We start from the raw sequence: 461,373 nt of genomic DNA on the forward strand, positions 1-461,373 counted from the left end.
GAACTGGCGACGCACCTTCGCGAGATCGGCGTCGAGGAACTCCGGGATGCTGACTTTGAGTACGAGGGCCTGTTCTACGAGCGGTGGAAAGCGGAGCTGTTCGCGGGCCTCGGTGACGATGAGAGCGCCCCGTACGAGGCCGGGAGCAAACCCCACGACGCATCGGAACAGGGATTGTTCGCTACCTTCCTCGACAACGAACTCTCCCGGGACGGCGCCGCCCGCCCACACCTATTCGAGGCCCCATTCGGCGAGGGGCTTCCCGACTCGGATGCTGGTCCGTTCACGGTTGAGCGACCGGACGGTTCGACAGTCTCGATTCGCGGATACATCGACCGGGTTGACGTGAGCCGGGATGGCGAACAACCGTCTCTCACGCTGTACGACTACAAGACTGGTCGAGCACCGTATATGACGAAGACGACCGGCGGCACGAAGTTCCAGCTCCCCATCTATCTGCTTGCTGCGGCCAACGTCGTTGACGGTGATCCGTTCGATCAGGGATCGCTTTCAGCGACGTACTATCAGGTACGACCGCCAAACGACCTCAAGGTTCCACGCGGCGTCGAGTCGAAGTTCGATTCACAGACTGAGCTCCGCCGTTTCCTGAACGACGTCGTTCCGGAGTGGCTAGGCCAAATCGACGAGGCTATCGCCAACGGACGGTTCCACACGACGCTCCTGTCCGCTCGGGGTGCGAGCTGCCGATACTGTGACTACCGGCGGGCGTGCGATGTCCGCCATCACCGCAAGCGGGAGTTCGTCGACGAGGTTCACGAGGACGACGCCGCGTACGTTCCGCTCCGTGTTCGCGACGACGAGGACATCGAGGCGGTGATGAGCGATGACTGAGGAACCCGAGGAGATTCAGCTCACAGAGGAACAGGAGGACGCGCTCGTCCAGGGCCGGAACGTCGCGATCACTGCCGGCGCTGGGACGGGGAAGACGACAACGCTCACCGAGCGGTACGTGACGATACTGGCCGAGAACCCGTCGCTCACGCCGGAGAACATCGTCACGATTACCTTCACGCGAAAGGCTGCTGCCGAACTGACCGAGCGCGTCCGGGAAGAAGTGTACGACCGTCTCGAAGCCGTCGACTCACCGGATGCCTACCACCGCTGGCGGGATGTCCTTGACGAGTTGGAGGACGGCTACGTTCACACTATTCACGCGTTCTGTACCCGGCTCTTGCGAGAACGGGCCGTCGAGGCCCCGGTCCCGCTCGGCTTCGACGTACTCGACGAAGACGGCGCCGCGACACTCCAACGCGAGGTCGTGACGGAGTTCCTCGAACGCAACCAGGACGATGACGATGTCGCGCTCCTCGCTCAGCTCTGGGGTCGCGACCAGTTGGTAGACGTGCTCGCAGGGCTGCTCGATGAACGCCCACAGATCGAGGCCGTCCTCGGGGAGTGGCGTGACGCGGAGATCGACGAGTACATCGATGTCTGCTGGGAGGTCGTCTGTGATCTCGACGCTGCCGACGCCCGCCAGACGCTGTATGCGGACGGACTTCTCGAGCAGCTACGCCCGGTCGCAGGCCGTGTCGACCGCGAAGCCGTGATCTCCGACGAGGACGGCCTTCGGTCCTACCGGACCTTCACCGGGGTCGCGACCACACTTCCTGACGAGCCTGCAGAGAGCGATCCCCGCGACTGTCAGCGGGCAATTCTCGAGCTTTACGAGGTCTGTGAGAAGAAGAACGGCGGCCTGTACAGCAGTTCCGGGTACGTTGTCGGTGACCGGGAGAACTGGGGTGAGTACGGTGACGTCTACGACGACCTGAAGGACGTCATCGACGCGGTCATCGCTGCCGTCGAGCCGCACGCGGATGCGGTCGAAACGACGCCCGGTGACTTGGAAGCGAATAGCGCTCACTACGCGCTCGCCCTGACGCGGGTCTTCGACGACGTACTCGCAACCTACACTGCCGAGAAGAATCGGCGCGACACGCTCGACTTTCCTGACGTGATCGAGACGACGCTCGAGTTCTTGCGAGCTAACGATGCCGTCACGGAGCGGCTTCGAGAGCAGTTTGCGGCTGTGATGGTCGATGAATTCCAGGACACGGACCCGCGCCAGTGGGAGTTGGTCAAGCTCCTCACGGGCGTCGACGAGCAGACGGCGTCGAACGTCTTCTTGGTCGGCGACGAGAAACAGAGCATCTACGGATTCCGTGGCGCCGACGTGACGACGTTCGGGGAGGCGAGAGCGGAACTCCAGACCGTCAACGAAGTCCGTGAGGTCGACGACGTCCCCGACGGCGACGCCGAGAGTCCGACGGCGCTCGAACTCTCCGGGAACTTCCGGACGCTGGACGAGCCGCTGTCGTTCCTGAACGAGCTCTTCGAGTACCTGTTCCAACCGGAAGGTGAGACCCACGAACCTTACGAAGCGCCACCTCAGGGACTGACTACGCAGCGCGACCGTGTCGAAGACATCGAGGGACTGACTGGCAGCGTCGAGTATCTCGCTGTGCCCGACGACGCCGACACGGCAGCGGAACTCTTCGGCGACGACCATCCGGTCGCCGAAGGTGCGCTCGACCACACCATCGAGGCCGAGGCGAGAGCGCTCGCTGCTCGACTGACCCACCTGTTCGACGATCCGCCGCAAGTCCAAGACCCGGACACGGGTGCTCATCGCTACGCCACACCCGACGATACGGCGATCCTCCTTCGCCGGCGTACGCATCTGGATCGGTATCAGCGAGCCCTCGAGGAGTACGGTATTCCCTACACTGTCGTCGGTGGCGTCGGGTTCTACGATACGCCCGAAGTCCAGGCGCTCACGAACCTACTTCGGGTACTCGGTGATCCACAGGACGACGTCTCCCTCTATGGGGTGCTTCGGTCACCGCTGTTCGGGTTTACCGATGACCGCCTCGCACCGTCGGTCGCGGATGCCGAGTCAGTGTGGGACGCGCTCGCCGAGACGGACGATCCACAGCTCGCGGACGCTTTCGACCTCCTCACGACGTGGCGGACCCTCAGCGGCTGTGCGACGCCGTCCGAGGATGGCGTCCTCCCGTGGAACCGCCTGCTGTCCCGGGTGATCGACGACACCGGGTATCTGGCGAGTGTGAGTGCCGACGAACGCGGTCGACAGGCCGTCGCGAATGTGGAGAAGTTCCGCGATCAGGTCCGCACCTGGAGCGAGAACGGTGTTCACACCGTTGCCGGGTTGCTCCACCGGATCGACCGCCAGGCCGAAATCGACCCTCGTGAGGGGGAGGCAGATATTCCGGGTGACGCCGAGGGCGTCCGGATTATGACGATTCATTCCGCGAAGGGACTCGAATTCCCGATCGTCACCGTCCCCGATCTCGGGAGTGACCTCAACTTCGGTCGCTCCGTCGACGACCATGGGTACGTTCGACTCGTGGACGGAACTGGTGAGGCGCCGCCGGTGCCGGCAGTCGGTGGGCCGAATCCGAGCGATGCGTTCTCGATCGAGAAGACGGCCGTCAACGAGTACGCCGACCGACGGTCGCGTCCTCAGGATCGGGCGGAGTCGAAACGGCTCCTCTACGTTGCGTGTACACGAACGCGGGATCACCTCCTTCTCTGCGGCACGCACGACATCGACGTCGACGAGTCCGGTACAATCGAACTCGGCGAGCCTGCAGCCTTCGACGACGCAGACCGGTGGCGCGACTGGTTACAGCCAGCCCTCCTCGACGGAGCTCTCGTCGACGAGGCGGTTCGGGACGGACAGGCCCGTGGCGAGATGGATGGGGCCAGCTATACTGTTCGCAAGCCGCCGCGCCCAGTAGACTGGCACACCGACGACGACGCTGTTGATTCAGCGCCGGAGATATCGATTCCTTCACCGCTGTCGCGAGCGCCGGCGAAACGGATCGCGGCCACGACGCTCGTGAATGCGGTGGCGGATGTGACTGGGGACGGTCACAGTTACTCTCAACGGGAGGAGTCGGCGGGCCTGAGCCCAACGACGTTTGGGACGGTAGTCCACCGGATCAATGAACTTCGCCCACCGAGAGACGAGTGGCCTACCCTGATCCGCCGTTTGAGTCGGATGTCCGGTGAGGAGCCGACAGAAACTGACCTCCGCGATGCTGTCGATCACGCCGCTGATGCGGTCGAATTTGTAGACCAGGTTGAGGCCGATGCCCAGCTCCAAGCGGTCTACGACGAGTATTCTGTTGTCGCTCGAATTGATGAGTCGCGAATTGTCGGTGATATCGACCGGCTGCTCGTCACGCCGGATGCCTTCCACATTATCGACTACAAGACCAACGACCTCTCAGGTACGACGTTGGATGACCTCGCAGAACATTATCGACCGCAGATGCTCGCGTACGCTCTCGCACTTCTCCAACACGACCGGACCCGTGACATACGAGCTTCACTCCGGTTTACTGACGCGGGGGTAGAGGAACGGTTCAATTGGGAGTCGGATCAGATGGCGGAAATTGAATCTGAACTACGGTCGATGGTGGACTTGGTCAAGTAGTCATACGCGATTCGACAAACAGCTGTCCGCGATGGTTAGTAGCCACGACAGATTCTCAATCCAACCTATTCACCTGTTCTGTCAGATACTCTTGAAGGGCAGTGACTGTTTCTTCTGAGACAGCTGAGGCTCCGAAGCCACTCCGATAGCCGTGCTTGAGTTCGTCGCTCTCTAAGATCTCCAAGCCACGCTCAAGTTGCTCCCGTAGGGCATTGTCGTCCCCTCGTCGCAGGTGGGGCGTGACAGCGTCGAGATCGATTTCTTCTGCGACTGCCAGGACATCTCGAAGGTCTGTTTCGCGGCCGCTGTGGAGCTTTGCCGCCACGAGGACGGCCCCATCGATCACTCTGGCCGTCGTCGTCACTGTACCCCCGCTCACCTCCTGTTGGTGGCTGTGGTCGTACAGGTAGTCGAACGACCACTGTGCCTCCGTCTGGCGACACCCGAGGCCGTTTACCAAGAGATCGAAGCCGATCGACTGCTGCGGCGTGAGCCGCTTCTCGTACTCGATTACTTCGGTGTCGTAGAACCATTTCTTGGCGTGGCTGTCCGTTTCCTCGAATCCCTGCTGTTCGAGGAATTCGCTGAACTCGGCCTTGGAGTCCGGCGCGACGACGATATTGAGGTCGTGGAGAAGCGAGCATTGAACGCTGAGACAGCGTAGCCGCCTACAAGGACGTACTTGTGCCCGTCTGGGGTGAGCTCCTCGAGCAGTTCGATGAGCGCGTCACTTCGGTTGTTGAAGCTTATAGCTGTGCCCTTCGGTCTCTCGATACGTGACGCCGAGGTCGAGGTCCTCGTACATCCGGTCGAGCATTGCCAACGCCGACTGGAACTGAGCGTAGTTCTCGCGCATATACTCGATCGTCTCTGCTCTCGGGATCACCGGGTACCCTTCGACGTGCTCGATGTCGAGTGACGGGCGTGGCTCGAGGACTATCTGCAGCGGTCCCTCCAGCTCGTCTCGGGGCTGTCGCTCGAATGCGGTGGGAAGGTCGAAGGACTCGAAAAAAGCCCCCCAGGCGTCGACGTCCCGCTCACGGACGGCTAGGAACAACGGATAGTCGTCGGGCTCGCGACCGACCTGGTAGCCGCCCTGAGTCCACACGTAGACGGCGTCGATCCGCGTGAACGCGAACGGCCAGTCACCGAACTGTGGGATGACGTAGGCTTCCTCGATGGAGGGTGGACTGACGCCGGCGCTGGCAGCGACGAGCTCTCGTGCTGCGTCTCTCACGCGGTCATCGACGACTGAGAGGCCGTCATCATAGCGGACGTAGCCTGCGTCTTCGAGACGGTTGACGGCCTGTCTCACCGTCTCGTACGGCGTGTGGAGGTGTTGGGCGACACGACGGATGGAGTCACCACTCTCGATAGCGAGGATGATCTGCGCCGCCGTGTCGTCGAGCACTTCGTACATTTGATGGTTACCAATAATTCGGTAACAATTAAAAGCCTTACTCGAAAGGCCGTAAAGCACGATCTCCCTACTTGTCTCGAAGGTAGTCCAGATCCCCGCTGAAAACACGCGGAACGACTATAACGAATTCAACGAGCAAAACGAACAGAACGAGAAAAATGAATGGATTGAACGCATTCTGAGGAACGAACTGGTTGAGGATGGGCTGGCCGGCTTGTACTCGATGAACAGAACGAGTGAAACGAACGTAACGAATAGAACGAATGTATTGATGGAAACGAGTGGGTTTGCCTCAACGAGCGAAACGAACAATTGGTTTTAACATCGTAGTATTCCTCTCACCGAGTGAAACACCCTCACCGAACCAAACGAACAGAACAAGCAAAACGAACGAAATGAACATAACGAGAGACACGAAGAAAATGACCGACAATACCGCACGAGTTACGGTGGCGAATCAAAAAGGCGGCGCGGGGAAGACAACCGACGTTATTCACACAGGCGGCGCACTCTCCGCCCGAGGCCACAACGTCCTCCTCGTCGATATCGACTACCACGGAGGGCTCACCTGCTCGCTTGGCTACAACGATCTGTACTACGATACCGACCGCACAACGCTGTTCGACGTCCTCGACTTCGATCAGATGGGGTCAGTGAACGACATCATCGTCGAGCACGAGGAATTCGACATCCTCCCCGCGAGCGAGAAGCTCGCGAACAACAAGAACATCCAGACGCTGCTTGAGGCGCCGAAGAGCCGAGAACGGTTGGGGATGACACTCGATGAACTCGATACAAATTACGACTACATCATCGTTGACACGCCGCCATCTCTGAACGTCCTCACCGATAATGCCCTCGTCGCGACTGGCAACGTCGTCATCCCCGTCATTCCCGAGAAACTCAACGCCAACAGCCTCCAAATTTTCGCGAAGCAGTTGGGCTCTCTTGAACCGGCATACGGGGACATTAACCGGCTTGCGATTGTCTGCAACCGTGTCGAGCAGAACAGTGAGCACCGCGACACCATCGAGGAGATCAAATCGGCGTACTCGCTTCCAGTCTTTGAGATCTCGAAGCGGACCGATCTTTCCCAGTCGATCGGCGAAGGTGTGTCTGTTTTCGGCTTCGCCAAGGAGAACAAGCGCGTTGAGGATGCACGCGATCTGTTCAACGATATCGCCGACCTGTTCGATGAAACGTTTGAGAAGACAGCTCCTGAGGGGGTGACAGTATGACCGACGGCTGGGGCGACGCGTCCGGCATCGAAGGGAACTACGAAGACGAGGCCGATGAAGCCGATTCCAGCGAAACGAGTGAGTTGAGTGAAACGGTGGAAACCAGTTCATCGACAGAAACGACCGAATCGAATTCAACGAGTGGAACGAACGAAACGAGCAAAACGAAGACAAACATCAAGGACGAGTGGAATGGACGGACGATCTACATTCCCGACGATGTACTCGACCAGATGGAAGATACCTATCTTGAGTCCCAACTAAAGCTCCGAAAGGCGGGTCAGGACGAGTTTAAGAAGAATCGCCACTTCTACCCGCTACTGGTGCAGTTTGGCGTTGAGGCGCTCTCTGATGCGGGTGCTGAGGAAATTCAGGCTCGACTATCTGAACTTGGTGACGAATGACCCCGCCCCGCCGGAGAACTCTAGGACCCGTTCCAAAGCCTCGGAGGATAGCATTGATGCGTGATTTCTGTTCAATTCATCTCTCCTGAATCTCAATCGAGGTGGATCTCTCCTGTCGGCTTTGAGCTGGGTACCCTTCCGCAATTTTCCGGATGTCGTTCTCTCCGTCTAGAAAAAGTACGCCCCTTGAGGTGAGTTTCAGATCCGTCCGTTCGGCCGCTCGACACCTTCGGCGGCCTTGATTCCGTCTGTTTTCTCGACTTCGGCGAATAGCTCTCGGTACGCATCGGGCTCGAAGAGATTGTTCCGGTCGAACAGCTCGCGGGCGGCGTCGGTGAGCTGAAAGAATCGGTATGGTTGGCCTCGTTCGAGCCCTTCACGATCTCGTTCGATGGCCTCGATTAGTCCCACCTCCTCCAGCCGGATGAGGTGGTCGGTGAGCGTCGACGCGGCGACGCTCGGGTTGTAGTATTCGAGTTCCTTCTTCGAGGGCGCGCCTTTCGGATGACCGACGATCGTCCCGATGATATTCGCGCGGGTCGTGTCGTCGAGGACACTCAACGCTGTGATCGGATCGAGGCCGGCCGTGTTCTCGGCTGGCGTGAGCGGGGTGGCGTCAGGCCGGGACATTGTGTATCAGTGTTTGTTCCTCGGTCGGATAACCATTTCGGTGAAATCCGAAGTGGTAGACAGAGTGCTTGGGTATTCCACTTCCGGTCGTATTTCCGTACCGTTAGGTGGCGGTAGTGAATCCTGCCCAGTATGAACAACGACGACGCTACTCGTACCGTCATCGACAAATTGGGTGACCAGCCGGGCGAGACGCTCACACCAGAACGGGTCGAGGCGATCCAGACCGCGATGCACGAGGACCTCGGACGATTCATCAACAACACGTCCTACTTTGTTCTCGGTTCCTACGGTGAGGAGGAGCGGCCACGATTGGAGGCTGTTCGCGACCAACTCGCGAGCGATGCCGCAGCCTCGAACTCCGATGACGGGGTCGACGCGTTCCTGATGGATGATATTCTGGATGTCTCGGAGTTCTTCACGTCGAAATTCAAGCTGCTGGTCAGCTACGCGGATCATATCGTGGGGGTGTGCGAACACTCCCAAGGCGGGCACGCGTGGGAAGCGGGCTACATCGATCAGCCGACCTATCGGGATCGGACGCGAGCCTTCTATCGAACTTACGAGACTGAGGAGGACCAGTACGCGGCCTACGACGGGATGTTCGCACACTATCTCCTCTCGATGGAGCGAGTGGGCCGTGCGTACACGTGGACGACGCCCGAGGAACTTCGTGACTATGTTGAGGATGCCTACGCGCCCGACTGATTTGGGCTTCTCAAGTCAAATCTATGCTGACTCCGCTGCTCAGGAGTGGTAACACTATTCAGCATCGCCAGACTCCATTCCATATCTTACATTCGGCTGATAGACACGACTCAGAGTGCTCAAAGGATGCTTCTTTCGTGAAACTCACCACGAATCGGGGACAGTAGTTGAGGCTGGCGTTCTCAATGCATATGGTAGTCTGGCGTAGTTCATAAATAGTATGAAGCCGTAATCTTGGATAGAACGATGGCACGAATCACCGGCTCCTATCCAGACGATCTTGACCTCCTCATCGAAGGTGCTGTCGAGGCTGGGGTGTTTGGGGGCAAAAGCGATGCATTACGCGAGTTCGTCCGTGAGTACTTCGAGGACCACGAAAACGAGCGCATTGCAGCTGCAGTTGCTCTCTACGAACGCGAGCGAATCACGCTCGGCGAGGCAGCGAGACTCGCTGCTGTCGACCGATGGACGATGCGTGACATCCTCCGTGAACACGGGGTCGAACTTCGTCTCGGTCTCGATGACGAGGACGACGCAGCCTACGAGGTAGAGGCAGCGAAAGAACTCGAATTCGATGATGAAGACTCGGACGACGAGGAGTCACGTGCGAAATGACAGGCGACGGTGTTCCAGCAACCCCGAGCGTCCTGAACACGACTGTCCTCTCGAATTTTGCCTACATCGACCAGCTGTGGGTGGTTGCAGGGCTCTCTGGAATCTGTGCGGCTCCAGTCGTTCGCGAGGAACTCGAACGCGGCGTCGATAACCATCCGTATCTCCAGTCCGCTCTTGACTTCTTGGACGACGAAATTCCGGTCACGACGATTTCGGACACCGTCGCAAACAGAGAGGCAGTTGTCAGTAGCCATCTTGATCCCGGCGAGGCACAGGCGTTCGCCGTGGCAGACGCACGCGACGGTCGCTTGCTAACTGACGACGGGGATGCTCGCTCGTTTGCGAAAGACTAGGGTGTGACCGTTGTTGGGTCGGTCGGCGTCCTGTTGGCTGCTATTGATTCTGGAAAAATCGATGAAGCAACTGCTGACAAATGGCTGTCGACGTGGATCGATGAGATCGGTTGCTATGTCCCGTACCGAACGATTTCAGAGTATCGCTGACAACGCTGACTGTAGCCTCAACTTTCTCAGGTCCGAGAGTAGTTGAGATTGGTCGTCTCAATCCATACGGTTCTCGAACTGGGTTGTAGCTATGGACGAGGTACTCCTTCGACGTTTTCGTCGCTTTCACCCCTGACAACAGACGAGACAGGAGGGCTGTCCGTTCGATGGAGATCAGTCTATTGAGTTGATGTCAAAGTCGTGAATGGACGTGCTGATACTGGTCAAACCGTCAAAATGTGCTCTACTCATTCCACGTGAGTTGGCCGACGGTTGGAAACTCAACCTTCGCTGTTTGGGGTGGGTTGTAGTATCGAGACTTGATCTCATAGTACCCGAATTCGGGCATTCGAATCGAACAATCGAACTGCCAATGCGACCAACGCAGCATCCAGCCAGTTGTTCGTCTCTGGATACTTGCTCTGTTGGTTGAGAAACTCATCTGCCACGAATCGTGCTTTCTCAACTGGTCCAGCGCTACTATCAAACCCTTTTGTCCGATCACTTGGCAGCGGTGGGGCTACCCGAAGCCATCCCTCTTCGATAGCCGTATCGAGGTACGGATTTGTCGGTGAGTCGGCACTCCCCGTATCAGCTAGCTCGTGGTAGACTGCTGCTGGTACCCAAATTTCTGTACCGGCATCTTCTACGGCGGCCTTGAGATTCTGTAACCACGGACTGGGATGCTTCCCTAAATTCCGAAACATCACCGTGTCCGCAATGTTCGCAGTGTACATCCTCGACGTTCGGTCTACTTGTCGACGAATTCCTCGAGGAGGTCGCCGTCGTCCGCATCGAACTCATCCGGTGTGTAAGTCGTCGGGGACGATTCGTCGGCCCCGAGCTCGAGAATCGAATAGAGCGCTTCGATGAGATCATACACAGTTCCAGAAGAAAGGTCAGTGAGGCTTACGATCTGCCGGATTGTAACGTCGCCCTCACTGTGTGCTTTCACGAGATCGTATGCGAGTGCGAACGTGACGATCCCATGGTCTTCGAGGACCCGTTCGATAGCTGGGTACTCGTTCTTCTGGGCGATCACCTCGATAATCCCGGGAGTGATCGAGACTTCCGTCTCGCGGATCGTCAACGTTAGTTCGAACTCCTCAGCGGTGTATACGGTAGTCCCCGCTTCGTTACCGACCTTGCTGATTAGGCCCGCTTGCTCCAGCTTGTGCAGGTAGTCGTATACCGTCTTTTTGGAGACGGTCGTTGTTTCGACGAGTTCGGGGCCTGTTGTAGTCTCTGATTATAATCGATTGGGGTGAGCGGCTCCACGTGAACTGCTCCGAGGAGGCTCAAACGAGGAGGCAACGGTGGAACGACGAATTAGGTCTCGACTCGGAATCGAATCTCGATCTCGTCTGCATCCCTGACTACGATACCCTCATCCGTTTCGGTCACGGTAGATTGGCTCCCAACGAGTCGGTCTCGAAGCGCGTCGAGTGCCTGTGTCCCCGGGAGGACTACCTCGAACCAGGCTAATCCTCGGCCATTGCTTGGACCTGTCCGATGGTGCCACGTGTTCGCCCCGATGTGATGGTGGTACCCTCCGGCAGACACGAAGTGTGCGTTTGGCCAGGTTGCTTGCACCTCGAACCCGAGAGTGTCTACGTAGAAGTCCCTGAATGCGTCGAGCGAGGAGACTTCGAGATGGATATGGCCGACGTCTGTTCCCGGCGGTGCCCGAGCTCCACCACTACCAGCGGCTTCGATTCTATCGAGATCGAGTCGGTCGGAGCCGATTCTGATCCTCCCATTGTCGTCGATGGACCACTCGTCGCGGGGGAAGTCCCGGTAGATCTCAACGCCGTTCCCCTCGGGGTCTGTGAGATACAGCGCCTCGCTGACGAGATGGTCAGACGAACCACCGAGCTGCCAGTGCTCTCGTATCCGACCGAGCGCGTCACCGAGCGCCTCGCGTGAGGGCACTCTGAATGCATTGTGGTAGAGCCCGGTGCCCGATCGGTGACGCTTCAGAGCATCTTCCGCTCCCTCCAGGACGAGCAGTGACGTGTCGTCCACGCCGAGAATGGCGGTCGTGTCGCTTGTGTGGAGCACACTGAGACCGACGACATCCCGGTAGAACCCGGTCATCTCAGCGAGCTCCGCGACGCGAAGCGCAGTCCGGCCGATACGGGTTCCTTGCGGGAGTGCGTCTGCATTTTCTTGATTCGCTTGGGTGAACATCCGTTCCTCTTTAGAGTCCGATGTTGAGTGCGTAGGGCCAGTCGGTTCCACTCAGCGCACCGAATACGAGCGCGGCTCCGAAGAGCGCAGCGTTCTTCAGGAAGTTCGTCATCTCGGACTGGCGCTGTTCGGGATCCTCGACCGTCCAGAAGTCGTGCATGACCGGCGTTACGCCCAGGAAGAACAGGGCGATGACCGCCGCACCGATGAATGGGTATACCCCGAGGATGATGGCGAGTCCGCCCACGATGAGCATGAGGCCGGACCCCGCAACGGATAGCCGGGGGGCGGGGATGCCCTTTGAGGCAGCGTAGCCACTCATTCCCTCCAGCCCGATGAAGTGGTTCAGTCCCATAAACCCGAGCACTGCGCCGAAGATGAGGCGGCCAATCAAGAAGGCAAGCCCACCACCGGCAGTTTCCAGAGCCATTATGCCTCCAGCTCCGGCTGACCGCCAGTCATCTGGACGATCTGGCCCGTAACACCCTCATTCGAGAGCAGGTGGGTGACTTCATCGACGATTGCCGCGGGGGCCGTCCACTCGGAGAAGTCGGCGTCCGGCATCGCTTCGCGGTTCCCCGGCACGTCGATGAGGAACGGGGCGATCGCATTGACGCGAGCATCGAGTTCGACGTCGAGCGACTCGGTCAACGTTCGGACTGCACCCTTGCCAACGTTGTAGGCCAGTGTGCCCGGGACCGGATCGATTGCTCGGTCGGAGCTGAACAGCACGATACCGCTGTGTTCACTGAGCTGGTCGGCGAACGCCTTGACCGTCAGGAACGCCGTCGTTGCGTGGAGGCTGAGGGCAGATTCGAATGCGTCTCCATCGGTTTCGTTGATCCCGCCCATCGAGAACCCACCAGCGAGGCCGACGATGTGATCGACCGAGCCGTGTTCTTCGGTGACGGTCTCAGCGAACGCTTCGACCGCAGCTTGGTTGGTGAGGTCGACTTGGTGGTATGACACCGCGTCGGCGTGCTCAGCGCTGGTTTCGACATCATCCCTTGCGGTTTCGGTAACGTAGGTGCCGATCACATCAGCGCCTTGGTCAACGAGCTGGTCCGTCACGTACGGGCCGATATTGCCGGTGGCACCGGTCACAAGCACCGTCGAGTTTTGTAGTTCCATTACATTACCTAGTTGGCTGCCAAACCTTATATAGCTCAGGCAACAAGAGTATGACCAAGTAATGGTAACCCAACCACCGACGTCTGAATCCGAGACAGAATCGAACATCGAGCAACGGAATGCAGATGTTTGTAATGTAGTGGGGTCGATTGAGGAGATCGGTTCGAAGTGGAAGCTCATCGTCCTCAACGACCTGCGAGACGGCGAAAAGCGGTTCAACGAGCTCAAGCGATCGACGGGGGCGAGTTCGTACACGCTCTCGCGCGTGCTTGACGACTTGAAGGACGAAGAGCTCATTGAGAACCGAAAGGAGTTCGAATCGCCGGTCGCAAGCTATTACAAGATGACTGAGAAAAGCAGTGCGCTCTGTCCCGTCTTCGACGTGTTAGACGAGTGGGGCGAGGACTGGCTCTAAATTTGGTGGCTAATACATGACAGACGACACGCCATTCGATGATCTCGATGTCCCTGAGGACCCACTCGAAGATCTGGACCGTGCGACCCAACAGTTGACTGCCCGGACCGAAGAGCGTCGCTATGGCAAGAAAATGGTCATTATCGAGGGATTCGAAGGCGACACCGACCTCGATTCACTCGCGTCGGAGCTGAAATCCGCACTCGGAACTGGTGGTACGGTCAAAGAAGACACCATCGAACTGCAGGGCGATCACGAGAAGCGTGTCCGCGAACTGCTCAAAGAACACGGATACGCTGTCAAAGGATAATTCGTGTGTTGAACACGAGTGCGGCTAACCGACATTCGATTGCAGTATCGCGATTACCTAGGACGGCTATCGCTATTAGTAGAGTACTTCCAAACTACCAAGTCTCCGAGCACCTTGGATGAGATTATGTATCGCGATATATGATATATAACTGTGGTCCCTGTCGGAAATCAGCCGTATGGGGTCCTATCCCCCTGGAATTTATCGATAATCCTAATTTTACTAGTGGTTATGATTATGCCAATAATCACGACCACTTTGAAGTACCTCGACGCCGTCAGTGAAGCACGAATGCTGCAATCGGCTCAGAAAGACGCTTTCCCGTGGTAAAGCAGTCGAGACTACGGTCCGAGTTTGCTCCTGCACTCCACAGCTGAGGTTGGAGCGATGGCGAACGATGAGATTCGATATAGAACTAATGACCTCAACCTATATTAAGACAAAGCCCGAACGGTGTTGTATGACCGAAGATGAATCGAACTCCGAGGGCCTGATGGAACGCCAGACCACGGGTGAAGACCGAGTTCGGATGACCGCCCGGCAGCTGTCGGAGCCGCGGACGGCCAACTGGATTGCCTCCGAAGCGGGCTGGTCACACGAACCAACCAAGCGTGTCCTCGAACGGCTCGTCGACGATGGTATTCTCCATCGTGACGAGAGCGGCACCCACACGACGTACTACCCTGATTATCGCCGCCAAGCGATGCAGGAGGCGATGCGGCTTCGAGACAGCGGACACACTGTCGAGAAGCTCACGGACCGTCTCGCCGATATGAAGACGCAGATCCGCGACTGGGAGGCCGAATTCGGCGTCGAGTCACCGAACCAACTTCGCGGGACGCTCGCTGACGAGTCCCTTGATGCTGAGGAGGAAGACCGTCGCCGTGAGATCGCCCACGAGTGGGAGCACCTTCAACGGCGTATCCAGATCGTCGGCTTCGCCATCCGCGAATGGGACTTTCTCGCGCCGACGACAGAACCTGCCGAGGCCAGTAGCTAACGGATGTCGGTTCCGCATCTAGGTGGTGATCCGAATGCGAACCTCTACGCCCAGCTGAAGCGAGACGTCCTTGACCGTGTGCCACAGATCAGGGCCGTTGAGTACGTTCCGGACGATATCGAGACCAAGCAGCTGCGGGCGATTTTCGATCCAACTCGTCTTGATCCTCCGACAGGCCCCGATTCGCCCGAACTGACTGTCAAGTGGTATCGACAGGATCCACACGATTGGTTCCGCATCAACTACACCGACCCGAACACGGGCTTTCACGCTGGCTGGCATCAGGACGAAGACCATCCCGATCTGGGACGGACGCATTTCCAGTACTCAGTCGCCGATACGGAGGATCGCTGGGGGATCACGTTCGAGCACGAGACCCCTTCCCTGATCCTTTGGGAAATCATCGAAGAGCTTCTCGAGGATGTCCGTCCGACCTACCAGTACGCGAACGAAGAATTATGACTCCCGGTACACCTCGAAACCGTTCCGATCAGTCACTCGCGAGTTCCTTCGAGCGCTACCTCCAGGACAAGGGGAAAGGCCGCGGTGGCGGCGGCGGGAACTATCGACGCAACGCTTCGCGCGAGCTCGAGCGGTTCGCCGAGTGGGTTGCCGGCGACCGCGGCGGCGACGACTGGACCGGGATCGTCCCCGACGACGTCGACCGCGACCCCACCTTTGAGGACCTCGACGAGCGAGTGTTCCGGGAGTATGCCCGGCATCTCGGTGGAGATCGAGGTCTCAAACAGAATACGGTACAAACCTATTACCGCTATATCTCTGCGTGGTGTGGCTGGTGTGTCAACGAGGGGTATCTCGAAGCGCACTACGCACAACGGGCGAGCGCGATGGCGCCGCTGCCGGAGGACGACGGCCGCAAGCCCGGCGACCAGCAGGCTTGGACGTCCGAACAGCGCCACGCGCTCACCCGCCACGTCGACGAACGGGCCCGCGACGCCATCGAGACGTTAACCACACTCCCGGAGGATACTGACCCTCTTGACAGACAGCGAGCGCACTACGCGGCGCTGAAGGCAACCCGCGACCGTGCTCTCGTGTTTGTCCTCGCGTACACGGCCGTCCGCGTCGGGGAACTACTCCGGGACCCGAACGACCCACGCCGGCGCGGCGTCCGCTGGGAGGACCTGTCGTTCGAGGACGGGAGTATGGACGTCTACCGGAAGAAACAGCAGTGGGACGCTGCCAGTCTTCCCGACCCGGTGATCTCGCCGCTCCGGAGCTACCGCCAGCTGATGGACCCGCCGACGGAGCGCTGGCCGGTGTTTCCGACGTTCGACCAACGAACGCTTTCGGGGCTCGTCCAGGATGAGCTAGCCGACCGAGGGGAACGCCCAGAAGCAATTACTGAACGCCGTGAAAATTACGCTCGCGACCTCCTGCTGGCGTTCGATGAGGACATTCGGCCGCCGTCGATCACGACGGACGGCGCACGAACGATTCTCCAGCGCCTTTCGGAGGCCGCAGAGATCGACATCGACCATCCGAAACACGACTATCTCGCCCCCCACGGTGGGCGACGTGGGATGGGTGAGGTCCTCGTCCGGGCCTTCGGGTACACGGTCGCAGCCCGCTATCTCGATAACTCGGAGGAGATGGTTCGGGAACGGTATTCACATATTGAGGCCGGCGAATTGGGTGATGTCGCTACAGAAGCTCTCGAAGAGATCGACGAATAATGAACTGACGTGCGACTACGTCGGAGAGGCTCTCACGTGAACCGGACGCCGACGTCGTGCATATCGTCGTTGTTCAGCGCGAGATTGATCAGAAGCGGCGTGATCGACTCGACTTCGACGGCGTTCGAAATCGGCCCCGCGAAGACCGCTCGCAGTCCCTCGATACTCGCTACCACCGCTGCGACGGTTTCGGCTGCCGCCTCGTCGTCGGCAACGATGGCGGTGTCGATACCTAACTCCGTGTCGAGTGCTGCGAGCCGCTTTGCGGGCAGATTGTGGAAGGAACCCACCACCGAGACGTTCGCGGGGACGGCCTCCGCGACATCCGCCGTTATGCTGTTTCCCACATCCGTTCTCTCGAAGTGAAACCCGTCGCCGTCCCGGTGCATCTTCACGGCCGGACTGACCACTATCGTCTCCTCGTCTAATGCCTCTCTCACCGTGTCGATCGTATCGACGACGTATTCCGGTGGCACCGCGAGCACGACCAGATCGGCGTCTTCGGTCGCCACTGGGTTAGAACCGCCCTCGATCGTCGCGCGCTCTCCGGATTCGTCAAGTCGTTCGAGGTAGTCTTCGGCGCATCGACGTGCCTTTTCCGGATCCCGTGACCCGATGACGAGTTCGTGACCCGTGTCTCGACCCAAGCGCAAGGCGAGCCCTTCACCGACAGCTCCAGTACCGCCTAAGAGTGCAATTCGCATATCCGTACCTTCCTATTACCCATATTAAACGTTGCGGATTTAATGATTCTTTATTGTCATAAAACCGCGACGAACCGCACCATGTCACCACAACATTCAAACCCCTCCACGAAGTCATTCCGATTAGAGCATAATCGAATCGAATATAATGAGTATAAATAATAAAACCTCGTTTGAGTGGGGAATCGAACTTACGCCCGACGTACCGCCGAGTGATGTCGCCCAGTTGGGGAAGACCGTCGAATCATCCGGGTTCGATGTCGTATTCGGCTCGTGTCACTACAACAACCGCGATCCCTTCATCGCGCTCGATCGCCTCGCCGACGCGACCGACGAGATACGACTCGGGCCGGGGGTAGTGAACCCTTACGACGTCCACCCGGTACGATTGGCGTCGCTGGTGGCAACGCTCTCGGAGGCCAGCGACGGGCGCACGGTGTTGGGACTGGGAGCGGGCGACCCCTCCACCTTGCGGAATCTCGGCCTTGAATGGGACCGGCCGCTCACCCGGGTTCACGAAACGATGCGCGTTCACCGACAGCTCTGGGCGGGTGAGCGTGTCGACCACGACGGAACCTTTCAGGTCAACGATGCGGGCTTGAACTACGAGGCGGACCAAGTCCCCGTGTTTGTCGGCGCGCAGGGACCGCGGATGATCCAGATGGCGGCGAAGAACGCCGATGGCGTGCTGGTGAACGCCTCGCATCCCGACGACTACGCTTGGGCGGCAAAGCAGGTGAGTTCCGGTCTCGGTTCCCGGGCGGACTCCCGCGAGGCGTTCACGTTCGCCGCCTTCGCGAGTGTCAGCGTCGACACGGACGCGTCCGCGGCAAGGAACGCCGCACGCCCGCCGGTCGCGTTCATCGCCGCCGGTGCCCCCGAGGAGGTCGTAGAGCGTCACGGACTCGACGCCGATCGCACCGAGGAGATCGGTGCGGCCATCTCTGCGGGGGAGTTCGATCTGGCCTACGAACTGGTGACGGCGAATATGCTCGATGCCTTCTGTATCGCCGGCACGCCGTCATCGGTGGCGGATCGGATCGCGTCCATTCGCGAGTACACCGACGCCTTCGTCGCGGCGTCGCCGCTGGGACCGGACAGGCACGCGGCCGTTGAGCTCCTTGGGGAGGTTCGCGAACGGCTGTCGACACGGGGTTCGACGGATGACTGACGGTCAGTGGCCGGTGGACCTCGTCGGCGTCGTCGAGAGCGTGGCCTCGACACGCGATCCGAACGGTAACTGGAGCGTCGCCGCGCTCGGCTTACACGCAGGCGACGACCACGATCTGACCGATCCGGTTCGTGTGCGGACGTGGGGACGGACTAGGACGCGCGAAAACTTCGAACGCCGGGGGAGTGGCTACGTCCAGTTCGTTCGTGACCCGGTCGTCTTCGTTGAGGCGGCCCTCGACGCGGTCGAGACCGCCGACCCGGTTCTGGAAGCTGCAACGGCGTGGGCCGAAGTCGACGCGACGCGTATTGAAACGGGCGAATCCGGTGGCACGCAGTGGGTGGATTGGCGACTCCGTCCGAAACGAGCCGCCGTCATTCAGCGTCGCGTGCCGACGACGACGCGCTCGCTCGGTGCGGTCGTGGAACTGGCCGTCGCGGGGTCGCGCTTGGGCGTTGCCGAGTACGACGACGGTCGGCTTCGCGACAGGATGGCGTTTTTCGCCGATGTCGCCGACAAGTGTGGCGGTCCGAGACATCGGGAGGCCGTCGCACTCGTCGCGTCACTCACCGACTGGAGCCCCCCGCAGCGTCCGGACGTGGACCGCGAGGCGGAGACCGAGTCCGAAACGGCGCGCGTCGACAGATAGCGAGGAACGGACAAATGGCTGCTCGGATTACCGGCTGTGCTCGACTCCACTTCGGGTTCCGGAACCTCTCTCCGAAGCGCGACCGGCTCTTCGGCGGACTCGGTGTTACGCTGGAACGCCCGCGAGTCGTCGTCGAAGCCGACCCCGCGGCTGGAGTGCTGTGCACCGGGGCGGCGTCAGTCGACGACGAGACCGTCGCGGCCGCGACGAGATACGCTAGGCGGGCCGTTTCGCTCCTCGACGTCGACGGGGCGCGGGTGACCGTCGAGCGGTCCCTGCCGAGACACGTCGGCCTGGGATCGGGGACCCAACTGGCGCTCAGCACGCTCACGGCGATCGCGCGTGCCCACGGTCGAGACCCGGCGATCCGGGAGAACGCGGGCCGGTTGGGGCGCGGGAGACGGAGCGGCGTCGGCATCGCCGCGTTCGAGGCCGGCGGCTTTGTCCTTGATCGCGGGATCCCCACCGAGGCCTACCCCGTAGATAGCGCGGCCGGGGACGACCCCACCGCCCCTCCACTCGCTACTCGAAAAGCGATTCCCGAGGAGTGGCGGTTTCTGCTCGTCCTGCCGGACGTTTCGCCCGGAAAGAGCGGTGACGGCGAAGACACGTGTATGCGCACGGTCGTTCGCCGGGCGAATCCCTCGATAGCCGATCGTATCGACGCCACGGTTACGCAGCGAGTGTTGCCCGCGCTGGTGGACGAAGACGTCGCGAACTTCGGCAGGGCCGTGACGACTGTCGATCGCCTCAACGGCCTGTGGTACGCCGACGAACAGGGGGACACCTACCGTCCCCCAGTCGGCAGTATCGTCGATGAAGTGACCGACTCTCCGGCGGTGTTCGGAGCCGGTCAGTCCTCGTGGGGGCCGGCGGTGTACGGGGTCACAACCGCCGGGCGCGCCGCTGCCGCGCGCGAGGCCGGCGTCCGTGCGCTCTCGCGGGCTGGGATCTCCGGGACGGTGACGATCGTCGCTGGCCGGAATCGCGGCTCAATTACTAGCAAGAATAAAATAAACAGAAAGAATTAAAATAATGCATACTGACGTCAAAATATGTCGCACTTAGCCGCGACGGTAGGACTGTATCCGCTTCCCGACTGGGCGAAAGACGACCTCTCGGAACTGAAGGGACACCAGAAAGAGGACCTCCTCAGCGGTACCGAGGGGGCGGCAGTGGCCAAGACGTACGACCGGGCGCGAGCGGAGGTGATCGAGAGGCAGGTGGACGCTGGTCTCGATCGGATCGTCGAGGGCCAACTCCGCTGGGACGACATGCTGGGTCATCCGTTCGCCGTTCACGACGCGGTAGAGACCGGCGGCATCGTCCGGTACTACGACAACAACAACTTCCATCGCGAGTTGGCCGTGACCGGTGAACTGACCTTCGACGGTACGCTCGCGGAGGAACTCGACGCAGTGACGTCACGCGCGGACGGAACACCGATTCAGGCGGTCTTACCGGGACCGTACTCCCTGATCGACCTCGCCGTCGACGAGTACTACGGCGACGACCGGGAGTTCCTCGCGGGGACAGCCGAGTTCCTCGCTGCGGAGGGCGGAGCGTTTCCCGAGGTCGAGACGGTGTTCGTCCTAGAGCCGTCGCTGGCGGTGAATCCACCCACGGGCGAGGAATCGACCGTCGACGTCGACGACGTGATCGACGCCCTCTCGAAGGTCGCCGAGGCGTTTGAGGCGGAGGTCGTCGTCCACACCTACTGGGACGCGCTGTCGGAAGACGTTTACACGGCGGCGCTGGACGCCGCCGTCGATGGGCTCGGCTTTGACCTCGTCAACGCCGAACCGGAGGTCCAGTCGATCATTTCGGAACACGGAACGCCCGATACGGTCGCACTGGGCGTCGCCGATGGACAGAACACCCGGGTTGAATCGCTGCGAGAGATCGATGACCGCGTCTCGCGGTTCGAGGAGGTCGCGAGCCCCGAGACGATCTACCTCACGCCGAACACGGAACTGTTCTATCTCCCGGTCACGAGTGCCGAGGCGAAACTCGACGTGCTCGGTCGAGCGGCGAGCGTGTCGGAGGTGACGGTATGAGCGACCGCGATCGGTTCCGACCCGCCGAGCATCCGAACGACCACTTCCTGTTGACGACCGTCGTCGGCAGCTATCCGAAGCCGGCGTGGCTCGAAAACGAGTACGACCGGGTTGTGGACGCCGACGAGGACGTCGAGCGGCCGGCGGAAGCGACTGACGACGCGAGCGACGGCTTCACGGAGGCGCTGGACGACGCCGCCCGCCTCATCACTCGGGAACACGAGCGTGCGGGCTTGGATGTCGTCGTCGACGGGGAGGTACGCCGTACCGAGATGGTCGAGTACTTTGCGGACAGGATCGACGGGTACGAATTCAACGGGCCGGTGAAGGTGTGGGGACACAACTACTTCCACAAGCCCAGCGTGACCGACCGCGTTTCGTACGATGACTCGTGGTTGCGCGAGGAGTTCGAGTTCACCAGTTTCGTCGCGAGCGGTGCAGTGAAAGTCCCGATCACCGGCCCGTACACGCTCGCGAACTGGGCCTTCGACGAGCACTACGGGGACAGCGAAGAACTCGCGTACGACCTCGCAGACCTCGTGAACGAGGAGATACACGCGCTCGTCGAGGCGGGCGCGCGCTACGTACAGATCGACGAACCGGCGCTGGCGACGACGCCTGATGACCACGCCATCGTGGGCGCGTGTCTCGACCGGATCGCTGCGGACATCCCTGACGACGTCAGACTCGGCATCCACGTCTGCTACGGTGACTACTCGCGCATCTACCCCGAAATCCTCGAGTACCCCGTGGACGAAGTTGACGTGGAACTGGCCAATACGGACTACAACCAACTCGACGTGTTCACCGAACCGGAGTTCACCAAGGACTTCGCACTCGGCGTGGTCGACGCCCACGACACCACCGTCGAATCCGTCGAAGAGATCAAGCGCAACATCGAGCGTGGATTGGAGGTCGTGCCACCGGAGCGGCTCACGGTCAGTCCCGATTGCGGATTGAAACTACTACCGCGTGAGGTCGCCTACCGGAAGATGGAGAACCTCGTGCAGGCGGCACGGGAGGTCGAGGCTGAACTCGACGCCGGCGAAGTCAGGGCGACCAAGATCGCAACGGCGAGGAGTGACTGACCCCCATCGGCACCAGTTCGAACCGGTTCCGGTACCAGTTACGAGGACCCGTACCCATCGGTGCCGACTGTCCCACCGGTCTCGCTCGGACACACTCCGAACCGGCGTGACTGTCTCCCCGCGACGGCCGTTCCGTAGTCGTCCGTGTGCGGCCACATAGTAACGAACGTACTTTTGTTATTCCCGGAGATGCCGGGCCGGACAGAACTGGCGTGATGAATAGGTTCAGCACGGGAACTCGACTGCTTCACCGTCCTGTCGAACGAGGAGGAGAGATTGCACACGCGATAGGATTTCCCCCGACTACTATCGATATTCATCGTATTTTATATTATCGCCGACTAGATCACCGATCGACATACTGACTGAATTCTCGACAGAGGGAATAAAGCAATTAATCGCGCTTTCCGTGATGAATACGTCAATCAATACGGTGAAACTATCTCGAAAAATAAATATAATATATACTTTACTAACTTGAAAATATCAGTAAAACAGGTGTAAAGACTCGGCCCAAATTGATTCTTGGGGTAAGCACCGGGACCTCCATCGCCGAATCACGACGGAGTACGGTATCTGTATGATTAAGTCGCTGCGACGGTCACACACCCATATCGACGTCTTCAGCACGGAGACACCGATTCTTGGGATGATTCACTTGCCGCCGCTCCCGGGTTCACCGGGTTTCGGAGGGGACCGAACCGAACTCCGCGAGTGATTACTCCGGATGCAGAAGCGCTCGAATCCGGAGTGCCGATGGGATTCTGCTCGAAAGTTTCGGTGACGCGCCCTTCTGTCCGGACCGAGTCCCGCGTCAGTCGTTGCCGATGTCGCGGCACTTGCGGCCACGCTCTGTGATGCGGCCTCGATCCCGTTCGGCGCTCACCTCCTCAGGAATGACGTCCAGAGTGCACTGGGAATCGCCGCCGCAACGGGTGGCGAATTCGTCCGCGTGAACGTCCACACCGGGGCTCGCCTCACGATTAGGGCCTCATCGAAGGACGGCGCACGAGACGGTACGCCTCCGTGAGAAACTCGATGCCAACGTGGTTATTCTTGCGGACATCGACGTGAAACAATCCGCGCCGCTTACCGAACGGTCCCACGCGGAAGTGGTGAGCGAACTCGTCGAACGAGGCAGGGCCGACGCAGTCGTCGTAAGCGGGGCCGGCACGGGCGAGGCCGTCGATACCACCGTCCTTGAGCGAGTGGGAGACACCCACGCGCGCCGACAGCAGTACAGTTGACCGCGGCCGTTGCAGCGGCAAAGATACCCGCTTCACGCGCCGAATAGTCATCGAGTAGCCACGTCCGGATGAGGCCCGCTGTGAAGGTGTCACCGGCTCCGGTTGTGATTAAATTGGGGTGATGCGAGTGAAGCCGTCGTCGAGTGCTTGGGCGTCCTCGGACAGCAGTGTCACGACGAGGTAGTCCGCATAATCTGCGAAGTACTCCACCAACGCAGCGGTTCTGTCGGGGTCGATGGCTTCCAGCGAGTCCAACAGTATGAACGGCACCGTCTCGTACGGTGTGGAGGCGGTGGGCGACACGACGGATGGAGTCGCCGCTCTTGATGGCTTCAGTGGTCCTAAGATCAACCGAGGCAAGACACAATCATCAGTTACCAAGCCTCTACGACGTTATAATCAGTATTTCGTTGTATGGATTCCACACTCGGAGGTTCATTCTGAAATCGAAAATCGATATCAACTCCCTCTCACCCGAGCGTACCGAACCCCTCGTCCCGCATCAAGTCAGCAACCTGTTTGGGATTGTGAAATGCTGCGAGCAGGGCGAACTCTCGGGCATCTGTTTTTGAGATTTCGTTCGTTCCGAGGTGCTCGGCCAGTTCACTCCTGAATTTGCCTTCCTGCTCGGCCACCTTGTCGCGAACGTGGATTTCAAGACGTGTGTCGCGTTCGTCGCCAACATTATTCCGCCGGACGAAGTACGGGTATTTCTCCGCTTCGGAGGTGGGGGCTGTTGTCGCTGTTTGTGTCTGTCCCCCCGGTTTGGATTCCTTCGAGCTACTAGTCGTTTCTGTAGGCTGGTTTTCTGCGGAGGCTGCTCGGGCCGTTCCTGATTCTGTCGACTTTGCAGTGTTCCTCTCGTCTTGAGTCTTTGTGGATTCAGTGGCCGATTTGCTTTTCTCGTCCTTCTCATCATCTCCACCGAAATTGAGATTTCCGGAGCCGGATTTGAAGTTGCTCATATGGTTGTCGCCTCCGTTGTCTCGTCACTTCGAAGATTGATTGTCTTCGTCTCGTGGTCCTGAATATCGAGTTCCAGCACTGGATCGACATTCGCATCGAACGTATCGGTGGCAATGAACCACGCGAGTTCGTACAACTTCTGCAGCGTCTCGATTTCTCGGTTTCGTATCCGTCGCTGACCGGGTTCGCTCACCATCGTACCGTCCTTCTCGAAGGTTTTCCACCGTTCTTCGACGACCTTGAACGCGGACCCTCTGGCTTCCCACATTGCGTCCATTAGGCTTTCCCGGTTTCCAATAGTGACAGGCGTGGCGAATGCGTCCGTGTTCTCAAACTGTTGCTGATACTGCTGGTGAGCATTCGTTTGGCCAACTCCTGATGGAACGACGCAGGACAGGCCGATTTCGATATCTAATTGGTTTTCCATATTCCCGACAAGTTCTTCGAGCCCCTCCAAGCTCAGATTTCCTTTCCCAGCCGGTTTGACAGGCGCGACAAGCGTTCGGAGGGCGAAAATCGCATTATACAGCAAGTCCTCCGCCCGGGCGTTTGGATCGATGAGGACGGCATCGTATTTATCCTGCAGTTTCTGCTTATTCCAGAGGAGTTCGTACAGAAGTTCGAACCGAGGATACTCTTCGCGGCTTATATTTTGCATCCCCGTCTCATAGGCGATCTTCTGCTCGAGGTTCGACGTAAAGTCACCGAGCATATCGTGACTTGGAGTAATGTCGACGCCTTCTGCTGTTGTCTCAATCAACTCGTGAAAGTCTCCATCAGGCATATCGAGAATGTGTTTGACTAGATTGTCGGCGTCTGGATCGCTACGGTGTTCACCGACGTCAAAGAGGCTCGTTAGATTCCCCTCCTGTGGATCAAGATCCAGTACGAGTGTATTGAGTCCCATCCGCTCAAGCGCAACTGCGAGGTTGGCCGTCATCGTCGTCTTGTACGTTCCCCCTGATTCCGAGTAGACTACGGCCGTGATCATACGCTCGGTGTTTCTATCTCCTATCGCATAAATCTGTGCCAGACGTTAGTTCAGAATATCTGTACTAAATGTCTGTAACGTCTATCTGTATTTTATTTCTGTAATATCTGTAGTGCTGTGATTTTGTGGAAAGATACTGTTTGCCACAGATCTTTATCATCTATATCTGTAACACGTATCTGTAATAGCTTTCTGGGGGGGTAGCTACACCAGCCTCCCCATCGACAGCTATTACCGAAGCTTTTTACAGACTATCGGAACAGGTATCTGTAGCAGTTTTACGGCATAGGAAGCTGGTACAGACCGTTGGGAAAAACTGAAGCCCCGTATAGACGCACCCTTATGATCCATATCGATCGCGATTGATTCAACTTGGCAATTGAATCAATGAATATTGTTACCCTACGCCTCGATGTCATCGGACCACGGTCTGCCACACCGATCTCGAGAACAATTGCATTACAATATGACCGCGGGGTTTGTACCTATGTGGAGTCCATCCGAGAGTTCGGATACGTTGCCGCGGCCCGATATCTAGATAACTCGAAGAGCAAATCCGGCAAGCATACCAGCACATCGAGGCCGCTGAGCGGGCCGATATGGCGACTGAAGCACTCTCAAAAACAGACCAACGGGTGAAAACGATTCACCCTAATGAGACAACGTCTGAGTAATTACAGTTGTCACTTTCGAATATTATACCATACGACCGCCGTACTTCTGGCCGATGGCGCTCAACACCTCCAAACCGCGCTAGCCGGATCTGGGCTCCGATTTCAAATTGAACAAAATGGAAATAGGCATACCACCGGACAAATTTTTTAAGAATTAAAACGCCGAAGCACTCGTTCTCAAATTTTTTCAGCCACATTGAGATCAAGCGGATGAAAGTTGATTCAAGAATTTACTGTCTGGCTCAATGCTCCTAACTAAACACTACCGTCGTCGGGACTCAGCAGTGGATCCTGTTTCGGAACGCCTCGGGAGCCTCCCCCGCATCTAGGTGGCGGATGTTTTCAGCGACGATTTCAGCGAGTCGGATCCACAGCTTCGGGCTGTATCCGGAGGTGTGGGGGGTAATCGTCACGTTATCGAACCGCCAGAGGGGGTGTTTCTGCGGGAGTGGCTCGGGATCTGTCACGTCGAGCGCCGCGCCATTGACCCAGTTTTTCCGTACTGCCTCGACCAGTGCTTTGGTATCCACTATCGGTCCCCGGCCGACGTTCACGAGGTACGCGTGGTTCGGGAGCGACTTGAACGCCTGCCGGTCGACGAGTCCACGGGTCGTCTCCGTAAGCGGCGAGGCGATTACGAGGTGGTCGGTCTCGACGAGTGCCTGATGGAACGCTCGATCGTTGAACCCAATCACTTCATCGGTCGGACCTCCTTTTTTCGGAGTGTATCTGACGCCGATCGTCTCCACCCCGAAGGCTGACACGCGCTGCGTGATTGCCCTTCCGATCGACCCGAGGCCGACGATGGTGACGGTACTCCCGTAGAGCTCATTCGACTGATAGTGTTGCCAGACCCGACGTTTCTGCTGGTCTCGAGCGACCTCCAAACTGCGGACGAATCCAAGGATGTACGCCAGAACTTGTTCGGCGATGTTTGGGGCGTGAACCCCGGATCCGGTCGTGACCGTGACCCCTGCATCGGATAACGCCTCTAGGGGCAGATGGTCGTATCCTGACGCTAGGCCGGCGAACAACTCCAGTTCACCTGCACGTCGCAGGAGTTCTCGATCGATGGATACCCCCGAAATGGCGCGTGCCTGTGGTGCAAGCTCTTGTCTATCCTCCGGCGTTTGTGCTATCCTGATCTCGTGGTTCGGTAATCGCTCCCGAAGGGATTCCGCATAAGGACCCACCGAGAGTCCGTGAATCCCGTCCCGGAGAATAAGAACGTCGATTTTAGGCATTTCTGTGTTAGCCTCATCTTATATTTCCGATAAAGGATCATAGTGTTTTCTTTGAGTAATCTATGGCTTGGAACCATATCATTGCCGTATTCTTCCGTTGGCGGTGACTTGGTAGCTGCGTATGGCCTCACCGGAACGGGCGATAATATATAATAAAATAGTTACTGATCAACTACTGAACCATCCTCGTGAAGCCGTGTCGGCTTCTGCCGATCCGACCTTGTTCGGCTTTCGACCGCCGAACCATTCAGCTCAACGCCGATTCCGGGACGATCGGGAATGATGAGGAAACCATCTTCGCAGGTGATTGGGTCCTTAATGAGACGCTCATTTTCGTCGCCCTCTTCTCCGGTGTACATATACTCTTGTATGGCAAAATTCGGGATCACCGCGGCCAGTTGCAGACTCGCAGCGAGGCCGATTGGGCTCAGCGGGGTGTGCGGAACGACGTCGACGTACCGGGCTTCCGCAAGCGCAGCGACCTTCACTGCCTGTGTTATTCCGCCGACCAGACAGACGTCTGGACGAATGTAGTCGACAGCGTCACGGGACAGCAGCATCTCGAATTCGTGTATCGTCTGCAGTCGCTCCCCGGTTGCAATTGGAAGGTTGATTTTCCGCGCGATACGCGCCATCGCGTCGAAGTTATCCGGGCGAGTGGGATCCTCATAGAACATCGGCGTGAATTCCTCGAGTTTCCTGCCAAGAACGATCGCTTCGGCGGGATCGAGCCGCCGGTGGATCTCGAGGCAGAGGTCGACTGTGGGTCCCACGACTTCCCGAAGCATCCCAACGCGCTCGACGGCGGCAGTGATACGCTGGGAATGCGTCTCAAAGTACGGTTCACTCCGATCGTGGTCAGTGAGCGGATTCAGATGGCCGATCGCAGTGAACCCTTCGTCGACCATCCGCTCTGCGCCCGCCACGAGTTCTTCAGTCGTCTCGCCGAGCACCCAAGGGTACGCTCGCGCCTTCGTCCGCGTCGGTCCCCCTAGGAGTTCGTACACGGGGACATTGTTGTACTTCCCCGCGATATCCCACAGGGCGATATCTATCGCACTAAGCGCCGCAGTGACGACCGCTCCGCGGAAATGCGCGTTTCGGTACAGTGCTTGGAAGTGGTGCCGGATCCTCAGAGGATCTGTCCCGAGGAGCTGTCGCTCGAACCCGGCGATGGCCCTCGTTGTCGCCTCGGGGTGTGCCCACGCACCTGCCTCGCCGAGGCCCGTGGTACCTGCATCCGTGTGTATTCGAACGAAAAGGTACGGACCCACCCGTATCGGCTCGACCTCAGTGATCTTCATCGTGTCTGATACTCCTCTACCAGAAAAAAATGTACCGTCGAAGATCGGACATCCGCTCCGTTCCTTGGCATATTTTCGCATCTCTATCGGTTCCAAGTTGGCTTCTGTGATCTATGACCACCGAAGGGGCTCCCCCATATTGATCCAGCCCGACGATCTGCCCACTGGAATCAGTCCGCTTCGACGTCCGAGGCCGGCAGTAGCATCGTAGTCACCAATACACACAGGACAATTCCCACCATCCCCGCACAGAGGAGGTACTCCATAGCGTAGCCGACCCGTTCGGCTACCGGGAGCGCCACCAGCGGACCGAGCGTCATCCCGAGATCACCGAACATATTGTACACTCCGCCCAGTTTTCCCGTGTCGCCCGCCGGGCTGAGGTCACCCAGTAAGGCCAACAGCGGTGGACTGGTACCGCCAATACCGATGCCGATCACGGCCAAGCCCGTGAGGGTCCCTTCCAGAGTTGGTATAGCACTCAATATGACGAAACCTGCCGTGATCGCGGCCAACGACGGGACCGTGATGTACAGTCGATTCCGTACCCGGTCCGAGAGGCTGCCGGTCACGGCGGTCGTGGTACTGGAAAAGATGACGCTGAACCCCATAATGACTCCGCTGACACCGATAGCAGAAAACTCTCCGATCGTGATCTCGTTGACCGTCGCGAAAACAACGATCGTCGACAGCAGCACGCCGTGAAACAGGAATCGAACGGTGAAGTTTATTGATCCAATCATAAAGATCCGCGAATCCGATAGGACAATCCCCGGAACGTCCCGGAATCGCGTGGGTTGGGTAAACGACGGGGATACGTCCGGGAGCACGACGGCGCTCACGCCCGCCGCCAACAATCCCAGCGTGCCGGCGATGCCGAAGGCCACCTCGTACCCGTACAGATCGGTGAGGATCCCCCCAGCGATAAGTCCGCTTGGAAACCCCAAGCTCTGTCCACCGCGGAAGTATCCGATCCATTTCCCGCGGTTGTTATCGGAGGTGACGTGGACGACTGTGCTAAATGCGCCGACAAAGACGAACGCCGAACCCAGTCCCCAGACGATTCTTGCAGCGATGAAGATTGATGCTGGTCCGAACAGAGGTATCATATCTGCGTGCAAGCCGACGATGTACCCGAACGGCGGAACCCCTTGGAAGATGAACCCGACAATCATCGGCTTGCGAGTTCCCACCTTGTCGATGTAGCCTCCGGCGGGCGTGTTCATCAGTAGGCGCGTAAACCGATTTATCGATAGGATGACTCCGACCAATAGCGGTGACAGGCCGAGTACCGTCCCCAGCGTCGGGAGAGTCGGGAACGCCACGCCGCCACCGACACCACCGAAGAAGACGCCGGCAACCAGACTTCCGACCACGGTCGGCATATGGAACTCCGACTCAGACCCATCGGAATCTCGCGAGCTCATCGTTCCTTCTGACGGTTTTTCGTCAGTTTGCATATCTCTGATATGAGGCTGGAATCTCCGATTTCACTCTTGCCGAAGCCGATTTCCTATTAGACGGCACGCCTTGGAACGGTAATCTTTGGACAGAACGAGTCGCGTGGAGCGTGCTGGCATCACCGATAGTCGAACCCGCAATATTCGTGGTTTAGACTTGGAGCCGATATCGTGGGAGAGGTATGTCGATGCAGGGTACCGAATGGTGTCGCTCGTGGGGGCGGTCCTCCGTTCTCGATCACCCATCCTACGGTACGGGAATGAGGAGGTGCCGCCCGTAGACATCCCCACCCGCTGGTGTCTCCGATCGCACACAACACACGTTGTATCGCTCAACTGAATGTCGAGAAGCACTATAGAACGTCTCGGTCCCAAATAATAAAATACGATCGATGTATCTACCGTCCTGTGCAAATTACCGATGTCAGCGTCCGCCCCGTCGTCGCGGAGACCGACAGGGTCGTGAGCGGGAGCAACTACACGAAAACACAGCGTGCAACGATCGTCGTCGAGGTGCACACCGGGACGGACGTGACTGGACGGATCTACTCCGGTGTCCTGTTGGATGTCAACCCCGAACTCGGACGCCGGTTCGTCGAGATCATCGACACGGTAATCGCGCCAGTCGTGATCGGAGAGGATCTCCATTCGGTCGATCGTCACTGGAAGCGGATGTTCCAGACGACAACCACGTGTTCGCTGTACGAGGGCACCGACCGGTACGTCTTTTTGGCTGCCATCGGTGCTGTCGACGTCGCGGTGTGGGATGCGATCGGGACGGCGGCCGGTGAACCCCTCTCCCGACTTTGGGGTGGCGCGCGGGACACCGTTCCAGTTTTGGCCATAGGTGGCTACTACGAGGACGGGAAGGGTACCGAAGAGATCAGAGCAGAGATTGAGGCCTACGAGAAACTGGGCGTGGCGGGCGTGAAATTCAAGATCGGGGACCGGTCTCCCGAGGAAGACCTCGCGCGAGTGGAAGCCGCGCACGAGGTGGCCTCCGACGGATTCGAGATCGCTGTCGACGCAAACCAGGGATACACGATCGACGAGGCGGTAGCGTTCGGGCGGATGGCCGATCACTTGGACCTCCTGTGGTTCGAAGAGCCGGTTGTCTGGTACAACCAGTACGACGGAATGCGTACGGTCCGAGAACGGACCGATCTCTGGGTAGTAGCCGGACAGAGCGAGCACATTCCTCGAGGCTGTCGCCGTCTCGTCGAGGACGGGTCGGTGGACATACTTAATTACGACGCGACGATAGGTGGGGGCGCGACTGCGTGGCGACGGGTCGCCGGGTTCGCGGAAATCCACGGCGTGTCGATGGGGCACCACCACAGTACGCAGGTCGGACTGCAACTCTTGGCCTCGACAGCGAGCGAATCCTTCGCTGAAATATTTGCCCCAGGGCTGGATCCACTCTGGTACGAGATGGTGGAGAATACGCCCGATATCGAGGACGGCGAAATCCGCGTCCCGAAAGATCCCGGGTTCGGTCTGACGTTGGATGAATCCTTCATCGACGAACACGAGGTGAAGTTTTCGTAACGGCGATCGCACCGCTGACATCCGGATTCTCGTGATCGTGCTGTGAATACCTCTCCGACGAGCGACTCTACTGGCTCAGTTCCTCAACGCAAGGGAATCGGTCGGGATAGTCCATTGGAGTCTCGCCCTCGGGCCAAAGGGGTTCGAGATCTGCATCCGGCGGGTAGTGGAGCCGACCGTTGTCGTCCCATCCCCACCCGGCGTCGCTGAGTATCTGCCTCGCCCGCTCCTCGGAGCCCTCGAGCGAATCGGCGATCTTCGTCAGCACCTCGTCCTCATTCTCCGGGTAGAAGGGATGCGTCGGCGAGAATCCACAGGAGTACTCCATCGAGATGGCGTTTCCGTAGTTCGCCACTTGGTTCATTTGCTGTCGGTTGAGACACTGTGAAACCGCCATCCGGAACTCGCGGAACTTCGTGGGGCCGTAGTTCGTCTGCGGGTTCATCGACCACGAGGTGAACCCTTGGACGGTCGAGACTTCCGCGACGTCACTCATCTGATTCGAGATCTGGTCCGCGATCCCTGGGCTGATTCCAACAAAGATGTTTAGCGTCCCGTCTTGGAAGGCACGGTACGCGCTCTGTTGATCTTGGAATACCTGCATACTCATCGATCCATCTGGAGTATTCCAGTGGTCCTCGTGCGGTTCAACCTGCAGCAACTGCTGTTGCTGGAAGTTGGTGACCTGATACGGGCCGGACCCCACGACTGTGTCGATGTCGACATCCTCTGGGTTCTCTTCGGCTCCGCCCTCGATCCACGTGTCACTGTGCAGAATTCCCCACACGGCTAAGTGCTGCCGGAGGAACGCTGGCGAGGTTTCGCTGAGATTGAATCTGACTGTGTAGTCGTCCACGGCCTCGATTGACTCCACCGGCCACTGGCTGACGCCGTCGTAGCTCTGGTAGTTATCCAGAAGGAACTCGTGAGTCCACTTCACGTCCTCGGCGGTGATTTCGTCGCCGTTGTGGAAGGTCGCACCCTCGCGGAGTGTGAATTCGAACGTCTGGAACTCGTCGGAGACGTCCCAGTCGGTGGCGAACGTCGACGTAAGCTCCCAGTTCCGGTCGTGCCGGATGAGCGGAGAGTGAATCAGGTTGTTCCACAGCGACACCGACGTCGCGTCCGTGCTCGTCATATACGTCTTCGTCCGCACCGCTGACGTGGCGATGTTCAGCACCTTCTCGTTGTCTCCCTTCACGCCGGAGTTGATAAGGACATCTGAGTTCGTGTCCATCATTCCGGCGTTGCCGGTGTCGCCCACCTCCAGTTGATCCGTCCGGTACGCACCGTACACGGCCCGGTTGAACATACTCAGTTCAGCGACTTCGTCCGAAAGCACCGATAGCGCCTCGTTGACAATCTCTCGGCGCTCCTCCTCGGACGCCGCATTCGACTGTTCACGGACGAGCGTCGAGTACTCGCAGTTCGCGAGCTGAGTGTGACTGACCTGCCCGTTGGCGCCCGCTCGCCAGATCGTGTTCAGGTTGAGTATTTCGGTCGGATCTAGGCGGCGTGCGTTCAGCGTGAGCGTATTTGGCTGGAACGCGGTGTTCCGTGAATCGTTGTAGACCTCGTTGAGGACAGTCGAGAACTCCTTCGGGACGGGCTCAGCGGGGACGCCGATCCGCTCGGAGATGTTATCTGCGGCGATCGCGAGCGAATCCTCCATCACCTTGGTTGAGTCCCCGAGACCTGCCATATAGGTCATCTGTACCGCAGGGACGCGTTCTCCTAGGTCGCCCGAGGAGCCTCCGTCGCCGGAACCGCCGTCGTCGGAACCTCCGCCACCGGAGCCGTCCCCACCGCTGGAGCCGCCGCACCCCGCTATGGCACCGCTGCCCGCGACGGCGAGTGCCGAGATGAAAGCCCGTCTCCCTGTCGTCCGATCTGTCGTGTCCGTCCCGTTGGTATTGCTAGTCATTGTATAGCGTTCGCTTGATTTTCCGCGTGTCTTATTCAGTCTCGTCCCGGTACGCTTGGAAACCGTTACCGTGGGTGACGCCTGCGGATTTCTAGTATATCATTATAAATGTATCGGAGAGCGACACAAGGAAGCAGCTGTTTGAGCCTATTCTGCCTCGTTATCCCCCTCGATGGTGATTCGCGGATCGATCACGCTGTAGAGGATGTCAACGATGAAATTCCCGAGGATCACCCACACCGCTACGAGTAGGAAGACGAACTGGAGCACGGGCGTATCGCGGGCGAAGACGGAGTCGACCAGAAGTTTCCCGATGCCGGGCCAGTTGAAGACGACTTCGATTAGTACTAGTCCGCTAATCGCCCTCGCCATAGTCGTTGGCAGCAGGGTGATGACGGGGAGAGACGCGTGTCGCATCAGGTGACGAAGCTGGGTGCTCTGTGAGAGTCCCTTGATCCGGTGGTAGTACGCGAAGTCCTGCCCCTTCACCTCTACGATACTTCCTCGCATCACGAGTGTCGGGTAGTAGAGGTACTTGAGAACGATCGCCAAGAACGGGAGCGTGTAGTGCCACCAGAAGTCGAGGGTAGTGAATATGTCGAGGTTCGTGGCATCCTGACCCAGCGCGTTGTACGTATCCAAGGACAGCATCCCCGAAGTCGGGAAGAGGCCGAGGTACCCGGCGAACACGAAGATGAGCAAGATTCCAATAAAGAAGTCCGGTGTCGTTCCGATCATCGTCGGCGGGATGATCCCGTACTTGTCGAGGAGCGAGTCCTGCCGGCTTCCCATCAGCGTTCCGTAAAGCGACCCTAAGAGGTACGCCGTGATGACGGCGGGGGCAACGAGGATGAACGAATTCAGCAGGGCTGGTCGGACGTACTCCCAGACAGGAAGCCCCGACACCCGGGATGTGCCCAAGTTACCGGTGAAGAGGTTCGTCACAAACCGGAGGTACTGTTGCCACAGCGGATCGTTTAGTCCCCATTGTTCCCGCAGTGCTTCCACCTGCTCCGCCGACGCTCCAGACTGTGCAAGTAACGTAGCGTAGTCGCCGGGCAACGCCCGGAAAAAAAAGAATAGGGCCGTCGCAGTCCCAAGAATCAATAGGAGCGAGACGATCGACCGCTTGACGTAGTATGCCGCTTTACCCATCGAACATCACCTCCGGTTCCGTTGTCACCGCGGCAGGAGCCCCTTGTTCGTGATTGTAATAGAGATGACACGCCACTTGATGTGCGTCGTCATCGTAACTGGCGAACACGGGGTCTTGATCGCAGATGTCCATCCGTTCGGGACATCGATCTTTGAACCGACACCCCTCCGGCAGGTCGCTGGGGTCCCCCGGCGTCCCCTTGAGGTCCGTCGGTTCCCGGTTGTGGCTGGGGTCGGGAATCGGGATTGCGTTGATGAGTGCTTGCGTGTACGGGTGCTTCGGCTCATCTAGGAGCTTCCTCGTTGGTGCGCTCTCGACAACTCTGCCGAGATACATCACATTCACGCGGTCACAGATGTACGAGACTGTCGAGAGGTCGTGTGAGACGTAGAACATCGACACGCCGTACTCGTCGACCAGATCGCCGAGCAACCGGAGGATCGCCGCCTGCGTCGATACGTCGAGCATCGATACGGGCTCGTCAGCCAAGATTACGTCCGGCTCAAGCACCAGCGCCTTCGCGATCGACACGCGCTGTTTCTCGCCGCCGGACAGCTGGGACTCACGTCGGTCGAGGTAGTTCTCGGGCGGGTTCAGTTGCACCTGTTCGAGCACGTCGAGAAGAGTCTCCTCGGTGTACTCCACGTCGTGAATTTCGAGTGGTTCCCGGAGAACCTCCCGGACTGAGAACTTCGGGTTCATCGCGTTGAACGGATCTTGGAAGATCATCTGTACCCGGCGTCTGTATTCCTTCCAATCGGCCTTGTCGAACCTCGAGACGGGCCTACCGTCCAAACGGAGTTCACCGCTCGTTGGCGTGTACAATCCCATCAGCGTAGACAGGAGCGTCGACTTCCCACACCCGCTCTCTCCGATGATCCCTTGAACCTGATCTGATTCCAGCGTGAGGTCGACCCCATCCACGGCACGAACCTTTGATTGCTCCTTCCCAAACAGCTTCCCGCGGATCGTTTCGGTGATGTTCGCGTTTGGATCGAAGTGCTTGTTCAACCCGCGAAGCTCCATCACTGGACCGGTGTTTTGCTGTGTACCGTTGTTTCCTTGGGACATCAGTTTCCTCCCCCTTGTTCAATCTGGACTCTATCGTCTTTTGTGAAGTATTCCTCGGCAAGATCGACAAGTTCGTCGCTCCGGAAACAAGACGTCTTGTGGTCGGGATCGTCTGACAGGCCTTCGAGCGGCGGTGCCGACTGGTGACACTCGGGTTCTGCCCACGGACACCGGTCGGCGAACGTGCAGTAGTTCACCTCTTCGCGCAGCGCTGGCGGGTTCCCCTTGATTACCTCCAACTCCCGATCCGGATAGCGGACATCCGGGAACGCCTGCTGGAGCAGGAGTGCGTATGGGTGTCGTGGTGAGTTGAACACATCCATCACGTCGCCCACCTCGGCCAACTGTCCGGCGTGTAGAACACCCATCGCGTCACACTGCTCGAAGATTACGGAGATGTCGTGTGTTATCATCAACATCCCTAGATCGCCCTCGCCTTTGATCTCTTGAATGTACTTCAGGATCTGATCTTGCATAATCACGTCTAGAGCCGTCGTGGGTTCGTCCGCGATAATCAGATCTGGGTCGAGGAGGAGGGCAAGCGCGATGATCGCCCGCTGTTTCATCCCACCTGAAAACTGGTGTGGGTAATCGTCGATACGTGATGTTGGGAGTCCGACCACCTCGAACAGCTCGTAGAGGCGTTCCACTGCGCGGTGCTCGGTCCAGTCCGTGTGACGTTGAGCGAGTTCTACTGCCTGATCTTGAACCTTCATCAGAGGATCAAGACTGTTCATCGCGGCCTGAGGAATCACTGCGATCTCTTTCCACCGGATTTCGTCGCTGTACTGGTCCTCGGAGAAGTCTTGGATCTCCCGGCCCTTGTACTTGACCGTGCCGGAGACTACCTCTCCGTTCGAGTCTAGGCCGCCGATGACCGACTTAGCAATGGTGCTCTTTCCGCTTCCGCTCTCGCCGACCAACCCGAAGTATTCGTTTTGATCGATGGTGAATGACACATCTGACACTGCCCGGAGGTCGTCGTTGCGCGCTTCGTAATTGATGCGGAGGTTCTCGATTTCGAGTAAAGGTTCGGTCATCAGACCTGAACCCCCTCTGACTTGGCTTTCTGTACGCGTTCGTACCCACGTCCGAGCATAAAGGTCGTGAGCACCGTGATTGAGATCATAAATCCTGGCGGGAGCGCCCACCACCACGCGCTCGTCATCAGACCGGACCCGTACGCGTTCCGGAGCATAACTCCCCAGGATGGGATGAACGGACTTGTGACGCCAAGGAAAGAGAGGGAAGCGCTGATGAGGATCGACACGCCAATGCCGAGAGCGAAAAAGAGGACCATCATCCCACCTAGGTTCGGCAGGATGTGTTTGAAGATCACATACCGGCTGCTTCCGCCTAGGGCCTCGGCAGACCTCACGTAGGGGCGTTCCTTTATTTGCAATACCTGTGATCGGAACACCCTAGCGTTTCCTCGCCACAGCAACCCGCCGATTATGAGAATGGATTTCCAGAACCCGATTCCAAAGAAGGCGACGATCACGATCGCGGTGGGTATCAGTGGGATTCCGTAGACGAAGTCGGTAAAGCGCATCAGTGCGCTTTCGATCAGTCCACCGAAGTAGCCCGCCGTCACGCCGATCGTCAATCCCGTGACGAGGATGATCGTCCCGCCGAGGAAGCCCGTAATGAGTGTCGGCCGCGCGCCGTATATCAGACGGGATAGGACGTCCTGTCCCTGCTGATTTGTCCCCAACAGGTGATCGGCCGACGGAGCCTCAGCTCTGAGTAACTCCCCGTCTTCGTCCGTGTGTGACGTTTGGTAATCGTACGGCGTCAGCATCGGGCCGAAAACCCCCACAAAGATGACACCCAAGAGGATGGCGAGGCTCACAACAGTCACTCGCTCCGACAGAAAGACACGTAGCCCCCCTTTGATACTGATGATCACATAGTGGTTTTCCAGTCGATCTCGCCCCTCCTGGAGTCCCGCTACGAACTTTTGATCCAAATCATCGATGATCATTGACTTCGGAAAAAGAAACCAATCTATTCTATTTAAACTTTGGGTAGCGGCCCAGAAGGTATCAGAGTCGGTGGTGGGCATATCACGAATGCGAGATCTACAGAAGTGCAAGAAGAATTCCCCAAGGCTTGACCTCGGAGTTGAATCCGACAACTCGTGAAACAACCATTGAGTCAATATACTTCTGACCAAGAAACCAAGATAGAATACGGTCACAGCTATCACGCCTACTCGACACAAGAGGTAGCAGAGCGACTGGAATGCCATCTCGACATTCATCGACAACTCTACAACTACGTCCGCTGGGACTACGAGAACAGCCCTGAGGACGACAAGTCGGTGCGGTGCAGTAGCGCCGCCACGGCGTAGCGTACCCGTGCGTCCCCTCGCTTGAGCCGCTGTTCACCCACTTGTTCACCACGTCCCCAAACCGTTAGAGACGTCCAGAATGTCGCCTGTTTGGGTGGTTCCTTCACGCTGTGTGTGACGAACAGAATTAAATAAGTCCTCGCGGTGTTGTTTGTATACTTCGTATGTTACACTCTAAAGGCCCGCTCCTGACGATCGATGTCGGTTCGGAGGAAACAGCGGAAACACGGATCGACGACACCGCACAGACGTACATCGGTGGCAGGGGAATCGCCACCAAACTCGCTCACGACAGGGTGCCGTTCGACGCCGCCCCGTTGGGTCCGGAGAATCGGTTGATCTTCACCACCGGGCCGATGCAGACGTCGAATATGAGTTTCACTGGCCGGATGAACTGCACGGGTCTCTCTCCCCTGACTAACGGTCTCCTCTCGTCGAACGCGGGCGGGTTCCTGTCGCGGCACTTCGCCGCTACCGGATACAGCGCAGTCGAATTTACCGGCGTGAGCGACGAACTCGTGGCCGTTCACGTCTCCGACGACGGCGTCGAGTTCGAGGCGGTTCCTCACCTCGAAGATACTACGATACCCGAGACAGTGGCACATCTGATGTCAGAACGGGATGTGGACACGGAGCAGACGGCAGTCATCGGTCCGGCCGGGGAGCAACAGGTCCGGTTCGCGTCGATTATGACGACGGAAGAGCGTGCGTTCGGCCGCGGTGGTCTAGGTGCCGTCCTCGGCTCGAAGAGGGTGAAGGCGATCACGTTCGGTGGTGATTCTCGACCCGATATTAATTTCCCCGCAGAGCAGATGAAGATCCACCGCGAGGCGGCGACCGACGACCACATTATGAAACAGCAGGGGACAGTTGCGGTGATGGATCTCGCCAACGAGATGAACGGCCTCCCGTCGTACTACTTTTCTCAACAGACGTTTGAGGGCGTAGAGGGAATCAACGGCGACGCCGTCGCCGAGAAAAAATACAAGAAGGGAACCTGCTCGGCGTGTGCGTTTGCGTGCAAGCTCCCGACGAGGGACGAGGGACGCGGCGTCGAAACCGAGGGCCCGGAGTTCGAGGTAGCAATGGCGTTCGGATCGAATGCTGGCGTCGACGATATCGTAGACGTGATGAAATCAAATCAACTGTGTGACGAGTTCGGCCTTGATGCGATCTCCACTGGCAACGTCATTGCGGCTTACCTCGCCGCCAACGATGAGTTCGGAAACCGGGAACTGATCTGGTCTCTCGTCGAGAAGATAGCCCGGCGTGAGGGCATCGGAGACACGCTCGCCGAGGGAATCGACCGAATTTACGACGACCTCGGCGTCGAGAATTGGTCGGTAAAGGGGATGGATTTTGCCGCCCACGAGGGGCGAATACTGCACGGACAGGGCCTCTCGTACGCGGTCGCGAATCGGGGGGCAGATCATATGTACGCGACTTTTTACTCGATCGAGTACCCACTTGTTCCGCAGGAAGAGGCGGTCGCCCCCGAGGGAACGGTCGGGAAGACGGATCGGCTCATCGAGCGCGAGAACTTGATGGCGTTGAACGACAGCGGCATCGTCTGCAAATTCTCCCGGGACTTTATGACGACCGACCGGTACGAGATACTCTTCGATGCGGACTTCGCGCGACTGCTGGATGTCGGAGCACGAATCGTCACGCTGGAGCGACATTTCAACAACCAGCGTGGTTTCGACAGGGAAAACGACAGACTGCCGTACGAAATCCCCGATTTTGAGGCGGCATTGGACGAATACTACGGGGCTCGGGGATGGCGTTCGGACGGCACCGTTCCGCAGCGTCGGGTCCCGCAATAATAGGGGCAGAATTTCACAGTACTCTTCTAGAGATCACGTTGAAGCGACAGACTGCGACGGGTCCGAAGTACCGGCTCGGGGCGGCTCAGCGGTGGTGATCAGCCGAATACCCCGGCGGCCTCCAGTTCGTTGATCTCCGCCTCCGAGTAGCCGAGCTCCCGGAACGTCTCCCGGTTGTGTTCCCCCAGTACCGGCGGCGGGACTCGAAAGCCGTTGTCGGCGTTCGCGAACTTCAGGGGATGTTCGATCACGGGAAGGGTACCGAGTTCCGGATGCTCGATTTCATCGAGCGTGCCTCGGGCATCGATCTGGGGGTTGTGCAGTGCCTCCTCGACCTCGAACACTGGCCCTGCGGGCACGCCGCCCTCTTCCGCGATAATCTCGATCCAGTCCTCCGTCGGTCGGTCCTGCAGCGTGCGTTCGATTTCCGATTCCAATTCGTCGATGTGGGCGACGCGATCCGCGTTGGTCTCGAAGCGGTCGTCGTCACGGAGCTCTTGTCGGTCGATAGCGTCGCAGAGTTCCCCCCAAAGTTTCTCGTTGAGGATGCAGATGTTGATGTAGCCGTCCTCTGTCTCGAACGTCTGGTACGGCGCGAGGACGGGATCCTTCGTTCCCATCCGCTCGGGCGTCTCGCCAGCAAACACCTGTCCGGCTTGCTTGGTCAGCCACGGCAGCACGGATTCGAGCATTCCGATGTCGATGTACTCGCCCGTACCGGTGGATTGCCGTCGGTACAAGGCCAACGTCACGCCGAAGGCGGCCCACATCGCAGTGATGAGATCTGTGATCGGGAGCCCGACCTTTACCGGCTGCCCGTCCTCCTCTCCAGTGACGCTCATAATCCCGCTGAGCCCTTGGATGAGCAGGTCGTATCCGGTTCGCTCGCGCCACGGCCCGGTCTGACCGAACGCCGAGACCGCGAGATAGATGATCCCGTCGTTATGCTCCGCTATCGACTCGTAATCGACACCCAAGCGCTCTGCCACGCCCGGTCGGAAGTTCTGAATGAAGACATCCGCCTCGGCGATCAGCTCGTACAGCGCCTCCTTTCCACGCTGGTTTTTTAAATTGAGTTCGATGCTCCGTTTTCCGTAATTGACCGTCCAGTAGTATGGTGACTCCCCGTTGATGAAGGGCGGTCCCGAGTGTCGGATCGCATCTCCGTATCCCGGTTGTTCGACTTTGAGCACTTCGGCACCTTGGTTTGCGAGCATTGACGAGCAGAACCCGCCCGTCACGAACGTCGAGAGATCGACAACGGTCACACCGTCCAATATCGGGTCGTTTTCGAGCATATGTTGGTTATGTGCGTCGCCCGGAAGTCCCACGTCGGGGAGTGTCGGAAGGCCCCACGATGTCGATACGGGGCCTGCTTCGGTGACCGGCTCCCCGTACTTCGGCGACGTCCCAACCCAAGGTTGGGAATATCTTTCAATAAAACTACCGACGAGGCCACCCACTGAAGTTGCCGAAGCCACCGTGTCGAGCGGTAAGTTCGGGGCGTGGGAACCATTGACGAAGGTTTATGGCCCCATCTTCCGTCAGTCGGATCTATGCGGATTACAGAAGTCGAAGTAGACGAGTTTACGTACCTGCTCAACGATGTCGGGAACGTAGACGGCCACATCACGTACGATCCCGGGAGCGTCACGGAACCACGTGGCTTCGTGCTTACGATCCGAACGGCGGACGGCACTGAAGGGCACTATCGCGGGTTTATGATGGTTCCACCGATGGTGACGCAGATCGAGATGAGCGCTGGACAACTCATCGGACGAAGCCCCCTCGAACGAGAAGCGATCTGGCAGGACCTCTGGCAATCGCTTCGTCACACCGACCACTTTGGGGTCGGACCGATCGATATTGCACTGTGGGACCTCGCCGGAAAACACTACGGAGAGAGCGTTTCTGCTCTTCTCGGGGGGTTCCGAGACTCGGTCCCAGCGTACGCGTCGACGAATATGGGTGACGAGAGCGAAGATGGCCTCAACAGTCCCGAGGGGTATGCGAATTTCGCCGAGGAATGTCGTGACAAAGGCTATCCTAGCTTCAAAATCCATCCGTTCGGCGATCCCGACCGTGACGTCGACGTGATCAGAGCCGTCGCTGAGGCCGTCGGTGATGAGATGGACCTGATGCTGGACCCGGCAGATGGGTATGAGACGTACGCCGACGCACTCAAAGTCGGACGCGTGTTGGACGAGTGCGAGTACTTCTGGTACGAGGACCCGACGCCGGCCTCCGGCCACAGTACCCACCTCTCAGCACGGTTGTCCGATCAACTGCAGACGCCGCTCGTTGGCGGCGAACACGTGCGGACTGGACCGACGGGAACTGCCGACCTCCTCGCGGAAAACACGTTCGAGTTCATCCGGGCCGACGGGCACTTGGACGGTGGCATTACTGGCGTGATGAAACTCGCCCACGTCGCAGAATCGTTCGGGGCTGATGTCGAACTACACGCAGGCGGCCCTGCGCACCTACATTGCATTAGCGCCATCCGGAATACGAACTACTTCGAGCACGCCCTCCTCCATCCGAAGGTCACTTGGAAAAACAACCAAGCGCTCGTTCAGGACGTCGAGATTCCGGACAGCAACGGGCGAGTGGCAGTCCCCGACGGAGACGGACTTGGAGTCGACATCGACTGGGACTTCGTCGGATCTCGACGAACGGGGCAGACACGCTTCGATTCGAACGGGATGGTGAAAGACTGAGACTGGCGGTTCGAACGTATTGCGACGAGGGTGACACCGATCAACCACGTTTTCGGGAAGCCGACTGCACGTCCACGAACCCGTTTCCGAAACCTCCGCCAAGAGGAAGCTATTTCTGGGGATACACAGATTACTCAGTCGGCGTAGACTACTATGTTCGACCAAGAGACAGTCTGGGAATTCAATATGACGGACCGTGTGAAGTTCGGTAGTGGAGCCAGCCGCGAGCTCAGTGCCGAGGCAAAGCAGATCGGCGCTGAAACGGTGCTGTTCGTCACCGACGAAGGTGTCGTAGGAGCCGGTATCGTCGACTATCTGGCCGACCGATTCGGATCCAAACAGGTGATCGTGTACGACGACGTCGAGCCGGATCCCAATATCGGGCTCTTCGAGGATGCACTCGAGTTCGCTGCACAGGTCGATCCTGACCTTATCATCGGTGTCGGGGGCGGAAGCTGCATCGATGTCGCAAAGACGACAAGCGTTGTCATAGAGCACGAGGGAGAACTCATCGATTACGTCGCGCCACCGACAGGCGGCGGAGAGCCGATTCGTCGCTCCGGCGTTCCGATGGTCGCCATCCCAACGACCGCAGGCACCGGGTCAGAGACATCCCCCGTGTCCGTGATTTCACTCCCGTCGAAGAACCTGAAGGTCGGCATCTCCTCGCAGTTTCAGTACCCCGATCTGGCTGTCATCGATCCTGAACTCACCGTAACGCTTCCATCGGGACCGACCGCGGCTTCCGGAATGGACGCGCTCTGTCACGCCATCGAGGCGTACACGACGCGCGGCTTCGGTTCGAAGGCGCGACCCGAAGATCCCGCGATGCGACCTGATTACGGCGGCCGAACGACAGTGACGGACGCGTTCGCCCTGAAGGCGATCGAACTTGTGTCGGGGAACCTCCGCCAAGCGGTCAACGTCGGCGAAGACCTCGACGCACGTCGGAATATGTCGCTCGCAAGCTTCCTCGCGGGCGTCGCATTCACCAACGCCGGACTCGGCGCGACCCACGCGCTCGCCCTTTCAGCCGCCGGCGAGTACGGCACCGGTCACGGGGTCACAATCGCGACGCTTCTCCCCGAAGTGATGCGGTTTAACGCCGGAGCAGCGGCCGATCGATACGCCGACGTGTACGAGCGGCTCGCGTCTACGGAGGAGTCTCTACCGGCAGACCCGGCCGAAGGGGCGATCCGCGAAGTCACGGCGCTTGCCGACGACATTGGGATTCCCGAGGGACTCTCCGATCTCGGCGTCGAGTCCGAGTACCTCACGTCGTTGGCGGAGGGGACGATGCAGCTCGAACGATTGTTAGTCGGTAATCCGAGACGGCTTAGCGTCGAAGATGCGAAAGCAATACTCACGGACGCCTACTGACCTCCGCAAACTGATTCACCGAATCTCCTCTTCCCACCCGCCCTCAAAGTGGTGAATCGTTCGAATTGAATCGCCGTCGTCGAGTTCGTGTTCCGCGACGACGTCGGGATTCAGATCAACGCCGATGCCGGGACCGTTAGGAATCTGAAGGAACCCGTCCTCGATTACGACGGGCGTGTCGAAAAGGTCGTGCCGCCAGTCGACGCTGTAGTCCTCGAACACCTCCTGAATCATAAAGTTCGGCAGGGTCGAGTCGATATGCGCGTACACCGCTGTCATAAGCGGACTCTGGGGGTTGTGCGGAGCGATGCTGACGTGTTCGGCCTCTGCGAGCGCGGCGATTTTCTTGCCCTCCGTGATGCCCCCTGCATTCGCGAGATCCGGCTGGATCACGTCGACATCCGTCTGTGAGAGGATATCACGAAAGCCGAACTTCGCCATCGCCCGTTCACCGGTGGCGATGGGGACCGTAGACGTAGCTGCGACCTGACGAAGGGTGTCGAGATTATCCGGGGGCGTCGGCTCCTCAAACCACGACAGGTCGAAATCCTCGGTCTTATCCGCGATTTCGACAGCCGTTCCAGGGGTAAACCGACCGTGACCCTCCAGAAATAGATCGATGGAGGGTCCGACCGCCTCGCGCACTGCCCGGATGATTTCGATCGCGTGATTCATTTGCGCTCGAGTCATCCGTTGCCAAGAAGTCCCAAAGGGATCGAACTTCAGTGCGTCGTAGCCGTCGGCAATGACGTCTGCCGCGCCAGCTGCGAACTCCTCGGGACTGCAACGGTGCATATCGCACCACCCGTTCGCGTACGTCCGGAGCTCCTCGTGTACCTTCCCACCGAGGAGCTCATAGAGGGGCACGTCGAGGATTTTCCCCTTGATGTCCCAACAGGCGATATCCACCGCGCTAATCACGGAAGTGTTGATCAGGTTCTGTGCGAACCACTCGTCGCGATACATCGTCTGCCACAGTCGCTCCGTGTCGAACGGAGCGGCCCCGATGAAGTGATCCCGCATATTCTCTACGGCTGTCGCTACCGAGCGAGCTTTGCCGTGGACGGTTCCCTCGCCGATACCGTGGACGCCGGCGTCCGTCTCGACACGCAGTAACACCCACGGTGTACTGGGCGATTCGATGATATACGTCTCAATGTCGGTTATCTGTACGTCCATATCGCTACGTCTCTGGAGTGATCTCTTAATCGTTCCGGCGATAACCCGACGCGGATGCGATACGGCGACTGAGGAGATATGACGACGGGAGAAACGGCCTCGACGGTCGTCTACTTGTTCGGTGGGTACTCCTCGGCGAGTGATTCGTCGAGTTCGACTCCGAGCCCCGGACCAGACGGCGGATCGAACGTTCCGTCCTCGAACGTCGGCGCCCCCTCAACCAGTTCGCGATGGAACCCATTCCACTCCTCGATCCCCTCCTGAACGAGGAAGTTCGGCGTTGCGACGTCTAAGTGAAGCGCGGCCGCCCATTGGATCGGCCCGCAGTAAATCCACGGAGCGACCTGCGCGTAGTGTGTCTCGGCCATCCCGGCAACTTTCTTCGCACCGAGGAGCCCGAGGAATCCGATATTCGGCTGCACGACGTCGACGGCGTCCCGTTCAAGCAGTTCCGAAAACAGGTGGATCGACGTGATCCGTTCGCCCGTTGCGATGGGAATATCGGTCGCAGCACCGACCGCCGCCATTTCGTCGATTCGTTCCGGCGGGACGGGCTCTTCCAACCACATCGGGTCGTATTGTTCGAGGCGGTGAGCGAATCGGATCACACCGTCCGTAGTCAGTTGTCCATGCGTGCCGAGGATGATTTCACACTCGTTGCCGACGCGCGAACGGATCGACGCCACGACGTCCTCGGCGTAGTCCAGTTCCGTCGTCGAAACGGCGCGGTTCCCGGTAAACGGAGGTATCGGATCGAGCTTGACGGCAGTGAATCCCCGGTCGGCGTAGGATTCGACGGTGTCGGCCGCTTTGCTCGGTGACTCCGAGGGCTCCCACTCGTAATGGATATACGTATACGCGCGGAGGGATTCGTTGACGCACCCGCCGAGGAGGTTGTAGACCGGTTCACCGGCGGACTTCCCGAGGAGGTCCCAGCAAGCCATCTCGATGGCAGCGTACACCTGTGACTGCAACGGACCCGGAATGTTGAACCAATGGCTGTCTTGGTCTAACTCCTGTCTCAGTTGCTCGATATCGTGCGGATCTGTTCCACGGACGAACGGCGCCATATCCTCGACGAGTTGTTCGAGCGTTCTGAGCCGGTGTTCGGCCCACGGACACTCGCCGTAGCCGACTCGCCCGTCGCCGGTAGTGAGTTTCACGAACAGGAAGTTGTCGCCGCCACGGTGCGGCTCCGGTGTCCCGACTGCGATGGTCTCGATATCGCGAATCTTCATATCCGATCTATTCAATGATTGGTACTTATCGTTATGGGTGTATCGCCGATCCGTCCCCCGTAATTTATAAGAGTGGTATGAGAACCCGAATTACGATGCCGAAGAATGAGGCTGTAGTGTATATTACACGAAAGATTCCAGATCCTGGAATTGAGATATTGGAGTCGGTTGCCGATGTCTATGTGAACGACTGCGGCCCGCAGAATCCCCCGTCGAAAACTGAGATCATCGAGGACGTCACTGAACTCGAGGCGGATGGGCTGTTGTGTATGCTTCCAGACGAAATCGATCGCGACGTACTCACGGCATCTCCAGACCTCGAAGTGGTGAGTACCCTCTCGGTCGGCTTCGACCACATCGACCTCGAGGCGGCGAATGACTACGGAATCGCGGTCGGTCACACTCCCGGCGTCCTCTCGGAGACGTGTGCGGACCTTGTCTGGGCCTTGGTGCTAGCGACCGCTCGCCGGATCGTAGAAGGCTATCGGTTCGTCACGGACGGTGAGTGGAAAACTTGGGCACCGGAAGCGATCGTCGGACAGGATGTCTATGGGTCGACGCTTGGAATCATCGGGCTGGGAAAGATCGGGACAGCGGTCGCAAAGCGTGGTGCAGGTTTCGATATCGACGTGTGCTATACCGCGCGGTCGAGAAAACCCGAGCGCGAAGCTGAACTGGAGGAACTCGGCGTCGAGGTTACGCACGTGTCTCTGGATGAACTGCTTCGACGGAGCGATCTCGTCTCGGTGAACGTGCCGCTAACGGACGAAACCGAGGGTCTGCTCGGTCGGCGTGAGTTCCAACAGATGGACGATGACGCCCTCCTCGTCAACACGTCTCGCGGAGAGGTCATCCAGACAGACGCGTTGTATGAGGCCCTTGCCGCAGATGAGATCAGTCGCGTCTGTCTCGACGTCACTGACCCGGAACCGCTTCCACCGACGCACCGATTACTGGAGTTCGCACCGGATCGCCTCATCGTCACCCCCCACATTGGGAGTTCAAGCGTCCCGACGCGGAATAAAATGGCCGAGATGGCGGCTGAGAACATTGTCGCAAGATTCCGTGATGAGCAGCTCCCAAACGCGGTGGTGAGTCCGCCCAACCCCGGGGTATAGACCTCGAGTCATCGTTTCGGCGGATAATGGCCGATCGCGATTTCTGACGGTGCCCCTCCCGATCGTATTTCCCCTAGTGAAATAATTTTTTATAATGCAATACCATATCTGTAGCTATGAGCGGGAAAACGATCAAATCGAGCGTGACCACGATGCGGGTAATCAACGGTCTGAAAGAACTCGGAGGGGCCAAAGTGACGCAGTTAGCCGATTATCTCGATCTCACGAAGCCCACCGTACACCACCATCTGAGTACGCTCGTTCAGGAGGAGTACGTCGTGAAGGAAGCGGACACATATTACATTGGGCTGCGGTTCCTCGAGTTGGGAGAGCTCGCCCGTGACCGTTTTAAAATACACAAAGTCGCGAAGCCGGAAGTCGAGAAACTGGCCGAACAGACCGGCGAACTCGCGAACGTGGCCGTACTCGAATACGGCCGAGTGGTGTATCTCTACCGAGCACGGGGGAGTGAAGCTGTGAATTTGGATACGTATTCGGGAAAGCGTGTGCAGATACACTGTACGGCACTCGGCAAAGCAATGCTTGCGAACCTTCCACAGGAACAGGTCGATGAGATCCTTGCAGAAAATGAATTCCAAGCCGAAACAGACGCGACAATAACCAAGCGGGACGAGTTCTTGGCAGAACTGGAAGAAGTCCGTCAGCAGGGGGTCGCCTTCGACAGAGAGGAGGCTTTCTCGGGTCTCCACTGCGTGGCCGCGCCGATCCTTGACGCCGACGGAAGAGCGATGGGGGCGATCAGTGTTTCGGGGCCGACGAGTCGCCTTCGCGGTAACCAGTTCTCCGAGGACTTGCCCGATATGGTGACCCGTGCTGGGAACGTCATCGAATTGAATATTACGTACTCGTAATCCGCCGACGGACCCTCCGCCGTCGCCGCCCGCAGTTTTGCTGGGAAGTCACCGACAATATATCTACTCCGCGCCCACGACCTTCGAGCAGGGCTTCAAAGTGCGCCTGTATTTCCCCGCTGTTCCGACAGCGTGGCGTTCGCGCGTCGCAGCGACGTCACAGACCGTGTTTCTGGTTATTATCCCGCTCCATCCGATTTCGTATGAAGGAGAGTGAGGTGTACCGGATCATACAGCGATGAATCGATAGTGCTCAAGCATTTTACAATAGGAAATATTTATTGTATTAATTTCCCTATGGGAAACAATATCGTATCAGTCAATAGCAAGAGATTCCTTCTCAGGAGCACTAAAATAACACGTGTACGTGTGTGATGAAAATTCAATCCCCAATCTTTCAGGTCAACTCGCGACGGCGCAGATCTGACGCTTCTCTTGACATATTCGATCGAGAATTAACCTAGTCCTCGATTGAGATAATCCTACCGCCGACGTTGGCTGTGCCGAACTGACGAGAGCATCATATCCTAACGAATTATCATCCGTTTCCTCAGAGGAAACGTTGAATACATACTAATTATTGTATTATTATATTTCGTCGATATCCCTCACCGATCGGATCACCGACGACACTGGTCGAGAATGTATCCCAATCGGACGCTTTCAGTGCACAGTATCGGACCGTAGAAGGAAGAGGGGAGGGCCTGTCCGATTACTTGAGTTTACGGACCACTACTCGGAGTGTCCATCTCGACGGTCGATTTTGCGGTTCCCGTATTCGATCAGTCCCCCCGCATCGATGATCTCTTCGAGAAACGCCGGATGGGATGGGGCAGAGTAGCTTATTCCACTCGATTCGTTCGAGATCACCCCGTTCGATCGGTCCACAACTACGTCGTCGCCCTGAGAAAATTTTGCTGTCGCGTCCGCAATCTCGAATACGGGCAGCCCGATGTTAATCGCGTTTCGATAAAAAATCCGTGCGAAGGACGACGCGATTATCGCGTCGGCTCCGAGTCGGCGTAGCGAGAGCGGGGCCGTCTCGCGGGATGAACCACAGCCGAAGTTCTCTCCGGCGACGACGACATCGCCCTCGCCGAACTTCTCGTGAAAAGAGGGATCGACGCCGCTCATACACAACTCGACCAGCGTCTTGTCCTCGTCCGCCGTCGTCGGTGCGATCAGATCCGTGTCGATGTTGTCGCCGAAGAGAAACGCCGTGCTCATTTATGCCACCTCCGACGGATGGGTTAGCCGCCCCGTGACCGCGCTCGCGGCTGCGACCGCTGGACTGGCGAGGTATACCTCGCTCGACCGATGGCCCATCCGCCCGCGGACGTTCCGGTTCGTCGTTGATACGGCTACCTCACCCGGACCGAGGGCCCCCGTCCGCATACCGAAACACGCTCCGCATCCGGGATTCTCCATCGTCGCACCGGCTTCTAGGAACGTCTCCGTGAGCCCCTCTTCGATGCACAGCCGTTCGAGTCGCTGTGATCCGGGGGTGATGATCAGACGCACGTCCGCATCGACCGTATTCCCCGAGAGGACCTTCGCCGCGGTGCGGAGGTCCGCCTCGCGACCGTTCGTGCACGATCCGATCACCGCTTGGTCGACTTGGACCTCGGGATCTTGAAGCTCCGAGAGTGACGCGACGTTCGATACTTGGTGGGGTTTCGCCACCTGCGGTTCTAGGTCGTCGCAATCGATCGTGTACGTTAACGCGTAGTCGGCATCTGGATCCGGACTGTGGAGCTGATACTCCGCGTCGGTCCTGCGGTCGACGTACTTTCTCGTCCGCCGGTCAGGATCGACGAATCCCGTGACGCCCCCCATCTCGATCGTCATATTTGCCATCGTAAACCGCTCATCCATCGGCAGATCACCGACGACAGGGCCGCCGTATTCTACGGCTTTGTTGAGTGCCCCGCTGATCCCGACCCTCCCGATCGCGGCCAAAATAAGGTCCTTGCCACTTACCCACGTTTCGGGGTCACCGACGAACTCGAACCTGACAGTGTCCGGGACTTGGAGCCACAGTTCGCCAAACGCCATCGCATACGCCATATCGGTACTTCCGACTCCGGACCCGAACACGCCGATCGCCCCATGGGTACACGAGTGGCTGTCCGCGGCGAGCATCACGTCGCCGGGGGTGATCAGGCCCTCCTCGGGGATGTGGACGTGCTCTTGACTCTGGGTGCCTTGGGGGTAAAACAGCGTATTATGTTTCATTGCGAACTCCTTACATCGGTTGTACAACGTTATCGCCCGTTGGTTCGGCGACGGGGTGAGATGATCGGGAATAACCGCGACGCTGTCGGGGTCGAATACGGTATCGACGTTTATCCGCTCGAATTCATCGATTGCGGGCGGCAACGAGAACTCGTGGCCGGACGTAAAATCGATCGGCACCTCGACGATATCACCCGGCGTGACGGTGCCCTTGATCTTCTGTGAGAGAGTCTTTTCGGCAACAGTTGACATACAGAGAGTGCTGCAGCGTCCACCCAATTATATGTTTCTCCGAGTGCACCCCGAGCGATGGGTCTCCGGTCGCGGTATCCGAAGTGGTGTGACGATATCGGAACGGAAACAGCGCCCACAGAAATTCTCCGCGTACGATCCGGCCACAGTTTCGGTTAGATCGGTCAGCAGTTCTGATCCCCCAAACCCGTCAGTCGTACACGTCGGACCCCTTGCCCCACTCTCGCTCGATGGCGTATTCTTCGACGAGTTCGTCGTAGTTCTCGGGGTACTCGATTTTTTTTGTCACTGGTCCACCGAGGGTTTTTCCGATGGTCACGTTGAATCTCCCGCCCACCCCACCGATGGTGAGCACCTTCACGTTCTCCGGATCGGCTATTTGCGGCAACTGCAGGCTGGGTACTTTGCCATCATCAACCTGTTCGATCTGATTGTCGCCCCACTTTCCCCTGGCGTACTTATTCCGTGGAAGGTACGAGTTCTCACAGAGGTACTCTTTGACCTCCTGTTTCGAGAGGCCCGCATCGCTCAGTTCTTCGGCGTTGTAGGGCGCAAGGGCGTGCACAACCGTCTGATTCCGGTCGGCGATTTCCGCCCCCGTCATCCCGGGCTCCATATGATAGACCATCCCTTCAAGGACGTGCTGTGCATCGTTCCGGTGTGGAGTCCAGCCGATGAAACTATTCGGGCCCGCGAGCGTAATCGTGTCGTCAGTTTCATCGAACCCTTGAGAGATATGGAATGGCTCCCAAGGGCTTTCTTCCTCGTTTTCACCGGCGACGAGACTATATTTGAACGGGTTGCCCGTCGTTGCCATATCCTTCTCGCCGGGATGAATCCCGGTCGTATTCTTGTAGGTGAGTCCGAGTGCACGGCCGAGCACTCGGTTCGTACGGAAGCCCGGACCGAACGCTCCCACACCGCATTGAACGTCGAGCTTCGATCGAATCGGTCCGTTGATCACCCACAGATAAGCCCAGGAGCCGGTACTCACCGAAAACTGAATGCTATTTGATTCGGGGTCTGCGAGCGCCTTCGCGCCGGCAATCAAGACCGGTAAATGAGGTGCGTAGCACCCAGCCATCACGGCATTCGTCGCGAGCCGTTCGACCGTGAGTGGAGTATCGCCGTTTCCGAGGTGCCCGATGACGTGGTCGCTAGGGAGGTCCGTGCCACGAAGCATTTCGTCGACGCGGTCGTCCGTCGGTGGGACCACTGGCAGTCCATCGGTTGCCCCCTGCTTGTACAGCATATCGTTTACCTGCTCGAGCGACTGTTCAGAATCGTTGTTTTGTGACATATATGGTGGTTTGAGCGTTACTCAGGCGACACGCCTTGTTCCTTCTCTGAGAGCGGACGAGTCAGTTCCGCTTCGATCGATTCGAGCACCTCGGGTGTCAGCCGTTCGGCGATGCGATCCTTATCACGGACTTCCGAACGAACTGCCTTCGTGTTGTATCGGAGCGGCCACTGGCGTTCGACGGCGTTGGACTGATAGTCAAGCTCGAATCCGGGGTCGACGAGGCCGACTGTCGGAACGCCGGCGTCTTCGATGGCCGCGACGCCCCAAACGAGGAATTTCGTACAGGAGCCGCAATCGCCGATCGCGGCGATGCACGCGTCGAGATCTTCTGTACGCGCCCATTCGCGGACTTCGTCGAGCTTTTCGGGATCTTTCGCATAATTGAGGTGCTCCATCGAGTAGTAACTGAACGTTATGTCGTCGTACAGCTCGTCGATTCGTTCCCGTAGCACCTCAAGAACGGGTTCAGCCGCTAATTTCGCGTTGTCGTACAGACCGACGTGTTTTCCGTGTAGCTCATCGATACGCGGCGACAACGCGTGGAGTTCCGAAGGATCACCTGACGCAGTCGCGCCCAGTGGATTCTTGATGTCCATACAGTTGGGTGAACAACGAAATATATAAAATATGGTGGTGAAAGCAAGAATGATGAAAGTTCACAGGCCGAATAAAGGGGTGTTCCACTCAGTCGGACTGTTCGGCCACGATTCCGATTTCCGCCCGAAGTGCTTCTGGGTTGGCCGACCCGACGATTCGTGATTCGACGCTGCCGTTGGAGCAGAACAACGTCGTCGGGGCGACTGAAACATCGTACTGCTCGGAGAGCAAGTCAGTTGCTTCGGGCCCATAGATGGCTCCAAGTGGCACGTCGACCGGAATAGCGTCTTGACTGACAAGTTTTTCGAACTGTTCTCGCATCACATCGCAGGGGGAACAGTCTTGTCTCCAACAGTAGATTATGGCGACGTCGTTTTCCTCGATCACCGACATAATCTCGTCTGGCGAGAGGGCGATGAAACCCTCCGGAACGCCGTTGTCGATTTCGGTCTCGACCTGTTTGTCCGAAAGCCACGACCCGGATTCGGTGCTTGGCTGAAGAATCTTGCCCAGCGCTCTCGCGGCGAGAAAGTAGTCGCTCGGCCGCTCCAGCGAGCACTGCTCTTCGAGCGCCATCCCGTTGGCCAGAACTTGGGTGTCTATCGACTCCAGTGCACACGCGGCCCCGTCGACATTCCACTCCTCCAACTTGGTGCGGCGTTCTGAACGAGTCAACGTATCGGCTACGTCGGCATATTGCGTCCTCAGTTCGGCGAATTCCGCTGTCAGGCTCAGCTGGGATTCGGCATCGGACACGAACACGTTCGCTTCGGCGAGTCGACCGACGAACGATGCATAAGTGCTGTTCTCCGCCATAGCTAAGCGATAGTGTGTTTCCTGTATATATATTCATATGGCACAACGGATTTTTATCGTCTCCCTTGGACAATAATCGCCAGTGAAAACAATTTTATTATTACATTTATCGACCTTTCAATTATGGGATAGCTCGGCTTCTAACGGCCAAAATTTAGCCTTCTATGTTCATTATTGTTGATAAGTGTATTTATATAGTGAACAAAGGTGATACTGACGCGAGTGCGATGAATAGCGATAATGAGAACGTGCTGTGAAACAGAGTAAGAATGTATGCACAGTACCGATCGAGAAAGGAAGAGGTCTTTTTTCGGGCGACTTGCCCATCCAGAACAGTGCGTTTTCCGAAGTGAAACGCCCGTACCACGGTATTTCGATAGAGACGTTCTTTGTCTGGAGGTGTGACTCGAACGACGTCATCTTCATCTCGCCGCCGATTCCAATCTTCTTGTAGCTGCCGGAAGCCGTGTTAACCACGCCGGCGAACCACTGATTCACTTAGGTAGATCAGCTTTGATGTCGCGAGAGACATTGTTGGATGGCTGGTAGAAATTATCTGACTGGTTGGTCAGTCCGTTACGAACTTCGCTAGGGAAGTGTCATAAATAGGCCTATTCGCAACAAAGATGATAGTCTGTCGTCCCCAACACCCGGCGCTCTTGGCGCTACCGGGGGTCGGCTGATTCGACGATGTATTCCTTAGCCGCGGACAGCGCCGTGACACCGTCACCGGTCGCGGCAGCGATCTCCGTCGGACTTCCCGAGCGGATATCTCCTGCGGAGAAGATTCCAGATACCGAGGTTTCCAGCCGATCGTCGACGACGACCTGTCCGTCCTCGTTGCGTTCGACGGTTTCGGCGACGAACTCAGTGTTCGGAACGATGCCAACATTCACGTTCACGCCACTGAGTTCGATCGCTTCCGTGTCTCCATCATTGTCGACGACTTCGACGCCGTCGACGAGGCCGTCGCTCCCGAGGATTTCGGTGACTGTCGTACCCGTTCGGAGCTCGATATCGGGATGTGAACTCACCTCCTCAACGATTGTGCCGTCGGCGGGAAGTTCGGGATTTGAGTCGATCATTACCACTTCGCTCGCGTGCTTGGTCAGGAACACCGCGTCGATGAGCGCGTGGTTCCGCCCCCCTACGACGGCGATCCGCTCGTCGCGGTACAGCGGTCCATCGCACGCCGCACAGTGAAATATTCCACGACCCTCGTACTCCTCTTCGCCAGGCACGCCGAGGGACGCTTCCCTTCCACCAGTCGCCAGAATCACAGCCGATGCCTCGTATGTCCCGCTGGCAGCCTGCACCTCGTGTGGGGATCCCGGTTCGATCGACTCGACAGCCTCGAGGTTTACTTCTGATTCGTACTGCTCGGCGGCCGCGACCAACTTCGACCGCAGTTCTGTGCCAGAGATACCATCGGGGAATCCAGGGTATGAGCGGATCTTGTGCCGGTTCACTAGGTCGCCGCCGATCGATTCCCTCTCGAAGAACAGGACATCGAGACCGCTACGGCCCGCGTACATTCCAGCAGTGAGCCCCGCCGGACCAGTTCCGATGATGATTAGATCATATGTCACGGTCAGTATCTGAAATACCGGAAGTGAAGTAAAAAAGATTTCTCCCGTGCGGTGATCACGCAAGGAAGCGACACGTAGTGGCTTGTCGGTATCATTCCTTAGTGTGAAACTGCTCGCGTAAACGCTGCGGGTAATACGGTGAAGCGGATATTCGGACGATCGCTGAGCTTGCCCCAGAGACGGCGGACAGTCGGGATGGACTTTAGACACCGGTTGCGTTATCGATCTTGCAATCCTTACTGGGATGCAGGGACGGAATGTGTCTCTCGATTTCGCTAGAACTGTTCCATCTGAGTAACCACTGGACAGTCGACGTTGAGCAGGATCTGCTGGGTGGTATTTCCAAATAGTGCCTTCCCAGTCGGTGACCGACGGCGTCCACTGATTACGAGGAACCTTGGATCCTCTTGTCCCGCTTCAGCGACTATCTCGTCGGCGATTTCACCAACCCGGCCGCGTGGATCAAGCATCGACGTGTCGAGGTCCGGGATAGTTTCAAGAGCGAACTTCCGAGCGAATCGTTCAGCACCTTCTACTTCGTCGCTCATCGAAAAGTCTTGGAATTCAGGAATCTCACGGATTGCCTTCGTATGGTCGTTGAATTCGTCAGTGGGGATTACGTGCAACACAGCGAGCGTGTCGTCGTACCTCGTTGCAAGATCGTGTGCAACTTCGATCACTTTTTTCGATCGCTCATTTTCGTCAACAGCGGCGAGTATCGTCATTTCATATCTTACCTCACCGGGAGTATTGTAAACTGTTGCGGCTCTTGGCAAGGGCACTGTTCAGATAAGATGGAAAAATGAGGCGGTCGTAGTTGCTTGGTGCCTATGGAAGAAACCAACCGCCTCACCGAGTGTAGTGACTTCCCGGAGTTAGTATTCGTGGAGCGAGCGGCGACACCTGAGTCGGCGTTGAAGCTCGGTATCCAACTGCATTTAGCGGGTCTCTCGCTGTCGGATACCGCCTTTGTCCTCTGGGTTGGGTGTCGGACACTGTCGCCCCACTGTTCACAACTGAGTTCGGAAGGAAAATCTACAGCCTGCAAAGGGTCATAACCCGGATTACGTCACGGTCGAACGAGACCGTAATCCGAGTCAATGACCAGCACTACTGGCTGTTTGCTGGGGTTGACCCCAACTCGAATCGCCTGCTGCAGGTGCGACTGTTCCCGACCAAGACTTCCGCGCTGACGGAGATGTTCCTCGCGGAACTACGAGAGAAACATCTTATCAACGACGCAATCTTCTTAGACGATGGTGCACCCTAGCTGCAGGCGGCCTGCTACCGCTACTCGCTCCGATTCCAACACGTCACCCACGGGAATTGGACGCCGTCGAACGTGTGTTTAATGAGCTGAAGCGCCGAAGTGAAGCGTTTGCTAACCATTTTAGACACGCTGATCTGAACACAGCAGAAACCTAGCTGCAAGCGTTCGCCGTCTACTTCAATCAGCTAATCTGAACAATTCCTTCGACGTTCACTCTCTGTCATATTGTAACCCAGAAGTGATTCCGTCTACCCATACTAACAGGTCTTCATCGGCACCGTATCGCGTTGCACACTGTATTCCAAGCGGAAGTCCACTCTCAGTCTTCCCAGCAGGGAGTCCCACGGTCGGAAGGCCCGCATACGTCCAGGGTAGGTTCATCACGGGATCACCAGTGTCCTCAAGGCCTGAAGGCGCAGGCCCTAGAGCTGCCGGCGCAATCCATACATCGATGTTGGCTTCATCCATCCGAGTTTCGAGCTTCGAGCGGAGTTGTTTTCGTCCGTGTCGGCCGCGAGCGAGTTCCGCCGTCGTCAGATTTCGTCCACGCTCGATGAGATCGTGAGTCGAATCCGCGTACTGATCGCTATATTCTTGATAAAACCCCTCGTGAGCGACTGCCATTTCGGCAGCCACAAGTTGTTTGTGCCGTTTGTTGACCGCCGAGATGTCCTTCAAGACAGTGACCCGCTCGATATCGTACCCTGCTGCCGCCAGTCTGTCAACGTGGCCTTCAAATGCCGCGTGGCCACTCTCGGTCGCCTGATCGAGATAAGGTCCGTCAGGGATACCGAGAGTCGGTTCGTCTTGAGGTGCGAGTGATCGCCAGTCCTCACAGAGAAGCGCCGCTGTGAGCTGTGCACCTTCCACGTCCTGTGTGAAGTATCCGACAGTATCGACTGACGGAGAAGATGGAATCAACCCGTCGGTCGGAATACGGTTATAACTCGGTTTGACGCCGACGATTCCACAGAAGGCGGCTGGACGACCGATCGATCCGATCGTCTGCGTACCGAGTGCGAGTGGGCAGAGTCCGCTGGCGACTGCGGCTGCAGATCCGCTACTTGATCCGCCAGGGGTATGGTTCGTATTGTGGGGGTTGCGTGTCGGTCCAGGCTCAGAAGATGCGAACTCGGTGGTCTCGGTCTTCCCGAGGATGATTGCCCCAGCGTCTCTCAGTCGAGCCACGGCTGCCCCCTCCGAACCTGTTAGAACCTCTGGAGGGAGGTCGGATCCGGCCCGCGTCTCGAAGGCATTAACGTGAAAGATATCCTTCACTCCGACCGGGACACCATATAACGGTGGCCGTGCCCCTGCTGAGGGGTATTGATCGTCCAGTTCGGATGCACGCTCACGAACACGTTCCCACTGGTTTACGTCTGAGACAAAGGCTTGGACCTCTGGGTCGATCACCGCAGCTCTGGAATCCAATTTCTCAACGTAAGCATCCAACTCGGTACGGCCGCGTCGTAGGTTGTCAGTAACTTCCGCCAGTGGTTCATCGTGCAGCACGACTGAACTAATCCTCTCCACTGATTTGGCTGTTTTGTTCGCATAAAGGGAAGAGCACTTTCGTCATAAACTCTCCTTCTGGCTGTGAGAAATGTCGAAATTGCTTCCTAACGACGATCAGACGGAGAGATCAGAAGAGATATGCAGTTCTTCGGTTTGCCACCTCACGTACGCCTACGCGAAGAGCTCTTGTTTATAGTTGGAGGAAAGCTAGTCAGTGGTGACGACGGATATACAGGACTGTCCGTGCTTTCGACTGGGTATGCCTTGATTGAGTGAGCAAATGAGCGAGACGAAGGATATGGGTGAAGAGACCGGTTATTTTACTGATGGCTTCTTCTGCCGAAGTTGCATACGAAAGTCAGTAGCGATTTTCCCGACACAACATTTCCGCAGTTATGATACGAATGTTGTTGAAACGGAGACCTACGAAGTTGAAGTGGTGATTGAATCTAAAGATAGGTCACAGAGTGCCTGTCGTCTTCGGGCAGCAGCGCGACGACGAGAGCGCTCGGCTCGATATCCAGTGGAGCGAACTGGGGATGTATTCGTTTCACTACGTCGATAGCGACGACGTCAGTTGGCGCTTCGATCGCCACCCGAACACCCACTCACCGAGGTTCATTTCTATCCCTCGCCTGAGGCCGCCACGACGGCAGCCGAACCGCCCTGTATCGACGTGATCGAAGTGTCACTCGTGACTCGTGCAATCCATACGATGTGGCGAGCAGCGTACGAGGATGATGAACTGGATCGGCTGAATAGTGCATCAAACCCACTGTAAGGATGGATCCCGCGAGAGTCTGGAAGGGAAATCCACTTTGCGACACGTCAATATTCCGGTGTTCCCGTAGTGTTGTTGGTACGGTACTGCAACAGTATTGTGCTTCTCGCAGAGCGAGACCGTTCCAGTCCGGAGCGAAAGCGAGAGCGACGTATCGGTTTTCCCGTTCGCGCTGGAAGACTATCCAAGCATATGGACATAACCGAGGACGCGGTTCGGGACATCTGCACGGATGCAGTCTTCGAACGCGGCGAACGATACCGTGCTGAGGGCCGTATCCGCGAGATTCACCGCGTCGACAGCACCGTCACCGCCGTCGTGAGCGGCAGCCGTCAGTACGATGTCCGTGTTGACCTCGCCACTGACGGGTTTGCCCCGTGGTGCGACTGTCCGTACGACGGACCGGGTACGTGCAAGCACGTCGTCGCCCTATTGCTTCGGTGTGTTGACGACCCACCTCCAGACGAAAGTAACGACTCGACGCTGCACTCGATGGCGCCGACGCCGACGAACTCCGCGTGTTCCTGCGTGAAGAACTCGCGACCGATGCGATCTCCGCGATCGGTTTCTCGCCCGAGTCGGCGAGCCGACGAGACAGTCGACCGACGAGCTTCGCACCTCAATCGACCGGCGGTTCAAAGAGACGAACCCCGAGTACCACGTCGTCTTCGAGCCGATCGACTTCACGCAGTGGTTCGATCTCGCGAACGAGTACCGCGAGCGTGGGCGGTACGCGTCAGCGGCGACTGTCTACCGGGCACTCATCGAGTCGCTCGACGACAACATAGAGCGCGTTGACGGCGCGTACGACCACTTCTCGAGTGCGTTCAGTCGGGCACTCGATGGGTACGTCAGCTATGTCGCGGCCGCAGATCGCGACGCTGATGCCGTCACTGACGCCGTCGCATTCCTCAACGAGCGGGCGATGTCGGGAACGCCGTTCCTCGCGGAACACTTCGAGAAGGCCGCGGTCGAACTCCGGGAAAAGGCGGACGAGCAGTCTTGCGAGTAGCTGTGTTGACCTCGATGACGCCCGCAAGTTCGAAGATCACGAGAATTAGTTTCTCACACGGTCAGCCACGTTGATCCACTGTTCGCGAGCGGCTTCGACATCCGAGTAGAGCGCCAACGCGTGCTTGATGAGCCGGCGGTCTTCCAGATTCTCCTCCCAGCGCGTAATCACGTCGCGGCGGTCGCGGAGCTCCGCACTTGCGAGGTCGCCGTCGACGAGCGACTGTTCGAGTTCCTCCCACGTCTCGACGTCGTAGGCCGCCTGCCACTCCTTGATCTCCTCGGTGATCGCGGCCAATTCGTTCCGCAGCTCCTCGCGCGTGTTCTCCTCGTTGAGCGTCCGGATCTCCACGAAGAGCAGTCGCGTGTAGTCCGGCTGGTAGCGCGTCGTCTCGCCAGCCTCGACGTGGCGCAGCTTGCCTTGGTCAACAAGAGCCTGAAGTTCCTCGTTGGTTGTACTCTAGGCGGCGTCGGCCTGTTCGCTGATCCAGTTGACCGACCGAGGTTCGTGAAGCATCTCGGCGACCGCCCGAATACGGTCGCGGGCGCTCATCGACTCGGTCCACGATTGGACGCCATCTCGCGAGGATTCGGACATACGTGGCACCTCTTCCAACAGTGTTGGCGTCCTACTCCCACATATGTTTGTACTCTCTTGTATAATCAAGAGTGCGTTGCGAGCATAAGCGTCCGGACGTTGAAATGCGAAACCGACAGAAGCTATGAGCCAACCGATGCACAACCGGTATTCTGACTTCGAAGAGCTGCAGCCGACCGGCGAGGCATCCCACATTCCGGACACGAGGCTGGACGACGGGTGTGAGGGTGACCCCCGGCGGCAATGCGTCGCGACGAGCACTGGTGGCTACCCCGATGCGCCGACGACCACCGACGGCGAGTGCCGATCCGGTGGGAAGTCAGTCCCAGTCGGGCAGACGAAATGTCGGTTCTGTCTCACCAACCATCTCGGGAGTGACGCCACTAGCACGGACGAGTCAGCGTCGACGACGTTCCTTGGCATCGTCCACCTGGTCGTCGAGTCGACCACGTTCTACGGCGCCGTGGCGAAGGGCGGCGCCGCGGCGAACCTCCTCTCTGCCAACGAGGCGGAGCCGGCCGTCGACGACTACACGCTCATCTACGACCTCGACGAGGCGCCGGCACGCCAGCTGGCCGATCGCTGGCCCTCACTCCCTACCGCTGTACAGGTGCGTCAGAGGAGAGTGAGCGGCTTCTCAGTGCCGCCCGTGACTGGACTGGCCGGAAGGGGCAGGGAGCGTCGGAGCGTCAGGAGCAGGCCCCAACGCGGCTCTACGACCAGCGGGGGAACGGCATCCGCGGCGCATCACGGCTCACTGGGGTCCTCGAGGACGCCGACGATGCCGTGTGGCTGGTTCCAGCGATGGTGCTGAGCGAATCCGCTGTCGAGGCCGAGGCTAATCGCTAGGTGTCGTCGGTACCGACGACTCAGGAACTCGACTGTCAGAGCTGTGGACGGGTGACCGACCATCGGTTCAAGACTCACGAGTCGGTCCCGGATGAGGCGTGGACGGGACAACCAATTTGGGAGTGCCAAGTGTGTGTGGGACAGTTCGCTACGGGCACGCTCTCGAATAGTGGAGGGACAAGTTCGCTGATTAACCAACACAGACGAATGAGGTCGATTTACGTTGGTTAATAAGGTGATCACCCTCGAGTTCAGCGATAATCACGGTGTAGAGTCTATCCGCGCCCGCGCTCCGCGCCGTTCCGACTCCGATCGGTTCAGCGTCTTCGGTCGCGGCACTCGTCCGCTCGCCGGCAGCCTCTCACCGGCCACAGGGCCGGCCATCGACACCACGAGGACGAGTGCTGCGACCGTGCTCAGGGTTCGGACCATAGATGGGCACCGGGGATCAGCGTCGCCAACCACCCCGGCGACCCGATCCCTGCCGGGATATCTCGGGGGAGGTGTAAATGATACTACTAGGTATTTTCGAGATACTTCTAGATTGTTAAACCGAGAAAACCATCCCGTCTTCACCAATGATGATATTTCCATCATAAGCCGTCTGTATAATTTCCTTGGTCGAATTTTTATCTCGGTAAGGTAATAAGTGGGTTAATACTAGAGTATCCACGTCAGATTGTGTAGCAATCTCGCCACATTGCTCTGCAGTGCAATGAACTTCTGCAATTCTATCTTTTTTGTTTGTTGAAATTCCAGTAATATAGTTATCCCAAACAAATTCATCCTCCGGACGCTGGGGATCGCCACTGGGCGGAGCAATACTGCAGTCCTGAATCAATAGATCGGCATTATTTGCAGCCTGTATGACACTATCTGTTTTCTTTGTATCCCCAGAAATTACTGTCGTAGACCCTGTGGATTCCTCTGTAATCATAAATCCGTATGTCTCAATTGAATGTTCAACTGCAAAGGCCTCAACAGTCCACTCTGTTGCAGAAAAGGTAGCTTCATCTTTGACTTCGTGTGTCGGAATATTCTCAATCATCTCTGGATCTGACCGTGCCGAAGTTCGGTACTCAATGTCCTCTTCATAAATCTCATACATACTCGATAAAAGGGTGTCCGTGGTAGGTTGCGGACCAAATATACTGAGTTCGTCCTCCCCACGTGTCCAGTTTGTGATCACAAAATAGTAGAAGTCTGCATTGTGGTCGATATGATGGTGAGTAAAGAACAATGCATCAATTGAACCCGGTGTAATCCCGTTCTCCACCATCCGGTGCATTGACCCAGGGCCACAATCAAATAACAGTCTATTTCCCCCAATTTCAATGAGGACACTAGATCCTGCTCGATTAGGTAGTGGGACGGGCGAGCCTGTGCCAAGTAGAGTAACTTCCATATTCCCACATTATACTAACTATCTATATATTTAACGATATATGAAAAAATAAAATATTTATTACAAATAGATCTTTGCGATGTATTAAAACGGTCTAATTCACCAGATTCTCAAATATCTATTTTTATAATATTACATACTGTAGCTAATTACTATCAGTTTAATTATATCCTTGGTCACTAAGATCTGAGGGGAGTTAATCCAGTGAGTTCTTGACCCCAGCTCTATCAAGCTTGTTAGTGGCGGTACGCGGAAGCGATTTGTCTACAAAGTTGTACTCCCGTGGGCGCTCGAAACGGGCCAGATTGTCACTCTTTAGACACCAATCGTCCAGCTCGCCAGCTGTGAGGTTAGCATCAGCACGATGAACTACGGCGGTCACTTTTTCCCCATATTCGTCGTCTTCTACACCGACGACTGCAGATTGAGCCACCTTTGGATGAGAATTAAGCACCTCCTCGATGGGGGCTGGATAGACCTTGATACCCTTCGAGAGAATCATAAAGTCTGAACGACCCTCTAAGTAGATGTAACCATCCTCATCTTGATACCCGAGATCCCCTGAGTACCACCAGCCGTCTACGAATGCTTCTTGGGTCTTTTCGGTATCTCCCCAAGCCCACGCGACGCTATCCGGAGCTTTGACGATGATTTCTCCTGTCTCATTTGGTGGCATTATATCAGTAGGGTTGCCGTCTTGCTCGATGATACGAACTTCTGTTGAGATTGCCGGTTTTCCCACACTCTCAACTCGTTCATCATCCATCTCTTTGTTTGAGAGTGATGTTGCCATCACCTCAGTCGCAGCGAACGCATTATACACGAGACCACATACTTCAGATTCGAGGCGTTCAAGCGTTGTTGCGTCTAAGCGTTCACCAGCCGCTGTAATTCGTTCAAGTGATCCTAAGTCATACTCGTCAAACGATGCGATGTTTAGAACTTCTCGCCACATTGAGGGTACTAACGTTGCCATTGTTTGTTCTTTTTCCTCAATGAGATTGAGATACTTCTTTGGATCCCAATCCTGCAGAAAACAGGTTGCTGATCCTGTTAACATAGCGGGCATCGTCCCTGTAAACCACGCAGCAAATGATGGTGACAGTGTTTGTATGCGTCGCGTTGTTCGACTGATATTGAGTGCGCTCACCAATTTCATCCCACGCATCACGGCGCTCCGATGTGTGAGACACCACCCCTTTGGCTTTCCAGTTGTCCCTGAGGTCCATAACACACTTGAGATCTCATCTTCCCCAATCTGGACATCGGGTGGCTGGTCAGACCGCTGTCGAAGAAATGGGGACATTTCGATCTCATACGAGGTTTGAGGCTCACCCGTCGTTATGACTGCATCCACACCTGTCGTGATATCATCGTAGATTTCCTCTTTAAAAAATTCTGAGTATTGCTCATCTAGGACGATTACGCTCGGATGGAGACGATCAATACAGTTCCGCATCGTCTTCGGTGAAGACTTCACGTGAAGATTTGAGACGACACAGCCGGCTTTGATTCCACCATTCCAGAGTGTGACGTGGTTCACTGATGCGTCACAAATGAATGCGATTCGGTCGCCTTGCCCCACATAGTTGCTAAATGCGTTCGCTGCTTGGTTACTTTCAGTATCGAACTCACTCCACGTTACACAACGGCCATCTTTACCATCAGCAAACGCTTCGCGATTCGGATCACTCGCCGCTGCTATTCTTGACAGCTCGGTAAGTGGCACTGTATCGGCTGACATCGAGTTAATCATATGATGCGATCCTATCTCCACAGCTTAAACATCGACGTACTGTCGGAACATTCGATCATCTTCAACTTCGATGTCGAAGAGACGAACGGCATTCCCACCCAGAATGAGATTGAGTTCCTCTTGAGGCAAGTCCTCCTGTATCGCGAACTTTTGGAGCTGTCTTAGACTCGGTCCCCAATAATCCGATTGGTGAGCAGGAAGGCCGCGGTCGTTGATTTGCTCCCAGTAGTACGGTGGATCTTCGTTTGGCTGGCTGTGTTCGACCATCGACGCTCCCCAGTCAGTACCCCACAAGATTTGCTCGATGCTGATATTCGGGTCGTTCAGCGGTTTTTTCATTAGTTCAGGCCAGTAGAGCCCAATTTCAAGATAGACATCATCGAACGAAGCAGCGACCTGACAGCACTTTTCGACGTGTTGCTCCTGCCACCCAGCCTGCATCCCTCCGTGGTCAAAAATGATCGGCACCTCGGGATATTCCGCTTTCATCTGACTAGCAAGCGTTGGATCGCTCCAGTCTGGGAAGAGATTGAACAACCCGTGAGCACCGCCGTAGCCGGAGACATATCCAGTATGCCATCGAACCGGTACCTCGTGCTTCGCAGCTACATCAAAGACGTGACGCATATCCTTCTTCCGTTGCGACCACTCAACTGGTTCATCTCGCGTTGGATCACCACGAATACCCTCGCCGGACATACGAAAACCATCCTTTGAGAGCCACTCATCGAGTTCTGCTGCAGCAGCCTCCCAAGACCACTCCTCTTCACCGCGCAACGCTTTCTTTTTTGTTTGTACGGGGGCAGCTGCTGCAATGAATTTCCCGGGGTTCTCCTCCATAATTTGTTGATTAATTTCGTTCGTCATTCCGAAACTGGGAAGAAGAACACACATATCCACACCATAGGTCTCCATATCGCGTAAGACGCGATCAGAATTGTCGTAGACAATGACATCCTCATCACCATCAGCGTCATCAGCCGGTACAGCCATTTTCATTTTGTCTGGCAGCGTCCCATATGAGGAGTCATCCCCATCATTCTGAATTCGGGCGGCGTGTCGCTGGCCGTGACAATGCGTCTCAATGATGAATCGTCCAAGCTTCATCTCATAATTCTGGATCCGTCACTACTATAAATATTTGGTGTACAACCGACGAATTTCCACTTTACGGCAGGGGAATGAACCAGCAAATGACCGTTGCTACAGTAGTATCTCCTGTTTGCGAGCTACCCAGCGAGACAGAACAAAGATCAAAATCCGTGTGAACTATTTACACACATTGTTTAGACAATATCGAAAGAGATAGTGAATACATTTCGCCTGCGCTACTATGTGAGTCTAAGTCTTGATTGGGAATCCTGCCCGCCAAACTCCACGATCTATCATCATATATCTGTTATGCAAAAAATTATAACCTAATGTAACCAAGTTGTCCGTATATGAAAAACAACCCACAATCGCGGTCAATCAAGTCCGCCGAAAGAACTTTCGATATTCTCGAAATCGTTCATCAGCACGATGGGGCCACATTAACAGAAATCTCTCAAGAGATAGATCTTGCACGAAGTACCCTTCACGATTACCTCAAAACCCACGTGAACGCAGGGTACCTAGTAAAGGAGGGAAAACAGTACTACGTTTCGCTGCGGCTATTAGAATTGGGCCAGCAGGCGAAAATCACCCGGACAGCGTGGGAACAAGTCAAACCAGTGCTCCGAGAGATCGGAAATGAAACGGGGGAACACGTTTGGTTTGTGGTTGAAGAGCACGGAAAGGGCGTCTATGTCGACAATTATGCCGGAGAGCACGTTATTTCACTGTTCAACACGCCCGGGGTTCGTCATCACCTCCACTGTACCGCTGCCGGGAAATCGATTCTCGCGCATCTTCCTGAACAACGAGTGGCAGATATCCTCGAAAGCTATGGTCTCCCGGAATTCACCGATCAAACGATCACCAATGAATCAGCCCTGCGTGACCAACTTGCAGAGATTCGCGAGACCGGTGTGGCCTTTGCAGACGGCGAATGGAATGAAGGACTGAGAGCTGTTGCGTGCCCTGTTATCCGTGATGATGAGCTTATCGGAGCCATCACACTCGGTGCCCCCTCAAAACGTCTAAGCGGCAGTTACTACCGAGACGAGATCCCCAGCATCGTTTCTGGGGCAGTAAATCGCCTTGAGCTCTCATTTACCAAGAGGTAGTAAAATAACAAGTGTACGTGTGTCATTTTATACGTGTGGATTGTTGTCGTGGGGGCGAGTCTACCTTTCGATAGTATCGAAATATACTCAGGCGTCATTCCTCATAAGCTCTCGATGATCCCCTGTATTGAGATGCACTCCAAAGCCTACCTCACGCTATCCGTGATGATCAGAGTGAACGCAAAATCCACGGACTAGTCGCACAACTCAAGCCTTATCCAATTCTCTCGCCGTGGCTTCGACTCCGACCTAATAGCTGTTGAGCGCTGAGCTGTAGACAGTTATTGCATTGCTTATGGTGAATAACCGGGGAGAGGCCCTGTGAGACCTGTGAAGTTATTCAGGTGGTTTTAGAGATATTCTGGGAACAATCGAGTTTCGGGCGGTTCGATATCGAGTAATCGACACGCATTGCCGCCAAGAATGAGATTGAATTCATCTTGGGGGAGCTCTTCATCCCAGACGAATTTTTTGAGTTGCCGGATTGATGTTCCCCAGTAGTCAGGCTGATGCGCAGGGAGCCCCCGACTCTGGATCTGATCCCAGTACATTGGCGGGTCCTTTGTTGGTTGGGAGTGCGCCACCATTGACGCACCCCAGTCGGTCCCCCATAGGAGTTGACTGATATCGATGCTCGGATCATTGAACGGTTTCTGGATGAGATCTGCCCAGTACAGACCAATCTCGAGATAGACGTTGTCGTGGCGGGCTGCGACCTTGCACGCAGCGTCAACGGTGTCTTCGTGCCAAGTTCCTTGCATTCCCCCGTGATTCACGATGATATCCACGTCATCATACTCTGCTGCAAGCTCTGAGACGAGCGAAGGATCCTCCCAATCAGGATAGACGTCCAGGGAGGACTTCCCATCTGAATACCCGGATACAGTGCCCGAATGCCAACTGATCGGCACATCGTGGGCATCAGCGACCTCGAAGGCCTGTCTGAGTTCGTCGCGTCGTTCGCTCCACTCTATCCGCTCGTTTCGAGTCGGATCAGTTGGGGCAGATTCTCCAATTCCGATAAATTCCTCTTCCTGAAGTACCTCGTCGAGTTCCTCGCAAGCCCGTTCGATTGTCCATTCTTCTTCACCACGGGCGGCGGCCTTGTCTGTCTGCACAGGCGAGGCCATAGCACTGAACCGCTCTGGGTATTCTTGGACCATTTGTTGGTGGATTTCGTTGGTCATACCAAACCCAGGGAGAAGCACACACCGGTCCACTCCATAAGAGTCCATATCATGGATGATGCGATTGGTGTTTGGATACACGATCACATCATCGTCCTCGGTGGCCTCGTCGGCGGGGGTCGCAGTCCGCATTACGTGAGAAATACTTTCGTAGCCGGCGTCGGTCGCCGATTGCTCGAGCCGAACAGCGTGTCGCTGTCCGTGTACGTGGGTGTCGACGACGAATCGGCCGGGTTTCATACAATCATCACCTCTGAATCAGTAGGCGAGTTGCACTGGTGTTTCTGTTCGTGATGTTGGTGGTCGTTGTGTACGTGCATTGGCGGTGTGTGTTTGTTGTTGGTGGGCTGTGCCGCGGTGGGTTCTGTCCCAGAAGGTGTGCGCCCACGCGGTCGACGGCTAGTTTGGGTGCGATTGCCAGAGTGCATCGATAGATTGCGTTGGGTGCTTGATGACTCGATGACGTTAGAGGTATTCCGGGAACATACGGGATTCTGGCGGCTCGAATCCGAAGAGATCACACGCATTCCCACCGAGAATCTGATTGAGTTCGTCCTGTGGCAATTCTTCATCCCAAGTGTACTTCTCGATCTGTCTGAGCGAGGTACCCCAATAATCTGGTTGATGCGCTGGAAGCCCACGTTCGCTGATTTGATCCCAGTATATTGGGGGATCTTTTGTTGGCTGTGAGTGCGCGACGATCGATGCTCCCCAGTCGGTTCCCCACAGTAGTTGGCTGAGATCGATGCTGGGATCATCCATCGGCTTCTTGAGGAGATCAGCCCAGTACAGACCGATCTCGAAGTGTACATTGTCGTGGCGGGCCGCAACTTTGCAGACGGTATCGACTGTATCTTCCCGCCACCCTCCCTGCATTCCGCCGTGGTTGAGCATAATGGAAACATCGGGGTACTCGGCAGCGAGTTCTGAGACCAATGAGAGGTCCTTCCAATCTGGGTAGTACTGAGGGAAGCTCCCACCTTCTGTTGAACCACTCCCTGAGTAGCCCGTTGCCCGCCCAGCGTGCCAACTCACCGGGACGTCGTGCTTTGCTGCGACGTCGAACACTTTCCTGATCTGATCTCGCCGTCGGTCCCACGGGACGTGTTCAGTGACCGTTGGGTCACACGGCAGCCCTTCACCGATTCCGACGAAGGCGTCCTGTGAAAGGAGTTCATCGAGTTCCTCACATGCAGCGTCATAGGAGTATTCTTCTTCACCCCGAATGGCGTTTTTCATCGTCTTGACAGGTGCTGCCATCGCCTTGAAGCGATCTGGGTGATCTTCGACCATCTCTCGGTTCAGTCTGTTCGACATCCCAAATCCAGGAAGTAACAGACATCGATCTACCCCGTACGCATCCATATCATACGTGAGACGGTCCGTGTTTTTGTATACAATCGCTTCATCCGTTTCATCGGCCTCGTCAGCGGGGACAGCTGTTCGCATCTCACCAGCGAGGGATCCGTAATTTGCCTCCCCAGTATTTGCCTCGAAGTTTACCGCGTGTCGTTGACCGTGCACGTGTGTATCGATAACAAACCGCCCTGGTTTACCACGCATAGCATCGTATTCAAAAACCTTCTATATAATACTTATTCATTTACATACAAATGAATGTCACGTCCTCAATTACACTGTCGAGAGATATGGAAGAGAGGATCTTGGAGTGTGCTTCTCTACAAATAGCGAGAATGTTTTCTGATTAATTCTTCAGTGAGGGCCTCGCCCTTTACCGTAGTTGCCGAACCTGACTGACACTCTTTACGCTGGACTCCGTTGGTCAACAGGTGGTCCAGACAGCTGAAGCGAAACAGGTCTGTCGTGCTGTATTATCGGTGCTGTTTCTGGAACTCGAATTCGGTATCAAATGTGGGTTCTACCAAGTCCACGTCGTTGCGGAGTTAGAACAGCAGAATGTTGTATTACATTGAGCGTGCGTGCCCGAGTAGCGGAATGGAAGGCCATCTCAGCGCTGGCGCTGGGACGGTCGCCCACGAGTACACGATGCAACGAAAGCGCAAACCAACCGCGTCAGTAGATGACACGGTATTTACGGTTCCGCACCGCAGAACCGAAGACGAACACGTGTGGTTCGTAACAAGCTTGCACGTAGATCCGTCGACAGCGAAATCGTAGGCGGCGGCGCTCCGCTGCCGCTGGGGATCGAAATATCATATCGACAGATCGGAGATCTCCTCCCGAGAACGTCGTCGCCGATGTTCTCGGTGTGGCTGATCTACTTTCTGTTCGCGGTTTCGCTGTACAAACTCTGGGGATTGGCTAACGTCCTAGCCCCAACCGAAACAGTTCCAGAGACACCGCTGATCTCGACACGGATCTTCCGCAGGTTCGTTCTCTCAACAGACTACGGTTGAATGCGTTCTCGGAGTCGGCAGGGATGACCGGTTAGTACGCACTTTGCGGAGAGGCATCGCTCTGGAACCCGTCCCAGCGGCGTTCCCTCGCTCTCTCAGAGAGTTCGGTCCAGCGTAATCCGCAACGATTTCAAGATTTGTGAGCTCAACAATTTAGTTAGCGCAGAGCAGAATTTGATTCGACAACTACTGTTTAGCGCGAGGGTGACATCACGCGTCTTGACGGTCTGCGACATTTATTCTCTGTTGGTCCTCGAATATCCGAACGTGTTCCTGCGGGACTCGTATTTGAATTGGATCCCCGACGTCGTGGTCCAATGGTTCGAGGCTACGGAAAGTAATCTGTTCGTCGTCGATTGCGATGTGATACTCTGTAAAATCACGCGTTGCTGCCTTCTGCTCAAGAATCCCATCAAGAGAAGCAGCGTACTCTCGATCGGCCGTCCTGCCGGTCGCTTTTGGATAGTCGCAGAATTTCGGGCGGAAAGAGATGATAATCTCAGTTCCAACGGTCGCCGCTGGTTGGATACGAGACCTCTTGACGGTGAATTCACCGATTGGCGTCTTAACGATTGAGTTGCTCTCGCCGACTTTTGTGACGCTTCCCCCGAAGGTGTTAGTGTGGCCCATAAAGTCCATAGCGAACAGACTATCCGGATCAGTGTGGAGCGATTCAGGACTATCCTCTTCGACTATTGCGCCTTCATTCATTAACGCAATCGTATCGGAAAGGAACATCGCTTCGTCTTGGGAGTGCGTAACGTATAGAGTCGTAATATCGAGTTCATCGCTGAGTCGCTTGATCTCTTCGCGCATTTCCCGTCGGAGCTTTGCATCGAGGTTCGAGAGTGGCTCATCGAATAATAGGATTTCTGGCTCGATCACAAGCGCACGTGAAATTGCGACCCGCTGTTGTTGGCCGCCACTCAATTCAGTCGCCATTGCATTTTGGTAGCGTTCGAGGCCAACCATCTTCAACATCTCAAGGACGCGCTCTTCACGCTCTTGTTTTGTTCCGATACCGCGGACCTTCAACGGGAATCTGACGTTCTCTTTGACCGTCATATGCGGCCAGATCGCATAAGACTGGAATACCATCCCAATATCCCGGTTTTCTGGTTTCATGTGCACTCCCTCATCGGGGGCCGACACGAGCTCGTCATTAATGTACATTCGACCTCCGTCTGCCTTTTCGATTCCAGCAATACAACGGAGAGTTGTTGTCTTCCCACAACCGGAAGGACCGAGGAGTGATTTGAACTCGCCTTCTTCGATAGTTACCGAGAGTCCATCGACAGCAACTGTCTCCCGATAATTCTTGGTGAGTCCCTCTACACGTAATGTGCGTGATGACATACCTCACTCCAAAGCTGGAGGTCATTATAAATTTTTGTGTTGTGGATCACGGCACTGTTCAGATAAGATCGAAAAGTGAGGCGGACGTAGTTTCTTGGTGCCTATGCCAGAAACAAGCCGCCTCACAGAATGGAGCGACTTCCCGGAGTTAGAGTTTGTGGAGCGAGAGGCGACACCCGAGTCGGCGATGAAGCTCGGTATCCCACTGCATTTGGCGGGTCTCTCGCTGGCTGATACCGTCTCTGTCCTCCGTGGCTTGGGTGTCGGACACTGTCGCCCCACTGTTCACAACTGGATTCAAAAGGCTAGCCTACAGCCTGCAGAGGGCCACAACCCGGATTACGTCGCGGTAGATGAGACCGTAATCCGAGTCAATGACCAGAACTACTGGCTGTTTGCGACGGTTGACCCCGACTCGAATCGCCTACTGCACGTGCGACTGTTCCCGACCAAGACTTCCGCGCTGACGGAGATGTTCCTCTCGGAACTCCGCGAGAAACATCTTGTTGACGACGCTATCTTCCTAGTCGATGGTGCACCCTAGCTGCAGGCAGCCTGCCATCGCCACTCGCTCCGATTCCAACACGTCACCCACGGGAATCGGAATGCCGTCGAACGCGTCTTCAAAGAACTGAAACGCCGAATTGAAGCCTTCGAAAACCACTTCAGACACGCTCAGCCCGAGACAGCAGAAACGTGGCTCCAAGCGTTCGCCGTCTGCTTCAATCAGCTAACCTGAACAATGCCGTGGATCACATATATGTGGGTTCGATATTCTTAATGATCGAATGGGAAAACAATTATATGAAAGTATCTCACATAGTGGGTCGTAATGTCGCAGCGAGAGCACTACAGCCGGAGATCGTATCTCAAAGGAGCAACTGTCGCGAGCATAGCAGCCCTTGCAGGCTGCTCGGGGGGTGGTGGCGGAAATGAAGGTGATGGGGCAGAAACCAGTGGCGGTGAAGAAACGAGTGGCGGAGACGGAACAGTCACTGGCGGGACGACAAGTTCGAACTCAATGGCGGATACCGTCGTTTACTATGGTTCTGCTTCCAGACCTGGGTTTTTTGAGGCATTCGAGGAAGAAACTGGAATCACAGTCAACGCTGTCACTGCGCCCGGATATCAGTCAGTTTCTCGATTCCAAACAGAGGAGTCAAATGGAAACCACAGTGCAGACGTCCTGAACTCGGTCTCCCAGGTCTTCTTGCGTGATGACTTGGTCCCATACTTCGCCGAGATAGATATGTGGGAGGAATACAAGGACGTGTATTCCCAAAACCTCGTTGATAAAGTGGAAAGCACTGCCAATGAGAACGAACGGAGCAAGATGCTGCCAGTCACGACGAACAACTATATGGCAGCGTATTCGACATCTCGGACAGACAGTCCCCTCGAATCGTGGGAAGGAATCCTACAATCCCAGTTCGAGGATAATGTTGGAGCGCCCACATTCACGATGTCGTCGATGTACTGGATTATGCGGCGAGAGATGAGTGAAGAGGAAGCGGACCAGTACTTTACCGATCTTGCGGACCTCGGCACCCAATTTGCTGGACAATCAACGAGTGCATTTACAGAATCTGTCGTCGCTGGGCAATCGGATGTCGCATTCGGTGTCGCAGCCAGTACGGCGATTGCTCCATTCCTTGCAGACGGTGCTCCGATTGCACCCGTTACCCCGAGTTGGACTGGATCTACGGTTTCACCCATTGCCATCTCGAAGAACGCCCCGCACCCAAAAGCTGCTCGACGGCTTGTCGAGTTTATGATCTCGAAACAGGGTCAGGAAGCAAACGCCAATTATGATGCCGGGCGTGCCGCGATCCGATCCGACGTACCTCACGGAAACGAACAGATCAGAGAGGCTGTCTCAGATATGGACGTCTATCCGATGTTTGTTACACCTGAAACGAAGAACCGAGTCATTGAGAAAGCAAATTCCCTCCTGCCTCTCTCATAGATACTATTTGACGAGCTTCGCAATATCTTCCCCCTACGAACTAAGATCCAACAATGAGTGATAGTAAGACAGCAAATCCCATCTCTCGAACTTGGCAGCGAATACAACACCGATACAGTGCAAACCGTAATTATTGGATTGGCGTTGGGATCGTCGTCGGATTAGTCCTCCTGAATGTGGTCCCCTTCGTAATCGTCGTCCTTTCCAGTTTCCGGGCCTCTGCAACAAACCTTTGGGCAGATTTCACCTTACAGAACTGGGTGCTGTTCGTCGAGAACAGCGGCCCGGTCATCGTGAATACATTCGTCTTTGCAGGCGGATCAGCAGTTCTGACAACATTATTTGCAGGCGGGATCGCGTGGGTAATTGCCCGTACTGACGCCCCATTCCGCCGACTCTACTACTTTACACTCTTCTTGGTGTTCTTCTATCCTCCAGTCGTTATCGAAACCGTGTGGATCCGCCTCCTAGGCGAAAATGGGCTCTACCCAGCATTGGTAGGAATCGATTCCTTCAATATCTATTCGATGGCTGGTATGGTCATCGTGCAGTCGATCCGAATGTTGCCAATCGGGATGATTCTCCTTATTCCACTCTTCAAGAGTATCGATAAGACCCTTGAAGATGCTGCTCGAACGTCTGGCGCTGGATTATTCCAGACGGTTCGGTACGTTACGGGGCCGCTTCTTGTCCCAGGAATGGCAGTCGTATTCGTGTTTTCGTTTCTCATCTCGCTTGAATCGTTCCGCGTACCGCTCATTATTGGACTTCCTGCCGAGATTCCTGTGCTGGCCATTGAAGTCTACCAGAGTACAAATACGCCTCCTGTCGAGTACGGCTTTGCGATGGCACAAGCTGTCTTCCTCGTTGGTGTGTCACTCCCATTGTTGTACCTCTACAAACGATTGCTAGGTCGCACAAATCAGTACGTTACCGTCTCCGGTGAGGGATTTGTCGCCGATAATGTTGAAACCGGCCGCTGGAAATATGTCTATTCTACGCTGGCAGGCATCTTCATTTTCTTCACTGTCATCGTTCCGGGACTGTTTATGGTGTATAATTCTCTGCTCCCGTACTATATGCCACCGCATATTATGCCACTCGAGCAGATCGTATCATCATTCAGTCTTGAGGGATACAGAGCACTCTTCGAGAACTCCGAGTTGCTCGCCGCAGCGAAGAACAGCTTCCTTGTTGCGTTCATTTCTGCGTTCCTGCTCACTGGCACTGGGATTGTGATCGCGTGGGTCGTCAACAAGTCTGATATCAGATTCAAAAAGCTCATCGACTATTTAGCGTTCTTCCCGATCGGAATTCCAGCCGTCTCGCTTGCACTCGCTATGATGGTCCTCTACCTACGGTTCCTTGACTTCATCCCAATCTACGGAACTCTTGGTATCTTCCTTGTCGCATTCTACATCAAGTACATCCCTTCGAATGTCCGAACTATGGAAACAGCTGTGTTACAGGTAGATAAGTCACTTATTGAGGCCGGCTCAGTAGCCGGCGCGAGCGTCAGCCGATCAATCTACAGTCTGCTGGTGCCTGTGATCTTCAATCTCACGCGCATCTCTTGGATTCTCTCGTTTAGCTTCATCGCAATGGAAATGCCGATTGTGATGATGCTACGGAGTCCTGAAACGCCGATGGTGTCATCAATCCTGTATCGAATTTCAAACCAAGCCTCATCGGGAGCTGAGACGTACGCCTTCGGGGTTTGTATTACGGTCTTGTTTGTAGCCGTCGTCTTGCTCCTTCATACGACAAAATACAAACGCTTCAACCTCTTCCGGTGGTAAGCTGTTAGCTGAGAGTAGGCGCTGTTTCCACCTCTCTGCTCGCTCCCTGAGGAAAGAGACTTGGCCTACTTTCAGCTAAAACTCCGTCCCCAGCGCGGGGAGGATGTCATCAGATTGCCGAACTGTCCAAAAGTTTATTATCAATACTAAGTAAGCTGAGGTAGATGTTCGCTCAACTGAATCATCAGTGTAGAGACTACAATTCAACTGCAGACGGTCATATGAAGGCGTAACAATGTCTTCACTTGATACACAGCCGACGCCGCTTAGCGAGCTCTCGACAGTGAATGCCGAGAACCATCCCAATGGTCTCGCATTCGCAGACGACACAGGCACAGAGCTCACCTGGCGTGAGTTTGAGGATCGAAGTACTGCTGTCGCCGAATCGTTTGCTAGCAACCTACGCCACCGCGACCGTGTCGCATTCCTCTGTGAGACTGGGGTTGAGACGGTGGTCGCTTGGAATGGCGCCATCAAAGCGGGTGCAATCACGTCATTCGCGCATACTCAATCATCTCCGGAAACAATACGCTACACCATTGATCACTTCGATCCGTCTCTCCTCGTGATCAGTGAGAGCCATTCCGATTTCATCCACGATCGTATTGTGGACGATCTCGAATCCAATCCAAATGTTATCGTCTTGGGCTCGGCGACTTATTCCAATGAACAGTCCCTCTCAGAGTTTATTGAAACGACCGATTCGGTCAGCCCTGATACCCATATAGATGAATCGGATATTGGAGCGGTGATCTGGACATCAGGCACAACCGGTCGACCAAAAGGTTGGTGCCACACTTACAGCAATCTTCGGACGAAATCCGGTGATCTGGGCGTCATCATCCAGCGCTCAGATACGCGAATGAGTCAAACAATGCCGTCGCTTGGCGGGTGGTACAAGACCGTCATTGCGACACTTCTCGCAGGCAGCTCACTCGTCTTGCTCAAAGAGTGGGAAGCAACTCGATGGCTCTCGTTCGTTGAGGAATATGAAGTCACACACGGATCGATGGTCCCAACGATGTGGCGAGAAGTATTGCAACTCGACACTGATACATACGACTTGAGTTCACTCAAAGGCGTCCTTTGTCTAGGGGAGAAAGTCGAACCACAAACCCTCAGGCGGATCCGCTCGCAAGTCTGTGAGAACGTAATGAACGCCTACGCCTCGACTGAAGTCGATGTCTCCATCTTGGAAAACAAGGAGTTCACTGAGGACCGTCTCGGAAGTGTTGGAAAGCCCTCGGGTGGAACGCGAGTTCGGATTATTGAAGAGAACCAAGAGCCGGACGCGACGGTGCCAACTGGCGAGATAGGCGAGGTCATCGTGAAGGCCGCCGATCGCCCGGTTTGGGCGTGGCACCGGAGCGAGGTCGTTGAAGAAGAATTCACTGATGGATGGTGGTACTCAGGCGATCTTGGATACAAAGACGAAGAAGGTTACCTATACCTCGAAGGTCGCAAGGACTTTATGATCAAATCGAAGGGCGTTAAGGTGTTCCCAAGTCCGATTGAAGGTGTCCTCAACGATTATCCTGGCGTCGAAGAGGCGGTTGTCGTTGGGGTTGATGATGAAGAATATGGTGAAAAAGTAACGGCACTTGTCCGTCGGAGTGACTCAACAGTCACCTCCGAGGAGCTTGACGAAGCTTGTCTTGAAAGCGATGCTATTGCTCGCTTCGAACGCCCGCGTGAGTATCGCTTCATTGACTTCGAGATACCGCGTACACCGAGCCAAAAAATTGATCGACAAAGTGCTGCAGAAAAGCTTGATTCGTTCAAGTAGCTCCGCCAAAATTTCTAAAATTTAATAGGATAATAATGTCTAATTGAATTTGTTTTACATCTTCCTCGACTCTAATTCTCTGCTTTTGGTCCGACGTGGATGTCAATTAGACCGCCGAAATATCCAAAATTGTACTATTCGTATTAATCGATATTTTTAGAAGGCTATGAATACGCTCATAGCTATAGACGAAACCGGGCAGAAGCCTGTCCAAAGATAGCAAGCACAATTCGAAAGCCAACGAGAAGCGAATGTAATTGCCCGTGACCTCGGAGACAGAGAGTTCGAGGTGACCGCCTATCGGACGCTGTGGTTCGGGCTCAGTACGACTCGGTGACAGTCGAACACGGAGGAGCGGGCGTGACGGTTAGAGTCGGTGATCTGGCCGACGGATTCTTCATTGAGGATGACGGACCCGGGATCCCCGAGGAATCACGCGCTCGAGTACTCGAAGCCGGCTACACCACTACCGACGAGGGGACAGGGTACGGGCTCCAAATTGTCAACGAAATCGCCGTCGCCCACGGGTGGAAGGTCACCGTAACTGAATCCGAGGATGGGGGTGCCCGGTTTGACATCACTGGCGTCACCCTGAATGAGTGAGGTGTGTAGATGAGGTATTCAACGAACCGCTGACCACGCAAACCACTACTTGGAGGAACATCCTTGGGTACCGAACCCAGAACAGGTTCGTCGTACATAGAAAGTCTGAGAATCAATTGACGATAACTCATACAGGATTGCAATTTCTTTGCCCTACACCGATGGTGAAAGAGACACGATAGGATGATATGGCGACAAGGATGGCCACCCGGCTCGAGGACTTCTTCGAGCAACGAACGGTGGTAAGCTCCGTAGTATCGTGAAATACGAGCAGGACACGTACGAGATCGTCCATCTCAGGGATGATGTCGCTGAGCAATATACGACAGACGAACTCGAATCTGCAATCGATGGTTCCCGAATGGAATCGTTAACGGCGCCAATCTACGAGAACACCTTCTCGGAAGACCACGGGCAGCTCACGTGCCTTGTTCAATGCTTCGAGAGCGTGATCGAGATGAATTTCGTTCTCGAAGATGGGGTTGGAGCCGCAGTCGCTCTTGATGCAGAAGCGATGGTCGATGCCCACGGACTTGTAGCTGAAGCAAGGCAGATCGTCCTCGAAGAACGGCAATAGCAGCTTCAGTAGGGCCATCCCAATCCCGTCTCTGACTCTCCGGTCACCGTTCCCACTCTCTATCTGAGATGATGACACGACAGCAGAAATTTCGTATGATATTGTAGCCATCGAAGAGGCAATTGATAGGGAATACCATTAAGTCGAACCTTTGAATATATCCATCAATGACCGAAGGTGCACTTATCGATTACCTCGAAAGGAAGGCTGGTGAGTACCATCGGGGGACAGTTCGATACGACGGTAATGACACCGATGTACTGCACCTTCGGGACGACGTGAAAGAAACGCGTCTGACGAGCCAAATAGACAGAATGTTGAAACGAATCCGGCCGGAATCCTCGCCTCAAGAGGAACGCTCCTTCCCGTTTGGTGAACTCAACGCCACAGTTCGGCTTTTTCAAGAAGCGATCATTATCCACTTTCCTCGAGGAAATGACCGTGGGATCCTCGTCTCCCTCGAGCCGGAGACGGCGCGTGATCTCAGCACATTCATCGGCGAATGTGAAAAGTTGATCAACAACTAAGCCGCAGAATCGGAGCTCTATGCTTTTCAGCTAGGCAGAACTAATCGCTGGTGCTCATTCAAGTCACGACTCAGCTTCGGACGTTGGCTTGCGTACAAGCCGTTGTTATACTGTCTCGACACTAGGTGTCTCAACCGCAGTGTTAACTTCCAAGACTTCAGTGCCGGCAGTCGTATTTTCACGAAGGAATGTGCCGACAGCAGGACCGTTTTGGAGTAATCTGCTCAGGAGTTTCTGCCAAGTGGCTTGCTGATTCGCCCCAACCACGATGATGTCTGTGTCGATCTGCGTGGCCTCCTCGAGAATTACCTCTTCAACGAGAAAGCCCTGACGTGTAGTTACAGATGCCTCGACGCCATCGAGTGTCGACGAGATTGCTTGAGTCAGTTCTCTTGTTTGTGTATTGTCCCCCGTCTGGTACAAATTGACGTGAAGCACCCTGAGATCCGCTGGTTTGTGATTATGTGCGAGACGGCCAGCAGCTGCAAGAGTCTGGGCACTCTGGTCGGTGAGTGGATATCGGATAGGCACGAGAATTGTGGTTAGATCTGCCATATGACGATTCTATCTCACATATCAGACGTAATCGTGATTATTCTAACGGAGAGGTTATCAAAATATATAACGGCAGCGAATACAGGAGTGGTGATATCAACTGTTGCTATCTGTGTACTGGGATTGCGATTGAACTGTAAATCTTGGTAACTTGATAAACGAGCTTCCATTCTCACAGTAACCAACAGAGGACCGTTCAGATCAGGTGTTGGTTAACGTGGTGTTGTTTTTACGCCCGGGAGAGGGGCGCAGGGCGCGAGACAATGCGGACGCTGTCTTGTAGGAGTTCACAGGTTCGAGTCCTGCCCCACGCACTCAGATTCTCTCGTCGCCTCGTGGTTTTGCTTGCCGCCAGCAACCATAACCGCGAAAAAGTCAGAACGCTGTACCATTCAAATCGAACCCGCGCGCAGCATCAAAACCGCGCCCGAACAAGAAACGCCCCAACGAACAGCAACACGCAGACTACGCAGACCACCGCCACCGTTTCATCCAGTGGCTGCGTGAAGTCGGGAAAAACCGAGAAGAGAGAAGAGTATTCGGATTACACCACGTACGAAACCTCGTACCGCACCGGGCGATTCGACTGATGAGTATGGGCAAAAGGGAGGATACTCTTTCCCACCGTTCCCCGAACACGCCGACGAGTACATCAAAGAAGACGTCATTTACCGGGGCTGAGTAAGCTGAGGAAGCGTTCATCCAGTACTACCGGTATCAGCTCCAATCACTCTGGGTGCGCGTGGGACCACGACCAATGGCTTTCGTCGAGTGACGACGACTCTCCGAGAAACTACCTTACTCGGCGCGAACGGCGCCGCGTGTGCGAAGTTGCACTCGCAAGTGGAGGCTCAGTCGAGAAGCTCCAGCGCCATCTCGTTTAACTCGCTGATCTTCTCTCGTGCTGCTTCCGGTAATTCTTCTTGTGGCTCAGCTAGCCCCGGCTCACCGTCAGTATCAGGATTTCCGACGACGACGGCACCGAGCATCCCCATCGACTCGTGGGGGCTGCAATAGTAGTCGTAGACGCCTTCTACTTCGAACGTCTGTTCGAACGTGTTACCGCCCTCACTGAGCGTACCACTATCCCACGATTTCACGCCATTCGGGATCCGTTCCGGCGTGTCATTGTCAGCGTGATACGCAGTCGTCGTGTGAGTTCCGCTTTCGAGCCGCCACGTAACGGTTCCACCGGTATTGACCCACACTAGGTGGGGATTGAAGTGGTGTTCGGAACCATCGGAATACATCTCCACGGTAACGCTGTCGGACGGTTCTTCGGGAAGTTCATTATGGCTATGGGATTCGTCGTGTTCGTCGTCTTCATCGTGTTCTTCTCCATCACCGTGAGTGTGGGACTCGTCGTTGGATCCATCAGTCTCGTCGGGTGAGTCTTCCTGTGCGTCTGAGTTGCCTATGCATCCTGCGGTAGCGACAGCTGCTGTCGCCACCACGGTCGTCTTCAGGAACCGTCGTCGTTGTATACATCGAGTATTGTGTTTCATTGCGTTCGAATCACGTGCTTTCCGTCGTTTGGGATCTCCAAGCGTATCGTGCTGGTGTCGTGTCCATCGTTTGCATTTGGGAGGCCATCTGTTTCGCCTCGAACTCGGCGTCTGCACTAGAGCGCGACGAACAGGTCGGTGATGTACATCACACCGAGGCCGACGAGGAACGCCAGCAAGTTCGTTGCACTCCCAACGCGTCCACCTTGCGTGCGGATCATTCCTGCAATCTCCCAGTTGACCTGGAGGATTGCGCCGACGCCGATGGCGAGGAAGAACGCCCCGAGCGTGGGCGAGTAGGCGAGCCCGCCGATCCAGCCGCCGAGGATGACCGGCGCACCCGCAATCAGTCCGAGAGCGACGAAGTGGTACCAGCTTGGACGCTCGTCACGAGCAACGGGTGCGACGACCGCTGGCCCCTCGGTCACGTTGTGCAACATAAAGCCGATCACGAGGAACGCACCGAGCGAGACGCGACCGAGCGCGAACGAACTCCCGATAGCTAGCCCTTCAGCCAAGTTGTGCAGCCCGATGCCAAGTGCGACGAGGTAGGCGACCCACAACCCGCTGCTCGCGCGTGTGTCGCCTGCGGCTGCCCGCCCTTCGCGCCAGGCACTGACCGACTGGACGAGCAAGAGCGCCCCGAGGATGCCGAGGACCACGAGGGCAGTTCCCTCGTACGCCCCGGGGATTTCCTCGGCGAGTTCGAATGCCTCGAAGCCCGCATCGACCGCGAGGAACGCGAGTACCCCCGCGGCGAACGTGAGCACGGCGTGTAGCCAGCGATTGCTCATAGCCCGAATGAACGGGAACCATAGCATTCCGAGCGCAACCGGGATGACGCCGACGAACACCCCAATGAGCGCGAGCGACCAGAGGACATCGGTGGTGAGCCCCGGCGTTTCACTCGGTGCGACGATCGTGTGGCCGAACGTCGTCCCGTCAGAGACGACGAGCGCAGTGTGAATGTCCCAGCCGGGCTGCCAGTGATACGGTACGACGACCTGAGCGCTCTCCATCGGAGCGAGCGTCTGATCTCCACTAGCGCCCTCAACCTCGAAGTTCCAGTACGCGTCGTTGATGAGAACCTGTGAGATCGTCACCGCGTCGGGTCCGTTGTTGGTCACGTGTAGAACGATGGTGTCCTCGCTCGGCAGCGTCGTGTGCGAAATCGTCAGATCCGGAAGTGGCTCACCGCTCTGAACACCTGCAAGGGGGGAGGTGAGTACGAACGCGCCGATAACGAGGGCCAGCAAAACGAGCGGCAACACGGCGACGACCCAGGACGGAAGTCCGAAGGGTTGTCTCGGTTGTTCATCAGCGGCGATCCCACCCTCGGTCGATTTGGTCGGATTTTGGTCGGTCATCTACACCACCTCGAAGAAGCTCATCCAGCCAAGTTCGGCGAACTCGGACTGGTGGGCGTGGAACATATATAGCCCCGGCTCGTGTTCGGAGTAGTCGATTTCGAGGATTCCACGCTGGGCCTGACACTGCATGATCGTATCCACGTTCTTGAGCGTTGGTTGGAGTGTCGTGCCGTGATCGTAGTAGTCGAAGAACTGCGAATGCGTGTGAAACGAGTTGATGGGATCGAACTCGATGACGTTCGAGAGATACACTCGCTGGAGTTGGTTTCGGTCGATCTGAATCGGGCGCTTGGTTTCGCCAGCCTCCCAGTTCCCCTTCCCGTCAGTACTTCCAACACCGTAGGCGAACGCCTGCGTGTTGGCGGCGTAGACCTCGTTGTCGCCGTCGAAGTTGGTGTCGAACCCGTTCATCATCATCACCATCTCGTTGACGTCGTCGTTCTCAGCGTACTCGTGATTGCGAGAACGTGCGATTTCGACGAGTTCGTCTCGGTACTCGTCGGTGATCGGCCCATGGTAGTTCACGTAATCGCGTGGATTCTCACGGACCCGGTCCGGCTCCGGATCGACGATAATCGTCCCGTAGAGGCCGCGGTGGATGTGTTCCTTGAGCGGCATCGAGTGGCAGTGGTAGAAATGCATCCCCGTTGGCTGGGCGATCCATTCGTAGGTGAACGATTCACCCGGTGCGATTGCACCAGGGCCGTTCTGGGGCACACCGTCCATCGTCGGATCGAGATTTCGAAGGTGCGGGTGAATCGTATGGGCGTGGCGACTTCCATTGGAGAACTTCACCCGGATGAGATCGCCTTCAACGACTCGGAGCGTCGGCCCGGGAACCTGGCCGTTGAACGCCCACGCATCAAACTCGATCCCGGGAGCAATGGTAATCGGGACGTCGACAGCCGTGAGTTCGAACTCCCGGACGGTTCGTCCGTCCTCCTCGTAGACGTCTTGTCGAACATTCTCTTGGCCATCTCGCCCGGTGTTGAACGCCGTGAGATACTCGTGCGGGTCGAAGTCAGCGTCCTCGAATTCGCCGACGACTCCGTGTCCTCCGTGTCCATCGTGATCGTCGTGCCCGCCGCTGCTCGCTTCGCTTCGACCGACGCCAAGCGCAGCACTGCCAGCGACCCCAATACCCCCGAGTACGGAACGTCGCGTGGCGGTTACATCGGACTGAAGTCGCTCAACCAACCGTTTTTCTAGCGTTCGCGTTACCTCCTCTGCTGTGCCGTAGTCTACAGAGGGCATTCGCCCCTCCGCATAACCAATCGTAATTCGGTCATCGCCAAATTCTTGCACCCACTCACTCTTAAATTTGACTGATCTAAATTTAGTCTTCGCCTAATCTAATCACGGGTAGAGCGCATCACACAGTTTCTTCCCTCACAGGACGGACACGAATTGAACGGGCTACCTCTTTCGGGAACGAAACGAACTCTGTGTGATCATTCAGTTGGAGCGTAATCATACCGAACGGAGCGATCTCGATGATTGTGGCCTGGGTTCCGGGGTTGATCCCTGTTTTAGACAGATACGAAAGCGTCTCTTTGTCTTGATCGCTCACCCGTGTAACCAGTACTCGATCACCTACTGCATATTCTACGAGTCTGCGTGACTGATCCATATCCGGGACCGTAAGCTCCGGGCCAGGTATCGGATCGCCGTGTGGGTCCGTCGTCGGTTCGTCGAGAATCTCGGTGAGTCGCTCGGCAAACTGATCGCTGATGTGGTGTTCGAGTCGATCTGCTTCCTCGTGAACCTCGCTCCAATCGTATTCGAGATGCTCAGCTAGATACCGTTCCAAAAGCCGATGATGACGGATGACTTCGAGTGCGATTGGTTCACCGGTTTTCGTCAGTTGTACGCCGTGGTACGGTTCGTGTTCGACGAGACTATGATCAGCTAATTTCTTGATCATACTCGTCGCAGTTGGCGGTTGTACACCGATGTATGCCGCTAAATCGGAGGTAGAGACCGTTCTATCCGTTTCCGTCTGAAGAATATAGATTGCCTTGAGATAGTCCTCCATACTGTCGCTCAAGATCATCGTCAACTATTAGAGGCGGCTAAAGCATAAATTGCACTCATCAAAATACACTATTCAGGGTTGCTTCTTCAGCGGTCCCATCCGGTCGATGATGAACTGAAAACCCAACCAAGAAGGCTGATACGGATAGCGGTCATCCGTTTCGGCAATGCGTGAGTTCGTCTTCGCTCTCGAATTTGAACCTGAAGCTAATCCTCTTGCCGATATCCTAGCGGAGTGTCTAGAGACTCGCCTCCGTTCGTTATCCTGCCACGTCACCGCAGATACCCTCTAGCGTGTGGATCGCGTTACTGGCCCTGAAGACGCCCTTGACGCCGTTACTACGGCTGATTATTACGCCGACTGTCTCGTACGACGGGACTGCGGAGGCGAATGGGAACGCGAACACTCGACCGCTTCCCTGAGACGCTCATCCTCTACTCCTACTGGAACCGAACCCAGTCCTGTACGCCGATCCCCCATCTCGCGCTCGAACACTTCGGCGACGGGCTCATCTTTGAGACGACGTGGCACGACCGCCGGTATCAATGGCGGTTCGTCCTTTCGGGCGACGTCCAGAACTTCCGGACCTGGTGGGAGGAGATCCTCGCGCAGGTCGAACTCGTCGCCGACGATCTCTTCGAGTTTATCCGCGACGCGCAGGACATCGAGTTCGATTTCTCGGAGCTTCCGTTCACTGTCACGGAGTTCTACAGTCTGCTCGGCTTCCCGGACTACCTAGCCGAGCGCGTCGAACGAGCCTACGAAGAGCAGTTGGAAGCGGACGGTGACGACGGAGCGCAGGCGTCACTCGCCTGCGTGACTTCGCGTCCTGTTTTTCGTGCCCCCCGGAGAGAGCGAAGGCCCCTTCGAAGGCCCTCAGAGGTGACTTTCAGTGAGTCAACAACAGAGTCCCGACAACGTCTCGATCGACGACATTCCGGTCGATATCGACAACACGCAATCAGCGGAAATCGACCCCACCGACGTCCCCGACAAAATCGAGTCCATCACCCGTGGGCTCGCTGGTGAACAGCCGCCGACGGATCCCATAGTGTTTCTCAAAGCGGCTCGCTGGTGGTATCTACACGGCAAGGGCGGCACGGATCTCGCCTTCCAATGGGCCATCGAGTGGGCACGTCACCTTGCGACCGACACGCCCAGCGATGTCGAACGGTTCGACGAGTTCCTCGAGTACCTCGTCACGGTCGGCTTCGCTGAGGAGCGATCAACGCTTCGCTAATCAGATCTCGTAGCACGCAACATCTTCAGCACCGCAAGTTGGACACTCATCAGCATTCTCTGAGAGTGTCTCCCCACAGTTTCGGCACTCCCACAGGGTCGATGACTCTCCTTCAACGGCCCTGCGGAGTGTACTCAAAATTCCCATCCGAGCGAGATGAGGTTCCCTCGGTTGTTAACACTATCCTCTAATTGCCACCCCTACTTAAACAGCATTCGCGGAGAGCTGTTTCTGCTGCGCCTCTGAGGGGTGCAGCGCTGTCTGAACTGATGCAGTCGCCGTGACCTCGATTCGGTGAACACAATGGCTACGACCAGTGACTCGTCGGTCTCCTTCGAGCAGACCGACACACGATCCGACGAGATGAACAGCACCACCGAACAGTGGATCGACGACCTCATCGCCGGCGTCGACGACGCGCAGGCCAGCGAAGAGTTCCAGGAGTGGCTTGACGTCCAGAGTCGGTTCCACGACTACTCCTACCGGAACACGCTCCTTATCAAGCGCCAGTGTCCCGAGGCGACCCGGGTGGCGGGCTATCGGACGTGGCAGGAGGAGTTCGACCGTCACGTCCAAGAAGGTGAATCAGCTATCTGGATCTGGGCGCCAATCATCACGAAGCAGTGCTCTGAATGCGAGAACTCGCCGAGCTACCACGAGGACAATGGCTGTGAGTACGACGAGACGCCGCCCGAGGAGTGGTCCGAGGGCCTCGTCGGGTTCAAGCCCGCGCCGGTGTTCGACATCTCCCAGACCGAGGGAGAGCCGCTTCCCGACCTCGACACGGAAGCGACCGGGGACGCCGGCGACCTAGTTTCCCAGTTGACTGCCGCTGCTGATGAGCTCGGCGTGACGGTCCGGATCGTTCCCGACGAAGACTGGACCCACGGGGAGGCGAAGGGCATCTGTGAGCAGCTGAGTCTCGTCGATATGCAACCGCGGGTCGAGGTGCGTGATCGGGAGAATGATGCCGATCTTGCGCGGACGTTGATCCACGAGTACCCCCACGCCCTGCTTCACTTCGACGTCGACGACGACACCGTGCGGTCGAAACGCGTAGTCGAGGCCGAGGCGGTCGCCTACGCCGTCGGGCGCTACTGCGGGCTGGATACCAGTGGGTCGGTGTTCTACTTGGCCGCGTGGGAGGCGGATGATCCGGAGGTCATTCGCGACCGTTTCGGGCGGATCAGTCGGACAGTAGAAGATCTCATTTACGTGCTCGAAGACGACACCTAAATCGTTAACCAACATCCTGTTCTAAGTCTCAATTTCGTTGGTTAAGCCTGTTTGTCTCCGTTATCCGTGGCAGTCGCAAGCTAAAGCAGGCCCGAGTTCAGATTCCATAGAAGTAAACTCCCCCATCCTACTCGCTCGCTTCGCTCACTCAGTGAGGAAGAGGCCTTAGCGCTCCCAATTGGGTAAAACAGGTCCGTATCGGGACCTCCGATACCGAGCTGTCGGTTCTGGGTAGAGGGAATTCAGTCGATACACCCTCTGTCATAGTAGGTCTCCGCTTGTGAATATCAGTATATCTATTTTTATTTAAATACATCATAATGAATGGAGGACAGAACGGAACCTCCACACCGCCGTCAGAGTGAAAGGCATCGCAAATATCTCGAGGGAATTGAGAAAACCACTGGACAAGTCGGGGATACAACGTGGAAATCACGAGAGGGAAGTTGAATGATTCCGCAAATCTATACTCACAGGGTAGATAACTCACTATACATACCAATTTAGAAATTATTATTATTCCCTGATAAAAGTCCCATAGCGGGACGGTTCAGCGGTTGAGCGTGTGGATCGCCAGATCCAGTTCGTTGGCTGCGGCTTCTCGGATCGCTTCCGAGAGCGTCGGGTGTGGGTGGATCACTTCGGAGAGTTCGGCAGTCGTCAGTCCCTCCTCGACAGCGAGCGTGATTTCTGAGATCAGCTCCGATGCCTCCGGGCCGACGATTTGCCCGCCGAGCACAACGCCGTCGTCGCCGCTTACGAGACGGACGAATCCATCGGTGTGACCCGTCGTGAGCGCACGTCCGCTGGCGCGCATCGGGAACTCTCCGACTGAGACGCTGTGGTCGGTTTCTTCAGCCACCGCTTCGGTCAGCCCAACCGTCGCGATCTCCGGGGAAGTAAATACGACGGAGGGGATCGCACGGTCTCCAGCGGAAGAGTCCTGACCGGCAATCTCTGCGGCGGCGATCTCACCCTCCATAGACCCGACGTGCGCGAGCATCGGTTCGCCCGCCAAGTCACCGACTGCGAACACGTGATCAACATCCGTGCGCCCGTACTCGTCCGTTGGAACGAACCCGTCCTCGTCCTGTTCGAGACCGATCCGGTCTAGATCCATCGTATCGGTCACAGGATTCCGACCCACTGCGACGAGTACCGCGTCCGCAACGTACTCTCGACGGTCGCCGCTGTCGACGTCTTCCGTAGCGACCGAGACACCCTCCCCAGTCGGGCGACACGCCGAGGCGAGTTCGCCATAGTTCACCTCGATTCCGAGATCGGACGCTGCCGACGCGACCGGCGCGACCACATCCGAGGAGAACACGGGCATCATCGAATCGAGCGCCTCCACGACGGTAATGTCGACGCCCAGTTTCGCGAACAGCATCGCGAGCTCCATCCCGATGTAGCCTGCGCCGACGACCACCAAACTGTCCGGCAGTTCGTCGAGCGCCAGCGCATCTTTGGCATCGAGCACCCCGGGCCGATCGAACTCGAACCCCGGGAGTTCGATCGGACAGCTGCCCGTCGCCAACACGGCGTGCTCGAAGGTGAGTTGCTTCGGCTCGCCGTCCAGTCTCTCGATCCGGACCGAATGCTCGTCCTCGAAGGCTGCGCGCCCTTCGATGATCGAGACGCCGTTGGCCCTGCAGAGCTTCCCGACGTTCCAGTTCATATTTCGGACGACGTCGTCTTTCCATTCGACCATCCGCCCGAACTCGACGTCTATCTCGGCCGTGATCCCCATCTGCGATCCGGTTCGCGCCTCGTGGACGACGTCAGCTGCCGATATCAACGCCTTCGAGGGGATACAGCCGCGGTTGAGACAGGTCCCTCCCAAAGTATTCATCTCGACGAGCGTCACGTCAAGGTCGTATTGTGCCGCTCGGATCGCGGCAACGTACCCCGCCGGACCGCCGCCCACGACGAGGACACCCGTGTCGAATTCCTCACTCATCGTGGCCCTCCACGTCCCGCCACGAGAGTCGCGGGTTCCGTGCGGCACTCAGTTGGTCGATGCGCGCTGCGGCGGTCGTCGTGGGTGTCTCAGAGAGTTCCTCTGTGGTCTTCCGATCCGTCGCGGCGAACGCCGCTGCCAACACATCGAGTTGGTCCTTGCTCAGCGCCTCCGTGGGCTCGGTCATCAGCGCCTCGTCTACGATCTCGGGCCACTTCGTCGTCGGGGGATGGACCCCCTCGTCGAGCATTCCCTTCGCGAACTCCGCGGCGTCGACGTCTCCGGCGCTGGCGACGAACTCGTGGTGGAACGGCCCGTACGGGATGTCAAGATCGATCTGGGAGGCGAGGTAGTTCGCGTTCAGAACGGCCATCGCCGATGTATCTTTAAGTCCGCCATCACCGAGTCTGGAGATGTACGCGTAGGTCTTAAGCAACACCAGCCAGTTGCCGTGGAACCCGTGAACCTTTCCGATGCTCTCGGCGGGCTCGTAGAACTCGAAGGATCCGTCTTCGGTCTCGCGGACGTGTGGATCGGGGAGGAACTCGGTAAGCTCTTCGACGACGCCAATCGGTCCGGCCCCCGGGCCGCCGCCGCCGTGCGGCGACGCGAACGTCTTGTGCACGTTGTAGTGCATAATATCGAAGCCCATATCACCGGGACGGGCCCGCCCGAGCAGCGCGTTGAGATTCGCACCGTCGTAATAGAGCAAACCGCCGGCGTCGTGGACGATCTCCGCAATCTCCTCGATGTCCCGCTCGAACACGCCGACAGTGTTGGGATTCGTCAGCATCAGCGCTGCCGTCGAATCGTACACGGCCTCTTCGAGCGCATCGACTGGGACGCGTCCGTCCTCGTCGCTCGGAAGTTCGACGACGTCATAGCCGGCCATCGCCGCGCTTGCGAAGTTCGTTCCGTGCGCAGACGAGGGCACGATCACCTCGCGACGCTCACCGTCCTCGCCATTCGATCGGTGATAGGCGCGCGCCACGAGCAGCCCGGTGAACTCCCCCGCCGCCCCGGCGGGCGGTTGCAGGGTGGCGGTCTCCATCCCGCCGATCTCCGCCAGATAGTTCTGTAGTCCATAGAGGACCGCGAGGGTCCCCTGGGCGTATTCGTCGGGACGGTCGGGATGGATCGCCCCGTTTTCCAACGCGGCGACGTCCTCGATGAACTTCGGGTTGTACTTCATCGTGCAGCTCCCCAGGGGGTAGGGCCCGTGTTCGACCGAGTAGGTCATCTGCGAGAGCCGCGTGTAGTGGCTCGCGACTTCGGGTTCGGCCGGTTCGGGAAGCGTCAGCTCGTCGCGAACCAGTTCGTCGGGGAGGTCGACGTCGTAGGTGACTGTCTGGGTCCGCTTTTCGGACAGGAGCGGTTCGTTGACCTCCTCGCTGTTGTCGGTCTTACGGTCCCAGGACGCCTGTCGATAGTTCATACGAGCACCTCCCTGACGGCCGCGACCAGGTCGTCCACTGCGTCGCTGTTGGTCTCCGTGACGCACACTTGGATCTCGAACTCCCCGAGCTCGTGGACGAGGAAGCCCCGGTCCGCCAGTTCGTCGACCACTTCAGTGGCGGGGCGCTCCGTGCGCGCGACGAACTCGCGGAAGTGGTGGCGATCGTCGACCGGGGCCGAAGCGCCGTCGACGTCGTCGAGTCGAGCCGCGGCCTCGGCGGCCTGCGTCAGGGACTCCTCAGCGAGAGCCGCCAACCCCGTCGCACCCAACGAGGCGATGTGGATCGCCGTTCGGAGCGCGACCCACGCCTGGTTCGTACAGATGTTCGACGTGGCCCGTTCCTTCCGGATGTGCTGTTCTCTGGTCTGGAGGGTCAGCGTGTACGCACGCCGTCCATCAGCCGTCTCGCTCGTTCCCACGAGCCGTCCGGGAACCTGTCGCAGATACGCCTCTTTGACGGCGAACAGGCCGAGTCCCATTCCGTAGCTGGCTGAGAGGCCGAGGACGCTCGCATCGCCGATGACGATGTCCGCGCCCACCGCAGCCGGCTCCTTCAGCACCGCCAGTGCGACGGGATCCGATCCGAGACAGAACGCCGCCTCGTGGTCGTCCGAGAGAGTCGCGATCGCCGACAGTTTCTCCTCGATAGCACCCCGGGCAGTCGGTGATTCAGCGTACACCATCACGACGTCCTCGTCGATCAGGCCCGAGAGCGCTTCGAGGTCGGTGTTCCCTGCGTCCAGCGGATAGGTCTCGACCGTCAGTTCCGCGCCGTCGGCGTGATTTTCCAACACGCTGCGGCGCTCCGAGCGGATGGTCTCGGGGACGAGTACCCGCGACCCGCTGGTCTCCCGAACGCGCGCGGCGAGTGTGGCCGCCTCGCCGAGCGCGGTCGCGGCGTCGTACATCGAGCAGTTGGCGACGTCCAGTCCGGTCAGTTCGACGATCATCGACTGGAACTCGAAGAGCGCCTGGAGGAATCCCTGCGACGTCTCCGGCTGGTACTGCGTGTAGGAGGTCAGAAACTCCGAACGCAGAGAGAGGTAGTCGACGACCGACGGCACGTAATGATCGTAGTGGCCGCGCCCGAGGAATTCGGTCCGGTCCGCGTTCCGTCCGAGCAGGCCCTCGATCTCGCTTCTGACCTCGTACTCCGATTTCGCCTCGATATCAAAGTCACCCCGGAACGTGACCGCCTCCGGGACGTCGAACAGTTCTTCTACGCTGTCGGCACCGGTCGCCGAGAGCATCGCCTCTACGTCCTCCGGCGTCTGTGGAGCGAAGGGGCTCGGTTCGTCCGGGTCGTGCGACAGGTCCGTTTCGTCGTGCTGTATTCGTTGCATTGTCGTTATTCGATCTGCTCGCGGTATTCGTCGACGTCGAGCGCGTCGTCGGGTACTTCTCCATCGATTTCGAAGAGCCAGCCCTCACCGTACGGATCGGTGTTGAGCAGTTCCGGTTGATCGAGAACGTTGTCGTTGGCCGCGGTCACGGCCCCGGAAATCGGCGTGTAGATGTCCGAGACCGCTTTGATGCTCTCGACGACGGCGCAGGCCGTCCCACTTTCGAGAGATTCGCCCTCCTCCGGGAGTTCGACGAACACGACGTCGCCGAGTTCGTCCTGCGCGAAGTCGGTGATCCCGATCCGCCGGACGTCTCCGTGGTCGTCGATCCATTCGTGTGAGTCGGTGTACTGTAAGTCGTCGGGCGTCTCGTTCGTCATTGTTTCTGATATTCGCTGAGTGCGTTGTTCGTCATCGTTTCTGTCGATGTTGAGGGAAGTCGGTGTGCGTTACTCGCCACACGATTCGAGGAACGGCGTGTCGACAACGGTCGCATCGACGGACCGATCGCGGATCGAGATCGAGAGATCCGTGCCGGAAGATGCGAATTCGGCGTCGACGTATCCAAGTGCGATCGGGACTCCGAGCGTGGGACTCATCGTCCCGCTCGTCACCTGACCCGCGGGGGCGCCGCCTGAGCTTATTTGGTGTTCGTGACGAGCGATCGCTCGCTCCTCGAGGCGGAGTCCGACAATCCGCTCGTCGATTCCTTCTTTTTGGGTCTGTTCCAAGGCCGAACGACCGACAAAATCCCCGCTATCGAGGTCGACAGCGAATCCGATATCGGCCTCGAAGGGATCGTGAGGTTCGTCCTCGGGATCGAAGTCCTGCCCGGAGAGTAGCAGTCCCGCCTCGAGCCGGAGGGTGTCTCTGGCCCCGAGCCCACAGCGCTGCACGTCGTCGAACAGGCGGTCGATCGCTGTCGCATCTTCACCCGGAAACAGGATCTCGACGCCGCCTTCACCGGTGTATCCCGTACGAGCGACGAGACACTCGACCTCGCCGACCGATGTTTCCTCCAAGGCAAACGGTTCCAGTTTATCGATTTGTTCGTCCGCCTCATCGTCGACCCGCTCTACTGCATCGGGCCCCTGGACCGCGATCATTCCGGTCTCCGTAGTTCGGTTCTCGAGGGAGACATCGAGACTCCAACGGACGGCGTATTCGCGCAGTCGACCGTACAGTTCCTCGTCGTGGCCGGCGTTCGGAACGACGACGTACTCGCTCTCGTTCGGGTGATCGTACACGACGATGTCGTCGAGCATCACGCCGTCAGACCGGAGAAAGCACGAGTACTGTGCCTCGCCGGGTTCGAGTCCTCGAACGTCGCTCGGAATGAGTCGATGCAACAACGTCTCCGCATCGGGTCCGTCGACAGCCAGCTGCCCCATATGGCTCACGTCGAACAATCCGACACCCTCCCGGACGGCTCGATGCTCCTCCCGGATCGAGTCGAACGAGACCGGCATCTCCCACCCGCCGAAGTCGGTGAAGTCCGCACCCGCTCGACGGTGAGATTCATACAGCGATGTTCGCTTGGATATCACAACCCACAGAATACAACTGCAAGTATTTATTCGTTTTTAACCTAAATGATCGCCCATTCATTGTATTAGATCCCGATATATTTCGTTATATGTGAATAGAAGTGGCCAGTCGTCGACACACTCCGACCCCGATCACGGTCCATTCGAATAGATGCCGGGATCAGACTCGACAGTCCGTAAGAGGCGTATATCCAGCGAGAACGCGCGTCCGACCGATCAGGTTCGCCGATCGTCGTCTCGTCGAGGCCGAGACGGAGTTCGCTCCTGCGGAATCGAGAAAGTACACATCTTGGTTCGATAGTGCCCGGAGAGGACCCAATTACAAATTTATCGACCGATTGGTGACCAACGCGTGATTATTCCAGTCGTGAGCACTTTCAATCCCCCGGGCCCGCACTTCGAGACGACATATTAATTCGCCCCTCGTGAATATTTATATAGATCACTCACGAACGATGAATCTGTGCCAGAACACGGACGCGAACTGACGACGACCGCCACCTCGCTCCGGGTCATCGACGCGATCGACCAACAGGAGGGAGCCCGAATGAGCGAGATCGCCACGGAGCTGGAGCTGGCCAACAGTACCGTCCACGCGCACCTGACGACGCTACGTAACCACGAACTCGTCGTGAAGGAGGGCAACGAGTTCCACCTCGGCATCAAGCTCTTTCACCTCGGCGAACAGGCGCGACACCGGAAGCCCGAGTACGAGATAGTGCGGCGGCACGCTCACGAACTGAGCAACCGCCTCAACGAGGAGGTAGCGTTCGCCATCACCGAGCACGGCCGGTCGGTCATCATCTTCGACGAGAACAACGACCCCGCGAAGGAGGGGTTCCAAGTGGGACGGTACTTCCATATGCACAACTCCGCGAGTGGAAAGGCGATGCTCGCAGAGTGGTCTCGCGAGCGCGTCGACGAGGTGCTCGATCGGTGGGGGCTCCCCAAGGAAACGGAGAACACTATCCAGAACGCAGTGGAACTCTACGAAGAACTGGAGCGGACCCGCGAACGCGGCTACGCGCTCAACCGACAGGAGGCGCTCGAGGGGTTGATGGCCGTCGGGATGGCCATAACGAGCCCAGACGGGAGCGTACTGGGTTCTCTGGACGTGTCGGGACCGCCGTACCGCCTCTCCGAAGAACAGATCGTCCCGGAGTTACGTGAGGCCGTAACTCAAATTGAACGGGAGATCGCATCCCGGTATGGACCGGATGATCGCGATCAGTAGTCGTGGATCGGGTCGTCGTCGTCGGTGACCGCTTTGATGTAGCCGATTTTGTCGTAAGCGATCCATTCCTCGACGTATTTCCACTCGCCGTTGACCTTCTGAATGAGGCAGTTCGCGATGCCGAGGTTCTCTTCCATCGTCTTCCCTGTCGGCGGTCCGTATTCTGTCGGTCCAGTGTTCTCTGCGGTGATGGTTCGCACCATCGAGGTGTAGTACCCGTCTTCGGGATTGCCCTCCCAGATGATCTTCTCGATTTTCATCTCGGTCTCGGGGAAGGCGTTCAACCGTGCCAAGGTGTCTTCGACGAGCGCTTCGGAGCCGACAATATCTCCCTCGCCGCCGTGGACAACCACGTCATCGTCGTAGTACTCGTAGATCTTACCGACCAGCTTTTCATCCCATATTTCCCGGGTGCTCTGTCGAATCATTCGCTCGACGTCGAGCTCGTCGGCAGTGCGCCAGTCCTCGGTCATCGCCGCACTCCTACAACAGACGGTGTCCGATTTTCGATACCTGCATCGATGTACGTCGCAGCGTGGTAACTTGGTTGTATCACTGCTAAACCCATCAGGAGATCTCTATCATAGGATTTAAAGATTTCGTAAATTATGTTACTCGGTATCAGTATCTCTAAAAGCGCCCACTCGGTGGTTTCCTGGAGTACCGACGTTCAGAAGTACTGCTGATCGTTACGGAGACGCTCGAAGACGTCAACCCCCATCTGCTGGAGTAAGTCGATCTTGTCGATCAGTACCCAGTTTTCAGCGAGCCGGTCGCCTTCCCGCCGCCAGAAGTCCATTACGCGCATCCCGACCGGATCGTCCGTCGCCGGGAGTCCCATCCAACCGTCTCCCAAATGTGTCGCCCTGACGGACGGCCACCCCGTCGAAGCGCAGTAGTTGCCCTCGGCAAACCGAGCGACGTGGTCTCCGCCTTCACGGTCGGGGAATGCTTCCAAGAAGGGTGCTTGGTGGTACTCCTGGAATCCGTCGATACCGCGGGTCGTTCCGGTTCCCGCCGGCCCGTACCACATAAAGTCCTCGTGCCAGAACTTCTCGAGGCCCATTCCGTCTAACCCCTCCTCCTCGTAATCGTGGAGGCCGTCGATCATTCCCTCGACCACCTCGAGGGTCTTTTCTGACTCCTCGTCGTCCTGTTCACCGAGCAGAACGCCGTCCTGCGTCATCGGCCCCGGGATCACGACCTCGGGTGCGAGCGCCGGGACAAATTGATAGCCGGCCTGCCGCATCACGTCGAGAACGTCGACGAGTAAGCGGGTCTCAGCGATCTTTCCATCGGCCACACGGTGGAACTCGCCATACCGAAGCCACGTCGCGTGTCCGGTCGCGGGAATGTCGAGCCAGTCGTCCTCGAACGTCCCGACCAAGTTACCGGCCGCACAGACCCACTCGCTCCCCTCGAATTCCCCGCCGAAGAGGATGTAATCGTTCTTTTCGAGGTCGGGAAACGCCTCGAGGAGCGGCACCCAATACGCGTCGTTTATTGAGTCGATCCCTTCTACCGCGTTGATCGGCTCGGGGCCATGCCACTCCGCGTCGGCGTGGTAGTAGTTGGGGAGAACGTCTCCGATGGTCGCTGCTGTCGCGTCGTGGATCGCCTGAGAAAACTCGTGGGCTAACTGCTTACGCTCGGACGTCATATGGCATACTCACACGAAAGGTGGGGAGTAACACAATAAAATAAGTACCGGTCCTTACCTAAAAGTAGGCGCTAAATCCCCTCATCAACGAACGAGCGAAGCGAGTTGGTAGGGTGGGGTAATTCACTGTCTGTCGAGGTCCGCCGGGTCCGATGGGGTGGAGAACATTGCGGACCACAACGTAAGCATCACACCTCCTGAGAGGGATACGCCAGACCGGTTTTATCCAAAAGCGATTTCGGGCTAGGCCCTCATTTCAGAACCACAACAAGATGACCTCGTTCGGATCTATCAGGGCTTCCCCGACCACTGAACTGATGCAGGATTGTTCCGAAGCCGCTCGAAGACATCGACGCCGAGCTGGTCGAGGAGGTCGATCATATCGATGAACACCCAGTTCTCCGCGAGGAGGTCGTCTTCGCGACGCCAGACGTCGATGACTCGCATATCGGCGGAATTCCCCGTTGCAGGGAGACCCAGCCACCCATCGCCCAAGTGGGTCCCGACGACGGCGGGCCACCCTGTCGAAGCACAGTAGTCGCCCTCGGCGATTCGTGAGTCGTGATGCCCGACCTCCCGGTCGGGAAACGCCTCCAGAAACGGGTTCTGATGGAAGTCTTGGAAGCCGTCGATTCCCCGAGTGCTTCCGATGCCGGCAGGACCGTACCACATAAAGTCCTCGTGCCAGTACTGTTCCATCCCCATATTCTCGAGGCCCCGCTCTTCGTAGGAGTTCAGTCCGTCGAAGAGCATCCCTTCGACCAGTTCCATCGTCTGTCGTGACTCTTCCTCGTTCTGTTCGTCGAGGAGAACGCCGTCTTGGGTAGTCGGACCGGGTATGACCACTTCCGGTGCGAGAGACGGAGCGAACCGATATCCTGCCTGCTGCAACACGTCTAAGATATCGACGATTGTTCTGGTCTCGGCGATCTTCCCATCCTCGAACCGATGGAACTCGCCATACCGAATCCACGTGGCGTGGCCCGTCGCGGGGATGTCGAGCCAGTCGTTCTCGAACGTACCAACGAGATTTCCGGTGGCACAGACCCATTCATCGCCCTCGAACTCACCGGCGAACAGCACGTAATTGTTCTTTTCGAGATCCGGGAACGCCCGCAGCAACGGCCGCCAGAACTCCTCAACCAGTTCAGTCCTGCCCGCGAGTCCGTCGATCGGTGCTGGCCCGTGCCACTCAACGTCCTCGTGAACATACTCGGCCAGCAGACTGTCAACGTTGTCTGCAGTTATCTCGTGAATACGACTCGAGAGTTCGTGTACTGACTGTTTATTGTCCAATCTCATAGTTGTCATAGCTTTCACCGACTGGGTTGTTCTCGTCGCGAACAGAATAAAATACTATCGAAGGTATAAACAGGGCAGACGCTTTCGAGTGCTGCGCCAGATTTCGTCTCAACAATCGATTGCGTTCGATGACCCGGTTGCGTAATCGAAGTCTCTCAACACCGGCGAGCTGACGTCGGTTAGAAGTGCTGCTGACCGTTCCGCACTCGCTCGAAGACGTCGACACCGAGCTGGTCGAGGAGGTCGATCATATCAATTAAAACCCAGTTTTCCGCCAGGAGATCGCCCTCGCGGCGCCAGAAGTCCATAAGCCGCATCTCGACTGACTTCCCTGTTGCAGGGAGCCCCATCCATCCGTCGCCGAGGTGAGTCGCATCCAGACTCGGCCATCCGGTCCACGCACAGTACGTTCCTTCGGCCAGACGGATATCGTCGCTGTCAGCCTTCCGGTCGGGGAACGCCTCCAGAAACGGCTGTTGGTGATACGCCTGGAACCCGTCGATCCCCCGAGTGCTGCCGATGCCGGCAGGACCGTACCACATAAAGTCCTCGTGCCAGTACTGCTCCATTCCCATTCCGTCGAGTCCTTCGTCTTCGAATGATTCCAACCCCTCAAAAATCATTCTCTCAACCAGTTCTAGCGTCTGTGCGGTATCAGTGGCGTCCGCTCCATTGAGGAGGATACCGTCGGTCGTCGCCGGTGCTGGCGCGACAATTTCGGGGGCGAGCGCGGGTACGAACCGATAGCCAGCCTGCCGCAATACGTCGAGGATATCGACGAAGAGTCGGGTCTCAGAGATCTTCCCGTCTTCGAACCGATGGAATGTCCCGTGTCTGATCCAAGTTGCGTGCCCTGTCGCGGGAATATCGAGCCAATCGTTTGCGAATGTGCCGACGAAATTTCCCGCAGTACACACCCAGTTGCTGTCCCGGAACTCTCCACCGAAGAGGATGTAATCGTTCTGCTCGAGGTCAGGGAACGCTTCGAGAAGCGGCTCCCAGTAGTCTCGGCGGATTTCCTCGCGACCAGCCAACTCATCTAACGGGGCTGGACCTTGCCACTGTGCGTCTGCGTGATAGTATTCCTCCAGTACCGTTGCGATACCGTCGGCCTCCGTGTCTTGAACCTCTCGGGCGAAATCGTATACTCGGCGCTTGCACTGTCCGCTTTCGTCGCTCATTGTTAACTCCATAACTCGATGCGTTCCACCGGGATAAAAAACCATTGGGGGGGTGCTCTCTCGACAACTGACGAAGCAACGGTGATTCGACGGCAACTCGGTCCATCGACATTGGCGGAAACAAGTGACGATAACTATTTGTATCTCGATAGAATCTCTCATCGTATGTCGGAGACTGCTCCAATCGTTAGAACGCTCGATATCGCCGATACCGTGTACGACATCACTTGGCAAGCTGCGGATGAAGGCCCCGAGATAACCCAAGGCGAACGCCACCGCACGTATTTCTTCGACCTGCCGGGCGACGTCCCGACCCTCGTAGACACCTGCTTCCAGAACCGTGCTGAGTACCTCTTTGAGGGGATTGGCCAGATCGGAGTCGAACCCGAGCGTCTCATCATCACTCATCGACACCTAGACCACGTCGGTGCCTTTGATGAAACCGTCGAGCGGTACGACCTAGAAACTTGGGTGCCGGAAAAAGACAACGTGGTCGAGATCGATGACTATGGGATCGATATTCAGACCGAACCGGACCACCTCTTCGGTGACAAAGAACAGATCGGTCGGTTCGAGACCGTACACGTGCCCGGACACTCACCCGGGAACTCTGTGCTCGTCGACGAAGAGGCGGGGATCGCTCACTGCGCCGATGCGGTCTCCGGCTCAGATCGTCGTGGTCTCCCACCAGGTTATCTGCTCCACCCGCCGCAGGCGACGCATACAAACCAACCAGCCGAAGCGGCTGTCGAAGCCGAAAAGAATCTCGAAAAACTGCTCGACTACGAGTTCGATGTCGCCCTTCTTAATCACGGGACGCCGGTGTTCAAAGATGCCTCGAAGAAACTCGAACGGTACGTGAACTTCGAGTCGAACTTTAGCGGAGAGGGCCGATCGATCCACGCTAACGATCGGAAAACGATCAATGCAGACGAACTGTACAGCCGCCTTGACGAGTAACGTTATTCCGCGCTGACTCGATCTTCCAGTTCCCGTTCGAACATCTTCACCACGGCGCCGACGTCTTCCTCACCGAACCCCTCGTCACTAGCCTGTGTGTACAGCTGGTGGACCATGCTCCCCATCATCATAGGAAAGTCCTCTGAATCGGCCATATCGACGGCGAGGCCGACGTCCTTACGTGCGAAGTCTACGCTGAATCCCGCCTCGAAATCTCGTTCAAGCACCCGAGGCATTCGGCTCTCGAACGCCACCGAAGTGGCGCTGGCGTTCCCGAGTATCTCCCAGAGGCGTTCGCTGTCGATTCCGTATCGAGCGCCGAGTGCGACAGTCTCCATCGCCAGCAGAAGGTTCCCCATCGACATAGTGTTGTTCAGCAGTTTCATTGCGTGTCCCGCTCCGGATGATCCCGCATAGTGGAGCTCCGCACAGAGTGCCTGCAACACATTCTGAGCGTGCTCGGATTCGAAGACCGTCTCATTCCCGCCGACGAGCCCGGTGAGCGTTCCCTCACGGGAGTTCTCCGGTCCACCCGTAATCGGCGCGTCCAGAATCTCGGCGGGCGTCTTTTCGACGGCAGCTGCCACGACTTCGGTCGTCGGCGGCGCGATTGTACTCATCTCCAGAAACGTGGTCTCGATGGATTCGTGAGCTAGTCCACCCTCGCCGGTGTAGACGCCCTTCACGATCTCGGAGTTTGGAAGGCTCGTGATAGTGACGTCACTCTGTCGAGCAACATCCCGAGTGTCGTCAGCGACGATTCCACCGTAGTCAGCGAACGCTTCGCGAGCCTTCGGCTGAAGATCGTATCCGTACACCTCGAAGCCTTCGTCTAAGAGATGCTTCGCCATATTGCCACCCATCTTGCCGAGTCCGACGACTCCAGCAGTGGTCTCAACCATAGAAAAAAATCAGACTGCCCAGTATTATATCTACCGACTGGTGAGGGATCTAGAGAGTCGACAGAATCAGGAATTTCCCTCCCGAATCAACCGGAGTCTCTCACTGGAAGTTGTGATAGACTGATTTGATCTGCGTGTACTTCAGCGCGCCGTGTTTACCGTCTTCACCACCCAGACCGGACTCGTTCCAGCCGATGTGGTGGCCCTGTTGAGCGCCACCGCTTCCGTTGATGAACGTCTCACCGAAATCGAGATCCTCCGTGATCTGCATCGCGTTTCGGTAGCTCTCAGTAAACACGTACGAAGAGAGCCCGTACCGCGAGTCGTTGGCATATTCGATGGCCTGGTCCAAAGAATCTACCTCGATGAGGGGCGCCACCGGCCCGAAGACTTCCTCCTTGACAACGTCCATCTCTTGGTCGACGTTGGCGAGCACAGTCGGCAGTACCCAGTGGCCCTCGTCCGTCGGCGGATCACTCACCTCAATTCCGCCGGTAAGGACCGTCGCCCCCTGTTCGATTGCTTGCTTGATCGCCCGCTGGGTCTTGTCCTGTTCGGCCGCGCTTACCTGTGGGCCCATATCAGGATCGTCTCTCGGGTCGCCTATCTCCAGTGACTCCATCGCGTCGACGAAGAGCGGCTGGAACTCCTCGTGCACGTCCTCGTGGACGTAGACGCGTTCGACGCACGTACACGCTTGCCCGGCATTGACCGTCCGCGAGGAGACAATATGACTCACAGCGCTTTCGATATCGGCGTCAGAACAGACAATCGCGGGAGCTTTCCCCCCGAGTTCGAGCGAGACACGAGTCAGGTCGTCGGCGGCGTTCCGCATTATCGCTTTCCCCGTCTCGACGTTCCCGGTCATTGTGACATAATCCACCTCGTCGTCGCTGACGAGTTTGGCACCGACGTTTCCGCCACCGGCCACGACGTTCAAGACGCCCGGTGGAAGGTCGATTTCTTGGTGTATGAGATCCGTCAATTCGAGAGTCGTCAACGGCGTCAGCTCGCTCGGCTTGAGGACCGTGGTGTTACCCGTGACAAGCGCTGGGGAAAATTTTCTGACAAACACCGAGATGGGAAAGTTCCAGGGAATAATCCCTGAAACGACGCCGTACGGCCTGCGGAGAAGCGAGATCGACTGCCGTGGAGCGCTCCCCGGAACGACGTCGCCCTCGATACGACGGTCCCACTCCGCCATATACCGCGCGATGTCCGCCGATGCGCGAATCTCGTACGCAGCCACAGAGCGGGTCTTCCCCTGCTCTTCAACGAGCGTCTCCGCCAGGGAATCCACGTTCTCTTCGATGAGGTCGGCAATTTCCCGGATCAGATCGCCGCGCTCTTTCGCCGGTCGACGCTGCCAGTCGTTCTGGGCTCTCCGGGCGGCTCTCGTCGCTCGCTCGACGTCTCTCTCGGTCGCCGAGGGTATCGATCGGATCTCTTTCCCGGTCGTCGGGTCGTGGACCGCAATCTTCTCGCCACCGCTTGATTCTGCCCACTCGCCGTGGATATAGAGGGGACTCATATCTACAGCCATTCGGTTGGAGATTAGAGTGGGGGAATAAATAATTAGCTACTGGCGAACACTGACCCTTCGACAATCGGCCCAGTTCGGCTTGTGAGACACGAAGGTAACACACTCAACGATCGCGACGTCAGGAGTCCAGGGAGTTGAAAACAGCGGACGAGATAACAAGAACTTACGCTAGGTGCTAACGGTGACCGCTTTGAACCCGACGAGGCGGGCGATCAGCACCACCAGTACTAATACGAGAAGGATCTGCACGGTGGCGACCGCGGCGATCAGCGGGGAGGAGTCGAACTGAAGGAAGAGGAAAATCTCCACCGGGAGCGTCGTCGTGTTCTTTCCGGACAGGAACAGCGCGACGATGGCATCGGTAAAGGAGAGGATAAACGCCAGCAGGAACCCTGAGACGACGCCGCTCTTCATCAGCGGGAGCGTCACTTTCCGGAACGTCTGGAACTGCGTTGCACCAAGATTTCTAGCCGCCTGTTCGAGTTCCAGATCGATCGACTGAAGCGCCGTCATCGCGGTGAGGAAGGTGTATGGCAGCGTGATTATGATGTGGCCGGCGACGATCTTCAAGAACTGCGGGATAAAGTTCAGGAAATTGAAATTCATTGTGATCATCAGCGCCAGCGCGATGATCGCCGGCGGGATGATCAACGGCGAGATGAAGTACATCACGATCTCGTTCTCGAAGGGGAGTTCGCGCCTCGTGACGACGTAAGCAGCCATAATTCCGAATATGGACGCCACGAACGCAGTCGCTAGCGCGATCGGGACGCTCACCAAGAAGAACGCGTCGAAGAACGAACTCGAGAAGAACTCCGAGTACCACTGCAGGGAGAACCCCGCGGGCGGGAACGCCTGCGATTCTGTTGGGCTGAGCGAGATGCCGACAACGATTACGATGGGAAGGATCAGAATCGCGAACGAGAGCGCGAGCGCACCGTAGTAGAGCCCTTTGCCGGCGACGAGGGCCGGTGCTGAAAGTGACCGCGAGCCGCGGCCGGTGAGGACGCCCGAGACGACGCTCATCAGTCCCATGCTGCCACCCCGAGCCGGTTGCGAACGAACTTGAAGTATCCGTACACAAGAGCAGTGGTCGTGAGCGTCAGGACGGTTCCGATCGCGCTAGCGAACGGCCAGTTCAGACCGCCCACCGCCTGATCGTAGATCAGCAGCCCCATCGTAAGGTCAGAACGGCCGCCCAGCAAGTCTGGCGTGACGACGGCGTTCATCGTGAGGACGAAGACGAAGATCGTCCCGGTGACGAGGCCTGGAAGACTGAGTCTGAAGGTGATCTTCCAGAAGGCCTGGAGCTGGTTGGCCCCAAGGTTCCTAGCCGCCGGCACTAGCGAATCCGGAATGTCCTCAATGGAGGAGTAGACCGGTAAAACGATCAGCGGTAAGTAGACGCCAATCAGCCCGATCGTCACCGAGAGGGTATTGCCGAGCAGATCGATGTTCAAGCCGATGACGCCGAGCACGTCGTTGACGATACCGTTCGTCGCAAACAGAACGATCCATCCGTACACCCGGATAACGGTTCCGACCATCAGCGGAAGGAAGACCGAAAACAGCGCTAGCTGCCGTTTCAACGGCGTCGTAGTCGCGATGAAGTACCCGAGCGGATAGCCTAACAGCACGCAGCACACCGAGACGATCACGGACAGTTTGACGGTGTACCAGAGCAGCCCCCTGTAGAACGAATCGAACAGGAGTTTCTCGTAGTGCTCGGTTGTGAAGTTCCACGATATGATCGTGGTGGCGCTGTACTCGAAGAAACTGATGTAGACCGTGTACAAGATTGGGAGTATGAGGAATGCAGCGAGATACACCGCCGGCGGAAATGCCGGCAGCAGTTTGTCCAACCGTTCTGACCGCTCCTCGCCGAGAATACGGGTGAACGCGGAGTCCGTCGCTTCCGAAAGTGACCCCGACATCTCACACCTCCAGTAGCCCGTAATCGTTGAAGTAGAGGCTCACGTCGTCGCCCTTTTCATATTTCGGTGCACCCAAGTTAGTGACGAGGAACTCGTCGTCGCCAACTTGCACCTTGTACTCCGTCACGGAACCGAGGTGAACCGTACTTACGATCGTGCCGGCGTACGTCCGTTCCGGTTCCCCCTTTGCGTCGATTTCTATGTCTTCCGGCCGGACGTAAAGTACGGCATCGGAGACATCGTCGTCCGCCTCTTGTAGAGGAAGCGAGAAGATACCTTTCTCGAACGTAATTTCGTCACCTGTCGTCTCGATACTGCCGGAGATGAAGTTCGAGTCACCGACGAAGTTCGCGCAGAACTCCGACTGTGGGTCCTGGTAGATCTCCGAGGGTGGCGCGTACCTGTCGGTCTGGCCCTCGCGAAGCACGAGGACTCGATCCGATAGTGTTAGGGCTTCACGCTGGTTGTGTGTGACGTAAATCGAGGTGATCTCCAAGCGTTCGTGGAGATCCTTAATCTCCCGACGCATCTGTTCTCGGAGTTGTCTGTCGAGATCGGAGAGCGGTTCGTCATAGAGGAGGAGGTCGGGTTCCAAGACGAGGACGCGTGCGAGGGCGACGCGCTGTTGTTCACCACCGGAGAGGTTCTGGATGCTCCGTTCCTCATAGCCCGGAAGCGAGACGATCTCTAGGATGTCTGCGATGCGGTCTTCGAGTTCCTCCTGAGATAGGTTTTCCCGGTGTCGAAGGCCGAAGGCGATATTGTCGAACACCGACATATGGGGAAACAACGCGAGGCGCTGGAAGACTAGGCCCATATTCCGGTCCTCCGGCGGGAGTCCGATCATCTCGTTCCCGGCGACAACGATGTTCCCTCCATCTGGGTCGACGAAGCCAGCGATTGACTTCAACATCGTCGTCTTCCCCGACCCCGACGGACCGAGTATCGAGACGAACTCGCCCTCCTCGATGTCCAGAGAGATGTCGTCAACGGCGACGACATCGTCGTACGTTTTTCTCAAATTCTGTATATCTACGAACGCCATCTTGTGAGTCTACTCGTATATCGAAATCCCCGTATTTATCCTTTGTGGGAGACGCTCATAGGCAAACTGTTAGCACACCCAACAGAAGAGCGGAGAAACGGCTATCGATTACACACAGCGTGTACCTCAGTGATTCCCATACCGAAAGGGTGCCACGACCGATTCGCCCCGCAGAGACTACCTGGCGGTATTAGCCGGCTATGATCTTGCGGAACTTTTCTCCGTCCTCGTTGGACTGTTTGGCCGCTTGGACCCAGTCTACGTCCACGTTGTAGCGTTCCATCTGCTCCTCGGACGGCTGGATCATCGGGTGGTTTTCGAGGGCCTCATCCGAGATGTGCTCGACAGCGTCAGGGTTGGCCGGGGGATAGCCCATTACTTCTGCGAACATCGCCTGTGGCTGTGGTTCGAGGCATCCATCAGCGAAGATTCGGGCCTGTTCGTGTCTGTCCTCGCCATTGTGCTTCGTAAGGGGATAGCCCCAGAAGTCCTGCGGCGCTCCGCCCTCGGGTACGGAGAATCCAATCTCGAGTCCTTCGTCGATTTCGAGGTTCTCCGCGCGGGCAGAGAGGAACGGCGCAACGTCCATCTCGTCGTTCGTCCAGAGCTGGAGAGCCTGGTCGATGGAGTCGAAGATGATGGGATCGGTGGTCTCGACGAACTCACGAAGCCACTCCAGTCCGGGTTCGAGGTTGTCGAGGTCGCCGCCCTTTGCGGCGTTGATCACGTAGAAGTACTTCGAGCCCGCGTTGTTCCACGGCTCGAACCCGACGCGGCCCTCGAGTTCCGGATCGATGAGGTCGTCCCAAGTGTTGAACTCCTTGTCCGTCTTATCCTCCCGGTAGGCGATTCCGCGAGGAAAGTACACGGTCCCGCACATATACTCGTTTCTGAAGGCCTCCGGAATGTTGTCGAAGTTGTCCAGCTCCTCCGCTTGGCTCGATACGGCATCGTTCTCGCCCAAGAGCGCCGCGCGCTGTCCGTCCAATTCGATAGCGTCGTACGCCGGATTCTCCGGATCCCGCTGGAGCTCCGAGACGTACTGCTCGGCGGCGATGCCTGAAAACTCGAGGTTGTGTTTGTCGTCCCAGGCAAGTTCTCCGTTGCGGAAGGGGTCATAGAACCCCTCGGCTCTCGACTCCCCCCAGCTTCCACCAGTGCCCGCGACACGCACGGTCGCCTTCTCACCGCCGCCGGAATCGCTACCAGAACTGTCGCTGCTTCCGTCGCTGGAACCGCTGTCACCGCTGCCGCCACTGTCGCCACCGCTTCCGCCAGAACAACCGGCGAGACCGGCGATCCCGGCACCGGCGCCGAGCGATTTTATCACTGTCCTCCGAGTCAGGGGGCTGTCATTGACACCCATAGGCATCCATTTTGATAAGAACATATAAATCTTTTTGATAAGGCTTGATATGTACTCTTTGTACTCTCGGCCATTGAGGGCACCCTGAATTGTTCAATATCTTTGAACCAACTCGTACTGATGGCCTGAAAGAAAAGATTGTTACGAGTAGGTAGCATACGCCGTGCTATGAATAAACAAGGCAATGTGCTCAAGTCGGTTGGGAAAGTGTTCAAGATGCTCAAACACTTGAAAGAGGGAGGAGGAAAAACCGTGACAGAACTTTCAAAGGAGCTAGATATGCCCAAGAGCACCGTACAGGTGTACCTCAATACTCTCTATGCTCACAAATTTGTCGTGAAGAACGACGGCAAGTACGAGATCGGACTGCAGTTTCTGGAGTATGGGATGTACGCGCTCTGGAACGAACCTGCCTTTCCGAGCATCAAGTCTAAAGTGGAAGAACTGGCGGATACCTCCGGCGAACTGGCAGCCTGTTTCGTCGAGGAACTGGGGGAAGCGGTGTACGTCTACGGGACCGAGGGTGAAAGGGCCATACGGACGGACCTCACGATGGGCGATCGGTCGGGGCTGCACTGCACCGCCAGCGGGAAGGCGATATTCGCTCACCTACCACCGAATCGAATTGACCAAATCATCGAGACGCACGGGCTCGAAGCGAAAACTGAGCACACGATCACTGATCCCGACCAATTGAAAGAGGAACTGGCCTCGATCAGAGAGCGCGGGTACTCATACTCCAGAGAAGAGTCCATCGAAGGAATGCGGTCCGTCGCAGCTCCGATCTTGATAGACGGCGTGGTCGTCTGCTCGATCAGCCTAGCGGGCCCCGCGAATCGCTTTGTCGGTGAGCGATTCCAAGAGGAGATTCCGAACATCGTCAGAGGTGCAGCGAACGAAATTGAACTGAAGCTGACCTACTCGGAGAGCGGTCTCTAATATACAATTGAAATAACAAGTGTACGCACGTTATAATTTAGTTTGCAGGATATGTTCTCTAATTAATTTCACTATCAAGTGTACACACGTTACTATCTGTGTGGATGAGTCCGTTCAGAGAGAAGACATCGTTTAACGATTTTGAATAGCCAATTGACTGTTGAGTAGATAGTGCATCAATGATGAATCGGAGCCAATTCAATAGTGCTACAACTGATCGAAGGATAGCGTGTGTTCGACCTCGGGTCAAAATACGACTATCCAAAAATTTATATATAGAGACGGTAATCGGACTACTATGGCTAACCAGAGTCTACAGTCAGCCTTAGATGCAGCTGAAAGCCCGGTTGATATGCTAAAGGACGCGGGGGGACGTTGGACTTGGCCGCGAGAAGTCGCCCGCGAGTACACAAACTGGATGGACGAATTGCGTGCCGTCCGGGAAACGTGCGTGCTCGCGGATCTCTCACACCACCAGATGGACCAGATCATCGAGGGTCCAGACGCCTTCGAACTTCTGAAGCGACTCTCCACCAACAGCTTCGATGGGTTCGATGTAGGGAAGGCCAAGCAGGCGATTATGAGCAATCCCGACGGAAAGTTCATCGGAGATGGCGTCCTCCAGCGCATCGGAGACGAAGAGTTCGTGATGAGCGGAAAGGTCCCGGCCGCTCACTGGGTCGCATACAACTTGGAGGCTGGGGGGTACGATGCGGAACAGACTATCTATCCGAAGTCCTCGAAATCCGAGAACGGCCCGCACTTCTTCACCTACCAGGTACAGGGACCGAACGCCCTCGACGTGATGCGGGAGGTCACCGATGATACGCTCACCGACATCCCCTTCTTCAATTTCAAAACCATCAACATCGCGGGCGAGGAGATCCGAGCGTTGCGCCACGGAATGGCCGGCGAGATCGGCTTCGAGCTGCAGGGCCCTTACGAGATTGGCGACCTGATCAAGGACGTGCTCCTCGAGGCCGGTCAGGAATACGGAATCAAACGCCTAGGCACGCGCGCGTACGAACCACTTAGCGTGAAGCTGGGCTGGGTAACCACGCACGTACCCGCAATCTACACAGGAGAGGAGATGCGCGAGTACCGCGAGTGGCTCGACGCCGACACGTACGAGGGAACGTACTCCATCGCGGGGAGCTATCTCTCCGACGACATCACCGATTACTACCTGAGCCCGATCGACCTCGGCTACGACCATATGATCAACTTCGATCACGACTTCGTCGGCCGGGAGGCACTCGAGGCCGAGGCCGAAGACCCCGACCGCACCCGCGTTACGCTCGTCTGGGACGACGAGGATGCCGCGGGGATATTCGCCTCCCTCTTTCAGGACGAGGAGCTCCCTCACAAGCTCTTTGACCTGCCGCGGGATCGCTGGGGCGGCCACCACGACAAGGTGCTCGACGGCGAGGATGTCATCGGGTTCTCGAAGAGTTTTGCTTACTCCTACAGCAACCGCGAGATGATCTCCATCTGCTCGATCGACAAAGAATACAGCGATCCCGGAACGGAAGTTTCCTTCATCTGGGGAGAAAAAGACGGTCAATCGCCAAATCCGACGGTAGAAGCACACTCGCAAACAGAGATATCTGCGACAGTCGCACCGAGTCCGTACCTCAACGATTCGCGATAGATCGGGTATCGCTTAAAGCGGTCACGTGAGTCGTAATTTCCGCGTGAGCGTCTTTCTAACCCGTTCCTTCATTATCGTCGTCAACCTGCAGCCGAGGCGCCTACTAGTCAGTAGTAGACCCGTTCGATGGAATCGATACCACCGATCTACTGGTGGACTTCGCCGTTGCTGATGTCGACTGCCTCCCACGCGACTGCTCCCAGTGGAGATCGAGCGTCAAATAACTCCCCCGTATTGATCTCGGCTCGGCGGAGGACCGACGGAGTTGTTTTTTTTTTTTGACGGCTCATATATGCAATTCTTGAGGTTCGATCGCTGCTCCGCTGCGGGTTTCGGCTTTTCTATCGTTCGATAAAGTTCGAACCAATGGCCGCTCGGTATCTCGAACTGGACCGCCTCTCCTTGTCGGGGCTTTGTGCCATCCTCAATCAAGGTGAGGTCGAACCCCTACTGTTCGAACTTCTCCGCAAATCTGGTCACGTCCTCGGGTTCTGCTGTTTGTCATCCAATGTGGTCGACGCCCTCCACGGTTTCAATCCCGACGGCGTCGTGAAAGAACGGCAGTGATTCTTTGAGATTCGGTGTCTCGAGCGAGACGTAGTCTAGCCGTGCGACTTCGGGCACCATAGATCGAGGATTTGAGGGCGCTTCAGTGAACTACCCCACCCTACCACTCGCCTGACGGCTCGCGCTTGAGGGTGGGGTTTCCTGTTTCCACGACGCGCTTTGCATCCACAACTGAGGACGCAGGGAGCGCAGTCTCCACAGGCGTTGATTCGGAGCGTCCCGCTCCTAACCGCTTCTTGATTCCGCGAGAAAGAATGTTCCACGCCGCGTTCGCATCTCTATCTGCCTCGAAACCGCAGGCAGGACAGGAATGTTCGCGCACCCACAGCGGCTTGTCTGTCGAGACGCCGCAGGACGCACACTCTTTTGTCGTCCCTCTCGGATTCACGGCGACGAAGTGCGTTCCCTCGCGTTCGCACTTGTATTCGAGCATCCGAAGGAACGCCCCCCACGCCGCACCTGCCCGGTTCCGAGAGTTGCCCGGCAGTTCGACCAAGCCCTTCGCGTCCAAGTCCTCGACGGCCACGAGGTCGTACTCCCGAGCGTAGTAGGCCGAGAGTTTGTGGAGGAAGTCGTGGCGCTTGTTCTTCAGGTCGGCGTGGCGTTCGGCCACAACGCGGCGCTGTTCCTCCCAATTCGCAGACCTGCGTTCCTTCCGCGAGAGGTTACGCTGTGCGCGTTCTAACCGCTCGCGCTCGTCGGACAGGTCGAGCGACTCGACGGCGGTGCCGTCGGTGTCGTGGGCATACTTGAGAATGCCAACGTCGATACCGACGCATTTCTCGGGATTCTCGGGTTTCTCCGGCGGGTTGTCGGGAGTTTCGACGCCGAGGATAGCGTACCACTTGCCGGTGGGTTCCTGCTTGACCGTGACGGTCTTAATGTCGGCTTCGTCGGGGAGGTCGCGGTGGAAGGTGAGTGGGACTTCTCCGAGTTTCGAGAGCCACAGTCGCGTCCGACCGCTCGTGTTCTTGAGCTTGAAGCCGGATTGACTGTAGGTGAAACTACGGTACTCGCCCGGCGCTTTCCACTTGAGCGTCCCGACGCGGTAGCCGTTCTCTTTGCGACCGCGAAGCGTCGTGAGATTGTCGTACAGCCGTTGAACGACCTTCTGTAGCACTTTTGAGTGAACGCTCGTGAGGTCGTTCCACCACTTCTTGAGGCTCGGCAAGAGTTTCTGTTCGCTGTATGCCGAGGTGTCGTCGGTTCGGTTGAGTCGGTGGAGGAAGTGGTTGTAGACCTGTCTACAGGTATCGGCAGTCCACGCTAACTGCTGTTCGAGAGCGTCGGGCGGTCGAAGTCGATACCTGTAGTTGTAGTTCATCTACGAGCGTTCTTCGATTAGTTCGTCAAGTTTCTCTTGGACGAACGACGAGAGGTTGAGGTGGTTCTCCTCAACCCACTCGGCTTGGTCGTCGCGGATGGAGATGTTCTTGCGCGTTGCCACACCACATAATACACAAACTACACAACTAAGAGTTGCGATTGCGTGGGCCTGTGGGCCGAGCGACGAACGTGTTTGCTACTCGTGCAGCGCTGTACCCTTCCTACTCGCTCCCTCCGGTCGCTCGTTGAGGAAGGGGCCTTAGCGCCTCAATTTAGGTAAATCACTGCCACCCGTTCACTGAAAGGAAATTACAACAGAGTGTTTCAGTTACCGTTGTGGATCGTCCTGAGTCGCTCTCCGATTGTTGCGTCGATGGAGTTGAGGTCACCACCAACACGGAGGATCTGATATCCTCTCCGTTCTGCCTCCGCTATCGATTTTGTGTCGTTCCTGATTCCACCCAACGGGACATCGGCAGCAATACACGCGTCTTCAATGGCCTTAATCTGGTTGTTTACTTCGGGATGGTCCTTCTCTGACGGATGGTTCATTTGCACCGAAAGGTCCGACGGGCCAATGAAGACGAATCCCAGCTTGGGGACGTCAAGGATTGCTTCGAGATCGTCGATAGCGGTCGTCTTCTCGATCATCACACCGAGACAGACTTCCTGGTCCTCGGTTTGGATGTAGTTTTCAGCTGTCCCCCAACTACTGGACCGACCGCTTGCTTTCCCACGTTCTCCAGGTTGACTGCCGTAGATAAATCGCGTTGCTTCGACTGCTTCGCGGACTTCGTCTGCAGAATCCACACGTGGGATGAGCAGATTCCGCACGCCCGCATCCAAGACCTTCCTGATAAGCGATGGATCCCCGTTCGGGATCCGAACGAACAGTTCCGTTCCCCCGACTTCAGCGGCGCGGGTGAGGTCTTCGAACACCCGACTGTCCCACGGACTGGGTCCCATATGTTCGAAGTCAAGCCAGACGAAATCGACACCCAACTCACCGAAGACCTCGATGACAGTCGGTGAGAACGTCGACGCGCGTGCTCCATAAACGGTACCACCGTCTTCGATCTTTCGACGAAGGCTGTTGCTCTGATCCATTCGCAGGTCGACGTCGTTACGCGTTTGTAGTAACTATTTCGGAAGGTCAGCAAAAACGGAGGTATGGCGTGATACCAGCTATGCAGATTAGTCGTCGTCCGAAACGACTTGGAACCGATTCCCGTCTGGGTCTCTGAAGTTCGTGATCGTACGACCTGTCTTGTCGACGTCGTACGGCCCCACGATCGAGTCGATATCCGCTTCTTCTAACTGCTCAGAGACCTGTTCGATGTCATCGACTGCGAAGGCGATGTGATTGATTCCCGGTGTTTCTTCGCCGGAGACCGTATGGATCTCGAAGAGTGGGCCGTCTCCATTAGCAGGGACGTATTCGTAGGATTCTCCGTGGTGTTCGGTTTGCCGATGCTGCTCGTATCCGAGTTTTTCAAAGAATTCCGCCATCTCTGAAGCATCGCTTACTTCTATCTCAATGTGGTCGATTTCACTAATCACAGTGTTGTGTGCTGGGTACAGATATTTAAATATTTTTATTAAGTGGTCGGGTGATGTCCAGATTTTGTCAGCGATCTATGCTGGGGCAGTAAGACTTCGGTCGACATTTTCCCGAAAGTTGGTCGGGGCGTATTAGATCATCAAATAAACGTCGGACTCACTGAAGCAGACCTGAATGGAGCTTTACGAATTTACGATGAAGATGGTCGAGAGTTCGATATCATCTGACCGGGTGACGAGGAACTAGTCAGTCACTGCTATCAAATACGTAGCGATCGGACGAGGGATCAGATCGAGGTAACGCGTGCGAAGTTGTCGTCGAGTGCCTGCGCGTCTTCGGGCAGCAGTGCCACGACGAGGAAATCCGCGTAATCGGCGAAGTACTCGACGAGTCTGGCGATCCGGTCGGAGTCGATCGCTTCCAGCGAGTCCAACAACATAAACGGTACCGTCTCGTGGAGATCGTGGACGAGATAGCCCGCTAGCGCGAAAATCAGTCCCGTGACCTCGCGTTCGCTTTCCGAAAGGTGGTCGATCGTGTCCTCGTAGGCCGCCCCGTTTTCCGTCGTCCGCACGATGTGCAACTCGAAACGCGTCTGTCCCCCGCTCGTTCCCTCGATCCGCTCGATCCAGATCCGCTCGATGTTCTCATAGCCCAGCAGCTCCAGAATCGACTCCATGTGCTCGTTGAACGAGTCGACGGCTTCCGCCTCGATCTGGTCGATCTTCGTCCGCTGGTCGGTGAGTTCCTCAACCAGTTCCGCGCGCTTCTCGCGGAGGTCTTCGGCGCGTTCGACGTCGTCTTCGATCTCCTCGATCTCCTCGGTGACCTCGTCGAGGTCCGACTCGAGGCTGTCGATCTCGAACTCCAGTTGGTTCGCCTCCTTGTGCAGCGAGAGGATCTCGTCGAAGTCCGCCGATTCGAGGTTTTCGACCTCTGATTCGAGCGATTCGACGTCTTCGGTCAGTGACTCGCGATTCGCTTTCAGCGCGTCGATCTGCTCGTCGCGTCGGTCGAGTTCCGCGTCGATGTCGTCGAGTTTCTCCTCGATGTTGCTGCGCTGGCGCTGTTTCTTTGTCGCCTCCTGTTGTTCCTGTTTCTTCTCCTCGAGCGTGCTCTTGACCTCGTTGAGCTCCTCGACTTTCTCCGTGCGGATCGATTTCAACCGCTCGATGGTGGATTCGATCTGCTCGCGCTCGACTGAGGAGCCGCAGGTCCAACAGACCACGGTCTCGTCGTCCGAGTCGACGAGTTGATCGGTGACAGAGCCACCACCGCTTTCGGCGGCCGCGCCGCCGTCTTCGAGGAGCTCGTAGTCCTCGGCTTCGAGGCGCTCTTCGTTGTACTGGATGAGGCTCCGGAGCTCGTTGATCTCGGTGTTCAGGTCCTGTCGCTCGCCGCGGAGACGCTCAATTTCGGAATCGAGATCGCGATGATCGCCCATCGGCGTCTCGGGCAGCTCGTCGAGGTCGGCTTCGAGTTCGTTCTGCTCGCGCTTGAGCGAGGAGATGCTCTCCTCTTGGCGCTCGATCTTTCGGCGGATGGATTCGAGCTCCGAACGGGTCTCGCGCAGCTCTTGGAGCTTGTCTTCGAGTTCCGCCTGCTCTTGACGGCCCTCCTCGACGTCGCGGCTGCTGTCGTCGATATCTTCTTCGAGCTCGGCGAGTTCCTCGCGCTTGTCTTCGATCTTCTCGCGGAGTTGCGTCCGGCGCTGTTCGAGCTCGGGAAGCTCTCGCTTCTTCGATTCGATGCGCGCGAGGGTGTCGTTGATGTCGCCTTTTTCCTCTTCGAGGCGGCTGATCTCCGAGCGGATGGCGTCGACGTCGACGGGGCGCATAATGACGTCGCGGAGCTGTTCGCCGCGGGCGGCGGCCTGTCTGGCGTCGTTAGTCTCTAAGAGGAACGCGAACAGATCCGCGACCTCGGGGTCGTCGAGGTAGGCGTCGCCCTCGAAGCTGACGCCGTCGCCCGCGCGGGTGAGCGTTCGCTCGTAGGTCGTGCCGTCGAGCGTGAGTTCGACTCGACCCTCGTCGGCGTCGCCTTTCAGCGAGACGCGCTGGCTGCCCATCGCGCCCATAATCGAGCGAAGGAACGAGGTACGATTGGTCGCGTTCTTGCCCGTGAGGACGGTTACGCCGGGCGGAATGTCTACCTCGGTGCTATCGATACCGCCGATGTTCTCGACAGAGAAATGAGCGGAGTCAGTCAGTTGTTCGGAAGTCGCCATACTTCGTTGTATCCGTGCTTGCGTATATATGCTTTGTGTACCCTACTCGGTTTCGAGTTAACACGCGTCGACAGATCGATCCGTCCGAAATCGCCGTACGGTCCATTGACGCTGAGTTCGTCCGTCGCGTCAAATCGGTTTTTCGTACGACAACTCGACACAGTGACAACTCACGCGGGGGCTCTTACTCTACTCCTTCCGCTGTGAACCCTCGATTATCACGTGGTTCCCTCCAAATTCGGCCACATATATATACGTATACTTACTATTCGTGTACTGGTGGTCTCGCTCGTATCACGGCGCGATCGCTACCGGCCAGCGACCGAAGTGTGACAGCGTCCGCAACTGATCGATCTCCCGAATATACGACCGCGTGCGGTCGAGTGAGTGAGAGGGATTCTCGTACCGGTCTATCGGTTCTCGCCGTACCGTCCGGCGAGAATTCGGTGCGGACGACGATAGCCCCGCTGAAGACGTGCAAACGCTACTCTCTCGTCGCCATTGAATCAACGACGCGGATCGAGAGCATCGTCTGCCGCCGTATCTGACGTGTCATAACAGTCGTACCTTCGTTACGCGGCAGTGAACCGGGTAGTTCGAACGATCGAAACCAGCGAGCGATACGGCGCGCACACTGCGAGGAATTGTCCGCTATTCTGAGACTGCGGTTGGTGGTCGAGTTTCGGAGATACTGAAACGATCTCGAACGACTCTTCGAGTTATCCGGATACATTTGGTTCGGTAGCGACTCCCAGTCGGACGCATTCGGTGTATAACCGATCTATTCTTGACGATTGGTCTCGAGGACTGCTCTCGTGTTACCGGTCTCGTTCCGGCGTTTCGAGCGCACCACCTCTGTTATCCACTCAGACTCCTGCGGTGGTGAACGATTGATGACCCGACGGTCGGACGGTTCTCGACGCTGTTCTCGACCGTGGTACGTAGTCCGGAGATGCGCTCGCTCTCGCCTCTCGCTCGTGGTACTTGCTCCTCAATCCATCCCCTCAGAATGCAACCGTATCCGTTCGAAATAACCGCAGTATTTACGTTGGTTCGATTACACCCTCTACGTAGCTATGACCGAAACCACGCCGCCGCTGAAAACGATACAGCGGGCGTTCGAGATAATGGACGTGCTCAAAGAGCAGAAGGAAGTGGGCGTTGCAGACCTCGCTCGACAGCTCGACGTACCGAAGAGTACGGTACACGATTACCTCCGGACGCTGCGGACGATGGGCTACGTGATCAACGAGGACGGGACCTACCGACTGGGGTTTCAGCTGTTAGAGCTCGGTGGACAGGTCAAATACCGAAATCGGCTGTTCCACGTCGCGAAACCCGAGCTCGAACGGTTGGTGGAGAACACCGGTGAACTCGTCAGCGTCAACGTCGAAGAACGGGGCCAATTCGTCATCCTGCACACGGAGTTCGGATCCGACTCGCTCCGGCTGGGGATCTACCCGGGGCTCAAGACGCCGATCCACACGCACGCCGGCGGGAAGGTGATACTCGCGTTCCTCGACGAGGAGCGTATCGAGTCGATCATCGACCAGCACGGCCTCACCGCCCGAACGGAACAGACGATCACCGACCGCGAGGCGCTCGACGCCGAGCTCGCAGCGATCCGAGAGGAGGGGTACGGAATCGACCGCAACGAGCAGGTCGTCGGGATGGGTACCGTCGCCGCGCCGGTTCGAATCGGTGAGGAGGTGCTCGGTTCGATCGGCGTCGTCTGTCCGTCCGATCGACTGCGCGATGAGGGGTACAGACAGGAACTCGCCGACGAGGTTCAGAAGTCGGCGAACATCATCTCGGTCAACTACCAGTACGCGCCGTAGCGGGACCGTAGGGATCTGCGCCCTCATCGGCCGTCGACGACGCCGTCATCGAGGCTGTATTTTTAATATCGATCGTTATGAACGGACTGACGATGAATCCACCCGCAGAATTGGAGAAATACTATTTCCACCAGCAGGGGTTCGAGACGCTCGAAGAGATCAACGAGTGGTTCTCTTGGGAGGTACCGGAACGCTTCAACATCGCCGAATACACGTGCGAACGCTGGGCCGAGGAGGATCCCGACCGGATCGCACTGTCGCTCGATCGACTCGACGGCGAGCGCTCGGAGTACACCTACGGGGAACTGGACCGGATGGCAAACCGGTTCGCGGCGTACCTCTCCGACACGGGAGTCGACGCGGGCGACCACGTCGCGATCAACGGGACGCAGTGCGTCGAGTCGCTCGTCGGACACCTCGCCGCGTTCAAGATCGGTGCGATTTCGGTCCCGCTCACGGTCCTTCTGGGTTCGGACGGGCTCAGGTATCGGCTCCGCGACTGCGGCGCGTCCGTATTTCTCGCAGACGAGGCCGCCATCGACGCGCTCCGATCGGTCCGCGACGACGTCGAGTCGCTGGAGCTGATCGTCACCTACGACGACTTCGATGAGGGAGACGAGATCAACTTCCACGATGCGATCGAGGGAACCTCCGCGTCCTTCGAGCCGCATCCCACGGCCGCCGACGACGAGGCGTTCATCATCTACACGAGCGGGACGACAGGGAAGCCCAAAGGCGTCGTCCACGCGCACCAGCATCTCCTCGGGGAGTTGCCTCAGTTTCTCAGCCTCCAGTGTCACCGGACCGACGAGGACCAAGTGGTCCGGACGGTCGCGGAGTGGTCGTGGATTATGTCGCTGCCGGGGATGGTCCTCCCGGCGATGTTCTACGGGATTCCCGTGGTCGGCTACGCCGGACGGGAGTTCGACCCCGAGCGCGAGTTCGAGTTGATCGATCACTACGGGGTGACGCAGCTGAATCTCCCGCCGACGGCCGTCCGGATGATGATGCAGATCGACGAGCCCGCAGAGAAGTACGATCTCACCAGCCTCCAGTCGCTGACGACCGGCGGAGAGGCGGCCGACGAGAGCATCATCGAGTGGGTGACAGACACGTTCGAGAACGCCGCGTTCTTGGAGGGCTACGGGACCTCGGAGGTCGGCGGCCTCATCTGCGACGACCCGGCCGTCGGATTGGAGCACCGACTCGGGTACTTCGGCGTCCCCTCGGCGGGCCACGAGGTCGCGATTTTCGATCCCGACACGGGCGAACGAATCGAAGAGCCGCACGAGGTCGGCGAACTCGCCGTCCGCTACGGCGACGACCCGGTGCTCTTTCTGCGCTATCACGAACTGCCGGAGAAGACCGCAGCCACGATCGAAGACGGCTGGCTCCTGTCGGACGACCTCGTTTCGATGAACGAGGAGGGGTACATCCGGTTTCACTCCCGCTCGGACGACATCATCATCAGTTCGGGGTACCGGATCGCGCCGAGGGAGATCGAGGAGGCGCTGCTGACGCACCCGGCGGTCCAACACGTGGGCGTCATCGGCGTGCCGCACGAGACTAGAGGCGAGATTCCGAAGGCGTTCGTCGTTCTCGCCGCCGGTCACGATGCCGACGAGCGGCTGAAAGAGGACCTCCAATCGCACGTCAAAGAGCGGCTCGCGAAGTACGAGTACCCCCGCGAGGTCGAGTTCACCGACGAGATCCCGACGACGACGACGGGGAAAGTGCGTCGACAGTCGCTCCGCTCCCGCGAGGGTCTCGACGACGCCCAGCTCGGCTAAGGTACCCTCGAACGGTCCGATACGGCGTCGACCCGCTTTCGAACGCTCCGTGCTGTTCGAGTATCGACGAGCGTCTCCGGTTGTTCGAACCCACCAGTCAGCTCATTTAGTAGAAAGCTATTTATGCTGACGATTATTTCTGCAGAGTATGCCATCTGGTAACACCAGTGAGCGGAGTGTGACCGACAGGCGGAATTTCATCAAACTGACGGGAGCGACGGTCGTTGCCGGGTCGGTCGCCGGGTGTATGAACGGCGGGAACGGCGGCGACGGCGGCGGCGACAACGGTGGGGACGGCAGCGGTGACGGCGGTGGAGACAGCGGCGGTGCAACCGCCGGAGACAGTGGTGGCGACGAAGACATCGTCATCGGCGGGTTGCAGCCCTACACGGGCCCGTACGCGCAAACGACCCAGCAGTTCGTCGACGGGCTCAACTTCCGGCTCGACGAGATCAACGCCAACGGCGGCGTGCTCGACCGACAGCTCTCGTTCGTCGATCGCGACACCCAACTCGATCCCGCGGAGGCGACGAGCATCGCGACCGAACTCATCGAAGCGGAGAACGCGGCCGTGCTGACCGGCGCGATTTCGAGCGACATCGGGCTCACCGTCGCGCCGATCGCCGAGGATAATCAGGTTCCGCACATCCCGCAGTTCGTCGGGAGCTCCGAGTTCCTGTCCCGAGACTCGCGCTACAACTTCCGGATGGGGCTCGCCCCGGCCCCGACGAACGCCCGTGCAGTGAGCCAGTTCATCGAGAGCGAGGGGCTCCAGAACGTCGGTGCCATCATCGCCGACTACTCGTACGGTCGGGCGTGGGAGCAGAGCATCGAGGCGATCTTCCCCGACGACATCAACGTCCACATGGAGGTCGCCCCGTTCGGCGAAGACTCCTTCACGACGTATCTCCGGGCGATGCCCGAGGACCTCGATCTGCTCATCACCGCCAGCCACCCGCCGGGCGTGTTCACGATCTACAACCAACTCCAAGGGCTCGACGGCGTCGACCCCGATTACGTCATCGGGCGCAGCGACGCGAAGCTGTCGGCGAACGCGCTCGGTGACTCCGTCACGCAGGGCTTCGTCGCGCAGACCCAGCCCGATCCGTTCTCCGACCAGTACGCCGAGATCGGACAGCGGTTCTACGACGAGACCGGCGAGTGGTTCGGCGTGCTGAACGCCGTCGGGTACGTCGTCGGCGACCTCATCAGCGCGGCGATCGAGGACGCCGGCGAAGCGAACCCGGTCGCCATCGCCGACTCGATCCGGAACATCGAACTCGACACGCTGTTCGCCTCGCCGATACAGTACACCGAGTGGGGCGAATTGGAGAACCTCGTCCAACTTATGGTCGGCTTCGAGTCGGGGACGCCGGAGTACTACCCCGACGGCAGCGTCAATCTGACCGAGGAGTTCCGCTCGGAGCCGCTCCCGGCGTACGATCCGTCGAGCGACCTGCTCTCGTAAGGGACGCTTCGTACGGAATCGTTCCTCGGACGAAATCAACTGCCGCCTCGTACTGAACTCCCGCCTCGTCCAGAATCGAACCCGGTTCGTACGGGATCACCGCCCGCCCGGCATCGAAGATCGTTCTGTTCAGAATCGAAAAAACGAATCGCGACTACCCGCGTAGGTACCCTTCCGTGATCGCGTCGCTTTCGAGCAACTCCTCGCCGGTACCTTCCATCTCGATGCGGCCGTTCTCCAACAGGTAGCCGCGATCGGCGAGCGTGAGCGCCTTGTCGACGTGCTGTTCGACCAGCACGACCGTCACGTCGTCGGAGATCTCCTCGATGGTTCGAAACACCTGTGCCGCCAGTTGCGGCGCGAGCGCGTTCGAGGGCTCATCGAGTGCTAAGACCTCCGGCTCGGCCATCAGCCCGCGACCGATCGCGAGCATCTGCTGCTCGCCGCCACTGAGCGTCGATGCCTTCTTGTCGCGTCGGTCTTCGAGCACGGGAAACATCTCGAACACGTCGTCGCGATTGCGCTCGAAGGTGTCGCGCTTCGTGTACGATCCCATCCGGAGATTCGCTTCGACGGTGAGATCGCCGAAGAGGTTGCGTTCCTCGGAGACGTGGACGAATCCGCGCTCGACGATGTCGCTCGCGGGGACTTTCGTGACGTCCGCGCCGAGAACTTCGACGCGGCCCTCCGTCGGCGTGAGGATGCCCGAGAGCGTCTTCAGAAGCGTCGTCTTGCCGGCACCGTTCGGGCCGACGATGGTGACGACCGAGTCGTCTGCTCGAACCTCCAGGGAGACGTCCCACAGCACCTGCAAGTCGCCGTAGTGCACGTCCAGCCCGTCGACGTCGATCAGGGTCACGATTCGACCTCCCCGAGGTACGCCTGCATAACCTGTTCGTCGGATTTGATCTCCTCGGGCGTTCCGTCCGCGATCTTCTCGCCTTGGTTGAGGACAATGATTCGGTCGGTGACGCTCATAATCGCCTCCATGATGTGTTCGATCCAGAACACCGACACGCCGCGCTCGTCGCGTGCGCGTTCGAGTGTACCCGTGATTCCGTCGATCTCGGCGGGAGTCAGCCCCGCGCCGATCTCGTCGACGAGGATGAGCTCGGGATCGGCCGCGAGCGCCTTCGCGAGCTCGAGCTGTTTTCGATCGGCGATCGTCAGCCCGCCGGCCTCCTCGTTTCGTCTGTCGTCGAGACCGACGAACGCGAGCGCCTCTCGGGCTCGGTCGGCCGCTCGATCCTTCGATACCGATTCGTCGTTGCCGAAGATTGCACCGATCATCGCGTTGTCGAGGACGGTCGACTCGTTGAACGTCCGAACTGCCTGAAACGTTCGCGCAATGCCGAGTTGGGCGACCTCGTTGGGCGTCTTGCCGACCAACTCGGTTCCGTCGAACGTGATCGAACCGGTGTTCGGCGGGTGAACCCCGGTGATCGTGTTGAACAGGGTCGTCTTGCCGGCCCCGTTCGGTCCGATCAGTCCCACGATCTCCTCGTCGTCGATAGCGAAGTCGACGTCGTCGACAGCGACCAGACCGCCGAACTTCTTCGTGACGTTGGTGGCGGTTAACACGATCCGAGGTTGTTGACGATTCTACATAAACAATTCGGTGCCGAGAGACGAACTATCCACAATATTTATGAATACCCTCAAACGATGCAGGAGTATGTTAGCACAGGGGTTAGAACTGCTTATCGATGGCCTCGCGAGGGGCGTGATTCTCTCCCTGTTCGGGCTCGGAATCACGCTGGTTTTCGGGTTGGGTGAAATTCTCAACCTGCTTCTCGGGGTCTTCGCTGTTATCTCCGTAATCGCGTGTTCGATGCTACTGGGGACGCTTCCCGGACTGGCGCTCGCCGGGTTGGTCGCCGTGGCGTTGGTCGCCGTGGCGTTGGTCGCGCTCCTCGCGTTGGTGTTAGACCGAACCGTCATTTCGCTGGTGTACAGAGAGGAGGGAGAAGACCGAATCCTCCTCGGGATCTTCGTCACGCTCGGACTGTCGCTGCTCTTCGAGGGACTGCTCTTCATCTACTACCCGGGGAGCGTCTTCCTCGATGTCGGCGTCCCGTCGATCACCGTCGCTGGCGCGAGCCTCACCGGATCCTCGATCGCGGTGATCGCGGCCGCGGCGGTGCTGTTCGGGCTCATTTATTACTTCTTCAACCACACGTATCTCGGGATCGGAACGCGGACCGTGATCCAAGACGAGACCGGCGCGATGCTTTGTGGGATTCCCCCTCGCCGGGTACAGGCGATCGTGTTCGTACTGAGTGCCGCTATCGCGGGCGTCGCCGGCGTGTTCTACGCGCTCGAAGCGGAGGTCACCCCGGCGAGCTCGTTCTCGCTGACGTCGTTCGCGATTATGGTGTCGATCGTCGGCGGCGTCGATAGCATCTCGGGGACTGTGGCGGCCGGAATCGTCCTCGGCATCATCATGACCGTCGCCGGGGCGCTGTTCGGATCGTACCTGTCCACCGTCACGCTGTTCGCCGCGGCGATCGCCGTGCTGGTTTACAAACCGGAGCAGATATCATGAACGCCAACAACACCCTCTCGTCGATTCGCGGACAACTCCCGATCATCGCGGTGTTCGCCGCGCTGGTACTGGTACCGCCGCTGTTCTTCGATCCCTCAACCACGTACCTCTCGCGGCGGTTCATCACCGTGATGATCTTCGCCATCTTCGCGATGGCGCTCAACATCATCTTCGGCGAGACCGACCAGCTGATCCTCTTTATGGGCGGTATCGCCGCGGTCGGGACGTACACGACCGTCCTGACGGCGGAGTACTTCGCCGTGTCGCCGTGGCTCACGCTCTTCGTGGGGGCGTTCGTCGCCGGCGTCTTCGGTGGTCTCGTCTGTTATGTGGCCGCCCGCCGGCAGTTCACCGTCATCGTCCTCGCGATCGTGACGTTCGCGTTCCAGATGATCATTATGGAGGTGATCGTCGGCCTCCGGGACATCACCGGCGGCACCACGGGGATTCCGTTCCGCGACCTCGAACTCCCCGCCGTCGAGAGTCTGACCGGCTTGGGGCCGTTCGCGGTCCAGTTTTACGTCCTCGTCGGCGTCTTCGCCGTCGTGTTCGCCCTTTACACGTGGCTGACCAACTCGAAGTACGGACTGGCGTTCGCCGCGATCAGACAGGACGAGTTCGCCGCTCGCGCGACGGGAATCGACGTCATCAGGCTGAAGGTGTTCGCGGGGTTCATCAGCACGTTCATCATCGGCTTCGTCGGTCCTTTCTACGCGCAGACGACGGGAATCGTGATTCCCGGGCTGTTCAGCTTCAACGGAGTCGACGTCCTCGTGTTGATCATCCTCGTCCTCGGCGGCCTCCGCTCGCGGTTGGGGCCGCTCGTCGGCGCGGCGATCGTCATCTACCTCGACAACCTGCTCTCGCAGTTCGGTCAGTGGCGGACGGTCGCGTTCGGCCTGCTGCTCACGGTGCTTTTCATCTACTTCCAAGACGGGATTTTACCGATGGCGAAGTCGCTGTACGAGGAACGAGGCCTCCGCGATCGACTCACCGGGCTCCGAAGCGGCGAGTGACGCGGCGGCCGTTTCGGACTGTCGATCCGTTCGTGATCCGGTGGCTGACCCATTCGCGGTCAATCGGCCGACTCGCTCGCAGTCCGTCGGTCAATCCGCTCGGAATCCGGCGGTTGATCCATTCGCAGTCCGTCGATCGAACGCCTATCCGACGAAGCGTTACGAACGCGTGGGTGTTGATATCACACCGGTACTTTCAATAGCCGCGATTCGAACCTTTATACGATGACTGCTGATATCGATAGCGTCGCGGTTCTCGGAGCCGGCAGTATGGGCCACGGCATCGCGGAAGTGGCCGCTATCGCCGGCTACGACGTCGTGATGCGAGACATCGAGGAAGACCTCGTCGAGAACGGGTACGACCAGATCGAGTGGAGTCTCGGAAAGCTCGCCGAGAAAGGACAAATCGACGAGAACCCCGACGACGTCTTGGCCCGAGTCTCGACGACAGTCGACCTCGCAGAGGCCGTTTCGGACGTCGATATCGTGATCGAGGCCGCCCCCGAGAATCTCGATCTGAAGCGCGACATCTTCGCCGAGGTCGACGCGGCGTCGGGAGACGAGACGATTATGGCGACGAACACCTCGAGTCTCCGCGTGGGCGACATCGCCGAGGCGACCGACCAACCCGAGTACGTCTGTGGAATGCACTTTTTCAATCCGCCGGTCAAGATGGACCTCGTCGAGGTTGCCTCCGGCGAGCGGACCAGAGACGACGTCGTCGACGCCGCCGTCGAGTTCGTCGAATCGATGGACAAGACGCCGATCCGCGTGCGAAAGGATGTCCCGCAGTTCGTCGTCAACAACGTCCTGACGCCGCTGATGGGCGAGGCGGGCTTCATGCTCGACGAGGGCGACGTCACGATTCAGGACGTCGACGCCGCGATGGTGTTCCAGCGCGGCTACCCGATGGGACCGTTCGAGCTCAACGACTTCGGCGGGCTCGACATCTTCACTCACTCCCGAGATCAGTGGGACCTGCCCGTTCCCGAGTCGATCCGCTCGCGGGTCGAAGCGGAGCACCTCGGTCGCAAGACTGGAACGGGCTTTTACGACTACGAGGACGGCGAGGGCGTCGACTACGAGCCGACTGACGGCGAGGGAATCGACACGCTGCGCATCGAGGCGCGGATGATCAACGAGGCCGCGAAACTGATCGGCGGCGACATGGCCGATCCCGAGGACATCGACATCGGAATGCGACTCGGCGGCGGCCTTCCCGAGGGAACGTGCCGGACCGGGGACAAACTCGGCCTCGACAACGTCCTCGAAAAGCTGCGTGACCTCCACGAGCGAACGGGCGCGGAGCGTTACGAACCCGCCGAGTACCTCGTCGAACTGGTCGAAGCGGGCCACACCGGCGAGAAGGCTGGCCGCGGATTCTACGACTACACCGACGGCGGCCCGTACCACTACATCAGCCACGACCTGAGCGACGACGGCGTCCTCACCGTTCTCTTCGACCGCGAGGAGCGGCTCAACGCCTTCTCGACGGATATGTTCAACGAGGTCAAGCGCGTGCTCGACACCGTCGACAACGAGGAGGTCGCCTGCGTCGTCTTCGAGGGTGCGGGCGACCGCGCCTTCTCGGCCGGCGCGGACATCACCGGCTTCACCACCGCGGAAGCGACCGACCTCGCGAAGGTCGACGAGACCGTCCAGACGATCTACGAGTACCCGAGACCGACCATCGCCAAGATCGACGGTTTCTGTCTGGGCGCGGGACTCGAAATTACCCTCGCCTGTGACCTCCGCTACGCAACCGAGGGCTCGAGGCTCGGCAGCCCCGAGATCGACCTCGGGCTGATCCCCGGCGGCGGCGGCACCCAGCGGCTCGTCCGTCTCGTCGGCGAGCCGCGGACCAAGGAGATGGTCTACCGCGGAATGCAGCTCTCCGCAGAACAGGCCGAAGACTGGGGCATCCTCAATCGCGCGGTCGACGACGACGAGTTCGAAGACCTGATCGACGACGTGACGAGCGACCTCGCGAACGGGCCGCAGACGGCACTCGAAGTCGCGAAGCAGGTCATCCAGCAGGGGCAGAACGCCAGCCTCGATACCGGGCTGACCCTGGAGAGTCAGGGCTTCGGACTGCTCGCGACGACCGACGATATGCTCGAAGGCGTCGCGGCGTTCAACCAGGATCGAGAAGCCGACTTCGGAGGCGAGTGAGATGACGCGGAACGTCGGCATCGTCGGCGGCGGCCACACCAAGTGGGGCGTCCGCGAGGCCAGCTACAAGGACCTGATCCAAGAGGCCGGAAAGGCGACGTTCGAGGACGTCTCGGACGTGACTCCCGACGACATCGAGGGCCTGTTCGTGGGTTCGGTCCAGCCGGAGCGCTTCGCCTTCCAGACCCACGTCGCGCCGATGGTCGCGGAGCTGCTCGGCATCGACGTCGACAGTATGATCGCGCGAACCGAACTCGCCTGCGCGAGCGGCCAAGCGGCGCTGCGGTACGCGTGGCTCGCGATCGCCGCGGGGCAGATCGACACCGCGTTGGTGCTCGGCGTCGAGAAGATGAACCTCCCGCGGGAGTACGCACCCGAGGCGCAGACCAGTATGGCCAACGTGATGGACCGGGAGTTCGACGGCGTCAACGGCTTCAACGCGCCCCCGTACTTCGCGATGATCGCACAGCGGCATATGCACGAGTACGACACCACTCGCGAGCAGCTCGCGCTCGTGGCCGCGAAGAACAAGACCCACGCCGCGAACAACGCGTACGCCCAGTTCCAAAAGGAGGTGTCAGTCGACGACGTCTACGACTCGTTCCCGCTGTCGCCGCCGCTGTGTCTGTACGACTGCAGCGGCGTCACCGACGGCGCGGCCGGACTAATCTTGATGAGCGAGGAGAAAGCCAGAGAAATGACCGACGAGGCGGCGTGGATCACCGGCAGCGGCCAGACCTGCCTCGCAAGCAACTCCATCAACAACCTCCCGTCGATGTCGGCGTGGCCGCAGGCGACGCAGGCGGCCGAGCAGGCCTACGAGCAGGCTGGAATCGACGATCCCCTCGAAGAGCTCGACGTCGCGGAGGTCCACGACTGCTTCTCGATCAGCGAGATCGTCGAGTACGAGGACCTCGGCTGGGTGGAGAAAGGGGAAGGCGGAAAGTTCGTCGAGGACGGCCGCAGCGAACTCGACGGCGACATCGCCGTGAACCCCCGCGGCGGGCTGCTCGGCTGCGGGCACCCGCTGGGAGCGACCGGCGTCTCTCAAGCGCTGGAGGTGTTCAACCAGTTCCGCGGAACGGTCGAACCCGAGCGGCAGGTGCCGGACCCCGAGACGGGACTAATCCACAACCTCAGCGGCAGCGCCTCGGTGCACAGCGTGATGACCCTCGCGCGAGGACGACCATGAACGGGAACAACGACGAGACACACGAGACAAGCGGAGCAGCCAGCGAGAGGGCCGCCGGCGTCGACGGCGACGCGAACGACAGCGTCGGCGACGTCGCGACCGACGGCGGGAGCGACAGAGACGTCGTCGAACTGCCCGACCAGGTCGAACTCCCCCGACTGCTGGACTTCTACGAGCTCCAGACCGAGGAGACAACCCAGATCAGCGAGTTCTACGACAACCTCGCTGACGGGCAGTTGACGACGACCCAGTGCACCGAGTGCGACGAACTGCACTTCCCGCCGCGGATCGTCTGTCCGGAGTGCCACAGCGAGGAGCTGGAGTACGTCGACCTGCCGCACGAGGGCGAGCTGTTCGCCTTTTCGACGGTGCGGGCGGGCGCGCCGATGGGGATGGAAGCGGAGGTACCGTTCGTCCTCGGCATCGTCGACCTCGGCCCCGTCAAGCTCTCGGCACGCATCGATGACGCGGAGTACGACGACCTCACGATCGGCGATCGCGTCGCGATGAAGGTCGTCGAGATCGACGGGCCGGTGGACCACGAGCGGGTTTTTTACCGGTTCGAGCCGCAGGCGTAGACAACACAACGAGATATGAAAAACTACGAACTCACGATCACGAAGTTCCTGCAACGGGCAGTGGATCTCTTCGATCACAAGGAGATCGTCTCGAAACTGGCAGACGGATCGGTTCACCGCTACACGTACGCCGACGCCTACGCGCGGATCTGCCAGCTCGCACACGCGCTCGACGACTACGGGCTCGATCAGGGCGATCGCGTGTCGGTGATGGCGGTCAACCACTACCGCCATTACGAACTGTACTTCGGACCCTCCTGCAGCGGCCGCAGCATTCACACGACGAACCACCGGCTGCCCGAACACCACCTCACGGAGATCATCAACGAGGCCGAGGACAGGCTGCTCTTCGTCGATCCCGCGTTCGTCGAGACGGTCGAAGCCGTCGCGGACGACCTCAAAACTGTCGAGCAGTACGTCGTCCTCGACGACGAGGTGCCGGAGACGAGCCTCGACGCGGTCGTCGATTACGAGTCGTTCATCTCGGGGTACGACACCGAGTACGACTGGCCGGAACTCGACGAGGAGCGCGAGTTCGCGCTGTGTTACACCTCGGGAACGACGGGCCTGCCGAAGGGCGTGCAGTACCGCCACCGGCGGATGTTCTTACACACGCTCGTTCACGGCCACGCCGACGTGTTCGGCGTCAGCGAGAACGACACCGTGATGCCGGTGGTGCCGATGTTCCACGTCAACGGGTGGGGATTCCCCTACTCGGGGACGTTCTACGGCTCGAAGCTCGTCTTACCGGGGCAACACACCTCGCCGCAGGAGGTCGCCGACCTCATCGACGCCGAGGACGTCACCGTCGCCGCGGCGGTCCCGACCGTCTGGATCGATATGGACGGCTACCTCGAATCCGTCGAGGGCGAGCCGCTCGAAAGTCTCGACCGGGTGCTCACCGGCGGCAGCGCGCCGCCGGCCTCGCTGATGCAGAAGTTCGAGGAGGTGTACGAGGCACCGATCTACCAAGGGTACGGGATGACCGAGGCCTCTCCGCATCTGGCGAACACCTTCGAGACGACGGAGATGCGGGGGCTCGACGAGGAGAAGCGCTACGAACTGAAGCGGAAGGCAGGGATTCCGGCACCCGGCGCGCGGATCCGCCTTCGCGACACCGACGGCGAGGCGGTCCCGCACGACGGCGAGACGCCCGGCGAGATCCACGCGCGCTCGCCGTGGCTCACCGACGGATACTTCAAGCGTCCCGAGGCCAACGCCGAGTCGTTCACCGACGACGGCTGGTTCAAGACCGGCGACGTCGCGACCATCGACGAGTTCGGCTACCTCGACATCGTCGACCGCATCGACGACGCGATCAAGAGCGGCGGCGAGTGGATCTCATCGGTCGAACTGGAGAACTCGATCATCGACGCCGACGGCGTCGTCGAAGCGGCGGTCGTCAGCGTCCCCCACGAGAAGTGGCAGGAGCGTCCCGTCGCGTTCGTTGTTGTCGACGATCCGAGCGTCGACGAGGACGCACTCCGTGAACACCTCTTGGAGAGGTTCCCGAAATGGTGGCTTCCGGATGTATTCAAATTCGTCGATGAGATTCCGAAGACGACGACTCACAAGTTCAACAAGAAGGACCTGAGAGAGCAGTTCATCGACGAATACGGCGAACTTCCGATCGATCAGTAAGGCCGTCTCCGACTGTCAAACGTCTCTGAAATCGAAATAGATCGAATACACCTATGGAATCAGATATACTCACACCGACTGTCGTCCCCGAGGAGGCGCACGAACTGAAAGACCGCGCTCGGTCGTTCGCGAACGAACGGATGGCCCCGGTCGCGGGCGAGTACTTCGCGTCAGGCGAGTACCCTGTCGACGTCGTCGAGGCCGCCCACGACGCGGGGCTGGTGGCTCAGGAGATCGACGCCGAGTACGGCGGTCCGGGTCGTTCGCTCGACGAGATCGTCGCGACGGTTGAGGAGTTCTTCCGCGCGGACGCCGGCCTCGGTCTCGGAATCGTCAGCCAGAGCTTCGGCACCGAGATCCTCCAAGAGTTCGGCACCGAAACGCAGAAGGAGACGTACCTCTCGGCCGTCGCGAACGGAGAAAAGCGGACCGGGATGGCCATCTCCGAACCCGACACCGGCAGCGATTTGGCGGGGATGGAGACGGAAGCGCGGCTCGAAGACGGCGAGTGGGTACTCAACGGCGAGAAATACTGGATCGGCAACGGCGTCTCGGGGGATTACATCACCGTCTACGCCCGCACCGAGGACACCGACGACCGTCACAGCAACCACTCGCTGATTCTCGTGCCGACTGACGCCCCGGGCTACGAGGCCGAGCCGGTCCCCGAGAAGATGGCCTATCGGGCCTCCGAGCAGGCGCACATCGTCTTCGACGACTGCCGAGTGCCGGCGGAGAACCTCGTGGGCGAGCGCGGGAACGGATTCAAGATGGTCGCGGAGTTCTTCAATACCGGTCGGGTCCGGGTCGCGGCTCACGGGATCGGCCTCGCCGCCGCCGCCATCGAGGAGGCGTGGGAGTTCGTCCACGGGCGCGAGGAGTTCGGCCGGTCGATCGGGGACTTCCAATCCGTCCAACACGACCTCGCGGAGATGCGGATGGAGTTCGAGAGCGCTCGCGCGCTGCTGTGGCAGGCGGTCGATCACGTGATGGCGGGTGAGGACGCCGAGCGCTGGGCCGCGATGGCGAAGGCCAAGGCGACCGAGGTGGCCGCCGAGTGCGCCGAGACGTCGATGAAACTCCACGGGGGACGAGCGCTACTGGACGGCGAGCGGATCACGCGCGTCTACCGCGACGTCCGGATGCCGATGACCTACGAGGGCGTCGGTGCGATCCAGCGCGACCTGATCTACCGGAACTTCTGAGCGGCTGGAGCGGGTCGTTGCCGTCCTCTGTTGTTCGATCAGTTGTGATCTGAGAGCGTGAATTGGCGAAGTCCGCACGTGTATCGGCGACGATAGCACGTGTCGGCGAAGACGATGAGAGAAGAACGGCGTCGTCGCGAGGGCGGGTTCAGTAGTTGCCCGTCGACGCGATCGGGGGGGACTCGTGCGGTCCGTACGGCGCGTCGTCGAGGTATTCGCCGGCGGGTTCGAAGTAATCGGCGAGCGAGGCGGCGACCTCCTTGCGGAGGACGGTGACCGGGGTGTCGCCCTGGAGGTAATCGAGCGCCTGTCCGGCGGCGGAGATGTTGTACTCGGCGGCGCGCTCGCGACGTGCCGCGTACAGTTCAACCTCGTTGCGAGCGACAGCGGGCTGTTCTGCCCGCGCGGCGACCGCGATCGCGGAGGCCGCCTCGTCGGCGTCGGCGACGCAGGAGTTCATCCCGCGCGCGCCGAAGGGAGCCAGCAGGTGTGCGGCCTCACCGGCCAAGAGCACGCGGCGGTGCTCGTCGACGAACGAGTCGGCGATCACCTGCAGGAACTTGTACGTCGAGGTCCACTGGATGTTGTCGACGTACTCCTCGCCCATAATCTCGCGGACGAGCTTTCGCATCTCCTCGTCGCTGGAAATCTCTTCGGGGTCGTCGTCACCGAGACATTGGATGTCGAGCCGCCAGCCGCCCGCGAACGGAACGAGCATCACGTTGCGGCCGCCCGCGGCGGGGTCGTCGTAGTGGAAGAGGCGCTCGAAGGGGATCGGTTCCTCCTCGATCGTGTTGCCGTCGAGCGTCTCGACGTCGACGATGATAAAGGAGTTCTCCGATTGGTCGCCCTCGAACTCCGATCCGATCTCCTTGCGCACCTGCGAGCCGCCGCCGTCCGCACCGATGAGGTACGGCGTCTCCCACTCCCGTCCGTCGGTCGTCTCGACGTGGACGCCGTCGGGCGTGGACTCGACGGATTCGACGCCCGCGTCCCAGTGGATCTCGACGCCGAGGTCCTCGAGCGCCTCGTGCATGTACTTCTCGGTGGTGACCTGCGGGAGACTCGAGAAGTGCGGGAACTCGCCGGTCCCGCCGGGGTTGTCGTAGGTGCGCCGGAACACCGTCTTGCCGCGCCACATCGTGTGGCGGGTCGGCCAGACGAGGCCCTCCTCGATGAGATCCTTGCCGAGTCCGGGGTAGTTTCGTTCGAGCGTCTTCAGCGTCGAACCGTGGACGTAGATCGCGCGGCTCCCCGCACGGTCGCGGTCCTCGGAGTCGGCTTCGAGGATCGCCGCGGGGATACCGCGTGCGCGGAGCGCGAGCGCGGCGGTCATCCCGGTCGGTCCGGCACCGGCGATCAGCACGGGTTGATCGATATCAGTCGAACTCATCGTATCTACCTAGTGGTTACCACACGTTCCTGATAATCGTTGTGATTGCACCGACGCGAGAGCCCCACACTCGTCCGTTTACATCGGATACAGCGGAGGCTACACCGTCCCGAAATGCGATCTGCGTGGCCGCTCGGTCCGACTCCCCGGCGTCAGTTCAGTCCGAGTTTTTTACCGACCCAGTGGTCGCGCCCGGCGAAGACGAACTCCTCTTCGTCCCCGAAGACGGTGGTTTCTGCGACGAAATCGTCCCACGCGCCACGCGGGATCTTCTCTAGATCGTCCGCAGAGGTCGCCTCGGACGGACTCGCGGCGACCATCTCGTCGAAGGTGTCGAAGTCAGTGTTCTCCCGCATAAACGTCTCGTCGAAGACTTCCCGGAGCGGGATCTCCTCGTCCTCGCCGACGACGTCTCGTGGGTCCGGCAGGTCCGCCGCCGCTTCGGCAGCCTCTTCTAGATCTGACTCTTGGGCCATATTCCCGGATTCGAATTGCTGTACATAAACCCTTGCGGTACGCGTGTCGGCGTCATCCACAGCTGAGTTGCGTCTCAGTGGAACATCGTCACTGTCCATCGAGAGACCGTCAACGAACGAAGGGTTTTCTACGGGCCCTCACGTGGCAGGCGTATGCGATATTTCGAGGACGTCGAGGTCGGATCGACCGCGACGTTCGGCGCGTACGAGGTCACGGCCGAGGAGATCAAGTCGTTCGCCGAACAGTACGACCCGCAACCGTTCCACACGGACGAGGACGCCGCGGCCGACTCGATGTTCGGCGGACTGGTCGCCTCGGGGTGGCATACGATGGCGATCTGTATGCGGCTGACCACCGAACAGCCGGACCCGCTGGCGGCGCTCGCGGGTATCGGTGCCGACAATCTGCGGTGGGTCAAGCCCGTTAGGCCGGGCGATCGGCTGTCGCTCCGGACGGAGGTGATCGACAAGCGGCCGTCGTCCGGACACGACGACCGCGGATACGTCACCACCCACGTCGAGGCGGTGAATCAGGGCGGCGAGACGGTCGTGCGCTTCGACGTAATCGCGCTCGTGAAGCGGCGGGCGTTCGATGAGGAGTGAGAACAGGGGCGGACTCGGGGATCTTCTGTCTCAATATCACACGTGAAAATGGCGGCGGACCAATTATATACCGACACGGTCACACCCGCACAATGGCACAACACCTGTCCGCCCCCGAATCGGCCTCACTCGCCCCGGACCTCCCAGAGGAGTTGAGCGACACCGAACGGATCCGAGCAGAGCGGGATCACTGGCGACACATGTTCGATCAGCTCGCCGCGGAGTTCCCCGAGCCGGTGATCGTCGTCGACGACGACGGCCGCCTGACGCACTGGAACGAGGAACAGGCGTCCTTCGTCGGCCTCGACGCCGAGGAGGCGCTCGATCGACCCGCACACGAGGTCATCGGGACCGAGGCCGTGACCGAGACCCTCGCGGAGAAAGTCGCACGAACCGGCGAAACGATCCGCGAATCCGACGTCCGAACCATCACCAACACCGACGGGGAAAAGGGACACGGCAGGGCGATGGGCGTGCCACTCACCGCTCCCGACGGCACGGTCGTCGGCTCTTTCGAGGTGCTGTATCAGGTGACCGATCTCGTCGAGCAACGTCAGTCGATGGAACACGTCCAGACGCAGGTCCGCGAGGAACTCGAACAAACGGTCGGCGGGCTGGAGCAGGCGTCCTCGCAGGTGACCGAAAACGTCGACGTGATCGCCGAGGTCGCCGAACAGGAGGCCGCTCACGTCCGCGAGGTCGACGACGAGATCCAGACGTTCAGCGCGACGACCGAGGAGGTCGCCGCGAGCGTCGAGACGATCAGCACGCAGAGCTCCGAGACCGCGGAGCTGGCGACCGACTCCGAGGAGTCGACGACGGAGTTGCTAGAGACCGTCGAGGACGTCTCGCGGGCCAGCGAGCGGATGGCCGCGGACGCGGAGAACCTCGCGGAACGCGTCGAAGAGATCGACGACGTCGTGGCCGTGATCGACGATATCGCTGATCAGATCAACATCCTCGCGCTGAACGCGTCGATCGAGGCCGCGAGAGCGGGCGAGGCCGGAGAGGGATTCGCGGTCGTCGCGGACGAAGTCAAGTCGCTCGCCGCCGAGTCGAAGACTGAGGCCGACCGAATCGAGGGGTTGGTCGAATCGATCGCGACGATCGCGACCGACACCGTCGACGGCGTCGAGCGGACCACAGATCGAGTCGAGGAGATCGAAGCGCAGATGGAGACGGTCAACGAGAACCAGCGCGAGATCCAAGCGTCGATCGCCGACGTCTCCGAACAGCTCGAACAGATCGCGACCGCGACCGACGAGCAGGCCACGAGCGCCGAGGACATTTCGGCGATGCTCGGCACGACCGTCGAGGGCGTCGAGCAGATCGCGACCGAGGTCGCCGAACTCGCGGCGGCGAACCAACAGCAGACCGAACAGGTCGCCGAGATCCGCCGGAGCGTCGAGGCGCTCGAACGCAACCTCTCGACGGCGATTCAGACCGAATAGCGTCGGATCGTCGACTTCAGCGCCTTATTCGTCGCTACTACCGCAGACGAGCACCGGACGGTGCGTCCCGAGGATCACGTCTTGGGTCACGCTGCCGAACAGCGCCTTTCCGGCCGGTGAGCGCTTGCGGCCGCCGACACAGATCTGATCAACGTCCAGTTCGTCGGCGTGCTGCAGGATCTCGTCCGACGGTGATCCGCTCGCCTCCAAGAGTTCGACCCCGACCCCGGCCGATTCCAGTCGGTCCGAGGCCTCACGAACCGCTTCGACCTGTTGAACCGACGCCCCCTCGGGGTTATCGACGAACACGTGGAGGATGTACACCTCCGCGTCGCTTGCGCCTTCGACCATCGCTTCGATCGCATTTGTCTGTGCGTGTGACTGCGGAACGTCGTCGTCCAGTGCGAGCAGTACTCGGACCATACTGGGCCGTCGGGCGGCCATCTACTTATAATTCCGCGCTGATTTCCGCATCAGTACCGTGGTTCCTGTGGGCCGCCGCAGTAGATGTCTCGTGGAGACAATATTGTTCGATATCGTCGAATATCTGTGCTCGAAGACGGTCGGTCGCATTGTGAGTTGACGCGGGAGTTCTCTTCGGACAATGTAACCGTTGCCCGGGGGTAACACGACCGCTTCCCCGAGGTAACGCGACCGTCGCCGCGGTTTCGACCATCACCGGATTTATACCTTCAGGCGCTCCTCTCGGAGTGTATGTTACGCGCGTTCGAGGATGCGGAACCGACGGTCGACGACGACGCGTTCGTCTCGGAGATGGCGTACCTCGTCGGCGACGTCGACGTCGACGCCCGAGCGAGCATCTGGCCGTTCACCTGCCTCCGAGGCCACGGAACGGCGGTCGAAGTCGGTCCGGAGACGAACGTCCAAGAGTTCTCGATGCTGCACGGCGCGAAACTCGGCGAGGCCGTCACCGTCGGGCACGGTGCGGTCGTCGATTACGCCGAAGTCGGTAACCGTTGCCTCGTCGGGATGCAGAGCGCCGTCCTCAAGGGAGCGACCGTCGAGGACAACTGCATCGTCGCGGCCAACGCGGTCGTTCCGCACGACCAGACGGTTCCCACGGGTCACCTCGCGTACGGAACGCCCGCCGAGACGCGGCCACTCACCGAATCCCAACTGGATCAGATCGACCGGATCCACGAGACGTACGTCGAACTGGCCGCTCGGTTCCGCGATGACGGATTGGATGTTCGGTCTCGCGACTGAGTGTGGACTGTGTGTTCGATAATGACGAACGGATAGGAACCGGCGTTCAGCCTGATAGTACCTCTGTGTACACGACGAACGTGGAAGTCTCCCGTGAGAAGCGGCGGCAAGGAATCCACCGTACGCGAAAATCGGACCGTCTTGGTAACATCCGTACGGTTGTTATGCATACCGCGATAATCCCGGTTATTCGATCCTGTCGAACGAATTTTCACCAGTGACGATCGGTGATTCGGGCGTCGCTGTCGACCGCGCACACACGATACTTACTTATCCGTCGTCGGACGAGTGCGTGTATGGACGGAGGATCGCACGAGAGTCGAGGGATCAAGTCCGATGAGACGTTATTCGACATCATCGAACACCTTCGACGCCTCGATGGTGCGGGCGTCACCGAACTCGCCGAGCGACTCGATATCGCCAAGAGCACGGTTCACGGACACCTGACGACCCTCGTCGGTCGCGGGTTCGTCGTCAAGCGCGGGCGCGAGTACCACTTGGGACTCCGGTTCTTCGAGTACGGCCAGTACGTCCGCGGCCAACTCGACATCTTTCAATCCGGCCTCGCGGCGGTCGACAGACTCGAACGCGAAACCGGTGAAATGTCGTGGCTCATTACCCATCAGAACGGGAAGGCGATCTACGTGTACGGCCGCGGCGGAAACAACGACATCAACGTCAACACGATCCTCGGAACCCGGGATCACATGCACTACAACTCCGGCGGAAAGGCGATTCTCGCACACCTCCCCGATGACGAGGTCGACCGGATCGTCGATCAGCACGGCCTCCCCTCGCGCACCGAGAACACGATCACCGACCGAAAACGGCTGGACGAGGAACTCAGACAGATCCGCCAGCAGGGCTACGCCCTCAATCTCAGCGAGGACTTGGAGGGAATCCAAGCGATCGGCGTTCCGCTCACCGTCGCCGGCGAGATCCAAGGCGCGCTGAGCGTCGCGGGCCCCGCCCACCGGATGTCCAAAGAGCGCTGCGAGGGAGAGATCCTCGACCACCTGCGGGCGGCGACAGACGAGATCGACCTCACGATCGCGTACCGGTAGCAGCGGCGAAGTTCGGCGAAGTCCGGCGAGGTCCGGCGAATCCGTTCTCTCGAAGCTCCAGCGTTCCAGTTCCGTAGAGAGCGAACCGGCGAACCCCTCACCCGAGAGCGACTGCGAACGCTCGTTCGAGAATCGCCCCGCCGGCACAGCCGTCGGTACAGACCGAGACGAAGAGCCCGACGGCGAAGACGTACGTCGACGCCATCTGGACCCGTACGGCCCGCTCGCCTTCGAGCCACAGGGTCGCGAACAGGCACGCGAGCGGTGTGGACGCGGCGAGAAACGCGAACGGCCCTCGGACGGGGAGCGACCCGGAACTCCCGGCGAGGCCGACCGCGGCAGTCGCGAGCGCGGTGAGCAGAAAGACACCGACGGCGGTCAGGTCGGCTCCGCGCGAGCCGAGGACGATGGGGACCGTTCGCTTTCCGATCGACGCGTCGAAGGATCGATCGAGACGGTCGATGCCGACTTTGATTCCCGAGAGGAGACAGACGAACAGCGCGGCGGTGACGGCGACTCCGACGGCGATGCCTCCGGACTGTGCCGCGTAGCCGCCGACGACTGCCGTTCCGATTCCGAGCGGGTAATCCGTCGTTACCGTCACAGGATGTCGATCGAGATAAGGCGCGTGCAACAGCGCGAGCGCGAGGAGGAATCCCGTCGAGAGCGCGGCGAGTGCGCCAGCCACCGCCGCGAGAACCCCTGAGAGAAGCAGCACTGACACCGTCCCGACGCCGATTCCCAACTTCAACGCGCCGACGCCGAGGCGCGGGACTTCCTCGCCGCGAAGGTGGCCGTCGACGTAGCCGTCGCGAAGGTGCGCAACGAGGAGCGCGAGACCGACGGTCCCGGCGTGGAGAACGGCTATGGACCACTCGAACGCCGTCGGTGAGGCGAGGGCGGACCCGTAGGCGGACATCCCGACCGCCGGGAACATAAACGTCGGCCGGACGTACGCGAGCAGGCCCCTGAGACCGCGGCGCACCCGTGTCATAGACCACGGTTCCGTCCCGTCGGTGATAAAGCCGCCGCGTCGGCTTCAGACGCGGTACAGCGGCCGTCACCGATCAAAACAATTAATGCGACAGTTGGCTTGGTGACGCGTAACACGAGACTATGAAACTTGGTGACGCCCTCGCTCGCACGGTCCGCTGTTATCCCGACAAACTCGCGCTCGTAACCGACGACGGCCGTTCGTTCACGTACGACGAACTGGACGAGCGGAGCACCCGCTTGGCGAACGCGCTCACCGATCGGATCGGCTCCGGCCGGTGTGCCGTTCTCACGGTCAACCACGTCTCGGCGATCGAGTCGATGTGGGCGGGGAACAAGCGCGGACTCGCGACGGTGCAGCTCTCGTATCGGGCTACCGTCGGCGAACTGAAGGAGATGGCCGAGACCGCCGAGGCCGAGGCGCTCCTCTTCGACGACCACAACGCCGACGACGCGCTCGAACTCCTCGATCGCGGGGCGTTCGACGTCGCGATCCACGCCGGCGACCGCGACATCGACCACGACAGCGTCGAGTCCTACGAGGCCGTCCTCGACGCCTCCGAGCCCACCCCCGACGACGCGCATCCGATCGACGACGAGTGTGCGGTCTTACACACCAGCGGAACGACGAGCGTTCCCAAGACGGTCAAATTCGATCAGGAACAGCTCTGGTACGGCGCGATCCAGGGAATTATGGAGCACGGTATCGACGAGACCGACACCGCGCTGTGCACGTCGCCGTGGTACCATATGGTCACGACCGACGCGTGGCTCTATCCGCACTTCGTCGCGGGCGCGACGGTGGTGTTGCACTCGACGTTCGACCCCGAGGAGGCGCTCGAACTCATCGAGGCACACGAGGTGACCGGGCTGCTCGGCGTGCCGACCCAATTGAAGGCGCTCAACGACGTCCAGCGAGCGAAGGAGACGCCGTACGACACCGAGTCGCTGTCGTACATCCGCACCGGCGGAGCCATCGTCACTGAGAACCTCATCGAGGCGACCCACGAGTACCTGAGCGAGCACGTCTACAACACCTACGGGATGACCGAGGCGGGCCCCGACCTCACGTTCGCCCACCCGGAGGTCCAAGCGGACCACCCCGGAACGATCGGCAAGGAGGCGTTCTCGTGGGAGATCCGCGTCGTCGAGTCGGTTCCCGTCAGCGAACACCCGGATCCGGAAGCGACGGTCGATCCCGGCGAACGCGGCGAGATCATCGCCCGCGGTCCGGGAATGTCGAACGAGTATATCGACAACGACGAGGCCACCGAGAAGTCCTACTTCGACGGCTGGCTCCGAACCCGCGACGTCGCCCGCGTCGACGAGGACGGCTACCTCTACATCGTCGACCGCGTCGACAACATGATCAACAGCGGGGGCGAGAACGTCTATCCGGCCGAGGTCGAGCGGGTTCTCGGAAACCATCCCGAGGTGGAGGAGGCGTGCGTCTTCGGCCTCGACGACGAGGACTGGGGACAGATCGTCACCGCCGTCGTCGTGACTGAGAGCGACCTCACGGGGGAGGACCTCGACGAGTACTGCCTCCAACACGACGGCCTCGCGGACTTCAAGCGCCCGCGGAAGTACGCGCTCACTGCCGAAACCCTCCCGCGCACCGACACCGGAACGATCATCCGCAACGACTTGATCGAGAAGCACTTCTCCTAGGGTCGCCCGCGTCGGAACGGGATTCTTTGACCGCAGAGGCCCGTCGCCGGATCGGAAGTGCTCGCTGGATCCGAAGCGCTCGTCAGATCAAGGGAAGCGCGCTCTCTCTGGATCAGAAGAACAGCACGAACAGGCCGATCTGGATCGGGAGCAAGAACACCAACGTCGCGATCGTACAGATCGCGGCCATCCGGCTCAACTCCATCGTGTCGACGACGCCGAGACCGAGCATCGCGACCAACACGGCCGATTGGTAGGGGAAGAAGTACGCGTTCAGCGCCACGCTCTCGATCATCGCGACGGGGACCAGCGGGATCCCGGCGCTGTTCGCGAAGGAGACGAAGACCGGTGTGATCACGCTCGCAACGGCCATCCCCTCCATCACGAACGCCAAGAGCATCGAGACGACGACGACGAAGAGCAGGACCAAGGGGAGCGACGGGTCGCTCGGCAGGTACGAGAGCATCGTCTCGGCGGCGAGATCGGTGAACTCCGTCCGTTGCAGTCCCTCGGCGATGGCGAAGATCGCCCCGAGGAAAAAGATGATCGAGAAGTCGGTCTCGCCGATGGCGTCGTGATCGATGACGCCGATGCCCGGCGAGAACGACAGTAAGGCGACGACGACCGCACCGAACATCGGGTGCAGGCCGTGGACGAAGTCGGTCGCCCAGATGGCGACGCCGACGAGCAGAAACAGCAGCATCCGCCGTTCGGTCGGCGACGGCGCGACGGTGGCGACCCGCTCGGGGGAGTCGATCGCGTCCCGATCACGGGGGCGGTACAGGAGGTACGTGACGGCGACGACGACGGCAACGCGGCCGATCCCCATCACCGGTGCCATCCAGACCGTCCACTCCGTCCACGTGATCGCGGGGCCGCCGCTGGACTCGACGAGTCCGGTGACGATGATGTTCGCGAGCGACCCAGTCAGGATGCCCGACGCGCCGTAGTAGGTGGCGAAGAGCGGTCCCAGAAAGATCCCGATCTTCGCGCTCCGCTCGGTGAACAGGTCGCCGAGGGACTTGAGAATCGGCGCGAGAATGAGCACGCGGACGAGCGAGGAGGGGACCAACACCGCGAGCGCGAAGCTCCCGATCGAGAGGACGACGAGCAGGTAGCGGTAGACGGCGACTGCGTCGGTGGTGATCCGCTCGGGCATCCGCGAGAGGGCGATCCGCTCGACGAGTTCGGCGAGACCGCTCGCCGTCGCGGCTTCCCCGATCAGGAGGCCGACCACGACGAGCCACGTCGCGGGCGATTGAAACCCGGTCAACGCGAGTTCGGTGGAGAAGCCGACACCCATCAGGGCGATCCCGATCAGTGCCGTGAACCACGGCTGTACCGGCGAGCCGATCCACATCGCGACGCAGAACAGCGTGATCGCGAGCATCCGGGCGGCGTCCGGATTCAGCGGCGAGAACCGGAGGACAGCGCCCGCAACGAGCGCGCCCGCGGGGAGGGCGAGCCAAGACGGGTCCATCGGGAGAACCTCGTTCGCCCGCGTCGGGAATCCATCTGACATCGTTCGTGTCGCACGTGTCACCGTGAACCACAATAGGGGTGTCGATGCACCCGCCGTCTTCGGATCGCGAAACTTGAACCCAGTCGAAATCGACGGCAAACGCCGCGGCAGCGACGGGACAGTTTAACATCCACGAGGGCGTACGGGAGTCCGATGCCAGACACAGATTTCGCTCTCACCGAGATCGCACCGGACGTCTACGACATCACCGTGAAGACCGCGCCAGACGCCCGTTGGCGGGTGTTCTGTTTCGACGGCGAGACGCCGACGCTCGTCGACGCCGGTTTCGAGGACACCGTCGACGTCGTCGCCGACGCGCTCGCGGAGCTGGAGATCACGCCCGAACGGATCGTCGTCACCCACGGCGACCCCGACCACGTCGCCGGACTCGCCGGGCTCGTCGAGCGGTTCGATCTCGAAACGTGGGTCCCCGAGGGGGTCGCGGTCGATGTCGACGTGGATCACCGGTTCGGCGACGGCGACCGCGTGGGGCAGTTCACGGCCGTTCACGTTCCCGGCCACACCGAAGCGCACCACGCGCTCGTCGACGAGTCGGCCGGCATCGCCGTCATCGGCGACGCGCTGTTCGGCTCGGACGCCCGGGGGCTGCCAGCGGGCTGTTTCGTCCTCCCGACGGCGCACTACTCGGCTGATCTCGACGCGGCCGACAACTCCTTACAGCGGCTCCTCGACTACGAGTTCGAGATCGGCCTCGTCTACCACGGGTCCAGCGTGACCGAGGGCGCGAGCGAAAAGATCGCGGCGTTCGTCGACTTCAACGGAAAGCGCTGAGAGGAAATCCGCACCGAATCGAACGGCTATACTGCCGGACGTACGTCCGACACTATCAGTTCTCGGCGATCGCGTCCGAGAGGTCCTTGCCCGCGTGTTCACCGAGATACGCCTCGATGACCGTGTCGTCGTTTTGGATCTCCTCGGGCGTCCCCTCGGCGATTAGCTTCCCGTTGTCGAGCACCATCACGCGCTCTGAGACGCTCATCAGCGCGCGCATCACGTGGTCGATGAGGAACACCGTCTTGCCCTCGTCGATGATGTCGCCGACGAGGTTGATGATACCCTCCGTCTCCTCGGGGTCGAGGCCGCCGGCGACCTCGTCGAACAGCACCATCTCGGGATCTGTCGCGAGCACGCGCGCGATCTCGAGGCGTTTGAGCTGTCCGACGCTGAGTTCGCCGGGGTCGGCGTGCATCTGTTCTTCGAGGCCGACGAACTCGATCATCTCCGCGGCGCGCTCGCGCGGGTCGTCGAACTTGCGGCCGCCGAACGACGCGCCGACGGTCACGTTTTCGAGCAGCGAGAGGCTGCCGAACGGGCGGACGATCTGGTGGGTCTTCGCCATCCCGCGGTGACAGATCTCGTGTTGGGACTGTCCGGTGATCTCCTCGCCGTCGAAGAACACCTCGCCCTCCGTCGGGGGATGGACGCCGGTGATCGTGCGGAACAGCGTGCTCTTCCCGGCCCCGTTCGGTCCGATGAGTCCGACGGCCTCGCCGCGTTCGACGGTGAAGGAGACGTCCTCGATGGCGACGACCCCACCGAACTTCTTCGTCAGCCCTCGACCTTCCAGTAACGTCATTATCGTTCGATATCCAAGCAACGATGATAAACTTACGGAATACGCCGACGCGTGGCATTCGAGGCGGCGACGCGTCTCGGCGGTCAGGCCGTGCGACGACGGTGACGCCGCGCTGGATCGTCGGTCGAGTTGGATCGCTCGTACAGCCAGCCTCGCACGCAGGGGGAAAACGCTTTGAGGACGTTCGGTAAATGTGCGCGTGTGACTCTCAGACAGCTATTCGACCCCTCGGCGATCGCCGTCATCGGCGCGTCGGCGACCGAGGGAAAGATCGGATACGAAGCGATGGCGAACGCCGCGATCTTCGACGGGCCAGTGTACCCGGTGAACCCGTCGACGGAGGGCGAACTGTTCGGCGCGGATTTCGTCGCCTCGGTGACCGAGATCGATGACGACGTCGACCTCGCGCTCTGCTGTGTGCCGGGTCCGGCGATGCCGGATGTCCTCGAAGAGTGCGGCGAGGCGGGGATCGGCGCGGCCGTCATCTACGCCAGCGGATTCGCCGAAGCGGGCGGAAAGGGCGAAGAGCTTCAGGAGGCGATCGTCGAGATCGCCGAGGAACACGACATCTCGCTGCTCGGCCCGAACACCAGCGGGTTCATGGTTCCCGAGATAAACCTCCGCTGCTCGTTCGCCAGCGGGGTCGAAGAGGTGCCGGAGGGCAACGTCGCGGTCGTCGCACAGAGCGGCGGCGTCGGACTGGTCTTGGCGTTCCAGTCCCGACGGCAGGGCCGCGGCGTCTCCGCGCAGGTCGGCTTGGGCAACCGCGCGAACGTCGGGTTCGCCGAGGCGATCGAGTACTTCGACGGCGACGAGCGGACGGACGCGATCGTCCTCCACGTCGAGGGGACCGACGACGGGCGACGGATGCTGGAAGCCTGCCGCGAGAGTGACACGCCGGTCGTCGCCTACAAGGTCGGACAGTCGGACGTCGGCGACTTCGCGGAGTCGCACACGGGCGCGCTCACGGGCGATCACGAGCTATACACCGCCGGGTTCGCCCAGTACGGCGTTCCCACGGTCGACGCGACCGACGACCTCCTCGACGCCGCGGCGGCGCTCGGGAACTCCCCGACTCCCGATGGCCCGAACGTCGGCGTCGTCACCGCGCAGGCGGGCCCCGGCATCATCATCACCGACCGGATCCAGCGTGCGGGGGGTCGACTGCCGGAACTCACCGAGAACACCCAAGAGCGCGTCGACGAGATCCTCCCCGGGATCACCTACGCCGACAACCCCGTCGACACCGGCCGACCGATGCCGGAGTTCGGCGAGATCGTCACGGCGGTCGCCGAGGACGAACGCGTCGACATCGTGCTCGTCTACGAGCTGTTCGAGGCCGCGTTGGGCTTTCCGGTCGACGAACTGGACGGCCTCGCCGAGCGGGTGGACAAGCCGGTCCTGTTCGCGACCGAGGGGATCGAGGAGGACCTCGCCGGCCAGCGCGACGCGCTCACGGACGTCGGCGTCCCGGTCTTCGAGACCCCCGAGCGCGCCGCCGACGCCGCGGGGGCGCTCGCCCGCTACGCGCTTCTCAACGGCGACGAGGCGCTCGCGGACGGCGGTGCGCGCACCGACAGCGGCGCGGCACCACATCGAACGGTCATCGACGAGGAGGTGACCGCCGATGAGTGACGCCGTTCCGGAGCCGATCCAGTCCGCGCGCGCGGACGGCCGAGAGACGCTGACGGAGGCCGAGGGGAAAGCGCTCCTCGCGTCGGTCGGCATCGACACGCCCTCGTTCGAGGTGTGCGGAGACGTCGACGACGCCGTCGAGGCGGCCGAGCGAATCGGTTACCCCGTCGTCGCGAAGGTGTCGTCGCCGTCGGTGACGCACAAGAGCGACTGGGCGGGCGGCGTCGGCGTCGCGGTCGGACTCGACTCGGAGGCGGCGGTCCGCGACGCCGCCGCGGCGATCTTCGAGGCGGCGGGGGAGGAGAACGTCGCGGCCGACGTCCTCGTCGAGGAGGCAATGGACCTCGATCGCGGTACTGAGGTGATCGTCGGCGGGCTCCGCGACCCGTCGTTCGGTCCCGTCGTCCTCACCGGTCTCGGGGGCGTCTTCACCGAGATTTTCGAGGACACCAGTCATCGGATCGCCCCGGTCGACCGGGCGGAAGCCCGCGCTGCGATCGAGGGGCTGCAGTCTGTCCCGCTCCTGCAGGGGTATCGCGGCAGCGAGCCGGCTGACGTCGACGCGCTCGCCGACGCCATCGCGGCGGTCGGTGACCTCGTCGTCGACCACCCGATCGCGGAACTCGACGTCAATCCAGTTCTTGCGACATCCGATGGAGTGATGGCACTCGACGCACTCGTCGTACTGGAGGACCGATAATGTTCGAACGCATCTGGACTGTCCGCTTCTCGGACACCGACCCGCACGGCATCGCTCACTACCCGCGTATCGTCGACGCGCTCCACGAGACCTCGGATATGTTTATGCAGGAGATCGGCTTCCCGTTCTGGGAGCTCACAAGCGACTACGACTTCGGCTTCCCGCTGGTGGATATGCAGTTCGAGTTCAAGGCACCGGTGAAAGCCGGCGACGACATTCGAGTCACGCTGACACCCGACCCGAGCACCCGCGCCGTCCGGTTCGAGTACGAGGCGTACAAGGGCGACACCCTCGCGTTCTCGGGGTACGAACAGCGCGTCTGTGCGGAGACCGGCGGCGGCGGCGCGGTCGAGATCCCCGACGAGATCCGCGAGAAATTCGTCGAATACGCCGAAGAGTAGCTGAGACGGCAGCGTCCTCGTTGTGAGGGGGCGATACGCTTTTAGGAAGTACGCGAGTATTCCGAAATATGGCGGAGTTCGAGAACCCATACGCGACGGAGGATCCGTTCGTCGAGGCGCACTTCGAATGTCTGAATTGCGGCGGAAAGCTCTGGGAGTACGGGATTCAGCGACGGATGGTGTGCGAGGACTGCCGGTCGCTGTTCAAAACCGAGGAAATCTTCGAGGCGCAGGCCTCCGCGTAACGGCTTTCGAGAATCGACTGCGAAGAAATCAGCGTCGGCCGAGAAGCTGATCTGGTATCGAGTCGCCCGGACGGCTGTGAACCGACACACGATCGCCACACGAAACTTGCGACGTCGCAGGAGGAAACCCAAGAGATGGCGTCTGAGCGGCGCGTGTACCCGATAGCGGAGTGCGCACGTCCAACACACTTATTATCGAGTTTCACAAACTATCGTGTATGGCACAGCAAGAGCCGGAGGAACTCCTAGAGATGAGTTCCGAGACTCGAAGTATCTTGGAGGAGCACAGCCTCCAGCCGCTCTGGGAAGTCGAAGACGACATGGGCCACGCCCTCGACGACCCAGAGGCGGACATCTGGAAGTGGGAAGACGTCAAGGAGGCGATCGACGCGATCGAGCGCGACGTCCCGATCGCCGACCTCCCGCCGGGATTCCAGCGCCGGGTCGCCGTGCCGATCAACGCCGCGCACGCGATCTCGAACACGATCTACGTCGGGATCCAGACGGTCTCGCCGGGAGAGACAGCGCCGTCGCACCGCCACGGGGCGAACGCGCTGCGCTTTACGATCGACGGCCACGAGGATATGAAGACGGTCGTCGCCGGCGAGGAGTTCCCGATGAAGGACAACGACCTAGTCACCACCCCGCAGTGGGAGTGGCACGACCACGTCAACGAGAGCGACGAGACCGCCGCGTGGCTCGACGTGCTCGATCTGCCGCTCGTCCTCGACTCGCTGAACGCGAAGAACACGTTCGAGTACCACGAACTCGAACGCCAGCCGGTGACGAAGAGCCAAGGCTACTGGGCCTCGCAGTACGGTCGCGGCCGACCGCAGGAAGAGGTGAAGCAGGACGGCATTCCCGGGCCGTTCGAGGGCATCCGCGACGCGACGCCGCCGTACCGGTTCCAGTGGGAGGAGATGGTCGAGTCGCTCCGCCAGCGCGCCGACAACGACGATCCCGATCCGAACGACGGTTACAGCCTCTCGTACGTCAACCCCGCCACGGGCAAGCCGCCGCTGTTCCCGACGATGTCGTTCCGCGCGCAGTTGCTGTTAGAAGAGACCGATCCGCACTTCCACAACGCGACCGAGGTGTACTTCGTCATCGACGGCGAGGGCGCGACGCACGTCGGCGACGAGGCGCTCGAATGGAGCCAGTGGGACATCTTCGTCGTCCCACCGGACGAGATCCACCACCACGAACCCGACGGCGAGGCGAAGCTCCTCGGGATGACCGACCGCCCGGTGTTCGAGGCGTTCAACCTCTACGCCGAGGCCGAACCCTCCTCGTAAGAATCTCTGGAGGGCCTCGGTTCGACGTTCCGGATGGGGTCACCCACTCGTTCTCGATCCGCTTGGGAGACCGGTGGCGGACGGACCCTCACAGGCCGTTATACGACCCTCGTGACCGGCTGAATCTGTCGTCTGCGACGAGGGTAGAACGTATCGTAAACGCCGATAGACTCTGCGTGGAACCGTATACTTTTTTATTGTATTATCATTATTGTGCCACACGGTATGGCTCGTGATGACACATCGATTCGACGACGAAGGTATCTAAAGGGTGCCGGAGCGACCGGAACTCTCGCAATCACCGGACTCGCCGGTTGTACGCTCGGCGGGGGCGGCGACGACGGTGGCGACAGTGGGGGCGACAGTGGGGGCGACAGCGGCGGCGACTCCGACAGCAGCGGGGACAGCGGCGGCGACAGCGGTGGAGACGCGACGCCGCTGACGATCGCCGGCACAGTCCCGGATTCGGGATCGTTCTCCTCGCTCGGTGAGGACCTCCGCCGCGGCTACGAACTCGGCGTCGCGAGGATGAACGAGGAACTCGACCGCGAGGTTGAGCTCATCCTCCGCGACGACGAGAGCGACGCGCAGACGCTCCGCGAGCAGCTTCAGGCGATCGTGAGCAACAACGACGTCAATATGATCTGGGGGAGCTTCTCCAGCCTGCTCGTCACCGCCGGGAGCGCCTTCGCGGAGAATCAAGGACTGCCGTTCCTCGGGATCGCCTTCGCGTACGAGGAGCCGCACCGGAACGACAACTACGAGTGGACGTTCGCGCCGTTCCCGAAATCGCGTGACGTCGCCCGCTCGACGCTCGGCACGCTCGAACTCATCCCGGAGGAAGAGCGTCCGACCAACGTCGGGATCTGGGAGCCGAACTCCGGGTGGGGCGCAGAGCAGGCCCAGTACTGGGAGGACGTCCTCGGCGAAGCGGGCTACGATGTCGTGATGCGCGAGGTCTTCGAGCTCGGCTCCTCGGACTTCTCGACGCTCATCTCGCAGGCCGAAAGCAACGAGGTCGAGGTGCTGCTTTCGAACCCGACGCCGCCGGGCGGCATCACCGCCGTCAACCAGATGCGCGACAACAACTGGGCCCCGCAGATGCTGAAGTTCGTCCGCGGTGCCGATCCGTCCGCGTGGTGGTCCGCGCTCGGCGAAGACGGAGCCTACGCGCTGATGTGTCCGGGGTGGGTCCCGGGCCTCACCGGCAACGGCAACGCGGAACTCAGAGAGGCGTTCTTCAACGAGTACGACACCGACGCCGAATTTATGCCCGCGAACGTCGGCGGCTCGTACAACCTGACGCAGGTCGCCCAGCAGGCCGTCGAGGCGGCCGGATCCGTCGACCCTACGGCCGTTCGCGACGCGCTCCGGAGCGAGGAGTTCGAGACCGTGATCGGCACGTTCAGCTTCGAGGAGAACGGGCTGCCGGCGGAGGGCGAACTGACCGCACCGACCGGCCAGTGGTGGGAGGGTGCACAGCGACTCGCGTACCCGGACACCGACTCCGAGCAGGCGATCGACTTCCAGTACCCGATCCCACCGTGGAGCGAGCGATGAGCAGCCACTCGACTGACGGCCAACACGCCTGAAAATGGTCTTCAGCGATCTCGCCACGCAAACGATCGTGAACGGGCTGTTGCTCGGGGGCATCTACGCCCTCGCAGCCTTGGGTCTCTCGCTCGTCTTCGGGATTATGGACATCGTGAACCTCGCGCACGGCCATATGCTGATGGTCGGCGCGTACATCGCGATCCTCGTCTTCGCGGCCACGGGCATCACGCCGCTCGTGGGGATGGTGCTCGCGATGGCGTTGATGTTCGGACTCGGCGTCCTGCTGCAGAAGGTGCTCCTGAAGCACGTCGTCGACGAGGGGCTCGAACAGCCGATCATCATCCTGTTCGGCCTCGCGCTGATCCTGCAGAACCTCGGTCGCGTCATCCTCGGCGGCGACGCCCGAACCGCGGACATCGGTATCCCCGGAAACGGGTTCGACATCGGCATCGCGTTTATGTCGTTCCCTCGGACGGTGACGTTTATCGTGGCGGTCCTCCTCATCGCCGCGACGTGGGCGTTCCTGCAGTACACGAAGACGGGACAGGCCATCCGCGCGACGGCACAGAACCGCACGGCTGCGAAGCATATGGGGATCAACACCGATCAGATCTACGTCATCACGCTCGGAATCGGGACGGCGCTCGCCGGCGCGGCCGGTGCGCTGCTCTCGATGCTGTTCCCCATCGACCCGTACGTCGGGTGGTCCTACCTGCTGAAGACGTTCGCCGTGGTCGTTCTCGGCGGCGTCGGCAGCGTGCTCGGGACGCTCGTCGGCGGCCTCGTGCTCGGGGTCTCCGAGAACCTCGGCGCGCTGTATCTCGGTGGCGGCTATCGCAACGTCGTGAGCCTGCTCATCTTCCTCGCCGTGCTGCTCGTCAAACCCGAGGGCCTGTTCGGCGGCTCCGGGGGTGGTGAGTAATGGCGTTCATCGAGAGGGCTCCCGGCGAGTCGGTCGCGACTGACCGTCGCGTACTCGCAGTCGCGGCGCTCGCCGTGCTGTGGCTCATCACCGTCCCGTTCACGACGACCGACTCGCTGACGGGGCTCATCCTGACTGGCCTCGTCTTCGTGATGCTCGGCGTTTCGTGGAACCTGCTCGCCGGCTACGCGGGACAGATCTCGCTGGGACACGCGGCCTTCTTCGGAATGGGCGCGTTCGTCACCGCGTGGCTGACGACCCCGACGGCCGGCGGCTTCCCGGAGTCGATCCAGTTACCCGTCATCCCCGCGATGCTGATCGGCGCGCTCGCAGCGGCGCTGATCGCGCTCGTCATCGGGCCGATCATCTTCCGACTGAGCGGACACTACTTCGCCATCGGAACGCTCGCACTCGCCGCCGTGATCGAACTGATTATGCTCGATCGCCGGGATCTGACCGGCGGAGCGACCGGCTACTACATCCAAGCGGATCTCTCACTCGGCGAGGTGGTCTCGCACGGCGACGTGATGTTCTACCTGACGCTCATCGCGACGATCGCGACCGTCGTTATCACGTATCTCATCGTCCGCGGCCCGACCGGGCTCGGGATGAAGGCAATCCACGACGACGAGGACGCCGCGAGCAGTCTCGGCGTCAACCCGCTGAAGTACAAGATGTACGCGTTCGTCGTCTCCTCGTTCTTCGCTGGGCTGGCCGGCGCGCTGTACGGCCACTACACGCTGTACATCAACCCGCAGTCGACGCTCGCGGTGACGTGGACGATCGACGCACTGGTCGTCGTCATCCTCGGCGGAATGGGGACGTTCTCCGGCCCGATCTTCGGGGCCGGACTGTTCCTGCTGTTGGACAACGGCCTCTCGGCCATCGTCAGCGGTTACTCCGAGGCGGTCGAAGGGATCCTCATCATCCTCTTCATTATCTTCCTCCCAACGGGACTCTATGGACTATTCAAAGAGTATCTCATCGAGGAAACCGACGGAAGCGACGGCGCTCACGACTGAGCGCGCCGCTTTCGAGTTCTTTACGCTACTTCTTCACGCGCCGAGATACGATTCTTCGACGCGTTTGTCCTTCGCGAGCTCTTCGGCCGTTCCGGAAAGCTCGATCTCGCCGGTTTTGATGACGTAGCCGCGGTCGGCGACACGGAGGGCGTTGTAGATGTCCTGTTCGACGAGCAGCACGGTCGTCCCCTCGTCGTTGATCCGCTGGATCGCCTCGAACACGTCGTCGACGAGAACGGGCGCGAGTCCGAGGCTCGCTTCGTCGAGAAGGAGGAGGTCCGGATCGCTCATCAGCCCGCGACCGATCGCGAGCATCTGCTGTTCGCCGCCCGAGAGCGTCCCCGCCCGCTGTTTGGATCGCTCTTCGAGCCGCGGGAAGATGTCGTAGACGCGTTGGAGGCGATCTTCCATTCCGCTCCGATCCAGATACGCGCCGAGTTCGAGGTTCTCTTTGACGGTGCTCTCGGTGAACACCTCTCTTCCCTCCGGAACGTGAGCGACGCCTTTCGCGACGACCTCTTCGTGCGGCAGGTCGCCGATCGACTCGCCCTTGTATCGGACTTCGCCGTCCATCGGGGTGAGATCCCCGCAGATCGTTTTCAGCGTCGTCGTCTTCCCCGCGCCGTTCGCGCCGAGCAACGCCACTGTCTCCCCCTCGTCGACGGAGAGGCTCACGTCCCAGAGAACCTGCACGTTGCCGTACGCGACGTCTATCCCATCTACTTCGAGCAGTGACATCGATTACCACGTGATTTATCGTGGTCTTTCTTAAGCCTACCTTTCGGCGGCCTCGAAGCGACGACGCGTGGCGCAGTCCGTCACGTAGCGGAGGCATCGACTGTCGAGAAGAATTGGCATAGAATCTCGAAGTGGCGGTCGAAACCCGTTGAAGCGCCGCTGCGACTTACTCCTGTCCGCCCTTCGTGACGTTGGCGTCGGCGTAGCTGACGTCGCGACCGGTGACGTCGACGGTCATCGAGCCGACGTCTTCGATCTCGGCGTCGATCGTGTCGCCGTCGTGGAGTTCGCTCACGCCCTCGGGCGTGCCCGTCGTGATGACGTCGCCGACCTCCAGCGTCGCGCCCAGCGACGCGTACTGGACGATGTCCGCGCAGGTGTAGACCATATCGCCGGTGTTCTCGTACTGGCGGCGCTCGCCGTTCAGCTGCAGTTCCATCTGGAGGTCCTGGGGGTCGTCGATCTCGTCGGCGGTGACGACGCACGGGCCGATGACCGTGAACGTGTCGTAGGATTTCCGGTTGGAGCGGTCTTGATCGCCGCGGAGCGAGATATCGAGCAGGATCGTGTATCCGAAGATGTGGTCCCACGCCTCCTCGGCGGAGACGTCTTTGGCCTCCTCGCCCATCACGAACGCGAGTTCGACCTCGTGGTCGGTGCGGCGGTCGGTAAAGGGGAGTTCGATCCCGCGGTCGGGGCCGACGACGCTGGAGGGGGCCTTCAGGAAGTAGCCCTTGTCCTTGATCGAGAACCACTCCTCTGTGGTGATGTCCTTGTCCGCGATGGCCTCCTCGATGTGGTTCTCGTAGTTCAGCGGCGCGGCGATGACCTTCCCGGGGCGGCCGACGGGCGAGCCGATCTCGACGTCGTCGACGTCGTAGTCCGGCTTCTCGTCCTCGTACTCGGCGGCGTCGTAATCGCCTTCGATGTACTCGACGAGCGGTTCGTCGCCCTCGAGGCCGAGTCGGTCCGAGAGGTCGATGACGCCGCTGCCGTCCTCTGTGAGCAGTCCGAGCTGGTTGTCGTCGTAGCGGACGAATCGCATACGCGGACCATCGGCGGAATCCCCCATAAAAGATGCCTTTCGGGTCGAGCGGGCGAAACGCGGCGCGCTTCCCGTGCGACCCGGTCGTCGGCCTACAGGTAACTCTCGGTCCGCGACAGGTCGACGTCGCTCGCGACGTCCTCGCGGAAGTGCTTCGAGAGCGACTCCAGCGTCCAGCCGTCGGGGTTGACGCCGACCGCGTCCATCGCCGGATCGGAGAAGACGCCGACGCGGTCGCCGCCCGCATAGAGAGTACAGCCGGTGACGTCTTCGGCCGCCTCGCTCGCGAGGTAGGCGACGAGCGGGGCGACCCTCTCGGGCGGCATCTCCGCCTCGGTGTACGGTCGATGTTCTTCGGGCACCGTCTCCGTCATCCGCGTGTAGCCGTTCGGGATCAGAGCGTTGACGCGGACGTTCGAGCGGACCAGTTCGTTCGAGACGGTCCGGACCATCCCGAGGATTCCGGCCTTCGCGGCCGCGTAGTTCGCCTGTCCGAGACTCCCGCGCGCCGCTCCGGCGCTCACCGCGAGATACGAGCGCTGGCGGTCGAAGCCGTCTTCGCCCGCGACCTCGCTGGCCTCCCGCCAGTGCTTCGCGGCCGCCCGCAGCGGCGCGAACTGCCCGGTGAGGTTCGTCTCGACGACCTCGCGCCAGTCCTCCTCGCTCAGCTTGTAGCTGATCCCGTCGCGAAGGATGCCGGCGAAGTTGCAGACGAAGTCGACGCGGCCGTACTCGTCGACGGTGTCCCCGATCAGGGACTCGGCGTACCCGAAGTCGCTGACGTCGCCGTGGTGGGCGATGGCTTCCCCGCCCGCCTCGCGAATCTCCTCGGCGACGGCTTCGGGAACGGCGGCGTCGCTACCGGTCCCGTCGACCTCGCAGCCGAGGTCGTTGACGACGACGCGCGCGCCGTTGTCGGCCAGTTCGAGGGCCGCGGCCCGGCCGAGGCCGTTACCCCCGCCCGCGACGACGCAGACTGCCTCCTCCACGGTTCAGAACGGGAACTCCCGCGGTTCGTGCTGCAGTGAGATCCACTTCTTCTCGGTGACTTCGTCGAGGAAGTCAGTGGAGTTGTAGCCGCCGAGGCCCGAGGCCTTCGTGCCGCTGAACGGAACGTGCGCCTCGTCGTTGATCCCCTGATCGTTGACGTGGATGTTTCCGGAGTCGATCCGCTTTGCGATCTGGAGTCCGGTTCCGATGTCGCCGGCGTGGACCGAGCCGGTCAGCCCGTACTCGGTGTCGTTCGCCATCTCGATCGCCTCGTCGACGTCCGAGAAGGGGATCACGGGGGCGATCGGACCGAAGTGCTCGTTGCACGCGGCGGGCATGTCGTTCGACGCGCCCGAAAGCACCGTCGGACGGACGACCAGCGAGTCCTCGACGCCGTCGAGTTCGACCGTTTCGCCGCCCGTTTCGAGCGTCGCGCCGTCCTCGATCGAGCGCTCGACGTAGTCGAGCATCTGGTCGCGCTGGGACTCGTTGATGATGGGTCCGAGGACGACCTCGTCGTGTGCGCTGCCCGCGGGGAGCCCCTCGGCGCGCTCGGTCAGCCGCTCGACGTACTCGTCGTAGACGGTGTCTTGGACGAGGTGGCGGTTGATCGAGATACAGACCTGCCCTTGGTGGATGAACGAGCCGAACACCGCGGCGTCGATCGCCTGATCGAGGTCGGCGTCCTCAGTGACGATGTGGGCGTTGTTGCCGCCGAGTTCCATCGCCGGGACCGCGAGGTTCTCCGCGGCGAGACCGGCGACGTGCTGGCCGACTTCGGTCGATCCCGTGAAGGCGACGACGTCGCTGTCGGGGTGGCCCGCGAGGTGGTCACCGATCTCCGAGCCCTTCCCGGTGACGACGTTGACGACGCCGCCGGGGATTCCGGCTTCCTCCGCGAGGCGGGCCCACGCGAGGCCGCCGATGATCGGCGCGTCAGTCGAGGGTTTGAGGACGACCGAGTTACCGGCGGCGATCGCGGGCGCGAGCGCTCGAGCGGTGAGGTTCAGCGGGAAGTTCCACGGCGAGATTACCGTGACGACGCCCTCGGGTTCGCGGTAGACGATGTTCTCCTTGCCGGGGATGTTGGAGGCGGCGGTCTCGCCTTTCATTCGCCGGGGGAGCGTCGCGGCCTCGGCGAGGTGGTCCTGCGTGATCTGAATGGAGGTCTCGCCGACGCCGTGGATGCCGCCGATCTCCGTCGTGATCAGCTCGATGATCGACTCTTGGTTCTCTTCGACGGCCTCAATGAGCCCCTGAACGGCCTGCTCGCGTCGTGCGGGGGGTGTCTCTCCCCACTCTTTTTGCGCTTCGACGGCCGCCTCGTAGGCCGCATCGACGTCGCCTTCGGTGCCGCGGGGTACCTCCGTGACGACCTCGCGAGTGGAGGGATCCTCGACCGGCGTCGACTCGCCGCTCTCGGATTCGACCCACTCGCCGCCGATATAGAGCTTGTTCCAGTCTGCGTCGATGCTGAATTTGGACTGGCCTTCGAGTGCCATACGTCATAGTTAACGTGAATCACTAATGAAAGTTTGGTCAGATCGCCAAATTTTTTGTGCGTAACCGGGTTACACCGATGATATCACCCTACAACGGGACGGTTCGATGACTGACCAAGAGAAAGCACTAAACGCCGGTGGAAACACGTTACGGGCGAACTTGCGATCGGAGACGATCCGATCGCCCCGAGCGATACCGACGAGACTCTCGCCGTGGCGGACGACCAAGCTATGACAGAATACCCTACGCTATGACGGACGACCCTTCGCTATGACAGACGACCAAGACGCCGCGCTCGACTCGCGAACCAGTTGGCTCATCTCCGTGCTCGGGTTGGTCCTGCTGACGCTCATCTGGGGGATGATCTTCACGTTCACCGTCTACTCCCAAGCCATCGAGACCGCGTTCGGGCTGTCGAGCCTCCGGGTCTCCTCGATCTTCTCGATCACCACGGCGGCGTTTATGATCGCTGGGGGGTTGATCGGCATTCTCATCGCTCGCGCGCCGCTACGTCCCGTCGTCGCTGTAAGCGGCGTCGCGTTCGCCCTCGCGGTCGGGTTGATGCAGCTTACGACCTCCTATCCGTCACTGGTGTTCGCGTTCGGCCTCTTGGGAACCGCCGGTGGAACGGTGTTCGTCATCGTCATCTCGCTGGTCCCACAGTGGTTCGACGAGTACGAGGGCCGCGCGATGGGCGTCACGTTCATCGGCAACGGACTCGGTGTGTTGGTCCTGCCGCCCGTGTGGGTCTTTCTGCTCGAACGGATGTCGATCTCGGAGGCGCTTCTCGCCGTCGGGTGGACGACCGCCGCGGTGATTCTGCTTTCGAGTACCGTCTACCGCCGCCCGCCGGGTGTCCGCGCGACGGCCGCGGCGTCTGTTGACGTCGCGTGGATCCGAGATCGGTTGACGGACCGCGCGTTCGTCGTCTCGCTCGCCGGGTTCTCGCTGCTGTGGAGTTGGTACTTCGTGCTCTCGGTGGACATCGTCGCGATTCTGACCACGGGGGGCATCGACCGTACGGTGGCGGCGACGGCGTTCGGCATCGTGGGGGGGGTCAGCGTGATCACGCGCATCGCCGGCGGCGCGGTCGCTGACCGGGTCGGCATCCGCGTGACGCTCACGAGCGGTGTCGTGCTTGCAGCGATCGGGATGGGCGGACTGCCACTCGTCTCGACGCAGCTCTCGATGTACGTCGTCCTCGTCCTCTTCGGCATCGGACTGGGGGTAGTAGCACCGCTGTTCTCCCCGATTCTCCTGAATCGCTTCGGTGCGGCGAACGCGACAGCGCTAATCGGGATTTTCAACATCAGCGAGGCGGTGACGGCGATTTCCATACCGGTCATCCTCAACGTCCTGACCGACGTCTCCGGCGGATACACGTTCCCGCTCGTGCTCGTGTTTGTCTTGACGCTCCTCGGCGGCTGGCTGTTCTACCGAGGAACCGCGCCGCAGGCCGACTGAGAAGTGGGTTGCTCAGTGTGGGGCTGACAGTCGGCACCGATCGCGCAGCCGACTGAGACGGCGAGCGCGACACGTCTTTGGAGTTCCCACGCCGATGTGCCGAACACCCGCGAAGCGACGTGGGATCGCGTTCAGATCACAGGGGCGTTGGCCGCGGCTTCATATATAAACGCTCGCGAGAGGTGGGTGAGAAAAAGCCGGTTGCGGATGTCGGTGTTACCGGTTCGCCAGTCCCGCCGCGAGCGCCTCGATCGGCGTCGGCGGGCCTTCGCGCTCTACGTCGCGCTCGGGCAACAGCGACTGATCGATCGCCGCGCCGAGGTCGTTCAGTTGCGTGCGGCAGGACGCGCCGGGGGCGACGACCGACTCCGCTTCGCTGGCGTCGACTTGCCCCTTGAGCGTGTCGCCGATGGCCTGACTCATCGCGCGGTGCTCGGCCTCGTAGCCGAAACTGCCGGCCATCCCACAGCACCCCGAGTCGAGCGGGTCGACCGCGTAGCCGGCGCGGCGGAGCACGCCGACCGCGTGGTGGTCCTTCTTCGTCGCCTTCTGGTGACAGTGGCCGTGGTACGCGAGCGATCGGTCCGGAGCGTCGAAGTCGATCGCCTCGTCGAGGCGGAACACGTCGAGATACTCGCAGACGCCGTAACTGTTCGCTTGGACGGTCTCGACATCGGGACCCGAGAGGAGGTCGCCGTAATCGGACTGCAGCATCACCGCATCAGAGGGTTCGGCGACGACGACGTCCCAACCCTGCTCGATCTGGGGTGCGAGCGCCTCGACGGTCTCCGCGGCGCTCTCGCGAGCGACGTCGAGAAAGCCCTTCGAGAACGCAGGCCGACCGCTGTCGGTCACGTCGGCGACTTCGACGTAGACCCCCGCGGCTTCGAGCACCTCCACGGCCGCCTTCCCGACGGCGGGGTGGCTGTAGTTGGTGTAGGTGTCGGGCAGCAGGACGGCTTGGCGTTCGGCGTCGGTGGGGGCGACGCGGCACCCACCGCGGGCCTCGAACCAGTCCTGCAGCGTCTCGCGCTCGAACGTCGGGAGCGTGCGGTCACTCGCGATACCGATCGTCTTTTCGAGCACTGTTCGGGCACCCGGCACCCTCGCGGCCCAGTTCGAGACGGGCGCGAACGCGCTGCCCATCTTCGCCAGTGTGTCGACGTTCGCGAACAGCTTCGATCGGAGCGAGGAGCCGTGCTCCTCGTGGTGGGCGTGGGTGACTTCGGCTTTCAGCTTCGCGAGGTCGACCTCGCTTGGACAGTCGTTTGCACAGCCCTTACAGCCGATGCAGAGGTCCATCACCTCGGTCACGAACGTCTCGTCGGTCGGATCGTCGGGGAGGTCGCCGCTCATCGCCTGCCGGAGCATATTCGCCCGGCCGCGCGTCGCGGTGATCTCCTCGTCGGCCGCCCGGAACGTCGGGCACATCACGCCGCCCTCGGTCTGTTGGGTGCGACAGCCGCCGCAGCCGTGACAGAGCTCGACCATCCCCTGCATCCCGTTCTCGTTCTCCCAGTTCAGCGCCGAGTCGAACCCGGCTTCGAACTCGTACTCGGGGTCGAACCGGAGGTTCTCGGTCAGCGCGACGTCGCCGCAGACCTGCCCCGGGTTCAGGAGCCAGTCGGGGTCGAACGCGGTCTTGAGATCTTGGAACGCGAACCAGAGGTCGTCGCCGTAGAGCTTCCGGTTCCACTGGGTTCGCGCGCGCCCGTCGCCGTGCTCGCCCGAGACGGATCCGCCGAGTTCGACGACGAGGTCAGTCACGGCGTCGCCGATGGCCTCCATCGCGTCGAGGTCCGTCTGCGATTTGGTGTTGATGAGCGGGCGGACGTGCAGGACGCCCGGCCCGGCGTGCGCGTAGAACGACGCGAAGGTGTCGTGCTCTTCGAGCACCGACTGGAACTCCGTGACGAATCTGGGCAGGTGTTCCGGCGGGACCGCACAGTCTTCGAGGAAGCTGATGTGCTTCGCGTCGCTGGTGCGACCGAGCAGGATCGGGAGCCCCGATTTCCGGAGTTTCCAGAGCTCCTTTCGGTCCGCCTTGTCGTGGGCTTCGAGCGCGTCGAACGCGTAGTGTTCGGTTTCGTCGGCCACGGCGTCCGAATCGTCGTCGGTGTCGGCCGCTAGGCCACTGTCACCATCGTCGCCGTTAGCGCGGTCACCGTCTGCGCGGCCGGGCACGCGGTCGGCGAGGAGCTCGCGGACCTTCTCGCGGCCGTCCTCGTCGCTCTCGGCGTAAAATTCGACGAGCAACGCGGCCTCGGTCCGCTCCGGAAGCTTCGCGACAACATCTGCGAACTCCGTCGTGTTGGACGCCAACTCGATCAACACGTCGTCGATGAGTTCGACCGCCGCGGGCTCGTGTTCGAGCACGTGGACGACGTCGCTGACGGTCTCGACGACGCTGTCGTACGTCAAGAGCGCGACCGACTTCGTCTCCGGGAGCGGTTCCAGCGAGACCGTCGCTTCCGTCACGACCGCCAGCGTTCCCTCGGATCCCGCGAGCAGTCGCGCGAGGTTGACGACGCCTTCTTCGCCGCGCCGGCCTTCGGCCTCTGCGACGAGGCGATCGAGGTTGTAGCCCGAGACGTTGCGCTTCATTTCCGGGAAGCGCTCGTGGATCTCCTCTGTGTGCTCGTCGAGGACGGCGACGACGCCCGCCGCGACGCGCTCCTCGGCGTCGCCGTCGGGGTTGGCGCGTTCGCGGAGTTCCTCGACCGCGACCTCGCCGAACGTCGTGACGGTGCCGTCCGCGAGGACGACCTCGGCCTCCTCGACGTAGTGGTCGGTCTTCTCGTAGACGAGCGAGTGCGCGCCGGTAGAGTTGTTCCCGATCGCTCCGCCGATGGCGCTCCGGTTTCCCGCCGCGGGATCGGGGCCGAACGTCAGCCCGTGCTCGGCCGCGCGGTCGTTGAGCGTCGCCAGTACCGTCCCGGCCTGCACGCGCGCCTCGCGGGCGTCGGGGTCGACGTCGCGGACGGCGTCCATATGGCGCGTGAAATCGAGGACGACGGCCTCGTTGACCGTCTGTCCGGCGAGGCTCGTCCCGCCGCCCCGCGGGAGCACCGGAATCTCCTCGTCGGCGCAGTAGGCGACCACGCTGGCGACATCATCCGTCGAGGTCGGGAACACCACGCCGATGGGCGTCACCTCGTAGGCGCTCGCGTCGGTGGCGTACATCTGACGCGTGTACGTATCGAATCGGACCTCTCCGTCGATCCGAGATTCGAGCGCGCGGACGAGATCCGGCCGCTCGACCGACTCGGAGACGTACTGGTAGTCGGACCGAGCGTCTCTCGCCGGTGTGGCGCGAGCCACGCCGCCGTCGGGAACGGCATCGCTGTCGCGAGTAGGCATATACGTATGACTGTGTGAAACAGGCACTTATACCCGCCGTTGTCGGCCATCGTACCGGCGTCCCGGCCGTCCTTCGAACGCTCTGACGACGATCGGACAGCCCCGAGACAGCCCGCAGATGAGGAATCGTTTTTACGCTCGCTCGGCTCAGATACGGTATCGTGACACAGACTGAGCAAACGGATACGGAGCGACTTCGGTGGCTGACAGAGCAGTTGCTCGTTCGCGACGTCGACGTCCACGCGACGGCGATCGACGCGCTGGCCGAGGAGGGCGACGAACGCGTCGTGCCGCATCTCGTCGAACTGCTGGTGATCGGCAGCATCGCGAACGACTGGGAGCGGTTCGGCTTCCCCGCGGCGCTTCGGAGCCACGATCCGCCGCGGTATCTCGAACTCCCGGAAGTCCGCTGGCCGGGCGTTCGAGACGCGCTCGCGGCCCTCGCGGAACCGGACTTCGACTCCGATCACGCGTGGGTCGAGTGGGAGTCGTGGTACTCCCAGCAGGAGATCGAACCGCTCGACGGGTTCGACGAGTGGAAGCTCCGGCTGTTCCGCTCGTATCTCCCGCCGGTCGGCGGCCTGCTCGACTGCGAGCCGCGCGAGTTCGACCTGCAGGAGATCCGCTGGGGCAACTGCGACCGCTCGTTCCTCGCGGCGCTGAACGGACCGCGGTTCGTCCCGGGCGAGGCGATCGACGCGAGCGCCGGGTCTGACCAAGCGAGCGATGAGGCGTTCGACAAGAACGACGAGACGGAACGTTCAAGCGACGAGGGCGATGCTCCCGAGCGGTACCTCGAAGACGACCACGTCGTCTTCGGATTCGAGATCGAGGGAACCGCCTACGCCGTTCCGCGCTGGGTGCTGTTCCCGCACGAACTGCTGAACGCCGAACTGCAGGGCGTCCCGGTGAGTTTGACCTACTGCACGCTCTGTAACGCGCCGATCCTCTACGACCGGCGGCTTCCGACGGTCGGAGACGAGGATGGCGACGACGCCAACGGCAGTGTGGGTGGCGTCGCCGACGGCAGCGCAGACACCGTCGCCGACGTCCGAACCTTCGGCAGCACCGGAATGCTCGCCTCGGGCAACAAGGTGATGTACGACGAGGAGACGGAGACGCTGTGGGACCAACACAGCGGCACGCCGATCGGCGGTCCCGAACTCGAATCCGATCCCGACCTGTTCCTCGATCAGTTCGCGGTCACCCAGACGGAGTGGGGAGAGTGGAAGGCCGAATACCCCGACACGCTCGCGCTGAACGTCGACACCGGCTACGGCTACGACTACTCGTACTACGACGGCAACGTCGACTTCTTCGAGCACTACTGGAACCGCGAGGAGATCGTCCAACCCGGCGTGCGACGCGCCGAGGATGGGCCGCTCCCCGAGAAGGCGTCGGTCTACGGCGTCGTCGACGACGACCCCGCCGGGGTCTGGGTCGTCTCGATCGACGACCTCCGCGAGCGCGACGTGCCGCTTCTCGAAGGCGTGGTTGCCGGCCGAAAGGTGGTCGTGACGCTCGATGCGACCGACGATGTCGCCGTCTACGAGGCCCCGTCGACGACGGTCGAACGAGTCGACGACGAGGACGGGATCGCGCTCGTCGACGCCGACGGCACGCGGTGGACGCTCACCCGGAACGAACTCCGCTCCGATGACGGCCGGATCCGTACTCGGATCCCCGGCCGACACGGTCTCTGGTTCGCGTTCCGCACCCACTACGAGACGGCATACGTCATCGAGTGACCCGAAATCAAACAGCAATATAGTTTTTGACACAGGTATATAGTTCTAGGAATTGCAACGAGGTTGCTTAAAGAATCTGTCAAACTAGATTCATATTCTCTTCTGCAATCCGTAAAGAAACTGTTTTGAAGTTGTACTGGTGGTGCAGCCACCGTGTCCTACGCCGATTCAGTCGCGGCCGGCGAGCGCAGACTCCAAGTCGTCGATGAGGCTCTCGTTCCCCACGTAGACCGGAGTTCGGGCGTGGAGATCGTCCTTCTCGACGTCGAGCAGCGACTGTTGGCCGTCCGAGGAGGCACCGCCGGCGGTCTCCAAAATGTAGCCGACCGGGTATCCCTCGAACTGGACGCGCAGTTTGCCCTCCGGTGCGTTCGTCAGCGTCGGATACCCGAAGATACCGCCGTAGGTGAGCACTTGGTTGACGTCGCCGATCATCGCGCCGCCGTAGCGCAGTTTCATCCCCGGATCGGACTCGATCTCCTCGACGTACGCTTTGAATTCGTCGACCCAGTAGGGGACGCGGCCGCCGAAGCCGTACACCGACGGGCCGTCGGGGATCGTCATCTCGCCCTGCACGATCTGGTAGTTGCCGTCGGGGTGGATGACGTACTCGGCGACGGTGTCTTTGTTCTCTAACGCCACGATCATCGTCGTTGTCGCGCCGTAGAGCACGTACGCCGCGGCGACGATATCCCGACCGGTCGCCGGGAGCGGGGCGTCGTAGATGGCGACGATCGTCCCCATCGCGGCGTTGGGTTCGAGGTTCGAGGAGCCGTCGAGCGGGTCGACGCAGACCGACAGTCCGGAGCCGACATCGACGACCGACTCGCGCTCCTCGCTGGCGTACTCGCCGACGTTCGGGATCTCGCCGATCCGCTCGCAGAGCAGCTCGTCGGCGTAGACGTCGGCCGCCTTCTGCGACTCTCCGGAGGGGTTCGTGCCTTCGATCGCAACACGCCGACCCGGAAGGCCGTTGCGGATGTCGGGCGCAGAGCGCGCCACAGTGTCGAGAACGGCGTTTACGGTCGTGTTGGTCGGTGCGGGCTCGGTCGGCGAGGAATCTTTGTTCGTGGCCATCGGATCAATCGTCCCGCTGCGGGCGGTGTAGTCGATTGAATATGCGGCGACAGGAGGCATAAAATCTTTGCTACCGCCGGCCGTCGTCGAATCGCACAAAACCCCCGAATTCGGACGCGATAAACGGTATGCGTAGATTATCTGTATTCAAGGAAATTTACTCTGGAGGTAAATAATTTATATTCGGTTCGATTCTTGCACGCCGAGTACTCACGTCTCACTGAACACTCACGTCCTCCTTCCCCGAGCGCTCACATCTCGTAGTTCCGCGCGAGTCGACGCCATTCGTCGACGCTGTCGCGGTCGACGTCGAGCGCGTCGGCGACGCTCTCTGGATCGGCCGTCGCGAGCCGCCGGACCGAGCCGATCCCCGCCCGCCGGAGCGTCCGTGCCGTCTCGGCGTCGATCCCGTCGAGCGCGGTCACGGGTGTCGGAACGCTCTGCTCGCGCCACGCGGTCTCGGCGTCCATCGACGATTCTCCGGTCGATCCCGCGTCATCGGTTCCTCGATCTCGCCACGCCGCTTCGGCCGCCGCGGCGTCCCCGGAGCCGTCGGTCTCGGTCGCGGTGTCGTCCGACCACCCCGAGGAGGCGGCGACCCACGCCCGTTCGCCGTCAGCGAGGCCGCGGACCTGCGCGGATCGGCGATCGAGGTCCGTTCCGCCGCCGTCGAACGACCACGACAGCGAGTGCTCGCGCCTGATCTTCGCCGCGACACCCGGGTTGACGCCGGCCTCTGTCAGGTCGCGGTACGCGACCCGCTTGTTCGCGAAGTCGGAGAGCGACACCGACGATTCGCGAAGCGCGGCCGCGCTCTTCGGCCCCACGAACAGGATGTCCTCGAAGGCGTCCGGAATCGGTTTCGAGCCATCCTCTCCGGTCGACCCGCCGTCCGCGTCGGCGGCGCTCGTGTCGGTCGCATCGCCACTCGCGTCGGTTGCATCGTTGTTCGCGCCACTTGTATCGCCACTCGCGTCGGTCGCATCGCCGCTCTGACCGGCGGCCTCGCTTTCGTCGTTCTCACTTTCGGGATCTGTGGACCGCTCGCTGTCGGAGACGGTGTTCCACGGGAGCGGGATGTCGAGGTCGACGTAGTCGTCGCTCGTGGCTCTCACCGGGCCGTCGATCTCGCTCGCCGTCCGGTCGCGTTCGTCGGCGTCTGACACGTTCTCGGAATCGCCGTCCTCGCTCACGCTTTCCCCCTTGGCTTGTACCTCCACGGTGACCGACTTGATACTGTCGCCTGTGTAATATCAGCTATCGAATAGCTCTCGTCGGCTATCGAACGCTACCGTATCAGATTCGATACCCGGCGGTCAGGTTTTATCCCCGGTCGATTCGTGGCGAACGACAGTAGATGATACGCGTCGAGGGACTCCGAAAGACGTACGGTGACTTCCCCGCGGTCGTCGGTAGCGACTTCGCCGTCGAGCGCGGCGAGATCTTCGGCATCGTCGGTCCGAACGGCGCGGGCAAGACGACGACGCTCAAGATGCTCGCCGGGCTCGTCGAACCGAGCGCGGGGGTCGCCGAGGTCGCGGATCGCGACGCCGGTGACCCGGCGATGCGGCGAAACCTCGGCTTCCTGCCGGAGGAGTCGCCGCTGTACGAGGACATGACGCCGCGGTCGTACTTACGGTTCTTCGCCGACCTGTACGACGTCCCGCGGGCCGACGCGACCGAACGGACGGAGCGGACGCTTGACCGACTCGAGTTAGCGCACAGGGAACGACGCCTCGGCGATATGTCGAAGGGGATGAAGCGGAAAGTCGCCATCGCTCGCTCGCTCGTCAACGACCCGGATCTGCTGATCTACGACGAGCCGGCGTCGGGACTGGATCCGCTCACGACGAACTACGTGCTGGAGTTCACCCGCGAACTGGCCGATCGAGGGAAAACCGTCATTTTCAGCGCGCACAACCTCTATCACGTCGAGAGTATCTGCGATCGAATCGTGATTATGAACCGCGGCGAGATCATCGCCCGCGGGACCGTCCCCGAGATCCGCGAGGCGCACGGCGAGACCACCTACCACGTCTTCACGGACGTCGCTGTCGACGGCGCTGAACCGGACGAGCGCGCCCACGGCATCGACGGGGCCGGGCGCGCGCCGGTGGCCGAGAGTACGTCGATGGCAGAGCGCTACCGGAGCGTCGTGCCGACGATGGACGCCGTCGACGACGTCCGGACGCGCGCTGAGGCGGCCGGCGGCGACGTCGTCGACATCCGGACGCGCGAACAGAGCCTCGAAGACATCTTCCTCGATCTCGCCCGCGAGACCCCGCCCGCGGCGGCCCGCGGCGAGGGACGGGAACCGGCGGAAGGCTCGGACACGATCGACGACGAAGCGGTCGACGACGAAGCGATCGACGACGAAGCGGTCGACGAGGAGCGGGAGACGCCCGAACCGATCGCAGACGGGAGCGACCGGCAGTGAAGCGGCCGCTCCGCGAGCACCTGTCGTCGATCCGCCGAATCGCACGCTGGGAGGTGTCGCGCTCGGCGGGCATCGTCGATAGGCGAACGGCGATCTTAGGTGTGCTCGCGCTCCTCCTCGTCGGAACGGTCATCGGCGGCGGCCTCCTCGCGGGCGGCGTCGCGCTCGACCGCGACATCTACCGCGTCGGCGTCGCGAGCGACAGTCCGTACTACGAACCGGTCGAACGGAGCGTCGCCCTCGACGCGCGGGAGCCGACGCCCGACGCCATCAGCGACGGCGACGTGGAGCTATCGATTCGCGACGGCGGCGTTCTCGTCGCGAACTCGCCGAAAGGCGAGGCGGCGCTCTCGGAGTTTCGATCCGCCGTTCGGCGCTACAACTTCGAGCGGATGCGCGCCGAAGAGAACGGTTCGGCGGCCTTCCCGGTCGTGACCGTACTGCAGTACGTTTCCCGCTCGGAATCGCTTCCGGACGGGGCCCTCGCCGAAGACGAGGGTGACCAAGACGGCTTCGGCGAGGGAGACGACGGCGACGGGACGGGCGGAGCCGACGACGGGAGTGCATCGGACGGCGACGACGGATCCGCCTCGTCGGGATCGAGCGGCGGCGCGCTCGGCGTGCCCGCGCTCTCGGGGATCAACCCGCTGAGCGGCGGGGGATCCGGATCGCCGGCGGACATCCAGCCGCCGTTCCCCTTCGGGGCGCTCATCCTCGCGTTCGCCTTCCTCGTGCCGATGAATTTCGTCGTGCAGGCGTACGGTAGCACGATGCTCAACGAGCGGATCAACCGCCGCGGCGAACTCCTGCTCGTCGCGCCCGTCTCTCCGGGCGACATCGTCGCCGGAAAGACGCTTCCGTACTTCGCGACGATGCTCGGCGTGACCGCGCTCGTCGCGCTCGGCGTCGGCGGCAGTCTCATCTCCGTCGCGGCGGTCCTCCCGATCGCGCTGCTCTTTCTCGCGGCGACGTTCGCCGGGGCGATGTTCGCGCGCTCGTTCAAGGAACTCACCTTCGTCACCGTCACGGTTTCGGTGTTTCTGACCGCCTACACGTTCGTTCCGGCGATTTTCGCGAACGTGACGCCGATCGCGCTCATCTCGCCACTGACGCTCGTCGTCCGCGACCTGCAACCGCTGGAGTCGGTCACGCCGGGCGCGTTCGTCTTCGCGACCGCGCCGTTTCTCCTGTGTTCGGGCGTGTTGTTCCTGCTCGGGGTCGGCATCTACCGCGAGGAGGATCTGTTCACCCAGCGGCCGGTCCCGCTGAAGTTCCTCGACGCGCTCGACGCCCGCGTGTCGAGACCGCGCGACGTCGCCGTCCTGTCGGGGCTGTCGATTCCGTTCGTGTTCGTCGCAGAGCTGCTCGCGATCGCCGTGCTCTTCGCGCTCCCGGTCTCACTGACGATCCCGCTCTTGCTCTTCGTCGTCGCGCTCGTCGAGGAGGTCGCGAAGAGCGTTCATATCTACGCCGCCTTCGAGAGCGGGACGTTCCCGCGGGCTCGACGCGTCGCGCTGACCCTCGGCGCATTCTCGGGGCTCGGGTTCTTCGTCGGCGAGAAGTTCACCGCCGTCGCGCAGGTCGTCGGCCTGCCCGAGTTGGCGCTGGGACAGGCCGCGCTCGCGCCTTCGGGGATCGGGATCTTCTCCGCCGCGGGTCTGCTGTTCGCGCCGCTCGCCCTCCACGTCCTCACAGCGGGGATTACCGCGCTGGGCGCGATGCGCGACCTGCGGTGGTACGGCGCGGCGTTCGTCGTGAGCGTGCTCGTTCACACGGCCTACAACCTCTCGGTGGTGACGTACCTTGGCTGAGCGCAGCGGGTCGACAGACAGTTCGGAGCCGCGTGACAAGCCGCCGCGACGACCGCCTCGAAACGGAGGCACCGACCCGCGGCTGACGATCGCGCTTCGGGAGTTCAGCAGCCTTCGAACGGAGAAGACGATCCTGCTGGCGCTCGCCCTCCAGCTATTCATCGCCGCCTTCTCGTCGTTCCTCGTCGTCGGCCTCGTCTCCCTGTACGACCCGGGACAGGTCGACGGCTACGAGGTCGACGTCGCCGTGGCGGGCGACGCCTCCGAGGAACTGATCCGCGCCTCGCGGGAGGTCCGCGGCGTCGACGCGCAGTTCTACCGCTCCGAGGAGACGGCGATGCGCGCGTTCCACGAGTACGAGGCGACCGGGATCGACGCAGTGGTGGTCGCAGAGACGCGCGACGAGCGGGTGTTCGTCCGGGCGGTCGCGCCCGACTCGAACGTCCAGACGACGATCGTCGTGGTCCAACTGCGAGACGTGGTGCGCTCTCTCGAACGGCAAGAGCGAGCCGATCGCGCCACATATCTCGACGCACAGCCGCTGGCACTGCCGCCGGAGGCCTCCTCGAGCCCGTACTTCGGATTCACGTACACGGTGTTGCTCCCGCTGCTGCTCTTCTTACCTGTCTTCATCTCGGGTTCCGTCGCGGTCGATTCGATCTCCGAGGAGATCGAGCGCGGGACGCTCGAACTGCTCCGCGTCGCGCCGCTCTCGCTGACGGACGTCGTCGACGGGAAGCTCCTGACCGCCGCGGGTCTCGCGCCGATTCAAGCGGCGCTGTGGATCGGGCTGCTCGAACTCAACGGGACGAGCGTCGCGAACGTCCCGGCGCTGCTCGCGCTGGTCGCCGCGCTCGCCCTCCTGATCTGCGGATTGGGCGCGGCGCTGGCGCTTCTCTCTCCCGAACGACGCGCGGCGCAGTTCCTCTATTCGGTCGGGGTGCTGTTGGTCTTCGGGGGGACGGCGCTGCTTCCGAACGGGCCGATCACCGCCGCCGCCCGGCTGGCGATCGACAGCGCCGGACGCGCCGACTACGCCGCCGTCGTCGCGGTCGTCGTCGGTGCCGTCGTCGTCTACGGGGTGCTTCGTCGCCTCGTCGACGGGCTCGACGCCGACGAGCTCTCCTAGCGCTCTATCCTCTTGGCGCACGGCTACGAAGACGAGGCCGATGCGGGCGAACGCCGACGCGGACGAACGCCGTCGAAGATCGAACACCGCGACGGCCAGATCCGGAACGCACACAAACCCGGGCGTCCGAACGGAAGCTATGGGACTCGGAAGCACGGCGAAAAAGCTCCAGAAAGTGACCGATATGGCCGAGGACGTGTACACGCGGCTGAACGATCTCCGCGATCAGGTCGTTCAGATGCGTGAAACGACCCAAGAGACGAGCGACCGCGTCGAGCGCCTCGAACGCGAGAGCGCCGAGATGCGGGCGGTCCTCGAAGCCCTCGCCGAGCAAGAGGACATCGACGTCGAGAGCGTCACGGCCGACGCGCACATCACCGAAGCGGAGTCGGGAGGAGACGAGCAGAACGGACAGAACGACGGGGACCGTTCCTCGGCTGGTGGAACCAGCGACGACAGCGGCGGTAGCGGGAACAGCGACGACAGCAACGGCGGCCACAACAGCAACGACGGCTCACAGTAATCCGGAACCTGTCGGACCGGGAGAAGTGACGCGAGAAACCGTCGTCGGAGACTACTCGGCCAGCCGGGCGTGTTCGACTTTCATACACTTGTCTTGGACGAAATCGAGTCCGGCTTCTGCGGCCCGCTCGCCCGCGTCGTCGTCGGTGATTCCGAGTTGGAGCCACACGGCTCGAACGTCGCCCACTGACTCGTGGCGTTCGATCGCCGCGTCGACGACTCCTCCGGCTTCCTCGCTCGGACGGAACACGTCGACTATATCGATCTCGACGTCCCCGGGAACGTCGGCCAGCGCGTCGTAGGCGGTCTCCCCGAGGATCTCGTCGGCGAAGGGGTTCACCGGGACGATTCGATAGCCGTTACGCTGAAGATACGCCGGAATGTCGTGAGCCGCCTTTCCGGGCGTCGTCGAACAGCCGACCACGGCCACCGTTTCTGCGTTCAGTACGGATCTGAGTCCGTCGTCGTCAGTGATTGGCATACGCGAAATGAGGGACGGCGGACGTAAAACGCTGCCGCGGCAGCGAGGCGGCTTACCGGGCGTTGCGACCGAGCAGAACGTACAGGAGGATTCCCAAAATCGGGGCGAAAAAGACGACGAGCGCCCAGAGGAACGCCGGATGGGAGCTGTTCGTTTTCGCATCGGAGTACGTCCACACGATCATCGCGATCCCGACGAGTAAAAAGAGGATTCCGATCAACACGCCGACCGCACCGACAGCACCTTGAAGCAGTACACTGGAGGGCATTATCGAATCGGACGAAACTACACGAAAAATAGTTTCTGGTTCTCGATGTTCGCGGGCCCGCGACGGCGTTTCCGGACTGTCAGTCGTTCGCGAGTCGAACGGTCGGCTCGCCGTCCTCGCTGGTCGTCACGATGCCGTCGAACAGCTGCTTCAGCGTGTTCATCGTCTGGTCGTCGTGCGCGCTGGCGTCGATCGCGAAGACGCCGAGGCCCTTGACGCTCTGAATCCGGCCGGTGAACACGTGGAGGAATCGGAACACTGTCTGTAGATCGGCGTACATCAGAAGCGTCGACAGCGAGTGCAACATCACGCGGTTGCGCTCGATGCCTTGGTCTTGGTAGAAGGACTGTAAGATCTCCGAGAGCTTGATCCCGATGCCCGTCATGTCGACCGGCGAGGAGGCGTACTTGATCCGCTCGTCGTCGCGGACGTCGCCGACGCCCTGCTGGCGCGTGACGCAGTCGATGACAGCCACCGGCCGGTCTTCATAAGAGATGCGCTTCCCGAAGTCGTCAAGCACGCGGTCGGCACCGTCCTTCGTGGTGACGATGATCGCGCCCTCGCCGCTCTCGGTCCCCGAGGCGAGGACGTCCAGACAGAGCGAGCGCTTTCCCGTCAGGGGCGGGCCGCTAACCAAAATGTTCGTTCCGGGAGGGACCTCTGCGTCGAGGTCCGGGCCGAGGTCATACATCCGGGTTCCTCGGCGTCGAGCCAGCTACGAGAGAGGCGGTGGTTCGATCGATCGACTCGCCGGGAGTCATTAGACGAGTGAACCATAACAGGTGCAGATAATATTCTTTTTGATTGCGACGGTGGATTTCGGCTGACGGCCGCAACGCATCTGTGGCCGCGCGGGTTTAAATCGTCTCGACCGCCCGGAAGTCGCTCCGTCCTCGTTATACGACCGCAACGACGTCGACCGCGCGGCCGATGACGAAGGCGGCGGTCGCGAGGAACATCCCTCGCTTCAGCCGCCGCTGGGCCGTCGACGGGTCCGAAAAGGACCGCCGAACCGCCGACAGCATTAACGCGTCCGCGGGGATCACGATCGCGAGATAGACCACACCGAAGACGTCCAGTAGATACGGCGCGGCGCTCGCCGCGACGGCGACGGCCATCACCGCCGCGCCGAGTCGCAGGGCGACTCCCTCGCCGGCGACGATCGGGAGCGTCCTGAGTCCCTCCTCGCGGTCGCCCGCGAGATCCTCGACGTCCTTGACGATCTCGCGTGTCAGCGTCGCCAACGCCGCGAGCGCGAAGAGCACGAGCGCCGCGGAGTCGGTGAGCTGCCCCACCGATGCGGCCCCGAAGAGGAACGTCGACCCCGTCAGGTACGCGACGACGACGTTGCCGACGCCCGGTAGTCCCTTGAACAACTCCGTGTAGGCGACCAGCGCGAGCAGGTTCACCACGGCGATCGCAATCGCGACGGGCGGCAGCGCCAGCGCGGCGACCACCGCGCTGAGGAACAGCGCGACGCTGAACGCGAGCGCGCCGCGGGCGCTGACGGCTCCGCGGGGGATCGGTCGATCCGGCCGGTTGATCCGGTCGATGTCGCGGTCGAAGTAGTCGTTGACCGCGTTGCCCGCGGCGGTCGCGAAGACCGTCGCGGCCACGCTGGCGACGACGGCGACGACGCTCGAATCGAGACCCGCGGCGACGAACGCGCCGGTGAAGGTGAGCACCCCCGCGGCGACGGCGTTGCCGAGGCGCGTGAGATCGAGGAGGCCGCGGAGCGTTTCGGGGGCCGTCGATCCGTCTGATTCCATTCGTCTACCCGTGTCAGCGGCGGCGAAATAAAGGGCGCGGAGTCGACGCGTCGCGACGCGTGTGAGAGCCTCCGCTCGCGCGATCGAACCGCCGCGTGCGACGTGAGAGAGTTCCAATCCCCCTATGCCGCAGCCTTAACCGCACTCGGCGACAACGAGATCCCAGAGATGAGCGATCCGACCACAACACAGAACGGTTCAGGCGCGACAGATCGGAGCGAGGGGGTCAACGTATCCGTCGAGCGACACGAGAACTCCCCCAGTATCGCGGTCCGCGCCGCGTACTTCCTCTTGATCGGCTGGTGGGCGAGCGGGATCTGGCTGAGCGTCGCGTGGTTCCTCGTCGTCACGATCATCGGGATGCCGATCGGGATCAAGATGATCAATCTCGTGCCGAAAATCGTCTCGCTGAAAGAGCGGCGGATCGAGACGACACTCACCGAGAGCGCGTCCGGTGACGTCACGATCACCGAATCCGGGAGCGAGCAGCACTCGCTCGTCGTCCGCGCGGTGTACTTCCTCCTCGTCGGCTGGTGGCTCAGCGGCGTCTGGATGTCGCTCGCGTGGGTCGCGAGCGTCACGATCGTCGGCCTGCCGGTCGCCGTCTGGATGTACGACCGCCTGCCGTACGTCGTCTCCCTGTACAAGTACTGACGCTCGTCTGTGGAAGCTCGGCTCTCGGGCGACCCTCACGCGCCTTGTGGTTTTTTTATCGGATGAACCGATGTACGAATTGAGGGGAACGCCTTCGACGCTGACCGTGTCGGAACAGCGGCGCTGTGTGAGAATTAGTTCTTCCCGCGTACCGGAAGCCGGTGGAGGGGATTGTGAACCTCACTCGCTCACTGCGTTCGCTCCCTGCTTCAAATCCCTCTACGGCTTCCGCTGTTCACGTTGTTCACAGCAGAAAGCCGGTGGAGGGATTTGAACCCTCGGCCTATTCCTTACGAAGGAATCGCTCTGCCAGCTGAGCTACACCGGCGCGGTCAGACGCACTCGTCCGTACTGCGATGATTAAGAAAAGACTTCCGAATCAGCGTGCGGTCAGACGGACGTCGAGACAGACGTTGTACTCGTGCGGGGCGTACGATCGCACGACGCGCTCGGTCTCGACGTCGACATCGTAGTCGTCCCCCGCGGCCGCGACGGCCTCGCGGATGGCCCGCTCACCGGGGCCGAACGGGTCGTCCTCGTGCTGGATGTCGTAGTAGTGAAGCACGCACTCCTCGCTCGCGAGTTCGACCGCCGCGTCGAGGAAGTCGCCGACGCTGTGCGGGAGGTTCATCACCAGCCGGTCCGCCCAGCCCGCGTACTCCTCCGCGAGGTCGCGGACGTCACCGTGGATCGCGGTCACTCGGTCTCCGACGCCGTTGCGACGCGCGTTCTCCCGGAGGTACTCGACGGCGACGGGGTTGAGATCGCAGCCGACGACCTCCGCACCCCGGCCGGCCATCGGGACCGCGAACGGCCCGACGCCGGCGAACATATCGATCACCCGCTCGCCGGCCTCGACCTGCGAGATCACGCGGTGGCGCTCGGTGGCGAGCCGCGGCGAGAAGTACACCGACGCGATGTCGAGCGCGAACTCGTAGCCGTATTCTCGGTGGACGGTCTCGGTCGACTCGCCGACGAGCACGTCCCACTCGCGGACCCGGAGTTCGCCCTTCACTTTCGACGCGCGGTTGACAACCGTCCGCGCGCGGAGGTCCGATTCGACGACGGCGTCGGCGATCCGACGCGCCCGTTCGGGGTCGTCCTCGTCGAGGATGACGACGTCGCCGAGGCGCTCGTAGGAGGGCTCGAAACCGAGGACTTCGGCCGGCGTCGTCTGCGTGTTCCGGGTCGGGGCGTCGCGTTCGACGACCTCGTACTCCGATTCGACGGCCGTCCGGTCGACGACCGGGATGTACAGCGCTCCGGACTCGACCGTGATCTCGTGGGTCTGATCGACGAGGTCGCGCTCGGCCAGCGCCGTGCGGGTCTCCTCCCCCTCGCTGGTCGGCACGCGGACGCAGGGAACGCGCATACTCGCCCGTCGAGAGCGACGCGAGTAAGCGTGACGTTTCGGTGTCGAGCGTGAGGTCTCGATTTCGAGCGTGAGGTTTCGGTGCGGGACGCCGACTGTCTAGACCGGACTCTCCGGGGATGCGACCGGTTCGCCGCTCACTCCGACGGCACGACGAGCACCGGCGTCTCCGAGAGGCGGACGACCTTCTCGGCGACGCTCCCGAGGACGAACCGCTCAACGCCCGTCCGACCGTGGGTCCCGAGCACGACGAGGTCGGCGTCGACCGCCTCGCAGTGATCGATGATCGCGCGGTGCGGGACGCCGTGTTCGATCGCCTCGGCGATCTCGACGCCGAACTCCGATCCCCGCGCCGCGACGCGGTCGACCGCCGATTGCGCGACCTCCTCGTAGGCGGCCCGCGTCTCGCTGGACCGGACGGGCATCTCCGGAACGACCGATAGGGCGTGGACGTCGGCCCCGAACTCCTCGGCGAGATTGATTCCCCAGCGTTCGGCGGGCACCGCGGCGTCGCTCCCGTCCGTCGGAATGACGAGGTCGCGGTAGGGCCGTTCGCCCGTCGCACCGACTCGTACGGTGAGCACGGGGATCGGCGAGAGGCGAACGACCTTCTCGGCGACGCTGCCGACGACGTACCGCTGGAGCCCGCTGCGCCCGTGCGTTCCCATCGCGATCAGGTCGACCGCGTGATCTTCGACCGCGTCGAGGATCTCCTCGTGCGGGAAGCCCGCTTCGACGGCGGTGCTCACGGCGACGCCCGCGTCCTGCACTCGCGCCGCCGCGTCGGTGACGACCCCTTCGAGTTCCGCTTCGACCTCCTTGCGCTCCGTGACGCTCGACAGTCCGTAGGGATCGACGACCGCCAAGAGCAGGATCTCGGCGTCGGTGGCCGCCGCGACGCTGATCGCGTGGTCGAGCGCGGCCGACGCGCCGTCGCTCCCGTCGATCGGAACGAGAATGCGTCGGAGTTCGTCTCCGATAGAGTGGCTCATATCACCCCCTTCGCGCGGAGATGGAAAAAATCCGCACCCGGATTCGAGCCGCCCTCGAACGTCTCACCCCGCGGCGACATCTCGGTCGATAATCGCTATTCCGATGCGTGACTCGTCTCGTCGCCGACGGATTCGAGCGCGCGGGCGACCGCCAGACACCCCCGACAGCAGTACGAGCCCTCGACGTCCGCCGCGGTGATGGGCGGCGTCGGCGTCGGCAACCCACAGTGCGTACAGTCGTTGCGTTCCGCTCGACGGGATGAATCGCGGTCGGGTCGTCCGTTGTTCTCGACGGTCATATCGGTAGTTGTTAGCTGGAGTCAGTCGGTCGATCGCTAGCCGAGCGGTTGGTAGATCGGTACGGTCGGATGGGGGAGGTGGATCCCGAGGAGCATCAGTCCGTGCGCCAGCGGTAAATATCCCAAGAGCAGGAAGGCGACACCCAAGACCCGATGGACCGTCCGTCGACGCCCTACCGACAGCGACCCGAGCGCCAACCCGTAGACGAAAAGCGTCGGAATCGTGCCCAGACCGAGAAGCGAGAGCAGCGCCGCCGCCCGGATCGGATCGGCGATCGCGAACGCGTACAGGTAGGCCGGGAAGGTGATCGGACAGGGGAGAAACGCGTGTCCGAATCCGAGTCCGACGATCCGGACGTCGCCGACGAGCGCGTCCACGCGGGCCGTGAGCGCGGTGCTTACCCTCGTGAAGACCACCGAAATTCGGCCCGGCAACCTGATTCTGCCCCCGGTGCCGCGCCACAGGTACGACGCGCCGGACGTGATGATCAGCGTGCCGATCAGGATGCCCATCGTTCCTCTGACACCGTTGCCGACGGAGATGACGGTGTCGACCGCGGCGAGCGCGAACGCCCCCACGACGGCGAGCACGGCCCCGACAATCGCGTAGCCGCCGGCCCGGCCGAGATTGAACAGCGCGTGCTGTCTGAGTTGCCGAAGCGACACCCCTCGGCCGTCCTCAGTCGCTCTGAGCCTGTCGGCGTAGACGCTCACGAGCGGACCACACATCCCGAGGCAGTGCGCGCCGCCGAGTGCCCCGATGAGGAGAAAGACGCCGATCTCGACGTTCGAGGGTCCGACTGCGTCCATCGCCGCGGACAACTCGATCGGGCCGATCCGTGATAGCAACACGGGAGTTCAGCGGACTCCGAACGGCGATCGGTCGAGCGACTGTTCTACGGCCTGCGCCGCAGCAGTCTCGGCACCTCCGAATACGGGGCAGGTCCGGTCTCCATCTCCCCCGCTGATCGCGGACTGTCGGAACCCGCCCGGACGCGACGCTGCGAACATGCTTTCGTTCCGACGGGGAGCGCAGCACGCACGATCGGGGGGATCTACAATCGCCATCGAATGGTGTTTGGTACCACGACACGCTACGTAAGACTTGCGCTGAACGTGTCAATTAGCCGGTTACCCCACCGATTTCGACCGCGCTCCCGATCCGTCTCCGGTCCGTTCTCGACCCGTCTCTGGTTCGCCCCCGACTCGTCTCCGGTTCGCTTCTAATTCATTCCCGGGTCGCTCGTGTCATCGCACCCCGCTCTCGGTCGCGCGGATTCTCGACTGATCACCCATCGTAACGAAAGTCCCGGCGAATATTGAACTTATTCCGCCCGTTTTCGCCAACTGGGAACGAGTGAGGTATCCTTATATCTGGAGGGCCAACGAAAACTGATGGCACGAATCAGTCTCACCCGTCGGACGCTCCTCGGCGGCACCGCCGCGCTCACTCTCGGTCTCGCCGGCTGCTCGGGCGGTTCCGGCGACTCCGGAGGCGACACCGACGAAACGGACGGGTCTGACGACGAGTCCGGAGACAGCAGCGATTCCGGAAACGGCAGCGGTTCCGGCGATAGCGGCTCGCCGCCCTCGTTCGACGGCTACCTCGACGGTACCTCGAACTACGACGGGGTCGTCGATCGCACCGGCGACGACGAGGTGACCGTCACGGTCGGCGCGGAGGCCAACGGCGGCAACTTCGGGTACGGCCCCGCCGCGGTCCGGGTCTCCACCGGAACGACGGTCGTCTGGGAGTGGAACGGTCGCGGCAGCGTTCACAACGTGGCCGCCGAGGACGGTTCCTTCGAGTCCGAACAGGTGCAGGAGGCCGGACACACCTTCTCGCAGACGTTCGAGGAGGTGGGAACGATCAAGTACTACTGCACGCCGCACGAGGCGGTGGGAATGAAGGGCGTCGTGGTGGTCGAGGAATAGCGGATCGTGGAGCGGTCCCCGTCAGTCAGTCGCGGATTACTCGAACGAGCGAGTCGCCGTCGTCGCATCGAGAATCGATGTACCCTAAGACCTCTTCGTACGCTTCGATTCGGCACGTCTCCTCGATGGCGGTTGCCGTTCGGTCCTCTTCTATCGCGGCGATTCTGTCGGTCTCGGCATCGCGCTTGCGCTCGTCGATGAACGCGCGGAGACGGTCGGCTCTGATCCGACTGACGTCACTATCAAGCATACGACCGCCACGGTGAGAGGACGTAAAAAGCCACGGCGACCGGCGCTCGAGAATCACGTCGGGAATCGAATCCCTCTCCGTCGGGACCGGTGCAGTCAGGCCTCGGCGGCCCGCTGTCGCCCGCCGCGCGGCGTCTCCCACGCTTCGAGCAGTTCCTGATACCGGTTGCGGATGGTGACCTCGGAGATGTCGGTCACGTCGCTGACGTCCGCCTGCGTCAGCTCGACGTTGGTCAACTGCGCCGCAGCGTACAGGGCCGCCGCCGCGAGTCCGACCGGCGACTTCCCCGAGTGGACGTTCTTCTGTTTGGCGTTTTCGAGCAGCTCTCGCGCCGTTCGCTCGGTCTCCTTGGGGATCTCCAAGTCCGACGCGAACCGCGGGACGTACTCGGTGGGGTCCGCAGGCTGAATTTCTAGGGAAAGCTCGCGGACGACGTACCGGTACGCCCGCTCGAACTCGTCTTCTTCGACGCGGGAGACGCGCGCGACCTCGTCGATGCTCCGGGGGACCTGCGCCATCCGGGCGGCCGCGTGCAGCGACGCGGTGGCGATTCCCTCGATGGAGCGGCCGGGGAGGAGGTCCTCGTCGAGTGCGCGGCGGTAGATGACTGAGGCGGTCTCGCGGACGTTGTCGGGGAGACCGAGCGCGGACGCCATCCGGTCGATCTCGCCGAGCGCCTGCTTGAGGTTGCGCTCCTTCGAGTCTCGGGTGCGGAAGCGCTCGTTCCACGTGCGCAGCCGCTGCATCTTCTGTCGCTGCGTCGACGACAGCGAGTTGCCGTAGGCGTCTTTGTTCTGCCAGCCGATGTTCGTCGACAGCCCCTTGTCGTGCATCAGGTTCGTCGTCGGCGCGCCGACGCGGGACTTCTTGTCCCGCTCGGCGCTGTCGAAGGCGCGCCACTCCGGCCCGCGGTCGATCGAATCCTCGTCGACGACGAGGCCGCAGTCGCCACAGACCGTTTCACCGCGCTCATCGTTGGTCTGTAGGTCGGTCGAACCGCACTCGGGGCACCGAAGCGTTTCGTCTTCGGCCGACTGCTCCTCGCGCTCTTCGTGCTCGTCGGCGTCGTTCGTCGTCTCGTTCTCCGCGTCGTGGTCGCGCCACGTTCGTCGTCGCTCGGTGCGCTCTCGTGTGCGAGTGTGAAGGGCGTCACTCATTTTGTGTTGCAAGAGGCCGGTGAGAACTGAACCACCGCCTCGTTCTCATCACCTCGTTTGTAGGCGCGCCTAAAAAATGTGTCGGCCGTGTGCGAACACAATACCGATCCGATACATAATTCGGATACAATTTGGAGGCGATTTCAGGCGATGATAGAGAATCGGCCGCTAATTTCGGGTTTTCACCGGGAAGGCGTTTTCATCGGAAACGGCGTCGACGACAGCACTGGGAACATCCGATGGTTCGACCACCTGCGCCCGCGCTCGGAGCGACTCGTAGACGCGCCTCGCTTCGTCTCCCACGTAGTTCCGCTCGGCGAACGGCCGCTCCTCGACGAGGACGACGCGATCGGCGCGGGTCGCCGCGCGGAGGTTCGGAAGGTTCCCCGTCCCGACCTCCACGTCGGCGACGAGGACGCAATCGGCTGCGTCGACTCGTCGCTCGACAGCCTCGCGGGTGTCGTCGTCGACGCCCGCGAACGGATCGACTGTCACGACGTCGAGCGCGAGGCTCCGGGCCGCCTCCGCGTCGGTGTCGCCCTCGTTCAGCGCCCCGGCGGACACCGCATAGCCCGCGGCGTCGAGGACGTAGAGGTATCTGGCCGCGGTCCCGCCGCCGCCGACGACGTGGACGCGCCCGGCGCGTTCTGTCTCCGCGTCACGGCGGCCTTCCGGAAGGGCGGTCACGTACACCGACCCGGTCACCGGGTGCCGGGAGACGACGGCGTTCGCGCCGAAGGCGTCACCGAGGGCGCTTTCGGTCAACACCGACTCCGGCGGGCCGAACGCGGCGACCTTGCCGTCGGCGAGTAAGAGGAGTTCATCGCAGTACTGCGCCGCGAGGTTCAGGTCGTGAATCGCCGCGACGGCCGTCTTCCCCCGCGAAACGAGCGTGCGGACCAGTTCGAGCGTTCGGACTTGGTGGTTGATGTCGAGGCTGGCGGTCGGTTCGTCGAGGAGCAGTAGCGGGCTCTCCTGTGTCAGCGCGCGCGCGAGGAGGACGCGCTGGCGTTCCCCGCCGGAGAGCGTCGACACCGTGCGCTCGGCGAACTGCTCGGTGGCGGTCCACTCGAACGCCCGTTCGACGGCCTCCGTGTCGGCCTCGCTCCACCCGCCGAAGCGCGAGCGATGCGGGTTCCGGCCCATCTCGACGACCGTCCGGACGTCGAACTCGAAGGCGATGGCGGTGTCCTGCGGGACGGTCGCGACGAGCCGACTCGCCGCTTTCGACGAGAGGTCGTGAACCCGCCGCCCCTCGACCGTGACGCCTCCCGCGTCGGGGGCGAGCGCGCCGTTGATCGTCCGGAGCAGCGTCGTCTTGCCCGCGCCGTTCGGGCCGACGAGGCCGACGAAGGTCCCCCGGTCGATCGAAGCGTCGACGCCGTCGAGGACTGTCGTCTCACCGAAGCCGACCCGGAGGTCCTCGATTTCGACGAGCGGCGCGTCAGCCCCGTCCGGTCGGCTCACAGCCCAGTCACCTCCCGCGATCGGAGGAGATACAGGAAGAAGGGCGCGCCGAGCGCCGCGGTCACGATGCCGACGGGGATCTCGGCCGCCCCCGAACGCGCCAGCGTGTCGGTCGCGACGAGAAACGATGCCCCCGCGAGCGCGCTCGTCGGCAGCAGAATGCGGTGATCCGGGCCGACGAGTAGCCGCATCCCGTGCGGGACGATCAGTCCGACGAAGCCGATCACGCCCGTCACGGCGACGGCGGCCGCGGTGACGACGCTCGACGCGGCGAGCAGCAGTCGCTTCGTCCGCTCGACCTCGATTCCGAGCGCGTGGGCGTCCTCCTCGCCGAGCAGCAGGACGTTCAGATCCCGCGCGTACGCCATTAGTAGAAGGAACAGCGGCGGGAGCACGAGCGCGATCACGCGCACCTCCGCCCACGTCGTCCCGCCGAGGTGGCCCATCAGCCAGTAGACGACGCGACGAATGCTCTGGCCGCTGTGAAGCAACAGGAGCGAGATGATCGCACCCAGAAACGTCTGGACGGCGACGCCCGCGAGAAGCAGCGTTGCGGTCGGCGTCCGGCCGTCTTCGGTCGCGATGAGATAGACCGCGAAGGCCGTGAGGACGGCGGAAACGAACGCCGCGCCCTGCAGTTCGAGGCCGAACGGGAACGCGACGGGGAGCACGATCGTCGCGACGGCCCCGACGGCCGCCCCCGAGGAGACGCCGACGATCGACGGGTCCGCCATCGGGTTGCGGAAAAAGCCCTGCATCACCGTCCCGGCGGTCGCGAGCGCGAAGCCGACGAGCGCCGCGAGCGCGATGCGCGGCAGGCGGACGTCGACGACGATGATCCGGTTCGTCCGAGCGACGTCGAAGGCGAACGGCAGCGGGTCGGCGGACAAAAGCGCCTTCGCCACCGTCACCGGGGGGATCGACACCGACCCCATCCCTGCGCTGGCGACGGTTACGGCGGCGAGCACGCCGCAGAGCGCGCTCGACCACGCGACGGTACGCGTTCGGAGGGTCACGGTGGAAAGCTCAGTTGGATTAGCCAAATACTTGTTGCATTAGCGGGCAGGAAGTCATATGCAACGCAGCGCACTCGTCTTCGTGATGCTTCTCGCCGTCGCCGCGGCCGGGCCGTTCGTCGGCGGCGTCGGGGCCGCGACGGCGGTCGATGGCTCGACAGCCGCTGAACCGATTCCGCACGATCACCACTCCCAGACGGCGACCTGCGAGTTCCCGCACGAGACGACCGACGCCACCGGCGCGGCGGTGAACCTCACGTCCGACCCCGACCGGATCGTGACGCTGAACCCGAGCGCCGCCCAGACGATGTGGGAGATCGGTGCCGAAGAGGAGGTCGTCGGCGTCTCCCAGTACGCGAGCTATCTCGACGGCGCGGACGAGAAGGCGAACGTCTCCGGCGCGAGCGGTCCGGACGTCGAGCGCGTGCTCGACGCCGAGCCTGATCTCGTTCTCGTCCCGAACAGTTCCTACGGCGCGTCCGCAGAGCGCGTCGAACAGATCCGCGCGCAGGGCGTCCCGGTCTACGTGTTCGGACAGCCGACGTCGCTGGAGTTCGTCGCCGACAAGACCGAACGGATCGGCCGCCTCACCGGGAACTGCGAGGCCGGGACAGAGCGCGCCGACCAGATCCGCCAGTCAGTGGACAATATGGAACGGGCGCTCGAAGGGACCGAGAAACCCGTCGGACTGAACGTCTTTTACGGGTACACGTCGGGGTCGAACACGTTCATCGGCGATCTGATGCGGACCGGCGGGATCGAGAACGGCGCGGCCGACGCCGGGATTTCGGGCTTCGCGATGATTAACGACGAGGACGTCGTCGAAATCCAGCCGGAGTGGATTCTCGTGCCGACCGGCAGCTCGGTCCCGGAGACCGCCGCCTACGAGAGCACGCCGGCCGTCCAAGAGGACAATATCATCCGCGTGGAGACGAACCTGCTCCAGCAACCCGCGCCGCGCTCGGTGCGGGCAGCAGAGCAGATCCTCGAACAGGTGCACCCCGACGCGTACGAGGAGTACCAATCAATGCAAGAGGCGGAGTCGTCTGCGACGGCCGACGAGTCGGCATCGACGACTGACGCGGAAGCGACATCGACGAGCGACGCGGAGTCGTCGCCGGAGGAATCGCCCGCGACGTCGACTGAGTCGCCCGGATTCGGTGCGGTGGCGACGCTCGCCGGGCTCGCGGCCGTGGCGCTTCTCGCGACGCGCCGATAGGCGACGAACGCCCACGCTCCTCTCGGGACGCGTCGAGGGGTGGCCTCGACGGCGCTCGGACAGCAAGTATCATACCGCCCCCGCGTCCTACGATACCTATGGACGTCACCATCTCGCAGTCACGCGTTGCGGGGCGCGTGCGCTCACCGCCGTCGAAGAGCTACACGCACCGCGCGATCCTCGCGGCGGGCTACGGCGAAGCGGCCGCCGTCACCGACCCGCTCGTGAGCGCCGACACGCGGGCGACGATGCGCGCGGTCGAGGCGTTCGGCGGGGCGGTCGACCGCGCTCCCGACGACTCCCGAATCGACGTGACGGGATTCGGCGGTCGCCCGGACGTTCCGGACGACGTGATCGACTGCGCGAACTCGGGGACGACGACGCGACTCGTCACCGGCTGCGGGGCGCTCGCCGACGGCCTCTGCGTCTTCACCGGCGACGACTCGCTGCGGTCGCGGCCGCAGGGGCCGCTGCTCGACGCGATCGGACAGCTCGGCGGACGGGCGGAGTCGACGCGCGGCAACGGCCAAGCCCCGCTCGTCGTCGGCGGCAACACGCCCGGCGGTAGCGTGTCGATTCCCGGCGACGTCTCCTCGCAGTACATCACGGCCCTGCTGATGGCCGGCGCGGTAACCGACGAGGGGATCGATATCGAACTCGAAACCGAACTCAAGTCCGCGCCGTACGTCGACATCACGCTGGAAGTTCTCCGGGATTTCGGCGTCGACGTCGAGCGGACCTCGGAGGGCTTTTCGGTCCCCGGCGGGCAGTCCTACGATCCCGTGGGCGGCGAGTACGCCGTCCCCGGCGACTTCTCCTCGATGTCGTATCTCCTCGCGGCGGGCGCGGTCGCCGCTGCGGACGGGGAGACCGTCGTCGTCGAGGGCGCGCGACCGAGCGCGCAGGGCGACAGCGCGATCGTCGAGATCCTCGGAGCGATGGGCGCGACGATCGACTGGGACCGCGAGGCGGGCGAGCTCACGATCACCCGCGCGTCGCTGTCGGGGACGACGGTCGACGTCGGCGACACGCCCGACTTACTGCCGACGATCGCCGCCCTCGGCGCGGTCGCCGACGGCGACACCGTCATCGAGAACTGCGAGCACGTCCGCTACAAGGAGACCGATCGCGTGAGCGCGATGGCCGAGGAGTTAGCGAAGATGGGGGCGTCGGTCACGGAGGAACGGGACCGGCTGACGGTCCACGGCGGCGAGACGGACCTCGAGGGCGCGCGCGTCGACGGTCGCGCGGACCACAGAATCGTGATGTCGCTGGCGGTCGCGGGGCTCGTCGCTGACGGCGAGACCACCATCGAAGGCGGCGAACACGTCGACGTGTCGTTCCCGGACTTCTTCGAGACGATGGCGTCGATCGGCGTCACGGTCGAGCAGACCGAGTAATTCGGGCGGCGGCGTCGACGCCGACAACTGAGCCGGACACTCGATGTCGACAACTGAGTCGGATACTCGACGCCGACGACCGGGCAGCGCGTGCCGCCTCGATGGCCGGACGCGGGTACGTTACGACGATGGTCACGACGATGCATCCGACCACAGCACGACGGGAGACCCAATACCTCACGACGATTTCGAGGTCTCTCGGCCCGCGATCGACTCGATTTCGAGTTCGAGAATACGAATGTCGATCTCGTCGATCTCCTCGCCGAAGACGCGGATTGGCGAGAACTGACTGTTGATCTCGGCGGTGTCGAACCGATCGTGTTCCGCGTTCGGTATCTCGCTGAGTGCGCCGCTGACGACGACGCTCCACGAGTCGAACTCTCGCGCGTCCTCGGTGGGTTCGGTGTCGTAGAGGACATACGTGGCGGTCTCCGTCGCGTCTAGAAACGCCTGCTTCGTGCTCCCCTCCGTCACGCCGAGTCGAAAGTAGAGCCCCTCGCCGTCGTAGTAGTGCGCCAGCGGGACGGCGTAGCTGTCGTTGTTTTTCGAGAGCGCCAACACGCCCGTCTCGGTCGTTTCGAGCCGCTCTCGAACCGCTTCGTCGTCCATACCGCACGTGTACGCGTACTCGATGTGTTCCATAATATCCCGGGACATCGACTCCGAGCGAACCGGGCGTAGAACTACGTCGCACGTGCGGATAGTCGTTCCTGCGATCGGGGAGAGCCGACTCCCCGCCGGTCGACGGCGGACCGAAATAGTCGTTCCCGCGCTGAGCCCTTCGATTGCGCGTTTCTGCAACGTATATATGCCCGGAACCACGACGGCGAGGTAATGAACGGGAACCGATTCGGTCGGCTCTTTCAGGTCACCACCTACGGCGAGAGCCACGGCGACGCGATGGGCGTGACGGTCTCGGGCTGTCCGGCCGGGCTCGAACTCGACGAGGACGACGTCCAAGCCGAGCTCGACCGACGAAAGCCGGGACAGTCGATGATCACCACCTCCAGAGGCGAACCCGACGCGGTGTCGATCAATTCGGGGGTCCAAGACGGCTACACGACGGGGACGCCGATCGGGATGGTCATCGAGAACAAGGACGCGCGCTCCGGCAAGTACGAGCCGTACGTGACGGCCCCGCGGCCGAGCCACGGCGACTTCACGTACTCGGCGAAGTTCGGGACGCGGAACTGGGGCGGCGGCGGGCGCTCCTCTGCGCGCGAGACGGTCAACTGGGTCGCGGCGGGCGCGGTCGCGAAGAAGATCCTCGAATCGCAGGACATCCGAGTAAAGGCGCACGTCAACCAGATCGGGGACATCGAGGCCCCCGAGGTCAGCTTCGAGCAGCTGCTCGAACACACAGAGGAGAATCCGGTGCGCTGTGCCGACCCTGACACGGCAGAGGAGATGCGCGAACTGATCGACGAGTACCAAGAGCAGGGCGACTCGATCGGCGGCTCCATCTATTTCGAGGCGCAGGGCGTCCCGCGGGGCCTCGGTGCGCCGCGGTTCGACGCGTTCCCCTCGCGACTCGGCCAAGCGATGATGTCGATCCCGGCGACGACGGCGTTCGAGTTCGGTCTCGGTCGGGAGGCTCGCGAGTGGACCGGCAAAGACCGAAACGAGGACTGGGAGTTCGATAGTGACGGCGACCCGGTTCCCGAGGGCAACAAACACGGCGGCCTGCAGGGCGGCATCACGACCGGCGAACCGATCTACGGCGAGATCACGTGGCACGCGCCGACGTCGATTCCGAAAAAGCAGAAGACGGTGGACTGGGAGACCGGCGAGGAGAAGGAGATCCAAGTCGTCGGCCGACACGACCCCGTGTTGCCGCCGCGTGCGGTGCCCGTCGTTGAGGCGATGTTGAACCTCACGATCCTCGACTTTATGCTCCTCGGCGGTCGGATCAACCCCGACCGACTCGACGACCGACCCGGCGAGTACGACACCGACTATCACCCGTCTAGCCCCCAGAACGAGTAGCCCCTGCGATAGAGGGATTCCGTATATTTCGGTCGAATCTGCGATTATATCGGGATTTGCGGGAAATAGACCGATATGTTCGGAAAGTGACTGCGGCTCCGACAGTGACGTTGTGACGGTCCCGTCAACTGATGCGGTAGAGTATCAAAATCTTCTAAATATATTACTATTACTTTGGTTTTAATTCAATTACACGTGGATTGGCTACTCGTTTCGGTGGCAAATCAGGAACATCATCATCTTTCCTTGGTAACTTATAGCAAAGGCTTTAATCGACTCCTTCCGAAAGTTTTCGGTAGTGGCCCACTCGGGCCGTGAGCTCAGATATGACTGACGACGAACTCATCTGGCGAATCGCGGGTGGTTCCGGAGACGGGATCGCCTCGACGAGTCAGAATTTTGCGAAGGCCCTGATGCGAGCGGGGTTACACGTATTCACCCATCGTCACTATCCGTCGCGCATCCGCGGCGGCCACACGTACACGGAGGTTCGCGTCTCGGCGGATCCGGTGCGGTCGCGTGGCGACGGGTACAACTTCCTGCTCGCTCTCGGTGACTCCTTCGCTCGAAACCCACAGGAGAACGCCTACTACGGCAACGAGGAGGTCAAACCGCTGTCGGAGAATCTGGACGAACTCGACGAGGGGGGCGTTATCGTCTACGACTCCGGCCTACTCGACACCGACGACATCCCGGACTTCGACGAACGCGTCGAGGAGAACGGCTGGCACGTCTACGACATCGACCTCCGGACCATCGCTCGCGATCACGGTCGCGAAGTGATGCGCAACACCGCCGGTGTCGCGGTCACCTGCGCCATCGCGGACATCGAGCCACAGGTCATCAAGAGCCTGATGGAGGACTCGATGCCGGAGAAAGTGTTCGAGCCGAATATGTCGGTCTTCGACGACGCCTACGACACCGTCCGCGAGGAGTTCGACGCCGACGCGCCGGACGTGTCGGTGCCGGCGGGCGAACACGACGAGGAGCAGGTCCTCATCTCGGGATCGGACGCCATCGCCTACGGCGCGCTCGACGAGGGCTGTCGCTTCATCGCCGGCTATCCGATGACGCCGTGGACCGAGGTCTTCACGATTATGTCGCAGAACCTCCCGGAGGTCGGCGGCATCTCCGAACAGGTCGAAGACGAAATCGCCGCGGCGGCGCTGGCGGTCGGCGCTTCCCACGCGGGCGTGAAGGCGATGTCCGGCTCCTCGGGCGGCGGCTTCGCGCTGATGTCGGAACCGCTCGGCCTCGCGGAGATGACCGAGACCCCGGTCGTCCTCGTCGAGGCGATGCGCGCCGGTCCCTCGACCGGAATGCCGACGAAACCCGAACAGGCCGACCTCGAACACGTCCTATACACCTCGCAGGGCGACTCCCACCGCGTCGTCTTCGCGCCCTCGAACGCCGAGGAAGCGTACAAACAGACGCGACGGGCGTTCCAGATCGCCTACGAGTACCAGATCCCGTCGATCGTCCTCTACGACCAGAAGAACGGCGGCGAACTGCAGAACGTGCCCGCGAGCGTCTTCGACGAGGAACCGAACGCCGATCTCGGCTCGATCATCACCGAGGCGGAGCTCGAAGACGCGCCGCACGACCCCTCCGGGAAGTACAACCGCTTCCAACACGAGGGCGAAAAGGGCGTGAGTCCGCGGTCGATCCCCGGCCAAGCGGGCGGTCGCTACCTCGCGACCGGCAACGAGCATATGCCCGCCGGACACATTTCGGAGGACCCCGACAACCGCGTCAATCAGGTCAACCGTCGGATGGAGAAGATGGAAGCTATCCGCGCCGACCTCGACGGAGACGAGGGAACGAACACCCACTACGGGCCCGAAGAGGCCGAATACGGCATTCTGACGTTCGGTTCCCAGCAGGGAACCGTCGAAGAGGCCATCGATCGCCTCAACGACGAGAGCCACGCGGTGAAGATGCTCGGCGTCTCCGAGATGGCACCCTTCCCAGTCGAGGAAGTGACGGCGTTCGTCGAGAGCGTCGATCAGGTGCTCGTCGTCGAGATGAACGCCTCAGCGCAGTTCCGCGGTCTGACGCAGAAGGAGCTCGGTCGCTACGGGGAGAAGCTCTCGAGCCTTCTCAAGTACAACGGTAACCCCTTCGAGCCCGCGGAGATCGTCGACGGGTTCGTCACCAGCATCGTCGAGGACGGGACTCTGCCCGGCCACGAGACCAAATTCGTCCCCGCAGCGAGTGATTAATATGAGCGCATTCAGTGCAATCGGCGAACACGCCGAACACGACCGTAACGAGTACACGCCCGGCGTCGAACCGCAGCCCACGTGGTGTCCCGGCTGCGGCGACTTCGGGGTTCTGAAGGCCCTGAAAGGAGCCGCCGCCGAGTTGGGTCTCTCCCCCGAGGAGATGCTCGTCTGCACCGGCATCGGCTGCTCGGGCAAACTGAACAGCTACTTCGACAGCTATGGGTTCCACACGATCCACGGCCGATCGCTCCCGATCGCGCGAGCGGCCAAACTGGCTAATCCCGGACTGACGGTCATCGCCGCCGGCGGCGACGGCGACGGCTACGGGATCGGCGGGAACCACTTCATACACACGGCCCGCGAGAACCACGATATGACGTACATCGTGTTCAACAACGAGATCTTCGGGCTGACGAAGGGCCAGACCTCGCCGACGTCGCCGAAAGGCCACAAGTCGAAGACCCAACCCCACGGCTCCGCGAAGGACCCGATCCGGCCGCTCTCGATGTCGCTGAACGCCGGCGCGTCCTACATCGCTCGGACCGCCGCTGTCAATCCAAACCAAGCGAAGGATATCATCGTCGAGGCCGTCGAGCACGACGGGTTCTCCCACATCGACTTCCTCACGCAGTGTCCGACGTGGAACAAGGACGCAAAGCAATACGTCCCGTACATCGACGTCAACGACTCCGAGGACTACGAGTTCGACAACACCGATCGGAACGAGGCCTCCGAGATGATGTTCGAGACGGAGAACGTCCTCAACGAGGGCACCGTCCTCACCGGCCGCTACTACGTCGACGAGGACCGACCGTCCTACCAGCAGGAGAAGCGACGAATCGGCGAAATCCCCGAGGAACCGCTCGCAGAGCGGTACTTCGACGAGGAGTACGAGTGGGAGCGGGTCTACGACACGTTCCTCGACAAGCACAAGTAGCGGCGACTGACGCCGGGTCGAGCGGTTATTTCGCCGTCCCGGTGCCGCGGTCTTCGGGTCCGACACCCGTTGTTTCGTCGTCGTGAGTTCGGTTTTTGCATTCGGAAGGTATTTTTTCTGGCACACGAAAGAGGTGGGTATGGAAGCCACCTCGACGGAGAGCCGCATTCTCGACGTCCTCGAGGAAGACGCGCAAGCGTCGTACGCCGAGATCGCAGAGCGGGCAGAGGTCTCCAAACCCACCGTCCGGAAGTACATCCGGCAGATGGAGGAGGAAGGAGTCATCATCGGCTACTCCGCCGACGTCGACCCGAAGAAGCTCTCGGAGACGTCGATCGCGCTCGTCGGTCTCGACGTCGCCTCGGAACGCTACGTCGAGGCGACGCGCGAACTGAAAGCGCTCGACGCGGTCGAGTCGCTGTACACCTCCTCGGGCGATCATATGCTGATGGCGGAGGTCCGCGCTACCGACGGCGACGCGCTCGGCGAGGTCATCGCGGAGACGTTGCTCTCGATCGACGGGATTACTGCCGCGCACCCGTCGTTCCTGCAGGAACGGCTGAAGTAGCACGGCTCAACCGATCGAACCGAATGGCGAACTCCGTCGAGGGCCGCGATCGATCGGCTATTCGCACGGTTTCGCTTGATTTCACTTCCGGTCCGGTTTGCGAACGCTATAGTGACTCCTCCGCGTAGCCTCCCGTACCGATCCCCCGTCGAGACGTATCGATGAATCCAATCTCTGCGATCGACCTCTCGAGCCTCCGACGACGATGAGCGAGGAGACTCTCCCGGGCGTCGAAGCCGAACGATCCCCGCGGATCGTCCTGCACGTCGATATGGACTGCTTTTACGCCTCGTGCGAACGGCTCCGTGAGCCGGGGCTCCGCGGCGAACCGGTCGTCGTCGGAATGGGCTATGAGTCCGGCGAGACGTTCGGTGCCGTGGCGACGGCGAGCTACGAGGCGCGCGAGTACGGTGTCGAGAGCGCGCAACCCATCTCACAGGCGCTCGAACGGCTCCCGCGCTCGGACGCCGACACCGACGGCACAACGGGAGACGAATCGACTTCCGGGGAGGTCGGTCACTACCGCTCGGTCGATCTGGAGTTTTACCGGTCGGTCGCGGCGGCGGTCAAGGAGATCCTTCACGAGTGCGCCGACGTCGTCCGCGAGGTGAGCATCGACGAGGCGTATCTCGACGTTACCGATCGCACCGGGTGGCAGCGCGCTCCCGACGACGATCGAACGCTCGCAGAGGGGTACGCCCGCCACGTCAAACAGCGGATCGCCTGCGAGGTCGGCGTCCCGGCCAGCGTGGGCGTCGCTCCGAACCTGTCCGCGGCGAAGATCGCCTCCGATCACGACAAACCCGACGGGCTGGTCGTCGTCGAACCGGGCGACGTCCGCGAGTTTCTGGACCCGCTCTCGGTCAGCTCGGTCCACGGGGTCGGCCCGGTGACGGCCGATCGGCTCTCGGAACTGGGCGTCGAGACCGCCGGTGATCTGGCCGACGCCGACCCGTCGGCACTCCGCTCGCGATTCGGTTCGCGGGGCGTCGAACTGCACGACCGCGCCCGCGGTCGCGACGACCGCGAGGTGACGCCGACCGGTCGACCGAAGAGCCTCTCGCGGGAGTCGGCGTTCTCGGAGGCGACGGCCGACCGAGAGGCCAAACGCGAGACGCTGGCCGCGCTGGCCGAAGACGTCGCAGCGCGGGCACGAAGCCGAGACGCGACCTACCGGACGATCGGAATCAAGGCCGTTCTTCCGCCCTACAACGTCAACACGCGAGAGCGGTCGCTCCCGGGGCCGGTCGACGATCCAGACCTCGTCGAGTCGGTCGCACTCGAACTCATCGAGGAGTTCGACGACAGCGCGGTTCGGAAACTCGGCGTCCGGGTCTCGAATCTCTCCTTCGCCTCGGGCGAGCAGGCCCGGCTCGACGGATGGGACAGCGCGGAAGAGGCGGCGGACGGGGGAGCCACACCGAGCAGAGACTCTCGGTCGAGAGATGACGAGGGGCGATCAGAGACGTCGCGGGGGCAGATCTCGCTGGACGACTTCGAAAGCCAGCGCTGACGGGACTGACCGATTGACGGTCCGAACAGTGAGGCAAACAGGCGGCGCATCGACAGAACCCGCGACGGCGCGCCGCACACCCGCCGTGACCGCTCGCGGTCGAGGCTTAACTCACGGCTCGACTGGCCGCGCTTTCGTATATAAATCCGTGGCAACAGCGGGGTAGCGGGCAAAAACTGATGCCGGTGACGCGATTGGTTGTCCCTATGGTCCCCCAACCAGACACCGATCGCGGATGCCCGAAGTGCGGTCACACCGAAACCGAGGTCGGAACGATCTCGACGACGGGTGGCGGTCTCTCGAAGATGTTCGACATCCAGACGAACAGCTTCAAGGTCGTCTCGTGTACGAACTGCGGGTACTCGGAGCTCTATCGCGACGCGACGTCCGGCAGCAGCGACATCGTCGACGTCTTTCTCGGCTGATGCTCGGCGGTGCGTTCGCGCTCGTCGTCCTGCTGTTCGCCGTCGCGGTTCCGCTCGTACTCTATGCGTTGGTGCGGGCCGAGCACGACCGGAGAGAGACGATGGACCGTCGCGAGGGTGAGCGGGCAGCACGGCGAGATGCCGAGCGAGCGTCCAGCGAAGAGTCCCGACGAGTCGCCCGATCGGACTCCCGTGACCGCTGACGAACTGCGGAGCGATCATAAGTGTCCTCCACGAACCGTCCCCACGGATGGACGAGCCGACGCCGACACGCAGACGACTCCTCGGTTTCGGCGGGGCGGGGATCCTCGCCGCGCTCGCGGGGTGTAGCGCGGAGGCACCGAGCGCCGAGAGACAGGCGAAGACGACATCGACATCGAGTCCCGAGCGGTCTCCAGCGCGCTCGGCGACGCCGACGAGTCCCTACAGCCGGGTCTACCGCGAAACAATCGACGCCGTCGTGCTCGTCCAAACCGATCGGGGACGGGGGACCGGATTCGTCGTCGACCCCGCTCTCGATACCGACTCCGCTGCAGTGGCCGACTCGAGGTGCGTCGTCACGAACGCCCACGTGGTCGATGACGCCGCGACGGCGGACCTCCGGTTCAGCGGGGGCCAGTGGGCTGCCGGTGACATCGTCGGCACCGACTCCCGCAGCGACTTAGCAGTGGTCGAACTGCCCGCGTCGACTCGAGACCGGGAACCGTTATCCTTCGCGGAAGGCGAGCCGACAGTCGGGCAGGAAGTCGTCGCCCTCGGCAATCCGTTCGACCTCGACGGGACGATGACGACCGGCATCGTGAGCGGCGTCGACAGGTCCGCACCGGCTCCCACGGGAGCACAGATTCCGGACGCGATACAGACCGACGCGGCGGTCAATCCGGGGAACAGCGGCGGACCGCTGCTGTCGCTCGACGGCGACGTGGTCGCCGTGATCAACTCCGAGATCGGCGAGAACGTGGGTTTCGGGATCTCGGCCGCGCTCGCCGGACGAGTCGTCCCGGGTCTCATCGCCAACGGGTCCTACGAGCACCCGTTCTTGGGCGTCACGCTCGCTGAGATGACTCCGGAATTGGCCGGTACGATGGGACTGACAGGACCGAGGGGCGTACTGGTAACGTCGGTTCTCGAAGACGGGCCGTCAGCGGGGCTTCTCAGCGGCGGTTCCGAACTCCGAACTGTTGACGGTTCGCGCGTCAGGATCGGCGGTGACGTCGTCCTCTCGATCGGGGGTGAAACGATCCTTACTACCGAAGACCTCAGCAGCCACCTCGCGTTGGAAACGAGCCCCGGCGAGGTGGTGACGCTGACCGTCCAGCGGGACGGATACGTGACGACTGTCGACGTGACCCTCGGGGCGCGTCCCGGTACGTAGCACGGGAGCCGAACGGCCTAGATACGCGCGCCGCTTCCGGTGGCCACACGCGGCGACCCTGTTTCACCGTGGCGTGTCCTTTATATCGCCCCCTCGACTACGACGGAGTATGCCCCAGTGCGAGATGTGCGGCAATGAGCGGCCGTCCCTCACGACGGTCAAGGTCGAGGGGGCCGAACTCGAACTGTGCGACGACTGCAAGGAGTTCGGCACCGAGGTCCGCACTGAGTCGAGCTCGTCTCAGTCGACGAAGTACTCGACGTCGAGCACCTCCAAATCGTCCGGGTCGAGCGGCGCTTCGAGCGCGTCCTCGTCGAGTGGCGGCGGTTCGTCGGGCGGATCGACCCGCCGACGCCGCGATATGTTCGATACGATGGACGAGGTCGCGGCCGACTACGACCAGCGCATTCGCGAGGCGCGGGAGGGACTCGGACTGAGCCAAGAGGACCTCGCGAAGTCGCTCAACGAGAAGGCGAGTCTGATCCGAAAACTCGAACGCGGTGATATCCTCCCCTCCGACGACGTGCAGAAGAAACTCGAACGGAAACTCGAAATTTCGCTCGTCGAGGGCGAGGACACCGACGACAGCGAGTGGTCGGGCGGGTCGTCGACGACGACGACGCTCGGCGACGTCGTCAAGCGAAAGGACTGATCGGAACCGAAATCGATTCGATGCGGTTCTTCGGTGGAGAGAATCAGCCTCGCGTCTCCATCCAGAGCGTCAAGAGCAACCTATTTTGTGCCGTGGTTCACACGAACGCACGTGTTCATCCTAGTTAATCTCAAGGCCTACCCGTGTGACCCGATCGAGGTCGCGACCGCCGCGCGCGACGTGGCAGACGCCGCGGACGTCCGTATCGCGGTCTCGCCGCAGGCGGCCGACGTCGCCCGCGTCGCCGACACCGGCGTCGAGACGTGGGCCCAACACGTCGACTCGAACGGCCACGGCAGCCACACCGGCAGCACGCTCGCCGAATCCGTCGCGGAGGCGGGCGCAGTCGGGACGCTCATCAACCACTCCGAGAAGCGGTTGAAGCTCGCGGACATCGACGGCGCAGTTCGCGCCGCAGAGCGCGCGGGTCTCGAAACGTGCGTCTGTGCGAACAACCCCACCCAGATCGGGGCGGCGGCGGCGCTCGGTCCCGACAGCGTCGCCGTCGAGCCGCCCGAACTCATCGGCGGCGACGTCTCGGTGGCGACTGCGGATCCGGACATCGTCGAAGACGCCGTCGCGGCCGCGGGGGCCGTCGATTCGGACGTCGACGTCTTCTGCGGCGCGGGGATCTCCTCCGGCGAGGACGTCGTCACCGCGGGCGAGTTGGGAGCGACCGGCATCCTCCTCGCGTCGGGCGTCGCGAAAGCGGACGACCCGCGCGCGGCGCTGGAAGCGCTTGTCGAACCGCTCTGAGGAACCGATCTCGATAGCGCTCGGACGACCCGCGCGCGGCGCTGGAAGCCCTCGGACGACCCGTCGGCGGTTCTTCGCGGTATCTCGGACGCTGCGAACCTCGTGTCCGAGAACGGGAAGGCTTATGCCGTCGAACACAAGTCTGTGACGGCTCTCGTCATCCCGAGACGAATCTCTCCAAACAGTTGTGTCGAAGGAGTGTCAGACGCCGGAACGGTCGCCACCGTCGCTCTCTACGCTCGCTCCGTCGACTTCGGAATCTCCGTCGTCGGCGAGGTCCCCCTGAGAGACGAGTTTCTCGGGACGGAACGCGTCTTCGACGGCCGCGACGACGTCGCGAAGTTCGTCCTCGTCGAGCCGGTCGGCGAACTCCCGACGGACGAGCGCGGGGAGGGCGTACGCGTATCGGCCGCGACCGACGTGCTCGATGAACTCCGCTCGTCGGAGCAACCCGTTCCGACTGTAGGCGAGCTGTTTGTCGCCGGCCTCACCGGCGGCGACGTGGGCGTCGATCGGATCGCAGGCGTCGACTTCGCGGTAGAACGCCAGCATCCGTTGAGAGGCGGGCGGTAGCGACGCCACGACGTCGCGCAGTCGCTCGATGACGTCTTTTCGTCCGGTCAACGTCGCCGTCTCCTCGTGCGCGCGCTCGGGTTGGACGTCCCGATCGATCTCGTCGGCGTCTCGGTCGATTAGGCCGCCGTCGAACCCCGGATAGGCCCCCGCGGCGGCGGCGGTGGCGATCTCCTCGTCGATCTCGTCGTCAGCGGCCTCCGCCGCGTGTTCGGACGATGCCCGTCCATCACCATCAGCATCGGGAGACGCCTCAGGCTCGCCGGGAGCCCCCTCGGCCTCGTAGTGGTCGAGCGCGGACTGCCGTTCTTCCGGACGGTTCAGGTTTCTCCTGTCGCCGTCGCGATACGGCGATTCGGCCTTCTGAAACATCGCCTGTGCGAACTGGTCCGCCATCTGTGAGAGGTCGCGGGCCTCTTCGAGTTCGCGTTCGAGCTGCCGGATCTTCGCCTCCTTCGCTTCGAGTTCCTGGCGGAGATCCGCGAGTTCGCTCTCGCGGCGCTCCTTCTCGTCGGAGATGCTCTGTAATTCCGAGACGAGGTCGCCGTCGACCGATTTCAAGTCCGGTCGTTGGAAGTCGTCGAGACCGGGCGTCGCTCCCGCGTCGAACGTCCGCTTCTTGTGGAATTTGACCCGTCGGAGCGAATCGGACCAGTCGGTGACCAAGAACGCCTCACCGTCGCCCATCTCCTCGATCGCGTCGGCGTACTCCGAGCCGAGAATCCGACCGACGACCTTCGTGTCGTTGTTCCACGTCAGTCGGTGCCAGACGAGCCAGTCGCACTGCGTGATGAAGTCCTTCTTGACGTCGGCGGGGCGCTGAGAGATGCCGACGATCCCGAGGCCGTGTTTTCGACCCCGCTTGCCGATCTTGATGAGCATCTTCCCCGCCTCGGTCATCCCGCCGCCCTCCGGAATGTACTCGTGGCACTCCTCGATGAGCATCAAAAACGGCTTTTTGAGCTTCTTCTCCTTCGCGAACAACCGTTTGGACACCTCGGTCAGAAGCTCTTGGGCCTCGTCGTCTTCGAGGTAGCCGGAGACGTCGAGGATGATCGGTACGTTCTGTTCGAGCGCGAGGTGTGCGAGCTTCTCGGCGTGCTCGGGGCTGACAACGATGTCGCACTCCTCGTCCGCGCCCGCGTGCAACAGCTCGAACTGCTCTTTGAGCCCGTAGTACTCCCCGTCGGTGTCGACGATGAGCACCGGGAAGTTCTTCGAGAGCAGGTTCTCGATGATCACCGACGCCGTGTTCGACTTTCCGGATCCGGATTTCCCGGTGATAAAGCCCCGGCCCGTGAGGATATCGACGACGGGCAGATCGACTGCCGTGCCCTGTGCTCGCTCGCCGTCGCCCCCCGGTCCCTCGCTGACGTTCGCGACGGTGATCGTCTCCGTGTCCTCGGTCATCTATCGGGTGCTCTCCTTCGCAGGACAATAGTTCCTTCCCCCACGTCGTCCACGACTCGTCAGGCGACGGCACCGAGGTCCATCCGGGTCTCCGGGTGCGCCAAGGGTTTATACCCGAACCCGCGGCCAAGACCGCCGTGATCTGACGAGAGCCCCACGTCGGGCCGCGGTTGCTCGGCACGTCGACGTGGGAGCGATGGCGGCGTCGAGAGAGCGCGTCGCTAGGGCGGGTGCCGACTGTTCGCCACGACTCGAATTCCTGAAACGGGCAGCCAGCTACGACTCCGCGAGGTCCGACCACGCGCCCCAGAAGCGCTGCAGCGCCGTGACGTGACCGATCACGGCGAAGAAGACCAAGAGCCAGCCGACGAGCGACAGCCCGAGCGGTCGAACGGGGCCGGATACGACGAGCGGCGCGACCGCGGCGACGAGCGCGACGACGCCGATGATCGCCAGTCGGTCCGCACGCCCGACGAGGCCGCCGTACGCGCGGCCGAGTCCGACGGCTTGGATCTGTGTGCCGAGATACGAGGTCATCAGCACGCCGGTCACCGCCGCGAGGCCGAGCGCGTAGGCGTCGATCCCGGCCGCGAGGCCGACGAGCATCGCGATATCGGCGTAGCGATCGAGGACGTGATCGAGGAGGTCGCCGCCGTCGCTCTCGACGCCCTGCGCCCGCGCGAGCGCGCCGTCGACGAGGTCGAGCCAGCCGTTGCTGAGGACGAACAGCGCACCGAGCGCGTACCACAGCGGCGTCGCGAGCGCGAACGCGCCACCGGCGGCGACGGCGAAGCCGAACGCGACGACGCTGACGCCGTCCGGACTCAGTCCCAGACGATCGGCGGCGGCGACGAACGGGCCGAGCAGTCGGTCCGCGAGGTCGCGGTACTGATCCAGTGTCATCGTTCCTCCGTCGGCGTCGGTGATCCCCGAGTCATAGGTACTCGACGAAGTCGACGACGCCGACCCGTGGCTCGGTTTCGCCCTCGATAGCGGCCGCGACGTCGCTCGCGACTTCCGCGGGCGCTCGATCCGTCGTGTCGATCTCCCAGACGGCCTCCGCGCCGTGACGCTCCACCGCCTCCGCGAGGATCACGTCGAGCGCCTCGCTCTCGGCGTTCTCGGCGATCGACGCCTCCGACTCGCCGCGCTCTCGGAGCCGCGGCTTCAGTTCGTCGGGGTGACACCGAAGCACGATCACGCGCGCGACGTCGAGGAGGTGTGAGAGGTGCGATTCGACGAGCGTGTCGCGGTCGGCGTCGTCACCGCTGTCACCCTGCACCTCGCGGTCCGCGAGCCACGCTTCGACCGCGTCGAGGTCGGCGACGAGCGAGTCGCGCTCGACGTCGCGCTCGGTGAACAGGTCGGCCTCTCGAATCGCGTCGTTCAAGTGAACGACCTCGGTTCCGATCTCTTCGGCGACGAGGTTCGAGATAGTCGTCTTCCCCGTTCCGGGCGTTCCGGTGAGCGCGATTCGACTCACGGATCTGTCGCCTCCGGCGTGACCTCGGCGACGACCTCGTTGAGCACGTCGACCGCTCTGCGCGTCTCCTCACGGGTGCCACAGGAGACGCGGACGCACTCCGAGAGGCCGAAGCTGGATGTGTCGCGGACGATGACGCCCCGGCGCTGTGCGGCGTCGGCGACGGCCGTCGCGTCGCCGACCTCACAGAGGACGAAGTTGCCGCCGGAGTCCCACGTCGGCACGTCGAACTCGTCGCGGTAGTACTCCCGCGCCCAGCGGGCGGTCTCCACGGAGCGTTCGAGGTGCTCGTCGTCGTCGATCGCGGCGAGTGCGGCGCGACAGGCGAGTTCGTTGGCCGCGAACGGGGTGTTCACCCGCGCGTACGCGTCTGCCCACTCCGAGGGGACGACCGCGTAGCCGATCCGAAGCCCCGCCAGCCCGTAGGCCTTCGAGAACGTCCGAAGCACCGCGAGGTTGTCGTACTCCTCGAGCAGATCGATGGCGGTCGGCTCTTCGGCGTACTCGGCGTACGCCTCGTCGACGACGACGAGCGTCTGCTCGTCGACGCGTTCGGCGAGTGTGCGGATGTCAGCTCGCGAAAGAACCGATCCCGTTGGGTTGTGCGGCGTCGTCGCGAAGAGGATTCGCTCGCCGTCGTAGGCCGACAGGATCGTCTCGGCGGACTGCTCGAAGTCCGTCTCCTTCGAGATCCGGTACGTCGAGGCGTCGCCGTGGTGATACCGCGCCGACATCGAGTAGTACGAAAAGCCCGGCGCGGGCACGAGGATGTCGTCGTTGGGTTCTAAAAACGCCCGCGAGAGGTAGTCGATCGACCCGTCGGCACCCGCGCTCAGCCACACCTGTTCGGCGTCGACGCCCCACTTCTCGGCGATCCGATCGGTGAGGTCCGTGTGGGAGGCCTTCGGGTAGACGTTCACGTCGGGCGCGGCCGCCTCGACCGCTTCCACGGCGGCGGGGCTCGGGCCGTGGGGGTTCTCGTTCGACGAGAGCTTCGTCAGTTCCTCGGGGTCCATTCCGAGATCGCGGGCGACCTCCTCGGCCCCGCGTCCGGGAACGTACGCCTCGTGTTCAGAGAGGTCCCTCGGTTGCATACCCGTACGCTGTCGCCGGCGGGTCTTTAAGGGTGTGTCTCGCGGTCGACGCCGACGCGTTCCCCGGTTCCAGTCTCGAATCTACAGCGAATCGGCAAGCGAGTCGGCCGCCCGGAGCGACAGCGCTGCGATGGTGAGCGTCGGGTTCATCGCGCCGCCGGTGGGGAACACCGACGAGCCGACGACCCAGAGGTTCGAGAGGTCGTGCGTCCGGCAGGTGCTGTCGACGACGCTCTCGTCGGGGTCTGTCCCCATCCGCGTCGTCCCCATCTGGTGGTAGGCGGGGCCGGTCGCGCCCGGTCCGACCGTCCACTCGATCGACGCGCCGAGTTCCTCGAGGATCGCGTGCTGGACCTCGTTGGCCCGTCGGATCGCGTCTCGCGTCCGTTCGGAGAGCGACCACTCGATGTGCGGGACGGGGTTGCCGTGATCGTCGCGGCGCTCCGGATCGAGCGTGACGCGGTTCTCCGCGTCGGGCAACTGCTCGACGAGGCCGCCCATCGCGATGTGGGTGCCGTAAGACTCTCGGAGCTGATCGAGCAGCTCGTCGCCCCACGTCTCCGCGTGCAGGGCTTCGATCACCGGCGACGGCCCGGCGTAGTTGAGGAACTCCAGTTTCACGCCCTCGATCGGCTCTTCGTCGTCGTAGAACTGGTGGCACTCGCTGGTGATGAACCCGATGTGGTTCTGCCGTGTCGGTTCGTCGAGTCGGCCGCCCGCCCCGGCGAAGAGGTGGTCCATAAAGAAGCGACCGACTGCGCCGGAGGTGTTGGCCAAGCCGTCCGGGTACCGCTCGGACTCCGACAGGAGGAGCAGGCGCGCGTTCTCGACGCCGCCGCAGGCGACGACGAACCGTCGGGCCGTCTGTCGGTGTTCGTTCCCGTCGGGGGTCGCGTACACCGCGGCCTCGACGACCTCGCCCGACTCGTCGTGTTCGAGCCGTTGCACGGGTGCGTGATCGATCACGCGCGCGCCGGCTGTTTCGGCCTTGTCGACGTGGGACTCGGCGGTGTACTTCGCCCCGGAGGGACAGACCGGTCGGCACGTCCCGTAGCCCTGACAGGCCGACCGTCCGTCGTAGGACTCGGAGTTCCGCGCGTTCGGCACCGAGTGCATATCGATCCCTAGACGCTCGCAGGCCTCCGCGAACAGCGAGTCCGAGTGGGAGGGCGGAAACGCCGAGAGCGGAAACGGCTCCTCGCGCGGCGGCGCGTAGGGGTTGTCCATCGCGCCCGCGACGCCGAGTTCGCGCTCGGCGTCGGCGTAGTGGGGTCGGAGGTCCTCGTAGTCGATCGGCCAGTCGGCCCCGAGACCGTAGCGCGTGTCCATCTCGAAGTCGCGCTCGTGGAGACGCATCACCATTCCCTGCCAGTGCAGCGTCGAGCCGCCGACGCCCTTGACGCGCGCCGCGTTCAGCGGGTAGTGCTTCCCGGCAGTCGTGTAGTCGTCGCGGGGGCCGCCCATTCCCCACAGGTCGTCCATCCCCGGTCGGATGTGTTCTTCCTGCTGCTCGCGCCGCCGGGAAAAGTCGAACCGCGGCCCGGCTTCGAGGACGACGACGTCGGCTCCAGCGTCCGCGAGCCGATGAGCGACGAGCGCGCCGGCGGGACCGGAACCGACGACGCAGACGTCCGCACGGGCCGACGGCGTGCGGTCGCGGCCGTCGCCGACGCCGCCGTCCTCAGCCATCGCGGTCGCCTCCCCACGGCTCCTCACCGCGGTCCGGCATTGAGCCGCGCTGGTAGCTCTCGATGCCGCCGGGGTAGCCGATCGGATTCTCGATGCCGACGAGGCGGCCCCCCGCCGGTGACGCGTAGAACGCGAAGAGGAGGTTATCGACGAGGTAGAACCGGATCCGGTCGGTGATCGGTCCCTCAGGATCCGGTTCAGCTGTCTCGACGCCCAGCCGACGGAGTAGTGTGTCCCGCGTCTCGGCGTCCAGATCCGCGTACGAATCGCCGTGCCAGTCGCGGGCGACCGCATCGAGCTGCGCCGCGGCCTCCCGAACGCCGTCACGATAGATCGGTCGACCCTCCGTTCGTCCCAGCGCGTACTCTTCGACGAACGCGCGACGGCCCGAAGCCTCACGGGGGTAGAGCACCTCGGCGACGGCGTCGAGGAGGTCCAGTAGGTCCGTCGACAGCGACGGGTTCGCGGACGATGCCGGTCCGGGAGCGGCGTCCGCGTCGCTGTCCGCTCGCGGCGGCTCGATACGGCCGGCGAGCGCGCCCCCGCCGACTGTCGCCCCTGCCGCCGCCACCGCGGCCAACGCGTCGCGTCGCGTCAGTTTCACGGACTCGGATTAGGTTAGCCTAAACTTATGGGTTGTCCTTCTCGCTCGTCAGTGGCTCCGAAAAGAACGGCGATGGCCGCGGATCACCGACCGAATAACCGCTCTCTCACCGACCGCGCTGTCGGGCGCTCGGTTAGCAGGACTGATGTGTCGAGATCTTCGAGGACCGACATCGACAGCGATCCGCGGACGACGCGGGAGAGCAGCCCCTCTTCGGTCGCACCGATCAGCACGAGCGTCCGGTCTGCGGCCGCCCGCTCGATCGCCGCCTCGACGTCACCGGTTTCGACGAGCAGTTCGGCGTCGGCGAGGCCGTGCTCAGCCGCCCACTCGGTAACGAACTCGCGGCCGGCTTCCCTATCGTCGTCGTCGACGACATACAACACGGAGACCGTCGAGTCGAGCCGGTCGCGAAGCGCTCGCGCGACGTCCGCAGAGAGGTCCGAGGAGTATCCGCCCGCGGTCGGGAGCAGGACCTCCGAGGGATCGAACTGTCGCTCGTTGAGCACGAGCACGTCGCACGGGGGATTGCCGGCGAGCGCGCCCTCGGCGCGTCCGCCGCCCAACCGCGCACCGCCGTATCCCATAACGACAGCGTCGACGTCGTGTTCTCGCGCCGCGTCGAACACCTCTGTCGCTCCCTGATGTGAGAGGATGGTTCGCGTCTCGACCGGGACACCGAACGATTCGGCGTGCCCGCGGGCGTCTTCGAGGAGCTGTTCGGACTCCGACGCGATCTGCTCGCGCCGTTCGGCGGCCGCCGCCAGAGAGGTCTGATCCGGGACTTGAATCACGTGCGTCGCCAGCACGCGGGAATCGTTGGTCGACGCGAGCGCGCTCGCGAGCGTCACGAGCGCCCGTTCGGTCCGCGGGTTCGAGAGCGCGACCATCACGGTCGACGTCGACTCCGACTCCCCCGAGCCGTTGGGCGCGACGGTTTCGGCTGCGTCGACGACTGGTGGTGGGAGCTCTCCGCTACGCGTTCGGATATACTTCGAGAGCAGTCCTTCACTCGTCGTGTGGTTTCGCGCGTAGGCGAAGTACCACACGATCGCCCCGACGACGAACACGGCCGACAGCGCGAGCTCGCGCGTCCCGACGAACGCCAGCAGTCCGAGAGAGAGCACCAATCCGACGATCGGCGTGATCGGATACAGCGGGACCGTGAAGTCGGGATCGTACTCGGGGTCGTCGGTCTCGCGGAAGACGATGAGCGCGGCGTTCATCAGCGCGTACACGACGAGGTGAAGCACGCTCGCGGCCTTCGAGAGGATTTCGAGGTCCTGCCCGAGTGCCACGATGAAGGCGAGAATCAGTCCACCGGTGACGAGGATCGAGCGGTACGGCGTGGCGAACTGCGGATGGATCTCGTTGAGCCAGTCGGTGACGATCTGATCGCGTCCCATCGCGAAGTTGATCCGCGCGGATGCGAGGATCGACGCGTTGGCGCTGGAGGCCGTCGCGAGCAGCGCGCCCGCGGTGACGATCGTGACCGCGATACCGGACCAGCCGCCGGGAAACGCCGCCTCCGTCGCCTGCGTGAGCGGTGCGCTCTGGCTCAAGTCGGGCCACGGGACCACGCCCAGCATAATGCTGACGAGAATCGCATAGATGACGGTCACGAGCGCGACGCTGCCGATGATTGCGATCGGGAGGTTCCTGCCCGGGTTCTTCAACTCCTCTGCGACCGTGGCGATCTTCGCGTACCCGAGGAACGAGACGAACACCAGCGCGGTGCCGGGGAGAATCGCTCCGTACCCCATCGGGGCCAGTCCGCCGTCGCCGGTCAGCGTCGCGAAGTCGAACGAGAGCCATCCACGGACCGCGAACAGCGTGAGGATTAGGAGTAACACCGAGACGATGATCGTCTGGATGCCGCCGGTTTCTTTCGCGCCGACGTAGTTCACGAGGACGAACGCCGCACCGGCGATCAACGCGCCGACCTGGATGTCGGTGAGGATGAACGCGCCAGGAACCGGGAGGAGCGTGGCGAGGTACTGACCGAACCCGATGCTGTAGAACGCGGAGGCGAAGGCCAATCCCATCCAGTCGCCGAGCCCGGCGATCGAACCGAACAGCGGACCGAGCGCCCGGTTGACGAAGTAGTAGCCGCCGCCCGCTTTCGGCATCGCCGTCCCGAGTTCCGAGATCGAGAGGGCGTTGACCATCGCGATGACGCCGCCGACGACGAACGAGACGACGACGACCGGTCCCGCCGCTCTGGCGGCGACGCCGGGGAGCACGAAGATTCCCGCCCCGATCATCGTCCCGATCCCGATCGTCATCGCCGAGACCAAGCCGAGGTCCTTCGCGAGCTCTTCGTCGCTCACAGCGCCGCCCTCCGAGTTGTGGACGTCCGTCGACGCGCGGGCGACACCATCTCAGTCGTCCCTCCGCAACGGCAGCGAAACGACCGGGACCGCCGGATTCGTCACGATGTTCGTGGCGGTGTCGCCCGCGAGCAGCCGAGCGATTCGATTCCCTCCCCGCGGCCGAAACGCGACGGCCGTGGCGTCGACCTCGGTCGCCGTGTCGAATATCGCCTCGACGACGCTGCGGCCGAACACCGTCCGCGTCTCGACGACGACCTCGTCGCCGATCCGCTCTTCGACCACCGAGAGAAACGCCGCGGCGTCCTCGCGGCGCTTTCCGATGGGTGCTTTGTCGATCGCTCCCTCGGCCTTCTCGATGACGTGGATCGCCGTGACGCGCCCCACGTTCGAGAGGTGGGGTTCGATCGCCTCGCACGTCGAGATCGCATCCTCCTCGCTCGCGATGGGGAGGAGTACGTGATCGAGTATCGTCATCGGCTCCCCTCCGACCGTGGACGGGCAGTGAATCCGATTCGGTTGGCGTCCGTGGTTGCGATGCGAGCCATACGAGAGGATCTTCAGGGAGAACACATAATATTTCCGATCAGATTGTTGAATCCGCAAATATACATCTAAATTCTACTCTATGAGTAATGAAATCGGGATTGTTATGTATTCGGGCTCAGTCGACTACAGTAAAGTGGTCGCCCCACGTTCACGTCGTATGGATTATCGGCTCGATGAAATCGACCGGCGCATCATCTACGAGCTGATGCGTGACGCGCGGAACACCTCCGCGCCGACCGTCGCCGACGCGGTGGGCGTCTCCCCCGGAACGATCCGGAACCGCATCGCACAGCTCGAAGAACACGACATCATCCGCGGCTACACCGCACAGGTCGACTTCGAGCAGGCTGAAGGGCACTTGACGAACCTCTACGTCTGCAACGCACCGGTGTCCGAACGGAAGACGCTCGCGCGGGAGGCCGGCGTGATCCCGGGCGTCATCAACGTCCGAGAGCTGATGACCGGTCGGCGAAACCTCCACATCGTCGCGGTCGGGGCCGACACCGAATCGTTGCGCCGAATCACGCGGGCCCTCTCGAAGCTCGGGATCGAAATCGAAGACGAGACGCTCGTCGAGGCGGAGGTGGGCTATCCGTACGGGCCGTTCGGCCCTGACGAGGATCGTCCGGCGAGCGAGGCGACCGATTTCATCAGCCTCGCGGGCGACGCGAACGTCGTCGACGTGACCGTCCAAGCCGACGCGCCGATCGTCGACCAGTCGCTCGAAGAGGCGGTGCAAAGCGACGTTCTCGACGAGGACTCGCTGGTGATCGCGATCGAGCGCGACGATCAGGTGCTGACGCCGCACGGGACGACCGTGATCCGCCGCGACGACATCGTCACGGTGCTCTCACGGAAGGGGAAAACGGATCGAGTGCTCGACGCCTTCGTCGCCGAGGAAACGGCCGCGAACGGCTGATTTTTCGATTGCGCCGGCGCTACGGGATTCGGACGTCGTGTTCGAGGACGCCGACGCCTTCCAACTCGACCTCGACGGTGTCGCCGTCTTCGAGCGGGCCGACGCCGGCGGGCGTACCGGTCGCGATGACGTCGCCCGCTTCGAGCGTGAGGTACGTCGTGATCTCCTCGATGAGGTCCGGCACCGAGAAGGCGAGGTGATCGCGCGAGGACGACTGCCGCGTCTCTCCGTTGACGCGCAGTTCGATGCTCGCGTCGTCCGGCACCTCGTCGGGCGTCGCCAGCACCGGCCCCGTCGGTGCTGCGTTGTCGAAGGCCTTCCCGCGAACCCAGTTCGTCTCTCGACGCTGATCGTCGCGGTTCGAGAGGTCGTTCAGGCACGTGAACCCGGCGACGTACTCCATCGCGTCGTCGGCGTCGACGTTCCGCGCGGCCTCGCTGATGACGACCGCCATCTCGGCCTCGTGATCGATCCGTTCCTTTCGGGCGGGCAGCGTCACCGTGTCGCCGTGCGCCGAGAGCGCGTTCGGCGGCTTGAGGAACAACAGCGGTCGATCCGGGATCTCGTTATCCATCTCCGCGGCGTGGTCGGCGTAGTTGCGGCCGACGCAGACGATCTTCGTCGGCTCCGACGGCGGCAGGACGTCGATGTCCGCGAGGTCGTGCGTCTCCCCGCCGAAGGAGACGCTGTCGCCGTGCCACTCGCCCGCTCGGATCGATCCCGCGGGATCTCTGAATCTGACCGTGTGCATACGCGTCGGGTCGTCCGCGCTCGGTTTCGTTCTTTCTATCTCGTCGGCTCCGATCGACGTTGCTATCCCGTCGGCTCCGATCGACGTCCGTCACCGCTCCCCACCGTTCGCCGCCGGGCAAACCCACGCACCTCGACAGTACGCTTTATTGTCGATCCGGTAGAATATCGAGGTGGACGATGACGATGGAACTCACTTGGCACGGCCACTCCACGTGGCACGTCGACGTCGACGGCACCACCTTCCTGATCGACCCGTTCTTCGACAACCCGAAGACGAGCCTCTCCGCGGACGACGTCGAGACGCCCGACTACCTGCTCCTCACCCACGGCCACGCCGACCACATCGCCGACGCCGGGGCGTTTACCGACGCGACGGTCGTCGGCGTCCCGGAGATGACCGGCTATATGGAGGCGGAAGTCGGCTTCTCCGAGAGCATCGGGATGAACATGGGCGGCACCGTCGAGTGCGGCGAGGCGTTCGTGACGATGCACCGCGCGGACCACACGAACGGGCTCAACACGGGCTACGAACACAGCCTCGGCACCCCCGTCGGCTTCCTCATCAGCGACAAGAAGCCCACCCAAGAGTCCGACGCGGACGCGACGACGTTCTATCACGCCGGCGACACCGGCCTGATGACGGAGATGCGAGAGGTGATCGGGCCGTATCTGGAGCCCGACGCCGCGGCGCTCCCGGTCGGCGATCACTTCACGATGGGTCCGGTTCAGGGGGCGATCGCGACCGACTGGCTCGACGTCGATTACGTCTTCCCGATGCATTACGACTCGTTCCCGCCGATCGAGATCGACACCGACGACTTCGTCCGCGAGGTGAAGGCCGCCGGCTCCAACGCGGAGGTCCACGCCCTCGACGGCGACGAGTCGTTCACGCTCGAATAGCGCGCGGAAGCGATCGAAGCCGACGAGCAGTCGGGGCCCCGAGCGATCCGCCCTCCGTCGCAGGTCGGGGCGAATACGACCCGGTCGGCAACCTTTAGGACGCACCCATCCGTTCTTCCGGACGGAATGAGCGACATTCAGACTTCGACAGTCAGCGAGGAAGGGTTCGCGAGTACCAGCCAAGTCGGCGACTTCGAGCTCACGATCGACGCGCTCGGCGAGTCGGGACCGGACCCGAACTCCGTGCTCGTCGCCGACTACGCGTCCTGTTTCCTGCCCGCGTTCCGCGTCGGCGGCCAACAGCGGGGTCACGATGACCTCGGGAAGGTCCAGATCGACGCGGACGCCGACCTCGACGAGGACGATGACCTCGAAGCGATCCGATTCGACATCTACGTCGAGGCCGACCTCGACGAGGAGACGCTCGCGGAGATCCTCGATCGCGCGAAGGGAATCTGTCACGTCCACTCGGCGCTCCGAGAGGGCCTGCACGCGGACGCGACGGTCCACGGCGACGCGTTCTGAACGGGCCGCTTCGAGGAGTTACGCCTCGAAGAATTCCGATTCGAGAATCAGTCCAGTACGCACTCAGCGCCGGTGATACGCGCGGAAGCTCATCGCCTGTCCGTCGGCGATGATCACGTCTCGGCCCTCCGGATCCGGAAGGGTCTGTTCTTCGACTTCGTCGTGTGAGACGTACGGTTCGGCTGGTTCCGAGATCTCCTCGGAGTAGACGTACGGACTGTTCGGCTGACTGTCCATACGAACGGGAACGCCACGATTAGATATAAATCTTTGTCAGACGGTACCACGCCTCGTGGAGGTCCGCGTGAGATGTCGACCGGCGGCAACGAGTCCCGGCGATCGAGCAGTCGAGTTCAATCGTCGGCAGCGGCGGGTTCGCCCGCTTCGATCTCCGTGCCGAGGAGGTCTAAGAACGCCGCGAGCCACTCGGGGTGGTCGGGCCACGCCTGCCCGGTGACGAGGTTGCCGTCGACGGTCACCTCGTCGACCCACGAGCAGCCCGCCGCCTCGACCTCCGCGCGGACCGCCGGATAGGCGGTCATCTCGTAGCCGTCGAGGACCCCCGCGGCGGCGAGAATCTGCGGGCCGTGACAGACCGCCGCGACGGGCTTGTCGGTCTCGAAGAAGTGCCGGACGGTATCCAACACCTCGTCGTAGGTCCGGAGATACTCCGGCGCTCGACCGCCGGGAACGACGAGTGCGTCGTAGTCTGCGGGATCGATCTCGTCCATCGTCGCGTTCACCGCGAAGTCGTGCCCGCGCGTTTCGAGATACGTCTGATCGCCTCGGAAGTCGTGAATCGCGGTTTTGACCGTGTCCCCGGCCTCCTTCTCCGGACAGACAGCGTCGACGTCGTGGCCGACCATCTCTAGGGCCTGATACGGGACCATCGTCTCGTAGTCTTCGCCGAAGTCACCGACGACCATCAGAATCTGTTTTCCCATCGTATTGCCTCGGTGAGTCTCTCGGTCTGTACGCCAGTAACCGTTGTGTCGGGTTAGTGGTGTTTCATCAAATCTCCGGATATCTCCCGATATTTACGGATTGTTTCGATATCATCCCAATTATGAGACGGTGATCTAATCTGATACGGAAAGAGGCATATACGCGAGGTCCCACGGAACGGATGTGACGAACTCCCAGCTCACTCTCGTTCAGATCGACAATTACGGGCCGTGGACGGTGACGCCGGAACCGCGCCGCGAGATGGATCTGCAGACGCTGCAGTCTCGACTCTTCGCGGACTTGGCGCAGTTCGTCGGCAGCCGCGACGGGTACGTGTTCTTCACGCGGTTCGACAATATGGTGGCGATCACGAACGGACTGGACGCGGCGGATCACGCGCTCTTACAGGAGACGATCGGGAACCGCTACCCGGTGACGATCAGCCTCAGTATCGGCATCGACGCCTCGCCCGTCGAAGCGCTCGAAACGGCGACTGCCGGACTCCAGCGCGCCGGATCAGCCCAAGACGGCGATCGCCGCGAGGTGCTCGCGGGTGAGTTCCTTTCGGAATCCGATCGGACCCAAGGGGACGTCCAGATCGCACACTTCGACGTCAACGACGCCACCGGCAAGTACACCGATCGGCTCAACGAGTTCGACTCGTTCATCCGGATCGAGCAGGGGTACGCGGCGCTGATGCGGTACCTCCGCGAGGAGTACGGCGCGCTCTCCTTCTTCGTCGGCGGCGACAACATCATCTCGATCTGTCCGGCGATGGACGCCGACGACTACCGCGAGGCGATCGACCACGTCGAGGCCGAGGCGGGGGTCGAACTCAAGGTCGGTGTCGGTGCCGCACGCACGCCGCACGAGGCCGGAATGGACGCCAAGCACGCGCTCGAACGATGCCGCCACGACGGAACGATCGTAGAACTGAGCCACCCCGTCGGTGACATCGAAATCGCGACTGACTGAGCGGGGTCGACGGGAGTCCCGGGACGCGAACGCCGCTGCGGACGAACCGCGTCGACGACGTCGACCCGCTTGCCTCGATATGAATATATTTTATTCTCGTTTGGAAAAAACATTTTTGTTCAGGTCGAAGTATTAAGTCACTGGCGAACCAACGTGAAGGCGCAATGAGCACACAGAAGACGGTCCGACAGCACGCGGGCGAAGTCGAGGGAAGCGAGGCGCTCCGGGTCGACGCGGAGAAGGCGACGCAGCTCGTCGACGCGTTGAACACGGATCTCGCGTCGACGTACGTCCTCTACCACCAATTGAAGAAGCACCACTGGAACGTCGAGGGCGCGGAGTTCCGCGACCTCCATCTGTTCCTCGGTGAGGCCGCCGCAGAGGCCGAAGAATTCGCCGACGAACTCGCCGAACGAGCGCAGGCGCTCGGCGGCGTGCCGGTCGCCGGTATGGGTGTGCTGGAGGAGCAGGCAGCGGTGACGCCCGAAGACGAGGACGTCTACGACATCCGCACGTCGCTCCGCAACGATATGGAGATGTACGGCGACATTATCGAGACGCTCCGAGACCACGTCGAACTCGCGGAGAACCTCGGTGACCCGACGACCGCGCATATGCTTCGCGAGAACCTCATCGACGTCGAGGATGCCGCACACCACATCGAGCATTACCTCGAAGACGACACGCTCGTCGTCGAATAAGTCACGCAGTCGGAGCGTCGAACCCGCAGTCGGTCGTTGTTATCGGCGAAACCGGTCGACCGTATTACCGGCGAACGCGACTCGCGAGATCCGCGTCGATCGAGATCCACCCGTCGCAGTTGCCGCTCTCCGTGAAGACGACGCGCTCGGGCGAGGACTGGTGCGCCGAAACGTTCGTCGCCACCGCCGTCGGTTCCTCAGAATCGAGTTCGTTCCCGCCGTCTCCTTCGACGGCATCCGTTCCGTTCATCACCAGAGAGTGATCGGGGGGCGAATAAAACACTTTTGGTCAGCCTAAAACAAAATGGGACGGACGCGATCGTCTGTCCACCGCGTCGTGGCGGACCGTCCGCGGACCGACCGCGGACGTCAACTGTTTACTCGCGCGAACCGATGTTCCGGCGATGACCGAGTCGCTGTTCACGCCGTTGGACCTCCGCGGGACGACGGTCCCGAACCGAGTGATGGTATCGCCGATGTGTCAGTACTCCGCCGAAGACGGGTTCGCGACCGAGTGGCACCGCGTGCACTTGGGGAGCCGCGCCGTCGGCGGGGCCGGAATCGTAATGACCGAAGCGACCGCCGTCTCGCCGGCGGGTCGCATCTCGCCGGGCGACCTCGGCATCTGGTCCGACGACCACGCCGACGCCCTGCGGGAGACGGTCGCGTTTATGCGAGAGCGCGGCACCGTCCCCGGAATACAGCTCGCGCACGCCGGGCGAAAGGGCAGCGTGACGCCGCCGTGGGACGGGGGCGACCCGATTTCGCTCGACGACGGCGGCTGGGAAGTGCTCGCGCCGAGCGCCGAGCCCTACCCGCACGCCGAGGGGGAACCGGTTCCCACGCGGGCGATGACCCGCGACGATATGGACCGCGTGAGAGGGCAGTTCCGTCTCGCCGCCGAACGCGCGCTCGACGTCGGCTTTCAGATCGCGGAGGTTCACCTCGCACACGGATACCTCCTCCACGAGTTCCTCTCACCGGTCACCAACCAGCGCGACGACGAGTACGGCGGCGATTTCGAGAACCGCGCTCGTTTCCCGCTGGAAGTGGTCGAGACGGTGCGCGAGGCGTGGCCGGACGACCGCCCCGTATTCGTGCGGATCTCCGCGACAGACTGGCTCCCGGATCGTCCCTCGTGGGACCTCGAGGACTCCGCGCGGCTCGCACCCCTGCTCGCCGAGGCCGGAGCCGATCTGATCGACGTCAGTTCGGGGGGCATCCACCCCGAGCAACGGGTCCCCGAGAGCGGTCCCGGCTATCAGGTCCCGTACGCAGAGCGCGTACGCGAGGCCACGGACGCGGCCGTCGGGGCCGTCGGCGGGATCACGACGCCCGAGCAGGCTGATCAACTGATCAGGAACGAGCGCGCTGATCTGGCGATTCTCGGCCGGGAGCACCTCCGAAACCCCTACTTCACGCTCGAAGCCGCCCACGAACTCGGCGTCGACATCGAGTGGCCGAAGCAGTACGAGCGCGGTCGATTCCGGTAGGATCGCGGTCGGTTCGACTAGGAGTCCGGTCGATTCCACTCGAAACCCGGTCGGTTCCGCTAGCACGGTTCGCTCGGCTCGTCGATCGAGTAGTCGCTTTCCGGCGCACACGTTTTTGACCGCGCGAACCCTACGCCGAGTATGGCCCCACGCGACTCCGAGGAGGACCTCCGGGCGCTCGTCGCCGAGTTGGAAGCGACGCTCTCGGCGCTTCGATCCGAACTCGATGAGACCGACGCGTCGTCGGGAACACATTCGGAGCGTGACGGACGAGCTTCCGGGGAGAATAGCACCGATGCGCCCCCAGACCGCCGATCCCGACGAACGCGACCCCGACGAACGGATTCCCCGCGTCGATCGAGTCCTCCGCGTCCGCCGTCGCTTTCGGAGCTGTTCCGGTTCACCGAACAGCACACGCTGCCGACGCTCGTCGCGACGCTCGAAGCGACGATCCAGTCGCTGGAACTCCTCCGCGGGGCGCTTCGGCTCGCCGATCCGGAACGATCTGCGTTCGACGGCTCCGACCGCGCGGATCGGTCGTCGGCAGCGCGGTTGAGCGACGGGGTCGCGGGCGTCGGCCGCGGGGCCGTCTCCGGCGTCGAACGGGCGCTCTCGGAGCTGCAGACCGCGCTGTCGGAGGCGGATCTCCCCGAAGAGGAGTCGTCCAGAACGCTCCTCGAAGACGCCCGACGGCTCTCCGATGAGGTCTCAGGTCGGCTCGCCGAGGCGTCCGGCGAGCGCGACTCATCGGTCTCGGACGCGACAACGCAGGCTAGCGGCGTCGAAATCAGCGTCCGGGACGCGCGCGAATCGGAGGGGGCTGCCGACGGACCGGATTCTGCCGACGGATCGGGTTCTGACGACGGACGGAAACCCGGTGGAACCGAGACTGGCGACGACTCGCCGGCCGTGGACGTCGAAGCCGAACTCGCATCGATCAAGGACGAGGTAGACGGGCGGTCGGGGTCGGAAGCCGATGCCGACGCATCAGATTCGTCAGAGAATGACGCGTCGAATACGCCCGAGAATGAGGAATCGGGGAGTCACGGCGACGCATCGGAGAGTCACGACGACGCATCGGAGGATCGCCCCGACGATTCAGGTGACCGCGACGAGGAGTCGAATTCGTAACGCGCTCGTCGGGGTGTTCAGGGTGAGACGAGCCGAGCGACCGATCCGGTCTCGCCGCCGCCGTCGCTCTCCTCGGTCGTGAGGACGTAGACGTCGCCACGCTGATCGCGTCCGAAGCCGAGGACGAATCGTCCGAGGTCGTCGTCCGCAACGTCGACGGGAACGATGTCCCACGGCGGGGTCGAGCCGGGGTCGACCGCGAACAACCGCCCCCGTGCAACGAAATCCGCGAAGACGTACGCGCCACGCAGCGCACCGACCGAGTCGTCGGCGGCGACGACCCCGCCGATGATCGACACGCCTGAGACGTCCTCGCCGTCGTGGGGGTACTCCGCGACGGGGTCGACGAAGGGCTCGCCGTTCGGGGTCGTGGTCGGGCACTCGTCAGTTCGAAAGCAGTGCGCACCCTCGCGGACGTTCCAGCCGTAGTTGCCGCCGCGTTCGAGCAGGTTCAGCTCCTCCCACGCGTTCTGGCCGACGTCGGCGACGTAGCAGTCCCGGCCGTGAAACGAGAGCCGCCACGGGTTCCGAAAGCCCCACGCGTACTGTTCGTCGAGTCCCTCACGACCGACGAGCGGGTTGTCCTCGGGGATCGCGTAGGGCTTCTCGTCGTCGCCCGCGGTTGCACTGCTTCCGGCGACGCCCCCGCGGCCGTCCACGTCGATCCGGAGGACGCTCCCGAGCAAGTTCTCCGTGACGTCCTGTCCGTTCCCGCCGTCGACGGCGTCGTACCAGTCGTCGACGTGACCCGTCCCGACGTCGTTACCCCCACCGCCGTCGCCGAACGCGACGTAGAGGTATCCCTCGGGGCCGAACGCGAGCGCGCCGGCGTTGTGGTTCGACTGCGGCTGCGGGACTTCGAGGACGGTCCGCTCGTCGGGGTCGTCCTCAGCCGCGCCGGCGTCGGCCACAGCCGAGTCGGCGTCGGCCACAGCCGGGTCGGGATCGACAGTCAACTCCGCGAGGACGGCCGTGTGACTGAAATTGCTCGGCGTCCCCTCGCGAGACTCGGCGCTGTAGCGGACGTAAAGCCGGCCGTTTTCGGAAAAATCCGGATGGGCGGCCGCGCCGAGAAGCCCGCGCTCGCCGCCGAGGAGGACGCGTTCTGAGAGGTCGACGAGGGGCGCATCCCGCCGACCGCCGTCGGTGAGTTCCCAGATCCGACCGTCGCGATCGACGACGAAGCGTCGGTCGGTCCCGGCGGGCGCGACGAAATCGAGCGGCGCGGCGAACCCCGTCGCGACCGGTTCGAGTGCGACCGAGGGGTCGGTGAGGTCGGGGCGCGGGCTGTCCGTCTCGGTCGGCGTCGGAATTCGAGGGGGGCGCTCGTCGCCGCTCGAATCCGATGTTTCCGATCGGGTCGCAGATTGCCCCGATCCGTCCGAGTCGTCCCCACTCTGTGGGGCTTCGACTCCTGCACATCCCGCGAGCGACGCGAGTCCCGCGGCGAAGCCGGCTCGGAGGAACTGCCGTCTGCGGCGACTGTCCATACGGGAACAACGGGACGCACACACAAGGACGGTTCGGCCGATCGATCGAGACAACGACAGTTGTCGCATAACGGAGGTTGCCGCCGGTCGGTCGGATCCGAACGGCTTACCAGCCGACGGTACCCAGTGAGTGGTATGACAGCGGCACTCGTCGCCGACGGGGTCCGGAAGTCCTACGGCGACGTGACGGCGCTCGACGGCGTCTCGATCGACGTCGGTCGGGGGGAAGTGTTCGGTCTCGTGGGCCCGAACGGCGCGGGAAAGACGACGCTGGTCCGCGCGCTCACCGGAACGACTGATATCGACGGGGCGGTGTCCGTTCTCGGACGCGACCCCGAGACCGTCGAGAAGTCGAAGATCGGACTCCTCCCGCAGTCGTTCTCGCCCGCCGCGCGACTCACGCCCCGCGAACTCCTCGCGCAGTACGGCGGGCGCTACGACGTGGCGCGCGACCCCGAGAGCGTCCTCTCGGACGTCGGCATCGATAGCGAGACCGCCGAGCAGTGGTACGAAACGCTTTCGGGCGGTCAGAAGCGTCGCGTCTGCGTCGCAATCGCGCTCGTGAACGATCCGGACGTGCTCTTTCTCGACGAGCCGACGACCGGAATCGACCCGGCGGGCCGCCGCGCGCTGTGGTCGCTGCTCGACGGCCTCGCCGCCGGCGGAACGACCGTGTTCCTGACGAGCCACTCGATGGCCGAGGTCGAACGGCTCGCCGACCGCGTCGGGTTCCTGAGCGAGGGCCGACTCGTCGCCGTCGGCCGACCGACCGACCTCATCGACGAACACGGCGGTCGCAGTCGCCTCGTCGTCGAGAGCGAGCGCGCCCGCTCGAACTTGGCCTTTGACGACGCCGGCTTCCCGTTCGAGACCTCGATGACCGACGGCGTCCTGTCCGTCGAGGGTGTGGGGCCCCGCGAGATCGACGACGTCGTGAGCGCACTCGAATCCCGCGGTATCGCGTTCGAGTCGCTGACGTGGAAACAGCCCGACCTCGAAGACGTCTACCTCGAACTCACCGGAGAGCGGTTCGCGGCGGGCGATGAGGGGTTCGTCGGCGCTGGCGACGGTGACATCTCCGGTGTTGACGACGGTGACATCGCCGATGTGGGCGACGACGCGTCCGGCTCCGCTCGGGGGAGAGAGCGATGAGCCGCCGCCGACGGATCCGCGCGGAGTTCGTCGCGTCGTGGCACGCCTTCCTGCGGCGGCGGACGGCGGTCTTCTTCACCTTCTTCTTCCCGGCGATCATCGTCGTGATCTTCGGGGCGCTGGTGCAGACGCAACCGACGGGCGGCGGCCTCTTCGCGGAGCCGAAGGGCTACTACATCGCGGGCTACCTCGCCGTCGTCGTGCTGTTCACGCCGCTGTCGCGGATCGGTAGCACGGTCGCGCGCTACCGCGAGGGGAGCCGCTTCGAGAAACTGGCGACGACGCCGCTGACGCGGGGAGAGTGGCTCTTGGCGCAGTCGCTCGTGAACGTCGCCGTGATCGGAGCCGCGGCGCTCCTCCTGCTCGCGCTCTCTGTACTCGTCACCGGCACGGCGGTCCCGACGACGCCCGCGACGCTGCTCGTCGTCCCGTTCGTCGCCCTCGGCGTCGTGCTCTTCTGCGGACTCGGCGCGATTATCGGACGCGTCGCCGACTCCCAAGACGGCGTCATCGCGGCCTCGAACGCCGTCGCGCTTCCTCTCCTGTTCCTCTCGGAGACGTTCGTCACCCCGGATCTGCTGCCCGCGTGGTTCCGCCCCGCACTCGGGCTGTCGCCGCTGACCTACGTCGCGCGGGGGATTCGCGCAGTGACGTATCCCGAGGCGACGACGGCTGCGCTTCCGAACCTCGTCGTGGTCGCAGTCCTCGCGGCGGCGTTCTTCGTCGCCGGCGCGTACGCGGTGCCGAGAACGGACTGACCCGTCCGGCCGACCGAGGAGCGAAGTTCCTTAGTCCGTCACCCGCGAACACCCTGCTATGGCCGAAGACGAGATCGACCACGTCGACAGAGCGATCCTCCACGCGCTCCAAGAGGACGCCCGAAACACGTCCTCTGGCGACATCGCCGAGCGGACCGGGACGTCGGGCAGCACCGTCCGCAAGCGGATCCAGCGGCTCGAATCTGACGGGATGATCAAGGGCTACAGCGCAGACGTGGACTATCAGGCCTCCGGCTACCCGCTCCGGATGCTGTTGTTCTGCACGGCCTCGATCCCGGAACGCGGCGACCTCATCCCGGACATCCTCGAGATTGACGGCGTCGTCTCGGTACAGGAACTCGTCACCGGCGAGCGGAACCTCCTCGTCACCGTGGTCGGGGAGACGGACGACGACATCACTCCCGTCGCCCAAGAGCTACTGGAGATGGGGCTGACAGTGGCCGACGAGGTGCTCGTCCGCAGCCACGAGACGAAACCGTTCGGCGAGTTCGATTCTTCTTAGCCGTCTCGGCATCGTCGCTGGACGGATCGACAGGTAGCTCTCGGCCGCTGTCTGAGTCGAGCGCCGCAGCAGGGCGACAGGGGCGTCGACGCCGCGGTTTGACCTCTCGCCGGGAATTGGGAACATAATGTTCTATAACTCTCTTTCTAGTGAACAATCTGTTCGGAATAGGTGGATTTAATAGTCAGTCTGTTCTCGAATCTGGCGAGAAGATCTGTCACTGCAACTGACGACCGGGGTAGGTCGTCGGGCGGACTGGCAGATCGCCCAGACACCAAAGGATGACAGGACAGAAGCAACCGACGACAATCGGAGAGTTACCGGGCGGGGAACCGCAAACGGACGCGCTAACGCCCGTCGCAGTCACGCGACTCACGTGGGCGCTGTTCGTCGCAAGCCTCGGGGGGACCGTCGGTCAGGCCCTCGGATGGTGGACGTCGCTCCCGTCTGTGGGTCCGTTCGCTATCGACGGGCTGACGCTTCTCCTGTGGGCCGTCGTGACTTTCTTCGCCGGCATCGTCAACAGCTACTCGCGCCGGTATATGGCAGGGTCCCACGGGATCGAGCGGTTCTTCGGCCGGACGTTCGGCTTCACGCTGGTCGTGATGGTGCTGGCGGCCGCGGACCACGCGCTGCTTTTCGCCGCCGCGTGGCTGGCGATGGGACTCGTGATGGCCGACCTGATCGGCCACGTTCGCGGCTGGCCGCAGGCGCAGTCGGCCGCGCGGTTCGCCCGCCGGTACTTCCTCGCGAGCAGCGCGCTTCTCGCTGTTTCCATCGCGGTCCTGTGGTGGGAGACGGGCGCGACGACCGTCGCGGGGTTCGCCGCGGCCGGCGAGTCGCTGCCCGCGACGACGGCGTTCGCCGTCTCGGGCACGCTCGTCCTCGCGGCGATGATCCAGTCGGCGCTGCTGCCGTTCCACGGCTGGCTCCTCGGCTCGATGACCGCCCCCACGCCCGCATCGGCGCTGATGCACGCGGGGTTCGTCAACGCCGGCGGGATCTTGCTCCTCCGGTTCTCGCCCGTCGTCACCGCGGAGCCGTCGGTGATGCTCGCTATCGTCCTCGTCGGCGCGGTCAGCGCGCTGGGCGGGAAGCTCCTGAAGTCGGTCCAGACCGACGTCAAACGCCGTCTCGGCTGCTCGACTGTCGGGCAGATGGGCTTCATGATTATGCAGGCCGGACTCGGCTTCTTCGGTGCCGCGATCACGCACCTGATCCTCCACGGGTTCTACAAGGCCTACAAGTTCCTCTCGGCGGGGAGCCGAGTCGAGCGGACGAGCCCGACCGCGGACTCCGACGACGGCGCTCTCGGTCCCGGCGGCGTCGCGGTGACGCTCCTCTCGGCGATCGCCGGCGGCGCGGTGTTCGCCGCGGTAACCGGCAAAGGAACCGGATTCGACAGCGGCGCGCTGCTGCTGCTGATCGTGGTCCTGACGACGCTGCACGCGGCGCGGACGTCGCTCTCGCAGACCGCACTGTCCGCGTCGGTCCGGATCGCCGCGGTCCCGCTCGTGTTCCTCCCGGCGATCGCGCTGTACGGAGCGGCCTACCGGGCCGTCGGGGCGGTCCTGCGCGACGTGCCGCTCGTCACCGCACCGGCCGAACTGACGGTCGGACACGCCGTCGTGGCCGCCGCGTTCCTCCTCGCCTACTTCGCGATCGAGACGGGCGCGTACCGGCGCAGCCGTCGGCTCTACGTGGCGCTGCTGAACGCGACCCGGCCGCCGTCTGCGACGCTTCTGACCGCCACGGAGGACTACAATGAGTACTGAAACCGCCATCCGCGACAGCATCGAACAGGCGAAACGCGCGGTCGGACGCACTTGGCCGCTCCACTCGTTCGTGACGGCCAACCCGCTCTCGGGGTTCGAGGACCGACCCTTCCACGAGGCGGTTCGGGAGGGGGAACGCCTGTACGGGGGACAGGGCTACCCGAGCGCGTCGGTCTTCCGCCGCGCTTGGGAGCAGGGTCGGATCGACCCCGACAGGCTGCGCGAGGCGCTAGCGCGGCACGGGTACGGCGATCCCGAGGCCGACGGGTTCGACCCCGAGACGCACCTCGACCGGATGGCGGCCGCGGAGACCGAGGCGGAGGACGCGACTCCAGACGTCGACGACCGGGCGACGACGCCGTCCGACCGGGTCGATGCCGTCCTGACGAAGTGGCTGTCGGCGTTCCTTGACGAGGGAGCCGCCGAGTGGCCGATGCCGGATCGGTCCCGCGGGTTCTACTGCGCGTTCCGCGCCGCCGCGCAGTACGACCGCGAGATACCCGATCGGTCGTCGATCGCGGCGCTCCCGAACGATCCGATCGACGCGCTCGCCGACCGCCTCACGGATCACCCGCGCGACCGTTGGCCGTCGGCGTTCGAGCACCACCTGAGCGCGCTCCCCGGCTGGACCGGGCTGATCAAACGCCGCGTCGAAGACGGCGACGTCTGGCAGTCGGCCTGTCCGATCACGCTGCCCGGGTACTTGGCCGTCCGGCTGACGCTCGCGGACCGGTTCGACGCGCCGATCGTCCCCGACGCGGCGACGGCCGGTTCGGGATCGACTCCCGGGAGCGCGGACGGCGCGGACGATGCCCCGCTCGCGGAGGCGTGGCTGACCGCGTGGGAGGCGACGTACCGCGAGCGCCTCGTCGACGAAGTCGCCGCGAGGAGCCCTCGCGTCGGCGAGGAGGGCGACGAACCCGGAGACGACGCACCGCACGGGGCCGACGATGGAGTGCGCCCGGACGCACAGTTGGTCTTCTGCATCGACACCCGCTCTGAGGTAATCCGCCGGCACGTCGAATCGGCCGGGAACTACGAGACGCACGGCTACGCCGGGTTCTTCGGCATCCCGATGCGCTATGAGGGATTCGACTCGGCGGTCGGCACCGACGCGTGTCCGCCGATCGTCGACGTCGCCCACCGGATCGAGGACCGGCCGTCGGGAGCCCACCAGCATAGCCACGAGCGCCACGCGCGGTGGACGAACCTGCTGGAGGCCGGCGAGTCCGTCCTCGAAGGGCTCAAGTCGAACGCCGCGACCGCGTTCAGCTTCGTCGAGACCGCCGGGAGCGGCTACGGGGCCGCGCTCGCGGCGCGGACGCTCCTGCCGGGGCGCGTCCACGACGCCCTCGACGCGATCGACGAGCGGACCCCCTGTGCACGCGAGTTCTGTCGACCGGCGCTCGATCGCGACGGCTCCGACGATGGGGAGATCCCGCGAGGGATGACGTTCGAAGAGCGCGTCGAGTACGCCGCGAACGCCTTCGAGCTGATGGGCTGGGAGGAGTTCGCACGCCTTGTCGTGTTCACGGGTCACGCCAGCGAGACGGAGAACAACCCCTTCGGGTCGAGCCTAGACTGCGGGGCCTGCGCCGGCAACCCCGGCGGTCCGAACGCCCGCGTTCTCGCGGCGATTTGCAACGAGGACAGGGTGCAGTCGGCGCTGGCCGAGCGGGGGATCGAGATTCCCGACGACACCGTCTTCGTCGCCGGCGAGCACAACACCACGACCGACGAGGTAACGCTGTTCGCCGGAGACGTCCCCGAAAGTCACGAGCGCGACGTCGAAGCGCTCCGGGTCGACCTCGCGAGCGCCACCGCGGACGCCACCGCCGAACGCGCGGCGTCGATGGGGGTCGCTCCCGACGACGCCGGGCGCGAGACGAAGCGCCGCGCTGCCGACTGGGCGGAGACACGCCCCGAGTGGGGCCTCGCCGGGAACGCGGGGTTCGTCGTCGGACGGCGTGAGCTCACGGCGGATCTGGACCTCGCCGGGCGCTCGTTCCTCCACTCGTACGACTGGCGCACCGATTCCGAGGGCGACGCCTTGGAGGCGATCCTGACGGGGCCGATGGTGGTCACCCAGTGGATCAACGCCCAGTACTACTTCGCCACCGTCGACACCGCCGCCTACGGCAGCGGATCGAAGGTGACGCAGAACCCGATCGGAAACGTCGGCGTCTACCAAGGCAACGGGGGCGACCTCTTGGCCGGACTGCCGCTGCAGTCGGTGATGCGCGCCGCCGACGAGCCCTACCACCAGCCGCTTCGCCTCTCGACGGTCGTCCACGCGCCGGTCGACCGCGTCACCGACGTCCTCTCGGGGCACGACCACCTCACCGAGCTCTTGGACAACGACTGGCTCTCGCTGACCGTCGTCGACCCCACTCGGGATCACGCGGCCTTCCAGTACGAGGAGGAGCTCGCGTGGACCGGCCTCAGCGAGGCGGCGAAGCCGACGGTCGAGGAGGCGCAGAGAGAATCGATCGAAGTGAGCGCCGCCGTCGCCGACGACTGAGGATCGGATGAGACTCGATTCCCGGTCTGGTCCCGATCCGCGGTCGCGTCCCGGTTACGTCTCTTCTCCGCGCCGTTCCCAGTCGCCCGTCGAGTCGTCGGCCTCGTCGCCATCGCTCGCTCCCGGCTCGTCCTCGGAGCCGATTCCGGCGCGACCGGCGCGGTAGGCGTCGACGGCGTCTTCGAGCCGCGTTTCGAGCCCCTCGCGCAACTCGTCGGCCCGGGCGCCCGACACGTCCACTGCGGCCGCGTCTTGCCCCCCGAGCGAGAGCGACCCCGCGGTGTCGATGGTAACGGTCGCGAGGCCCAGCCGGCGTTGGAAGACGTTGCGGGAATCGATGACCGTCTGGATCCGGTAGTAGGGGACGATCTTCGTCTCGCGTCTGAGCACGCCGTTTCGGGTGACGACGTGGTGCTCGCCCAGCCAGTGCCCGCGGTTGCGCCACGTCGCGTGCGCGAACAGTACCGCCAGCGGCGCGAGCAGCAGGGGAAGCCACGGCGGGAACGGGAGCGGAAACAGCGTCTCCGCACCGTAGGTGATCCCGGTGAGCACGCCGACCACGAGTAGATAGCGGACTAGGTACCGCCGCCGAGCCAATCGCGGGGGCCGCTCGAAATCGACCTCGCCGACCGGTTCGAGTTCCTCGACGAGTTCGAGCACGTGATCTCGCTTTGCCAGCGGGATCGCCGCCTCAGAGCCGCGGGACCCGCCCGAACTGCCGGGCGCGTAGCCCGCCGTCTCGATGTACAGCGTCGCGTAGCCGAAGTGCCGCTTCAGCGGGTTGTCCGCGATCGTCAGCGTCTGGATCTTGTCGAAGGGGATCGAGCCGTCGTAGCGCTGGAGCAGGCCGCGTTCGTACTGTAGCTCGTCGCCCGAGCGAACCAGCCGGAAGTCGTAGTACTCGATGATCGCCGCGGCGGCCCCGACGAGCCACGAGACGAGCGCGACGACGACGACGAGCACGCCCGCGGCGAGCGCGAGCGCGACGCCGGGGACCGCTTCGAGGTACGTGGAGATGACCGTAGAACCGATCGTCGAGACGAGGAGAAAGAGGATCCCCGGAACGCGCAGATCGACCGACAGCGCGCCGAGGATCGCGAGTTCGCTCCGATCGAGCGCGAACAGCTCAGTCGATTCGGGCTCTGCGGTGACCGCCCGCGTCTCCTCCTCGCCGTCGGCCGTCGCTTCCTCGGCGGCGGCTTCCCGCTTCAACCGCGCGAGTTCGCGCTGGAGCCGCTTGGCTTCCTCGAAGGTGACGAATTTGAGTTGCGCCTCGGTCTCGCCGCCGCCGGCGGTCTCGAAGGAGACGAGCGCGATACCGAGCAGGCGCTGGACGACGTTCCGAGAGATGTCGACGTTCTGGATCCGCCGGAGCGGGATCTCGCGGTTCCGACGCGAGAGCACCCCCGAATCGATGTCGAGCGTTTCCGTCGCGAGTTCGTAGCTGAACCGCCTGACGTACGCGATCTCGTAGCCGACGAGTGCCGCCACGGCGAGCAGGCCGATACCGAGGACGATCAGCGGGCCCGCGGGACCGACGCCCGGGATCGTGACGCCGCCGCTGAGCACGAACGCGAGGAAGACGGCGATGCCGCCGCCGCGCTGGAACGCGCGGTACGGAATCGACAGCGGCGAGAGGCTTCGGGGCATCTCAGACGGCGTCCTCGCCCTCCGAGCGGATTGCCAGCCGCTTCAGCCGTTCACGCAGGTCGTCGGCGTCGTCCGGCGTGAGTCCGGGAACCGATACGTCGGCACCGCGCGACCCCGCCGTGTAGACGACGGTGCTCGCGAGACCGACGAACCGCTCGGTCGGCGAGCGGGACGTGTCGACGTGTTGAATCCGGACGAACGGAACGACCGTCCGGACCCTCGTGAACACGCCGCGTTCGAGATAGAGTGAATCCTCGCGGACCTCGTAGCGCCACACGCGATAGCGGAGGACGGCGAGCGTCACGCCGAGGCCGCCGAACGCGACGAAAATGACCGCGGGAGCCCACGCGGGGAGCCACGCCGGATCGATGACGCGGCCGACGCCGAAGGCGATCCCGGCGAGCACTGCAGCCGTGATCAGAGAGCGGACGATCCACAGCAGCCGGATGCGGGGATTGAGTCGGTTCATTTCCGGTTCAGTAGAGCGTCAGTCCCGAAGCGAGCAGTCCGGCGTCGACGAGGAGGAGCACGCCGACGACGGCCGCCGCGCGGAAGACGGTCGCCGACTCCGCGACGGGCGTCCGAACGCGCTTCTCCTGTAAGCCGTCGACGAGTCGACTCCGGCCGATCTCGACGAGCGCGGTGAGCACGAGCCACAGCGCGAGCATCGCGAGGACGAGGTGGCCACGTCCGGATCCGGTGAGCGTCTCGACGGTGTAGCGCGTCCCGGCGAGGTGGCCGCCGGTGAGGAACATCACGACCGACGCGCCGCGGGAGAGGTAAACCAACCTGTCGGTGATTGTCTCCAGCGGGGCCGCATCGAGCGCGCCCTCGGCGGCGGCGGGGAGGATCGCACCGGCGACGAAGACGACGCTACCGACCCACAGCGCGCCCACGAGGACGTGCAGAGTCACCATCACAGTGTCGAGTACCATAGCCGTCGGCAGGGACCGACGGCGCTTGAAACCCGGCGGTTTCGAGCGGCCTCTCCGCTCGGTGTCGATCGAGAACCCTCACCGCCGGGTCGACCGCGACCGGGGAACCGTCATCGCCACGTCGACGTCAATCGAGAACCGTCATCGCCGCCTCGACGAGTCGGTCACACGTCTCGCGGTCCGTCGCCGCCACGTAGAGGCCGTCGATCCCCTTCGCGTCGGTATCGCTCGTGCGCTCTTCGAGGCCCGTTCCGCCCTCCTCGACGTCGAAGACTCTGTGGACGACGCCGCTCTCCTCGGCGAGCAGCGCGCCCGCGTACTGCTCGTAGACGTCGGGTCGGTAGGCGACGAGCCCCTCGATCGATCCGCGCGCGAGCAGCCCCCAGTCGACGCAGGGCGACCACGTGTTGATGACGCGCTTACAGCGATCCTCGAGAGCATCTTCTAACCCTTCGGCTTGCTCTCGATACGCCTCGTCGCGGAGCGCCGGGAGGCCGACGACGAACGAGACGGTTCCGTGCGGGAGCGATCGGCCGTTCTCGGCGACGAGCGGGTCGCCGTCGATCGTCGCTCCGCCGCCCCGCCGCGCGAGATACAGCGAGTCTGGGAGGGGTTCGTAGACCGCCGACACGAGCGGGTCGCCGTCGTCGAGGACGCACGCCGCCGCCGCGAAAAGCGGGATGTCGGCGGCGAAGTTGTTCGTCCCGTCGAGCGGGTCGACGACCCACTCGTAGCGATGTTCGCCGTCGCGACCGTATTCCTCGCTGTGAACCGCGTGCTCGGGGAAGGCCTCTCGAATTACCCCCAGCGCGCGCTCCTCGGCGGCTCGGTCCGCGGCCGTCTTCACGTCATCGATGCCGTACTCCGCCTCGACCGCGTCGCCGCGGAACGCATCCGCGAGGTAGTCGCCGCTGGCCCGGACGGCTCGGGCGGCCACAGCCTCCAAGAGCGGGCGGTCCACCGATCGATCGCTCATACCCGCGAGAGTACCCAGCGCGACAAGAGGAGTTCGGTTCCCGGGGTCGGTCCATTCGGCCGACGGCGAGAAAGGACGCCACAGACGTTTTTTCTTCGCGGGTCAGATATCGTGTATGGAGTTTACTGTCGTCCACGGAGACATCGCACGGCAGTCGGCGGACGCGCTCGTCAACGCCGCCGGGACGAGCCTCCAGATGGGCTCGGGGGTCGCGGGCGCGCTCAGACGAGCGGGCGGCGAGGCGGTGAACCGCGAGGCCGTCTCGAAGGGTCCGGTCGATCTCGGCGGCGTCGCCGTCACCGACGCCTACGACCTCGACGCCGAGTACGTGATCCACGCCGCGGCGATGCCGCATTACGGGGACGGAAAGGCGACCGTCGAGAGCGTCCGCGAGGCCACCCGAAACACGCTGCGACGCGCCGACGAACTCGGCTGTGAGTCGCTCGTAATCCCGGCGCTCGGCTGCGGTGTCGCGGGGTTCGATCTCGAAGCGGGTGCGCGAATCATTCTGCGCGAGATCGACACCTTCGACCCCGGTTCGCTCGAAGACGTCCGATTCATCGCGTACGGAGACGGCGAGTACGAAACCGTCTCGCGAGTCGCCGCCGAAATCCGCCAACGAGAGACGTGAGTTCCGTTGTCGCCCGCTATCGGCGTCTCTGAGACGAATCGAGCGGATTGACAATCGTCGTCTGACTCCCGCCGCCGAGGATGCTGCGAGAACGTCCTCGGCGGGCCCGACGACGGTTTGTATAGCGTATAGAAGTATATGGCTACTGAACTATCGTCGTGAACCGTTAGAAGAACCAAACCACCGACGGAACGCGGAGCCACTCTGCCTTTCTGCGATTGAATTCCAAAAATCAATGACTCAGTGATTCACAGATTCACTGATTGTCGTCTTGCATCGCGATTTCGCGAATTTTCGCTTTCGTTTCCTCTCGGTGCTCATCGAACGCGACCTCGAAAATCGCGCGGTAGAAGTGCTTGTTCTTCTCCAGCGTCACGTTTTCGCGCTTCAACTGCTTTTTCAGGCGCGTGAAAGCGATCTCGATGTCTTCGCTCTGTTCGGGCTCGACGTATATCGTCGCCGGATCCCAATCTTCGCGGATGTTCAGCGGTTCGTCCTCCGGCTCTCGGTCCGGATCCGACGCGTCGCCGTCGGTCGCGGGCGCGTCTTCCGGCCCATTCGATTGCGTAGACGTCTCGCCTGCGTCGGCGTTTTGCTCTTCGGACTCTCGCGCTGTCGTTCGATTCGCGGCTGATTCCGCTTCGTCGACTTCATCAGCGGGATCCTCGAACCGCTCGTCCATTCCTCGGGGCATCAGACCTTCGCCTCCGTTCTGCCGAAGGCGCGTTCCATCGTCGCGGCGATTTCGACGAAGAGGTCGCGCTCTACGTCCTGATCGTTCGCGTCTTCCCACTCGAAGATGTCGCGCCCGTTGTCCCACGCGCGCTGTATCGCGACCCGCATCGGGAGCTTGAAAATCGGTGCCATCGAGGCGAACGACTCGGTGAACACGGTCTCGAACTTCCGCGATTGGCCGTCGTCGCGGTACATATTCGCGAGCAGTCCCACGATCGCGATCTCGATTCCTTGGTTCTCCTCTATCGATTCGAGCTGATCCCACAGATCGTCTAACGCGTCTCGCGACGTCGCTTGGGTTTGTGCCGCCAAGAACGCGTTCTGCGCCGCGATGAACGCCGCGTCGGTCAGGACCGACAGATCGGGAGGGCAATCGATCAGGACGAAATCGTACTCGTAGCCGTCCTCGACCAAGTCTTCGAGCGCGGATTTCAGCGAGAGGCGAGCGTTCGCGTCGTCCATCCAGTCCCGAGCGAGACCCATATCTTTGTGGCTCGGGACCAGATCGAAGTTCAGGTGCTCGTACTCGTCGGCTTCGACGACGATCTCCGAGAGCCTCGTATCGTGCGTGCGCGGGTTGTCGACGAGCACATCGAGTAGGTTCGCCTCGTCGGTGACGAGGACGTTCGGCAGCTCGTTTTTCGGATTCGACGAATCGGTGTCGTCGCCCGGTCCCAGTCCGAGCCCCTTCGTCATATCCGCCTGCGGGTCCATATCGATCGCGAGGACGTCGTGGCCCCGGGTGGCCAAGGCCGCCGCACTGTTGATCGTCCCGGTCGTCTTCCCAGTCCCCCCCTTCTGGTTGCCGAAAGCGACAGTCGGGATTCCGGTCGACGGCGTGACGCCCCATCCGACAGGTAGTTCCGTCATCGATCGATCATTGAGTCAGTGATTCATAAATCCATAGTGAACTTTCGGTGAGAGATCCGATCACTAATTCGGTTACTCGTACGTTTTTGGCGCTGTCGGTGGTATATACCGTCAATTAGCCGTGGTAGATGTCATCGAGTTCCGTCCGATGGTCTCTTTGAATCCAAAAATCATTGAATCATTGAAATTCGTATCGGGCTTAAGCGGGCGTTTTAGACGAGTTATGACTCATTGAGTCAGTATATCAATGAGTCATAGAGGCTTTGAATCACGGACTCAGTGGATCAGTGAGTTATTGATTCTTTGAATCACTGATGAATTGATTCAAAGAATCTCTGAATACTTGAGTCCAGATCTCTCTGACTACTTGATCGTCGAGCAGTTTGCAGACGTTCACGTGTCTTCACACGGCGGCATACGATCGGGCGGGGACTCATCGGAGTTTCGTACCTATCTCTCGATTCTCGCGATACCGTCCGACGAGAGTTCGATGGAGAGCGGACGGACAGTAGTCCCTACCAGTTGCAGGCGCTGTATACGCCGATATCTCACGGAATCAATGAATCAGTGATTCAAAGAGCAGTTACTCGTGGTAGACAGGTGAAAAATCAGCTGGGGCGTCACGTCGGTTTCGGGACCGAAGTCCGTTTGAGGTCGGGTTCGCAGGTCTGTGTAGTGAAGAGAGAATATGTCGCGAGGCGACAGTCGGTCTTGTGTATGGAGCCAAAGCATCAGCTGGGGTGTCGATGCTATCGCTATCGTGATGCAGTGGTGTTTTCGTTCGATTTGTCGAAAAGCAGGAGAGATGGAGTTATGGATTTCCGTTGAAGCGTGTTCTGCCTCACCAATAAATCAAATGCCGCGATATAGATATTGTCGGTGGGAGTAGAGACTACAGGGGTACACCGCGCGGTAATACGTGGTTTCGGACGAATCCGCTCTCGGTGGGTATGACCGATAGTAGCGTGTGCAACCCATTGCTCATCCGATCGCACGCTGTCGTGCGATCGGGTGAGTGAAGACTTGCACACGCTACTGTAACGGGGTCGGTGCCCCGGCGACACGTCCGCTACCCTCGGTAATGCGATGGCAGTCTAGCCGTATACAGTGAGGGCTACTCAGGCTTCGCCTTCTCTCGGGTCGTTCTCAACTAGTAGCCCGGTAGCCATCAGCCGTCGAACAATCGCGACGAGGCCGTTGTCGAATCCTCGCCCGAACACGCCCTGTTCGTGTTCTCGCCCGTCGTAACGGCCCTCGGTGAACGAGCTCACCAGAATCGCCTCTCGGTCAGTCAGTAACAACCGGCTGATCTCGGTGTCATCTCCCGGGAGTGGCGAGCGACTCACCCAGTCCAGCTCGGATACGAACACTTCTACATCCGGAAGCGCGTCTTGAATCGCGATCCGGAGTTCCTCATCAACCGTCCCGACCACAACGTTGACGCCCCGTCCTTTAGCCGCCCGCAGCTGCTCGGCCAACTGGTCGGTGAATATACTCTCGTGCCCGATAACGAGGATCGCCTCGTCGGTCGCCCCCTCGATCAACTGCTGGGTCCGACTCGTGATACCCTGATCACCCGAAATTGCCCACACCTCGTGAGTGGCTTCGGTGACGGTTTCATCATCAGTCGGTTCGAGCCCGCTCAGTGCGTCTCGGAGTGATTCCGCGCGCTCTACATACTCGGTCTGGAGTGTGTTGACAGCCTCGTCGATGGAGACAGCACGAAACACCTGCGGGCTCGAATGCTGGGTCTCGACGAGGCCTTTCGATTCCAACACTCGAATCGCGTCATAGACGCGCGTCCGGGGCACCTCAGATGTCTCGCTGATATCTTTCGCTGTTCCACTCTGGCGGCGTGCGAGTGCCACGAACGACTTGGCCTCGTACTCTTTGAGCCCGAGTTCTTGGAGCAGTTCGATCGCTTGATCTTGATTTGAAGTATCGTCCATTGGTCCCAACCTCGGCTGCTAGAATCTCTTTGCCTCCTAGATGTTTAGTACGTCGCACCGAGATTCAACTGTGTCACTCGCACAGTTACACAATTAAGGAGGGATGAGGTTTTTTGAGCCCAGTGGGGCCGCATCACACAGGCATTCACCCACTTAATCACAATACTTCTTTGTACGGGTAGCACGGAGAGTACTGTGGCGTGTAACCACAGAACTGGTCCCAACCTCTCTGTCGCTACACGTCAGAAGCCACCACAACCGGTGGTTTTCACGAAACTGGTGCCGACATACTGTCCGGCGACTCATCGGACCAAGCACGGTCGACGGCCGTCAAGCATCCCAAAGCACTCGGGCTCAGTACCTACGCCGTACGGACGTTCGTCGCTCTCGTCAGCCTCGGGAAAAGGACTGCTCAAGACGTGGGTGAAGTTGCCGACGTGCCTCGAACACGTGTTCACCAGGATGGTCACAACAACGCTATACAGACACGGGACGAATGGCTACAGAAGGAACTCTCCGGTGGAATTCTGTTTCCCGCCGGTTCTCTATCGACGCAATCGGTGATACATAATGTGCCATAACACGAATGATGCGGGTGATTCGGACACCCCCGACCGGACCACAGACGAAGAGACGCACCCAACCACAGTTCGTCACGAGTGGATGCAGTCGGAGCACCCTAGCGCAACTCTCGTCGAAGCAGTTGCTGCCGCTACTGGTCAAGCGATGACTGACCTCCCACCACTCCACCGGAGCATCGACCCTGATGCGCTCGATGCATTGCTCACCCGGGGACAGTCGTCGTCGGTAACAGTCTCGTTCAGGTACGCCGACACCGACGTCTCGATGAACGAGAACGGCAGCATCGAAATCCAAGTCGATGGAACGTTCCGCGAGGGAGACGACGAGTAGTGTCTATGTGGCACTGAACCACACGGTACCGAATGATCGCGATCTGACTGTTTCCACACCCTCTGTGTGAAATCGATGGAGGTAGTCTGTGATTAGGAAAACGTCGTTGACGTCTCTTTTCGGTGGGCGTCAATCACTTCGAGCAGAGAGAGCACGCCTTGGAACTCTCGGCCGCGATGGACAGTGCCCTGACTGGCGTCGTAATCAACCACGTTCGCGTCCTGTAACATCGGCAGGTGAACGTGGTGAAGCTCGATACCTCGATGTTCGAAGGATCCGTTTCCGTCTGGGTGAATCGAGTTCGCCGCTCCTAGCTGTTTCACAAGCTGGTCGATAGTCGCCCCGTCGGGTGTGTCAGCTATCCGGCGAAGGATCTGCCGTCGCTGCTGATTGGTCAGCAACTCTAGTGCTGTCTCGGTCGATATCTGCTGTTGTAAGTCGCTCATAGATGGTCTCACTATGTCCAGTTGGGACATCGGCTCGCGTGAACACGGATTAAATACTTCGCAGACCTAGCCGAAAACCCGTGTCGTTAACCCGAATCCTCAAACTATGGCGGAGGATTAAAACACAGATGGTCGATTCGAGAGCCAATTAATCTCAAAAACCGTCTCATTGAGGCGGTCAGTGTCCTGTTAGCGATCTACCGAGAGAGTATCGACAGTACCCGCTACGTATGACTGCAGTTTCAGTTGGATTCATCCTGCGCGAATCCCGGGAGATTAATACGGCCCCTTATCCAGCATCCCATAATGGCGCGCGAGTCGTCCGCGAGAGAGTCAGCGGACCTGCGGACCGTCCTCGACGCACTCGACGACGCAGACGCGAGAGCCATCATCAGAGCGCTCGAAGAGCCGCAAACGGCGAGCGAACTCTCAGAGCGCACTGACATACCGCTCTCGACGACGTATCGGAAACTGGATCTCCTGACCGAGGCGGAACTCCTCGAAGAGGGAACGGAGATCAGGTCGGACGGACACCACACGACGACGTACGCCGTCGCCTTCGAGGAGGTTCGCATCGCGATCACGGAGTCTCGCGAACTCGACGTACAGATCGCCCACGTCGACAAGGGGCCCGAAGAGCGACTCGCAGACATCTGGACCGCCGTACGGGAGGAAACATAATGCCACACGATACCGCAACGACCAGCATCGCAACGGGAATCATCGTGGTGAAGACCGGGATTCTCATCCTCGGAGGGCTCATCACGTACTTCTCTTGGAAGGCCTACCGGAAGACCGGCACGGGAGCGCTCCGCGCGCTCGCACTCGGATTCGGCATCATCACGCTCGGCGCGCTTCTCGGAGGGACGCTGGATTTCATCCTCGGCGTCGACCTCGCGACCGGCATCCTCATCGACGCGATCTTGACGTTCGTCGGCTTCGCGGTCATCACGTACTCGTTGTACGCCGACTGACGTCAAGGGGACTGTATACGACATCGTCCTCGTCGACTTCTACGCGGACTGGTGCCGTCCGTGCCAGATGCTCGAACCGACCGTCGAATCGCTGGCGGAATCGACGGTCGCGGCGGTCGTGAAGGTCGACATCGACAGCAACCAACAGCTCGCCCAGCAGTACCAGGTCCGCGGCGTGCCGACCCTCCTGCTCTTCAGCGACAGTGAAGTCTCGGGAGCGTTCTTTTTACCAACGAGCCCGAAACGGACGGTATGAACCGTTCCGAGGACGACGTCGACGTGGCGGAGGCCGTCCACCGAACCGCCGAGGACATCGGATCGATGGAGATCCGAGGTGCGGCGACCATCGCCGCCGCCGCGGCGAAGGCTCTCGGCGAGCAGGCGGCCGCGAGCGAGGCGGAGTCCCCCGAAGAGTTCCGGGCCGAGCTCCGGGCGGCCGCGCGCGTGCTCTACGACACCCGGCCGACGGCGGTGAGTCTCCCGAACGCGCTCCGGTACGTCTTTCGCGACGTCGAGGGCGAAACCGTCGAACGCCTGCGCGCGAGCGTCCGCGCCAGCGTCTCGGAGTTCTGTCGACGACTCGATACCGCGCAGAAAGATCTCGGGCGAGTGGGGGCGAACAGACTCCGCGACGGCGACACGCTCTTGACGCACTGTCACTCGACGGACGTGCTCGCCTGCGTCGAGACCGCCGTCGAGCAGGGGAAGTCGCTGTCGGCGTACGTCAAGGAGACGCGGCCGCGGAATCAGGGCCACATCACTGCGGAGGCGCTGACGGAGTTGGGCGTCGACGTGACGCTCATCGTCGATTCCGCGGCGCGCCGGTACCTCAACGAGGTCGATCACGTCCTCGTCGGTGCCGACAGCATCGCCGCCGACGGATCGGTGATCAACAAGATCGGCACGAGCGGGCTCGCGGTCAACGCCCGCGATCGGGGCACGCCGATCGTCTGCGCGGCCCAGACGATCAAACTCCACCCCGACACCCTGACGGGGCAGACCGTGGACATCGAGATGCGCGACGAGCGGGAGGTCATAAGCGAGTCAGAGGAGCGCGAGATCGGCGAGATCACCGTATTGAACCCCGCCTTCGACGTGACGCCGCCGCGCTACGTCGACGCCATCGTGACCGAGCGCGGGCAGTTCCCGCCGGAGAGCATCGTCACGCTGATGCGCGAACTGTTCGGCGAGAGCACGTCGGAGCCGTGGACTGAAACCTGACAGGTAGAGGGAGCAGGGCAGATATCGTCGCCGCCGATCAGCGCCCAGCACAGAAGAGTTTTATCGACGCGGCGGGGACCCCGGACCGATGGAGTCCCTCCCGCACTTCTCCCCGAAGCTCGTCGTCGGGGCCGGTTCCCTCCTGCTCACGCTCGTCGCGACGTGGGCGACGACGCGAACGTCGGGCTATCCCGACCACCGCTCTCTCCCGTCGTGGCCGAGACACCTCGCCGTGCGGCTCCGCCGCGAACTTCCCCGCGGCGACCCCCTGACGGGCGCGTGGGCCGCGCTCGCGGCGTGGTCCCTTCTCGTGTCGGGGTTGCACTTCGGCGGCGTCCACTACAACGTCTACACCGCGCTCCCGTGGTGGGACCTGATGACGCACGCGATGGGCGGGTTCGGCGTCGCGGTGCTGTTGGCACTGACCTTCCGCGAGTCGACGCTCCGATCGCCGACGTGGCTCGTCGCGGCCGTGCTCGCGATCGGCGCGGGCTTCGAGGTCTACGAGTTCGTCTTCAAGACCTTCTGGTACCACTGGTCCTTGGAGTTCTACGTCGAGGACACGGTGATCGACTTACTCGTCAACACGACCGGCGCGGCGCTGTTCGCGGCGGCGACGCTGCTCTACCGGAGTCGCGTCGACACGCGCTCGCTCGACGGCGAGCGCGGCGACGAATCGATCGGTACCGATTCCGACTGACCGACGGATTCCCCGTCCTCCGCGCGCCTCGTCCTTCACGCGCGCAGTTCCGACGTCCCGCTCACCGCGGCCGTCTCCGTTCGACGTCGTCCTCGCCCAGCGATTCGGCGAGTCGCTGTCGAACCGCCTCGAACACGGTCACCTCCGAGTCGAGCGTCCCCGCGAGCGCGTCGCCCGCGCCGAGGAGCCACGCCGCGCGCTCGACGTGCGATTCGACGTCGCCGGGGCCGACGCGGAACCGGTCGACGAGGTCCTCGATCGTCGCGCCCTCACCCCACTCGAAGACGAGACGCGCGAGTTTGACCGCGCAGAGCCACGCCTCGAAGTCCTCCGCCGCGTCGGGCGCGGTCGTGAACTCCGCGGCGTGCCGGGAGGCGTACCGGTAGATGTCGGCGCGTTCGCGGTTGCCGAGGTACGTCCCGCGCATATCCGGCGTCGCGCAGACGACCCCGAGGGCCGTGAGCGGCGTGACGGTCTCCTCGGTCATCGTCTCGATCGTTCTGATTCCCTCGATGAGCCGCGCGCCCGTCTCGGGGCGGACGTACTGCCGGGAAACGGTCTCGCCGAGAGCCGTCGCAGCGAGTGCGGTCGAGCCGTCCCGCGACACCCCTTCCGCCTCGTCGTCGCCGACCTCCAGCAACTCCATCGCGCCCAACTCGTCGACGACGCTCCCGAGCAGCCCCGAGAGGTCGACATCGGGCGACTGGTGGGCGAAGAACGTCGCGTCCAACAGGTCGAGCACGCCCGCCGTCGAGTCGGCGAAGCCGGAGGCGACGACAGAGAGGACGTGCGTGCGGAGCGCCTCCCGCTCGGTCAGTTGCGACTCGACCGCCTCGGGGCCGGCCTCGACGTACCGCTCCCACAGGTCGTCCGCCGTACGTTCCTCGCCGATCAGGACGGCCTCGCCGTAGGGGTCGAGGTGCGGACGGCCCGCGCGCCCGCACATCTGATGAACTTCCAGCACCGGCAGCGGCGACATCTCCTCGCCAGTGTACCGTTCGAGGTCTCTGATCACGACGCGGCGCGCGGGGACGTTGACGCCTGCTGCCAGCGTCGGCGTCGCACACAGCACGCCCAGTTCGCGCTCGCGGAACCCGCGCTCGACGAGCGCGCGGTGTTCGCTCACGAGGCCGGCGTGGTGGAACGCGACGCCCGACTCGACCGCCGCCGCCAGCCGACGTCCGGTCGAGGTGCCGTCGACGTCGCGTATCCCCGTCGCGAGATCCGCCGCGGCCGACTCGTCGACGGCCAAGTCCTCCGCGGCGAGCCGCGCTGCCAACGACTCCGCCTCGCTCCGCGAGCGAACGAACGCGAGGCACTGCCCGCCCGCGGCGATCGCGTCGGCGACGAGATCTGCCGTCGCCTCGGTGTCCCGATCGCCGTTCGCTCCGCCGGCTTCTGCCCCGTCGTCGGTCGCGCCGCTATCGACGTTCACGTCGAGCGCCGACCCGTCGTCGAACTCGACGTCGTCGCCGTCGTAGACGCCCGTCCGGAGGGTGACCGGCCGCCACGTCGACTCGACGAGTCCGGCGTCCAGCCACGACGCGATGTCCTCGGGGTTGTCGACGGTCGCCGAGAGCGCGACGATCTGTACGCCGGGCGCGCGCCGCTGCAGCGTCGCGAGCGTGACTTCGAGCGTCGGGCCGCGCCGCTCCTGTCCGAGTAGGTGGACCTCGTCGACGACGACGCAGGCGAGGTCTTCGACCCACGACGCGCCGTTCCTGATCGCGGAGTCGACCTTCTCCGCCGTGGCGACGACGACGTCCTCGTCACCGAGTTCCTCGGCGGGCGAGTCGAAATCGCCCGTCGAGATGCCGACGCTGACACCGGGCAGTTCCGCGAACGACTCGTACTTCTCGCGAGCGAGCGCGCGCAGGGGAACGGCGTACAGCGCGGGTCCGTCGGCCGTCAGCATCGCCAGTTCGGCGATCAGCGTCTTGCCCGACGCCGTCGGGATCGCGGCGACGACGTTCTCGCCCTCGGCGATCCCGGCGTCGACGGCCGCGGCCTGCGGCGGGTAAAGCTCCTCGATCCCCGAATCGCGGTAGTGCTCGCGGACGGCCGCGGAGACGGGGAGGTCGCTGACGTGCACACTCCGAGTGGCGGCGTCAACGTATAAAAACTCGCGGGCGACAGACCGGCTCGACGGTGCGTTCCGCAGACCACGCCATTTTATTACCCGCGAATAAAACTGTGTGGTGAGCGATGATATACGAGACGTTTCGGGGTGCGTATCGATGAACGTCGACAGGTTCCGCGGGTACGCCGGCGAGATGGGGCCCTCGTGGGTCGCGGGTGCCATCGCGGCCGGACCGGCGACGATGGCGACGCTGATCACCGCCGGGGCGGGCTACGGGTACGACCTGCTGTGGGTCGTGCTCCTGTCGGCCGCCGCCGGCACGCTCGCGCAGTATCTGGCGATGCGTCTCGGCCTGCTCACTGAGCGGGGCATCGTCGGCGTGGTCGAAGACCACCTCGGCGAGTGGTGGGCGTGGCTGCTCGTCGTCGACGTCGTCGTCGCCGCCGGCGTCGCACAGCTCGTGATAATGAACACGCTCGCGAGCGTCTCCGCGACGATGACCGGTCTCGACCCCCGCGTCTGGGGGCTCACGTGGGCGGTCGTGCTCGCGGTCGGCCTCGCCGGACGGGGTTACGGCGTCCTCGAGACCGCGGCGAAAGTTCTCGTCGCGGGCGTCGTGGTCGCCTTCGTCGCGTCGCTGTTCGTCGTCCCCGTCGATCCGGGGGCAGCGGCCGGGGGGCTCGTTCCGACGCTTCCCGGCGGGACCGCGCTGGTCGCCGCGGGCATCCTCGGCGGGGCAGTTCACGTCACCCTCATAACGATGCACTCCTACACTATGCGCGCGCGGGGGTGGGGCGACGAGGAGTACGGGCTCGCGACGTTCGACGTCGGCGCGTCGATGCTCGTCGCCTTCGGCGTCTACAGCGTCGCCATCTTTCTCGTCGCCGCGAGCGTGCTCACCGATCCGGACCTCAGCACCGTCGCCGCCGCGGAGGCGCTCGGGCCGCTCGCAGGCGACGGCGCGAAGTGGCTCTTCCTGCTCGGACTCGGCGGCGCTTCGGTCTCGACGCTCGGCGGCAACACCATCGTCCCGCCGTTCGTCGTCGCGGACAAACTCGGCTGGGAAACGTCGGTCGAGGACGCGCGCTATCGGGCGCTGCTCGCCGCGGTCTCGCTCCTGTCCGCGTTCGGGGCCGTAATCGGCGGGGAGGTCCTCGGCCAGCTCGTGCTCGTGCTCGCGCTTGGCACGGTCGGGACGCCGTTCGCCATCGCGCTCGTCGTCTACCTCCTCAACTCCTCGGCGGTGTCGCGGCCGACCGCGACGCCCACCAACGCGGCCGGCCTCGCGCTCCTATTGGTTTCGGGAACGCTCGCGGCCAACTTCGTCAGGGAACAGCTAGCCCGCGGCGTCACTCTCCTCTCGGGTGCCGTCCTCGCGTTCGCCGTCCTCTTGGCTCTCGCCGTCGTCGGGCTGTTCGCGAAGTACGTCCGCCGTCGGGTGGTCGGTGGATCGACGGTCCCGGAGTGGGCTGATTGAGATGGAGTCGCTGCCGATTCCGCTCTCCGGCCGCACGCTCGTCACCGGGCCCTCGAACGTCGGAAAGACCCGGCTGACCGCGCGCGCGCTGGACGCGTGGGTGACCGAACGGGGCACCGACGGCAGGCTGCTAGGGGGGAGACTCACGCGGTTCGTCGACGTCCCGGACGGCGTTCGCTACGAGGCCATCGAAGCGCAAGCTCCCCGAGCAGCCGGTGAGACGGAAGCGGAGACGCTGGCGTTCGCGGCCGAGAACGCACGTCGGTCCCGACGGATCGTCGAGTCGGCTCCCGAGCGCCCGCGGGCGGTCTTCGTCAACGATGCGACCATTCCCTTCCAGGCCGGCGACGCCGTCGAATTCGACGCCTCGACGCTGTTGGACTACTGCAAGGACGCCGCGGTCGTCGTCTGCAACGCCTTCGAGAGCGACGAACTCGGCGTCGACGGCCCCGTATCGCGGAACGAGCGAGCGGCGCTCGATGACCTGCGAGTGTGGGCGGATCGGGTCGTAACCCCGTAGTTTCGAGACGGGATATTCTTTGGTTGTATACGTCAGTTATATCACGGCGGATCCGAATCTTCCAGACACAGATGGGTTTCAGCGACCACCTCGTCGACGCCGGGGAAGACCTCTGGGACGCGCAGTTGCACCACCCGTTCGTCCGCGAACTAGCTGACGGCAGCCTCGACGAGTCGGCGTTCCGAGTGTGGCTCGAACAGGACTACCGCTACCTGCTCGATTACGCGCGGACGTTCGCGACGCTCGGGACGAAGGCGGCCGACGAGCCGACGATGGCCCACTGCTTCGAGGTGGCCAACGCCATCGTCGACGAGGAGATGGATCTCCACCGGTCGTTCGCCGCGGACTACGGTCTCACCGCGGACGACTTGGCCGCCGTCGAGAAGTCGCCCACGTGTGAAGCCTATACCAACTTCCTCCTCCGAACGGCTCAACAGCGCCCGTTCCCGGTGGGAGCGGCCGCGATCTACCCCTGCGGCCAAGGATACCTCGACGTCGCCGATCACATGGCCGATCTCGCGGACGGCGAACACCGCTACACGCCGTTCATCGAGAAGTACACGAGCGACGCCTTCCGCGAATCGGTCGCGTGGATGGGCGAGTTGGTCGACCGCTCTGCCGAGGCCCACCCGTCGCTTCGCGACGATATGAAGGCGGCCTTCCGTCGGAGCGCCGAACTGGAATACGCCTTCTGGGAGATGGCCCACACCGAAGAGGAATGGCCCAGCGAGCGCGCGAGCGCGGAGGTGGTGTGAGTGACGGCTCCCCCGATCGCCCTGACGGTCGCGGGCTCCGACAGCGGCGGCGGTGCCGGCGTCCAAGCGGACCTCAAGACGATGGAGGCGCTGGGCGTCTTCGGCACCAGCGCCGTGACCAGCGTCACCGCGCAGAACACGCGAGGGGTCGACGCGATCGGCGACGTCGACGCGGACGTCGTCGAAGCCCAGATCCGAGCCGTCACAGAGGACTTCGACGTCGGTGCCGCGAAGACGGGAATGCTCAGTTCCGCTTCGATCGTCGAGACGGTGTCAGACTGCCTCGCCGAGTGCGACTTCCCGCTGGTGGTCGACCCCGTGATGGTCGCCCAGAGCGGCGACCGACTCCTCGCGGCGGAGGCAGAGGAGACGCTCCGAGATCAACTGCTCCCCCGGGCGACGCTCGTCACGCCGAACCTCCCCGAAGCGGAAGTCCTCACAGGGAGAGAAATCACGGACGAGCGCGAGATGCGGGCGGCCGCCGAGTCCATCGTCGATGCGGGGCCCGCGGCGGCCCTCGTGACCGGGGGGCACCTCGACGACGACGAACTCGTGGACGTCCTCCACACCGACGACGAGACGCGAACGTATCGGAAGCGCCCTCAGGACACCGAGAACACCCACGGCAGCGGCTGTACCCTCTCGTCGGCCGTTGCCGCCGGTCTCGCTGCCGGCGACGACCTGCCGAGGGCCGTCGACCGCGCGGAGGCGATCATCGACCGGGCGATTCGCTACGGCCTCGACGTCGGCGACGGTGCCGGCCCCGTTCATCACTCCGTGGCGATCCGCAACGACGCCGCCCGGCACGACGCGGTCGAGGGCGTTCGCGAGGTGGTCAGAGCGCTCCGGGAACACGACGCGTCCGCGCTCGTTCCCGAGGTCGGACTGAACGTCGCCGTGGCGACGCCGTACGCGACGGGAGCCGACGAGGTGGCCGCCGTGGAGGGCCGACTCCACCGGACCGCCGACGGGATGACGCCGACCGGCGACGTTCGGCTCGGGGCGTCGAGCCACGTCGCGCGGCTCCTGCTCGCGGTTCGCTCGTACGATCCGAGCGTCGCCGCGGCGGCGAACGTCCGCCTCGACGACGCCGTCGCCGCCGCCGTCGACGAGCGGTTGGACGCCGTCGAGGTGGACCGCACAGCCGAACCCGACGCCGATCCGACCGAGGGACGGGACGGCGGGACGATGGCGTGGACGGTCGAGCGCGCGATGACCGACCGCGAGGCGGTCCCCGACGGGATCTACGACCGCGGGGCCGTCGGAAAGGAGGCGATGTGCCGGCTGTTCGCCGACTCGGCGGCCGAACTGCGGAACGAACTGCTGCGAGTGAACGCCGCAGTCGTCGCGGCGGAGTAACACCTCGCCCGGAGGTCACCGCGATTCCTCGCTCGGAGATCACTCGTTCGCGGATTCTCGCTCCGAGATCATCCGCGCGGCGAGCGCCGTCCAGTCGTCCCCGAGAATCTCGCGGCCGACGATGGCGGCGCGGGCGACGTACGAGAGCACGATCCCGACGAAGACGCCGGACAGCCCGAGCCCGAGCGTGATCGCGAGCAGGTACGACGCCCCGAGGAGGAACACGTACGAGCCGACGACGCCCGCGTAGAACGGCGTTCGCGTGTCGCCAGCACCCTTCAGCGTGCCCGAGAGCGGGAAGTAGACGCCGATGAAGACCATCGAGACCGCGAACGCGCGGTTGAACTCGGTTGCGAAGCCGATCGTCGCGGCGTCGCGAGTGAAAAGCGTCGCGAGCGGTTCCGCGGCGACGAACAGCAGCGCGCCGATCGTCCCGAGCGTCGCGAGGCTGAACAGGGCGACGAGAGTCGCCGTCTCGCGCGCCTCGCCCGGCTCTCCCGCGCCGAGCGCCTGCCCGACGAGGATGCTCGAAACGGTCCGAAACGCGCGGAAGAACGGGGCCGCGAACTGCTGGTAGATGCGGTTGGCGATGTGGTAGGCGGCGTTGGCCTCGGTGCCGAAGAGCAGCACCAGAGAGTTGAACGGGAAGTTCGCGATCTCGGTGCTCAATCCGCCGAGGATGTCGGGAACGCTCACGCCGAGCAGTTGGCGGGTGAGAAGCAGTCCCCGCGGCCGCGCGATCGACACCGCCGAGCGGCCGCTGAGAAAGACGCCGACGACGAGCAACGCTTCGACCGTCCGACCGACCGCTGTCGCGATCCCGACGCCGACGATTCCCAACCGAGGCGCGCCGGCGAGACCCAACCCGAGTGTCAGGGAGAGAAGGATGTTCAGGCCGGTCGCGCCGCCGTTGATCGCCATCGGCGTGCGGGTGTCGCCGGTCCCCTGCAACGCCCGCGCGCCGACGAACCCGACGATGCGCATCGGCGCGGCGGCGAAGATGATCGTCAAGTAGCGACCGCCCTCGCGGACGACCGCGGACTCCGCTCCGAGCAGCCCGATCAGCGCCTCGCTGAACCCGAACCCGACGAGAACGAGCGGAAACCCACAGAGCAGACCGATGAGCAGCGCCTGCGTGACGGCGCGGTCGCGGGTGACGGAGTCACCGCGCCCGGTCTCCTGACTGGAGAGCGCGATCGCCCCGCTGCCGAGACCCATCCCGATGCGGAGCGGGATCCGCGAGTAGAGGTCCGCGAGCCCGATCGCCGCGACGGCGACGGGCGAGAAGAAGCCCGTGACGAGGATGTCGACCGTCCGCATCAGCGTGTTGAGCGTCTGCTGGACGGCGACGGGCCACCCGAGATCGAGCGTTCGTTCGCCGACGGAGCGGACGCGCTCACGGGGTACTGAGAGCAACGAGTGGGCCTGCGAGTGCTCGGAGCAAATAGGTTTCCGTGGGTTCGGTGCGTCGCCGTCGGCTGTCAGACCGGTAGCCGTGCGAAGCTACCCGTGCGGCCGCCTCAGAGATAGCCGTGCTCGACGAGTCGGTCGACAGCCTCGCGGAGCCGTTCCTCGCTCGCGGCGTAGGAGATCCGCGCGTAGCCGGGCGAGCCGAACGCCGAGCCCGGGACGGTCGCGACGTGGGCGTCCTCGATCGCGCCCGCACACCACTCCTGATCGTCCGCTCGCGGCCCCTCGCCGCTCGCGCTTTCCGAGGCGCTTTGCGCCTCGCCGACTGGCAACATCATATAGAACGCGCCGTCTCCGACCGGGACGTCGACGCCGTGCTCTGCGAACAGGTCGGCGAGCATATCGCGGCGCTCGCGGAAGGCGTCGCGCATCTCCGTGACGGCCTCGTCGGTGTTCTGGATCGCCTCGACCCCGGCGTGCTGGACGAAGTTCACCGCACAGGAGACCGAATGGGAGTGCAGCTTCGCGGCCTGCGAGACCAACGACTCGGGCGCGTGGAGGTAGCCGAGCCGCCAGCCGGTCATCGAGTACGCTTTCGAGAAGCCGTTGATGGTGACCGTTCGGTCCTCCATCCCCTCCAGCGAGCCGAGGCTCGTCGGCTCGACGCCGTAGGTGATCTCCTGATAGATCTCGTCGGAGATGACCGTGATGTCGTGCTCGACGGCGAGGTCGCGGACGCCCTCCAGCGCCGCGTCCGAGTAGACCGCGCCGGTCGGGTTCGACGGCGAGTTGACGACGAGCAGTTCGGTGTCGTCGGAGACCGATTCTGAAAGGTCGTCGAGGGCGGGTTCGAGCTGGAAATCGTACGGGGCGAGATCGACGCGGTTGAGCGAGCCGCCCGAGAGCTTCACCATCGCCTCGTAGGAGACCCACGCGGGGTCGAGTAAGGCGACCTCGTCTCCGTCATCGATGAGCGTTTGGATCGTCTCGAAGAGCGCCTGCTTGCCGCCGGGCGTGACGATCACCTCGTCGCTCTCGGCGTCGATGCCGTCGTCGCGGAGCTTCGCCGCGATCGCTTCTTTGAGCGCCGGGATCCCGTTCGAGGGCGTGTAGCTGGTGTGGCCGGCGTCCATCGCCGCTTTTCCGGCCTCAACGATGTTCTCCGGCGTCGGGAAGTCGGGCGCGCCGACCGAGAGGTCGACGACGTCGACGCCTTCCGCTTCCAGTTCGCTCGCCTTGTTGCTGATCGCCAGCGTCGCGCTCGGTTCGACCCGTTCGACGCGGGCTGCGAAGTCGAAACTCATGCCAACGTCTCCACCATATCGACCGCGGCGTTTACCGCTTCCGCACCTTTCTCGACTCGCTCTCTCGCCTCGGCCCCGCTCTGTCCGGGGCCGGAGACGCCGAACGTGACCGGAACGTCCCGATCGAGACTGACCTCCGTGAGCGATTGGGCCGTCGCGTCCGCGATGACGCGGTCGTGGTCGGTGTCGCCGGTGACGATCGCGCCGACGACGGCGACGGCGTCGACCTCGTCGCGTCGGGCGAGTCGGTCAGCGGCCAGCGGCGAGTCGTAGACGCCGGGTACCGAGAGCTCCGTCCCGATGTCGGCGTCACGTTCCGCGGCCGCCTCGCGTGCGGCCGCTTCCATTCGTTCGGTGACCGAGGCGTTGAATTCGGCCACCACTAATCCGAGCGTTACCATACCGAAGCGGTTCCGCGGGGACGTCAAAGAGGTGTCGGCACGGCGGCGTGCTCATAGCCCTGTCGACACGGCCGCGCACAAGTTATCGGATGTGTGATGCGTTGAGTCGCCGCTGCCCCGCGAGGAGAGTTTCCCAATCGCAAACACAAGAGTTGTAACGAACTGGCGTGCACACTTCGGCAATGAGCCCTGACGAGGGCCCCCGCGAGACGGACGAACCCTCCTCGGAAGCGACGCGACCGGCGGATTCGGTCGATATCGATGTCGATACCGACACTGAGAGCGACGTCGACACCGACATCGCGAGCGACGCTGACAACGCCGCCGGTGCCGGCGATGACGCCGACGCGATTGCCGATTCCGATACGACGCCGAACCGTCGAGACGAACGCGACGATGCGATAGAGCACGTCGACCTCGCCGACGACGCGTCACAGAGCGCGGAATCCGGATCGCCGTCTCGGCCGTCGAACGGGGACGGCGAGGACGACTCCGGATCGACCCGACGGCACGCGCTGTTCGGCGTCCTCGGGTTCACCGCAGTCGCGCTCGTGCTCCGTCTCGTCGCGCTCGGTGGTCGGATCTTCCACTGGGACGAGGGCCGCGTCGGCTACTGGATCCTCCGCTACCACGAGACGGGGGTGCACACGTATCGGCCGATCGTTCACGGGCCGTTCCTCCCGATCGTCAACGACTGGCTGTTCGTGCTCCTTCCGGTCTCGGACTTCGCGGCGCGCCTCCCGGTCGCTCTCGTCGGCGGGCTGTTCCCGCTGGCGGCGTGGCTGTTCCGCGAGCGGCTCCGGGACACCGAACTCGTCGCGCTCGCGGCGCTGCTCGCGCTGAACCCCCTCGTCGTCTATTACTCGCGGTTCATGCGCAACGACGTCCTCGTGGCCGCGTTCTCCGTCGTCGCGCTCGGCCTCGTCGTCCGCGGCTTCGACACCGGCCGACTGCGGTACGCCTTCCCCACGACCGCATTCTTCGCGCTCGCGTTCACGACGAAGGCGAACGCGCTGCTGTACGTGCTCTGCTTCCTCGGGGCGGGAGCGCTGATCGCCGACCACCGGCTGCTCGCCTCACGGGCGCGAGGCGAGTCCGCTCGCACCGTCGTCGGGCGGTGGCGCACCTCGGTTTCGCGGAGCCTGACGGCGCACGGCCCGACCGCGAAGGCCTCGCTCGCCCGCGTGCTCGCCACCGGGGGCGGCGCGCTCGTCCTGTTTCTGGCGATCACCGTGTTCTTCTACGCGCCGCGGCCGGACCTCTGGCAGGCGCTCTCGAACCCCGCACAGCTTCCGAACGTGCTCGACGCGGGGACGGTCGGCGCGGCCGAGAAACTGACCGAAACGTGGGGCGGCGGCGGCCATCAGGACCACCCGTATCTGCCGTATCTCGTCGACCTCGTCGAGTCGCTCGTCTACGGCGCGCCGGCGCTCATCGCGTTCGGCCTCTTGGGCGTCGTCGCGGACCGGTACGGGCTCTTCGGCGACGGGCCGCGCGAACTCGTCACGTTCGCGACGTACTGGGCGGTCGCGTCGCTGTTCGGCTACCCGATCGCGACCGACATCGAAGCGCCGTGGGCGGCGATCCACGTGATCGTGCCGCTGGCGATTCCGGGGGCGGTCGGCGTCGCGTTCATCGTCGACGCCGCGCGCGACGCGCTCGACTCACGAGACGCGGTGAGCGTCGGGCTCGCGGCGCTCATTCTCCTCTCCGCTATCGGGGGCGTCGCCGGCGCGAACGCCGCGTACTTCAACTCCACCGACGAGGCCGACAAACAGGTGCTTCAGTGGGCACAGCCGGAGAACTCGCTGAAGCCGACGATCGAAGTCGTCGGCGACGTCGCGGCCGAAAACGACGAGGGTGCCGACGTCCTCTTCGTCGGGACGAGTCCGCCGGGCAGCGACGAGACGCTGTTCTACGTGCGCGACGAATCGTCGCTGAATACGGCACCGCCCGGGGGGCCAGCGTGGCACGACCGGCTGCCGCTGCCGTGGTATCTCGAACGCGCCGACGCGAACGTAACGAGTTCGCCGCCCGACGCCGACCTGAGCGAGACGCTCTCGGACCCGCCGCCGGTCGTGATCGCGAAGGGCTACGACCGAAACGAAGTCTCCAGAGAGCTGTCCGGATACGCCGCCTTCGAGCACAAGTTCCGACTGTGGAGCGACAGCGTCGTCGTCTTCATCGATCGCGAGGAACTCCGGCGCGTCGCGCCGGAGTACGAGTCCGAATCGTCGGCTGCGACGTCGTAATCACGGTTCGACGACGACGGTCGAAACCGTGGTCTGTCGACGGCGCACGCTCGGGGTCGATGACGGCGGTCGCAGTCGCGGTTCACCGACGACGTACTTCCGGTTTGTGAGCATATATGTGTATAACCATCTGTGAGATTCGGCAAACTTTATTCAGTATCGTCCAGTATCCTCGCCCGTGACCGTCACCGTACCCGGACCCACGCTCGGCGTCGTCGGCGGCGGCCAACTCGGCCGGATGCTCGCCGAGGCGGCCGCCCCGCTCGGCGTCGACGTGGTCGTTCTCGATCCGACGCCGGAGTGTCCCGCCTCGCCCGTCGCCCGCGAACAGGTCGTCGGCGACTTCGACGACCCCGAGGCGTTCCGCGAACTCGCCTCGAAGGTCGACGCGCTGACCTTCGAGATCGAACTCGCAGACGCCGACCTGCTGGATGAAGTCGCCGACGAGTTCGACCTCTCGGTGAACCCCGACCCGGCGACGCTCTCGATGATCGAAGACAAGCTCGTCCAGAAGCGCGCGCTCGAAGACGCGGGCGTGCCCGTCCCGCCGTTCCGGAAGGTCGACGACGCCGACGACCTCCGAGACGCGCTCGATGAGTTCGGCTCGGTGATGCTGAAAGCCCGAACCGGCGGCTACGACGGCCGGGGGAACGTCCCGGTGACCGACCCCGCCGAGGCCGACGAGGCGATCGAGGCCGTCGGCGGTCCCGCGATGGCCGAGACGTTCGTCGACTTCGCGCGGGAGCTGTCGGTGATCGCCGTGCAGGGCGACGGCGAGGTCCGCACGTTCCCCGCCGGCGAGAACGTCCACGAGGAGGAGATCCTCAGAGAAACGATCCTCCCTGCGCGCACGAGTGATGAGATACTGGAGCGCGCCGACGAGGTCGCCCGCGACGTCCTCTCGACGCTCTCGGGCCGCGGCGTCTTCGGGATCGAGCTGTTCGAGACCCCTGATGGCGACATCTCGGTCAACGAGATCGCGCCGCGCCCGCACAACTCCGGACACTGGACGATCGAGGGCGCGCGCACCTCGCAGTTCGAACAGCACGTCCGCGCCGTCCTCGGGTGGCCGCTGGGATCGACCCGCCTGCGCTGTCCCACTGTGATGGCGAACGTCCTTGGAACCGTCGAGGAGTCCAAGCCGGCGCGACTCGGAACCGTCGAGGCTGTCCTCGAAAATCAGGACGCCTCGTTGCACTGGTACGGCAAGAGCGAGGTGCGCCCGCTGCGGAAGATGGGACACGTCACCGTGACCGGTGACGGCGACAGTGAGCGAAGCGACACCGCGTGCGCCGATACCGACGCCGGCGACGGCGACAGCGAAAGGCTCCTCGCGCACGCGAGAGAAATCAGGGACGCGCTGACGTTCGAGTGATCGAGTCGCGTCCGAACCAACCATCCCAGAGACAGCAATGACCGATTACACGCCAGCCGACGAAAGCGACGTGACCGTACAGGACCTGATCGACCGACTCCGCGCCGAAGCCGACGCCGACGTCGATCCCGAAACGACCCCCGACGTCGGGATCATCATGGGGTCGGACTCGGATCTGGAGACGATGTCGGGCGCGCACGACGCGCTCTCGGAACTCGGCTTCGCCGAGCAGACGGACTTCCGCGACGCGCCCGACTCGCGCTTTACCTACGAGACGTACGTCGTCTCCGCGCACCGGACGCCGGAGCTGATGTACGCCTACGGCGAGACTGCCGAGGCGCGCGGACTCGACGTCGTGATCGCGGGCGCGGGCGGCAAGTCCGCGGACCTGCCGAACATGACTGCCTCGATCGCGTACCCGATCCCGGTCGTCGGCGTCCCCGTCCAAGAGAAGTCCGTCGACTCCGTGATCGGGATGCCGACCGGCGCGCCCATCGTCGCCGTCGACGCGGGCAAATCGTTCAACGCCGCGCTGTCGGCCGCACAGATTCTCTCTCGCGAGCACGACGTGCTGCGAGAGCGGCTCGTCGAGTACCACGAGGGACTGGTCGGCGGCGTCGCCCGCGACTCGCGCGACCTCCACGATCTCGGCGTCGACGCGTACGTCGAGAGCCGACGCGAAGAGTAACTGACGTCTCGGCCGTCGGGGACGCCGCGGCGGTATAAATCAACGCTTATGGGGGGGCGCTTCTAACCTGCGAACGTCAGGGAGACTACGGAATGAGTGAATGGATAGCAATCGGGGCACTCGGGCTCGTCGCCGTCGGCATCCCGCTCGGGATGATGGCGGTCTCGGCGATCCTTCGCCCGTCGGTCCCCGAACAAGGCAAACGCGCCACCTACGAGAGCGGTGAGGTACCGACCGGCACGGCACGCGTCCAGTTTAACATCCAGTACTATATGGTCGCGCTGCTGTTCGTCGTGTTCGACGTCGAAACCGTTCTCATCTTCCCGTGGGCCGTCATCTACCGGCCCGCACTGGATCAGGGAGTCGCCCTCTCGACGGTACTGCTGCCGATGCTCGCATTCGTCGGCATCCTCGTCGTCGGACTGGTCTGGGCGTGGCGCAACGGCGCGGTCAAGTGGGTCAAAAGCCCGCTGGCTAACCGCCGGAAGACGGAGAGAAACGCATGAGTAGCGAACGAGACACACCATTCGTCACGGACGACACGCAGGTACAGACCGACACGCGGGACGCCCGGATGACGGGCGCTGGCGCGGACAACCGCTTCAACTCGAAGCTTCGGGAGGCGTTCGGCTCCTCGCCGTTCATCCTCACGAAGTTCGACCAGTTCATGAACTGGGTCCGCGGCTCCTCGATGTTTATGCTGCAGTTCGGAATCGCCTGCTGCAGCATCGAGATGATGCACACGTACTCGGTGAAACACGACCTCGACCGGTTCGCGGCCGGGGTGCCCCGCGCGTCGCCGCGACAGGCTGACGTCATCATCGTCCCCGGAACGATCGTCTCGAAGTTCGCCCCGCGGATGAAGCGCGTCTACGACCAGATGCCCGAGCCGAAGTTCGTCGTTGGGATGGGCTCCTGTACGATTTCGGGCGGTCCGTTCCAAGAGGGCTACAACGTCATCAAGGGCGCAGAGGAGGTCATCCCGGTCGACATCCACGTCCCCGGTTGCCCCCCGCGTCCTGAGGCGCTCATCTACGGCGTCGCGAAGCTGCAACAGCGCATCGCCGAGGGCGAGTCGAGTCCGGTGACGGTGAAGCCGTACGAGCTCGAACAGTTCAACGACCTCGAACAGGACGAAATCGTCGAGAAACTCGCCGAGCAGATCGACGAGGACGATCTGGTGATGCGCTACAACTGGGCTGATTCGCCATGAGCCTCGAAGAACCGACCCCAGAAGAGGGCGCGGTCGAGGTGCTGCCGACCGAGGGTGACGAGATCGCCGAACTGCTCGGCGACCTCGTCGTCGACCGCGAGGAGCACGTCAACGCGCCCGGGTTCGTCATCCGACCGGACAGCGTCCAAGAGACGCTCACGCTGCTCCGCGATGAGGCCGGGTTCGATCACCTCTCGTGTGTCACCGCCGAGGAGCGCGAGGACCGCTACGAGTCGATCTACCACCTCACGAGCTTCGACGACCGACAGCGCGAAGTGAGCGTCGTCGTGCCGACGACGAAGGACGATCCCGTCAGCGAGTCCGCCGAACCGGTGTTCCGGACGGCCGACTGGCACGAGCGGGAGGCCTACGACCTGATCGGCATCGACTACGACGACCACCCGGACCTGCGTCGGATCCTGCTGCCGGACACGTGGCAGGGACACCCACTCTCGCAGAACTACGATCAGGACCGGCCGCAGATCGTCACGCTCAAAGAGTGGGAGAACCCCCTCGCCGAGGATCACCGCGAGGAGGAGGGCGACACCATGTACGTCAACATCGGCCCGCACCACCCCGCGACACACGGGGTGCTGCACATCAAGACGGTCCTCGACGGCGAGCAGGTCGCAGACGTCGACCCCGACATCGGCTACCTCCACCGCTGCGAGGAGCAGATGTGCCAGACGAAGACGTATCGTCACCAGATTATGCCGTACCCGGACCGCTGGGACTACGCGTCGTCGGGGCTCCTCAACGAGTGGGCGTACGCCCGCGCGGCGGAGGACCTCAACGACATCGAGGTACCGGAGTACGCCCAGATCATCCGGACGATGGGCGCGGAGTTCTGCCGCATCGCCTCCCATATGCTCGCCGTCGGCACGTTCGCACTCGACGTCTACGGCGACTTCACCGCGATCTTTATGTACGCGATGCGGGACCGCGAGAAAGTGCAGAGCGTCCTCGAAGAGCTCACGGGCCAGCGGATGATGTTCAACTACTTCCGCTTGGGCGGCGTCGTCTGGGACCTCCCCGAGCCGCGCGATGAGTTCTTCGAGCTGATCCGCGACTTCCTCGACGATCTCCCGGAGGCCGTCGAGGAGTACCACGACCTCATCACCTCGAACGAGATCCTGCAGTCGCGGACGATCGGCACGGGCGTCCTCCCGCCGGAGGTCGCGAAGTCCTACGGCGCGACCGGCCCCGTCGCCCGCGGTTCCGGAATCGACTACGACCTCCGCCGCGACGACCCCTACGGCTACTACGACGAGTTGGAGTGGGACGTCATCACCGAGGACGGCTGCGACAACTTCAGTCGCCTGCTCGTTCGCCTCAGAGAGGTCGAAGAGTCGGCGAAGATCATCGAACAGTGTGTCGACCTGCTCGAAGACTGGCCCGAGGAGGAGCGGAACATCCAGGCCAACGTGCCCCGGACGCTCCGCCCCGACGACGACAAAGAGATCTACCGTGCCGTCGAGGCCGCGAAGGGCGAACTCGGCATCTACATCCGAGCGGACGGCACCGAGAAGCCGGGTCGCTTCAAGATCCGCAGTCCGTGCTTCTCGAATCTCCAGACGCTACCCGAGATGAGTAACGGCGAGTACATCCCGGACATGGTCGCCTCGCTCGGTAGCCTCGACATCGTCCTCGGCGAGGTGGACCGCTGATGCTCCCCCTGCAGTCTGAGGTGCTCCTCCCCGAGCGGATCGCGGGCCTCCTCGGCCTCTCCGGGACGGTCGGAGAGATCGTCGGCGGCTTACTCGGCGCGTTCCTGATCGCGAACATCCTCTTGATCCAGACGGCCATCGCCGGCCCGTGGGCCAAGCGGAAGATCACCGCCGCGTTCACGGACCGAATCGCGGTCAACCGCGTCGGCCCGTTCGGCCTCCTCGTGATCGTCGCCGACGCCGTCCGACTGCTCTCGAAGGAACTCGTGATTCCGGAGGGCGTCGATCGACCGGCGTACGACCTCGGTCCGCTTCTCGTTCCCTTCTCGGCGCTGCTCGGTTTCGCCGTCATCCCGATGGGGAACGGCATCCATCTCGCCGACCCCGAGACCGGCGCGGTGTTCGCCTTCGCGGCGTCCTCTATCGCGTCGCTCGGACTGGTGATGATGGGCTACGCGTCGAACAACAAGTACTCGCTGCTCGGCGGGCTTCGGGCGATCGCCTCCAACATCGCCTACGAGATCCCGCTTATCGTCACCGCGGCGTCGGTGATCATCTTCACCGGCACGCTGCAGATGAGCGAGATCGTCGCCCAGCAGACCGAGCCGCTCTTGACGATCGCGGGCGTGACGATCCCGCAGTGGTTCGCGTTCGTCAACCCCTTCGCGTTCGTGCTGTTCGTCGTCGCGAATCTCGCCGAAGTCGGCCGCAACCCCTTCGATGTGCCGGAAGCGCCGACCGAGATCGTCGCCGGGTACCAGACCGAGTATTCCTCTGTGTACTTTGTGCTGATCTACCTCGGCGAGTTCATCCACATCTTCCTCGGCGGCGCGCTCGCGGCGACGCTGTTCCTCGGCGGCCCGGCCGGACCGGTCCTGCCGGGATTCGTGTGGTTCCTGATCAAGATCTGGGGGTTCTACCTGTTCACCCAGTGGGCGCGTTCGGCGATTCCCCGGCTCCGCATCGATCAGTTCCTCGATGTCGGCTGGAAGGGAATGCTCGTGCTCTCGTTCGCTAACTTGGTGCTCACGGCCGTAATCGTGGGAGTGATAGCATGATCGGCGTACTCAAATCGATGGCGACGACGATGAAACACGCGCTGGACGGCGAGACGTTCACGGTCGAGTACCCGGACGTCGCGCCCGAGGTGAGCCCCCGATTCCGCGGGGTCCACAAGTTCAGCCAAGAGCGCTGTATCTGGTGTCGACAGTGCGAGAACGTCTGTCCGAACGACACGATCCAGATCGTGATGGACGAACAGCGCAACGGCGAGCAGTACAACCTCCACATCGGCCAGTGTATCTACTGCCGGCTCTGCGAGGAGGTCTGCCCCGTCGACGCCATTCTGCTGACGCAGAACTTCGAGTTCGTCGCCGACACGAAAGACGACTTCGTCTACAACAAAGAGCAGCTGAAGAACGTCCCGTGGTACAAGGACATCGACCCGCTCAACTCCCGCGAACCCGACCGCGGCGCGTGGATCGGCGAGGGAGAGGGCGAGGTGGACTACCAGTGAGGTGAGTCCGCGGCAAGCGGGACAGACCGCCGATCAAAGTCCGGTCGGCCGGGACGGGCCCGGGCGCGGACTTCTCGAAATCTTCAAAGGGATACCTCAAGGAGACACACACAATGGTTTATGAGACCATCGCGTTCGCGCTGTTCGCCCTCGTGACCGTGGGCTGCAGCCTGGGCGTCGTCCTCGTGCGGGACATCTGGCACTCCGCACTCCTGCTCGGGGGCGCGCTCTTGAGCGTCGCGGTGCACTACGTGATGTTGCAGGCGGAGTTTCTCGCCGCAATGCAGATCCTCGTCTACGTCGGCGGGGTTCTCATCCTCATCACGTTCGCCGTGATGCTGACGCGTACACAACCGGAGGTGAGTAGCACATGACCACGAAACCCGAACTGAAGCTGGGTTCGCATCTCGTTCCCGGCCTCGCCGCGGCGGCGCTGTTCGTCGTGATGGCCGCGGCGATCCTCTCGTCGTCGATGCCGGAACCGCAGGGCTTCGCCGAGGGGGCGAACATCACGGCCAGTATCGGCTATGCGATGTTCAATTTGGATCTCGGAGACGTCGCCGGCGAGAGCTTCCTCGTCGCGTTCCTCGTGATCGCGATCACGCTCGACGTCGCACTCGACGGTGCCGTGCACCTCGCTCGTCGCGAGGACGGCGGCGGTCGGGGACTCGTCACCGACGGCGGCCGAGCGCTCAAAGAACAGCTGTTCGGAGGTGAGGAGTAATGGTGCCACCGGAGTACTATCTGCTTCTCTCCGCCGCGGTCTTCTGCATCGGACTGTTCGGCATCCTGACGCGACGCAACGCGCTGTTGTTCCTGATGTCGGTCGAACTGATGCTGAACGCCGCGAACATCAATCTCGTCGCGTTCTCCCACGTCTGGGGGAACGTCACGGGGCAGACGTTCGCGCTGTTCACGATGGCGCTCGCCGCCGCCGAGGTCGCGATCGGGATCGGTATCATCCTCGTACTGTACCGCAACTTCGACGGCGTCGACGTCACCGACGCGACGACGATGAGGTGGTAAGATGGCAGGAATACTCGACTTCGCACCCGCGATCGTGTTGTTGCCGTTCGTCTCGTTCCTCGTCGCTCTCTCGGTGGGTGACCGCCTGCCGAAAGGCGGTGCCTACGCGGGCATCGCCGCGACGGCGGGATCGCTGCTCCTGTCGATCGCGACGGTGCTCACCGTGGCCGGGGGACAGACGTACGATGCGACCATTTACACGTGGGCGGAGGGCCTCGACGCGGTCGATCTGACGTTCGGCGTCCTGATCGATCCGCTGTCGGCGATGATGCTGCTCATCGTGACGCTCATCGCGTTCCTCGTCCACGTCTTCAGTCTCGGCTATATGAACGACGAGGGCGAGACCGGTCTCCCGCGGTACTACGCCGGGCTCGGTCTGTTCACGGCGTCGATGCTCGGTTTCGTCGTCGCTGACAACCTCCTGATGGCGTTCATGTTCTTCGAGCTGGTCGGGCTGTGCTCGTACCTGCTCATCGGCTTCCACTTCCGGGAGCCGGGGCCGCCGAGCGCCGCGAAGAAGGCGTTCCTCGTCACTCGCTTCGGTGACTACTTCTTCCTCGTCGGCGTCGTCGCCGTCTTCGCGACGTTCGGCACGGCGGCGTTCGCCGGCTCGGAGTCGTTCCCCGCGCTCGCGGAGGCCGCACTCAACGGTGAGGCGAGCGTGACTACGTTCGGCTTCGACCCGCAGACGTGGTTCACGATCGTCGGCCTGCTCGTGCTCGGCGGCGTGATCGGCAAGTCCGCGCAGTTCCCGCTGCACACGTGGCTGCCGGACGCGATGGAGGGCCCGACGCCGGTCTCTGCGCTCATCCACGCCGCGACGATGGTCGCCGCCGGGGTCTACCTCGTCGCGCGGATGTACGGCTTCTACGCCATCTCGCCGACCGCGCTCGCGATCATCGCGTTCATCGGCGGCTTCACTGCGCTGTTCGCCGCGACGATGGGGCTGGTCAAGCGCGAGATCAAACAGGTGCTGGCGTACTCGACGATCTCCCAGTACGGGTATATGATGCTCGCACTCGGCGGGGGCGGCTACGTCGCCGCGACCTTCCACCTGATGACGCACGCCTTCTTCAAAGCGCTGCTCTTCCTCGGGGCCGGGTCGGTCATCATCGCGATGCACCACAACGAGAACATGTGGGACATGGGCGGGCTGAAAGACAAGATGCCCGTCACCTACTACACGTTCCTCGCGGGGTCGCTCGCGCTGGCGGGCATCTTCCCGTTCGCCGGCTTCTGGTCGAAAGACGAGGTCCTGTATGAGACGCTCATCCACGGCCTTGGCGGAAATCCGCTGCTCTTGGGCGCGTACGCGATGGGGCTGCTCGCCGTCTTCTTCACCGGGTTCTACACCTTCCGGATGGTCTTCTTAACGTTCCACGGCAACCCACGGTCACAGACCGCGCGCGACCCGCACAGCGTGCGCTGGAACGTCAAGGGACCGCTCGTGGTCCTCGGGATCCTCGCCACCGTGGCCGGCGTCGTCAATATGGTGCCGATCGAGAAGCTCCTCGGAATCGCGGGGATCGACTTCCTCCACCAGTGGCTCGACGGCGGATTCGAGGGGCTAACCGCGCACCACTACGCCGACCTCATCCCGTACAGTTCGTCGTACATCGGCTCTGAGGCGACGACAGTCGCGGTCGGAGCCGCAGTTTCTCTCGGCCTCGCGCTCGCGGGCTCCGGGCTCGCGTACCTCCTGTACAACGTCCCCGAGCCGATCCGTCACACCGATCGGCTCGGTCGCATCAAGGCCCTGCTGTACAACAACTACTACCAAGACGAATACCAGGTCTGGCTGGCGAACGGCGTCACCCGACCCGTCGCCCGCGCCGCAAACAAGTTCGACGGCGGCGTCGTCGACGGCGTCGTCAACGGCGTTTCGAGCGTTAGTCTGTTCACCGGCGGTCGCGTCCGCCGGATCCAGACGGGCGTCGTCAGTAACTACGCGGCGCTGTTGACGCTCGGACTGACGGCGCTGCTCTTGGCCTTCGGGGTTCTCGGAGGGTGGTTCGTATGATTATTGAAGCGCTCATTGCGGTCACGTTCCTCGCCGCGCTGGTCGTGTTCGTCGCTCCCGACGAGTACGCCGGTCGACTCGCGGCGGCACTCAGCGCGCTCCCGATCCTCGGGAGCCTCTGGATGTGGGCACAGTACGACGCGAGCGGGAACGCCTTACTCGGCGGTTCCATCGCGTTCGAGACGGACGTCGTCTGGCTGACGCTCGGCGGCCTCGACTTACACTGGTTCGTCGGCGTCGACGGAATTAGCCTGCCGCTGGTCGTCCTCACGACGATCCTCACGACGCTTGCGATCATCAGCGCGTGGACGCCGATCGCCGAACGGCAGTCACAGTTCTACGGGCTGATGCTCTTTATGGAGGCGAACCTCCTCGGCGTGTTCACCGCCTTGGACTTCTTCGCGTGGTTCGTCTTCTGGGAGGCCGTCCTCGTCCCGATGTACTTCCTCATCGGCGTCTGGGGCGGTCCGAACCGCCGCTACGCGGCGATCAAGTTCTTCGTGTACACGAACATCGCGTCGCTCGTGATGTTCATCGGCTTTATCGCACTCGTGTTCGGCCTCGGCGACTCGGTGTCGTCGATGCGCCTGCCCGAGATCGCCCAAGCGTTACGGGCGGGCGAACTCGGCGGCTTCGCCGGACTCGACACCGCGACACTGAAGACCGTCGCCTTCGTGGCGACGTTCCTCGGCTTCGCGGTGAAGGTGCCCGTCGCGCCGCTGCACACGTGGCTGCCCGACGCTCACGTCGAAGCGCCGACGCCGGTGTCGGTGATGCTGGCGGGCGTTCTCCTGAAGATGGGTACGTACGCGCTGCTGCGGTTCAACTTCACGATGATGCCCGACGTCGCCACCGCGCTGGTCGTCCCGATTGCGGGTATCGCCGTCATCAGCGTCATCTACGGCGCGATGTTGGCGCTCGCACAGGAGGACCTCAAGCGCATCGTCGCGTACTCCTCCGTCTCGTCGATGGGCTACGTCATCCTCGGCCTCGTCGCGTACACGACCTACGGGGTCGGCGGCGCGACGTTCCAGATGATCGCCCACGGCCTCATCTCGGGGCTGATGTTCATGGCGGTCGGCGTCATCTACAACACGACGCACACGCGGATGGTCGGCGATATGTCCGGCATCGCAGACCGGATGCCCGTCACCGCGGGCATCTTCGTCGCCGGCGCGTTCGGCTATATGGGACTGCCCCTGATGGCCGGCTTCGCGGGCGAGTTCTTCATCTTCAAGGGCTCCTTCGAGTCGACCGTCCACGCCGGAATGCCGCTGTTCACGGCGGCGGCGATGTTCGGAATCGTCATCGTCGCGGGCTATCTGCTCTTCGCGATGCAGCGGACGCTGTTCGGGCCGTTCAGTTTCGACGGCGAGTACGAGATTACGAACGCGCCGTTCCACGACGTCGCGCCGCTGGCGGTGCTGCTGCTCTTGACGATCGTGCTCGGCGTCGCGCCCGACCTGTTCTTCGGGATGATCCAAGACGCCGTTAATCCGATCCTCAACGGGGGTGGGCTGTGATGTTCGACGTTGCACTCCAGTCTGAACCGGTCGCCGCGTGGACCGCGATGCTGCCGGCAATCTTGCTCGGGCTGACCGGTCTCGTCCTGCTCGGGATCGACACGCTGTATCCCGAGGAAACGTCCAATACACTGTTGGCCGCCGTCTCCGCGGCCGGGTCGCTGCTGGCCTTCGCCGTCGCGGCGTGGTTCCTCGTCGCGGGCACCGGACAGGAACACACCGGCGGTGCGATATCGCTGTTCGGCGACACGATGGTCGTCGACGGGATGAGCCTCTTTTTCACGCTCATCTTCACCGTCGTCACCGCGATGGTCGCCGTCGCGGCCTACGACTACCTCGCGGATCACGCCCATCGCGCGGAGTTCTACTCGCTTGTGCTCTTCGCGGCGACCGGGATGACGCTGATGTCGATGGCGAACTCGCTGGCGACGATCTTCATCAGCCTCGAACTCGCCTCGCTGCCCTCGTACGCGCTCGTCGCGTTCCTCAAGAAGAACCGCGGCAGCGTCGAGTCGGGGCTGAAGTACTTCCTCATCGGCTCGGTCTCATCGGGCGTGATGCTCTTCGGCATCAGCCTCGTGTACGCCACCACGGGATCGCTCATCCTCGGTGACGTCGCCAGCGCGCTCGGCGAGGGAACCGAGATGGTCGGCGTTCTCGGCGTCGGCGTGCTGATGATCGCCGGCGGCGTCGCCTACAAGACCGCCTCCGTGCCGTTCCACTTCTGGGCACCGGAGGCCTACGAGGGCGCGCCCGCCCCGATCTCGGCGTTCCTCTCGTCGGCCTCGAAGGCCGCCGGCTTCGCGGTCGGGTTCCGCATCTTCGTCGAGGCCTTCCCGCTCGGAGCGATTCCGGCGGGCGTCGACTGGGTGCTCGCCTTCCAAGTGCTTGCCGTCGTCACGATGACGCTCGGCAACTTCGCCGCGGCGACCCAAGAGAACGTCAAGCGGATGCTCGCGTACTCCTCGATCGGGCACGCGGGCTACGCCCTGATCGGTCTCGCGGCGCTGACTGCCGGTGGACCGAACGGGGACGTCCTCGGGGCGTCGATGGCGCACCTGCTCGTCTACGGCTTTATGAACACCGGCGCGTTCCTGTTCATCGCGATGGTCGAACACTGGGGCGTCGGCCGGACGTTCGAGGACTACAACGGCCTCGCGTCCGTCGCGCCCATCGCCGCCGTCGCGATGACGGTGTTTATGTTCAGCCTCGCGGGTCTGCCGCCATTCGGGGGCTTCCTCTCGAAGTACGCCCTCTTCTTCTCGGCCATCGAGGCCGGGTTCTGGTGGCTCGCCGCAGTCGGCGCGATCAACAGCGCGCTGTCGCTGTTCTACTACAGCCGCGTCGTCAAGGCGATGTGGATCGAATCGCCCGCGAAGGACCTCGAGATCGAGAGCCGACCCGTCGGCCTCTACGCCGCGGTCCTGTTCGCGGGGCTCGGCACGCTGCTGCTGCTCCCCGGCTTCGGCCCGGTCATCGAGACCGCCCAGTCGGTCGCCGCGGCGCTGTTCTAAACCCACCTTTTTCCACGGAGGGGTCCTACGGACCCCTCCGCGCAAAAACCTGGTGGGAAAAAACCGCCGAGCTCGCGGCCTGCGGCTACGGGTCAGGCGGTGAAGTGCTCGCTTCGTCGCCGGCGGTAGTCGACGATACCGTCTACGTCGGGAGCAGGGACGGCTACGTCTACGCGCTGGCCGCCAGCGATGGCACCGAACGGTGGCGCTACCGGACAGACGGATCCGTGTCGTCGTCGTCGATGGCGGTAGTGGACGGCACCGTCTACGTCGGGAGTAGCGAACACGTCTACGCGCTTTCCGAGGAGTGACCGTCAAAGCATCTATTTCTACAGGCCGAGTAGTCCGGAACGAAATGAGTCGGACGCTCGACGTCTCGGGCGACTCGCTCGGTCGGCTTCTCTCGGTACTCCAACTGGCCGCGCTGCTTGCGGCCCTGTTTTTCGTCGCGCTGCCGCTCGATAGCCCCGCCAGCGTCCTGTTGGCGGTCGCGTTCGGGTCGTTGGCGATCGCAACGGTGGTCGGGCTGTGGCGCGGAGAGCGCGACGCCGACGGCGGATCGCACCTCGACACCGCCGAGGACATCACGTACGATCCGTTCGCGGACCCCGGGCAGGCGGCCAAGGACACGTGGAAGAAAGCGGTTCGCCGCCTTCCGCGTAGGCACGACGAGCGGTGAGAGCCCGCGTGACCCGACGAAGTGAAATGGTGGGGACCCGGATAACAGACTATGCAACGGCGGCTGGTTCTCGGCTGCGGGTCGCCCGTCCGCGGAACCATCAAGCGACTCGCCGAGTGGCCGGGTGAGCTGACGGTCGTCGGCGAGTGCGACCGAGACGCGCTTGGGACCGGTATCGGCGGTGTCAACCTCACGCAAGCCGCCCCCGACGACGCGGACGCATACCCGTCACGGGCGGATCTGGTATTCGTCGGGAGCGACGACGACGAGATGAACGCGGCCGCCGCGACGGCCGCCAGATCGAGGTATCCGAACGCGGAACTGATCGCGTACGTCGGTCTCGACGCCGACGAGGCGGTGCGAGACCGGATCGGCTCAGTCACAGATCGGATCGTCGACGCCGAGCGAGCGCTCCACGATCGGTTTCGAGATCTGACGATCGGGCTCGGTGCGAGCCGCCTGCAGCGGCTGTTCGCGGCGCTGCGACAGATCGACGGCCGGTTGGCCGTCGTGATGCACGACAACCCCGACCCAGACGCCATCGCGAGCGCGCTCGCGCTGTCCCGCGTCGCCGCGGCCGTCGGCGTCGACGCAGACCCCTGCTACTTCGGTGAGATCTCCCACCAAGAGAACCGCGCGCTGGTCAACCTCTTGGGACTCGATCTGGTCGAACTCGACGAGGCGGAGGACATCTCGACGTACGGCGGTGTCGCGCTCGTCGATCACTCTCGCCCCGGCGTCAATGACGGACTCCCCGAGGAGACGGACGTCGACATCGTCATCGATCATCACCCGCCGCGTGCACCCGTGTCGGCGCACTTCGTCGATCTGCGACGCGACGTCGGCTCGACGAGCACGCTCCTCGCCGAATACCTTCGACGGGCGGGAATCGACCCCGACGAATCGCTCGCGACGGCGCTGCTTTTCGGCATCCGGATCGACACGAACGATTTCTCGCGGGAGGTCTCGGCGGTCGATTTCGAGGCCGCCGCGTGGCTGCTCGAACACGCCGATCTCTCGCTGCTCGACCGAGTGGAATCGCCCAGTATGACCTCCGCGGTGGTCGAGACGCTGGCTCGGGCGATCCGAAACCGCGACGTCCGCGGCGACGCGCTGGCGTCGAACGTCGGCGCGATCACCGACCGCGACGCCCTCGCACAGGCGGCCGACCGCCTCCTGAATATGGAGGGCGTCCGCATCGCCGTCGTCTACGGGTTCAAAGACGGAACCGTCTACGTCTCTGGCCGGGCTCGGGGGACCGACGTCGACCTCGGCGAGACGCTCAGGGACGCGCTCGACGCGATCGGCAGCGCCGGCGGCCACGCGGATATGGCCGGGGCACAGATTCCGCTCGGGATCCTCGCGGAGGCGGACGAGGACTCCGACGCGGAGCTGGCAACGATCGTCACAGACGTCATCGCCGGACGGTTCTTCGAAACGCTCGACGACGCGACGACGCTTCTAGACGTCGGTGACGAAGGGACGGAGTGGACGTACGAATCGCCGTTCGAGTCGCTCGAAAAGTGAGTCGATGCCGGTCTGGCGGCGGTCACCGACGGAGTGGACCGCCGAGTGATGCCGCACGTTTTTGCGCTCTCGCCCCGTAGTGGCGACGATGAGTGGGCGACCGAAAGTCAAGGAGTATATGACGCGCGAGGTCCAGACGGTCGCGCCGACTGATACCGTCGCAGACGTCGCGCGCCGGATCAAAGAGAGCGAGGGTCACAACGGGTTTCCGGTCGCTGAGAGTCGGAAAGTCGAGGGGTTCGTCACCGCCAGCGACCTGTTGTTAGTCGACGACGACGCCCCGATATTCACCGTGATGACCGAAGACATCATCGTCGCCCATCCGGAGATGGACGTGATCGACGCCGCGAGAGTGATCTTACGCTCGGGGATTCAGAAGCTCCCGGTCGTCGACGACGCGGATAACCTCGTCGGCATCATCTCGAACACGGACGTCGTCCGCTCGCAGATCGAGCGTGCGACGCCCGAGAAGGTCGGGAAGTTGATGCGAACGCTCGAACAGATCCACGAGGTGCAACTGCACCAAGAACCTCGCCTCATCGAACTCGCCGACCTCACGCCGACGCAGGGGCGCGTCTACGCCGACGAACTCGAAGGGCGCAAGTACGAACTCGAACGGGGGCTCGCGGAGCCGCTGGTCGTCATCGACAACGGGGGAAAACTGCTCCTCGCGGACGGTCACCACCGCGTGATGGCCGCCCACCAGCTCGGCATCGAGGAGATGGACGCCTCAGTGATCGTCTTATCGGAGCCGGTCGAGTTGGGAATGCAACGCACCGCCGACAACGAGGGGCTCCGAACGATCGGAGACATCGAGGTCGAAGACTACGGCCGACATCCGCTGATCGAGACGACGCATCGACTCCAAGAGTAGCGAGTCCGTCGCGGTCTGCCCACTCGCGCCGTCAGTCGCAATCGGGAGTTCCCCCCGCGGCGTCACTCCATCGGATCCGAGGCTTGCCACGCTTCGACCAGTTCGGTGGCCGCGTCGAGGTCGTCGACGCGTTCGCGGTGGTAGCCACTCCCCTCAGACGCCTGATAGAGCCGATCGTAGTGGACGATCCACCCGCCGTCGGCGTGTCGTCGACGACGGATCGTCGCGTGGCCGTCCTCGCGCGTCCACTCGGCGAACTCCTCGCGCTCTTGACTCCGTGACCACTCCATACAGACGGCTCTCCGTTCGGCTGCCTGTATCTTCCGACTTCGCGGTCGAGTCGAAGAGCGCGGTCAGTCCGCGATTTCGGGTTTGGGGGTCTCGACGGCTTCGAGGGTCGCGAGCGGCCCAGTCCGCGCCGCACACTCCGGGCACTCGGGATACCCCAAATCGTCGTAGCCGACCGCGTCCGCGGGAAACTCCGCGCCGCACGCGGCGCACTCGAAGTACGTCGGCCAGTCGAAATCCATACGCGTACCTCCGAGCGTATGATAATAGTTAATGACAGGTTACTCGTCCGAGAAGTCCCGCTGCCGACGAACCTGACGGAATCAGAACGACGGAATTCAGCCGCGTCGTTGCGGCCGCAGCGTGCGATTAGGTTCTGGACGCTGGCAGCTTCCGTTCGTTGTACATCGATCACGGCATCCTAGGCGTCGCGTCCGTCGTCGCTCTGACCGCCATCCCCCCGATCGCGGCCATTCTCCTCGCGCGCTGTTCCGTCGTCGTCATCGACGCCTGCGGATCCGAGAATCGCATCGATGTCGGCGTGATCGTGCAGGAGACGTCGCATTCGCGAGATCGTCTCCTCGTCTCGCGCGCGGCCCGTATTGACGACCGCTTCCGCGCGATCAACGACAGAGAGCGTATCGCCAGTCGCGAGGAGGATCGGAACACCCCGCTTCTCCGCTTCGCCGAGGATCGCCCCGGTCGGTCGGTGTCCGCCGGTGAGAATGATCGCGTTGACGCCCGGCGCTTCCAGTGCCGCCGTGATGATCTCCGAGCGGTCGCCGCCGGTGATGACCGCCGCGTTCTTGGTCCGGCGGAAGTACCGCAGCGCGGCGTCGCCGCCCATCGCGCCGACCAAGAAACGCTCGACGTACCCGCCTACATCGCCCTCGGTGACGACCTCCGCCCCCAACTCCGCGGCGAGGTCGTCGACGCGGACGCCGGCGAGGTCGCGCTCTCGCGGAACGACGCCGAGGACGGGGACGCCGCGGTCTTCGAGGAAGGGGACGGCTTCGCTCTCGAGTTCGTCGAAGACGGCTTCGCTCACGCCGTTGAACAGGACGCCAGCAAGTCGGTCCCCGAAGGCCTCGGCGGCCGCGACGACGTCGTCGAGATCGTTCGCACGCTCGTAGGTCGCCACGAGCAGCACGCCCGCGTCGAGGCGTTCGGCGACGTCGACGTCGGTCAGATCGACGATCCCGCCGGTCGTCCACGTGCCGCCGCCCTCGACGAGCATCAGGTCGGTCTCCGCCGCCAGTTCCGCAAAGCGCTTCTCGACGATTTCGCCGAGTTCGTCGGGATCTTCCTGCCCGCGGAGCACTCCCTGAACGAACGTCGGCGAGTAGACGATCGGCTCCATCTGATGCATCTCGCTGTCCAATCCGAGGAGCTCGCGGGCGAGCATCGGGTCCTCGTCGAGCGTCTTGCCGACGTTCGACTGGAGGCGCGTTCCCTTCGGCTTCATGTAGCCCACGCGGCGACCGCGCTCCTGTGCGAGCCGCCCGAGCGCGAGGGTAACTGCCGTCTTGCCGGTGCTGTCTTCGATCGAGGTCACGAGTAGGGTGTTGTGCATTGGTGGGGCTCCTTAGGGTTCGTCGGGATCGACGGTGAGTCGCACGTCGACGGCCTCGACGCCGTCCGGGGTGGCGACGAGCGGGTTGATGTCCAGTTCGAGGATGGCCGGGAAGTCCGTCACGAGCTGTGAGAGGCGCTGGATCGTCTCGACGACGCCCGCCACGTCGACGGGGTCGCGGCCGCGCGCCCCGCGCAGCAGCGGCGCGGCGTCGATCTCGCGGGTCATCGACTCGGCGTCGGACTCCGACACCGGCGCGACGCGGAACGTCGTGTCTTCGAGCGTCTCGACGAAGATACCGCCGAGACCGAAGAGCAGGAGCGGTCCGAACTGCGGGTCGCGGTTCATCCCGACGATCGTCTCGACCCCGCGGTCGAGGTCGACCATCTCCTGTACCTGTACGCCGATGATCGTCGCGTCGGGCTGGTAGTTGCGAGCGCGCGAGACGAGGTCCTCGTAGGCGTCCTCGACGTCCGCGTCGGCGACGCCGACTTTCACGCCGCCGATGTCGGATTTGTGCAGGATGTCCGGGCTGACGATCTTCATCACGACGTCGCCGTCGATGGCTTCGGCGACCTCGCGCGCGTCCGCGGGCGAGTCGACGATCTCTCCCGCCGGCGTCGGAATGCCGTAGGCGTCGAGCAGTCCCATCGCCTCGACGCCGAGTCGGTTGTCGGATCGCCCCTCGACCGACGAGAGGATCTCGCGGGCGCGCTCGCGGTCGACGTCGAACGTCGCCGGCGACTCGTACTCGCGGTCGGTGATCTCGCGGAAGCGCGAGAGCGCGTCGAGACCCAGCACCGCCCGCGAGGGGTCGAAGTAGTTCGGAATCCCGGCTTCCGAGAGGATCTCCGCGGCGGGATCGACCCGATCGCCGCCCATGAAGCAGGCCGCGACCGGTTTTCCGTATCTCGCCTGCAGTTCGACGGTGTCCTCGGCCAACTGCCCGTAATCGAGCACCGCGGTCGGACACGAGAGTACGAGCGCGCTGCCGACGTGTTCGTCGCCGAGTGCCACGTCCAGCGCGTCTCTGAAGCGCTCGTTGTCGGCGTCGCCGACGATGTCGACGGGGTTGTAGATGTTCCCCTCCGCGGGCAGTGCCTCCGAGAACGCCTCGAGCGTCTTCTCGGTGAAAGAGGCCATCGAGAGCCGGGAGTCGCCGATCGCGTCGGTGCTCATCACGCCCGGGCCGCCCGCGTTCGTGATGACGGCGACGTCGTCGCGCTCCGGGAGCGGTTGGTTCTCCAGTACGCGCGCGGCGTCGAACAGTTCCTGGACCGAGTCCGCGCGAATCACGCCGGCCTGTTCGAGCCCCGCCTCGTAGGCCTCGTCGGAGCCGGCGATCGTTCCCGTGTGACTGGACGCGGCTTGCGCGCCGGCGTCGGTCCGCCCGGATTTCACGAGGACGATCGGCGTCTCACGGGTGACTTCGCGAGCGGTCTCGATGAACGCTTGGCCGTCGTCGATGCCTTCGAGGTAGCCGATGATGACGTCGGTGTCCTCGTCGTCGCCCCACTCCTCGATGAAATCCGACTCGTCGAGGACGGCCTTGTTGCCGAGCGAGACCACGTCCTTGAAACCGATTCCCTCGGCGTTCGCCCAGTCGAGGACCGCCGTGATGAACGCCCCCGACTGGCTCATAAACGACATCCGACCGGATCGGGCGTTCTCGGGGCCGAACGTGGCGTTCATTCCGACCGGCGTCGACATAATTCCGAGGCTGTTCGGACCGACGAGGTCGATGTCGTACGTCTCGGCGACCTCGATCAGTTCTTCCTCTCGGGTCGCGCCCTCGCTGCCGGTCTCGCCGAACCCGGCGGTGATGACGACCACGCTCTCGACCCCCGCCTCGCCCGCCTCTCGGACGACGTCGACGGCGATTCCGGGCGGGACGACCACCACTGCGAGATCGGCGTTCGCCTCGCCGATCGCGTCGACCGCCGGGAGGTCGAACACCGACGTTTTGCTGGGGTTCACCGGAACGACCTCCCCCTCGAACGCGTCGAGGAGGTTCTCCATAATCGCTCGCCCGACCGAGCCCTCGCGCTCGGTCGCACCGACGACGGCGATGCGTTCGGGCGCGAACAACGCGGATAGCTCTCCCATTACGTCCCTCTACGCACGGTCGACGGTTAAATTCGGGTATTCGTTACTCGACACCGAGTACCTGTTCGGGTCACTCTCGAAGGCGGTCATATCCGCTCGCCGGGGTCGTATCGTTCACGCGTTCGCTGGGCCTCCGCGGCGTAATGCGCTCGGTCCTCGGGATCGGTGACCGGCCCGAGACTCGATTCGCGGGCGAGCACGGCCGCCGTGGTGTCGCGCGCGTCGTCGAAACTCGTCAGCGCGCGCTCCTTGCGGAGGTATCGCGAACCGTCGAGCGTCGCGTACACGAGGATGACGATGTTCTGCTCGTCGTCGGAGTAAGTCCGTTCGACGAGCCAGACCCGCTCGCGTTCGTCGTCGGCGCTCTTAGAGGAATCGTCGTCGGTATCGGCCGAGTCGTGATCGACGTTCTCTGCAGAGTCGTCGTCGACGAGTTCCTTCGGATCGTCGTGGGGGACTCCAGTCTCGGTCGTCATACCCAGAGGTAGGTGCGCCCGAAAGGAAACCGTGTCGACGACTCTGAACATCCGGTAACCGGGCGGTTCCCTCAGTAGCTATACCTCGACCGGCGTCGCGTCGGCGAGCTGTCGAAGCTCGGTCGGTTCGATCGAGAACACCGCCGAGGGCGTCCCGGCTGCAGCCCAGACGGTATCGTACTCCAAGAGCGACTCGTCGAGGAGCACCGGAACGGCCGAGTCGTGACAGACCGGCGGGACGCCACCGATGCTCCAGCCGACGACGTCGCTGATCGCGTCGGGGTCGGCCATCGAGACGTCGTCGACGTCTAGATACGCTGCGAGTCGATCCTCGTCGACGTGGTTGGCCCCGCTGGTCACGACGACGACGAGTTCGTCCTCGGCGGCGAAGACGAGACTGCTCGCGATCTGGCCCACGTCGCAGCCGACGGCCTCGGCGGCGGCGGCGGCCGTTTTCGTTCCCTCCGGAAACTCCTCGACGGTCGGTTCGAGGTCGTAGCGCTCCCGCGCTCGCTCGACGAACTCCGCGGCTCGGCGATGCATACGGCCTCCTCAGCTTACCGCCCCAAGAGGGCTTCGACACGGCCGACTCCTGTTGATGCGCCGCGCTTCGGTGACGCGATTAATGAACGGTGACTGACTAATTCCTGAGTGTTGGATCGGTTTCGCCGAGATGGACGCGTATTTTAGGCCGGCCAAAATACTCAGAAATATGAAATATTTATCCCCGTCCGACGCCAACCGCCGATATGGTCGAGTTGGGGTCGCTGGGATTCGTCTTCGTCGCGGGGCTGATCACCGCGCTCGCGACCGGGTTGGGCGCGCTCCCGTTCTTCTTCGTCTCGGAGGTCAGCGACCGCTGGAACGTGGCGCTGTGGGGGATCGCCTCGGGGATTATGCTCTCGGCGTCGGTGTTCGGGCTCGTCTTGGAAGCACTCGGCGCGTACGTACGGGTATCGTTGCGCGGCGTCGCGATCGATCCGATCCCGCAGCGGCAGTTGCTGCTGCTCGGCGTCGGACTCGCGGCCGGCGTCGTCCTCGTGTACGTCGCCCACGACGTCATCGAAGCGGCGGAGGTCGACCCGCAGCAGTACGCCGAGGCCGACTTCAAGAAGCTGGTGTTGATCCTCGGCGTGCTGACGGTGCACTCTTTCCCCGAGGGCGTCGCCGTCGGCGTCTCCTTCGCCGACCTCGGAATTCAGGGCGGGACTCAGCTATTCGGATTCGTCGTCCCGCTGCTCGCGATCTTTATGACCGTCGCGATCTCGATTCACAACGTCCCCGAGGGCGTCGCGATCTCGATTCCGCTGCGCTCGATGGGCGTGGCCAACTGGAAGCTCGTCTGGTGGTCGATCTTTTCGAGCCTCCCACAGCCGATCGGCGCGGTGATCGCCTTCTACTTCGTCCGCGTCGCCCGGGAGTTCCTCCCCGCTGGCTTCGGCTTCGCCGCCGGGGCGATGATCTACCTAGTGCTCACCGAGTTCATCCCGGAGGCCCGCGACGTCGGGAAGTCGCTCCCGGACGACGGGCGTCGAGAACTGTTCGGTGGGCTTGTCGCCGGCGTTGCGGTGATGATTCCGCTGGCGTTCATCTGAGGCGCGAACAGGAACGTCGCGGTTTCGCCGACCTCAGTGACTGTGGCCCATCGCGTCGCTGAGCGAGACGCCGAAGCGCTCCTCGAAGAGCTCCTCCATCTTCTCGTTGAGCGCTTCCAGATCGGCGGGCGTTTCGCCCTGACCGTGGTGAACGACGCCGTGGGCCTGCTGGGCGAACGACTGGATCAGGAGGTCGCCGACGACGGCCGTCGTTGATTCGCCCTGCTCGGTGAAGACGTCCGCGAGTCCCTCCGGCAGTTCGATCTCTTCTGTATCTCCGTTCGGCGCTTCGATGGTGTAGGTCTCGGTTTCAACCATACCGACACTGCGACGCCTCCGCATAAGGGTCTGTGGGAATCGGCTGACCGTCTGTTGGGGTCGGCTAGCCGTCTGTGGAATCCGGGTCGATTCGCAGTGTCGTCTTCGGCCTCAATCTCCCGGCGTCGGACGGTACGATCGGCTGACCTCCTTCCAACGGTCCGAGCGGAACCGCCAGAGGTTCACCGCCATCGGGACGGCGGTCTCGGCGAGCAGGGCGAGCAGTAATCCGGAAATACCGAGCGCGGGGACGACGGTCCCCAGCCACGCGAGCGGAAGCGCCGCGAGATACAGCCCCGCGAGCGCGGCGACGAACGGGATCTGCGTGTCGCCCGCACCGCGGAGCGCCCCGGTTATGGAGCCGTCGACACCGAGCGCGACGACGCTGATCGCCGCGACTCGGACGAATCGCGCCGACAGCGCTTGGTGTTCGGGCTCGTTCACGAACACCGACGCGATGGGCCCGGCGAAGACGACCACGACCCCGGCGGCGAGTACGTACACCACCGCCGAGAGGCGGATGATTCCCCAGCCGTAGGCCGCCGCGTCGCCTTCGTCGCCCGCGCCGAGTTTCTGCCCGACGAGCGTCGACGCCGCGATCGAGAAGCCCCACGAGAAGCTTTCGAGCAGCGCGCGGACCTGTCGCCCGACGCCGATGGCCGCGACGGCGATCGGACCGAACGTCGCCGCGATGGCGAGTAAGGGGAAGACGACCAGTCCCTGCGCGGCCCGCCGAGCGACTAGCGGCGTGGAGACCCGCGCGATCTGCCGGAGTAGGTCGTAATCGACGAGCGGCCCGGAGAACGTGAGCGGAACCGGGCTCGCGCCGCGTCCGCGGACGTAGTTCCGACCGGTCATCCCCCACGCGAAGACGACCGTCACCAGGAACGTCGCCAGCGCGGTTCCGAGCGCCGCGCCCGCGACGCCCATATCGAGGCCGAGGACGAACGTCGCCGACAGCGCGATGTTGGCGAGCCCGCCGCCCGCGCGGACCGCCATCGGGGTGACGGTGTCGCCGATGCCCGCGTACGTGCGGCTGGCGATCAGATTGAGAAACTCGAACAGCAGTCCCGGCGCGACGACGGCGAGGTAGACCGCGCCGTGACCGATGCTCTCGGGGTCGTCGCCGACGAGGCCGACGAGCGCCTCCGCGCCGAAGCCGAAGAGCGCGACGACCGGTATCCCGAGTGCGATCGAGAGTACCACGCTCAGTCGCACGATCGCCGCCGCGCGGTCGTTGTCGCCGCCGCCGTAGTTCTGCGAGACGAGCGCGACCGTGCCGCCGGCGAGCCCGATCGCGAGGAACTTCGCGACCATCCAGAAGGCGCGGGCGAGCGTCAGCCCCGCCACCGCGGTCGGGCCGATCACCAGTCCGACGAGCGCCATATCGACCGTCTGCTTCGACATTATCGCGAGGCCGGTGACGATCCGCGGCCACGCGAGGTCGACGGTCGGACGCAGTCGGGACTCCTCGATGATGCCCGCCTCCTCCAGCGTTCGGGCGAGCGCGGAACCGCTCCGACGGAGCCGTGACACGGTTACGGCGACGGCCTCACGGGGCTAATCGCTTCCGCTCTCGGGCGGCGGTCGTCTACGCGGACCCGGTCAACGGGTCACGCTGTTATTTGACCGCCTCGCGGAGCCGATCTAAGAGATCCGGCTCGTACGTTTCGAGGACCGTCACGCCGTCCTCCAGACGTTGCAGTCGGCGGCGGAGTCGGGTCCGAACCGTCGACCGATACGCGTCGCTCCCGCGCGCTCGCGTCAACACCTCTCGTTCCGTTCTCGTCAGCAACGCGCGTCCTGTCATACATCCTCTACGAGTAGGGAGAGCATATACTGTGCTACCGTTCTGAGAACGCTGGACACCTCGCTCGGAGATAACGGAATACCGTTAGCACCGGAAACATCTGTCGCGGTGCGTGGGATCATTTCCCCTCCAGAAAGAGTGCGAATACTGAAATGAGCGAGCCGACGGACAGAGAGGAACCCGAAATCGGAAACTCCAGCGATCTGGTATTCACGTGCGGCGAGTGCGGTGGGCGGGTCGCCTGCGAAGGGATCGGTGAAGAGGGGACTCAGCGGCCGGTCTGTGACTGCGGAACGCGATATATCGTCACTATCTCGGTGTTAGATCTCGGGAGCACATAGAGCGGTCACCGCCTTCCGGGAATCCCTAATCGTCGCTCTCGGCTGCCGCGACCTCGCTCTTCGCGGCGGCCTTCTGCTCGCGCTTCAGCTCTTCGAGGTAGTCGTCGGCGTCGAGCGCGGCCATCACGCCCATCCCGCCGGCTGTCGCCGCCTGCTGGTAGTGGGAGTCGACGACGTCGCCCGCGCCGAAGATGCCGGGGACGTCCGTCGCGGTCTGGTTGCCGCCGGAGCCACCCTGCGCGATCAGGTAGTTCTCGTCGTCGAGTTCGACGCCCGTGCCTTCGAGATACGACGTGTTCGGCGTGTGGCCGATAGCGTAGAACACCGCGCCGACGTCGAAGTCGAACTCCTCGGTCTCTGGGTCGTCGAGCTTGGCGGTCGGGTGTCCCTCGGGGTGGCTGACGAGGGTGACGTGGTCGACGCCCTCCTCCCTGCTCCCGTGGAGCTCCGTCACCTCGGTATTTCGCATAATCTCGATCTCGCCCTCCTCGACTTTCTCCATCACGCGGTCGATCCAGTAGTCCTCCGCGCGGAACTCCTCGCGGCGGTGGACGAGGTACACGGTAGAAGCGAACTTGGTGAGGAAGTTCGCCTCCTCCATCGCGGCGTCGCCGCCGCCGACGACCATAATCTTCTCGTCGCGGAAGAACGCGCCGTCGCAGGTCGCACACGTCGAGAGACCGTATCCCATCAGGTCGTCCTCGCCGGGGATGCCGAGCGTGCGGGCGGACGCGCCCGAGGCCGCGATGATCGCGTCGGCGGTGTAGACGTCGCCGTTTTTCAGTTTGACCGTGAACGGTCGATCTTCGGCCTCTACGGACTCGGTGATGCCGTTTTTGATCTCCGCGCCGAAGCGCTGGGCCTGTTTCTTCATATTCTGCACCAGCTCCGGGCCGGAGATGCCCTCGGGGAAGCCCGGATAGTTGTCGACCTCGGTAGTGAGCGTGAGCTGCCCGCCGGGCTCGTCGCCCTCAAAGACCAGCGGTTCGTTGTTCGATCGACCCGCGTAGATCGCGGCCGAGAGCCCGGCGATGCCCGAGCCGGCCACGATCAACGGTCGATGCTCGACGACGTCGTCAGCGTTGTCTGTCATATCCGCCTCTTGGTTCGACCGGCCCTTTTAGATTCCGCTGTCGTGCGCGGCCCTCACTCGACTGTATTGTTATACCTTAGCAATACTGGCTCTGTCGGGGAGATACTTACCGTCGGAACGACGAGAGGGGGTATGCCCGCGGATCTGATCGAGAAGACGGATCGGTACGAGGGGATGTTCGCCGACGCGCTCGCGGAGGCCGAAATCGCGGTCCCGGCGTCGACGCCGCTGGGTGAGGCGGCGGCTGAGATCCGAGAGATGGCGCTGTCGTACCTCGAAGACGGCCGCCACTTCCGCGAGAACGACGACCCCGTCAACGCCTTGGCGTCCTTCTCGTACGGCTACGGGTGGCTCGATGCCGGCGTTCGGATGGGGCTGTTCGAGATTCCCGACGAGACGCATCTGTTCACGACGGAGTAGCGGCTTGGCGAACGTCCCAGCCGACGACTGATACGCTACCTGAGCGCTACTCGAATCGGAACGCCGGCCCGTCGTCGCCGTCGTGGACCTCGACGCCGAGCGCGGCGAGGTCGTCGCGGAGGGCGTCCGCGCGCTCGTAGTTGCCCGCTTCGCGCTCGGCCTCTCTGAGTTCTAACACCAGTTCGACGAGGTCCTCCGCGAGGGTGACGGCACCGCCCTCGCTCGCGTCTCGTCCGAACGAGAGTCCGAAGACGTCGCCGCCGAGTTCCTCGAAGGTCTCGACCGTCTCACGGAGGGCCCAGAAGTCGTATTCGTCGTGCGCGTCGATGTGCCGGTTGCTCGCGGTCGCGAGTTCGAGCAGCGCGGATATCGCCTCGCGCACGTTGAAGTCGTCGTTCATCGCCGCTCGGAACGACTCGCGCGTCTCCGAGAGCACCGCGCGGAGCTCCGCGTCCTCGACTCTCGCGTAGGCGTCGGTGCTGTCGCAGGCGGCGACGGCCGCGTCGTAGGCGCGTTCGAGCCGCTCCCACCGCTCTTCGGCCTCGCGCATCTCGGCCTCGCCGAAGGTCTGCTCGCTGCGATAGGAGGTCGAGAGGTAGAACGTCCGGACGACGTCGACGCCGTACTCCTCGAGGGCGTCGGAAACGGTGAGGAAGTTGCCGAGACTCGAGGACATCTTGTCGCCCGCGGTCTGCAGCAAGCCGACGTGGAGCCAGTAGCGGGCGAACTGCTGACCCGTCGCGGCCTCGCTCTGGGCGATCTCGTTCTCGTGGTGCGGGAAGACGAGGTCGCGGCCGCCGACGTGGATGTCGATGGTCTCGTCGAGGTGCGTCATCGACATCGCCGAGCACTCGACGTGCCAGCCGGGGCGACCCTCGCCCCACGGCGACTCCCACGTCTGGCCGCAGGCGTCGTCGATAGCGGGGAGGTCCGCGTGGCGGTGTTCGGCGATGTCGTCGGGATCGACCGCGCCGGCCTTCCAGAGCGCGAAGTCCGCGGGATGGCGCTTCTCGGAGCGCTCCTCGTCGACGCCCTGCGACTCGATCTCGTCGAGCCGCTGGTTCGAGAGCTTTCCGTAGTCCTCGAAGGACGTCACGTCGAAGTACACCGAGCCGTTCGACTCGTAGGCGTAGCCGCGGTCGACGAGCGTCTCCACGAGATCGACGATCTCGGGGACGTGTTCGGAGACGCGCGGGTACACCTCCGCGCGTTTGAGGTTCAGCCCGCGCATATCGTCGATCACGTGCGAGGTGAAGTGCTCGGCGACGTCCGCCTCGCTCTCGCCGAAGTCGTCCTCGCCGATCCGCGCGACGATCTTCTCGTTGACGTCGGTGAAGTTCTCGACGTGGCGCACGTCGTAGCCCTCGTGGTCCAGCCAACGGTGCATCAGGTCCGCCTGCGCCCACAGTCGGGCGTGGCCGAGGTGCGCGTCGTCCGAGACCGTGAGCCCGCAGACGTACAGCAGAACTTCGTCGTCGTTCCGCGGCTCGAACTCCTCGCGTTCGCCCGTCAGGGTGTTGGTCACGGACAGTGTCATCGCCGGTTCTACTCGCGTGGTCGTTGTTAAATCGTCGGAACGGAACCGGGACGTCGATCACGTCACTGGACGGGGTCGGGACGTCGGTTCCCGCGTTCGAACGGAGCCGAGGGGTCGATCAACTCGTGGGGACGGATTCGAGCGCCGACTCCACGTGCCGGAGCGCGTTCGCGCCGTCGCGCCGCGGGACGACCACCACCAGTTCGTCGCCCGCGACGCCCGCGGCGTCGACGAGGACGTTCTCCGCGGCGAGCCTGTCGACGACGGCCGAGAGCGCCCGCGCGTCCACGTTGCCGTCGACGACGATCGCGGTGAGGCTGCCGTCGGCGGTGACGACGGCGCTCTCGCCGACAGAGAGGAGCGCGTCGACGTCGCCCCCGGCATCCATCGCCGAGTCGTTCCCATCGACGTCGACGCCCGCGAGACCGACGCCGCTTCGCATCCGGACCGTGACGTCTCGGCCGGTCGATTCCAGTTCCGAGAGGTCGTCGGCGAAGCGCCGCAGCGCGGTCGCAACGGAGTCGGTATCGCCGTCGACGTCCAGCGACTCCGCGGCGGCCGCGTAGTTGACGACGCCCGCGCGGAGGGCTCGGAGCAGCCACGGGCGGGCGCGAACGGCGGCCCGCGTCTCGGCGGCCAGTGACATATCACCGAGCACGCAGGAGAAGGAGAAAAATCCGGGGGGTCGCTACGCGGTAAGCTTTCCGAGATGGCCGAAACTCACTCAGGACTCTCGGTTGAGGATGACTCATCCGCTACGCTGATGACTCCGCCCGACTCTCCTGCCGAGGTTCGAACGTCGTAGCTGATATCCACCCCCGGCTTGGCCGACTCGATACTCGCAGACATCGTTTCATCAGCCGATTCTCCGGGCTGTAGCACGATTTCGAACTTCCTCGAAGTGGGCGTCGGGCTCGAGAAGACCACCGACCCGCGGAACGTTCCTAGACCCTTGCCGACATTCTCGCCGGTCACGGTGACGTAGAAATCCTCGCCATACGTGATGGTCTCGGGGGCAGTCATCGTCCACTCCCACGCGGGCGGCGGTGCCGTCGCACTTTCGAGATCGAGGTCCCACTGCCACGAGCCGTTGTCGCCTTGTAACCGCAGCGATGGTGCGGTGTTGAGTGGTGCGGGTACGTCGAACAGCAGCCATCCCCGCGGTTCGGCTTCCACGTATTCGGGTTTGATCGGGTACTCCCTCCTAGTCGGCATCCCGGTATCGGTCGGAATATGATCGACGGCTTGGTGGTCGTAGCGTTCGCCGTCGGCGACGAGCGAAAAGTCCTCTCGACTCGGGAGTGGGTCCACCTCGTTCGTGTCCACCGCGACGAACACGAACTGCCCGTCCGCCGACCGGACCCCGATCGAATCCACGTTCACGATGCGATGGTAGGAGTGCTGGACGGTCGCGGCCTCGATAGTCATCGCAGGCCGCGGAGATGTGCCGGGCAGGCTGCCGACGCAGCCGGCGAGACCGGCGGCTGCGAGCGTAGCGAGATACCCGCGTCTTGAGGGCATTACGCGACGTTCGCTTGTTCGTGTTAAGTGCTTTCTGCGACACAGATCCCCTGTGATCGGGGGATGCCGGCCGGATAACTTCCGTAGAGTGGGGCCTCAGCGATGTTTGCACACCCGCGGGCCGAAGTCCATAAGGGCGTTCCGTCCCCCCTCCTACCTATGCAAGCGCTGGTCATCGTGGCGCACGGGTCACACCTCAACCCGGACTCGTCGGCACCGACGCACCGCCACGCGGACACCATCCGCGCGACGGGCGCGTTCGACGAGGTCAAGACGGGGTTCTGGAAGGAAGAGCCCTCCCTCAGAGAGGTGCTCCGTACCGTCGAATCCGACGAGGTGTACGTCGTCCCGCTGTTCGTCAGCGAGGGGTACTTCACCGAGCAGGTGATTCCCCGCGAACTCCGGCTGTCGGGATGGGACGTCTCCGAGTGGGACTCGGACGGGCTGAGTGCCGACACGGCGACGCTGTCGGCCAAAGACACCGGCCAGACGGTCCACTACTGCGGGCCCGTCGGCACCCACGAGGCGATGACGGACGTGCTCGTCCGCCGCGCCGAGACGGTGACCGGCGATCCCGACGTCGGAGAGGACTTCGGCCTCGCGGTCGTCGGCCACGGTACCGAGCGCAACGAGAACTCCGCGAAGGCCATCGAGTACCACGCCGAGCGAGTTCGCGAGATGGGTCGCTTCGACGAGGTGCAGGCGCTCTATATGGACGAAGAGCCGGAGGTCGACGACGTCACCGACTACTTCGAGAGCGAGGACGTCGTCGTCGTGCCGCTTTTCATCGCCGACGGCTTCCACACCCAAGAGGACATCCCGGAGGATGTGGGCCTGACCGACGACTACCGCACGGGCTACGACGTGCCTAGCGAGGTCGACGGGCACAGAATCTGGTACGCGGGGGCCGTCGGCACCGAGGGCCTGATGGCCGACGTGATCCTCGAACGCGCCGCCGACGCGGGCGCGGAGATCGAGGCGGCGATCGACACCGTGCGGGAGGAGACCCGCGACGCGGAGGCTACTGGCGACGTCGCCCTCGACCGCGAGACGGGGACGGCAGGTGACTGACGTGCGCGACGAGCAGATCGAGGCGCTCGTCGAGCAGCTGACGAGCGGCTCCGACCCAATCGATTTCGACGGCCTCCACGCGGCCGCAACCGAGGACGGCTACGCGCTGTCGACGCCCGAGGGGGGCGAATACGAGGGGCTCAGCGAGGCCGACCTCCGGGCGGCCGCCGGCGACGGCGGCGTCGCGCCGTACGTCACGAACTGGTACTACTGGGAGGAGGTCGTCGGCCACCGCGGTCGACACCGACGGGCGTTTCTCCGGCACGCCGAGGCGGCACACGAACAGACGGTTCCCGAGCGATACGCCGCGCTCGAAGACGGGATGCGAACCGAGTGGGGTGAGGTCGTCGTGACCGCGACGCTCGGCGCGCACGGCGAGCGACGGTACGAGATCCGCCACACCGACGACGCCGGCGTCGACTCCGGGCCACTGAACGTCGACTCAGATACGCCCGACGCCGATTCCGAGGCGCTGGACCGCTACGACGACCCACTCGACGCCCGCGAGTTGGCGACCTACGACGACCGGGGGCGGTATCGACCCCTCAAGAGCGCCCCGTCGCTCGTCTCGGGTTGGGTTTTCGATGACCTCGACGGCCGCGACGCCGTCGAGACGCTAGACGTGTTCTACCCCGCCTCCGTCGCTAACTGGAACCGCGAACGCGAGGGTGACCTCGACGTGACCCACTGGCGCGAGACCGCCGAGCGACAGACCGGGATCTACGACATCGTCGAGGACCTTCCCCGAGAGGCAGTCGAGTGGGTCGCGCAGGCCTGCTGCGTCGATTCCCAGTGTCTGAAGCGCCGCGAGTGGCAGTACGAGGAGGGCGACGACCTCGCCGCCGACGGCGGGGCTGGCGCGTTCCCCTGTCGGGAGCCGTGCTCGCTCGTCGTCGCCGCCGCGCGCAAGTGGACCAAGTTAGCGGAAGAGGAGACGCACACCTACGAGTTCGAGCTGACGCCCTCCGAGAAAGAGCAGATCGAGGCGATCATCGACGCGGTCGCCGACGGCCGCGTCGACGAGATCCGCGAGGCCGACGTCTACGAGGGCGCGAATCGCTACCGAACGCGGTACCTCCGCGCGAAGCGCTTCGACGACAAGGGGAACCTCTCGGGGACGCCGACGCACCCCAACGAGGAGTGACAGACCGACCGCGAGAACGGCTTACCGTTCTTCGAGCAATCGCTCGGCGTGTTCGAGCGACTGCGCGCGTTGCCACCGCACCTGTGCCGCGTCGCCGTAGGACAGCTCCTCGCGGAGTTCGTCCGGGAGAAAGCCCGCGACGGCGTCGACGACGTCGCCCTCACCGTCCCCGAACTCGATCAGCGCGTACGCCGCCGGAGCGCCGCCGACGGTCTCGCGTGTCAGCGGCTTCCAGCGTTTGCTGAGTGCCATTATTCCTCGGTAGCGGTATCGGACCCGTCGGCCTCGCCGTCGTTCACGAACTCGTAGGACTGTTCGCTCCAATCGTCCTCGACGAAGACGAACACCCGACCGCGTGCGATCTCGGGATCCGCCTCGACTTCGGTTCGCATCCCGCCGGGGCGTCTGACCGTCACCCCGGGGAAGATCTCCTCTTCTTCGCCATCCTCGAGGATGATTCGACCGACACCCGTCGATTCGAGAATGTCGTCGTGGGTCTTGAGATCGTTGACGTACAGCATCACGCCCTCGGTCTCGGTCGGATCGGTCACGAGGACGTGCGTCTCCTTCTTCGGGGGCGTGGTGAGCGTGTCAGAGACCGGCTCGGGAACGCCCCGGTAGACCGTTTTCCGCCCGTCGGAGTACTCTACCTCGACCCCGTAGTCGAGCAGTTCGACGCCGACGGTGCTCGGTGGGACGTCGTTGCGCGCGCTCATACTCGGAGCGACGGGCGGCCGACCCAAAAGGGACGCGATGGCGACGTCAGCGGCAGGGTGGTTGGTCGGTGTCCGGCGACGACGCCTAGGCAGAGTACTCGCCGGGACCCCGACGACCACGGCGAGCGCAGCGGTTTTCACCACGCTCACCGACGGCTACGGTATGACTGATCGCGACCCGGCGGACGCCGACGCGGGGGCGGTTCCGCGACCGGACGAACCGCTGATCTACGAGGACCTCTCGGTCGGAGACCGCTTCGAGGCGGATCGAACGGTGACGTTCACGCGCGAGGAGATCATCGAGTTCGCGTCCGCGTACGACCCGCAGCCGTTCCACCTCGGCGACGACGTCGACGACGCGTCGCCCTTCGACGGCCTCGTCGCGAGCGGCCTGCACAGCTACTGCGCGTGTAACCGGCTCGCGACGGAGGCGTTCTTCTCTCGCGTCGCGTTCCTCGGCGGCCGCGGCGTCGACGATCTGCGGTGGTTCCGGCCGGTCGAGCCCGGTGACGAGCTCTCGGTCGACGTCGAAGTGGTGGCGAAGCGGCCGTCGGACTCGGATCCGCGGCGCGGGTACGTCGATGTCGACGTGACCGGACGCGGGGTCGGTGACACGTCAAGACGTGCAGTCGACGGCGAACCGGTGGTCTCGTGGCGCGTGCTGGGGATGATCCGGCGCGCGGCGGCGGACCCAGATCCGAACTCGAAACCGGAAGCGGACCCAGATCCAAGCCCGAACTCGGAAGCGGACCCAAGCCCGGACTGAGATTCGAACTCGATCGAATGAACCGTCAGTCTGCAACGAACAATCGCTACACCTTTCCCTTCGGTCGACAGTCTGCGAGTATGTACGGCCGTGCAGTCGCCTTGGGGGCGGGCACCGTGCTGAACGCCCTCTCGACGGGCGTCGGCTCCGCGTTCGCGATCGACGCCGAGACGACGGCGACCGTCGAACTCGACGGTTCTGCGACCGTCACCGGTTCGGTCGCCGAGGACGCCGACGCCGACACCCGACTGATCGAGCGGTGCGTCGAACTCGCGATCGAGGCGTACGGGGACGACGCGAGCGACGGGGGCACCGTCCGAACCGAGAGCGACGTCCCGATGGCCGCGGGCTTGAAAAGCTCCAGCGCCGCCGCCAACGCGGCCGTGCTGGCGACAGCCGACGCGCTCGATGTCGAGCCGGATCGATTGGAAGCGTGTCGCTTGGGCGTCGAGGCCGCCCGCGACGTCGGCGTGACCGTCACCGGGGCGTTCGACGACGCGTCCGCGTCGATGCTCGGCGGCGTGACCGTCACCGACAACGAGGTCGACGAGGTGCTCGCCCGCGACGAAGTTGAGTGGGACGTCCTCGTGTGGACGCCCGCCGAGCGCGCCTACAGCGCCGACGCGGACGTGGAACGCTGCGCGAACGTCGCGCCGATGGCCGAACTCGTCGCCGATCTCGCGCTCGACGGCCGGTACGCCGAGGCGATGACGGTGAACGGACTGGCCTTTTCGGCCGCGCTGGGCTTCTCCGCCGAGCCGGCCGTCGAGGCGATGCCGCACGTCGCCGGCGTGTCGCTCTCGGGAACCGGCCCGAGCGTCGTGGCCGTCGGCGACGACGAGGGACTCGACGCGGTCCGAGAGCTGTGGGACGCACGCAGCGGTCACACGTGGCGAACGACGACAAGAACTGACGGAGCACGCATTCTATGAGCCGAGACACACCCGAATCGAGTATCGATGCGACCGGTGAAGAGGCCTCACTGGACGAACTGCGCGAGGAGATCGAAGACATCGATCGGGAGATCGTCGAACTGATCGCCCGACGGACCTACGTCGCGGACTCCGTCGCGCAAGTGAAAGCCGAACGGGATCTGCCGACCACCGACGAAGGACAGGAAGAGCGCGTGATGGAACGCGCGGGTCGAAACGCCGAACAGTTCGACGTCGACTCGAACTTGGTCAAGGCGGTGTTCCGACTGCTCATTGAGTTGAACAAAGTGGAGCAGCGGGAGAGTAGGTAGTCGACTCCGGGGGCTTCAGGACCTCTATCTCGTTCCAGTCGGTCGGGACGAATGCCCCGGGGCGTGACGAACGGGGACCGCTGCCCGTCGGTGCACCACGATTTAGAATATAGTAGCGCTTACAAGTCTTCACCCACTCGATCGCACGACAGCGTTCGAACGGATGAGAGGTCAGTTACAAACCCTACGATAGGTTATCCAACCAGCCCAAGTATACCCAGAATCCACCGAGCAATTTCAGAGGTGGTGAACAAAGCTCCCTCCAAGCGAGAAAGGGCTCTTCCCGTCCAGAGGGCAGCAACAATCAGTAGAGAGATTCCAGCCAACCAAGCTACTGTTTCCAGTGCTAGGCCGCTCACTTCGAGTGGACGAACGAGCGCCGCAAGACCGAGAATTCCCGTGATATTGAATATGTTGCTGCCGACGACGTTTCCGACCGAGACGCCGAGGCTCCCCCGCTGGATTGCCACCAACGATACGGCGAACTCCGGTGTCGACGTCCCCGCTGCGACGATCGTCCCGCCGATAACCCACTCGGAGATGCCGACGCCGCGGGCCAACTCCGCGGCGGCTACCACCATAAAGTCGCCACTCACCAGTACCAGCGCTAACCCACCCAAGAGGAGTACGGAATCACGCCCGCGGAAGCTCACACGTTCGGTCACTGAGCTGGCCACCCCTCCGTCTCCGAACGGTTGAGTGGTGGTTACCGTCGAGGAAGACCGGTTGGAACGGAGTAGATAGACCGTATAGACGACGAGCACTCCCACCAAGAGTGCCCCTTCGAGCCTCGTAATCTGGAGATCGAAAATCGCGATCCCACCGATGAGGGTGCTCGCCAGCAGAGCGATGCCGTCACGGTGAACGAGTGATTTTTCGATCGGGATCATTTTGAGTAACGAGATCACGCCCAGAATAAACGCCAGATTGTAGATGTTCGATCCGAGGACGTTTGCGACCGCGAGATCACCCGCGCCTTTGAGCGCAGCATCGACCGAAACCGCGAGTTCCGGTGTGGACGTTCCCATCGCGACGATCGTCAGTCCGATCACAAGATCCGAGAGTCCGAACTGCCGAGCCAGCCGTACGACGGCGTCGACGAGGAGCCGTGCACCAATCCACAGCCCCAATATGGAGAAAAGAATCACGCTGATTTGAACAATCGGGCCGCCTTGAACCATCGTATAGGTCTACTACGGGTCGGTCAATTAAATTTGGGCACCCAGTTTTCACTCCCAGTGGCGCACACTGATTGTTATTTGGTCCCGTGAGAGCGCTTATTTGTCGTGTGCTCCGGGGTCAAAATCATTCACAGAGGAGTTATTCCACTGGTTTGTATCACGGATTTCAGCTACATCCACAATGCCGAGCATCGAGAGAGTCGGTAGCGTTCAAAACGCAGGGGTTATACTAGCATTTGCAAGTCTTCACTCACTCGATCGCACGACTGCGTGCGATCGGATGACAGGTCAGTTGCAAATGCTACTATAGATACGCCAACACTCGCACAAAGGCCCTCGCAGTGGTCGAGTTTGTGACCGAGAGTTTCGATGGCCGCGCAGTGACACCCACGCCGCAAATCCGTGGGTTTAAACGGACCCACGCGATTATTCCGTAGTGAGGGCGCTTAGCTCAGTTTGGACAGAGTGCTTGGCTTCGGACCAAGTTGTCGCGGGTTCAAATCCTGCAGCGCCCATTCGTTTTCGTGATGGTCGTGATACACAGGACAGCGGTGGGTTCCTTTTAAAGGAACGGCCGTTTTCGCTGTAGAGTCCATTATGTTTCCGAATGGACCGTGCATTGGGGTGTCGCCGTCTTGTGGTTCGCAAAATACAAGATGGAGGCTAGTGGCTTAGGCTTTGGGCTGCTGGAGGAACAATCTGATAGAAGTTCGGATTGAATCGCCCCAACCCAGCCGTAATCCGCACGATTGGTAACAATCCCGTTTTCTTGCTTTTCAATGCTTGCAGCGTCGGAATTGAATTCACAACGGGTGTTTAAGCGCCCGCTGAATTTTCGGAACCCATGCGGATTGTGTGCGGCCGTCACCTCCGTCCGGGACTCGTACCTATCAAAATCGTTGAGGGTTATAAGTTAACGGGCAGATTGAAGGATTATCCTTCTACCTCGTTCAGAGTGAGATTCATGGCACCGACCCGAGAAAAGTCGCTTAGTGAACGCGAGTTTGAATTACTGCTGGAAGGCGCAGGACGTATTGACGACCCTACTCAACGACTCGAAGCACGGGCTGCTATTCTAATTGGAGGCCGGCTCGGACTGAGACCTGGAGAGACAACACATCTGAGCGCATCGTGGATCGACCAAGAGCGACAGATGATTCGAATCCCCGAACATCACACGTGTACCAAGGGACAAGATGGGGATCTCTGCGGTTATTGTCGCCAGGCAATCGAACAAAGGCTACGACATAACCCAGATAGTGAATTCGATGATTTTGCTGACCTCTATTGGCTTCCCAAAACAGAAGCGGCCGCTCGAACAATTCCATTCCACTTCTCGTATCGAGTTAGAGTAGCAATTGACCTCCTGATCACGGAACACGGTGGCTGGCCGTATTCATTCTCAACATTACAGCGAAGATTGAATACTGCCCTTGACCTCGCACCGAGTCTCTCCAGAAATGCTACGTCCTTACATGGATTACGTGCAACAGCTGCTTCCCATCACGCAAGTAGAGGGTTAGACCTAGCAGCACTCCGAGCAATGTTTGGTTGGGAGGACATTGCTACAGCTCGTCAATATCTCAACGTAGATGGAGCGATGACTCGTCGGGCTCTTAACGATATTCACTAGCGTGAATTGGTCAGTTAGCTCTTGAAACCTCGGAAAATGTGGTTCTATGGTTTGGGACCTTCTTCTTCGAGGTTCTTGTATTTCTCAAATACTGTATCGAAGTAGTCTTCAGTCATAATTCGGGGATTCGTGACCCTGTGGAAATCCTTGAGCACAAATTCTGCTTCCTCAGGTTCTAGTCCGTATGCATGGAATGCCGCTGCATCAAGTTCGGCTTGAGCCAGCATCCGTTCTTCTTCAGAAGTGGCGGGTTCGATACCGCCCAAACGGGATCTCATCTCAGCAAAGTCGTCCCCATAACAATTCAGCTTCGCTGCCCGGTTAGAAACAAACTGGAACCAATTGTCTCCCTTCGTTAGTCGGGGAACCTGTGTTTCCTCAACTTTGTACTTCACCATATTTGTCTCAATTTTTGTTCGCATCAGGAAATCGAACGGGATACTGTTGATTAGTCCAACAGCGCAGAACAATTCACGGTCAGTGAAGATACGTTCGTATGCGTTATGCAGATTTTCTTGTTCCAGGTGCTGCTCCTCTGGATTGAGTTCGTATGGTCTGAAGAGCTGCACTGACTCGATGCATACAGCCCCCTTGGGTATTACCGTTGCAACCATCGTTCGCTCGTTGGTCGAATTGGAAATCTTCCGGTATCCTATCCGATACTCTGTATAATCTGGGAGGATGTCCGTCTCAGAAAGCTCCTTACCTCGTTTTTCCTCAAGTAGTTCATCAACGAACTGGATTTGGGACTTGCTGGTTGATTTACCGCCAAATGACTCGTAAATGGATTTCTTCAGGTAACCTTTGTTGAACGCCTTCTCCCGAACACGGGCACGAGCACTATCTTCAGGATCATCGGTGTCTTTGCTCCAATAACGGGGGGAGGCTAAGTCATCGACGAATCTCGAAGTATGGCTAAATTGGTATATATTTTCACCCTCAAGAACCGGATAGTCACCTTCTTCGGGGGATTCAACAAAACGACCCCGGTCCGTCGGTTCATGAAGTTCTTTGGTCATTAAGTCAGCCCACCAATCAAACCCATCTCTATTTCCAATTGGCGGATGAGATAGAATTTTATACAGCACATCAGCTTCCCGTTGAGACGTGATGCCCGGGAAGATTCCAGCTTCAGGGGAGTAATTCGCTAGAACACGCTTTGGTATTTCTACTGCTTCCGCGTCAATTGTTTTTAAAATGTCTAAATTATTCTGACCAAATAGACCTCGAACATAGTCGGTACTACCGCTATTTTTGAACGTGAGGATTCCAAAGCGGTACCGGTCATCAATATTGTCAAATATCCCTTTATTTTCAAACCCGACTATTGTTGCTAGCGATGTGTTTTCCAACAACCAGCTCCGCAGATCCTTCGCAATGGCACCGTTGAAGACAAATCCAGGGAGAATGAGGCTCACCTCGCCATTTGATGACGCCAACTCAAAAGTCCGCTCAAGAAACAGTGCAGATAGGTCATTTTCGCTTGCAACGGCCCTGCCTGCCACTGTAGGGGATTGTAGCGTATATTGTTGGGATTTGTTGAAGTAGTCTGCTCGCCTCTCCATTGTCTGTTTGTGTTTCTTCCACTCCTCAGCGATTTCAGGATCTTGAAGCAGGTTTTCTTCTACAGCGTCTTTTTGATTCGCATTGTATTGACGGAAGGTCTCGTCATACCGAGAGAAAAAGTCGTGCCTGTTCGGGCTCAAAACCTCCCACGGTGGATTCCCAATTACCACATCAAATCCTCCATCACGATAAACCGGTGCGAACTCCAGAACCCAATGAAAGGGATAGTACTGTTCCAGAGTTTGTTCATCAACATCTTCAACACCGGCATTATGAAACTGCTCCAGGATTTTCTGGTCTAGTCTCTTGCTGTGTCCTTCAATTCTGGATTCAGCTAACCGCCTAGCGTTCGTTGCATCCTGCGAACTTGTTGCCGACTGATGGCGTTCAATTGCTTCAATAACATCGTTGTACATTTCTTTGACGCCGGTTCCTGCACCGCCGCCATAATTTGATAGGGAGGCATCTCCTTCCTCAGTAGCCACCTCGTCAACCTTCGTGAATCCGATGAGTGAGTTGCCCTGTCGGATGTTGAAGTCGATGTTCGGCAGGGGTTCAACCTCGCTCGGTTCGTCTTCGATATCCGCGACCATCGACAGCCAGAGCCGGAGCTTACAGATTTCGACCGCCCCCTGGTCAATGTCTACCCCGTAGAGATTATTCAGAATGACCGTCCGCTTCGCGTACAGCGATGCTCCTCCCTGTCCTTTATTGACCTCTTCCAGTTCATCACGTGTTCGAGAATCTAACTCCCATCCCTTACCTTCGCTTTCGAGTTGCTGGAAGTACTCGATGCACTGCATATAGATATCCACCAACACGTCCTGTGCAGCAAGCAGGAACGCACCACTACCGACCGCCGGATCAAGAACGTGTACCTCCTTTAGGATGTCATGATACAGCGTTTCGACGTGTTTCGTCTCCACGTTCTCAGTGGGGACCTGTCGAGTCATCGTTCCGCCATCTGCTAACGCCGCTTCACCACTGCCACCAGCTTCTACGGTAGGGAATCCGAACACGTCGTCAACCTCGCTGTATTCGGCGTCAACCGTGTCGTTGAGCTGGTCAAGCAGATACGGATGGATCGTCCGGCGAGACATGAAGCCGGTGATCTCCTCGGGCGTGTAGTACGCACCCATCTCTTTCTGGTTGACCGTCTGCTCGAAGATATGCCCGAGAATAGCGGGCGAGAGGTTCTTTGGATCAACGATATCAAGCCGTTCGTCTACGTTCCAGTTCCACCCAGACAGGAAGTCCAAAATGTCGTCGAACAGTTCGTTTGTTTCTTCGGCAGACTCCCCTAGCTTTGCATCCGAGAAGTCTTCCTCAACAGGATTCTTGGCAAACAAACCACCGTTCAAGTATGGAAGACTCCCGAAATCGGGGTTCTGCTTGTCTTCTGCAAGGTAGTCAAAGAACAGTGGCCGGTAGAAGTTCTCGTACCGATCTTCGCCATCATCTACGACTTCCCCAGGCTGTTCGTGGAGGTAGTTCGGGTTTCGGTCCAGAAGACGCTTTTCCTGAATGAAGTACAGGAAGATCATCCGATCAAGAACGACCTGCACGTAGCGTTGCTTCGCATCACCACGGTCATCAGGGATACCAGAGACCTCCTGAACGAGATCAGTACGAAGACCTTCAAACTCCTCGTAAAATTCTTCGACCACCTGTTGTGTATCGTACAGTGTGTCGTAAATTGCCGTAGAGGAGCCGTACTCGATGGAGTTCAGCTTCTTTAGGACGGTGTTCTTTTCCCCGCTGTCACGCGTGAACTGGTCCTTAGTGAAGGAAATTTTCTGGTGCTTGATTCGACCGTGCTGTTGTCCTTCCCACGTCCTCATTCGAGTGAGGAAGGTGAACTCATCAAAGTCGTTCGTAGCGACAAGGTTCGTATGCCGGGAACGATTATCCGGCTTGAAGTCTGTGGCTGATTCACCGGGGCCTGCGTTGACGAGTACAACAAATTCGTCGTCAGCTAGTTGAAGAACGAGTTGGTTGTCTTCTCCAAGGTTCGGACGCGGCTTTAACCCGCGTTTCTCGAACGAGTTAGCGATGTCTTGGAGGGAGTCCCAGCCTGCAATATCATTCGCGGTGATCTGCTGGAGAGTCATACTCTATTGAAACTCCTCTTTTGTGATAAGTGATGGTCACTCTATCCGCCTATTCGCTCTGAATTGATTTTTACTGTGTAGAGGAGATATTCGTGATGTTGTGGAGTAAGTCAGCTCTGTCAGTAGTTTCTTTGTATTTCTGTGAGGGAAGTCACGATTACTGGGGGGTAGACATTGACCAGGGGGCGGTCGAAATCTGTAAACTTCGATTATGGCTTTCAATGGTTGCGGACATCGAAGACGAGCCCAACGAGGTCGAACCGCTTCCGAATATCGATTTCAATATCCGACAGGGGAATACACTCATCGGGTTCACGGATGTTGAAGAAGTAGCCACTGAGAGTGGGGATGCATCTCTTTCGAACTACGGGGGTGGAACTGGGACTGGCATCAAAGAGATGTACGAAGGGGTGATCGAAGCCATTGAACGTCACCAAGATGCGACAAGCTCTAAAGTTGCTACAAACGCGAGGAAGCTGGCAGAATCACGGATTGATTCTCACAGTGAGAAGCTGAATGAAAAAATCCTCAAGCAGTTCCACGATGCTGGTATCGAGAAGGTTGATGAAAAGACGCTAGAAGAATATCACCCGTTCCATTGGGTGATTGAATTTCCTACAATCTACCGGGATGGTGGGTTCGACATCATCATCGGGAACCCACCCTGGGACGTACTCACACCTGATCGAAGTCACTTCTTTCCCAAATACGACGAGCGGTTCAGAACCCGACCACCAAGTGAAAAAGACCGAAAAGAGGAGGAGCTTCTATCGAATCCTGACATCGCAGCCGAGTATGAAGAATTCAAGAAAAATATGCAGATTCGGTCTGATTATTATAACTCATCAGACCAGTATGAACTACAGAAACCCACTGTCGGTGGTCAGACCGTTGCCACTGAAACGGACCTTTCACTCCTGTTTTTTGAGCGAGTTACCCAGTTAGCTGGAGACCAATCATATGTTACCCAGATTATGCCGGGTAATTTCTTCCTTGGAGCGACGGCCAAGGACCTTCGGGAGTATATTATCAATAAAACTGAATTGGAGCACTTCGTCCAGTTTGAAAATAAAGACCTTTTCAACAATGTGGATGACCGCTATCATTTTGCCATCTGTACTTTCCGAAATTCCGGCTCTACGGAAGTAGTAAACGGCGGCTTTGCAAGCGGAGATGCCTCCATACTTATCAATTTCGACAGAGATTCAATTGATATCCCATCAGAAGTTCTTGCTGAATACTCACCCGAATCACGTATCTTCCCTTTCTTCCGGTCACAAGAATTGATCGACTCGCTGTCTAAATTCGTAGACCATCCTCCAATTGGAGAGAAAGTTGGGGACGATTGGTTTGTCTCTCTGTACATGAAGGAACTTGACCGGGCAAATGACTCCGATCTCCTCATAGAACAACAAGAGGACGGCGATTACCCAATCTACGAAGGGAAGAATATGCACCAGTTCGCCTATGATGACACCTCCGTCTTCGACATCAATCCTATATCTCTCTGGGGAGTGGACGAAGACGACCCAGGCCGAAGTGCGAAACACAGAGTTCGGATGAAGAACTTCCGGTCACGTGATCCTGATGCGAGTTTGAAAAAGGCGATCTACAACAAGTTCGGTGGGTCAGGCTCGCAGAAGTCGTTCGTCAACGATCTGCTTGAGCAACATAGTCGACCAGAGCTATCGAAGGAAGATGTGCTGCTGGACTGCACGAAGTACCGAATCGCTATTCGAAAGATTACGAATAGCACCAATGAGCGAACATTAATCGCTGGTGTCATTCCAAAGGACACCGTCACTGTACACAGCATCGCCACAGTTCGCCCCCATGTTGTGGAACCGACAGAGGATGATCTAGGTAATTACCCGATGCACAGCGCCTACGAAGAGGTGTTTACCGATGAAGAATTATTCGTCGTCCTTGGATTATTGAATAGCATCCCCATCGACTACCTGATGAGGACGAAGATCGACACCAATATCGTCCAATACAAACTTAATGAGACGCAACTTCCTCGACTCACTGCCAGTGACAACTGGTTTAATTGGATTTCTCAGCGTGCGGCGAGACTGAATTGCTATGGAGACGAATTCTCCGAAATGCGCGACCGCCTAGGAGGTATTGACCCAGCTACTGATGCGCAAAAACGCCGGGAGTTACAAGCAGAGATCGACGCTGCTGCATTCCATGCCTATGGGATGAACGAGGAAGAGACAAAATTCATCCTCAGTGACTTTTACCAGGTAGACAATCCAAAGCTAATGGATGATCCCTATTTCGATCTCGTGTTTGAGAAGTACTCCGATTTAGATGAAGAGGGGCCTTACCCGTAGGTTCCCTCACTACAGGTTACCGAACATTGGTCAGGTGCCGATAACGCCCCAACACATTAACCGGGCTTGCACCTCACTTTCTCCGACCAACTTAGCTTGGTACTCCGTCGATTCTTCCACGTTCTCCTCCAGGAACGATTCTAACTCTTCTAAGAACTCCACCGGTGGCCAATCTGGGAACGAATCATACTGCTCGTTATGCCGGAAGGTCTCCCGAAGGATACGATCTTCATCAGTATTGGCTAACTTCACGTCCTGTAAGTGTTCTCGTAAGTCTTCAGCCCATTCTTCAAGCGTTTCGTGCTCGTCTACAGGAGCGGATATCTCACCGTGGTTCGGTTGTAAGTAGCGATCGATAAAGTCTAGAATCGTTTCTTGCTCTTTCGAGAACTTTGCCCCATCCTTGAATATTTGCTCAGTCTGACTGCTCCGAATCGCTTCAAGCCGGTCGTCAAGGACATCTTGGATTGCCTCCCGGTTGGACAAGACATTGTCGGCATTCCTGGTGATGGGTTCTCCACCCACCTCAGGGTCGATTTTAAGCGTGCCGACAGGCCGTTCCTTAACTTCGTCTGTGAACGGCTTGTAGTAGAAGGCCCGTCGGACACGCCCCAGTGGCGATTCGCGGTCGTCATCATCGAACCAGAGGTGTGCAAGTCCGAACACACCCGGGCGTGGACCGGAATCGTGATCGGTGATATTCGTGTACAGGCGTTCGCGTTCCTCGGGGGACTCCTCAAAGTAGTCTGCGGCGTACTCGAAGTCGTCTTCTGAGAGCCCGAACTCCTCGTTCAATTCCTTCTTGAGCAGGAACCGCTCGTACGCGGCGTGCTCGTTACTCCCCGCATTTCGAAGGAGCGGGTTCTTACTCGTATCATCGAGTTCGTTCACGTCCTCGATCTCTCGTGACTTCTGTAGCGAGTCTTCGATCTCGTCCACCTGCAACTCGCCAATCGTCTTTTCGGTTTCTACACCGGTCTTCTCCAGTATCTGGTCCTCGTTCGGGTCCAGGATGTTGTTCTCTTTCCCAACAATGAGTGCGATGTCGTTGATCTTCGCCTGTAGCCGCTTCAGGAGCTTAATGGCGGCTTCGATGTCTCCATCAGGGTAGAAGTTGTGGACGTACTTCTCTTCGGTACTCCCAATCCGGTCGATACGCCCTACGCGCTGAACGATCCGCATCGGATTCCACGGCAGATCGAACGATATTTGGACAGACACGTCCTGGAGATTGACCCCCTCCGACAGGGTGTCGGTTGCTATGACGTACTGTAGTTCGGATTCACCGGATTCGGCCAGTGTTTGCTGGTACCCCGAGGCTTCGGGGGCGAATCGCTGAATGACGTCTTGCTTGTTTTCATCACCGCCTTTGACGACAGCACTATTGGCCTCTGTGAGTGGCGAGTCAGGGTCGTTGAGAAGCGTTCGGTGGACGTAGTCTGCCGTGGCACGGTATTGGGTGAAGACAAGGATCTTCTCGTTATCGTATCCGTTGAGAACATCTGCGAGCCGCTCGACCTTCGGGTCACGAAACTCCCGTAACGAGAACACCGCCTCGTAGAACTCTCGTGTCGCCTCATCAACGTCACTCAGGTCACTTCGCGGGTAGAGAATCGGGTTTAGTTCCTCTTCGGGAACGTCTGGGAGGACACCGGCATTATGATCGTGAAGCCACTGTCGTGTCGCAACAGCTTGGTCGCTCACATCGCCGGAGTCCTGTGCGATATCACCAATAAACTGCGACAAGAAGTACGCCAGCAGCGTCAGATCCTCTCGAATATACGTCTTCACCTCACCAATTGTTGCATCTGCTAATTCGTCCGTACTGTCACTCTCAGCGTCTTCATCGGCACGGACCGCGGTCGCATCGAATCCAAACTCTTCCAGCGTCTGTTCGAGGTCTTCGGCGGCATCATCTCCTTCTACAAAGTCATCAAGTGTCTCCGATTCTTCGTCGTCCTGAGCAGCACGCAGCCCATCGATCTGCTCATCTTCTGGAAGCCCATCAAGAAGGCCGAGGAGTTGGCGTTCGCTACGGTGTAGCGTTTCGATTGACTGTACGAACGCGTACGTCGAAGACTCCAACCGCTTGAGCAGGTTCAGCTTATACAGCGCCTTCAGTGTCCCACCAGCTTTCGGGTTCTTCACCGTGATGTGCGGAAGGTGGAGCGCGTCCATCACGTCCGGCAGCATCCGGTACACTGGCTGGTATGCCGCCGGGAGCGAGTACTGCTCCTTGCTGAGCGTTGGCGGCTTGAAACTCATCTCGAAGTCCTCCTCATCCTGGATTTGGTCTTTGACGTGCTTCCGCGTCCGGAGCACCATTACCTCATTCAGAATCTTCGAGATCTCTTCCGAATGCCGCTGGAGTTGTTCGGTGATTTTTCGTTGTTCCTCTTCGGTGGCTTCCTCCTTCCCCGCGGCGATCTTCTTTCGCGTCTCAGAAAGCTCGATGTATTCTTCGAAGGCGTCGAAGTCCAGTGATGCCTTGTTCCGAAGTTCTTCCGGGCTGGTGAACAGGCTGATGAGGTTCTCTAAGTCGGTCGCGGAGTTGTTGATCGGCGTCGCCGTCAGCATTATCATTGTTTTCCCACGGAGCTGCCGCAGGTTCGCATGCCGACGCGTTCCTTTGTAGTCGTCTTCGTCGTCCGGGTTCGGTCGCCACTTCCCGTGATTCCGGAAGCGGTGGGCTTCGTCAATCAGGACGACGTCGAACGCGTCTTTGAGATCCTGTACCTCATCGTAGGTGAGGTTCTGAAACTTGCTAATGCTCATCACGTCCAAGTGTGTCCCATCGATTTCGAGTCCGAAGTATGGATTCCCGTCTTCGTCTGTGTCGTCTTGGAGGAGGTCTTCCCACTGTTCGGTGAGATTCGCAGGCACGACGAGGAGACAATGGTCACCACGTTGGCGGTAGTCATGCAGGAGTTCACCGCCGATGAATGATTTTCCGAGCCCGACAGAGTCGGAGATTATGCAGCCGTTGAACCGAGAGAGTTTCTCCTTCGCGCTTTCGTATCCGAGTGTCTGGAAGTAGTACAGCGGGCTGTCGCGGATGTTGACGTTCCCGCTCAGTTCGTCGTACGCCAGAAGCTTGTACAGTTCGAACGGCTCGATGTACGTCCCTAGGTCAGCAGGCGTGTCTGCATCATCCGTCTCGTCTTCTTGTTGGTCCTGCCAGTCTTGGTACTTCTCGCTATTCTCGATGATTCGGATAATCTCCTCGCTGAAGTCTTCAGCATTCGCCCACTGGTTATCGTACCAGTCTTCGAATGCCTCTGCATCAGGCCGGTCTTGGCTTGTGAGATTCAGTTCAATGTTGTTCCGGTGGCCACTCGCGGTGAAGTTTGAGGATCCGACGATCGTTGCACATGGGCGTGTGTCTGTGTTCTCGCCAGTTGCCCAGTCGTCATCATCTTGCGGAGCTCTAAACGAGGCTCCTTTGGCGTGGAAGTAGCCGTTTTCTGGATTTCGCACACGGACGCTAACCTTGTCTTCGGCTATGAAGTCTCGTAGCCGATCCAACCGGCCTAACTGCGCGTTGTTGAGTTCCTCGATGCTCTCCTCGACCTCGCCCCTGAGTTCGTCGCGTAGGCTTTGACCCTCCCCGATCTCCTCTGCTGTACTGCGGTTCGTTTGCCGCCCCATTAATATACGAAGTGGGGCGTGGCCAAGTTCGTCTGAGTCGGCAAGTTGTTCGAGGTCTTTGCGGTACAGGTCGAATCCAGAGAGATAGAAGTAGCCGGTGGCGATACGTGCTTCTTCGATTTGCGGGATGATTTTCTTGTAGACGTCTTCGACCGTCCGATCAGCGTTATCGACGAGGGGAGGGAGAGAAATCATCGTGTTGCCGAATATAACCATTATGGTGACTTAGTGTTTAGTGACCAAAGGCCTGTGCTGTCTTTCAGATTATACGTATGAGTAGCCGATCAGGACGTGTTTGAATGTGAATCGGGAATTTTGGAAATCAAGAGTACCGTTCTATTGGGGCTCCTCCGAAGATAGAATCAGACACATATGTGAGGTCGATCAATCCGAAGGTTCTTGCCCACCCGTAAGGAATTATTACGCAACTGTGAGCACTGATAACCCGGAAATCACGACCGTAACGTCCAAGGGCCAGATTACAATCCCGAGTCGCCTTCGAGAAGAGTTCGGTCTGGAACAAGGGACGAAGCTGATGGTCGTTCCCACCGACTACGGCCTCGTGCTGAAGAAGGTCGAACTCCCCTCCGTCGAAGAGTTCCAACAGCGTGTCGAAGAGCGCGCTGACGAGAACGAGCTCTCGATGGACGACGTAAACGAGCTCGTCCATGAAGCGCGGAGCAGCGCTGAATGAAAGCGGTACTCGACACCAACGTCTTGATTTCGGGTGTTATCTCGACCGGCGTTCCCCACAAGGTGCTCGTCGCTGGATTGGGAGGAGACTACCAACTCGTTGTCTCGGTCGCAACCTTGACCGAATTCCGGGAGACACTGCTCAAATACCCGGAAAAGTTCCACATGACCGAAGCGGATATCCAAACGGAAGTCGAGACCATCCGCTATTTCGCGGAGTTCGTTGCTCCCGAAGAGGACATTACAGCTGTCGAAGACGACCCGGACGACGACAAATTCCTTGAGGCGGCTGCCGCGGGTAACGTAGACTATCTGGTCTCGGGCGATAGCCACCTGCTCGATCTTGGTTCCTTCCGTGGATTCGATATTGTCGAACCCCGAACGTTCTACGAGTATCTAGTGATTGGCGAATAGGAATTTGTGGCTCTGTTGAAACTGTTTGGTTCGTCATCCTTTCTACTAAACCAACGTTTGATAGACCTGCGAGATACGCAGCATCGGCTCTGTTGAAATCCTCAATTGGTGATATGTTCTCGGCGTCCTGCTGAATTCAGGGCGCGAATGTGGCGCGAGATGGAGTTAATTTCACGAAGGGCAGTACGCTCAGTACAGAGGGAGCAATCGGTGAATCAGTGTTCTTTCGTCTCGTAGTCGATTTTGTTGTAGTCGGGCTTTCCTATATTCCCGGTTCGACGCTCTCCTATAGAGAGAACTTCTACTCCAAGCTCTTCAGGGACTGTGATATTCCGCCTCGGTTTTCTGCGAAGTTTTTCTCCGACTATCTCGTAGGAAACCTCGAAATCGCTCAGCTCTGCGCCTGGCTGGTAGAAGAAGTCTTCGAGGTCAAGTGGTTCGTAATTCTGAACTTGGCCCATTACCGGTACTTTCTCTTCCCGCATATGGCCGTTGATCTCCAACTGTATTTCCTCTTCGTATGTTTCAGCTGGAACATCCAGTACGTCGACGAGAGCAAGCCTACAGATTTCCGCCATTTCATCTACGTATTCTCGGGCGTCCTTGAGTGGCCCGCCGTGGAACAGTGAGCCTCTGATGTCTCGGAGTTCGGAGTAGGTCAGCGAGGTCTTGTCGCACTGGTGGAGGAAGTGACTCATTCCTGCACTGTGGTCAGGACTGGTGCTGATCGCCCCGCATTCTTCGCACTGGTGCTCCCTGATTGCGTCGAGACTGTACTTCTCTACGAAGAGGTCTTCCAGTGCGTCGAAGGCGATGAACAGCCAGACGAACTGGTCTGTGGCGGTTTGTTGTCGGAGTGCGCTTGCGAAGCGGTCGAGAGACCTGAATATTTTCCTTCGGTCTGATTCGGTGAAGTCGTCGGAGTAGATCCGTTCGTACAGATCGATAAAGAAATCCTCGTTAATGCGCCGGACTGTACCTACAGTGGGTTTCTGTTCCTCTTGTTCAAGGATCTGCCTGTAGTCTCTGGATTCAAGGCCTTCGTCATATTCGATGATCATCCCTTCTTCAGTGAGAGATACTTCGGTATTAGTGCAGAAAGAGATTAGACTGTAGAGAAGGTTGAGGCTGCTTCCTCCTTGGTCAGCTGCATCTTCGAGAGAATCGGCTTCGACGATGACGTCCATCCCGATTCCGTGGTGGAAATACTGGTCGTTGAGGGGTAGAACTCGGTCGTAGACTACGGCTCCCTGGTGATAGTCTGGGAGTTTGAACCAACCGTATCCGTGTTCTTGTTGCATATCTCGGTTGATACAGGCGGCCAAGGTCTTTGCCTTGTAGCGGACGAAGTACTTGCTCATTCACTGTGATTTTTGAGATTATCGTATTAAGTATCGGGTTTGAATCGATAATCCAACTATGTGATTAGCAGGTATTCTGAGCGATTGGTTCGCAGGTTTCGGTACGAAATGATAGGCCTTCTTGCTGAACTTTTCCTCTGTATTCAGCAACCAGTACCTATCAGTCTCTTAGGATTTCAACAGAGCCATTCCCGTTAAAATCGCACCTTGCGTTTCAAACGAAACTAAAACTCGATGTAGGGATTCTTCGAGTCCTTGAGGTACTCACGGGCCGGTTGGCTCACACCATCCTCGGATTCCTCGCGGAACTGCTGTGCTTCTTGGACGTGGGCGAGACGTCGAGGTTTGCCGAACGTCCGACGGAACTCTGGTGCCGTCCCATATCGCTCATTCATTGTCGATCCATCAGAATCGAATGTGGGCGGCGTGTCGGGTAGCGTACCGAACGCCGGGAGATCTCCATTCGCCTCAAGATACCCAACGAGGTCTTGATTTTCGTCAGCTTCAAGTTTGAGTGCCCGGGCTTCGTTCGGAATCATCGTTCGGCCATATTGATCCGTTCCTGTCGGTCCACCGTCAGAGGAATACCGTTGATACTGCCATGCCCCGTTTAGTAACGAGCTGAATGCGTCCACTCCATAATCGGTGCTGTATGATCCGAACCATTCTGACCGCGGCGCAACAACGGGGACTCGATATTCCCTCCGCACCCGACTGAGATTATTGAGGAATGTGGTTACACGTGCAGCCCGGCCCGTCTGCCAAATCCGATTTGGGTGATGAATAGTCAGGGCGATTCCAGCGAACTCTCCCGTCGCAACTTGTTCTTCGACCACGCCAAGAGCATCTTCTGCATTATCGTGTGCTGCGTCGGGATCGAACGCATTGTAATTTAAATAGATATGGTAATATGAGTCAACCTCGCTTTCGGCTGTGAGATCTGCCATAATCTGGTTCGTTGTTGTCCACCTGTCGATGATACTATCCGACAGATCTGAGTCAAGCTGCGGGACAGGGGGAACCATCACCGCACTCGGCCACGTGCTCGCGTCGGCGACGATATCACTGAAGTAGCTCTGGATAGCCTCGTCGGTTTGTTCTGCCCAAGCTTCTTTTGTCGTCGAAATTTGTTTCTCGTCAGGAGAGATTTGATTTGCACCGTCCGTTTCCTCAAGGACCCGGTTGATGTTCGCATGAAGAAATGGATGGTGGAATTGTGGCAGTATTCTGAATGCATCGGCGTGGTTCCCGGCGATAAGTTCAGCTTCGAATGCGTCTTTCTCGTATGCAGAATATTTGAAGACGTAGTTGACGAGTGTCTTCGTCAGTCTGTAGTTGTAGAGCTCCGGTGGATCGTAAAACAACAGCGGGTGGTTTTCCTCCAGTGATTTGACTTCCTCCTCCCCGATATCGTTCCCATCCTCGTCCGTCCGATTCTTGATGTTCTGCATATTGGAAATTTTCTCCCACGCTGCTGCTGGCACGACAATAGGATTGTGGTCGTCGAGAGACTGAATGTGATCGAGAATAACGTGGAGACCCTCGTAGCCTTTCAGTTCAGGCAGATAGGTGGGTGAGGGGATACCGGCGTGGTCGCCCATTCGATAGGTGACGGTGTCTGCGTCTGGGCCGCTGAGGTATTGGGTACTGGACATGGGTAGTAAAGTCTCTATACTGTCAATAAGGATGGGATACCGGTTTAAGGTCCGGTACAAAGTGAAAGTAAAACAAGAAGTACATAGAGACGTGGTTAGAAATTTCGACCTGTCGAGACGCCAGCGGATGGCGTCGGTCCAATGGGCTCCGGGCCCCCGTCATCCACTACCTTATAGAATTTTAGCGTGCGCTCCGTGTCGTCATGATACCGAATATCCCCAAGTTGCATCTCTTCGTCGATGAACTCCCCTACCCGTACCTGATGCACTCCTTTCGAGATCGTGGGTGGATCGTAGGCGTGAATATGGACGTGATACACTGTGGAAGTGCCTTGCACGCCATTTGCCGTATAATTCGCATCCTGATTGTATGATTCATCGACTCCAACAAACTCGATTTCAGTCCCTGAGATGGTTACAGTTAACCGATCCTCCTTCGGAGCCCGCACCTTCCGAAAGGAGGTCGCTTTCGACGCCGGTAAAACGCCCGTCGCGATCTCTTCTTCGATATCACACCGCTCACATCGAAACGTCGTCTGAACACGTTTCGAGACTGTCGACCGCGGCATCGTCTTCGCCGACGACTTCCGTACTTTCTCTACTCGGACACACCCGTCCTCCAATCCGCCACACGCTATACACTCCACACGAAACATAGGCTAATTCTAATCCCCAATTGAGAAATAGCTTGGTCAGACATCTGTCCGACCCCTTCCCGACCATTGTGGTCGTTCATCTCGAGAAGACAGCCAATCATCCGGAGAATATTGTGTCCGACGAGCCGGGGGGTGAGAGCGACAGCGCCTACCTCGAACGGAACACCATTGCGTTCGTGAGAACTACGGTAAAGCCCCGGTTGACCCCCGGCCGAATGGGTGGCTCGGCACCGATAGCTAGAGTTAGAAAATTCGAAAGTCAGAGCTCTCGGACTCAACCACGTCGACGAGTCCTACGACCCGACCTGTCTCGACCAATTGGCCGGGGCTATCGAGGAGATCAAACTCCTGTAACAGAGCTCCAACGATTTCATCCTCTATTGAGTCCAGTGGCCCGTGGGAAGCCCCGAATTTTATTGATAATTGGTCGGGGTTGGCCGGGGTATCGTAACGATGTCTCCGGGGGACTCCAAAAATTGGTCGGGGATCCAATGAAGAGTTGGTCGGGGAGTGAGGGGAGCGAGTATCACACGTGGACACAAGTCAAAAGCTTAAACGAGAAACGCTCAAATCCCGGACGTCCCCGACCAATTAGGGAGCTTCCCCGACCAATTAGGGAGCTTCCCCGGCCAATTTCGCGGCTTACACTCCGCCCAGACACCCAGCGACTCGAGTACCGACCCTCACAGTCTACCGACCATGTATACGCGAAATATTAGCTGCCCCGACCATTGGGGTCCATTCGCGTCGGGGAGACCCGACCAATTACTCACTCGGCTCTTTCGATTCCACTTCCGATCATCGAGGGCTTGAGTCGAGACCCCGACGATCAGGATTGAATCCAATCCTGAAAACTAACCTCGCCCCGGTGCTCCATCGGTGGAGCCCCGACAGACGAACACTTGATGCCCCCGAAAGTTTTGAATCCTTCTTGGCCGTGCATCTAGAGCTGATCAACAATTGGGGAAATTATAGGCAGAGATGTATTCTACCTGCCATCTCGCTTTTATCTCTCCCGACTAATTGATGAGCAACCCCCGACCAATTTACCGGCTCATACCCCGTCGAGACGTGGATCGACTCGAGGTACGAGCCTTCACAGTACGTAGTCCCACCCTAGAAAGACGGTGCACATTTGCTGTACTCCTCACATTGTGGCTCGTTCACCTCGGTGAGCCTCGACCAATTGTTCGGATACCGGTGGGCTCGATGATACGTCGAACTCGCAAAATATAATTCGGTCGACGACATCCTGATCAGATTCGGAACACCCCAAAGACTCCGGATCGTTCCAACCTTCGAATGTTACAGCAATTATGCGACGTATTGGCGAAATTGAGAATTTCACCAGGACCGACCAATTCATCATTATCTCTCCGATATGAATTGGCATAGACCAATGTCGGCTGAAACAGTTGCCGGGGTAGATTGGGCGAGTGAAGACTGGCTTGCCGTCGTAATAGAGAACGGAGATCCGGTAGATTATCTTCTTGAAAACGATTTCTCGTCAATCTGGGAATCCGATCGAGACTTCAATCGGATCTTGATTGACGTGCCGATTGGGTACCCCACAATAACGAGACACTCGAAAAACGCGAAAAGCTCGACTCCGTTGCTCGAACTGCAACTGGACGGTCGAGTTGTGTGTTTCCTGTCCCGTCGAGAACGGTATGTCAAAAGGCGAAAAATGGACAAGACTACCAGACAGTAGTAGATATAAATCAAGAGGACCTAAGGAAGGGGCTCACCTGGCAGTCATACTATATTGCCCCAAGTATCGGCGAAATTGATGAGTTTCTCGAGAACAACGAGACAGCAAAAGAGACGATCATAGAATCTCACCCTGAGGTCTGCTTTTGGGGGCTGCTCGGTGACCAACCCAGCCACTCGAAAATGAGTGCCCAGGGAATCGGTGAGCGACTTGATGCACTCGACAGACATCTAGATGCCCCCGAGGCGGTATTCGGGCAGATCTGCCGAGACCTTGTGGGTGAGCAGACCGACATTGATCCCGATGATGTAGTGGACGCGCTCGGTCTGGCTGTCGTCGCTTGTCACTCTAGAGAGGAACTTCGGTTTCTGCCAGACGGCGAGGAGTATTGCGATGGAGTAGGAATTCCGATACAGATGGCGTACTGGAGCGAAGAGAGTTTGTTGAAACACTGAGCGACAGTCAATGACTATTGAGTGCACTAGCATTGCTGAAGCCCTCAGTTGTTGGTAAGTGTGGAAAGCCGTGCTGAATACACAGCGCGAATGCAGCAGGCGTATATCATACCCAAGTTGAGCCTATGAGTGCCGGAACTGCGGGAAAACCTTGGATGAAGAAGCGGAGCAGTGTCCTCAGTGTGGACGCGGAGAAATCGACAGCTATACTCTCGATCAGCTGGGGGAGTCCGAACTCATTCTGAAAACAACTCCGTCAAGTCCTCGATTATCTATGAATCCCCGGAGACGTACCTCTAACTGTACGAAATCATAGGGTGCGTTGGTATAGGGAACTGACTTCAAAGGCTGATTCGGCATGTCAAAAACATCAGTTTCCTCACCTGGTGTAGCCGTCACCGTCAGAACCCGTCCATCTTCAATATACTCCACACCGTGACTCTCGCTCTCCAACAGCAGTAAAGCGGTATAGTGGTCCGTGGCTTCGGTGAGAACAGGCCGATCCATAAACGAAAAATGTGCATCATCCATATCACTGCCCCGTTCGAATCTTTCATCTTCCAAAAACTGCCTGCGGTGCTCACCAGTCTGAAGAAGAACAATCGACGGATTTCTCTTCTTGACCTCGCTATCCATCTCATCGATCAGCTCTTCTATACTCTCTACAGTACGCTCCTCAAGAGTCAGCCTTCTCAATACATACTCACGATAACCCTCGAGAATACGGCGAAAATTGGTGGTCACAGGCTTATCCACTTGATCCTCAGGTACGAAACTGCGTTTCTGCGGATACCCCACTGAAACCTTCACACCGTCAAGATCCGGAGGAAACCTTTTTTGTTTCAACACGCCGACCTCCTTCAACGCCCGTCTCAACTGGCAAGAGCTATCGAACTGGTCGTTCATCTCCTGCTCCCAAGAATCGACATAATCAGGGTCAATAGAGTGGTTACGCACCCGCATAATCGCCTGTTTCTCTGCATGGGAAAACGCCCGGTCAAGAACCTCAGACAGCGCCTCTATCCTCTCACCGATATCTGTCTGACCATCCAAGAGGAATTCCAAGGGATAGTCATCTTCAAACTCCTCAATGGAATCTAACAAGCTGTCGAGATCCAAGCGGTCGTCCTCTGTTGTCGGAAAAGGAAGCTCCTCAGGTCCAGAGTCCAGGAAGACTTCCTGCTCACCTTCATCAAACAAGTACAGTGAGAAAGCCAGATAGAAAGACGGTATCCAGCTGTTCGACCCCATGGAAGTCATAACAGGTCCTCCTCTCGACTCCTCCAGCTGGCGCTCCATTTCCCAGTCATCCCAGTAAGGAAGACCCTCTAAGACAGTTCGGATGTCGAAGTAAGTTTCAGTCAGGGATTTGACCGTGGAGAACTCTTCTTCAGCGTGATCCTGAAACAGATCTTTGAGAAAGTCCTCCGAGAGTACATCTTTCACGTAGAGATTGTATGCCCACGAATATGCGGCGAACTTCTGGATCTGGATCCGTTTCCTAACAGCGTCAGCCACCTCCTGTTTCTCCTCCAAGAACTCCTCACTGTACTGATTTTCAGGCCTTCCCAGAGGCAGGTACCGAGCTTGCTCAAACGCCCTTACCTCCTTCAGGTTCTCATGAAGCCGGAGAACAGACTCTCTGCACTCATACTCAACGGCATACCTCCACACCTCACGATAATACCCGAGGAATGTGTCGATAAGATTACTGCTCTTAGCCAGCCTGTCGACGCTGTCAACCTTTTCGAAATTCTGTGCAATCCCCCGTTGATTAACGTTCAACCTTTCGAAAAAGTCCTCTAAGGCCTCGTCGAAACCAGGATTAGGAAATGAGCGGATGTAACAATTGACAAGTGCGTTAAGTAGCTGGTCGAAGGCCTCCAAGTCGTTCGACTGTCTGGCATATCTAACGTTCACAGATATCGAATTGAAAATGCTCGATCTCAAATCCTCGTCAGCACCGTTCTCAAGCACGTCGTTGTAAAGCTGTAGGTATCGACGTCTGCAGAAGGCGTAGATAGACCTGAACCGGGTTGGGGAGTCTACTTCTCTGTTGATCAGTTCACCGATTAGTTCCGCGATGTGAGAGAGGTTATCTGAAAGCTCCTGACCTTTTCCTTCCCGGATAGCGGCCTCCGCATCTGTGAAGAAGTGCTCCAAGTAGTCTTCGTAGTTGGGCATCAGTTCTCCCTCCGTGTCCGTATCCCTCGACGTAGTTGTCGTTCGATCTCCTCCAAGGCTTCCTCAGAGACGTCTCCATCCAAGGAAAGAACTGTGGTGTCTTCAGCCAGCGAGGTACCGACGGAAGGGCTCCGGCCTATACTGACGCCGGGTTCCTCTTCGACGGTTTGAGAGATCCGTCTCATATTCTTTAGGTTGATATCCGTGACATTGCCGGTCTTGTCTATGTCTCTTGATAGAATAGAGGTTCTTTCCAGTCCAAAATCCATAACTCCCGCTGAGATATGTTCAAATCCGGGTACAGACTCTGAGAGAACTCTGTTCGGATTAGAAAATTCATTCACCATTTCTTTCTCCAAATCTTCCTTTGCGTATACTTTTACTTCTTCGTCAAAATCGGTGTAAAACAGTAGATCAAGTGCATCCAAGAACCGGGTGGCAACAGCATATATTGAGGAAGCAAACAGTACAGCGGTGACGTATACCGGTAGATAGCCTGCGTTCTCTGCGGAGGAGTGTACGAAAGCTATGAGGCCTATAAACAGGTTTGAAGTGAATACGAAAGTTACTGTCCAAATAGATCCTATATCTTCGATAAACAGCCTCGTCAATTCATCGTTTAACGGGTTACTGTATATTTCTTCCCAGGCAAAGGTCAAAGCAACGAAACTGAAGCCGATGATGACTGCATGGACCTGCCAAGTCGTGGACAGCACCCCTCCTTGGACGGTGAAAGGAGGATCTCCGAAGATAACTGACTGTATCAGGTAGATTGAGGCACCTACAACGACGGCCAGAAGAGATCTGAAAACTCCTTTGAGGATTTCTACTCGTTTCTTCTCCCGGGATTTGAGCAGCCTAAGCAAGGGGAGTAGGCCCGTGTATCTGTATTTTTGATACAGGGATCTCAGTCTCAGAGACCAAGGTGATATGAAGATACCTCGCCACCATATCGTTCCTAAGAGGAGTGCCAGGGTAGCGACACTCACCAAGGAGATGATCCACCAGTTGACGTTGAGAAACTGGTTAAGGAATACGAGTGAAGCGGATAGAACCGCGATAAAGGCCCCGAAGCGCGTCACTGAGGAAACCAGTGACCGAAAGCTCTTGTTGTATATCTGTCTCCGGGATGGCATTCTTCTTAGAGGGATAATTCAAGGCATCGGTTAAAGAATGACTGTTCTGTTCTCTGATGCCGTCATCAACCGCTGAAATCGTCAAAACCTGCTTGGACGGTGTTGTCTTCATCTTCTTCGTCTTCTCCCGGGGCTTCCATGTCGTCTCTGTGGTCTGGGACGTGCAGATTCCCGGCCTCTGAGCTCTACTCGTTGCGGTAGACATCCGCGTCTCCGAGGGCCTTGAAGAACTCGTGGGCGTCGAGGTCGTACTTGTTTTCGAGGTGTTCGACGTCGCTTGTCGCTGCCCAGCTCACCGTCCTCAGGTCCGTGTAGTCGTCGATCAGGTGTTCGGCCAAGGACTTGTCGACGCCGTCCACGCGAGACAGTTCTACGATGAAGTGGTCTTCGGCCAGCTCGTCGGACTACCTTGTTAAGCAGACTGCAAATACTGAGGCCCGCTCTGCTGAACTCAATCTCTATATTCAGCACCTCGGAGCGATCAGATACAAATGGTTTCTACTGAACCAGAGAAAGTTGACCTTTAAAAGGAGCAACTCAAACTTGAAGACGTTCTCTATTTTCGAAGGGGGGATTTCTCCAAATTTCACTACTATATCTACCGATTCAGAATCTGGATGAATTTAGAGGAATGTAGGCAGAATTGGTATCTTTTCTAAAAGTATTCCAGTGGTAATAGTCGACACCGAACGCTCTCGAAAGCTGTGATGGTGGAAAAATCATACATTTAATCGATACTCACACAAACGGAGAGTTAAACAAACAGATCATACAGGCACTGACGGCGCGCACGAACTCAATATCGTTCTATTCGGATTACTTTAATAGAAAATATACCGGCCTCTTCTCACGATTACCATTATTTGGCGCATCGATCACCAATCCACCAATTCGACCAATCCCAATTAATTGGACCGTATTTATTGAAGGCAATAATCGGGTCAGGTGATGGCAGACACAGGCTTGGAACCGCTCGCGATATTGATGGAGGCGACGCAGTGACCGATCGCACTAACAGAACGCCGAAGGTCAAGGACGAGCGTGATACTGAGGAGCTGCTACGGGAATTCCTCGAAAGCTCGGAATCAGATCTAGAGTCGATTCAACCTGAACGAGCATTAGAGCTCTATTTGGAGGACAAGGCCCGCGAATGCCAGCAGGCGACCATCAGATCTCACCGGTCTCGTCTGGGATTCTTCGTCGACTGGTGTGACGAGCAGAACACCGAGAATCTAAACGACCTTTCTGCTCGCGATATCCACGAGTTCCGTGTCTGGCGTCGCGAAGACCTCAACGTCACCAGTGAAAAGACGCAGATGGATACGCTCCGCGTTTTCATCGAGTGGTGCGAGACCATCGACGCTGTGCAGCAGGGGCTGTTCAAGAAGATCAAGTCGCCAGTCATCCCCGACGGCGGGAACGTCCGCGAGACCACTCTCACGACGGATCGGGCAAACGAGATTCTCGACTATCTAGAGAGATACGAGTACGCCACTGTCGAGCACGTGACCTTGCTCATTTTAGTCGAGACGGGTATGCGTATGGGAGGCGCTCACGGGCTTGACGTTGACGACTACCGGCGCGATGACGAGCACCCACACCTCCAACTCCACCACCGGCCGGACACCGATACGTCTCTCAAGAACGGCCCCAAAGGAGAGCGACCGGTCAGCATCTCTTCCGACGCATGTGATATCATCGACGACTACCTTGAAAATCGACGACCGGACGTAATAGACGATCACAGTCGTGAACCGCTACTCGCCTCCTCACAGGGCCGGATCACGAAGTCGACCATCCGGAAGTACGTCTACAAGTGGTCCCGTCCCTGCGTGGTTGGTCTGGAGTGTCCCCACGATCAGGATCCGGATGAGTGTGACGCTGCAAATGAGATCGACCAGGCCTCGAAGTGTCCATCGAGCGTGACGCCGCATCCCATCCGTCGGGGCTACATTACAAGACTCCTGAAAGCAGGCGTTTCTATGGAGGTCATCAGCGACCGGTGTAACGTCTCTCCAGTGGTTATCGACGAGCACTACGATGTCCGGTCCGAGGACGAGAAGATGCAGCAGCGCCAAGAAGTCCTTCGTGAGGCGTTAGACGAGACCGGCGATTGACGGCGTTAGGTTCGGTTCTCACAAGGCGTGGATCGTGATCAAGTAGCGATGAAACAATCAGGGACCGTGAACCGCCTCCCGTGGCGAGGAACCTGGAATCCTATTATGATTCACGTGCAGCAGGCCTACAATGCCCGTATCCTTCGAGAGGTACACGCCTGAAGATAGACGGATTGACCTCACGGAGGAGACGAACGCCCCCACCTTGCTGTCGTTTCTCGTCGAGCATCCGGACGTCGGATTCACGCCCGCGGAATTGTACGAGCAAACGAACGTTCCCCGCGGAACCATCAATCCAACAGACTCGAACGCGCCGACTCGTCCGTCACAAGGGCGACTACTGGGCGGCCGCGGACGACGACCGGCTCGTCGCAGCTAGGCTGCGGTCCTCGGAGTCCAGGCCGCACACGAGGCGCACAGCGACGATTGGTATGCACAGAACTCGGATTGAGCTGGCGAACTCGACGCCCTCCGCGACGAGGAGGAGTAGCATAGATGCCATATCCCCTTAGCGGGGTCGTAGTCGCTTATGATCCATTCGGTGCGGGTAGCAAGCGCCCGTATATCCTTCTATCGGACGACTGCCACTCGTTCCACGGCCAGGAGTGCATTGCCGCCGTCGTGACGACGACCGGCCGAGAGAATGCAATCCCCTGAAAGCTGACTCGTTGGAAGAAGGATCGCTTCCACGCCGGTCGTACGTCTCGTTATGGAATTCGCATCTATCCATGCATCCATCCAGCTGTACACTGGCCCCCAAAATAGTAGCAAGATATTCGAGATTAACGAGATGGGGGCCAAGGAGACGGAACGATGACGTACGAATTGGCTGTGTGGTCTCAAGAAGTTCACCTTGGATTTGGTGGTCAATGTCACAGCTGGACTGGCATAACAGGGCGTCTTCGGCCAGGTCTATCATATCGTAGGGCGCGCCCGAGTCCCACTTCCAAGCGCAAACGATATATTCTGAGTGATATGCGCTATATATTCTGCACGCCTCTGAGAACTATCATAAATTGATATTTTCAACAAGGTCGACCATCCTTAGGGGAGTACACGGGATCTTGGTCGCATTTTTCTATGTCTACATCTACACCCCTATCTCACCCTGCAATTAATTCTAACCCTGAGAAGGGCACTCCAGGCGGCTAAATTCAGTCGTTATTGAGATCTGTGCTACGGGCCAAATCCGTAACCGCTGGGGTAGTGGCGTAAGAGATCACCCGTTAAAGCCAGAGGATATAGAAAGAATACGGCAGATCTTTAAAATATCATTCGCCGCCATTCAGGCTCATAAGCCCGATATTCGGCTCATTCTGAGGAGTAGTTCGTTCGGATTTGCTCTGATGTCGCAAGAGACTAGAAAATCCGGAACACTCTTCTAAAGAGTTCTCGAGATTCAGTGTCTACTCGAACATTTCGGGTAAACTTGGCAGTTCTATCTCGAAACCGATTTCTGGTGGTTCAAAGTCCGGTAGTAGCCGTTCGATGGGTCCTTCTTTCTCCTGCGGAAGGACGCCCACCGCTCCACCAGCTCCCTCAGACTCAACAAGGTCCCGAATCTCTTCGTAGGAGCGGTCCAGGTCGATGTCGTAGTCCCACTCCTCGGCATCCTCCTGTAGACCCTGGATCTCCTCCCATACGAATTGGACGCGATTCTCGGTCACGCCGTGACCGTAGACGGACGCCCGGATCGCCCAGTGGATCTCGCTCATGAGGAAGGCAACACAACCGCTGCAACCGTGACGAGCGAAGCGGAGGAACGTTCGATTCGCGATGAAGCGCGTCCCCGACCACGCCATCTGATACGGAGCGCCGATGGTCCAGAGGGCGACCTCGATTCCAAAGGCGATCGACGAGTAGATGAAGTCCGTTACTGCCTCGGGGTCTGGGTCGGGTGTTTCGACGGCACACGCTGACTCTAGGATATTATTGAAACTCCCCAGCAACGGCATATACTGAGTTGCCCTATCGATATTTCGACGTCCCGTCTCAATCATCGACTCGTCGATGGCGTCCGTCAGGTTGTATTCGGTGAGAATCCGTACTCCGAACTGAGCGCGACGGACAGCATCGTCAACCGACCCACCTCCCTCGACGATGGCGTCTATCTCGTCGCTTGAGATGGGTTTGGTCGCTTTACACAGCTCGTTAGCGCACCCGACCACTGCGTCATTTCTCTCGGTCTTTTCGTCGGGGAGTGCGTCGAAGAAGTTCTCGGCGAGATCCTCAAAATCCACGTCATCCTCGCTCGCCGCTACGGGAGTCGCAACTAATGGGGTGGCTGCCGTCGCCTTGAGGAACGTCCGTCGTTTCATCTAATCTCGCAGGTGTGAATCCTCAACCCGAACCAGCCGGAGCGACGGGAATGGGGCGAACGGCACCTCGTCCTCGACCAACTGTTCGAGGGGAATGGCCGCCTCCCGTGTATCCCAGTCGGGCATGTAGTCTTCGAGCACCCCGATCGGTGTGACGACTATCACATCATCATCGTCCGGACACTTCGGGTTGCGGTCGGCCAATGTCTCTCCGTCTTCAAATTCCCACTCCAATGCGATCAGACCGGGAACGTTCACTACGGCGAGTGCGATCGGCTCATCGGCCTCGGTGTCGTGGACGATGTCGCCATAGATGAAGTCCGGTTCGTTGTCGCTTTCGTCACTTAACTCGACTTCCAGGACCAAATCGAGCGTTCGCTGAAGTGACTCGTCCGATCCGGGGTCTTGCCAGGGCTCTTCCTCTTTTCGTCCTTCCGGTGGTCCACGGGGACCTCCTTTTCGTGTCATGGTTAGAATTGTGTTAGTTTCGCTTGCCACTTGTTGATCTCGGGGATCCGCTTCTCGATGCTCGCACCCAGCAGGTCTCGGTGGTGGATATCGTTTGCATCTCGAATCTCTTCGAGAATGCTATACTTGCCCGAGAAGGCCACGACCGACCTCGGCATGAGTCGGAGGTGACTCGGGGCGACAGTGCCGTTCACGAAGATCCGCTTCGGACCGACGACGTCTTCGAGGGTGTCCAACTGCTCCTTCTTGTCGTACTTCGAGTTGATCTGCGTCGTGTCGAAGGCGACGGAGTCGTTGATCTCCAGGAGTGGACGGCACCGCTCGAAGTGCCAGTTCTCCCAACCGAGGAAGGCCGGGATAAGCGTCATGTCAACGTTCTTATCGTGGAGTCCGTCGTAGATGGTCAGCTGCCTGTGGACGCTGTCCTCGATCTCTTTCGCGACCTCGCGCCGAGACATCGAGTCGTAGTCGTAGGTGAACCGGTCGCCGGGAATCGCCGCGTCCGCGATGCCCTCGAGTTCAGTGTACCGCTCGATCTCGTCGTCGGGTGTTCGCCCTACGATGTGCTCGTCTTGCTCGTAGGTTATGACGAGGAGCTTCTGTTCCGGGCTCAGAAACGCCTCTCGCGGGTGATTTACGAACCAAGTCGAACGGTGGAACTTGCACGCGACCCACTCGGCATGCTCCGGATTGTGGCCGAATACTGCTTGGTCCACGTGGTGACTCGGTTGTATCTTCGCCACGAAGTCGCTCGGGAACGGATCTTCCTGCATGTCGTGTCGCCCAGGTACTGTGTTCTTCAGTGGTACCTGTCCTCCACTACGAGACGAGTGCATAAAAGTATGTTGGACATTTATTCTACACCGTGGCATCTCGGGTGACAATATGCCACCGTTTTAGGCGTGCCGAAAGCCATCCGTCAGACGAATGGGCCTCATAACGAAGCCCTTTAACATAGTTGTGGGTGAGTATGAACTATGAGTGACCGGGTCCATTTCATCCCTGTTGGATTCGACTTTGACCGTCTGATTCGGCCAATCGCGAAGGGGGAGCTGGAGGCCGACCGTGTTATTCTTCTGACTCACGAGGGGACACCCGAGGACGACCCGACCGATCGTGCCGCGAAACTCGCGTCGAATATGACCGAGAAGTTGGAGCGCACCTTCGACCTGATCGACGTCGAGCCCGAGGTCGAGGGGATCAATCTCAAGGAGATGTACGAGTACGAAACGCTCTATCGGCGAGCACACGAGTACATCTTGGAGGAAATTGAGGATGGGAACGAAGTGTTCGTCAATATTTCGTCGATGCCGCGTACAGTGTCGTTCGCGTTCGCCACGGCGGCTGACTCGTTGATTACGGAACGGCAGGAAGATATAGGGGACATCCGTGAGCGGCTCCACACGTACTACGTCGCTCCGAAGGAGTATCTGGTCCTGGAAATGCTCGACGTGTTGGAGAGTGCAGCTGAGACGTTTGACGACCTGAAGGAGTACGAGGATCTTCGAGTACACCAACAGTACGAGGACATCCTGGACATCCTGGACCGCGTCGACGAGAGCGGTGTGACTGAGGGGACGCGAGAAAATCTGGACGGGAAAGGACGAATGTACGTCGAGTTCCCCTCGTCTCCGGCAAGCAACGTCGAGGGATTCGAGGAGGACATCCTTCGATTCCTGAAGGGGAAGGGTGCGTTCAAGTCGACGTCTGAGCTCGCGGAACAGATGGCGGAAGAATTCAACGAAGAGTATGACGAGTCGTTCAGAAGCCGAGTGCAGTACAACGTGTCGAAGTTGGATAAGAAGGGATACGTGTCCCGGACGGAGATCGGAAATCGGCACGAGACAGAACTCTCTACTATGGGGCGAATGTGGGTGGAGACCCACTAATCGGGATTTACAACTTCGGTGTATGAAGGGCATATGTCCAGCACGCCATATGTGTAAAATATTTGTATTGATAGAGAGAGTGTTCCGATGGCGCTGCCACTATGTTCGAATCTTTACAACTGATCCAAATACTGCCTCCGTTGCTCCATCTTCTCCCGCTGCGTCCGTCGGTCGTAGTGCTGCTCAAGCACCCGCTGACTGACGTTGGCCCGCCCACTTACAGCCGTCTCCGGGATATCCTTCTTCAGATGGTGCGTTATACTCCCACGACGGATCGCGTGCGGACTGATCGAAGACGGACACTTCGACGCGTGTCCCTGCTCCACCGCTTCACAGTCTTCCGGACTGCGCCCGTGCGGACACTCCGCCCCGTACGCACAGGGCCGCGACCACCGGTAGGCATACTTCGGGATCGTCGTCCTAGACGGGCGTCCGTACTGTGTCGCGAGTAATGGTTCGCGCCCGTAGTCGTCCGTCACGTCAGGCCGGCGATCCCGCAGCCAGTCGTCGAGCAGCTGGCACAGCCACCCGGACAACCCGATGAAGCGCTCGCCGTCGATTCCGTTCTTGATTGGCGTGTCCGAGTCCGGTCGGTGGTGGAGCTCGAGACACTGCTCTTCGGGGTAATAGTCGTCGACGTCAAGCGCCCTCGCTGCGCCCCGACGCATCATCGTGTGCCAGAGCAACGCGATAGTGACGTGCGGTCGCGACGCGTACTCGTACGTCTCGAGGTGCGCGAGAATCGCTTCCGCGTCCTCGGCGTCGAGTTTCACGTCGCGGCTGTTCTCGTCCGGGGTGACGTCCGGCGAGATCACCTTGACGTGCAGGTCGGGGTCGACCGCGTCGATGGTCCCGAGCCACCGGACGAAGACACGGAGCGTGTCTATCTGGGTCTTCACGCTTACCTTACAGAGGTCGCCGTCGTTGCGTCGCCAGAGACGAAACTCCTGGAGCTTTCGTCCGGTCAGCTCGTTCAGGTTAGTGATGTCACGCTCGTCGCACCACCGAACGAAGTGACCGAGTCGAGACTGGTGCGACCGAATGGTCGATTTGGACAACTCCATTTCTTTTTCTGCGATGTACAATTCCAGCGCCGTTTCGGGGTCGATTGGTTCCAGTTCCATGGTTCGATCTGATGCGAACCATTCGATTTTGAGCCCCAATCCAGACCGGTTCGTGAAACACCGAAATGGCCGGATTTGTGTGTCTCACCATTGTTCCCGGGCAGATCCCGGTTTCCTGCAGCGCCCATATTTTTAAGGGGCGTAATCGCCCGACAGCAACGGGATGATCCGCCAATCGAACGCTGCGCTGTTGCTTTCGTTCGGCGGTCGAACGACGAGTGATTTTCCCTAGGGTTCACGTACAGCCAAACTGGTCTCCTCCGAGAAAATCAATTGCCGATTGACCCATCAATTCCGACGGAAACGTGGTGCCGAGTACAGAGGCTGTATCTCGCGATATCCCACCGAACTCCAAGCAGTTATCCCCGGAGTGTGGGTATCTATGGATCAATCCTCGGAATCAAGCGAACCGCGCCAGTAGCTTTCGCTTACCGCTTCACTCGACGATCTCTACATCGAACTTCGAACGCCATCGATAGCGGCGGCCCCCCCAGACGAAAGTCCGCCGGGACAGAGCGTACGCGAAGAGCGGCACCTGCACGAGTGTTGCGGGGTACGCCAGCAGGAACGTCCATCGACGTACCCCGAAGGTCATGTAGATCCCGAGTTGAATCAGTGTTAGTAGTATCAGCGCGGGAAGGGGGTAGAGGAGCGCTCCGACTGTCGATAACGATCCGATCGCGCTCATCACCGCAAACCCCGCTGGATCGTGCCACCGGACGATCTGGGTGAATCGGACGTGCCGTTCAGCAGTGTCGCGTAGAGAACCACCCATCGGAACGATTCGCGTCCGGCGGAGCGGCGTAACGTCGAGATACTCGGTGAGAATACCGTCGTCACTCACCGATCGGCGGAGGTCACGCAGGAACGAGTCCACGTCTATATCGTCGCGGTCGAACATCACAGCGCCACCCCACACGATGTCCCCCTGGTACGTTCCGAACGTGCCTCCGATGGCATAAATCGGCTCCAACAGGGTAGCTAGCGGGTCACGTCCAACGAAGAACGGCAGCTCAGTTACCGGACCACGTTGCTCGTAATCCCTGTGGAGATCTGCCAGCCAATCAGGCGGATGCTCGAAGTCGTCGTCGGTCCAGACAATTCGGTCGTTGGCGGCAGCCTCCACGCCGGCGGCAACTGCGTTCGCCTTGCCCGAACAGCCACTTGGATCACCAGCGATGACCAGTCTTGTATTTGGAGACTCAGCGACGTGTTCCGCCACGGGCGCCGTCTCATCGTCACAAATAATCAGTAGTTCATCGGAGGCGGTCAGTTGTGCAGTCAGTTCTTCGATGACTGGCGACCGATTGTTTGTTGGGAGGAGGACGCTTGTTGGCGGGGCCATCAACCTGTGGAAGTATGCCTTCCCAGAAATAAATTCGTATGGCCTACTGCTCACTTCGCACATCTCATTCAGCACTATCCAACAAACCGAACCGATATCCGCCAAGAAAGTTAGATTTCAGTCCCCTCGAATTCAGGCACCTTACGCCCGAAAGGACGATTCGTTTGACAGTCGAACGCAAGCCTGCAGCGCCCATGTTTTTAAGGGGCGTAAACGCCCGACAGCGTCGCGGTGGCTCGCCAATCGAACGCAGCGCCATTGCATTCGTTCGATCGTCGAACGACGGGTGATTTCCACCGAATTCGCGTACAGCCAAACTGGTCGGCAGGGAGAAAATCAATCGCCGAATGATGGGGGTCCCGAACGTTCATCAGACGCACATAGGTCCTAGGCACAGTAGCCCGAGATCGTCTACTCGTTTCAAGCGACTCACTAACTTCGAGCAATCGAAGCCGATTCTATACTTCGGACTTGACAGTATAAACACTTCGAATATAGATGTATTGGTGCATGTCGAAGCAAGATTGCAACTGCGCCGACCTAACGGTTGACCAAGCAACTGAACAGACCTCGAAGTCAGACAGCTGGATAGCCGAGCGTCCAGTGAAGACTGCGGAACTCCCGGAGACCGTGGCAGAGAACATAAGTCGGTTCTACGGTGAGTCAATCGAATCCTTCGACGGCATGGTCGCAGCAATTCGGAACGTGGTCGAAGGAGATGGAATTGCCATTGACGAACTCTGCCACGTCGGGGGAGAAACTCCCCACTACGCGAAGACGGATGGCGAGACCTACTACTTCCGGTGTTTCTACGACGGAATCGCACTTGCACATCTCGTGGACAAACCCGTGGAGATCCGGACTGAAGCTCCTACGAACGGCTCTATTGAGATGCGGATGTCGCCTCAAGGCGATATTGATGTCATTCCGTCGGACGCGGTCATGTCGTTCGGCGTGGCAACTGATACCGACGTCCCTCCCGGCGATGTGCCAACCGCCCAAGAAATCTACGAGGCTGTCTGCCCGTACGTGAAGGCATTCCACACGCGTGCTGACTACGAACGCTGGTCGGAGGACGTGGCTGCCACCACGATCGGGATTCCGTTGGAAGCTGGAGTCCCGATAGCCGCTGCACTGACGGCGACGTCACCGTCAGAGGTTACAGAATGACCTTTGGGAACGTCGCAATCCTCGGCTTTCAAGCCGTCCTCGGACTTGTTGGTCTCGGTGTCGGAGGGGCGAAGGTCACCCACCAGGAAGACCAGGTGGAAGATTTCCAGCGGTTCGGGTATCCACAGTGGTTCCGGATCGTTACTGGCCTGGTTGAAATCGGGGCCGGGATCGGTCTGCTCGTGGGACTGCTATGGAGGCCTGAATTAGCGTGGGTAGGCGGCCTCCTTCTCAGTGGAGTTATGGTTGGAGCAGTGGTGACCCACATTCGCACCGGTGATCCACCGTCAAAGACAGCTATTCCTGCGGTCCTGTTTCTCCTCACAGCAGGGATGCTGACAATCCGCTATTTCGTTCCAGTATAGATTATGGAACCTATTCCTGACTGGTCGAGATCTCCTCTTCATCAATTTCTTCTACCCACTTGAGAAGCGGTTCCAGATGTTGACCTAACTCTTCCCCGGTTTCTGTGAGTTCATATTCGACCCGTGGAGGGATTTCCGCATACTGTTCACGGGTGAGAATCCCGGCCTCAACCAGCTCGTCAAGTCTCGTTGAGAGTGTCGAGCTACTCACTCCATCGAACGTCTCTTCGATGTCCCCATATCGAGCTGGACCGATCGCACCGACTACGCAGATGAGTTGCATCGCGTAGCGACGGCTGAGGAGATCCATCACCCCATCCAAGGGACAGAGACAGTCGAGATCGATATCTGAGGAGGTAGGCGTCTCAGTTACTGTGTCGGGGGTATCTGCCATAGCTTTCGTTCACCACACTTGATTCTATACTTTGGACTTGACAGTATAAATAATTCGGTGTTCAAAGTATAGGTGTACTATGAGTCAAAACGACTCAGCACGAGAGGTTGCGTGTACGCTCACTGAGGAACAGGAAGCAGACCGATCAGAGGAAGTTCAAGAACTTCTCATCTCGCACTATCTTGGATATCAGGACTCCGAAGACGGCGTCGAGATCCGATTCGAAGGCACCGATGAGTCACTCCGGGCGCTCGCTCAGTTTACTGCAGACGAGTTGCAATGCTGTTCGTTCGCCGAATACACGATTACCGTGTCGCCCCCGTACGAAGAAACGGTGCTGACTGTCACTGGCCCCGAAGGAACACGACAGATGTTCCGCGAGGGGTTTGTAGAAAAACTGGGGGAAGAGTCGGCGTCGGTCGGTCGATCCGCTTGAACCACCGCAACACCGAGCGATGAGACCGTCCTAGCAGGCGGATTCGTCCGAATTTTCCGCAGGTCGAAGATACGTTTTCCCCCCCTCTTCGAGTGAGTTGATCACGGGCTCCAGTGACTGGCCACTTCTTTCCGATCACGTCCATCGCACAGGTGACCGCACACTAGTCGTCGCCCGCACACCACACTGCCAAGAATTCGTCTTCCGGAACCTCTGTCGCGTTGCTCATACCTGCCTGTTGAATAGCAACACAGAAAGTAGTACCTCATCGATATGTAGTATACAAACGAAACCACGGTTTCGCCGACGAAACCACATTTCATAGCATATAATTGACACTTATGCATCGGGCGCTCCTTGACTGAATTGCAATGACGGAAGTCAACATCGAGTACTGTGTCCCGTGCAGCCCCCTCGAATACGCCGTCGAGACGCAGGAAACGTTACTCGAAGAGTTCGGCCAGGACCTCGACGGGGTTCGGCTCCAACCCGGTCACAGCGGCGTGTTCAAAGTCCATACTGACGACGACCTGATTTGGGACAAAGACGACCACGACGGCGAGATCGACTTGGAGACTATCACCGAGGCCGTCTACGACCGCGCGCACGCTCACGCCTAACTCCACGCAGCCCTCCATTCACGCTACCTATGTTAGAACTCTACCAAGCAGAGGGGTGTGGCTACTCGGCGAAAGTGCGCAAGACGTTGACCGACCTCGGCATCTCGTACGTCATCCACAATCCCCACTCTGCCGCCGGCGAGACGCGCAACGAACAGACTCACAACCAGCTCCGCACCCTCGGTGGCGAGGACCAGATTCCGTTCCTCGTCGATCACCAGCGCGGCGTGACGATGTACGAATCCGACGACATCATCGTGGAGGCCGATGCGATCGGCGCGAAAGAACTGCGTTTGGCGTACGAGACAGAGGCATCGCGGTCGAAATCGCCGGTAATGAGACGGCGGTATCTGGACTCGCTGGAGCGGTACGGACTGAGCAAGCAGCGCGGAGCGGCACGTGATACGAGGTACTGCGTTGCGGACTCCGAAGTACGGATACCGCAGTGAGCGCCGCCGATCTATGCCGTTGACCGGGTGATGTCGTCGCGGAGCGCTCCGTGAGTGCTTATTTCAAATCAAAAGCCGAGTCCAACCGAGATTCAGTACGTAACGACTTCCAGCCCTTCGACGTCCAGAAAGTCGGTATCGTTCGAGACGACAGGCTCGTCGAGCAACAGTCCGTGAGCGGCGACAACGGAATCGGCTCCATCGAGGTTTTTCAGTTCATCAGAGGCCGCGTGTTTGCCCCGAAGCGTCCCCGATCGGCGGGCAACCGTCTCGTCGTCGGTCATCTTCCCGAGGCCGTAGAAGAGCTCTGCGACGACGGCCGAGGGGATTCGCCGCGGAGATCCGGTGGATTCGATCTCTTCGGCCAATTCTCGGGCGTCCGGATCTTGGACGGCCAACTGTCCGAGATACTGCGTATCGAGAATCACGGGAGCTGTTCCTCAAGCTCCTCGCGGTTCTCCTCGTCGGACTCCTCAAGCGCGGTTTCGAGTTCGTCCGGATCCCAATGATCCTCGCGCAGTTCAGCCATATCGTCGGCGAACTCGAGGAGCGTGTAGTCGTCGACCAGTCGTTCGAGCGCGTCACTCAGCGTCTCTCCCGGTCGTTTCTCCGATTCGATCCGCGCGTAGAGGTCTTCGCTCACCCGGATCTGTTTCGTTCCCATACCTGCGCGTTGACGCCGTTGACAGGAAAATGTACCGTCGATGGGCGCGTTCTACAGTGAGAGACCGACTCGTTGTCGTAGCGACTCGAATCGTCCGCTGCAGCGGATTCGCTCATCATTCGTTCATTATTCGTTCACTCGCGAGTGCCGGATCGAACGCCGCTGGAGCACGATTTCGCCGAACAGGTCCACTTTCGCTCACGGCCCCACCAGCGGTATTTCGGTATCGGTCGTCGAGATCGCGTCCCGAACGCAACGCGTCCGATCACGAGCATCTTCCCGAGGACTTCTCGGGATTTGACGACTGTGTTCACGGATACCGGAGAACGATGCAGCGTCCCCAAGAAGCCACACGTCAGTCTCCACCCCTTCGAGCCTCGTATTCGTCGAGCATCGTCGTCACGCAGTCGTCGATAGCTGCATAAACACGCTCGAACGTCGATTCGTCTGACCCGTGAGGATCGATGATCTGCATCTCGTGACCCGGTTCCACGATGCGGAGCAGAAACAGCCGATCGACCGCCTCGGGGTATCGGGTCGCGTATGTGTGGTAGTTTCGATAGTCCATCACGAACAGCAGATCTGCGGTTTCGATCGCTTCGTCCGTCGATTTCATCGCCCGATGGGAGGAGAGGCCCACACCGAACTCCGCCGCAACGGCGCGGGCGTTCGACGGCGAGCGGGGGTCGTCCAACTCGACGCTCCCGGCGGAAGCGACTTCGAGGGGAGCGAGGCCGCGGTCGACCAGTCGGTGTCGCAGCAATCGCTCCGCGAACGGGCTCCGGCAGACGTTTCCGTGGCACAGGAACAGCACCGACTCGGCCTCGCTGAGCCGATCGAGCGCGGCGCGACGGCGACGCCGTCGAGCGGTGGGAGTCGCGTGGAGCCGGCCCCAGTAGAACGCCCCGATCGCACGGAATCGAAGGAGCTCTGAGGCGAACTGCGGGGCCAACCGGAGCAGATCTCCGAGCGATTTCCCCCGCAGCCGGCTCAGAAACGCCTTCGTTGCTGACATACCCGTGCAAGGGACCGCGATGGGATTGTTAGGCACCGACAAACCGAGAGCCAGCGGTCCGCTGGTAGACGGCGGTGGCTTCTTGGGATATCGGAGCGAGCGGACCGTATGTCCGATCAGCGGTCGTCCTCGGCGGTCGATGTCGTCGCCGTCTGCGGGAGCCTCCGCGACGAGAGCTACACGCGCCGCGCGCTCGAACGCGCGCTCGACGGCGTCCGCGACGCGGGCGGCACCGGCGAGGTGCTCGACCTCCGGGCGTACGACCTGCCGGTGTTTGACGCCGATCGGGACACCCAAGGCGACAGCGCGGCCGTCGTGCGTCGGATCCGAGAGGCCGACGCGGTGCTGTTGGGAACGCCGATGTACCACGGGTCGTACTCGGGCGTGCTGAAGAACGCGCTCGATTACTGCGGCTTCGACGAGTTCGAGGGCAAGACCGTGGGGCTGCTGGCGGTCGCCGGCGGCGGCTTTCCGGTCTCGGCGCTGGAGCATCTTCGATCCGTCTGTCGCGCTCTCGACGCGTGGGTCCTCCCGCACCAAGCGGCGCTGCCGAACGTCTCGAAGCGCTTCGACGGCGACGACATCGTCGACGAGGGCCTCGACGAGCGGGTTCGCGTGCTCGGCCGGCGCGTCGTCGAGTACGCGCGAATCGAACCGGATCCCTCGACCTTCGAGGCCGACGAGAACGTCGGCGGCGAGGGACGGTAGCGCGCGGACGCCGATCCCGACTCCGGCGCGGGGATCGTCGGAGTCGACCGAAGAACAACGATTTTGACCCTCCATCACGCTCGGACATCGTATGCACGCCATCACGAACAGCGGGTGGATCGAAGTCGTCACGGGGTCGATGTTCTCGGGGAAGACCGAGGAGGTCCTCCGGCGACTTCGGCGCGCGGAGATCGCGGGCCAAGAGGTCGCGGTGTTCAAGCCCGGCATCGACGACCGCTACGGGGAGACCACCGTCGGGTCGCACGCGGGTCGCCAGTGGGACGCGAGCGTCGTTGCCAACGAGGGCGACGACGTCTGGGAGATCCGAGAGCACCTCAACGGCGAAGACGTCGTCGCGATCGACGAGGCGAACTTCTTCGCCCCGGAGCTCGTCGACGTCTGCCAGCAGTTGGCCGCCGACGGCCGTCGCGTCATCGTTTCGGGCATCGACCAGACCTACCGGGGAGAGCCGTTCGATCCCCTCCCGCAGCTGATGGCCGTCGCCGAGTACGTCGACAAGTTGCAGGCGATCTGCGCGCTGTGCGGTGAACCCGCGACGCGGAACCAGCGCCTCGTCGACGGCGAACCCGCACACGTCGACGAACCGACCATCGTCGTCGGGGCCGACGAGTCCTACGAGGCGCGGTGCCGGAACTGTCATACCCTCCGGCGCGACTAGTTCGAATCGAACGTGACGACGTGGGTCGAGAATCCGAGCGGCGGACGCGAGCGCGGACCGCGGGGACTCGCGCGGGCGTGGGTCGAAGTCCTCCTCCGACCGGAACAGTTCTTCCGAAACGGCGTCGCTCCCGGCGATCAGGCACCCGGCTTGGTCTTCGCTGTCGCCGTCGCCGTCGCGTACGCGATCGGTCTTTTCGCGTTCGTACCCGGGCGGATCCCCTCTCTCGCGGGCGGACGGGTGGTGTCGGCCGTCGTCGCTCTCGCGGTCGTGGCGCTGGTCATCGCGCCGGCGGTGCTGCACCTGACCGCCGCGCTCCAGACGGTGATCCTGATCCTCGCGGTCCGCGACCGCGCGGGGATTAGCGAGACCGTGCAGGTGATCGCGTACGCGACGGCCCCCTGCGCCGTCGCCGGGATCCCGTCGCCGTGGCTCCGATTCGCCTGTGCGCTGTACGGGACCGCGCTGCTCGTCGTCGGGCTTCGAGCGGTTCACGGGACGACGACGACCCGTGCGGTCGTTGCGGCCGCGGTCCCGGCGGCGCTACTGTTCGGCACCGCGTTCGGCGGCATCGACGCCGGCAGGGCCGTACTCCGTGCGCTGGGGCTGATCTGAGCGACGCCCGTTCGGCGATGATCGGGCGGTGCGCGGGTCGGTGACAACTGTTCGCTCGACCAGCAGGAATTCGACAGTCGTTTTAGGCGCGACCCATTTTACTCTCGCAATGGATTGGATTACGCACGACGAAGATGTCTGGTTCGATTTCAGGGGAAATTCCCCAAAACAACTCACGCCGGGGCGGTTTTATAAGGGTACCGTCGATGGATTCGCGGATTTCGGCGTTTTCGTCGATCTCGCGCCCGGGGTCACCGGGCTCCTACACCGCAGCGAACTCGACCGTCGCCTCGAAAGCCTCGATTGGGACTCGGGCGACACCGTCTTCGTCCAAGTGAAGAACGTCCGAAGCAACGGGAACATCGACCTCGGCTGGTCGATCCGGCAGTCCGAATCGGAGTTCCGCGGCGCTCGCGTCCACGACCCCGAGGGCGACGCCGACGGCGACGCAATCGAAACAGACGAGAACGACGGGCCGGACCCGGTGAAAAAGAAACCGAAGGGAGCCTCGACGAAGTCCCGAACGGGAAACGGGACTGAGGCGGCGGCGAAAGGGGGGCCGTCGACCGCTGAGAACGAGACCGGAAATGACGAGTCAGAAGGGAGCTCGGGAGACGCCACAGAGGGCGCGTTCGAGTTCGACAGCGAGACCGCAGACGACGAGACCGCAGACGAGGACGAGGCCGCAGGCGAAGAGCGCGACGCGGCGGGCTCGGACGACGTTGAGGACGAGGTCCCGAGCGAGGACGACGAGGAGCCCGAACGCGTCTCCGTCGATTCGCTGGGCGACCGCGTCGGCGACCTCGTCCGCATCGAGGGCGAAATCGTGGGCGCGCGCCAGACCGGCGGCCCGACGATCTTCGAGATCCGAGACGAGACCGGCGTCGTCGACTGCGCGGCGTTCGTTGAGGCGGGCGTCCGCGCCTACCCCGAGATCGACGAGGGCGACGTCGTCCGGCTCGACGGCGAGGTCGAACTCCGACGGGGCGAACTGCAAGTCGAGACCGAGGACCTGACCGAACTCACCGACGACGAGGCCGACGCGGTCGCCCAGCGGCTCGAGGACGCCCTCTCCGAAAAGGCGCGTCCCGAGTCGGTCGAACCGCTCGCCGAGGACGACGCCGTCGACGCCATCACCGAGCAGCTCGCCGACGCCGCCGAGGCGATCCGCGCGGCCGTGTTGGAGTCGCGACCGATCGTCGTCCGCCACGCCGCCACCGCCGACGGCTACGTCGCCGGCGCGGCCATCGAGCGGGCAGTGCTCCCGCTCATCCGCGAGGAGCACGCCCGCGCGGACGCGGAGTATCACTTCTTCACGCGCCGGCCGCTCGACGACCCCGTCTACGGGATGGACGCGGCGACGAACGACGTGACGCGGATGCTACAGGACAACGAGAGACACGACGAGAAGCTCCCGCTCGTCGTCCTCGTCGGCGTCGGCGGCACGACCGACTCCCTCGACGGCCTCGGACTGCTCGGCGTCTACGGCGCGTCCAAGGTCGTCATCGACGCCGAGGCGGTCGACGCGGAGATCGAAGACGAGGCGAGCGTGCTCGTCTCGCCGAGTCTCGCCGAGGTCGACGCGGCCGACCTCTCGACGGGCGCGCTCGGCGCGAACGTCGCCGGGGCCGTCAACGCCGACGTGACAGACGACCTCGCACACCTCCCCGCCGTGAGCTACTGGGAGGGCGCACCGCAGGCCTACCTCGATCTCGCGGACGGCGCGGGATACGACGCCGACCGGACCCGCGAACTCCGCGAGGCCGTCGCGCTCGAAGCGTACTACCAGTCCTACCAGGACAAGCGAGAGCTCATCACCGACCTCCTGTTCGAGGACGACGGCGGCCTCGCCGGACACGTCTCCGAGCAGTACCGGATCAAACTCGACGACGAGGTCGAAACAGCCGAGGCGAATCTCGAATCCCGCGAAATCGATGGTGTCGACGTCGCCGTCCTCGACGCCGACTCCTACAGCCACCAGTTCGACTTCCCGCCGACGTCGCTGCTCGCCGACGCGCTGCACCGGCAGGCCGAGGACGAACGGTCGGTGACGGTCGTCTACTCGACGGACGAACTGTTCGTCCGCTCGGACGCCGACGTCGACGTCCGCGCCGCGGCCGCTGACGCCCGGGAAGCGGTTCCGGAGGGCGGAATCACGGCGGTCGGGATCCGACAGAACCGCGTCGAGTTCCTCTCTGGTGCGCGCGAGGACGTCGTCGACGCCGTCACCGAGGCGGTCGTCGACCAGCTCTGAAACGATCGTCGACCAGCGCCGAGAACGAGCATCGACCAGCTCTGAAACGCCGTTCGGGTCGTTTTCGACACTTCTCTCTCGACACACGTTTCGACTCACAGGCTCCGGAGCGACACGCTTAACCGCGAAACGCGACGAACAGGCGGTAATGACTCGCTCGTCGCAACCGCCGGAGGTGAGCCCTCCGTGAGCACCGACGCCGACGCAGAAGGCGGGGACGCCGAAGCGGAGCCCACCGAAACGGAGGCGTTCCGGCGCACCTGCGAAGACCTCGTCGAGCGGATCCTCGACGGGGACGTCGGCCGCGACGACCTCGAATCGGCGAAGCTCGACGCCTGCTCGACGCATTCCTCGCCGAAGGTCCCGAAGAACGTCGAGATACTCCAACACGCGCCGAAGGGCCGACGCGAGGAGGTCAAGGAAGTCGTCCGACGCAAACCCGTCCGGACCGCCTCGGGCGTCTCGCCGGTCGCGATAATGACCTCTCCGCATATGTGCCCGCACGGGAAGTGCCTGTACTGTCCCGGCGGCCCGGCCTCGGAGTTCGACTCCTCGCAGTCCTACACCGGCCACGAGCCCGCCGCCGCCCGCGGCGAGCAGAACGAGTACGATCCGTACGGGCAGGTGACGCTCCGACTCGAACAACTCAGACACATCGGCCACCCCGTCGACAAGGTCGAACTCATCCTGATGGGCGGAACGATGACCGCGCGGAGTCACGACTACCAAGAGTGGTTCGTCAAGCGCGCGCTGGAGGCGCTGAACGACTACGACCTCGGTTCGGAGCCGCGGCCCGCGGAGGATCAGTCGTTCAAGCCCGATCCCGCGGACGTCGACTTCCGCTACGTCGAGGATGTCATCGCCGAGAACGAGACGGCCGACATCCGCAACATCGGCACGACCTTCGAGACGAAGCCCGACTGGTGCGACCCCGAGCAGATCGACCGAATGCTCGGTCTCGGAGCGACGAAGGTCGAAGTCGGCGTGCAGACGACCTACGAGCGGATCAACAGAGAGATGCACCGCGGCCACGGCGTGCAGGCGTCGATCGACGCGAACCGTCGGCTCCGAGACTCCGGGTTCAAGGTCGGCTTCCATATGATGCCGGGACAGCCGGGGATGACCAAGGAGATGATTCTGGAGGACTTCCGGCAGCTCTTCGAGCGGGAGGAGTACCGCCCGGACTACCTCAAGATTTACCCGACGCTCGTCGTCCGCGGGACGCGCGTGTACGACCAGTGGCGGCGCAACGAGTTCGACCCCCTCGGCAACGAGGAGGCCGCCGAGATCGTTGCCGAGGTTATGGGGATGATCCCCGAGTACACGCGCCTGCAGCGGGTCCAGCGCGATATCCCCGCCGATTTCATCGACGCGGGAGTTTGGAAATCGAATCTCCGACAGCTCGCCCAGCAGCGCGCCGACGAACAAGGGATCGAAGTGCGGGACATCCGCGCCCGCGAGGCCGGGATGAACGACGCAGACCCCGACCCCGAGCGGGTCGAGTTGAACGTCAAGACGTACGACGTCGCCGGCGGTACCGAGCACTTCCTCGCGTTCGAGGACTCAGTCGAGGACCTGCTCGTCGGCTTCTGTCGGCTCCGCTTCCCGAACGATCCCGTTCGCCGCGAACTCGAAGACGCCGCGATCGTCCGAGAACTCCACGTCTACGGTAGCGAGGCCGGAATCGGTAGCGGCGAGGGCGAGTGGCAGCACAAGGGCTACGGACGCCGCCTGATCCGTCGCGCGGAGGAGCTCGCCGCCGACGCGGGCTACCGTGACCTCGCGATCATCTCCGGCATCGGTGCGCGAGAGTACTACCGCGAGAAGCTGGGCTACCATCAGGACGGTCCCTACGTCTCGAAGCGACTGTCCTGAGTTGATACGTTCTGACCGCTTTCAGATGGATCTCTGAGTGTCGAGATGGCGAACAGTCGGCACCCGCTTGCGACTCGCGACGACGTCCCCACCAGCGTCGTCGCCGTCGCTCCCCACGTCGACGTGCCGAGCCTCACCGAGTTTGCAAGGCTGTAGCCATCGATCGCACGATGACGTGCGATCGGATGCAACAACAGTTGCAAACGCGGTGAGACCGCGACCCGACGCGGGGTCGTTCTCAGATCACGGGGTTGCTGGCCTCGTCATCGTATAAAACCGTTCGCGGGACAGGTGGAAGCGCTACGGCAGGTCCTTCTCCATCTCGATATGCGGAATTCCGGCCTCCTCGAACTCCTCGCCGAAGGCGTCGTAGCCGAGTCGCTCGTAGAATTCTCGAACGTGTGTCTGCGCGTGTAGCGCGAGGCGTTCGACGGATTGCTCGCGCGCGTACGACTCGAGAGCGTCCATCAGTTCCCGACCCCAGTCTTCGCCGCGTCTGTCGGCTGCGACGGCGACGCGCTCGACCTTTCCCGTCGTCCCCTCGGCAGCGTCCGCGCGAGCTGGTTCGTCGCCGTCGACGACTCTGAAGCGCGCCGCGCCGACGACGTCGCCGTCGTCGTAGGCGACGAAGTGCGTCGCGTCGGCGTCCGGTTCGTCGTGTTCGTCCCACTCGATTTCCTCGTCGACCCCCTGTTCGTCGACGAAAACCGCGCGCCGGACGGCGAACGCGTCGCGGCGTTCGGTGTCGGAAGCGACGACGAATACGCCGGTTCGACCCGCGCGGCTGGATTGCTCGGGGTCCGTGTGCGTCGTGTCCGGGTTGCGCTCGGAGTTCACGCGCGATGCAACGCGAGCCGAGAGAGTGAGTATTTCGAATTGTACAGACCATCGACCGTAGTGAAACCGCTAGTCGTCACTGGAAGAAAGAAGCCGTGACCTGCGAGAATTGACGCGTCGCTGCGTCACGTTGCATTTCGCCCGAGCGAACTCGGGCAGAATGAAAAGCCGTCTACTGTCGCCGCAGAGGGCGACTGAAGTCGGTATTAGTTACGAACGAGGTTCGTCGCGCGCGGTCCCTTGGGCGAGGATTCGATCTCGAAGTCGACGTCCTGTCCCTCTTCGAGGTCCGGGCCACCGACATCCTCCATGTGGAAGAAAACGTCGTCGTCAGCGTCGTCCGTCGAAATGAAACCGTAACCGCCAGTGTCGTTGAAGAAATCAACCTTACCGTTTGCCATTGCAAACAAACGTACATCCCCGTTACGGATAAGACTTGTGAGGGTCGCGGTACCACGACCATCGGGACCGACGACGCGAGGTTCCCGATCCCGCGTTGTCGGCGAGATCGTTGTCGGGAGGATTCGTGTGCAGGCGTTAGAGGGATTCTTCGCCGTGATCAGCGGAGGCTGCGGTCTCAGGTTCCGAGTCATCGGTGTCGTCGCGAAGCTGTAGATACGACGCCGCCATCATTCCGTACAGGAAGACGAAGAGGACGGTGCCGAACGTATTGGTGACGAGTTCGGCGAGGACCGGAACCGCCGCGAGGTCGAGGACGGTTCCGAGGATCCCGATGATCCCGCCGATCACACCGCTGAAAATCACGATCACGGAAAGCTTCAGCCGATTACCGCGAGAGAGGCCCCAACTCCGCCTGAGCGCGCCGACGGTGCCGCGATCCTCGACGCCGACGGCGAAGATGAAACACAGAAAACACGCGCCGAGGAAGATACCGGGGAGTAAGAACAACAACAGGCCGATCCAAACCGAGATGCCGACGACGAATCCGCCGAGAAGCATCGAGAGCGACGCGCGGCCGAGTCGACGCCTCCAGAGTTCCGCCGGGACCGTCGATAGCTCGTTTTTCGGGCGAGTGAGCGCCCGAGAGAGACCCACGAAGTAGGGCAGGCTGAGCAGGGTCGCGACGAGAAAGAGGACCGCACCCACCGTCCCCGAAACGGGCAGCGTGAGGCCGAGACTTCCGACCTGATCCGCGGCTTCGGGTGGGATCAATCCGACGACAGCGGTGTTGAGCGAGATTTGGACGAGAAACTGGAGGAGAAGTAACCCGACGAATAGGACTGCTCCGGTGCGAGTGAGTATCCGCCTGATACCGTCGCCGACAGCTCGCGTGAGGTGAAACGCCATAGTGGATTACGGGCGATCCGAAGAATAAGGCTACGGGAGACTCACACCGGGATTTCACTCACGGCTGCGGGTTCACGGCTCGTCGAAAAATATCGGGGTGTGCGCGTCGTCGCTTACTCGAAGAGTTCGACAGCCTGCTCGTAGCGGGCGCTGGGTTCCTCCCAGTCGACGACCTCGAAGAAGTTCTCGACGAAGTCGCCGCGGGCCGGGCCGTAGTCGTGGTAGTACGAGTGCTCCCAGACGTCCAGCGCGAGGACCGGATGGCTGCCCCAGAGCGCGCCCTGGTCGTGCTTGTCGACGACCACGTTGCGCAGCTGGTTCGAGAACGAGTCGTAGACGAGAAGCGCCCAGCCGCCGGCGGCGGACGCCGCGGCCTCGAACTCGCCCTTCCAAGCCTCGTAGGAGCCGAAGTCCTCCTCGATGCGGTCGGCGAGCGCGCCGGTCGGCGCATCGCCGCCCTCCGGCGACATCGAATTCCAGAAGAGGTCGTGGAGGACGTGACCGCTGCCGTTGTGGGTCACGTTCCGGATCGCGCCGGCCGACGAGGAGAAGTCGCCCGCCTCGCGGTTCGCTTCGAGCGTCTCCTCGGCCGAATTCCAGCCGTTCACGTAGCCCTGATGGTGGGTGTCGTGGTGCCACGTGAGGACCTGCTCGGAGATGTGCGGTTCCAGCGCGTCGTAGTCGTACGGAAGGGGATCGAGTTCGTAGCTCATATGTAATTCCTCCGCTCTGTTATATGGTTAGGAACTTGTTAAAGGTTGAGGAGCCATATGGTAGCAATCACCACAAATTGTGGCGAATTTCTTGCCGATACCTGCGCTATCTTGCGAATACGAAAGCCATCGCATAGAGATCATACGGCCGCCACGTAACCGCTTTCGAAGTCACCTATCAGGAAACGTTACTTTCTAGCGTACGGATCGGTTCGGCGATCGTACTCCATCACCGTCGCGGTTGCCTCGGCGATCGCCGCGCCGAACTCGCGTTCGACGATGTGCAGCGCGAGATCGATGCCCGAGGTGACTCCGCCGGCGGTGACGATATCGCCGTCGTCGACGACCCGCCGACGGACGATTTCGGCACCGGATTCCGCGAGTTCGCCGATCGCGCCGCCGTGCGTTATCGCGCGCTGTCCGTCGATCACGCCGGCGGCCGCGAGCAGCATTCCGCCGGTGCAGACGGCGGCGAGCGTCGCGCCCGACTCGTGATACGAAGCGATCGCGTCCGGGAGAGCACCCTTCTGCGCCTCCGCCCACGCGCTCGCCTCCGGCGGCTTGGCGACCCAGCCGCCGCCCGGAACGACGAGTAGCTCGGGGCGGTCATCCGCGTCTGCGGGAGGTAGCACCCCGTCGACGCCGACGCGAAGTCCGTGGCTCGCGGTCACCCACTCCCGTTCGTCGAGCGCGTACAGCGTCACCGTGGCGTCTGCGCCGTTCGAGAGGGCGTACTCGAACACCTCGTACGGCCCGATCGCGTCGAGTTCGTCGAACCCATCGTACAGCACGATCCCGATTTCCATAGGCCACAGACGCGTACTGACGGCAAAAGTCGATCGTCGACCGACGGCGGTCTCACTCGGTCTTTGCCGGATAGCAAATTCGGTCAGTCCTCACCACGGGTTCGGTCAGTCTCCGCCGCGGGCCGCCTCGAACATCTCCAACGCGGCCTCCCGGCGCTCGCCGTGGTCGACGATCGGGGCAGGATACGACTCGGCGGTTCGGGCGCGCTGCGTCGGCGACAGCTCGTGCCACTCGTGGATCAGCCCGGCGTCGACGTCGCGCAGTTCGGGCACGTACGTTTTGATGTACTCCGCGTCGGGATCGTATCGCTCGCCCTGCGTCATCGGATTGAAGATGCGGAAGTACGGCTGCGCGTCCGTCCCCGTGGAGGCGGCCCACTGCCAGCCGCCGTTGTCGTTGGCGGTGTCGTGATCGGCGAGGTGGGATCGAAAGTGGTCGTACCCCTCGCGCCAGTCGACGAGGAGGTCCTTCGTGAGAAAGGACGCGACGATCATCCGGACGCGGTTGTGTATGTACGCCTCGGCCTTCAGCTGTCGCATCCCGGCGTCGACGATCGGATAGCCGGTCTCGCCCGCTTTCCACGCGCGCAACTCCTCGGGATCGTTCCACCACTCGATGTCGTGTTCGTACTCTCGGAAGTTCTCCGTGACAACTTCCGGGTTGTAAAAGAGCACGTGTGCATAGAACTCCCGCCACGCGAGTTGCGATTGGAACTCCTCGACCGACGCTGACTCGGCGTCGTCATCGGCCGCCGCGGCCGCGTCTTCGGTCGCCGCGTACACCTCTCGGATCCCGATGGTGCCGAACTTCAGATCCGGAGATAGGTGCGACACCGCCCCCCGAGTCGGGTAGTCGCGGTCCTCCTCGTATCGGAAGATGCCGTCCGCACAGAAGTCGGCGAGTCGCTCCCGCGCGGCCTCGGTCCCCGCCGCTTGGACGTCGGCGTCGGGGTCTTCGAATCCGAGATCCCCGATGGTCGGGAGCGACTCGCTGACGGCGTCAATACTCGATTTATCCGGGGCTGGCGCAAGCGCGTCGGCGTCGGGCGCGGGAAGCGGATCCGGCTTCTCGCGATCGCGCCACTTCTTCCAGAAGTACGTGAACACGGAGTAGTACTCGCCCTCGTTCGTCGTGATCGATCCCGGTTCGTGGAAGATCGCGTCGTGAAACGATTTCCGGGCGACGTCGACCTCGTCGAGCGCCCGCCGGACGTCGGCGTCGCGCTCGGTGGCGAGCCCGGAGTAGTCGGCGTTCCAGATCACGCGGTCGGCGTCGCACTCGACGGCGAGGTCGGGGATGACGTCCCGCGGGTCCCCGTGTGCGACGACGAGATCCGATCCGCGATCGCGGTACCACTCGCGCAGTTTTGCGAGCGAATCGAGCAGGTACCGGACGCGGGCCGGGGCGGCGTGTTCGAGCACGTCGTCGTCGAAGACGAAGACCGGGAGAACCGGGCCGCCGGGGGCGTCAACGGGGTCTTCGGGGTTGACTGCCTTGGCCGCCGCCGCGAGCGCACGGTTGTCAGACGCCCGGAGGTCCCTGCGGTGCCAGTGGATCTGCATACGAGTCGGTCGGGCGCACGCCTTCTCAACGTAACGGCAGTCTCGGTCCGCGTCCCCACCTATCACTCGATGGGAATCGGTTCGATCGCGTCGCGGCGACCGTCGAGAATCGAAAACCGTTCCTCGCGGAGGCGTTCGAGGAGGTGGAGTAGGCGCTCGGCCCAGCGAAGTTTCCTCGCTTTCGCCGGCGAGACGTCCGGATCGTCGAAGTCCCAGCCGACGAACCGGAGCTCCGACGCGCCGAGGATATCAGCGAGGAAAGCGGCCCGATCGCCGTCGGTGAACCCGCCGAAGTTGTAGACGGCGGCGACCGGTTCCGCCTGCGTCGTCGCGATGACCTGCGAGGATTCGAACCGGGGGACCCACTCTTCGATCAGCGGGATGTTATCTCCGTGTGCGTGCGCGGCAACGGGCGTCCCGTCGCGCGTCAACGACCGAGCGGTCTCGGGGTTCTTGTCCAGATCGGTGACCATCAGATCGACGTCGAATCCCGCGTCGCTGACGACGTCTGCCGCCGTCGAGGCCGCGAAGACCCGGTCGGCGTCGGCGACGCGGTCGACCTCGGACGGGAGCGACGGCGCAGCGCCGACGACCGCGACGCTCCGGCCCGAACAGTCGAGCCGGTCGAAGTCGAACGGTCTCGCGTAGGCGGCGATAGCGTCGCGAGCGCGCTCGTCGCCGTCTCGGGGGTAGCCGAAGTCGGCGAGGATCGACTCGTAGATCGGTTCCCATATCTCGAAGTTCATAGCTGTCGCTCCCGGGCGTTACGGTACGAGCCGGAATGGCACCAAGTACCCCTACCCGCGTGCCCTTCCGGCTTCCACCTGTCCGGTTTAAATCGATCCGTCATAAGCTTTCCCGTGTTCACTCGCGTCTGACAGGGTAATAGGAGGTGTCTGACGCTCGATATCGGGACAATCGTCGGTTCTCCCGACCGCGCGAAGACGGGTTTATCACGGATTTCAGACACCGGTCGCGATCGTTTCGAGCGACGCGCGGAGGCCGTCGTCGTGCTCGAATTCGCGAACGAGCGCTTCGAGGTCGTCGAACGCGCGCGGCGTGCCGAAGAGGAGAGCGACCCGACCCGAGGCGGCGTTTGCCCGGTCACGGCCGCCACCGTCGGTCTTCGCCCCTGCCACCGCCGTCGGGGTCGATACGACCGTCACGCCGGCGTCGGCGGCGGCCGTCGAGAGCCGACCGACAGCCGCATCCGACAGTCCAGACAGCTCGAACGCGCGCACGACCGCTTCGTTCGACGCCGACGTCGACTCGACACCGATACGTTCGAGGTGTCGTTCGGCCTCTCGCGTCGTCGTCACGTCGAGTTCCTCGACGGCGATGTGGGCGTCGTCACGTTCGGATGACTTCCGAACCCGCGGGCGGGCGAACTCGTAGCCGATGAGCGCGGCGTCGCGCGTCTCCGTGACGTCGTGGGTCCGGATCACGCGCGCGCCGCGTTCGACCGCCATCGACGTCGCGGCGAGCGAAACCGAGAGCGCGTCCTCCGTCGAGCGCCCGGCGATTTCACGGAGGAAGTTCTTCCGATTGATCGAGACGAGGATCGGATATCCGAGTCCGCGGAACTCCCGGAGTCGGCGGAACGTCTCTCGGTCGTCGTCGAGCGTCTTCTCCTCGGACCACCCCCCGAAGGCGGGATCGACGATCGTCTTGTCGGTGAACCCGTTCAGTGAGAGGGCATCGTAGACGTCGTCCGCGTAGCTACGGCTACGTTCCCGTTCGGTGCCGTTACGTGCCGCCCAGCCGTCGGCGTTACTCGCCGCCCAGTCGACGGACTCGACCGCGCCCGGCCGGGAGAGATCCGGCGGGGAAGCCATCTTCGCGACCGCGACGTCGTGGTCCTCGCAGACGCGCGGCATCTCGGGGTCCGCGAAGCCGCAGATGTCGTTGACCATCTCGAAACCGCGGGAGAGCGCCGCGTCCGCCACCTCGTGATACCGCGTTTCGATCGAGAAGACGGCGTCGCCGGAGACGCTCTCGATCGTTTCGATCGCCGTGTCGAGACGGTCGAGTTCCTGTTCGGCCGAGAGTACCTCGAAGCGCTTGTTCGCGGATTCCAGCCCGATGTCGACGATGTCGGCACCCTCGTCGATGAGTTCGCGGTCGACGTATTCGGCGGCGTCTCCGGGGTCGTCGAAAACGCTCGGGTCGTAGGGGGACTCTTTCGAGACGTTCAGCACGCCCATAATTCGCGGCGGATGTTCGTCGCCGATCTCCAGTCCGGCGGCGTCCACAGTTCGCATACTCGGCCCTGGGACGGCGGACACATATACTGACTGGCAGCGTGGTTTCGTTGCGGTCGTCGCAGAGACTCGACGGAACTTTTCACGTCCGCGGACAACGTACTTCTATGCCGAAACCGAAGTCCGCCTTCGAGACGCTCTATCCCTACCGACTGTACGAACCCGAAGACGTACTCGATCCCGAGAAGATGTACACCGTGCCGGAGATCGCCAGACTGCTGCAGGGCCTCGATCCCGACGCGCAGTTGGACGCGGACACCGAAGACCGAGTGGTCGTGTGGACGATCCCGTGGCTGATGGCCCACGCCGAGGAGTTGGTGATCAACGACCCCGTCGGCGACGAGCCCGGGTATTTCGGCGTCGCAAGCGACGATCGACCGCCGCAGGAGATCCCCGAGAACGCGGACGAGTGACGCCCGGCGGCGGCGAAAACGGGTCGGTTCGACTTACGAAAGCCGGTTTAGGTAGACCCACCGACGCGACCAGAGTTGATACAACGTCGAGCCGGCCAACGCGGCGAGCGCGACCGTCGCAATGACCAGCGGACCGACCGCGGAAACGATCGGTGCCTCCACGAGTGCGAGGACGACCAGAAACAGCGAGGACACGCCGAGCGTCCGGTAAAGCGACGCCCACGTCATCCCGTACTTCGTGACGACTTCCATATAGACGTCGACCGTGCGCGCGTGCTCACGGAGTGCGATCGTCTTTCGGTCGCGGTCGTAGTCGACGACGCGGGCGTCGTCGAGTTTAGGGAGGTGACTCTGATGCAGCGAGATGTACACGCTGTCGCGGATGTTCCGCGGAGCCGGTGACTCCCCCGTTTCCCGCTCTGCGATCTCTTCGGCGAGGTCGCGCAGCATCACTTCTCGCCCCTGCGACTGCAGACACTTGATCGTTTGTCGACGTCGGTCGTTTCTGAGGAGATCGTGAATATCCGTCTCCGAAAGGCTCTGCCCGCCCTGTATCGCTGGATAACTCATATATGGCTCCCATACTCTCGCTAACGAGATGACAATATAGTAATGAGTTAGACTAATTTTCGGCCGTTCGATTGAACCCCACGTTAATCGCGGTAGGAGATTGGTTACCGAGCGGTCGTCTCGTGGTATAGGGTGACTTCTATCGACGCGTACCCGGTACTGTTCGCGTACTTCTACGCACACCTATCTACCATCTAATACGTAGTAAGTAGCCTTTTTGAGCTATCTACGGCGATAAAACGGGTCATTAGCCGTATGAGATCATCATTAGATCAGCAAACTCGCAATTAGCTATGGGAGTCTCTACGGTGGTGTTGGGTGTGGACGACCCACACCGGATCCGTGTCTGCTCCACCATCGAGGCCGACGCGGCGGCGGTTCGACTCCGCCAGTGGGTTTCCCCCAGATGGGGGGAGAGCAAACCATGACAGAGAAGTTCGAGATATCGCGGCGGAAAGCACTGACCGGACTCGGAACCATCGGCGTCGCGTCGGCGGGCGCTGGACTCGGCACGAGCGCGCTGTTCAGTGACACGGAATCGTTCGAGGACAACACCATCCAAGCGGGATCCTTCTCGATGACGGTCGAGTTGCTGGACCTCCCGGATGCGGTCGATCAGGACGGAATGGGGCCCGACGAGGATGACTGGTATTCGGAGGGTACCGACAATGGCGGAATGGTGGGCGCGAGCCTCAATATCTCCGACCTCAAGCCCGGAGACACCTACAAGTTCTGCTGGTGCATCCGCATCCACGACAACCCCGGCGTCGTGCGGGCGTACATCCCGTGGAACTCAGTCTCTCACGCCACCGGTCACGATAACCTCGGGCTCGAGGCCAGCGATCTCCCGGGCGTCGATACCAACAGCGACTTCGAGACGCTGCTTGGCTCGGAGGACATCACGGTCAAAAAGAACCTATTCGTCTGTGAGGAGGAAAACGGAGATCCCGTCAAGGGAGCTCAGATTCTCGAGAACGACATCACCTACGACCCGGACGACTCCGACACCTACGCCCACGACGGCGGGCTCGGCAACTGGGTCACCAGCCTCTCTGACAACGAGTTCACGAGCCAAGACGGCGTCCCGATCGGCGGCCACGACGGCGTCGGTTCGAAGGTCGATGGAGATCTCGACGAGGGCGATTCCGACTACATCGTCATCGGCCCGAGCGACTACGAATCGACGCACTTCGAGGCGGTCGCCTACTGTATGGAGATCAAGGTCTCCAAAGACGCGGGCAACGAACTCCAAGGTGCGTCGGCTTCCTTCGACCTCCAGTTCCGCGGCGAGCAGGCGCGGCACAACGACCACCCATTCAGCTCTGATCTCGCCACGCGACCGTGGGACGATCATTCCGACTGGGACGACCTCCCGAGCTAAAGACTCGACGAGCGGCTCGTACCGCTCTCATCCACCTCGGATCCGCATCACGCGATGCGGCGGCGGTTCGACTCCGCCGGTGGGTTTTCCCCCGAGTGGGGGGCAGCGACCGCGGCCCAGACGGTCACGAACACGAGGACACCACGATGACAGAACACGAATTCGATCTGACGCGGCGCAAAGTGCTCGGCTCCATCGGCGTCATCGGCGCGGCTTCCGCCGGTGCCGGACTGGGCACGAGCGCGCTGTTCAGCGACACGGAAACGTTCGAGGAAAACACGATTACGGCGGGAACACTGGATCTGAAAGTCGACTGGGAGGAGCACTACTACGACGGCTCCAGCGGCGGCGAGTACGTCAGCTACAGCGACCCCGGCAACAGCTCCGTCGGCTTCCCCGACCCGGACGATCCCCAGATCTGGATCAACGAGGAGGACATTCCGGACTTTATGGATGCGACATCCATCGAGGCGTTCCCGGATCCGAACGGCGACGGCATTCAAGAGATGCAGCACAGGGATTTCGTGTACGATGCGTGTCAAGACGGCGCAGATCTTCCGAAGCATCTGGATCCCAAATCCGAGGGGGCGCTTCGGACACACAACGACGACACGTACGACGAAGAGAATGGGGTCAAACCTCTCATCAGTCTCGACGACGTCAAGCCCGGTGACTTCGGCGAGCTCACGCTGAGCTTCCACCTCTGCGACAACCCCGGCTACGTGTGGTTGCAGGCGGCGGGCGTCGAACACCTCGGCGGTGAGAACCCCGAGCCCGAAGGAGATAACACGGCCGACCTCGCCGAGAAAATCGAGACCGTCTGGTGGTACGACTCCCGCGGCGACAACGTGCTCCAGACGGACTGTGAGGAGCGGCTGTACCTCGTCGACAGCGGGACCGACCCGACGACGCTGTTCGAGGTCACGCTCGACGACGGGAGCGGCGAGGCCGAGCTGACTGAACTCTTGGGCCCCGGCGACTACGGCGGCGACGGCGACTTCGATCAGACGGACGCGATCGCGGCGACGCCCAACGGCGACGAGATCCTGTTCTACGACAAGGAGTCCGGGAACCTCGGAACGTACGACATCGATGGCGACACGTTCACCGACCAAGGACCGATTTCGGGCGACCCCGGCGGCATCGTCCTCGCCGGTTACTCGCCCTCCGGAACGCTCTGGGCGGCGAGTCAGGACACCGACGAGCTCTACACCGTCGATCCGTCTGGACCCTCGGCCACCTCCCAAGGCGACACCGGGATCGATCTCTCGGGAGCCGATCTCGTGTTCTCCTCCGACGGCACGATGTACATCTGGACGGCGAACACGGACGCGGACGGTCTCTACAAGGTCGACGATCCGAGCACCGATCCGACCGCAGAGCCGGTCGATTCGAACAACATCGGCGAGAAAGACGAGCGGATCACCGGTCTCGCGGTGCTCGACGCCGGCACCGGCAACCTCGTCGGATCCGACCGCGATAACGACGAGATTGTCGTCATCGACCGAACGGACGGCAGTATCACCGACACCTACGAGATGACGCTCGACAGCGAGTCGTACGACTACGACTTCGGCGATATGACCTCCGGAGCGTTCTGCGGGGAGGTGTTCCGCCGGGGTACGCTCAAGGAGGACCTCGAAGTGCTCGACTCCGGAAACGGCATCCCGCTCGACGGCAACCGAGCCAGTCCATTCGACGAGCTCGAAGACGACGCGGATAGCGAGGACCGCGAGTGCTTCCCCCCGAGCGTCAACCACTTCGTCGGATTCGCGTGGTGGCTCCCGATCGATGTCGGTAACGAGGTCCAAGGCGACTCGGTGAGTTTCGATCTCGGATTCTACACGCAACAGTGCCGCAACAACGACGGCTCCGGGCCGGAAGTGGAGAATTCCACCTGAGACGACTCCGCGCGGAGGTCTTACCTTCACTCACGCGGGCGCGGCGCAGTTTGCGCCGGGCGGTTCGACTCCGCCCGTGAGTTTTCCCCGGAGGTGGGGAGTGATCAAAATGACAGGTGATAGATTCGAACTGACCAGACGAAAGCTGCTCGCGGGCGTCGGGAGCGTCGGCCTCGCATCGGCGGGCGCGGGGCTCGGCACCAGCGCGCTGTTCAGCGACACGGAATCGTTCGACGACAACAGCTTCACGGCGGGCCAGCTGAATATGGCTGTTTCCGTCGACATCCGTAACAAAAGCGTCGAGCTGCCCGACCCGGCGATCGAATCCCAGTTGGGGCCGGACGACACCGCAGACGGAAACGTCGTGAGCATCACTGTTTCGGACCTCAAACCGGGCGATTGGTTCCTCCTCGAGTGGGACCCGGAGGTGTACTTCAACTCCGGCCACGTGCAGGTTACCTCCGTCGACGAGGACTACCAGAATTCCGAAGGCGACAATCCGGAATCCGAGACAGACACGGATGCGCCGGGGGACCTCGGTGATCACCTGCTGACTACCGTCTGGGGAGATTTCACCCCCAGCGGCGGGATCGGCGATAACCGCCCGGGGCTCCACAACCTCGATCCGACAACCGACAACAACGACAGCGGACTGTCGAGCTACGAGACTCCGGACGTCGACGGCGTCACGACGAGCGGTGCGCATTACACGACGCTGAACGAAGCCCACGAGGTCTACAAGACGGGCGTCACGGTGCGCGACCCCACGACGGGCGATCCGCTCGTCGTCGGCTACGACGGCGACTCAGCGACGTTCTACCAGCTGTTCGAACTTCCGATCGACGTCGGCAACGACGTCCAAGGCGATTCGGTGACGTTCACGCTCCGGTTCGACGCCGAGCAGGCGAGACACAACGACAACCCGTTCACCAGCGGTGCGTAGCGGAGCGATCAACCCCACAGTGGCACTCGTCGCCGGCTTCGCGGCCCTTCCGGGACCCGACACCGGGGGACGCGGCGGTTCGATTCCGCCGGTGGGTTTCCCCAAGATTGGGGATCGATCGCTCGACGGTCGATCAATCAGACAGCTATGTCCACAGACGAATTCGAACTGACCCGACGGAACGTATTGGCAGGCATCGGTGGCATCGGCGTCGCCTCAGCGGGCGCTGGCCTCGGCACGAGCGCCTTCTTTAGCGACACCGAGAGCTTCGAGAACAACACGATCACGGCGGGAACGCTCGATCTCAAAGTCGACTGGGAGGAGCATTACTCGTATCCACAGGTATACGGCTTCGACGATCCGACTGACGGGCTCGACGTGACGCGCACGGAACCGTCGGATACGGCGGGGTACGTCGGACTCCCGGATCCCGAGAACCCGGTCGTCTGGGTCGCGGAGGGTGACCTCGACGCGTATCTGGAACGGACGTCGATCGAGGCGTATCCCGACGTCGACGACGACGGCGTGCAAGACGCCTTCGCCGCCGAGCCCGAAGCGACGACTGAGGACGGAGTCGGCTACGTCTGCGTCGACGGCGCGGACACGAGTGAGGATATGGATCCCACCGTTGACGGAGCACTTCGGACGAATAACGACGACACGTACGACGAGGAGAACGGGGAAGCAAAACCGCTCATCAGCCTCGACGACGTCAAGCCGGGAGACTTCGGCGAGCTGACGCTGAGTTATCATCTATGTGACAATCCCGGCTACGTGTGGCTCAGCGGTTCGCTCGTCTCGAACGACGAGAACGGCGTCTCCGAGGTCGAAGACACGTCCGACGAGGAAGACGGCACCGTCGACGAACCCGGGACCGACGGTGAACTCCTCGACGCCATCCGCACTCGGCTCTGGTACGACGACGGCGACAACGTCGTCGAAGTCGACGGCGAGCAGCCGGACGACGCCGGCTATCTGACCCCGGAGCTCTCACTGGCCGAACTGCTCTTGTTCCTCGAAAGCGGAGAGGGCGTCCAGCTCTGTCCCGGTGGCGGAAACGGAGCGGTCGTCGAACCACCGGCCGGCGACTGTCCGGAGGAGAAGGACTACGACAGCCTGCACCAGACCGGAGAGGAAGTCACGGTCGAAACCCCGCAGACCGACGGACCGGTCGAACACACGATCGGATTCAACCCTCGGTGTGCGGATTTCGGACTCGTGCAGGGGCTCAAGACCGACGAAGCACCGGAGGGACCGCTCGAAGAGACCGGGGAGAAGACCTACAGCACCCCCTACGGCGACATCACTGTCACGACGGATCTCCTCGACAACGGAGAAGAGGGCGTCGAGACCGTGACCGAGTGGTCGATCGACAGCGACGACTACTGCGTGGCGAAGGTCATCGTGAAGGGCGGTAACGAGGGTGCGAACGTCTACAGCTACGACAACGAGGACGGCGACGACGATTTCACCGACGACGAGGCCGTCGGCGCGATGAGCGACGAAGACACCGCGCTTCAGACGCCGACCGGTCAAGAGATCAGCCACGTCGACTTCTGTCTCGCGGTGTCGACCGACGGCGGGAACGGGGACGGCGAACCGATGCCGGAGAACTGCTGCTTCGAGGCCTCAACCGACCACTACATCGGCCTCGCGTGGTGGCTCCCGACGGACGTCGGCAACGAGGTCCAAAGCGACAGCGTGGCGTTCGATCTCGGGTTCCACGCCGAGCAGTGCCGCCACAACGAACCGTCAGTGCCCGTGTGAGACGCGATTCGGAGAGACGAGATGCGATCACAAAGGAGGAGGAGAATGGTTCACCGACGTCAACGACGCGGCAGCGGTCGGACGGCCGAAGCTCGGACTGCCGAGCCGCGCGGCTCATGGAGAAGACGACGGGGGCAGCCTGTGACACACCCCGTCGCAAGTGACAGCGCCACCTTGCGGAGATCGGGGCGGAAGTTCGTTCCACGCAGAGAGCTTAACGCGTCGTTACCCCGTCGTCATAAAAAACGTGCAGTGGAGCCACGGCGCGTTTCGTCCGGTAAACACCCGTTTATCGCGGGACGATCGCGGGCTAATCGGTGGATAGCTAAGCCCGATACCGCGGTTCGGACTCGTGTGAACGGGGAATACTGGGACGTCGGCGGGCCGAAGTCGATCGCAAGTCGAGCGGACGCTCCGAGCGCTGTGAATGCGAACGCCGGTCGGGAGGAGGCATCCGAACGCCGGCGGGGTGGAGACCAATGAGCCTGCGTGATCGCGAGGACGTTCGAAGGGCGGCCAACGTCGTCGGGCTCCTGCTCTTGATCGCCGCGGTGGTCCCCTTCGTCGTCTACGGGGCCCCGCAGGTCGTCGGAGCCGACCACGGCTTCGTCGTTCTCTCCGGCAGTATGGAACCGGCGATGTCGCCCGGCGACGCGATCATCGTCCGCGAGGCGTCCCCCGAGGAGATCGAAGAACGAGACATCATCACCTACCGGACCGACAGCGACACGCCGACGACGCACCGCGTGGTCGACGTGGTCGAGCAGGACGGGAGCGTCGCGTACGCGACAAAGGGTGACGCGAACGAGGACGCAGATCCCGGATCGATCGCGCACGAGCAGGTGATCGGCGAGGTGCTGTTCGTCATCCCGCTCTTGGGATACGTCGTCCAGTTCGTCAACACAACCGTCGGGTTCGCCGCCCTCGTCGTCCTCCCGCTGCTGTTGTTCACGCTCTCGGAACTCAGAGCGCTCCTGCGCTCGGTCGACGACGAGACCAACCCGAACGAAGCAGCGGCGGACGGCGGCCAGCGCGACGCGCCAACACCTGAGACCCCCGACTCGGAGAAACCAGTGGCTGAGGACGAACCCGAAAGCGGCGGGTCGATCACGCTGACGAGATCGAGTCTCCAGTTGCTCGGACTCGTCTTCGCGCTGTATCTCCCCTACAGCGCCTACGTCGCGTACACGACGAGAGCGGCGTGGTCGATCACGGTTGCGGTCGCGACCGGCATCGCACTGCTGTTCGTCGGTGGTCTGTACGCGGGAAGCGGCGGACAAGCGTCGACGAGCGATGAGCAACCGGCGACGAGCGATGAACAAGCGGCAGGGGATGGTTCGTACGATGGACTCGCCGACGGCGGGTCCGGAACCGACTCGTCGGTGTCTCCGAAACGCAGCGTCGAACCCGACGGCGGCGAGCGCGTGTCTCACACGGACGGTCGCGGCGACTCCGACGGCGACTCAGCGCGCGGAACCAGCGCTCCCGAAGCCTCCGCCGTCGAGGACGCCGGGAGACCGGGTTCGGGAGGGATCGACGATGGCTGACTCAGGACCCGAACGCTCGAATCGGCTCGAGCTCTCCCGACGGGGGGTCCTGTACGGCGTCGCGGCCGCCGGTGCGGCGGCGACCTCCGGAAGCGGCGTCGCTGCGTTTCTCACCGACGAGGAGCGCGCCGGCGCGACGTTCACCGCCGGGACGTTGGATCTCGACGTGGAGGTGCAACAGCCGAAATCGTGGCGCGACGGAACGTACAGCGGCTCGATCGGCGTCCACGAGACGAAACACGCGGAGTTCGAGCTGTCGATCGATTCTAATCCCGCGTTCGTCTGGCTGCTCAGTCCGTGTCCAACGTGCGAGCCCGTCGAACAGCGCCTCGACGTGCGCTTGGAACTGACTCGGTCCGGGCGGGAGCCGTTCACGCTCTTCGACGGGACGCTCAGGGCGTTCCGCGAGAACTTCAGCGGCGGCGAGTTGCTCTCGACGGACGCGCTCGCAACCGACGAGACGTGGACGCTCTCGCTTTCGTGGACGTTGTTCGCTCCCGTCGACGACGACGTCGAGTTCGATTTCAGCTTCCGAGCGGTGCAGGCGCGACACCTCGAAACGCCGCAGGAGTACGATTTCGACCGGCCGGCCTGCGAGGACTGCCCAGACGACCCGCCGGTCGAGTGCGGCAAAGACATCAGCTTCGTGGCGTTTTGCAGCGATCAAGAGATCGACGAGGCCGATGTCGCCTTCTCGAGGAAGGAGTGCGGCGACACCGGCCGAACGGCGACGCTCGAAGTCACCGACATCCCCGACCACGTCGACGAGGTGCTCCTGAAGTACGCGACGAATCTGGACGTCTTCGAGTACGACGGTGAGCCGACGCTGTTCAGCGTCACCACCGGCGGACACAGCGACGATCTCTCGTTCGTCGCCACGTACGAACAACAGGGCAACGAATACCCCGAAAGCGGCGACCCGCCGCGACGCAACAGCGACCCGTGTCCCGGAAAGTACTGGCTCAAATCCGAGGCCGATGGAGGGATCGAAACGGGTGACCCGGGGCAGAGCGACGGTCCGCCCGGGCAAAGCGACGATGGTCCGCCGGGCCAAGGCGAGGACGATCCGCCCGGGCAGAACAGCCTCAGCGGGTTGGATCACGAACCGTCCGGTGAGCCGGAGGTGAGCCGATGACACGACCTCGCTGGCTTCCGATCGACCGCTCGCAGGCGATCGCAGCGGTGCTGGCACTCGCGCTCGTCGCGTCCGCCTCCGGAGCGGCGACCACCGCGCTGTTGTCCGACCGAGAGGACGTGAGCGTCGAGTTGGCGGTCGAGCGGTCGCCGGTCTCGTCGTTCCACGTCGAGCCGATCCGTGTATGTGAGCCCACGACTGCGGAGAACGGGGTCGATCCACAACTGATAGAGCAGTTCGAAGTCGAGGGCGACGGCTGCGCGAACATCTCGATCTGGGTCTCGCAATCGTGGGTCGAACAGTCCGCCGGCGACGTCGACAACGTCGTGATCGGCCACGACGGCGGATCGGGGTGGACGTTCTTCGAGACGACGGTCGCCGCCGAGCGAGACGGCTGGTACAAACTCCGAGCGACGACCGACGGGTTCAGCCCGTTCGGCCTGTTCGTCGCCAACGAGTCGGTCGCGGGGACCGAAGCCGGATCGGCCGTGATCAACGAGTCCGATGCGACCAACGAGTCCGAGTTCAACGGAACCGATGCGACCAACGAATCCGCAGTCACCGACGGCGGCCTCAACGAGAGTACGGACGGAAACGGAACGGCGACGGCGAACGAGTCGACAGAAAACAACGCCACGGCGCAGAACGGCACCGAAAGCCCGCCGGATACTGCGAATGGTACACAGAACGGCTCCGCTTGGAAGACAGGAGACAATACGTCGTCACCGGCTAACACCAGCCAGTCATCGACGAGCGATGACGAATCGACCACCGAGGGGGGAGCGAGCCCCAACGGCAGCGCGACGAACGACGAGGCGACCGACCAGACACCCGATGCAACCGATGGCGAAAACGAGTCGACAACCACCAGTACCCCCGACGGTGAATCGGAATCGAAACCGACTGACGATGGCGACGACGCGGAGAACTCGTCATCGGAGTCAGAAACGGACAGTGAAACGCCAACGACCGCCCAACCGACCGAAGCGGAGAGCGAATCAACGGAACGCACGCCCACGGAGGACGAATCGACGGAGAACGAGTCGACGCCGACCGACGAATCGGCGTCGCTCTCACGCGTGGTGATGAGCCGATGAGCGCCGCCGACCTCCCGGTCTCGATTACGGGGACGCAAATGCTCGTCGTCGCCGTCGCAGCGCTGGCGGTCGTCGGCGCGGGGCCGGGGCTCATCTCCGATGCGCTATCGGGCGGGCCAGACCAACTTGCACCGCCCGGTGTGAGCGACTCGCGCGGGCCGACCGCCGAGATCGGTGTGACCACAGCCGACCCGCCGAACGTCAGAAACGACGAGGGGACAGCCGGCGTCGTTGCCGGAACGGTCGGCGGTTCGTTGATGCTCGACCAACCGGCCGATCGCGTCGATCTCGTGGTCCGGAGCCGGCTTCCGAACGGTAGCTGGACAGTCCAGCACCGGACCTCGATCGAACCTGTCGACGCACGGGAAATCGCACTCGACGAGGCGCTCGGTCCGCGATTCACCTACCTCGACGGAGACCAATCGAACGGCTTCGACGTCGACACGCCCGGTTCGAGCGTGCGGCGAACCGGGGCGATCTCCGTCACCGCTCGGCTGTTCGTCGACGGCGAGGAAATCGAATCCGTGACCGACACGGACGAGTACGGTTTCTTTGTCGACCGCCCCGCGGCGACGACGACCGATACGACGGCCGACGAAAGGGAGTCGTCCGGATCGGAGGACGAGGGCGACGAATCCCGGAGTTCGCAGTCGTCGACGTCGGAGACGGACGTGCGGTCTGCGGGTGACGGGCCAGCGAAATCAGACGGTACCGTCGGCGGCAGTGGAGACAGTGGCGACGGCGGAGACGGAGACGAATCACCCGACGTCGGCGACGCCGGTGATTCCGTTAGAGACGACGACGCCGGAGACGACAGCAGCGAGGACGAAGCGGACCGTCGGACGCTGCTGTTCGGGACCGACAACGCGCTTCCCGGGAGCACGGGAGAAGACACCGTGACCGTCTCGAACCCCGCGGACGAAGCGGTGACGGCGACCGTCGCGGTCGGCGCGCCGATTGACGAGGAGAACGGGCTGACAGAGCCCGAATCCGAGGTTGACGAGACGCCTGAGGTCGGCGAACTCTCCGAGTACCTCGACGTGAAGATCTGGGTCGAAACCGAAGACGGGCGGCAGCGAAACGTCGTCGGCGGCGACGGAAACGTCATCGGCGGCAACGGGTACGTCCCGCTCGCCGACGCGGCCGAGTCCTCGAAGTCGTTGGATCTCGATCCGGACGAATCAGTCACGGTCGTCGTCGAGTGGCGGATCGCCGGTGACGTCGGCAACGAGATCCAATCTGACAGCACGACGCTGTCTGTACACTGCTCGTTCGAGTCGACGACGACCCTCTCCTCGCCGATCCCGCTTTTATAGACCCGTTCGACCCCCGTTGCTACCACTCTGAGAGCTGATTCAGCACCGAGATAATCCGCAGAATCGAGCCCGCATCACCGGGGTCGTAGATCAGTTCGTCCGTCGAGCGGACGTGTTCGAGGACGGATTCGGAGGCGTGTTCCGGTGCCGCCGCGAGCCCCGCGTCAGACGCTTCGGCCCACTCCATAATCCGGAGGTCCGATTTGCTGTCGCCCATCACGAGACAGAACGGATCGTCGATGTCTAAGACGTCGAGTGCGCTCTGTACGCCGGTCGGCTTATCGAGGTCGAGCGAGCCGATCTCCGCGGCGTCGGCGTGATAATAGGCGACGTCGATGCGGTCGAATCGGGATCGGATCTCTGTCGGGATTCGCTCGACGTCGCAGTCGGGCGTCGCATCCTGCTCTGCGAGCACGGCATCGATTTCCGGGTCGGCGGCGGCGTAGTACGCGCGTGCCCAGTCGATCGATCGACCGGAAGAGTCTGCCGGTGCGTCGCGCGCTTCGATGCCGACGTTCTCGACGCCCTCGACGGTTTCGACGACCGCCTGTCCGAGCAGGTCGATCAGATAGACGAGGCCCTCGTCGATGACCTCCTCGGCGGCGTCGCTGCCGACGTCGAAGTTCGGCTTCAGCGTCACGTTGAACTCGTTTCCTTGGAGGTGCAGCGAGCGTCGCAACTCCGCCGGGGCGGCGGTGAGCACGCGGGAGCGGACCAGCGAGAAGACCTCTTGAATCTCCTCGTCGAGCGTCTCATAGAGGAGTCGCTTCGTGTCGGATCCGTGACCCGGGGTGAACACCCCGGTCCCGGCCTCGTAGACGATGCTGAACGAACCCGAGTGGACCAACTCTGTCCCGAGTCCCTGAATCATAAATCCCTTCACGTTTTCGAGGGTCTGACCCGTGCAGATCACGATCGGGATCCCCGTTTCGTGCAGTTCCGTCAGGAGGTGCAGCGTCTCCCGCGGAATCTCGTTGTCGGTTCGACCCGCAGAACGGAGCGTCTCGTCGACGTCGAGGACGAGCGCGTTCACCGATCGCCCGTACTTCGAGTGGAGATCGAGCGCGGAGAACGTCTGCTCGCGCGTCGCGCGGGCGGCGATTTCGGCCATCGTCTCGCCCGCTGCGAACGACTGCGCGATCTCGCGCTTTCGGCCGTCGAGCTCGTCGCTCGCGTCCTGCCAATACTCGAGTGCGACGCGGGAGTCGACCGGCGGAAAGAGATCGACGAAGTTCTGCAGATCGCGGAGCGTGTCCGTCTCGTACTCCTCGTAGAGTCGATAGAGGAGATCGTACCGATCCATACCGAGTTCCCGTCCCCCGTCGGTAAAAACACACTCCTCGAACGCGACGCCGGATCTGAGGGAAACGCTCAAACCGTCGACTGACCAACGGACGGGTATGGCAGACTGGACCGACAGCATCGTCGGGGATCGAATGGCTGTCGACCGCGAGTTCAACGACCAAGTGGAACACTCCGAGTTCTCGAGTCAGGAGTGGGGGCTCATCATGACGGCGACCGAACTAGATATCGAACACGCCGACGACCCCGAGCACGCGCGGATTGTCGCCGAAACCGAGAAGCTGCCACAGATTATGCCGGAGCTGGATAACGTCCGCAAACAGATGGCGCAGATGGGCGGCGGCGATCAATCGAGCGGTGGCAGCGGCATCCTCGACTCGCTGAAGGGGGCGCTTGGTCTGGGGAACGGCACCGGACAGTCCGACCAAGAGCGCCTCGAAGCGGCCGAGCGACTGACGCAGGCGTACGCCGACGCGCTGCAGTCGCACTTGGAATCGAACGGCAAGTGGGAGCAGGTCCGGATCGCCTACCAAGAGTAACCGGCCGACGACTCGGCGGACCGACCGCGACGGCCGGCGATGTCCGTCTATCGGCCGCACCGAAGGGAACCCTTTCCTCCCGGGCCCTCGTTGCACGTTGTATGACCGAACACGCTGACGACAGCGGCGGCGAAGTCCGCGAATACGACGGAATCCGACTCGAACGCGTCCGCGAGTACGTCTGGGAGATTCCGCGCGACGGTGAGATGCGGGTCCCCGCGCGGGTGCTGGCGAGCGAGGCGCTGCTCGACCAGATCGGCGGCGACAAAACGCTCCAGCAACTCCGCAACGCGACGCATCTCCCGGGGATCGCCGAACACGCGATCTGTATGCCCGACGGCCACCAAGGCTACGGGTTCCCCGTCGGCGGCGTCGGCGCGACGGACGTCGAGACCGGCTGTATCTCACCGGGCGCGATCGGCTACGACATCAACTGCGGCGTCAGGATGATGCGGACGAACCTGACGTACGACGACCTCGTCGGTCACGAGGAGGAACTCGTCGACACGCTCTTCGCGAACATCCCTTCCGGACTCGGCGGCGGTGGCATCGTCGAAGCCGATCGCGACACGCTCGAAGCGATTCTGGATCGCGGCGTCGACTGGGCGCTCGAACACGGCTACGCCGTCGAGGACGACCTCGCTCACTGCGAAGACGAGGGGATGCGCCCGGACGCCGATCCGAATGCCGTATCACAGAAGGCCAAAGACCGGGGGAAGAACCAGATCGGGAGCCTCGGCTCGGGGAATCACTTCCTCGAAGTCCAGCGGGTCACCGACATCTACCGTCCGGAAGTGGCCGCGGAGTTCGGACTCGAAGAAGAGCAGATCGTCGTCCTCATCCACTGCGGCTCCCGCGGACTCGGCCACCAGATCTGTTCGGACTACCTGCGAGAGATCGAGAAGCGCCACGGCGACCTCCTCGCGGAGCTCCCGGACCGGGAGTTGGCGGCCGCGCCCGCCGGCTCGGAGTTGGCGGAGGAGTACTACGGCGCGATGTGCGCGGCGATCAACTTCGCGTGGGTGAACCGCCAGCTGATCATGCACCGGACTCGGCGCGTCTTCCAGCGCGTCTTCGGCAGAGACTGGGAGGAAATGGAGATGGAACTCCTCTACGACGTCGCGCACAACATCGGCAAAAAAGAGATTCACGAGGTCGGCGTCGACGAGGACGGCCGTCCCGCCAGTCCCGACGAAGCGGTCGAGCGGGCAGAGCGGGAGCTCTACGTCCACCGAAAGGGGGCGACCCGCGCGTTCCCCGCGGGTCGACCGGAGCTTCCCGCGGCGTACCGCGACGTGGGCCAGCCCGTCATCATCCCCGGGAGTATGGGTGCGGGCTCGTACGTCCTCCGCGGCGGCGAACACTCTCTCGACGTCTCCTTCGGCTCGACGGCCCACGGCGCGGGCCGGACGATGAGTCGGACGCGGGCAAAGAAGGAGTACTGGGGCGAGACAGTGCGAGAAGAGCTCCGCGATCAACAGAAGATCTACGTGAAGGCGCAGTCGGGCGCGACGGTCGCCGAGGAGGCACCCGGCGTCTACAAGGACATCGACGAGGTGGTTCGCGTCTCCGACGAGTTGGGCATCGGCGACAAGGTCGCACGGACGTTCCCGGTCTGCAACATCAAGGGGTAGGCGTCGCTACCGACGCCGAGGGGAGACGCCACTACCGACTCCAAGGGAGAATTTCCGTGGTTTCGGGGGCAAACAGGCGGCGCATCGACTCGGACCGCGACGGCGCGCCGCGCACCCGCCGTGACCGTCGCGGTCGACGTTCAACTCACGGGGGCGTTGGCCTCGCCTTCCGATAAAAAGGCTCGTGCGGAAGGGCCGTCGGTCGCCCCGGCCGCGTTACTCCAGTTCCTCGATGAGTTCGACGTGATAGCCCTCGGGGTCGGTGATGAAAGCGAGACGAACTTCGTCGCCGATGACTTGCGGCTCCATCACGACGGTACTGCCCCACTCCGCCTGCGCTTTTTCGACTGTCGCCGCGGCGTCGTCGACGGCGATAGCGACGTGATCGATCCCCTCGGGATCCACCGGTTCGTCGACCACGAGGAACTGAATCTCCGCGCCCCCGTCGCTGCCGACGAACACCATCCGTTGCCCGTCCAATTCGGCCTCCCTCGTCCGTTCGAGGTCGAGAAGCGATTCGTAGAAGTCGAGCGTCGCGTCGATATCGCTGACGTTCAGCGCCGCGTGAAGTACGTCCATCGAACGTAGTTGCACGGCATCAACCGATAAAGGTACGGCACGTCTCCGATCAGCTGTCGGGCTGACTCCTCGATCGGCTCTTCTTCTCCTCGGTCGAATCTTATTCTCCCCGATTGATCCTTCGTCAGTCGTACAGTCGGGCACGATTCAACCGTGTGTGCACACGAGGAGCCGATCCGACTCGCGGGTCACGCAGAGTCGGTCGGCGTCGGAAAGGTCGAACGAATGCGACCGCTGCTCAGTGAGGAGAATCCGTCCGAACGGATCACCACAAGCGGGACAGGAGACGTCGTCTCGGTTCGCGTAGAGCGTGACTTCGCCGTCCGAGCGGAGCAGTTTCATCCGATGCCGGACCGCGTGCTGGTCGAATCTCTCTCCCATCGGAAGAACGGTGCGTCGCCGCCCGGCAAAACCGTTGTCGTCGGAGGAATTGGAGCGGTCAGAGGCGTCCGAGTCGTCGGAGGCGCTGTTCAGGCTCAGTCCATCTGCGAGAGCCGCTCTTCGGTCCTGACCAGCGCCGTCTCATCGTCCTCGGTCAGATAGGCGACGAGATCTCGCGACGCCCGCACGAGCCGATCGGACTCCGCGACCGGCACGTCTCCCTGAATCGCCTCGATACGTCGAAGGTGCGTTTCGAGCGTCTCACGGACGCGGCCCGCGGCCGCGTCCGGGTGGTCGTCGAGCCACGCGCCGAGGTCGCTACAGAAGGTCGAAAGGACCTCGGCGTACGCCAGCCCGCGGGCGGCGGTCATCGAGTCGGGAACCGACGACGGGTCCGTCCGCTCGCCGTCGTCGGCACCGCGGAGCAGTTCGAGGACGTACAGACGCGCGTCATCGGTGGGATCGCGGGCGCGAACCAAGACGTCGACGGCGTGCAGTAGCTCCGCGGCCGCGAGCACCGTGTCGTCGACGGGCCGCAGGGCACCGCCGCGGACGAACCCCCGCTGTCGGACGTAGTCTCGCAGCGTCGCCTTCAGTTCCTCGGCGACGTCTTCGAGATCGGTGTTGTCGTCGAGTTCGGCGCGGTGCGGAGACAGATCGAGCGTGACAGCGCTGTCGGTGTGGCGCTCGCGCTCACCGACGCCGACGCTCCGGAGGCTCCCGCAGTCGGGGCAGTTCACCGTCCCCGTCTCGAAGTACGACCACTCGCGCTCGCACTCTTTGCAGCGGCGGTGGCCACGAATTCGCATATCTGATTCTCGGGGCCGACTCGGAAAAGCGCGTCGCGAACGGCAGCGGTCGTCCGAGACACCGAACCGTCTCGCCGTGGCCGATATATTTATGTGTGGCAGTCGGCTACCTCCGGGTGACGCTTCGCTTTGGAGGGCCGAAGCGTCAGCGGGGACCAATTCAGGGCGGCAAGCATCCGCGTGTTTTCGCGCGGCTTGCTTCCTTTTCGATGCGCACTGTTGTAGAGAGCCACGTGAGTCGAGACTTCAGCGGCGAAACCGTGTCGAGGTGCAGTCGTCTCCGCATCGTCACGGGTAGGAAATATATCAACGCAGACATATTTGTACACTGACGACGGAGTGGTAAATTGGTAGATATATTCGCGTAGAGCCCTCCCACCGATACCGACGCTTTCCGTCAATAATGAACGCTCCACGTACTACAGCGGGTCGATATGTTTATTTTGGAGAACACTAATATACAAGTAGAATACTACAATGTACGACTTGACAGGATTTCAGCGCGACTTGCTGTACGTAATCGCCGGTCTCGAAGAACCCCACGGGCTCGCGATCAAAGAGGAACTCGAAGAATACTACGAAAAGGAGATCCACCACGGGCGGCTGTACCCGAACCTCGACACCCTCGTCGAAAAGGGGCTCGTCGACAAAGGTCAGCGCGACCGGCGGACGAACTACTACACGCTCACGCGACGCGGCCGACGCGAAATCGCGGCGCGAAAGGACTGGGAAGGCAACTACATCAACGTCTCCTTCGAGGGCATCGACGACTGAGACCACTCATCGAGGGCGCGAGGAGAGATCGCCGTCGAACTCGAAGCCGCCGGTCTCATCACGCGTCTCGGTTCCGCCGTCCGCCTCGGTGCCCGTGCGCTCTCTCGACGATTCATCGCTCCGTCCCGAGCGCTGCTGCTGTTCTCGTTGGCCCGCCGTCTCGCGGGTGTCTGACCCGGTTGCTGCCGGAGACGTGTCCGGATCAGACACCGGACGAACGGAGTCGTCCGACACGATGGCACCGGGATCGACCGCGTAAGGGACGAGCGACTCCCGCGCGATCAACACCGGCAGCACGTGCCGCGCAAAGTTGACAACCAGCACGAGGATGATCGGTCCCAGAAAGATCCCGTACCAGCCGAAGAGCAGTGGGCCCAGCGTGTAGGCGATCATGACCGCGCCGACGTGGAGGTTGCGCCCGGAGACGTACGGTCTGAGCACCAGATCCGGAATCGTGTCGACGAGAATGAACGAGACGGCGACGAACGCCGCGGTGAACCACAGCGTTGTCGGATCGACGAGATACGAGGTGACGCCGAGATAGATGGCGACGGGGACGTAGACGAGTTTCATCCCGACGACGGGAACGAGGCTCGCCACCCCGGCGAAGAGACCGACGAGCGCCGCCACGGGGATCGCCACGCCGGAGGGTGCAAACAGGTTCAATATCGAGTAGGCGATGACGCCGATCGTCCCGGTGAGCACCGCGTTGAGGATGTTCCCGAAGAAGATGTTCGTGAAGTCGCGATCGACCGCGCCGAGGAACGCCTCCATCACGCCTCTGTCGTCGGCGACGCGGGCGCGCGCCCACCGCGAGAGCTTCCGGTCGTCTCTGAGCAGGTAAAACGCCAGGGCGATCATCGCGAACAGGTGGACGAGCCCGATGCCGATAAAGCCGAGAACGTCGGTCGCCGATCCGAGCGACGAGAGCATCTGCTGGGCCCGTTCGGCGGTGATCGACTCGAGTTCGAGGTTGACGAGCCGCTCGATGTCGGTTAGCCGCGCCAGTTGCTCCGAGGAGATCGGATACCGCGAGAGGTCGAACAGTCCCGTGTTCGTCAGCCGAATGAGCTCGCTCACGGCGATCGCCCCGGTGTAGGTGACGAGCGCGAGCACGGGGAGTGCCAACAGGAAGAGCGCGACCGCCGCGGCGAGGCTGGGCGGTCGGATCCGCGTCTTGATCCGCCGGTAGATCGGTCGCGTCGCGTAGTAGATGAAGAGTCCGAAGACGAACGTTCCGATAAAGGAGTAGATGACGAACGACAGCGCCGCTCCGAGGGCGAGCCCGACTGCCCACCACGAGAGCCGCGAGCGGCCCATCCCGAGAACGGACATACCGAACGGGGGTCGCGACGAGACAAAAATCTACCGTGCGGCAGGGTCGGCTCGAATCGCCCCGTCACCGCAGCGTTGCTGACTCCGTCCGCGATTCCGACACCGCGTCGGCGGTTCCAGTCCCGTGGCTCGTCTGCGCGGCGTCGGTCTCCGTCGCTGTGGCGGAATACTCGTCGGCGCACGCAACGGCCGTCGAAACGACGCGGGCTCGCACGCTGCCGTCGGGGCGGACCGCGACGTGCGTGGCCGACTCGTTGCAGTCGACGAAGTCCTCGCGGATTCCGAGACGGCGTCTCTCCGCCGTCGGCGGATCGACCGCGAGGACGTAGTCGGACGGCCGGAACACGTCGATGCGGAATACGCCGTAGGCCGGAAACGTCGGGGATTCCTCGACAACGGTGTTGGTGTCGGGTTCGGCGTCGATGTCGACGCGGGAGAGTCGGATGCTGACCGCTCGCCGGTCCGAGTCGTCGTTCCAGACCACCGCCCGGTGAGAGGTCGACGCCGACGCCTGACCGACGCGCCGCGTCTCGAACGGGTCCCCCGCGTCGAACTCCGAGAGCGCCCCGTCGCCGCTCTCCGGCAGCGGCGAGGGAGTCGGAGAGTCAGTCGTTTCACTTGTCGACGACAGCGAGAGGCAGCCAGTCAGCGGCGCGAGAGAGACCGCCGGGAGGGTCGAGAGGAAGCGGCGACGACGCATCGTCTCGGGGTACGAACGAGGCCGTTATACTGGTTCGGATAGGTCGAACGCGCGTTTGAGTTATCCGCGGAGTTCGAGTCGATTCGCGCCTGCGGTATCGCTGGCGACGTGGGCAGTCCGGGTCGATTTCGACGCCCCGATTCGGAATCGCAATCAGGTCCACTCGTCGAGGCCCGTCTGAACGAGCGAGGACTCGATGCGCTCGAAGCCGCGGTCGACTTCGTCGGCGGCGACGCCCCACTCGTCGACGACGTACGCCCGCGCGGCGTCGATGTCGGGCGAGATGTCGGTGTCGAACGCGTAGTCGTCCGTCACCGGCGGATCGAGGAACAGTTCGCGGACGCGGTCGGCGTTCTCGATGTACGCCTCCCGCGCGTCGAGGACGGCCCAGAGGTCGCCGTGCTCGCGCACGTCTGAGAGCGCCGTCTTCGGGCCGACGCCCGAGAGCCCCTCGTTGAAGTCCGTTCCACAGAGGATCGCCACGTCGACGAGCTGTTCGCGGGTGATCTCGTGCTCGGCGAGCGTCGCTTCGAGGTCCATCAACTCCGGGTTTCCCTTCGAGGTGAGTTGCCGGAGCGTGTAGGGCGCGCCGAACAGCAGCGTGTCGTAGTCCTCGCTGCCGACGTAGTCGACGTCACCGCGGAGCGCCATATGCGACGCCTGCGCTTCGCCCTCCGCGGGGGCCTCGATCATCGGTACGTCGAGCAGGTCGAGCAGGTCGCGCGTCGTCTCGTGGATCACGTCCGTCAATCGCTGCGTTCGGGCCTCGAGCCGGGCGGCGGCGACCGCGTCGCCGCGCTCTTCGGCGTCGGCTTTCAGTTCCTCGGCCTTCTCTCTGGCGGCGCGGCGCTCGGCCACCTCGTCGTCTTTGAGTTCGGTGACGCCGCCGTCGAAGACGAACACGGGAACGAGGTCGTGCTCGAAGAACTTCGGCAGTCCCTGCACGAGTCCGAGAAGGTTCGCGACCTCCTCGCCCGACTCGGTCGTGTACGCCTCCTCGCGCGTGAACTTGACCGTCGTCGTCAGGTAGCGGTACAGCCAGTTGTGCGCGTCGACGGCGACGACGCTCCCGGCGATCTCCTCGAAGGAGACCTCAGACAGCGCGGCGAGACTCCGTAGATCTGCGTTTCCCATTGGTGTGACGTGGGTATCGGGGCGATTTAATGCTCGGGGTTACTGTCCCGCCCCGACCGCGCTGTCACGCGCCGGGGACGTCGCACAGAGCGGGCGGATCCGCCCCGACGCGCTCGCGGAGGAACGACGCCTCGGGGTCGCCGAGGTCCCGCGCTCGGTAGCGGTCGAGTCCGGACTGATACGCCCTCATCGGGTCGCATTCGGGCGTCGCCGACGCGACGTCCAGACTCGCGGGCCGTTCGAGCACCAGCTCCGCCACCCCCGTCTCCTCGCCCGTCCACGCGAACCCCGCCTTGTACATCGCCTCGTAGGCGAAGGGGTTGTTGACGGCGATTCTGAGCCGCTCGTAGCCGCGATCGGCCGCGCGCGGGGCGACGAACGCCGCCAGTTTCGGCCCCAACAGCGACCCCTTGGCGTCGGATCGAACGGTGACGTAGCGGTACCAGAGGATCGATCCGTCGGTCCGGTCCGCGTTGAACGCGAGCGCAGCCACGATGTCGGTATCGTAGTCGCCCTCGGTTGCAGCGTCATCGTCGGCGATAACTGCAGTCGCTCCCGCGTCGGCCCCGGCGACACCGACGTCGGACTCGCGGACGACGGCTTTCCCCGTGTTCGACATCACGAACTTCCCCGCGTAGGCGAAACGCCGGTAATCCAACCGGAGCGTTGGCCCGTCGGGCGGCCACCCGAGCACGACGAACTCCATCGGGACGCGATACGTCGGGGAAACCCAAGAGTCGAGTGGTTCGATAGGCCCTTTTCGCTCGGGATCGTACGGCTGGTATGGCCTCGCGCTTCGGTCCCGGCGACGTCCGCTTCTTCGATCGACTGGCGCGGCTCTACGACCTCGCGATGCCGCCCGCGCGGGTGCGGCCGCTCCGCGACGGGTTCGCCTTCGCCGACCGACCGATCGAGCGGGTGCTGGATCTCGCCGGCGGGACGGGGCGGGCCTCGCACGGATTCCGAGGGGTCGGCTTCGACCCCGTGGTCGTCGATATCTCCGCCGGGATGCTCGCCCGCGCCCGCGACGCGGGCCACGAGGTCGTCCGAGGCGACGTCGGCCGTCTTCCCGTCGCCGAGGACGCCGTCGACGCCGCAGTCGTCGTCGACGCGCTGCATCACCTTCCGGATCCCGAGGCGGGCCTGCGCGAGGCCGCGCGCGTCATCACTCCCGGCGGCGTTCTCGTCGTCCAAGAGTTCCATCCGCGGACGCTGCTCGGGAGCGCGTTAGTCGCCGGCGAGCGGGCCATCGGGTTCGACTCGACGTTCTGGACGCCCGAAGAGCTCTGCGCGGCGCTGTCTGACGCGGGATTCGAATCGCGGATCGTCCGCGAGGGGTTCGAGTACGTCGTTGTCGGGCGGGTTCCGCGGAAATAGGCCGTCGTTCGAGTCGAGCGTGTTTCTCGGAGCGACGCGGGTCGACGACGGGACACCGCGGTCGAAATTCGAGAAAGCCTTTAGGATGCGTCCGAATGCCCGTGTATGTCACCCTCTGAGGAGTCGTTCCTCTCGCGACGTATCGACGCCAGCGCCGCGCCGCTCGCCGTCGTCGACGTGCTGGCGCTCGCGGCCGTGCTCACGATCGGCGTCATCAACCACAACGGGGTCGAGTACCTCTCGACCGCACCGGTCGCGTGGCTCTTGACCCTCGTCCCGTTCCTCGTCGGCTGGGTGGTCGCAGCACCGCTCATCGGCGCGTACTCCGCCGGGGCGGCCGAGTCCTCGAAGTCCGCGATTCCGCTCGCGATCCGGGCGTGGGTCCCCGCGGCGATCATCGGGTTCGTACTCCGCGCGTCCCCGCTGTTCCCGGGGGGGTTTCAGCTCTCGTTCGGCGTCGTGATATTCCTCACCGGCGGGGTCGCGCTGGTCGTCGGCCGCTGGCTCTTCTTCCGACTCTTCGGGTAGGTTCGCGGGCGCGTCAGTTTCGTCGACCGCGACGACGCCGCAGCAGGTAGAGACCGACGCCGGACCCGACCGCACCGAACCCCGCCAGCGTCGCGAACAACACCGCTGGCGTGGCGTACGTCAAGAGGCCGCCGGCGATCGCCCCGCCGAGCGCCCCGACGCCGAACACGCCGAGGTACGTGAATCCGTAGGAAAGACCGCGCGTCCCCGCCGGAGAGTACTCCGCGACGGTCGCCTGATAGAGCGGTTGGACCAAGAAGAGCGCACAGCCGAGGACCGCGCCGACGACGAGCAGCGGCGTTAGACCGGCGTTCGCGGCCGGGAGGAAGACGACCGCGAGCACGGCCAGCAGTCCGAATCCGCCGACGAGTCCGGCCTCGACCGGAATGCGGTCGCTGAGCTTCCCCCCGATGTACTGACCCAGCACGCCGATCATCAACAGCCCCGAGTAGAAGTACCGCTCGGGGTTGATCGCGCGGTCGGATCCCGCCTCGACGCCGAGGGCGTCTGTCACCTCGACGGGGAGCACGGATGTCAGCGGGATGGGTTCGAATCCCGGGAGCGATTCGAGGAGGTTCGGCAGGAAGGTGAGCACGCCGCGGTAGTACAACCCCGACGCCATCACGACCACGAACACGAGTGCGAAGCCGCCGACGAACAGCCGTCGAGACTCGGTGACGAACTCGGCCAGCGAGCGGACGTTCGTCGACCCCCTGTCGTCGCCTCCGTCCTCGCCGTCCCCACCGTCGTTTCGGGTCGTCGCGGCGTCGACGGCGGCCGTTTCGTCGAACTCCGCGCGCATCGCGTATACGCCGGCGACGAGCGCTGGCACGGCCAGCATCATCGCCACGACGGTCCAGTCGACGAACAGCAGGAGAATGGCGGTCGCGAGCGGGCCGAGCCCCGTCCCGACGTTTCCGGCGATGCCGTGGTACGCGAAGCCCGTCCCACGCGCGGAGACGCCCTTCGAGAGGAGAGTGAGTCCTGCCGGGTGATAGACGCTCGCGGCGACGCCCCAGAGGAGCAACGCGACGGCGACGACCAGCAGATTCGGCGAGAGACCGAGGAGGACGAACGAACCCGCCATTCCGAACAGACAGAGCGTGATGAGCCGATCGGAGCCGATGCGGTCGACGAGCACGCCGCCCGGGAGCGCGCCGACGCCGAACAAGCCGTAGCCGACCGTCACGATCAGGCCCAGCGTCGCCTGTGTGACGGGAATTTCCGTGATGCCGAGCGACAACACGTCGAACTCGGTCAACCAGATCGATACGAAGATCGGTATCGAAAGCTCGTAGGTGTGGACCATCCCGTGGGCCAACGACACCAACGCGACGATCGACCGATCGTTCGAGTTCACGTTCGAACATCCGAACAGACGCAGTTCAACACTCCGATCTCGGACGACCCTCGAACGGATTTACCACCATCTTTTGCCATTTTTCCGTGCGAGAGGGACCCACGCACGGAAATTCAGCCATAAGTTATGGGTATCATTTACCGCTGTGATGCCACATATATCAGTCATTGATGGAAAACAATTATATGGCGTACTCCCGTAGTATGTAGTATATTATGACAGGGTACTACGACTACGTTCTCGGCCTGATCCCACTGACACTCTTCGGTCTCACCGGTGGACTCGTACAGACGAGCCTCTCGCTCACGCAGGCCGTCCCCATCGCGGCCGCCGTCGCCGCGGTCATCGTCGGTCACGCTCTGTTCGTCCGCGCGCCCGTGAACGGCAGCTCTCCCGCACACGCGGTCGCCGAGACGATGGACACGAGCGGCCCCACCCAACTGCAGAACGCGGACTGAACTCCCCGTTTTCGCTTCGTTTCGACTCGTCTGCTTTCGCTTCGTTTCGACCCGACCAATTTCGTGTGACCCCGACCGTCCGAGCCCCGCACGTTCTTACTGTTGGCCGTCGAATCCGCTCGTATGACAGAGACGCTGTTCCTGACGAGCGCCGACGTCGACGGGCTCGCGACGCCCGGAGAGTTCGTCTCGGCCGTCCGCGAGGGCTATCGACAGCGCGGCAACGGCGCGCCCGCCGAGCCGCGAACGAAGCTCACGAACGCCGATCCGCCGGGCTTTCTCACGACCTACGCGGCCGTGCTCCCGGAGACGGGCACGATGGGCGGCTATCTGTACTCCGCGGGCTTCGGGGCGAAAGACGCGTGGTTCACGACTCCGCTTTTCGACGCCGAGTCGGGCGCACCGATCGCGATGATCGACGGTGCGAGTATGAACCCGTTCAAGACGGGTGCGACGGGCGCGGTCGCGGCCGACGAGTTGGCGAGAGCGGGCGCCACGTCGGCGGCGATCATCGGCAGCGGACCGCAGGCACGCGGTCAGTTGCGCGCGTTGGCGACGGTGCGTGACCTAGAGACGGTGTGGGTGTATTCGCCGACGAAAGAGCACCGCGAGTCGTTCGCGGGTGAGATGGACCGCCGCCTCGGCGCCAGCGTCGCCGCTGTCGCCTCCGCCGCCGCGGCCATCGAGGACGCTGACGTCGTCGTGACTGCCACCAACGCCGACGAGCCGGTGTTCGACGGCGACGCGCTCGAACCCGGGACGCACGTGACCGCGATGGGCCAGTACGACCCCGCAAAGCGCGAACTCGATGCCACGACTATCGAGCGGGCGACGTACGTTCCGGACCTGAAAAAGCGGGCCCTGCAAGACGCCGGGTCGTTCCTCCACGCGCTGGAGGAGGGCGTCGTCGACGAGGATCACATCCATGGCGAGCTCGGCGACATCGTCGCCGGCAACGTCCCCGGGCGGCAGTCCGACGAGGAGATCACGCTATTCGACAGCGGCGGGACCGGCATCGAGACGGTCGCGGCCGCGACGCTTCTCTACGAGCGGGCCCGCGAGGAGGGCTTGGGACAGACGATCGACTTCGCGCCCGGGAGCGAGGCGCTGACCGGCGACTAACGGCACAGTTACGGTCGTGGTCCGGCGTACGTGTAATACGTGACCGCTCGTGCACACCGCGAACAGCCGCAGCTGTGGGTGCCGCTTCGCCCCGTCAGGGAATCGGGATGCGTGATCCGGATGTTGCGGTCGAACCGCTCCGCGAGGTCGTGGTAGCGATCGTACTCCTGCCAGAAGGACGAGGCAGCAGTCGACATATCAGTTGAGACGACAGACGAGCACTTAATCGTTGTTTGAGAGACAGTATCGTGTCGTGAGGGGCGATAAGAGGAATTGGACTACTGGAGTCGGTACCGCAGCAGCGCGGCGATGCCACCGAGGTTCCGCAACTGCTGGCCGGGGTCGAACTCGCCGGAGAATACCGTCACCTCGCCGCCCTGCCGTTCGACGGTCTGGATGACCTCGTTGACGTCGACGTCCCAGTCGCCGTCGCCCTGCCGCTCCTGTCTGAGGCGGTCGTCGACGACGAGCAGCGTTTCAACCGCGCCGAACTCCGCGGCCTCGGAGACTTCCTCGATCCCGTAGGCGACCTTCTCGCCGGTCGCGATACCCTCCATCAGGTCGTCGAGCAGTTCGGCCTCCTTTGAAATCCTCGTCTGAGTCTGCACCTCGTCGACTGCACCGCGCTTCAGCACCTCGTGAACCCCGCGGTCGCCGACGCTCGCGGTGTCGACGACGGTGATGAGATCCGAGACTTCGGGGTGATTCTCCGCGATGTAGTCCCGGGCGTCCTGCTTCGTGAAGCCCGGCCCCGCGAGGATGATCGCGTCGACGTCCATCCGCGCGAGCGCCTTACCCAACTCGGCGAACAGTTCGGAACGCGGCCGCGCGTACTCGCCCTTCCCGGTCGGCGCGGTAAAGGAGAAGCGCTCCTCGGTGCCGTACTGCGCGACGGTGTGGATGTGCGCTTCGCCCTCCTCGACGGTCGCGATGGCGACGTCGGCGTTCTCGGCGGCCTCTTCTGCGGCCTCGATGCGCTCGACCTGATCCGGCTTGAAGTGCTTCTCGATGGTGATTTCGTCGTGTTCCTCGACGTTCAGCGTGTGGTGGTGGCCGAGTTGGTCCTCCCGGGAGCAGTCGATGATCTCGCCGCCGACGCGCAGGCGGTTCGCGAAGCGCGCGAACTCGACGTCCTCGACGACGATCGTCACGAAGAGGTGTTCGCGTTGGCCGCCCGTGTCGCGGAGGTTCTCGTCGTCGCGCTGGATCCGGCGGGTGGTGTCGCCGGAGACGCGATCACCGGATTCGAGGATGTGTGAGAGGTGCCAGAGGTCGTCGACGTTCTCGGGGACCAGCGTCATCCGCTCGCGACCCTCCTCGCCGCGGCCGCGGCTCGAAATTCGCATACGATGTGGTCATCGGGGGAGGGAGAAAGGTGCTGCTATCCCACCTTTTTGACGCGGCGGGTTTCCTCGCGGCGCGTTGCGCCGCTACGGGAACCCACCGCGGAAAAACCTGGAGGGAAAAGCCGCCGAACTCGCGGCCTGCGGCCGCTCGTCGGCGGTGAACCGCTCGCTCACGGATCGCTCAGTACAGGCCGTGTACCTCGCATATCATAAGTCGACCAGCGAGTATCGATGGTGGAGGATTCACCATTACAAGATTTCGTTTCCCGAAAACGATTTTGCGCGGTGCGACCCAAGACAAATATGAACTGGGTCGCTATCGGCGTCGCACTCGCATCGTTCGGAGTTGCCGTCTATATTGTCAGCGACCCAATATCGCGGTCGGGTGTGTGGACGTCCGGCGACGAATGGGAAGAGAACCCCGAAAAGGCTCGTCAGAAGCATTATCGGTGGACGTACATATACGCTGCCGTAATTACTCTTCTCGGGCTCGTGTTTCTCCTCATCGGTTTCTCCGCGTAACGGGTAGCGTCGTTCATCGGATTCACAGACGGATTACAGGTCAACGATTGAGCGAATGGAGAGACCAGAATCCGGCGACCTTCCGGGCTCTTCGAGCCGCTCGGTCGCCGGTTCACTCGACGAAGGCGAGGCTAAGAGCCGACCAGCGGGAGGCTCGCAGTACTTTTGGTCCAGCTTTTGCGCTGCGGGCCGGCTTTGCCGGCCCTCGGCAAAAGCTGGGTACGCACGGCTACGCAACGGTTGTTTCACGGCCGACCGAAGTCGAATAAAACCAGAACCAGTAGTGAAACGAGACCGACTAGTACGCCGTCGCCGTCGAGTCGCCGCGCTTCTCCGCTAGTCCGTCGGCGAAACCGCGCCCGAACAGGTAGTACGTCACGACCTGCACGTAGAACAGGGCGAAAATACCGATGAGGACGACGCTGAGAAGGCTCGCGATCGTTCCGAGCACGAGGGCGACGATGATCGCGAGCACCCACGCGGTGAGGTACTCGATCGACGTCACGCCGGCGATGACCGTCGAGACGTCGAACGCCGCGGCGATGGAGTCCTCGCGGGCGAAGTTAGCGAACATCCCCGGCGCGACGTAGCCGAGAAGCAGCGCGAACGCGATGAAAAGCAGGAACCCGACGATGCCGAGCGCTCCGAAGACGCCGCCGACGGCGGCACCCGGATCACCGCCGGCTCCGCCCGCCGAGAGCAGCGATCCGGCTCCGAAGATCACCGCGACGACTCCCATCGCGAGGAAGACTATCAGTCCGACGACGATGTTCACCGCGAACAGTTTCAGGCCGTCGATGAGGAGGTCAGTCCAGTCGGTGAACTCCGGCGGATTGGGGTCGTCGTTTGTCACGCCGCGGAGCACGCGAACGTAGTATCCTTGAAGGAAGAATATCGGGATCACGAACACGGTTAAAAGGCTCAGTAAGCCGCCGATAAGGACCGTTCGGATCCAACTATCACCGTCGAGCGGGTACGAGAGGGCATCTGCGAGCATCGACTCGACCCACTGCACCCTGACAGGTAACTCTTGCGACAATCAATACGAATAATCGTCCTACGACGGGAACGGGACGAAAATAACCGTTCCGCGAAGCGACGAGTGCGCTCAGACCGCGGGCGACTCCCCCATCGCGTCGTCGTGTTCAGCCACCTCGACCTCGCGGAGTTCGCCCCACGCGTGACCGATCAGGTAGTACGCCGACACCGCGGCGTAGAAGCCGAGGAAGGCGGTGGCGATCTGTCCGAGAATCGGGATCGCATTCAGGACCCCGGCGATCAGCCCGGCCCCGAACAGGACCGCGATGCCCGACACCCACGCGGTGGCGTAGGTGCCCGACGTGAGGACGGGGCGGAGCTCACCGACCGAGAACGCCGAACCCATCCGGTCGGTCTCGGCGAACGCCGCGATGGCCGCGGGGATGACGTACGCCGCGAGGAGGCTCAGCACGAGCGCGAGCAGGCTCCCGAGGAGGACGCCGACCATCCCGAGGCCGATGAGGCTCCCGGACTCGGAACCGCCGCCGACGACGAAGGAGAGGATCCCCCCGCCGATGACGACCGCGGCGATGATCCCGGGGACGAGCCCGTAGACGAACGCGACGACGAACGCCTTTACGCCGTCGACGAGGAGGTTACCCCACTCGTCGAAGACCGGCGGGCGATCGTCATCGTGCATCGTTCCACGGACGACCCGGACCAGATAGCCGAGCACGAGGAACATCGGAACGACGAGGGCGCTCAGCAGGCTGAGGATACCACCGATGAGGACGGTTCTGACCCACCGATCCTCGTCTGTGCGAAGGTATTGTAACGACTCTTGTATCATTGTATTCACCGAGCGGGCCGTCAAACGCCGCGACGGCTGAGTTCGCTCAGGGTATCTCATACGTCGTCATCGGAGATAAACATATACTACATACCGACTCGTACGGATACCGTACGAAGTCTGTTCACGGTCCCGCGCCGCTATTCGTCGACCAGTTCGCTTCCGCCCGGCGGAAGGAACTCTTGGATCTTGTCGGGTGTCGCGACCTTCCGGAGGAACTTCTGATCGGCAAATCGGTCGCGGAACTTCCGATACAGCATCTTCGCGGCGTCGTTCTGGGCGTAGCGCCCCGGTCGAACCGTGATCGACGTCGCCACGCGCTCGTCGATCGCCGCGGGCGGTCCGCCGATCACGCGCGTCTCGCCTTCGCACTGAATGCCGATCGAGACCTCCGCGGCGACGTCTCTGAAGTAGGTCCGGTCGCCGCGGATGACGAACGACCCCTTCTCGATGTACTCGCCCGATTCTGGCGTCTTCGAGACCTGATCGGGCGTGACCAGATACGCCTCGCCGGCGAAGCGGCCCTGCTTCCAGACCGACGAGTACGACACGGCGAACTGCGCGGCTTCTTCCTTCGTCGACTCGGGGAACTCGACGGCCTCGGACGGCTCGGAGGGCCCCGTCGCCTTCACGATCGTCACCGGTCCGCCGTGCGCCTGCGTGTGGAAGAACAGGTCGTGTTTGTTCAGGTACTTGGTGACGATCTCCTCGTTCTGGTCGGCGTTGCGCCCGCCGATGACGAGAAATCCGTCGGAGGTGTGGAACCACCGGAAGCGCTCGTACCACTGCTCGGAGCTCCGAATCGGAATCGACTCCATCGAGAGCCAGTCGCGGTCTTCGAACTCGTCGTCCGCGCCAGCTTCGTCGTCCTCGTCGTCCTCGTCGTCGGCCTCCCACTCCTCGCGGCGTCGCTTGACCGCATCCAACTCCTCGCGAGTGTTCTCGATGGCGGTGAGTGCGCCCTCCTTCTTCTCCTCAATCCGCTTGGCCTCGGTGTAGAGCCGATCGGCGTTCTTCTCGACGCCGGTATCGACGACGACTTCGATCTCGATCCCATCGATTTCGATAGTGACGGTTCCGTCCGCGCCGTCGACGTCGACGACCGCCTCGGCCGCCGGAATGCCCTGTTCGGCTCCCGCCGCCAGCGTCTCGCGGATCTCGTCCCACGGCACGCCGCTCTCTCGCGCCTCCCGAACGGTCGAGAGCACCTCGTCGACGAGGTCGTAGTTCGCGTACAACAACTCGGCGCGACGGCGCTCGGTCTCGGCCTGCTGCTCGAAGCCCTCGATCGCGCCCTCCTGCTGGTCGATGATCCGCTTTTTCTTCTCGATCTCGGCCTCGAAATCCGGCCGACTGCTGCCGGCCTCCTCGGCGTCCTCCCCGTCGTCGAGTTCCAGCCGGAAGAAGTACTCGTCGAGCGCGTCGTTGAACGTGTCGTAGGCCTCGCTGTTGAGGCCCTTTCGCTCGTGTTCCTCCAGTGGGAACGGCGTCGCGTCGACGACCGCGCCGTCGTCGTCAGAAGTGTCGGCACCGCCCGCTCCGTCGGTGTCGTCGGTGTAGACGCGCGGGTCGAAGTCGCCGGATCGGAGTCGCGTCCGCAGTTCCTCGATCGCCCCGTGGAGCGCCCGATACTCGTCGTCGCCGGCTTCCTCGATCGGCGTCGTCTTCTCGACGCCAGCGCGGGTGCAGAGCTCCTCGGCGTAGAGACCGCCGAGGTTCAACTGCGTCGCGAGCGTCCGCACGACGTCGGTGTCGGAGTCCTCCATATTCCGCGCGAACGCCTCGTAGCTCACGGTGAGCGGGTTGAGCCGCGAGGCGGGGAACTCGTACTGCGAACCGGGCGCGACGGTTCGGGACTTCAATCGCACCGTTTCGAGGCTCTGGACGACCTCGCCGGTCTCGTCGAGAACGGCGACGTTGCCCTGTCCGAACAGTTCGACGACCAGTCTGGTGTTCTCGTCGTCGCGCTCGAACTCGAAGACGAGGATGCGGTCGAACTCGAACTGCTCGACGCCCGCGAAATCCGCCCCCGAGAGTCGGTTCCGGAGCATCATCGCGAAGTTCGGCGGGCGGCCGGGCGCGTCGGGCACGCGCTCCGGGTCCACGAGATGCGCCCGTTTGACGTCGCCGACTTCGAGGAACAGTTCCACCCGGCCGCGGTCGAAATCGCGCATCCGGAAGCGGAGCAGGTCGTCGCCGTAGAGGTAGGCCTTGTCGACCTTCGCCCCCTCGTACCGGTTCAGTTCGGTGACGAGGGCGGCCAGATCGACGCTCGTGAGCTCCCGCTTCGGGTCCATACCCCTCCGTTCTCGCGGGGGAAGGAAAAGCCGCACGTTCCGAGGCGCAGTGGCACGCTTGTCTCCACTGAGGTCCCGGGCCGCCGAGACACGCTCTTTTTATTCACAGGGGCGCTAGCGTCCGCTAATGGCCAAAGTCAGCATCGGTCTCCGCGGCTGGCGATTCGACGAGAAGGAGGTGTTCACCGACGAGGGGGAGTTCCGTCCGCTGGATTCGGTGACCGACGAGACGCGAAAGCGACTCATCCGCCTCACCTATCTGCAGGAGAAGCCCTGCGACGCGTGTTACCTGCTCCACGGCGAAGCCGAGAAGCGCCGCTGCAATCAGGCGGAGATCGTCTACGGCGAGCCGATGGAGGAGGTACTCCTCTGCTCGGAGCACGAGGCCGACTTCCTCTACTGGTTCCGCGAGGAAGACGGCTCCGAAGCCGCCGGGACCGAAACCTTTCGAGATCAGTTCCACGAGTGGTTCCTCGACGGCGACCGCGCGCCCGACGGCTACGGCGGGCTCGAACACGTCGACACCGACCCCGACACGCTCCCGACGCCGCCGGACCCCGCCGAACTGAATCGACGACTCAACGAAGAGTACGAGGGCGAGCGCAAGCGGATCGACCTCCGGACCGGGGAGATCACGACCGTCGACGACGAGGACGACTCGCCCTCGCTCGGTGACGTCGACCTCGGCCGAGAGTATCCAACAAAGTAGATGTCGGCCGCTGACTCGGACCCCTCTGACCCCGACGCGCGAAACCGAAAGCCGGTCGTCGTCGTCGTCGAACCCGAGACGCCCGGAAATATCGGTACGATCGCTCGCGCGATGAAGAACTTCGGGCTCTCAGAACTGAAGCTCGTCGACCCGCCGGAACTCTCCAGAGACAGTGACGCGTACGGCTTCGCCGGACACGCTCGCGAGGACGTGCTACCGAACGCCGAGGAGGTGACGCTCGATGAAGTCGTCGACGACTACCATACGATCGGGACGACGGCGATCACCAACGAAGATAGTCGAAAACACGTCCGCTTTCCGTTCAAGACGCCGGTCGAGGTGCGCGAGAGCCTCGAAACGGTCGAAACGCGGACGGCGCTGGTGTTCGGTCGCGAGGGGACAGGCCTCGACAACGAGGAACTCGAACGGCTCGACGAAGTGTGTTCGATCCCGGCGAGCGGCGAGTACCCGGTCTTGAACCTCGGACAGGCCGCGACGATCCTCTTTTACGAACTCCGACCGCTGACCGTTGAGGAGTACCAGCTTCCGGACGTCGAACGCGAGCGCGCCGCCGAGGCCGACATCGACCGCTTCTACGACTTCTTCGAGACGTTCCACCGCTCGATCGACGGCCGCGAGCACAAACGCGAGAAGACGTCGGTGATGATGCGTCGTCTCCTCGGGCGCGCACACCCCACCGAGCGCGAAATCACCACGCTCACCGGTATTTTCAGGCGCGCGAACGACCTGCTGGAGGATCGAACGTTCGGCGATCACGTGGACGAAGAGCCCGAAGAAGTGCGCGAGAGTCCGAACGACTAGTCGACAGGAAAGAACGCGGCTACTCGAACTCGAACCGTCCGCCGTCGCCGAACGCCACGTCGGACTCCGGGCTTTCACTCGGTCGCTGCGGCACCGATCCCGTCCCCGACGACGCGTCGCTCCCGTCGCTCACCTCGAATGCCCCGACGAGCGTCTGCAGTTCTTCGGCCTGTTCGGCGACGGACCTGACGTTCGAGCTCACCTGTGCGAGCGAGGAGGCCTGCTCTTCGGCGGCCGCGGAAACGCTCTGTGCCTCGCCCGCCGTCGTCTTGCTGATCTCGGCGACGGCTTCGACCCGCGAGACCGCCTGTTCCGCGCTGACGGCCTGATCGTCCGTCGCGTCGCTGATCTCGTGGATGCCGCTGTCGGTCTCGTCGACGTTCGCGGCGACCTGCGTGAACGCATCGACGGCGGCCTCGACGGCCTCGACACCGTCGCGCACGTGCTCTTCCGCCCGCTGTGCCTCCTCGACGGTCGTCGCGGTTTGCGCCTGCGTCTCGTCGATGAGTTGTTCGATCTCGTTCGCGGACTCTTGGGTCTCCTCGGCCAACTGCTTGATCTCGTCGGCGACGACGGCGAACCCGTCGCCGGTGACTCCCGACCCCGATGCACCGACGCGCGCGGCCTCGATGTTCGCGTTCAGCGCGAGCAGGTTCGTCTGCTCTGCGACGTCGCTGATGAGCTCGACGATCTCGCCGATCTCGTCCATCCGCTCGTCGAGTCGTTCGACGTGATCGACCGTCGAATCGATGGCGGACTGGCCGCTGCGCGCGTCCGTGATCGCGCTCTCGGCTGTCTCCTCGCCCTCGGCTGCGACCCGCGCCGTCTGGTGGGAGGTCTGTGCGACGGTCTCCGCCGAGGAGGCGACCTCTTCGATCGTCGCCGAGAGGTCCGTCATCTTCCCGTAGACCTCTTCGAGCATCTCCCGCTGTTCATCGGTGCCGCTCGAAATCTCTTGGATCGCCTCGCTCACCTCCTCGCTTGCCCGTTTGACTTCGCCGGTCCCGGCGTCGGCCTCCTCACTGGCGTCTGTCATCTCGCGGGTGAACGACTGGATGTCTCGAACTGCAGTCTCCATCTCCTCGATCATCTCGTTGTACGCGGCGGCGATCTCGGCCATCGCCTCGCTCTCGCTCTCGGAGTCCAGTCGGACTGTCAGTTCGCCGTCGGCCGCGCGGGCCATCGCGGTACTGTAGTCGGCCGCTTTCGCTTCGAGGTGCTCGTTCAACTGCGCGGCCTCGCGCTCTCGGGCCTCGGCCTTCGCCTTCAACTCCTCCGCTTCCTCGGTCTCTGCGAGCCGCTTTCTTGCCTCCTCGCGGGAGCGTTCGATCGAGTACCAGTTCGTCATCAGCGCGGCGGCGAGCGCGAGTACGAACAGCGAGTGGATGCCCGCCCACACGAACGGGTTGTTGGCACCGGCGGCGTGGTTGTACACTTCGGCGGGGTTCAGCATTCCGAACACGCCGTGTTGGACCGCCACGTAAACGATTCCGACGAGGAAGGGGAGCCAGTCCTCGTACACGGCGACGACGCCCATCACGACGAAGAAGTGAAAGTGTGCTTCGATGTAGCCGCCGGAGAAGTACACCAAGATCGCAGACCCAGTCGCCAGTCCGACCGTCGCGAGCGTCGCCCGTTTGCGACGACCCAAGCGGGGCCAACTCGAAAGAAGTGCGAGCACGCCGAGAACGCCGGTCCGAAGCACGATCTGTGAGAGCTCCCGCCCGGGGATCGTCGCTCCCGTGAACGGGTCCGTTCCCTGGTACAGTCCCAGCGCGAACAGCAGCGGGATGTGTGCGACGAGCAGGAGGACGATGTTCCGATGCCGCCGCTTCCACCGCTCCTCGGGGATCGAGTACCCGCTCGGCGTATACCTGATGAGATCCCTGATCTTCCGTCGGACTTCGCTCTCTATACCGCGGACTCCCCCATCCGCGTTAGTCGCCCCAGCCATACCGTCCCGGCGGAGAGAGCGGATAAAACCGTTTGGTGCCAGCTATCACTCCGCGTAATCGGACGGACGCTGAGGTTCAACGATCAGGTCCGCTTTTGGATCTCTTCGCGGAGCACGTCGCTGACGATCTCGCCGTCAGCCTTCCCGCGGAGCGCACCCATCGCCTCGCCCATCAGGCCCGAGAAGGCGGCCATTCCCTCCGCTTCGACCTGTTCGGAATTGCGCTCGACGACCTCGACGACGGCCTCGCGAACGTCGTCCTCGGAGACTCCGGAGAGGCCGGCTTCTTCGACCGCCGCAGAGGCGCTCATCTCGGGGTTCTCCGCCAGCGTCGAGAGCACGTCGCCGACGCCCTCCTTGGCCAACTCGCCGTCCTCGACGAGGTGCATCACCGCGAGCAGCTGCTCGTCGGTCAGGTTCTCGACGGCGACGCCGTCGCGGCGGAGCTCAGTCAGCGTCGACTCCAACAGGCCCGCGGCGAACGTCGCGTCGATGCCGTCGTCGACCGCGCGCTCGAACAGCGGCATCCGACGACCGTACGCGACCTGCTCTGCGAGTCCGGCGTCGAGGTCGAACTCCGATTGGTACCGGTCGACCTTCTCGGTCAGGAGCTCCGGCGTCTCGACCTCCGAGGGGTCGAGTTCGACCGGCGGCACGTCGGTCTCGGGGTACATCCGCGCCGCGCCCGGGAGCGGGCGGAGGTACCGCGTCGTGCCGTCGTCGTTGGCACCGCGGGTCTCCTCGGGAACGCCCGCGAGCGCCGTCCGCGCGCGATCGGCGGCCGCCTCGATGGCCAACTCCGCGGTCTCCGTGTCGTCGGCGACGATGGCGACGGCGTCCCCGTCGTCCGCGTCCACCGTCTCGCGCAGCGCTTCGACCTCCGCCTCGGTCACGCCGTAGGCGGGCAGTTCGTCGGTGTGGAAGATGCCGCCCGCGCCGTGGCGCTTGGCGTGGTCGGACAGCTCGGTCCCGAGGCGGCGGTCGGGCTGGATCTCGCGGCCGACGAGACCGTCGAATCCGTACAGCGGGACGGCCATCACCGTCCCGCCCCCCGAGAGCGCGCCGTCGATGACGCCGGAATCGGTGCCCTCGAACACCTCGGAAACGTCGACCGCGTCGCCGACGCTCGCGTCGCGCTCGGCCAGCTCCTCGCGGATGTCGAGCAGTGCGACCTGCCGGCCGACCTCCCGTCGGACGATCTCGTCGATCTGATCGAGCGCCTGCACGCCCTTGATCTCGACGCGCGCGCCCTCGGCGATCGAGACGTTCACGTCTTGGCGGATCGTCCCCAGCCCGCGCTTGACCGCGCCCGTCGAGCGGAGGAGCATCCCGATCGTTTCGGCGGCTTCCCGCGCCTGTTCGGGCGAGTCGATGTCGGGGCGCGTACCGATCTCGACGAGCGGGACGCCGAGTCGGTCCAGCGAGAACGTGACGCCGTCGTCGCGCTCTTCGACCCGCTGGGCGGACTCCTCTTCGAGCATCAGGTCTTCGACGCCGACGGGGCCGTCGCTCGTCTCGATCTCGCCGTCCTGGGCGATGAGCGACGTCCGCTGGAACCCGGAGGTGTTCGAGCCGTCGATGACGAGCTTCCGCATCACGTGCGCCTGATCGACCGGTTCCATATCGAGCAGGTTCGCGATCTGCAGCACGACTTCGCGGGCTTCGGCGTCGAGTCGGTGCGGCGGCTCGTCGTCTTCCTCGACGAGGCAGGTCGAATCGTACGCGAGGTACTCGAACTCGCGGTCGACGCGGCTCTCTTCGAGGGCGGCCTCGTCGAGCTCGCCGAGCTCGCTCTTCGTCGGGTGGAGATAGCGCGTGAACGAGCGCGTCGCCGACTCGGGGTCGCGGGCGTCGGTCGGACACTGACAGAACAGCTTCGTCGCAGTGTCGAGTTGCTGGTGGATTTCCAGCCCCGCGACGAGGCCGAGATCGTCGTAGTCGTAGGCGGTCATTATGAGAACGTGCGCCGCCCGGCGTAAAAAATGATTCAGTCCGCGTCGACGGCGACGACTCGCGAGCGGCGGCCCAGAATTACAGCCGGTCCAGACTACAGCCGCCGGAGCCCGTCGCCGATGCCGCTGGCCCCCTCACATTCGGGGCAGGCGTAGTGCCAGCCGTCGGTCGTCGCTTTGCCTTCGGGGAACGTCGCCCCGCAGTGCCGGCATTCGAGGAGGTCGCGACCCTGGTCGCGACTGTACTGAAGACCCTGCATACGTCGGATTTCGACGGATCGAGCTATCAACGTATCGGTTCGCGAACGCAACCGATGGCTCCGCTCACGATAGCTCCTACGAGTACCCGGCGTGCAGTCGGATCGTACCGAACACGTAATCCCGAGAGACGACCCGATCCAGACAGTCCGCGAGCGCGCGGCGGCACGCCTCCGTGCGTTCGGCGAGTTGGCAGAGCGGATCGCCAACCTCGAAATCGAACAGCCGGGCGTTCATCCGGGCGAACGCGCGCAGGGCGGCGTTAGCGACGCGACCGCCGTGCGGGGCGAAGTTGGCGACGACCACGGCGTCCGCGAGTTCGCACCACCGACAGACGACCGCGTACGGGTCCGGAAACAGCGACGTGACGAACGTGGCGAGCACGCCGTCGGCCCGCGAGATCGGCGGCCGCGTCGCGTCGCCGCGAACGACTGAGACGTTCGTCCAGCCGCGTCGCTCGATGAGTCCCCGCGCCCGTTCGAGCATCGGCTCGGTGACGTCGACGCCGACGACCCGCCCGTCGGGGCCGACAGCCTCCCGAAGCGCGGGGAGGTTGACGCCGGGACCGCAACCGAAGTCGACGGCGGTGTCGCCCGGTTCGAGATCCAGCGCCGCGACGCAGCCGGCGCGGACGCCGCCGATCGACGCCGTCGCTCGCGCGAACCAGTCGTAGACCGGTGCCCACGAGCCGTACTCGCGCATAATCCGGCGGGCCGATTCGGGGTCGAACGAGGGGCGGTCCTCGCTTCCGTCGGACGGGTTCACGGCCGCACCCCGACCTCCTCGGGCGACGTCTTCGGCCACCACTGCCGGGGTCCGTCGTGGGCGACCGACGAGTAACACTGCTCGGAACCGGCGCAGCCACGCGGCCGCTGATAGTCGATGCCGCGCGTTTCCAAGTAGGTCACGTACCCGTCGTCGACGCGGTCGAGCTTCTCGTGACAGACCCACCGCTTCCCGCACGCACCGGCCGCGACGTTCCGGTACGGGCAGGTGAACGCGGTCCGCTCGGTCCCGTCCTCCGACTCGGTCGCGTCGATTCGCACGCCGACGGTCCGGTACGCCGCGCGCAACCGCCGGACCACCTGTTCGGGCGAGGACGCCCCGAGAAACAACACGTGCGCCAGTCCGTACCCGAAGTCGTGGAGGAGGCGTTCGAACGGGGACAGCGAGCCGCGAGAGTCAGCCAACAGCGCCCGCAAGTCCGCGTACCACGTCGAGACCGCAGCCACCGAATCGAGCGTCTCGGCCGCGCTCGCGAGCGCGTCTCGCCGCTGCGTCAGCGGGGTCGCTCCCTCCGAGAGTCGGAACGACGGCACCGATTCGACGTGTTCGAGCACCGATTCGCGGAGGGCCTCACCGTCGGCGTACGCCGCCGACCGACGCTGTAGCTCTCGGTACCAAGAACCGGCTATCGCGCTGTACGTGCCGTCGAGAAGTTCGTCAGCGCGCTCGAACTGCTCGGATTCGGGCGGCGTCGGAAAGCGATCGACGACGGCCAGCAGCTCCCGTGGCTTCGGACCCGTCATACACCCGTATACGAACGCACGGGCAAAAGCGTACGTTCGGTATCAGTCGTCTTCGGTTCGGCCTCAGTCGTCGCCGAGGATGCCGCGGTGGGTCATCGACTCGGGGTCGAGCACCTCGTCGGCCTCTTCCTCGCTGAGGTATCCCTTCTCGACGACGACCTCTCGGACCGTCTTGTCCTCTTTGAGCGCCGTCTTCGCGACTTCGCTGGCCTTGTCGTAGCCGATTGTCGGGTTCAGCGCCGTCGCGAGCGCCATCGAGCGCTCGACCTGCTCTTCACAGACTTCCTCGTTCGCTTCGAGTTTCGCGACGAACCGCTCTGCGAACACCTCGCTGGCGTTCGAGAGCAACTCGGCTGACTGGAGGAAGTTGTGCGCGAGCACCGGTTTGTAGAGGTTCAGGTCGATCTGCCCCTCGGCCGCTCCCGCGGCGACCGCGGCGTCGTTTCCGACGACCTGTTTGTGGACCTGATTGACCGCCTCGGCGACGACGGGGTTGATCTTCCCGGGCATAATCGAACTACCGGGCTGGTTCTCGGGCTGTTCGATCTCGCCGAGGCCGCTCCGCGGTCCCGACGCCAGAAGTCGGAGGTCGTTGGCGATCTTGTTCAGCGAGCCTGCGACCGTCCGGAGCGCGCCGTGTGCCTCGCTCATCGCGTCGTGAGCGGCCTGCGCCTCGAAGTGGCTGTCGGCCGGGCGGAAGTCGAGGCCGGTCTCCGCGGCGATGTAGTCGGCGGCGCGCTCGGGGAACTCCGGATGGGTGTTGAGCCCGGTCCCCACCGCGGTCCCGCCGAGCGCCAGTTCGCCGAGGTGGTCGCTGACGTTTTCGGCGCGGGTGATCCCCTTCTCGACCTGCGTGCGGTACGCGCCGAACTCCTGGCCGAGTCGAATCGGCGTCGCGTCCTGCAGGTGGGTCCGACCGGTCTTGACGACGCCGTCGAACTCCGCCTCTTTCGCCGCCAGCGATTCGGCGAGCGTTTCGAGCGCCGGAATCAGGTCCTTCTGAACCGCTTCGAGCGCCGAAACGTGCATCGCGGTCGGAATCACGTCGTTCGAGGACTGCCCGAAGTTGACGTGGTCGTTCGGGTGGACGACGCGGTCTCCGATCGACTCGCCCATAATTTCGGCGGCGCGGTTGGCGATCACCTCGTTGGCGTTCATATTCGAGGACGTCCCGGAGCCCGTCTGGAAGACGTCGACGGGGAACTGCTCGTCGTGCTCGCCGGCGATGACTTCGTCTGCGGCCTCGACGATGGCGTCCGCGACGTCGTCGTCGACGAGGCCCAAGTCGCTGTTCGCCTGTGCGGCCGCCTTCTTAACGACCCCGAGCGCCCGGACGAACCGGCGGCCGAACGCGATCCCCGAGATCGGGAAATTCTCGACCGCCCGTTGGGTCTGTGCGCCCCAGTAGGCGTCTCTCGGCACCTGCATCTCTCCGAGGCTGTCCCGCTCGATGCGGTACTCGTCGTCGGACATATCCGAATCGACGAGCGGCCGGCGCGTAAAACCCGTCGGTTCGACGCTCGCCTTCGGGACGCCGAGAGACCCGTCAACGCGGAGCCAGACGGTTTAAGCTACTGCGCCGACAGGCGTTGAAGCGTGAACACGTGGAAACGACGCGTCGTCGGATACGCCGGCTTTCTGGTCGGAGTGATGTTTCTCACGGCGCTCGGATACCAGTGGGGAATGCGGGCTTACGAGTCGGATCCGGTCTCGTTTCTGCATTCTCTGCAGGTCGTCGTCGAGATGTTCACGACGACCGGGTTCGGCGGCGACTCGCCGTGGGAGAGCCCGCAGATGAACGTCTTCATCATCGTGATGGACCTCGTCGGAATGGCACTCCTCTTCGGGGCGCTGCCGGTGTTGGCGACGCCGTTTCTGGAGGACGCCTTCTCGACGACGATTCCGACGGCCGTCGACGAGGCGCTCTCCGACCACGTCGTGATCTGCACGTACACGCCGCGAGTCGACGCTCTCACCGCCGAGCTCGACTCCTACGACGTGCCGTACGTGATCGTCGAACCCGATCGCGACACGGCCTCGGCGCTCTATGAGGACGGGCACCGCGTGATTCGGGCGAACCCCGAGTCGACGGAGGGCCTCTCGAACGCCCGTCTGTCCGACGCCCGGGCGCTCGTCGCTGACGGCGACGATCAGGTCGACGCGAGCATCGTTCTCGCCGCGAAGGAAGTAGCGGAGGACGTCTCGGTCCTCAGCGTCGTCGAGGAACCCGATCGGTCGAAGTATCATCGGCTAGCCGGGGCCGATCAGGTTCTGTCGCCGCGGTCGCTGCTCGGGGAGAGCCTCGCCGCGAAAGTGACGGCATCGCTCCGGGCGGAGATCGACGAGGCGATCGAGATCGGCGAGCACCTCGAACTCGCGGAAGTGCCGATCCATCACGGGAGTCGCCTCGCCGGGAACACGCTCGCAGAGAGCGGGATCAGAGAGAAGACCGGCGTCAACGTGATCGGCGCGTGGATCAACGGCGAGTTCAATGCGGTTCTCTCCCCCGAGGAATCCCTGCCCGCGGGAACCGTGCTGTTCGTCTCGGGGCGTCCAGCGCAGCTGGATGCGCTCGTTTCGATGACCCGAGCGGGCATCCGACACTTCGGGACGGGAGAGACGATCGTCATCGGCTACGGCGAGGTCGGCCGGACGGTCACCGCCGCACTCGACGACGCCGGTATCTCGCACACGGTGGTCGATCTGGTGGAGAAAGGCGGTGTCGACGTCGTCGGCGACGCGACCGAACCCGAGACGCTCGTCGAAGCGGGGATCGAAGACGCGCAAACGGTCGTGCTCGCGTTGTCCGACGACACCACGACCGAGTTCGCGACGCTCGTGATCCGCGATCTGGTCCCCCAAGCCGAAGTCGTCGCCCGCGTGAACGAGAGCGGGAGCATCCCGAAGACGTTCCGCGCCGGCGGCGACTACGTGCTCTCGCTGGCGACGGTCACGGGTCGGATGATCGCATCGCGCGTGCTGGAGGGACGGGATGTGCTCTCCTTGGACCAGCAGGTCGAGGTCGTCCGAATGGAGGCACCAGCGATCGTCGGGCAGGCGGTCGGCGACGCCGACGTCCGAGCGAAAACCGGCGCGACGATCGTCGCCATCGAGCGGAACGGTGACGTCGTCACCGACGTCGGGCCGCAGACGGAGATATTCGTCGACGACAGCCTCGTCGTTGCCGGTACCGACGAGAGCGTCCGGGAGTTCGAGCGGTACTTCGGCTAGCGCCCTCGGAGACAGACGGTACAGAGGTTCCGTTCTCGATCGACGTCGCTACCGACCTTCGTACTCCTCGGGCGTGAACGTCTTCATTTCGAGCGCGTGGATCTCGGTCGTCATCGCGTCGCCGAGCGCGTCGTAGACCAGCTGGTGCTGTTGGACGAGCGTCTTTCCCTCGAACGCCGGCGAGACGACCACGGCGGCGAAGTGGGCGTCTTCGTGGTCTTCGTCGGGAACGCGCGGGAGCGTGACCGTCGCCTCGGCGTCCGGAATTGCCTCCTCGATCCGTCGTTCGACCTCGTCAGTGTCCATACCTAGTGTCGGTGACTCCGGGGAATAAAGCTCACCGCTCTGGAACCGAGTCGAAAGGGCGAGCAGTCGACACACCGCCGGCGACTCGCGACGACGTTCCTCTCCGCCATCGCTCGCGCTGTCGTCACCGCTTCCCGCGTCGACGTGCCGAGCAACCGCGAACGACGCGGGGCGAGCGTCAGATCACGGGGATGCTGGCCCCTCTTTCCTATATAAACGCTCGTCCGCGCGTCCAGCGCTTCCCCTGCGTGCTTCGGAGACGCTCACGTCTACTCGGACGTGCTTACATCTGGTATCGACGCTCGTCGTCGCGCGAAGGGTACTGGTCTTGGCCGGTCATCTCCTCGAAGGTCATCCCTGACAGATACTCGTCGTAGGTAACGTCGTACCCCTGTCGGAGGTGGAAATCGAGCGTCCCGCGGTCGACGGTCGTCTGGAACAGCAGGTGAACGGCGCGCCGCAGCAGTTCGTCGGTGTCATCGGTCCCGAACGCAGCCGCAAGCATCGCGAGTTCGTGGCGGGTTTCGCGATCGAGGGAGACTGACTGCTCCTCGTCGACGTCGCCGTAGGCCGCTTGTACGTCTTCCGTGAGTTCGTCGAGGCTCATACCTCAGTGAATCGAGCGACGGGGGCAAACGACTTTCGCCTCGGTATCGGGAGTGAACAGCACGCGAGCCGCGACCAGAATTCACAAATCCCAGCGGTCCCACGCTCCGGTAATGACTGACGGCGAGGGGCTGGCGATCGACGGGGACAACGTGGACCTCGACGCCGACGACGTCGATGCTGTCCGCGAGGCCCTGATCTCGTGGTACGAGGACGACCACCGCGCGTTCCCGTGGCGCGAGACCGACGACCCCTACGAGATCCTCGTCTCCGAGGTGATGAGCCAGCAGACGCAACTCGACCGCGTCGTCAGCGCGTGGCGGGACTTCCTCGATGAGTGGCCGACCGCCGGAGCCCTCGCCGCTGCCGAGCGCGCTGACGTCGTCGCGTTCTGGAGCGACCACTCGCTGGGGTACAACAACCGCGCGAAGTACCTCCACGAGGCCGCCCGGCAGGTGAGAGAGGAGTACGACGACGAGTTCCCGCGCACGCCCGACGAACTCTCCGAGCTGATGGGCGTCGGGCCCTACACCGCGAATGCGGTCGCGTCGTTCGCGTTCAACAACGGGGACGCCGTCGTCGACACGAACGTCAAGCGGGTGCTGTACCGCGCGTTTGCAGAAATCCATAATGCGGACGATCCGGACTACGAATCCGTTGCGAACGCGCTTATGCCGGCCGGAGAGTCCCGAATCTGGAACAACGCGATTATGGAACTCGGCGGCGTCGCCTGTGGGAAGAAACCGCGCTGTGACGAGGCGGATTGCCCGTGGCGCGAGTGGTGTCACGCCTACCAGACTGGTGACTTCACCGCACCCGACGTGCCCACCCAGCCGAGCTTCGAGGGGAGCAGGCGACAGTTCCGCGGACGGATTGTTCGACTCCTCGGCGAACACGACGAGATGGATCTCGACACGCTCGGCCATCGAATTCGCGTAGACTACACACCCGACGGTGAGCACGGCCGCGAGTGGCTTCGAGGTCTCCTTTCGGACCTCTCTGACGACGGTCTCGTCCAGATCGAGGAACGGAACGGTCAGACAGTTACTCAACTCCGGTAGTCTGATCGAACCCAATGATAGCGGTCCTGAGGCGGCTAATACGAGCCCGTTTCAGCGGCCTGTCTACCGGAGTCCAAATCTGCCGAGAATCGAGGAGGGACAAAGTACATCTCCTGAGGCGATTCTCGGAAGATTATTCGTACTTACACGCATAGTACGTACTACTCAAATGCCGGACCCCCCGACACAGATATCTCCCGGACAAGAGGCTATGGAGGCGCTTATTCAGAACTTTCCGAACGGTGTTCTCGTTCTCTTCGACGACGACTTGCGGTATCGTGTCGTCGGCCCCGAGGTCCTCCCGTTCTCGAAAATGGAGGCGACCGAACTCTTGGGTCAGTCCATTCACGACCTGTTTCCCGAACGCACCGCTAACCGTCTCGAACCAGAATTACGTGCGACTATTCGAGGCGAACCACGCTCTTTCGACATTGAGTACGACGACCGCGTTCACCACATCGAGACCAAACCCGCGGAGATCGACGGCGACACGTACGGTGTCCTCGCCACGCAGGACGTGACGCAGGAACGTGAAACTGCAACCGCGCTAGAACGACAGAACGAGCGCCTCGATCAGTTTGCGAGTATGATCTCACACGATATGCAGAATCCCCTCTCTATCGCTACCGGCCACTTGGAACTGTATCAAGAAACCGGTGACCCAGCGCATCTGACAAAGGTTGAAGAGACACTCACACGCCTCGACGACCTCACACAGGACCTCCTGACGCTCGCCCAGTCGAACGACGTTCCAGGTCCGTCTGAGACAGCGAGTCTCGACACAGTCGCACAGAGCGCGTGGGAAATGGTCGATACCCGTGACGCGACCTTGGAGGTTTCCGACCTCCAGATACGAACTGATCGCGGACAGCTACAGGCGCTCTTTGAGAATCTGTTCCGGAACGCAATTGGTCACGGCGGCGACGACGTCACGATTAGAATCGGCCCCATCGAGGACGGATTCTACGTCGAAGACACGGGAACAGGCATCCCCAAGGAGAAGCGCGAGGATGTCTTTGAGCACGGCTTTTCGACCGGATATGGTGGGAACGGTGTCGGTCTTACCATCGTCACTCGTATCGCCAAGCGCCACGACTGGTCGATTGAACTGACCGAAGAACAGTCCGGCGGCGCACGCTTCGAGTTTATCGACGTTGAAATTGTTGACTGACCGCTACGCGGGTGTCGTCGGTGCATCGACCGGTGCGAGCACGACACCGAATCCACGAAGTGTTCCTGCCGCCGTGTAACTTGCGACGATGGTCGTTGTGGCTGTGAACGTACTCTCATCGTCTCGCGTCCACTCCAGTTCTGCTGTGACTTCTCCGTCAGTCCGGGCAGATTCGATAAGTTCCTCTGCACGCTGTCCACCGGCCGTGTCTGGGGAGAGGAAAGCACCGAGATGTGTTCCGAGACAGTCCTCGACCGAATACCCGAGCACGTCTTCAGCTCTGTCGTTCCACCGGGTCACGTAGCCCTCATGGTCGAGGGTATAGAACGTGCTCGTAGCTGCTTCCTCAAAGAGGTAGTAGAACTCCCCGTGTTGCTTCGATGCTGCTCTCCGCTCTCGGGTGATGTCTTGGGCCGTGCACACGATGCTCCCACTCTCAGTCTGTGCCAAACGGTGATCAGTAATACGCCGATCTCCGTGCTTGGTGAGACGAACGGTTTCACCGCTCCAGTACCCAGTCTCTGCGACATCTGGAAGGATACGGTGTTCGAGCCGTTCCGCTTCCTCGTTGTGATAGAGCTGTTTCCACGACCGACCGACGAGCTCTGACCGCTCGTACTCAAAGAGCGTGGCGAACGCAGGGTTCACGTATGAGAACGTGCCATCAGGTTCAACGAGGCTGATCCCTTCAGTCGCAGTTTCGATGACGTGGAGCCCGTGGTCCTCCTTGTACTCCGTGATGTCTTGTACATAGCCAACGATCCTGACGACGGACCCGTCGTCACCAAAGATCGGTTTACTCTGTCCGCGCACCCACTGAAGCCCCTGCTCCGGATTCATCACACGGTACTCGATCTCGTCAGGGGCCCCATTCGCCAACTTCTCCATCGACTCTCTCGCCATTTTGCGGTCGTTCTCGTGGATGTGTTCGAGGAACACCTCAGGGGACTCATCGAGTGCTTCGACCGGGATCCCCCAGATATCCTCGAATGCGGAGTTGATGAAGAGTAATTCGCTCCAATCCCCAGTAAAACTGTACAGGACGTTTTCCGAGTTCTCTGCGAGTTCTGCGAACCGCTGTTTTGTCTCTCGGATCGAGTCCTGTGCGTTGTAGCTGGCGACGGTGTTTTTGATTCGGTTAGCGAGAATCGCATACTGACCGGATCCTGTTTCCTTCTGGAGGTAGTCAGTTACTCCAGCAGAGATCGCATCACTCGCAACTTCTTCGCTCCCCTTCCCTGTGTACAGAATGAACGGGATTCGAGGATGTGTTTCGCGGAGTGTAGTGAGAAAGTCAAGTCCAGATTGTCCAGGCATATCGTAATCTGAGACAACACAGTGATACTCACGTACTGAAAACATCTCTTGGGCTTCACTCACGCTCGTCGCTGATTCGACGACAAAGCGGTCGTCTTCCCGACGAAGATAAATTGCGGTGAGTTCCGCTAGCTCCGGCTCATCATCGACGTGGAGAACACGAATTTTGGGCGGAAGAGAGTCCATTGTGCACTTACAAGTAAATGTAGCTTCATAACTCCGCAGGATTTCCACCCTGAAACACAGCGAATGACTAGCGCGGTTTGAAGAAAACCATAATGCAGGCGATCCAGACTACGAAACCGTTGCGAACGCGCCCACCATTGTGCGGAAGAATAGCATCGAGAGCTTCTTGCAGAGTACGACGTCGATTTTACTTTCAGAAGCGTACGCGCACTATGGGGATGTGCACACCGAACTTTGTACGGACTTCCTCACTAAATCCGTCACCCGTGCTGAACACGACGAACTCGTCAGTACCGAAGGTATCGGAAAAACGGAGTTCGTCTCGTTCCTCGAAAAGGCAGAATAACCGCGTCAGTCCTGAAGGTCCGCGACAGTACGCCCAAGCTCCCGGGCATGTTCGCTCTCACTTACATCATACCGCTCTTCTATCGGGCCTTCGACGTCGAAGACGACGATTCGGAATTCGAGCGCGTGGCTGCGGAACTGATGCCCGCAGGCGAGTCTCGCGTCTGGAACAACGCCATAATGGAACTCGGCGGCGTCGCTTGCGGGAAGACCCCCCGGTGCGACGAGGCGGGCTGCCCGTGGCGACGGTGGTGTCACGCCTACCAGATCGGTGACTTCACCGCGCCCGACGTTCCGACCCAACCGAGTTTCGAGGGGAGCCGCCGGCAGTTCCGCGGGCGGATCGTTCGACTCCTCGGCGAACACGACGAAATGGATCTGGACACGCTCGGCCACCGAATCCGCGTGGACTACACTCCCGACGGTGAGCACGGGCGAGAGTGGCTTCGAGACCTACTTTCAGATCTCGCTGATGACGGCCTCGTCCGAGTCGAGGAACGGGGTGATCAAACGGTCGCTCGACTCCGATAGTCCGAGTCAGGTCCGCTGAACCGCTTCTCGGAGGAATCAACGGCGGGTTCTATCGTATCCATTGCAACTGAGTGCGCGTGTGCTCCCGGGCGTTGGGTGCCGTAGATACTGCTCTCCTACGCCGGCTCTGACTTCGGTTTCCAATCAACAGTTAACCCCGTGAATCGCCACTGTTTTCGGGATACTGCTTATCAATAGGTTGTATGCGAAGTTACACCGTAATGGAGATATGGGGAATCCCGATTCGGATAAATACGTCGCTGTTGATCTTCCTCCCGATCCTCGCGTGGTTGATCGGAAGCGGTCAACAGATCGAGCTGTACGCGGGATTTATCGAAGGTCTCACCGGTGTCGGATTCGATATCGATCGCCTTCGAGCTGGCGCTACTCCATGGATCATCGGCGTCGCCGCAGCTGTTGGGCTGTTCGTGAGTGTGACGCTCCACGAACTCGGTCACTCGTGGGTTGCGCTCCGATACGACATCGAAATCGAGTCCATCACCCTGTGGATTTTGGGTGGAATTGCGTCGCTGAAAACCCTTCCGAAGGAATGGAACCGTGAATTCTGGATCGCTATCGCCGGGCCAATTGCGAGCGTTCTCGTCGCTGTAGTCTGCTATGCGGGCGTCTTGATCACCCCGCGATCGTTGCAAGTGACCCGTTTTGTCGTCGGCTGGCTCGCAATTACCAACGTTTCACTGACGGTCTTCAACTTGCTTCCGGCGTTCCCGATGGACGGTGGTCGCATCTTCCGGGCGATCCTCGCTCGGTCCCGCCCGTACGGAACTGCGACTCGGATCGCCGCTCGGGTTGGCGTCGCTTTCGCGTTCCTGTTCGCTATTGTCGGCGTTCTCAACTTTCAGATCATTCTCCTGCTTCTGGCACTGTTCATTTACGGCGCTGCGACGACCGAATCGCGGACGGTTCTCCTCGACGAACTGCTCGAAGGCATCGCTGTCGGCGACATTATGACGCGCGATCCCGCCTCTATCTCGGCCGGCACGACGGTCGACGAACTCGGAGAGCAGATGCTCCGTGACCGCCAGACGACTCACCTCGTCACCGATGCCGCCGGTTCGGTGGTCGGTACCGTCACGCTCGAGGACCTGAGGAAGGTCGGTCGTGGCGACCGAGCGACGACGCGAGTCGAGGAGATTATGGAGGAGATCCCGCGGGTCGAGGCTGGTGACGACGCCTTCGATACGCTAGCGATGCTGAACCAGTCCGGCGGCTTCGAAGCCCTCGTCTACGAAGAAGGTTCGCTCGTGGGTGTTCTCTCCGAAGCCGACTTCGCTCACGCGATGACGATTCGCCGCGGCTTCCGGTCGACTCTCGCCACCTAATCGAGTCTTCTCGTCGGATTAGTGATTCCGGCGACCCTGTTGACCGAAACGACGCCGCGGCTGGTGTTCGCGGTCTGTCTCGCGACGTCGCTGTGCATCTTCCCACTGCTCCGACGGAGATCTGCCGGGACGCTTGGCGAGCAGACTCTACAACGGACGCCCGAATCGAGGCGGTGAATTCCCTCGTCAAGCCCCGAGGGACTCGCCTTGTATATTGATAGATCGGAAGACTGCGTGCTCTCGAATGGCTACCGTCTCTGTTGGATCTCGATTCTAAGCGCCAGCGACGTTCTTGCGGTCCTGTGTGCGATCGATCTACTCGTTTTTACCTCCCGAGCCAATCGTTGTCGCTGACCCCGTATCCGTTTTCTTGACAGTACTGCCGGGCGCGCTGACGGACTGTTCGTGAACTCGGACGCTGCCGGGTCGCCTGAATCCGCTCGATGATCCAGTCGGTCACGACGGCGATTCCCTCGTCGTTGTCGTCCGGTGTGACGTCTTCCAGAGCGCGGAACGTCTTTTCGTAGACCTCATATTGCTGCTCCCGGTCGTCATCCCGTACGTTTGCCTCGGATTCGGCCTCCGCGATGCGGTCGATAGCAGTGTCGATGGACATACTCCACCGTAGCACTCCCTCGGTAGTAAAGCACCGGTCATCGGAATACCTCGATCGTCCCCGAGAGCGAGAGCCGTCGGCGTCCGACTGCTCAGTACTTCGGATCCGCGCCGGTGACCGCGTAGATGTCGTCCATCAGGTCGTCGCGCTGGTCCTTCCAGACTTCGAGCGCCTCGGGTCGGCCCGGATAGCGGGCGTAGTGATCCATCAGTTCGTCCGCGAGGCTCTTCGTCTTGTAGAAATTGAGGATCTGTCCCCAGTAACCGAAGGAGTCTTTCGCGGTCTTCGCGACCAGCGCCGGACCGAACGAGGTGGTACCGGAGTACAGCGCCTCCGCGAGCTTCTCGCCCGGAAGCGAGGCCAGAAGTCCCATCAGGTCGTCGACGTCGACGGCGGTCGAGAGGACGTTGTACACGTCGAGTCCGGCGTAGCGCCCGCCGAAGTGGTCCATCACGCGCTCGTTGTAGTGCCACAGCGCGTCCTCGCTGACGTCGCCGTCGCCGATGGCGCGGATGACCTGCTGGCCCGCGTAGGTCCCCGCGTAGGCGGCTCCGGCGATGCCGCCGCCGGTGGTAGGGTTGACGTGGCCGGCGGCGTCGCCGACCGCGACGAAGCCGTCCGCGACCGCCGAGTCGTAGGGACGCCGGGTCGGCAGCGCCGCGCCGAGTTTGTCGGTGACTGTCGCACCCTCGAACTCGGGTCGGTTCCGAAGGTCTCTCTTCAGGTCCTCGACGAGCTTCATCGGTTCCTCGTTCATCTGGAAGCCGAGGCCGGCGTTGATCGTCGTCTCGGTCCGCGGGAAGTACCAGAGGTATCCGGCCGCTCGCTCGGTCGGTTTGAAGACCAGCGCGTCGTCCCACTCGACGGGCTCTGGGACTTCGACGATCTCTCTGTACGCCGAACAGAACTGCGAGTAGGAGACGTTCGTATCGAACGTGGCGTTCGAGAAATCGGTCTTATCCTGCAGGATCGAGAGCGAACCCGCGCCGTCGACGACGACGTCGGCATCGAACGCGACGACCTCGCCGTTCGTCTTCGCGCGGACGCCGGTGACGGTGCCGTCGTCGTCCTGCACGACGTCCTGAACGACGGTGTCGTAGTGGAACTCGGTGCCAGCCCGCTCGGCTCCCTCGATGATCAGGCGACCGTACTCCCAGCGGTCGATGACTGCCAGCTCGCCCGGCACGGGAATTTCGAGGACCGTGTCCTCTTGGGGGATCTCGAATCGGCCGTGGTCGACGCCCGTGTTCGTGAACGCGCCCTCGATCTGCGATTTCGGGATCGCTTCGGGGAAGGCGTCAGCCCCCTTCAGCGCGTCACCGCAGGCGATGTGGCCCGCCTCTTCGGCGGACTTCCGTTCGACGATGGCGACGTCGAGGCCCTCGCGGGCGACGGTGGCCGCCGCGTAGCAGCCGGCCGTCCCCGCCCCGACGACGACGACGTCGTACTCGTGGGAGGTACTCATCGTTCCGTCTCTCGCGTGCGTCCGGAAAACTCTTTATCCCTCGGTCGGGGACGCCGGAATCGGTGCAGACAGAGACCGTCCCGCAGTCCGGCTCACCCCTCGCCGGATTCGTAGTGCTCGCCCGCGGCCTCGGGAATCCGCGTGCGGCCGACGAGCGCGAGGACGATGATCACGACGACGAACGGCGTGATACGGATGAGCTGACGGGGAACGCCGATGCCCTGCAACTGGAGGAACGTCTGCATCGCGTCGAGCCCCGCGAAGAGCAGCGTCGAGAGGAACGCGCCGATCGGGTTGTAGTTGCCGAACAGGTACGCGACGATGGCGATGAATCCCTTCCCGTTGACCATCGTCGGCCCGTTACCGGTGAACTGCCCGAGATCGAGCGAGAGCGCGGCCCCGCCCATCCCCGAGAGTACACCGGAGATGAGCACCGCAGCGTATCTGACGCGCGTGACGCTCACGCCCGCCGTGTCCAGCGCCTTCGGGTTCTCACCGCTGGCGCGGACCCAGCGACCGAACGTGGTTCGCTCGAAGACGTACCACGAGAGGCCGACGGCCAGAAACAGCAGGTACACGGAGGGCGACGCCGAGAACAGCGCGCCGAAGAACGGGATGTCCGCGAGCACCGGCACCGAGATCGACCCGGGCGTCGCGACCGTCGGCGTGTTGGGGCCGCCGTAGATGACCTGCGAGGCGAACGGCGCGAGCCCGAGCGCGATGAGCCAGACGGCGAGCCCCGCGATGATCTGATCCGCGCGGAACTCGATCGTGACGACCGCGAAGAGCAGCGCTAAGAGCGCGCTGGCGACGATACCGCCGCCGAACCCGATCCAGACGCCTCCGGTGACGTCGGTGACGTAGATCGCGGTGAACGCCGAGATGATGAGAAGCCCTTCGAGGCCGATGTTGATCACACCGGACTTCTCCGAGAAGATGCCGCCCAAGGCGGCGAAAGCGATCGGGACCGAGAGCCGAAGCGCCGCCGAAAGCGTGTTCCGGCTGGTGAGTACGTCGGCGAAGGTTCCGACGATCGAGTCCGGGAACAGCCACCCGCCGACGAGAAGCAGCGCGAGCGCGACGAGCGTGATGCCCGCGATGAGTACCCGCGACGAATAGCGCTCTAACAGCCCCTCGTCTGGACCGGCGACTGAATCGGCCGTGGTCTCACTCATCTTCCTCGCCCCCCGGCCGACCGCCGTCGGTGGCGACGACCCTATCTCCCGCGTCGGTCACCCGCTTGCCGATCAGCCGGAAGAACTCCGGCATCGCGACGAAGAGGATGATGAGCCCGCGGAGGACCCCGACGAGCTGCGGCGGGACGTCGGTCGCGAACTGCACGACCGTCGTGCCGCTCTTGAGGACGCCGAAGAGCAGCGCTGCGACACCGACACCGAGCGGGTTGTTCCCCGCGAGGATCGAGACGGTGATCCCGTCGAACCCGTAGTCGGGAACGCCCGTCTGGAACGTCCCGAGGATCATCATCACGTACATCGCGCCGGCGATCCCGCCGAGCGCGCCCGAGAGCGTGAGGCTCGCGACGATCGTTCGCCCCGCGTCGACGCCGCCGTACTCCGCGGCGTCGGGCTGAATCCCGCTCGTGCGGACGTCGTACCCGAACGCCGTGTATTCGAGGATGTAGTACAGCCCGACGACCGCGACGATGCCGAAGGCGAGCGCGATAAGCGAGAAGTCCTGCTGTCCACCGAAGAGCACGGTCGGGAACTGCGCGTACTCCGGCAGCGGGACCGTCTGGTTCGCCGGGCTGTTCGGGTCCTTGAAGACGCCGCTGACGAGATACAGCGCGACCCCGGTCGCGATGAAGTTGAGCATAATCGTCGTGATGACCTCGTTGGCCTCGGCGTAGGCCTTGAGCAGGCCGGGGATCGCGCCGTACAGCCCGCCGAACACCGCGCCGACGAGAATTCCGAACGGGATCAGAAGCACCGTGCCGACGACCCCGGAGACGAGCGGCGACACCCAGAGGACGCCGAGCGCGGTCGCCAGCGCGCCGACGACCATCTGTCCCTGTGTTCCGATGTTGAAGATGCCCGCGCGGAACGCCAAGGCGACCGAGAGACCCGTAAAGAGCAGCAGCGTCGTCTCACGGAGAGTCACGGAGAACTGTCCGTCCGGCGACCAGCCGCCGCTCTGCGGATTGCCGAGCGCGCCCAAGAACAGCCGATCGAAGACGAGGACGGGGTCATAACAGAACCCCGTGCCGAAGTAATAGACCGCCTCGTTGGCCGTACACGTCGTCATCCGCCCGGCGATGAGCACGAGGACCGCTCCGACGAGAATCGAGAGCACGAGCGCCGCGGTGCTGATCAGAATCCGTTCGGTCGCCGACGCGGTCGCGAGCCGTTCGAGGACGTCGCGGGCGCGGTCGCGAACGGTCACGCGCGTTCACCTCCGGCGGACGCCTCGACGTCCTGTTCCGTCTCGGTCGTCGCCGGATCCGCCGGTTCGGGGCGTTCGCCGGCCATCAACAGGCCGAGTTCCTCTTCGGTCGTCGCCGACGGGTCGACGACGTCCATAAACTCGCCCTCGTACATCACGGCGAGCCGATCGGACAGCCCCTGCACCTCTTCGAGTTTCGAGGAGACGAGCAGGATCGCGACGCCCTCCTTCCGGAGTTCCAACAGGCGCTCGTGGATGAATTCGATCGAGCCGACGTCGACGCCGCGGGTCGGGTGCGCCGCGACGACGAGTTTCGGGTCGCGCTCGAACTCGCGGCCGACGATGAACTTCTGCTGATTGCCGCCCGAGAGCGATTCCGAAATCGAATCGGCGTTCGGGGGGCGGACGTCGTACTCGTCGATGATCTCCTCGGCGTGTTCTCGCGTGTGGGGCCAGTCGATCCGACCGTTCGGGCCGAACTCGGCGGTGTGTTGGCTCCCGAGGAGCGCGTTCTCGACGAGGTCGAAGTCCATCACGAGACCGCGGTCCTGTCTGTCCTCGGGGATGTACGCCATTCCGGCGTCGATCCGGCTCCGCCGCGAGTCGTCGGTGACGTCCCGGCCGAGGAACTCGATCCGGCCGCCGTCCGGGCTCTCGAGGCCTGTCAGGGCTTCGATGAGCTCCGATTGCCCGTTGCCGTCGACGCCCGCGATGCCGAACACTTCTCCCGCTCTCACCTCGAAACCGACGCCGTCGACGGCGCGAACTCCGCGCTCGTCCTCGACGACGATGTCGGAGGCGGCGGCGACGACGTCACCCGTTTCAGCCGGCGGCTTGTCGACGTCTAAGAGCACCTCGCGGCCGACCATCAGTTCCGCGAGGCCCTCGCGTGTCGTCTCGTCGGCGACGACGGTGCCGACGTTGCGGCCGTCGCGGAGCACCGTGATCTCGTCGGCCGCGCGCATCGCCTCGCCGAGCTTGTGCGTGATGAAGATGATCGTCTTGCCCTGCGCGGTCAGCTCTTCGAGCACCTCGAACAGCTCTTCGACCTCTTGGGGCGTCAGCACGGCCGTCGGTTCGTCCAAAATGAGGATATCCGCACCGCGGTAGAGCGCCTTCAGGATCTCGACGCGCTGTTGTTCGCCGACGGAGACGTCCTCGATCCGGGCGTCGGGGTCGACGTCGAACCCGTAGCGTTCCGAGAGGTCGACGACGGCCGCTCTGGCGGCCTCTCGATCGATCGCGAGTCCGCCCCACTTTTTCGGCTCGTTGCCGAGCGTGATGTTCTCGGTGACCGTCATCGGATCGACCAGCATAAAGTGCTGGTGGATCATCCCGATCCCGGCGTCGATCGCGTCGCGTGGCGAATCGAACGATCGCTCCGCGTCATCGACGAGCACGCGGCCAGCAGTCGGATCGTAGAAACCGTAGAGAACGTTCATCAGCGTCGTCTTTCCCGCACCGTTCTCACCGAGGAGAGCGTGTACAGTCCCGCGCTCGACGGCGAGGTCCACGTCGTCGTTGGCGACGACACCCGGGAACCGTTTGGTGATCCCGTCGAGGTGGACGGCTGTATCCATAGATCTGTCTCTCCCTTCGTCGGGGGACCAACGAATAGGTTTGGATATTACGCCGTCAGACCGCTCGAAAATACCGGACGTGGCAACTGTGTGTGACGTGCGTCGCGAAAATATGTGGCGGATCTCGCCCTCACGAACAGTCAGCGCTCCGATCTGCCGCCGACTACCTTACTCGGGCGAGTCGGGAACGTCGATGTCGCCCGCGATGATGTCCTCGCGTGCGGTCGCGACTTCCTCGGTGACGTCGTCGGGGATCTCCGAACCGAGCTCGTCGCCCCAAACGAGTTCGACCCCGTTCTGTTCGAGTCCGAGGGTGATGATGTCACCGCCCTCGAAGTTACCCTCGACGACCGACTCGATGGAGTTGTAGACGGCCGTGTCGACGCGTTTGGACATACTCGCGAGGATGACGTCGCTGTAGGAGGGCTTCGTGACCGACTGGTCGCGGTCGACGCCGATCGCGAACTTGCCCTGCTCTTGGGCGGCTTGGAAGACGCCCGTGCCGGTGTTTCCGGCCGCGTGGTAGACGATGTCAGCGCCGCTGTTGTACATCGCCGTGGCGGCCTCTTTCCCCGCCGCGGGGTCGTTGAAGCTTCCCGTGTAGTTCGTACTGACGTCGACGTCGTCGCTGCCGGCCTGTGCGCCCGCGACGAACCCGGCCTCGAACTTCTGGATCAGATCGGACTCGACGCCGCCGACGAACCCGAGGTTCGTCGAGTCGCCCTCGGTCGACCCGGCACCGGCCGAGAAGTCCCGCGTCGTGAGCAGGCTGGCCATCAGGCCGGCGAGGTACGACCCCTCGTGCTCGGCGAACACGTAGTTGTCGACGTTCGAGGCTTCGACGACGGAGTCGACGAGCATGAAGTCCTGATCGGGGTAGGACTCGGCGTTTTCCGTCAGCGCGTCCGTCTGCAGGAAGCCGATGCAGCAGACGAGATCGTAGTTCGGATCCGTCGACTGCGCGAACTGCTGCTGGAACGAACTGAACTGCGAGACCTCGTCGGGCTGAGCCTCGTTGAAGGAGATGTCGAGCTCTTCTTCGGCCTGCAGCGCACCCTGCTGGGCTTGGTCGTTGAACGACCCGTCGCCGAGGCCGCCCGTCGCGTAGACCATCCCGATGTTGGCCGCCGGGCCGCTTTCCCCCTCGGTCGTCGTCTGCTCTGTCTCGGAGCCGCCGGAGTCGCTGTCGCCGCCGGAATCTCCGGAGCTGTCGCCGCCGTCGCCACCGGAGGGCCCCCCACTGCAGCCCGCCAATCCGGCAATTCCCGCCACACCAGTCGCCTTCACGAATGTACGTCTATCCATAGCTGTGGACACCTATAGAACACCTGGTAGTGAGATGTGCATAAAATCGTCGCTTTGGGCTGTGCACCCGCGATCCTCGACTGAAAAAAGTGGACAGGTATTCGATAGCGTGTCGCAAACTTGGTCACGCTGGAGACACGGCGACCACGTCGATGGCCTCGTCAGTGCTCTGCGTCCTCGACGGCCGCTTCGACGACCTCCGAGACGTCGGCGACGAACGCGTCGACGTCGTCGGCCTCGGCGTACACGCGGACGTACGGTTCCGTCCCGGAGGGTCGAACGAGCGTCCACGACCCGCCCTCGAACTCCAGTCGGACGCCGTACTCGGTGTCGACGCTCGCCTCCGGATAGGCCTCCGGAAGCGACGTTTCCAGCCGCGTCATCACGTCAGGCTTCCGACCGTCCGGGCAGTCGACGCTCACTTTCCGGTACGGGCGTTCGGTGACCGGCTCTCGAAGCCCGTCGAGTCCCTCCGCTGCGACGAGTCGCGTCAGCACGGCCGCCGAGGCGATACCGTCGATCCAGCCGCCGTGTGCGGGGTGGATGTGTTTCCACGGCTCCGCGGCGAAGACCACGTCGCCGCCGCTCGCTCGGGCCGAGGCGATTCCCTCGTGCAGCGCCCCGAGGCGAACGCGCTCGACGCGCCCGCCCGCGTCGCGAACGCGCTCGTCGATCCGACCCGAGGCGTTCGGCGTCGTCACGACCACCGGATCGTCCGCCTCGGACGCGCGCACGAAGTGTGAGGCCAGGATTGCGACGACGGTGTCCTCGTGGACGACATCGCCGTCGGCGTCGACGATCACGATCCGGTCGGCGTCGCCGTCGTGACCGATCCCGAAGTCGAAGGCTCCGTCCGCGACGAAGGCCCGCAGATCCGAGAGCGACTCGGGCGTCGGTTTCGACTCCCGGCCGGGGAAGTGGCCGTCGACTTGGCCGTTGAGGGTGACCACGCGCGCACCGAGTTCGCGGAGCGTCTGCGGCGTGCCGAGCGCGCCCATTCCGTTCCCCAAGTCGACCGCGACGTCCAGTCCCGTCGCGTCCGCGCCGAACGATTCGGCGTAGTCGACGACGGCCGCGCGGTACGGCGAGAGGACATCGAGCGACTCCGACCCGCCCCACTCGTCCCACTCGGTCGGTCGCTGTCCGGCGTCGACGCGGGTTTCGACGCCCCGCTCTCGCTCGCGGTCGTACTCCTCGCCGTCGACGAACACCTTGATCCCGTTGTCGGTCGGCGGGTTGTGCGAGGCCGTCAGCATCACGCCGAATCGCCCCTGCGAGGCGAACGCCAGCGCGGGGGTCGGTACCGCGCCGACGCGCCGAACGTCCGCGCCCGCCGACTCGACGCCCGCCTCCACGGCCGCCGCGAGCGCCGGTCCGGTCGTTCGCCCGTCGCGACCGACCACGACCGCCGCGTCGGGGTCACTGTCCACCGTGCCTTCCGTTCCCGCCGCTTCGACCGCGTCAGTGGCGACCGCGCGCCCGACAGAGAGGGCGAGCTCCGGCGTCACCCGCTCTCGCGCGGAGCCGCGAATCCCGGCGGTCCCGAAGAGTTCCATACTCTCTCTCCCCCCGCGATCACCTATAAACTCACGCTTGCGCGCCGCCCCGAATGATTCTGCGACGCCGCCGCGACTCAGGTCCGCGACGCCTTCGGGAGCGTGATCCGCGCGATGGATCCCCGCGGTTCGTTGTCCACGAACCGGATCTCGCCGCCGGATTCGACGACGGCCGCTCGCGCGACCCAGAGGCCGATCCCTTGGGAGTGAAACAGCGGCTTTTCTTCCCCCTTTTCGACGACCTCACGTTCGATTTCCGGAACGCCGGGGCCGTTGTCGGCGATATCGAGGTCGACTGTTTCGTCGACATCAGAACGGATCGACACCCAGACTTTCGGTTGCGCCGAGTCGTTGTGCTTGACGGCGTTCTCGAACAGTTCGTCGATGCCGTACGCGAGGCGGTTGTGCGCTCGAACGGGGCATTTTTCCGGCAGATCAGCGTCGACGACGACGTCCGGATGATCGGCTTCGAAGGCTCTGATCCGCTCTCGAAGGAGCGAGGACAGATCGATCGTGTTGACTGAACCGACACCGTCGAGAACGATATCTCGGAGTAGGTGGGATTTCTCGCTCAGTCGGACTAACTCGTCGACGTGCGTCTCGATCGCCTCGGCGGATCGGTCGTCTTCGATGCCCTCGCGCTCCCGCAGCAGTCCCAAGTTCCCGTTGATGACGTTACACGAGTTCCGGAGGTTGTGCCGGAGAATCCGGTGGAGGATCGAAATTTGCTGGAGCGCCCGCTCTAACTGGCTGTTCTGCTCGGCCAATTCGGCCTCTCGTCGGGAGATGAGAAAGTACATCAACGCCGACGAGGCGGCGACGAACGCCCACCCTTTCCCGGTCTGCAACTGCGTGTACAGACCGGGATCAGAGACCATCGACGCCAACAGGCGGTCCGAAAAAGCGATCCATCCACCGCTCACGACGGCGTAGATCAGCGTGATCCCGAGTGCCGGCAACGCCCCGACGGTTGACGAGTCGTCGGCACGGGACATAGTCAGCAATGGTCGCAGCGGGTAATAAAACCAAGTCGTGAGTTGGATCTCCGACAAGAATGAAGACGAGAGTGAGAGAGCCGACGTCGCCGGAAACGGAGTGCCGACGTCGCTACCGAAAGCGGAGTGCCGAGGTGGTTACCGGAAGCGGTAGATCGCGAGCGCGCCGATAGCGACGATTCCGAGAAGGCCAGCGGGACCGTACAGAGTCGAGAAGCGGTCCGTCGAGAGCTCGTTCCCCCCGCTCTCTAGTTCCTCGGGGATCGCTTCGGCGGGGCCGTCGCCGCTGCCGGTGGAGGCATCGGAATCGTCGTCACCGCTCGATTCACTGCTCCCACCTGTGGACGACTCGTCGGCGGCGTCACCGCTATCGTCGGCACCACTGTCGTCCTCGCTGTCATCGACGGGTTCCTCGACCGAATTCGAATCCGAGGAGTCCGAATCGTTCGACGACGATGCGTCATCGACCGTGAGCGTCGGTCGCTCGGCGTCCGCTACTGTGTAGGCGGCACCGTCTTCATCGCCCAACGCGCGCATATTCACGTCGATCGCCGTCTCCCCGGCCGATTCGCCGCGGACGACGAGCGTCAGAACCGTGACGCGCCCCGTGTCGTCGGTGTCCACGAGTGCGGCGCTGACGTCGACGCCGTCGTCGCGTTCGGTGACGTTGTCGAGGCCGGGATCGCCGTGGATCGTCACGTCCTCGATGGACGCCACGTCCGGGTTCGAGAGCGTGACGGTCGCGTTGATCGCGCCGACGCCATCGTCGGCGTTCTCGACGATCACGTCGACCTCAGTGGTCGCTCCCGAATCGAGGGTGTCGGCTTCCGGAGAGACGCCGAGATCGGTCGTGTCGGCGGCGGCCGCGACGCTGACCGCCCCGGCAAGGATCACGACGAGCGCAAGCGCGCACGCCGCGAATCGATTTCGACGTCGGGTCGTAGCCGCGGCCATCGTCGATCAGGCGACCTCCTCGTAGTAGAGCGTCTGCACGTCGAGAATGTCGAACTCGCCGTCGCCGTTGAAGTCGAAGGCGTCGGACGAGTCTTGGACGACGCCGCTGTCCCGCTCGGCGAACAGGAGCTGGACGTCCAGTTCGTCGACGGTGCCGTCACCGTTCACGTCCTCGTAGACGCCGTCGTTGTCGGGGTCCTGCGCGGGTTGTTCGGACGCGCCGACCACGAGCTCGGAGACACTGAGCGACGCGCCGTTGGTCTCCGTGACCTCGTACGGCTCGCCGGACTCGGTGCCGAGACTGGAGACATCGAGCGCGAGGTCGGTCGCGCCGTCGGACTCGCCGTCGACGGTCACGGTCGCGACGGTCACGGAGCCGGTGTCGTCGGTATCGAGCAGCGCCACGTCGGCGCTCGCCGAACTCCCGTCGCCCGCGACTTGGACGTCCGAGAGCGGGCCGTCGGCCGACATCTCGGAGATCGTCGCGGTCGACGTGTCGTCGACCGAGACGCCGAGGCTGTACGCGCCGACGCCGCCGTCGGCGTTCTCGACGACCACGTCGAACGTCGTCGAGCCGTTCACCGCGACGAGTTCGTCATCGGGTGACAGCGACACCGCCGTCGACAGTCCGGGTTCGGGCTCCGAGGGCTCACTGACCGTCACGGTCTCGGTGACCGTGTCGGTCGCGCCGTCGTCGTCGGTGACGGTCAGTTCGACCGTGTAGTCACCTGCCGAGTCGTACGCGTTCGTGGCTGTCTCACCGGTAGCCGTTTCACCGTCGCCGAAGTCCCACTCGTAGCTCGCGATCGAGCCGTCGGAATCCGTCGACGCCGAGGCGTCGAACGTCACCGTCTCACCCGTTTCCGGGTCCGCGGGTGACGAACTGAACGCCGCCGTGGGATCCTGATTCTCCGGGGGCTGCTCGGTCACGGCGAGCGTGCCGGTCGCGCTGTCGTCGTCGGTCGAGAGCGTCACGTCGTGATCGCCCACCGAGAGACCGCTGGTATCGACGTCGAAGCTCACCTGCTGGCTCGCGTCGCCGTCGAGCGTGACGGACTGACTGTCGACTTCGCTGCCGTCGACGTCGAGCGCGACCGTTTGCGTGCCGGACTCGTCGCCGACGTTCTCGACTGTCGCGGTCACTTCGGCGTCGCTCCCCTGCTCGACCGGCGACTCGATATCGAGTGCCGAGAGCTGGAAGCTCGCCGGATCAGGCTGCGGCGGCGCGCTCACGGAGACGGTCTGCGTCGTCGTGTCGGTCGCGCCGTCGTCGTCGGTGACGGTCAGTTCGACCGTGTAGTCACCTGCCGAGTCGTATTCGTGTGTCGGCGACTCACCGCTGTCGGTCTCGCCGTCGCCGAAGTCCCACGCGTAGGAGGCGATCGAGCCGTCCGCGTCACTGGATCCGGACGCGTCGAAGGAGACCGTCTCACCCGCTTCGGGCGAGGACGGACTCGCGGTGAAGGACGCCGAGGGATCCTCATTCTGGTCAGGATCTTCGACGGTGATGGTCGTCTCTGTTGAAGCTATCTCGTCGTCCTCGTTCGCGACGGCGTCATCGTCGGTCGGGTCCACGCCGGATCCCGTCGCCGAGATCGCGTACTCGCCGGGGGCCGCGTCTTCCGGCACCTGTAGCTCGGTCGTGACCTCGTAGGTCCCCGAACTGAGCCACAGGACCGACGGGGAGTTCGACGGAAGAGCGTTGCCAGTATTGTCCTGCGGACTCGCAGTTCCACCGTCCGAGTCAGTCACCGTGCCTTCCCAACCGTCCGGGAACTCCAACTCGACGAGCGGACCGTTAACGTCCTCCGTTGTCAGCGTCGTCGTGATGGTCACCGTATCGCCGGAATTGACCGTCGTGTTGTCTGCTGTCTGCTCGATCGAGACACTCGGATCGGCCGCCACCGTCCCAACTGGTCCGAAGACCGAGAGGACGATCGTGAGCGCGACGAGCGCCGCGATCGACTGTCTGAGATATCCGTGTACTGTGTCGTTCATCGTTTAGTTTCGTGTGCTTAGGTTTCGTTGTCGCCGTGGGGTCGGTCGTCGTTCGATACGGTGGCCGCGTCGCAGAGTGTGTCCGTCGTCGTCGCGAACGGCGTCGACCGCGTCGCTAGCGGCGTCGACCACCGGGGTCGACAGCGTGTGAGCGGCGACGGGACGCGCGGCTGATTCAGTCATCGGTCGTCGCCCCTACTGGGAGCCGTCCTCCGATTCGATGATCTCGATGGCTCTGATCTCCGCATTCTCGGCCTCTCCTTTCTCGAAGTCGATCGTGATCGTGCCGTCGCCGTTCTCGGTCGCCGTGAACTCCTCCATCGTCCCCGTCGCGTGACCGGCGTCGGCCACGGGGTCGTACTGCGTCAGCACTTGATCGTCCTCGATGGAGACGTTGAACTGCCGGTCGCCGGGTTCTGAGGCCCCGGAGAACGAGTTGGCGAAGTAGAGCCGAACGTCGACCGTCGCGCCGGAGTCGACGTCGAACTCCCACGTGGAGTTCCCGTACCGCTCGCAGTTCCAGACCCCGTCGGGCGTCGATTCGGGCACGGTTCCGTCCGGCGAGACCGCGTCGCCGCCGCAGTAGTTATCGGCGCTGGAACTCGCGACCGACACGAGGTACGTCGAACTCGTGTCGGCGACGCCAGTCCAGTCGGGGCCGTCGTCAGTCGCGGAGACGGTCGTGCTCTCACCGGCGTTCACGCGGTGGAGGACCTGCGCGGGTTGCGGATCGTCGCCGTCGCCGGCACTCTCGTCGTACTTCAATACCACCGCGTTCGACGTTTCGCCGGTGTTTCCGCTCTCGTCCTGCTCGGCCGCGACGAAGTAGTTGAAGCCGCCCTCAGCGCCGCTGGACGACGTGTTGGTGAGAGTGACGTCGACCGTCGCCTCGCCGTTCGAGTCGAGCTGGACCGTCTGGTAGTCGACGTTTTCGGCCGTATTCGCCTCGTAGGCTTCGAGATCGTACCCGTCTGCCTGGTTAGCGAGTTCGAGTTGTCCCTCCACGTGGAGGAGTTCCACGGTCGCGCCGGGCTGTCCGGAGACCGTGACTGTCTGGCTGGCCTCGGAGACCGTCGCTGCGCTGTGGCGCGCGTCGAGATCGCCGTCGTCGAGTGAGACGTCTTGGGCTCCGAGGGTCGGCGCAGTCGGGACGCTCTCAGTCGCAGCGGCCTGTGAGCCGCCGCTGCTTCCGTCACCGAACAGACTCGTGGTCTGTGTGGACCCGTCGGCGTACTCGACGGTCACGGTCGCGCCCGCGAGTTCCAGTCCGGAGACGGAGCCGGCTGCCCCGGTCCCGTCCGCGTTCTTGATACTCGTCGGGTCGATGTCCGTCGAGAACGCGAACGTCTCGCCGCTCTCGAAGTCGGCGAAGTCGATGACCAGTTCGTCGTACCCGTCGTCGCCGTCTTGGTCGTTATGCGGCGCGGCGAACGACCCCGATGGGTCGACCGCGCTCTCGCCGCTGTCCGGCGTGAAGCCCTTCGCACCCGCGTCGCCCGCGGTTCCCTGCGGGTCGAAGACCACGTCGGGGAACGCCGCGGAACTCAGATCGTAGGTGACGGAGGTGATCTCCTGATCGCCGGTGTTGGTGATCTCGAAGGAGCCGCCGTTGAACGTGCTCGCGTCGATGCCGCTGTTCTCGTTGACCGCGAAGTCTGCAGAGGCGGTGGCGTCACCGGAGCCACCGTCCGCGTCCGCCTCAGAGACCTCGATCGCGCTGATCTTCGCGTTGTCGTAGGTCGCCGCGAAGTCGAGGTTCAGTTCGCCGTCGGTGATCTCGGCCGTGAACGTCTCCTCGGTCGCCGTCAGCGGACCGACCTCGGCGAAGAGGTCGTAGTTCGTGAGTACCTGCTCGTCTTCGACGCTCACGTTGAACAGCCGGTCGTTCTCGTTCGTGCCGTCGTCCGGCCCGGTCGAGTCGGGCGAATCGCTGTCGGCGACGCCTTGGTAAATCTCGGCGAAGTGGAGAGTGACCTCGTACTCGCCGTCATCGAGCGGGACGTCGTAACTCAGCGGTTCGGAGTCGGGCGCGCCGCCGTAGCGCTCCGTCTGGTACAACGCGTCGTCCGTCGTCCCGTCGATCGGCTCCGTCGTGCTGTAGGTGCTGCCGCCGTCGAAGTTGGTGTCGGCTTGGTAGACGGTACCGTCCGAAGCCGTGTACTCGTCGCCGCCGCCGTTCACCGCGAAGACGACGTCACCCGGCTGATCGGGCTCGCCGTCGCCGTCACCGGCGCTCTCGTCGTACTTCAGGACGACCGCGTTCGAGTCGAGACCGGTGTCGGAACCGGGCTCTCCCTGGGTCGCCACGAAGTAGTTGTAGCCGCCGACTTCGGTCGAGTTGAGAAGCGTGACGGGCACGTCGGCCTCGCCGTTCGAGTCGAGCGTGACCGTCTCGTAGTTCACCTGCTCGATCTTGTTGGCCTCGTAGGCCTCGATGTCGTAGCCGGGCGTGCCGTCGTACTCGGGGACGTTGCTCAGTTCGAGTTCGGCCTCGAAGTGCAGCAGCGTGGCAGTCTCGCCGGGTTCGCCCGTGACGGTCACGGTCTGGTCGGCCTCGCCAACGGTGGCCGCGCTGTGGTGGTCGCGGAGCGCGCCGTCGTCGAGGTCGACGTTCTGCACGTCGATGCTCGGTGCCGCTGGGACCGACTCGTCGAGCGTCGCTTGGACGCCGCCCGCGCTGCCATCACCGAACAGCTGGGTCTCTTGGACCCCTCCGTCGGCGTATTCGGCGCTCACCGTCGAGCGGACGAGTTCGAGACCGGAGATCGGGCCGGCCTCTTGGGAGCCGATGGTCGCGGCCTTGATGCTCGTCGGATCGTTGTCCGCCGAGAACGACACCGACTCACCGGGGTCGAAGTCGTCGAACTCGACGGTCATCACGTCGTAGCCGTCGGAGCCGTTCACGCCGTTGTGCGGCTGGCTGAACACGTCATCGTCGTCGACGCTGACGACGCCGACGCCGTCACCCGACTCCGAGTCGATGTTCAGTCCCTTCGCGGCCTGGTCGCCGGCGGTCCCGTCGGGGTCGAACACCACGTCGGGCATCGCCGACGACGAGAGGTCGAAGGTGACAGACGTTATCTGCTGGTCGCCGGTGTTCGTTACCTCGAAGGAGCCACCGCCGTAGGTGGACGCTTCGACGCCCGAATCGGGCGTGATCTCGACGGACGCCGAGCCGGTCGTCTCGTTGCCGCCGTCACCATCTTGCTCGACGACTGCTTCGGTCGCCCACATATTGACGAGCGTCTGGATCTCGGAGTTGCCGATGGTCTGTTCGCCGGTGTTCGGCACGTCGCTTCCGGTGGCCCACCAGTTGGTCGCCTGCTGGATCTCGGAGTTCTCGATCAGCGAGTCGTTCTCGCCGCCCATCGCCACCGATTGGGTGATAGTCAGATCGCCGTCGGTCGGTTCACCCGGACCGTCGTCCGTCGGCTGGACCGTCACGTCGACCGTGTCGGTGTCGCTGTCCTGCCCGTCGGAGACGCTGACTTGGAAGGTGAACGTCGTTTCCGACTCGACGTCGGGCGCGGTGAACGACACCTGCTCGCCGTCGCTCATATCGAGCAGCCCGTCGGGGGTTCCGGCGGTCTGCGTCCACGTGTAACCGAGCGCGCTATCGTCGCCGTCGGGATCGGTCGATCCCGAGGCGTCGAGCGTGACCTGTTGGCCCGCGTCGACAGTGACGTCAGCGCCCGCGTCGGCCTCCGGCGGCTGGTTCTCCGGCGCGTTCACGTACTCGACGTCGAGGTTCGTCCACGTGGCGTCGAACGTCGAACCGGCTTGGTAGGACGTCGAGATGACGCCCACCGCGGTACCGGTGTCCGAACTGTTGAGCCACGATTCGGGGATCGTCGTCGAGCCGACGAACGTCTGCTCGCCGTCCTCGGGCGTGTAGTACGCCTCGACGGTGTTGTTGCTCGGGTACACCGTCATTTGGAGGTCGGTGTCGCTGTCGGAGCCCGCGACGGCCGGATCGTCCGGCTGTTCGACGTTCTGGAAGTTCCCGTCGGTCTCGCCGGCGAACTGGATGCCGCCGCTGCCGCCGTTCGCGGCGGTGATGAGTTTCAGGTAGTTGTCCTGATCGCCGTTGCCGATGTGGATCCCCGCACCCTGGTAGTTCGTGGGATCTTCGGGGAGACCGTTCACCGTCGTCGAGACCGTGAACGGCTCCTCGGGCGCGTCGAATCCGCGCTGGAACGCGTACTGCTGGTCGTTGTTCGTCGCGTCACCGGTCGGCACGTCTTCGACCGTGAGGACCTGCGCCGCGCCGCCGACCGTCAGCTGGTCGGGATCGTAGAGGTCCTGATAATCGGTCTCACCGTTCGTCATCAGGCCGGTCCAGCCCTGACCGTTCTCGCCGAACAGTTGCGTCTCCGAGAAGTCCATCTGGATCGGCAGGGTCGTCGACGTACCGTCGTCGGGATCCACGGCGAAGTGATCGCTCGTGTCGGGCTGTCCGTCGTTGTCGTCGTCGGGATCGTTCAGGTTCGATGTGCCGTCGTCGTCGAAGTCGGGGGGCGTCGAGGCGGCCGAGCACGGATCCGTGCCGGCATCGATCTCGTCGGCGTTGTCGTAGCCGTCGCCGTCCTCGTCGAGCGACGCGTCGTCGGCACCGGTACACACCGGATCGGTTCCGTCGCTGTCGTAGTCGTTCGGCTCGAACACGGTGAGATCACCGCGGGCGGTCCAGACGGTTCCCGGGAAGGGACCGTCGTCGCCCTGTGCGGCGATTCCCAGCGCGCTGAGGTCGCTGAAGAAGTTGCTCTCCTGATCGGTGACGCTCGTTCCGCCGGCGTCGAGTTGGACGCGCTCGACCGAACTGGAGCCGACGACGACGAGCAAGTCGCCCTGCATCGAACCGCCGAAGTTCGAGGCGGTGTACTCGTCCATTCCGCCGGTCCAGCCGAACGTGTCACCGAGGGAGTTGTCCTCGGAGGGGTCTTGGTAGTCGCACTCGATCGGGTTCACTTCCGAGGCGGGAACGGGGCTGTTCGACTCGTTGATGTCGAAGATGACGTTCCCGTCGGCGTCGTAGATGTCAGCACCGGTCGGGTTCGCCCGGATCGGCGCGGGGTGACCGCCGTAGGAGTCCTCGGTCGCGAGGTGGAGCTGGTCACCGGAGCCGCCGCCGGGATCGTTCGGCTCGTTCGTACAGATTCCGCTCGGCCCCTCGTTGACGGGCTGGCCGCCCCAGCCGCCGTTGGGACCGTTGTCGATGACATAGAGCTGATCGCCTTCGGAGAGCACGAGGTCGTAGGGGTTCCGGTATCCGGTCGAGTAGACCTGCACCGGACCGTCCTCGACCCACTTGGCCTGGTTGATGCCGTCGTTGCCGCCGAAGGGCAGGTCGTCACCCTCCGTGCCGTCGTCGTTCTGGATCGTCGGGATCGCATACAGGAAGTCGAGGCTCGGATAGCTGCTGTCGTAGTCCTGCAGATCCTTCGCTTGGTAGTTCTGCTCGATCTGTGCCAGATCGATTTCGAGGACGGCCGCCGACAGCGCGTACTCGGCCGTGTGGCCGAAGTTGTTACTCGGCGCTCCCTGGTTGGTGTGACCGCCCTGTGCGACGTACAGCGTCTCGCCGTCGTCGGCCAGATCGAGTCCGTTCGTCGCGTGGTTCTCCTCCGAGCGCGGCAGCCCGAGCACCATCACGTCGTGCTCGACGCCGTTGAGGGTGTCTCCGCTACCCCAGTCGAACGTAAGCCGGGAGATCGACCCCGAGTTAGTGTCGGTGTCGTCGTCGTCTTCTCCGACGTCGATTGTCGGGTCGCTGGAGGAGACGTACACGACCGGCTCCGCCGCCGTCCCGCCGACCGTCAGGCCGGTGATCTGGCGGTTAGTCTCGCCGGGGACGTAGGTCCCGAAGTCGTCGTGGTTCGGAATATCTTGGATAAGGTCGATCGACTCCTGCGATTCGACGCTGTAGTCGTTCTCGCCCTCGCGGGTAACGTTCAGCGCGTACACCATTCCGCTCTGCTGGGCGACGTAGAGCCGGTCGTCCGGACCGAATTCAAGCGCCGTCAGCGCGCCCTCACCGAAGCCCTGCAGGCTGCTCTTGCCGAAACCGACTTCCGCCGTGCTCGTTCCCGCTCCGGAGAGATCGACGCTCAGCGGGGAGTTGCTCCCCGAGTGATCGACTTCGAGCGTTCCCGATGCCGACTCGGCGTCCTCGGGCGCGAACGTCACGGGGACGTCCGCGGACTCGCCGGGGACGAGCGTCGTCTGCGACGCCGATCCCGCGGAGAACGCGCTGTCCCCGGAGACCGAGACGTCGTCGATCGTGATGTCGGCGTCGCCGTCGCCGCCGAGGTTCGTCAGCGTGACCGACTCTGTTTCGGTGTCGTCGACGAGCACGCTACCGAAGTCGACGGCGGACGGGCCGCCGAGCGTGTCGGGCTCGGGCTCGGACTCGACGATCTCGATCGCGCTGATCTTCGCGTTGTCCTCGACGTTCGTGAGATCGATGTCGATCTCGCCGTCGTCGGGCGTGACGGTGGAAGACTTCAGCACGCCGACGTCGTGACCGACGTCAGCGTGGATGTCGTAGCCGTCGAGCACCTGCTCGCCATCGACGGTGGCGTCGAAGACCCGCTCACCGTCGGCGGTCTGGTAGATCTCCGCGAAGTAGAGGCGGACCTCGTACGTCTGGCCGCTCTCGACGCCGTCGGAGAACGTCCACTCCTGTTCGCCGTACACTTCCGACTGGAACGCGCTTTCGGGCGTGTCAGCCGGAACTGAGGCGTCCAGCGAGATCGAGTCGCCGGTGTTGAACGTGGAGGTGCTACCGGAGTGGTACTGCTCCCACTCGCCCGTCCAGTCGGGGCCGCTGTCCGCCGCGACGGTGTCGCCTCCCGCGTTTACGCGGGCGATCACCGCCCCTGCCGCGGTTGTGTCGTCTACTTGGGCCGCGGTCAGCGTCCCGTCGTTGATGTCTGTCGCGCGCACGTCGCCGTCGTGTGTGCCGGTCGCGGCCGACGCACCGGCGAGTCCCGCCATCGGCGACGTGATCATAAATATCGCCGCCAAGAGGACTAACGCGCGCCTCGTCGTACTATTCGTCATCTCGATACTCTCTCGAAGGGTGTCCGTCTGGATTGGCCATACATATCATCCCGGCGACAGTTGTGGGCGGCCGGGTCAGGCAGAACTACCCCGATAACGACCGTGAGTATTAGTCCGATACGGCCCGAAAACGGGTTATTCAAGGCCTGTAGTCGTTGTATAACCGACTCATCGAATTCTATGGAGAACCACAGTAGACCACGTAGATCGCGTCATCGGCCACGAATGTCGTCTCGAGGAGAGTTCAGCGGAACCGACTCAAACAAAGAGAAGGTCAGGGAAGGAGGCAAGCGTGACAGGTCAGGAGAAAGTGCAGATGAGACGACTCAAATGGCGAAATCAGAGACGAACCAGTAGCACGCGAACGTCGCACAGAGAGCCACGCCAGTCGCCAAGATGACGCTCGACGGGCTCGATCCGGGGTACAGCGCGATCGCCCCCGTCGTACAGAACCCGGAGGCGAGGGCGGCCGACCAGACCTGCGTCCGGTGCGTGACGTCGACGGTCCGTCGGACCGCCCCGTCGCCGAGGTGCGCCTCCAGCATCTTCGCGCGCTCGGTGAGGCTGAGTCCGACCCACTGGCGGTCGGCCGAAACGAACCCCGCATCGGCGAGCTTCGGCAGGTGATTCTGGTGCAGCGACGTGTAGACGCTCTTCCGCTGGCGATGTGAGACCGTGTCGGGATCGATTTCGTTTTCGTGCGCGGCGATGCGCGTCGACAGCATCCCGATGTCGATCGGCGTCTCGGACTCGCGCAACACGCGGATAACGAGCCGACGGCGGCGGTTGCTCAGCGCGTCGAAAACGACGTCTGTCACGGCGACCCGATCGCCGGTTTTCCCACCCGGTTCGCTGCGCTCTCCGATAGCCATCTCGAAAGTATCTCACGGTAGCTGCGCACATTGTAAGTACCAACATACGGCAATCGAAGGCAAGTAGACACAAAGCTAACCATCTCGGTGCGAACGGCAGACCCGTGCGTCTATTGACTCATTAAACCGAGGTCTGCCGCCCAGCGGCCCCCTCTGACGGGCCGTCGGAGGCGACACGCTCTTTCGATCGACGGACGTAGCGTCGGATCGATGAGCGACGATCGAATCCGAGCGCACGTGTACGTCAGCGGAACGGTGCAGGGAGTCTACTACCGGGCGTCGACCCGGGACGCGGCCCGCGAGCGCGACGTCGACGGCTGGGTTCGCAACCTCGACGACGGGCGCGTCGAGGCGGTATTCGAGGGGCCGGAGTCGCCCGTCGAGGAGATGATCGAGTGGTGTGAGACCGGCAGCACGGCGGCCTCGGTCGACGACGTCGACGTGACGTACGAAGATCCGGAGGGGGTGTCCGGCTTCGACGTCCGGTGGTGAGGCGGGACGCGAGGTGAAAACGGACGGCCGCGGGACCGACGTCGCGCGTCGGAAGCGCTACCCCCAGCCGACGTCGGTGTCGCGGACGAGCGAGTCGATGCTGCCGGCGATCGCACGCGAGAGAATCCGCGCCATCGCCGTGTCGGCCGACCAGATCGCGGTCTCCTCGGCCGACTCTGTCGGAGGCACCGCAGAGAGCAGGACGGCCCGGTCGTCGACGAGGAGCACGCGGCCGGTGTAATCCATCGGCTGCGACTCCTGCGGCGCGTCGACGTCGACGCCGTCGATGGACGCGAACCGCTCTCTGACGTGCGGGTCCTCGCTGATGACAGTGATCGAAACGCCCTCGTCGCGCCGCTCTCTGACGGCGGCGACGACATTGTCGGAGACGAATTCCGGAGCGGACGCCGCGAACAGCAGCGTGTCGGTCGCCTGCCGCGTGAGTTCGACCACGCGGCCGTTGATCGGTTCGCGCCCGCGGACGGTCCACACGTCGTCTCGGGTCTCCTGTTCGGTGCGGGCTCGCCGCTGCGCTTCGAGGAAGGAGAAGGCCCGGTCGGCCTCCGCTTGCAGTTCCTCAGCGAGCCGTCTGCGGGCGGTGTCGAGCCCGGTCGGGCGGTACCGCTTCGGCGTCGACTGCTGGAGTTCGACGAGCCCGCGGTCGAGGAGTTCGTCGGCCGCGCCGTACACCTGCGAGCGGGGGACGTCCGTCTCGTCGTGGATCTGCTTCGCCGTTCCCACGCCGAGTCGGTGCAGCGCGACGAAGACCCGCGCGGCGTAGTTCGAGAGGCCCAGCCGTTCGAGCGAGTCGACCGCGTCGTGTTCGGAGGGGGCGTCCGCGTCGTCGAGGCTCATAGCCGCCCCCCGTCGCTCGGTTGTCCCTGTGGACGCGGCGTCGATCCGGAGACGTCGGCGTCGGCCGCGGAGCGCGCGTCGCCGCGTTCGCCGATCGGAACCGTCGGGTCCCCGTTGACGAGGCGGTCCCACACAACGAGCGCCGAGGGGAGCACCAGCAGCGAGGCGAGGAACGAGTAGGTGATCGAGATCGCCGTCAACACCCCGAACTGCCCGAGGACCGACAGGACCGCGAGGACCAAGACCCCGATCCCGAACGCCGTCGTCGCCATACTGCCGAGGAGCGCGCCGCCGGTCCCGACGACAGTGCGCCGCAGCGCCGGCATCAGCGCGCGTTCGCGCCGCTCGTCGACGAACCGGTGGACGACGTGGACCGAGTAGTCGATCCCGAGGCCGATCGTCAACGAGAGGATCGTCGCCGTGAACGCGTTAAAGGAGATGCCGAGCACGCGCATCGTGCCGGCGACGGAGGCGACCGCGACGACGATCGGCGCGAGGTTCGCGATGCCGAGCGACGGCAGTCCCTCGAGTACCCAGTAGATCGCCACGAGGAACACGACCGTCGCGCCCAACGCGAGCGCGAGGCTCGTGATCGCCGACTCGAAGATGAGATCCGACACCTCTTGGAACACGACGGTATTGCCCGTCGGCGTCGCCTCATAGCGGAATCGGTCCGCGACCTCGTCGGCCGCCGCCGTCGCTTCGCTGTCGGACGCGTCCGCGGACACCGTGTAGACGACCCGAGCGCTCCGATGGTCATCCGCGAGGTACTGCGACGCCCGGTCGCCGGCGGACGACGCCGCCAGTTCGCTGTAGATCGTCCCGAGGTTGTCGTCGGGCACCCCGTTGTCGTTTCTGTCGTTCCGCTCGACCAACGCGGCGAACTCGGGGTCCTGCGCCGCGTGATCTTGAATGACCGTCACGATGCTCGTCGACTCGGCGCGTCGGCTCCCGTCGGTGACGAACTCCGAGGGCGGGTCCTCGCCCGCGCGATGGATCCGTTCGAGGGCGTCGTCCTCTCCCATCCGCCCCTCGACGTATATGGTGACTGACCCCCCCTGCGTGCTGGTGAACCTGTCTTCGAGGAAGTTCAGCGTCCCGACGACGCCGTAGTCGCTCGGCGCGAACGGTTCGGGCAGCGACTTCAGAAGCGGCGAGACCTCCTCCGGCGGGAGGAAGTCCTCCTGTGTGAACGAGGTGTCGACGCCGGTGGCGTATCCAGCCGCACCGGCGCTGAACAGCAACGCGACGACCAGCACGGCGACCGGGGCGTACCGCGCGAGTGTCACCCCGACGGAGAGCGCCTTCCCGAGGAGCGACCCCTCCTCGCCCAGCGGTCGTTGGCTGAACGTGGGGATCGGCCAGTCCTCGCGTCGGCGGTCCATCCAGACCTTCGCCGCGGGCAGGAAGATCCCGAAGATCAGGAAGGTGAAGACGATTCCGACGCCCGCGACGATACCGAAATCGCGGATCGGCGGGAGATCGGAGGCGAGATTCGAGAGGAAGCCGATGACGGTCGTCCCGGTGACGATGAAGAAGGCGACGAGGAGTTGGTCGGTCGTGAGCCGCATCGCCGACTCGACATCGAGCCCGGTCGCTCTGTCCTCGCGATAGCGGTTGATCGCGTGGATCCCGAAGTCGATGCCGACCGCCAAAAGCAGCGGCGGCACCGAGATCATGATCTGATTGAACGGAATCCCCGCGAGACCGAGGAAGCCGAACGTCCAGATGACGGCCATCCCGAGGGAGGTGACGCCCAACAGGAGGTCCAACAGATCCCGATAGGCGATCACGAGAAAGCCGACGATCAGGAGGACCGCCGCGGGCGTCACGATGAGCAGCGAGTCGGTGACGACGGTGCCGAACTCGTCGGCGATGACGCCGCTCCCGAAGACGGTGATGTCGGCGTCGAGTTCCGCGTCGATAATCCGCTGTGCGTCGTTCTGGATCGAGGTCAGCGGGCTCTCTCCCGACTGGCCGACGGACCCGCCGCCCGCGCCGCCGGGGAGGTCGTGTTGCACGACGCCGATCGTCGCGGAGGCCGAGGCCGACCGTCGATTGAAGTCGTTGCTCAGCGTTCCGGTGAAGCCGGCGTTGTCGGCGTTCTCTCGAACCGCGCGACTGATCTCTGTCCGCGTGGCGCGTTCCAGCGTCGTGATCTGACTGTCGATCGTCGTCGCCTCGGGATCGATGCTCCGCGCGACGATCGCAGCCGACGACGACGTGCTCGAGACGTACATATCGTCACGCTCTTCGAGCGCCCGTTGGGCTCTGAGCATCGCGATCAACGAGTCCTTCGAGAGGACGTTTCGGTCCCGCTGGACCAACTGGGTACTCCCGGGACTTTCACCGAACGGCGACTCGAAGTCGTTCTCGATCCGTTCGAGCGCGTTCGCCGCCGGGATGTCCTCGGCGAACTGTTGGGTCCCCGCCTCCGTCGAGACGCTGCCGAGTCCGCCGGCGAATACGAGCGTGACGAGCAGGAACGCCAGCATCACTTTCTTCGGACGGTTGACGATGTTGTCGTCCGCCCAGTCGACGAATCGCTGGAAGTCCAGTCGCATCGATCAGTCCCGTCGTCGGTAGTAGACGAATCCACCGACCGCGACGACGAGGGCGACCGCGACGATCGGGACGACCGGCGGCCCGCCCGAGGTGCGCTCGGTGACGTCGACGGGAACCTGATAGGTGTTGGAGATGATGGTATCGCCGCCATCGTCGTCGTACTGGAAGTCCATCTTCACCGGGTAGGTCTTCGCCGTCGCGCTACCGCCAGCGCCGAGTTGGAAGACGATCTCTCTGGACTCGCCGGGTTCGAGGCGGTCGATGAAGGCCTCGTCGTCGGACGTCGAGAGGGGAGCGTCGGCGTAGATCTTCGCGGAGACGTCGGAGACCGCGTAGTCGCGGGTGTTCGTGACGGTGACGCTGAACTCGTCGCCCGAGCCGGCCTCGAACGTCGCGTTCACGGGGGCGACGTCGAATTCGGGTGACTCCGGGGCGACGTCGACACGGGTGGGGATCGCGTCGGACTCACGCTGTCTGTCGTCTTGATCGTAGTAGACGACGCTGAGATCGAACTGTCGCAGGCCGGCGCTCCCCGCCGTCGTCACCTCGGTATCGAACGAGAAGTCCGCGGACTCGCCGGGCGCGAGCGAGCCGACGGCGACCGACGTCTCGATCGGCGTCACGGTCGGACCGGGATCGGCGAAGTTGACGACGGCGGCGTCCGCCGGCATCGGCCCGGTGTTCGTGACCGTGCCGCTCAGCGTCCGGGTCTCACCGACGCGAAGCGAACTCTCGACGTTCGACACCGAGAACGTCATCTCGGGGAGGGCCCGCAGCGGCACCGTCAGCGAGGGGGTCGAACCGGTCGTCCCGTCCGGCTTCTCGTAGTCTATCTGCGCGTCGAGCGAGTAGTTGCCCGCGGTCGCGCTGTCGCCGAGCGTCGTCTCGAACTCGAAGGTCCGGTTCTCACCCTGTTCCCACGTGTCGACGAACCGCGTGCTTGACTCGCTGGACCCGAGTCGCACGTCGGGAGTCGACGTCGAGAGCGCCAGCGTCGAATCGCGTGCGAGGGAGTCGCCGACGTTCCGCATCGTCACGTCGAGCGTTCCCTGCCCGTTCACGGTCGCGGTCGAGTCGGTGTCGACGACGGAGAACCGGGGGCCCGATTCGATGCGAACGGGGAGGTGGATGGTCGTTCGCCGTTCGACGGTGTTCGACGCCCCGTTGTCGAACTCGTACGTGAGTCGCAACGGGATCCGATACGTTCCGCTATCGATGTCCGATGGGACGTTCAGTCGCAGCGAGCGGTCCGCGGGGACGCCGTCAGCGAGGGACTGAAGGTACAGTTCGTTGGTCTCGACGTCGATCGGTCCCGCGTTACCGGGGCGGACGCGGACGTTTGTGGCGGTTCGAACTTCGTCGTCGGGCCCGTCCGGGTCGTTCACCAACTGGAAGGCGAGTTCGTTGACACCACCCGGTTGGAGGGTCGCGTCCGGCGTGACCGTGCGAATGTCCGGATTGGAGGTCGTGTATCCGGCGACTGGGATCGCGCTCACGAGGAGCGATGCGGCGAGGAAGGCGATGACGAATTTGCGTTTCATTGAGGGACCTCGTTGTCGACGCCGACCGCGCTCGGTCGGCGACTGAATCGCGTTCGATACCCCGACCGTCGGACCGGCCCTATATAACGTATTGTAAATTTCTACAAACAGAATCGGGGTTTCCGCGAAGTGCCAGCACACCGACCACTCACCACGTTACATGACTGTAACCCGGTATCAACGATGTCCAGAAAACGATATACCAGTTCGCTCCGTCACCAACTAACGAGATGATACCAGATATCTCCACGACTGTACTGCAGCTGGACACCGGTTCGGCCGGAATCGCGTTCCTCCTCGGACGCGTGCTGTTCGGCGTCGTACTGGCGTTTATGGGGCTGAATCACTTTATGAACACCGAGGGAATGGCGGGCTACGCGGAGTCGAAGGGGATCCCGGCCGGCCGGGCGTCGGTCCTCTTCAGCGGCGGAATGTTGCTCTTCGGCGGGCTCGGAATCGCCCTCGGGGTCTATCCGGCGCTGGCCGCCGGAGCGATCGCGCTGTTCTTCGTCGTCTCGACGCCGACGATGCACGACTTCTGGGCCGCACCCGAAGAGCAACAGCAATCGGAGATGACGAACTTCCTGAAGAACGTCGCGCTCCTCGGTGGTGCGCTGGTCTTCCTCGCGCTCTCGGGAAGTGCGTGGCCGTACGCGATCGGAATCGGACTGTGAACTGACCGATCGACGGGACGCCGACCGCAGCCCGATGTATCGGGACGTTTAACCCGGCGTCTCTCACGCATAGGGGTATGAAGGCGACCGCGAAAGCGCACCCGATCCAGGGACTGATCAAGTACCACGGGATGCGCGATGAGGAACTTCGCCTCCCGTACCACGACAGTATCAGCGTCTGCACAGCGCCGAGCCACACGAAAACGACCGTCGAGTTCCGATCCGACGCCGACGAGGACGTCTATCTGATCGGCGACGAGCGCGTCGACGGGCGCGGCGCAGAGCGCATCGAGGCCGTCGTCGACCACGTCCGCGAACTGGCGGGATTCGACCACGCCGTTCGGCTCGAATCGGAGAACTCCTTTCCATCGAACATCGGCTTCGGCTCCTCGTCGTCCGGTTTCGCCGCGGCGGCGATGGCTCTCGCCGAAGCGGCCGATCTCGGGCTGTCGCGACCGGACGTCTCGACGGTCGCTCGACGCGGCTCCTCGTCGGCCGCCCGCGCGGTGACGGGCGCGTTCTCGCATCTGTACTCTGGGATGAACGACGAGGACTGCCGATCGAAGCGCATCGAGACCGATCTCGAAGAGGACCTCCGGATCGTCGCCGCGCACGTCCCCGCCTACAAGGAGACCGAGGAGGCGCATCGCGAGGCCGCCGAGAGCCATATGTTCCAAGCCCGGATGGCGCACGTTCACCAGCAGATCGACGCGATGCGGGACGCGCTTTACGACGCCGACTTCGACCGCGCCTTCGAGTTGGCCGAGCACGATTCGCTGTCGCTGACGGCGACGACGATGACCGGCCCCGCGGGTTGGGTCTACTGGCAACCGGAGACGATCGCAGTGTTCAACGCCGTCCGGAAACTCCGCGAGGAGGAGGGCGTCCCGGTGTACTTCTCGACGGATACCGGCGCGAGCGTCTACGTGAACACGACCGCCGCGCACGTTGACGCAGTCGAATCCGCTGTCGCCGATGTCGGCGTCGACACCGACGTCTGGGAAGTCGGCGGACCCGCGGAGATTCTCCCCGAATCCGAGGCGCTGTTCTAACCGTCACCCCGAGCGTCCGGCGTTCCCGTTCGCGATCCGGACTTCCCGTCTGAATTTGTCGCGTTATTAGTGACTGTTAGCGGGTGTTTCGGTCGAAATGACAGCGTGTTACTTTCCAAATAGCAGTTCTTGGACGTTCTAGTATGCGTATTTTGTCTTATTTTCTCTATATTATAAGATAGTATATATACATTGTAAATAGATGTTTATCCGATCCGTTGCTGGGTGAGGGACAAGTACCGATAACATCAGTACATATGTTATTTCGGGAAGGAGGCCCGTTACGGAGGTGACAGTCGAGACGTCCCACGTCACACAACGATTATGTGGGTCCCCGGCACAGAAAGGGTATGGCAGATGACAACTGGCAGACGGACGATCCGAACCTCGAACTGGGTCTCGAACGCGTGATGGAAGTGGAAGCCGAAGTCGAGGCTCCGATCGAAATCGGGGAGACCGGCAACGGCCAACGGCGGATCATCCCGATCATCGGGGGAACCGTGTCGGGCCGAATCGAGGGAACGGTCATCGACGCTGGTGCGGATTACCAGCTCTATCGGGATGACCGGCCGACCGAACTCGTCGCGAAGTACTCCATCGAGACGACCGACGGAGACCGCATCTACGTCGAAAACGAGGGAATGCGACACGCGGGCCCCGAGGCGAGTCGACGTCTCCGAGACGGGGAGCCCGTCGACCCCGAGGAGGTGTATTTCTGCTCGGTGCCACAGTTCGAGACGGCCGCCGAGGACCTCAAGTGGCTGGAGGAGAGCGTTTTCGTCGCCACGGGAACCCGGCAACCCAAGGGCGTAAAACTGGCCGTATACCGGGTCGCGTAACCCCCAGCCGGCCTCACGTTCTGAACGCAGCTCACAACAAGGCTGAACGGGAGTTCGTTTACACCGAACAGAAAGACTAAGCGAGTGAACGATCCTGTGTCTCATATGGAACAGACCCCCACGGAACCGAAAACGCCGGTGAAAACCGCCCAGACCACGTTCCGAATCCTCGAAACGCTCAAATCGCTCGACGGTGCGACAGTCACCGAACTAGCGAGCCATCTCGACATCCCGAAGAGCAGCGCCCACAACTACCTCCGAACGCTCGAACACGAGGGGTACGTCGTCGAGTCCGGCGGCGAGTACGAGGTCGGCCTTCGGTTTCTCGACCTCGGCGGATACGCGAGGTCGCGCGAGCGTCTATACACGGTCGCGACGCCCGAACTGAAGCGACTCGCCGAGACGACCGGCGAGTACGCCAATCTCCTCGTCGAAGAGCACGGTCTCGGCGTGTTCCTCGCCCGCGATCGCGGCGAGCACGCCGTCAGTCTCGACTCCTACACCGGACAGTCGGTCAGGCTCCACACCACGGCGCTCGGAAAGACGATTCTCGCGTACTTGCCGCGTGAGCGCGTCGAGTCGATCATCGACAGACACGGGCTCCCGGCGAAAACCGAACGAACGATCACCGACCGCGAGACCCTCTTCGAGGCGCTCGCCGAGATCCGACAGCGCGAGTGCGCACACGACAGAGAAGAGCGGATCAAGGGGCTCAACTGCGTCGCCGTGCCGGTCCTGAGCGGCGAGTCGATCACCGGGGCGCTGAGCGTCTCGGGGCCCGTCAGTCGGATGGACGAAGACCGAATCGAAGACGAAATCCTCCCGGAGCTTCGGCGAGCGGCGAACATCATCGAACTCAACCAGACCCACTCGTAGCGTGTCGAGAAACCGATCGAATCGGAGACGTATCTTTTTCGTCTATTACGAACAGCGTGACTCTCTGTTGTGTGAGCCACGGAAAAGGACTGGATTAGGGCGCTAGACGACGTTCAAGATGAAAAATGATGGCGTTTTCGTTCGGCAGAAACGAACTGTTGGTATTCAGTAGGAAACTGAGTATATTACATTCGCTTTTCAAATACGTTCATTCCCGAAAAACGAACGGAGTCCCAACCGTACCACGACCGATCAGACGACTCGGTTCCACGGCGTGCCGCCGTGCGTCAGTCGGTCGACGTTCGTCGCGACCAGTTCGGCGATGCGGTCACCGTAGGTGTCCGCCTGCGCCGCCGCGTGCGGCGTGACGACGACGTTGTCCATCTCCCAAAACGGCGCGTCCTCGGGGAGCGGTTCGTCCCAAAAGACGTCCAATGCGGCCCCGGCGATCTCGTCGGTCTCTAGCGCCTCGACGAGGTCGTCCTCGACGACGATTTCGCCTCGGCTGACGTTGATCAGGTAGGCGTCCTCGCGCATCGCCTCGAACACCGATTGATCGACGAGTCCGCGGGTCGCGTCGTTCAGCGGCGTCGTGAGCACGACGAACCGCGCGTCGTCGACGGCATCCTCGATCTGTGCGGGGTCGTACACCCGTCCGAGACCCAGTCCGGAAACGGGGCGGATGTCGACGCCGTCGACGTCCATTCCCAACACGCCGAGGCGTGTCGCCGCACTCCCACCGAGTTCGCCCAAGCCGACGACGCAGGCTGAAGACTGGCCCACCTCGAAGGGGCGCTCCCACGAGAGCCGCCCCCACTCGCGGTCGTGCTGTCGATCGCGGAACCGGTGCAGCCCCTTCGCCAGCGTCAGCACGAATCCGGTGACGGTCTCGGCGACGAGGTCGCCCGCGACGCCGGTGCTGTTGGTCATCACCACGTCGCGGTCGCGGTAGGCGTCCAGCGGGAAATCTTCGTACCCCGATCGGATGTTGTGCACCCACTCGACGCCGTCGAGGAACTCGTCGTGGTGAAACAGCGTCACGACGCCGTCGTATTCGGCGGCCTCGTCGGTCGAACACACCTCGAACGCGCAGTCGAGGTCCTCGCATTCGGCGAGCAGCGCTCGAAGGTGTTCCGGTGGGACCGGGTGCGTGCCCCACTCGTGAATCCCCACGCGTCGGATCGATCGCTCCTGTGTCATAGTCGACACACAGCGCGGGGGAAAATAGATCCTTGGGTCGGGTCGGTACCCGCTCCGGAGGACGGGCGGCCGCAGTTCAGCGGTTCAGCGTGTGGATCGCCTGTCCCTGCGCGTTCTCGGCGGCTTCCATCACGGCCTCCGCGAGCGTGGGGTGGGTGTGGATCGTGCCCGCGACGTCTTCGAGTGTGGCGCTCATCTCGACGGCGAGCGCGACTTCGGCGACGAGTTCGGAGGCGTTCGGACAGACGAGTTGGCCGCCGAGGACGATTTCGCTCTCCTCGTCGGCGACGATCCGGACGAACCCCTCCGATTCGCCCATCGAGAGCGCGCGACCGCTGGCGCGCAGCGGCATCTCGCCGACGACCGGGTCGAAGCCGCTCTCCTCGGCATCCGCTTCGGTCATCCCGACGGTTGCGATCTCGGGGTCGGTGAACACCGCGGCGGGGATCGCCTGCTTGTCGAACGCAGCGGGTTCGCCCGCGGCGACCTCGGCGGCGACGATTCCCTCCGCGCTGGCCTTGTGCGCGAGCATCGGTTCGCCCGCCACGTCGCCGACGGCGAAGACGTTCTCCACGTCGGTCCGCACGCGGTCGTCGGTCGCGAGAAAGCCGTTCTCGTCGGGTTCGAGCCCGATGTTCTCCAGTTCGAGCGTGTCCGTGACGGGCCGGCGACCGACCGCGACGAGCACCGCGTCGCCCTCGTACTCGGATTCCTCGCCGTCTTCGGTCTCCGTCGAGACGACGATTCCCCCTCCCGATTCCTCCCATCCGGTCGCCCCCTCGCCGAAGTGGAACTCGATCCCGAGGTCCTCCGCGCGCGAGCGGACGGTCCGCTGGACGTCGGACTCGTAGTTCGGCAGCACGTCGTCGAGCATTTCGACGATCGTCACGTCGGTCCCGAGCTTCGCGAGCATCGTCGACAACTCCATTCCGATGTAACCCGCGCCCACCACGACGAGGCTGTCCGGCACCGACTCCATATTCAGGAGGTCTTCGGAGGAGAGCACCGGCTCATCGGCGAAGTCGAACCCGGGGATCTGGATGGGTCGCGAGCCCGTCGCGACGATCGCGTGCTCGAACTCGACGGTCTCCATTCCCTGTCCCTCGCCGCCGTGGGCGATGCGTGCGGTGTGCTCGTCTTCGAACGCGGCGGTCCCCTCCAAGAGGGAGACGCCGTTGGCCTTACACAGCTTCTCGACGCCGCCGGTCAACTGGTCGACGACGCCCGATTTCCACTGCTGCATCTGACTCATATCGACGGCCGGATCCGCGTGGATGCCCAGCTCCTCGGCGTTGGACGCGTCGTGGACGACGTCCGCCCCGTGGATGAACGCCTTCGAGGGGATACAGCCCCGATTGAGACAGGCTCCGCCGAACGCGTCTTTCTCGACGAGCGTCGTGTCCAGTCCCTTCTGTGCGCCGCGAATCGCTGCCACGTAGCCGCCCGGCCCCGCGCCGATCACCAGCAGATCCGTCGCCGTGGCGATGTCGCCCATTACCATACCGAGCCCCTCACGCTCCCGGTTCAAAAAGTCATCCGTCCGCGTCTGTCCGTCTCGCGCTTACTCCAAGAGCAGGCGCGTCGGCTCGACGAGCAGTTCCTTCACGCGGTTGGAGAACCGCGCGGCGTCCGCGCCGTCGACGAGGCGGTGATCCACCGACATCGAAAAGCGCATCGTCTTGCGGGCGACGACCTCGCCCTCGACGACCCACGGGCGCTCCTTGATCGGCCCCATCGCGAAGATGGCCGCCTCGGGGTGGTTGATGATCGGCGAGGAGAACTCGCCGCCGATCACGCCGATGTTCGTGATCGTGAACGTGCCGCCCTGCATCTCCTCGGGTTTGATTTTCCGATTCCGGGCCCGCTCTGCGAGGTCCTGAATATCGTCTGCGAGTTCCTTGAGCCCCTTCTGGTCGGCGTTCTTGACGACCGGGACCATCAGCCCCGCGTCGGTCGCGACCGCGATCCCGATGTTGTACTCGTCGTGCAGAACGATCTCCTCGCTTTCCTCGTCGAGACTGGAGTTGAGATACGGGTACTCTTTCAGCGCCGTCGTGATCGCCTTCACGACGAGCGGGAGATAGGTGAGCTTCACGCCGTCGTCCTCGGCGATTTCGGCGAGGTCACGCCGGAGATCGACCAGCTCGGTCGCGTCGAACTCGTCGTGATGGGAGACGTGCGGCGCGGTGTACTTCGATCGGGCCATCTGCTCGCCGATCGTCCGCCGGACGCCGCGATACGGGACGCGCTCGCCGGGGCGGTCTTCGAGGTCGCCGTCGCCCGCCGCGGCCGCAGTCTCCGGCTCGCCGCCAGTCGAGGCGGCGTCCGCGGTCGACGCGTCGACAGCCGACCTGGAGGACGCTTCCACCGCCGACGCACTCGTCGCTGCAGCGTCGCGATCGGCGAACGCTCGGACGTCCTCGGGCGTCACGAACGGCTCGCCCTCGCGCTCCTCGCTCGCGGGGACCGCGTCGATGTCGACGCCGAGTTCCTCGGCGAGTCGACGCGTCGCGGGCATCGCGAGCGTGCGGTCTCGTTCGGCGGTGCCGTTCTGGGCCGCGGCCGTCGGCGCGGAGCCTGCCGGTTCCGCATCCGGTGCGGCGGACGCCGCGGCGTCGGGTTCCGCCGTGGGTCCGGTAGCCGTCGCCGACGCCTCCGAAGTCTCTGAAGCCCCCGAAGCCGCAGCGTCGCTCTCGGCGTACGCCTCGACATCGCCTTCAGTCACGCGCCCGCCGGGACCCGTCCCATCGACGGCGCTGATGTCGACGCCCAGTTCGCGCGCGAGTTTTCGGGTGCTCGGCGCGGCGAACACGCGACCCGACGCAACGGCGGTTTCTCCGTCGGTTTCGGCGCTCGAGTCGGCCTCCGCGGTCGCGTCCACGGGTTCGTCGCCCGCTGCGGACTGTTCGTCGCCCGCGGCGTCGGCCGCCGCGTCCGACTCGTCCGCGGTAGTCGCCGAAGCGGATTCCGCACCCGCCCCGTCGTCGGCGACCTCGAACGTCACGATGACCTCGTCGACGGGGACGATCGTGCCCTCCTCGTAGTGAAGCTTCGCGATGGTCCCCTCCTGCGGGCTCGGAATCTCCACGAGCGCCTTGTCGGTTTCGACCTCCGCGATGACCTGATCTTCGACGACCGACTCTCCCTCCTCGACGAGCCACGAGACGAGTTCGCCCTCGGCGATCCCCTCGCCGAGGTCCGGCAACTCGAACGTTCGTTCTACCATACCGATCGGTCGACGCACAACCCTTTCAGTATTTCCCTGCGCGTCGCGCGCGAAACGTCGACGGTGGCAGACAGACAGAGCTGGAACACGGCGAGTGCGCTACTCCGCGAGCGCCGCCTCGATGCCGTCGAGGACCCGCGGCGGGTGCGGGAAGTAGAAGTCCTCCATCGAGAGCAGCGGAACGGGAGTGTCGAACCCGGTCACGCGCTCGACCGGCGACTCGAGGTACATCAGCGCCTCGTCGTTGATGCGGGCGACGATCTCGCTTCCGACGCCCAAGGTCCGGGGGCCCTCGTGGACGACGACGCAGCGGCCCGTCTTCTTCACCGATTCGACAATCGTCTCGGTGTCCATCGGCGAGATCGTGCGCAGGTCGATCACCTCGGCGTCGATGTCGCCCTCGTCGACGGCTTCCAGCGTCGGCGGCATCATCGACCCCCAAGCGACGACCGTCACGTCCTCGCCCTCGCGACGGACGGCGGCCTCACCGATCGGCACCTCGTGTTCGCCCTCGGGGACCTCCGCTCTGATCGAGCGGTAGATCCGCTTCGGTTCCATAAACAGCACCGGGTCGGGATCGCGGATCGCGGCCGTCAGCAGCCCCTTGGTGTCCGCGGGCGTGCTCGGGATGACGACTTTCAGTCCGGGGATATGACCGTACGCGCCCTCTAGGCTCTCGGAGTGGTGTTCGAGCGCCCGGACGCCCGCGCCGTAGGGCATCCGAACGACCATCGGCGCGCTCAGCTCGCCGCGGGTGCGCCAGCGGATGCGACTCGCGTTCGTGACAAGCTGGTCGAACGCCGGCGGCAGAAAGCCGGAGAACTGGATTTCGGCGACCGGACGGTAGCCGTACATCGCCATCCCGGCCGCGCCGCCGACGATCGCGATTTCCGACAGCGGCGTGTCGACCACGCGTTTGTTCCCGAACTCCTCCAGCAGGTCGTCGGTCGCGCGGAAGACGCCGCCGCTCTCGGCGACGTCCTCTCCGAAGACGACGACGCGGTCGTCTCGTTCCATCTCCCCGTGCAGTGCGTCGTTGACCGCCTGTACGATAGTTGCCTGCATTGTCATCCCTTGGGCCGCTGTTCGATGAAGTCGTACATCTCGGGGCGTCGTTCGAGGAGATCCTCGAACTCGTCCAGTTGACGCACCAGTTCCGGCGGCAGTTCGTCGTAGACGTACTCGAACATCTCCGCGACGGCGCGCTCTTCCATCGCGTTCGCGGCCGCCAGCGCCTCGTCGAACTCGGTTTCGATCTCGTCGACGATGGCGTCGTGGTCGATCTCCGCCCACAGCCCCTCGGACTTCAGGAACTCGCGGTAGCGTTCGATCGGATCGTGCGACTCCCAGTGGTCGACCTCCTCGTCGGCGCGGTAGCGGGTCGGGTCGTCGCTCGTCGTGTGCGCGTCGAGGCGGTACGTGACCGATTCGACGAAGACGGGCTCTCCCTGAAGGACCTTCTCGCGGGCGCTCGAAACGGCGTCGTAGACGGCGAGGACGTCTTGGCCGTCGACGCGGATCGCGTCGATGCCGTACGCCAGCGCCTTCTGGGCGATGGTGTTCGCGCCGGACTGCTTCTCGTAGGGCATCGAGATGGCGTACTGGTTGTTCTGACAGTAAAACAGCGCCGGGAGGCCGACGGAGCTCGCGAGGTTGATCCCCTCGTGTGCCGCGCCGGTGCTTGTCGCCCCGTCGCCGAGGTAGGCGGTCGCGATGGCGTCGGCGTCGTCGAGGTGCATTCCCCACGCGATTCCCGAGACGAGCGGGAGGTGCGAGCCGATCGAGATCGCGATCTGGGCGTTGACCTTCGCGAAGGCCTCTTGGCCCTCCTCGATACCGCGCCAAAAGAGGATCATATCCTCCATCGACGCGCCGCGCATAAACATCGGCGTCCACGCGCGGCCGACGTACAGCCAGTCGTCCGGCGTGAGCGTGAACGCGCTGCCGATGATGCTGGCTTCCTGGCCGCGGGTGGAGCCGAACGTGCCGAGTTCGCCCCGTCGCTGGATGTTCACCATCCGCCGGGAGAACACCCGATCGGTCACCATCCACCGGTACAGGTCCAAAAGCTCCTCGTCGTCGAGGTCCGGGATCGCCTCGTCGTCGTACGACCCGTCGGGCGCGACGATCTGGTGGGTGGGGACCTCCAAGTCGGCTTGGGAAAGGTACCGCACTTCACCACCGCCGTCGTCGCCGGTCGCTGGAGATACTCGTATGTCTGATGCTCTATCGCTCATTCGACGACGCGTTCTTGTGCGGGCCCGGTAATAAAATCGCGGGTACGGGGGCCGTTCGTCGGTCCGACACAGTATCTCGATAGTCCGATACGTCGCCTCGAGACAGGGCTCGCAGCCGCACCGAGGGCCAGCATTCACCGGGGCGGAACGATCGCCACCACGATTTATTAGCTCGCGCTTTGAGTACCGCGTATGACGGTACTGACCGCGGTCGACGGTGAATCGATTCCGAGTGAGGCAGTCGCGCGGGGCGAAGAGCTGGCGACGGCCCTAGGCGTCGAGCACGTCGTCTTACACGTGATGCCACAGAACGCCTTCGACCAGTTCCGTTCGTCGACGAGCGGCTCCTCGGGACGGTCGGTAACGACACCGGCCTCCTACGGCGGAAGCAATCAGGGTCCGCGTGAGAGCGTCCAAGGCGACGAGTACACGGTCGAAGACGGCGAGCGACACGCGACCGGAGTCGCACGCGACGTCGTTCGCGGAACGCTCGACGAGCCGGGAGAGACGGTCATCAAAGGCCGCGTGGGCGAACCGGTCGAAGAGATCCTCGCCGAAGCGGAGCGACGCGACGCCCAGTACCTCGTCATCGGCGGCCGCAAACGATCGCCCGCCGGAAAGGCGCTGTTCGGCAGTAAGACGCAGTCGATTCTGCTCGAAGCCGAAATTCCTGTCGTGACTGTGATGTCCGACGAGTAGTCGAACAGCGTACGCGACGGCGGCACTCCGATCGTTTTCGAGGCCCGTTGATCGGGACGCTCTCCTTGTGGAGATACGTGTGCCCCCGTGAAGAACCATCTCGGTTGGGGGGTGATTTTATATACTCTCGAATATATCCTTTTCGTTGATGGCATTTGATAGCATACGGCGTCGATCGTTTCTGAAAGCGGGTGCGGCCGCTGGAACGGTTGGACTGACGGGACTTGCCGGTTGTTCGAGTATCTCGGGAATCACCGGCGGCGGGACACCGGAACTCGGGCTCGCGTTTACCGTTCCGGTCGAGAACTTCGGGTCGCTGTTCGCGATCGAAGAGCTCCAAGATCAGGTGACGAACCTCGGATCGGAGTACGAACTCAGCGTCAGCCGGAACGAGAGCACGCCAGACTCGCTGAACGCGATGGCCGCCGGCGAGGTCGATATGGCGCTCCTAACGACGGTGAGTTACGCGTCAGCTGTCCGTCAAGAGGCCGTTCCGGGCAACATCTCGATGATCTCGACGGACTTCTGGGACGCCCACCCCGAGTGGTACGGGTTCACTATCTTCTCCGGTCCGGACTCGGGTATCACCGAAATCGCCGATTTGGAGGGGACGAACGTCGGCGTCAACGCACAAGGAACCGGAACTCACGCGGTGTTAGAAAAGGGGATGCGACAAGAGGACCTCGAGTTCGGCTCGGACGCCGAAATCGTCGAACTGCCGTTTCCGACGTTCATCGAGGCGATCAACGACGGTCGAATCGACGCGGGGATCTTCCCCGCGCTGTTCGCGGTCGGAGCCCGCGCTGAGGGCTTCAACGAGGTTTACACCAGTCAGGATCTCTGGGACGAGGCGTATCCGTTCGCCTACACCGTCGCCTCGAACAACTCCCTCGACGAGAACGGCGACGCGATCGCCGCGTGGGGCGAAGACCTCGACGAGCTAGTCGAGTACTGCTACGACAACCGGAGCGAGGTCGTCTCCCTCGCAGCGGAGCACTTCGAGCTTCCCGAACAGGTCGTCGACGGGTTCTTCCTCACGAACAACGACTACTACCGCCAAGACATCACGATCGATATGGACCGGCTCCAGTTCGCGATCGACGAACTGGTCGAACTCGGGTTCGTCGAGGAGAGCTTCGACGTCGAGGAGTACGCGACCAACGACTACGTCCCGTCGAACTGATCGACCCGTCTCCCGCGTGACGATCAGCCGTCGTATCCTCTCGCGCCGATGCGCTGGAGGTCCGCGCGAATGGCTTCGGCCGCCACCGATAGCTCGTCGGCCTCGACGGGGGCAAGTTCCCACTCGTGGATCTCGCTGACGCCGCCGTCGTCGAGGTCGACCGGCACGCTGAGCGCGAGGTCCTCGAAGCTGTACTCGCCCGCGAGCGGCGTCGACAGGCAGAACGGTTCGCCGAGGCGGCCGCGAGGGTCGTCGCCGTCGGTCGTGCTACCGGCGATGACGGCGCGGACGACGCGGGAGATCCCAGCGCTCGTGACCCACCGGGACGTCTCGGCGACGCCGCGCTCCTTCGCGATCTCGAAGGGGATGTCGCGGACGTACTCTAAGAGCGCCTCGCGGTCGAGGTCGTCGGTCGCGACGGGCTCGCCGTCGACGCGCGTTCGCGAGAGGACCGGCACGACGTTCTCCCCGTGCTCGCCCATCATCGGACAGGAGACGTCGTTCTGGGGGACGCCGAGTTCGGCTCCGATCGCGTCGGCCATCCGCGCCGTCTCCGAGAGCGAGTAGCCGAGGAAACAGCGCCGCGGCCACTCCAACAGCGAGTAGAACTGGTAGACGAGCCGGTCGATGGGGTTCGTGACGACGAGCAGCGGCGTGGGATCCAGCGGTCGGAGGTCCTCGGCGACCGACTCGACGATCGAGAGGTTGCGATCCAGTTCGGCGTCCCGTGCCCCGCGGTCGGTCGCGTCCTCCGGCTGCGGCGCGGCCGCGTTGAACACGATGAAGTCGGGATCGAGTTCGGCGAGCTCGTCGGGCGTCGCCGCCCGAATCGTCCCGACGTCCTCTCCCGAAAGCGTCGAGCCCGGCGCGTTCGAGAAGTGGTAGGTCGCGTGGGTGATGTCTTTGGCGTGCGCCCACGCGGCCCCCTCGTTGATGTCGACGAGCGAGACGTCCACGGTCGGGGCCACGCCCGCGAGCGTGTGGGCCACAGTCGTTGCGATGGTGCTCGCACCACCGATGATCGCGACGTGCATAGCGGCACGTCGACGCTCGGATACAAGTAGGTTGTCCAACGAAACGATTGCCGGTCGATGCTGAGTCGGTCGCGGTCCGATCCGTCGGCGATCCACGACGACGATTTCTCAGTCGCTGCCGTCAGTCGATGACGGTCTCTCAGTCGCCGCCGTCGACGTAGACGATTCCGTCCTCGACGACGACGTCGTAGGTGGGGACTCTGATCCGGTCGTCGCCGATGTGCTTGCCCGTCTCCAAATCGAAGGACCACCCGTGCCACGGACAGGAGACGATGCAGTTGTCGCTGTAGTACTGGTCGACGCGCTCGCCCGTCCCGGTGAACTCGCCGACGAGTTCGCGCTGGACGTTCCCCTGACAGACGGGGCCGCCGTCGTGGGGACACTGGTTCCGCAGGGCGTAGAACTCGCCATCGGCTTTGATCACGCCGACTTCCGCGGGGCCGACCTCGACGATGGCGTGGTCGCCGTCTTCGAACTCCGATTCGGGGCCGACTTCGACGAGTCCGTCGGCGCTCATACCCCGAACACCTCCTCGGCGTTGCCGGAGAGAATCGCGCGCCGATCGTCGTCGTCGAGCATCGGGAGGTCGTTGATGACCGAGGGGCTGTCGAAGTCCCAGTGCGGATAGTCAGACGCGTACAGCAGCCGGTCCGTGCCGATCATATCGAAGCAGAGTTCCAAGAGGTCGTTGCGCGCCGAAATTTCGAGCGGTTGCGTACCGAAGTAGAAGTCGGTGATGTACTCGCTCGGACGCGTGTCGAGCAGCGGTGCCTCCTCGGGCCGTTTGAGATACTCCTCGTCGAGACGGCTGACGAGGCCGGGAATGTAGGTGACGCCCGATTCCATAAAGACGATGTCGAGGTCGGGGTACTTCTCGGGGACGCCCTGACAGGCGACGCTGACGATCTGCGACATATTCGACTCTAAGAATCCCAGTGTGTGGGTCTCGATCATCTCCTGATAGCCCGCGCGGACGTACTCGTCGAGGCCGGACCCGCCCGTGTGGTAGACGACGGGGAAGTCCATCTGCTCGCAGCGCTCGTAGATCGGGTCGTATTTTCTATTACCCAACGGCGGACTCGCCCCCGCCGTGACGAAACACGCGCCCACGAACGTCTCCTCGTCCTCCACCCGTTCGAGCACTTCGAGGGAAGCGTCGATGTCGCCGTACGGAATCGGCGCGAGGCCGTAGATGCCCTCGTCGGGATCGAGCACCTCCTCGAGCATGTACTCGATATATCCCCGAGTGAAGGCCTGTATCCGCTCGTCGTCCGCGTTGATACCACCGGTGGCGAGGATGAGATGCGAAATCTGGAGGGAGACGTCGATATCGAGAAAGTCCATTCCTTCCCGCACCCGTTCGGGATCTTCGGGTTCGTCCGGGTAGTTCGAGTGCTCTCGGAGGACTTTCCCGTAGTTTTGCCTGTCGCCCGTCGACGTCGGGAAAAAGGAACTGAGCGCCTGCGTCACGCCTGTTTCCTCCCAAAAACTGTCTTTGTACTTCGTGCGCCACGGTTCGGGCATGTACTCCGCGACTTCCGTGAACGAGTCTTGGTAGTGCCAGTCACAGTCGATGACCCGCTCTTCGGCAGCGTCGATCATCGATACCACTCTACCGGGAACGCGGCTTTGTGCGGTGGCTCCGGCACGAACTGCGCTCTCGATGTCTCCGCACTGAGTCCCGTAATCTCTCTCATCTCGTATGAACGTACACTGATGAATTCATTTAGCCTTTTACCCGGTCTGAGAGGGTGAGACGCCGAACACGGCTTACCCACTAGGAGACCGCACGACTGCATTGACGGGTTCGACCCAATCGTTCGGTATATTTATTATCAGCCCGATAAGTCAACGGATACGGACCGAACGACGTATGACTAAAAACACTTCACAGGGGGCTGATGATCTCGACGCCCCGTGGATAACGCAGGATGATCTTCCTGTCAAGAAATATCAGATAATTGATGAAAACGGCGAGTACGATCCGGAAGACGTCCCCGATCTCACCACCGAGGAGTTCGTCGACCTCTACCGGTGGATGCTCGTCGAGAAGCGGTACGCCGAGCGAATGATCAACCTCCAGCGACGCGGCGAGATGGGGACCGTCGGGTCGAGCCGAGGCCACGAAGCGAGTATCGTCGGCAGCGGGTACGCGCTCAACGACGAGGACTACCTGCTGGCGATGGGCCGCGAGACGAGCGCGATGCTGATGAAAGGCGTCTCGCTGCGTGACATTCTGCTCTTCTGGCGCGGCATCGACGACGCCCAGAAGTTCCTCGCGCAGCGAAACTGTATGATCGGGATCTCGGTCGGCGGGTATCTCCCGGTCGTCACCGGTATCGGGTGGGGGATGAACATCACCGACACCGACGCGGTCGTCACGGCGCACTTCGGCGACGGGGCGACGAGCACCGGCGCGTTCCACGAGGCGGTGAACTTCGCGGGAGTGCTCAATTGCCCGGCGATCTTCTACTGTCAGAACAACCAGTGGGCGATCTCGACGCCGTTCGAGAAGCAGACGAACGCCAACTCGATCGCCCAACGGGCCGTCGGCTACGGCCTTCACGGCATTCGCGTCGACGGCAACGACGTCCTCGCGACCTACCACGCGATGAACGAGGCGAGAGAACTCGCGCTGAGTGGTAATCCGGTCGTCTTCGAGGGCCTCACCTACCGTCGCGAGGGACACTCCACGAGCGACGATCCCACGCAGTACCGCGATCGCGACGAGGTCGAACCGTGGCTGGAGCGGGATCCGATCGAGCGCTACGAGGCGTTCCTCAAATCCGAGGGCCTGTGGGACGAGGTCGACGAAGAGGCGATGGTCGCCCAAGTCGACGAGGAGTTCGACGCGGCGATCGAAGCGGCGAACGCGTACGGACCGCGGGACATCGAGGAGCTGTTCGTCTACCTCTACGAGGAGATGCCGCCCGAACTCGAAGACCAACTGCGGGAACTCGAACGCAGCCTCAGCGAACTGGACGAGCTAGAAGAGTACATCGAGCGGCGACCGAAGGGGTGATATCTATGCCTGAAACTATCATCAACGCCATCAATATGGCGCTGACGGAGGAGATGGATCGCGACGAGCGCGTCGTGGTCTTCGGCGAGGACGTCGCCGAGACCGGCGGTGTGTTCAGGGCGACTGAGGGATTGAAAGACAAATTCGGCGGAACGCGAGTGGTGGACACGCCGCTCTCGGAGATCGCGATCGCCGGGGGCGCGGTCGGGCTGGCGGTGTTCGGGCTCCGTCCGGTCGCGGAGATCCAGTTCTCGGGCTTTCTCCCGCCGGCGTTCGACCAACTCGTGACGCACGCCAGCCGGATGCGCTGGCGGACCCGCGGCGAGTGGAGCGCCCCCCTCGTCGTCCGGACGCCCTACGGGGCTGGAATCCGCGCACTCGAACACCATTCGGAGAGCCTCGAAGGGGCGTACGCGCACGTTCCCGGGCTGAAAGTGGTGATTCCGAGCACGCCGTACGATACGAAGGGGCTGCTCAAGGCGTCGATTCGCGACCCTGATCCGGTGCTGTTTATGGAGCCGAAACACGTCTACCGGTCGATCCGCGAAGACGTCCCCGACGACGATTACGAGGTTCCGATCGGGGAGGCGGCCGTTCGTCAGGAGGGCGAGGACGTCACCGTGATCTCGTGGGGTGCGATGATGCACAAAACGCTCGAAGCCGTCGAGAAGATCGACGTCGACGCCGAGGTGATCGACCTGCGGACGATCTCGCCGATGGATCGCGAGACGCTCGTCGAGTCGGTGAAAAAGACCGGCCGGTGCGTCATCGTCCACGAAGCGCCCAAGTCGGGTGGCTGGGCCAGCGAGATCATCGCGACGATCAACGACGAGGTGTTGATGTACCTCGAAGCGCCGATCGAGCGCGTGACCGGCTTCGACATTCCGGTACCACTGCTCTCGATGGAGGATTACTACATCCCTCACCCGCCGCGCATCGCGGAAGCGATCGAACGAGTCGCCGAATAACGGCCGCAAACGCCGTCTCGAAATTCGTCGTGTTCGCGTTCTCGCTATCGACGGCGGCTCACGATAGTACGCGTGGCGAGTGAGTGCGCGGGCGTCGAAGGCAGCCGTCTATATGTATATTATCCCGATTAGTATGAAAAATACCTCGAGATTTGAGAAATAATCTCAAATATCACAATACAGATATCGGATATTTTGTATACTAATATAGAATGTCTAAGTAATAACGCGAAAAATTCTTTTTATGGTTGTGTTCTCCGATCAGAAACATTCCTTAGTGTATCTGTATCTAGATATATAAAAAATTTATATATATTTAGATATTATCATTATACTGGCAGATGCTCGCCCCGACCGATCCGTAACTATCCCGAATTACATTTGAAGATAGCAAATACCTTGATCGGCGTATTTTTCGCATATATTCCTGACATCTCGTAGCTGCCACCGAATCAGTTGTTTACATCACTATTTTTTGGCTTATACCGGTGGGTGTGCTTCCGCTATCCTGTCTACTCCCGCCAATTCATTACACTCGTACTCTTGTAATACCCTTCGCGGACTGCCAGATCGTCCTATTTGACTCCATCAAATCACTGTATACTTTCGCCGGTGTGGATCTCGATTTCGACGTTGTTCGCGGATCTGATGACCGATTCGATGAGTTCCTCTTCGAGGCGGACGTCTCGCCAGTTGTTGGCCGGGCCCGAGATGCTGATCGCGCCGGCGACGTCGCCGTTGTCGTGGAGCACCGGCGCTCCGATACCTTTGTTCCCGTGAACGACTTCCTCCTCGTTGACCGCGTACCGCTGCTCTTGGATCCGGTCTAGTTCCTCGTAGAGTGACTGCTTGGTCGTCACCGTGTGCGACGTGTACGCGGGGAGACCTACCCGCTCGACGATTTCGTCGACTTCCTCGCGGGGCATGTACGCGAGAATCACCTTCCCCGCCGCCGTCGAGTGCATGTGGTCCTGCGGTTGGTTCCGTTTCTCGATGTGGATCTGCTTTCCGACGGCGTCCTTCCCGAAGGTCTCGTGGAGCAACAGGAGCTTCCCGTCGTATTCCGTCGCGAGGTGGGCAACGGCGTCGTGTTCGTGCGCCAATTTGTCGACTTCGTCCTTGCCCGCCCGGTACAGCGGCGTCTGGTATCGAACCCGCTCGCTGAACGGAATGAACTCCATTCCGAGCGTGTACTGCTCGCCTTTCTGCTGAACGAACCCCCTGTGCCTGAGTGTCGTGAGGTGCGTGTGTACTGTTCCGGGTGAGAGACCGACGTGCGAAGCGATCTCCGAGACGCTACAGCGGCCGGTCTCTGCGATGTAATCGAGGATCTGAAGCGTCTTATCGACCGATTTGATCCGACGGCCGGATTTTTCGGATGGCATGTCTACCTGTGACGGTTGTAACACAATAACAATTGTCATTATCAAAAACACACGCGAGCGTCGTCGATAGCGTCCCACTCGATACGGCCCGCTTCCACCGGCCGACCGCCGAAGACGCCGGTATCCAAAAATTATTAGGGATATTTCGGCAATGAACGACTACCCGTTATGTACGACTACATCATCGTCGGTGGCGGCAGCGCGGGCTGTGTCTTGGCCCACCGACTGACCGAGGACGAGTCCGTCGACGTCCTTCTGCTCGAGTCAGGCACGCCCGAGGAGGACCGCGATATGGTGAAAGATCCGACGCGCGTCTGGGACCTGCTCGGCTCCGACCTCGACTGGAGCTTCGCGACCGAACCGCAACCGGATATGAACGGCCGGTCCATCGACTGGCCGCGTGGGAAGGCCCTTGGTGGGTCGAGCGTGATCAACGGGATGGCGTACGTCCGCGGGCATCCCTACGACTACGACAACTGGGCCGATCAGGGGAACGACGGCTGGAGCTACGACGAGATGCTCCCGTACTTCAAGAAGTCCGAGACACTGGCGGCCGATGGCGACGACGCCTACCACGGCACTGACGGCCCGCTAACCGTCTCGCGGGGCTCCGACCCTACCGAACTCGATCGGCTGTTCGTCGACGCGGCCGAGGCGGTCGGCCTCGACGTGAATATGGATTTCAACGGGGAACAGCAGGCGGGCGTCGGCTACTACCACTCGACGATCGACGACGGGCACCGACACAGTGCGGCGGCGGCATTCATCAAGCCGATTCTGGATCGGCCGAACCTCACCGTGGAGACGGCCGCACACGTCACACAGCTCTCTTTCGAGAGCGACACCGCGACCGGTGTCGTCTACAAACAGGGGTGGTCACGGCACGAGGCGTCCGTCCGGGACGGCGGCGAGGTCGTCGTCTCCGCCGGCGCGATCCAGACGCCACAGCTCCTGATGCTCTCGGGTATCGGTCCGGCCGACCATCTCGACGAACACGGTATTGACGCCAAAGTCGACCTCCCCGGCGTCGGCCGCAACCTGCAGGATCACCTCCGCGTTCCCGTGGTCTTCGACACCACCGAGTCCGTTCCACAACCCGCGGGAGCCTCCGATAAGGGGACTCGGTACGATCGCGTGAGCGTCGGCGCGTTCGCCCGCTCGGATCCGGACCGTCCGGCACCGGACATACAGTTCGGAATCTCTCCCGGGCTCTCGCCGGAACAGCCCGAACGCGGCTATTCGGTGATGGCTCTCCCGCTCCGTCCCACGAGTCGCGGCCGCGTGACGTTACAGTCCGACGATCCGTGGGATCACCCGAAGATCGACCCCGCGTATCTCTCGACTGAGAAGGATGTCGACGACTTCGTCGACTGTATTCGGTGGGCGCGAAAGATCGGCCGCTCCGACGTCCTCTCGGAACTCCGCGACGTCGAGGTCGCGCCCGGCCCCGACGCCGAGAGGGACGAGGAGATCGCCGAATACGCCCGTAACAACGCGGTCAGCGGCTACCACCCCGTCTGTACGGCGAAGATGGGAAACGACAATCGCTCGGTCGTCGACGACGATCTGCGCGTCCACGGCCTCAACAACCTCCGCGTGATCGATGCGTCGGTGATGCCGCAGATCACGAGCGGCAACACCAACGCGCCGACGATCGCCATCGCGGAGAAGGGTGCGGATCTGCTGAAAGCGTCGCAGTAGGTACGTCTTCTTCTGTCGTTCCCCGTGGCGACGGCGTATGACCACGGAATCTGACTACTCGCCGTCGTGCTTGATGAGTTTCGTCTTGTACTCGCCGGCCGGTAGGTCGTCGATATCGGTGACTGTCGGGTCGACGCGCGCCTTCAGCTGCTCGCGGACCTCGGTGACGACTTCGTCGGCGGCGTCCGCCGCCGATCGATCGGAAGCGGGCTCCAGCGCGATCTCGATCGGGATCGGCTCCTCGAAGTTCACCTTGTCCGCTTCGGGGAGGACGACGCGGAGCCGCGGCGCGACGCCGTCGACGTCGGAGATTACGTCGCGGATCGCTGACGGGAAGACGTTCATTCCCTTGTAGATGAGCATGTCGTCTGCACGGCCGACGACTTGGATCTTCGGCGCGGTCCGGCCACAGTCGCAGTCGGTGCCCGTGACGGTGACGTAATCTCCGGAGCGGAACCGCAGCAGCGGCGTCGCCTCGCGGCGCAGGTGCGTGTACACGAGCTCTCCCTCCGCGCCTTCCTCGAACGGTTTCACCTCGCCGCTCTCGGGGTCGATCAGCTCGACGTGGACGAATCCCTGCGCGTGGAAGTGCATTCCCTCTTCTTCGGCGCATTCAGCCCACATACTCCCGAGGACGTCGCCGAGGCCCATCGCCTCGCGGACGAGTGAGACGTCCCAGACGTCGTAGAACTCGTCTCTGATCTCCGGGTTGGCGATGCCCGGCGCGGCACCGCCGATTACCTTCTCGAACCCGAAGTCCTCGGGTTCGACGCCGACGATGTCTTCGGCGTTTTCCGAGAGATACCGGATGTGCGACGTTGTGGTCCAGAGGATGTCGGGTCGGACGTCCAGCGCGACCGAGAGGAGTCGTTCGGTGCTCTCGCCGCCCGCTGGAACCACGTTCGCGCCGAGTTTGGTCAGCGTCTCGAAATACGGCGTCCCGCCGGTGATCATCGTCTGCCCGGCCCCGAAGAGCACGGTGTCTTCCGGACGAACGCCGACGGTGTAGAACGACCGTTTCTGGACCGTGTTCCAGTTCCGTCGGTCCTGCGCGGTCAGTCCGAAATACGTCGGTTTGCCGGTCGTCCCGGACGACGAGATGGTGCGGTTGAGCGCGGACTTGGGGGCCGCTTGGTGCTCCCCGAGGGGTCTCGCCGGGACGGGGTCTCGCTGGGAGTCGCGTTCGTCCTGCTTCGTCGTGAACGGAACTGCTTGCAGCGCTTCGAGAGAGTCGAGTTCGTCCGGATCGATTCCCCACTCGTCGAACCGACGCTGATAGAACTCCGAGCGCTCCCGAAGATACTCGATCTGTTTCGGGAGCAATCGCTCGTGTTCGGCGAGAACTTGGTCCCACGGCTGGGTCTCGATCGGATCGTACACATCCGCCATACTGCGACGGTTGCGTGACTCCCATTTTAACGTAACGGTGAGACCACCGAACACGCCGGCGCAGTCGTGACTGTCTGTCTTCCGATGCGACGCACCTGTGTATTCGACTGTTGACCGCATCGACGCAGGCTGGTGGCCGGAACGGGTCTGTGCTCGCCGCGATCTCGACTCGCTTGGTTACTCGGCCCGGCGGGCGACGTACCGTTTCGCCGATTCGATCGCCGTGACACCGTCGCCGACCGCCGCGGCGATTTCGAGCGGGCTTTCCTCTCTGACGTCGCCCGCGGCGAAGATGCCCCCGACGCTCGTTTCCATCGATTGGTCGACGGCGACCCGGCCGTCCTCGGCGAGTGAGACCGTCCCGTCGAGAAACGCCGAGTTCGGTCCGGAGCCGGTGTTCACGCTCACGCCGCCGACCTCGATCGTGTTTTCCACCGCACTGTCTGACTCGTTCTCCTCGCTCTCGACGCGGATGCCGGTCACGAGCCCGTCGCTGCCGAGCACCTCCGTCACCGCCGTCCCGGTCAGCACCTCGATATCGGGATGGGACCGCGCTTCGTCGGCGAGCGCCTCGTCGGCCGCCAGTTCGGACGCCTCGTCGATCAGGAGCACCTCGCTCGCGTACTCGGTCAGAAACACCGCGTCGATGGCGGCGTGGTTGCCCCCGCCGACCACCGCGATCCGTTCGTCGCGGTAGAGCGGGCCGTCGCAGGTGGCGCAGTAGAAGATCCCCCGACCCTCGTACTCCTCCTCACCCGGCACGTCGAGGCGTCCGTCGCTGCTGCCCGTCGCGACGACGACGACGGCCGCCTCGTACTCGCCGCTGTCGGTCAGCACCGTGTGCGGATCGCCGGGTTCGATCCCCTCGACTCGCTCCAAGTTGACTTCGGGGTCGTACTTCTCCGCCTCTTCGACCATCTTCGAGCGGAGTTCCGTCCCGGAGACGCCGCCCGGAAAGCCGGGGTACGATCGAATCTCGTGTCGATTCACGAGTTCCCCACCGATCGACTCGTCTTCGAAAAACAGCGTGTCGAGTCCGCTTCGGCCGGCGTACGCCCCGGCGGCCAACCCCGCGGGCCCCGTTCCGATGATAATCACGTCGTGCGCCATAATTGCGTCCGGAGATCCCACAGCGCGGGCAAAAAAGGTTTCCACCACGCTCGTCGGATCGTATATCTGACGACCGACTGAGCTCGGATCCACCTCAACGTTTTTATATTGTTTGTCCGAACTTGGGGCTGTGAAAGCAGCTAGACTATACGGTACAGAAGACGTTCGTATCGACGAGGTCGACGCGCCGGAGCCCGGCCCGGGCGAGGTGCTCGTCGACGTGGCCGCCTGCGGGATCTGCGGGTCGGACCTCCACTTCTATGAGGACGCCGACAACTACTTCGAGGAGGGTGCGCTCCCGCTCACGCTGGGCCACGAGATCGGCGGAACCGTCGCCGAGACCGGCGAGGGCGTCGACATCGAGGTCGGCACCGACGTCGTCCTCGGGCCGCACACGCCCTGTGGGGAGTGTTGGTGCTGCGAGCGGGGGAAGTACAACCTCTGTCGCGACCTCAACGCGACCTCGGCGCGACCGGGCGGGTACGCCGAGCAGGTCGTCGAGAGCGCGGACAACGCGATCCCGCTGCCCGACGGCGTCTCGCCCGCGGACGCCGCGATCGCCCAACCGGTCAGCGTGGGCCTACACGCCGTCAGGCAGTCCCCGGTCGGGATCGGCGACAGCGTCGCGATCGTCGGCGCGGGTCCGATCGGCCTCGGCGCACTTCGCTCGGCGAAATCGTCGGGGGCGGCACCGATCTACGTCTCGGAACCCCAAGCCGCGCGCCGTGAGATCGCCGAAGATTTCGGTGCGGACGTGCTGATTGACCCCACTGAGGAGGACCCCGCCGAACGCATCCACGAGGAGACGGGCACCGGCGTCGACGTCGCCTTCGAGGCCGTCGGTCACGGGGCGACGCTGTCGCAGGCCGTCGAGTCCACGAAGGCCGACGGTCACACCACGGTCATCGGCGTCTTCGGGGGCGAAGTCGAGTTCGATCCGCAACTGCTCGTCAGCGCCCAACGGACCGTCAGCGGATCGACGTCCCACCTCGTCGGACCGCGCCTCACCGAAGAGTACGGCGTGGTGATCCGCCAGCTCGCCGCCGGCGAACTCGACGCCGAGAAGTACGTCACCTCCCGAATCGGTATCGACGACGTCGTCGAAGACGGATTCGAGGCGCTGCAGGACCCGGACAGAGAAGAGCGGAAGATCCTCGTCTGTCCCTAGGCGGGCGCGCTCACCTTTCGGAGCGACGTCGCGGTGGCTTCGGGCTGTAGTGGCCGCCGTTTCCGGGCGCGACTGCACTGCGAGAACTTCTTTACTGTGCAAAAAGCGATGGTCGAGAGCCGTTCTTACTCGTAGAAGCCCTCGGTGGGCACCCAGTTCTCCTCGATCGAGTACTCCTCTAACAGCGACTCCCAGTTGTCGGGGAACTCGATCTTCTTCGTCACCGGACCGCCGATCGAACTACCGAAGATGGCGTTGATGCGGCCGGGACCCCCGATCGTCGCCACCTTGACGGCGTCGACGTCGGCGTACTGCTGTACCTGTCGCGGCGGGACCTTTTCACCGCCGCCGAACGTCCGGGTGAACTCGTTTGTCTTGTAATAGGAGTTCTCGACGATGTACTCCTTGATTTCCTGCTTGCTCAGGCCTTCCTTTTCGAGTTCTTCGGCGTTGTACGGGTTGATCGCGTGCGTGATCGTCACGTTGAGATCCTCGCCGGAACTAGCCCGCATCGACGAGGGGGTGTTCTCGATCATCCCACGAAGGACGTGCTCGCCGGTGTTCTCGCTGGGGAGCCACTGCACCCAACTGTTCGGTCCGGCCAGCGAGATCGTGCTGTCGTCGGCGTCGTAGCCGTGGGTGACGTGGTAGGGTTCCCACGGGCTCGCTTCCTCGTTCTCGCCGGCGAGCATCGAGAACTTCGCGGGGTTGCCCATCACGCCCATGTCCTTCTCGCCGGGGTAGATCTTCGCCGTGTTCCGGTAGGCCATCCCGAGCGCTCGCGCGATCGTCTGGTTCGCGTGGAAGCTCGGTCCGAACGCGCCCGACCCGCTCTCGATGTCGAGCATCTCCCGAACGGGCCCGTTCACGATCCACTGGTACGCCCACGATCCGGTGCTGACGGAGAACTGAATCGAGTTGGAGTTCGGATCCGCGAGCGCGCGAACGCCCGCTTCGAGCACGGGCATATAGATCGGTAGACAGCCCGCCATCACCGCGTTGGCGGCGAGGCGCTCGATCGTAAGCGGGTTCTCGTTGTTCCCGAGGCGGCCGACGACGTGCTCTCGCGGCTTTTCGGTCCCGCGGAGCATCTCCTCGACTCGCTCTTCGGTCGGCGGGATGACCGGCAGGCCGTCGGTCATCCCCTCGCGATACAGCGACTTGTTGATCTCTGCTAACGACTGCTCGTCTTGGGATTGTTCGGGCATAGCGTAAGTCCGTGGACCGGTGTGTTACTGCGCCACCGGTTCTGCGCGTTCTTTGTCGTTCAGCGATCGAGTCAGCTCTTCTTCGATGCCGTCCATCACGTCCTCTGAGACCTCTTCGCGGATCCGTTCGAGATCCGTCGTCTCACAGCGGACGGGGGTCTTCTTGTATCGCAGCGGGCGACCGCGCTCGATCGCGTTCGACTGGTAGTCGAGCTCGAACCCCTCGTCGATCAGGCCGACGCCGGGCGTTCCGGCGTCCTCGACCAGTTCGACGCCCCACGCGAGGAACTTCGTGCAGGAGCCACAGTCGCCGATCGCACCGATCGCCGTGTCGACGCCCTCGGCCCACTCGACGACGGCGTCCTGCTCGTCGTCGTTTTTGATCTGGTTCAGGTGCTCGACGTGATACCAGCTGAACGTCGCGTCGGGGTATCGGTCTTGTAGTTTCTCCTGTACGGCCGTGAGAAGCGGCTCCGCCGCCGGCTTTCCGTTGTCATACAGCCCGATCGTCTTTCCAGCTAGCGTGTCGACCCGGGGAACCAGCGGCTTCTGTTCGACATCGTCGGTGTCCGATCCAGGGGTAACAAGTCCCATACGTAAGTATACTGAATAATAGGACATATAACTTTTGCCACCACCTCCGACTCGGTGATGAGGGCCTTCTCAGTCGGTTACCGTCCCTTCGCACCGGATCGAGGGGGACGAGCACCGCCAGAATTTCCCACCGCTCCGCTGTTCGATGTGAACCCACAAACAGAGTTATGTGGTTGACCTCCGAAGCCGGAATCACAGCGTCTAGTTGACAACCGACGACTGGTCTACTGGTGGTATCCAATGTCACTCACAATGCAACAACAGTACGAGCTGTTTATCGACGGAGAGAGCGTCGCGCCGGCGAACGAGGAGTATCGAACGACCGAAGACCCCGCCACCGAAGAACCGATCGCGCGGTACGCGGCCGCGACGGCGGCCGACGTCGACCGCGCGGTCGAAGCGGCCCAACGCGCCCAACTCGAGTGGAAGAAGAAGCGCCCCAGCGAGCGCGGCGCGGTCCTCCGCGACGTCGCTGACGCGGTGCGGGAGAACGCCGACGAGCTCGCGGAGATCGAGACCAAAGATCAGGGAAAGCCGATTTCGTACTCGGAGCGGTTGATTCAGGGAGCCGCGGGGACGTTCGACTTCTATGCGGGTGCGGCGGACAAGATCCAGGGCGACAGCATCCCGATCGGCGAGGACGGCGTCGACTTCACGATGGAGGAGCCCTACGGCGTGAGCGCGCAGATCATCCCGTGGAACACGCCGCTGAATCTGGCGGCGCAGGGAATCGCCCCCGCGCTCGCTGCGGGCAACGCAGTCGTGATCAAGCCCGCACCGACGACGCCGCTTCCACCGCTGCACCTCGCGGAAGTCTGCAAGGAGGCGGGCGTTCCGGACGGGCTCATCAACGTCGTCACCGGTGCGACCGAGCCCGGTGCCGCGCTCTCGGGCCACGAGGGCGTCGACACCGTCTCGTTCACCGGGAGCGTCCCCACGGGCCAAGCCGTGATGGAGTCCGCGGCGAAGAACATCACTCCCGTCACGCTCGAACTCGGCGGCAAGAACCCCGCGGTCGTCATGCCCGACGCCGACCTCGAGGAGGCCGTCAGCGCGATTCAGATCGGTATTTTCAGCAACACCGGACAGATCTGTGCGGCCGCGGACAGAGCGGTCGTTCACGAGGACGTCTACGACGAGTTCGTCGAGATGATCGTCGAGCGCGCGGAGGAGTACAGTCTCGGAGCCGGAATGGACGACCCGGAGATGGGCCCGCTCAATCACGAGGCGCACTTCGAGGAAGTACTGGAGTACATTCAGACCGGTATCGACGAGGGCGCGACGCTCGAAACCGGCGGCGACGCGCCGGACCGAGACGGCTACTTCGTCGAACCGACGGTCTTCTCCGACGTCGAGAACGATATGACGATCGCCCAAGAGGAGATATTCGGGCCGGTTCTCTGTGTGATCCCGTTCTCGGACCAAGCGGAGGCCGTCGAGATCGCGAACGACATCGAACTCGGTCTCACGAGCGGCGTCTTCACACAGGATATCGATACGGCGCTGCAACTCTCGCGTGACATCGAGGCCGGAACCGTGTACGTGAACCAGTGGTTCGGCGGCTCGACCGCGACGCCGTTCGGCGGCTACAAGAAGAGCGGAATCGGGCGCGAGATGGGTATGTACGCGTTCGAGTCACACCTCCAGACGAAGAACGTCTGTATCGACCTCTCCTGACGACGCTCTCTGACACCCTTCTCTCACTGTCTTTACTTCTGTCGCCGTCAGCTGTCGTCCTCGATCGAGAACAACTTATTTGCTGCTTCGGTATGAGGAGAGGGTATGGCAATCCTTGCTGCGATCGACGAGAACGAACAGTCGAAAGAGGTCCTCAAGATCGGATACGACCTCGCGGAGCGATACGACGACTCCCTTATCGCGTTGCACGTCATCCCGACCGAACAGCACGAGGAGTACGAGGCCTCGATTCGAGACATCGCCGAGTTCGCGGACTACTCGTTCACGCAGGAGGAGGCGAGCGCCGAGCAGTTCGTGCGGCACTTCGTCTCCGAGACGCTCGGCGACGCTGAGGCGGATAGCGTCGAACCCCGCGGCGCGGTCGGTAACGTCGCCAACGAGATCATCACCGAGGCCGACGCCGTCGAACCGCGATTTCTCGTCATCGGCGGCCGCCGCCGCTCACCGACCGGCAAAGCCGTGTTCGGTGACACGGCGCAGAAGATCCTGCTGAACGCGGACTGTCCGGTCGTGACGAAGATGGCTGACTGAGTCGGGATCAGTCCGTCTCCTCTCGCCGTGCGTTCCGTCGATTAGCTGTCGTCGTTGCCGGTTTCGTAGTCCAAATCCAGATCCTCCGCCGAGGGGTTGAGGTGGCCGCCTCCTTCGACTTCGAGGATCGTTCCGTCGACGAACTCCGAGAGATCAGACACGAGGTACAAGACGCCGTTGGCGACGTCTTCGGGCTCGACGAAGCGGCCCATCGGGCCGCGCGGACTGCCGCCGGGACAGAGCGCGTTCACCCGGATGTCGGGACCGAGGTCGCGCGCGGCGTGTTTGGTCAGGCCGATGAGTCCCCATTTCGAGGCCGTGTAACTCGGGTTGCCGTTGACCGTCACGTTGCGGCCGGCCATCGACGAGATGTTCACGATCCGGCCGTTTCCGTGCTCCAACATCCCGGGCATCACGGCCTTCGAGCAGTTGAAGGGGCCCGTGAGGTTGAGGTCCAATCCGAACTGCCACGCGTCCGCTTCGATCTCTTGGAACGTCTCACCGCCGGCACCCCCCGCGTTGTTGACGAGGATCTCGACGGTGCCGAATCGCTCTTGCGCCGCCTCGACGAGCGCTTCTGCCGAGTCGCGATCAGTCACGTCGCACTCGACGAAAATCGTCTCTGCGCCGTCGTCTGCGATGTCGGCTGCGACACCTTGTCCCTTCTCGACTTGGACGTCCGCGAGGACGACGTTCGCCCCGGCCTCGCCGAGCTGTGTGGCGATTTCTGCGCCGAACCCCTGCGCTGCTCCCGTCACGATCGCTGTCTCTCCGGAGAGGTCGATCATACCCGCTGATTACGGGGTGTGGTAATAAATCCCGGGGAGGGCGGTCGATAGAGTGTCGTCCCTCCGAGCTCAGTACGTCGATCCGTCGAACCACTGCCGATCCAACGCGTACTCCTCGATGAGGTCGTCCCACCCCTCGGGGAACTCGATCGGTTTCGTGACCGGACCGCCGATCGACGGGCCGACGATGGCGTTGACGCGACCGGGGCCACCGATCGTCGCGATCTTCACGTACTCCGGGCCGTCGATCTGCGGTATCTGTCGCGGTCGGACGTTCCCCTCGCGTCGGCGTAGCGGGCCGTCCCAGATAACCCCTTTCTGGTAGTCCTCGGCCCGCAGATAGGAGTTCTCGCAGAGGTACTGTTTGATGTCTCCTTTGCTCATCTCGGCGGCGGCCAACTCCTCGGCGTTGTACTGATTGACGAGGTGGAAGATGGTCTGGTCGATATCCCCACCCTGCTGTCGCCCGCCCACCATCGACGGCGGCGTGTTTCGGACCATCCCTTCGAGGATCTCCTCCGCGTCGTTCTCGTGGGGGAACCACTGGACGAAGCTGTTCGGGCCCGCGAGCGTGATCGTGCTCTCGTCGGTGTCGTAGCCGTGCGTTGCGTGGTAGGGCTTCCACGGACTCGCCTCCTCGTTCTCGCCCGCGAGCAGGCTGAATTTGAACGGGCTCCCCATCACACCCATGTCCTTCTCTCCCGGTCGGAGCGAGGCCGTGTTCTTGTACGCCAGACCGAGCGCGCGACCGATCGTCCGGTTGGCGTGGAAGTTCGGCCCGAACGCGCCCGACCCGCTCTCGATGTCGAGTTTGTTCCGAACGGGTCCGTTCACGATCCACTGATACGCCCACGACCCGGTGCTGACCGACACCTGAATGGAGTTAGATCTCGGATCGGCAAGCGCGCGAACGCCCGCTTCGAGGACCGGCATATACGGGGGAGCACATCCCGCCATCACCGCGTTGGAGGCGAGCATCTCGACGGTGATCGGGGTGTCGTTGTTGCCCAGCCGACCGAGCACGTGATCGCGCTCGTGGGCCGTCCCGCGGAGCATCTCTGTGACCTTCTCGTCGGTCGGCGGCACTACCGGGAGACCGTCGGTCATCCCCTGTTCGTAGAGCGATCGCGACACCGAACTCGGTGAATCGTCCTGCTGGTTAGCCATCGGTGAATCAGGTGACTGATACTCCAAGCGCGTCGCCTTGATTGTTTCGTGTCGACGGCCCACGGGCGTCTGCCGCTCGCCTCGTCACGGTTCGACGAGGACCTTCACCTCGCCGCTCTCGCTGTCGGCCAGCGCCTCGAACCCCTCGTCGACGATGTCGTCCAGCGGGACTCGAGACGTTACGAGCGGATCGGCGTCCAACTCTCCGTCCGCGAGCATTCCGAACACCGCGCCGAACTCCCGAGCGGCCAGCGGTCCCGTCTCGTAGGCGGCCGAACCGTTGATCGTCCGCTCGTGGTTGACGAGGTCCATCGGATCGATCTCGACGGGGCCTTTGAACACGCCGAGCACCGTCGTATGTCCGCTCGCTCTGGTGGCCGTGATCGCGTCGTTGAGCGCCGACTCGTTGCCGGCGACCTCGAACGACACGTCGGCTCCGTCATCGGTCACCTCGGCGACGCGCTCGGCGAGATCCGTCTCCCGCGGATCGACGACGACGTCGGCCCCGCACTGGTGGGCGAGTTGCCGTCGCGACTTGCGGTGGCCGGAGGCGATGACGGGCCCCACGCCCGCGGCCTTCGCGAGTTGCACCATCCCGAGACCGATCGGGCCCATTCCGACGACGACGGCCGAGTGACCCGGTCGAAGCGGGGATTCGAGCAGGCCGTGGTACGCGACCGTCAGCGGTTCCGCGACCGCAGCGTCGGCCGGGGAGAGGCCGTCCGGAAGCGGGATCACGTTTCCGGCCGGCGCAACGATCTGCTCGGCGTAGCCGCCCCGTCGGTGCGCGCCGATCACTTCGAGGTTCCGGCAGAGGTTGTACTTCCCCGCGTCGCAACACCAGCAGTCCTCGCAGGCCACGAGCGGGTTTACACCGACGTCGGTTCCGACCGCGAGGTCGACGCCCTCGCCGACCGCCGCGACCGTCCCGCCGAGCTCGTGGCCCATCGTGTACGGGAGGAACGAGTCGTCGTCGCGACGCGGGCCGTAGCGGTACTCGCTGAGGTCCGACCCGCAGATTCCACAGGCCTCGACGTCGATCAGTACCTCGCCCGATCCGGGCTCCGGCGCGTCGACCTCGTCGATACGTACGTCTCTGTTCCCGTAGTAGCGCGCTGCTTTCATTCTGACTGGACTTTCTCGTAATGCATTATAAAAGATGGTCCGATACCGCCGCTTCCCGCCCGCGAGTAAGTGACCGGGACCGAATGATATTTGACACCCTGTTTAAAACATTAACGTTGATGTACGACTACGTGATCGTCGGTGGCGGGAGCGCAGGCTGTGTGCTCTCCCATCGACTGACGGAGGCGGAAGAGGTCGAAGTTCTATTGCTGGAGGCGGGGACGCCCGCCAGCGAACGCGGCGCGGTGAAAGACCCCTCGCGCGTCTGGGAACTGATGGAGTCTGACCTCGATTGGGCGTTCAAGACCGAGCCGCAACCGACGATGAACGGGCGTCGAATCGACTGGCCGCGCGGGAAGGCCCTCGGCGGGTCGAGTATGATCAACGGGATGGCGTACATACGGGGTCACCCCTACGATTACGACACGTGGGCCGAACTCGGCAACGAGGGCTGGAGTTACGACGATCTGCTCCCGTACTTCAAGAAATCGGAGAACTTCCAGGCCGACGGGGATATGCAGTACCACGGGACCGACGGTCCGCTCTCGGTCTCCCGCGGCGACAACCCGGAGGATCTCACGCCGAGTGAGTTCCAAGAGAAGCTGGTCGAGGCGGCCCGAGAGGCCGGGATGGAAAAGAACTTGGACTTCAACGGGGAGCGGCAGGCAGGCATCGGCTGGTATCACTCCACGATACGGGACGGTGAGCGCCACAGCGCCGCGAAGGCGTTCATCGAACCGGTCCTCGGCAGACCGAACCTGTCCGTCGAGACGGCGGCTCACGTCACGCGGCTCACGTTCGACGGCGACCGCGTGACCGGCGTCGTCTACGAACAGCACGGGCAGGAGCACGAGGTCGAGGTCGCGGGGGGCGGCGAGGTCGTGCTCTCGGCCGGTGCGATCCAGTCGCCGCAACTGCTGATGCTATCCGGACTCGGCCCGGCGGATCATCTCGCCGAGCACGACATCGACGCCAAGGTCGATCTCCCCGGCGTCGGCCGCAACCTGCAGGATCACCTCCGAGTGAGCGTCGCCTACGAGACCGACGAGCCGGTCACGCCCCGCGATCCGGACGATTTCCCGGACAAAGGAGCCCGCTACGACCGCGTACTGACCGGGGCATTCGAGCGCTCCTCACCCGACCTCCCCGCGCCGGACATCCAGTACGGGCTGTCGGCCGGACTGGATCCGGAGCACCCAACTGAGGGCTACTCGGTCGCCGCGCTCCCGCTCCGACCGACGAGTCGCGGGCGCATCACGCTCGCCTCCACGGACCCATACGACGACCCGATCATCGATCCGAAGCTCCTGTCGACCGAGAAGGATGTCGACGACATCGTCACCTCCATTCGCCGGGCCCGCGAGATCTCGAGGGCGGACGCGCTCGACGACGTGCGGGGCGAGGAGGCCCGTCCCGGGCCGGACGTGGAAACGCACGAGGAGATCGCCGATTACTGCCGCGACACCGCAGAGTCGGGATACCATCCGGTGGGGACCTGCAAGATGGGCGACGACGAGCTGGCCGTCGTCGACGACGACCTCCGCGTCCACGGCGTCGAGGGGCTCCGCGTCATCGACGCGTCGATTATGCCCAACCTGATCAGCGGGAACACGAACGCGCCGACGATCGCCATCGCGGAGAAGGGTGCTGATCTCCTCAAGCAGAGCCGATAGGGATTTTTCGCGGCTTCACTTCCCGCGTCTCACGTCGTCGTCGCTGCCGCCCGTCGAATCGCCGGAATCTATGCACAAAGTTAATTATGTATCCTTTCCTGCAGTCAATCGCTAATGTCGAACGCGTACGACTACGTCGTCGTCGGTGCCGGATCTGCTGGCTGCGTGATCGCGAACCGACTGTCTGCCGACGAGGGGACCGACGTACTGCTACTCGAAGCCGGAAAACCGGACGAGAAAGACGAGATCCACGTCCCGACGCTGTTCCCCGCACTGATGCAATCGGAAGTCGATTGGGACTACTGGACGGTCCCGCAGGACGGGCTCAACGGCCGACGGGAGTATCACCCGCGCGGGAAAACCCTCGGCGGCTCCTCGGCGATCAACGCGATGATGTACGTCCGCGGCAACCCCCACGACTACGACGCGTGGGCCGAACTCGGCAACGACGGGTGGAGCTACGACGACTTGCTCCCGTATTTCAAGCGGATGGAGGACTTCGAGGGCGGCGAGTCCGAGCACCACGGCGAGGGCGGTCCGCTCCGCGTCGAGCAGGAGCACCCCTACGGCGACGTCACGAACGCGCTGCTCGACGCTGCCGTCGAGGTCGGCTTCGAACGCAACGAGGACGTCAACGCGGGCAGACAGGAGGGGATGGGACACCTCCATCTCACGGTCGAAGACGGCACACGACAGAGCACCGCCGTTTCGTACCTCCACCCCATCCTCGACCGGGAGAACCTCACAGCCGAGACGGGCGCACACGTCACGCGGATCGAGTTCGACGGAGACACCGCTTCAGGGGTCACGTACGTCAAAGACGGGTCCGCGCACACCGTCGACGCGACCGAAGAGGTCGTTCTCTCGGCGGGCTCGATCGACACCGTCCAGCTACTGCTGCTCTCGGGCGTCGGCCCGGCCGACGAACTCGACGCACACGGCATCGAGGTCACACACGACCTGCCCGGCGTCGGGAAAAACCTCCAAGACCACCTCGTCGTGTCCTCGGCGTACGAACTGAACGGCGATCCCGAGATCGAGGACGGGGAGGTACTCTGTCAGGTCACCGGCTTCGAGCGGACCGACCCCGACCTCCCGGCACCCGACATCCAGTACTTCCTTGCCCGGGTGTACTTTATGCGGCACGGGTTCGACAACCCCGAGCAGGGCGCGGGGATGACGCCCAGCGCGACGCTGTTGCATCCGGAGAGTCGCGGCGAGATCACGCTCGCGTCCGACGATCCACTCGAGGATCCGCTCATCGATCCGAACTATCTGGACGCGGAAGCGGATATGGATACGCTCGTCGAGGGGCTCAAGCGGACCCGGGAGATCGCTCACGCGAGCGCGCTCGACGAATACCGCGGCGCGGAGATCTGGCCCGAAGGCGACGTCGAGGGCGACGAAGACCTCCGCGAACACGTTCGAGAGACCGCTCAGACGATCTATCACCCCGTCGGAACGTGTAAGATGGGCGACGACGAGATGGCCGTCGTCGACGACGACCTCCGCGTCCACGGACTGAACGACCTCCGCGTCGTCGACGCGTCGGTGATGCCGCGTATCACCTCCGGAAACACGAACGCGCCGACGATCGCCATCGCGGAGAAAGGTGCTGATTTGATCGAAGAAGCGCGCTAGCCGCTCTGCTCGACCGCTTTTTCGCCGGTTACGACCAAACGTCCTCGCCGTTCAGATACCCCTCGACATCCTGCGGGACGAACCCCTCGTACTCGAGGACGCGCTCTGCGTGCACACCGCGTCCGGTCTCGCGAAGCTCCGCGGCGTACTCCTCCTTGTCGAACCACGTGGTGCCGGTCTTCCCTTGGAACGGTCCGCCTTCGTGGAGGACCTCCCAGAGCGGATCGGCGGGCGCGCGCTCGTGGTCGGGGTTCGCCCCGTTGCGGTCGTGTACGACCTCCATCAGGCGCTCTGAGACCCACTGATCCAGCATCGCGAGTCCCTTCCGAACGACGTCCGGGCGCTCGCGTGCGAGGTTGTTCGTCTCGTGGGGGTCTTCGGAGAGATCGTACAGCTCGACGGGATCGAGTGGTCGGATGCCGTCGTGATAGGTGCGAAGGAGGATCCACTCGTCCCACCGAACCGCGCGCATCATCGAGAGTGCACCTTGGCCGACGACGAGGTACTCTCGACCGTCGGATTCGCCGTCCGTGATCGATTCCGCGAAGGAGCGGCCGTCCCATCTGTCGGGAACCTCACCGCCGGCGAGTTCGACGAGCGTTGGCGGGAGGTCGAGATGGTAGTGGAAGTCGCCGTCGACGTCCTCCTCGACGCCCGGGCCGTGCACGATCAGCGGGATTCGGTTGGTCTTGTCGTCCGCAGTGACGTGGTTCCCGTAGACGTTGAGCTCGCCCTGATTCTCGCCGTGATCCGCCGTGACGACGATCAGCGTGTCCTCGAAGACGCCCGCCGACCGCAACTGATCGAGGAGCTTCTCGATGTGGTCGTCCATGTACTTGATCCCGGTGTCGTAGCCGTCGATCCACTCGACGTACTCCTCGCGAGTGCCGATCTCGGAGGGCTGTCGCGGGAGGGAGTCGTCCCAGACCGGCGGCTCGCGTGCGCTGTGGAGCCCGTAACTCTCGTACTGCTCGTCGAGCGTCTCTTGATCGGGCCACTCGGGGGCAGGCTCGCCCTCGAAGGGGTAGCCGTACTCGATCGGCGTGTCGTACGGCGCGTGCGGGTCCCAGAAGTTGACGTGGAGATACCAGTCGTCCTCGGTCGCGTGATCGTCCAGCCACTCCTCGGCGAACGGGTAGGTGACGTCGGCGCTCTCGAAGCCGCGCTCACCCGTGTCGATCCATCGGTCGAACCCGTCGACCGTGTGCCACGCGCCGTGGCGCTGCGGGAACGGGCTGATGAGCGCTGTCTCGTGGCCCGCATCGCGCAGGGCGGTCGGGAGCGATCGGTACCCGTCAGTGGACGTGTTCGTGTTCCGTCGATGACCCCGATGCCGGAGTTCGGCGTTGACCCCGCCGTGGTTGATCACGCCCGAATGGATGCCGAACCGACTCCCGAAGAAGGCGGTTCGAGACGGCAGACACGGCGCGTCCGACACGTAGTAGTTCGTGAACCGTCGACCGTTTTCCGCGAGTGAGTCGATCGTGGGTGACGTTTCGCGGTGATACCCGTAGCAACCGAGATGGTCCGGCCTCAGCGAGTCGCAGTCGATGACCAGTATGCGCATCGGGGGAGTAGACTCGATTATTCTTCATAAATGTATGGGAAGATTAGCTGGTGGATCGGCGCGCCAGCGCGCGGTGAACCGGCCCTCCGTTTCAGTCGAGCCGCTCGCGGAGCCGTTCGAGCGCCGCCGGGTTCTCCATCGAGGAGAGGTCGCCGGGATCCTCGCCGGCGGCGACCGACTTGACCGCTCTGCGGATGATCTTCCCCGACTGGGTTCGGGGGAGGTCGTCGACGAAATGAAGCCCGCGCGGGCGGAACGGCTTGCCCTGCTCCCGGCCGACGAGTCCCCGGAGCTCCTCGGCGAGCGCGTTGGACGGCTCGTACTCCGGATCCGGAATGACGAACGCGACGACGGCCGTCCCGGTCGTCTCGTCGGGGACGCCGACCACCGCGGCCTGCGTGACCGCGTCGTGCTCGGCGAGGACGCCTTCGACCTCCGCCGGGCCGACCTTGCGTCCGGCGACGTTGAGCGCGTCGTCCGCGCGTCCGTGGAGGAACCAGAAGCCCTCCTCGTCCTTCTGCGCCCAGTCGCCGTGGTCCCAGAGGTCCTCCCACGTCGACCAGTACTCCGCCAGATAGCGCTCGTCGCCGCTCCAAAGCCCCTTCGTCATCGACGGACAGGAGTCACGAGCCACGAGGTACCCGCGCTCGTTGTCGTCGGCGACGCTGTCGCCGTCGGCGTCGACGATGTTGATATCCATTCCCAACCCCGGGCCACCGAGCGAGCAGGGTTTGAGGGGCTGCGTCGGCATCGGCATCAGGAAACAGCCCAGGATCTCGGTCCCGCCGGAGATGTTGATGATCGGGCACCCACCGTTACCGACTGTCTCGTAGAACCACTCCCACGACTCGCGATCCCACGGTTCGCCGGTCGATCCCAAGAGGCGCAGACTCGAAAGGTCGTGCCTCCCGACCCAATGGTCGCCGTGTTCGCGGAGCGCTCGGATCGCGGTCGGGGAGATTCCGAACTGGGTGAGGTCGTGCCGATCGATCATCTCCCAGAACCGGTCCGGTTCGGGGTGATCCGGCGCACCCTCGTACATAAACACCGTCCCGCCGAGCGCGTGATTGCCGATGAGCGTCCACGGCCCCATCATCCAGCCGATGTCGCTCACCCAGAAGAAGCGGTCGCCCGGCTTCTGATCGAAGCCGAAGTGGATCTCCTTGGCAGGTTGCACGAGTCCCCCCGCGTGCGTGTGAACGATTCCTTTTGGTTTCCCCGTCGTCCCCGAGGAGTACAGCAGCATCGACTCCTGATCGGACGGTAGCGACTTCGACTCGTAGCTGTCTTCGGCGGTCGCGACGGCGTCGTTCCACCAGACGTCGCGACTGTCGGTCCACGGGATCGGCGACGCCGCCGCTTGGTCCTCGCTCCCGTGGCCCTCCGGCGAGTCTCTCTCGCTCCCGTGGCTCTCCCGTGTGTCCCCTTCTCGCGACCCGAGTCGGTCGTAGACGACGACGTGTTCGACGTGACCGACCTCGTCGATCGCGCTGTCGGCAGTGCCCTTGAGTCTGATCTCGCTACCGCGTCGATAGAACCCGTCGCCGGTGAACAGGACGGAACACTCGCTGTCTTCGATCCGCGTCGCCGTCGCGTCGACGCCGAATCCCGAGAAGATCGGGACGGCGATCGCGCCGACTTTGAAACAGCCGTAGAGGATCGCGGCCACCTCGGGTACCATCGGCATATACAGGCCGACGGTGTCGCCGACGCTGACGCCGACCGAGTCGAGGTAGTTCGCGACCCGGTTCGCCTGCTCGTGGAGGTCGCCGAACGTCACCTCGCGGATTTCCCCCGGCTCGCCCTCCCAGAGTATCGCGATCTCGTCCCGTCGGTCACTCCCTGCGGCCGCGTGCCGGTCGAGGACGTTGTGGGCGATGTTGAGTCGACCGCCGGGGTACCAGTCGGTGAACTGCGGGCCGTCGGTGTCGTCGCACACCGCGTCGTACGGCTCGTCGAATTCGAGGCCGAGGTAGTCGACGAGTTCGTCCCAGAACCACTCGATTCCGGCGTTTCTCACGCTCTCTTCGCCACCCGTGGTGCGCTCGATCAGCTCCTCGTAGTCGTCGATGTCGTACGACTTCATGAACTTCCAAACGTTCGTCGACTCGACCCACTCTCGACTCGGTTCGTGGACGACGGGATACTGAACGGCGGATCGCTCTGTCATGTTCGTGGCGGATAAACGTCCGACTGAACAGTGATAACTTTTCTCATCCGATCGACTGTCCTCTCGCGAGTGAGATCAAAGAGCGTGCCGGGACGACTTCTGCAGTCCACACTCTCGATGTGGTTTTTTGATTCGAAGAATTCGGCTCCGACGTCGACGCAAACGGGAACGGTGCGCTTAGTAGTTGTCGCAGAGCTCCGGGAGGCAGGGCCAGCTGTCGGGGTTTTCACAGGGAGAGGAATCCTCCGGCCACGGCGGCGTCAGGTCCTTGTCGGGCGGGTAGTGAAGCCGCCCCTCGTCGTCCCACCCCCAACCGGCGTCTTCGAGGATCTGTCGCGCTTGGTCCGGGTTCGCGGTCGGGTCGCCGACCGTCTTCATATTGCTGTCGTCCTCGGGGTACGACGGGTGCGTCCTCGGGAACCACGAGGATTTCGTCTCGATCTCGCCGGCCCCGTTTTCGAGGAACGCTCTGGCGCGCTGTCGGTCGATCGACCAGGAGACGGCCTCGCGGAACTCCCGGAACATCGTCGGGGCCGTTGAGTGCGTCGACTGCACGTGCCACGAGGTGAAGTTCCGTGAGGAGACGTACTCTGCGACGTCACTGAGGTCCTCTTCGACCCGCTGTTGGGTCTGACCAGACGCGTTGAACAATACGTTGACCGTCTCGTCCTCGAACGCGCGGAACGCCGCCTGCCGGTCGCCGTAGCCGACGAACCGGAGTCCCTTGTCGGCGACATCGAGCCAGTGGTCGTCGACGGGCTGCATCGCGAGCAGTTCTCGCGGCTGCCAGCTCTCGACCTCGTAGGGACCGCACCCCACGATGGTATCGAGGCTCATGTTCCGCGGTCCGTCCTCGGCCCCGGCGTCGATCCAGTGCTGTTTGGGGAGCGGGGAACTCCACGCCGGCGCGAACACGTTCAGCCAGCCGGGGTTCGGGTTCTCGAAGCTGACTTCGAGCGTGTGTTCGTCGACGGCGGTGAGCGAATCGTAATTGTACTGCGGCACGAAGCTGAACTGCGCGGTGTTCTCCTCGATCCATTCGAGGGTCCACCGTGCGTCTTCGGCGGTGACGGGCTCGCCGTTGTGGAACGTGGCGTCCTGCCGCAGGTTGAACGTGAACGTCGAGAACTCGTCGGTGACGTCGTAGTCCTCGGCGATCCCCGGCTGCAGGTTGTAGTTCTTGTCGTAGTAGACGAGCGGGAAGTAGACCGTGTTGAACCACGGGCGTTTGACGCCGAGATGGTACACCGCGTTGGGCATGTTCCCGGGCGTGACGACGCCGGAGAGGTACTCCGTATCGCCGTTCGATTCCGTCTGGTGCAGGAAGTGCGCGTTCGACTCGATGATTCCCTTGTCCCCCAGGTCGTCCGGGAGAGTGAGCTGATCACTTCGGTACGCGGCCCCACCGGCGGTCTGCGTCAGGGGGATCGGCACGACTTCCTGCGAGCCGGTTTCGAGCGCCTCCGTGACGTACTCCTGGCGCTCCTCGGGATTCGCCGCGTACGCCTGCTGCTCGACCGCGCGCGAGAAGTCACAGTTCGCCCAGTTGTTCAGCCCCGCCGACGTCACGTTGGTCCCCGCGTTGCGGATGTGGTACCCGCGGAGCGTGAATCCCGGATCGAGGCGAGTCGCGACCGGGATGACGAGGTTGACGTGCATGTGGGCGGTTCGCTCGTCGTTCTGCATCTCCTCGAAGAACGAGACGAACTCCTTCGCCTCGACGTCCATCGGAACGCCGAGGACGTCGTCGACCTGCTGTGCGATGTGGAGCATCGTCTGCTCGATGTTCTCCGCCCCGGTGAGCTGTGAGAGCGCGACGCCTGTGAGCTCCGGCACGCGCTCGCCGAGCTCTTGGTCACCGCTGCCATCGCCGGAGTCACCACCGCTGTCTCCGCCATCACCGTCGCCGCTGCCGCCACCGCCGCCACAACCGGCGAGGCCCGCGGCCATCGACGTGGCCAACGCGGAGAGGTACGTTCGTCGGTCGATCGTCCCGCTGCTGTCTTCTTGTGCGCTCATAGGTTCGATTGAGGCGTGTTGGTGTCGTCCGATTTATTCCGCGGGCTCGACGATCTCGTGCGACGTGGTTTCATACTTCACGTTAGCATCCTACTAAACTGTAATAAATGTTTTCCATACTTGATGCTGATCGGTTCGTTTCGGAGACTACGCGCGATGCCGACTCGTTCTGACGTGCTCCAACACCGAACGGCAACGGCACCGCGTTCGATAGCTTTGTTCGTCGTCGAAATCGTGACGCGGCGGCGTGCCGATCATTCCTCGCCGAGCGAGATTCGCGGGTCGATGACCGTGTAGAAGATGTCGACCACGAAGTTACCGACGATGATCCAGACGGCGATGATCAAGAACATGAACTGAATTACCGGCGTATCGCGAGCGAGGACCGACTCGAACAGGAGCGTGCCGATCCCCGGCCAGTTGAAGATCAACTCGATGAGAACGAGGCCGCTGATCGCCCGAGACGTCGATGCGGGGAGCGTGGTGATCACCGGCAGCGACGCGTGCTTCATAATGTTCTTGATTCGATCCCACTTTGCCAGCCCGACCGCACGCTGGTACTTCGTGAACTCCTGATCCTTGACGTCGATGATGCTGCCTCGCATAATCAACGCGGGGTAGTAGAGGTATCCGAGGACGATCGTCGCGAACGGGAGCACGTAGTGGACCCAGAAGCTCCCGGTGGTGTAGATCTGCCACCCGCTCGTGCTCGTTAGAATGTCCAGCGAGGCCATCCCACCGGCGGGGAAGACATTGAACCACCCGGAGAAGACGGTCAAGAGGATCATCGCCATAAAGAAGTCCGGCGTTACGCCCACCAGCGTCGGCGGGAGTGGGCCGTACCGGTCGATCCACGACTCCTGTTTCAGCCCTAACAGAGTGCCGTAGAGCGACCCAACGGCGAACGCGCCGAGGATTCCCGGCAGCGCGAGAACGAACGAGTTCCGGAGCGCGTTGCCGACGAGGCCCAGTACCGGCTCACCGTACGCCAGCGACGTGCCCGCGTTGCCCGTCGCCAGATTCCGAACCCAGCTGATGTACTGGATGTAGATCGGATCGTTGAGCCCCCACATCTCGCGAAGCCGTTCGATCTGTTCGGGCGTCATACTGGGATTGGTCAGCGTCGTCAGATACGATCCGGGCATCAGCCTGAACAGCGTGAACAGGACGACCGAGACTCCGGCGATCAGGAGTGCGGTCTGGATCGTCCGCCTGAGGTAGTACTGCGTTCGGCTCATTGCTCTTCACCTCCGTCGCTGATCGTTCTCATAGCTGTATTGCCGTCTCCCGTTCGCTCACCATCCGCGGCTTCAGGACCGGTGTGGAGATGGCAGGCCGTCTGGTGGTCGCTCCCGTCGACGTCCTCGTACACCGGTCGCTCGTCGCAGATGTCCATCCGCTCGGGACAGCGGTCTTTGAACCGACAGCCCGTCGGTAGATCCGTCGCGTCTCCGGGCATCCCCATCAGTTCCGCCCACTCGCGTTCGTGGTGGGGGTCTGGAATGGGAATCGCATCGAGGAGCGCCTCGGTGTACGGATGCTTCGGGTCGTTGAGGATGTCCATCGTCGACGCGCTCTCGACGATCCGACCGAGGTACATCACGTTCACCCGGTCACAGATGTACGACACCGTCGAGAGGTCGTGTGAGATGTACAGCATCGAGACCCCGTACTCGTCGGTCAGCTCTCCGAGCATTTCGAGGATCGACGCCTGCGTCGAGACGTCGAGCATCGAAACCGGCTCGTCGGCGAGGATGACGTCGGGATCCAGAATCAGCGCACGCGCGATGGAAACGCGCTGTTTCTCCCCGCCGGAGAGCTGAGACTCGCTGCGGTCGATGTAGTCCTGCGGCGGCGTGAGTTCCACCTCTTCGAGGATCTCGAGCAGCCGGTCCTCGTCGTAGTCGATATCGTGAACGTTGAGCGGCTCTCTGAGCGTCTCCCGGACGGTGAAGTGCGGATTGAGCGTGTTGAAGGGGTCTTGGAAGATGATCTGGACGTTTTGTCGGAACTGCTTGTGCTCTTCCTTCGTGAATTCGGAGACCGGTTTCCCCTTGAACACGACGTCGCCCTCGCTCGGCTCGTACAACTGCATTATCGTCTCCAGCAACGTCGATTTCCCGCAGCCGCTCTCGCCGATGATCCCCTGTATCTGGTTGTCCTCCAGTGCCATTTCCACACCGTCGACGGCGCGGACGGCATTCCGTTCGTCGCCACCGAACAGCTTCTGTTGGACGGTTTCGAGAATGTTCGTCGAGGGATTGAAATGCTTGTGGAGATCTCTGAGTTCGAGGATCGGTTGCTCGTCGTCGGGCCCATTGCCCATCTCGCTGTCCGCTGTGCGCGCATCGACCCCGTTCTCGTCCGCAGCGTCGAGCGAGACGTCAGTCTCCGCGATATCGAGGTAGTCGGCGGCGAGTTCCTCCATCTCGTCGCTTCGAATACAGGCGATCTCGTGGGATTCATCCGCCGCACTCGGTTCGGCCGGCGGCTGTGCCGTTCGACAGTCGGACTCCGCCCACGGACAGCGCTCGGCGAACGAACAGTAGTTCATCTCATCGCGCAGCATCGGCGGGGAGCCGTCGATGCCGACGAGTTCGCGCTTCGGATCCCTGATGTCGGGGAACGCTCGCTGGAGCAGGATCGTGTAGGGGTGACGCGGATTGTCGAAGATCGTGTCGGTGTCGCCCTGCTCTGCGATCTGCCCGCCGTGCATCACCGCGAGCGAGTCGCACATCTCGAAGATGACGGCGATGTCGTGGGTGATAAACAGGAGGCTGAAGTCTCGGATCTCCCGCAAATCGTCGAGGTACTTCAGGAACTGATCCTGCATAATGACGTCGAGCGCGGTCGTGGGTTCGTCGGCAATGACCAACGACGGGTCCAAGAGCAGCGAGAACGCGATGATCGCGCGCTGTTTCATCCCGCCGGAGAACTGATGCGGGTAATCGTGGACCCGGGACTCGGGGAGGCCGACGACGTCGAATAGTTCTTTCAGTTTGTCGACCGCCGTCTCCTCAGACCAGTCGGTGTGCGCTTGAGCGACGTCGATGGCTTGGGTGCTGACCCGCTTGAGCGGATCGAGGCTGTTCATCGCCGACTGGGGGATGAGTGCGATCTCCTGCCAGCGGATCTCTTCGGTGAACTCCTGTTCGGAGAACTCCTGCAGCTCTCTTCCTTTGAACCTGATCGTCCCGTCGCTGATGCGACCGTTCGTATCGAGGGTCCGCATAATCGAGTCAGCGAGCGTACTCTTACCACAACCGCTCTCGCCGACGAGGCCGAAGTACTCGTTGGACCCGATCGAGAAGGAGGCGTCCGAGACCGCCTTCAGCTCGCCTGCGTCCGTTCGATACGTGATATCGAGGCCGTCTACTTCGAGTAGCGTGTCAGTCATATTAGTCTCCCGAGGCCGAAACAGTCGTTTCGCGGACCCGCTCGTATCCGCGGCCGATCATATAGATGCACAGCACAGTCAGCGTGATGGCCCCACCGGAGGAGAAGGTCCACCACCACGCGTCCATCATATAGCCCGAATCGTAGGCGTTCCGTAGCATCAATCCCCACGTGGGCGTGCCGATGTCAGCGAACCCGAGGAAGGCGAGTGAGGCCGTGATGAGGATCGTGATCCCGATCCCGAGCGCGTAGAACAGCGTGATCATCCCGCCGATGCTGGGGAGGATGTGTCGCGTGAGGATGTACCAGTCACTCGCGCCGAGCACTTTCGCCGCTCGGACGTGCTCGCGCTCTTTGATCTGCAGTACCTGCGAGCGGAAGATACGCGCGTTTCCCCGCCAGAGGATGAACCCCACCGTGAATACGATCATCCACGTTCCCACGCCGAAGTACGAGGCGAAGACGAGCGCGACCGGGATGAGCGGGATGCTGTAAATGAAGTCCGTAATCCGCATCAGGATGTCGTCGACTTTTCCTCCGTAGTAACCGGCGCTCACGCCGACGAGCAGACCGAGCGTGATGACGACGGTGCCACCGGCGAACCCGGTGAGAAGCGTCGGACGGGCCCCGTACATCAGTCGTGAGAGGATGTCGGTCCCCACCGAGGTCGTCCCGAGCGGATGCTTGGCCGACGGCGGCTCCAGTTCTGCGATCTGTCCGCCGTCGAGGAACGTCCGGTTCGGCTCGTAAGGCGCGAGTTCTTGGCCGAACACGGCGAGAAACACGACGAACAGGAAACCGAGGAGGAACAATACTGTCAGATTATCCGACAAATAAAGCTTGGCTGAGGATCGGATATTCCGGAGAAAGTAGTTCTCCTGTACATTGGATAATAGGTCACTCTCCTTTATCCGTTTCAGGATTGGTGCCTCGGTGTTAGATACCATAAGTCAACGATCCTATTCGACCATCATAATCCTTTCCCATATTCGAATGCGGTCCTCGCGACTAATCCCGGCTTCGCAGACCGGGCTACAGGTTCTTGGCTAGCGTGTTAATCTCCCGACGCAGCCCCTTCGGTCCCGGATTCCCCATAAAGCGCGATTCGATGGTAGTCCCCGCGCAGAAAAGCGTCGTCGGCGACCCGCCCATGTCGTACTTCTCGGAGAGGACTTCCGCGTTATCGGGCCCGTAGACGGCTGCCAAGCCGAACTGCTCGAGAATCGTCCCGTCGCGCCGAAGATCGGCTAAGTGATCGCCAACGGCGCGGCACGGATCACAGTTCTCGCGCCAACAGTAAACGATCGATGCGGGATGCGCTCGGAGAAACGATTCGATCTCCTCGCCCGCGAGGGAAACGAATCCGGCGGGAACGTGCGACTCGTCTTCGGCGGCTTCGCTTCGATCCAGCGAGAGGGCGACGTGCAGGCTGGTACCGGCGTCGACCGTCTCGCAAACGTCCGAGACGGCGAGCGCGTCGGCGAAGGTTCCGTCGTCGACCTCCTCGGCTGAGAACGGGGTTCTCTCGACGTACTCCCCGAGCCGGGGAACGTCGGCGTCCTCGTCGCGCCCGGCTATCGCTTTTCGGAACCGCTGGCGAGCGCTTACGAACTCCTCGCCCAACTGGAGCTGTTCGTCCTCCGATTCGAACAGCCCTTCGTCGAGCAGCCGTTCGTAGAGGTCTTCCGGATCGGTTTGTGAGCTCATACCACGTTCATACCGGTGGGAGATTAAACATCTTTCCGTGATCCGTAGCGGATGTCGATCCCTTCTCTCATTCCGCCCGATCACGGCCCCCGTCCCGTGCTCAGAGGTTCAGAATCTCACGAGCCTCCTCCGGCGTCGCGATCGGCCGTTCGAGACGGTTCGCGATATCGGCGGTTCGCTCGACCAACTGGGCGTTGCTCTCGACTAACTCGCCGCGTCGGTAGTAGACGTTGTCCTCCATTCCGACGCGGACGTGTCCGCCGAGCGTCATCGCCATCGTCGTCAGGGGGAGTTGGTGGCGACCGATCGCCATACACTGCCACTCGGCTCCCTCGGGGAGGTTGTCGACGAGGTTGAGGAGGTTTCGTGGCCTCGGGATCGTCCCGGTCTGCATTCCGAGAATGAGCGTCGTCCAGTACGGTTCCTCGATCAGCCCTTCCTCGACGAGGTGGTGGACCTCCGTCAGATGTCCGGGACCGAACACTTCGAGCTCCGGTTTGACGTCGTGGTCGTTCATCCGGCGGGCGTACTCCTCGTTCTGTACCCGCGTGTTCATCGCGACGGTGTCGCCTCGGGTGTTGAGCGGGCCGAGGTCGATCGTCGCCAGATCCGGTGTCGGTTCGGTTTCGAGGACCGGTCGGATGCGTCCCTCCCGGTCGTTCCCGCCGCCGGTCGTGAAGTTCACGATGATATCGTCACAGCGCTCCTCGATGATATCGCGGAGCTCTTGGAACTTGGCGACGTCCTTCGTCGGCTCACCGTCCTCGTCTCGCGCGTGGACGTGGACGATCGACGCCCCGGCTTTCTCGCAGTTGCGAACGTCCGCTGCGATCTCTTCGGGCTGTTCGGGGAGGTTCGGGTTCGCCTCTTTCCCGTGCATTCCCCCGGTCGGCGCGACGCTGATGATAACCGGCTCTTCGAAGTAGTCTGCATATCCCTGATACGCCATCGATCACGAATTTAATGGGATTGCTAATAAGGTTTCCCCGAGGGGTACCGCCTCGCGGCGGTCAGCAGTGGAGACTGGTAACCACGGTGTGAAACCGTGGCCTGTGAGGCCCCCGCGGAGCAGCGGTCTAAATCAATCCGCGCCCGCACGCGCTCTGGCGACACCGGCGCGACCGATCGCCTTCCAACGGTTCGACCGGTATCTGGTCCAGTTGATCGCCGCTCGAACGTAAATATCAGCCCAGATCGAGATGAAAACTGCCGTGAGGCCGATACCGAGCCCCGGAGCGACCGTGTATCCGAAGGCGGTGAACGTCACGCCCGCCGACAGCGCGAGGACCGAGATCGGGAGTCGGATCACGTAATTGCCGACGAGCGTCGCGTAGAAGGGGACCTTCGTATCGCCGGCCCCACGGAGCGCGCCTTGGAACGTCCGACTGATGCTGAATCCCACGATCGCGGCGCTAAATACGTAGATGAACGTCACGGTGAGCCCGATGTCATCCGCGCCGAACAGCAGCGCCAACTGCCGGGCACCGATGACGACCAGCGTTCCGAGGATGATCCCCGTCGCCAGCGAGATCCGGAAGGTCTGCCACCCGTACTTCTCGGCGGTGTCCTCGTCGTCGTTACCGAGCGCTTGGCCGACCAACGTGCTCGACGCCGTCGCGTACCCGAACGCCGGCATTCGGGCCAGCGTCACGATCCGGCGACCGATGGCGTACGCGGCCACGACGTTCGTTCCCAGTGCGCCGAGGACGAACAGAAACGGAAATCGCGCGGCGATCCCCGCGACTTTTGTTCCCGAGAGCGGCAGGCTCACGCGGACGATCTCGCGGACAATCGCGAGATCGACGTGAGGTCCCGAGAGGTTCAACTCGATGCCGAACCGCCCCGAGAGGAACGCGGCGGTGAATATCACGGCTTGGAGGGCGTTGGCGACCGCGGTGCCGATCGCGGCACCCGCGATCCCGAGGCTGGGAAACGGCCCGAGGCCGAAGATGAGAACCGCGTTCACGACCGTATTCGTCGGCAGCGAACTGGTGCGGATGTACATCGGCGTTCGGGTGTCGCCGACGCCGGCCATCGCCCGCGACGCGACGATGTTCCAGAAGTGAAACGGCGTCGAGATCATCAGCAGTTTCAGGTAGATCGCACCGAGGGCGATCGCTTCCGGGTCGTCCGTCAGCACGTCGATCAGCGGCGCGGCCCAGACCCACCCGATCACGGCGAAGGGGATCGAAATGACGAGCGTGAGCCAAAGGGACTGTTTGAGCGCGAGATTCGCCCGCTCGGCATCACGAGCGCCCGTGAACCGCGAGACGATGCTGATCGTCCCGCTGGCCAGCGCGAGACCGATGCCCAGCGTGAGCAAACTGTACTGAAACCCGAACTGGAGGGCGGCGACGGCGACGGATCCGAGCGCGAGGCTCACCATGAAGAAATCGACGGTCCGGATGAGCGTGCGGAGGCCGCCGGAGACGATCACGGGGACCGCCAGATCGAAGATCTCCTCGCCCATCTCCCGGTCGACGACGCCGAGACGGGCTAACCAAGCCGGATATTTCGCGAGTGCTGATCGGACCCCGTTACGGAGACTATCCACGGGCGAAACTGTTAGCGCACGAGATTAAATAGCTTGGCGTCGCGCCGGAAACGACGTCACCGAGCCAACGTTTAAGCGGTACTCGGCGGTAGCTGAGGTATGGAATCTGTGACGTCTGCCGACGGTACAGCCATCGCGTATTCGCGCGGCGGTGGCGGGCCCGCGTTGATACTCGTCCACGGGACCGGGGTCGATCACCACGTTTGGGACGACGTCGTTCCCACGCTCTCGGAGTCCTTCGAGGTCTATGCGATCGACCGTAGGGGAAGGGGCGAAAGCGGAGACACAGAGGAGTACTCCATCGAACACGAGTTCGACGACATCGCGGCGCTCGCCGCGTCGATCGACGGTCCGGTGAACGTGGTCGCTCACTCGTACGGAGCGATCTGTGCGGTCGGGGCCGCACAGCGCGTGTCCGAGCTACGCCGACTCGTCCTGTATGAGCCTCCGCTCTGGCGGGGCGACGGGTCGCCGTCGCCGCCTCCGGAACAGCGCCGGATGCGGGAGCTGGTCGACCGAGGCGATTATCAGGGGGTCCTCGAAACGTACTGGGTCGATATGCGCGGCGAGCCCGACCGATTCCAACGACTCAAGTCGCGCTCGGACTATGACCGACGGGTTGACGTCGCCCACACCTTTCCCCGAGAGATGTCCGGCCGGCGAGAGTTCCGTCCTACCCCGGAGACGTATCCGGCCGTTGAGGTCCCGACCCTCCTCCTCACTGGCTCCGAAACCCACGACTCGATCAAGCGATCTGTTGCCGCGACCGCGGCGCTCTTTCCGGACGGCGAAACGGTGGAAATCGACGGATGCGGTCACGCGGCGATGAATACCGCACCCGAGAGATTCGTCTCGGAAGTCGTCGATTTTCTCGTCGACGGCTGACCCCCGGCGGCTGTAAACTGATCTATCATCCGCGTCCGTGCTCCTCCCCATCCTTTCGTAATCAGTCGCTTCGACCATTTGAGCGGGGGTTGCGCCGCTGTGGGCTGCTTCGTCTTTGCATCGTTTCACGGGCGCAGTAGTGGAATCGAGTGCCGAATAGATTTGAATGGGTCAAATAGATCGGTTGGTTACGGTAGTTCCCCCGACACCGCGACTCACTCCCGACACAGGGGTATCTATAATTACTATTCCTTATGTAGCGAGTGTGAGACACTCGAATCGTACCCCCGAATGACAGTTAATTTAACAAGAGTACATATGTTATTTTCACAGCCTCATACAGCTTATTTTGACAGTATGAAATACACCTGCCGTACTCGAGCGCGCCCGATCGCGATTTCACTTCGGCGTATTCCGTCGGGACTGAAGTTCATCGTCCCTCGTCGCTCTCCGAACGAGTTTTTCGGGTGCTCTCTCGCAGTTGTCGGTTCGATCGGCTGCGTCATACCCACTCGTTGGACGATGAGTGGACGTCGCACTACTCGTCCGGTCGCTCTCGGTCGACGATCAGGTCCCGCTTTCCAACAACCTTTGATAGTATAGAATAACCCGCTCGCCGAAACAACTTTGTCCCTTTCGGCGTCAGTTCGAACTGATTATGAGAGACGCTGTTATCGTCGATGCCGTCCGTACCCCGTTCGGTGAGCGCGGAGGCTCGTTCCGTGATCTGCATCCCCAAGACTTGGCTGCTCGACCGTTGACGGGATTGCAAGAACGGAACGGCTTCGACCCCGCGGTTGTCGACGACGTGATCTACGGCTGCGTCACGCCGGTCGACGAACAGGGGATGAACATCGGCCGGCTCGCGCCGCTCGTCGCCGGCTGGGGCGACAGTGTGCCCGGCGTTCAACTGAATCGCTTCTGCGGCTCCGGCCAGCAGTCCGTGAACTTCGCCGCCGGGATGGTGATGTCCGGGCAGCAGGACGTTGTGGTCGCCGGCGGAGTCGAACATATGAGCCGGGTGCGGATGGGATCAGACGGGTCCGACGAGGACCTCACCGACACCTACTTCGAGCACGTCGAAGAGAAGGTCACTCAGGGCGAGGCGGCAGAACGTATCGCCGAAACGTGGGACTTCACTCGCGAGGAGATGGACGAGTTGGCCGTCGATTCTCACCGCCGCTGGAAAGAGGCACAGGACGACGGACGGTACGACGATCAGATCGTCCCGGTCGAGGCCGAACTGGACGGTGAGACCGTCGTGGTCGACGAGGACGAACACCCTCGCCCCGGCAGCACCGTCGAGAACCTTGCCGACATCCCGCTGGCGTTTCGCGAGGAAGAAAACGGCGTCCACCACGCGGGCAATTCCTCGGGCATCGTCGACGGCGCGTCGGCGGTCTTGATCGCCAGCGAGGAGATCGCGGCGGCGCACGGTTGGGAACCGATGGCACGGATCGTCGAGACGCAAGCCGTCGGCAGCGACCCCGTATTGATGCTCACCGGGCCGATTCCAGCGACCGAGCAACTCCTCGACACCGTCGGGATGGACGTCGACGACGTCGACCTGTTCGAGGTCAACGAGGCCTTCGCGTCCGTCGCCGCCGCGTGGATGGAAGAGACGGGGGCTCCGTGGGAGAAGACGAACGTCAACGGGGGTGCAATCGCTCACGGCCACCCGCTCGGGGGGACCGGCAGCGCGCTCGTCGGAAAGCTCGCGCACGAGCTCCAGCGGACCGGAACCGACTACGCGCTCTCGACGATGTGCATCGGGTTCGGTCAGGGTATCGCGACGCTCTTAGAGCGGGTCTGAGCGCTCCGGCGACGGAAGAACGGACTCGACTAGATTCGCCCACCACGCGGTCCGAGTAGCCAGTGCCTACCCGGGGCCGCTTACGCCGTGCCATTTCTCAGACGTACTGCTCCGCCGTTTCGACGTTGCTAACGAGCGTCTCCAGAAACCGCGCGGCGTCGGCCCCGTCGACGATCCGATGGTCGAAACTCAGACTCAGCGTCATATGCGGGCGAAAGCGGACCTCACCGTCCGAACGGACGGCTCGATCGGTCGTTCGGCCGAGCCCGAGGATGCCGACCTCGGGCGGGTTGATGATCGGGTCGAACGAGTCAACGCCGAGCGGCCCGAGGTTCGAGAGGGTGAACGTCCCGTTACGGAAGAGGCTCATCGTGTAGTCGCCGGACTGTACGCGTTCGGTCAACCGCTTTCGCTCAGCGGCCACCTCGTAGAGCGATTTCGACGCGAGATCCGCGATGACCGGCGTGACCAGCCCGTCGTCGATCGTCACGGCGATACCCACGTTCCGCTCCTCGAAGAGCCGGTGCGTGTCGTCCTCGAACGTCGCGTTAAACGCCGGATGCGCTCCGAGGGCGTCCGAAAGTGCACAGAGCAGGACGTCCGTTATCGCCGGGTCGACGCCGTCGCATCCGGCCTCCGCGTTGCCGGCCGCGGCTACTACTGATTCGGCATCGACGGTTCGATTTACCGTCACGTGCACCGCCTGCCGATAGCTGTCGCCGAGGCGGCGCGAGATCGTCTTCCGCATCGGCGTCAACGTCCTCTCCTCGCGGACGGTTCGCTCGGCCGGTCCGTTCTCATTCATCGGTTTAGCTCACCCATTGATTCTGCTCGCTTATTTGCTCGTCTCACGCGTCTTCACCCTCCATTCCGTCCGGAGTAATCCACCCGAGAGTCTCCCCGCGCTCGAACTCGGCGTCTTCGCCGCGAAGGATTTCCGTCAGCGTTCCCGCGACCGGCGCGTACACGTCCAGACTGACCTTCTCGATCTGCACCTCACAGAGGCTCTCAGAGTCCTCGACGGCGACGCCCTCGCCGACGAACCAGTTCACGACGACGCCCTCGTCGCTCTCGACGTCGTCCGGCCACTCCCCGACGGTCACCGCCACGCGGTCGTCGTGCTCGCTCATCGCTTTACTGGGCCCGTTCGATCGCACTCACGATGTCCTCGGTGCTCGGGATGATCTCGTTTTCCAGCGGTCGTGAGTAGGGAATCGGAACGTCCGGGACCGCAACCCGTTCGACGCGTTCGAGCGCGCCGAGCGCCTCGTCGGCGACGCTCGCGACGACCTCTCCTGTCACGCCGAAGGAGCGGTAATCCTCGTCGACGACGACGAGATTCCCGGTTTTCTCGACCGATTCGACGATGGTATCGGTATCGAGCGGCACCAAGGATCGGAGGTCGATCACCTCCGCACTGACGCCGTCGGAATCGAGCGTTTCGGCGGCTTCGAGCGCTCTGTGTACGTGTAACCCGAGCGTGACGACCGTCACGTCGTCGCCCTCGCGTTTCACGTCGGCTTTGCCGAACGGGATCGTGTAATCAGTCTCCGGGACCGGGGTTTTCGGTCCCTCCGGGGCGGGCATCCACCCGATGCCCATCAGCCGCTTGTGGAACATATACAGCACGGGATCGTCGTCGCGGATGGCGTTATGCATCAACCCTTTCGCCTCGTAGGCCGTCGACGGAACGACGACTTTCAGTCCCGGGATATGCGCGAACGTCCCGTAGAGGGTCTGTGAGTGCTGGGCGGCGTCGTTGTACGTCCCGCCGACCGCGGCGGTGAGGACCATCGGAACCGACACGGTCCCGCCGCTCATATACGTGTTCTTGGCCATCTGGTTGTAGATCTGATCCATCGCGACGCCGAAGAAATCGACGAACATCAACTCGGCGATTGGGCGCATGCCGACCTGCGCGGCCCCGACCGCCGCGCCCAGATAGGCGGTCTCGCTGATAGGTACGTCCATCACACGGTCGTAGCCGAACTCCTCGCGGAGCCCCTGCGTCGAATCGAAGATGCCGCCGTAATCGGCGACGTCCTCGCCCATATAGAACACCTCGTCGTTCTCGCGCATCTCGTGAGCGATGGCCGAAACCATCGCTCGACTCATTGTCAGCTCGCGGGTCGACTCGGCTTCTGACATCAGTCGTCACCTCCGGCGGTCCCGACGTCGGGTTCGCTGTCGGTCACGCCGCTCGGCGGGTTCACGAACACGTCTTCGTGGGCGGAATCCGGATCCGGTTGCGGCTGTTCTTTCGCCCACGCGATCGCCTCCTCGACGCGGTCGTGTGCCGTGGTCCGTATCTCCTCGATCCGTTCGCCTGTCACGCCCGCCTCACGCAGATCCGCCTCCAGCCGCGAAATCGAGTCGCGTTCGGCGGCCGCCTCCTGGTCCTTCTCCGGCCGATACGACTCCGGGTCGCCCATAAAGTGACCCATCCGTCGGTGCACCTGTACTTCGATGAGCGTCGGACCGTTGCGATCGCGTGCCCGACCGATCGCCTCCCCGGCGACCTCGTAGACCTCGATCGCGTCGTCGCAATCCACCCGGACGCCCGGCATCTCGAACCCGTCCGCGCGTTTCGCACCGTTTTCAACGTCCGTGACGCGCTCTTTCGGCATACTGATCGCCCAGTCGTTGTCCTCGATGACGAACACGACCGGGAGATCGAACAGCGCCGCGAAGTTCAGCGATTCGAGGAAGGCACCCTGATCGATCGCCCCTTCGCCGAGATACGAGACGGCGACGCTGTCCTCGTTTCGCTTTTTCGCGGCGAGTCCGGCCCCGACAGCGGGCGGACACCCCTCGGCGATGATTCCGCTACAGGCGAAGTTCACCTCGGGATCGAAGAGGTGCATATGCCCGCCCTTTCCTTTCCCGAGTCCCGTCTCGCGGCCGAATATCTCCGCGGTCATTCGCTTGAGATCGACGCCTTTCGCGATCGCGATATGGTGGGGTCGGTGCGTCGCCGTGACTACGTCGTCGTCGGTTAAGTGTTGACACACTCCGGCCGCAGCCGCCTCGTGTCCGGCCGCGAGGTGTAACTCCCCGGGAATGGGCCCCGCTGAGATGTCGAAAGCGGGCTGTTTTCCTTCGAGGTACTCCTCTTGCAGACGCTCTTCGTAGTGACGCGCTGTCACCATATCCTCGAACAGTCCCGTTACGGTTTCTTTGCTAACTAATGGCATCGTTTCAGACAATCGAATGATACGCATTGTAGTTATGTACCGAATACGCGTCCCGCGGCTAGTAGGACGCCTCTACCTGATATTCCGATTTACTACTCATTGCGGTCGCCTGCTGCTTGCTGCCTGTCCACTGATTTAATATAGCATTATATGATTTATTAACAGACTCGCTTATGAGCGATGTTTGTGTGTTGTTTCGTTGTCTGCTCGGGACAACGACGCACCACAAAAAATAAGTAATCATACAGAAATCTGCTAACACCCGAAATCAATGCGCTTGGAATCACCCGCTCACCGAGTTTCTTACCTTCTCCGGTGTCTTGACCCCATATGACGCCGACCTACGCCCAATTCGACGATATCGAGGAGTTCAAGCGGTTCTATCACGTGGAGATCGCCCCGACGATCCGCGAAGATCCAACAGTCGATGTCGATCCCGCGAGCGACACGCCGACGTACGCGTGGCTCAAATCGAACTACTCGGGATTCGTCGAGCGGCTTCGACGGGATTACGACCTCTCTCCGGGCCAGTTTTACGATTCGGTCGGGATTCCCGCCGAACGGGACGGTGACGGGGACTGGGAGATCGCACACGACCCTACTATCCGTGCGCTCGAAGAGTACCTCGAAGAACTCGAACGCGACCGAGGACGGGCGGAGACGACGATCAACCCACGTCGTTCGCGACTGCGAACCTACGCGCGGACGTATCGTGCTGTCAACGGAACGGGTGATCTTCTGACGCCGCTCTCGGACGAGCGGGCCCGACCGGACGAGATCGCGCGCGTTCGCGACACCTTCCGCGTCCTCGACGACGAACTCGGAACGCTCGCCTCGAAGAAGAAGTACGTCTCCGCGGTGCGGAACTGGTACACGTTTGTCGTCGAGATGGGACGCGGCATCTACAACCCCGCGGAGAACCTCCTGAACCGGTTCGGCTGGGACGAGGATCCGCAGTACGACCATCCAGCGCTCTCCCGCTCGGACCTCGAAGCGCTGCTCGACGTCGCCGACCCCGACGAGGGATTTCTGTTGCTCGCGCTCGCGGGGTGGGGGCTTCGGCCGGTCGAAGCCTGCGAACTGCACGTCGACCAGCTCGTCCTCGATCCCCCTCCGGACGCCGGGACCGTCCCGTATGTCGAATTCGCCGCCGGTGAGCGGAAGAACGCCCGCAGAACGCGAAACACGGTCGAAATCCTCGTCGGCGTCGCCGCGACTGAACGGCGTATCGCGCTCCTCTCCGATCGAGAGGGTTGGACGGGCTATCTTCTCCCGGGCCAATCCAGCAGCAGACCGATGTCGACGGCGACCGCGAGACGGTGGCTTCGTGATCTCGGCCGCCGCGCCGACGTTCAGATCGATGGTTCACACCCGTTACCGAAGATGGGACGACGAACGTGGTACCGGCTGTACCGGCGGCAGCGGCCCTCTATCGAGGCCGGAACGGCTGCCGTCGCGGCGTCGCAGGGCAGTCGTGATGCGGCGGTTTCCGAGCGCAACTACCTCGACGAGCGGACCCGGCGGGAGGCCCGCGCGGAGGCGATGCGCGAGCTCGTCCGCGAAGAACTCGCTTCGGTCTTCGAGTCCCGACTCTGAGAGATGTGACGCGGTGTATCGTTCAGATGCACTCGAGACGCCGGAGAAGTCATACGTCTCCCGGTTGTAGGCCCTCGAAAGTATGCCACGCGAACGTGACACCGTCCGGCTCCCGCTCGAACCGCTGCGGAAACAGGTAGCGGACGCAACCGGGAACGCCGCCTCGTTTCTCGACATCACCGACGTCGCGATCGATGAGACTGCGCTCGAAGTCACCTTCGAGATCCCCGACGCGGACGTCCCGGTCGTCGATGTGGTCGTCGAGGGACCGAACGCCCAGACAGACACGACGCCAGTGAGACTCGATCAACCGTCGGGATTGAAAGTCTACGGCGAGTTGCTCCGGATCGAGTACGCCGGCCGCGACGCCGAAACGAACGAAATTCTCGTCTCCGTCGCGCGTCGCTCGAACGACGGCTGGCAGACGGTTCTGGGATGTGGACAGATGTGGGCGGTCGAAACGTCGCAAGGCAGCGATCCGGTCTCGGTAACGTGTCACGTGGAGACGCCCGAATCGGAGGTGAGCGATCCCGAGAACGAAGACGACCGGCCGGAAGCAGATCCATCAGTTGACGGGTCTTCCGGGGATTTTGACGGCTTTTTGACTGACAACTGAACCACTCTCTCCGAGCGGTTTCTCCCACCTAATGAATTATATACTGCTATATCTTATCGGCGGCTAGGGAAATTGAGACTGCTGCTCTCAATGTAATGGCTCTACTCCTCTCGTTGGAGACGATAGGTCCGGGCCATTAGTTGTCTTCGTCCGATCTCTGTACTTCATTCGGTGTCCTAATAGCCCGTTGAACGAGGTCGTCTCGTATTGATCGGATGGTGACGCTCACGGTGGACGACAGCACGGGCTAGTACGCAGTCACAGGAACGGGCCACCACTCCATCCATCCCGGCTGGCTGAGTAGCGATATGTGGCGTGCACAAGTCGAACACGACGCCGATTCCTATCGAGTGATCACCTACGACTCGCGGACACGGTCGGATAGGACCGATCGTCGGCGCTACTCGATCGACTCTTCGTCGACGACCTCGAAGGCCCGCTGGATCACCTCAAGATCGCTCGACCGATCCTGTGTGGCCCCTCGCTCGGCTCGGTGATCGTTCAGGAGAATCGGAACTGTGACGGGACGCGAGCAATCGACGCCCCGTTCTAGGAGTGACTACTCTGGGTGCGTGTCCTCGTATGTTGACCCCACGCAGACAGTGAGCGACTGCGGATCCGCATATAACACGAGTTCGGTATGGGTGTTTAGTTCGCCATCGAGACTAAACGTGATCGGATCACTGCCGCGCCCTCGAATCTCTAGTTGGCTCGCCTGAACGTGGAGCACGTGTTCAGTATCGCGACCAAATACTCGCTGCGCGGTCGCTTCAGCTAGGATGTCACTCGCAGGCATCTGCTCGATGAGGACGACATCGAAATGCCCGTCTTCGACGTTGGCTTGGCCGCCACGATTAACGAATTGCAGGACGTTCCCGACGAGGACACACAGCGTCTCTCCCGACCAGGTCGTTTCCTCGCCGTTCGAGATAGCAGTGAGATCGATGTTGAGTCCCTCGAACGCTGTGAGTTCCTGTAGACCGGCGACGACGAATGCCAGCGAGCCGAACCGCTCTTTCAGGTCGCTTGACGCCGCCACGCTGACCTCGGCAGGGAATCCGGCAATACACGACACGACAAACGGTTCCCCTCCGGCGAACCCGACATCGATTCGTCGTCGCTCACCGTGGTCAAGCAGGTCGAATCCCTCTTTGATGCTTGCTACCCCAATGTTGGTTGCAAAGATGTTCTCCGTTCCCGTCGGGATCACGCCGAGGGTTACCTTCCCGAGAGCAGATACCTCTACGAGGCCACGGACTACCTCGTGGAGCGTACCGTCGCCACCCGCGATAGCCAGTCGATCAACGTCGTTCGCGGCAGCATCCTGCGCCAGTTGCACCGCGTGTTCTTCGTGCGTGGTTTCTTGGATCGTATAGTTCCGTTCATCTGCGAACTGGCGAACGTCGTCGGCGTGATCTTCCGTTCCGCTCGTCGGATTGAGGATAACCCACTGTTCGTTCTCGTCTGAGTGGGTTGACGCGGGGACGTTCTGGTCGTCGGGTGCTGGATTTCTATTGTCAGCCATCGTCGTTCTCATTCCCTTTCCACGTCTCTGGATCGCCTTCACGAAACTCTCCTTTTGCATGCCGTTCCCGGGGCCACAGGGCAATTATAATGACAGCTATGTAATAGAGAGCAATGGCAGCTACGACGAGAGCTCCAGGGACGACGGCGATGGTGGCTGTCGTCAGTGGACTCTCGTTTGGCGCGAACGCCGTTATTCGGAACAGCCACGCGACGAGTAGAACAGCCAGCAGTGGAAGGTAAATTCGCCGAAGACGGTTTGCTGTGGCTTCCAATGTCGATACTTTCAGCGTCGGTGTCCGATAATCCCGACTGAGTTTGCTCCGCCAATCCTCATGTTCAACCCCTACTGACGGATCAAGCGCGTCTGCAAGCAAGTTCTGCTGGAAGAGACGCACTCGTGAACGATATATGTCATAGTCACGATACCGTCGTGCTTCAATAAACAGGAAGAAAGAGAGAGCTAGAATACCGACGAGGATGATATAATGTGGATTATCGGCACTGGAAAACGCCCACGTGAGAATCGCAGCCACAACCGTTACCCCCCATGTAGTCGTCTGATCGAGGCGTGACCGCCATGTGGTCTCCCGGTCCAGTTCTCCGCGATAGGCATCACCCAATATCGAACTCATCTCCGTGCTGTGATCGGCGATCTCGCTGCCAAGTTTGGCTTCCTCTGCTCGTTCTGAGTCGCCTGGCGTTTCATCGGACATACAGAGAGGTACGGTACCAGCAGTGAAAGCACTTACACGGTCTGGCTCTCTGTAGATATAGAATATTCCGGCTTTGTTGAGATCCTCTCTAAGCCCAGCGAATCGCTGAGAGGCCAGATTCTCACCGAGTCCGCGAAAATTCGTGTGAGGTGCTGCTCTTCTGAATATCAACTCTAGAGGGATCAACGGAGCCGAAAGAGACGATGACCAGATTGATCGAGTGAATTATTGACACAGATGGAGTCACCCGGTTACTCAAAAACGGGATGAGAGTGAATACGTCGCGAGTTAAAGTACTCAGGAGACGTAGGTGGGTTATGATTGCATCACACGGGGTTCTGGATAGTGCGGTCTCAGTCCAAGCGGTGCCGTTGCAGTTCGGAGGTGGTTTCATTGAGCTTGCAGTCCTCTTCTTGATACTCGCGGTCGTCGCAGCAGTGCTCGGTGCTCGGGGGGTCGCTGGACTCAGTATGGATATCGCAAAATGGCTCGTCATCATCTTCGTCATTCTCGCGATTGTCACGTTCATTCTGTAGACTCAGAATGATACCTGTCGAGTCAGTACGGGGTAGCGGCCGATGGTAGATGTCATGGGGCACCTCGCATTCGGATTGCTGTTCGCGCTCCCGGCGTGGTTCGTCTGGAGCGGCAGGACTAGCGTCGGGTTCCTCACGGTGATGGTGGTCGTACACGTTTCAATCGCGTATCTGACCACACCCGCCGACCACCGCCATCGACTGCTCCCACTATGAGACCGACACCAAACAGACACACACGGTACGGGCCGGAGTCATGGGGGCAAAGCATCCCTCGCCGATCGTCCAGTCACGCGAGCGGTCGAGTATCGGCGCGTGGGGAACGGCCGGGGGTCCGCTCGTCCTCAATCCGGTACAGGGAACTCCTGTCCTCCCCGGGAAGTCATCGGGCGGGGACACTAGGATCGTGACGGTACCGAACCGGAGCAGTACGTTCTGGTGGCTCTACGTGTCCGTCCTCGTGGGGGCCGCGCTGTTCATTGCCCACACGTTCATCGGCATACTCGTTCTGGGTGTGTCCGGGTACTACGCTACCCGGCCGATCTCCAA

The 461,373-nt window shown here is 62.1% G+C and carries 415 protein-coding genes, 2 tRNA genes and 20 pseudogenes (2 of these 437 only partly in view); 206 read left to right on the top strand and 231 right to left on the bottom strand.

What is annotated here, in order from left to right:
• Together U5919_RS05610 and U5919_RS05615 are read left to right on the top strand one after the other, a co-directional pair.
• Positions 1-852: the 3' portion of a PD-(D/E)XK nuclease family protein gene (locus U5919_RS05610; RefSeq protein WP_336022722.1), read on the top strand. It extends 2,337 nt beyond the left edge of the window; 852 of the gene's 3,189 nt are visible here — the last part of the coding sequence; the start codon falls outside the window, past its left edge; it ends in the stop codon at positions 850-852.
• Entirely contained in the window at positions 845-4,480 is a 3,636-nt protein-coding gene (locus U5919_RS05615; RefSeq protein ID WP_336022723.1) for a UvrD-helicase domain-containing protein, read from the top strand. Before U5919_RS05610 ends, U5919_RS05615 begins: the two co-directional genes overlap by 8 nt.
• 55 nt (positions 4,481-4,535) lie before the next feature.
• On the opposite strand, the pseudogene U5919_RS15775 reads toward U5919_RS05615, so the two are convergent.
• Both U5919_RS15775 and U5919_RS05630 read right to left on the bottom strand, forming a co-directional pair.
• A pseudogene (locus U5919_RS15775) lies at positions 4,536-5,230 on the bottom strand (hypothetical protein).
• Positions 5,208-5,900 carry a helix-turn-helix domain-containing protein gene (locus tag U5919_RS05630; RefSeq protein ID WP_336022726.1) on the bottom strand — a complete coding sequence of 231 codons (693 nt, stop codon included), beginning with the start codon at positions 5,898-5,900 and terminating at the stop codon, positions 5,208-5,210. The pseudogene U5919_RS15775 and the gene U5919_RS05630 overlap by 23 nt, the downstream one beginning before the upstream one ends.
• A gap of 422 nt (positions 5,901-6,322) precedes the next feature.
• Between U5919_RS05630 and U5919_RS05635 the strand changes: the two genes are divergently transcribed.
• Both U5919_RS05635 and U5919_RS05640 read left to right on the top strand, forming a co-directional pair.
• Complete coding sequence (locus U5919_RS05635; RefSeq protein ID WP_336022728.1) at positions 6,323-7,138, top strand: ParA family protein; 816 nt, start codon at positions 6,323-6,325, stop codon at positions 7,136-7,138.
• Entirely contained in the window at positions 7,135-7,542 is a 408-nt protein-coding gene (locus tag U5919_RS05640) for a DUF8160 family protein (protein WP_336022730.1), read from the top strand. Before U5919_RS05635 ends, U5919_RS05640 begins: the two co-directional genes overlap by 4 nt.
• Before the next feature lie 198 nt (positions 7,543-7,740).
• On the opposite strand, the gene U5919_RS05645 is transcribed toward U5919_RS05640, so the two are convergent.
• On the bottom strand, positions 7,741-8,172 hold the full coding sequence (locus U5919_RS05645) for a helix-turn-helix domain-containing protein (RefSeq protein ID WP_336022732.1): 432 nt from the start codon (positions 8,170-8,172) through the stop codon (positions 7,741-7,743).
• Between the two features lie 132 nt (positions 8,173-8,304).
• Here U5919_RS05645 and U5919_RS05650 point away from each other — a divergent pair, with 132 nt between their 5' ends.
• The 3 genes and pseudogenes from U5919_RS05650 to U5919_RS05660 all read left to right on the top strand — a co-directional run bounded on the left by U5919_RS05650 (position 8,305) and on the right by U5919_RS05660 (position 9,998).
• Positions 8,305-8,880 (top strand): DUF8170 family protein, encoded by a 576-nt coding sequence (locus U5919_RS05650; RefSeq protein WP_336022733.1) that lies wholly within the window; start codon positions 8,305-8,307, stop codon positions 8,878-8,880.
• A gap of 246 nt (positions 8,881-9,126) precedes the next feature.
• Complete coding sequence (locus U5919_RS05655; protein ID WP_336022735.1) at positions 9,127-9,495, top strand: UPF0175 family protein; 369 nt, start codon at positions 9,127-9,129, stop codon at positions 9,493-9,495.
• Positions 9,492-9,998: pseudogene (locus U5919_RS05660) on the top strand (PIN domain-containing protein). The gene U5919_RS05655 and the pseudogene U5919_RS05660 overlap by 4 nt, the downstream one beginning before the upstream one ends.
• 326 nt (positions 9,999-10,324) lie before the next feature.
• Here the strand turns inward: U5919_RS05660 and U5919_RS15985 are convergent.
• The 5 genes and pseudogenes from U5919_RS15985 to U5919_RS05680 form a co-directional block, all read right to left on the bottom strand.
• Entirely contained in the window at positions 10,325-10,735 is a 411-nt protein-coding gene (locus tag U5919_RS15985; RefSeq protein ID WP_486617187.1) for a PIN domain-containing protein, read from the bottom strand.
• Positions 10,736-10,749: 14 nt separating this feature from the next.
• Positions 10,750-11,247 (bottom strand): annotated as a pseudogene (locus U5919_RS05665) (transcriptional regulator); the annotation flags it as partial.
• 80 nt (positions 11,248-11,327) lie between these two features.
• Positions 11,328-12,188 carry a VOC family protein gene (locus tag U5919_RS05670; RefSeq protein WP_336022741.1) on the bottom strand — a complete coding sequence of 287 codons (861 nt, stop codon included), beginning with the start codon at positions 12,186-12,188 and terminating at the stop codon, positions 11,328-11,330.
• A 10-nt stretch (positions 12,189-12,198) separates the two neighbouring features.
• Positions 12,199-12,618: a DoxX family protein gene (locus U5919_RS05675; RefSeq protein WP_336022742.1), complete on the bottom strand. Its 420-nt coding sequence runs from the start codon at positions 12,616-12,618 to the stop codon at positions 12,199-12,201.
• Positions 12,618-13,319 (bottom strand): SDR family NAD(P)-dependent oxidoreductase, encoded by a 702-nt coding sequence (locus U5919_RS05680; protein WP_336022743.1) that lies wholly within the window; start codon positions 13,317-13,319, stop codon positions 12,618-12,620. The genes U5919_RS05675 and U5919_RS05680 overlap by 1 nt, the downstream gene beginning before the upstream one ends.
• A gap of 61 nt (positions 13,320-13,380) precedes the next feature.
• Here U5919_RS05680 and U5919_RS05685 point away from each other — a divergent pair, with 61 nt between their 5' ends.
• The 5 genes from U5919_RS05685 (at position 13,381) to U5919_RS05705 (ending at position 16,741) form a co-directional block, all read left to right on the top strand.
• Positions 13,381-13,734: a winged helix-turn-helix transcriptional regulator gene (locus U5919_RS05685; RefSeq protein ID WP_336022745.1), complete on the top strand. Its 354-nt coding sequence runs from the start codon at positions 13,381-13,383 to the stop codon at positions 13,732-13,734.
• Between the two features lie 16 nt (positions 13,735-13,750).
• Positions 13,751-14,044, top strand: coding sequence for an SUI1 family translation initiation factor (locus U5919_RS05690; protein WP_336022746.1), 294 nt, complete (start codon positions 13,751-13,753; stop codon positions 14,042-14,044).
• A gap of 418 nt (positions 14,045-14,462) precedes the next feature.
• Positions 14,463-15,044, top strand: coding sequence for a DUF7342 family protein (locus U5919_RS05695; RefSeq protein ID WP_336022747.1), 582 nt, complete (start codon positions 14,463-14,465; stop codon positions 15,042-15,044).
• Positions 15,045-15,047: 3 nt separating this feature from the next.
• Entirely contained in the window at positions 15,048-15,506 is a 459-nt protein-coding gene (locus U5919_RS05700; RefSeq protein ID WP_336022748.1) for a hypothetical protein, read from the top strand.
• Positions 15,503-16,741 carry a tyrosine-type recombinase/integrase gene (locus U5919_RS05705; protein ID WP_336022749.1) on the top strand — a complete coding sequence of 413 codons (1,239 nt, stop codon included), beginning with the start codon at positions 15,503-15,505 and terminating at the stop codon, positions 16,739-16,741. Before U5919_RS05700 ends, U5919_RS05705 begins: the two co-directional genes overlap by 4 nt.
• 32 nt (positions 16,742-16,773) lie before the next feature.
• Here U5919_RS05705 and npdG read toward each other — a convergent pair whose 3' ends face one another.
• Positions 16,774-17,445 (bottom strand): NADPH-dependent F420 reductase, encoded by a 672-nt coding sequence (gene npdG / locus U5919_RS05710; RefSeq protein WP_336022750.1) that lies wholly within the window; start codon positions 17,443-17,445, stop codon positions 16,774-16,776.
• A 148-nt stretch (positions 17,446-17,593) separates the two neighbouring features.
• Between npdG and U5919_RS05715 the strand changes: the two genes are divergently transcribed.
• The 7 genes from U5919_RS05715 (at position 17,594) to U5919_RS15785 (ending at position 23,657) form a co-directional block, all read left to right on the top strand.
• Entirely contained in the window at positions 17,594-18,616 is a 1,023-nt protein-coding gene (locus U5919_RS05715) for a 5,10-methylenetetrahydromethanopterin reductase (RefSeq protein ID WP_336022752.1), read from the top strand.
• Positions 18,609-19,265: a DUF447 domain-containing protein gene (locus U5919_RS05720; RefSeq protein WP_336022753.1), complete on the top strand. Its 657-nt coding sequence runs from the start codon at positions 18,609-18,611 to the stop codon at positions 19,263-19,265. The genes U5919_RS05715 and U5919_RS05720 overlap by 8 nt, the downstream gene beginning before the upstream one ends.
• Positions 19,266-19,279: 14 nt before the next feature.
• Entirely contained in the window at positions 19,280-20,296 is a 1,017-nt protein-coding gene (locus U5919_RS05725; RefSeq protein WP_336022754.1) for a beta-ribofuranosylaminobenzene 5'-phosphate synthase family protein, read from the top strand.
• A 24-nt stretch (positions 20,297-20,320) separates the two neighbouring features.
• Positions 20,321-21,322: a 5-methyltetrahydropteroyltriglutamate--homocysteine methyltransferase gene (locus U5919_RS05730; protein ID WP_336022755.1), complete on the top strand. Its 1,002-nt coding sequence runs from the start codon at positions 20,321-20,323 to the stop codon at positions 21,320-21,322.
• Positions 21,319-22,410 carry a methionine synthase gene (locus U5919_RS05735; RefSeq protein ID WP_336022757.1) on the top strand — a complete coding sequence of 364 codons (1,092 nt, stop codon included), beginning with the start codon at positions 21,319-21,321 and terminating at the stop codon, positions 22,408-22,410. Before U5919_RS05730 ends, U5919_RS05735 begins: the two co-directional genes overlap by 4 nt.
• A gap of 868 nt (positions 22,411-23,278) precedes the next feature.
• The gene (locus tag U5919_RS15780) at positions 23,279-23,440 is read left to right on the top strand and encodes a BtpA/SgcQ family protein (protein WP_345786341.1); all 162 of its coding nucleotides are present in this window, start codon (positions 23,279-23,281) and stop codon (positions 23,438-23,440) included.
• Between the two features lie 16 nt (positions 23,441-23,456).
• Entirely contained in the window at positions 23,457-23,657 is a 201-nt protein-coding gene (locus U5919_RS15785; protein ID WP_345786326.1) for a BtpA/SgcQ family protein, read from the top strand.
• On the opposite strand, the pseudogene U5919_RS15885 reads toward U5919_RS15785, so the two are convergent.
• The 7 genes and pseudogenes from U5919_RS15885 to U5919_RS05775 form a co-directional block, all read right to left on the bottom strand.
• A pseudogene (locus U5919_RS15885) lies at positions 23,620-23,763 on the bottom strand (PfkB family carbohydrate kinase); the annotation flags it as partial. The gene U5919_RS15785 and the pseudogene U5919_RS15885 sit on opposite strands and share 38 nt — an antisense overlap.
• A 2-nt stretch (positions 23,764-23,765) precedes the next feature.
• Positions 23,766-23,927 carry a hypothetical protein gene (locus U5919_RS05745; RefSeq protein ID WP_336023899.1) on the bottom strand — a complete coding sequence of 54 codons (162 nt, stop codon included), beginning with the start codon at positions 23,925-23,927 and terminating at the stop codon, positions 23,766-23,768.
• Positions 23,928-24,127: 200 nt separating this feature from the next.
• Entirely contained in the window at positions 24,128-24,622 is a 495-nt protein-coding gene (locus U5919_RS05750; RefSeq protein WP_336022758.1) for a DUF7970 domain-containing protein, read from the bottom strand.
• Positions 24,619-25,614 (bottom strand): ParA family protein, encoded by a 996-nt coding sequence (locus U5919_RS05755; RefSeq protein WP_336022760.1) that lies wholly within the window; start codon positions 25,612-25,614, stop codon positions 24,619-24,621. Before U5919_RS05755 ends, U5919_RS05750 begins: the two co-directional genes overlap by 4 nt.
• A 952-nt stretch (positions 25,615-26,566) precedes the next feature.
• Positions 26,567-27,532 carry a D-2-hydroxyacid dehydrogenase gene (locus U5919_RS05765; RefSeq protein ID WP_336022761.1) on the bottom strand — a complete coding sequence of 322 codons (966 nt, stop codon included), beginning with the start codon at positions 27,530-27,532 and terminating at the stop codon, positions 26,567-26,569.
• Between the two features lie 161 nt (positions 27,533-27,693).
• A complete protein-coding gene (gene dgoD / locus U5919_RS05770; protein ID WP_336022762.1) occupies positions 27,694-28,836 on the bottom strand; it encodes a galactonate dehydratase in 1,143 nt (380 codons plus the stop codon).
• A 170-nt stretch (positions 28,837-29,006) separates the two neighbouring features.
• Positions 29,007-30,263 carry an MFS transporter gene (locus U5919_RS05775; protein WP_336022763.1) on the bottom strand — a complete coding sequence of 419 codons (1,257 nt, stop codon included), beginning with the start codon at positions 30,261-30,263 and terminating at the stop codon, positions 29,007-29,009.
• A 441-nt stretch (positions 30,264-30,704) separates the two neighbouring features.
• Between U5919_RS05775 and U5919_RS05780 the strand changes: the two genes are divergently transcribed.
• Complete coding sequence (locus U5919_RS05780) at positions 30,705-31,844, top strand: mandelate racemase/muconate lactonizing enzyme family protein (protein WP_336022764.1); 1,140 nt, start codon at positions 30,705-30,707, stop codon at positions 31,842-31,844.
• A 67-nt stretch (positions 31,845-31,911) separates the two neighbouring features.
• Here the strand turns inward: U5919_RS05780 and U5919_RS05785 are convergent, their stop codons facing one another.
• The 5 genes from U5919_RS05785 to U5919_RS05805 all read right to left on the bottom strand — a co-directional run bounded on the left by U5919_RS05785 (position 31,912) and on the right by U5919_RS05805 (position 37,979).
• A complete protein-coding gene (locus tag U5919_RS05785) occupies positions 31,912-33,768 on the bottom strand; it encodes an ABC transporter substrate-binding protein (RefSeq protein ID WP_336022767.1) in 1,857 nt (618 codons plus the stop codon).
• 147 nt (positions 33,769-33,915) lie between these two features.
• A complete protein-coding gene (locus tag U5919_RS05790) occupies positions 33,916-34,923 on the bottom strand; it encodes an ABC transporter permease (protein ID WP_336022768.1) in 1,008 nt (335 codons plus the stop codon).
• Entirely contained in the window at positions 34,916-35,995 is a 1,080-nt protein-coding gene (locus tag U5919_RS05795; RefSeq protein WP_336022769.1) for an oligopeptide/dipeptide ABC transporter ATP-binding protein, read from the bottom strand. Before U5919_RS05795 ends, U5919_RS05790 begins: the two co-directional genes overlap by 8 nt.
• Entirely contained in the window at positions 35,995-37,035 is a 1,041-nt protein-coding gene (locus U5919_RS05800) for an ABC transporter ATP-binding protein (RefSeq protein ID WP_336022771.1), read from the bottom strand. The genes U5919_RS05795 and U5919_RS05800 overlap by 1 nt, the downstream gene beginning before the upstream one ends.
• A complete protein-coding gene (locus tag U5919_RS05805) occupies positions 37,035-37,979 on the bottom strand; it encodes an ABC transporter permease (protein WP_336022773.1) in 945 nt (314 codons plus the stop codon). The genes U5919_RS05800 and U5919_RS05805 overlap by 1 nt, the downstream gene beginning before the upstream one ends.
• A gap of 201 nt (positions 37,980-38,180) precedes the next feature.
• On the opposite strand from U5919_RS05805, the pseudogene U5919_RS05810 reads away from it, so the two are divergent.
• Positions 38,181-38,315 (top strand): annotated as a pseudogene (locus U5919_RS05810) (RNA-guided endonuclease TnpB family protein); the annotation flags it as partial.
• Positions 38,316-38,512: 197 nt separating this feature from the next.
• Positions 38,513-40,174, top strand: a complete 1,662-nt coding sequence (locus tag U5919_RS05815; RefSeq protein WP_336022774.1) for an aldehyde ferredoxin oxidoreductase family protein — start codon at positions 38,513-38,515, stop codon at positions 40,172-40,174.
• A gap of 98 nt (positions 40,175-40,272) precedes the next feature.
• On the opposite strand, the gene U5919_RS05820 is transcribed toward U5919_RS05815, so the two are convergent.
• Positions 40,273-41,472 carry a CaiB/BaiF CoA transferase family protein gene (locus U5919_RS05820; protein WP_336022775.1) on the bottom strand — a complete coding sequence of 400 codons (1,200 nt, stop codon included), beginning with the start codon at positions 41,470-41,472 and terminating at the stop codon, positions 40,273-40,275.
• Between the two features lie 258 nt (positions 41,473-41,730).
• On the opposite strand from U5919_RS05820, the gene U5919_RS05825 reads away from it, so the two are divergent.
• Together U5919_RS05825 and U5919_RS05830 are read left to right on the top strand one after the other, a co-directional pair.
• The gene (locus U5919_RS05825; RefSeq protein ID WP_336022776.1) at positions 41,731-42,894 is read left to right on the top strand and encodes an enolase C-terminal domain-like protein; all 1,164 of its coding nucleotides are present in this window, start codon (positions 41,731-41,733) and stop codon (positions 42,892-42,894) included.
• Between the two features lie 153 nt (positions 42,895-43,047).
• On the top strand, positions 43,048-44,274 hold the full coding sequence (locus U5919_RS05830) for a hydroxyacid-oxoacid transhydrogenase (RefSeq protein ID WP_336022778.1): 1,227 nt from the start codon (positions 43,048-43,050) through the stop codon (positions 44,272-44,274).
• A 15-nt stretch (positions 44,275-44,289) separates the two neighbouring features.
• On the opposite strand, the gene U5919_RS05835 is transcribed toward U5919_RS05830, so the two are convergent.
• Both U5919_RS05835 and U5919_RS05840 read right to left on the bottom strand, forming a co-directional pair.
• Positions 44,290-45,453 carry a mandelate racemase/muconate lactonizing enzyme family protein gene (locus U5919_RS05835; protein WP_336022780.1) on the bottom strand — a complete coding sequence of 388 codons (1,164 nt, stop codon included), beginning with the start codon at positions 45,451-45,453 and terminating at the stop codon, positions 44,290-44,292.
• A gap of 110 nt (positions 45,454-45,563) precedes the next feature.
• Positions 45,564-46,691, bottom strand: coding sequence for a mandelate racemase/muconate lactonizing enzyme family protein (locus U5919_RS05840; protein ID WP_336022781.1), 1,128 nt, complete (start codon positions 46,689-46,691; stop codon positions 45,564-45,566).
• 95 nt (positions 46,692-46,786) lie between these two features.
• Between U5919_RS05840 and U5919_RS05845 the strand changes: the two genes are divergently transcribed.
• Both U5919_RS05845 and U5919_RS05850 read left to right on the top strand, forming a co-directional pair.
• Positions 46,787-47,809, top strand: a complete 1,023-nt coding sequence (locus tag U5919_RS05845; RefSeq protein ID WP_336022783.1) for a 2-hydroxyacid dehydrogenase — start codon at positions 46,787-46,789, stop codon at positions 47,807-47,809.
• Positions 47,810-47,925: 116 nt separating this feature from the next.
• The gene (locus U5919_RS05850; RefSeq protein WP_336022785.1) at positions 47,926-48,681 is read left to right on the top strand and encodes an IclR family transcriptional regulator; all 756 of its coding nucleotides are present in this window, start codon (positions 47,926-47,928) and stop codon (positions 48,679-48,681) included.
• 732 nt (positions 48,682-49,413) lie between these two features.
• Here U5919_RS05850 and U5919_RS05855 read toward each other — a convergent pair.
• The 7 genes from U5919_RS05855 to U5919_RS05885 all read right to left on the bottom strand — a co-directional run bounded on the left by U5919_RS05855 (position 49,414) and on the right by U5919_RS05885 (position 56,198).
• Positions 49,414-49,908: a LeuD/DmdB family oxidoreductase small subunit gene (locus tag U5919_RS05855; RefSeq protein WP_336022786.1), complete on the bottom strand. Its 495-nt coding sequence runs from the start codon at positions 49,906-49,908 to the stop codon at positions 49,414-49,416.
• The gene (locus U5919_RS05860; protein ID WP_336022788.1) at positions 49,909-51,168 is read right to left on the bottom strand and encodes an aconitase/3-isopropylmalate dehydratase large subunit family protein; all 1,260 of its coding nucleotides are present in this window, start codon (positions 51,166-51,168) and stop codon (positions 49,909-49,911) included.
• Positions 51,169-51,358: 190 nt separating this feature from the next.
• Entirely contained in the window at positions 51,359-52,468 is a 1,110-nt protein-coding gene (locus U5919_RS05865) for a hypothetical protein (protein ID WP_336022790.1), read from the bottom strand.
• A gap of 17 nt (positions 52,469-52,485) precedes the next feature.
• On the bottom strand, positions 52,486-53,067 hold the full coding sequence (locus U5919_RS05870; RefSeq protein WP_336022792.1) for a UGSC family (seleno)protein: 582 nt from the start codon (positions 53,065-53,067) through the stop codon (positions 52,486-52,488).
• Positions 53,068-53,155: 88 nt separating this feature from the next.
• Complete coding sequence (locus tag U5919_RS05875) at positions 53,156-53,884, bottom strand: thioredoxin family protein (RefSeq protein ID WP_336022794.1); 729 nt, start codon at positions 53,882-53,884, stop codon at positions 53,156-53,158.
• A 665-nt stretch (positions 53,885-54,549) separates the two neighbouring features.
• On the bottom strand, positions 54,550-55,683 hold the full coding sequence (locus U5919_RS05880; RefSeq protein ID WP_336022796.1) for an NAD(P)/FAD-dependent oxidoreductase: 1,134 nt from the start codon (positions 55,681-55,683) through the stop codon (positions 54,550-54,552).
• Between the two features lie 65 nt (positions 55,684-55,748).
• Positions 55,749-56,198 (bottom strand): universal stress protein, encoded by a 450-nt coding sequence (locus tag U5919_RS05885; RefSeq protein ID WP_336022797.1) that lies wholly within the window; start codon positions 56,196-56,198, stop codon positions 55,749-55,751.
• A gap of 105 nt (positions 56,199-56,303) precedes the next feature.
• Here U5919_RS05885 and U5919_RS05890 point away from each other — a divergent pair.
• Positions 56,304-56,898, top strand: a pseudogene (locus U5919_RS05890) (transposase domain-containing protein).
• Positions 56,899-56,953: 55 nt separating this feature from the next.
• Here U5919_RS05890 and U5919_RS05895 read toward each other — a convergent pair.
• On the bottom strand, positions 56,954-58,276 hold the full coding sequence (locus U5919_RS05895; RefSeq protein ID WP_336022798.1) for an amidase: 1,323 nt from the start codon (positions 58,274-58,276) through the stop codon (positions 56,954-56,956).
• A 482-nt stretch (positions 58,277-58,758) separates the two neighbouring features.
• Here U5919_RS05895 and U5919_RS05900 point away from each other — a divergent pair.
• Together U5919_RS05900 and U5919_RS05905 are read left to right on the top strand one after the other, a co-directional pair.
• A pseudogene (locus U5919_RS05900) lies at positions 58,759-59,039 on the top strand (toxin-antitoxin system TumE family protein); the annotation flags it as partial.
• 192 nt (positions 59,040-59,231) lie between these two features.
• Positions 59,232-60,051 (top strand): annotated as a pseudogene (locus U5919_RS05905) (SWIM zinc finger family protein).
• Positions 60,052-60,096: 45 nt separating this feature from the next.
• Here U5919_RS05905 and U5919_RS05910 read toward each other — a convergent pair.
• Positions 60,097-60,648 (bottom strand): annotated as a pseudogene (locus U5919_RS05910) (DUF7342 family protein).
• Between the two features lie 136 nt (positions 60,649-60,784).
• On the opposite strand from U5919_RS05910, the pseudogene U5919_RS05915 reads away from it, so the two are divergent.
• Positions 60,785-61,667, top strand: a pseudogene (locus tag U5919_RS05915) (biosurfactant protein 1).
• A gap of 377 nt (positions 61,668-62,044) precedes the next feature.
• Here the strand turns inward: U5919_RS05915 and U5919_RS05920 are convergent.
• The 3 genes from U5919_RS05920 to U5919_RS05930 all read right to left on the bottom strand — a co-directional run bounded on the left by U5919_RS05920 (position 62,045) and on the right by U5919_RS05930 (position 65,765).
• Entirely contained in the window at positions 62,045-62,902 is an 858-nt protein-coding gene (locus U5919_RS05920) for an MBL fold metallo-hydrolase (protein ID WP_336022799.1), read from the bottom strand.
• 196 nt (positions 62,903-63,098) lie between these two features.
• Positions 63,099-64,658, bottom strand: coding sequence for a class I adenylate-forming enzyme family protein (locus U5919_RS05925; RefSeq protein WP_336022801.1), 1,560 nt, complete (start codon positions 64,656-64,658; stop codon positions 63,099-63,101).
• Positions 64,659-64,682: 24 nt separating this feature from the next.
• A complete protein-coding gene (locus tag U5919_RS05930) occupies positions 64,683-65,765 on the bottom strand; it encodes an amidohydrolase family protein (protein ID WP_336022803.1) in 1,083 nt (360 codons plus the stop codon).
• Positions 65,766-66,100: 335 nt separating this feature from the next.
• Here U5919_RS05930 and U5919_RS05935 point away from each other — a divergent pair, with 335 nt between their 5' ends.
• Positions 66,101-66,865 carry an IclR family transcriptional regulator gene (locus tag U5919_RS05935; protein ID WP_336022805.1) on the top strand — a complete coding sequence of 255 codons (765 nt, stop codon included), beginning with the start codon at positions 66,101-66,103 and terminating at the stop codon, positions 66,863-66,865.
• A 350-nt stretch (positions 66,866-67,215) separates the two neighbouring features.
• Here the strand turns inward: U5919_RS05935 and U5919_RS05940 are convergent, their stop codons facing one another.
• Together U5919_RS05940 and U5919_RS05945 are read right to left on the bottom strand one after the other, a co-directional pair.
• Positions 67,216-68,292 (bottom strand): amidohydrolase family protein, encoded by a 1,077-nt coding sequence (locus U5919_RS05940; protein ID WP_425604198.1) that lies wholly within the window; start codon positions 68,290-68,292, stop codon positions 67,216-67,218.
• A gap of 225 nt (positions 68,293-68,517) precedes the next feature.
• The gene (locus tag U5919_RS05945) at positions 68,518-69,615 is read right to left on the bottom strand and encodes an amidohydrolase family protein (protein ID WP_336022810.1); all 1,098 of its coding nucleotides are present in this window, start codon (positions 69,613-69,615) and stop codon (positions 68,518-68,520) included.
• Between the two features lie 527 nt (positions 69,616-70,142).
• Here U5919_RS05945 and U5919_RS15890 point away from each other — a divergent pair.
• Entirely contained in the window at positions 70,143-70,430 is a 288-nt protein-coding gene (locus tag U5919_RS15890) for a hypothetical protein (RefSeq protein WP_336022812.1), read from the top strand.
• 210 nt (positions 70,431-70,640) lie between these two features.
• Here the strand turns inward: U5919_RS15890 and U5919_RS05955 are convergent, their stop codons facing one another.
• Positions 70,641-71,786 carry an ABC transporter ATP-binding protein gene (locus U5919_RS05955; protein ID WP_336022815.1) on the bottom strand — a complete coding sequence of 382 codons (1,146 nt, stop codon included), beginning with the start codon at positions 71,784-71,786 and terminating at the stop codon, positions 70,641-70,643.
• 103 nt (positions 71,787-71,889) lie between these two features.
• On the opposite strand from U5919_RS05955, the pseudogene U5919_RS05960 reads away from it, so the two are divergent.
• The 7 genes and pseudogenes from U5919_RS05960 (at position 71,890) to U5919_RS05990 (ending at position 79,044) form a co-directional block, all read left to right on the top strand.
• Positions 71,890-72,525 (top strand): annotated as a pseudogene (locus U5919_RS05960) (IS6 family transposase).
• Between the two features lie 93 nt (positions 72,526-72,618).
• The gene (locus tag U5919_RS05965) at positions 72,619-73,752 is read left to right on the top strand and encodes an ABC transporter substrate-binding protein (RefSeq protein WP_336022817.1); all 1,134 of its coding nucleotides are present in this window, start codon (positions 72,619-72,621) and stop codon (positions 73,750-73,752) included.
• A gap of 176 nt (positions 73,753-73,928) precedes the next feature.
• Complete coding sequence (locus tag U5919_RS05970) at positions 73,929-75,551, top strand: ABC transporter permease (RefSeq protein WP_336022818.1); 1,623 nt, start codon at positions 73,929-73,931, stop codon at positions 75,549-75,551.
• A gap of 235 nt (positions 75,552-75,786) precedes the next feature.
• Entirely contained in the window at positions 75,787-77,337 is a 1,551-nt protein-coding gene (locus U5919_RS05975; RefSeq protein WP_336022819.1) for a class I adenylate-forming enzyme family protein, read from the top strand.
• A gap of 339 nt (positions 77,338-77,676) precedes the next feature.
• A pseudogene (locus U5919_RS05980) lies at positions 77,677-77,940 on the top strand (ATP-binding protein); the annotation flags it as partial.
• 259 nt (positions 77,941-78,199) lie between these two features.
• The gene (locus U5919_RS05985; RefSeq protein ID WP_336022821.1) at positions 78,200-78,517 is read left to right on the top strand and encodes a DUF7522 family protein; all 318 of its coding nucleotides are present in this window, start codon (positions 78,200-78,202) and stop codon (positions 78,515-78,517) included.
• Positions 78,518-78,684: 167 nt separating this feature from the next.
• The gene (locus U5919_RS05990; protein WP_336022822.1) at positions 78,685-79,044 is read left to right on the top strand and encodes a DUF7522 family protein; all 360 of its coding nucleotides are present in this window, start codon (positions 78,685-78,687) and stop codon (positions 79,042-79,044) included.
• A gap of 105 nt (positions 79,045-79,149) precedes the next feature.
• On the opposite strand, the gene U5919_RS05995 is transcribed toward U5919_RS05990, so the two are convergent.
• From U5919_RS05995 to U5919_RS06020, 5 genes are all read right to left on the bottom strand, one after another.
• Positions 79,150-79,599, bottom strand: coding sequence for a universal stress protein (locus U5919_RS05995; RefSeq protein WP_336022823.1), 450 nt, complete (start codon positions 79,597-79,599; stop codon positions 79,150-79,152).
• Positions 79,600-80,450: 851 nt separating this feature from the next.
• On the bottom strand, positions 80,451-81,104 hold the full coding sequence (locus U5919_RS06000; protein WP_336022824.1) for a plastocyanin/azurin family copper-binding protein: 654 nt from the start codon (positions 81,102-81,104) through the stop codon (positions 80,451-80,453).
• Positions 81,105-81,220: 116 nt separating this feature from the next.
• On the bottom strand, positions 81,221-82,471 hold the full coding sequence (locus tag U5919_RS06005; RefSeq protein ID WP_336022826.1) for a metal transporter: 1,251 nt from the start codon (positions 82,469-82,471) through the stop codon (positions 81,221-81,223).
• Positions 82,472-83,728, bottom strand: coding sequence for a multicopper oxidase domain-containing protein (locus U5919_RS06010; RefSeq protein WP_345786327.1), 1,257 nt, complete (start codon positions 83,726-83,728; stop codon positions 82,472-82,474).
• A 118-nt stretch (positions 83,729-83,846) separates the two neighbouring features.
• On the bottom strand, positions 83,847-84,524 hold the full coding sequence (locus U5919_RS06020; protein ID WP_336023875.1) for a metal-dependent transcriptional regulator: 678 nt from the start codon (positions 84,522-84,524) through the stop codon (positions 83,847-83,849).
• A 151-nt stretch (positions 84,525-84,675) separates the two neighbouring features.
• Here U5919_RS06020 and U5919_RS15895 point away from each other — a divergent pair, with 151 nt between their 5' ends.
• The 4 genes and pseudogenes from U5919_RS15895 (at position 84,676) to U5919_RS06035 (ending at position 86,985) form a co-directional block, all read left to right on the top strand.
• Entirely contained in the window at positions 84,676-84,801 is a 126-nt protein-coding gene (locus U5919_RS15895; RefSeq protein WP_425604199.1) for a hypothetical protein, read from the top strand.
• A gap of 98 nt (positions 84,802-84,899) precedes the next feature.
• A pseudogene (locus tag U5919_RS15900) lies at positions 84,900-85,322 on the top strand (hypothetical protein); the annotation flags it as partial.
• A gap of 79 nt (positions 85,323-85,401) precedes the next feature.
• A complete protein-coding gene (locus U5919_RS06030; protein ID WP_345786328.1) occupies positions 85,402-85,749 on the top strand; it encodes a DUF8013 domain-containing protein in 348 nt (115 codons plus the stop codon).
• 303 nt (positions 85,750-86,052) lie between these two features.
• The gene (locus U5919_RS06035) at positions 86,053-86,985 is read left to right on the top strand and encodes an ArdC-like ssDNA-binding domain-containing protein (RefSeq protein WP_336022829.1); all 933 of its coding nucleotides are present in this window, start codon (positions 86,053-86,055) and stop codon (positions 86,983-86,985) included.
• Between the two features lie 550 nt (positions 86,986-87,535).
• Here the strand turns inward: U5919_RS06035 and lpdA (U5919_RS06040) are convergent.
• The 5 genes from lpdA (U5919_RS06040) to gcvT form a co-directional block, all read right to left on the bottom strand.
• Positions 87,536-88,945 carry a dihydrolipoyl dehydrogenase gene (gene lpdA, locus U5919_RS06040; protein ID WP_336022832.1) on the bottom strand — a complete coding sequence of 470 codons (1,410 nt, stop codon included), beginning with the start codon at positions 88,943-88,945 and terminating at the stop codon, positions 87,536-87,538.
• On the bottom strand, positions 88,938-90,380 hold the full coding sequence (gene gcvPB, locus U5919_RS06045; RefSeq protein ID WP_336022835.1) for an aminomethyl-transferring glycine dehydrogenase subunit GcvPB: 1,443 nt from the start codon (positions 90,378-90,380) through the stop codon (positions 88,938-88,940). Before gcvPB ends, lpdA (U5919_RS06040) begins: the two co-directional genes overlap by 8 nt.
• Positions 90,377-91,744 carry an aminomethyl-transferring glycine dehydrogenase subunit GcvPA gene (gene gcvPA / locus U5919_RS06050; protein WP_336022836.1) on the bottom strand — a complete coding sequence of 456 codons (1,368 nt, stop codon included), beginning with the start codon at positions 91,742-91,744 and terminating at the stop codon, positions 90,377-90,379. Before gcvPA ends, gcvPB begins: the two co-directional genes overlap by 4 nt.
• A gap of 5 nt (positions 91,745-91,749) precedes the next feature.
• Positions 91,750-92,124, bottom strand: a complete 375-nt coding sequence (gene gcvH, locus U5919_RS06055) for a glycine cleavage system protein GcvH (protein WP_336022837.1) — start codon at positions 92,122-92,124, stop codon at positions 91,750-91,752.
• A gap of 69 nt (positions 92,125-92,193) precedes the next feature.
• Complete coding sequence (gene gcvT, locus U5919_RS06060) at positions 92,194-93,291, bottom strand: glycine cleavage system aminomethyltransferase GcvT (protein ID WP_336022839.1); 1,098 nt, start codon at positions 93,289-93,291, stop codon at positions 92,194-92,196.
• 463 nt (positions 93,292-93,754) lie between these two features.
• Between gcvT and U5919_RS06065 the strand changes: the two genes are divergently transcribed.
• On the top strand, positions 93,755-94,525 hold the full coding sequence (locus tag U5919_RS06065) for an IclR family transcriptional regulator (protein WP_336022840.1): 771 nt from the start codon (positions 93,755-93,757) through the stop codon (positions 94,523-94,525).
• Here the strand turns inward: U5919_RS06065 and U5919_RS06070 are convergent.
• From U5919_RS06070 to U5919_RS06085, 4 genes are all read right to left on the bottom strand, one after another.
• On the bottom strand, positions 94,519-94,998 hold the full coding sequence (locus U5919_RS06070; protein WP_336022842.1) for an ester cyclase: 480 nt from the start codon (positions 94,996-94,998) through the stop codon (positions 94,519-94,521). The genes U5919_RS06065 and U5919_RS06070 overlap by 7 nt on opposite strands.
• Before the next feature lie 197 nt (positions 94,999-95,195).
• Complete coding sequence (locus U5919_RS06075) at positions 95,196-96,185, bottom strand: ester cyclase (RefSeq protein WP_336022843.1); 990 nt, start codon at positions 96,183-96,185, stop codon at positions 95,196-95,198.
• Between the two features lie 291 nt (positions 96,186-96,476).
• The gene (locus U5919_RS06080) at positions 96,477-97,487 is read right to left on the bottom strand and encodes an ester cyclase (protein WP_336022844.1); all 1,011 of its coding nucleotides are present in this window, start codon (positions 97,485-97,487) and stop codon (positions 96,477-96,479) included.
• 179 nt (positions 97,488-97,666) lie between these two features.
• Positions 97,667-98,668 carry an ester cyclase gene (locus U5919_RS06085; protein ID WP_336022846.1) on the bottom strand — a complete coding sequence of 334 codons (1,002 nt, stop codon included), beginning with the start codon at positions 98,666-98,668 and terminating at the stop codon, positions 97,667-97,669.
• Between the two features lie 18 nt (positions 98,669-98,686).
• Between U5919_RS06085 and U5919_RS06090 the strand changes: the two genes are divergently transcribed.
• Complete coding sequence (locus U5919_RS06090; RefSeq protein WP_336022847.1) at positions 98,687-99,628, top strand: MBL fold metallo-hydrolase; 942 nt, start codon at positions 98,687-98,689, stop codon at positions 99,626-99,628.
• Between the two features lie 2 nt (positions 99,629-99,630).
• Here U5919_RS06090 and U5919_RS06095 read toward each other — a convergent pair whose 3' ends face one another.
• The 6 genes from U5919_RS06095 to U5919_RS06120 all read right to left on the bottom strand — a co-directional run bounded on the left by U5919_RS06095 (position 99,631) and on the right by U5919_RS06120 (position 106,418).
• Complete coding sequence (locus U5919_RS06095; protein ID WP_336022848.1) at positions 99,631-100,530, bottom strand: NAD(P)-dependent oxidoreductase; 900 nt, start codon at positions 100,528-100,530, stop codon at positions 99,631-99,633.
• A 100-nt stretch (positions 100,531-100,630) separates the two neighbouring features.
• Positions 100,631-102,061: an aldehyde dehydrogenase gene (aldA, locus tag U5919_RS06100; protein WP_336022850.1), complete on the bottom strand. Its 1,431-nt coding sequence runs from the start codon at positions 102,059-102,061 to the stop codon at positions 100,631-100,633.
• Between the two features lie 180 nt (positions 102,062-102,241).
• Entirely contained in the window at positions 102,242-103,099 is an 858-nt protein-coding gene (locus U5919_RS06105) for an ABC transporter permease (RefSeq protein ID WP_336022852.1), read from the bottom strand.
• Positions 103,099-104,007 carry an ABC transporter permease gene (locus tag U5919_RS06110; RefSeq protein WP_336022854.1) on the bottom strand — a complete coding sequence of 303 codons (909 nt, stop codon included), beginning with the start codon at positions 104,005-104,007 and terminating at the stop codon, positions 103,099-103,101. The genes U5919_RS06105 and U5919_RS06110 overlap by 1 nt, the downstream gene beginning before the upstream one ends.
• 1 nt (position 104,008) lies before the next feature.
• Positions 104,009-105,028, bottom strand: a complete 1,020-nt coding sequence (locus U5919_RS06115; protein ID WP_336022857.1) for an ABC transporter ATP-binding protein — start codon at positions 105,026-105,028, stop codon at positions 104,009-104,011.
• A gap of 214 nt (positions 105,029-105,242) precedes the next feature.
• Positions 105,243-106,418 carry an ABC transporter substrate-binding protein gene (locus tag U5919_RS06120; protein ID WP_336022858.1) on the bottom strand — a complete coding sequence of 392 codons (1,176 nt, stop codon included), beginning with the start codon at positions 106,416-106,418 and terminating at the stop codon, positions 105,243-105,245.
• A gap of 168 nt (positions 106,419-106,586) precedes the next feature.
• On the opposite strand from U5919_RS06120, the gene U5919_RS06125 reads away from it, so the two are divergent.
• Positions 106,587-107,357 (top strand): IclR family transcriptional regulator, encoded by a 771-nt coding sequence (locus U5919_RS06125; RefSeq protein WP_336022859.1) that lies wholly within the window; start codon positions 106,587-106,589, stop codon positions 107,355-107,357.
• A 352-nt stretch (positions 107,358-107,709) separates the two neighbouring features.
• A complete protein-coding gene (locus U5919_RS06130) occupies positions 107,710-109,008 on the top strand; it encodes a hypothetical protein (protein WP_336023877.1) in 1,299 nt (432 codons plus the stop codon).
• A gap of 216 nt (positions 109,009-109,224) precedes the next feature.
• Here U5919_RS06130 and U5919_RS15905 read toward each other — a convergent pair.
• The 7 genes and pseudogenes from U5919_RS15905 to U5919_RS06160 form a co-directional block, all read right to left on the bottom strand.
• A pseudogene (locus tag U5919_RS15905) lies at positions 109,225-109,443 on the bottom strand (hypothetical protein); the annotation flags it as partial.
• Positions 109,444-109,509: 66 nt separating this feature from the next.
• Positions 109,510-109,635 (bottom strand): VOC family protein, encoded by a 126-nt coding sequence (locus tag U5919_RS06135; RefSeq protein WP_336022860.1) that lies wholly within the window; start codon positions 109,633-109,635, stop codon positions 109,510-109,512.
• Positions 109,636-109,675: 40 nt separating this feature from the next.
• Entirely contained in the window at positions 109,676-110,899 is a 1,224-nt protein-coding gene (locus U5919_RS06140; protein ID WP_336022861.1) for an RNA-guided endonuclease InsQ/TnpB family protein, read from the bottom strand.
• The gene (locus U5919_RS06145) at positions 110,900-111,022 is read right to left on the bottom strand and encodes a hypothetical protein (RefSeq protein ID WP_004975901.1); all 123 of its coding nucleotides are present in this window, start codon (positions 111,020-111,022) and stop codon (positions 110,900-110,902) included.
• Between the two features lie 203 nt (positions 111,023-111,225).
• Entirely contained in the window at positions 111,226-112,008 is a 783-nt protein-coding gene (locus U5919_RS06150; protein WP_336022864.1) for an HpcH/HpaI aldolase family protein, read from the bottom strand.
• A gap of 87 nt (positions 112,009-112,095) precedes the next feature.
• Positions 112,096-112,461, bottom strand: a complete 366-nt coding sequence (locus U5919_RS06155; protein WP_336022866.1) for a VOC family protein — start codon at positions 112,459-112,461, stop codon at positions 112,096-112,098.
• A gap of 287 nt (positions 112,462-112,748) precedes the next feature.
• The gene (locus U5919_RS06160; protein ID WP_336022867.1) at positions 112,749-114,689 is read right to left on the bottom strand and encodes an archaea-specific SMC-related protein; all 1,941 of its coding nucleotides are present in this window, start codon (positions 114,687-114,689) and stop codon (positions 112,749-112,751) included.
• Between the two features lie 1,076 nt (positions 114,690-115,765).
• Between U5919_RS06160 and U5919_RS06165 the strand changes: the two genes are divergently transcribed.
• The 3 genes from U5919_RS06165 to U5919_RS06175 all read left to right on the top strand — a co-directional run bounded on the left by U5919_RS06165 (position 115,766) and on the right by U5919_RS06175 (position 119,785).
• Positions 115,766-116,527, top strand: a complete 762-nt coding sequence (locus U5919_RS06165; RefSeq protein ID WP_336022868.1) for an IclR family transcriptional regulator — start codon at positions 115,766-115,768, stop codon at positions 116,525-116,527.
• 92 nt (positions 116,528-116,619) lie between these two features.
• Positions 116,620-118,317 (top strand): acetate--CoA ligase, encoded by a 1,698-nt coding sequence (locus tag U5919_RS06170; RefSeq protein WP_336022869.1) that lies wholly within the window; start codon positions 116,620-116,622, stop codon positions 118,315-118,317.
• Positions 118,318-118,465: 148 nt separating this feature from the next.
• Positions 118,466-119,785 (top strand): ABC transporter substrate-binding protein, encoded by a 1,320-nt coding sequence (locus U5919_RS06175; RefSeq protein ID WP_336022870.1) that lies wholly within the window; start codon positions 118,466-118,468, stop codon positions 119,783-119,785.
• Between the two features lie 154 nt (positions 119,786-119,939).
• Here U5919_RS06175 and U5919_RS06180 read toward each other — a convergent pair whose 3' ends face one another.
• The gene (locus U5919_RS06180; protein WP_336022871.1) at positions 119,940-120,644 is read right to left on the bottom strand and encodes an ABC transporter ATP-binding protein; all 705 of its coding nucleotides are present in this window, start codon (positions 120,642-120,644) and stop codon (positions 119,940-119,942) included.
• Entirely contained in the window at positions 120,641-121,366 is a 726-nt protein-coding gene (locus U5919_RS06185) for an ABC transporter ATP-binding protein (RefSeq protein ID WP_336022872.1), read from the bottom strand. Before U5919_RS06185 ends, U5919_RS06180 begins: the two co-directional genes overlap by 4 nt.
• A gap of 94 nt (positions 121,367-121,460) precedes the next feature.
• On the opposite strand from U5919_RS06185, the gene U5919_RS06190 reads away from it, so the two are divergent.
• From U5919_RS06190 to U5919_RS06220, 7 genes are all read left to right on the top strand, one after another.
• On the top strand, positions 121,461-122,330 hold the full coding sequence (locus U5919_RS06190) for a branched-chain amino acid ABC transporter permease (protein ID WP_336022873.1): 870 nt from the start codon (positions 121,461-121,463) through the stop codon (positions 122,328-122,330).
• Entirely contained in the window at positions 122,327-123,346 is a 1,020-nt protein-coding gene (locus U5919_RS06195) for a branched-chain amino acid ABC transporter permease (RefSeq protein WP_336022874.1), read from the top strand. Before U5919_RS06190 ends, U5919_RS06195 begins: the two co-directional genes overlap by 4 nt.
• 225 nt (positions 123,347-123,571) lie before the next feature.
• Positions 123,572-125,518 (top strand): 3-hydroxyacyl-CoA dehydrogenase/enoyl-CoA hydratase family protein, encoded by a 1,947-nt coding sequence (locus tag U5919_RS06200; RefSeq protein WP_336022875.1) that lies wholly within the window; start codon positions 123,572-123,574, stop codon positions 125,516-125,518.
• Between the two features lies 1 nt (position 125,519).
• Entirely contained in the window at positions 125,520-126,710 is a 1,191-nt protein-coding gene (locus U5919_RS06205) for a thiolase C-terminal domain-containing protein (protein WP_336022876.1), read from the top strand.
• Complete coding sequence (locus U5919_RS06210; RefSeq protein ID WP_336022877.1) at positions 126,707-127,288, top strand: Zn-ribbon domain-containing OB-fold protein; 582 nt, start codon at positions 126,707-126,709, stop codon at positions 127,286-127,288. Before U5919_RS06205 ends, U5919_RS06210 begins: the two co-directional genes overlap by 4 nt.
• A gap of 15 nt (positions 127,289-127,303) precedes the next feature.
• Positions 127,304-128,929 (top strand): long-chain fatty acid--CoA ligase, encoded by a 1,626-nt coding sequence (locus U5919_RS06215; protein WP_336022878.1) that lies wholly within the window; start codon positions 127,304-127,306, stop codon positions 128,927-128,929.
• 53 nt (positions 128,930-128,982) lie between these two features.
• A complete protein-coding gene (locus tag U5919_RS06220; RefSeq protein WP_336022879.1) occupies positions 128,983-130,134 on the top strand; it encodes an acyl-CoA dehydrogenase family protein in 1,152 nt (383 codons plus the stop codon).
• A gap of 148 nt (positions 130,135-130,282) precedes the next feature.
• Here the strand turns inward: U5919_RS06220 and U5919_RS06225 are convergent, their stop codons facing one another.
• Positions 130,283-131,527, bottom strand: a complete 1,245-nt coding sequence (locus U5919_RS06225) for an FAD-dependent monooxygenase (protein WP_336022880.1) — start codon at positions 131,525-131,527, stop codon at positions 130,283-130,285.
• A 152-nt stretch (positions 131,528-131,679) separates the two neighbouring features.
• Complete coding sequence (locus U5919_RS06230) at positions 131,680-132,003, bottom strand: hypothetical protein (RefSeq protein ID WP_336022881.1); 324 nt, start codon at positions 132,001-132,003, stop codon at positions 131,680-131,682.
• A 153-nt stretch (positions 132,004-132,156) separates the two neighbouring features.
• Here U5919_RS06230 and U5919_RS06235 point away from each other — a divergent pair, with 153 nt between their 5' ends.
• A complete protein-coding gene (locus U5919_RS06235; protein ID WP_336022882.1) occupies positions 132,157-132,606 on the top strand; it encodes a MaoC family dehydratase in 450 nt (149 codons plus the stop codon).
• 92 nt (positions 132,607-132,698) lie between these two features.
• Positions 132,699-134,057, top strand: a complete 1,359-nt coding sequence (locus U5919_RS06240) for a methyl-accepting chemotaxis protein (protein ID WP_336022883.1) — start codon at positions 132,699-132,701, stop codon at positions 134,055-134,057.
• Positions 134,058-134,081: 24 nt separating this feature from the next.
• On the opposite strand, the gene U5919_RS06245 is transcribed toward U5919_RS06240, so the two are convergent.
• Positions 134,082-134,480 (bottom strand): universal stress protein, encoded by a 399-nt coding sequence (locus tag U5919_RS06245; protein WP_336022884.1) that lies wholly within the window; start codon positions 134,478-134,480, stop codon positions 134,082-134,084.
• A 291-nt stretch (positions 134,481-134,771) separates the two neighbouring features.
• Between U5919_RS06245 and U5919_RS06250 the strand changes: the two genes are divergently transcribed.
• A complete protein-coding gene (locus U5919_RS06250) occupies positions 134,772-135,284 on the top strand; it encodes a gamma carbonic anhydrase family protein (RefSeq protein WP_336022885.1) in 513 nt (170 codons plus the stop codon).
• A 296-nt stretch (positions 135,285-135,580) separates the two neighbouring features.
• Complete coding sequence (locus U5919_RS06255) at positions 135,581-136,348, top strand: IclR family transcriptional regulator (RefSeq protein ID WP_336022886.1); 768 nt, start codon at positions 135,581-135,583, stop codon at positions 136,346-136,348.
• A gap of 97 nt (positions 136,349-136,445) precedes the next feature.
• Here U5919_RS06255 and U5919_RS06260 read toward each other — a convergent pair whose 3' ends face one another.
• The gene (locus tag U5919_RS06260; protein WP_336022887.1) at positions 136,446-137,342 is read right to left on the bottom strand and encodes a UbiA prenyltransferase family protein; all 897 of its coding nucleotides are present in this window, start codon (positions 137,340-137,342) and stop codon (positions 136,446-136,448) included.
• Positions 137,343-137,464: 122 nt separating this feature from the next.
• Between U5919_RS06260 and U5919_RS06265 the strand changes: the two genes are divergently transcribed.
• Entirely contained in the window at positions 137,465-139,012 is a 1,548-nt protein-coding gene (locus U5919_RS06265) for a class I adenylate-forming enzyme family protein (protein WP_336022888.1), read from the top strand.
• Positions 139,013-139,124: 112 nt separating this feature from the next.
• On the opposite strand, the gene U5919_RS06270 is transcribed toward U5919_RS06265, so the two are convergent.
• Positions 139,125-140,492 (bottom strand): SLC13 family permease, encoded by a 1,368-nt coding sequence (locus U5919_RS06270; protein ID WP_336022889.1) that lies wholly within the window; start codon positions 140,490-140,492, stop codon positions 139,125-139,127.
• A gap of 195 nt (positions 140,493-140,687) precedes the next feature.
• On the opposite strand from U5919_RS06270, the gene U5919_RS06275 reads away from it, so the two are divergent.
• On the top strand, positions 140,688-141,326 hold the full coding sequence (locus U5919_RS06275) for an MBL fold metallo-hydrolase (protein ID WP_336022890.1): 639 nt from the start codon (positions 140,688-140,690) through the stop codon (positions 141,324-141,326).
• Positions 141,327-141,381: 55 nt separating this feature from the next.
• On the opposite strand, the gene U5919_RS06280 is transcribed toward U5919_RS06275, so the two are convergent.
• Entirely contained in the window at positions 141,382-142,131 is a 750-nt protein-coding gene (locus U5919_RS06280) for an ABC transporter ATP-binding protein (RefSeq protein ID WP_336022891.1), read from the bottom strand.
• A gap of 201 nt (positions 142,132-142,332) precedes the next feature.
• Between U5919_RS06280 and U5919_RS06285 the strand changes: the two genes are divergently transcribed.
• From U5919_RS06285 to U5919_RS06320, 8 genes are all read left to right on the top strand, one after another.
• Positions 142,333-143,766: a CoA-binding protein gene (locus U5919_RS06285; RefSeq protein ID WP_336022892.1), complete on the top strand. Its 1,434-nt coding sequence runs from the start codon at positions 142,333-142,335 to the stop codon at positions 143,764-143,766.
• Positions 143,759-144,466, top strand: a complete 708-nt coding sequence (locus tag U5919_RS06290) for an acetate--CoA ligase family protein (RefSeq protein ID WP_336022893.1) — start codon at positions 143,759-143,761, stop codon at positions 144,464-144,466. Before U5919_RS06285 ends, U5919_RS06290 begins: the two co-directional genes overlap by 8 nt.
• On the top strand, positions 144,466-144,867 hold the full coding sequence (locus U5919_RS06295; protein ID WP_336022894.1) for an acyl-CoA thioesterase: 402 nt from the start codon (positions 144,466-144,468) through the stop codon (positions 144,865-144,867). Before U5919_RS06290 ends, U5919_RS06295 begins: the two co-directional genes overlap by 1 nt.
• Before the next feature lie 68 nt (positions 144,868-144,935).
• Positions 144,936-145,112: a hypothetical protein gene (locus U5919_RS06300; protein ID WP_336022895.1), complete on the top strand. Its 177-nt coding sequence runs from the start codon at positions 144,936-144,938 to the stop codon at positions 145,110-145,112.
• 218 nt (positions 145,113-145,330) lie between these two features.
• Complete coding sequence (locus tag U5919_RS06305) at positions 145,331-146,407, top strand: cupin domain-containing protein (protein ID WP_336022896.1); 1,077 nt, start codon at positions 145,331-145,333, stop codon at positions 146,405-146,407.
• Between the two features lie 225 nt (positions 146,408-146,632).
• Positions 146,633-147,967, top strand: coding sequence for an amino acid ABC transporter substrate-binding protein (locus U5919_RS06310; RefSeq protein WP_336022897.1), 1,335 nt, complete (start codon positions 146,633-146,635; stop codon positions 147,965-147,967).
• A gap of 34 nt (positions 147,968-148,001) precedes the next feature.
• Positions 148,002-148,883 (top strand): branched-chain amino acid ABC transporter permease, encoded by an 882-nt coding sequence (locus U5919_RS06315; RefSeq protein ID WP_336022898.1) that lies wholly within the window; start codon positions 148,002-148,004, stop codon positions 148,881-148,883.
• Positions 148,883-149,905 (top strand): branched-chain amino acid ABC transporter permease, encoded by a 1,023-nt coding sequence (locus U5919_RS06320; RefSeq protein WP_336022899.1) that lies wholly within the window; start codon positions 148,883-148,885, stop codon positions 149,903-149,905. The genes U5919_RS06315 and U5919_RS06320 overlap by 1 nt, the downstream gene beginning before the upstream one ends.
• A 33-nt stretch (positions 149,906-149,938) precedes the next feature.
• Here U5919_RS06320 and U5919_RS06325 read toward each other — a convergent pair whose 3' ends face one another.
• The 4 genes from U5919_RS06325 to U5919_RS06340 all read right to left on the bottom strand — a co-directional run bounded on the left by U5919_RS06325 (position 149,939) and on the right by U5919_RS06340 (position 154,180).
• Positions 149,939-150,643, bottom strand: coding sequence for an ABC transporter ATP-binding protein (locus U5919_RS06325; RefSeq protein ID WP_336022900.1), 705 nt, complete (start codon positions 150,641-150,643; stop codon positions 149,939-149,941).
• A 166-nt stretch (positions 150,644-150,809) separates the two neighbouring features.
• The gene (locus tag U5919_RS06330) at positions 150,810-151,688 is read right to left on the bottom strand and encodes a fumarylacetoacetate hydrolase family protein (RefSeq protein WP_336022901.1); all 879 of its coding nucleotides are present in this window, start codon (positions 151,686-151,688) and stop codon (positions 150,810-150,812) included.
• A 92-nt stretch (positions 151,689-151,780) separates the two neighbouring features.
• On the bottom strand, positions 151,781-152,677 hold the full coding sequence (locus tag U5919_RS06335) for an SDR family oxidoreductase (protein ID WP_336022902.1): 897 nt from the start codon (positions 152,675-152,677) through the stop codon (positions 151,781-151,783).
• 3 nt (positions 152,678-152,680) lie between these two features.
• Entirely contained in the window at positions 152,681-154,180 is a 1,500-nt protein-coding gene (locus U5919_RS06340; protein WP_336022903.1) for an aldehyde dehydrogenase family protein, read from the bottom strand.
• Between the two features lie 271 nt (positions 154,181-154,451).
• Between U5919_RS06340 and U5919_RS06345 the strand changes: the two genes are divergently transcribed.
• Positions 154,452-155,645 (top strand): MFS transporter, encoded by a 1,194-nt coding sequence (locus U5919_RS06345; RefSeq protein WP_336022904.1) that lies wholly within the window; start codon positions 154,452-154,454, stop codon positions 155,643-155,645.
• 216 nt (positions 155,646-155,861) lie between these two features.
• Here the strand turns inward: U5919_RS06345 and U5919_RS06350 are convergent, their stop codons facing one another.
• Complete coding sequence (locus U5919_RS06350) at positions 155,862-159,005, bottom strand: FAD-binding and (Fe-S)-binding domain-containing protein (RefSeq protein ID WP_336022905.1); 3,144 nt, start codon at positions 159,003-159,005, stop codon at positions 155,862-155,864.
• Between the two features lie 161 nt (positions 159,006-159,166).
• Between U5919_RS06350 and U5919_RS06355 the strand changes: the two genes are divergently transcribed.
• Positions 159,167-160,753: a DUF3179 domain-containing (seleno)protein gene (locus U5919_RS06355; RefSeq protein WP_336022906.1), complete on the top strand. Its 1,587-nt coding sequence runs from the start codon at positions 159,167-159,169 to the stop codon at positions 160,751-160,753.
• Between the two features lie 168 nt (positions 160,754-160,921).
• Here the strand turns inward: U5919_RS06355 and U5919_RS06360 are convergent, their stop codons facing one another.
• Both U5919_RS06360 and U5919_RS06365 read right to left on the bottom strand, forming a co-directional pair.
• Positions 160,922-161,830: a class 1 fructose-bisphosphatase gene (locus U5919_RS06360; protein ID WP_336022907.1), complete on the bottom strand. Its 909-nt coding sequence runs from the start codon at positions 161,828-161,830 to the stop codon at positions 160,922-160,924.
• A gap of 251 nt (positions 161,831-162,081) precedes the next feature.
• Entirely contained in the window at positions 162,082-163,050 is a 969-nt protein-coding gene (locus U5919_RS06365) for a helix-hairpin-helix domain-containing protein (RefSeq protein WP_336022908.1), read from the bottom strand.
• Between the two features lie 137 nt (positions 163,051-163,187).
• Here U5919_RS06365 and U5919_RS06370 point away from each other — a divergent pair, with 137 nt between their 5' ends.
• The 4 genes from U5919_RS06370 (at position 163,188) to U5919_RS06385 (ending at position 167,730) form a co-directional block, all read left to right on the top strand.
• Entirely contained in the window at positions 163,188-164,267 is a 1,080-nt protein-coding gene (locus tag U5919_RS06370; protein WP_336022909.1) for an ABC transporter ATP-binding protein, read from the top strand.
• Positions 164,264-166,078, top strand: coding sequence for an ABC transporter permease family protein (locus U5919_RS06375; RefSeq protein WP_336022910.1), 1,815 nt, complete (start codon positions 164,264-164,266; stop codon positions 166,076-166,078). Before U5919_RS06370 ends, U5919_RS06375 begins: the two co-directional genes overlap by 4 nt.
• Positions 166,079-166,160: 82 nt before the next feature.
• Entirely contained in the window at positions 166,161-167,207 is a 1,047-nt protein-coding gene (locus tag U5919_RS06380) for an ABC transporter permease (protein ID WP_336023878.1), read from the top strand.
• Between the two features lie 139 nt (positions 167,208-167,346).
• Positions 167,347-167,730: a DUF5798 family protein gene (locus tag U5919_RS06385; RefSeq protein ID WP_336022911.1), complete on the top strand. Its 384-nt coding sequence runs from the start codon at positions 167,347-167,349 to the stop codon at positions 167,728-167,730.
• A gap of 51 nt (positions 167,731-167,781) precedes the next feature.
• Here U5919_RS06385 and U5919_RS06390 read toward each other — a convergent pair whose 3' ends face one another.
• The 4 genes from U5919_RS06390 to U5919_RS06405 all read right to left on the bottom strand — a co-directional run bounded on the left by U5919_RS06390 (position 167,782) and on the right by U5919_RS06405 (position 170,247).
• On the bottom strand, positions 167,782-168,210 hold the full coding sequence (locus tag U5919_RS06390) for a CoA-binding protein (RefSeq protein WP_336022912.1): 429 nt from the start codon (positions 168,208-168,210) through the stop codon (positions 167,782-167,784).
• Positions 168,211-168,262: 52 nt separating this feature from the next.
• Positions 168,263-168,478 (bottom strand): PLDc N-terminal domain-containing protein, encoded by a 216-nt coding sequence (locus U5919_RS06395; RefSeq protein WP_336022913.1) that lies wholly within the window; start codon positions 168,476-168,478, stop codon positions 168,263-168,265.
• Between the two features lie 79 nt (positions 168,479-168,557).
• Positions 168,558-169,169 (bottom strand): RAD55 family ATPase, encoded by a 612-nt coding sequence (locus U5919_RS06400; RefSeq protein WP_336022914.1) that lies wholly within the window; start codon positions 169,167-169,169, stop codon positions 168,558-168,560.
• 205 nt (positions 169,170-169,374) lie between these two features.
• Positions 169,375-170,247: a geranylgeranylglycerol-phosphate geranylgeranyltransferase gene (locus U5919_RS06405; RefSeq protein ID WP_336022915.1), complete on the bottom strand. Its 873-nt coding sequence runs from the start codon at positions 170,245-170,247 to the stop codon at positions 169,375-169,377.
• 168 nt (positions 170,248-170,415) lie between these two features.
• On the opposite strand from U5919_RS06405, the gene U5919_RS06410 reads away from it, so the two are divergent.
• Positions 170,416-170,901, top strand: coding sequence for a YccF domain-containing protein (locus U5919_RS06410; protein WP_336022916.1), 486 nt, complete (start codon positions 170,416-170,418; stop codon positions 170,899-170,901).
• A 255-nt stretch (positions 170,902-171,156) separates the two neighbouring features.
• On the opposite strand, the gene U5919_RS06415 is transcribed toward U5919_RS06410, so the two are convergent.
• The 5 genes from U5919_RS06415 to U5919_RS06435 form a co-directional block, all read right to left on the bottom strand.
• Positions 171,157-171,229 (bottom strand) — tRNA-Thr (locus U5919_RS06415).
• Between the two features lie 51 nt (positions 171,230-171,280).
• Complete coding sequence (locus tag U5919_RS06420) at positions 171,281-172,273, bottom strand: class I SAM-dependent methyltransferase (protein ID WP_336022917.1); 993 nt, start codon at positions 172,271-172,273, stop codon at positions 171,281-171,283.
• Between the two features lie 137 nt (positions 172,274-172,410).
• Positions 172,411-173,265, bottom strand: a complete 855-nt coding sequence (locus U5919_RS06425) for a universal stress protein (RefSeq protein WP_336022918.1) — start codon at positions 173,263-173,265, stop codon at positions 172,411-172,413.
• Between the two features lie 95 nt (positions 173,266-173,360).
• Positions 173,361-173,564, bottom strand: coding sequence for a heavy metal translocating P-type ATPase metal-binding domain-containing protein (locus tag U5919_RS06430; RefSeq protein WP_345786329.1), 204 nt, complete (start codon positions 173,562-173,564; stop codon positions 173,361-173,363).
• A 36-nt stretch (positions 173,565-173,600) separates the two neighbouring features.
• Positions 173,601-174,374 carry a sulfite exporter TauE/SafE family protein gene (locus U5919_RS06435; RefSeq protein ID WP_336022919.1) on the bottom strand — a complete coding sequence of 258 codons (774 nt, stop codon included), beginning with the start codon at positions 174,372-174,374 and terminating at the stop codon, positions 173,601-173,603.
• Between the two features lie 585 nt (positions 174,375-174,959).
• Between U5919_RS06435 and U5919_RS06440 the strand changes: the two genes are divergently transcribed.
• Positions 174,960-175,499: a halocyanin domain-containing protein gene (locus tag U5919_RS06440; RefSeq protein WP_336022920.1), complete on the top strand. Its 540-nt coding sequence runs from the start codon at positions 174,960-174,962 to the stop codon at positions 175,497-175,499.
• A 25-nt stretch (positions 175,500-175,524) separates the two neighbouring features.
• On the opposite strand, the gene U5919_RS06445 is transcribed toward U5919_RS06440, so the two are convergent.
• The 4 genes from U5919_RS06445 to btuC form a co-directional block, all read right to left on the bottom strand.
• The gene (locus tag U5919_RS06445) at positions 175,525-175,749 is read right to left on the bottom strand and encodes a hypothetical protein (protein ID WP_336022921.1); all 225 of its coding nucleotides are present in this window, start codon (positions 175,747-175,749) and stop codon (positions 175,525-175,527) included.
• A 95-nt stretch (positions 175,750-175,844) separates the two neighbouring features.
• Positions 175,845-176,906 carry a transcription initiation factor IIB gene (locus U5919_RS06450; RefSeq protein WP_336022922.1) on the bottom strand — a complete coding sequence of 354 codons (1,062 nt, stop codon included), beginning with the start codon at positions 176,904-176,906 and terminating at the stop codon, positions 175,845-175,847.
• Positions 176,907-177,074: 168 nt separating this feature from the next.
• Positions 177,075-178,373 (bottom strand): ATP-binding cassette domain-containing protein, encoded by a 1,299-nt coding sequence (locus tag U5919_RS06455; protein WP_336022923.1) that lies wholly within the window; start codon positions 178,371-178,373, stop codon positions 177,075-177,077.
• Positions 178,370-179,389: a vitamin B12 ABC transporter permease BtuC gene (gene btuC, locus U5919_RS06460; RefSeq protein ID WP_336022924.1), complete on the bottom strand. Its 1,020-nt coding sequence runs from the start codon at positions 179,387-179,389 to the stop codon at positions 178,370-178,372. The genes U5919_RS06455 and btuC overlap by 4 nt, the downstream gene beginning before the upstream one ends.
• A gap of 58 nt (positions 179,390-179,447) precedes the next feature.
• Between btuC and U5919_RS06465 the strand changes: the two genes are divergently transcribed.
• Positions 179,448-180,608: a PGF-CTERM-anchored ABC transporter substrate-binding protein gene (locus U5919_RS06465; protein ID WP_336022925.1), complete on the top strand. Its 1,161-nt coding sequence runs from the start codon at positions 179,448-179,450 to the stop codon at positions 180,606-180,608.
• A 98-nt stretch (positions 180,609-180,706) separates the two neighbouring features.
• Complete coding sequence (gene aroA / locus U5919_RS06470; protein WP_336022927.1) at positions 180,707-182,008, top strand: 3-phosphoshikimate 1-carboxyvinyltransferase; 1,302 nt, start codon at positions 180,707-180,709, stop codon at positions 182,006-182,008.
• Positions 182,009-182,185: 177 nt separating this feature from the next.
• Here aroA and U5919_RS06475 read toward each other — a convergent pair whose 3' ends face one another.
• Complete coding sequence (locus U5919_RS06475; RefSeq protein ID WP_336022929.1) at positions 182,186-182,665, bottom strand: pyridoxamine 5'-phosphate oxidase family protein; 480 nt, start codon at positions 182,663-182,665, stop codon at positions 182,186-182,188.
• A gap of 177 nt (positions 182,666-182,842) precedes the next feature.
• Here U5919_RS06475 and aroC point away from each other — a divergent pair, with 177 nt between their 5' ends.
• The 8 genes from aroC (at position 182,843) to U5919_RS06515 (ending at position 191,037) form a co-directional block, all read left to right on the top strand.
• Positions 182,843-183,994, top strand: coding sequence for a chorismate synthase (gene aroC, locus U5919_RS06480; protein WP_336022930.1), 1,152 nt, complete (start codon positions 182,843-182,845; stop codon positions 183,992-183,994).
• Positions 183,995-184,320: 326 nt separating this feature from the next.
• On the top strand, positions 184,321-186,216 hold the full coding sequence (locus U5919_RS06485; protein ID WP_336022931.1) for a 2-oxoacid:acceptor oxidoreductase subunit alpha: 1,896 nt from the start codon (positions 184,321-184,323) through the stop codon (positions 186,214-186,216).
• Position 186,217: 1 nt separating this feature from the next.
• Complete coding sequence (locus U5919_RS06490; protein WP_336022932.1) at positions 186,218-187,156, top strand: thiamine pyrophosphate-dependent enzyme; 939 nt, start codon at positions 186,218-186,220, stop codon at positions 187,154-187,156.
• A 139-nt stretch (positions 187,157-187,295) separates the two neighbouring features.
• The gene (lrpA1, locus tag U5919_RS06495; RefSeq protein WP_336022934.1) at positions 187,296-187,724 is read left to right on the top strand and encodes an HTH-type transcriptional regulator LrpA1; all 429 of its coding nucleotides are present in this window, start codon (positions 187,296-187,298) and stop codon (positions 187,722-187,724) included.
• Between the two features lie 205 nt (positions 187,725-187,929).
• Positions 187,930-189,237, top strand: a complete 1,308-nt coding sequence (locus U5919_RS06500) for a DNA polymerase Y family protein (RefSeq protein ID WP_336022937.1) — start codon at positions 187,930-187,932, stop codon at positions 189,235-189,237.
• Positions 189,238-189,443: 206 nt separating this feature from the next.
• Positions 189,444-189,662, top strand: coding sequence for a zinc ribbon domain-containing protein (locus U5919_RS06505; protein ID WP_336022939.1), 219 nt, complete (start codon positions 189,444-189,446; stop codon positions 189,660-189,662).
• Complete coding sequence (locus U5919_RS06510) at positions 189,662-189,865, top strand: DUF8143 family protein (RefSeq protein WP_336022941.1); 204 nt, start codon at positions 189,662-189,664, stop codon at positions 189,863-189,865. Before U5919_RS06505 ends, U5919_RS06510 begins: the two co-directional genes overlap by 1 nt.
• A gap of 47 nt (positions 189,866-189,912) precedes the next feature.
• Positions 189,913-191,037 (top strand): S1C family serine protease, encoded by a 1,125-nt coding sequence (locus tag U5919_RS06515; RefSeq protein WP_336022943.1) that lies wholly within the window; start codon positions 189,913-189,915, stop codon positions 191,035-191,037.
• A 63-nt stretch (positions 191,038-191,100) separates the two neighbouring features.
• On the opposite strand, the gene U5919_RS15990 is transcribed toward U5919_RS06515, so the two are convergent.
• On the bottom strand, positions 191,101-191,262 hold the full coding sequence (locus tag U5919_RS15990) for a DUF8138 family protein (protein ID WP_486617188.1): 162 nt from the start codon (positions 191,260-191,262) through the stop codon (positions 191,101-191,103).
• Here U5919_RS15990 and U5919_RS06520 point away from each other — a divergent pair.
• Positions 191,198-191,689: pseudogene (locus tag U5919_RS06520) on the top strand (multiprotein bridging factor aMBF1); the annotation flags it as partial. The gene U5919_RS15990 and the pseudogene U5919_RS06520 overlap by 65 nt on opposite strands.
• Positions 191,690-191,800: 111 nt before the next feature.
• Complete coding sequence (gene tpiA / locus U5919_RS06525) at positions 191,801-192,445, top strand: triose-phosphate isomerase (protein WP_336022947.1); 645 nt, start codon at positions 191,801-191,803, stop codon at positions 192,443-192,445.
• A 201-nt stretch (positions 192,446-192,646) separates the two neighbouring features.
• On the opposite strand, the gene U5919_RS06530 is transcribed toward tpiA, so the two are convergent.
• The 8 genes from U5919_RS06530 to U5919_RS06565 all read right to left on the bottom strand — a co-directional run bounded on the left by U5919_RS06530 (position 192,647) and on the right by U5919_RS06565 (position 202,105).
• On the bottom strand, positions 192,647-194,428 hold the full coding sequence (locus tag U5919_RS06530) for a helicase HerA domain-containing protein (protein WP_336022948.1): 1,782 nt from the start codon (positions 194,426-194,428) through the stop codon (positions 192,647-192,649).
• A 276-nt stretch (positions 194,429-194,704) separates the two neighbouring features.
• On the bottom strand, positions 194,705-195,331 hold the full coding sequence (locus U5919_RS06535; protein WP_336022949.1) for a CDP-alcohol phosphatidyltransferase family protein: 627 nt from the start codon (positions 195,329-195,331) through the stop codon (positions 194,705-194,707).
• 31 nt (positions 195,332-195,362) lie between these two features.
• Positions 195,363-195,911 (bottom strand): adenylate kinase family protein, encoded by a 549-nt coding sequence (locus tag U5919_RS06540; RefSeq protein ID WP_336022950.1) that lies wholly within the window; start codon positions 195,909-195,911, stop codon positions 195,363-195,365.
• Positions 195,908-197,005, bottom strand: coding sequence for a histidinol-phosphate transaminase (hisC, locus tag U5919_RS06545; RefSeq protein ID WP_336022951.1), 1,098 nt, complete (start codon positions 197,003-197,005; stop codon positions 195,908-195,910). The genes U5919_RS06540 and hisC overlap by 4 nt, the downstream gene beginning before the upstream one ends.
• Before the next feature lie 81 nt (positions 197,006-197,086).
• The gene (locus U5919_RS06550; RefSeq protein WP_336022953.1) at positions 197,087-198,694 is read right to left on the bottom strand and encodes a GMC family oxidoreductase; all 1,608 of its coding nucleotides are present in this window, start codon (positions 198,692-198,694) and stop codon (positions 197,087-197,089) included.
• On the bottom strand, positions 198,687-199,298 hold the full coding sequence (locus tag U5919_RS06555) for a gluconate 2-dehydrogenase subunit 3 family protein (RefSeq protein WP_336022954.1): 612 nt from the start codon (positions 199,296-199,298) through the stop codon (positions 198,687-198,689). The genes U5919_RS06550 and U5919_RS06555 overlap by 8 nt, the downstream gene beginning before the upstream one ends.
• Before the next feature lie 83 nt (positions 199,299-199,381).
• Positions 199,382-201,628, bottom strand: a complete 2,247-nt coding sequence (locus U5919_RS06560; RefSeq protein WP_336022955.1) for an amino acid permease — start codon at positions 201,626-201,628, stop codon at positions 199,382-199,384.
• Between the two features lie 51 nt (positions 201,629-201,679).
• Positions 201,680-202,105: a universal stress protein gene (locus U5919_RS06565; protein ID WP_336022957.1), complete on the bottom strand. Its 426-nt coding sequence runs from the start codon at positions 202,103-202,105 to the stop codon at positions 201,680-201,682.
• A gap of 229 nt (positions 202,106-202,334) precedes the next feature.
• Here U5919_RS06565 and U5919_RS06570 point away from each other — a divergent pair, with 229 nt between their 5' ends.
• Positions 202,335-203,096, top strand: coding sequence for an Lrp/AsnC family transcriptional regulator (locus tag U5919_RS06570; protein ID WP_336022959.1), 762 nt, complete (start codon positions 202,335-202,337; stop codon positions 203,094-203,096).
• A gap of 19 nt (positions 203,097-203,115) precedes the next feature.
• Here the strand turns inward: U5919_RS06570 and U5919_RS06575 are convergent, their stop codons facing one another.
• The gene (locus U5919_RS06575) at positions 203,116-203,847 is read right to left on the bottom strand and encodes a fumarylacetoacetate hydrolase family protein (protein WP_336022961.1); all 732 of its coding nucleotides are present in this window, start codon (positions 203,845-203,847) and stop codon (positions 203,116-203,118) included.
• A gap of 185 nt (positions 203,848-204,032) precedes the next feature.
• On the opposite strand from U5919_RS06575, the gene U5919_RS06580 reads away from it, so the two are divergent.
• On the top strand, positions 204,033-204,749 hold the full coding sequence (locus U5919_RS06580; RefSeq protein ID WP_336023879.1) for a metal-dependent hydrolase: 717 nt from the start codon (positions 204,033-204,035) through the stop codon (positions 204,747-204,749).
• Between the two features lie 126 nt (positions 204,750-204,875).
• A complete protein-coding gene (locus tag U5919_RS06585) occupies positions 204,876-205,274 on the top strand; it encodes an OsmC family protein (RefSeq protein WP_336022962.1) in 399 nt (132 codons plus the stop codon).
• 63 nt (positions 205,275-205,337) lie between these two features.
• Here the strand turns inward: U5919_RS06585 and U5919_RS06590 are convergent, their stop codons facing one another.
• Together U5919_RS06590 and U5919_RS06595 are read right to left on the bottom strand one after the other, a co-directional pair.
• Positions 205,338-205,511, bottom strand: a complete 174-nt coding sequence (locus tag U5919_RS06590; RefSeq protein ID WP_336022964.1) for a hypothetical protein — start codon at positions 205,509-205,511, stop codon at positions 205,338-205,340.
• Positions 205,512-205,627: 116 nt separating this feature from the next.
• Entirely contained in the window at positions 205,628-206,218 is a 591-nt protein-coding gene (locus U5919_RS06595) for a DJ-1/PfpI family protein (RefSeq protein ID WP_336022966.1), read from the bottom strand.
• Positions 206,219-206,402: 184 nt separating this feature from the next.
• On the opposite strand from U5919_RS06595, the gene U5919_RS06600 reads away from it, so the two are divergent.
• Entirely contained in the window at positions 206,403-207,194 is a 792-nt protein-coding gene (locus U5919_RS06600; RefSeq protein WP_336022967.1) for a GTP cyclohydrolase III, read from the top strand.
• Between the two features lie 164 nt (positions 207,195-207,358).
• Positions 207,359-207,895, top strand: coding sequence for a DNA starvation/stationary phase protection protein DpsA (gene dpsA, locus U5919_RS06605; protein ID WP_336022969.1), 537 nt, complete (start codon positions 207,359-207,361; stop codon positions 207,893-207,895).
• Positions 207,896-207,959: 64 nt separating this feature from the next.
• On the opposite strand, the gene U5919_RS06610 is transcribed toward dpsA, so the two are convergent.
• Positions 207,960-208,145 carry a hypothetical protein gene (locus U5919_RS06610; RefSeq protein WP_336022971.1) on the bottom strand — a complete coding sequence of 62 codons (186 nt, stop codon included), beginning with the start codon at positions 208,143-208,145 and terminating at the stop codon, positions 207,960-207,962.
• A gap of 154 nt (positions 208,146-208,299) precedes the next feature.
• On the opposite strand from U5919_RS06610, the gene U5919_RS06615 reads away from it, so the two are divergent.
• The gene (locus U5919_RS06615; protein ID WP_336022973.1) at positions 208,300-209,388 is read left to right on the top strand and encodes an NADH:flavin oxidoreductase/NADH oxidase; all 1,089 of its coding nucleotides are present in this window, start codon (positions 208,300-208,302) and stop codon (positions 209,386-209,388) included.
• Positions 209,389-209,529: 141 nt separating this feature from the next.
• Positions 209,530-210,519, top strand: coding sequence for a DUF7547 family protein (locus U5919_RS06620; protein ID WP_336022974.1), 990 nt, complete (start codon positions 209,530-209,532; stop codon positions 210,517-210,519).
• Between the two features lie 17 nt (positions 210,520-210,536).
• On the opposite strand, the gene U5919_RS06625 is transcribed toward U5919_RS06620, so the two are convergent.
• The gene (locus U5919_RS06625) at positions 210,537-212,009 is read right to left on the bottom strand and encodes a PQQ-dependent sugar dehydrogenase (RefSeq protein WP_336022976.1); all 1,473 of its coding nucleotides are present in this window, start codon (positions 212,007-212,009) and stop codon (positions 210,537-210,539) included.
• Positions 212,010-212,144: 135 nt separating this feature from the next.
• On the opposite strand from U5919_RS06625, the gene U5919_RS06630 reads away from it, so the two are divergent.
• The 5 genes from U5919_RS06630 (at position 212,145) to U5919_RS06650 (ending at position 218,738) form a co-directional block, all read left to right on the top strand.
• On the top strand, positions 212,145-213,161 hold the full coding sequence (locus U5919_RS06630) for an ABC transporter ATP-binding protein (RefSeq protein WP_336022977.1): 1,017 nt from the start codon (positions 212,145-212,147) through the stop codon (positions 213,159-213,161).
• Positions 213,158-213,919 carry an ABC transporter permease gene (locus U5919_RS06635; RefSeq protein ID WP_336022978.1) on the top strand — a complete coding sequence of 254 codons (762 nt, stop codon included), beginning with the start codon at positions 213,158-213,160 and terminating at the stop codon, positions 213,917-213,919. The genes U5919_RS06630 and U5919_RS06635 overlap by 4 nt, the downstream gene beginning before the upstream one ends.
• A 58-nt stretch (positions 213,920-213,977) precedes the next feature.
• The gene (locus tag U5919_RS06640; protein WP_336022979.1) at positions 213,978-214,442 is read left to right on the top strand and encodes an Lrp/AsnC family transcriptional regulator; all 465 of its coding nucleotides are present in this window, start codon (positions 213,978-213,980) and stop codon (positions 214,440-214,442) included.
• Between the two features lie 281 nt (positions 214,443-214,723).
• On the top strand, positions 214,724-216,217 hold the full coding sequence (locus U5919_RS06645; protein WP_336022980.1) for a proton-conducting transporter transmembrane domain-containing protein: 1,494 nt from the start codon (positions 214,724-214,726) through the stop codon (positions 216,215-216,217).
• Entirely contained in the window at positions 216,207-218,738 is a 2,532-nt protein-coding gene (locus U5919_RS06650) for a DUF2309 domain-containing protein (protein ID WP_336022981.1), read from the top strand. Before U5919_RS06645 ends, U5919_RS06650 begins: the two co-directional genes overlap by 11 nt.
• Before the next feature lie 54 nt (positions 218,739-218,792).
• Here the strand turns inward: U5919_RS06650 and U5919_RS06655 are convergent, their stop codons facing one another.
• The 4 genes from U5919_RS06655 to U5919_RS06670 all read right to left on the bottom strand — a co-directional run bounded on the left by U5919_RS06655 (position 218,793) and on the right by U5919_RS06670 (position 222,299).
• Positions 218,793-220,388, bottom strand: coding sequence for a PH domain-containing protein (locus U5919_RS06655; RefSeq protein WP_336022982.1), 1,596 nt, complete (start codon positions 220,386-220,388; stop codon positions 218,793-218,795).
• 1 nt (position 220,389) lies between these two features.
• Entirely contained in the window at positions 220,390-220,857 is a 468-nt protein-coding gene (locus U5919_RS06660; RefSeq protein ID WP_336022984.1) for a PH domain-containing protein, read from the bottom strand.
• 7 nt (positions 220,858-220,864) lie between these two features.
• Positions 220,865-221,323, bottom strand: a complete 459-nt coding sequence (locus U5919_RS06665) for a CopD family protein (RefSeq protein ID WP_336022985.1) — start codon at positions 221,321-221,323, stop codon at positions 220,865-220,867.
• Positions 221,324-221,450: 127 nt separating this feature from the next.
• The gene (locus U5919_RS06670; RefSeq protein WP_336022986.1) at positions 221,451-222,299 is read right to left on the bottom strand and encodes an inositol monophosphatase family protein; all 849 of its coding nucleotides are present in this window, start codon (positions 222,297-222,299) and stop codon (positions 221,451-221,453) included.
• 115 nt (positions 222,300-222,414) lie between these two features.
• On the opposite strand from U5919_RS06670, the gene U5919_RS06675 reads away from it, so the two are divergent.
• Positions 222,415-222,930, top strand: coding sequence for a macro domain-containing protein (locus tag U5919_RS06675; protein ID WP_336022987.1), 516 nt, complete (start codon positions 222,415-222,417; stop codon positions 222,928-222,930).
• Between the two features lie 256 nt (positions 222,931-223,186).
• Here U5919_RS06675 and U5919_RS06680 read toward each other — a convergent pair whose 3' ends face one another.
• From U5919_RS06680 to U5919_RS06690, 3 genes are all read right to left on the bottom strand, one after another.
• Entirely contained in the window at positions 223,187-223,624 is a 438-nt protein-coding gene (locus U5919_RS06680) for a DUF8160 family protein (protein ID WP_336022988.1), read from the bottom strand.
• Positions 223,624-224,535, bottom strand: a complete 912-nt coding sequence (locus U5919_RS06685; protein ID WP_336022989.1) for a ParA family protein — start codon at positions 224,533-224,535, stop codon at positions 223,624-223,626. The genes U5919_RS06680 and U5919_RS06685 overlap by 1 nt, the downstream gene beginning before the upstream one ends.
• 1,118 nt (positions 224,536-225,653) lie before the next feature.
• A complete protein-coding gene (locus U5919_RS06690; protein WP_336022991.1) occupies positions 225,654-226,484 on the bottom strand; it encodes a TrmB family transcriptional regulator in 831 nt (276 codons plus the stop codon).
• Between the two features lie 290 nt (positions 226,485-226,774).
• Here U5919_RS06690 and U5919_RS06695 point away from each other — a divergent pair, with 290 nt between their 5' ends.
• Both U5919_RS06695 and ddfA read left to right on the top strand, forming a co-directional pair.
• Positions 226,775-227,065: a helix-turn-helix domain-containing protein gene (locus U5919_RS06695; protein ID WP_336023880.1), complete on the top strand. Its 291-nt coding sequence runs from the start codon at positions 226,775-226,777 to the stop codon at positions 227,063-227,065.
• Between the two features lie 82 nt (positions 227,066-227,147).
• Complete coding sequence (gene ddfA / locus U5919_RS06700; RefSeq protein WP_336022993.1) at positions 227,148-227,396, top strand: DdfA family disk-determining factor; 249 nt, start codon at positions 227,148-227,150, stop codon at positions 227,394-227,396.
• A 92-nt stretch (positions 227,397-227,488) separates the two neighbouring features.
• On the opposite strand, the gene U5919_RS06705 is transcribed toward ddfA, so the two are convergent.
• Complete coding sequence (locus U5919_RS06705) at positions 227,489-227,842, bottom strand: DUF7344 domain-containing protein (protein ID WP_336022995.1); 354 nt, start codon at positions 227,840-227,842, stop codon at positions 227,489-227,491.
• A 306-nt stretch (positions 227,843-228,148) separates the two neighbouring features.
• On the opposite strand from U5919_RS06705, the gene U5919_RS06710 reads away from it, so the two are divergent.
• The 5 genes and pseudogenes from U5919_RS06710 to U5919_RS06730 all read left to right on the top strand — a co-directional run bounded on the left by U5919_RS06710 (position 228,149) and on the right by U5919_RS06730 (position 230,737).
• Entirely contained in the window at positions 228,149-228,523 is a 375-nt protein-coding gene (locus U5919_RS06710) for a helix-turn-helix domain-containing protein (RefSeq protein WP_336022996.1), read from the top strand.
• Complete coding sequence (locus U5919_RS06715; protein ID WP_336022997.1) at positions 228,523-228,816, top strand: DUF7521 family protein; 294 nt, start codon at positions 228,523-228,525, stop codon at positions 228,814-228,816. Before U5919_RS06710 ends, U5919_RS06715 begins: the two co-directional genes overlap by 1 nt.
• A 16-nt stretch (positions 228,817-228,832) precedes the next feature.
• Positions 228,833-229,024 (top strand): annotated as a pseudogene (locus U5919_RS06720) (thioredoxin family protein); the annotation flags it as partial.
• A 44-nt stretch (positions 229,025-229,068) separates the two neighbouring features.
• Positions 229,069-230,037, top strand: a complete 969-nt coding sequence (locus U5919_RS06725) for a ribose 1,5-bisphosphate isomerase (RefSeq protein ID WP_336022999.1) — start codon at positions 229,069-229,071, stop codon at positions 230,035-230,037.
• 88 nt (positions 230,038-230,125) lie between these two features.
• Positions 230,126-230,737: a DUF2238 domain-containing protein gene (locus U5919_RS06730; RefSeq protein ID WP_336023001.1), complete on the top strand. Its 612-nt coding sequence runs from the start codon at positions 230,126-230,128 to the stop codon at positions 230,735-230,737.
• A 61-nt stretch (positions 230,738-230,798) separates the two neighbouring features.
• On the opposite strand, the gene U5919_RS06735 is transcribed toward U5919_RS06730, so the two are convergent.
• Positions 230,799-232,829 (bottom strand): DEAD/DEAH box helicase, encoded by a 2,031-nt coding sequence (locus U5919_RS06735; protein ID WP_336023003.1) that lies wholly within the window; start codon positions 232,827-232,829, stop codon positions 230,799-230,801.
• A gap of 145 nt (positions 232,830-232,974) precedes the next feature.
• On the opposite strand from U5919_RS06735, the gene U5919_RS06740 reads away from it, so the two are divergent.
• From U5919_RS06740 to thiD, 4 genes are all read left to right on the top strand, one after another.
• Positions 232,975-234,294, top strand: coding sequence for an NRAMP family divalent metal transporter (locus tag U5919_RS06740; RefSeq protein ID WP_336023006.1), 1,320 nt, complete (start codon positions 232,975-232,977; stop codon positions 234,292-234,294).
• Between the two features lies 1 nt (position 234,295).
• Positions 234,296-234,814, top strand: a complete 519-nt coding sequence (locus U5919_RS06745; protein WP_336023007.1) for a hypothetical protein — start codon at positions 234,296-234,298, stop codon at positions 234,812-234,814.
• A 71-nt stretch (positions 234,815-234,885) separates the two neighbouring features.
• Positions 234,886-235,569, top strand: coding sequence for a thiaminase II (gene tenA / locus U5919_RS06750; RefSeq protein WP_336023008.1), 684 nt, complete (start codon positions 234,886-234,888; stop codon positions 235,567-235,569).
• Positions 235,570-236,928 carry a bifunctional hydroxymethylpyrimidine kinase/phosphomethylpyrimidine kinase gene (thiD, locus tag U5919_RS06755; protein WP_336023010.1) on the top strand — a complete coding sequence of 453 codons (1,359 nt, stop codon included), beginning with the start codon at positions 235,570-235,572 and terminating at the stop codon, positions 236,926-236,928.
• Positions 236,929-236,967: 39 nt separating this feature from the next.
• Here thiD and U5919_RS06760 read toward each other — a convergent pair whose 3' ends face one another.
• The 3 genes from U5919_RS06760 to ribH form a co-directional block, all read right to left on the bottom strand.
• Entirely contained in the window at positions 236,968-238,344 is a 1,377-nt protein-coding gene (locus U5919_RS06760; RefSeq protein ID WP_336023012.1) for an MATE family efflux transporter, read from the bottom strand.
• Between the two features lie 104 nt (positions 238,345-238,448).
• Positions 238,449-239,642 carry a pyridoxal phosphate-dependent aminotransferase gene (locus U5919_RS06765; protein WP_336023013.1) on the bottom strand — a complete coding sequence of 398 codons (1,194 nt, stop codon included), beginning with the start codon at positions 239,640-239,642 and terminating at the stop codon, positions 238,449-238,451.
• On the bottom strand, positions 239,639-240,043 hold the full coding sequence (gene ribH / locus U5919_RS06770; RefSeq protein ID WP_336023015.1) for a 6,7-dimethyl-8-ribityllumazine synthase: 405 nt from the start codon (positions 240,041-240,043) through the stop codon (positions 239,639-239,641). The genes U5919_RS06765 and ribH overlap by 4 nt, the downstream gene beginning before the upstream one ends.
• 182 nt (positions 240,044-240,225) lie before the next feature.
• Here ribH and U5919_RS06775 point away from each other — a divergent pair, with 182 nt between their 5' ends.
• The 18 genes from U5919_RS06775 (at position 240,226) to U5919_RS06860 (ending at position 257,917) form a co-directional block, all read left to right on the top strand.
• Positions 240,226-242,295, top strand: a complete 2,070-nt coding sequence (locus U5919_RS06775; protein WP_336023017.1) for a flippase activity-associated protein Agl23 — start codon at positions 240,226-240,228, stop codon at positions 242,293-242,295.
• 178 nt (positions 242,296-242,473) lie between these two features.
• Positions 242,474-243,670, top strand: a complete 1,197-nt coding sequence (locus tag U5919_RS06780) for a 5-(carboxyamino)imidazole ribonucleotide synthase (protein WP_336023019.1) — start codon at positions 242,474-242,476, stop codon at positions 243,668-243,670.
• A 37-nt stretch (positions 243,671-243,707) separates the two neighbouring features.
• Complete coding sequence (gene purE / locus U5919_RS06785; protein ID WP_336023020.1) at positions 243,708-244,358, top strand: 5-(carboxyamino)imidazole ribonucleotide mutase; 651 nt, start codon at positions 243,708-243,710, stop codon at positions 244,356-244,358.
• Between the two features lie 92 nt (positions 244,359-244,450).
• The gene (locus U5919_RS06790) at positions 244,451-244,864 is read left to right on the top strand and encodes an NADH-quinone oxidoreductase subunit A (protein WP_336023022.1); all 414 of its coding nucleotides are present in this window, start codon (positions 244,451-244,453) and stop codon (positions 244,862-244,864) included.
• The gene (locus U5919_RS06795) at positions 244,861-245,571 is read left to right on the top strand and encodes an NADH-quinone oxidoreductase subunit B (RefSeq protein WP_336023023.1); all 711 of its coding nucleotides are present in this window, start codon (positions 244,861-244,863) and stop codon (positions 245,569-245,571) included. The genes U5919_RS06790 and U5919_RS06795 overlap by 4 nt, the downstream gene beginning before the upstream one ends.
• On the top strand, positions 245,568-247,238 hold the full coding sequence (locus tag U5919_RS06800) for an NADH-quinone oxidoreductase subunit D (RefSeq protein WP_336023025.1): 1,671 nt from the start codon (positions 245,568-245,570) through the stop codon (positions 247,236-247,238). The genes U5919_RS06795 and U5919_RS06800 overlap by 4 nt, the downstream gene beginning before the upstream one ends.
• Positions 247,238-248,296, top strand: a complete 1,059-nt coding sequence (locus U5919_RS06805) for a complex I subunit 1/NuoH family protein (RefSeq protein ID WP_336023026.1) — start codon at positions 247,238-247,240, stop codon at positions 248,294-248,296. Before U5919_RS06800 ends, U5919_RS06805 begins: the two co-directional genes overlap by 1 nt.
• Positions 248,293-248,754, top strand: a complete 462-nt coding sequence (locus U5919_RS06810; RefSeq protein ID WP_336023027.1) for a NuoI/complex I 23 kDa subunit family protein — start codon at positions 248,293-248,295, stop codon at positions 248,752-248,754. Before U5919_RS06805 ends, U5919_RS06810 begins: the two co-directional genes overlap by 4 nt.
• A 113-nt stretch (positions 248,755-248,867) precedes the next feature.
• Positions 248,868-249,128: an NADH-quinone oxidoreductase subunit J gene (locus U5919_RS06815; RefSeq protein ID WP_089768442.1), complete on the top strand. Its 261-nt coding sequence runs from the start codon at positions 248,868-248,870 to the stop codon at positions 249,126-249,128.
• The gene (locus tag U5919_RS06820) at positions 249,125-249,478 is read left to right on the top strand and encodes a proton-conducting membrane transporter (RefSeq protein WP_336023029.1); all 354 of its coding nucleotides are present in this window, start codon (positions 249,125-249,127) and stop codon (positions 249,476-249,478) included. The genes U5919_RS06815 and U5919_RS06820 overlap by 4 nt, the downstream gene beginning before the upstream one ends.
• Complete coding sequence (gene nuoK / locus U5919_RS06825) at positions 249,478-249,780, top strand: NADH-quinone oxidoreductase subunit NuoK (protein ID WP_336023030.1); 303 nt, start codon at positions 249,478-249,480, stop codon at positions 249,778-249,780. Before U5919_RS06820 ends, nuoK begins: the two co-directional genes overlap by 1 nt.
• Before the next feature lies 1 nt (position 249,781).
• Positions 249,782-251,800: an NADH-quinone oxidoreductase subunit L gene (gene nuoL / locus U5919_RS06830; RefSeq protein WP_336023031.1), complete on the top strand. Its 2,019-nt coding sequence runs from the start codon at positions 249,782-249,784 to the stop codon at positions 251,798-251,800.
• Positions 251,797-253,323, top strand: coding sequence for a complex I subunit 4 family protein (locus U5919_RS06835; RefSeq protein WP_336023032.1), 1,527 nt, complete (start codon positions 251,797-251,799; stop codon positions 253,321-253,323). Before nuoL ends, U5919_RS06835 begins: the two co-directional genes overlap by 4 nt.
• Positions 253,323-254,837: an NADH-quinone oxidoreductase subunit N gene (locus U5919_RS06840; protein WP_336023034.1), complete on the top strand. Its 1,515-nt coding sequence runs from the start codon at positions 253,323-253,325 to the stop codon at positions 254,835-254,837. The genes U5919_RS06835 and U5919_RS06840 overlap by 1 nt, the downstream gene beginning before the upstream one ends.
• Positions 254,838-254,941: 104 nt before the next feature.
• Positions 254,942-255,148, top strand: coding sequence for an outer membrane protein assembly factor BamB family protein (locus U5919_RS06845; RefSeq protein ID WP_336023036.1), 207 nt, complete (start codon positions 254,942-254,944; stop codon positions 255,146-255,148).
• A gap of 44 nt (positions 255,149-255,192) precedes the next feature.
• On the top strand, positions 255,193-255,516 hold the full coding sequence (locus U5919_RS06850) for a DUF8000 family membrane protein (RefSeq protein ID WP_336023037.1): 324 nt from the start codon (positions 255,193-255,195) through the stop codon (positions 255,514-255,516).
• A 51-nt stretch (positions 255,517-255,567) separates the two neighbouring features.
• Positions 255,568-257,043 (top strand): DHH family phosphoesterase, encoded by a 1,476-nt coding sequence (locus tag U5919_RS06855; RefSeq protein ID WP_336023039.1) that lies wholly within the window; start codon positions 255,568-255,570, stop codon positions 257,041-257,043.
• Between the two features lie 88 nt (positions 257,044-257,131).
• The gene (locus tag U5919_RS06860) at positions 257,132-257,917 is read left to right on the top strand and encodes a CBS pair associated ParBc domain-containing protein (protein WP_336023040.1); all 786 of its coding nucleotides are present in this window, start codon (positions 257,132-257,134) and stop codon (positions 257,915-257,917) included.
• 62 nt (positions 257,918-257,979) lie between these two features.
• On the opposite strand, the gene U5919_RS06865 is transcribed toward U5919_RS06860, so the two are convergent.
• The 6 genes from U5919_RS06865 to U5919_RS06890 form a co-directional block, all read right to left on the bottom strand.
• The gene (locus U5919_RS06865; RefSeq protein ID WP_336023042.1) at positions 257,980-258,207 is read right to left on the bottom strand and encodes a DUF7543 family protein; all 228 of its coding nucleotides are present in this window, start codon (positions 258,205-258,207) and stop codon (positions 257,980-257,982) included.
• Positions 258,208-258,270: 63 nt separating this feature from the next.
• Positions 258,271-258,447, bottom strand: a complete 177-nt coding sequence (locus tag U5919_RS06870; RefSeq protein ID WP_336023044.1) for a hypothetical protein — start codon at positions 258,445-258,447, stop codon at positions 258,271-258,273.
• Positions 258,448-258,626: 179 nt separating this feature from the next.
• Positions 258,627-259,778, bottom strand: a complete 1,152-nt coding sequence (locus tag U5919_RS06875; protein WP_336023045.1) for a phosphotransacetylase family protein — start codon at positions 259,776-259,778, stop codon at positions 258,627-258,629.
• A gap of 12 nt (positions 259,779-259,790) precedes the next feature.
• Positions 259,791-261,884 carry an acetate--CoA ligase family protein gene (locus U5919_RS06880; protein ID WP_336023046.1) on the bottom strand — a complete coding sequence of 698 codons (2,094 nt, stop codon included), beginning with the start codon at positions 261,882-261,884 and terminating at the stop codon, positions 259,791-259,793.
• A gap of 86 nt (positions 261,885-261,970) precedes the next feature.
• Positions 261,971-262,360, bottom strand: coding sequence for a DUF7967 family protein (locus U5919_RS06885; RefSeq protein WP_425604200.1), 390 nt, complete (start codon positions 262,358-262,360; stop codon positions 261,971-261,973).
• A gap of 78 nt (positions 262,361-262,438) precedes the next feature.
• Positions 262,439-262,903 carry a YbaK/EbsC family protein gene (locus tag U5919_RS06890; protein ID WP_336023047.1) on the bottom strand — a complete coding sequence of 155 codons (465 nt, stop codon included), beginning with the start codon at positions 262,901-262,903 and terminating at the stop codon, positions 262,439-262,441.
• Positions 262,904-263,109: 206 nt separating this feature from the next.
• On the opposite strand from U5919_RS06890, the gene U5919_RS06895 reads away from it, so the two are divergent.
• The gene (locus U5919_RS06895) at positions 263,110-263,955 is read left to right on the top strand and encodes a ZIP family metal transporter (RefSeq protein WP_336023049.1); all 846 of its coding nucleotides are present in this window, start codon (positions 263,110-263,112) and stop codon (positions 263,953-263,955) included.
• Positions 263,956-263,988: 33 nt separating this feature from the next.
• Here U5919_RS06895 and U5919_RS06900 read toward each other — a convergent pair whose 3' ends face one another.
• From U5919_RS06900 to U5919_RS06915, 4 genes are all read right to left on the bottom strand, one after another.
• Entirely contained in the window at positions 263,989-264,273 is a 285-nt protein-coding gene (locus U5919_RS06900) for a DUF7545 family protein (protein ID WP_336023051.1), read from the bottom strand.
• 111 nt (positions 264,274-264,384) lie between these two features.
• The gene (locus tag U5919_RS06905; RefSeq protein ID WP_336023053.1) at positions 264,385-265,809 is read right to left on the bottom strand and encodes an MATE family efflux transporter; all 1,425 of its coding nucleotides are present in this window, start codon (positions 265,807-265,809) and stop codon (positions 264,385-264,387) included.
• A gap of 85 nt (positions 265,810-265,894) precedes the next feature.
• Positions 265,895-266,083, bottom strand: a complete 189-nt coding sequence (locus U5919_RS06910; RefSeq protein WP_336023054.1) for a hypothetical protein — start codon at positions 266,081-266,083, stop codon at positions 265,895-265,897.
• Positions 266,084-266,449: 366 nt separating this feature from the next.
• On the bottom strand, positions 266,450-267,517 hold the full coding sequence (locus U5919_RS06915; protein WP_336023056.1) for an NAD(P)/FAD-dependent oxidoreductase: 1,068 nt from the start codon (positions 267,515-267,517) through the stop codon (positions 266,450-266,452).
• A gap of 132 nt (positions 267,518-267,649) precedes the next feature.
• On the opposite strand from U5919_RS06915, the gene U5919_RS06920 reads away from it, so the two are divergent.
• Positions 267,650-267,937, top strand: a complete 288-nt coding sequence (locus U5919_RS06920) for a DUF357 domain-containing protein (RefSeq protein ID WP_336023058.1) — start codon at positions 267,650-267,652, stop codon at positions 267,935-267,937.
• Positions 267,938-267,983: 46 nt separating this feature from the next.
• Here the strand turns inward: U5919_RS06920 and cysS are convergent, their stop codons facing one another.
• The 3 genes from cysS to U5919_RS06935 all read right to left on the bottom strand — a co-directional run bounded on the left by cysS (position 267,984) and on the right by U5919_RS06935 (position 270,995).
• A complete protein-coding gene (gene cysS, locus U5919_RS06925) occupies positions 267,984-269,474 on the bottom strand; it encodes a cysteine--tRNA ligase (protein ID WP_336023060.1) in 1,491 nt (496 codons plus the stop codon).
• 118 nt (positions 269,475-269,592) lie between these two features.
• Positions 269,593-270,120 carry a DUF7523 family protein gene (locus U5919_RS06930; RefSeq protein WP_336023062.1) on the bottom strand — a complete coding sequence of 176 codons (528 nt, stop codon included), beginning with the start codon at positions 270,118-270,120 and terminating at the stop codon, positions 269,593-269,595.
• A 74-nt stretch (positions 270,121-270,194) separates the two neighbouring features.
• The gene (locus U5919_RS06935; RefSeq protein ID WP_336023063.1) at positions 270,195-270,995 is read right to left on the bottom strand and encodes a hypothetical protein; all 801 of its coding nucleotides are present in this window, start codon (positions 270,993-270,995) and stop codon (positions 270,195-270,197) included.
• Positions 270,996-271,154: 159 nt separating this feature from the next.
• Between U5919_RS06935 and U5919_RS06940 the strand changes: the two genes are divergently transcribed.
• Together U5919_RS06940 and U5919_RS06945 are read left to right on the top strand one after the other, a co-directional pair.
• Positions 271,155-272,066: a CbiX/SirB N-terminal domain-containing protein gene (locus U5919_RS06940; RefSeq protein WP_336023064.1), complete on the top strand. Its 912-nt coding sequence runs from the start codon at positions 271,155-271,157 to the stop codon at positions 272,064-272,066.
• Complete coding sequence (locus tag U5919_RS06945) at positions 272,059-273,210, top strand: DR2241 family protein (RefSeq protein ID WP_336023066.1); 1,152 nt, start codon at positions 272,059-272,061, stop codon at positions 273,208-273,210. Before U5919_RS06940 ends, U5919_RS06945 begins: the two co-directional genes overlap by 8 nt.
• Before the next feature lie 21 nt (positions 273,211-273,231).
• Here the strand turns inward: U5919_RS06945 and U5919_RS06950 are convergent, their stop codons facing one another.
• Together U5919_RS06950 and U5919_RS06955 are read right to left on the bottom strand one after the other, a co-directional pair.
• The gene (locus U5919_RS06950) at positions 273,232-273,462 is read right to left on the bottom strand and encodes a DUF7508 domain-containing protein (protein WP_336023068.1); all 231 of its coding nucleotides are present in this window, start codon (positions 273,460-273,462) and stop codon (positions 273,232-273,234) included.
• Complete coding sequence (locus U5919_RS06955) at positions 273,462-273,926, bottom strand: DUF5796 family protein (RefSeq protein WP_336023069.1); 465 nt, start codon at positions 273,924-273,926, stop codon at positions 273,462-273,464. The genes U5919_RS06950 and U5919_RS06955 overlap by 1 nt, the downstream gene beginning before the upstream one ends.
• Positions 273,927-274,089: 163 nt before the next feature.
• On the opposite strand from U5919_RS06955, the gene U5919_RS06960 reads away from it, so the two are divergent.
• The 3 genes from U5919_RS06960 (at position 274,090) to U5919_RS06970 (ending at position 275,935) form a co-directional block, all read left to right on the top strand.
• Entirely contained in the window at positions 274,090-274,692 is a 603-nt protein-coding gene (locus U5919_RS06960) for a MaoC/PaaZ C-terminal domain-containing protein (RefSeq protein WP_336023070.1), read from the top strand.
• An 80-nt stretch (positions 274,693-274,772) separates the two neighbouring features.
• On the top strand, positions 274,773-275,624 hold the full coding sequence (locus tag U5919_RS06965) for a shikimate kinase (protein ID WP_336023072.1): 852 nt from the start codon (positions 274,773-274,775) through the stop codon (positions 275,622-275,624).
• Positions 275,621-275,935: a chorismate mutase gene (locus U5919_RS06970; RefSeq protein ID WP_336023074.1), complete on the top strand. Its 315-nt coding sequence runs from the start codon at positions 275,621-275,623 to the stop codon at positions 275,933-275,935. The genes U5919_RS06965 and U5919_RS06970 overlap by 4 nt, the downstream gene beginning before the upstream one ends.
• Before the next feature lie 194 nt (positions 275,936-276,129).
• Here U5919_RS06970 and U5919_RS06975 read toward each other — a convergent pair whose 3' ends face one another.
• Complete coding sequence (locus U5919_RS06975; RefSeq protein WP_336023076.1) at positions 276,130-277,116, bottom strand: calcium/sodium antiporter; 987 nt, start codon at positions 277,114-277,116, stop codon at positions 276,130-276,132.
• 440 nt (positions 277,117-277,556) lie between these two features.
• Here U5919_RS06975 and U5919_RS06980 point away from each other — a divergent pair.
• Both U5919_RS06980 and U5919_RS15805 read left to right on the top strand, forming a co-directional pair.
• Positions 277,557-277,631 (top strand) — tRNA-Arg (locus tag U5919_RS06980).
• Positions 277,632-278,080: 449 nt separating this feature from the next.
• The gene (locus U5919_RS15805; protein ID WP_345786330.1) at positions 278,081-278,749 is read left to right on the top strand and encodes a tyrosine-type recombinase/integrase; all 669 of its coding nucleotides are present in this window, start codon (positions 278,081-278,083) and stop codon (positions 278,747-278,749) included.
• A gap of 44 nt (positions 278,750-278,793) precedes the next feature.
• Here the strand turns inward: U5919_RS15805 and U5919_RS06985 are convergent, their stop codons facing one another.
• Positions 278,794-282,426, bottom strand: coding sequence for an Eco57I restriction-modification methylase domain-containing protein (locus U5919_RS06985; protein WP_336023078.1), 3,633 nt, complete (start codon positions 282,424-282,426; stop codon positions 278,794-278,796).
• Positions 282,427-282,521: 95 nt separating this feature from the next.
• Here U5919_RS06985 and U5919_RS06990 point away from each other — a divergent pair, with 95 nt between their 5' ends.
• Positions 282,522-284,765: an Eco57I restriction-modification methylase domain-containing protein gene (locus tag U5919_RS06990; RefSeq protein WP_425604201.1), complete on the top strand. Its 2,244-nt coding sequence runs from the start codon at positions 282,522-282,524 to the stop codon at positions 284,763-284,765.
• 30 nt (positions 284,766-284,795) lie between these two features.
• Here U5919_RS06990 and U5919_RS06995 read toward each other — a convergent pair whose 3' ends face one another.
• Positions 284,796-288,629 (bottom strand): helicase-related protein, encoded by a 3,834-nt coding sequence (locus U5919_RS06995; protein WP_336023081.1) that lies wholly within the window; start codon positions 288,627-288,629, stop codon positions 284,796-284,798.
• Between the two features lie 214 nt (positions 288,630-288,843).
• Between U5919_RS06995 and U5919_RS07000 the strand changes: the two genes are divergently transcribed.
• Together U5919_RS07000 and U5919_RS07005 are read left to right on the top strand one after the other, a co-directional pair.
• Complete coding sequence (locus U5919_RS07000) at positions 288,844-289,107, top strand: AbrB/MazE/SpoVT family DNA-binding domain-containing protein (RefSeq protein WP_336023082.1); 264 nt, start codon at positions 288,844-288,846, stop codon at positions 289,105-289,107.
• The gene (locus tag U5919_RS07005) at positions 289,104-289,520 is read left to right on the top strand and encodes a putative toxin-antitoxin system toxin component, PIN family (RefSeq protein ID WP_336023084.1); all 417 of its coding nucleotides are present in this window, start codon (positions 289,104-289,106) and stop codon (positions 289,518-289,520) included. Before U5919_RS07000 ends, U5919_RS07005 begins: the two co-directional genes overlap by 4 nt.
• 215 nt (positions 289,521-289,735) lie before the next feature.
• On the opposite strand, the gene U5919_RS07010 is transcribed toward U5919_RS07005, so the two are convergent.
• Both U5919_RS07010 and U5919_RS07015 read right to left on the bottom strand, forming a co-directional pair.
• On the bottom strand, positions 289,736-290,881 hold the full coding sequence (locus U5919_RS07010) for a hypothetical protein (RefSeq protein WP_336023086.1): 1,146 nt from the start codon (positions 290,879-290,881) through the stop codon (positions 289,736-289,738).
• A 224-nt stretch (positions 290,882-291,105) separates the two neighbouring features.
• Entirely contained in the window at positions 291,106-292,536 is a 1,431-nt protein-coding gene (locus U5919_RS07015; RefSeq protein ID WP_336023087.1) for a hypothetical protein, read from the bottom strand.
• A gap of 2,055 nt (positions 292,537-294,591) precedes the next feature.
• On the opposite strand from U5919_RS07015, the pseudogene U5919_RS07020 reads away from it, so the two are divergent.
• Positions 294,592-295,358 (top strand): annotated as a pseudogene (locus U5919_RS07020) (DUF429 domain-containing protein).
• A gap of 133 nt (positions 295,359-295,491) precedes the next feature.
• A pseudogene (locus tag U5919_RS07025) lies at positions 295,492-295,545 on the top strand (zinc-ribbon domain-containing protein); the annotation flags it as partial.
• A gap of 29 nt (positions 295,546-295,574) precedes the next feature.
• Here U5919_RS07025 and U5919_RS07030 read toward each other — a convergent pair.
• From U5919_RS07030 to U5919_RS07040, 3 genes are all read right to left on the bottom strand, one after another.
• Positions 295,575-297,542 carry a hypothetical protein gene (locus U5919_RS07030; RefSeq protein WP_336023090.1) on the bottom strand — a complete coding sequence of 656 codons (1,968 nt, stop codon included), beginning with the start codon at positions 297,540-297,542 and terminating at the stop codon, positions 295,575-295,577.
• A complete protein-coding gene (locus U5919_RS07035; RefSeq protein WP_336023092.1) occupies positions 297,542-298,624 on the bottom strand; it encodes a hypothetical protein in 1,083 nt (360 codons plus the stop codon). The genes U5919_RS07030 and U5919_RS07035 overlap by 1 nt, the downstream gene beginning before the upstream one ends.
• Positions 298,625-298,863: 239 nt before the next feature.
• A complete protein-coding gene (locus U5919_RS07040; protein ID WP_336023093.1) occupies positions 298,864-299,037 on the bottom strand; it encodes a hypothetical protein in 174 nt (57 codons plus the stop codon).
• 639 nt (positions 299,038-299,676) lie between these two features.
• On the opposite strand from U5919_RS07040, the gene U5919_RS07045 reads away from it, so the two are divergent.
• Entirely contained in the window at positions 299,677-300,795 is a 1,119-nt protein-coding gene (locus U5919_RS07045; RefSeq protein ID WP_336023094.1) for a tyrosine-type recombinase/integrase, read from the top strand.
• A 1,406-nt stretch (positions 300,796-302,201) separates the two neighbouring features.
• On the opposite strand, the gene U5919_RS07050 is transcribed toward U5919_RS07045, so the two are convergent.
• The 3 genes from U5919_RS07050 to U5919_RS07060 are packed head-to-tail and all read right to left on the bottom strand — an operon-like array spanning position 302,202 to position 304,354.
• The gene (locus U5919_RS07050) at positions 302,202-303,113 is read right to left on the bottom strand and encodes a hypothetical protein (protein ID WP_336023095.1); all 912 of its coding nucleotides are present in this window, start codon (positions 303,111-303,113) and stop codon (positions 302,202-302,204) included.
• Positions 303,114-303,611, bottom strand: a complete 498-nt coding sequence (locus U5919_RS07055; protein WP_336023097.1) for a hypothetical protein — start codon at positions 303,609-303,611, stop codon at positions 303,114-303,116.
• Positions 303,584-304,354 carry a hypothetical protein gene (locus tag U5919_RS07060; protein WP_336023098.1) on the bottom strand — a complete coding sequence of 257 codons (771 nt, stop codon included), beginning with the start codon at positions 304,352-304,354 and terminating at the stop codon, positions 303,584-303,586. The genes U5919_RS07055 and U5919_RS07060 overlap by 28 nt, the downstream gene beginning before the upstream one ends.
• A 204-nt stretch (positions 304,355-304,558) precedes the next feature.
• On the opposite strand from U5919_RS07060, the gene U5919_RS07065 reads away from it, so the two are divergent.
• Positions 304,559-305,470 (top strand): HFX_2341 family transcriptional regulator domain-containing protein, encoded by a 912-nt coding sequence (locus U5919_RS07065; protein ID WP_336023100.1) that lies wholly within the window; start codon positions 304,559-304,561, stop codon positions 305,468-305,470.
• A 113-nt stretch (positions 305,471-305,583) separates the two neighbouring features.
• Here U5919_RS07065 and U5919_RS07070 read toward each other — a convergent pair whose 3' ends face one another.
• Both U5919_RS07070 and U5919_RS07075 read right to left on the bottom strand, forming a co-directional pair.
• On the bottom strand, positions 305,584-306,594 hold the full coding sequence (locus U5919_RS07070) for a tyrosine-type recombinase/integrase (RefSeq protein ID WP_336023101.1): 1,011 nt from the start codon (positions 306,592-306,594) through the stop codon (positions 305,584-305,586).
• Between the two features lie 436 nt (positions 306,595-307,030).
• Positions 307,031-307,939, bottom strand: coding sequence for a glycosyltransferase family 2 protein (locus U5919_RS07075; protein ID WP_425604202.1), 909 nt, complete (start codon positions 307,937-307,939; stop codon positions 307,031-307,033).
• 603 nt (positions 307,940-308,542) lie between these two features.
• Here U5919_RS07075 and merB point away from each other — a divergent pair.
• Together merB and U5919_RS07085 are read left to right on the top strand one after the other, a co-directional pair.
• Positions 308,543-309,109: an organomercurial lyase gene (gene merB, locus U5919_RS07080; protein ID WP_336023104.1), complete on the top strand. Its 567-nt coding sequence runs from the start codon at positions 308,543-308,545 to the stop codon at positions 309,107-309,109.
• Positions 309,106-309,474: a DoxX family protein gene (locus U5919_RS07085; protein ID WP_336023106.1), complete on the top strand. Its 369-nt coding sequence runs from the start codon at positions 309,106-309,108 to the stop codon at positions 309,472-309,474. Before merB ends, U5919_RS07085 begins: the two co-directional genes overlap by 4 nt.
• A gap of 10 nt (positions 309,475-309,484) precedes the next feature.
• On the opposite strand, the gene U5919_RS07090 is transcribed toward U5919_RS07085, so the two are convergent.
• Positions 309,485-309,868, bottom strand: a complete 384-nt coding sequence (locus U5919_RS07090) for a winged helix-turn-helix transcriptional regulator (RefSeq protein ID WP_336023108.1) — start codon at positions 309,866-309,868, stop codon at positions 309,485-309,487.
• Between the two features lie 79 nt (positions 309,869-309,947).
• On the opposite strand from U5919_RS07090, the gene U5919_RS07095 reads away from it, so the two are divergent.
• From U5919_RS07095 to U5919_RS15910, 3 genes and pseudogenes are all read left to right on the top strand, one after another.
• Complete coding sequence (locus U5919_RS07095; protein ID WP_336023110.1) at positions 309,948-310,304, top strand: Zn-dependent oxidoreductase; 357 nt, start codon at positions 309,948-309,950, stop codon at positions 310,302-310,304.
• Positions 310,305-310,675: 371 nt separating this feature from the next.
• The gene (locus U5919_RS07100; RefSeq protein WP_336023113.1) at positions 310,676-310,924 is read left to right on the top strand and encodes a SelT/SelW/SelH family protein; all 249 of its coding nucleotides are present in this window, start codon (positions 310,676-310,678) and stop codon (positions 310,922-310,924) included.
• A 29-nt stretch (positions 310,925-310,953) separates the two neighbouring features.
• Positions 310,954-311,181, top strand: a pseudogene (locus U5919_RS15910) (glutathione S-transferase N-terminal domain-containing protein); the annotation flags it as partial.
• A gap of 284 nt (positions 311,182-311,465) precedes the next feature.
• On the opposite strand, the gene U5919_RS07110 reads toward U5919_RS15910, so the two are convergent.
• The 3 genes from U5919_RS07110 to U5919_RS07120 form a co-directional block, all read right to left on the bottom strand.
• On the bottom strand, positions 311,466-311,801 hold the full coding sequence (locus tag U5919_RS07110; protein WP_336023118.1) for a PIN domain-containing protein: 336 nt from the start codon (positions 311,799-311,801) through the stop codon (positions 311,466-311,468).
• On the bottom strand, positions 311,798-312,037 hold the full coding sequence (locus U5919_RS07115; RefSeq protein WP_336023120.1) for an antitoxin VapB family protein: 240 nt from the start codon (positions 312,035-312,037) through the stop codon (positions 311,798-311,800). The genes U5919_RS07110 and U5919_RS07115 overlap by 4 nt, the downstream gene beginning before the upstream one ends.
• Positions 312,038-312,392: 355 nt before the next feature.
• Positions 312,393-313,052 carry an arsenate reductase/protein-tyrosine-phosphatase family protein gene (locus U5919_RS07120; RefSeq protein WP_336023122.1) on the bottom strand — a complete coding sequence of 220 codons (660 nt, stop codon included), beginning with the start codon at positions 313,050-313,052 and terminating at the stop codon, positions 312,393-312,395.
• Between the two features lie 108 nt (positions 313,053-313,160).
• Here U5919_RS07120 and U5919_RS07125 point away from each other — a divergent pair, with 108 nt between their 5' ends.
• The 5 genes from U5919_RS07125 to U5919_RS07145 all read left to right on the top strand — a co-directional run bounded on the left by U5919_RS07125 (position 313,161) and on the right by U5919_RS07145 (position 319,183).
• Positions 313,161-313,760 (top strand): NADPH-dependent FMN reductase, encoded by a 600-nt coding sequence (locus U5919_RS07125; RefSeq protein ID WP_336023124.1) that lies wholly within the window; start codon positions 313,161-313,163, stop codon positions 313,758-313,760.
• 91 nt (positions 313,761-313,851) lie between these two features.
• On the top strand, positions 313,852-314,439 hold the full coding sequence (locus U5919_RS07130; protein WP_336023126.1) for a thymidine kinase: 588 nt from the start codon (positions 313,852-313,854) through the stop codon (positions 314,437-314,439).
• Between the two features lie 12 nt (positions 314,440-314,451).
• The gene (locus U5919_RS07135) at positions 314,452-315,054 is read left to right on the top strand and encodes a YIP1 family protein (protein ID WP_336023127.1); all 603 of its coding nucleotides are present in this window, start codon (positions 314,452-314,454) and stop codon (positions 315,052-315,054) included.
• Between the two features lie 109 nt (positions 315,055-315,163).
• The gene (locus U5919_RS07140) at positions 315,164-317,308 is read left to right on the top strand and encodes an OB-fold nucleic acid binding domain-containing protein (protein WP_336023129.1); all 2,145 of its coding nucleotides are present in this window, start codon (positions 315,164-315,166) and stop codon (positions 317,306-317,308) included.
• A gap of 186 nt (positions 317,309-317,494) precedes the next feature.
• Positions 317,495-319,183 carry a tRNA uridine(34) 5-carboxymethylaminomethyl modification radical SAM/GNAT enzyme Elp3 gene (locus U5919_RS07145; protein WP_336023131.1) on the top strand — a complete coding sequence of 563 codons (1,689 nt, stop codon included), beginning with the start codon at positions 317,495-317,497 and terminating at the stop codon, positions 319,181-319,183.
• Between the two features lie 300 nt (positions 319,184-319,483).
• Here U5919_RS07145 and U5919_RS07150 read toward each other — a convergent pair whose 3' ends face one another.
• The 8 genes from U5919_RS07150 to U5919_RS07185 all read right to left on the bottom strand — a co-directional run bounded on the left by U5919_RS07150 (position 319,484) and on the right by U5919_RS07185 (position 326,671).
• On the bottom strand, positions 319,484-320,020 hold the full coding sequence (locus tag U5919_RS07150; RefSeq protein WP_336023133.1) for a GNAT family N-acetyltransferase: 537 nt from the start codon (positions 320,018-320,020) through the stop codon (positions 319,484-319,486).
• 206 nt (positions 320,021-320,226) lie between these two features.
• Positions 320,227-320,421 (bottom strand): cold-shock protein, encoded by a 195-nt coding sequence (locus U5919_RS07155; protein ID WP_144900861.1) that lies wholly within the window; start codon positions 320,419-320,421, stop codon positions 320,227-320,229.
• Between the two features lie 136 nt (positions 320,422-320,557).
• Complete coding sequence (locus tag U5919_RS07160; RefSeq protein ID WP_336023138.1) at positions 320,558-321,328, bottom strand: DUF7847 domain-containing protein; 771 nt, start codon at positions 321,326-321,328, stop codon at positions 320,558-320,560.
• Between the two features lie 113 nt (positions 321,329-321,441).
• Positions 321,442-322,041 (bottom strand): superoxide dismutase, encoded by a 600-nt coding sequence (gene sod / locus U5919_RS07165; protein ID WP_336023140.1) that lies wholly within the window; start codon positions 322,039-322,041, stop codon positions 321,442-321,444.
• Between the two features lie 188 nt (positions 322,042-322,229).
• On the bottom strand, positions 322,230-322,847 hold the full coding sequence (locus U5919_RS07170; protein ID WP_336023142.1) for a DJ-1/PfpI family protein: 618 nt from the start codon (positions 322,845-322,847) through the stop codon (positions 322,230-322,232).
• A 105-nt stretch (positions 322,848-322,952) separates the two neighbouring features.
• Entirely contained in the window at positions 322,953-324,410 is a 1,458-nt protein-coding gene (locus tag U5919_RS07175) for a cryptochrome/photolyase family protein (RefSeq protein ID WP_336023144.1), read from the bottom strand.
• Positions 324,411-324,472: 62 nt separating this feature from the next.
• Positions 324,473-325,156: a 6-hydroxymethylpterin diphosphokinase MptE-like protein gene (locus tag U5919_RS07180; protein WP_336023145.1), complete on the bottom strand. Its 684-nt coding sequence runs from the start codon at positions 325,154-325,156 to the stop codon at positions 324,473-324,475.
• Between the two features lie 216 nt (positions 325,157-325,372).
• Positions 325,373-326,671 carry a dihydropteroate synthase gene (locus tag U5919_RS07185; protein ID WP_336023147.1) on the bottom strand — a complete coding sequence of 433 codons (1,299 nt, stop codon included), beginning with the start codon at positions 326,669-326,671 and terminating at the stop codon, positions 325,373-325,375.
• A gap of 107 nt (positions 326,672-326,778) precedes the next feature.
• Between U5919_RS07185 and U5919_RS07190 the strand changes: the two genes are divergently transcribed.
• Positions 326,779-327,084 (top strand): DUF5827 family protein, encoded by a 306-nt coding sequence (locus tag U5919_RS07190; RefSeq protein WP_336023148.1) that lies wholly within the window; start codon positions 326,779-326,781, stop codon positions 327,082-327,084.
• Between the two features lie 33 nt (positions 327,085-327,117).
• Here U5919_RS07190 and U5919_RS07195 read toward each other — a convergent pair whose 3' ends face one another.
• Positions 327,118-327,654, bottom strand: coding sequence for a DUF7344 domain-containing protein (locus U5919_RS07195; protein ID WP_336023150.1), 537 nt, complete (start codon positions 327,652-327,654; stop codon positions 327,118-327,120).
• Between the two features lie 424 nt (positions 327,655-328,078).
• On the opposite strand from U5919_RS07195, the gene U5919_RS07200 reads away from it, so the two are divergent.
• The 8 genes from U5919_RS07200 (at position 328,079) to U5919_RS07235 (ending at position 338,741) form a co-directional block, all read left to right on the top strand.
• Entirely contained in the window at positions 328,079-329,035 is a 957-nt protein-coding gene (locus U5919_RS07200) for a SipW-dependent-type signal peptide-containing protein (protein WP_336023152.1), read from the top strand.
• A 146-nt stretch (positions 329,036-329,181) separates the two neighbouring features.
• Positions 329,182-330,936 (top strand): YncE family protein, encoded by a 1,755-nt coding sequence (locus U5919_RS07205; RefSeq protein WP_336023153.1) that lies wholly within the window; start codon positions 329,182-329,184, stop codon positions 330,934-330,936.
• Positions 330,937-331,045: 109 nt separating this feature from the next.
• Positions 331,046-331,879, top strand: a complete 834-nt coding sequence (locus U5919_RS07210; protein ID WP_336023154.1) for a SipW-dependent-type signal peptide-containing protein — start codon at positions 331,046-331,048, stop codon at positions 331,877-331,879.
• Between the two features lie 147 nt (positions 331,880-332,026).
• Positions 332,027-333,646 (top strand): SipW-dependent-type signal peptide-containing protein, encoded by a 1,620-nt coding sequence (locus U5919_RS07215; RefSeq protein ID WP_336023155.1) that lies wholly within the window; start codon positions 332,027-332,029, stop codon positions 333,644-333,646.
• A gap of 479 nt (positions 333,647-334,125) precedes the next feature.
• The gene (locus tag U5919_RS07220) at positions 334,126-335,193 is read left to right on the top strand and encodes a signal peptidase I (RefSeq protein WP_336023156.1); all 1,068 of its coding nucleotides are present in this window, start codon (positions 334,126-334,128) and stop codon (positions 335,191-335,193) included.
• Positions 335,186-336,328, top strand: coding sequence for a hypothetical protein (locus tag U5919_RS07225; RefSeq protein WP_336023157.1), 1,143 nt, complete (start codon positions 335,186-335,188; stop codon positions 336,326-336,328). The genes U5919_RS07220 and U5919_RS07225 overlap by 8 nt, the downstream gene beginning before the upstream one ends.
• Positions 336,325-337,425: a hypothetical protein gene (locus tag U5919_RS07230; RefSeq protein ID WP_336023158.1), complete on the top strand. Its 1,101-nt coding sequence runs from the start codon at positions 336,325-336,327 to the stop codon at positions 337,423-337,425. Before U5919_RS07225 ends, U5919_RS07230 begins: the two co-directional genes overlap by 4 nt.
• Entirely contained in the window at positions 337,422-338,741 is a 1,320-nt protein-coding gene (locus tag U5919_RS07235) for a hypothetical protein (RefSeq protein ID WP_336023159.1), read from the top strand. Before U5919_RS07230 ends, U5919_RS07235 begins: the two co-directional genes overlap by 4 nt.
• A gap of 19 nt (positions 338,742-338,760) precedes the next feature.
• On the opposite strand, the gene U5919_RS07240 is transcribed toward U5919_RS07235, so the two are convergent.
• Positions 338,761-340,044 carry an HAD family hydrolase gene (locus U5919_RS07240; protein ID WP_336023160.1) on the bottom strand — a complete coding sequence of 428 codons (1,284 nt, stop codon included), beginning with the start codon at positions 340,042-340,044 and terminating at the stop codon, positions 338,761-338,763.
• Positions 340,045-340,141: 97 nt separating this feature from the next.
• Between U5919_RS07240 and U5919_RS07245 the strand changes: the two genes are divergently transcribed.
• Complete coding sequence (locus tag U5919_RS07245) at positions 340,142-340,582, top strand: DUF5799 family protein (RefSeq protein WP_336023161.1); 441 nt, start codon at positions 340,142-340,144, stop codon at positions 340,580-340,582.
• A gap of 101 nt (positions 340,583-340,683) precedes the next feature.
• Entirely contained in the window at positions 340,684-342,216 is a 1,533-nt protein-coding gene (locus U5919_RS07250; protein WP_336023162.1) for an RtcB family protein, read from the top strand.
• Between the two features lie 216 nt (positions 342,217-342,432).
• Here U5919_RS07250 and U5919_RS07255 read toward each other — a convergent pair whose 3' ends face one another.
• The 3 genes from U5919_RS07255 to U5919_RS07265 form a co-directional block, all read right to left on the bottom strand.
• Positions 342,433-342,795: a VOC family protein gene (locus U5919_RS07255; RefSeq protein WP_336023163.1), complete on the bottom strand. Its 363-nt coding sequence runs from the start codon at positions 342,793-342,795 to the stop codon at positions 342,433-342,435.
• A gap of 147 nt (positions 342,796-342,942) precedes the next feature.
• Positions 342,943-343,176 carry a DUF7385 family protein gene (locus U5919_RS07260; protein WP_336023164.1) on the bottom strand — a complete coding sequence of 78 codons (234 nt, stop codon included), beginning with the start codon at positions 343,174-343,176 and terminating at the stop codon, positions 342,943-342,945.
• A gap of 95 nt (positions 343,177-343,271) precedes the next feature.
• Complete coding sequence (locus tag U5919_RS07265) at positions 343,272-343,985, bottom strand: DUF7117 family protein (RefSeq protein WP_336023165.1); 714 nt, start codon at positions 343,983-343,985, stop codon at positions 343,272-343,274.
• Between the two features lie 477 nt (positions 343,986-344,462).
• Here U5919_RS07265 and U5919_RS07270 point away from each other — a divergent pair, with 477 nt between their 5' ends.
• Positions 344,463-344,759, top strand: a complete 297-nt coding sequence (locus U5919_RS07270) for a PadR family transcriptional regulator (protein ID WP_144900841.1) — start codon at positions 344,463-344,465, stop codon at positions 344,757-344,759.
• 6 nt (positions 344,760-344,765) lie between these two features.
• Here the strand turns inward: U5919_RS07270 and U5919_RS07275 are convergent, their stop codons facing one another.
• The 4 genes from U5919_RS07275 to U5919_RS07290 form a co-directional block, all read right to left on the bottom strand.
• A complete protein-coding gene (locus tag U5919_RS07275; protein ID WP_336023166.1) occupies positions 344,766-346,094 on the bottom strand; it encodes an AI-2E family transporter in 1,329 nt (442 codons plus the stop codon).
• 64 nt (positions 346,095-346,158) lie between these two features.
• Positions 346,159-346,794 (bottom strand): hypothetical protein, encoded by a 636-nt coding sequence (locus U5919_RS07280; protein WP_336023167.1) that lies wholly within the window; start codon positions 346,792-346,794, stop codon positions 346,159-346,161.
• A gap of 153 nt (positions 346,795-346,947) precedes the next feature.
• Positions 346,948-347,928: a flap endonuclease-1 gene (gene fen, locus U5919_RS07285; protein ID WP_336023168.1), complete on the bottom strand. Its 981-nt coding sequence runs from the start codon at positions 347,926-347,928 to the stop codon at positions 346,948-346,950.
• A gap of 64 nt (positions 347,929-347,992) precedes the next feature.
• A complete protein-coding gene (locus tag U5919_RS07290) occupies positions 347,993-348,634 on the bottom strand; it encodes a GNAT family N-acetyltransferase (RefSeq protein WP_336023169.1) in 642 nt (213 codons plus the stop codon).
• A 77-nt stretch (positions 348,635-348,711) separates the two neighbouring features.
• On the opposite strand from U5919_RS07290, the gene U5919_RS07295 reads away from it, so the two are divergent.
• Both U5919_RS07295 and U5919_RS07300 read left to right on the top strand, forming a co-directional pair.
• Positions 348,712-349,305, top strand: a complete 594-nt coding sequence (locus U5919_RS07295; RefSeq protein ID WP_336023171.1) for a class I SAM-dependent methyltransferase — start codon at positions 348,712-348,714, stop codon at positions 349,303-349,305.
• A gap of 105 nt (positions 349,306-349,410) precedes the next feature.
• A complete protein-coding gene (locus tag U5919_RS07300) occupies positions 349,411-349,833 on the top strand; it encodes a DUF3054 domain-containing protein (RefSeq protein WP_336023172.1) in 423 nt (140 codons plus the stop codon).
• A gap of 13 nt (positions 349,834-349,846) precedes the next feature.
• Here the strand turns inward: U5919_RS07300 and U5919_RS07305 are convergent, their stop codons facing one another.
• Positions 349,847-351,193 (bottom strand): MFS transporter, encoded by a 1,347-nt coding sequence (locus tag U5919_RS07305; RefSeq protein ID WP_345786331.1) that lies wholly within the window; start codon positions 351,191-351,193, stop codon positions 349,847-349,849.
• A gap of 215 nt (positions 351,194-351,408) precedes the next feature.
• Between U5919_RS07305 and U5919_RS07310 the strand changes: the two genes are divergently transcribed.
• Both U5919_RS07310 and U5919_RS07315 read left to right on the top strand, forming a co-directional pair.
• Positions 351,409-351,651: a DUF8015 family protein gene (locus U5919_RS07310; protein ID WP_336023173.1), complete on the top strand. Its 243-nt coding sequence runs from the start codon at positions 351,409-351,411 to the stop codon at positions 351,649-351,651.
• A gap of 123 nt (positions 351,652-351,774) precedes the next feature.
• A complete protein-coding gene (locus tag U5919_RS07315) occupies positions 351,775-352,773 on the top strand; it encodes an ornithine cyclodeaminase family protein (protein ID WP_336023174.1) in 999 nt (332 codons plus the stop codon).
• A gap of 8 nt (positions 352,774-352,781) precedes the next feature.
• On the opposite strand, the gene U5919_RS07320 is transcribed toward U5919_RS07315, so the two are convergent.
• Both U5919_RS07320 and U5919_RS07325 read right to left on the bottom strand, forming a co-directional pair.
• Positions 352,782-352,970 (bottom strand): hypothetical protein, encoded by a 189-nt coding sequence (locus tag U5919_RS07320; protein WP_336023175.1) that lies wholly within the window; start codon positions 352,968-352,970, stop codon positions 352,782-352,784.
• An 81-nt stretch (positions 352,971-353,051) separates the two neighbouring features.
• A complete protein-coding gene (locus tag U5919_RS07325; protein ID WP_336023176.1) occupies positions 353,052-354,119 on the bottom strand; it encodes an mRNA surveillance protein pelota in 1,068 nt (355 codons plus the stop codon).
• A 303-nt stretch (positions 354,120-354,422) separates the two neighbouring features.
• On the opposite strand from U5919_RS07325, the gene U5919_RS07330 reads away from it, so the two are divergent.
• Entirely contained in the window at positions 354,423-354,641 is a 219-nt protein-coding gene (locus U5919_RS07330; RefSeq protein ID WP_336023177.1) for a hypothetical protein, read from the top strand.
• A 298-nt stretch (positions 354,642-354,939) separates the two neighbouring features.
• On the opposite strand, the gene U5919_RS07335 is transcribed toward U5919_RS07330, so the two are convergent.
• The 3 genes from U5919_RS07335 to rqcH form a co-directional block, all read right to left on the bottom strand.
• Positions 354,940-355,638: a DUF4013 domain-containing protein gene (locus U5919_RS07335; protein ID WP_336023178.1), complete on the bottom strand. Its 699-nt coding sequence runs from the start codon at positions 355,636-355,638 to the stop codon at positions 354,940-354,942.
• Positions 355,639-355,749: 111 nt separating this feature from the next.
• Positions 355,750-356,469 carry a DUF4013 domain-containing protein gene (locus U5919_RS07340; protein WP_336023179.1) on the bottom strand — a complete coding sequence of 240 codons (720 nt, stop codon included), beginning with the start codon at positions 356,467-356,469 and terminating at the stop codon, positions 355,750-355,752.
• Between the two features lie 140 nt (positions 356,470-356,609).
• The gene (gene rqcH / locus U5919_RS07345; protein WP_336023180.1) at positions 356,610-358,766 is read right to left on the bottom strand and encodes a ribosome rescue protein RqcH; all 2,157 of its coding nucleotides are present in this window, start codon (positions 358,764-358,766) and stop codon (positions 356,610-356,612) included.
• A 127-nt stretch (positions 358,767-358,893) separates the two neighbouring features.
• Between rqcH and U5919_RS07350 the strand changes: the two genes are divergently transcribed.
• Positions 358,894-359,475 carry a DUF8114 family protein gene (locus U5919_RS07350; RefSeq protein WP_336023181.1) on the top strand — a complete coding sequence of 194 codons (582 nt, stop codon included), beginning with the start codon at positions 358,894-358,896 and terminating at the stop codon, positions 359,473-359,475.
• On the top strand, positions 359,476-360,297 hold the full coding sequence (locus U5919_RS07355) for an RNA methyltransferase (RefSeq protein ID WP_336023182.1): 822 nt from the start codon (positions 359,476-359,478) through the stop codon (positions 360,295-360,297).
• Positions 360,298-360,316: 19 nt separating this feature from the next.
• Here U5919_RS07355 and U5919_RS07360 read toward each other — a convergent pair whose 3' ends face one another.
• The 6 genes from U5919_RS07360 to U5919_RS07385 form a co-directional block, all read right to left on the bottom strand.
• Entirely contained in the window at positions 360,317-362,251 is a 1,935-nt protein-coding gene (locus U5919_RS07360) for a methyl-accepting chemotaxis protein (protein WP_336023183.1), read from the bottom strand.
• An 83-nt stretch (positions 362,252-362,334) separates the two neighbouring features.
• On the bottom strand, positions 362,335-364,203 hold the full coding sequence (gene gatE / locus U5919_RS07365) for a Glu-tRNA(Gln) amidotransferase subunit GatE (RefSeq protein ID WP_336023184.1): 1,869 nt from the start codon (positions 364,201-364,203) through the stop codon (positions 362,335-362,337).
• Positions 364,204-364,298: 95 nt separating this feature from the next.
• Positions 364,299-364,463 (bottom strand): HVO_2901 family zinc finger protein, encoded by a 165-nt coding sequence (locus tag U5919_RS07370; RefSeq protein ID WP_336023185.1) that lies wholly within the window; start codon positions 364,461-364,463, stop codon positions 364,299-364,301.
• Between the two features lie 76 nt (positions 364,464-364,539).
• Complete coding sequence (locus U5919_RS07375) at positions 364,540-365,226, bottom strand: class I SAM-dependent methyltransferase (protein ID WP_336023186.1); 687 nt, start codon at positions 365,224-365,226, stop codon at positions 364,540-364,542.
• The gene (locus tag U5919_RS07380) at positions 365,223-365,990 is read right to left on the bottom strand and encodes a hypothetical protein (RefSeq protein WP_336023187.1); all 768 of its coding nucleotides are present in this window, start codon (positions 365,988-365,990) and stop codon (positions 365,223-365,225) included. The genes U5919_RS07375 and U5919_RS07380 overlap by 4 nt, the downstream gene beginning before the upstream one ends.
• A 63-nt stretch (positions 365,991-366,053) precedes the next feature.
• The gene (locus U5919_RS07385) at positions 366,054-367,463 is read right to left on the bottom strand and encodes a class II fumarate hydratase (RefSeq protein WP_336023188.1); all 1,410 of its coding nucleotides are present in this window, start codon (positions 367,461-367,463) and stop codon (positions 366,054-366,056) included.
• A 123-nt stretch (positions 367,464-367,586) separates the two neighbouring features.
• Here U5919_RS07385 and U5919_RS07390 point away from each other — a divergent pair, with 123 nt between their 5' ends.
• Positions 367,587-369,221 (top strand): potassium channel family protein, encoded by a 1,635-nt coding sequence (locus U5919_RS07390; protein WP_336023189.1) that lies wholly within the window; start codon positions 367,587-367,589, stop codon positions 369,219-369,221.
• 48 nt (positions 369,222-369,269) lie between these two features.
• On the opposite strand, the gene U5919_RS07395 is transcribed toward U5919_RS07390, so the two are convergent.
• Complete coding sequence (locus U5919_RS07395) at positions 369,270-369,527, bottom strand: BolA family protein (RefSeq protein WP_336023190.1); 258 nt, start codon at positions 369,525-369,527, stop codon at positions 369,270-369,272.
• A 283-nt stretch (positions 369,528-369,810) separates the two neighbouring features.
• Positions 369,811-370,134 carry a ribbon-helix-helix protein gene (locus U5919_RS07400; RefSeq protein WP_336023192.1) on the bottom strand — a complete coding sequence of 108 codons (324 nt, stop codon included), beginning with the start codon at positions 370,132-370,134 and terminating at the stop codon, positions 369,811-369,813.
• A gap of 112 nt (positions 370,135-370,246) precedes the next feature.
• On the opposite strand from U5919_RS07400, the gene U5919_RS07405 reads away from it, so the two are divergent.
• Positions 370,247-371,194 (top strand): HhH-GPD family protein, encoded by a 948-nt coding sequence (locus U5919_RS07405; protein WP_336023193.1) that lies wholly within the window; start codon positions 370,247-370,249, stop codon positions 371,192-371,194.
• Positions 371,088-372,365 (top strand): sensor histidine kinase, encoded by a 1,278-nt coding sequence (locus U5919_RS07410; RefSeq protein WP_336023194.1) that lies wholly within the window; start codon positions 371,088-371,090, stop codon positions 372,363-372,365. The genes U5919_RS07405 and U5919_RS07410 overlap by 107 nt, the downstream gene beginning before the upstream one ends.
• Before the next feature lie 3 nt (positions 372,366-372,368).
• Here the strand turns inward: U5919_RS07410 and U5919_RS07415 are convergent, their stop codons facing one another.
• On the bottom strand, positions 372,369-373,868 hold the full coding sequence (locus tag U5919_RS07415) for a PAS domain S-box protein (protein WP_336023195.1): 1,500 nt from the start codon (positions 373,866-373,868) through the stop codon (positions 372,369-372,371).
• Positions 373,869-374,007: 139 nt separating this feature from the next.
• On the opposite strand from U5919_RS07415, the gene U5919_RS15995 reads away from it, so the two are divergent.
• The 3 genes and pseudogenes from U5919_RS15995 (at position 374,008) to U5919_RS07425 (ending at position 376,087) form a co-directional block, all read left to right on the top strand.
• Complete coding sequence (locus U5919_RS15995; protein ID WP_486617189.1) at positions 374,008-374,214, top strand: DUF8172 family protein; 207 nt, start codon at positions 374,008-374,010, stop codon at positions 374,212-374,214.
• A gap of 77 nt (positions 374,215-374,291) precedes the next feature.
• A pseudogene (locus tag U5919_RS07420) lies at positions 374,292-374,744 on the top strand (HhH-GPD family protein); the annotation flags it as partial.
• 203 nt (positions 374,745-374,947) lie between these two features.
• Complete coding sequence (locus U5919_RS07425; protein WP_336023197.1) at positions 374,948-376,087, top strand: site-2 protease family protein; 1,140 nt, start codon at positions 374,948-374,950, stop codon at positions 376,085-376,087.
• Positions 376,088-376,412: 325 nt separating this feature from the next.
• Here U5919_RS07425 and U5919_RS07430 read toward each other — a convergent pair whose 3' ends face one another.
• The 12 genes from U5919_RS07430 to U5919_RS07485 all read right to left on the bottom strand — a co-directional run bounded on the left by U5919_RS07430 (position 376,413) and on the right by U5919_RS07485 (position 396,890).
• Positions 376,413-376,703 (bottom strand): hypothetical protein, encoded by a 291-nt coding sequence (locus U5919_RS07430; RefSeq protein WP_336023199.1) that lies wholly within the window; start codon positions 376,701-376,703, stop codon positions 376,413-376,415.
• A gap of 91 nt (positions 376,704-376,794) precedes the next feature.
• Positions 376,795-378,168, bottom strand: a complete 1,374-nt coding sequence (locus tag U5919_RS07435; protein ID WP_336023201.1) for a geranylgeranyl reductase family protein — start codon at positions 378,166-378,168, stop codon at positions 376,795-376,797.
• Positions 378,169-378,260: 92 nt separating this feature from the next.
• On the bottom strand, positions 378,261-379,343 hold the full coding sequence (locus U5919_RS07440) for an ABC transporter permease (RefSeq protein ID WP_336023203.1): 1,083 nt from the start codon (positions 379,341-379,343) through the stop codon (positions 378,261-378,263).
• Complete coding sequence (locus tag U5919_RS07445; RefSeq protein ID WP_336023204.1) at positions 379,336-380,568, bottom strand: ABC transporter permease; 1,233 nt, start codon at positions 380,566-380,568, stop codon at positions 379,336-379,338. Before U5919_RS07445 ends, U5919_RS07440 begins: the two co-directional genes overlap by 8 nt.
• Positions 380,565-382,148, bottom strand: a complete 1,584-nt coding sequence (locus U5919_RS07450) for an ABC transporter ATP-binding protein (RefSeq protein ID WP_336023205.1) — start codon at positions 382,146-382,148, stop codon at positions 380,565-380,567. The genes U5919_RS07445 and U5919_RS07450 overlap by 4 nt, the downstream gene beginning before the upstream one ends.
• Before the next feature lie 168 nt (positions 382,149-382,316).
• The gene (locus U5919_RS07455) at positions 382,317-383,453 is read right to left on the bottom strand and encodes a BMP family lipoprotein (RefSeq protein WP_336023207.1); all 1,137 of its coding nucleotides are present in this window, start codon (positions 383,451-383,453) and stop codon (positions 382,317-382,319) included.
• A 161-nt stretch (positions 383,454-383,614) separates the two neighbouring features.
• Positions 383,615-385,009 carry a phosphopentomutase/phosphoglucosamine mutase gene (locus tag U5919_RS07460; RefSeq protein WP_336023209.1) on the bottom strand — a complete coding sequence of 465 codons (1,395 nt, stop codon included), beginning with the start codon at positions 385,007-385,009 and terminating at the stop codon, positions 383,615-383,617.
• Positions 385,010-385,086: 77 nt separating this feature from the next.
• Positions 385,087-386,004, bottom strand: a complete 918-nt coding sequence (locus U5919_RS07465) for a sensor histidine kinase (protein WP_336023210.1) — start codon at positions 386,002-386,004, stop codon at positions 385,087-385,089.
• A 138-nt stretch (positions 386,005-386,142) separates the two neighbouring features.
• Entirely contained in the window at positions 386,143-386,958 is an 816-nt protein-coding gene (locus U5919_RS07470) for a hypothetical protein (protein WP_336023211.1), read from the bottom strand.
• 6 nt (positions 386,959-386,964) lie between these two features.
• Positions 386,965-388,956, bottom strand: coding sequence for a PKD domain-containing protein (locus U5919_RS07475; protein ID WP_336023213.1), 1,992 nt, complete (start codon positions 388,954-388,956; stop codon positions 386,965-386,967).
• 195 nt (positions 388,957-389,151) lie between these two features.
• A complete protein-coding gene (locus U5919_RS07480; RefSeq protein WP_336023214.1) occupies positions 389,152-396,018 on the bottom strand; it encodes a malectin domain-containing carbohydrate-binding protein in 6,867 nt (2,288 codons plus the stop codon).
• Positions 396,019-396,344: 326 nt separating this feature from the next.
• Positions 396,345-396,890, bottom strand: a complete 546-nt coding sequence (locus U5919_RS07485; protein WP_336023215.1) for a DUF7344 domain-containing protein — start codon at positions 396,888-396,890, stop codon at positions 396,345-396,347.
• Positions 396,891-397,100: 210 nt separating this feature from the next.
• Here U5919_RS07485 and U5919_RS07490 point away from each other — a divergent pair, with 210 nt between their 5' ends.
• Positions 397,101-397,382 carry an acylphosphatase gene (locus U5919_RS07490; RefSeq protein ID WP_336023217.1) on the top strand — a complete coding sequence of 94 codons (282 nt, stop codon included), beginning with the start codon at positions 397,101-397,103 and terminating at the stop codon, positions 397,380-397,382.
• 57 nt (positions 397,383-397,439) lie between these two features.
• Here the strand turns inward: U5919_RS07490 and U5919_RS07495 are convergent, their stop codons facing one another.
• From U5919_RS07495 to U5919_RS07505, 3 genes are read right to left on the bottom strand one after another with little or no spacing between them, the layout of a single operon-like run.
• Entirely contained in the window at positions 397,440-398,237 is a 798-nt protein-coding gene (locus U5919_RS07495; RefSeq protein ID WP_336023219.1) for a TrmB family transcriptional regulator, read from the bottom strand.
• Positions 398,234-400,801, bottom strand: a complete 2,568-nt coding sequence (locus U5919_RS07500) for an efflux RND transporter permease subunit (protein WP_336023220.1) — start codon at positions 400,799-400,801, stop codon at positions 398,234-398,236. The genes U5919_RS07495 and U5919_RS07500 overlap by 4 nt, the downstream gene beginning before the upstream one ends.
• A 3-nt stretch (positions 400,802-400,804) precedes the next feature.
• Positions 400,805-402,343, bottom strand: coding sequence for a COG1361 S-layer family protein (locus tag U5919_RS07505; protein ID WP_336023221.1), 1,539 nt, complete (start codon positions 402,341-402,343; stop codon positions 400,805-400,807).
• A 230-nt stretch (positions 402,344-402,573) separates the two neighbouring features.
• Here U5919_RS07505 and U5919_RS07510 point away from each other — a divergent pair, with 230 nt between their 5' ends.
• From U5919_RS07510 to U5919_RS07525, 4 genes are all read left to right on the top strand, one after another.
• Complete coding sequence (locus U5919_RS07510) at positions 402,574-403,017, top strand: DoxX family protein (protein ID WP_336023222.1); 444 nt, start codon at positions 402,574-402,576, stop codon at positions 403,015-403,017.
• Positions 403,018-403,094: 77 nt separating this feature from the next.
• Positions 403,095-404,069, top strand: a complete 975-nt coding sequence (gene mvaD / locus U5919_RS07515; RefSeq protein WP_336023223.1) for a phosphomevalonate decarboxylase MvaD — start codon at positions 403,095-403,097, stop codon at positions 404,067-404,069.
• Between the two features lie 350 nt (positions 404,070-404,419).
• Positions 404,420-404,908: a DUF3237 domain-containing protein gene (locus tag U5919_RS07520; protein WP_336023224.1), complete on the top strand. Its 489-nt coding sequence runs from the start codon at positions 404,420-404,422 to the stop codon at positions 404,906-404,908.
• A 105-nt stretch (positions 404,909-405,013) separates the two neighbouring features.
• Positions 405,014-405,784, top strand: coding sequence for an IclR family transcriptional regulator (locus U5919_RS07525; RefSeq protein WP_336023225.1), 771 nt, complete (start codon positions 405,014-405,016; stop codon positions 405,782-405,784).
• A 252-nt stretch (positions 405,785-406,036) separates the two neighbouring features.
• Here U5919_RS07525 and U5919_RS07530 read toward each other — a convergent pair whose 3' ends face one another.
• From U5919_RS07530 to U5919_RS07550, 5 genes are all read right to left on the bottom strand, one after another.
• Positions 406,037-406,984 (bottom strand): NAD(P)-dependent oxidoreductase, encoded by a 948-nt coding sequence (locus U5919_RS07530; RefSeq protein WP_336023226.1) that lies wholly within the window; start codon positions 406,982-406,984, stop codon positions 406,037-406,039.
• A 76-nt stretch (positions 406,985-407,060) separates the two neighbouring features.
• Positions 407,061-408,485, bottom strand: coding sequence for a dihydrolipoyl dehydrogenase (gene lpdA, locus U5919_RS07535; protein ID WP_336023228.1), 1,425 nt, complete (start codon positions 408,483-408,485; stop codon positions 407,061-407,063).
• Between the two features lie 60 nt (positions 408,486-408,545).
• Entirely contained in the window at positions 408,546-410,210 is a 1,665-nt protein-coding gene (locus U5919_RS07540; RefSeq protein ID WP_336023230.1) for a 2-oxo acid dehydrogenase subunit E2, read from the bottom strand.
• Positions 410,211-410,309: 99 nt separating this feature from the next.
• Complete coding sequence (locus U5919_RS07545) at positions 410,310-411,275, bottom strand: alpha-ketoacid dehydrogenase subunit beta (RefSeq protein ID WP_345786332.1); 966 nt, start codon at positions 411,273-411,275, stop codon at positions 410,310-410,312.
• A 2-nt stretch (positions 411,276-411,277) separates the two neighbouring features.
• On the bottom strand, positions 411,278-412,447 hold the full coding sequence (locus U5919_RS07550; protein ID WP_336023234.1) for a thiamine pyrophosphate-dependent enzyme: 1,170 nt from the start codon (positions 412,445-412,447) through the stop codon (positions 411,278-411,280).
• Between the two features lie 192 nt (positions 412,448-412,639).
• On the opposite strand from U5919_RS07550, the gene U5919_RS07555 reads away from it, so the two are divergent.
• Together U5919_RS07555 and U5919_RS07560 are read left to right on the top strand one after the other, a co-directional pair.
• A complete protein-coding gene (locus U5919_RS07555) occupies positions 412,640-413,146 on the top strand; it encodes a universal stress protein (RefSeq protein ID WP_336023235.1) in 507 nt (168 codons plus the stop codon).
• Between the two features lie 148 nt (positions 413,147-413,294).
• On the top strand, positions 413,295-414,329 hold the full coding sequence (locus tag U5919_RS07560) for an ABC transporter substrate-binding protein (protein ID WP_336023236.1): 1,035 nt from the start codon (positions 413,295-413,297) through the stop codon (positions 414,327-414,329).
• 23 nt (positions 414,330-414,352) lie between these two features.
• Here the strand turns inward: U5919_RS07560 and U5919_RS07565 are convergent, their stop codons facing one another.
• The 3 genes from U5919_RS07565 to U5919_RS07575 form a co-directional block, all read right to left on the bottom strand.
• Positions 414,353-415,363: a malate dehydrogenase gene (locus U5919_RS07565; protein ID WP_336023237.1), complete on the bottom strand. Its 1,011-nt coding sequence runs from the start codon at positions 415,361-415,363 to the stop codon at positions 414,353-414,355.
• Positions 415,364-415,502: 139 nt separating this feature from the next.
• On the bottom strand, positions 415,503-415,880 hold the full coding sequence (locus U5919_RS07570) for a Rieske (2Fe-2S) protein (protein ID WP_336023238.1): 378 nt from the start codon (positions 415,878-415,880) through the stop codon (positions 415,503-415,505).
• Positions 415,877-416,965, bottom strand: coding sequence for an amidohydrolase family protein (locus tag U5919_RS07575; protein ID WP_336023239.1), 1,089 nt, complete (start codon positions 416,963-416,965; stop codon positions 415,877-415,879). Before U5919_RS07575 ends, U5919_RS07570 begins: the two co-directional genes overlap by 4 nt.
• A gap of 271 nt (positions 416,966-417,236) precedes the next feature.
• On the opposite strand from U5919_RS07575, the gene U5919_RS07580 reads away from it, so the two are divergent.
• Both U5919_RS07580 and U5919_RS07585 read left to right on the top strand, forming a co-directional pair.
• Positions 417,237-418,385, top strand: coding sequence for a thiamine pyrophosphate-dependent enzyme (locus tag U5919_RS07580; RefSeq protein WP_336023241.1), 1,149 nt, complete (start codon positions 417,237-417,239; stop codon positions 418,383-418,385).
• A gap of 5 nt (positions 418,386-418,390) precedes the next feature.
• On the top strand, positions 418,391-419,353 hold the full coding sequence (locus U5919_RS07585) for an alpha-ketoacid dehydrogenase subunit beta (protein ID WP_336023242.1): 963 nt from the start codon (positions 418,391-418,393) through the stop codon (positions 419,351-419,353).
• Between the two features lie 593 nt (positions 419,354-419,946).
• Here U5919_RS07585 and U5919_RS07590 read toward each other — a convergent pair.
• A complete protein-coding gene (locus tag U5919_RS07590; protein ID WP_336023244.1) occupies positions 419,947-420,738 on the bottom strand; it encodes an IclR family transcriptional regulator in 792 nt (263 codons plus the stop codon).
• Between the two features lie 168 nt (positions 420,739-420,906).
• Between U5919_RS07590 and U5919_RS07595 the strand changes: the two genes are divergently transcribed.
• On the top strand, positions 420,907-422,439 hold the full coding sequence (locus tag U5919_RS07595) for a GMC family oxidoreductase (protein ID WP_336023245.1): 1,533 nt from the start codon (positions 420,907-420,909) through the stop codon (positions 422,437-422,439).
• 54 nt (positions 422,440-422,493) lie between these two features.
• Here U5919_RS07595 and U5919_RS07600 read toward each other — a convergent pair whose 3' ends face one another.
• A complete protein-coding gene (locus U5919_RS07600; protein ID WP_336023246.1) occupies positions 422,494-423,828 on the bottom strand; it encodes a phenylacetate--CoA ligase family protein in 1,335 nt (444 codons plus the stop codon).
• 177 nt (positions 423,829-424,005) lie between these two features.
• On the bottom strand, positions 424,006-424,938 hold the full coding sequence (locus tag U5919_RS07605; RefSeq protein WP_336023247.1) for an NAD(P)/FAD-dependent oxidoreductase: 933 nt from the start codon (positions 424,936-424,938) through the stop codon (positions 424,006-424,008).
• 130 nt (positions 424,939-425,068) lie between these two features.
• Between U5919_RS07605 and U5919_RS07610 the strand changes: the two genes are divergently transcribed.
• The gene (locus U5919_RS07610) at positions 425,069-426,106 is read left to right on the top strand and encodes a zinc-binding dehydrogenase (protein ID WP_336023248.1); all 1,038 of its coding nucleotides are present in this window, start codon (positions 425,069-425,071) and stop codon (positions 426,104-426,106) included.
• Positions 426,107-426,231: 125 nt separating this feature from the next.
• Here U5919_RS07610 and U5919_RS07615 read toward each other — a convergent pair whose 3' ends face one another.
• Together U5919_RS07615 and U5919_RS07620 are read right to left on the bottom strand one after the other, a co-directional pair.
• Positions 426,232-427,314, bottom strand: a complete 1,083-nt coding sequence (locus U5919_RS07615; protein ID WP_336023249.1) for a hypothetical protein — start codon at positions 427,312-427,314, stop codon at positions 426,232-426,234.
• A gap of 24 nt (positions 427,315-427,338) precedes the next feature.
• Positions 427,339-427,908, bottom strand: coding sequence for a UGSC family (seleno)protein (locus U5919_RS07620; protein WP_336023251.1), 570 nt, complete (start codon positions 427,906-427,908; stop codon positions 427,339-427,341).
• 240 nt (positions 427,909-428,148) lie between these two features.
• Here U5919_RS07620 and U5919_RS07625 point away from each other — a divergent pair, with 240 nt between their 5' ends.
• Both U5919_RS07625 and U5919_RS07630 read left to right on the top strand, forming a co-directional pair.
• On the top strand, positions 428,149-429,585 hold the full coding sequence (locus U5919_RS07625; protein ID WP_345786333.1) for an aldehyde dehydrogenase family protein: 1,437 nt from the start codon (positions 428,149-428,151) through the stop codon (positions 429,583-429,585).
• A gap of 105 nt (positions 429,586-429,690) precedes the next feature.
• Positions 429,691-430,137, top strand: coding sequence for a universal stress protein (locus tag U5919_RS07630; RefSeq protein ID WP_336023255.1), 447 nt, complete (start codon positions 429,691-429,693; stop codon positions 430,135-430,137).
• Between the two features lie 41 nt (positions 430,138-430,178).
• Here the strand turns inward: U5919_RS07630 and U5919_RS07635 are convergent, their stop codons facing one another.
• The 3 genes from U5919_RS07635 to U5919_RS07645 all read right to left on the bottom strand — a co-directional run bounded on the left by U5919_RS07635 (position 430,179) and on the right by U5919_RS07645 (position 433,217).
• A complete protein-coding gene (locus U5919_RS07635) occupies positions 430,179-430,925 on the bottom strand; it encodes an SDR family NAD(P)-dependent oxidoreductase (protein WP_336023257.1) in 747 nt (248 codons plus the stop codon).
• Between the two features lie 69 nt (positions 430,926-430,994).
• Positions 430,995-432,092 (bottom strand): hypothetical protein, encoded by a 1,098-nt coding sequence (locus U5919_RS07640; protein ID WP_336023258.1) that lies wholly within the window; start codon positions 432,090-432,092, stop codon positions 430,995-430,997.
• Between the two features lie 84 nt (positions 432,093-432,176).
• Positions 432,177-433,217 (bottom strand): 2,3-butanediol dehydrogenase, encoded by a 1,041-nt coding sequence (locus tag U5919_RS07645; protein WP_336023260.1) that lies wholly within the window; start codon positions 433,215-433,217, stop codon positions 432,177-432,179.
• Between the two features lie 119 nt (positions 433,218-433,336).
• Here U5919_RS07645 and U5919_RS07650 point away from each other — a divergent pair, with 119 nt between their 5' ends.
• Both U5919_RS07650 and U5919_RS07655 read left to right on the top strand, forming a co-directional pair.
• A complete protein-coding gene (locus tag U5919_RS07650; RefSeq protein ID WP_336023262.1) occupies positions 433,337-434,890 on the top strand; it encodes a GMC family oxidoreductase in 1,554 nt (517 codons plus the stop codon).
• A 114-nt stretch (positions 434,891-435,004) separates the two neighbouring features.
• Positions 435,005-436,531 (top strand): GMC family oxidoreductase, encoded by a 1,527-nt coding sequence (locus U5919_RS07655; RefSeq protein ID WP_336023263.1) that lies wholly within the window; start codon positions 435,005-435,007, stop codon positions 436,529-436,531.
• 28 nt (positions 436,532-436,559) lie between these two features.
• Here U5919_RS07655 and U5919_RS07660 read toward each other — a convergent pair whose 3' ends face one another.
• The 9 genes from U5919_RS07660 to U5919_RS07700 form a co-directional block, all read right to left on the bottom strand.
• Positions 436,560-438,098, bottom strand: coding sequence for a sulfatase family protein (locus U5919_RS07660; RefSeq protein WP_336023265.1), 1,539 nt, complete (start codon positions 438,096-438,098; stop codon positions 436,560-436,562).
• A 91-nt stretch (positions 438,099-438,189) separates the two neighbouring features.
• A complete protein-coding gene (locus tag U5919_RS07665) occupies positions 438,190-440,268 on the bottom strand; it encodes an AMP-binding protein (RefSeq protein ID WP_336023267.1) in 2,079 nt (692 codons plus the stop codon).
• Positions 440,269-440,445: 177 nt separating this feature from the next.
• Positions 440,446-442,287 (bottom strand): ABC transporter substrate-binding protein, encoded by a 1,842-nt coding sequence (locus U5919_RS07670; RefSeq protein ID WP_336023269.1) that lies wholly within the window; start codon positions 442,285-442,287, stop codon positions 440,446-440,448.
• A 254-nt stretch (positions 442,288-442,541) separates the two neighbouring features.
• A complete protein-coding gene (locus tag U5919_RS07675; protein WP_336023270.1) occupies positions 442,542-443,525 on the bottom strand; it encodes an ABC transporter permease in 984 nt (327 codons plus the stop codon).
• Positions 443,522-445,684, bottom strand: a complete 2,163-nt coding sequence (locus U5919_RS07680) for a dipeptide ABC transporter ATP-binding protein (RefSeq protein WP_336023271.1) — start codon at positions 445,682-445,684, stop codon at positions 443,522-443,524. The genes U5919_RS07675 and U5919_RS07680 overlap by 4 nt, the downstream gene beginning before the upstream one ends.
• Before the next feature lies 1 nt (position 445,685).
• Positions 445,686-446,495, bottom strand: a complete 810-nt coding sequence (locus U5919_RS07685) for an ABC transporter permease (RefSeq protein WP_336023272.1) — start codon at positions 446,493-446,495, stop codon at positions 445,686-445,688.
• Between the two features lie 220 nt (positions 446,496-446,715).
• Positions 446,716-447,390 (bottom strand): hypothetical protein, encoded by a 675-nt coding sequence (locus tag U5919_RS07690; protein ID WP_336023274.1) that lies wholly within the window; start codon positions 447,388-447,390, stop codon positions 446,716-446,718.
• A gap of 100 nt (positions 447,391-447,490) precedes the next feature.
• Entirely contained in the window at positions 447,491-448,339 is an 849-nt protein-coding gene (locus tag U5919_RS07695; protein WP_336023276.1) for a beta-keto acid cleavage family enzyme, read from the bottom strand.
• Positions 448,340-448,471: 132 nt separating this feature from the next.
• On the bottom strand, positions 448,472-449,944 hold the full coding sequence (locus tag U5919_RS07700; RefSeq protein WP_336023278.1) for an MATE family efflux transporter: 1,473 nt from the start codon (positions 449,942-449,944) through the stop codon (positions 448,472-448,474).
• A 99-nt stretch (positions 449,945-450,043) separates the two neighbouring features.
• Here U5919_RS07700 and U5919_RS07705 point away from each other — a divergent pair, with 99 nt between their 5' ends.
• Together U5919_RS07705 and U5919_RS07710 are read left to right on the top strand one after the other, a co-directional pair.
• Positions 450,044-450,829, top strand: a complete 786-nt coding sequence (locus tag U5919_RS07705; protein WP_336023280.1) for an alpha/beta fold hydrolase — start codon at positions 450,044-450,046, stop codon at positions 450,827-450,829.
• A 658-nt stretch (positions 450,830-451,487) separates the two neighbouring features.
• A complete protein-coding gene (locus tag U5919_RS07710) occupies positions 451,488-452,642 on the top strand; it encodes a thiolase family protein (protein ID WP_336023281.1) in 1,155 nt (384 codons plus the stop codon).
• A gap of 97 nt (positions 452,643-452,739) precedes the next feature.
• Here the strand turns inward: U5919_RS07710 and U5919_RS07715 are convergent, their stop codons facing one another.
• From U5919_RS07715 to U5919_RS07730, 4 genes are read right to left on the bottom strand one after another with little or no spacing between them, the layout of a single operon-like run.
• A complete protein-coding gene (locus U5919_RS07715; protein WP_336023282.1) occupies positions 452,740-453,447 on the bottom strand; it encodes a 2-oxo acid dehydrogenase subunit E2 in 708 nt (235 codons plus the stop codon).
• Positions 453,448-453,490: 43 nt separating this feature from the next.
• Entirely contained in the window at positions 453,491-453,772 is a 282-nt protein-coding gene (locus U5919_RS07720; RefSeq protein WP_336023283.1) for a lipoyl domain-containing protein, read from the bottom strand.
• 4 nt (positions 453,773-453,776) lie between these two features.
• Positions 453,777-454,790 carry an alpha-ketoacid dehydrogenase subunit beta gene (locus U5919_RS07725; RefSeq protein ID WP_336023284.1) on the bottom strand — a complete coding sequence of 338 codons (1,014 nt, stop codon included), beginning with the start codon at positions 454,788-454,790 and terminating at the stop codon, positions 453,777-453,779.
• Positions 454,790-455,803, bottom strand: a complete 1,014-nt coding sequence (locus tag U5919_RS07730) for a thiamine pyrophosphate-dependent dehydrogenase E1 component subunit alpha (RefSeq protein ID WP_336023884.1) — start codon at positions 455,801-455,803, stop codon at positions 454,790-454,792. Before U5919_RS07730 ends, U5919_RS07725 begins: the two co-directional genes overlap by 1 nt.
• 363 nt (positions 455,804-456,166) lie before the next feature.
• On the opposite strand from U5919_RS07730, the gene U5919_RS07735 reads away from it, so the two are divergent.
• On the top strand, positions 456,167-457,432 hold the full coding sequence (locus U5919_RS07735) for a site-specific integrase (RefSeq protein WP_336023285.1): 1,266 nt from the start codon (positions 456,167-456,169) through the stop codon (positions 457,430-457,432).
• An 82-nt stretch (positions 457,433-457,514) separates the two neighbouring features.
• On the top strand, positions 457,515-458,048 hold the full coding sequence (locus U5919_RS07740; RefSeq protein WP_336023286.1) for a hypothetical protein: 534 nt from the start codon (positions 457,515-457,517) through the stop codon (positions 458,046-458,048).
• Between the two features lie 559 nt (positions 458,049-458,607).
• Here the strand turns inward: U5919_RS07740 and U5919_RS07745 are convergent.
• Positions 458,608-459,633: a diacylglycerol/lipid kinase family protein gene (locus U5919_RS07745; protein WP_336023287.1), complete on the bottom strand. Its 1,026-nt coding sequence runs from the start codon at positions 459,631-459,633 to the stop codon at positions 458,608-458,610.
• Positions 459,566-460,288 carry a DUF2270 domain-containing protein gene (locus U5919_RS07750; RefSeq protein WP_336023288.1) on the bottom strand — a complete coding sequence of 241 codons (723 nt, stop codon included), beginning with the start codon at positions 460,286-460,288 and terminating at the stop codon, positions 459,566-459,568. The genes U5919_RS07745 and U5919_RS07750 overlap by 68 nt, the downstream gene beginning before the upstream one ends.
• A gap of 317 nt (positions 460,289-460,605) precedes the next feature.
• Here U5919_RS07750 and U5919_RS07755 point away from each other — a divergent pair, with 317 nt between their 5' ends.
• The 3 genes from U5919_RS07755 to U5919_RS07765 all read left to right on the top strand — a co-directional run.
• Positions 460,606-460,824 (top strand): DUF1328 domain-containing protein, encoded by a 219-nt coding sequence (locus U5919_RS07755; RefSeq protein ID WP_336023289.1) that lies wholly within the window; start codon positions 460,606-460,608, stop codon positions 460,822-460,824.
• A gap of 42 nt (positions 460,825-460,866) precedes the next feature.
• Positions 460,867-461,040: a hypothetical protein gene (locus U5919_RS07760; RefSeq protein WP_336023291.1), complete on the top strand. Its 174-nt coding sequence runs from the start codon at positions 460,867-460,869 to the stop codon at positions 461,038-461,040.
• A 190-nt stretch (positions 461,041-461,230) separates the two neighbouring features.
• Positions 461,231-461,373 carry the start of an AI-2E family transporter gene (locus U5919_RS07765; RefSeq protein ID WP_336023292.1) on the top strand. 1,021 nt of this gene lie beyond the right edge of the window, so the window shows 143 of its 1,164 coding nt (coding positions 1-143); its start codon is at positions 461,231-461,233; the stop codon falls past the right edge of the window.

Origin of the sequence: Halobellus sp. LT62 (assembly GCF_037031285.1) — an archaeon.
Classification (GTDB): Archaea; Halobacteriota; Halobacteria; order Halobacteriales; family Haloferacaceae; genus Haloquadratum; species Haloquadratum salinisoli.

What these genes read in the sequence shown, in the direction of transcription:
- U5919_RS05615 (WP_336022723.1), top strand. Translation starts at nt 845, where the DNA reads ATGACTGAGGAACCCGAGGAGATTCAGCTCACAGAGGAACAGGAGGAC.
- U5919_RS05630 (WP_336022726.1), bottom strand. Translation starts at nt 5,900, where the DNA reads ATGTACGAAGTGCTCGACGACACGGCGGCGCAGATCATCCTCGCTATC.
- U5919_RS05635 (WP_336022728.1), top strand. Translation starts at nt 6,323, where the DNA reads ATGACCGACAATACCGCACGAGTTACGGTGGCGAATCAAAAAGGCGGC.
- U5919_RS05640 (WP_336022730.1), top strand. Translation starts at nt 7,135, where the DNA reads ATGACCGACGGCTGGGGCGACGCGTCCGGCATCGAAGGGAACTACGAA.
- U5919_RS05645 (WP_336022732.1), bottom strand. Translation starts at nt 8,172, where the DNA reads ATGTCCCGGCCTGACGCCACCCCGCTCACGCCAGCCGAGAACACGGCC.
- U5919_RS05650 (WP_336022733.1), top strand. Translation starts at nt 8,305, where the DNA reads ATGAACAACGACGACGCTACTCGTACCGTCATCGACAAATTGGGTGAC.
- U5919_RS05655 (WP_336022735.1), top strand. Translation starts at nt 9,127, where the DNA reads ATGGCACGAATCACCGGCTCCTATCCAGACGATCTTGACCTCCTCATC.
- U5919_RS15985 (WP_486617187.1), bottom strand. Translation starts at nt 10,735, where the DNA reads ATGTACACTGCGAACATTGCGGACACGGTGATGTTTCGGAATTTAGGG.
- U5919_RS05670 (WP_336022741.1), bottom strand. Translation starts at nt 12,188, where the DNA reads ATGTTCACCCAAGCGAATCAAGAAAATGCAGACGCACTCCCGCAAGGA.
- U5919_RS05675 (WP_336022742.1), bottom strand. Translation starts at nt 12,618, where the DNA reads ATGGCTCTGGAAACTGCCGGTGGTGGGCTTGCCTTCTTGATTGGCCGC.
- U5919_RS05680 (WP_336022743.1), bottom strand. Translation starts at nt 13,319, where the DNA reads ATGGAACTACAAAACTCGACGGTGCTTGTGACCGGTGCCACCGGCAAT.
- U5919_RS05685 (WP_336022745.1), top strand. Translation starts at nt 13,381, where the DNA reads ATGGTAACCCAACCACCGACGTCTGAATCCGAGACAGAATCGAACATC.
- U5919_RS05690 (WP_336022746.1), top strand. Translation starts at nt 13,751, where the DNA reads ATGACAGACGACACGCCATTCGATGATCTCGATGTCCCTGAGGACCCA.
- U5919_RS05695 (WP_336022747.1), top strand. Translation starts at nt 14,463, where the DNA reads ATGACCTCAACCTATATTAAGACAAAGCCCGAACGGTGTTGTATGACC.
- U5919_RS05700 (WP_336022748.1), top strand. Translation starts at nt 15,048, where the DNA reads ATGTCGGTTCCGCATCTAGGTGGTGATCCGAATGCGAACCTCTACGCC.
- U5919_RS05705 (WP_336022749.1), top strand. Translation starts at nt 15,503, where the DNA reads ATGACTCCCGGTACACCTCGAAACCGTTCCGATCAGTCACTCGCGAGT.
- npdG (WP_336022750.1), bottom strand. Translation starts at nt 17,445, where the DNA reads ATGCGAATTGCACTCTTAGGCGGTACTGGAGCTGTCGGTGAAGGGCTC.
- U5919_RS05715 (WP_336022752.1), top strand. Translation starts at nt 17,594, where the DNA reads ATGAGTATAAATAATAAAACCTCGTTTGAGTGGGGAATCGAACTTACG.
- U5919_RS05720 (WP_336022753.1), top strand. Translation starts at nt 18,609, where the DNA reads ATGACTGACGGTCAGTGGCCGGTGGACCTCGTCGGCGTCGTCGAGAGC.
- U5919_RS05725 (WP_336022754.1), top strand. Translation starts at nt 19,280, where the DNA reads ATGGCTGCTCGGATTACCGGCTGTGCTCGACTCCACTTCGGGTTCCGG.
- U5919_RS05730 (WP_336022755.1), top strand. Translation starts at nt 20,321, where the DNA reads ATGTCGCACTTAGCCGCGACGGTAGGACTGTATCCGCTTCCCGACTGG.
- U5919_RS05735 (WP_336022757.1), top strand. Translation starts at nt 21,319, where the DNA reads ATGAGCGACCGCGATCGGTTCCGACCCGCCGAGCATCCGAACGACCAC.
- U5919_RS05750 (WP_336022758.1), bottom strand. Translation starts at nt 24,622, where the DNA reads ATGAGCAACTTCAAATCCGGCTCCGGAAATCTCAATTTCGGTGGAGAT.
- U5919_RS05755 (WP_336022760.1), bottom strand. Translation starts at nt 25,614, where the DNA reads ATGATCACGGCCGTAGTCTACTCGGAATCAGGGGGAACGTACAAGACG.
- U5919_RS05765 (WP_336022761.1), bottom strand. Translation starts at nt 27,532, where the DNA reads ATGCCTAAAATCGACGTTCTTATTCTCCGGGACGGGATTCACGGACTC.
- dgoD (WP_336022762.1), bottom strand. Translation starts at nt 28,836, where the DNA reads ATGAAGATCACTGAGGTCGAGCCGATACGGGTGGGTCCGTACCTTTTC.
- U5919_RS05775 (WP_336022763.1), bottom strand. Translation starts at nt 30,263, where the DNA reads ATGAGCTCGCGAGATTCCGATGGGTCTGAGTCGGAGTTCCATATGCCG.
- U5919_RS05785 (WP_336022767.1), bottom strand. Translation starts at nt 33,768, where the DNA reads ATGACTAGCAATACCAACGGGACGGACACGACAGATCGGACGACAGGG.
- U5919_RS05790 (WP_336022768.1), bottom strand. Translation starts at nt 34,923, where the DNA reads ATGGGTAAAGCGGCATACTACGTCAAGCGGTCGATCGTCTCGCTCCTA.
- U5919_RS05795 (WP_336022769.1), bottom strand. Translation starts at nt 35,995, where the DNA reads ATGTCCCAAGGAAACAACGGTACACAGCAAAACACCGGTCCAGTGATG.
- U5919_RS05800 (WP_336022771.1), bottom strand. Translation starts at nt 37,035, where the DNA reads ATGACCGAACCTTTACTCGAAATCGAGAACCTCCGCATCAATTACGAA.
- U5919_RS05805 (WP_336022773.1), bottom strand. Translation starts at nt 37,979, where the DNA reads ATGATCATCGATGATTTGGATCAAAAGTTCGTAGCGGGACTCCAGGAG.
- U5919_RS05815 (WP_336022774.1), top strand. Translation starts at nt 38,513, where the DNA reads ATGTTACACTCTAAAGGCCCGCTCCTGACGATCGATGTCGGTTCGGAG.
- U5919_RS05820 (WP_336022775.1), bottom strand. Translation starts at nt 41,472, where the DNA reads ATGCTCGAAAACGACCCGATATTGGACGGTGTGACCGTTGTCGATCTC.
- U5919_RS05825 (WP_336022776.1), top strand. Translation starts at nt 41,731, where the DNA reads ATGCGGATTACAGAAGTCGAAGTAGACGAGTTTACGTACCTGCTCAAC.
- U5919_RS05830 (WP_336022778.1), top strand. Translation starts at nt 43,048, where the DNA reads ATGTTCGACCAAGAGACAGTCTGGGAATTCAATATGACGGACCGTGTG.
- U5919_RS05835 (WP_336022780.1), bottom strand. Translation starts at nt 45,453, where the DNA reads ATGGACGTACAGATAACCGACATTGAGACGTATATCATCGAATCGCCC.
- U5919_RS05840 (WP_336022781.1), bottom strand. Translation starts at nt 46,691, where the DNA reads ATGAAGATTCGCGATATCGAGACCATCGCAGTCGGGACACCGGAGCCG.
- U5919_RS05845 (WP_336022783.1), top strand. Translation starts at nt 46,787, where the DNA reads ATGCCGAAGAATGAGGCTGTAGTGTATATTACACGAAAGATTCCAGAT.
- U5919_RS05850 (WP_336022785.1), top strand. Translation starts at nt 47,926, where the DNA reads ATGAGCGGGAAAACGATCAAATCGAGCGTGACCACGATGCGGGTAATC.
- U5919_RS05855 (WP_336022786.1), bottom strand. Translation starts at nt 49,908, where the DNA reads ATGAGCACGGCGTTTCTCTTCGGCGACAACATCGACACGGATCTGATC.
- U5919_RS05860 (WP_336022788.1), bottom strand. Translation starts at nt 51,168, where the DNA reads ATGTCAACTGTTGCCGAAAAGACTCTCTCACAGAAGATCAAGGGCACC.
- U5919_RS05865 (WP_336022790.1), bottom strand. Translation starts at nt 52,468, where the DNA reads ATGTCACAAAACAACGATTCTGAACAGTCGCTCGAGCAGGTAAACGAT.
- U5919_RS05870 (WP_336022792.1), bottom strand. Translation starts at nt 53,067, where the DNA reads ATGGACATCAAGAATCCACTGGGCGCGACTGCGTCAGGTGATCCTTCG.
- U5919_RS05875 (WP_336022794.1), bottom strand. Translation starts at nt 53,884, where the DNA reads ATGGCGGAGAACAGCACTTATGCATCGTTCGTCGGTCGACTCGCCGAA.
- U5919_RS05885 (WP_336022797.1), bottom strand. Translation starts at nt 56,198, where the DNA reads ATGACGATACTCGCCGCTGTTGACGAAAATGAGCGATCGAAAAAAGTG.
- U5919_RS05920 (WP_336022799.1), bottom strand. Translation starts at nt 62,902, where the DNA reads ATGGAAGTTACTCTACTTGGCACAGGCTCGCCCGTCCCACTACCTAAT.
- U5919_RS05925 (WP_336022801.1), bottom strand. Translation starts at nt 64,658, where the DNA reads ATGATTAACTCGATGTCAGCCGATACAGTGCCACTTACCGAGCTGTCA.
- U5919_RS05930 (WP_336022803.1), bottom strand. Translation starts at nt 65,765, where the DNA reads ATGAAGCTTGGACGATTCATCATTGAGACGCATTGTCACGGCCAGCGA.
- U5919_RS05935 (WP_336022805.1), top strand. Translation starts at nt 66,101, where the DNA reads ATGAAAAACAACCCACAATCGCGGTCAATCAAGTCCGCCGAAAGAACT.
- U5919_RS05940 (WP_425604198.1), bottom strand. Translation starts at nt 68,292, where the DNA reads ATGAAACCCGGCCGATTCGTCGTCGACACCCACGTACACGGACAGCGA.
- U5919_RS05945 (WP_336022810.1), bottom strand. Translation starts at nt 69,615, where the DNA reads ATGCGTGGTAAACCAGGGCGGTTTGTTATCGATACACACGTGCACGGT.
- U5919_RS05955 (WP_336022815.1), bottom strand. Translation starts at nt 71,786, where the DNA reads ATGTCATCACGCACATTACGTGTAGAGGGACTCACCAAGAATTATCGG.
- U5919_RS05965 (WP_336022817.1), top strand. Translation starts at nt 72,619, where the DNA reads ATGTCGCAGCGAGAGCACTACAGCCGGAGATCGTATCTCAAAGGAGCA.
- U5919_RS05975 (WP_336022819.1), top strand. Translation starts at nt 75,787, where the DNA reads ATGTCTTCACTTGATACACAGCCGACGCCGCTTAGCGAGCTCTCGACA.
- U5919_RS05990 (WP_336022822.1), top strand. Translation starts at nt 78,685, where the DNA reads ATGACCGAAGGTGCACTTATCGATTACCTCGAAAGGAAGGCTGGTGAG.
- U5919_RS05995 (WP_336022823.1), bottom strand. Translation starts at nt 79,599, where the DNA reads ATGGCAGATCTAACCACAATTCTCGTGCCTATCCGATATCCACTCACC.
- U5919_RS06000 (WP_336022824.1), bottom strand. Translation starts at nt 81,104, where the DNA reads ATGAAACACAATACTCGATGTATACAACGACGACGGTTCCTGAAGACG.
- U5919_RS06005 (WP_336022826.1), bottom strand. Translation starts at nt 82,471, where the DNA reads ATGACCGACCAAAATCCGACCAAATCGACCGAGGGTGGGATCGCCGCT.
- U5919_RS06010 (WP_345786327.1), bottom strand. Translation starts at nt 83,728, where the DNA reads ATGCCCTCTGTAGACTACGGCACAGCAGAGGAGGTAACGCGAACGCTA.
- U5919_RS15895 (WP_425604199.1), top strand. Translation starts at nt 84,676, where the DNA reads ATGCGTGAGTTCGTCTTCGCTCTCGAATTTGAACCTGAAGCTAATCCT.
- U5919_RS06035 (WP_336022829.1), top strand. Translation starts at nt 86,053, where the DNA reads ATGGCTACGACCAGTGACTCGTCGGTCTCCTTCGAGCAGACCGACACA.
- lpdA (WP_336022832.1), bottom strand. Translation starts at nt 88,945, where the DNA reads ATGAGTGAGGAATTCGACACGGGTGTCCTCGTCGTGGGCGGCGGTCCG.
- gcvPB (WP_336022835.1), bottom strand. Translation starts at nt 90,380, where the DNA reads ATGAACTATCGACAGGCGTCCTGGGACCGTAAGACCGACAACAGCGAG.
- gcvPA (WP_336022836.1), bottom strand. Translation starts at nt 91,744, where the DNA reads ATGCAACGAATACAGCACGACGAAACGGACCTGTCGCACGACCCGGAC.
- gcvH (WP_336022837.1), bottom strand. Translation starts at nt 92,124, where the DNA reads ATGACGAACGAGACGCCCGACGACTTACAGTACACCGACTCACACGAA.
- U5919_RS06070 (WP_336022842.1), bottom strand. Translation starts at nt 94,998, where the DNA reads ATGACCGAGGACTGGCGCACTGCCGACGAGCTCGACGTCGAGCGAATG.
- U5919_RS06075 (WP_336022843.1), bottom strand. Translation starts at nt 96,185, where the DNA reads ATGACGTCCGAGCGTAAGCAGTTAGCCCACGAGTTTTCTCAGGCGATC.
- U5919_RS06080 (WP_336022844.1), bottom strand. Translation starts at nt 97,487, where the DNA reads ATGAGATTGGACAATAAACAGTCAGTACACGAACTCTCGAGTCGTATT.
- U5919_RS06085 (WP_336022846.1), bottom strand. Translation starts at nt 98,668, where the DNA reads ATGAGCGACGAAAGCGGACAGTGCAAGCGCCGAGTATACGATTTCGCC.
- U5919_RS06090 (WP_336022847.1), top strand. Translation starts at nt 98,687, where the DNA reads ATGCGTTCCACCGGGATAAAAAACCATTGGGGGGGTGCTCTCTCGACA.
- U5919_RS06095 (WP_336022848.1), bottom strand. Translation starts at nt 100,530, where the DNA reads ATGGTTGAGACCACTGCTGGAGTCGTCGGACTCGGCAAGATGGGTGGC.
- aldA (WP_336022850.1), bottom strand. Translation starts at nt 102,061, where the DNA reads ATGAGTCCCCTCTATATCCACGGCGAGTGGGCAGAATCAAGCGGTGGC.
- U5919_RS06105 (WP_336022852.1), bottom strand. Translation starts at nt 103,099, where the DNA reads ATGAGCGTCGTCTCGGGCGTCCTCACCGGCCGCGGCTCGCGGTCACTT.
- U5919_RS06110 (WP_336022854.1), bottom strand. Translation starts at nt 104,007, where the DNA reads ATGTCGGGGTCACTTTCGGAAGCGACGGACTCCGCGTTCACCCGTATT.
- U5919_RS06120 (WP_336022858.1), bottom strand. Translation starts at nt 106,418, where the DNA reads ATGGGTGTCAATGACAGCCCCCTGACTCGGAGGACAGTGATAAAATCG.
- U5919_RS06125 (WP_336022859.1), top strand. Translation starts at nt 106,587, where the DNA reads ATGAATAAACAAGGCAATGTGCTCAAGTCGGTTGGGAAAGTGTTCAAG.
- U5919_RS06130 (WP_336023877.1), top strand. Translation starts at nt 107,710, where the DNA reads ATGCTAAAGGACGCGGGGGGACGTTGGACTTGGCCGCGAGAAGTCGCC.
- U5919_RS06135 (WP_336022860.1), bottom strand. Translation starts at nt 109,635, where the DNA reads ATGGTGCCCGAAGTCGCACGGCTAGACTACGTCTCGCTCGAGACACCG.
- U5919_RS06140 (WP_336022861.1), bottom strand. Translation starts at nt 110,899, where the DNA reads ATGAACTACAACTACAGGTATCGACTTCGACCGCCCGACGCTCTCGAA.
- U5919_RS06150 (WP_336022864.1), bottom strand. Translation starts at nt 112,008, where the DNA reads ATGGATCAGAGCAACAGCCTTCGTCGAAAGATCGAAGACGGTGGTACC.
- U5919_RS06160 (WP_336022867.1), bottom strand. Translation starts at nt 114,689, where the DNA reads ATGGCGACTTCCGAACAACTGACTGACTCCGCTCATTTCTCTGTCGAG.
- U5919_RS06165 (WP_336022868.1), top strand. Translation starts at nt 115,766, where the DNA reads ATGACCGAAACCACGCCGCCGCTGAAAACGATACAGCGGGCGTTCGAG.
- U5919_RS06170 (WP_336022869.1), top strand. Translation starts at nt 116,620, where the DNA reads ATGAATCCACCCGCAGAATTGGAGAAATACTATTTCCACCAGCAGGGG.
- U5919_RS06175 (WP_336022870.1), top strand. Translation starts at nt 118,466, where the DNA reads ATGCCATCTGGTAACACCAGTGAGCGGAGTGTGACCGACAGGCGGAAT.
- U5919_RS06190 (WP_336022873.1), top strand. Translation starts at nt 121,461, where the DNA reads ATGTTAGCACAGGGGTTAGAACTGCTTATCGATGGCCTCGCGAGGGGC.
- U5919_RS06195 (WP_336022874.1), top strand. Translation starts at nt 122,327, where the DNA reads ATGAACGCCAACAACACCCTCTCGTCGATTCGCGGACAACTCCCGATC.
- U5919_RS06200 (WP_336022875.1), top strand. Translation starts at nt 123,572, where the DNA reads ATGACTGCTGATATCGATAGCGTCGCGGTTCTCGGAGCCGGCAGTATG.
- U5919_RS06205 (WP_336022876.1), top strand. Translation starts at nt 125,520, where the DNA reads ATGACGCGGAACGTCGGCATCGTCGGCGGCGGCCACACCAAGTGGGGC.
- U5919_RS06210 (WP_336022877.1), top strand. Translation starts at nt 126,707, where the DNA reads ATGAACGGGAACAACGACGAGACACACGAGACAAGCGGAGCAGCCAGC.
- U5919_RS06215 (WP_336022878.1), top strand. Translation starts at nt 127,304, where the DNA reads ATGAAAAACTACGAACTCACGATCACGAAGTTCCTGCAACGGGCAGTG.
- U5919_RS06220 (WP_336022879.1), top strand. Translation starts at nt 128,983, where the DNA reads ATGGAATCAGATATACTCACACCGACTGTCGTCCCCGAGGAGGCGCAC.
- U5919_RS06225 (WP_336022880.1), bottom strand. Translation starts at nt 131,527, where the DNA reads ATGAGTTCGACTGATATCGATCAACCCGTGCTGATCGCCGGTGCCGGA.
- U5919_RS06230 (WP_336022881.1), bottom strand. Translation starts at nt 132,003, where the DNA reads ATGGCCCAAGAGTCAGATCTAGAAGAGGCTGCCGAAGCGGCGGCGGAC.
- U5919_RS06235 (WP_336022882.1), top strand. Translation starts at nt 132,157, where the DNA reads ATGCGATATTTCGAGGACGTCGAGGTCGGATCGACCGCGACGTTCGGC.
- U5919_RS06240 (WP_336022883.1), top strand. Translation starts at nt 132,699, where the DNA reads ATGGCACAACACCTGTCCGCCCCCGAATCGGCCTCACTCGCCCCGGAC.
- U5919_RS06245 (WP_336022884.1), bottom strand. Translation starts at nt 134,480, where the DNA reads ATGGTCCGAGTACTGCTCGCACTGGACGACGACGTTCCGCAGTCACAC.
- U5919_RS06250 (WP_336022885.1), top strand. Translation starts at nt 134,772, where the DNA reads ATGTTACGCGCGTTCGAGGATGCGGAACCGACGGTCGACGACGACGCG.
- U5919_RS06255 (WP_336022886.1), top strand. Translation starts at nt 135,581, where the DNA reads ATGGACGGAGGATCGCACGAGAGTCGAGGGATCAAGTCCGATGAGACG.
- U5919_RS06260 (WP_336022887.1), bottom strand. Translation starts at nt 137,342, where the DNA reads ATGACACGGGTGCGCCGCGGTCTCAGGGGCCTGCTCGCGTACGTCCGG.
- U5919_RS06265 (WP_336022888.1), top strand. Translation starts at nt 137,465, where the DNA reads ATGAAACTTGGTGACGCCCTCGCTCGCACGGTCCGCTGTTATCCCGAC.
- U5919_RS06270 (WP_336022889.1), bottom strand. Translation starts at nt 140,492, where the DNA reads ATGGACCCGTCTTGGCTCGCCCTCCCCGCGGGCGCGCTCGTTGCGGGC.
- U5919_RS06275 (WP_336022890.1), top strand. Translation starts at nt 140,688, where the DNA reads ATGCCAGACACAGATTTCGCTCTCACCGAGATCGCACCGGACGTCTAC.
- U5919_RS06280 (WP_336022891.1), bottom strand. Translation starts at nt 142,131, where the DNA reads ATGACGTTACTGGAAGGTCGAGGGCTGACGAAGAAGTTCGGTGGGGTC.
- U5919_RS06290 (WP_336022893.1), top strand. Translation starts at nt 143,759, where the DNA reads ATGAGTGACGCCGTTCCGGAGCCGATCCAGTCCGCGCGCGCGGACGGC.
- U5919_RS06295 (WP_336022894.1), top strand. Translation starts at nt 144,466, where the DNA reads ATGTTCGAACGCATCTGGACTGTCCGCTTCTCGGACACCGACCCGCAC.
- U5919_RS06300 (WP_336022895.1), top strand. Translation starts at nt 144,936, where the DNA reads ATGGCGGAGTTCGAGAACCCATACGCGACGGAGGATCCGTTCGTCGAG.
- U5919_RS06305 (WP_336022896.1), top strand. Translation starts at nt 145,331, where the DNA reads ATGGCACAGCAAGAGCCGGAGGAACTCCTAGAGATGAGTTCCGAGACT.
- U5919_RS06310 (WP_336022897.1), top strand. Translation starts at nt 146,633, where the DNA reads ATGGCTCGTGATGACACATCGATTCGACGACGAAGGTATCTAAAGGGT.
- U5919_RS06315 (WP_336022898.1), top strand. Translation starts at nt 148,002, where the DNA reads ATGGTCTTCAGCGATCTCGCCACGCAAACGATCGTGAACGGGCTGTTG.
- U5919_RS06320 (WP_336022899.1), top strand. Translation starts at nt 148,883, where the DNA reads ATGGCGTTCATCGAGAGGGCTCCCGGCGAGTCGGTCGCGACTGACCGT.
- U5919_RS06325 (WP_336022900.1), bottom strand. Translation starts at nt 150,643, where the DNA reads ATGTCACTGCTCGAAGTAGATGGGATAGACGTCGCGTACGGCAACGTG.
- U5919_RS06330 (WP_336022901.1), bottom strand. Translation starts at nt 151,688, where the DNA reads ATGCGATTCGTCCGCTACGACGACAACCAGCTCGGACTGCTCACAGAG.
- U5919_RS06340 (WP_336022903.1), bottom strand. Translation starts at nt 154,180, where the DNA reads ATGGCACTCGAAGGCCAGTCCAAATTCAGCATCGACGCAGACTGGAAC.
- U5919_RS06345 (WP_336022904.1), top strand. Translation starts at nt 154,452, where the DNA reads ATGACAGACGACCAAGACGCCGCGCTCGACTCGCGAACCAGTTGGCTC.
- U5919_RS06350 (WP_336022905.1), bottom strand. Translation starts at nt 159,005, where the DNA reads ATGCCTACTCGCGACAGCGATGCCGTTCCCGACGGCGGCGTGGCTCGC.
- U5919_RS06360 (WP_336022907.1), bottom strand. Translation starts at nt 161,830, where the DNA reads ATGGCCACGAACAAAGATTCCTCGCCGACCGAGCCCGCACCGACCAAC.
- U5919_RS06370 (WP_336022909.1), top strand. Translation starts at nt 163,188, where the DNA reads ATGATACGCGTCGAGGGACTCCGAAAGACGTACGGTGACTTCCCCGCG.
- U5919_RS06385 (WP_336022911.1), top strand. Translation starts at nt 167,347, where the DNA reads ATGGGACTCGGAAGCACGGCGAAAAAGCTCCAGAAAGTGACCGATATG.
- U5919_RS06390 (WP_336022912.1), bottom strand. Translation starts at nt 168,210, where the DNA reads ATGCCAATCACTGACGACGACGGACTCAGATCCGTACTGAACGCAGAA.
- U5919_RS06395 (WP_336022913.1), bottom strand. Translation starts at nt 168,478, where the DNA reads ATGCCCTCCAGTGTACTGCTTCAAGGTGCTGTCGGTGCGGTCGGCGTG.
- U5919_RS06400 (WP_336022914.1), bottom strand. Translation starts at nt 169,169, where the DNA reads ATGTATGACCTCGGCCCGGACCTCGACGCAGAGGTCCCTCCCGGAACG.
- U5919_RS06405 (WP_336022915.1), bottom strand. Translation starts at nt 170,247, where the DNA reads ATGGAATCAGACGGATCGACGGCCCCCGAAACGCTCCGCGGCCTCCTC.
- U5919_RS06410 (WP_336022916.1), top strand. Translation starts at nt 170,416, where the DNA reads ATGAGCGATCCGACCACAACACAGAACGGTTCAGGCGCGACAGATCGG.
- U5919_RS06420 (WP_336022917.1), bottom strand. Translation starts at nt 172,273, where the DNA reads ATGCGCGTTCCCTGCGTCCGCGTGCCGACCAGCGAGGGGGAGGAGACC.
- U5919_RS06425 (WP_336022918.1), bottom strand. Translation starts at nt 173,265, where the DNA reads ATGAGCCACTCTATCGGAGACGAACTCCGACGCATTCTCGTTCCGATC.
- U5919_RS06430 (WP_345786329.1), bottom strand. Translation starts at nt 173,564, where the DNA reads ATGACCGTCGAGAACAACGGACGACCCGACCGCGATTCATCCCGTCGA.
- U5919_RS06435 (WP_336022919.1), bottom strand. Translation starts at nt 174,374, where the DNA reads ATGGACGCAGTCGGACCCTCGAACGTCGAGATCGGCGTCTTTCTCCTC.
- U5919_RS06440 (WP_336022920.1), top strand. Translation starts at nt 174,960, where the DNA reads ATGGCACGAATCAGTCTCACCCGTCGGACGCTCCTCGGCGGCACCGCC.
- U5919_RS06445 (WP_336022921.1), bottom strand. Translation starts at nt 175,749, where the DNA reads ATGCTTGATAGTGACGTCAGTCGGATCAGAGCCGACCGTCTCCGCGCG.
- U5919_RS06450 (WP_336022922.1), bottom strand. Translation starts at nt 176,906, where the DNA reads ATGAGTGACGCCCTTCACACTCGCACACGAGAGCGCACCGAGCGACGA.
- U5919_RS06465 (WP_336022925.1), top strand. Translation starts at nt 179,448, where the DNA reads ATGCAACGCAGCGCACTCGTCTTCGTGATGCTTCTCGCCGTCGCCGCG.
- aroA (WP_336022927.1), top strand. Translation starts at nt 180,707, where the DNA reads ATGGACGTCACCATCTCGCAGTCACGCGTTGCGGGGCGCGTGCGCTCA.
- U5919_RS06475 (WP_336022929.1), bottom strand. Translation starts at nt 182,665, where the DNA reads ATGTCCCGGGATATTATGGAACACATCGAGTACGCGTACACGTGCGGT.
- aroC (WP_336022930.1), top strand. Translation starts at nt 182,843, where the DNA reads ATGAACGGGAACCGATTCGGTCGGCTCTTTCAGGTCACCACCTACGGC.
- U5919_RS06485 (WP_336022931.1), top strand. Translation starts at nt 184,321, where the DNA reads ATGACTGACGACGAACTCATCTGGCGAATCGCGGGTGGTTCCGGAGAC.
- U5919_RS06490 (WP_336022932.1), top strand. Translation starts at nt 186,218, where the DNA reads ATGAGCGCATTCAGTGCAATCGGCGAACACGCCGAACACGACCGTAAC.
- lrpA1 (WP_336022934.1), top strand. Translation starts at nt 187,296, where the DNA reads ATGGAAGCCACCTCGACGGAGAGCCGCATTCTCGACGTCCTCGAGGAA.
- U5919_RS06500 (WP_336022937.1), top strand. Translation starts at nt 187,930, where the DNA reads ATGAGCGAGGAGACTCTCCCGGGCGTCGAAGCCGAACGATCCCCGCGG.
- U5919_RS06505 (WP_336022939.1), top strand. Translation starts at nt 189,444, where the DNA reads ATGGTCCCCCAACCAGACACCGATCGCGGATGCCCGAAGTGCGGTCAC.
- U5919_RS06510 (WP_336022941.1), top strand. Translation starts at nt 189,662, where the DNA reads ATGCTCGGCGGTGCGTTCGCGCTCGTCGTCCTGCTGTTCGCCGTCGCG.
- U5919_RS06515 (WP_336022943.1), top strand. Translation starts at nt 189,913, where the DNA reads ATGGACGAGCCGACGCCGACACGCAGACGACTCCTCGGTTTCGGCGGG.
- U5919_RS06530 (WP_336022948.1), bottom strand. Translation starts at nt 194,428, where the DNA reads ATGACCGAGGACACGGAGACGATCACCGTCGCGAACGTCAGCGAGGGA.
- U5919_RS06535 (WP_336022949.1), bottom strand. Translation starts at nt 195,331, where the DNA reads ATGACACTGGATCAGTACCGCGACCTCGCGGACCGACTGCTCGGCCCG.
- hisC (WP_336022951.1), bottom strand. Translation starts at nt 197,005, where the DNA reads ATGCAACCGAGGGACCTCTCTGAACACGAGGCGTACGTTCCCGGACGC.
- U5919_RS06550 (WP_336022953.1), bottom strand. Translation starts at nt 198,694, where the DNA reads ATGGCTGAGGACGGCGGCGTCGGCGACGGCCGCGACCGCACGCCGTCG.
- U5919_RS06565 (WP_336022957.1), bottom strand. Translation starts at nt 202,105, where the DNA reads ATGACGATACTCGATCACGTACTCCTCCCCATCGCGAGCGAGGAGGAT.
- U5919_RS06570 (WP_336022959.1), top strand. Translation starts at nt 202,335, where the DNA reads ATGGATTATCGGCTCGATGAAATCGACCGGCGCATCATCTACGAGCTG.
- U5919_RS06575 (WP_336022961.1), bottom strand. Translation starts at nt 203,847, where the DNA reads ATGCACACGGTCAGATTCAGAGATCCCGCGGGATCGATCCGAGCGGGC.
- U5919_RS06580 (WP_336023879.1), top strand. Translation starts at nt 204,033, where the DNA reads ATGGAACTCACTTGGCACGGCCACTCCACGTGGCACGTCGACGTCGAC.
- U5919_RS06585 (WP_336022962.1), top strand. Translation starts at nt 204,876, where the DNA reads ATGAGCGACATTCAGACTTCGACAGTCAGCGAGGAAGGGTTCGCGAGT.
- U5919_RS06590 (WP_336022964.1), bottom strand. Translation starts at nt 205,511, where the DNA reads ATGGACAGTCAGCCGAACAGTCCGTACGTCTACTCCGAGGAGATCTCG.
- U5919_RS06595 (WP_336022966.1), bottom strand. Translation starts at nt 206,218, where the DNA reads ATGGGAAAACAGATTCTGATGGTCGTCGGTGACTTCGGCGAAGACTAC.
- dpsA (WP_336022969.1), top strand. Translation starts at nt 207,359, where the DNA reads ATGAGCACACAGAAGACGGTCCGACAGCACGCGGGCGAAGTCGAGGGA.
- U5919_RS06610 (WP_336022971.1), bottom strand. Translation starts at nt 208,145, where the DNA reads ATGAACGGAACGGATGCCGTCGAAGGAGACGGCGGGAACGAACTCGAT.
- U5919_RS06615 (WP_336022973.1), top strand. Translation starts at nt 208,300, where the DNA reads ATGACCGAGTCGCTGTTCACGCCGTTGGACCTCCGCGGGACGACGGTC.
- U5919_RS06620 (WP_336022974.1), top strand. Translation starts at nt 209,530, where the DNA reads ATGGCCCCACGCGACTCCGAGGAGGACCTCCGGGCGCTCGTCGCCGAG.
- U5919_RS06625 (WP_336022976.1), bottom strand. Translation starts at nt 212,009, where the DNA reads ATGGACAGTCGCCGCAGACGGCAGTTCCTCCGAGCCGGCTTCGCCGCG.
- U5919_RS06630 (WP_336022977.1), top strand. Translation starts at nt 212,145, where the DNA reads ATGACAGCGGCACTCGTCGCCGACGGGGTCCGGAAGTCCTACGGCGAC.
- U5919_RS06635 (WP_336022978.1), top strand. Translation starts at nt 213,158, where the DNA reads ATGAGCCGCCGCCGACGGATCCGCGCGGAGTTCGTCGCGTCGTGGCAC.
- U5919_RS06640 (WP_336022979.1), top strand. Translation starts at nt 213,978, where the DNA reads ATGGCCGAAGACGAGATCGACCACGTCGACAGAGCGATCCTCCACGCG.
- U5919_RS06645 (WP_336022980.1), top strand. Translation starts at nt 214,724, where the DNA reads ATGACAGGACAGAAGCAACCGACGACAATCGGAGAGTTACCGGGCGGG.
- U5919_RS06650 (WP_336022981.1), top strand. Translation starts at nt 216,207, where the DNA reads ATGAGTACTGAAACCGCCATCCGCGACAGCATCGAACAGGCGAAACGC.
- U5919_RS06655 (WP_336022982.1), bottom strand. Translation starts at nt 220,388, where the DNA reads ATGCCCCGAAGCCTCTCGCCGCTGTCGATTCCGTACCGCGCGTTCCAG.
- U5919_RS06660 (WP_336022984.1), bottom strand. Translation starts at nt 220,857, where the DNA reads ATGAACCGACTCAATCCCCGCATCCGGCTGCTGTGGATCGTCCGCTCT.
- U5919_RS06665 (WP_336022985.1), bottom strand. Translation starts at nt 221,323, where the DNA reads ATGGTACTCGACACTGTGATGGTGACTCTGCACGTCCTCGTGGGCGCG.
- U5919_RS06670 (WP_336022986.1), bottom strand. Translation starts at nt 222,299, where the DNA reads ATGAGCGATCGATCGGTGGACCGCCCGCTCTTGGAGGCTGTGGCCGCC.
- U5919_RS06675 (WP_336022987.1), top strand. Translation starts at nt 222,415, where the DNA reads ATGGAGTTTACTGTCGTCCACGGAGACATCGCACGGCAGTCGGCGGAC.
- U5919_RS06680 (WP_336022988.1), bottom strand. Translation starts at nt 223,624, where the DNA reads ATGCCCCGAGGAATGGACGAGCGGTTCGAGGATCCCGCTGATGAAGTC.
- U5919_RS06685 (WP_336022989.1), bottom strand. Translation starts at nt 224,535, where the DNA reads ATGACGGAACTACCTGTCGGATGGGGCGTCACGCCGTCGACCGGAATC.
- U5919_RS06690 (WP_336022991.1), bottom strand. Translation starts at nt 226,484, where the DNA reads ATGGACGATACTTCAAATCAAGATCAAGCGATCGAACTGCTCCAAGAA.
- ddfA (WP_336022993.1), top strand. Translation starts at nt 227,148, where the DNA reads ATGCAGTCGGAGCACCCTAGCGCAACTCTCGTCGAAGCAGTTGCTGCC.
- U5919_RS06705 (WP_336022995.1), bottom strand. Translation starts at nt 227,842, where the DNA reads ATGAGCGACTTACAACAGCAGATATCGACCGAGACAGCACTAGAGTTG.
- U5919_RS06710 (WP_336022996.1), top strand. Translation starts at nt 228,149, where the DNA reads ATGGCGCGCGAGTCGTCCGCGAGAGAGTCAGCGGACCTGCGGACCGTC.
- U5919_RS06715 (WP_336022997.1), top strand. Translation starts at nt 228,523, where the DNA reads ATGCCACACGATACCGCAACGACCAGCATCGCAACGGGAATCATCGTG.
- U5919_RS06725 (WP_336022999.1), top strand. Translation starts at nt 229,069, where the DNA reads ATGAACCGTTCCGAGGACGACGTCGACGTGGCGGAGGCCGTCCACCGA.
- U5919_RS06730 (WP_336023001.1), top strand. Translation starts at nt 230,126, where the DNA reads ATGGAGTCCCTCCCGCACTTCTCCCCGAAGCTCGTCGTCGGGGCCGGT.
- U5919_RS06740 (WP_336023006.1), top strand. Translation starts at nt 232,975, where the DNA reads ATGAACGTCGACAGGTTCCGCGGGTACGCCGGCGAGATGGGGCCCTCG.
- U5919_RS06745 (WP_336023007.1), top strand. Translation starts at nt 234,296, where the DNA reads ATGGAGTCGCTGCCGATTCCGCTCTCCGGCCGCACGCTCGTCACCGGG.
- tenA (WP_336023008.1), top strand. Translation starts at nt 234,886, where the DNA reads ATGGGTTTCAGCGACCACCTCGTCGACGCCGGGGAAGACCTCTGGGAC.
- U5919_RS06765 (WP_336023013.1), bottom strand. Translation starts at nt 239,642, where the DNA reads ATGAGTTTCGACTTCGCAGCCCGCGTCGAACGGGTCGAACCGAGCGCG.
- ribH (WP_336023015.1), bottom strand. Translation starts at nt 240,043, where the DNA reads ATGGTAACGCTCGGATTAGTGGTGGCCGAATTCAACGCCTCGGTCACC.
- U5919_RS06775 (WP_336023017.1), top strand. Translation starts at nt 240,226, where the DNA reads ATGAGCCCTGACGAGGGCCCCCGCGAGACGGACGAACCCTCCTCGGAA.
- purE (WP_336023020.1), top strand. Translation starts at nt 243,708, where the DNA reads ATGACCGATTACACGCCAGCCGACGAAAGCGACGTGACCGTACAGGAC.
- U5919_RS06790 (WP_336023022.1), top strand. Translation starts at nt 244,451, where the DNA reads ATGAGTGAATGGATAGCAATCGGGGCACTCGGGCTCGTCGCCGTCGGC.
- U5919_RS06795 (WP_336023023.1), top strand. Translation starts at nt 244,861, where the DNA reads ATGAGTAGCGAACGAGACACACCATTCGTCACGGACGACACGCAGGTA.
- U5919_RS06800 (WP_336023025.1), top strand. Translation starts at nt 245,568, where the DNA reads ATGAGCCTCGAAGAACCGACCCCAGAAGAGGGCGCGGTCGAGGTGCTG.
- U5919_RS06805 (WP_336023026.1), top strand. Translation starts at nt 247,238, where the DNA reads ATGCTCCCCCTGCAGTCTGAGGTGCTCCTCCCCGAGCGGATCGCGGGC.
- U5919_RS06810 (WP_336023027.1), top strand. Translation starts at nt 248,293, where the DNA reads ATGATCGGCGTACTCAAATCGATGGCGACGACGATGAAACACGCGCTG.
- U5919_RS06815 (WP_089768442.1), top strand. Translation starts at nt 248,868, where the DNA reads ATGGTTTATGAGACCATCGCGTTCGCGCTGTTCGCCCTCGTGACCGTG.
- U5919_RS06820 (WP_336023029.1), top strand. Translation starts at nt 249,125, where the DNA reads ATGACCACGAAACCCGAACTGAAGCTGGGTTCGCATCTCGTTCCCGGC.
- nuoK (WP_336023030.1), top strand. Translation starts at nt 249,478, where the DNA reads ATGGTGCCACCGGAGTACTATCTGCTTCTCTCCGCCGCGGTCTTCTGC.
- nuoL (WP_336023031.1), top strand. Translation starts at nt 249,782, where the DNA reads ATGGCAGGAATACTCGACTTCGCACCCGCGATCGTGTTGTTGCCGTTC.
- U5919_RS06835 (WP_336023032.1), top strand. Translation starts at nt 251,797, where the DNA reads ATGATTATTGAAGCGCTCATTGCGGTCACGTTCCTCGCCGCGCTGGTC.
- U5919_RS06840 (WP_336023034.1), top strand. Translation starts at nt 253,323, where the DNA reads ATGTTCGACGTTGCACTCCAGTCTGAACCGGTCGCCGCGTGGACCGCG.
- U5919_RS06850 (WP_336023037.1), top strand. Translation starts at nt 255,193, where the DNA reads ATGAGTCGGACGCTCGACGTCTCGGGCGACTCGCTCGGTCGGCTTCTC.
- U5919_RS06855 (WP_336023039.1), top strand. Translation starts at nt 255,568, where the DNA reads ATGCAACGGCGGCTGGTTCTCGGCTGCGGGTCGCCCGTCCGCGGAACC.
- U5919_RS06860 (WP_336023040.1), top strand. Translation starts at nt 257,132, where the DNA reads ATGAGTGGGCGACCGAAAGTCAAGGAGTATATGACGCGCGAGGTCCAG.
- U5919_RS06865 (WP_336023042.1), bottom strand. Translation starts at nt 258,207, where the DNA reads ATGGAGTGGTCACGGAGTCAAGAGCGCGAGGAGTTCGCCGAGTGGACG.
- U5919_RS06870 (WP_336023044.1), bottom strand. Translation starts at nt 258,447, where the DNA reads ATGGATTTCGACTGGCCGACGTACTTCGAGTGCGCCGCGTGCGGCGCG.
- U5919_RS06875 (WP_336023045.1), bottom strand. Translation starts at nt 259,778, where the DNA reads ATGCACAACACCCTACTCGTGACCTCGATCGAAGACAGCACCGGCAAG.
- U5919_RS06880 (WP_336023046.1), bottom strand. Translation starts at nt 261,884, where the DNA reads ATGGGAGAGCTATCCGCGTTGTTCGCGCCCGAACGCATCGCCGTCGTC.
- U5919_RS06885 (WP_425604200.1), bottom strand. Translation starts at nt 262,360, where the DNA reads ATGACGACCGAGACTGGAGTCCCCCACGACGATCCGAAGGAACTCGTC.
- U5919_RS06890 (WP_336023047.1), bottom strand. Translation starts at nt 262,903, where the DNA reads ATGCATCGCCGAGCCGCGGAGTTCGTCGAGCGAGCGCGGGAGCGCTAC.
- U5919_RS06895 (WP_336023049.1), top strand. Translation starts at nt 263,110, where the DNA reads ATGGTCGAGTTGGGGTCGCTGGGATTCGTCTTCGTCGCGGGGCTGATC.
- U5919_RS06900 (WP_336023051.1), bottom strand. Translation starts at nt 264,273, where the DNA reads ATGGTTGAAACCGAGACCTACACCATCGAAGCGCCGAACGGAGATACA.
- U5919_RS06910 (WP_336023054.1), bottom strand. Translation starts at nt 266,083, where the DNA reads ATGACAGGACGCGCGTTGCTGACGAGAACGGAACGAGAGGTGTTGACG.
- U5919_RS06915 (WP_336023056.1), bottom strand. Translation starts at nt 267,517, where the DNA reads ATGACAGACAACGCTGACGACGTCGTCGAGCATCGACCGTTGATCGTG.
- U5919_RS06920 (WP_336023058.1), top strand. Translation starts at nt 267,650, where the DNA reads ATGCCCGCGGATCTGATCGAGAAGACGGATCGGTACGAGGGGATGTTC.
- cysS (WP_336023060.1), bottom strand. Translation starts at nt 269,474, where the DNA reads ATGACACTGTCCGTGACCAACACCCTGACGGGCGAACGCGAGGAGTTC.
- U5919_RS06930 (WP_336023062.1), bottom strand. Translation starts at nt 270,120, where the DNA reads ATGTCACTGGCCGCCGAGACGCGGGCCGCCGTTCGCGCCCGCCCGTGG.
- U5919_RS06935 (WP_336023063.1), bottom strand. Translation starts at nt 270,995, where the DNA reads ATGCCCTCAAGACGCGGGTATCTCGCTACGCTCGCAGCCGCCGGTCTC.
- U5919_RS06940 (WP_336023064.1), top strand. Translation starts at nt 271,155, where the DNA reads ATGCAAGCGCTGGTCATCGTGGCGCACGGGTCACACCTCAACCCGGAC.
- U5919_RS06950 (WP_336023068.1), bottom strand. Translation starts at nt 273,462, where the DNA reads ATGGCACTCAGCAAACGCTGGAAGCCGCTGACACGCGAGACCGTCGGC.
- U5919_RS06955 (WP_336023069.1), bottom strand. Translation starts at nt 273,926, where the DNA reads ATGAGCGCGCGCAACGACGTCCCACCGAGCACCGTCGGCGTCGAACTG.
- U5919_RS06960 (WP_336023070.1), top strand. Translation starts at nt 274,090, where the DNA reads ATGACTGATCGCGACCCGGCGGACGCCGACGCGGGGGCGGTTCCGCGA.
- U5919_RS06965 (WP_336023072.1), top strand. Translation starts at nt 274,773, where the DNA reads ATGTACGGCCGTGCAGTCGCCTTGGGGGCGGGCACCGTGCTGAACGCC.
- U5919_RS06970 (WP_336023074.1), top strand. Translation starts at nt 275,621, where the DNA reads ATGAGCCGAGACACACCCGAATCGAGTATCGATGCGACCGGTGAAGAG.
- U5919_RS06975 (WP_336023076.1), bottom strand. Translation starts at nt 277,116, where the DNA reads ATGGTTCAAGGCGGCCCGATTGTTCAAATCAGCGTGATTCTTTTCTCC.
- U5919_RS15805 (WP_345786330.1), top strand. Translation starts at nt 278,081, where the DNA reads ATGGCACCGACCCGAGAAAAGTCGCTTAGTGAACGCGAGTTTGAATTA.
- U5919_RS06985 (WP_336023078.1), bottom strand. Translation starts at nt 282,426, where the DNA reads ATGACTCTCCAGCAGATCACCGCGAATGATATTGCAGGCTGGGACTCC.
- U5919_RS06990 (WP_425604201.1), top strand. Translation starts at nt 282,522, where the DNA reads ATGTTGTGGAGTAAGTCAGCTCTGTCAGTAGTTTCTTTGTATTTCTGT.
- U5919_RS06995 (WP_336023081.1), bottom strand. Translation starts at nt 288,629, where the DNA reads ATGGTTATATTCGGCAACACGATGATTTCTCTCCCTCCCCTCGTCGAT.
- U5919_RS07005 (WP_336023084.1), top strand. Translation starts at nt 289,104, where the DNA reads ATGAAAGCGGTACTCGACACCAACGTCTTGATTTCGGGTGTTATCTCG.
- U5919_RS07010 (WP_336023086.1), bottom strand. Translation starts at nt 290,881, where the DNA reads ATGAGCAAGTACTTCGTCCGCTACAAGGCAAAGACCTTGGCCGCCTGT.
- U5919_RS07015 (WP_336023087.1), bottom strand. Translation starts at nt 292,536, where the DNA reads ATGTCCAGTACCCAATACCTCAGCGGCCCAGACGCAGACACCGTCACC.
- U5919_RS07030 (WP_336023090.1), bottom strand. Translation starts at nt 297,542, where the DNA reads ATGCCCAACTACGAAGACTACTTGGAGCACTTCTTCACAGATGCGGAG.
- U5919_RS07050 (WP_336023095.1), bottom strand. Translation starts at nt 303,113, where the DNA reads ATGAAACGACGGACGTTCCTCAAGGCGACGGCAGCCACCCCATTAGTT.
- U5919_RS07060 (WP_336023098.1), bottom strand. Translation starts at nt 304,354, where the DNA reads ATGCAGGAAGATCCGTTCCCGAGCGACTTCGTGGCGAAGATACAACCG.
- U5919_RS07065 (WP_336023100.1), top strand. Translation starts at nt 304,559, where the DNA reads ATGAGTGACCGGGTCCATTTCATCCCTGTTGGATTCGACTTTGACCGT.
- U5919_RS07070 (WP_336023101.1), bottom strand. Translation starts at nt 306,594, where the DNA reads ATGGAACTGGAACCAATCGACCCCGAAACGGCGCTGGAATTGTACATC.
- U5919_RS07075 (WP_425604202.1), bottom strand. Translation starts at nt 307,939, where the DNA reads ATGGCCCCGCCAACAAGCGTCCTCCTCCCAACAAACAATCGGTCGCCA.
- U5919_RS07085 (WP_336023106.1), top strand. Translation starts at nt 309,106, where the DNA reads ATGACCTTTGGGAACGTCGCAATCCTCGGCTTTCAAGCCGTCCTCGGA.
- U5919_RS07090 (WP_336023108.1), bottom strand. Translation starts at nt 309,868, where the DNA reads ATGGCAGATACCCCCGACACAGTAACTGAGACGCCTACCTCCTCAGAT.
- U5919_RS07095 (WP_336023110.1), top strand. Translation starts at nt 309,948, where the DNA reads ATGAGTCAAAACGACTCAGCACGAGAGGTTGCGTGTACGCTCACTGAG.
- U5919_RS07100 (WP_336023113.1), top strand. Translation starts at nt 310,676, where the DNA reads ATGACGGAAGTCAACATCGAGTACTGTGTCCCGTGCAGCCCCCTCGAA.
- U5919_RS07115 (WP_336023120.1), bottom strand. Translation starts at nt 312,037, where the DNA reads ATGGGAACGAAACAGATCCGGGTGAGCGAAGACCTCTACGCGCGGATC.
- U5919_RS07120 (WP_336023122.1), bottom strand. Translation starts at nt 313,052, where the DNA reads ATGTCAGCAACGAAGGCGTTTCTGAGCCGGCTGCGGGGGAAATCGCTC.
- U5919_RS07125 (WP_336023124.1), top strand. Translation starts at nt 313,161, where the DNA reads ATGTCCGATCAGCGGTCGTCCTCGGCGGTCGATGTCGTCGCCGTCTGC.
- U5919_RS07130 (WP_336023126.1), top strand. Translation starts at nt 313,852, where the DNA reads ATGCACGCCATCACGAACAGCGGGTGGATCGAAGTCGTCACGGGGTCG.
- U5919_RS07140 (WP_336023129.1), top strand. Translation starts at nt 315,164, where the DNA reads ATGGATTGGATTACGCACGACGAAGATGTCTGGTTCGATTTCAGGGGA.
- U5919_RS07155 (WP_144900861.1), bottom strand. Translation starts at nt 320,421, where the DNA reads ATGGCAAACGGTAAGGTTGATTTCTTCAACGACACTGGCGGTTACGGT.
- U5919_RS07160 (WP_336023138.1), bottom strand. Translation starts at nt 321,328, where the DNA reads ATGGCGTTTCACCTCACGCGAGCTGTCGGCGACGGTATCAGGCGGATA.
- sod (WP_336023140.1), bottom strand. Translation starts at nt 322,041, where the DNA reads ATGAGCTACGAACTCGATCCCCTTCCGTACGACTACGACGCGCTGGAA.
- U5919_RS07170 (WP_336023142.1), bottom strand. Translation starts at nt 322,847, where the DNA reads ATGGAAATCGGGATCGTGCTGTACGATGGGTTCGACGAACTCGACGCG.
- U5919_RS07175 (WP_336023144.1), bottom strand. Translation starts at nt 324,410, where the DNA reads ATGCAGATCCACTGGCACCGCAGGGACCTCCGGGCGTCTGACAACCGT.
- U5919_RS07180 (WP_336023145.1), bottom strand. Translation starts at nt 325,156, where the DNA reads ATGAACTTCGAGATATGGGAACCGATCTACGAGTCGATCCTCGCCGAC.
- U5919_RS07185 (WP_336023147.1), bottom strand. Translation starts at nt 326,671, where the DNA reads ATGCGAACTGTGGACGCCGCCGGACTGGAGATCGGCGACGAACATCCG.
- U5919_RS07190 (WP_336023148.1), top strand. Translation starts at nt 326,779, where the DNA reads ATGCCGAAACCGAAGTCCGCCTTCGAGACGCTCTATCCCTACCGACTG.
- U5919_RS07195 (WP_336023150.1), bottom strand. Translation starts at nt 327,654, where the DNA reads ATGAGTTATCCAGCGATACAGGGCGGGCAGAGCCTTTCGGAGACGGAT.
- U5919_RS07200 (WP_336023152.1), top strand. Translation starts at nt 328,079, where the DNA reads ATGACAGAGAAGTTCGAGATATCGCGGCGGAAAGCACTGACCGGACTC.
- U5919_RS07205 (WP_336023153.1), top strand. Translation starts at nt 329,182, where the DNA reads ATGACAGAACACGAATTCGATCTGACGCGGCGCAAAGTGCTCGGCTCC.
- U5919_RS07210 (WP_336023154.1), top strand. Translation starts at nt 331,046, where the DNA reads ATGACAGGTGATAGATTCGAACTGACCAGACGAAAGCTGCTCGCGGGC.
- U5919_RS07215 (WP_336023155.1), top strand. Translation starts at nt 332,027, where the DNA reads ATGTCCACAGACGAATTCGAACTGACCCGACGGAACGTATTGGCAGGC.
- U5919_RS07220 (WP_336023156.1), top strand. Translation starts at nt 334,126, where the DNA reads ATGAGCCTGCGTGATCGCGAGGACGTTCGAAGGGCGGCCAACGTCGTC.
- U5919_RS07225 (WP_336023157.1), top strand. Translation starts at nt 335,186, where the DNA reads ATGGCTGACTCAGGACCCGAACGCTCGAATCGGCTCGAGCTCTCCCGA.
- U5919_RS07230 (WP_336023158.1), top strand. Translation starts at nt 336,325, where the DNA reads ATGACACGACCTCGCTGGCTTCCGATCGACCGCTCGCAGGCGATCGCA.
- U5919_RS07235 (WP_336023159.1), top strand. Translation starts at nt 337,422, where the DNA reads ATGAGCGCCGCCGACCTCCCGGTCTCGATTACGGGGACGCAAATGCTC.
- U5919_RS07240 (WP_336023160.1), bottom strand. Translation starts at nt 340,044, where the DNA reads ATGGATCGGTACGATCTCCTCTATCGACTCTACGAGGAGTACGAGACG.
- U5919_RS07245 (WP_336023161.1), top strand. Translation starts at nt 340,142, where the DNA reads ATGGCAGACTGGACCGACAGCATCGTCGGGGATCGAATGGCTGTCGAC.
- U5919_RS07250 (WP_336023162.1), top strand. Translation starts at nt 340,684, where the DNA reads ATGACCGAACACGCTGACGACAGCGGCGGCGAAGTCCGCGAATACGAC.
- U5919_RS07255 (WP_336023163.1), bottom strand. Translation starts at nt 342,795, where the DNA reads ATGGACGTACTTCACGCGGCGCTGAACGTCAGCGATATCGACGCGACG.
- U5919_RS07260 (WP_336023164.1), bottom strand. Translation starts at nt 343,176, where the DNA reads ATGGGAGAGAGATTCGACCAGCACGCGGTCCGGCATCGGATGAAACTG.
- U5919_RS07265 (WP_336023165.1), bottom strand. Translation starts at nt 343,985, where the DNA reads ATGCGAATTCGTGGCCACCGCCGCTGCAAAGAGTGCGAGCGCGAGTGG.
- U5919_RS07270 (WP_144900841.1), top strand. Translation starts at nt 344,463, where the DNA reads ATGTACGACTTGACAGGATTTCAGCGCGACTTGCTGTACGTAATCGCC.
- U5919_RS07275 (WP_336023166.1), bottom strand. Translation starts at nt 346,094, where the DNA reads ATGTCCGTTCTCGGGATGGGCCGCTCGCGGCTCTCGTGGTGGGCAGTC.
- U5919_RS07280 (WP_336023167.1), bottom strand. Translation starts at nt 346,794, where the DNA reads ATGCGTCGTCGCCGCTTCCTCTCGACCCTCCCGGCGGTCTCTCTCGCG.
- fen (WP_336023168.1), bottom strand. Translation starts at nt 347,928, where the DNA reads ATGGGAAACGCAGATCTACGGAGTCTCGCCGCGCTGTCTGAGGTCTCC.
- U5919_RS07290 (WP_336023169.1), bottom strand. Translation starts at nt 348,634, where the DNA reads ATGGAGTTCGTCGTGCTCGGGTGGCCGCCCGACGGGCCAACGCTCCGG.
- U5919_RS07295 (WP_336023171.1), top strand. Translation starts at nt 348,712, where the DNA reads ATGGCCTCGCGCTTCGGTCCCGGCGACGTCCGCTTCTTCGATCGACTG.
- U5919_RS07300 (WP_336023172.1), top strand. Translation starts at nt 349,411, where the DNA reads ATGTCACCCTCTGAGGAGTCGTTCCTCTCGCGACGTATCGACGCCAGC.
- U5919_RS07310 (WP_336023173.1), top strand. Translation starts at nt 351,409, where the DNA reads ATGACAGGGTACTACGACTACGTTCTCGGCCTGATCCCACTGACACTC.
- U5919_RS07315 (WP_336023174.1), top strand. Translation starts at nt 351,775, where the DNA reads ATGACAGAGACGCTGTTCCTGACGAGCGCCGACGTCGACGGGCTCGCG.
- U5919_RS07320 (WP_336023175.1), bottom strand. Translation starts at nt 352,970, where the DNA reads ATGTCGACTGCTGCCTCGTCCTTCTGGCAGGAGTACGATCGCTACCAC.
- U5919_RS07325 (WP_336023176.1), bottom strand. Translation starts at nt 354,119, where the DNA reads ATGCGAATTTCGAGCCGCGGCCGCGGCGAGGAGGGTCGCGAGCGGATG.
- U5919_RS07330 (WP_336023177.1), top strand. Translation starts at nt 354,423, where the DNA reads ATGAACTGGGTCGCTATCGGCGTCGCACTCGCATCGTTCGGAGTTGCC.
- U5919_RS07335 (WP_336023178.1), bottom strand. Translation starts at nt 355,638, where the DNA reads ATGCTCGCAGATGCCCTCTCGTACCCGCTCGACGGTGATAGTTGGATC.
- U5919_RS07340 (WP_336023179.1), bottom strand. Translation starts at nt 356,469, where the DNA reads ATGATACAAGAGTCGTTACAATACCTTCGCACAGACGAGGATCGGTGG.
- rqcH (WP_336023180.1), bottom strand. Translation starts at nt 358,766, where the DNA reads ATGGACCCGAAGCGGGAGCTCACGAGCGTCGATCTGGCCGCCCTCGTC.
- U5919_RS07350 (WP_336023181.1), top strand. Translation starts at nt 358,894, where the DNA reads ATGGCCAAAGTCAGCATCGGTCTCCGCGGCTGGCGATTCGACGAGAAG.
- U5919_RS07355 (WP_336023182.1), top strand. Translation starts at nt 359,476, where the DNA reads ATGTCGGCCGCTGACTCGGACCCCTCTGACCCCGACGCGCGAAACCGA.
- U5919_RS07360 (WP_336023183.1), bottom strand. Translation starts at nt 362,251, where the DNA reads ATGGCTGGGGCGACTAACGCGGATGGGGGAGTCCGCGGTATAGAGAGC.
- gatE (WP_336023184.1), bottom strand. Translation starts at nt 364,203, where the DNA reads ATGACCGCCTACGACTACGACGATCTCGGCCTCGTCGCGGGGCTGGAA.
- U5919_RS07370 (WP_336023185.1), bottom strand. Translation starts at nt 364,463, where the DNA reads ATGCAGGGTCTTCAGTACAGTCGCGACCAGGGTCGCGACCTCCTCGAA.
- U5919_RS07380 (WP_336023187.1), bottom strand. Translation starts at nt 365,990, where the DNA reads ATGACGGGTCCGAAGCCACGGGAGCTGCTGGCCGTCGTCGATCGCTTT.
- U5919_RS07385 (WP_336023188.1), bottom strand. Translation starts at nt 367,463, where the DNA reads ATGTCCGACGACGAGTACCGCATCGAGCGGGACAGCCTCGGAGAGATG.
- U5919_RS07395 (WP_336023190.1), bottom strand. Translation starts at nt 369,527, where the DNA reads ATGGACACTGACGAGGTCGAACGACGGATCGAGGAGGCAATTCCGGAC.
- U5919_RS07400 (WP_336023192.1), bottom strand. Translation starts at nt 370,134, where the DNA reads ATGAGCCTCGACGAACTCACGGAAGACGTACAAGCGGCCTACGGCGAC.
- U5919_RS07405 (WP_336023193.1), top strand. Translation starts at nt 370,247, where the DNA reads ATGACTGACGGCGAGGGGCTGGCGATCGACGGGGACAACGTGGACCTC.
- U5919_RS07415 (WP_336023195.1), bottom strand. Translation starts at nt 373,868, where the DNA reads ATGGACTCTCTTCCGCCCAAAATTCGTGTTCTCCACGTCGATGATGAG.
- U5919_RS07425 (WP_336023197.1), top strand. Translation starts at nt 374,948, where the DNA reads ATGCGAAGTTACACCGTAATGGAGATATGGGGAATCCCGATTCGGATA.
- U5919_RS07430 (WP_336023199.1), bottom strand. Translation starts at nt 376,703, where the DNA reads ATGTCCATCGACACTGCTATCGACCGCATCGCGGAGGCCGAATCCGAG.
- U5919_RS07435 (WP_336023201.1), bottom strand. Translation starts at nt 378,168, where the DNA reads ATGAGTACCTCCCACGAGTACGACGTCGTCGTCGTCGGGGCGGGGACG.
- U5919_RS07440 (WP_336023203.1), bottom strand. Translation starts at nt 379,343, where the DNA reads ATGAGTGAGACCACGGCCGATTCAGTCGCCGGTCCAGACGAGGGGCTG.
- U5919_RS07450 (WP_336023205.1), bottom strand. Translation starts at nt 382,148, where the DNA reads ATGGATACAGCCGTCCACCTCGACGGGATCACCAAACGGTTCCCGGGT.
- U5919_RS07455 (WP_336023207.1), bottom strand. Translation starts at nt 383,453, where the DNA reads ATGGATAGACGTACATTCGTGAAGGCGACTGGTGTGGCGGGAATTGCC.
- U5919_RS07460 (WP_336023209.1), bottom strand. Translation starts at nt 385,009, where the DNA reads ATGGAACTCTTCGGGACCGCCGGGATTCGCGGCTCCGCGCGAGAGCGG.
- U5919_RS07465 (WP_336023210.1), bottom strand. Translation starts at nt 386,004, where the DNA reads ATGTCCCGTGCCGACGACTCGTCAACCGTCGGGGCGTTGCCGGCACTC.
- U5919_RS07470 (WP_336023211.1), bottom strand. Translation starts at nt 386,958, where the DNA reads ATGGCCGCGGCTACGACCCGACGTCGAAATCGATTCGCGGCGTGCGCG.
- U5919_RS07475 (WP_336023213.1), bottom strand. Translation starts at nt 388,956, where the DNA reads ATGAACGACACAGTACACGGATATCTCAGACAGTCGATCGCGGCGCTC.
- U5919_RS07480 (WP_336023214.1), bottom strand. Translation starts at nt 396,018, where the DNA reads ATGACGAATAGTACGACGAGGCGCGCGTTAGTCCTCTTGGCGGCGATA.
- U5919_RS07485 (WP_336023215.1), bottom strand. Translation starts at nt 396,890, where the DNA reads ATGGCTATCGGAGAGCGCAGCGAACCGGGTGGGAAAACCGGCGATCGG.
- U5919_RS07490 (WP_336023217.1), top strand. Translation starts at nt 397,101, where the DNA reads ATGAGCGACGATCGAATCCGAGCGCACGTGTACGTCAGCGGAACGGTG.
- U5919_RS07495 (WP_336023219.1), bottom strand. Translation starts at nt 398,237, where the DNA reads ATGAGCCTCGACGACGCGGACGCCCCCTCCGAACACGACGCGGTCGAC.
- U5919_RS07500 (WP_336023220.1), bottom strand. Translation starts at nt 400,801, where the DNA reads ATGCGACTGGACTTCCAGCGATTCGTCGACTGGGCGGACGACAACATC.
- U5919_RS07505 (WP_336023221.1), bottom strand. Translation starts at nt 402,343, where the DNA reads ATGAAACGCAAATTCGTCATCGCCTTCCTCGCCGCATCGCTCCTCGTG.
- U5919_RS07510 (WP_336023222.1), top strand. Translation starts at nt 402,574, where the DNA reads ATGATACCAGATATCTCCACGACTGTACTGCAGCTGGACACCGGTTCG.
- mvaD (WP_336023223.1), top strand. Translation starts at nt 403,095, where the DNA reads ATGAAGGCGACCGCGAAAGCGCACCCGATCCAGGGACTGATCAAGTAC.
- U5919_RS07520 (WP_336023224.1), top strand. Translation starts at nt 404,420, where the DNA reads ATGGCAGATGACAACTGGCAGACGGACGATCCGAACCTCGAACTGGGT.
- U5919_RS07525 (WP_336023225.1), top strand. Translation starts at nt 405,014, where the DNA reads ATGGAACAGACCCCCACGGAACCGAAAACGCCGGTGAAAACCGCCCAG.
- U5919_RS07530 (WP_336023226.1), bottom strand. Translation starts at nt 406,984, where the DNA reads ATGACACAGGAGCGATCGATCCGACGCGTGGGGATTCACGAGTGGGGC.
- lpdA (WP_336023228.1), bottom strand. Translation starts at nt 408,485, where the DNA reads ATGGTAATGGGCGACATCGCCACGGCGACGGATCTGCTGGTGATCGGC.
- U5919_RS07540 (WP_336023230.1), bottom strand. Translation starts at nt 410,210, where the DNA reads ATGGTAGAACGAACGTTCGAGTTGCCGGACCTCGGCGAGGGGATCGCC.
- U5919_RS07545 (WP_345786332.1), bottom strand. Translation starts at nt 411,275, where the DNA reads ATGCAGGCAACTATCGTACAGGCGGTCAACGACGCACTGCACGGGGAG.
- U5919_RS07550 (WP_336023234.1), bottom strand. Translation starts at nt 412,447, where the DNA reads ATGAGCGATAGAGCATCAGACATACGAGTATCTCCAGCGACCGGCGAC.
- U5919_RS07555 (WP_336023235.1), top strand. Translation starts at nt 412,640, where the DNA reads ATGACGGTACTGACCGCGGTCGACGGTGAATCGATTCCGAGTGAGGCA.
- U5919_RS07560 (WP_336023236.1), top strand. Translation starts at nt 413,295, where the DNA reads ATGGCATTTGATAGCATACGGCGTCGATCGTTTCTGAAAGCGGGTGCG.
- U5919_RS07565 (WP_336023237.1), bottom strand. Translation starts at nt 415,363, where the DNA reads ATGCACGTCGCGATCATCGGTGGTGCGAGCACCATCGCAACGACTGTG.
- U5919_RS07570 (WP_336023238.1), bottom strand. Translation starts at nt 415,880, where the DNA reads ATGAGCGCCGACGGACTCGTCGAAGTCGGCCCCGAATCGGAGTTCGAA.
- U5919_RS07575 (WP_336023239.1), bottom strand. Translation starts at nt 416,965, where the DNA reads ATGATCGACGCTGCCGAAGAGCGGGTCATCGACTGTGACTGGCACTAC.
- U5919_RS07580 (WP_336023241.1), top strand. Translation starts at nt 417,237, where the DNA reads ATGACTAAAAACACTTCACAGGGGGCTGATGATCTCGACGCCCCGTGG.
- U5919_RS07585 (WP_336023242.1), top strand. Translation starts at nt 418,391, where the DNA reads ATGCCTGAAACTATCATCAACGCCATCAATATGGCGCTGACGGAGGAG.
- U5919_RS07590 (WP_336023244.1), bottom strand. Translation starts at nt 420,738, where the DNA reads ATGCCATCCGAAAAATCCGGCCGTCGGATCAAATCGGTCGATAAGACG.
- U5919_RS07595 (WP_336023245.1), top strand. Translation starts at nt 420,907, where the DNA reads ATGTACGACTACATCATCGTCGGTGGCGGCAGCGCGGGCTGTGTCTTG.
- U5919_RS07600 (WP_336023246.1), bottom strand. Translation starts at nt 423,828, where the DNA reads ATGGCGGATGTGTACGATCCGATCGAGACCCAGCCGTGGGACCAAGTT.
- U5919_RS07605 (WP_336023247.1), bottom strand. Translation starts at nt 424,938, where the DNA reads ATGGCGCACGACGTGATTATCATCGGAACGGGGCCCGCGGGGTTGGCC.
- U5919_RS07615 (WP_336023249.1), bottom strand. Translation starts at nt 427,314, where the DNA reads ATGCCCGAACAATCCCAAGACGAGCAGTCGTTAGCAGAGATCAACAAG.
- U5919_RS07620 (WP_336023251.1), bottom strand. Translation starts at nt 427,908, where the DNA reads ATGGGACTTGTTACCCCTGGATCGGACACCGACGATGTCGAACAGAAG.
- U5919_RS07625 (WP_345786333.1), top strand. Translation starts at nt 428,149, where the DNA reads ATGTCACTCACAATGCAACAACAGTACGAGCTGTTTATCGACGGAGAG.
- U5919_RS07630 (WP_336023255.1), top strand. Translation starts at nt 429,691, where the DNA reads ATGGCAATCCTTGCTGCGATCGACGAGAACGAACAGTCGAAAGAGGTC.
- U5919_RS07635 (WP_336023257.1), bottom strand. Translation starts at nt 430,925, where the DNA reads ATGATCGACCTCTCCGGAGAGACAGCGATCGTGACGGGAGCAGCGCAG.
- U5919_RS07640 (WP_336023258.1), bottom strand. Translation starts at nt 432,092, where the DNA reads ATGGCTAACCAGCAGGACGATTCACCGAGTTCGGTGTCGCGATCGCTC.
- U5919_RS07645 (WP_336023260.1), bottom strand. Translation starts at nt 433,217, where the DNA reads ATGAAAGCAGCGCGCTACTACGGGAACAGAGACGTACGTATCGACGAG.
- U5919_RS07650 (WP_336023262.1), top strand. Translation starts at nt 433,337, where the DNA reads ATGTACGACTACGTGATCGTCGGTGGCGGGAGCGCAGGCTGTGTGCTC.
- U5919_RS07655 (WP_336023263.1), top strand. Translation starts at nt 435,005, where the DNA reads ATGTCGAACGCGTACGACTACGTCGTCGTCGGTGCCGGATCTGCTGGC.
- U5919_RS07660 (WP_336023265.1), bottom strand. Translation starts at nt 438,098, where the DNA reads ATGCGCATACTGGTCATCGACTGCGACTCGCTGAGGCCGGACCATCTC.
- U5919_RS07665 (WP_336023267.1), bottom strand. Translation starts at nt 440,268, where the DNA reads ATGACAGAGCGATCCGCCGTTCAGTATCCCGTCGTCCACGAACCGAGT.
- U5919_RS07670 (WP_336023269.1), bottom strand. Translation starts at nt 442,287, where the DNA reads ATGAGCGCACAAGAAGACAGCAGCGGGACGATCGACCGACGAACGTAC.
- U5919_RS07675 (WP_336023270.1), bottom strand. Translation starts at nt 443,525, where the DNA reads ATGAGCCGAACGCAGTACTACCTCAGGCGGACGATCCAGACCGCACTC.
- U5919_RS07680 (WP_336023271.1), bottom strand. Translation starts at nt 445,684, where the DNA reads ATGACTGACACGCTACTCGAAGTAGACGGCCTCGATATCACGTATCGA.
- U5919_RS07690 (WP_336023274.1), bottom strand. Translation starts at nt 447,390, where the DNA reads ATGAGCTCACAAACCGATCCGGAAGACCTCTACGAACGGCTGCTCGAC.
- U5919_RS07695 (WP_336023276.1), bottom strand. Translation starts at nt 448,339, where the DNA reads ATGGCGTATCAGGGATATGCAGACTACTTCGAAGAGCCGGTTATCATC.
- U5919_RS07705 (WP_336023280.1), top strand. Translation starts at nt 450,044, where the DNA reads ATGGAATCTGTGACGTCTGCCGACGGTACAGCCATCGCGTATTCGCGC.
- U5919_RS07710 (WP_336023281.1), top strand. Translation starts at nt 451,488, where the DNA reads ATGAGAGACGCTGTTATCGTCGATGCCGTCCGTACCCCGTTCGGTGAG.
- U5919_RS07715 (WP_336023282.1), bottom strand. Translation starts at nt 453,447, where the DNA reads ATGAATGAGAACGGACCGGCCGAGCGAACCGTCCGCGAGGAGAGGACG.
- U5919_RS07720 (WP_336023283.1), bottom strand. Translation starts at nt 453,772, where the DNA reads ATGAGCGAGCACGACGACCGCGTGGCGGTGACCGTCGGGGAGTGGCCG.
- U5919_RS07725 (WP_336023284.1), bottom strand. Translation starts at nt 454,790, where the DNA reads ATGTCAGAAGCCGAGTCGACCCGCGAGCTGACAATGAGTCGAGCGATG.
- U5919_RS07735 (WP_336023285.1), top strand. Translation starts at nt 456,167, where the DNA reads ATGACGCCGACCTACGCCCAATTCGACGATATCGAGGAGTTCAAGCGG.
- U5919_RS07740 (WP_336023286.1), top strand. Translation starts at nt 457,515, where the DNA reads ATGCCACGCGAACGTGACACCGTCCGGCTCCCGCTCGAACCGCTGCGG.
- U5919_RS07745 (WP_336023287.1), bottom strand. Translation starts at nt 459,633, where the DNA reads ATGCAAAAGGAGAGTTTCGTGAAGGCGATCCAGAGACGTGGAAAGGGA.
- U5919_RS07750 (WP_336023288.1), bottom strand. Translation starts at nt 460,288, where the DNA reads ATGTCCGATGAAACGCCAGGCGACTCAGAACGAGCAGAGGAAGCCAAA.
- U5919_RS07755 (WP_336023289.1), top strand. Translation starts at nt 460,606, where the DNA reads ATGATTGCATCACACGGGGTTCTGGATAGTGCGGTCTCAGTCCAAGCG.
- U5919_RS07760 (WP_336023291.1), top strand. Translation starts at nt 460,867, where the DNA reads ATGGTAGATGTCATGGGGCACCTCGCATTCGGATTGCTGTTCGCGCTC.